The sequence below is a fragment of the Serratia sp. L9 genome (assembly GCF_050632285.1).
Taxonomy (GTDB): domain Bacteria; phylum Pseudomonadota; class Gammaproteobacteria; order Enterobacterales; family Enterobacteriaceae; genus Chania.
Genome location: NZ_CP192591.1, coordinates 5294742 through 5713174, shown reverse-complemented (window position 1 = coordinate 5713174; position 418433 = coordinate 5294742). Strand labels below are relative to the sequence as shown.

Here is a 418433-nt window from a genome sequence, read left to right as displayed (position 1 = left end):
CGTTATCAGCATGACACCTGATAATGAGCGAAATCACCAAGGTGGTTTTGCCGGCATCGGAAGATGCAACGTGAAAGAATCGGTGGAGCGGTAGTTCAGTTGGTTAGAATACCTGCCTGTCACGCAGGGGGTCGCGGGTTCGAGCCCCGTCCGTTCCGCCACTTAATTGATAAGCCCTGAGTCTCTGACTCAGGGCTTTTTCATATGCAAAATTTAGCGTTCCTGGTGTGGATTTTTCCTGGCGGGGCCTATTCTCTGGATATTATTGCTTGTTAATCAAAAGTCTTATGCACAATAGGTCATTTTTGATCAACAAAACTGCTGTCATAATTCTCCTGTACCGTTTTTATCGACGAACTGAGAGAACAAGATTATGAGCATCCCAGCATTTGGTTTAGGTACCTTCCGTCTTCAAGATCACGTTGTGATCGATTCTGTGAGCACCGCTCTGGAGTTGGGTTACCGTGCAATCGACACCGCGCAAATCTATGAGAATGAAGCGGCTGTTGGTCAGGCAATCGCCGCGAGTGGCGTTAAGCGTGAAGAATTATTTATCACTACCAAGATCTGGATTGCCAACCTGAGCAAAGACAAACTGATCCCAAGCCTGAAAGAGAGCCTTAAAAAGCTGCAAACTGAATATGTCGATCTGACTTTGATCCACTGGCCTTCGCCGAGCGACGAAGTGCCGGTCGCAGAATTTATGGCAGAATTGCTTAAAGCAAAAGAACTGGGGTTGTCGCGCCAGATTGGTATTTCAAACTTCACCATTGGCCTGATGCAACGCGCTATTGATGCTGTGGGTACCGATGCGATCGCTACCAACCAGATCGAACTGTCCCCGTATCTGCAAAACCGCCAGGTGGTTGAGTTTGCACAGCAGCATGGGATAGCCGTTACCTCTTATATGACGCTGGCCTACGGCAAAGCATTGCAAGATGAAGTGATAAAAAGCATCGCTCAACGCCGTGATGCTACCCCAGCTCAGGTGATCCTGGCCTGGGCGCTGCAGTTGGGTTACGCCGTGATCCCATCTTCCACCAAGCGTGAAAATCTGGCGAGCAATCTGCTGGCACAGCAGTTGAGATTATCTGAAAGTGAAATGGCGGAAATTGCTGCTCTGGAATGCAATGGTCGCCTGGTCAGCCCGGAAGGTCTGGCACCTGATTGGGATTAACGTCGCAGCCGTCTGTGGTTTGGTTGCCACAGACGGCTAGCTTGTGTCTTAGCGGGCGATTTTTTGGTGCAGTGCGATGATCTCACGGCCCATTTCCATCAGCATAATCGCGTTCATCAGATGATCCTGTGCATGAACCATCACCAGATGGACAGGAATTTTACCACTGCCCTCATCCATTTCGATCAGTTTGGTTTGAACGTGATGGGCACCAGAGAGCGCTTCTTGCGCTTGTTGCATATAGAGTTCGGCCTGGGTGAAGTCTTCTTCTTCGCGCGCACAACGCATGGCCTGAAATACCAGACTGCGGGCATACCCTGCGTTGGCGATCAGCTCCATTACTTCGTTTTCCAAATCCATTTAGGCTTCCTCTATCAGTGCCAATGCCTGATCCAGAACCTTGTCACCTTTCATGGTGCCGTAGGCCATCATGTCGATGCAGGCAATTTTCTTATTGTGCGCGTGGGCAATCTTTTCGCACTCGGCCAGCTTATAGCGGATCTGAGGTCCAAGAAGCGCGACATCAAATTCTGCGACTGCGGTTTTGTAGTCACGGATCGACTTGGCACAGATCTCTGCCTCAATGCCGCGTGTTTTAGCCGCTTCCTGCATCTTCTTGACCATCAGACTGGTGGACATCCCCAAATCACACACTAACAGGATCTTTTTCATGTTAATTCTCCAGGCGTTCCAGCAGATGCTGGATTAAAAGTGGGATCGGTCGGCCCGAGGCAACGCTGCGGCCATTTTCCCGCCACAGAGCGGTGCCGCTGATATCCAGGTGAGCCCACGGGATATCTGCAGGGCAGAAGCGACTTAGGAAATAGGCAGCGGAAGTACTGATCGCCGCATTATTGGTTGGCGTGTTACACAGATCGGCAATGGAGCTTTCAACCTGTTTGCTGAAGCGTGCATCTAGTGGCAACGACCAAAGTGGATCGCCGCTATGCAAACCGGCCTGGGTGAGGGCGTGGCGCAGGGGGATATTCTCGGTCATCAGGCCGCTAAGATCGTAGCCTAGCGCTTTTACCACTGCACCGGTGAGCGTAGCCAGATCGATCACGTACTCTGGTGGTTGCCCCTGCCTGGAAAGCCGGCTGGCGTAAGCTATGGCATCTGCCAGCACCAATCGTCCCTCGGCATCGGTATTATTGATTTCAACGGTTAAACCGCTGTAGCTGGTTGCAACATCGCCAGGGCGCATCGCTGCCGGGCCAATCATGTTTTCTGCCAGCGCCAGCACGCCCACCAAACGGAGTGGTAACTTGAGCTCCGCTACTGCTAGCATCAAGCCAAAGACGTTGGCTGCACCACACATGTCATATTTCATGGTGTACATACCATCGCCACTCTTTAGCCACAAGCCGCCAGTATCAAAGGTAATACCTTTACCAACATAGGCGCCGAAAGGGCCTTTATCGCAGCCTTGATAACTTATGACTGCCAGACGTGGGGGATTATTGGCACCTTTGCCCACGGCCTGCAACAAACCAAGGCCTTGTTGCGCTATTTGTTGTTCATCCAGCACTTCGCAGCTAAGGCTTGGGTATTGCTTGATCTGTTGTGCGATCTCATTGGCAAAAAAGCCGGGGTGCAACGATCGCTCGGTAAATCGGCAAGGCGACGTGCTGCGATCATCCCCATGGCAGTAGCGGCCGCTTGGGAAAGGCGCAATTGCAGGCTCGATGATTGTTCCGGCTTACAGCAGAAAACCAACTGTTGGATACGCGCCGGGGCTGTGGTTGCGGTGCTTTTCAGGCCCAGATCGCTCAACTGGTAGTCCAGGTTGAACAGGAAATGCAGCAGGTTACTCAGAACGGCTGAATTGCTCTGATCAAACAGGCTGCAATCAACGATCAGTTTCGTGCAGTTGCCACTGCGCAACAAAGGGCGCAATGCGCCAATCAACGAATTGATCTGTGTATCGTGCCAGAAAATATTTGGCAGCAACGTGATGCGGCCAACGGGGTTACAGCCGAAGGCACAATCAGCGGTTTGAGTCTCTGCAGTGGCTTGCAGTGCCTGCAATAGGGCACTGTTACACGGCAGGGAAAGCAGAGAGCTACTGGCGTAGCTAATCACGTGGCTGTTGAGATCCAGCTCCGGCATCTCGCTCAGTAACTGGTAGTTAGTCATAGTGGATCTCCTCAATCGGTGCACGAATACGCAAAGCATAGTCCTCCAACCATTGCTCGCTGGCTGGCGTGTAATGGGTATGCTCGGCACGCCGTTCAGCCAGGAAAACCGTTGGGGCCAAGGCCGCAGTGGCAACCACAAACGAGAACGTTTTGATATTGGTGGAGATACCAAACTCCCCTGTCGGTTCATACAGACTACCGAGAGATCGCCAACTCTACCAAAGCGGGCTATCAGCCGGTCTTCCAGCTCGAAGACGACTGAATCTGCCGCCTGCTGCGGTGACATGCCTTGCTGCATACGGCGGACGATTTCATAGCTGGTGCAACCTTTCATCAGGTCTTCACCTACGCCGGTAGCGGTAGCGGCGCCGATCTGGCTGTCGCAGTAGAAACCAGACCCGATCACCGGTGAGTCGCCGAGGCGGCCACGGCGTTTCATAAACAATCCGCTGGTGGAGGTGGCTACGCTCATTGAGCCTCGCTGGTCCAGGCCGATAATGCCGACGGTGTCATGACCATCATATGGGCTAAGGCCTTTATCGATAGTTTCGCGACAGCGCTTACGGTAGTGCTGGGTCGCACGCTCGGTCAGCATATTCTTGCTGGCAAAACCTTGGCTTAGTGCCCACTCACGCGCACCTGTCCCAACCAGCACACTGTTAAAACGCTCCCGGCTCAGGGCTTGGGCTACCCTTACCGGATTGGCGATATCCACCAGATTGCCCACGGCCCCGAAGGCTAGCGTATCGCCGTCCATAAAGGCGGCGTCCAGTTCCACCTCACCGTTTTCGGTAGGCAGCCCGCCGTAACCGACAGACTTATAAAACGGAAAATCTTCAACCTCAGCGACCGCACTGACTACGCTTTGTGCCGCACCAGCCCCTTGTCCGAGTGTTTCGCTGGCCTGCGTGACCCCTTCTAGCGCCATACGCCAGGTTGCAATCATTCCCCACATGTCAAACTCCTGATAGTTAACCAATGGCGGTTGCCGTCCATTGAGGGCGGGCTAAATTGAGCATTACTGCGTTTCGGCGGCGCGATATTGTTTATCCAGAATGCGCAGGAAAGGCAGATAAAGCATGGCACCAATCAGCAGGTTGACAATTTGCATCAGGCTGCCGCTTAAATGGCCGGTGACGATAAACCCGCTGATAACCGGCGGTAGCGTCCAGGGAATAAATACGCCTGTGGTGACGGCTACCGCACCGATCTTCATCGCCACGTATTGCACGGTAACTAACACGACGGGAACCAGGTTGAAGGGGATCAGCATAATGGGGTTCATGATCACCGGAAGGCCGAACAGGATTGGCTCGTTGATATTGAATATTGAGGCACCGGCTCCCAATCGGCCTACTTCGCGAATGCTTTTGCTACGGGCAAAGAACAAAATAGCGATGACCAATGACAGGGTTGCGCCAGCGCCTCCCATCCAGATCATATCGAAGAACTGTTCGGTGACGATGTGCGGTGGTGTCACACCAGCCTGAATAGCGGCGATATTATCGGTTTGGTTTTCCATCCACAGTGGGCGGATAATACCGTTGACCATCGAACCTGAGTTGATACCCACCGACCATAGAATGGTAATGCTCAACACCGTCAGCAGTGCACCAATGTAGGAAGTACCAAAATGGCGAACCGGCGTAGCGACCACGTTATAAATAAACTGATGAATGGTTTGGTAGCTGGTGTGCTCGAACAGGATACGGATTACCAGTACCAGAATAATAACGAACAGTGCCGGGAGCAGAGCGGCGAAAGATTCCTGCACGGCTGGCGGTACGCCTTCCGGCATTTTGATGATTAACCTGCGGCGTTTCAGATAACAGAACAGCTCGGTCCAGATCAATGAGCCGATCATCGCCACAAACAGCCCCTTACTGCCTATCCACTCGCTTGGGATCACGGCGATATTACCCAGGGCTTCTACCTTGATAAAGGGTGTGAGGATCAGGAAACAGACCAGCGCCAGAATACCGCAGGAAACCCGATCTTCCTCATAGTGTTCCGCCAACCGATAAGCCGTGAGGAAGCTGACGAACAGCGACATGGTGGAGAACACCGCGTTGAACGGGATCTCGATAATATTGCTCCAGCTGGTGCCAAACACGCCCGCCATAAACTGCTGATAGCTCTGATTGGGAAACGAGGATATGACCAGCAGGATTGAGCCGACAATGATGAATGGCATAAAGGAAACATAGGCACCGCGGATTGCGCACAGATGCCTTTGCTGTGCAGCTTTGGCCGCCAGAGGCATCAGTTTGGCTTCAAGAAATCCCAGAACATTGTTCATGGTGAACCCCGTAAGAGTGCATATTGATAGAAAAGGAAGTTAATGTGGCAAGTGATTGGTTTGGATTATCAGTGAATGGATTTTAAAGAAAGGTGAAACAGTTCACAGTGTGATATGAATTTAAAAAATATCTCACAAGGTTAGTTATGATTGAACGTTGTTTTTAACCTGGGGTTTATTATGGAAATCAAGCTGCATGCTAACGCGACCACCACACCGCGGGTGCGTCGCTATATACAACAATCTGATAAAAGTGACCGCTTATTGGCGCAGGAACTGGGGATCTCTGTGGCTACAGTGCGCCGTTGGCGGCAACGTCAGGATGTTACCGACCGTCATACCGTACCAAAAACGATCCGTAAGACGCTGACGGATGAGCAAAGCAAACTGATCAACTGGCTGAGACAAAAATTACAGTTGCCACTGGATGAGCTGCTGGTCATGGTCAATCAGGGGTTACAACAGCCAATTTCTCGAGCAGGGTTAGATCGTTATCTGCGCGGAGTGAGCCAGCGTGGCGGGGATGAAGGTAAAATCCTGCGCGGTAAAAAGGCCGTGAAGGCAGGTGAGCAACCAGGCCATCTCGGCCTTTTTTATCAAAGAATCAACTTACTGGCTAAGGATGGCGGGGAGCAGCATATTCTGTGGGCACAGGAGAAAGTCAGTGGCTGGCTCAGTGCGCGTGCTTTTGCCGGAGCTTCGCCCATGCTGGTGGTCAACTGGCTGACAGAGCTGCAACAGCATTGTCCGGGTGATATACAATCTATTGAGACTGAAAGTAAGAAGCTGTTTGGTAACAGCGAATCCCAGACACATCCGCTACAGCACTGGTGCGCAGATCAAGGGTTAGTACTGCAACAACCCGCACAACCGCAGACGGACGTGGTGTTGCGGCTTGAATGTGGGTTGGCAGAGTTACTGCCGGTGGCTGAGGACCGAACGCTGGATACTGTTTTGCAGGGTATCTGTGCCTGTTACAACGGGCAATGGCCGCAGAAGAAATTGGGTGGCCTGGCTCCGGCGGCGTTCTGGTTACGGCATCTGAAAAATGAGTGAATTTTTAGCTGTTCGGCCTGCGATGCCAAACTTTCGCTGATGCAGAGATGGCGCTGAGTTTCGCCGCAGTTGGTCGTCAGGCCGGGTGAGATCTCCAACTGCCTGCCGTCGGCGCAGGCTAATGGCCAGCGGTTGAAGCTGGGCAGATCGTTGGATCCGATACCGCAGGGGTGTGAACGTGCCTCCACGGTTTGCGGATTACCGTATTGTTACAGGCTGGTGGGGGAAGCCAATATTTTACGAGAGCTGGTCTTCAGCTTGCGTGCCTTCAAGAGGCGATCAGTTCGCCCGAATCTGCCTTCATTGTTGCTCCATCAGCAAAATTCATTTGAAATTTTGAGCATTTTTATCATTTAAGTACGGGGTGATAATCATCGCCATCAACCTGAATGCTTATTTTGGAGTTATCAATGCTTCTCGCTTTACTTGCCCTAACCATCAGCGCTTTTGCTATTGGCACCACGGAGTTTGTGATTGTCGGGCTTATCCCGACCATCGCAGAGCAATTGGGTGTCACTGTACCGTCCGCAGGGATGCTGGTGAGCATTTATGCTATCGGGGTAGCGATCGGTGCACCGGTGCTGACAGCCTTGACCGGGCGGGTACCACGTAAATTGCTGTTGGTTGCCCTGATGGTACTGTTCACTTCCGGCAATCTGCTGGCTTGGCAGGCACCTGGCTATGAATCATTAGTGGTAGCCCGTTTGTTGACCGGCCTGGCGCACGGTGTGTTTTTCTCGATTGGTTCCACCATTGCGACCAGCCTGGTAGCCAAAGAGAAGGCGGCTTCGGCGATCGCGATGATGTTTGGTGGGTTGACCGTTGCGCTAGTGACCGGTGTGCCATTAGGGACGTTTATCGGCCAGCACTTTGGCTGGCGTGAAACCTTCCTGGCAGTTTCATTGATCGGCATGGTGGCGATTATTACCAGCATGATCCTGATACCGAACAATATCAAGAACCCGGCAGGAGCCAGCATCCGCGATCGGTTGCAGGTACTGACTCATCCACGTCTGCTGCTGATTTATGTGATCACCGCCCTGGGCTATGGTGGCGTGTTTACCACCTTTACCTTCCTGGCACCGATGATGCAAGAACTGGCCGGGTACTCTGGCCCTGCCGTAAGCTGGATATTGCTGGCGTACGGTATAGCGGTAGCGATCGGTAACATCTGGGGCGGCAAGCTGGCCGATCGTCACGGGGCCGTTCCTGCTCTGCGCTTTATCTTTGCGGCGCTGGCCGTGTCACTGCTGGTATTCCAGTTTACCGCAGGCTACAGCACTGCTGCATTGCTGACGGTAGTGGTCATGGGCGTATTTGCCTTCGGTAACGTTCCTGGCTTGCAGGTGTATGTGGTTCAGAAGGCGGAGCAATACACGCCCAATGCGGTGGATGTTGCCTCTGGCCTGAACATTGCGGCATTTAACGTGGGGATCGCGTTAGGTGCGGTGATGGGGGGCCAAGTCGTCACCTCTTTAGGGCTGGCGCAAACGCCCTGGATTGGCGCATTGATTGTGGTTGTAGCGCTGATATTGACCGGCCTGAGCGGGCGCTTGGATAAAAAATACCACCCGCAGAGCGCTTAAGCTTATCTGCTGCTTTTCATGGCCCGCATTTTGCGGGCCTGTTCGCATTTATCACTTTCCACCGCTAACGTTTACAGACTTATACGTTTCATTGATTGAATTCAGCCAGCCTCGGCCTCATAACAAGAAACAACATAATCCAGAAAAGCCCATGCTGGCAGAACAGTGCAGGCGTATACTCAATCTAGCAATGGTGGCAATGCCACTATCAGTTTCATCTGAATGGGAAATAGGCGAATAACGTGGCGAAAAGAACTTATGCAATGAGGTATGTTGCAGGCCAGCCAGTTGAACGAATTTTCCCTGGCGCCATCAATCAGCCGTTACCGCCTGGGGCTGCGTTACCTACAACTGGCGCGCTGCGGGTAATGGTGTGGAATATTTTCAAGCAGCAGCGAGCCGATTGGCTTTCGGTGCTGAAAAGTTTCGGCAAAGATGCGCAACTGGTGTTATTGCAAGAAGCACAGACTACGCCGGAATTGGTCAGTTTTGCGACCTCTAACTATTTGGCCGCCGATCAGGTGCCGGCCTTTGTGTTGCCGCAACACCCTTCGGGGGTGATGACGCTTGCTGCGGCGCATCCGGTGTATTGTTGCCCGTTGCGCGAACGTGAGCCCTTGTTGCGTCTGGCCAAGTCGGCATTGATTACCGTCTACCCGCTGTACAACGGCCAACTGCTGATGGTGGTGAATATCCATGCTGTGAATTTCAGCCTCGGAGTGGATGTTTACAGTAAGCAGCTAGGACCGATAGGGGAGCAAATCGCCCGCCATCAAGGGCCGGTGATTATGGCGGGGGACTTCAACGCCTGGAGCCGCAAACGCATCAATGCCCTGTATCAGTTTGCTGGGGATATGGCGCTGCGTGAGGTGAACTTCACCGACGATCACCGGCGTAAAGCTTTTGGTCGCCCGCTGGATTTCATTTTCTACCGCAATCTGGGGGTAGCGGAAGCTTCAGTGCTGGTAACTCAGGCGTCAGACCACAATCCATTGCTGGTGGAGTTTCATCCGGAAACCGATAAGCCGGTCTGGTGAAAAGATTCAGGCAATAAAAAAGCATCCCGAGGGATGCTTTTTTTGTACCGGAAATTTAGGTATCCGGTGACGCCGAGTTATTCACAAACAAGGTCAATTTGAGACCTGGTTGCAGGCTGTTACCCTTGCTGAGCTTAGCGTTCCAACGCATCACGTCGTTGATATTAACACCGTGACGTTGCGCAATACTGGAAAGCGAATCACCCTTACGAACTTGATAGGTGATGCTGCTGTTATCCCTGGTATTGCTGGCAACCTGCAGAGTCTGCCCAACTTTCAGCGTGCTCTTGCCACGCATATTGTTCCAATTCTGCAAATCGCTGGTCTTCACGTTCAGACGTTTGGCGATAGCGGATAACGTATCGCCGGAGCGAACCTTATAGGCACTTGCGCCTGACAAACCGCTGTTTTTCGCCAACTGGGTAGTTGGTGGTGAAGCCACAATCTGCCCATCGGATAACGAGTCTTTCAGCTTGGCGACATTCTTTTTGGGAACCATGATGTAATGGGGCCCATTGGGTGCCGTCACGCCTTTTTTGTAGCCTGGGTTATAGGCCTTAATCTTGGTGACCGAAAGCCCAGACATCTCAGCTGCCTGAGTCAGTTGGATCTGTTGCCCGACATCAATTCGCGCCAGAGCACGTGTTTCGTCAGTTTTTGGCAACTTGACGCCGTACTTTTTGCTGTGCTTGATGATATCGCTCAGTGCCAACATTTTCGGGACATAGATTGACGTTTCACGCGGAAGCGACAATGCCCAGAACTCAGTGGACTTACCCTGGCGTTTATTCGCCTTGACCGCCTGCATCACACGGCCTTCACCACTGTTGTAAGCGGCAATGGTCAATAACCAGTCACCGTCAAACATGCGGTTCAGACGTTCCATCATGTTCAGCGCAGCCGTTGTCGACGCCACAACATCACGGCGCCCGTCATACCACTGATTGTTTTTCAAACCATAATTGCGACCCGTTTGCGGCACGATCTGCCATAGCCCTGCGGCATTGGCACTCGACGTGGCATGGGGGTCAAAAGCGCTCTCCACTATGGGTAGCAGTACCAGTTCCATCGGCATATTGCGTTTCTTAATCTGCCCGACTATCCAGTACATGTACGGCTCTGCCCGTAATGTTACATCGTGGAGATAGCTCTTACTTTTTAAATATTTGTTTTTCTGTTCACGGATCCGGGAATTTTCCGGAACCTCCATCTTCAGCTCGTCGCTAATGAAGTTCCACAGGTCCTGTTGCGCGGCGTTACTATTACTGTCTAACCACCGCGCCGAGCTCGCTCGACCATTCGCTGTGTACTCTCCTGCTTCACTTTCTTGACCTGCCGAAGACAGACTCTGTGCATGCTGTTCTGGAGCCGGTGCATCCTGCCTGGATGACTGGCAACCGACTAGCAACACGGAGGCGAGAATTATCGCTTTAGCCTTCATGTGTGTGTCAATGTAGTTGCTTAAAAGACGAGCAACAATACTTTACTTCGCAAAAAAACACAACTAAAAGCTTAGAAGGTATCCTTGCGAAGACGTAATTCGGAAAAAACTGAATGAAGATGCTCTGGTGGGGAATAAAAACCTATTTCTTTTTGTAAATCAGTGTCATGGCATCGTAAAAATAGATTAATTTTACGCTCTAATTGCAGCGTTGTGGGCAAGCTGGGTTGCCCTTTTGCCCGTAATATCTCAACTTGTTGCTGATATGTTTCAATTTGTCGATCTTGTGGCAAAATTGCCCTGGCAAACTTAAGATTCGAGAGCGTGTATTCATGTGCGCAACAAATTAAGGTTTCATCGGGAAGTTGCGCGAGTCGTTGAAATGAGTGATACATTTGCTCCGCCGTTCCTTCAAACAGTCTCCCGCAGCCTGCAGAAAAGAGTGTATCCCCACAGAAAAGATAAGGTGCACTGTAGTATGCAACATGGCCCAGGGTATGCCCTGGAACCGCAATGATGGCGTATTGGCGCCCGCCAATATTGAGGTTATCACCGTCATCAACCGGATGATTTGCCCCTTTACTGGCCGTTTCCTGGGGGCCATACACAGCTAAGCCAGGATAGTGAGCAGTAATTTCCGCCACACCGCCCACATGATCGTGGTGATGGTGGGTCAATAATATGGCGTCAGGGGTAAGCTGCCTTTGTTCCAGCGCCTTTAAAACCGGGGTCGCTTCGCCGGGATCGACGATAACGCAATGCCCTTGCTGGTTATCCAGCAACCAAATGTAGTTGTCCTGAAAAGCAGGAATGCTGATAAGATTCATAATGGACCCTCGTTGGCAACGGCTTGAAAGAAGATAATAAATCATGAAACCAGCCCATACTCTACAAAAGCTCACCAGCCCACATTCCTGGGCAGGATTGCCATGGGGGGAATACTATCGTGAGGCGCTTGAGCGTCAGTTGCAACCCTGGTGGCCAAAGCTGTTTGGTTTCCATCTGTTAAAGATAGGTAACCTCAGCGCCGGATTGGATACTGAAATATGTGCCATCTCGCATCAGGTTAACGTTGGGTTGGCCGGGGAGAATCTGCATGTACTCGCCGATCCTTACCAGTTGCCTTTTGCTGGCAAGTCGGTCGATGCCTGCTTGTTGGCCCATACGCTTTCCTACGCTGAAGATCCGCACCGCATGCTGCGTGAGGTTGACCGTGTGATGATCGACGATGGTTGGTTGGTGATCAGCAGCTTCAACCCTTTCAGTTTGCTGGGCTTGGGCAAATTGATCCCGGGGTTGCGCAAACGCCAACCTTATATCAGCCGGATGTTTACCCAGATGCGTTTACTTGACTGGCTCAGTCTGTTGAATTACGAAGTATTGGAACAACAGCGTTTTCATGTGTTGCCCTGGCAGCGTAAAGGGGGCAAGTTCTTGAGTACGCATTTGCCGGCGTTGGGGTGTATGAGCGTTATTGTGGCCCGCAAGCGGACCTTCCCACTGACGCCAACGCCAATGAAGGTAGGGGCCAGAAAGCACTCTCTCGGCCGCGCTGTGGGCGCGACCAAGAGTTATCGCAAGCAGCCTTAAGCTTCAGGCTGGTAGCCGACGTCATCCTGTGTCGGGTTACCAGCGGCATCGCGTGCCAGCACATCACAGCGTTCGTTTTCCGGGTGCCCGGCATGGCCTTTGACCCATTCCCAACGGATGGTATGTTGGGCAATTGCCCGATCCAGTCGCTGCCAAAGATCGACATTCTTGACGGGTTTTTTATCGCTGGTTTTCCAGCCGCGTTTTTTCCAGTTGTGGATCCAACTGGTGATCCCCTGGCGTACATATTGGCTATCAGTGCTTAGCACCACTTCGCAAGGAGAGGTCAAGGCTTCAAGCGCCACAATGGCCGCCATCAGTTCCATACGGTTATTGGTGGTCAGGCGATAACCCGCGCTGAACGTTTTTTCGTGCTGCTTATAACGCAAAATTGCGCCGTAACCGCCGGGGCCCGGATTACCGAGACAAGAACCGTCGGTGAAAATTTCTACCTGTTTGAGCATCTCTGGTAGACTCTTCCTATCAGTTTTATAAAAGCCAAGTCTGACATAAACGAGCGCTATGAGCACTGCAATATGATCTCTACACCAACCAGACAGATCGTTCTCGATACCGAAACCACCGGTATGAACAAGTTAGGGGTTCACTACGAAGGGCACCGCATCATTGAGATCGGTGCCGTTGAAGTGATCAACCGCCGCCTGACCGGGCGCCATTACCATGTTTACGTCAAGCCGGATAGGCTGGTGGATCCCGAAGCCTATGGCGTTCATGGGATCAGTGATGAATTCCTGGCCGATAAGCCCACCTTCGATCAGATTGCCGAAGAATTTATCGATTTTATCCGGGGTGGCGAATTAGTCATTCATAACGCGGCGTTCGATATCGGCTTTATGGATCACGAATTCCGCATGTTGCAGCGGGATCTGCCGAAGACGGATACTTTTTGTACCATCACCGACAGCCTGTTAATGGCGCGTCGCATGTTCCCCGGTAAACGTAACAACCTCGATGCCCTGTGCAACCGCTATGAAATAGACAACAGCAAGCGAACGCTGCACGGCGCATTGCTCGATGCCGAGATCCTGGCAGAAGTCTATCTGGCGATGACCGGTGGCCAGACTTCCATGGCTTTCCAGATGGAAGGGGATACACAGCAGACGGATTCAGCCCAGGATATTCAACGTATCATCCGCCCAACGACGGCAATGAAAGTGATCTACGCCAGCGACGAAGAACTGCAGGCTCACGAGACTCGCCTGGACTTGGTGGCCAAGAAAGGGGGCAGTTGTCTGTGGCGCCCACAGGCTGAGTAACGACCTCCTCAAGATAAAAATTGAGCTATAACGCCATCATAATGACCGGGTAGTTGAAAAACTGTGCAAACGACTCTTTTTATGAGAAAAGGCGTTGACGGAATGCAGGGGCAACCGTAATATTCGGCTCGTTCCCCCGTAAGAGGGAACGGCGCGGAGCGGTAGTTCAGTTGGTTAGAATACCTGCCTGTCACGCAGGGGGTCGCGGGTTCGAGCCCCGTCCGTTCCGCCAATCATTCAGACCCCAAGCTTTTAATGAGCTTGGGGTTTTTTGTTTGGGTGTTGCCAATATTTATCCGGCAGGCCATCAGTCGTAAGTGATATTAAAAAGTATCCCACTCTTCACTTTTCCGGGTGTTGCTCGCCCGGTGGCGTAGTACTCATATTCAATATCACACTGGCTCCGATTATCGACAATAACGGCACAGTCAATACGTGGGCTTGTGCGTAAATCCAGCGGTTCCCCTTTCATCAGTAGCCTGATTTCGACATGCTCGGCTTCACCATTCAGGGTATTGACCAGGTTGCCGGTATGGGCACTGACCGTCCCCCCGTTTTGCAGAGTAATGTAGGGTGTGTAGCCATTGGTGCAATGCACCCCGCCAATAGAGATACTTCCTTGTGAACGGCCATGAGTCATGCCTGGGGAACTCAGATTCCCCATATACACCCGTGGCAAAACCCAATCGTAGGACTTGGTCACTTGCCCGTTGGTACTGTCAAAATAGCAGGTGGCCAGCTTAATTGAGCCTGTCACATTCAGTACACCGGTGGAAGAGGCTTGCAGGCCTTGCCCTAAGCCACACAGTGCCAGCAGAGGGAGAATTTTCAGCATAGTTGCCATCTTCATGTCATTGCTCCCTGTCACTGATAGGTGATCATAAATTCAATTTGGGCATCTGCCTTGCCTGCCCGGAGAGGAACTGCGGTTTGAATGTAAGCTGCCTTGACCCCCAGGCTGTAATCGCTGTTCCTGTCTTCAAGAAAGGTAATGTAGTTAGCCAGATTGATATCCTGATTGAATTTGGCCGCTTGGTAGTTACCGTTTTGCTGCTTTAAGCTCAGTTGAACGCCCACCCCAGACGCCGCATCACCAGCAGTGGTATTAAGCTGTGAGATCCCCTGTTCGGCATTGATAAACCCGTTTCGCGGTGTCAGCTTGAGGCTGATGATGTTGGGTTTGAACACGCCGAAGGAGGTCGTGCCATAAAAAGCGGGGCAGCCGGTCAGCACGATCTGGGTTTCTGCGCTACCCGCCGTGCTACCGATACCGTTGAATTCATCGGGGAAGTGTTCCCCGAGAGGCAGGTAATAACTACTGCCAACGTTACAGGTTGCCGGGATCACTGTCAGGCTGCCGATCATCGCAGAAGTCTGGTAGATAAAACTTTCACCATTGCCATTGAGCGCGGTATTGAACCTGGGTAGATTACTACCGCTGATGGTGCCGCTGCCGACGTTGGCGGCGGTTTTAATAAATTCAATATTAAAGCTGACCGAGGCATCATTCTGGCCGGTAAAGTTGAAAACGGTATCGCTGCTGTTTGAAAGGTAGGCGCTGAGTCTGCCAGGGAGGGGCAGGTGCATACCGCTGTTGCCATCGGGTGTTCCTTGCCAGAGTGCAACCCCGATGCCGGGAACGTTGGTATTGAAAACAAACGGAAAGGTGGCATCACTGTAACTTGATTGGCCATGTGGTGTGCTGGTAAAGGTGCCCACTAAATCATAGACACCTGCACGGCACAGCAGGCTGGCTCCGTTGCCATTGGTCTGGATCCGCTGGGAATAAATCACGCTGCCGATGGGAAGATCCTCTCCCACTGTAACGTTGCCGCCGATGGTCAGACGAGTATCCAGCGGAGAGGTAATGGCGGAGGAGCTATCCCAATCACAGCCTGCTTTTGCCGCCAGCGTAAGCGGTGCATACATACTGCAGCAGAGCATCAGCGATATCGCTGTACCTGGCGCGAATATTCTTTTCATGTTTTCTCTCATTAGTACGGGCGCCGGGTCATTGGCAGACACCTTGGAGCAACTGTCTGCTCTCTTCAGATGCGGCTGGAGGTCGTGAATAATGGAGTGAGCAATGCTCTGCCTGGTTATCTCCCCATCTAACCTGCAACACTCCGGCCAGGCCAAGATCGCGGGCCACTATCAGGCTGGCCTGGCCAACAATGCCGATGGCGTTGTTTTGCTCATCGTAGACGTTAGCCGCGAAGGGCAGCGGGGTGCCGTCTTGTTGCCTGGCCCTGATGTAGGTCACCTTGCTGCGTTTGGTTTCATAATCAAGCAGCACCAATGCACCAGCACGGGGAACCGCGGTACTCTTGCTCGACAGCAATTCCACATCCCTCGAGCTGCCCTTAGGGTCGATATCTACCTGATTGAGGTAATAAGGGCGTAAGTAAGGGACAATCGCATAACCGAAACGGTCAACCCTAACGCCGGTGGCATTGGTGATAAGCGCGCCTTCGGCCCCTGGAGCGCGGACCAGGCCACCGGTATCACCCATTGTCTGTCCCAGAGTGATGCCACCGCGATGGGCAACAATGGCCCCGTCAATGCTTGATGAAACCTGCCTGTTGCCTTGGCCATAGCTATAAGTTGCCCCCAGATTGGCTTGAGGTGCCCGGTAGCCAACGCCGCCGTTGAAAAAGTTGCTGTTTGCCTCGGTATCTCGGCTGGCACTGATGACATAATTAAACTGATTCTGCTCCCCGGCATTGCCCGACAGGCCAACCAGGCCGGTGCTCCCTTTGCTGTCGGTGATCCCGGTGACATTGAGGGATGGCGCGTTGGGACTCGTACCCAATGGTAATGACAACGTCAGCGTGTATTGGGTTTCTCGCCGATCCAGCGACGTATCGCTAGCGTCGTCCCCTTGTAGGCCGCTCAATGTTCGGCTGATCGCCAGGGTATAGCTGAAATTGTGCCAGAAGTTGCTATAGCCTATCTGCATGCTCTGTTGGGCGCTATTCTGGTTCCAATAAGAGACATGGCTTCCAGTCGCGTACAGATTTCCCCAGTTTTCGCCCAGCGGCTGGCTGACGGAAAGCGTAAACATGCTGCGCTGACGGCCATAGGTGCTGATGCTGTCATTACGCAGGGCCAGATCACGCAGTTGCACGGCATCGTTGAGGCTGAGAAAACCGTCGGTTGAGTAGCGATAGGCCATCACCGAGAGGCTGGTCTGAGTTTCTGGGTACACTTGGCTGAAGCCGACACGGTAACTTTGCCCTGAACGATGATGCTGGCCAGGTATACGGGTTCGCGACTGGGTAATATCCAGCGAGAGTGCGCCAACCGGGGTATTCATTGCCCCGCCCAGTAACGCTGAAAGATAGCCCTCGCTGGCAATGGCTCCGGTATAGCCTGTGAGGAGATTATTCAGACCCAACTGGTACGTCAGGCTGCCAAAGGCAGGCTTGTTTGCCAGCCCATCAGTATTGACTTTACCGGTAGCAAATTCATAGCGGCTCACCCCAGGTCGTAGCATTTGTGCGACTGAAGCATAGGGAACCGTAAATGAATGAACCTGACCATTGGCTTCCTCTATACGTACGGTCAATTCACCGCCATAGCTGGTGGGATAGAGATCGTTGATCTCAAAGGGACCTGGCGATACCGTCGTGGTATAGAGATTAAAACCGTTCTGAGTGATGACAACTCTGGCGTTGGTATTGGCGACGCCGCGTATTATGGGGGCATAACCGCGCAGAGAGTCGGGTAGCATACGATCATCTGAATACAGTTTGACCCCGCGCAAACGCACGCCGTCAAACAGTTCACCACTGGTAAAGGTGTCACCGACGATCAGTTGGGACTGCAGTGCTGGAACATCACGGCCCAGATAGCTGGAGGAACTTTTATAACCCCCGCCGCCCCCTTTCGAGGACACATTGATTGTTCCGCTATTGCGCGCGCGCCAAGGGCCAAAATTCAGGCCGTTGCGCAGCCCGAGATAACCGTAGGTATTACTATTATCCCGCTGTTTTGACTGATAAACGTTGGCATTATAGTTAACCATCAAGGCGGTCAGGCCGTCCTCCCACAGTTTGGGATTGACGTAGCCACGCGGTGCTCTATCGATCAGCAGTTGCGGTATGGTTAACGTCAGTTCTTGCTCGCCAGCATCGAAGCTGACAGTGGCCCCTGGCAAGAGTTCGTTGAGTGCTCCGCAATACCCTTCTTGTTGTAACCGGGCCAGTTGCACCTCAGGGGCATGCGTCAAGAGGTTCTTTTCACTCAGATTAAGCAATGAAAAGAAACTTCCCGGGTAGCATGGATGGGTTTGCACCTGACTGCCCGGCAGGAGTTTGAAATGGATTTTCTCATTGCCGATCCGTTCACCGTTGAGTTTGATCGCCACAGCATAGACGCCAGGGACAACGATATTACCGTAGCTGAATTGGGCCGGATCGAAGGTTCCGACTTTACCGCCAGGGAAAAACTGGGATCGAACATCACTTCTTCCGGTGTTTCTTGTGCATAGGCAGAAGGCATCGCAGCCATGGCACATGAAAGCAGGCACTTCATTGCCATTTTGTATCTAGTCATAGAGTCATTGCATCCTTGACGACTCAGTTAGGTCAGTGATCCTGAAATAATGGTTAAGCTAGCGGCTCAAGGGATAAGTTTTTTCAATAAACGCCCCATAGTCATTGATTGCATTGGTTAGCACGCTATTGGGTTTTCCCTCTGTCGCTGTCTTGGCCGGTTTTAAATCAAATAGTTGCTCAGAGAAGGGGGCAATCATGCCACCATCTCTACCCGCCATCGTGGCATTCCCATGGCCAGACACCAGGATAGAGGCATAGCTGATATAGTAGGGAGTGGGGTTTTTGCCGAGCAGTTTTGCTCCTTGCAGGCGCCAACTTACTTGCCCGATAGTGTCAGATGTCGGGCTTTTCAAGGTTGCGGGCCGGTAAAACACCTTCAGGCGATTGCGATAGGCAATGGAAAGATAATTATCTTCCCCTTTGGATTTTGGGGGACTTCCAGAACGTTGATCCAATACAGTGTCTCACGATCAGAAGCGTGGTCAGCCATCGGCGTTGCGCTAATGCGTAAGGTTTGTGCCTTGGCAGGTTCAATGCGTGAAACCGGCGGCATGATGGTAAAGGGCACATCGCTGTTCTCGGGCGCGATATCCGGATCGCCTGCATCAATCCAGGATTGTACCAATAAAGGGACATTGCTCTTATTTTCCAATTTTAGTGTGATTTCACTTTCGTTGGCGGGGTAAATAACGCGGGTGCCAGAAATGACAATACCTGCCTGTAGGCATGAGGAAAAAAGACCACCATCAATAATGATGACAGCAAGCAATATCTTTTAATAAAGGGCATAACAGCCTCGAAAATATCTACCCTGGGGATTTCAAGTTGCAGCTCGGCGTCCGGTTATCTCATCCCTGGCGCTTACATGAAGTAAGTGACTGGGGAGAGCGCAGGTAACAACGCTTCAGCCTGAAAGACGTCGGGTATAGCCGTAGTAAATATGGCCCTGTAATAACAGAGCCATCAGTACTGATCTAAAAATTATTGATAAACGATGCTGTATCTGACTGTCGAAGCCACTTTACCTGGGGTGGCAGCGCCATCTACCGCAATATACTGACCAAAGTAGTTATATTCAGCAGTGTTACCGGCGATAGTTTTTGGTGCAATGTTACCCACGCCAGTCAACAGATTAATGGCATCATTGGTCTCTCCGTTCAGGATTTGCACCTGGACACGGCTAGCCGGGTTTGTGGTCTCGATATTTTTCAACCAACCGGTTGTCTTGTCGATGGCCGGGCTGTTTGGCTCAAAATAAACGGCTGCAATTTTACCGTTGGTGCAGTTTAAATCGCCCGGTCCACCCAGTGTAATTTTAAACGGCGTGGCGTTTGCCGTCGTACCTGAAGAACTCAATGAGCTGGCCTGAACTGCTTTTAAATTAACGTTGACATCAACGGCCCCGTTAGGCGTCGTGCCGTTAATCAGGCAGGTTGTATCGGTAACCTCACCCAGGAAATTGATGTTCCCATCAATAGCCGATACAGAGGTGGAAGCCAAACCGAAGATAGCCATGGAGAAAGCCATTGCTAATGTACTTTTGTTCATTCAATATTATCCTGTTAATTATCCTTAAACACCCTGAGCTCATAAAGTGTTAATGAGCTCAGGGCCATTATTCCATTATCATAGATAATGGAAATACGAGTCCCTGTTTTGATAATAGCTAAATTATTTTGCTTTCATATATAATGGTATGATAGTTGCGCCACGTAAAGTATAGCCTTTCCCTCGCGACGCCTGAATGAAATTATCGTCAATACCTATTCTTTCCAATCGTGCTTTAAGCTCTGAAATTACCTGAGTTAAACGAGTGGTAGAAGAGGATAAATTGTAGTTCTCCCAAACTTGCACCAAGAGTTCCTGATTGGAAATATAACCAGACTTCGCATGTGCCAACAGATAGGTTAATAATCTCATCATCGTCTCACGCAGTTTGAGAAAGTTGGTGAATCGGTCTTCGGAATGGCTTCCGAACTCTATGGTATTATACAGTTTTATTACCGATCCTGACTTTATATCTACTTGAAACTCGTTATTTACCACGTAGCCAAAAAGCAATAAACTTTCCGCATTGGTTCCGGTTGCTGTCGCTCCTGCATACTTACGTTGGCTAGTGCTATCCATTGCTACTCCATGCCCTGTTGAAACTTTTAAATATGTTCCTACAAATTGTAAGTTCTGTCGTTTAATATTAACCTGCCATATACTATTGGATGGAATATTAATGTCAATTTATAAATCAAAATATATATATTGAAAAATTAGATAATAAATCTAAATAAGTGCGATTTTTTGTTATTTTTATCTTTTTTTATTGTGCGGCATTGCCATTTTATGGATTTAAATTCCGTTAATGTAGACTAATTTATGTATAAGCATAAAATCCTTTTTTTGTGACTTAGTTTAGATTTATATTTTATATGCTTGGAGTTAAATATCGAATGCAGGGGGTAAAGGATGCTAAATGGGTTTTTTTGTTTCTTTGTTTTAGTTTCTTTATGAGTTTTATCCCAATCGCTTTCTCATTTTTATTTTTTCTGGTATTAAAGAAAGGATTATCTTATAAAAGATAAAATTTAATGATATCTATTTATTTTTTATAGCTTTCAAATATGTATTTGAGATGTCGGAGTGCGGGAGTTTTCTAACTCTTTATGAAGAAGAAACTAACTAACCACTTCTAATTCAATGACTAATTAACCAGGTTGTCCGGTCTGCTTATCGGCGCAGCAAGCTGCGCCTGTTAAACATTATAGGATCAGAACAACACCGAATAGTTCAAACCAAAGGTGCGGCCGCGGCCTTTATAGCTGTATAACTCCGGTGCGCCGTAGGTTGGGCTATACAGGATTGGCGCACGTTGACCCCAAACGGTGGTGTAATCTTTGTCCAGCAGGTTTTCAATGCTGAAGCTGACCTTACCCACTGGCAGGGCATAACTGCTGAGAACGTCAACGGTGTTGTAACCGTCGAGCTTTCGCCCCTGGCTATCAGAAACGTCGAAGGTCTGCTGCGACTGTACGCGCAAGGTCCAGTCACCCGGTGCCCAATTGACGTAGGCGGTGGCTTTCGACGGGCTGGCGGTATCGACGGTCAGCTTCTGCCATTTACCATCGGTTTTGGTTTCCGACTTGATCAGATTGAAGGTGGCCCCGGTACTCCATTCGCTGTCATCAAAGAAGTAATCCACCGCGCCTTCCATACCGTAGATGCGGCGCTTGTCAGAATCCACGTTGATGGTCATATCGGTCTTGTTGATCGAGATGGTTTTATCTGACAGTGAATAATAGGCCGCAACCTGAGTACGCAGATTATCGCCGTTATAGCGCCAACCCAGTTCATAAGCGTCAACTTTGATGCCTTCCAGTTTGGAGTCATTGACGTTAACGCTTTTTTGCAACTGATAATGGCCATTCACCAGTTTATAGGTGCCGGAACCGTAATACTTGGCCAGATCGGGGATCTCGAACCCTTGCGAGAAGTTGATCCAGGTTTGCTGGCGTTCTGTCAGGTGAGCCAACAAGCCTGCATTGAATAGGGCGTTGTTGTAATCGGTTTTGCCACCTGGTACGGCATCGGCAGAGCTGGCCAGACCGTTGGCGATCCCTTGCTGTTGTGCGTAACCGACAAAGTCATCGACCTTGTTTTCAGTGTACTGGTAGCGCACGCCGCCGCTCAGATTAAAGATTGGGTTGATGTCGTAGCTGGCCTGCATGAACGGTGCCAGGTTGGTGGTGCTGTACCCCGGATAACGGCCCACGTTGAAGGCATTCTCCAACTGCATCCCGCCGGATTGCTGTGCCTTGGCCAGGTTGAAGAACTGCTGGTTGGCACTAAAGGTTTCATGGTCGGCATCAACACCGTAGGTCAGCGTCAGGCTGTCGATCGGTTTGCTGTTCAGGGTCAGCTTGCTGCCGTAGAAATCGGTTTTCTGCTGTGAGGCGCCAATGCTGGTCACTTTACCACCGCTCAGCGTTGGGAACGGATAGAAGGTCAGCGACTCGTCACGATAATAAACCTGCGCTACCAGATCCTGGCCCCAGAAATCGGTATTGGAGTATTGCAGGTTGATCAGATGGCGCTCGGTGCCCGGGATACGATCCGAATCCAGATTACCGCTGTTGTAAGCCTGTCCGGTACCAGTAACCGCCGAGAAGTTTTTGCCCAGATACAGACCGTGCTTGCCATCAGACTCACTGTTGAAATACTGCGTGGTCAATTGCAACTGCTGGTGGTCGTCAATAATAATGGTGCCGGTACCCATCAGATCGATACGGTCAGAATATTGCAGGCCGGTCTGAGTGTTGTCGATCAGCACCTCATCGCCTTTGCCGTCATACCAACCACCGTAACGCTGATAGGAGAGGGACAACCGGCCTGACGCTTTCTCTGTGCCGCCGCTGACCGCTGCCGAGACGTTTTCATCATGATCGCTGCTGCTGTTGAAACCGGTTTTGCCACCAACCTGCAGCTCAACCTGTTTTTCTTCCTGCCCTTTTTTGGTAACGATGTTGACCAGGCCGCCGGTACTGCCGCCACCAAACAGCGAGGTTGCACCAGAAATCACCTCAATGTGGGCAATATTGAAAGGATCAATCGAATCGAGTTGGCGGCTGTCGCTGCGTGAAGAGTTCAGGCGCACGCCGTCGATCATGACCATCATCGAGCGGCCACGCAGGTTCATGCCGTAGTTGGTACGGCCCTGGCTGCTGACGTCCATACCGGGGATCAATTGAGACAGCACATCCTTGATCTCTTTGCCGCCCTGAACCTGCTGCTCAATTTCCTGGCCTTCAATCACCCAGGTGGTCTGCGCCATCTCCGCCACGCTGCGGTGCGCGCGACTGGCGGAAACGATCAACTGGTCGTCATTTTTTTGTTCTTCTGCCCAGGCTGCTGGTGCGAGTATTGCCAGCATGCATGGGTTTAGTACCCAGAGGTGTCTACGTTTCATTTTTTTCTGCTTTCCCTTAATTAAAACTCGGTGTAGTTGAATATGGCGCGTTCAACGCGGGCGCTTGCACCCGCCTGTTGACTGCGCCATTGGATCACAGCCGGGGTGGACGTTAAGTCGAAATGATCGCGTCCTAATGCCCGGTTGAGAATACGGGCCGAACGCCAGGCCATCAGGCTGAGCTGGGGTTCGGCAATGCCATGACTGTGCATGCCGGCATTAACGGCAAACAGACAGTTTTCGCTTGGGCCCTGCCACTCCAGAGTGAAATCCGGTGAGAGCAGGTATTGATCGTCCGCGGTGGTCAATAGGCGATGGGCTAAAGGTTCAAGAAACGCCGGGCGATCCTGTTGATAGCCGGTGGCGAAGATCACCACATCGCTGTCGAAGGTCTCTTTGCCTTGATCCAGATGGTGATGAGTGACCAACTGATAGCCATTACCGGCGGTGTGCAGGGCCGCCAATGAGCGGCTGGGCAGCAGACGCGCCCAGGGTTTCTCGCGCAGCACTTCAAAGTGGTGATACATCGCCCGGTAGATTGCCAACAGAGATTCGCTGGTGATGCCGTCCGAGGTCATCTTCTGCTCGGTCAACATGCGCTGTTTGGCGCCGTCATTCAGGGTGTAGAAGCTTTCCACGTATTCTGGCGTGAAGTATTCGTTGGCGAAGGCCGCTTCATCCAGAGCGTTATAGTTGTTCCGGCGTGAGATCCAGTTCAGTTGCGAAGGCTGGCCCCATTCGGCGCGGAAAATATTCAAGAACAGATCTGCGCCACTTTGCCCGCCCCCGACCACGGTGACGCGTTTGCCGGTAAGGTCCGGGTTGCGTAGGCTCATCTCGCTGGCATGGAAACAGCGATCGTTTTGTTCGGTGACGCAGTCTGGCAGCTTGGGACGCTTGCCGATGCCTAAACAGATATGACGTGCGCGGTAGACATCACGCTGGGTGGTGACGACAAATTGGCGTTGCTGGTCATCAAAATCCACGCTGCGGATGTCCTGGCTGAATTCCAGAGTATTTAGCCCGTTAGCTGCCCAGTCCAGGTAATCGGCGAATTCTTCGCGGGAGACCGTGCGTTGCTCGGTGGTCAGGAAACGGTAAAACTTCTTCCTTTTCACCAGATAGTTGAGAAAGCTGTACGGGTTGGTGGGGGAAACCGCACTGACCAGATCTTTGAGAAAACTGGTCTGCATATGGCAGTCCGGCACCATCATGCCGGGATGCCAGGAAAAGTGCGGTTTTCGCTCAAAAAACTTGCTGTTAAAGCCGGAAACTTCACTGCCGAGTGCGGCAATGCTCAGGTTGAATGGGCCGACGCCGATGCCGATGAAATCCAGAGACTGATTCATTGGGCAAACTCCTTGGAGACCAAATATAGGGGGTTATCCAGATCCTGCAGATAGTTCGGCAGCATGCGGCTGCCACCATCCTGCTCTGAATAGGTGAGTTTCACCGGGTTGAGAACCACGCGAATAATTTGTGGTTTGAACAGACTGAATAAGGTAAAGCGTTCGGCCAGCTGCGGATGCTGCGCCATATAGCGTTGCAGCACCTGTGCCAGCACTTGATAGAAGCGGGATTCACTCACACTGCAACGGCTCATCAGCGGTGAAATAAATCGCAACACGGTAACAAAGTGCCCGGTTTGCAGATCATGGATCAGGTAGTCGGCCGGCAGGCGTACCGTCACGTCTTTCACCACTTGAGGCAGCGTAGCGGCCTGTGGGAACTCTTGGTCCACCAGGCGCATATCGCCCTGGAAATCTTTCAGCAACACGCGCTGTGGCACATAATCTTGCATGACCAGCGTGATGTTCTGGCCGTGGGCAATCAGCGCTACGCCATAGCAGCACATCAGGTGATACATCGGGATCACCACCGCCTGGAACATCTGTGCCAGCCAGGCTTCAGCGCTCAGGCCAGAACGGGCGATGTAGGCGGCGATCAGCGGATTACCCTGGTTATCGGTCTCCATCAGCGTAGCCATCAGGATCGCCTGCTCGCCCTCGCGCAGATAACAGGAAGGATTCTCACGCCAGATCACCCCCAGCATTTCCTGGTAACGGTAAGGCGCCTTGGCAAGGGCGGCATAGGTAGGATGCGCCATATAACCGGCAGCCGGCTCCCCCAGAATCTGCGCACCGCTGGTCAGCAGGGTGGCGTCGTTGGCGAAGATGTGCTGTAACCAGCGGGAGGCGGCAGGCCCGGCGCTGATGTATTTACCGGGAATGCCGCGATAGCAGGAAGTGTTGTAGATAGTCAGCGGCAGCTTGATATCAAATGGTGAGGGGCGACTGACGTTGGTCAGTGTGCGTAGCGATTGTTGCGCCAAATAGCGATCGCCAAACTCACCCAGTTCCACCAGTGCACCGCTGGCTAATTGTGGTAAGAAATGCAGCGCGATTTTTTGCTGCCATTGCCAGGGATGCAGCGGCACTGGCAGCCAGTCGTCATTCAGTTGCAGTTCCCGCCAGCGGCGGTCAAAACGCAGGCGTTCGCTGCTGTCCATCGCGCTATCCAGCAATTTTTCCAGCGGGAACTCTTCATCTGCACACCAGACAAAGCTGCCACGTTTGGCGGCAACCCAGTGCAGACGGAACTGGCCTTGATATTCCGGCGCATATTGTTGCAGAGCGGTCAGTCCCCAGCCCCGACGACCCTTGTTGAAGACAAACTTCGGGTGGCCAGCCAACAGACATTGCAATGCATCGGCGTCCAGAGCGATCAGATCCTCCGCACTCATTCCATGACGGGCGTTAAGCAACTGCATATCACCGCGCAAAGTAGCGTACAGATCTTCCAGGTGCTCGGCTACCTGCGCATCATCCATCTGCAATACCTGCGCCAGTTGCCGCAGAGCCTGATCGGCGGCCAGTGGTTGGCAATCGCATGCCAGGCTGGTGGCATCAATATGCAACCAACCCCAAATGCCACGGTTGGCGTTAAAGGTATAAGTGGCATCACCCAGCGCCATCCGCCATTGGCCGTTATGCTCTTGAGCCTGCAGCGTGCGTTCGTATTCCAGTTCCGCCAGGATCTTGGCGATCATCTGGTTGTTTACGCGCTGCCAGTCGGCGTAATCTTTGCGGCTCATACGTGCGCTCCCCGGAAGAAAATCTCACGTTGGTTCATAATTAAGCGGGAACGTTTGTGCGGGAAATCAAACTCTTTCAGCGTCTGGTAACCTGCGGTTGGAAGATGGCGGAACAGCCGCTGATTATCGGCGCGCGGCTCGGCAACCACACGCGTTGTGCGCGGCTCATCCAGATACAGATAATGGGTCAGGCCGCGCAACCAACTGCGGATGTACTGTGCGCCACGCCAGTTTTCTTCACCAACCAGCATATGCAGACCGCGATCGAAGGGCTGCCAGCGATAGTGGCGGCCAATGCGATCTTCTGCCGCCCAGTAAACTTCGAAATAGCCAAAGGGCCGATCGTCAAAGCAGCCCAGCAGCGGGTAACAATAGCTGGAGTCGAGTTGGCGCTGTAAATAGGCGGCCTGTACCTCGAGGGGGCCACTCATCTCCCAGAAGGCGTCAACACGTGGGGCGTTCATCCAGCGAGTGAACTGCTTGGCATCGCTCTCGACCTCAGGCAAACGGAAGCTCAGGGTGTGCTTGATTTGCGGATCGTAGCGGCGATAAACCTCGCCGCTTGGCCGTGCCGGGCGTTGCGGAAACCACAATTCACGTTCTGCGTCGTATTGCATCTGGCCGCAAGCGGTATGGCGCTCTGCGACCAGCCACAACGGCAGTTGGTAGAAGGTTTCTCGGGCCAGGTAATCTCCATTGGCCTGTGCGAACAGTGCAGTGGCCTGCGGCTCTTCACACCATTCGGCGTAGGGCAGGGCAATGCCGCCCAACTGCGGAGCGGCAATCAGCAACTGATCCAACGCTTGAACCAGCCAACCCGCAGGCAGCGGGCCTGGATAATGCAATACGGCACTGCTGTCCAGACCCAGACTGAGGGACAGGGTTTTCCCCAATAGCTCGCAGCGGAACCCGTTAATGGTATGAACAATATTGGAGGAAGGCATCATTGAGCAGCCTCCACCAGCAGTGGGTTGATGAAATCAAAGTAGATCACTGCCGGATCGACAATGGTGTTCTCGTTGTGATCGTGCAGATAACAGAAGAAATTGCCCTTGCAGTTCCAGTGCGTGCTGTCGAGGACATAGTCCAGGCAGCGGCTATTCTTTGCCGTTGCACGCAGCCCAGCCAGTGCGCGTTGCACCCGCATCATCAGGTTTTCTTCGCGGTCAAAACCGGCTGCTGCCATAGCCGCAGTGACCGCCAGCGTAGAGTTGACCAGCAAGTAATAAGGGAAATAGCGCAGCAGTTGCTGTTCACTGAAGCGGTTTTCCGCCTCGGCTTCGCCAATTTCATCCAGCCAGGGTGTGGCATCACGGGTAAAGCCGCTGCCCTGGCAATCGCGATACAGCATGCCCACCGGCAAATCCTGCTGCATTTCCACCAGAATATTTTGTTGGTGAGCGAGAAGCACCAGACCGTAATCGGCTTCGACGCTGAACAGCGGTAACAGCACCTGCTGGCAGTAGGCATCAAGCCAGCAATGTGTGGCCTGTTGTAACGGTAAGTTCAGGCGCGCCGCCAGGCGGCGGACTGCCGCAGCCAATAGGCTGTCACCCCCATCCGGTGCGGTTTGCGTCAGGGTGACCAGCACATTGGTCTGATTATCGGCCTGGCCGAACAGCAGGTTATCGCGCAGAGCCATCAGGCTTTCTTCCTGGATCACGCCATCAGCGGATCGCAATCCGGCCCAGCCATCTTCCTGCATGACGCGCATGCTTGGATAACGGGCCTGCAGCTCTTGCCAGCGGGAGGTTTGCGCCAGCCGGGCCAGGCGCATACCGCGTTTCACCTCTTTCACCGACAAGGTACGTACCGAGTTGGTCAGACGCACGCTGAGAGAGAACTTGATCATGTCGCGGCAGTCGGCACTGTACAGCGAACGTGATGAACTGGTTGGTAACCAGTGCTCACCTGCTTCACCGAGATCCCAAAGCTGTTGCTGTTCGACCAGTTCGCGGCACCAGGCTTGCTCCAGCAGATAATCGGCTTGCCAAGGGTGCATCGGTAACAGCCAGACATCATCGGTAAAATGGCTCAACAGTTGTGGGGCGCTCTGGGCGGCGAAGCGTTGCAGGCGCTGTTGCAGCGTGAGCTTCAGGCTGTCACCGCACAGGAAACGTTTATCTACCGCAAACCAGCGTAGTGGGAAGCGGGTACCAAAATCAGGCAGATAGCGCTGTGCCTGTTGTTGATCGAAGGGTTCATGGGATTTGGGAGCCGGATGGAACGCATGGCCAGCCAGTAGCCCCTGTTCCGCCTGGGCAAAATTCAGCGGCCGATCGCGCAACCTTGCCCAGTCGAGCCGGATAGCAATTGCCTGGTGGGTATTGTCATGGCTTTCCAGCACGCGCTGGCGAAAGCGGGTTAGCACCGCTTCCGATAACTCGCCTTTTATCGCAGGTTTGGCCAACAACAGCATAACTAACTGCTCAAAACTCAGCGCTTCACCGCTCTCATGCAGACGGGCAGGGAACTGATATTGGTGATGTTGAGTTGGTGAGGTATGGCGTAAAGGAATGCGAATAGATTTTTTATCTGTCAGAGGAATATGTAACTGCGGTAATTGGTGGTTATCGGTGGCAGTAACGATGTGCCAGTCCTTGGTTTCACGCATTAATGCGTTGAGGAAACATTGCGCAGCCACATCGGTTGCTGCGGTTGCTAACTGGATAGTCATGACCCTTGTCACTCTAAAGCATTTGAGAATGATTCTTATATCAATAATATTTATCGTTATCAATCATCCTGTGATACAATTTTTCAATCATTCACACCTAATTCCATCATTTTCTTAACGGTTATTTTACCTTAATGAACCTGTCTCCTACGCCAAAACCCATTGCAATTAGTAATGATTCTCCTTCAAACTGGCCGCTGGCATTTTGTGCCGGATTATTGGGTATTGGGCAAAACGGCTTGCTGGTGGCATTGCCGGTGTTGGTTAGCATGACCCACCTGTCGCTGTCGGTGTGGGCGGGGTTATTAACGCTGGGTTCGATGCTGTTCCTGGTGGGTTCCTCCTGGTGGGGGCGACAAGCGGAACTGCGTGGCTGTAAATACGTGGTCATTATGGCTTTAGCGGGGTACCTGCTCAGTTTTGCCTTGCTGGCTTTGGCAGTCTGGGGGCTGGCAGCCGGTTGGTTACCAGAAATAGCCGGGCTTGGCGGATTGATCGTGGCGCGCATTATCTACGGTCTGACGGTTTCAGGCATGGTGCCAGCCAGCCAGACCTGGGCGCTGCAGCGCGCTGGTTATGAGCAACGGATGGCGGCGCTGGCCACCATCAGTTCTGGCCTGAGCTGTGGCCGCCTGCTTGGCCCGCTGTGTGCGGCATTGGCGCTGTCTCTGCACCCGATGGCACCGCTGTGGCTGATGGCTATCGCCCCGTTGATTGCGTTGTTGGTGATCTGCCGCCAGCATAATGATCCCCCTTACCGGCGGTAGCCCATCAGCAAAATCGCCTGCGGCTGTCGATGATGCCTTATCTGCTATGCGCGTTACTGCTGGCGGCCGCTGTCAGCCTGATGCAATTAGGTTTGGCTCCGCATTTGATGCAACTGTTCAGCCATTCGGCAACCACCGTCAGCCACCACGTGGCGATACTGCTCAGCGTGGCGGCGGGTTGCACGCTGCTGGCCCAATTCCTGGTGGTGCGCCCACAGCGTTTGGCTCCACCACAATTGCTGATGCTGGCAGCGCTATTGATGATGGCTGGCCTGGGGTTGATGTGTACCATGCCGCTGGCGCTGTTTTACCTTGGCTGTGCGCTGGCATCCTTTGGTGCCGCGATGGCCACGCCGGGTTATCAACTGATGCTGAACGATAAGCTGTCTACAGGTAAAGGGGCGGGGGCGATCGCCACCAGCCATACTCTGGGATACGGCGTGAGTGCACTGATGGTGCCGGTGGTAGCAAAATTTTACGGTGAGTCGCAGTTGGTTGCGGCGGCACTGGTAGCGGCCATCCTGCTGGGTGGTGTGAGCAGTTGGCTATGGCGTCAGCACAGAGTGGCAGACATTGCGCGGGAGAGTCGGTGATATGTCCGCAAGCTATCGAATTTTTGATATTTCCTTGAAGTACAAACAAAATATTTCCCCCTCGCTGGTGCGCTGTGTGTTTACCGGCCCAGAGGTGCATCGTATGAAGCTGGAGGCGCCGGATCAGCGTATCAAGCTGCTGTTCCCGGTGGGGAGAGGGCCGTGCCAGCCATTGGAAAACAGCGAAGACTGGCATCGTAATTACCTGGCGATAGCGAAAGAGCAGCGGCCGGTAATGCGCACCTATACGTTGCGTGCTCTGCGTAGCGAAGATAATGAGATGGACGTGGAGTTTGTGCTCCATGGCGTCAACGGCCCAGCCTCTGCCTGGGCAACCCACGCCGTAGCGGGGGACAAATTGCAGGCCGTGGCACCGAATGCCGATTTTGGCGCAGACAGCGGCGGTTATGAGTGGGCTCCTCCTGAGCAAACACAACAGGCGCTGCTGATTGCCGATGAAACGGCGCTGCCAGCGGCGATGGGCATTCTGGAGCAACTCGCACAGCAGGCCAACCCCCGCGCGTGCAGGCTTTTTTTGAGGTGCCGGTGGCGGGTGATTGCCTGGATATGGCGGAATTCCCGTTTGCCGAGATTTACTGGCTACCCCGCGATGTTGGGCATCAACAGTTGCATGGGACGCTGTTGGTGGAAGCGGTGCGTCAGCGGGTTAATATTCCTGCCTCGGCGAAGGCCGAAGCGCAGTCGCTGGCAGAAAAAGCCTGGGTGGGAATTTATTGTGGGAACGTGCCGAAGGTGCCAAAACCTTTTATGCCTGGGTGGCGGCGGAGTCTTCGGTGGTGAAAAACCTGCGTCGATATCTGATTGGCGAATGTGAACTGGACCGTTCTACGGTGAACTTTATGGCCTACTGGTGTTAATAACCCGCTTCAAATTGATGGCGCACCGCCACGATCACGACGGTCGTGCCATAGAAGTGATAGCGCACCAGATAGCCGCTGTGACCAAATGCGACAGGCGATTGGCGAAATTGGAGAAGTCGCTGCTCCATCGGGTGGCCAGCCTGCGGTGGCAGAGCTAAATGACGCGCATTATGCTATCGAGCTATTGCCTTCCAGATTGAACACTGGCAGCCGCTTTGGCTGCTGTGCTATGTTCCGCTGAAACAAAAGTTACAGCAGGAGTAGCGATGAAGCAGATTGATGAGCGCCTGCGCAGTGAGTACCCGCAGTTGGCCCCTCAAGAGCAACGGGTTGCCGACTTTATCTTCGATCATTTTGGCGATCTGATCAGCTATAACAGTGCTGAGCTGGCACGCCTGAGTGGGGTGTCCAAAGCCACGGTCAGTCGTTTGTTCAAGCGTTTGGGTTATGCCAGTTATCGTGCGATGCGTGATGAACTGCGCACCTTGCGCCAAAGCGGTATACCACTGACCGACAAGTGCGATGCAGTACAGGACAACACCTTGCTGGCCCGCCATTATCAGCAGGAAATGGCCAACCTGACGTACTGGGTGAACCAGATTGATGCCGCAGAGTTCGGTGCGATTATCGCTGCTCTGGGGCAATCCCGGCGGGTGATGTTATTGGGGATGCGCAACAGTTACCCGGTAGCGATGCATCTGCGTCAGCAATTAATGCAGGTTCGTGAACAGGTATGGCTGTTACCGCAACCGGGCCAGACCTTGGCCGAAGACCTGGTGGATCTGGATCGGCAGGATATGGTGATTGTGGTGGCGTTCCGCCGACGGCCACGGTTGCTGCGAGCGGTATTAACGCAGTTGCAGGCTCAGCAGGTACCCACCTTATTGATCTGCGAGCCACAAGCCCAGGCGCTGATGCCGTTGGCCCGCTGGCATCTGGAAGCACCGCTTGATAGCGTCTCGGCTTTTGACAGTTATGCCAGCGCCATGAGTTTGGCGAGCTTGCTGAGTAATGCGTTATTGCATGAAATGCTGTCGCAAGGGCGGCAGCGCATTCACCAAATCGCCGACCTGTTTAGCGAACTGGAGGAACTGGAACTGCGTTGAGGCTCGGGTTGCCCGAGCCAGTTTGGTTATCGTCCCATCTTCTTACCCGTTTCCCCCTTGATCTTGACGCTACTTCAGGACGAGAGTTGATGCCTTGGATTGATACAATGGTTGCAGATTATCAATTTAAGAATCTTTTGTTTCATCAATCGGCACTTGGCGATAATCTACCCGTACCAAAAATAATCCATGACGTTGTGTGTGCCCCGCCAGCCGCTGACGCAGCAATTTCGTAACTAAGTTATTAAGTTGACAAGGAATAAGCATGCTAGATATCAACCAATTCGATCAGATTAACCCCCGCACCGCCTGTTGATGGGGCCTGGACCGATCAATGCCGATCCACGTGTGCTGCGTGCCATGTCCAGCCAGTTGATTGGTCAGTACGATCCGGCAATGACCGGTTATATGAATCAGGTTATGGAGTTATACCGCGCACTGTTCCGCACGCAGAATCGCTGGACAATGCTGGTGGACGGCACTTCTCGCGCCGGTATTGAGGCGATGCTGGTATCCGCTATCCGGCCCGGCGATAAAGTGTTGATACCGGTGTTTGGCCGTTTTGGCCATTTGCTGTGTGAAATTGCCCGCCGTTGCCGCGCTGAAGTACATACCCTCGACGTGCCCTGGGGTCAGGTATTCAGCGCCGATCAGATTGAAGATGCGATCAAGAAAGTGCGGCCACGCCTGTTGCTGACGGTACAGGGCGATACTTCCACCACCATGCTGCAGCCGCTGGCAGAGTTGGGTGATATCTGCCGTCGCCACGGCGTGCTGTTTTATACTGATGCCACCGCCTCTTTTGCCGGTAACGAATTGAAAACCGATGCCTGGGGGTTGGACGCGGTCTCTGCGGGGCTGCAAAAATGCCTCGGTGGCCCTTCCGGCAGTGCTCCAATAACGCTCAGCCCGCAGTTTGAAGAGGTTATTCGCCGCCGTAAGTGTGTTGAGGAGGGGATCCGCACCGTCGATCATGCGGACGGTGATGATGAGATGATCTATTCCAACTATTTCGATCTGGGCATGATCATGGATTACTGGGGACCAGAGCGGCTGAATCACCATACGGAAGCCACCAGCATGCTATTTGCTGCGCGTGAATGCGCCAGGGTGATCCTGGAAGAAGGACTGGATAACACTATTGCCCGTCATAGGCTGCACGGTGCTGCGTTGTTGGCCGGGATCCAGGGGATGGGGCTGGGGGTATTCGGCGATCTTGATAACCGGATGAACAACGTGCTGGGCGTGGTGATCCCGCAGGGCGTGCATGGTGAGCAGGTGCGCCAGATGATGCTGAATGATTTCGCCATCGAGATCGGGACTTCGTTTGGCCCGCTACAGGGCAAAATCTGGCGGATTGGCACCATGGGATATAACGCCCGCAAAGATTGCGTGCTGCAAACCTTGGCTGCGCTGGAAGCCGTGCTGAACCGCCTTGGTTTTGCCAGCCAACAGGGGAAGCCTTACAGGCCGCATGGAACATTTACGACGTTGAGCAGGGTTAATCTCAACCCAGGGGGCCTTGGCCCCTGGAAGCATTAATCGTGACGCAGAAAACTGTCCGCATCACGCCAGGCAGGGAAGGCGGTGCGGTAGGTTTGCAAGGTTTCCAGTGAAAGCTCGGCATCCAGTCTGGCGGCCTGGCCGGGTTCTGCACTGGCCAGTCGTTCCCCCTGCGGGCTGACGATCAGGCTGTCACCGCGGTAACTCAGACCATTGCCGTCTTCACCTACGCGGTTGCAACCCGCCACGTAAACCTGATTCTCAATTGCCCGTGCCGCCAGCAGTGTCTGCCAATGCATGCTGCGCGGAGCAGGCCAGTTGGCGACGTACAGCGCCAGATCGTAATCCTGCTGATAGCGTGACCATACCGGAAAGCGAAGGTCATAACAGATTTGCGGCAGGATGCGCCAGCCGCGCCATTCGAAGATGGTCCGCTGTTTCCCGGCCTGGTAATGCAAGTGTTCACCGGCCATGCGGAACAGATGCCGCTTGTCGTAGAAATGGACTTTGCCGCCGGGTTCCACCAGGAGGAAACGGTTGACCGCACCCTCGGGGGTTTTCAGCGCGACGCTACCGCCAACCAGTGCGTTGGTTTTCACCGCCCAGGTATGCAGCCAGTCGATAACCTGCTGCACCGGCAGCGCGCTTTCACCGGCATCCATGGCAAAACCGGTAGTGAACATTTCTGGCAGCACGATCAGGTCGCGGCCGGTAATAGCCGGCAGCAAGGCATCGAACTGGCGCAGGTTAGCTTCACCCTGGCGCCAGACCAGCGGTTGCTGCAACAGGGTAATTTTTAGAGTCGACATAATCGCTCCGCAGCGGTATCCAGCGTGGCATCCTGTTTGGCGAAGCACAGCCGGATCAATTTATGGGGGAAAGGATCGGCACAGAAGACGGAAAGCGGGATCGCCGCCACGCCTGCGTGCTCGGTCAGCCAATGGCAGAAGGCAACGTCATCCAGATCGGAAATAGCGCTGTAATCGGCCAATAAGAAGTATGTCCCTTCACAGGGCAAAATTTCCAGCCTGCTTTTGGCCAGCGCCTGCACAAAGCGGTCGCGTTTGGCACGGTAAAACGTCGGTAGTTGCTGCCAGTGCTCTGGCTCATTACGCAACATATCGGCCAGTGCCAGCTGTGCCGGCGTATTGACCGAAAAGGTCAGATACTGGTGAACCTTACGCACTTCGGTGCTCAACGCGGCTGGGGCCACGCAGTAACCCACTTTCCAGCCGGTCATATGGAAAGTTTTACCAAATGAAGAAACTGCGATCGCCCGCTGACGTAATTGCGGGTGGGCCAGCACGCTGGCATGTCCCCCTTTGGCAAAGCAAATGTGTTCGTAAACTTCATCACTCAGGATATAGATTTCCTGCTCGGCAACGGCAGCCCACAGTTGCTGCATATCGTCGGCAGACCAGGCGGTGGCTGATGGGTTTTGCGGGGTATTGAGAATAACTAATCGGGTGCGTGGAGAGAGCTGCTCGGCAAACTGTTGCCAATCCACCCTGAAGGTCGGTGGCCGCAACGCAATACGCTTGAGAACGCCGCCGGAAAGCTGTACCGCCGGGGCATAGCTGTCATAGCTGGGATCGAAGCAGATCACTTCGTCACCTGGGCGTACCAGGGCGCTGATCGCGGCAAACAATGCTTCGGTGGCTCCGGCAGTGACGGTCACTTCGCTGTTGGCATCCGGTTGCCAGCCGTAAAGTTGGGCGGTTTTTTCTGCAATGGCTTCGCGCAACGGGGCTGCACCGGTCATGGGGGCATATTGGTTGGCGCCCTGGCTGACATGCCAGCTCAGGCGTTGTTTCAAATACTCCGGGCCATCAAAATCTGGAAACCCTTGCGACAGGTTGATCGCCTGATGACGCTGTGCCAGAGCGCTCATCTGCGTGAAGATAGTGGTGCCAAGGGTGGGTAACTTACTGGCTGGCGTTGGTGCTACGGTGCTCATATCAGGCTAATTCTCCTGGCGCTTATGTTGCCAACAATATAACACGATGTTAAGGTTTGGCAATCAAGACGTTTAGATGGCTATCCTTGTCGCCTTTCACGCTACAGCGTTGTTACCTGCACTGACTTGCCTCAGTCACCTACCTGAGTAAGCTCCAGGGGATAAGTCAGCTGGGTGCCTGGCTGTAGCTCGAAATGCACAGAGGATGTATCGGTTACATATAATCAACAGCTCACGGCCAGGAAACGAAGAGAATGACGGAATACCCGCAGCTATCTGCCTTATTGGCGGCCTGCCACTGGATTGGTGAAAAAGGCTGGTGCCCGGCGACCGGTGGCAATATGTCGCTGCGCCTTGACGAACAGCAATGCCTGGTGACCGAATCCGGCAAAGACAAAGGCAGCTTGAGCGAGCAGGATTTCCTGCTGGTGGAGATGGCGGCCAACCATGTTCCCAGCGGCCGCACTCCTTCAGCGGAAACGGGCCTGCATACGCTGATCTATCGTTTATATCCGCAGGTCGGAGCGATCCTGCATACCCATTCGGTTAATGCTACCGTGCTTTCCCGCGTAGAGAAAAGCCAGGCGCTGGTGCTGCAAGGGTTTGAAATGCAAAAGACCCTCAGTGGGCAGAGCAGTCATCTCGATAGCGTCAGTATTCCCATTTTTGACAATGATCAGGATATTCCTGCATTGGCTGCCCGCGTGGCGGCTTTTGCCGAGGTAACGCCATTACAGTATGGTTTTCTGGTGCGTGGGCACGGTCTGTATTGCTGGGGCACGCAGGTGGCCCAAGCACGCCGTCACCTTGAAGGGCTGGAGTTCCTGTTCCAGTGTGAACTGCAACGTCGCCTACTGGAGGCTAAATGATCCGCGCGATTGTGACCGATATTGAAGGCACCACCAGCGATATCCGCTTTGTCCATCAGGTGCTGTTCCCCTACGCGCGTGAGCGGCTGGCGGCATTTGTCCGCAGCCACTGTCAGGATGCCGAAGTTGCGGCCCCGCTGGCGGCATTGCGTGCAGAGATAACCGAACCGAAGGCCGATAACGAACGGCTTATTAACGTGCTTTATCGTTTTATGGATGAGGACCGCAAATCTACCGCGCTGAAAGCGTTACAGGGCATCATTTGGCGCACAGGCTACCAGAACGGCGACTTTCAGGGGCATCTTTACCCGGAAGTGGCCGGGCAGTTGGCCGCCTGGCAGCAGCAAGGGGTAAAGCTATACGTTTATTCTTCGGGTTCGGTTGAAGCGCAAAAACTGTTGTTTGGTTATAGCGAAGCGGGGGATTTGCAGCCGTTATTGAGCGGTTACTTTGATACGCATGTGGGTGCCAAGCGTGAAACCGCATCCTACCGGAATATTGCCGAAGCGATAGACCTGGCCCCGGGAGAATTGCTGTTCCTTTCCGATATTCATCAGGAATTGGACGCCGCGCAGGCTGCCGGCTGGCATACGTGCCAACTGATCCGTGATGCTGGCGATGCGCAGAGCCAGCACCGGCAGGTTAACCGTTTTGATCACATCGATTTAGGGGAGTTTGTCTGATGAGTGAGTTGACCATTTTCAGCGTTCAAAAGCCTCAGCAGCCGCTGTGGCAGAGCAGGGAAGCGCAGGCTATCCAGCAGCAACTGGCGCAGATTGGTGTGCGCTTCGAACGTTGGCAGGCGGATTGCGAATTGGGCAATAATCCACAACCAGAAGCGGTGATCGCCGCCTATCAGCATGAAATCGACCGGTTGGTGGCGGAAAAGGGCTATCAGAGTTGGGATGTGATCAGCATGCGCCCAGATAACGCCCAGCGCGAAGTGTTGAGAGAGAAATTTCTCGCCGAGCATACACACGGCGAAGATGAGGTGCGCTTTTTTGTCTCTGGGGCGGGGCTATTCTGCCTGCATCTGGAAGATAAGATTTTCCAGATCTTGTGCGAGAGAAACGACCTGATCTCGGTGCCAGCCAACACCCGCCACTGGTTTGATATGGGGTCGGCACCCAATTTTACCGCGATCCGCGTATTTGATAATCCGGAAGGCTGGGTGGCTCACTTCACCGGTGACAAGATTGCCGAGGCTTATCCGAGGCTCGATTGAGCCTGGCCCTCGGCCATCGCAACAGGTTATGCCAGGGCCCGTTGAAAAATACCGCCAGCCACCTGTTCTGGCGTGATCACACCGCTGTCCAGCACCCAACCGCTGATTAATGCTGCGGGCGTAACGTCGAATGCCGGGTTATAGGCCGGAGCTCCTGCCGGAGCCCATTGGCAGGCACCAAAGCTGCCGCTGACACCGGTGACTTCTGCGGCTGCCCGCTGTTCAATCGGAATGGCCGCCCCGTTTGGGCAATGAGGATCGTGGGTGGTGTGCGGCGCGGCAACGTAAAACGGGAGGTGGTGATAATGGGCCAGCACTGCCAGGCTGTATGTGCCAATTTTATTGGCTACGTCACCGTTGGCCGCAATGCGGTCTGCACCTACCCACACCGCATCGATCTGGCCGGCGGCCATCAGGCTGGCAGCCATCGAATCGCAAATCAGTTGATAAGGGATCCCCAACTCCCCCAGTTCCCAGGCTGTCAGGCGGCCTCCTTGCAGCAGAGGGCGAGTCTCATCGACCCAAACCTGGGCGATCTTCCCTTGCTGGTGTGCTCGCAGCAGAACACCAATAGCCGTTCCGACGCCCGCCGTTGCCAGCCCGCCGGTATTGCAGTGGGTCAGCAGGCGGCTGTTCGGCTTCACCCACTCGGCCCCGTTATCAGCGATGCGTTCGCACAGGTTGCGGTCTTCATCCACCAGGCGCAGAGCTTCTACCGCCATTGCGGTGACCCAATCCGGCTGTGCCAGCGCCTGCTTCATTCGATCCAGATTGTTCATCAGGTTGACCGCCGTAGGGCGTGCGGCACGTAAAGTTTGCAGCGCCTGTTCCAGCTCGGAACGGGGCAAACCCCGTTCGGCCAGCAAGGCCAATAACAGGCTGGCAGACAGCCCAATCAAGGGGGCACCCCGCACTCGCAGGGCGCGAATATGTTCAACCAGTTGCTCAACGCTGTCGCAAGGCAGCCAGCATTTTTCCTGCGGCAAGGCTTGCTGGTCGAGGATCCAAAACCGATTGTCTTTCAGAACCATGCTGGTGGTGTTAAGTGTTTGCATCGCTCGTTAAATCCTTGTGTCTTTCTTATTGCATCTGTGAAGTCATTCTGCCAACATGAAGTTCGGATGTATAGACGTCCAGACGCTTTTGTGTCTAAAAATAAAAATCATCGCTACGGGAAGAAACAGAGGGGTTGGGGGATGTCGCAATATCGTACGTTTACTGCTGCCGATGCCGTTGAATACGCGCGCCAATATGGGCAGGTGGCCGATCCGCAGGCACTGGTGAGTGCTGACGAGATTGGGGATGGCAATCTGAACCTGGTGTTTAAAATCCGCGATCGTGATGGCGTGAGCCAGGTGATCGTCAAACAGGCGCTGCCATACGTACGTTGTGTGGGGGAATCCTGGCCGCTGACGCTGGATCGGGCGCGTATCGAAGCAGAAACCCTGCGCATCCACGCGGCACTGTGCCCGCGCCACACGGTGCAGGTGCTACATCACGATCCAGAACTGGCGGTGATGGTGCAAGAAGATCTCTCTGACCATCACATCTGGCGCAGTGAGCTGGTGAAAGGGCGCTACTATCCGCTGGCCGCCGGGCAATTGGCGGAATACCTGGCGCAGACCCTGTTCTATACCTCTGATTTTTACCAGACCGCGCAGTTGAAAAAGGCCGAGGTCAGTCGCTTCACCAATCCAGAACTGTGCCAGATCACCGAAGATCTGTTTTTCACCGATCCTTATCAGGATCATGTGCGTAATCAGTTCGACCCGGCGTTATTGCCGCAGGTGCTTGAGCTGCGTAAAGATGCGGCGTTAAAATTGGCCGTTGCCGGGCTTAAGCATCGCTTTCTGAGCAAGGCTGAGGCGCTGTTGCACGGTGATATCCATAGTGGTTCGATTTTTGTAGCCGAAGGTAAACTGAAAGCGATTGATGCCGAGTTTGGTTTCTACGGGCCGATCGGCTTTGATATTGGGACTGCGCTGGGTAATCTGCTGCTGAATTATTGTGGTTTGCCGGGGCTGTTTGGCCCGCGAGATGCGGCCGCCGGGCGTGAGCAGCGGTTGCAGGATGTCCGTGAGCTATGGCTGATCTTTGCCGACCGCTTCCTGATGTTGTGCCACCAGTATAGCCGCGATGCGGCTCTGGCACTGCCAGGTTACGCTGAACAGTTCCTGCAGCAGGTCTGGGTGGATGCGATTGGTTATTGTGGAACAGAGCTGATTCGCCGCACTATCGGGTTGGCACATGTTGCCGATCTGGAGAGTATTACCGATCCTGAAATGCGTGCCGAATGCCAGCGTAGCGCGCTCAACCTGGGCCGTGCGTTGATCGTAAACGCCACACAAATCGCGCATATTGATGACTTGCTGGCACGTATCCGCCAACACGCTTGAAACCTGCCAGGTAAAAAGGGGCGATTTTCATCGCCCCTTTGGGATCTAAACCTGATGGTGGTTATGCGGCTTCAGTCTGCTGCTGCCGCTTTTCCTTTTTTACCGGCTTTTCCGGCTGATGTGCCGCCAATGCGTCAGGTGCAAAGTCTTCGACGTTGATGGAACGCAGACGGCTTTCTTCCGCTTTCACCAGGATCTTGGCCTCGTCGGCACTGATTTTGCCTTCGTCCAGTGCACGCTGTGCCAGGCGATCAAGACGGGTAAACGGCAGATTCTTACCGGCTTGTTTGCACAGGCGCTGGTGAATGGGTTCGGCAGCCATCACATCAGCCAATGCCGCTTCCAGCAGGCCAACCGGGTTATGTTCGCTTGGCGTCAGGTATTGGCCCCGGCCAAGACGGCTGCGGGTAGCCGAAGGCTGCTGGATAATCTTCGCCAACTGGTGGTCGAGCTGGTCGGACGGTGCGCTGTGCACGCGGCCAAATGGGAACACCACCAGGCGCATGGCCCCGGCGATAAAGCGATTCGGGAAGTTGCGCAGCAGGTCGTCTAACGCTTGTTCGGCCTGATTCAGGCTGTCCTGCACGCCCCAATGCACCAACGGCAGATCTTCTTTCTGACGCCCTTCGTCCTCAAAACGTTTCAGGGCTGCGGAGGCCAGATACATTTGGCTGAGTACGTCGCCCAGGCGTGCAGAAATGCGCTCGCGGCGTTTCAGGCTGCCACCCAAGACCCCCATGGAAACGTCAGACAGCAACGCCAGGTTGGCACTTAAACGGTTCAACTGCTGATAGTAGCGGCGAGTTGAGTCTTTGGTTGGCGTGCTGCTGGTACGGCCATTGGTCAGGCCAAGCCACAGGCTGCGCATTTTGCTGCTGCCGACATGGCCGAGGTGGCCAAACAGTGCCTTGTCGAAAGCATCCAGATCGTTGTTCTGGGCAGCGGCCATTTCAGCCAGGACATAAGGATGGCAGCGGATTGCCCCCTGGCCGAAGATCATCATGGTGCGGGTCAGAATATTGGCCCCTTCAACCGTAATGGCGATCGGTGCGCCCTGATAGGCACGCGCCAGGAAGTTGGACTCGCCCAGCATAATGCCCTTACCGCCAGTGATATCCATGGCATCGATGATGGACTGCTGGCCACGGTGGGTACAGTGGTATTTCACGATGGCCGACAGCACTGCCGGCTTCTCACCCTGCATCAGGGCGTAGGTAATCAGCGAGGCCGCCGCATCCATCACGTAGGTATTACCCACAATACGTGCCAGTGGCTCTTCGATCCCTTCCATCTTGCCGATAGAGATTTTGAACTGGCGGCGAATGTGAGCGTAAGCACCTGTGGCCAAGGCAATGGATTTCACACTGCCGGTAGAGTTGGAAGGCAGGGTGATACCACGGCCCACCGACAGGCATTCAACCAGCATACGCCAGCCCTGACCGGCCATTTTTGGCCCGCCAATGATATAATCGATCGGCACGAATACGTCGTTGCCACGGGTTGGGCCGTTCTGGAATGGCACGTTCAACGGGAAATGGCGGTTGCCGATTTCCACCCCTGGGGTATTGGTTGGGATCAGCGCACAGGTAATGCCTGGGGATTCGTTATCGCTCAGCAGGCGGCTTGGATCATGCAGTTTGAAAGCCAGGCCCAAAACGGTGGCGATAGGTGCCAGGGTGATGTAGCGCTTGTTCCAGGTCAGACGCATGCCAAGCACCTGCTTGCCTTGCCATTCACCCATACAAACGGTACCCACGTCCGGGATGGCTCCCGCGTCGGAACCGGCTTCCGGGCTGGTCAATGCAAAACAAGGAATTTCATCGCCACGCGCCAAGCCTGGCAGATAGTGATCTTTTTGCTCTTCGGTGCCGTAATGTTGCAACAGTTCACCTGGGCCGAGGGAGTTAGGCACGCCGACGGTGATTGCCAGAATGCCGGAGACACCCGCCAGTTTTTGCAGGATTTGCGCCTGAGCATAAGGGGAGAATTCCAGCCCGCCGTACTCTTTTTTGATGATCATCGCAAAGAAGCGGTGCTCTTTCAGGTAAGCCCACAGTTCTGGCGGCAGATCGGCCAGTTCATGGGTGATCTGGAAGTCATTGGCCATGCGGCAGGCTTCTTCTACCGGGCCGTCGATAAAGGCTTGCTCTTCTTGCGTCAGCTTAGGCTGCGGATAGTTGTGCAGTTTGTTCCAGTCCGGCTGGCCGCGGAACAGATCGCCTTCCCACCAGGTAGTCCCGGCATCGATGGCTTCTTTTTCCGTAGTGGACATTGGAGGCATCACTTTGCGGAACGCACGTAAAGCCGGGGCGGAAAGCAGGGAGCGGCGCAGCGAAACGATGTTCAAAGGCAGCAGAACGATCGCCAGCGGCAGCAGCATCCAGTAAGTCCACAGGCCAATAGCGCCCATGGCTGCCGTAAAGGCCAGCAGCAGGATGCTGCTGAGCGCCAGGTTCACCCGGTGATAGAACAGCACACCAATGAGTGCGAGTAAAACAACGACACTGAGAACCATCATAAGAAGCTCCGAAGTAGTAAGAGGTCTGACCTGTTATGTATTAATAATGGTTTTAGTCCATACCCAATTTTTTATCAATGAATTTACACTTTAATTACAACTCGGATCACAAACTGACAGCATCAGCCAGGAAAAGCTTCATCCGGAACGCCGCAGAAGTGCTGTTTTCATCACAGTGCTTCTAGGTTTTTCTGCAATCCGTTACACTGCGAGACGAAAGATTGACGGTGCCACAGCACAACAAGAGGCTATCTCTATGTACCACGATTTAATTCGCAGTGAACTGAATGAAGCGGCTGATACTCTGGCGAAATTCCTCAGCGATGACGCCAATATCGACCAGATCCAACGCGCGGCAATCTTGCTGGCAGATGCTTTTAAAGCGGGTGGAAAGGTGATTTCTTGCGGTAACGGAGGCTCTCACTGTGATGCGATGCACTTCGCGGAAGAGTTGACTGGCCGCTATCGTGAAAACCGCCCAGGCTACCCGGCGATTGCGATCTCTGACGTCAGCCACCTGTCTTGTGTCAGTAACGACTTTGGTTACGACTATGTGTTTTCACGCTATGTGGAAGCGGTTGGCCGTGAAGGTGACGTGCTGCTGGGGATCTCCACTTCCGGCAACTCCGGCAACATCATCAAGGCAATCGAAGCGGCCCGCGCCAAAGGGATGAAAGTGATCACCCTGACCGGCAAGGACGGCGGCAAAATGGCAGGCACCGCCGATGTGGAAATCCGAGTTCCGCATTTTGGCTACGCCGATCGTATCCAGGAAATCCACATCAAAGCGATTCATATCTTGATTCAACTTATCGAAAAAGAGATGGTTAAAGCTTAATGGTTGCAGGGGCTAATCGCCCCCAAGAACCAGGCGTGTTGGGGAGCAACGCTGACTGCGCCCCGATGAAACAAAGTCAGTGCTGTTAAAGGTAGCCATTGATGTGTGAATTGCTCGGGATGAGCGCGAACGTACCAACCGATATATGCTTCAGTTTTTCCGGGCTGGTTCAGCGCGGTGGCCGTACCGGGCCACATAAAGATGGTTGGGGCATTACCTTCTATGAAGGGAACGGTTGCCGCACGTTCAAAGATCCCCAGCCTAGCTTCAATTCCCCCATCGCCCGCCTGGTACAGGAATACCCGATCAAATCCTGTGCGGTGGTTTCCCATATCCGCCAGGCTAACCGTGGGGAGGTGGCGCTGGAAAATACCCATCCGTTTACCCGTGAGCTCTGGGGCCGTAACTGGACTTACGCTCACAACGGCCAACTGAAAGGGTATCGCCAACTGGCAACCGGCAATTTCCGCCCAGTGGGGCAGACCGACAGTGAATATGCTTTCTGCTGGCTGCTGCACCAACTAACGTTAAAATACCCACGCACTCCGAGCAATTGGTCAGCCGTATTTCGCTATATTGCGTTGCTGGCCGATCAACTGCGGCAGAAAGGGGTGTTCAATATGTTGCTGTCGGATGGGCGCTTTGTGATGGCCTATTGCTCAACCAATCTTTATTGGATCACCCGGCGCGCCCCCTTTGGCAAAGCCACGTTGCTCGATCAGGACGTAGAAATTGATTTTCAGCGGCAGACCACACCCGATGACGTGGTGACGGTGATCGCCACCCAGCCGCTGACGGGTAATGAAACCTGGCACAAGATTGCACCAGGCGAGTTTGCGTTATTTTACTATGGTGAGAGGCTTGCTCTGGGCGAACGGGTTAGTGTCAACCGTTGATGCATATTGTGTTGGCTGGCCGCTGCCGATGACTGGCTGAGCCAACACGTATTGGCCGTTGGTCACCGCAACCATCGGTGGGAGATGGTTTTTGGCAAAGTAGTCATATCCCGGCTTCAACTGGCGCCAGAAATTGATGTAGCTGGATGAACGGTGACGCTGCAGGTTCTGTTCGGTCATTCGGAACGGATAAATACTGATATCCACCCGGCTTTGCCCATAAGCAAATGCCGCTTCCACATAGCGATAGATCTCGTCCATATAGGTATTGGTCATCGCGTAGCAACCAATCGATTTGCATTCGCCGTGGATCATCAGATAGGCACCGGAATACCCCTGCGCTTTGTCGTAATCGTTCGGGAAACCGATATTAATCGCCCGGTAATATTTGCTATCAGGCTTCAAGTGGCGTGTATCGACGCTGTAAAAGCCTTCTGGACTTTTAAAGTCACCTTCACGGCGTTTCGGCCCGAGGCCACCAGAGAAATTGCAGATAGGGAAGCTATTCACCAGGCGAAATTCATTGCCCATTTTGGCATACAGCTCCAGCTTGCGTTCTTCTTTGAATATCTGAATATAGACGGGTGAACCTAATAATTGCTGTGTGACTACCGGTGCTTCAGGGGCCTGCTCGCTAGCGCTGCAGGCGGTGATCATCGGCATACAAAATAGCATCGCAAACAACAGCGCGACTTTGCTCATTCTTTATTATTCCTGCATTTATATTTTTTAGCTGGTGGAGAGAACTCTGCCAGCGTGCCACTGACGTGTTATCACATTAAACCACGCCAGATTACCAGCGTGTCTTTTTTTAGCAATACAAGAAGTGTATAAAAAAACTACAATACTCGATAAAAGTGAATTGACTAGCAGATTTTAACGATCAATACCCGGGTAGCTCGGGTATTTAATTGCATTTGCTTGACTCAGGTCACTAGATAGCACGGAAAAATGTTGCCGAAAATGTTAATATCGCGCCTGCGCTGCAAGTTATTAACAGGATAATAAGCAGATTGATATTGCATAAAATATCATCACTTCTGCCTCTATTATTTATAGCAATGTTTTAACATTCTGCCTTATTGGCGCAATCACCGGTTCGAATGTCAATATCTTGGCTTGGCTGGTGTGAAAAATTCATGTTGGGCATGATAGCATCGTGCCCATCCGGAAGTTGTTAAGCAACTTCATCATCCTGCATCGTCTGCACCTGCCTCTGGGGCTGGTAAGACATGTGAAAATTTAAAAAACCTTATAAATCCTATGATTAGAATCAGAAAAGGGTTAGACCTGCCAATAGCCGGGGCACCTTTGCAGGCGATTCAAGATGGTCCAACCATCAGCAAAGTGGCACTGCTCGGCCAGGAATATGTCGGCATGCGCCCTTCCATGTTAGTGCAGGAAGGGGAGCATGTTAAAAAGGGCCAGGCGCTGTTTGAAGATAAAAAGAACCCTGGCGTTTTTTTCACCGCACCAGCCAGTGGCAGGATCGTCGCCATCAACCGTGGTGAGCGCCGCATACTGCAGTCGGTGGTGATTGAAATTGAAAACGGCGGCGATGAGCAGGTGGAGCTGGCTTATTATCAACCAGCCGATTTGCCGATGCTGGAACGCGAACAGGTAGAAAGCGATCTGATAGCCAGTGGCCTCTGGACCGCATTGCGCACCCGCCCATTCAGCAAAACCCCTCGTCCTGGAACCTCTCCACGAGCCATTTTCGTCAGTGCTATGGATACCCAACCGTTGGCGGCCGATCCGCTGGTTATTATCAATGAGCAATTGGCGGCGTTTAACGCCGGGCTGGCGGTATTGGCCCGTCTGACCGAAGGCAAGGTGCATGTCTGCCATGCGGCTGGCACACGTCTGGAAACCGCTGCCGGGGCGCAAATCAGCTACAGCGAGTTTGCTGGGCCGCATCCTGCCGGGCTGGTCGGTACGCATATCCACTTCCTGGAGGCGGTCAGTGCGCAGAAAACCGTCTGGCATATGGGTTATCAGGATGTGATCGCCGTGGGTACCTTGTTTACCACCGGCCAACTCGATACCCGCCATGTCGTGGCGCTGGCCGGGCCTCAGGTAGAGCAGCCGGTTCTGTTGCGTACCCGTCTGGGTGCCAGCCTGGATGAACTGACGGCGGGCCGCCTCAAGGCTGGCGAGAACCGTGTGATTTCCGGCTCGGTGCTAAGTGGCACCCACGCCAGCGGCCCGAATGCCTGGCTTGGCCGATTCCATAATCAGGTTTCTGTGCTGTTAGAAGGGCGAGAGAAAGAGCTGTTTGGCTGGATAACCCCGGCCCCGGATAAATTCTCCATTACCCGTACCACGTTGGGCCATTTCCTCAAGAACAAACTGTTCGCATTTTCGACCACCACCAATGGCGGTGAGCGTGCCATGGTGCCCATCGGTAACTACGAACGGGTGATGCCGCTGGATATTCTGCCGACTCACCTGCTGCGCGATTTGCTGGCAGGGGATACTGACAGCGCGCAGGCGTTGGGCTGTCTGGAACTGGATGAAGAAGATCTGGCGTTGTGTACTTTCGTTTGCCCCGGCAAGTATGAATATGGCCCGGTGTTGCGCGAAGTGCTGACCAAGATTGAGCAGGAAGGATAACCCATGGGCCTGAAGAATTTTTTTGACAAGATTGAGCATCACTTCACGCCGGGCGGCAAGCTGGAAAAGTGGTATCCGCTGTTTGAAGCCACCGCCACGGTGTTCTATACGCCTGGCACGGTAACCCACGGGGCTTCGCATGTGCGCGATGCCATCGATCTGAAACGCATGATGATCCTGGTATGGCTGGCGGTATTCCCGGCCATGTTCTGGGGCATGTACAACGTCGGCCATCAGGCCATTCCGGCATTGCATCATCTCTACAGCGGCGAGCAACTGCTACAGGTCCTGGCTGGTGACTGGCATTACTGGTTAGCCGAGTGGTTGGGAGCTTCGCTTAATGCCGATGCGGGCTGGATCAGCAAAATGGTGCTGGGTGCTACCTATTTTGTGCCGATCTACGCCGTAGCCTTCCTGGTGGGGGGATTTTGGGAAGTGCTGTTTGCGATGGTACGCAAACATGAGATTAACGAAGGTTTCTTCGTCACCTCGATCCTGTTTGCCCTGATTGTTCCACCTACCTTGCCTTTATGGCAGGCCGCTCTGGGTATCAGTTTTGGCGTCGTCGTTGCCAAAGAGATCTTCGGCGGCACCGGGCGTAACTTCCTTAACCCCGCCCTGGCGGGGCGTGCTTTCCTGTTCTTTGCTTACCCGGCGCAGATTTCTGGCGATCTGGTGTGGACCTCGGCCGACGGCTTTTCAGGTGCCACCCCGCTGGCGCAGTGGAGCGCGAGCGGGCAGCATGGGCTGATAAACGAAGTGACTGGCCAGTCCATCAGTTGGATGGACGCCTTTATCGGTAATATTCCTGGCTCAATCGGTGAAGTCTCAACGCTGATGATCCTGATTGGCGGGGCGATTATTCTGTTTGGCCGCGTTGCCTCCTGGCGGATCGTGGCAGGCGTCATGCTGGGCATGATCGCCACCACCTATCTGCTTAACGCTATTGGCTCGGCCACCAACCCGATGTTTGCCATGCCGTGGTACTGGCATCTGGTGCTTGGGGGCTTTGCCTTCGGTATGATCTTTATGGCCACTGACCCGGTTTCTGCCTCGTTTACCAACAAGGGGAAATGGTGGTACGGCATTCTGATTGGCGTGATGTGCATATTGATCCGTGTGGTCAACCCGGCCTATCCGGAAGGCATGATGCTGGCGATCCTGTTAGCCAACCTGTTCGCGCCGCTGTTCGATTATCTGGTGGTGCAGGCCAACATCAAGCGGAGAAAAGCCCGTGGCGAATGAATCTAAAAATGACAGCTTTGGCAAAACACTGTGGGTAGTGTTGCTGCTGTGTCTGGTGTGTTCTGTGGTCGTGGCGGGGTCCGCCGTGGGGTTGAAATCCAAACAGCAGGAACAACGGCTGCTGGACAAGCAACGCAACATCCTTGATGTGGCAGGTCTGCTGGTGCGTGGCATGAGTGCAGAGCAGGTCACGGAAATCTTTAACAAGCGTATCGAGCCGCGTTTGCTGGAGCTGGACACCGGCGAGTTTGTGCCGGGTGATGCTACCCGATTTGACCTGGCAGATGCATTACGCAGCGATACCACCAGCAGGGCATTGCCACCCCAGCAGGATCTGGCTGGGATACGGCGGCGCAGCAATTATGCCGAGATTTATCTGGTGCGTGACGAAAGTGGCAGGGTAGACAAGATCGTGCTGCCGGTTTACGGCACCGGATTATGGTCGATGATGTACGCCTTTGTTGCGCTGGATGCGGATGGCAACACCGTAAGAGGGCTGAGCTTCTACCAGCATGGCGAGACCCCTGGGCTGGGCGGTGAAATACAGAACCCCAGTTGGCGCGCACAATGGATCGGCAAGCAGTTGTTTGATGACAACGGCAACCCGGCGATCCGCATTGTAAAAGGTGGGGCGCGGCCAGGAGATGTGCACGGCGTGGACGGCCTTTCCGGCGCTACGCTGACCGCTAACGGTGTGCAGAATACTTTTAATTTCTGGCTGGGTGAGCACGGCTTTGGCCCATTCCTACAGAAAGTCCGTGAAGGAGCGCTGAAAAATGGCTGATTCCAAAGAGATTAAGCGGGTTCTGCTGGGGCCGCTGTTTGACAATAACCCGATCGCCCTGCAGGTGCTGGGCGTCTGCTCGGCGCTGGCGGTAACCACCAAGCTGGAAACCGCCGTGGTGATGACCATTGCGGTAACGCTGGTCACCGCGTTTTCCAGCTTCTTTATTTCGCTGATCCGCCACCATATACCCAATAGCGTGCGCATCATTGTGCAGATGGCCATCATCGCCTCCTTGGTGATTGTGGTCGATCAGTTGCTGCGGGCCTATGCGTTCGAAATCTCCAAACAGCTTTCGGTGTTCGTCGGGTTGATTATCACCAACTGCATCGTCATGGGGCGGGCTGAAGCCTATGCGATGAAATCGCCGCCGATTGAAAGCTTTATGGACGGCATCGGCAACGGCTTAGGCTACGGCGTGGTGCTGATCCTGGTGGGGTTCCTGCGCGAGCTGGTCGGTTCAGGCAAGCTGTTTGGCGTTACGGTAATGGAAACGGTGCAAAACGGCGGCTGGTATCAACCGAATGGCCTGTTCCTGTTGGCGCCGAGTGCGTTCTTTATCATCGGCCTGCTGATTTGGGGCCTGCGTGCCCTGAAGCCAGCGCAGATAGAAAAGGAGTAATCGCAGATGGGTCACTATATCAGCCTGTTTGTGCGCGCGGTGTTCGTTGAAAACATGGCCTTGGCCTTCTTCCTCGGGATGTGTACCTTCCTGGCCGTTTCGAAGAAAGTTTCAACCGCGTTTGGCCTGGGGATTGCGGTAACCCTGGTGCTGGGTATTTCCGTGCCGATGAACAACCTGGTCTATAACCTGGTGTTGCGTGACGGTGCGTTGGTGGAAGGTGTCGATCTGAGCTTCCTGAACTTTATCACCTTCATCGGCGTGATTGCCGCACTGGTGCAGATCCTGGAGATGATCCTCGATCGCTTCTTCCCGGCGTTGTACAACGCCCTGGGGATCTTCCTGCCATTGATCACGGTGAGCTGCGCCATTTTCGGCGGGGTATCGTTTATGGTGCAGCGTGACTACAACTTTGCTGAATCCGTGGTGTACGGTTTTGGCTCCGGCACCGGTTGGATGCTGGCGATTGTGGCCATGGCGGGGCTCCGCGAGAAAATGAAGTATGCCAATGTGCCAGAAGCGCTGAACGGCCTGGGCATTACCTTTATTACCACCGGATTGATGGCACTGGGCTTTATGTCATTCTCCGGCGTTCAGTTGTAAAGGCAGGAAGCATTTATGGAAATTATTTTAGGCGTTGTCATGTTCACCTGCATCGTAATGGTGCTGACCTTGCTGATCCTGTTTGCCAAATCCAAGTTGGTGAATACTGGCGATATTGCCGTTGAAGTTAATGGCGATCTGGACAAAAGCTTTACCGCCCCGGCGGGGGATAAGCTGCTCAACATGTTGTCCAGTCAGGGGATCTTCGTCTCCTCGGCCTGCGGTGGTGGCGGTTCCTGCGGCCAATGCCGGGTGGTTATCAAGGAAGGCGGTGGCGATATCCTGCCGACCGAACTTTCTCATATCAGCAAGCGTGAAGCCAAAGAGGGTTGCCGCCTGGCGTGCCAGGTCAGCGTGAAGCAGAACCTGAAAATCGAGCTGCCAGAAGAGATTTTCGGCGTCAAGAAATGGGACTGCGAGGTGATCTCTAACGATAACAAAGCCACCTTTATCAAAGAATTGAAGCTGAAAATTCCTGATGGGGAGGATGTACCTTTCCGTGCCGGGGGCTTTATCCAGATCGAGGCCCCGGCTCATGAAGTGAATTATGCCGATTTCGATGTGCCGCAGGAGTACCGGGGCGACTGGGATAAATTCAACCTGTTCCGCTACCGTTCGGTAGTGAAAGAGCCGACGGTGCGCGCCTATTCGATGGCCAACTACCCTGATGAGAAAGGCATTATCATGCTCAACGTGCGTATTGCCACGCCGCCACCGAGCAACCCAGATGTGCCACCGGGGATTATGTCATCTTATATCTGGTCGTTGAAAGCGGGTGATAAGGTGACGATCTCGGGGCCGTTCGGTGAGTTCTTTGCCAAGGATACCGATGCCGAGATGGTGTTTATCGGGGGTGGGGCCGGGATGGCACCGATGCGATCGCACATTTTCGACCAGTTGAATCGCCTCAAATCCAAGCGCAAAATCACCTTCTGGTACGGCGCCCGTTCACTGCGTGAAATGTTCTATGAGGAGGATTTCAACCGCCTGCAGGAGGAGAATGAAAACTTCACCTGGCATGTAGCGCTTTCGGATCCGCAACCGGAAGATAACTGGACGGGCTACACCGGCTTTATTCATAATGTCCTGCTGGAAAATTATCTGCGCAATCATCCGGCACCTGAAGATTGCGAATTCTATATGTGTGGGCCGCCGATGATGAACGCGGCGGTGATCAAGATGCTGAAAGATCTCGGCGTCGAAGATGAAAACATTATGCTTGATGACTTTGGTGGTTAAATGCGCGCAGTAAGCGGCTATGCAATGAAAGCTTGGATTATGCTGGCGGCGCTTGGCGCGGCGTTGATGCTGACCGGTTGCGAACCGAAGCAGGAAGATCTCACTGGCAAGACCATGGGAACCTACTATTCGATTCGTTTTATCCCAGGGGAAGGAACGCCTTCGGTGGCAACGCTACAGGCAGAGATCGACAAACGGTTGGAGCAGGTCAACGATCAGATGTCGACCTACCGGCCAGATTCCGAACTGAGCCGCTTTAACAGCAGCCGTGAAGTGGGTAAACCCTTCCCGGTTTCTGCCGCCACCACGGAAGTGGTGCTGGAAGCATTGCGTATTAACCGCGTTACCGACGGTGCACTGGATGTGACCGTCGGGCCGCTGGTGAACCTGTGGGGTTTTGGCCCTGAAGGTCGTCCGGATAAAGTCCCCAGCGCAGCCGAGTTGGAGCAGCGCCGTAACTGGACGGGAATAGATAAACTCACAGTAGAAGGCAATGCGCTGGTCAAGCACATCCCGGAACTGTACGTCGACCTCTCCTCAATTGCCAAAGGCTACGGCGTTGATGCGATCGCGCATTACCTGCAATCGCAGCAGATTAAAAACTACATGGTCGATATCGGCGGTGAAGTCCGGACCCGTGGCCACAATGGTGAAAAAACCGTGGCGGATTGCAATCGAACGGCCAGTGGCCGGGGGCGAGCAGAAAGCGCAACTGGTGATTGAACCGGGGGAAATGGCGATGGCCACTTCCGGGGATTACCGTAATTACTTCGAACAGGGCGGAGTGCGCTATTCTCATACTATCGACCCGCTGACCGGTAAACCGATCCATCATCATCTGGTGTCGATCACGGTGATCAGCCCGTTATGCATGACGGCAGACGGCCTTTCCACCGGCCTGAACGTGATGGGGCCAGAGCGGGGAATGGCGTTGGCCAATCTGCTGGGGATCCCGGTGTTTATGATCGTGAAAACCGATAAAGGGTTTGAGGAGCGTTATTCCGATGCGTTCAAACCCTACTTGAAGAAAAGTTCGTGAGGCGACTATGCTGATGGTATTCGTTGCATCCTTTGTGCTGTTCCTGCTGGTTGTCGGCGGCATGTCGCTAGGCTACGTTTTCCGGCGCAAAACCCTGCAGGGCAGCTGCGGCGGTATTACTGCCCTGGGGATGGAAAAAGTCTGCGACTGTCCTGAGCCTTGTGATGCGCGTAAAAAACGGCTGGCAAAAGAGGCGCTGCGGCGCGAACAACTGGAAAAGCACCGCATCCTCTAAGCGGTAAATCGGGGTTCCGCTTGTCGAGCCCTTCTCAATCTGGCGTTATTGAGCTTTCATAAATTAACTGTATACTTATACAGTGCAATTGGAGGCGCGATGCGTAAAATCATTCATGTCGATATGGACTGTTTCTTCGCTGCAGTAGAAATGCGCGACGATCCCAGCCTGCGTGATATCCCATTGGCTATCGGTGCCAGCGCCGATCGGCGTGGGGTCATCAGCACCGCCAACTACCCGGCGCGCCGTTATGGCGTCCGTAGCGCCATGGCTACCGCTACCGCGCTCAAGTTATGCCCCCATCTGAAACTGTTGCCTGGGCGGATGGAGGCCTATAAAGAAGCCTCACGGCATATCCGTGAAATTTTTGCCCGCTATACCCCGCTGATTGAACCGCTTTCTTTGGACGAAGCCTATCTGGACGTCACAAACAGCACCCAATGTAATGGTTCTGCCACCCTGATCGCCCAACAGATCCGCCAGACGATTTCGGATGAGCTGAACCTCACCGCCTCGGCGGGTATTGCCCCCATCAAGTTTTTGGCCAAGATCGCTTCAGAATTAAATAAACCCAATGGCCAATACGTGATCACCCCAGGCCAGGTGCCGGAGTTTTTGCAGCAATTGCCGCTGAGCAAAATCCCCGGCGTGGGTAAGGTTACCGCCAAACGGCTGGAAGAGGTGGGGCTGGTCACCTGTGCTGATGTGCAGAAGTACGATCTGGCCGCCTTATTAAAGCGCTTTGGTAAATTTGGCCGGGTGTTGTGGGAGCGCTGCCAGGGGATCGATGAACGCGAAGTTTCCCCCGATCGCCTGCGTAAATCGGTGGGGGTAGAGCGCACGCTGGTGGAAGATATCCATGACTGGGAAGAGTGCAAAACGCTGATTGTCGACAAACTCTATCCAGAACTGGAGATGCGGTTACGTAAAGTGAAACCTGATCTGCATATCGCCCGGCAAGGCGTGAAACTGAAATTCCAGGATTTTCAGCAAACCACACAGGAACACGTTTGGCCTGTGCTCAATAAAGAGGATTTGATTAACGTTGCCCGCCAGGTGTGGCAAGAGCGGCGAGAGGGGCGCGGCGTTCGCCTGGTAGGCCTGCATGTCACGCTGCTCGATCCCCAGCTTGAAAGGCAGTTGGTACTGACCTGGTAAACGGACCTGCCAATCCCAGCACCGTAGTACCTGGCAACGCGACCGGTTCCCTCTCGCGTAGGCGAGGGTAAGGCACCCGGCCAAAACCCTCTCCCTTGAGCCTGACAACTTACTTGCGATCAGGAATAGCTTTCAGCAGTTCGGTCAGCAGCGTCCAGTATTGCCCCACGCTGGCGATATGCACCTGCTCATCCGGCGAGTGTGGGCCGGTAATGGTTGGCCCAATCGACACCATATCCATCTCTGGGTAAGGCTTTTTGAACAAGCCACATTCCAGCCCTGCGTGGATCACCATAATGTTCGGCGTCTTGTTGAACAGCTTCTGGTAGGTTTCACGTACCAACTGCATCACCGGTGAATTAGCATCTGGCTGCCAGCCTGGGTAGCCACCTTTAGGTGCAACCTGTGCATTGGCCAGTTGGCCCAGAGCCGTCAGCATACCGACCACATAGTCTTTACCGCTGTCGATCAATGATCGGATAAGGCAGATGATTTCGGCTTCATTCTCGCTGGTCGTCACCACGCCAACGTTCAGGGAAGTCTCAACGACCCCTTTCACTTCATCACTCATGCGGATCACGCCGTTAGGCGTACCGTTCAGCAGCGCGATAAAACGGCTCTGGCAATCAGCGGTCATCGCCTGTGCGCTGCTGCTCACGGGTTCGAGAAGAACGGTGATGTTTTTCTCTTTGGCAGAAAGTTCGTTTTTCAATATAGCAAGGAACTGCTGGCTCAAGGCTTTCAGCGCATCGGCTTTGGCTGCCGGAACCGCCACCACCGCAGAAGCTTCACGCGGGATGGCATTACGCAGCGTACCGCCGTTCAGATCCAGCAGGCGCAGGCTCAGTTCCTGAGTATGGGCAAACAGGAAACGTGCCAACAGTTTGTTGGCGTTACCCAGACCGTGGTGGATATCCGCACCGGAGTGGCCGCCTTTCAGCCCTTTAAGAGTCAGTTTCAGCGTCTGATAACCGGCTGGCAGCGCTTCACGTTGCAGTGGCAGTGTAGTGATGAAATCAATACCGCCGGCGCAACCCATATAGATCTCGCCTTCCTCTTCGGAGTCGGTATTGATCAGGATATCGGCTTGCAACCAGTTAGGCTGCAGGCCAAAAGCACCGTCCATCCCGGCTTCTTCCGTCATGGTCAGCAGCACTTCCAACGGACCGTGTTCAACGCTGTCATCGGCCAAAACCGCCAATGCGGAAGCCATACCGATACCATTATCTGCACCGAGCGTGGTGCCGCGTGCTTTAATCCACTCGCCGTCGATATAAGGTCGGATTGGATCTTTGGCGAAGTCATGCACGGTGTCGTTATTCTTCTGCGGCACCATATCCAGGTGGGCTTGCAGGGCTACCGGTTTGCGGTTTTCCATGCCTTTGGTCGCCGGTTTACGCAGCAGGATATTGCCGACCTGATCGCGCTCGGCATGCAGGTTCTTCTCTTTAGCCCAGTCGATGATGTGCTGCGCCAGCGCTTCTTCATGGTACGAGGGATGTGGAATCGAGCAGATTTTGGCGAAAATATCCCACAGAGGCTGTGGCGAAAGTTGAGAAAGTTCAGACACTGTAAGTCTCCTATTGCAGCATTCTCAGCAAGGTGCGAAGGCTGCGCGGTCAGGGTGAGTTGGTATCTGTGCTTCATGGCACGATTGTCAGAGAATATCATTTTATTCTGGGGCGTGCGCGTACCGTATTGCGCTGTTTCTGTGGTTTCAGGCGCCCGTTTAGTGTGCAGTTGTTGAGGTAGCCAGCATCAATCACCGCAGAGGTTGCCAAACGAAATTCTGCTGAATCCCTCAGTTAATCTGGTATTCGGCGCGCTCTGTCTCTATAATCTCGCGCAACCTTTTTTCCCCTGATTTACTGAGTAAGCCACATCTATTGCTGGCCGGGACACCATTCTATGAGCGAAAAATACGTTGTTACCTGGGATATGTTGCAGATGCAAGCACGCAAACTGGCTCACCGCCTGCTGCCTGCCGACCAATGGAAGGGCATTATTGCCGTAAGCCGTGGTGGCCTGGTACCGGCCTCTTTGCTGGCACGTGAGTTGAGTATCCGCTACGTGGATACCGTGTGCATTTCCAGCTATGACCATGACAACCAGCGCGAAATGAAGGTGCTCAAACGCGCCGAGGGCGATGGTGAAGGTTTTATCGTGGTTGACGATCTGGTGGATACCGGCGGCACCGCGAAAGCGATCCGCGATATGTACCCGAAGGCCCACTTCGTCACCATCTTTGCCAAACCGGCTGGCCGTCCATTGGTTGACGACTACGTGGTTGATATTCCGCAAGATACCTGGATTGAGCAGCCATGGGATATGGCTGTGACTTTCGTGCCACCTATCGGCGGCCGTTAAGTTCGTTAGATTGGCAATTAAAACGCCTGGCAATAGCCGGGCGTTTGCCATTTAGGGCCGATTTCGTCATCTTCTGTAAATTCCCGCCATCTGCTGGGTGAACTTTGGTGTCTGCTGCCAGAGTTAGGTACACTATCTCCAGATATCCCGGCTGTTTTAAGCCTTGATGAAAGATCCTCGGAGGCTGTTGTTACCATGGCACAAGCCAACCTTTCTGAAGTACTGTTCAAACCCACATTCAAACATGTCGAAACCTCGACGCTGGTGACGCGTGCCCATCACGCGGTTGGTGCGGACATGCACTCACCGCTGGAAGGGGATACCGATTGCAACTGGTATCGTATGCTCAACCACCTGCTGTGGACCTGGCGTGGCATTGATCCGCTGGAGATAAGTGAAGTGCTGGCGCGCATTGCGGTTTCTAACGCCGAGCACAGCGACGATCATCTGCTCGATACCGTGGTCGGCTACCGTAACGGCAACTGGATCTACGAGTGGGTGCGCCAGGGAATGCAGTGGCAACAACGGGCGCTAGAGCAACAAGATCCGCTGGTCGGCGGGCAGTATTGGCTGAATGCCGCCAATTTATACAGCATCGCCGGTTATCCGCATCTGAAAGGCGATGAGCTGGCAGAACAGGCGGAAGTGCTTTCCAACCGTGCCTATGAAGAAGCCGCTTTGCTATTGCCCTACCAGTTAAAAGAGCTGGAGTTTGCCATCGAAGGCGGCAGCGCCATCACCGGCTTCCTGCATATGCCAGATAGCGGCCAGGCACCTTATCCAACAGTGCTGATGTGCGGCAGCCTGGATACGCTGCAAACCGATTATCACCGCTTGTTCCGCGATTATCTTGCCCCCCATGGCATTGCGATGCTGACTATCGACATGCCTTCCATTGGTTCTTCCTATAAATGGAAATTGACGCAGGATTCCAGCTTCCTGCACCAGCAGGTGTTAGCGCAGCTTCCCTCTATCCCCTGGGTTGATCACCAGCGTGTCAGTGCCTTCGGTTTTCGTTTTGGTGCCAATGTGGCGGTTCGGCTGGCCTATCTGGAGTCGCACCGTCTGCGAGGTGTGGCCTGCGTCGGCCCGGTGGTTCATAGCCTGCTGTGTGATATGAAATGCCAGGATCATGTGCCTGATATGTATATGGACGTGCTGGCCAGCCGTATGGGTATGTCGAACGCTGCCGACAGCGTGCTGAAAACCGAACTGAACCGCTATTCCCTGAAAACCCAGGGGCTGCTAGGCCGCCGTTGCCCAACCCCGATGCTGGCCGCGTATTGGGAGGGCGATCCAATCAGCCCGAAAGAAGAGTCGCAACTGATCGCCTCTTCTTCATTGAACGGCAAACTGATTTCGATCCCGCGTACGCCGGTGTACCAAAGCTTCCATAAATCCTTATTGCAAATCTGTGACTGGTTACGAGATAAAATGAGGTAACGGGTTGCTAATTTTTAGCAGTTTGTTAAAAAGGGTGGACTACATTGAGGAGGTTGAAGAATGACGTTACCGAGTGGCCACCCTAAAAGCCGACTAATGAAACGCTTTGCCAGCCTGGGGCCTTATCTGCGTGAAGGGCAATGCGAGAACGACCGCTTTTTCTTCGATTGTTTAGCGGTTTGCGTCAATGTAAAACCCGCACCGGAAAAGCGTGAGTTCTGGGGCTGGTGGATCGAGCTGCAGGCTGAAAAATCCCGTTTTACCTATACCTATCACTTTGGTCTGTTCGACAAAGAAGGGAAGTGGAATGCGGAAAAGATTAAAGATGCTGAAGTAAAAGAAAAGTTGGAAACCACGCTGCGCGTCTTCCATCATCGTTTGGGTGAACTGTTAGCCACTATGGAACTGGTGCTGGCACCTGCCGATGATTTTAATGAACAACCGATAAAACTCTCCGCCTAGATCATTTTCCCGTCAGAATTGCATTGAAATCGCGTTATGCCTGTTGGCATAACGCGGCTCTCCTGTTACAACGTCTTTTGCATTCCTTTCTTATTCCAACGGCAGAGATATTATGAACAGCAGCCAGACATTGGTTGTGAAATTGGGCACCAGCGTGTTGACCGGCGGATCGCTGCGCCTGAATCGCGCCCATATTGTCGAACTGGTGCGCCAATGCGCACAGCAACACGCTGCGGGTCACCGCATTGTTATTGTTACCTCCGGGGCGATTGCCGCCGGGCGTGAGCATTTGGGTTATCCTGAACTACCTGCGACTATTGCCTCCAAGCAATTGCTGGCTGCGGTAGGGCAGAGCCGCCTGATCCAGCTTTGGGAACAGCTGTTTTCCATTTATGGCATTCATGTCGGGCAGATGCTGCTGACGCGTGCCGATCTGGAGGATCGTGAGCGCTTCCTTAACGCACGTGACACCATGAGCGCGCTGCTGGATAACCGTATTGTCCCGGTGATCAACGAAAACGACGCAGTCGCGACCGCCGAGATCAAGGTTGGTGATAACGACAACCTGTCTGCCCTGGCCGCTATCCTGGCAAGCGCGGATAAACTGCTGCTGCTGACCGATCAGCAAGGCCTATACACTGCCGATCCACGTAATAACCCAGAGGCGGAGTTGATCCGTGAAGTGCACGGTATCGATGATGCGCTGCGGGCGATCGCTGGCGACAGCGTTTCCGGTTTGGGGACCGGCGGGATGGGCACCAAACTGCAGGCGGCTGATGTAGCCTGCCGCGCGGGCATTGATGTGATTATCGCTGCTGGCAGCAAACCCGGCGTGGTTGCCGATGTGATAGAGGGCAACCCGGTGGGTACCCGTTTCCACGCGCTGGAAACCCCGCTGGAGAACCGCAAACGCTGGATCTTTGGTGCGCCGCCTGCGGGTGAGATCACCATTGATGACGGTGCGGTTGAAGCCATGATGGCCCGTGGCAGCTCATTGCTGCCGAAAGGAATACGCGATGTCAAAGGCGATTTCTCGCGTGGCGAAGTGATCCGTATCCGCAATCTGGCGGGCCGTGATCTGGCTCATGGTGTCAGCCGCTATAACAGCGATGCGATGCGTATGATTGCCGGCCATCATTCGCAGCAAATCAGCGAAATTCTGGGCTACGAATACGGCCCGGTGGCCGTGCATCGCGACGATATGATTGTAAGTTAAGGAGTGAACATGCTCGAGGAGATGGGGAAGGCCGCCAAGCAGGCTTCCTGGCAATTGTCGGTGCTGAGTACGGCTAAAAAGAACCAGGTGCTGGCGGTAATCGCCGACAGGCTGGAGACCGAAAGTGAAGCGATCCTGCAGGCTAATGAACTGGATATGGAGCAGGCGCGTGCCACCGGTATGAGTGAAGCCCTGCTGGATCGTCTGTTGTTAACGCCCGCCAGGCTGGCAGCGATCGCCAACGATGTGCGCCAGGTGTGCCGCCTGAACGATCCGGTTGGCCATGTGCTCGACGGCAACTTGCTGGACAGCGGCCTGAAGCTGGAGCGACGCCGTGTACCGCTCGGCGTGATTGGTGTCATTTATGAGGCGCGCCCTAATGTCACCATCGACGTCGCCAGCCTGTGCCTGAAAACCGGTAATGCGGTGATTTTGCGCGGCGGCAAAGAGACGCATCATACCAACCAGGCTACGGTAAAAGTGATCCAGCAGGCGCTGGATCAATGTGGCCTGCCAGCGGCGGCAGTGCAGGCGATTGAGAGCCCGGATCGCGAACTGGTGAATGAGTTGCTGCGTATGGACCGCTATGTCGACATGCTGATCCCGCGTGGCGGTGCCGGTTTGCATAAGCTTTGCCGAGAACAATCGACCATTCCGGTGATCACCGGGGGGATCGGCGTCTGCCACATCTATGTGGATGACAGCGTGGATTACGAAAAAGCGCTGCAGGTGATTGAGAACGCCAAAATCCAACGCCCAAGCGCCTGCAACTCGGTAGAAACCCTGTTGGTTAACCGCACGATTGCCAACAGCTTTCTGCCTGTGCTGAGTGCGCGGATGGCTGCGGTTGGGGTGACATTGCACGCCAGTGATAACGCCATGGCGCTGTTGCAGGAAGGGCCAGCGCAGGTGGTGGCGGTTGACGCTGGGGATTATGATGACGAATGGCTGTCTCTGGATCTGAATGTGACACTGGTGGATAGCCTCGATCACGCCATCGAGCATATCCGTGAGCATGGCACCAGCCATTCCGATGCCATCTTGACGCGTTCAATGAGCAATGCCGAATATTTTGTGCGTGCGGTGGATTCCGCAGCAGTTTACGTTAATGCCAGCACCCGCTTTACCGACGGTGGGCAGTTTGGCTTGGGCGCAGAAGTGGCCGTCAGCACCCAGAAGCTGCACGCGCGCGGTCCGATGGGGTTAGATGCCTTGACCACCTACAAATGGATTGGTTACGGCGACGATCTGGTGCGTAGCTGAGGTGGTTGCTACATGACCTGATGGGTGTCGTGCAGGGGCGCAGGGTATCTATTCTGCGCCCTTGTCTTATCCAGCACGGAACTGCTTAAAGTCTGCCCTGATGTGAAAAACATAAAATAATTAGCATGCTATTGACTTGTTGGATGTTTTTGCCTAATTTGAACGATGTACGCTGGCATATGCCCGTATGCCCATCCCAAAGCCGATATAGCTCAGTTGGTAGAGCAGCGCATTCGTAATGCGAAGGTCGTAGGTTCGACTCCTATTATCGGCACCATCTCAAGCATTCATCCAGTGTCGCTGTAGGCAGTCTCTGCCAGTTCATTGATAAATCGTGAATGATAAATCCTTAAAAATTAATTAATAATATATGCGAATATCATCGGTCTGGCTCAATCAGCTATGCAGACTTAGCTGTGGCGTAAGTATTCAATGACGTGCAAAATGAAAGCTGCTTTTGCTATGCAGCTCTTATTTCTGCTTGTATTTTCTTGCTTTTCATTTTTATTATTGAGGGAAGGATTTTCCTTTGTTAAAAATTAAGGCGGGAAATGAAAGTAATGCGGCAGTTTTCTTCTTTATTTAAGGTTTCAATGGTCATGTTTTCTGATTGTGCTACGCCTGATTTTTTAGTTGTCCTTATATATATTTAATATTTTTTAGGATTATTCTTGGTAATTCTTGTTCGGAAAATTCCTACATCTGCAGTTCTTCAAATCTTATTCTTATTCTTATTTTTTTTGTGAAACTATGCCAACCAAATGGTTTAATCTGTTATGGAGAATACTAAATTCTGACCGAATTTTAATGGGTTAGGCACTATAAATATTACTCATGGATGATAAACCAGCCCTCTTATAGGCTCTTCCTATTTTCAACCGGAATTTTTGTATCGAAATACACCATTTTTGATTTTATCCAACGATTTTATGATATTGGTAACGTCATAATAATGGTTTAAAAGGGATTTTTAATCGTTTCTTTTCACATTCTTTGGCCTGTATCCACCAGTAAAATGTATGAGTCTTAAGGTCAATTGCGATGTGAGTATGGTACTTAAGGGATTAGTTATGAATGTTCTTTATCTGGGTGAAAAAAATATTGGGAGCTTGGGTATTATCCGTATCGTTGAAACCAGCTACCCAGAATCAAATATCGTTCTAAAAAGTGTAGAGGAATGCACCAGCAAGATCTTGTCTGAATTTTACGATATCTGCATCATTGATGGTAAAAAATTGGAGGCAACGCCATTATCCAGTTTTCAGAAATTTTTGTTAATGCCCAATGTTCCTATCCTGATCCTTGCCAAAAAAGAGCAACCGCTACACAAATACCTTAACTATTTAAGTAATGTGCGCGGGATGATTGAATATGAAAGTGGGGTTGAATTTTTCCTTAATGCAATCAATGTAGTGCAAACCGGTGGTTATTGTTATTCCTGGGATATTTACGCGCTCAAAAGCAATAATTCTGCACTTTTTAATGAGGAATACTGTGAGTCTGTCGGCTTGACCCGCCGTGAGATGGAAATCCTTAAAATGTACCTTGATGGTGCAACCAACAAAGAAATCTCCGTTAAACTGTCACGTAGTCAAAAAACTATCAGTGCACACAAATCTAATATACTTCGTAAAATCGGTACTAAACGCTTACCTGCCTCTTCATTTAGAATGGAAAGTATGGGACACCAGGGTTAATTCCTCTTCTGTTTGTCTTCTATCTTGATAAATGATTAACGATGAGAGTAAGTAAATACGCATTTTGCTATTTATCTTACTTTCATCTTATGTCGTTTTATCGGGCTTTTACCCTTTTGATTTTTATTATTATGATCAGCGTAAATATTATTTACTTACCCCTGCCTAGGTGAGGATTATTTATCTAGTCCATGACTTATTTTTTCCTAAGCGTTACCTATAAATTGAAGATCATAACAGTTTTTTATCTATTTAAATTTGGTGTTTATTCATTTAAAACAATGGGTTGTGTGAATGTCTCGAGGGCTGATTCCTAAGTTTACTTAGGGTGTGTTATTGGCCTGTAAATAGGGGGCTAGGGGGAGGCTAATGCGAGGTAATAATCGGTGATAAACTGCCCGATGATTATCTCACTTCGTTACGTGAGGATCCTTTTTTAAAAGGGATTTCATTGGATTTTAATCGGAACCACGTCTGGAGTTATGACATAAATGGATAGAACAATAGTTCTGGCTGTTAACAGCGGAGAAGGAAAAACCCGTCTGTTGACCGCGAACGCAAACAAGGCAGTTAAGGTAAAATTGGTCCAGGGTAATAAATACTTGCTGAAAGACCTGGGTAACGATTTTGCACCAGAGAATATTACTCTTACCCGCGTTGGCAATGAGTTACATGTCATACAAGAAGGAGACACTCAAGCCAGCATCATCATTGAAGACTATTTCAACGGCAATGCCAACAATCCGGTCCTGCTGGGGATGGCGGAAGATGGGCAACTGTATGCCTACGTGCCTCTTTCTGGTGAAGGCTATGAAAGTGGCTACCTGACTGCCAACGGAGAAATGACCGAAGCCGCATTAGGTGGCCCTGCTTTAGGCAGTGGTAATGGCATCTTCGTCACCTCCGACGACGACAATAATGCCCTTTACGGCCTGTTGGGCTGGGTAGCCGCCGCAACGGCTATCGGTGCTGGTGCCGCGATTGTCAATCATAATAAAAATGACGATAGAAATGACGACACCACTCCACCGGCAAAACCTGCCATCGGCCAGTCGATGGATAATACCGGACCTGTAACCGGCCCCATCAAGGATGGCAGCGTCACTGATGAAACCAAACCGGTACTGAGCGGCACCGGTGAACCAGGTAACATCATCAACGTCTATGACAAGGGCCAGGAAATTGGTTCTACGGTCGTTGATGGTAACGGAAACTGGACATTCACCCCGGAGACCCCTCTGGGCGAAGGCCAACACCAGTTAGTGATCACCGAAACCGATCCGTCGGGCAACGTTAGTTCACCATCAGACCCATTGAATTTTGGCGTAGACACCGTGCCGCCAGACCTGCCAGCTATCCAGCACATCATGGATAAGGTGGGTGATCAACTGGGTGAAATCAAACCTGGCAACACCACTGATGATACCCGCCCAGAAATCAGCGGTACGGGCGAAGTGGGCAGCATCGTTACTATTTATGACCACGGTGTTGAAATCGGTAAAACAGAAGTCAACTCTGCGGGCCGTTGGTCTTTCCAGCCAGAAACCGCACTTGCCGATGGTCCACACAACATCACCATTGCTCAGAGTGATGCGGCAGGTAATCAGAGCGGTGTTTCAGAAGGATGGGGCTTTACAGTCGACACGTCGGCACCTTCTCAGAACGAGATCGGTGAGATCCTGGATAATACCGGTAGCATTACCGGACCATTGAAGCCAGGGGATAGCACGGATGAAACCCAGCCTCAATTGAGTGGTAAAGGTGAGCCAGGCAACGTCATTATCATCGAAGATAATGGCAAAGAGATCGGCACCACTACCGTTGACGAGAACGGCAATTGGGTGTTCAAGCCAGAAAATCCGCTCGAAGAAGGTAAGCATGAACTGGTGATTGTCGAGGAAGACAAGGCCGGGAACAAGAGCGAGCCTTCAGCACCTATCGAAGTCATTATCGATACTACCGCACCGGATCAGGCTGGTGTGGCAAACGCACAGGATAATACCGGGCCTATTACCGGGATTATCACTGGTGGCAGCTCTACCGATGAAACCAGACCAGAACTGAGTGGTGTCGGCGAAGCGGGCAATACCGTGACGATCTACGATAACGGTGAAAAAATCGGCTCTGTGGTGATCGGTGAAGACGGTAAGTGGAGCTTTACGCCAGACGAAGCGTTAAGCGAAATTGATCACAGTATTACCCTGACGGTAACCGATCCGGCCGGTAACGAGAGCAAGCCTTCCGAGCCGCTGGACTTTACTGTTGATACGACTCCTCCACTGACCGGGCCAGAGTACCTGGCGATCACGGCAGTGGAAGACAACGTGGGTGACCTGCAGGGTACGGTGGGCAGTGGTGACATCACTGACGACAGCAAACCGCTGATCAGCGGTATCGGCACCGCTGGCGATACCATTTTTGTCTACACCACAGATACCGCTGGCAACCACCTGATTGGCAGCGCAACGGTCGGTGAGGAAGGTTCCTGGAGCATGACGCCAGATTTGCCGCTGCTGGAGGGCAACAACCAGTTGGCGATCGTCGCACAGGACCCGGCAGGTAACAGAACCGAGCCGTCATCACCAAGCTATGACATTACTGTCTTTATTCCGATTGCGACTGGCGATCCAGCGATTATCAGCGTGGTGGACAATGTTGAACCGCACACTGGCCCACTGCAGAAAGGGGCGGTAACTAACGACAATACGCCGACCCTGAGCGGTACCGCGCAAGCGGGCAACACCGTCACCCTGTATGACAACGGTCAGGCGATCGGGTCGGTTACTGCGGATGACCAGGGGCGCTGGAGCCTGACGCCGGAAACGGCGCTGGCGGACGGCACGCACAGCCTGCACATTACCGCGACCGACGCGGCGGGCAACGTCAGTGCGCCAAGCGGCAGCTTTGCCTTCAGTGTGGACACTGCCCTGCCGGACGCGGCCACCGACGTGGTGATCATCGATGACGTGGGTGAGAAGACCGGGCCGGTGGCGCCGGGCGAGACCACCGATGACCGCTCGCCAACCCTGGGCGGCAAAGGCGAACCGGGCAGCACGGTCACCGTGCTGGACAATGGCAAGGCGATCGGCACCACCACCGTGGATGACAACGGCAACTGGACGTTCACCCCGGCCGAGCCGCTGGACAACGGCGAACATACCCTGACCACCACCGTGACCGATCCGGCCGGCAACACCAGCGAGCCGAGCCCGGGGATCACCCTGGTGGTGGACGACACCCCGGTGGTGATCAGCGTGGGTGGCATCAAGGATGACGTGGGGACGATCACCGGCAACCTGCAGCCGGGCGATGTGACCGATGACAGGCAGCCGGAGTTCACCGGCAGCGGCAAACCGGGCAGCGTGGTCACCGTGAAAGACGGCGACACGGTGCTGGGGACCACGACCGTGCAACCGGACGGCAGCTGGAGCTTTACGCCAGAAGCCGAACTGGGTGAGGGGAACACACCCTGACGGTGACGGCAGAGGATGCGGCGGGCAACACCGTGACCTCGCCGGGCTTCGGCTTTACCGTGGACAGCGAAGCGCCGGGCAAACCGAGCGTGGGCAGCGCCATCGATGACGTGGGCGACGTGCGCGGGGAACTGGTCAGCGGCAGCGTGACCGACGACGCGACCCCGACCTTCAAGGGGGTAGCCGAAGCGGGCAGCACCGTCCATGTGTATGACAATGGCGAACTGATTGGATCGGTGACCACCGATGCCAACGGCGCCTGGGCATTTACCCCGACCACGCCGTTGAGCGAGGGCGATCACGCACTGACCACCACGGCCACCGACAAGGCGGGCAACACCAGTGCGCCGTCGGATGTGTTTACCCTGAGCACCGATTACACGCCATCCCCGGTGGGCCCGGAGTTCCTGGCGATCACCGGCGTGGCGGACAACGTGGGCCTCACTCAGGGCCCAGTGGCGTCCGGCGGGATCACCGACGACAGCCTGCCGCAGATCAGCGGTATCGGCAGCGCGGGAGACACCGTCCTGGTCTACGCCAAAGACAGCGCGGGCAACCACCTGATTGGCAGTGCGACGGTGAATGCCGCCGGCACCTGGTCAATGACGCCAAGCCAGCCGCTGCTGGAAGGCAACAACCAGCTGACCATCGTGGCAGTGGACGCGGCCGGCAACAAGACCGCGCCGAGTACACCCTCCTATGACCTCAACATTGATATCTCGGTTCCAGACTTGCCGGCGATCACCAGCGTGGTGGACAACGTGGAGCCGCACACCGGTGCCTTGCAGAAAGGGGCGGTGACCAACGACAACACACCAACCCTGAGCGGCAGCGCGGAAGCGGGCAGCACCGTCACCCTGTATGACAACGGTCAGGCGATCGGGTCGGTTACTGCGGATGACCAGGGGCGCTGGAGCCTGACGCCGGAAACGGCGTTGGCGGACGGCACGCACAGCCTGCACATTACCGCGACCGACGCGGCGGGCAACGTCAGTGCGCCAAGCGGCAGCTTTGCCTTCAGTGTGGACACTGCCCTGCCGGACGCGGCCACCGACGTGGTGATCATCGATGACGTGGGTGAGAAGACCGGGCCGGTGGCGCCGGGCGAGACCACCGATGACCGCTCGCCAACCCTGGGCGGCAAAGGCGAACCGGGCAGCACGGTCACCGTGCTGGACAACGGCAAGGCGATCGGCACCACCACCGTGGATGACAACGGCAACTGGACGTTCACCCCGGCCGAGCCGCTGGACAACGGCGAACATACCCTGACCACCACCGTGACCGATCCGGCTGGCAACACCAGCGAGCCGAGCCCGGGGATCACCCTGGTGGTGGACGACACCCCGGTGGTGATCAGCGTGGGTGGCATCAAGGATGACGTGGGGACGATCACCGGCAACCTGCAACCGGGCGATGTGACCGATGACAGGCAGCCGGAGTTCACCGGCAGCGGCAAACCGGGCAGCGTGGTCACCGTGAAAGACGGCGACACGGTGCTGGGGACCACGACCGTGCAACCGGACGGCAACTGGAGCTTTACGCCAGAAGCCGAACTGGGTGAGGGGGAACACACCCTGACGGTGACGGCAGAGGATGCGGCGGGCAACACCGTGACCTCGCCGGGCTTCGGCTTTACCGTGGACAGCGAAGCGCCGGGCAAACCGAGCGTGGGCAGCGCCATCGATGACGTGGGCGACGTGCGCGGGGAACTGGTCAGCGGCAGCGTGACCGACGACGCGACCCCGACCTTCAAGGGGGTGGCCGAAGCGGGCAGTACCGTCCATGTGTATGACAATGGCGAACTGATTGGATCGGTGACCACCGATGCCAACGGCGCCTGGGCATTTACCCCGACCACGCCGTTGAGCGAGGGCGATCACGCACTGACCACCACGGCCACTGACAAGGCGGGCAACACCAGTGCGCCGTCGGATGTGTTTACCCTGAGCACCGATTACACGCCATCCCCGGTGGGCCCGGAGTTCCTGGCGATCACCGGCGTGGCGGACAACGTGGGCCTCACTCAGGGTCCAGTGGCGTCCGGCGGGATCACCGACGACAGCCTGCCGCAGATCAGCGGTATCGGCAGCGCGGGAGACACCGTCCTGGTCTACGCCAAAGACAGCGCGGGCAACCACCTGATTGGCAGTGCGACGGTGAATGCCGCCGGCACCTGGTCAATGACGCCAAGCCAGCCGCTGCTGGAAGGCAACAACCAGCTGACCATCGTGGCAGTGGACGCGGCCGGCAACAAGACCGCGCCGAGTACGCCCTCCTATGACCTCAACATTGATATCTCGGTTCCAGACTTGCCGGCGATCACCAGCGTGGTGGACAACGTGGAGCCGCACACCGGTGCCTTGCAGAAAGGGGCGGTAACTAACGACAACACACCAACCCTGAGCGGCAGCGCGGAAGCGGGCAGCACCGTCACCCTGTATGACAACGGTCAGGCGATCGGGTCGGTTACTGCGGATGACCAGGGGCGCTGGAGCCTGACGCCGGAAACGGCGCTGGCGGACGGCACGCACAGCCTGCACATTACCGCGACCGACGCGGCGGGCAACGTCAGTGCGCCAAGCGGCAGCTTTGCCTTCAGTGTGGACACAGCCCTGCCGGACGCGGCCACCGACGTGGTGATCACCGATGACGTGGGTGAGAAGACCGGGCCGGTGGCGCCGGGCGAGACCACCGATGACCGCTCGCCAACCCTGGGCGGCAAAGGCGAACCGGGCAGCACGGTCACCGTGCTGGACAACGGCAAGGCGATCGGCACCACCACCGTGGATGACAACGGCAACTGGACGTTCACCCCGGCCGAGCCGCTGGACAACGGCGAACATACCCTGACCACCACCGTGACCGATCCGGCCGGCAACACCAGCGAGCCGAGCCCGGGGATCACCCTGGTGGTGGACGACACCCCGGTGGTGATCAGCGTGGGTGGCATCAAGGATGACGTGGGGACGATCACCGGCAACCTGCAGCCGGGCGATGTGACCGATGACAGGCAGCCGGAGTTCACCGGCAGCGGCAAACCGGGCAGCGTGGTCACCGTGAAAGACGGCGACACGGTGCTGGGGACCACGACCGTGCAACCGGACGGCAGCTGGAGCTTTACGCCAGAAGCCGAACTGGGTGAGGGGAACACACCCTGACGGTGACGGCAGAGGATGCGGCGGGCAACACCGTGACCTCGCCGGGCTTCGGCTTTACCGTGGACAGCGAAGCGCCGGGCAAACCGAGCGTGGGCAGCGCCATTGATGACGTGGGCGACGTGCGCGGGGAACTGGTCAGCGGCAGCGTGACCGACGACGCGACCCCGACCTTCAAGGGGGTAGCCGAAGCGGGCAGCACCGTCCATGTGTATGACAATGGCGAACTGATTGGATCGGTGACCACCGATGCCAACGGCGCCTGGGCATTTACCCCGACCACGCCGTTGAGCGAGGGCGATCACGCACTGACCACCACGGCCACTGACAAGGCGGGCAACACCAGTGCGCCGTCGGATGTGTTTACCCTGAGCACCGATTACACGCCATCCCCGGTGGGCCCGGAGTTCCTGGCGATCACCGGCGTGGCGGACAACGTGGGCCTCACTCAGGGCCCAGTGGCGTCCGGCGGGATCACCGACGACAGCCTGCCGCAGATCAGCGGTATCGGCAGCGCGGGAGACACCGTCCTGGTCTACGCCAAAGACAGCGCGGGCAACCACCTGATTGGCAGTGCGACGGTGAATGCCGCCGGCACCTGGTCAATGACGCCAAGCCAGCCGCTGCTGGAAGGCAACAACCAGCTGACCATCGTGGCAGTGGACGCGGCCGGCAACAAGACCGCGCCGAGTACGCCCTCCTATGACCTCAACATTGATATCTCGGTTCCAGACTTGCCGGCGATCACCAGCGTGGTGGACAACGTGGAGCCGCACACCGGTGCCTTGCAGAAAGGGGCGGTGACCAACGACAACACACCAACCCTGAGCGGCAGCGCGGAAGCGGGCAGCACCGTCACCCTGTATGACAACGGTCAGGCGATCGGGTCGGTTACTGCGGATGACCAGGGGCGCTGGAGCCTGACGCCGGAAACGGCGCTGGCGGACGGCACGCACAGCCTGCACATTACCGCGACCGACGCGGCGGGCAACGTCAGTGCGCCAAGCGGCAGCTTTGCCTTCAGTGTGGACACAGCCCTGCCGGACGCGGCCACCGACGTGGTGATCACCGATGACGTGGGTGAGAAGACCGGGCCGGTGGCGCCGGGCGAGACCACCGATGACCGCTCGCCAACCCTGGGTGGCAAAGGCGAACCGGGCAGCACGGTCACCGTGCTGGACAACGGCAAGGCGATCGGCACCACCACCGTGGATGACAACGGCAACTGGACGTTCACCCCGGCCGAGCCGCTGGACAACGGCGAACATACCCTGACCACCACCGTGACCGATCCGGCCGGCAACACCAGCGAGCCGAGCCCGGGGATCACCCTGGTGGTGGACGACACCCCGGTGGTGATCAGCGTGGGTGGCATCAAGGATGACGTGGGGACGATCACCGGCAACCTGCAGCCGGGCGATGTGACCGATGACAGGCAGCCGGAGTTCACCGGCAGCGGCAAACCGGGCAGCGTGGTCACCGTGAAAGACGGCGACACGGTGCTGGGGACCACGACCGTGCAACCGGACGGCAGCTGGAGCTTTACGCCAGAAGCCGAACTGGGTGAGGGGGAACACACCCTGACGGTGACGGCAGAGGATGCGGCGGGCAACACCGTGACCTCGCCGGGCTTCGGCTTTACCGTGGACAGCGAAGCGCCGGGCAAACCGAGCGTGGGCAGCGCCATTGATGACGTGGGCGACGTGCGCGGGGAACTGGTCAGCGGCAGCGCGACCGATGACGCGACCCCGACCCTGAAAGGGGTGGCCGAAGCGGGCAGTACCGTCCATGTGTATGACAATGGCGAACTGATTGGATCGGTGACCACCGATGCCAACGGCGCCTGGGCATTTACCCCGACCACGCCGTTGACCGAGGGTGATCACGCACTGACCACCACGGCCACCGACAAGGCGGGCAACACCAGTGCGCCGTCGGATGTGTTTACCCTGAGCACTGACTATTCTGTGCCGGACGCCAGCAAGGTGGCGATCACCGGTGTTGACGACCAGGTTGGTGAACATAAAGGCAGCGTAGCAAACAATGGCATGACCGATGACAACCGGCCAACCATCAGCGGGACCGGGGCAGAAACCGGTAACATCATTACGGTGTACAACGGCACCAGCGTGGTGGGCTCGACGACGGTGCAGGCCGATGGCACCTGGTCACTGAAGCCGACCCTGCCACTGGCAGACGGCCTGGTGAAACTGACTGCCAAAGAGACCGACAGCGTGGGGAACACCACGGCGGCCTCGCCGGAATACGTCATCACCGTCCTGACCCAGCCACCGTTGGCACCGACCATCACCAGCGTGGAGGACGATGCGGCACCGCACACCGGTGCCTTGCAGAAAGGCGCGGTAACCAATGACAGCACGCCAACCCTGAAAGGGTCAGCGCTGGCAGGGGGCACCGTCACGGTGTTCGACAACGGCGTGGCCATTGGCTCCACCGTGGCGGACGGCAACGGGGCGTGGACCTTCACCCCGGGCACGGCGCTGAAAGACGGTAACCACAGCCTGACGGCCTCGGTCACCGACAGCATCGGCCAGATCAGCCCGGCCACCGGTGGCTTCCCGATCGTGGTAGATACCCTTGCCCCTAACCCGGTTACCGGCCTGACGGTGACCGACGATATGGGTGCAGAGCAAGGCCCGCTGACGGCGGGAATGACCACCGACGACAACACGCCAACCTTCAGCGGCAAGGCGGAAGCGGGCAGCACCGTGACTATCCTGGACAATGGCACCGCCATTGGCAGTGTGGTGGTCGACGGCAGTGGCAACTGGACGTTTACCCCGGGGACCGCGCTGGATAACGGCGCGCACGACTTCACCACCACCGTGACCGATGCGGCGGGCAACACCAGTGCCGCCGGCGATCACCTGCAGGTGACGGTCGACGTGGTACCGGGCCAGGTGGCGTTGAGCAATCTGGTGGACGATGTCGGCACCCTGACCGGCAATATCGCGCAGAACGGCGTGACGGACGACACCCGTCCAATGCTGAACGGCACGGCGAAGGCCGGCAGTATCGTGACGGTAAAAGACGGCAGCAACGTGCTGGGCAGCACCACGGCACAGACCGACGGCACCTGGAGCTTTACGCCAACGGCCGATCTGGGCCAGGGAACCCACAGCCTGAGCGCCACGGCGGTGGATCCGGCGGGCAACCCGAGCACCAGCAGCAGTTGGAACTTCACGGTGGACACGGTGAAACCGACGGCACCGACCATCGACTCGGCAGCTGACGATGTGGGCAGCGTACAACTGCAGAACCTGGTCAGCGGCAGCGCGACGGACGATCCGACACCAACCCTGTCGGGGCGTGCGGAAGCCAACAGTATCGTGACGGTCTCTGACCAGAACGGCGTGCTGGGTTCAGCCACCACCAATGCCAGCGGCCAGTGGTCGTTTACGCCAAGCAGTAAACTGCCAGAAGGCGAACACCGCTTTACGGTAACGGCGGCGGACAAGGCGGGTAACGTCAGCGATCCATCGAATACCTTCGTACTGGGCCTGGACTTCAGTGCGCCGGACGCCAGCAAGGTGGCGATCACCGGGGTGGATGACCAGGTTGGCGAAAACAAGGGTAACGTGGCAAACAATGGCACGACCGATGACAACCGGCCAACCATCAGCGGGACCGGGGCGGAAGCCGGTGACATCATTACGGTGTACAACGGCACCAGCGTGGTGGGCTCGACGACGGTGCAGGCCGATGGCACCTGGTCACTGAAGCCGACCCTGCCACTGGCAGACGGCCTGGTGAAACTGACCGCCAAAGAGACCGACAGCGTGGGGAACACCACGGTGGCCTCGCCGGAATACGTCATCACCGTCCTGACCCAGCCACCGTTGGCACCGACCATCACCAGCGTGGAGGACGATGCGGCACCGCACACCGGTGCCTTGCAGAAAGATGCGGTAACCAATGACAGCACGCCAACCCTGAAAGGGTCAGCGCTGGCAGGGGGCACCGTCACGGTGTTCGACAACGGCGTGGCCATTGGCTCCACCGTGGCAGACGGCAACGGGGCGTGGACCTTCACCCCGGGTACGGCGCTGAAAGACGGTAACCACAGCCTGACGGCCTCGGTCACCGACAGCATCGGCCAGACCAGCCCGGCCACCGGTGGCTTCCCGATCGTGGTAGATACCCTTGCCCCTAACCCGGTTACCGGCCTGACGGTGACCGACGATATGGGCGCAGAGCAAGGCCCGCTGACGGCGGGAATGACCACCGACGACAACACGCCAACCTTCAGCGGCAAGGCGGAAGCGGGCAGCACCGTGACTATCCTGGACAATGGCACCGCCATTGGCAGTGTGGTGGTCGACGGCAGCGGCAACTGGACGTTTACCCCGGGGACCGCGCTGGATAACGGCGCGCACGACTTCACCACCACCGTGACCGATGCGGCGGGCAACACCAGTGCCGCCGGCGAACACCTGCAGGTGACGGTCGACGTGGTACCGGGCCAGGTGGCGTTGAGCAACCTGGTGGACGATGTCGGCACCCTGACCGGCAATATCGCGCAGAACGGCGTGACGGACGACACCCGTCCAACGCTGAACGGCACGGCGAAGGCCGGCAGTATCGTGACGGTAAAAGACGGCAGCAACGTGCTGGGCAGCACCACGGCACAGACCGACGGCACCTGGAGCTTTACGCCAACGGCCGATCTGGGCCAGGGAACCCACAGCCTGAGCGCCACGGCGGTGGATCCGGCAGGCAACCCGAGCACCAGCAACAGCTGGAGCTTCACGATAGACACGGTGAAACCGACGGCACCGACCATCGACTCGGCGGCCGACGATGTGGGCAGCGTACAACTGCAGAACCTGGTCAGCGGCAGCGCGACGGACGATCCGACACCAACCCTGTCGGGGCGTGCGGAAGCCAACAGTATCGTGACGGTCTCTGACCAGAACGGCGTGCTGGGCTCGGCGAAAACCGATGCCAGCGGAAGTTGGTCGTTTACACCTACCGACAAGCTGGCAGAAGGCGAACACCGCTTTACGGTAACGGCGAAGGATGAGGCGGGCAACGTCAGCGACAAGTCCAACACCTTCGTACTGTCTCTGGACTTCAGTGCGCCGGACGCCAGCAAGGTGGCGATCACCGGGGTGGATGACCAGGTTGGCGAAAACAAGGGTAACGTGGCAAACAATGGCACGACCGATGACAACCGGCCAACCATCAGCGGGACCGGGGCGGAAGTCGGTGACATCATTACGGTGTACAACGGCACCAGCGTGGTGGGCTCGACGACGGTGCAGGCCGATGGCACCTGGTCACTGAAGCCGACCCTGCCACTGGCAGACGGCCTGGTGAAACTGACCGCCAAAGAGACCGACAGCGTGGGGAACACCACGGTGGCCTCGCCGGAATACGTCATCACCGTCCTGACCCAGCCACCGTTGGCACCGACCATCACCAGCGTGGAGGACGATGCGGCACCGCACACCGGTGCCTTGCAGAAAGATGCGGTAACCAATGACAGCACGCCAACCCTGAAAGGGTCAGCGCTGGCAGGGGGCACCGTCACGGTGTTCGACAACGGCGTGGCCATTGGCTCCACCGTGGCAGACGGCAACGGGGCGTGGACCTTCACCCCGGGTACGGCGCTGAAAGACGGTAACCACAGCCTGACGGCCTCGGTCACCGACAGCATCGGCCAGATCAGCCCGGCCACCGGTGGCTTCCCGATCGTGGTAGATACCCTTGCCCCTAACCCGGTTACCGGCCTGACGGTGACCGACGATATGGGCGCAGAGCAAGGCCCGCTGACGGCGGGAATGACCACCGACGACAACACGCCAACCTTCAGCGGCAAGGCGGAAGCGGGCAGCACCGTGACTATCCTGGACAATGGCACCGCCATTGGCAGTGTGGTGGTCGACGGCAGCGGCAACTGGACGTTTACCCCGGGGACCGCGCTGGATAACGGCGCGCACGACTTCACCACCACCGTGACCGATGCGGCGGGCAACACCAGTGCCGCCGGCGAACACCTGCAGGTGACGGTCGACGTGGTACCGGGTCAGGTGGCGTTGAGCAACCTGGTGGACGATGTCGGCACCCTGACCGGCAATATCGCGCAGAACGGCGTGACGGACGACACCCGTCCAACGCTGAACGGCACGGCGAAGGCCGGCAGTATCGTGACGGTAAAAGACGGCAGCAACGTGCTGGGCAGCACCACGGCACAGACCGACGGCACCTGGAGCTTTACGCCAACGGCCGATCTGGGCCAGGGAACCCACAGCCTGAGCGCCACGGCGGTGGATCCGGCAGGCAACCCGAGCACCAGCAACAGCTGGAGCTTCACGGTGGACACGGTGAAACCGACGGCACCGACCATCGACTCGGCGGCCGACGATGTGGGCAGCGTACAACTGCAGAACCTGGTCAGCGGCAGCGCGACGGACGATCCGACACCAACCCTGTCGGGGCGTGCGGAAGCCAACAGTATCGTGACGGTCTCTGACCAGAACGGCGTGCTGGGCTCGGCGAAAACCGATGCCAGCGGCAGTTGGTCGTTTACACCTACCGACAAGCTGGCAGAAGGCGAACACCGCTTTACGGTAACGGCGAAGGATGAGGCGGGCAACGTCAGCGACAAGTCCAACACCTTCGTACTGTCTCTGGACTTCAGTGCGCCGGACGCCAGCAAGGTGGCGATCACCGGGGTGGATGACCAGGTTGGCGAAAACAAGGGTAACGTGGCAAACAATGGCACGACCGATGACAACCGGCCAACCATCAGCGGGACCGGGGCGGAAGCCGGTGACATCATTACGGTGTACAACGGCACCAGCGTGGTGGGCTCGACGACGGTGCAGGCCGATGGCACCTGGTCACTGAAGCCGACCCTGCCACTGGCAGACGGCCTGGTGAAACTGACCGCCAAAGAGACCGACAGCGTGGGGAACACCACGGTGGCCTCGCCGGAATACGTCATCACCGTCCTGACCCAGCCACCGTTGGCACCGACCATCACCAGCGTGGAGGACGATGCGGCACCGCACACCGGTGCCTTGCAGAAAGACGCGGTAACCAATGACAGCACGCCAACCCTGAAAGGGTCAGCGCTGGCAGGGGGCACCGTCACGGTGTTCGACAACGGCGTGGCCATTGGCTCCACCGTGGCAGACGGCAACGGGGCGTGGACCTTCACCCCGGGTACGGCGCTGAAAGACGGTAACCACAGCCTGACGGCCTCGGTCACCGACAGCATCGGCCAGACCAGCCCGGCCACCGGTGGCTTCCCGATCGTGGTAGATACCCTTGCCCCTAACCCGGTTACCGGCCTGACGGTGACCGACGATATGGGCGCAGAGCAAGGCCCGCTGACGGCGGGAATGACCACCGACGACAACACGCCAACCTTCAGCGGCAAGGCGGAAGCGGGCAGCACCGTGACTATCCTGGACAATGGCACCGCCATTGGCAGTGTGGTGGTCGACGGCAGCGGCAACTGGACGTTTACCCCGGGGACCGCGCTGGATAACGGCGCGCACGACTTCACCACCACCGTGACCGATGCGGCGGGCAACACCAGTGCCGCCGGCGAACACCTGCAGGTGACGGTCGACGTGGTACCGGGTCAGGTGGCGTTGAGCAACCTGGTGGACGATGTCGGCACCCTGACCGGCAATATCGCGCAGAACGGCGTGACGGACGACACCCGTCCAACGCTGAACGGCACGGCGAAGGCCGGCAGTATCGTGACGGTAAAAGACGGTGACAATGTGCTGGGCAGCACCACGGCGAAAACCGACGGCACCTGGAGCTTTACGCCAACGGCCGATCTGGGCCAGGGAACCCACAGCCTGAGCGCCACGGCGGTGGATCCGGCGGGCAACCCGAGCACCAGCAACAGCTGGAGCTTTACAGTGGACTCGGCGAAACCGACGGCACCGACCATCGACTCGGCGGCCGACGATGTGGGCAGCGTACAGCCACAGAACCTGGTCAGCGGCAGCGCGACGGACGATCCGACACCAACCCTGTCGGGGCGTGCGGAAGCCAACAGTATCGTGACGGTCTCTGACCAGAACGGCGTGCTGGGTTCAGTCACCACCAATGCCAGCGGCCAGTGGTCGTTTACACCTACCGACAAGCTGGCAGAAGGCGAGCATCGCTTTACGGTAACGGCGGCGGACAAGGCGGGCAACGTCAGCGATCCATCGAATACCTTCGTACTGTCTCTGGACTTCAGTGCGCCGGATGTCAGCAAGATTGCCATCACCGATGTGATTGATAACTTTGGTAATGTTACCGGTTCGGTTGCGCAGAACGGTGTGTTGGATGACCGCAAGCCTGAGATCAAGGGTACCGGTGCAGAAGTGGGTGACACCATTACGGTTTCTACCACCGATGATAATGGTGTTACCAAAGTACTGGGTACCACCACGGTTAGCGCTAATGGTACTTGGTCATTGATACCAACCGGTTCCTTGTACGATGGGCTGAACAAGCTGACCGTAACCGAAACTGACAGTGTGGGTAACATTGCCAAGCCGGAAGCCAGTTACAACATCAGTATATCTACAACACCAGGGGTGCCGAGCATTACCGGTATTGTGGATGATTCCGGCACTGGCAACGTCAGTCTGGGTGAAGGTGCCCTGACCTCAGATAATACCCCAACGCTGAGTGGGACATCTTCGGGAGAGGTCGGCGACAAGGTTATTATTTATAACGGCAGTACCGTGGTTGGCAGCACCACGGCTGGCCCGAACGGTGATTGGAGTTTCACACCAACCACCACTCTGACCGATGGCAGCTATAACTTTACGGTGACATCGACTAACAGTGCGGGCCAAGAAAGTAGCGCAAGTAACAGTTGGGCCATCACTGTCGATACGAAAGCACCTAATGCCGTCACCGATCTGGTGATCCTGGATGATGTGGGTGGGATCCAGGGCGCACTCCATAATGGAGACGTCACGGACGATGCCAAACCGACCTTCAGTGGTAGCGCCGAAGCTGGCAGTAAAGTGACTATCTATGATGATGGTGTAAAAGTCGGAGAGGCAATAGCCGATGCGACTACCGGTAAATGGAGTTGGATACCGACCAGCGATATGGTGGACGGTGCTCATAACTTCACCACTACCGTAACCGATTCAGTGGGCAACGTGAGTGATCCATCGGCCAATGTCAATGTAACCATCGATACCAAGGCACCTGAAGTGACGCTGGCTATCGAAGGGTATTACGATAATGTGGGTACCAATCAGGGGTTGATCCTGGGCAGTGGCGGCGTGACCGACGATACCTCTCCAGTGCTGAAAGGTACCTGGGCTGGCGATCTGCTGGCGACCGACACTATCCGTATCTACCAGAATGGTTCATTGGTGGGATCCGCAGCGATTGATATGGCGGGCAGATCCTGGACCCTGGCACTCAATAATCTGGTGAACAGCAATACCTATACCTATACCGCAATTGCGGTGGATGTGGCGGGTAATGAAACCGTGATTTCACCTGACTTTGCGTTGACTATCGATTTGGATGCGCCAACTCAAACGGTAACGATTGAAAGCTATACCGATGATGTGGGCTTGGTAACCGGTAACTTTGGTTCTGGCACCAGTACCGACGATCGTAACCCGACGTTGAATGGTCGTATTAATGGTAATGCGCTGGATGAGGGTGATGAAGTCCGGATCTACGATGTGGTGTCTAATCAGTTCCTGGGGACAGCAACGGTAGGCAGCAATGGTTCTTCCTGGACGTTTGTATTGCCTGCATTGGATGATGACTCTACCAACACCTTCCGTGCCGTCGTGGCGGATCGGGCGGGTAACGAAGGTGTCATTTCCAATAACTTCACGATGACCATTGACCTGGCAATGATGGTCAATACTCAGAGTACGTTGGATACTACACCGATCGTTTCTGGTTATACCGGTTTCATCATTCAGGAAGGTGAGTATGTTGAAGTAACGGTCAATAACAAAACCTACTCTTCACAGAACGGGCAAGTTGTTGTCGATATGCTTAATAACACCTGGTATGTGCAGATCCCTGATGCTGATGCATTGGCGATTGGCACCTACGACGTTAAAGCTGTGCTGTTTGATGCGGCTGGCAGGCAGATCACCACCGATAACACGTCAAATGAACTGACAGTATCGCCTTCACCAACCATTTCGTTTACGGCGGCTGGGGCTACGTCGGATGACACGGGGACCGCTATTACCATTTCTGAAAATGGTTCATGGCGTATCCTGAGCAACTCGGCGGTGTTTACGCAAAATGCGACGGGCTCTACATCGCTTGGATCGTTCTCGTCGATCATTCTGTCAGGGCCGGATCGTCAGCAACAGTCGACGTTTGTTGACATCGATCGCGACGGCTTGATGGATATCATGGGTGCAGATACTTCCTATGCCAATGGACAGCAGTCATTTAAGTATAACGGGAGTAGTTACAGCGTATTCCAGGTCGGTTCTTACGGAATCAGTGGGCAAACCAACGACGCCAATGGTAACAGCTATGTATGGTACGGCGGGTCAGCCGGTATCGATATCAATGGCGATGGTTTTGTTGACATGGTCTATGGTGACGAAACGCCGAACGATGCCGAAGCGCGAGGCGGGTATGACACTACCTTTGTGATGAACACCGATGGCACGATCCTTGGCTTTAACAAGTCTGGGGCCTATGTCTACAGTGGAAGCTCGCAGGATGGAGTGTCGCCGAGCAATACGGGGAATCCGACTCCGGACCGTGAAATTGCGGGTGTCGACCTGAATAACGATGGTTATGTCGATATCGTTTATCACGGAACGGCGGGCACCAACACGACTTCCGCGGGAGGTTCGAGTGGCTCGAATTCACGATTGGTTGTCGTCAAAAATGGTGTAGATGCTGCAGGCAATACTACCCTGACAAATACACAGGTCGTGACCGGTGTATTCAATGGTGACAATGGAGCAACCAATATCTACACCAGCTTGACCTGGGCCGACCTGAACGGTGATGGTTACATGGATCTGTTTGTTGCAGGCTTAACCGGCCAGAGCACCAGATCAAACAGCGTAATCTATTACAACGATGGTTCTGGCAACCTGGTTTCTGCTGCCAACGGTGTAGGTGCTGGCGCTCACATGCAGAACCTTGGCGATACCGTAGATAGCGCAACCTCGTTGGCAGTGGACTGGAACGCCGATGGCAAGATGGATCTGATTGAAATTGCCGGGGCACCAGGATCAACGGCTGCCGCTAACGCCAACAATATCGGATTATTGTGGCTAAATGGCGGCACCAATGTCACTACCAACAATGTGACCTGGTCTTCGCAAACCATCCTGACGTCTGCGAACCTGAGCAGTACCTATATCACTACCGGTGCGCTTGCCGTCGATCTGGACTATGACGGCGATCAGGATCTGGTGGTGTTCCGGGCTGCGGGTGGGGCAACAGTCTATACAGAAAACAAAACGCAGGTTCAGGATGGAACCAGTATTATCTTGCGTATCCTCGATGCGAACGGCGTCAATATCTATTATGGCAATACGGTGCTGTTGATCGATGAGGCGACCGGTCAAGTCGTAGCTTCGCAGGTAATCAATGCGCAAAGTGGCGTCAACATGAACAACTCTACCGGGCTTGTGTACTTCTACGGTCTGGATGCCAGCAAGTCGTATAGCGCAGTGGTGTTGGCAAATGGCAAAGACGTTGGGGGTGTTTCTTCCGTGACACTCGCTTCTTCTGGTGTCACCAATGCGATTGAAAACGTCAATGCTACCTGGAGTGGGTTGAAGGCTATCGAGGCTAACCATGCCTATGTACTGACTGGCGAGGATGGCGCCAAGGCGTCAAGTGCAGCCACCGCAGCAACCGATGCAACCAACCTCACAGGTATCGTGGGAACGGGCTATAACGATACCCTGTTTGCTACCGCAGGCACTCACGTCTATAACGGCGGGGGCGGGAGTGTGGTCGTATCCGGTATTAAATCCTGGAGCGATATCGGGGGGATGGATATTGTTGACTACAAACTGGCAGGTGCCTCGGCCTTGACTATCGATCTGAGCAACACGGGCATGCAAAACACCGGTTTTGGTCATGCACAGTTTGTAAATATCGAAGGCCTGGCAGGTAGCAGTGGCAACGATACCTTCACCGGTAATGCGGCAAATAACTACTTTGATGGTCGTGGCGGGAATGACACCTTCAATCTGGTTAACGGGGGGCAAGACACCTTGATGTACCGCGTACTCAATGCGTCTATGGGTAACGGTGGAAATGGGCACGATACTGTGAACAATTTCACCATCGGTACCGTAGAAGCCACGGCAAACGCGGACATTATTGATGTTAGCGAGATGTTGATCGGTTATCGTGCGGATGCAGATGGTGCGGCACACTATATTAACGGTGTGGCAACTATTGATGCAGGGGAGACGATTACTCAGTATCTCTCCATCACCTACAGCGGTAATGACAGTATCTTGAACATTGACCGTGATGGTAGTGGCTCAACCTATAGCTCCACGGCACTGCTGACGTTGACCAATACCCATGTGGACCTGGCGACATTGCTGGCGAACCATCAGTTAGTGATCACTGACGATAATCTGACGGTCAATAGTGCTCTGGCTATGACGACTTTGTCTGACTACAGTGGCGAACTTGATGGTGTGACGGCTAACCTGTGGACTGGAGTGACAACTGCGAGTGATACCTTACTCAATGTTGACTCTCTGATAGGGACTGCTCAAGGTGATATGTTCACCGACAACTCGGCGAATAACCTGTTTAACGGTGGCGCGGGTGATGATCAGTTCTTCCTGGTCAATGGCGGTAATGACACCTTGATGTACAACCTGTTGGCAGGTCTGGAAAATGACGCGACTGGCGGTAATGGTCACGATACGGTCCATGGCTTCCATATCGGTAATGTGTCTACTGACAGTGATGCGGATCTGATTGATCTCAGTGCAGTGCTGGATTATAACGGCCCGATTACCTTCTTCCAGAACGAGTATGGTCAGTTTGAACTGGATGATGCTTCTAAGGGTATTAATGATTACCTGAAAGTGGAAACAGTAGGAAATGATACGGTAATCAGTATCGACCGCGACGGTCTGGGTGATCAGTATACGTCTAGCAGCGTGATCACCTTGGCTGATATACATACCGATCTGCAGACGTTATTGCAGAATAACCAAATCATTGTTTAATCCACTATTTTCCCCGCGGTGTAAAAACCGCGGGCCAGATAATGTCATGCAGCGTTTATAGATTGGCATGTGTGGAATTAACAGAAGAGGTTAATGGGTAATAAAACAGGGTGGGGCTAGTACAGCCTGCCTTGTTCTTACCACCCAGGGTTGTAGCGTTATTTTTTACTGTCTGGTAATTGGTCTTTTCACTTCATGACCAAGAAGTGAAAGGTTCAGAAAGTTACCGTAATTTATGGATGAATAGTTCGGGTAAGCCTGGAGTAATATAATGAAATTAGTTCTGCATGGAGTTAAAACCCTTATTGCTGGTGCTTTCGTTTTGGCATCGGGTGCATTGTCTGTCAATGCATTCGCCGAAACGTCAGACATTAATAATAATTTTGATATGTCCTCTGAGCAAAGTGGGCAGACAGCGGTTATCGGCGAAGGTGCACCAATCTACCGTCCGGTCGCCAAACCGGTGCCGGAACTGGCCCAGATCGTTTTCTATTATCCACAAGGGAATATACCGGCAACAATTAACGTGGATCGTGAATTGCAATCCGCACTTTTACCGGGCGAGTTCACCGTGTTCTGCGTTGCTCCTGGGGCACACGCAATAGAATCTTATTTTAACGATCAGCCAGGTTATCAGGGTAAACAGAATCCAGCTCATCAGATTAATGTACAGGGTTCGGAGACCTACTTCTTGCAGGTCAATCCTGGTTCTAACGGCACGACCACGGCTTTGGCTGAGCGATCAGTCGCAGAAGCCGATTTGAAATCAATGCGTAAAGAATCGCGAATTGTTAATCGTGCAGCGCAGGTAAAACCTTGTGAATACGTTAATGGAGGCGGCGTTGTGCTGATCCAGGAAAGCGTATTGTTCCGTTTTGCCAAGAGCAACTACGGCGCTATCACGCCTGATTCAGTCACCAAGCTGAATAACGTGCTCCAGTTTATCCAGCAGGGGAATAACATCAGTGAGATCCAGATTGTCGGTTTCACGGACGCCATTGGCAACCGTGATGCTAACCAGCGGTTGTCCGAGGCGCGGGCCAATACGGTGCGTGAAGCGATGATTCGTGCCGGGATTAGCCCTGATCTTATCAGTAACACCGGCGGTATGGGGGTTGCACAGGGGGCAGAAGGGTGTGGCGTGCGCGCCAGTCAGCAAGATGCAGGTTGTAATGCTAACAGCCGCCGTGTAGATATTATTGTGAGATAAACTTATTTCTACTATTAAATAATGAAATAACGGGCTGCTTAGGTTGCTCGTTATTATTTTGGATGCTAAAAGATTAATTATTACGCATCCACATTAATGGAATGCATTGCTATTTCATATTTGGGTGGTTTTGTCACATTGCGTGCTTTTTTTAATGAGTAAACGATAACGTTACGTAACTAAATACGCTCTATCCCTTTTCAACAATCTGCTTTAAATGGTCTAAGAAAAATCTAAGTGTTTACTTATTTTTGGTTGGTTATTTAAGTATATACCTACGATATTTATTGAGTAGGTTGGGTTATTCTTTGTGCTAGGATATATCTAATATAATACCTGAACGTAAAATCACAGGTTTCCAAGTTAAAACCAGGGACGGAATATGAGCGAACAATTGTCGGTGGCTCCGGTGATTCAATCACGGGAGTTTGACAATATTGAGGATAATGGAGCGGATCCTCTGCTGTGGGCTGTGGAATGGTTATGCCAGTATCATAATAAGCTCGCCAGCAAAGAAGTGTTATACGCAGGTTTGCCACGCAGCAAAAAACTGGATCCTGAACTGGCTTTACGCATGCTGGATCAGGTCGGGCTTGCTGGCGGCTGGATAAAGCGCGATCTCGCCAAGATTTCCACTTACCTTTTCCCGCTCGTTATTGCTCGTAACGATGGCACTTACTGCATCATTACCTCCCGCAAAGGAAGAAGAGGCAACTACCAATATCAGGTCGTGGTGCCAGAAAGCGGCGGCACCTTGTCTCTGACCGAGGCGCAGGTCACCGAAAATTACAATGGCTATGCCATGGTGGCCAACCCAAAACCTCAGCTTGATAAACGCTCTGATGACGAGATATTGCCGCAGGCAAACAATGAGGGGCACTGGCTGTTCAGTACCCTGTGGCGCTACCGGCATTACTTCTACAGCGCTGCCCTGGCGGCACTGCTGGCCAACGTCCTGACGCTGGCAACGACTTTCTTTACCATGAACGTGTATGACCGCGTAATCCCTACCCAGGCTTACGTCACATTATGGTCATTAGCGATAGGTGTGTTGATTGCCATAGTTTTTGAGTTTACCTCAAGACAGGTTCGCACCTACCTGATCGATGTGGCTGGCAAGAAAGTCGATCTGGTGGTTGGGGCAAAATTGTTCCGCCAGGTGATGGCGATGCGCATGGAAAGCAAGCCACAGTCAACCGGGTCGTTCGCCAACCAGTTACGTGACTTTGAAGCGGTACGTGATTTTGTCACGTCGGCTACCTTGTCGACGCTGTCAGACTTGCCGTTCTGTATTCTGTTTATGTTCATTATTTATCTGATTGGCGGACAACTGGCGATCGTTCCTTTGGCGGCGGTGCCGATAATTTTGTTAGTCAGCGTGCTGATTCAGTGGCCATTGAGTCGTTACATGAATGAGAACATTCGCGAAATCTCAATGAAACAAGGGTTATTGATCGAGTCGATTGAAGGGCTGGAAGCACTCAAAGCGGCGCGTGGTGAAGGCGTAATGCAAAAACGCTGGGATGATTTCAGTGCGTTGGCTGCGGCCTCATCAATGAAAACGCGTTATCTGTCTTCATTAACCTCGAACTTCGTCACCTTTATGCAGCAGGTCACTACGGTGGTGATTGTGTTGTATGGCGTCTATCTGATACATGCCGGTGATTTGACGATGGGGTCAATGATTGGGGTGGTGATCCTTGCGGGCCGCTCGCTGGGGCCATTGGCCGCGGTGGTTGGGCTTGCGCTGCGCTATCAACATGCCAAGACTGCGCTGAAATCACTCAATCAACTGATGGAGTTGCCGACCGAGCGCGATCCGGCGATCAACTATTTACCTACGCCCAAATTCACCGGAAATCTGCGCCTGAAAAAGGTGGGTTTTACCTACCCGGTACCCGGCGTGATGGTGCCACCGCCAATCCTGGAAAACATTAATATCACCATCCAGGCCGGGGAACGGGTAGCGATTATCGGCAGTATCGGTAGCGGGAAATCAACCCTGCTGCGGGTGATGGGGCGGATCTTCCAGCCACGTACCGGCCAGATCTCGATTGATGGCGTTGATGCGACGCAGGTTGATCCGGCGGATTGGCGGGCTGCGGTGGGATACGTCAGCCAGGATTGCCGCTTGTTCTTTGGCACGCTGCGTTACAACGTGACCATCGGTAATCCAGGGGCGAGCACTGAAGAGTTTTTGCGCGTTGCACGCCTGACCGGCCTGGATCGTATTGCCGCCAAACACCCATTGGGCTACGACATGCCGGTGGGGGAGATGGGTAACGGTTTATCCGGCGGCCAAAAGCAACTCGTGGCATTGGCACGCTGCTTGTTACTAAGACCTAAAATTCTGCTGATGGATGAGCCGACCAGCTCAATGGATGCCATGACGGAAACGTTGTTTATCCGCCAATTACAGCAGGCCATCGAAGGGCAGACGTTGGTCATCGTGACTCATCGTATGTCGGTGCTGAATATTTTTGACCGATTGATCGTGTTGGATGATGGGCATGTGATGGCCGATGGGCCTAAGGAGCAGGTGATCGCCATGCTAAATGCCAATAGTCAGAAAAACAGCCAAAAGCATGCTCAGATTAATAATCAATAAAAGTACCGGAATTCAGGCGGTGTAACTCGCTGTAGGTAAAAGGAATCAATGATGAGTAAGGATGACGTAACGGTACTCCCATCGGATGACGCGAATAAAAAGAAGAGTAACGATGGTGGCAATATTGTTTTAACGACCGGCGATAAAATTAAACCTGCTAAAAAAATATCGCATGAGGAAAAACGGGAGAAAGTTGAATCCGATGATGTGCTGTTTATTAACGATCTTCAGGCGGCCCTGATTTCGCAAAAAACGCCATTCAGCATGATCATGCTTTATATGATTGGCCTGATCCTGATTGTTTCTTTGGTGTGGGCACACTTTGCGCGCGTTGAGGAAATTACTCGCGGTGATGGGAAAATTATCCCGGCCAGCCGCGAACAGGTTATTCAAAGTCTGGAGGGGGGATCCTTGAAGAACTGAATGTCCGTGAAGGCGATGTGGTGGAAAAGGGGCAGGTCCTGCTGAAAATGGACCCAACCCGGGCCAGTTCCAGCTATGGCGAATCGTTGTCGAAAGTGCTGGGGCTGAAAGCCTCAATCGCGCGCTTGCGTGCGCAATCCTATGATACGCCGTTGGTGTTTCCTGCGGAGGTATTGGCGGTGCCGAGTATCGTCAGTGACGAAACCAAAGCTTATAACGCCCAATTGAAAACCTTGAATGAAAGTGTCGGTGCGTTGAAAACCAGCCTGTCACTGGCCGAAGATGAGGTCCGGCTTTCCGCGCCGCTGGCGAAGAAAGGATTGGTTTCTGATGTGGAAATCTTACGCTTAAGGCGCCAGGCCAACGAATTCCGCCTGCAGATTGCCGAGCGTACCAACCGCTTCCGTTCAGACGCCAACAGTGACCTGAACAAGCAGGAATCAGAGCTGGCACAGGCTGAGGAAATTATGCGTGGGCGCCAGGACGTCATGACCAGAACCACCATTCTTGCCCCGGTAAGGGGCACGGTAAACAATATTCGCACGACTACCCTCGGTGGGGTTATCCAGCAAGGTGCGGAAATAATGACGGTGATACCGCTAGAAGACAATTTATTGGTGGAAGCCAGAATAAAGCCTTCTGACGTGGCCTTCATTCATCCGGGGTTGCCTGCCACAGTGAAAATAACGGCGTATGACTACGCAATTTATGGTGGATTAAACGGAGTGGTGGAGCATTTGAGCTCTGACACTTTGATTGATGAGGAGAAGGCCAGATCTGGCCGGGGTGACTCCACCTATTACCGCGTTTATGTTCGTACCAATCAGGCTGCATTACATGTAAAGGATAAAGAGTTTCCTATTATCCCAGGCATGGTTGCCAACGTAGAAATTAGAACAGGAGAAAAAACCATCCTGTCTTATCTGTTGAAGCCGGTTTTAAAAGCACGCGAAGCATTCAGGGAGAGATAAGCCTGTGGCACAAAATAAATGTGAATTCCGTCTGCTGACAGTGGCGACGGCGGTAGCGATGTATTTGCCTTTTTCTACCTTAGCGGCGACGGATGCGGGTGTTGCAGCGTTGCGGGGGATCACCGAGGAGGATATTGCATCGTTGCCACCGATGATTACCCAACAGCAATATTCAAGCCAGCATACTTCAGAGGCGCCAGAGTTTCTTAAAAGTATTGCCGAGATGGATACCCTGGGAGGGGCTTCCGTGGTTAAGCCCTACGCTGAGGTGGCTCCGATTCAACAGGCCCAGCCTGCTCCAATGATTGCCCAGAGTATTGAAAGCCCAGCGCCGGTGAAAACCACCGAGGCGCCGGTATTTGCCAGGCGCGAAGAAGCCCCGGTGCCGGCGAAAACCACCGAGGCGCCGGTATCTGCCAGGCGCGAAGAAGCCCCGGTGCTGGTGAAAACCACCGAGGCGCCGGTATCTGCCAGGCGTGTAGAAGCCCCGGTGCCGGTGAAAACCACCGAGGTGCCGGTATTTGCCAAGAGCATAGAAACGCCTGCACCGGTTAACAGCACCACGGCGCCAGCATTAGTTGATCGTCGTCGTCTGGCGATGTCTTTGAATAATGCTGAGGCTGCAGCAGCAAAAAGTGAGCCCTCAGCCGTGAGCGCGGGTCGCAATCAGGCGGTATTGAAAAACAACTACGATTACTTCCCGCCGGTGCAGAAGTACTATCAGCCCGATCCGGCCTACGACAATGTGCGTTGGAATGGCGAGGTCGACGGTGAAAGTGGCAAGCGTACGCCTGCCAATGCGACGCCTGAGTCTTTTAAAAGCCAGCGCAATACCCCCTCAAGAGCTTTTTGCGCCAAATGGTTGCTTCAGCTCTGGCCCACAGCCCGGAAATCCGTTCTTCACAAGCGGATGTTCTGGCCGCAGGCTATCAGGTTGATCAAATCAAAGGTCAACGCTGGCCGCAGGTGCAGGTCGGGCTGACGTCGCCACTGGCTAACCAGGGGAACGGCGATACGACCCGCAACAACAGCAAATTCAGTGATACCAGTGGTTCAATCTCGGTGACTACGCCGATCTATGACTGGGGTAAGATAAGTAACCAGGTTGATAGTGCGGAAGAAAGTGTCAATGCAGCGGTAAATTCGCAAAATTACACCAAAGAGCAGTTGGCCTACAGCACGATCTCGGAGCTGATGAACTTGAGCCGCTACCAGGAAAACCGAGTGGTAGCAAAAGCCTATGTTGATCGAATGAAGCAGTTGGCCGATATGCTGGAACAGATCACCGCTGCCGATAAAGGGCGCGCCAGTGAATATACCCAAGCCAAAGCCAAGCTGCTTTCGGCGAGGGCCAGTCTGGATGATATTGAGCACCAGGTGAGTAGCAGCCGCATCAAGCTGGTTCGTTTACTGGGCGTCGAACCTGATTTGCCCCGTAATATCACCTGGCAGGACTCGATAATGCCTTCATCAATGGCCCTGGCCGCACTGAATCGAAATCCTAATCTGCTGAAGTTGCAGGCACAGGTAAAAGCTGCGGAATATGACGCTGAAAGTATTCAGGCGGCTAATTATCCGCAGCTCAATTGGGTCGTTTCTAAAAATACGGCGAAAGATACCAACGGCGATGAAAGCGGCTGGTACACCGGGCTGAATGTCCAATGGAATGCGTTCAGTGGCGGTTCACAACAAGCGGCACAGATGGCAGCAAGAGCCAAAGCGAATGGTGCTCAACAGCAGTATGAGGTAGCCTATCGCGATCTTGAATATCAAATTAATAACATGATCCAAACGCGCGACTCATCGTTTATGCGCGCTGAAGATTTTGATCGTCTATCAGTAGAAACTAATCGGGTCCGACAGATGTTTTATGACCAGTGGTACAACCTGGGCAAACGTACCTTGCTTGATGTACTGATAGCAGAGAACGATCACTATAATAATCAGCTATCTGCCATCAATAATCGTTATGATGGTTATATTTCTAATATTAATGTCATCACCAGTGCGGCTATGCTACTGAGTTGGGTCGGTAAGTAACGGAACGAAGACGTTCTGCGTATATGAGTGAGGCGCTAAACCATAATTTTCGTGCAGAGTGTAGCCAAACGAAATTACCACTCAAAAATATTTTTATAAGAGAGGGCTTTATGTATTCCGCTTTGGTTATTGATGATTACCCAACGATATTAGTTGCAATTCAATCATTGTTGATGCAATCAGATTCCTTTGAGAAGGTGTTTGTTGCCTCCAGCAGCAAAAAAGTTTAGAAATTCTCAATAAAAATCGTATTGACTTGGTGATTACTGATATTGAACTGCAAGGTGATGATGTTTTTTTATTGTTAAAGAAGATAAAAAGGGATAACCCAGAGATTAAATCCCTTTTCTTCTCTTCAAAAAACGAATCAATTTATTCTCTTCGCGCCCTGGAAGCCAAGGCCAATGGTTTTATCAGTAAAGATCGGGAGTTGGATGAGATTTTGTTCGCAGCGAAACACGTTTTAAACGGTTACCTTTTCTTCCCCTCGGATATTTTGAACAGTATTTCTGGCTTGGCGAATCTGGGAGAAAGCGCAACGCCTTCCCATACGTTGACGGCAAGAGAAATCAGCGTGCTTAGTTATTTAATAAAGGGTTTTAAAAATAAAGAGATAGCTCAGGTGCTTTTCATTAGCAGTAAGACAGTCAGTACTTACAAAACGCGGATTATGGCCAAGTTGGGTGTGAAGTCGGTAATTGAAATGGCTAACTATGTGACTAAAAATAATTTATTATGATGTTATATTACTCCTGTGCAGATGCGGGTTTTATTAGTGTTTGCTCGGTCATTATCTGATTTTATCAAAATGAGATTGCCGTGGGTGATATGACTATTTATTTCAAGTGGTTACCGGGGTGGTCGTGTTTTGTAAAAGGGGGGTTATCGGTTAATCTTAAATATTTCCTTGTATATCAGTATGTTATGATTTTGATTTTTTTATTAATGCGAAATTTCCCACGATTGTATTTCGTGTTGTCTTATTCTTTTTTTGAATTTCGCTGGATATATTAAAATCAGGAAACCATAAGCTATCAATGGATTTGATATGAAAGAAATAGAAGTTGAACCTATAAATATATTACTTATTACCTCTTGCTCCTTTACTGAATTGGCGTTAAAAACTCTGTTGGATAACCTGCAGGTGGTGATGAATAAGAAGTTTAATATCCAGGTGGGGGAGTTCTCAGGCACAGGTGACGATGTGCTGGAATTTATTATTTGTGCTGGTGATCTCCCACATAAAATGAGTTTACAGAGTATTGTCAGGATAAAGGATGCGCTCAAATATTCAGATATCTCTACACGGATGATCTTTATTACCTCTAAGCCCAGGTTTGCATTGAGTTACTTTATCTCTCGGTTGTGCAAGAAGGAGTGCTATTGTATTAATGGGTTAAGAAATATTGATGACATTATCTATGCTCTTCACACCGTGCTTGTCCGATCAAATGCGCCGATCAAGGCCCATTGTAAAATGCAATTAACCTCAAGAGAAAAAGAGATAATTGTTGGGTTGATCAAGCAAGTTAAGCCTATGTATTTATCAAGACGATTCTCCGTCGATCAGAAAACGATAAGTGCGCATAAGATCAATGCATTACGAAAATTGAACGTTGAGCGGTTATCAGAGATTATCAACTTAGACATTTTGGCCTGATGATTGTGTGCTACCCCTGCTTCAGGCGGTGGCTCGTCTTCATTTTTTATCTGCAACGCAGAGGTACCCGCAGGAGTAGCATCGGGTCAGTTCGCACCGTGCAGAGGGCTTACATATCTATAAACGGTAATCGTCTGCGTGAGCGGATCGCGGGTTGCGATATGGCTTTTGCCATGGCCGCACCAATCTCTGCACAGACTGTAAGGCCCTGTACAAATGGCTGATCGTGCATCAGGTAGGGCAAGGCGCCAAACGCAATGCGCCCGCGCGCGCAGGCGGGTTCCAGCAGGGTGTAATTGTCACCGACATCCGGAATGTCATCGTCGGTGGTTTCAAGCTGCTTGCGTAACGTCGGAAATGGCAGGTCTTTGGTCTTCATCGGTCTTTGCCCGCGCGCATCGATAAAGACATCGAATTCATACGTGTTTTCATCGGTTGAAATGACGGTCTGCTGCTGTTTTATCTCCATGTCGTAATCCGGGCCGAGAGTGAGAATGCTGATTATCCCGGCCTCGCGCAATGCCAGCAATCTGCGAATCGATTGCGAGGGAATGGCTGCATAATTATCGATAAAAACACGAGCCAGCCCAGCGTCGAACCTTTGCCTGTCCTGTTGGTCAAGATGCGGGACGATTTCCTGAACGGCTTCATGCAACCGGAGGATCGCATAACGCCAAGGCACCGTAAGCCTGTCGCGTTTGTTACGTTCGACTTCCTGAAGATTAGCGTCCGCCCAGCGGAACGGATCGTGCTTTTTCCGTGCGGCAAACCAGGCTCCGGCAAAACTGTCGGCATCCAGCGTGCCTAGGGAGATCCGTTCACTCCAGCGTGGATCGGCCAGTTCAATTTCCCCGGCAATGAGCCTGAAGACTCGGTTGAGCAGGCCGTCAGCCCCGGCGGCGATTTCATTATTGATCGCGTTCTCCGTGGCGATGCGTAAAGGCTCATAGGGGATCGGGCAATAGAAATCCGCTTCCGGCAGAATGCCAGAACGGGACATAAGCACTATCTTGAGTGCTTCGCTTCCCCGATCCAGATTGAAGAGAACGCGTTTATCTTCAGCCTCAGTGAATGTGCCGTGTTGAACCACAACGGCCATCGCTGCGTCAAGACCGCTCAACGAGGTTCCCATAATCCCGACCTTACACGCCCTGATTTTTGCTTCCATCAGCCCGGACCAGGGGCTTGGGAAGAAGGCCCGTGGCGTATCATGTTCGTCCGGCCAGACGTGCCCGGTGGCGATAACGGCAAGATCAAATCGTTCTGACGCCGGGTCCCCCTCCACCCATAGCCTTACGTTCTCAGACGTGACCTCCAGATCGGTGACCCGACAGGATTCATGCACCTGCACCTCAAAGCCCTGCTTTTTCGCCTGTGCTACCAACTTAAGAAACTGATCGCGGAAATATTCGCCGAGCAGGATCCGCGGCAGGAACTGCCGGACATGAAGCGAGGAGGCCTGGACACCATAACGCGCCAGATGACTTTCGCTCTGGCTACGCAACCAGTCGATGTAAGTTGAAAACAGGGGAGGGATTTCGATGCTGGCGATGTTGGCCAACATCATCCTGGAGTTATCTTCGTTATTATAAGGCATCCCGACACCGGCCTCACTGGCTTGCTCAAAGACAGAAACTGCCAGGGGAGTCTGCTGCTTGAGAAGCGAGAAAAAGGTATAAATGCCCGTTGGCCCGGCACCTACAATAGCGATTTTTTTCATTGATACTCACCCATAACTATTTTTATACCGCCTGTCTGTATGCCATAGATTAGGCTCGCCAAAAGGCGCCTGCCCTGTAAGGCGCCAATGGGAAAGTGGAGCCCATGTAGGGTAAGTGTGGCAGAAAATGCTGATATCCGTCGTCTTTCAAGCAACAGGTAACCATGCAGCAACGTGAAATTTATAGGGTATATTGAGCCAACGCGATATTCATCATGGTAATCCCGTGGCTTAGCCACCAGGATAGCGGTTAAAATCATGCTGCTTGCTGGTGCTGATCACGCTGGGGACACCCCGAACCGCAAGTTACCGTCATCATCTTGCGGACAATATCTTTCTACTTCAGGCCGATAATAATGAAAACTACCCACCAAAAAGTCGTTGATGGCGAAAGATATCAACTGGAATTTTATGATGGATTTGACGGTGGTGCGCTGGATGAAACCCATTGGCTCCCCTACTATCTCCCGCAGTGGAGCAGCCGGGAATTATCCGCCCCTCGCTACGCGTTTTCAGAGACTGGTTTTGCACTTTATATCGCTAAAGATCAAAAACCGTGGTGCCCGGAGTTTAATGGTGCCGTCAGGGTTTCTTCTTTACAAACCGGAAGTTACTCCGGCCCAGTGGGTTCGAAAATTGGGCAGCACCGGTTTTCGCCAGATTGCCAGGTCCGCGAAGAGCAGGTCGCCGAGCGCAAATATCTGCCAAAATATGGCTATTTTGAATTGAGAGCCAAATGTCATCTTGCAGAACACAACGTTGCTGCTCTGTGGATGATCGGTTATGAAGATCTTCCTGAGCGCTCCGCCGAGATTTGTCTCTTCGAGCTCAAGGGCAGCAATATCCACAACGGGCACGCCTTGATTGGCTACGGCGTTCATCCGTTTGGGGATGCCAGCATGGTGGACGAATTCTACGAGGAGCCTGTCGAGCTGGATGTCACCGTATTCAACACTTATGCCGTTGCATGGTCAGAAAACAAGATTGATTTCTTTATTAATGATCGAAAAGTAAGGACCATCAATCAATCACCTGACTATGAAATGCAGCTGATGCTAAATATTTATGACCTTGAAAATCGCAATGCTGAAAACATGCATTTCTTTATCGACTATGTTGCCGGGTTTCGTTGTTCAGGCTCCTGAGCCGCTGGATGATATCCTGACGTAACAGGAATTTTTGGATTTTACCCGAGGCGTTCCGTGGCAGGCTTTCTACCACGACCAGATATTCCGGGTATTTATATTTGGCGACCCGGTGGCGGCTGAAGAACGCGATGACCTCTTCCAGGGAAAGTGAGTCGTAGGGAGCCTTGAGCACCACATAGGCACAGGATCGTTCCCCCAACCGTTCATCCGGCATGGCGACGATGCCAACGTCATGTATATGCGGGTGTCGCAGCAAAATATCTTCCACTTCGCGGCTGCTGATATTCTCCCCGCCACGCACGATAATGTCCTTCTTGCGCCCGGTAATTTTGATGTAGCCGTCTTCATCCATACGGCAAAGGTCGCCGCTGTAGTACCAGCCATCCTCATCCAGCGCGCGGGCGGTGAGTTCAGGTTCATCCAGATAGCCCATAAATACGTTTGGCCCCCGCGAGGCTTCCTCACCCTCTTCACCGTAAGGGAGCTCGGCCCGTTCTTCGTTCACTACTTTTATTTCTACCCCGGGGGCAGCAAAACCGTCCGTGTTGAGCACGCGGGATAGGGGATCGTCCAGCCTCACAAGCGCGTGGGGTGAACTTTCCGTAGAGCCGTAGACACTCAGCAGCTTGATACCCATTTGCAGACAGTCGCGGGCAATTTTTTGCGGAATGGTGGTGCCGCCGCACAGGAAAAAGCGCAGCGAGGAGATGTCGTATGGCTGGTGTTCCAGGGTGCATAGCAGGTCATAAACAAAGGGGTTGCCCCGAGCACGCAGGTGCATCGTTCCTGCTGCAGTAAAGTGAGGCAATCGAGTGGATTAAAAATATCCAGCAGCACGCTGCGCGCGCCTATAAGAAAGGGGGCCGTAACCCCGTGCAAAAAACCGGTGGCATGCCCTAAGGGGGCGGGCATCAGGAAGGTATCAAGCCAGGTAAGATTAAGCCTGGCGCAGTAAGAACGCTCGCTGGCCAGGATATTGTTATGGGTGAGCATGACCCCTTTGGGATCGCCTTCCGTGCCCGAGGTGAAAAGTACGGCAGCCAGTTCATCACCCTGTACGCTGACCGGCGTGGTCAGTGGCGGAGTGTCTCGCAGTAACTGGCTGAGTGCCAGCGTATCGGTGGCGGGCGAGAGCTTGTCAACGGCAACAACCTCCAGCAGATGAGGTAATTGGCCACGCAGGGGTAAGACCAGGTCAATCGGGCGGGTATTTTTAAACGCCGTCGGCGCGAAGAAAACCTTGGCCTGGCATTTGTTCAGCACCCAGACCAGTTCTGCTTCACGCCAGGAGGGCAAAAGTGGTACTGAAACGGCACCTGCTTTCAGGCAGGCCAGGTAGATAACGGTAAACTCGCACCAGCCTGGAAGCTGAAAGGCAACGCGGTCACCTGGTTGAATGCCACAGGAAAGTAGCCAGCTAGCCAGGCTGCTCGCCGCGCGATCCAGGGCGGAATAGGTGTAGGAAGTTCCCCGATTGTCGATTACCGCAATCTTTTCCGGCACGGCCTTCATGGTCTGATGCCAGTAATCAGCAAGCGATGCGTCGCCCCAGTAACCTTGTTGTCTGTACCATGCTCGGCGTTCAGGGTTGAGTTTAATCGTGACACTCATCGAAATTATCTCTATTAAAATGGCTGGGGAGGTCAAATATCACGGTTTGCCGGGGTATGAGGCCTCAACACCGTTCCCGCTCTTCTCCCTGAGAAGGGACGACGGGCCTCACCCCTCTCGCTATGGGAGTGGGGTGAGGGGAAGGAGGAAGGGGCAAAAACCGACAAACAGGCACTGGCCACGGCTAACCGTAGCGGAACTCGACGCCAAAGGTCCCCTGGGGATACTCCCACTGCTCAAGGATGGTATCGCCGCAAAGCACGCGACAAGTCCCACACTCCAGGCAGCCAGCAGAATCGAAACGGATATTGCCAGAGTCGTCCTGCTTGTAGAGCCCGGCAGGGCAAGCCAGGATCAGTTTACGAAACTCATCCATGTTGGGTTTATCTACCAGGATGATATGAGGATGCCCTTCGTTAACGTGGAACTTGTTGATGCCCAGTTTGATGTCTACGTTGACTGAATTTTCATTACTCATAGCGCGGTTGCCCCTTTGATGCCGTCTTTCAACAAATTAATCAAACCAATCTGTTTGGTTCTTTTCATGATGGTTTTGCGCACGGGTTTGCTGGGGCTGCCATCGACGGTGAACATATCGCTCATGATGTCTGCCACCATGCGTGGATACTGGGTAAAAAGGCGTGGATTCTCCATCAGCGCCGGGATTTTACGGAAGTGATGCATCTCATGCATCACGCAGTTTTGCTCCAGGGCGCGCTTATATTCCCCCAGGCTACTGGCAGAAAAGTTCTGCCGCTGTTTGGCCGCAATGGCGGTATTTGCCGCGGCTTGTGCTGAGGCAACCGCCAGATCCATGCCGCGTATGGTAAAGCCCAGATTCAAGCAGAACCCGGCCGCATCACCCACGATCATCACACCGCCATCAGACAGCGTTGGCATCATCGCCAGTCCGCCTTCCGGCACCAGATGTGCGGCGTACTCCAGCAGCTTGCCGCCCTGAATCAACGGGCGAACCGACGGGTGCTGTTTAAAGTCTTCCAGCATCTGGGGAATGCTTTTCCCTGCATGGCTAATATCCCCCAGGCCACACACCAGCCCGAGAGAGATGGAATCCCGGTTGGTGTAGAGAAATCCGCCCCCCATCAGGCCATTGGAAGGGGATCCGGCAAACAGCCAGGCAGCCCCTTCATTGCCGGAGAGATTAAAGCGGTCTTCTATCACGGCCGGGGATAAACCGATAAGCTCTTTTACCCCCACCGCATAGTGGTGAGGCGAGGAGGGCGGCACCAGGTTAATTGAGCGACCCAGCATTGAATTGACGCCATCGGCCAGGATCACCACATCTGCCTTCAATATGTCGTCACCGGCCTGGACTCCGGTGACCTGATTACCTTCCCGTATCAGCCCATCAACGCGCACGCCAGAGATAAACTGGGCTCCGGCCTGTTCGGCTTTCTCCATCAACCAGGGATCGAGGCGGTTGCGCAGCACGGTATAAGAGGCCTGCGCGGGAACGTCCGGTTTTTCACTATGGAAATCAAGCGTAACGGCGCTTTCTTCCGTCAGGAAAGAAATCTTCTCACGGGTGACTTTTCGTTCAACCGGCGCTTCCTGTGCGAACCCGGGCATGATGCTTTCCAGACTGTGCGCATACAAACGCCCGCCGGTCATGTTTTTACTGCCGGCGCTGTTGCCCCGCTCGATGACCAGCACATCCAACCCAGCCTGCGCCATCACGTAGCTGGCGACCGCGCCCGCAATGCCTGCGCCCACAACAATGGCATCAAATTTTTCATCCGACATGCTTTATGCTCCCTATCCCGTCGCAGAGATGCGGTGGGATACGTGCGGTGGATATACCCGTCGCCTTTCAAGCTGCAGATAACAACGCTGCAGCTTGAAATTCATAGGGTATAAAAAAGGTTAACGAGCCAAATGGTCGATCAGGGCAGGAACAACTTTGTAGATATCCCCCACCAGACCATAATCGGCGTAGTTGAAAATTGGGGCATTCTTGTCTTTGTTTACCGCGATAATGATTTTTGCCCCGTTGCCCCCGACCATATGTTGGATCTGCCCGGAAATGCCCAACATCAGGTAGATATCGGATTTCAGCAGCACGCCGGAGACCCCGATATAGCGTTCGCGCTCCATCCAGTTTTCGCCTTCGGCGATCGGGCGCGAGCAACCGACCTCCGCTCCCAGAGCGGCAGCCAGATCGTGTATCATTTTCAGATCGTCCTGCGCTGCCAGGCCGCGGCCAACCCCGATCACCCGTTTGGCTTTGCTGAGATCGACACTGCTGAGGGATTTGGCGCGGCGTTCTTTACAGAGAATTTCCTGGCGGGGGGCCACATAGCTGACCGATGTTATCGGGCAGTCGTGGGTGGGATTGGCGGTGGCAGGTTCCAACACCCCGGGGGCGAGCGTGATGATGGCGGTAGTCGAATTGATCTTTTCTTTACCGAAGGCTAAACCCCCGTACATCCGATGCTCGGCGAAAAAGCCGGTCTCATCGGCCTGTACTGCCGTCACGTCGTTCACCACCGCGGCGTTCAGTAACACGCCCAGGCGTGCAGTAAGTGCTTTAGCGCGTTTGGTGGCTGCCATCAGTAATAATGTCGGTGCCTGATCGCTGTTGACCTCTTTGATGATGGTCGCCAGTGTCTCGGCATAATTCTCAATGCGTTGCAGTGCGGAGGTTTTTTCCAGTATCAAGATCCTGTCTGCCCCAAGCGGCTTGATCCTGGAAGCCTGCTCGTTATCCTGCACCACAGCGTAAACCTGCTCACCCCACAGGCGTGCACCCGCCATTAATTCACCGTAGCGCTCAACGTTGTCGCTGAACACCCATATGTTTGTCAGTTTGCTCATGATGATTTTCTCCAATCGGGGGTTAGTTCAGCGCTTTTTTCAGATGTTCTGCCAGCTCGGCGATGGATTCTGGCGAGTCGTTTTCCAGAATGATGTGTCTGCGTTCTTTTTGCGGCGGCACGGTAATCTCGACCAGCTCGGCTAAAGGTGGCGTCTGGCTCCAGGCAATATCATTGGCTTGCCATTGATTAACCGGTTTTTCCCGGCACCGAGGATCGCTTTCATTGATGGAATGCGGGGAACATTGATGTCCGACGTCACGCAGATAACGGCAGGGAGGGGATTTCGAGGATTTCCACGTCTTCTTCGAGCGTACGCTCGACCCGCACATGGTCACCGGCCAGCTCAATTCGGCTGACGGCGTTAACGGCAGGAAGTTGTAAGATCTCCCCGACCAGCAGGCCAACCTGTTGCGCATACAAATCCCCTGAACCTTCGCCAAACAGCAGCAGATCAAAACCAATCTTGTCTGCGGTGGCAGCCAGTGCATGAGCGGTATCCATAGGCAGCGCATTTTCCAGTAGCGCATCCTGCACCAGATACAGCTCATGTGGGCCGCGTGACAGCACATCCTTACGCACCTTGGTGTTTTGTAACCGCGAACCGCCAACGCTGAGCGCGGTAATCTGATCGCCTTCACCAGCAAGTTGTGTGGCCGCCTCAATCGCATTCAGATCGAACTGACTGATTTTGGCATCGGCGTTATCGAAATTGAGCGTACGCTCTGCGGTTACCACAATATCTTGCTCTTCAGGGACCAGCTTAAAGCAGGTAATTATTTTCATGGCATCTCCGATTTGTCATGTGCACTATTTTTTGAAGGCATATCCGTGGCTGAGGACTGCTTCTGGGGAGAAGAACGCTCTCTGCGCGGAAAATACAAAATTAATGGAAATATATTGCGAGGATGGGGGGATTTACGACTGGATAATCTGTTTTTGTTGCCAACAATCTTGCAAAAAAACGCCAGTCATGGATTGGCGTTTTAAGGTGTGCCGGTTTTATTTCCGTGTGGCCGGGAGAAAAAGACCAGGGGCGGATTAATTATCAAAGGGAAAACCCCCGGGATAAAGATGATTTACATCATGGTTATCGTTTTTAATAAGGGCGTCCAGCTCACAAAAATAAAATACTGCCGTCAGTCTTGGCTTTCCAGCTCAGCCGCGCATCTCTGATTGTCGCTTGTTGCCCCAGGCAGGCTATGCAAACCCGACGGAGTGACGTCTGTACAATCTTGCAAGGTGGGCAAACAATCTTGTTTTTGTCGTTGAAGGTCATATTGTATATTGTTTTTTGCCGCTCTATTTTAGCCTCTGATCATTTTGCCAAAGCCAACTGTTTTGTGTGGAGGTTGCCATGTTTCATCGTTGTTTCGACAATAAAAGAGAAGCCCCTTTTGAACCGGGGATGACGCCCAGGCTTTCCCGATTCGTCATCAGTGACGATCCAAACTGGGAGTCCGGCCACCATGTGCATAATGACGAAAGTGAGCTGATTTATGTCAAGAAAGGCGTCGCCAGGCTGGTCATTGACTCTTCTTACTATGTTGCACATGCCGGGGATATTGTGGTTATTGAACCCGGCCGCCTTCATGCGGTAGCCTCCGACAGTTCCTCTCCCGCCACCACCTATACCTGCGCCATTTATGGCTTCAAGTTTCCTGGCTGGGAAGAGAATCAGATTTTGCAGCCTCATTCATGCCCGGTGGTTTCCGCGGGTCAGGGCGTAGAGGTTATCAAAAGTCTTTTTCATGAGCTCGGTATGATGTTACCCCAGCAAAAAAGCGAATTAACCTCATCCATTTATGATGCTTTTGGTTATGCCTTAACCGTGCTGTTTTATGAGAACTTTAAAAATGCCTACCGTTCTGAACTGGGTTATATTAAAAAAGACGTGTTGGTGAAGGATGTTCTGGTCTATTTGAATAATAACTACTGTGAAAAGATTACGCTTGAGCAGTTGGCTAAAAAATTCCGGGCCAGCGTCAGCTATATCTGCCATGAGTTTACCCGCGAATATCATATCTCGCCGATTAACTATGTTATCCAGCGGCGGATAACCGAGGCAAAATTTGCTCTGACCAATACTGAACATGGTCTGAATGAAATCGCTTGGCGGGTAGGGTACGAAAACGTAGATCATTTTGCCAAGCTGTTTATGCGCCATGTGGGGTGTTCACCGAGCGATTACCGCAAGCAATTTAATAATAGTCTGGCCGAGCAGGCGTATTTATCTAGTTGATCCTTATAGATACCCTAAATAATTGCAGTTGTGGCCAACAGCGGTGCAGCTTCAAGTCACAGGATGTCGCGTCATACCGTCAAGATGCAATCTGCATCTTGACGGTTATTATTGCGCGTTTATTGGTTCTGATAATCTTTAAGGATCTGCCGGCCTGCAATATAAATCATGATTTCATCGGTCCCACCGCCAATCCTTTCGCAGCGAACGTCGCGCCAGAACCGGGAAACACGGGCATCATCCGTATAGCCTAATCCACCCATGATCTGGATAGCATCATCGATGACTTCCATCGCTGTGCGAGCGCAGTGGAGTTTACACAGGGCGGCACTGGTGCGTAGCGACTGCTTCTGATCGGCCTGCCAGGCCACTTTCATCACCATATTGCGCATGTTTTCGATTTTGATCGCCATCAGCGCCAGTTTTTCCTGGATCATCTGGTTATGGCCGATCGGTTTACCGAAAGCGATGCGCTGGTTGGCGTAACGGGCGGCATCTTCAAAGGCGCATTCGGCAAATCCGGCGCTGCGTGCGGCGTTGATCAGGCGTTCCATCTCAAAGTTGTACATCACATTGAGGAACCCCATACCTTCTTCACCCACCATATCGCTTTCGTCCACCTCAACGTTATCCAGGTAAACTTCGCAGGTACTCAGCATGTGCCAGCCAATCTTATGCAGTGGATTGACTTTGATCCCCGGCTTGTTGGATTCCATCCACCACAGCGTAAAGGCTTTTTTAGGATCCTTTGGCTCCGGATCCCGCGCCAGCACCAGCATATACGGGTATTCCTTGGCCCCGGTGATAAAGGTTTTCTGCCCGTTCAGATAGACTTTGCCATTCTTGCGCGTGTAGCTGGTGGTGGCGGCGCTATTGTCCGAGCCAGCACCAGGTTCGGTCAACGCCAGTGCATAAGCCGGATCGCCGGTGGCCAGCGTGCTTTCTGCCGTTTTGCGCAACTGTTCGGCAGTACCAAAGCGACGCATGCTGTGGATACACTGCCCGTTGGTGATCAGGAACGCCGGTGCGCCACATTTGGAGACTTCCATCAGCGCCAGCATTTGGGTGACATAATCTGCCGGAATACCGCCGTACTCTTCCGGTACGCCTAACAGCGAAATACCGCTATCGGCGAGTGCACGCATAAACTCGGTTGGATAGGTTGAGGTCTGATCGCAGGTGCGGAAATATTCCTCCGAAAAGTTGTTGGTGATCAGTTCCCGAATACTGGCAAGCAACAGTTCCTGCTCTTCAGTTAAAGAAAAGTCCATAGCTTTACTCCTTTTAATAAACCGCTTCAGGTAAAACGAAGCCCATCACGTCGTCGATAAACATTCTTTCATCCATCAGTTTCAGCTGCGGAGAAATAACCGGTGTGAAATCCATCTTTGCCAGAATGTCTTTTTCCAGGTCGACACCGGGGGCAATTTCAATCAGGTGAAGGCCGTCTTCTTTCAATGTAAATACCGCACGTTCGGTGATGTAACGAACATCTAATCCCCGCTCGAGCGCAATTTTCCCGCTAAAGGTGATTTCCGGTAATTCCTTAATAAATTTATTGACGCGTCCTTCCTGAACGATACTCAGTTTGCCGTCTGCAACTTCGGTTTTTAAACTGCCAGCGGTCAGCGTGCCGCAGAAAATAATCTTTTTCGACGTGGCGCTAATATCGATAAAGCCACCGGTCCCCATGATTTTTCCATTGAATTTGTGTACCCCGACGTTGCCATGCTGATCAACCTCGGCAAAGCTCAGGTAACAGACATCCAGCCCGCCACCGTGGTAAAAATCGAATTGGGAGGTCATATCCAGGATGGCGCGGGTATTGACGTTGGCGCCAAATGCGACGCCCTGCGACGTAATGCCGCCAATCGGGCCGGTTTCGACGGTTAGTACAAAATCATCTGCGCAGCCCTCTTCACGGGCGACCAGGCCGATACCGTCCGCAATGCCTACACCAACGTTACCCACCGCGCCTTTGCGCATCTCAAACAGTGCGCGCCTTGCTACCAGTTTGCGCTGGTTAAGGGGAAGGGCGATTTTGGTGCTGTCATCCAGAATGAAGTCGCCGGAGATAAAGCGATTAACCGGGGCTCCGCCATACAGTTGAGTCTGTTGGCCATCGACCACGACGATATCGATCAGGTAGCCAGGGATGCGTACCGATTTGGGGTGCAGCGTCGCCTTCCTGACCATCTTTTGCACTTGCATTATTACCAGGCCGCCGTTGTTGTGAACCGCCTGGGCAATCACCAGCGCATCCAGGTACATCACCTCATCTTCAAAGGAGGCATAACCTTCGCTATCGCAGGTGGTGGCACGGATAAATGCCACATTGGGGGCAATAGCTTTGTAGTAGAGATATTCTTTGTTATCGATTTCGACCAGCTTGATCAGATCTTCTTTGGTCACTTCGTTAAGTTTGCCGCCCTGCTGGCGGGGATCGACAAAGGTACCGATGCCGATCTCACTTAAAATCCCCGGCTGATGCGCTGCCGAGGCTCGGATTGCCTGGGTTAACACGCCCTGAGGATAGTTATAAGCCTCAATCTTGTTCTGTTCAGCCAGGTCGGAAATGCGTGGAGATTGCCCCCAATGCCCACATAGCGCCCATTTCACCAACCCTTCCTGAGCCAGTGGGCTGATGCCGCGATCCGCCCGGTCGCCAAGCCCGGTAGGGCTTATCAATGACAGGTTACGTGGTGTCTGTGTGGTTTTATATTTCTCAGCCAGGGCCGTAATTAAGGTGGTGGCTTCCAGAATACCGCCACCGGCACCTAATACGCATAAGGTGGCCTCATCAGGAATATAATTCACGGCTTCCTGGGCCGATAATACCGGGACTCGACCATTTATTCTCTTCGGTTTTTCCAGACTCATAATAACTCCTGTTGACGACCGATTAATGTGTTTTCTTTAACACTGAGGCGAATACGCAGGCGTGCGGATGCCGCTGATAAACAGCATATACCTGTCGTCTTTCAAGCCGAGTGCCCAGCGGCAACGTGAAATTAATCAGGTATAAAACCGGCCGCGCTGTTATTTATTTAAATTTCTAAGCGGGAATAGAGCTATTCCCGCCAGAGATTAATTCATCACGCTATCAGGATTGATGCAGTACCGTTAATACCGAGCGTAAATCCGTCACAGAGATCTGCCCAGGGGCGGAAGCTTTCTTTACCGCACCAAAGGTGGCCGCAGAACCAAAAACTTCGCCAGCTAAACGGGAAATAATGCCGGATTTAGACATGGACATGGTAATGATGGGCCGATCGGCATGCTTCTCGTGCATGTCCAGCGTAGCCGCCAGCAGGGTCAATACGTCTTCTTTACTTTGCGGCATCAGCGCGATTTTCGGAATATCAGCGCCCAGTTCCTGCATTTTGCAAAGGCGGTTGATTATTTCCTCTTTAGGGGGGTTTTAGTGAAATCATGATTGGACATGATGACTTTGACATTGTTTGCATGGGCGTGTGCCACAACATCTTTTACCAAAGCATCGCCGGTAAACAGTTCCAGATCGATCATATCGACCAGGCCACTGTCTACCATCGCCAAATTGAGGGTGATATAAGCCTCTGGCGGCAAGGCTTGCTCACCCCCTTCCTGAGCACTACGGAAGGTGAACAGCAACGGTTTGTCATCAATAATGGCTTTTATCTGACGCACGGCTTCGATAACGCTTGGGAGCGATTTGACGTCGGTGAAATGATCTGCGCGCCATTCCAGAATATCGAAATCAGCGTGACGATAGTCCTGCGCTTCAGCCACCACACCAGGGATATCTTTCCCCATCAAAGAGACAATGATTTTTGGCGCACCTTCGCCGAACACTTGGTTTTTCACGGTTACGGTTTTCATTTTTACCCTTTGTATATCCTGAATAATTCGAGTTGCATTGAGGCGGCAACCGCTCGAATCCCGCTGCGCTTACCGGGGTAAGCGATACGGGTGAGTAAGGGCAGTCAACAAAAATGCAGCTTGAAGTATGACATGTCTATGCGTGTTTACCGCAGATATACCGCCCTGTCACCCTAACGGGAATGTTGCGCCTCGAACCCCATGGCCTGCTTAATGTATTCCAGCGGGAAATCCTCTCCAGTCCAAAGTTTGAACTGTTCAGCACCTTGCCATAACAACATACCGTAACCATCGATCGTTTTGCAGCCAGCCTGTTGAGCCATTTGCAGCAACTTGGTCATATGCGGGTTATAAACACACTCGGTCACCAGCAGTTCCGGGCGCAGCATGGCAATGTCGCTGACAATGGATTCATTCTCAAGTGGCTTCATACCGACTTTGGTGCCGTTGGTCAGGATATCGGCAGTGGCGATGGCATTAGCAAAGGCTTCCTGGTCCGCCAGATCGGTCATGGTCACCTTGCAGTCGGTGTTGTCGTTGACGCGTTTGGCAAAGGCCACGCCTTCGTTGTAGAACTCGTCGCGGCGATTGAACAACTTGATCTCTTTAATGCCTTCAATCGCGGCTTGCGCACCGATCGCGGTAGAGGCCCCACCGGCACCGACCAGCACCATGGTTTTACCTTTGATATCAAACCCGCTTTCTTTTATGGCCCGAATATGCCCGGTGCCGTCGGTGTTATAGCCGCGCAGGTAGCCGTCGTCATTCACAATAGTATTGATGGCACCCACCAATTTAGCCGCTGGTGTTAACTCATCAACATATTTGCAGGCGAACTGTTTATTCGGCATGGAGACGCCCGTTCCGCGCATTTTTAACGCCTTGAGCCCCTCAATGGCATTGCCAAAGGTGCTGTTATCGACCTCAAAAGCCATATAGGTAAAAGGAAGCCCAACCTTGTCCAACGCTTTATTTTGCATTTCTGGCGATAAACTGTGCCGGATTGGATATGCCATCAGCCCGATAAGCTCATATTTTGCAGTAACTTCCATTATAAACTCCTGTTTTATGTTGTTCGTTCAGGCAGGGCATAGTGAGGTGGGAAATAATCCTCACCCTGCCCAGCGCAAAATGTGTTTCTTTGGTGCAATTGTGAGTTACTGGAAAAAACGTTCGCCAAGCCGTAAGTCGCTATGAGGAACTTTGAAGACTCTGTAATAGCGGATAAAGACAATAATGGCGGTAACGAATGCCAACAGGGCAAAAGCAATGTCCAGTAAAATAATGTATTGCAAACCGATGTTGGATAAATATCCGGTAATTAAGGGAATAAGAAAGTTGGCCAGGCCGCCCATCATCATATATACGCTAGTGACCTTGGCTTTGCTTTTAGGGAAAAACTCCGACATGACGGATACGCCAAGCTGCAATATCCCACCGGCGGCAGAAAAACCAATCGCAAATGCCCCCACGTTACAGACCAGCGGTGACGGGTAAAGATAAATGATCGATGCCGCTATGACGGCTACCCCGGCGTTAAAGACGTTGGCCCAGACCGGGCGAACGGTGCTTTTTAACAGCAGGGCGAAGATAAAGACGCACAGCAGTGAGCCCAGGCTATACCAGGAGATGGTTTTCAGCGCATCGGCCTCTGCCATACCGGCAAATGCCATGGCGTATTTGGGCATCCAGACGACAATCACATAGAAGGTAGAGAAGGCCGCCACGCCGAATATCACCGAGGATACGCCTTCCAGCCATGCCAGAGGCTTGCTGTTCATTTGTGGTAATTCTTTGGCAACGGCTGCATCCACCAGTTGGCTGGGGAACTTGCTTCTGAGCAGCAGCAAGGTGATCAGCACAAAGAGAATGCCCGGGATTATCATGGCGTAGCCGTACCAGATTTGGCTGACCAGCAGATAGCTGACCAGCATCGGATAGAACATCTGGCCGAAGGAGACCATAGCTTTAACCAGAATGACTGCTGAACCGGAGGTTTTGGGTAACACTCCATCAGCGCTGGGTAGCCGCCGGTATCCAGCGCGGCGTTGGCAACGCCCACGCAAACGGCCAAGCCGAAAGCGACGATCAGATTGGGGCTGGCGGGAATGCCGAAGAAAAACAGAATATACAGAGCGACACCGATCAGAATGGCAGTACGCCGGCCAAATTTGTCGGATATGACGCCAAAGAACAGGATACTGACTAATCGGCCTAGACCGATGCCGGATATGAGGTAGGCAATACCGGCATTATCAGTGCCGAATTTTTCCGCCAGTGGTGTCATATTTTGCGCCAGGGTAATGACGCTAGCGCCGTGTAGAAAATAACTCAAATAGATGCTGATGACCGCTAATATAAATGGCGCTTTGAAGGCCTTGCTTTGGCTCATACTGTTCTCCGCTTGTCGCTAATTTTTTACGTTATCTGGATCCTGAGGATATTTTTGTTTTGATAGCCTGATTGCGGTAAATAATTACACCTGTAATGTTAACTATCACGAGTATAGGGAGAGCCCAGGGTGAAAAGAACGTAATATGCCGTTTTAGTTTTTAATTTTGTTGCAGGAAAAACCGCCGCGACAGTTCCTTAATATGTTGTTGAGTTGTACTGGTATTTCACCCTGATTTCTTATCCCCGAGGCAGGTAGCGCGGGGTTGCCAACCTAAGGCGGTGGTAATTAACAAGTCATTTACTTAACCCAGTCTCTGAGCGCAGGCGAAATGGTGTCTTATTTTGCACGACACCATAATAATATTGCCGGAGGGGATCAACTGACGACCTGGGCCACCTTTAGGGTGTTGCCGGTTTGTTTATGGCTGCGATAACCAATAAAAAGTGCGAGTAGAAAACCGCAGGCTGCGATGCCGGTATCGAACCACATAATATTGGCAATACTGGTCTCGGAAATCCTGGCGGTAATTAAAGGAATAGTGAAGGTCGCCAGGCTCCCTGCGCTATAAAAAATGCCCGTGGCCTTTCCTTTCGCGTGGGGAAGGCGGGTCGCCATCAGTGTCAATCCCAACTGCATGACCCCCCTGCGGCAGAGAAACCGATGACAAAAGCGAAGATAATCACCACGTACATATTGGGATACAGGCAAACGGTGAGCAGGGTAATAAAGGAGATAAAGGTATACAGCATCAGGAAAGTTGTTGATTTTATGCTTTTTTTACCAGCGCAGCGGTGATGAAAACGCACATCAATGAGCCTGTGGTATAAATGCTTAACAGCTTGATCGACATTGTATATGTCATACCTGCCACAAACTGGCCGTACTGCGCCAACCACTGGCTGATCAGGTAAAAGGTGGCCATAGAAATATAGCCATATAAGGTATAGCTGGCGAGATCGACGATGGAACAACGCGGATTGTTATCCGGAGTGGGGCTTGGCCTGTCTGGGCGCTTCGTGGCCACGCGCCACTCGGGAAGTGGCGGAAATGGGCAGCGCAACAGAAACAGGCCATTGAGCAACATAATGCCTGCGGCGATCAGGAACGACCAGCCAAACCATAATTCAGCCCAGACCAGCAGGCTTATCACCATCGGCAACATAAACTGGCCGCCAGAGACAAAGGCTTTGATGAGGATATTGGCTGTGCCAGGGGATTTGGGGAACGCCTCCATAAGCGTTGGATAAGTGCCGGAATCAAGAAAGCTGTTGGCAATACCCGCTAAAAAGCCAAATACATAAGCGATAATAATGCTGTGGGTAAAGAGGATGCCGAGAAAGAATCCCAAATAGCAAGCTATCCCCAGGAAAATAAAAGGCCTGCGACCAAAGCGGTCGGATAATATACCGGTTAATAACAATACGCTGAGCCTGCCAATCCCCAATGAAGAGATAACAATCGAAACCCCGGCGGCATCCGTATGCCATTGTTCCGCGAGATAAGGCATATTAAGACTTATTAATATAACCCCCATGCCGTGTACCAGATAATTGAGATACAACCCCAGGGCTGTGGGTACATACTTGTTTTCCATGTTTTGTTGCTCAGTCATTCGCGCGGTAATCGATAATTCGCGCAGAGAAACCCTACTGAGCGCGAGATCCTGACAGGTGTTCGCCTGTTGTCGAGAGTGGTAGTTAATTAAACGTGCCAGCAGGGGGATTGAAAACGCGACCGCGTTGTCGATGTTGCAGGCAGACCGCTTGCTTTCCCTGCCGTGGTGTTACTGGTCAGCCTCATCAGTTACTTAACATAATCTTTCCAGATCATAAGCATAAAGCTCCGCAGCGACGGACTGATAAACTTTCCATTCCAGATAGTCGCCCTGGTTGTAGATTGCCAGATAGGACGCATAATCAGGAAAAAATCGCATAGTATTATTCCCGATACGATTGTTGATTTTGTCGATGATCGCGTTGATATGCGCTTTTCTTTTGCCAATCATTTGCGTGAAGGTGGCAACAATAGTGGCCGGTATTTCGCGCTCACCACTTTCCCATTGATGCCATACTGCAACATTGCCATCATGCGATATAAAATTCGCACTTTCTTCGACGGTCATAAAAAAGCTGACGCAGTGCCTGCAGTTCTAAATGATTCATAATTAGCAGCCCAACGTAGAAAACCATGAAGAATAAATACCATTATTGAGTATTTTTCGTCTTGAACATTGTCACAAGATCTTGTGCAATATTATTTGTTAGCGGCGTGTGAATATATTGCCGCGTTTTGGTGTTTTGAGGGGCGTAATTGTAAATGTATCTGGAGCTAGCCCGCCTGTTTGTTGTCAGGCGGGCTTTGGGCATGCAATTTAACTATTTGGGCAGGAACTCATTAAACAAGGATTTTTCCGCGGTAATAATGTCGGTGCGCCGCTTATCATCAATCAGCCAATTCAGGCCGGCTTCAGACAGATCGATCGCAGTACCGTCAGGAGAAATGACCTTACCGGCAAAAATCATCTGTTGGTACAAGCTGGCAATACCGCCCACCCGGGTATAATCGGCAATAAAGCTTTGATCGATCACCGCTCCTTGCTCCAATACGCAACCTGCGCCAATCATCGCTGGCCCCCGGATGGTCACGCCGGGCTGTATTTCGCTACTGCTGCCGATATAGACCGGCCCTTCAATATCCAGGTTGGCAAAATCAGCTTTGACATTCAGGCCACACCAGATTTGTGGTGCAACCTGGATCCCCGGCATTGGGTAATCAGGCAATTCCTGATTGAGGATCATACGGTTAACCTGCCAGAAATCCTGCAATGAGCCAATATCGACCCACTGGAATGGCAAGGCGATGCCGTAGAAAGGAACGCCCAGTTCGGCAAGCTTAGGGAATAACTGGCTGCCAATATCGTATTCAACGCCGTCGGGAATATAATCGAAAATCTCTGGCTCAAAGACATAGATCCCGGTATTGGCATCGTTTGACAGGGCGTCTTCTGCTTTGGGTTTTTCCTGGAACTTGCTGACCCGCCCTTGATCATCGGTGACCACAATCCCATACTTGCTGACCTGATCGTTGGGAACCGGGCGCATAATCAGGGTAGCGACGCTTTTCCTTGCGCGGTGGAAAGCCAACACCTGGTCGAAGTCCACATCAATTAATGCATCACCACACACCACGACAAAGGTGTCATCAAAGAAGCCCGAGAAATTCTGGATATGCTTCATGCCGCCGGCAGAACCGAGCACATTATCGACGAAGGTATTACCCTCCATCACCCCTTCATAGGAGTAGCCCATTTCGACTCCCCAGGCATGGCCGTCGCGGAAATAATTCTCTATATCCCCGGACAGATAGCTGGTATTAACCATTAATTGGTTGAATCCATAATTTCTTAAATGTTCGACAATCGACTCCATAATGGGTTTACGGATTAAGGGGATCATCGGTTTTGGCAGTATGGTGGTAAGGGGCCTGGCTCTGGTTCCTTTTCCTGCAGCAAGGATCATGGCTTTCATAATGGATATTCCTTGTGATCAAGGTCCTACTGAGGACATTTGTTGTAATGTGCTGCTTTGATCTGCGCCGATGGTAAATATTTTATCCATTCGGGTTAGCTTGAACATGCCGTGGATATTGCTGTTCAGTGAACAAAGCGCCAATTCACCTTTCCCATTGAGGGATTTCAACAGAGAGACCAGGGCACCTAAGCCGCTGCTATCAATAAAGTCTACCTGGCTAAAGTCCAATAAAATCTTGTGCGCACCCTGCGAAATCATGGTCTGCAAATCTTCTTTGAATTGAGAAGAGACCGAAGCATCTAGCCGTCTGTCCAGGGGAGTGATGACCAACACGTTGCCAACTGTCTGGGTTTCAAAATTCATTGTTTTTTCCTTACGCCGAAAAACATGATGCCTTTGGCAATCAATAACGGTTTTAAGCGTAGCACAGAGTTTTGGCCTTTCAATTTGGAGGGGCGGCGGGAAGGAGAGGCTGTTTTTAGAGGGTTACTGACGTTGTACCTGGCAGCCTCGATATGTCATCCAATAATCTCCGTCTTTAATTTTTTATCCTTAACAACGTACAGTGCCAAAAATTCTGCTTATTACTGAGGGAAATAACCTAAAAAATTCGATTGGTTATTATCCCAATTGGCTCTGATCTTACCTTTACACTGTCACTGATAAGAAAATGTGACAGTGGCTCTCGCTTTCACACTGCCCGCCACCAGGGTTGGCTCCGTTTGTAGGTATCGGGCCTTTAGCGGGATGGTGAAGGGTTCATTATCCATACTGCCTGCGGTTCCGATGTACCACTGATTAGTGTTGCCCGGCGCAGAGGAATCAGGGCCGAAAGAGATCGGTGTATCGTTGCGCAGTATCTGTACACCTACGCCAGAAGCCGTAGCGCCACTGCCCATCGTGAGAATGTTACCGGTATTGGCAGGATTTGTGCCATCAGTCATTGTGGCATGCAGCTTGACACCGCTATCGCAGATGGTCGTCAGTGAGAAATTGTATCCGGGGCCTGCTGAGGAACCAACGCCAGAGAACTGGTTTTTGCCGACAGGTGACAGCGGTACATTCCGAGTTGTGGCACCGCTCATCTGACAGGTTTTGGCGGTAATGGTTATCGTAGTGGCCTTGAGTATCAGCTCGCTGGCATCGGTTGGCATACTTGATCCATTTGCATAGACGCGAAGCAAAGGCTGTTCAGCGATGTGATAAACACCAGAGGTCAATCGTCCAGTAACGATAAACTTGGTCTGAATGGCTATCCCCATGCCCCGGGAAGGGACGGGGTTTGCCGGGAAGATAGCGACTGAGGTCACCGGGGTATAGTGTGTCGCCGACATCGCTTTTATGCCGATGATAATACCAATACCTGGCACGCTGGTGGAAAATACCGAATAGGTGACCCCTCCCTCAGTATAGGTCGAGACAGGAGTTGCCCCACTTATCGTCAGTAATGCAATACCATTGATAATAAGGCAGGTGCTATCCCCGGTTATAAAATTAGGACTGACCATGCTGCCCCCCAGCCACTACCGATAGGTTGGCCGACGGTAGGGCCATCAGAACCGCCATCAAAAACCATCGGAGGAATTGTGATGGAAATTGGGGGGTAGGATCACAGATATACCCATCTGCCCGCGAATCGCCCACTATTGCCAGCGCCCCGGAGCACAGCAACAGCGTGTTCAGCCAAAGGCGTGAGAGTTTCTTCTTTACCATTTTATTTTTCATCATTTCTTCCTGGTCTCATTCGAGTTTGGTTCCCCGCAGGCCTGGGCCGCAAGGCAGATTTGTCAGAGTGTCAACGGGGTGGTTTGCTCAACGGCGGCACCGTAATCATTAACCCAGGTATAATTCACGCTGGCTGGTCCTGCTGGCAGCGTGGCAGCCCCTTTCAAGTGGATATCTTGTGTGCTGAACGGTGCCAGAGTGGCGACATCGTCCGCTTTGAGGCGGGCGTTGCCACTTTTCAGTGCAACCGTGGCCAGAGAGACGTTGTAAGGGCTGTTATTTTGCACTTTCAGCGTGATACGGCCTTTGACGGGAGTTCCTCTTGACCAGGAAAGAGATTCTGCCGCTTTGATCGGGTCGCCAACCAACCCCTCGGGCCGATAGAACAACTTGATGCGCGAACGGTAGGCCACTTGCATCACGTTGGCATCGGCGTCTTTTGGCAAAGGGGGAACATCCAGCAGGTTAAACCAGAACAGCGATTCCCGGTCTTTAGGGAGCGCTTCACCCGTAAAGACCACGCGGAAGGCCTGACCCTTGCTCGGCTCAATACGCACGAGTGGGGGCGTCAACAGGAAAGGCGCGTTGGCATCATCGGCGCGGGTTTTGGCATTGCCGCGATCGACCCAGACCTGCACCAGCGAAGGTTCTTTGCCCATGTTAGTGGTTTTGACGGTGATCTCCCGCTCATTGGCGGGATAAACCAGCCGCGTTCCCGTGATCACCACGTTGGCGTTCGCCTGAAATATCCAGGTACCTAACAAGGCGACAAGAAGGGTAATGGTGCGTGATTTGTTCATGGTTGTGTGCTCTCAAATAGGCATAGAGGAGTGTCATTGCTGTCAATCCCCTCGGTTAAGTTGGGTTAAAGATAAGAAAATTGGGCATCCCCGGCGCAGGGGGCGTTGGCTCAACCCTGCCTGGAACGTATTTCATTGCTCAAGGTGCCGGGTAAAACCGGGCATTTGGGATTATGGCATCACGCATTGCGCTGCCACCTTCGGGTAACCCTGCAACTTGGCCGTGTCGACGGGAAGGTGATAAAGCAGCGTACAGCGTTGATCCTTCTCCGCTCCCCACTTCACCACCAGTCTCCCTTGGGGATCCAACCCGCGTACAAAGATCAGATTGCCCTGGCCCACCATCGCCAGATACTGCCCCTTGTCATCCAGCACCTCGGCACCTACCGGGATCGGTTTGCCATCGGATCGGGTGGCCTGCAGCATCATCGGCACGCCGGTATCGGTCTCGTATTTCAGCAGAGTGATGGCTCCATAGCTGGGAACCACCTGCTGTGAACTGCCCAGAATTTCAACGTTCTGTGAGGTGCCTTTTGGGTCGAGAGCGATTTCGTTCCGGCGGTAAGGCATTAGCCCCGAGACTACCCCGTAACCGTTCTTCTGGATTGCTGCGCCGACATTGCCGCTGATGGCGGCGCCTTCTGCACCTTTAGCCTGCAATACCGCCATGGTTTCACCCTGATATTGAGTCAGGTTGATCCCACCGGGGTGTGCGACCACACTGCCGCTCAGGCCAAGGTTCCACTGCCGGCTGCTATTGCCACTGCTGGCCCCGGCGTTCATAACGGCATAGGGGGAATTGTATTGTGCGTTGCCGCCTACCGAATTCGCACTGTGGCTGTCGGCGCGGTTGTTGCTGCCATAGGCGCTGTAACTGAGTTGATGGTAATCCCCCGCGGTGCCACTCAACGTGGTCTGGGCCGTGGTATTTTTGCTGTCACTGTAATTTAGCGACGTTGTCAGCATGGGGGCGCGTGTCTGATTGCCCAGGGGGATACTGATGCTGGCCAGGTATTGGGTATCTGACTGGCCCACCGACCCCATAGTCCGGCTGATACCGATATTGAAACTGCCCCAGCGGTAGCTGTTGCCATAACCTGCCTGGAAGGTGGTGGTCGTGCCCCCGCCGTTATGCCAATAGTTCTGTGCCGAACCGCTGAAGAACAGATTGCCATAACCTGGGGCCAGCGGTTGGTTGACGTTCAACTGATAGCGGTTGCGTGGCCGGGCAGACTCATAACGCCCAGCGGGTATACCGGGGATGGTGTCCATCCGATTAAAGCGGGGAGACTGGGTACTGTGTGCCTGGGCAAAGTCGCCGAAGCTCAGGAAACCCTCACTCGAGAACCGGTAGGCTGCCAGGGTAAAGTTGGTGCGCGTCTGGGGTAACATTTTGCTGTAGGTAGCCCGGTAACTTTGTCCCTGCATGTGGTCATCGATACCGCTGGTGTTGCTTTCCAGGCCCGCAGCCCATGACTGGGTAATGTCAAAAGCCAGGGCACCCAAATGGGTATTGAATGCCACGCCAGCCAGAAGCGACTGATACTGTTCGGCCATAATGCCGCCGGTATAACCGGTCACCAGGTTGGAGACCCCGTGCTGCCAAGTCCCCAGCAAAAATGTTGGGTTATTGTTGAGGTTGCTATCGCGGTAGCGACCGACCGTAACGTTGAAGCGCGAGACGCCCGGCCGCAACAGTTGGGGAACGGAAGCGTAGGCCTCAATAAAGGTTCTGGTCTGGCCGTCAGCTTCTGTTACGGTCACCACCAGATCGCCGGAGTAACCGGTGCTGTGAAGATCGTCGATGGCAAACGGGCCAGGAGGGACACTGGTCTGGTAGATCACATTATCGCCCTGGCGAACGGTGACCTTGGCGTTGGAGTTGGCGATCCCGCGTATCACGGGGGCAAAACTGTTCTCGGTATCTGGGTTCATGCGTGTATCACTGGCCAATTGCACGCCGGTGAAGGGCACGCTGTCAAACTGCTCCCCAGGGGTAAAATATTGCCCCAAGGTAAGCTGTGACCGTAGTGGCGCGATATTGCGCTGGATATAGGTGCTGATTGCCTCATAGTGGCCAGAGCCATTGCTGCCGTTGCCGTCAGTGCGGGTAAAGCTGCTGTTGTGGCGTAACCGCCAGCTACCCAGGTTAACCCCACTGTTAAAACCCCCAAAATATTGGGTGGAGTAGTTTGCATCCCGGGCCCGGTTACGGAAGGTATTGAGGTTGTAGCCGACAAAGCCGGCGGTGACGCCATGATCCCACAATTCTGGGGCGACTACGCCACGACGTGAACTGATAAAAGCCTGTGGCAAGGTGATATTCAGCATCAGCTCGCCGGTATTGGCGCTGGACTGGAACCCGGGGATAAACTTCTCGACCGCAAAGCACTTTTCGTTTTTCAATGCCTCCCGGGCCTGCGTTGCTTCAGGGAGCTTATTGACATTGAGCCCCCATTGCTGCACCTGCTCGGAGGTAAAGCAATAGTTAACCTGCGCTTCAGGGGCGGTATGGGTTACTGCAATTTCCTGGCGGCCAATCCATAACTCGTTGACGTAGACGTCGAAACGATAATGGCCGGGCGTCAGGGTATTCCCATTACTGAAGCGTGAGAGATCGGCGGCCTGGCCACTAAGGCCACGGAAAAAATCGGCAGCAAACTCTGCCTGTTCTGGGGCATCGTTCTCTGAGGCATAGGTTGAGGCACTGACGGCCATAGCCAACAGACTAAACATAAAGGGAGCACAACGATGATGGCGGGGAGATATGCTGAAGAGGCCAGCGAACATGGTATTTCTCCTGTAATCCATGGCGGTCAGGGGAAGAGCCCCATAAACCTAAATTCCGTTTTTTTCAGGGCACCGATAGTTGATGCCCTCAAAAAAGGGAGGGGGATACCGTTACACAGGTATCCCTGGTTCAATTAGTTGTAATTAATGGAGAATTCAACGTGTGAGGCGACTTGGCCAGCGTTCGCGTTGCCATTTTTGGAGAAGTATTGTGCGTAGAACTGCAAAGTGCCGGCTTCGGCAGTAATAGGGGTGGTTACAGTGTCTGTTGCCAGGTTAATCACCCCGCCAGTCGCATTCAGCAACTGAACTTCAACGTTGCTGGCCGGGTTGGTGATCGCCAGGTTTTTCATATTGCCGTCAGCGCTGATATTCGGGCCATTTTCAAACGTGGCGGTGGCACCGGTGGTCCCGGCATCACATTCCGACAGTTGGAAATTGACTGGAACGCGGCCAGACCAAGAGCCAGCAGCGGTCAATGAAGACTTGGAGAGGGTTGGCAGCGTTACGTTTTTGATAGCCGGGCTGGCGTCACCGTTAATCAGACACGTGCTTTCAGTCAGTTCGCCAGTGATATTGATTTGCGCATCATAAGCCAGGGCGTTGCCGGAGAGGCCAGCCAGGATCAGAGAAGCTAACGTGGTTTTGAGAGAGACTGCTTTCATGACTATATTCCTTGTTTTTTTACAGAAGATAAACTGACACAACATAACCCTTTGTTGTGTTTTCCTTTTTAAATAGATTTAACTTGAACACGTACCACTCATTTTAAAAAATCTAATGAAAACACTTCGTTGCTTTGCTTTCTAGAGGTTTTTTGTTTTTTGAATATAACAACAAAAGAGAATGTTCTTAGTGTGGTTTATAATTTAAACTAAGATTTTTCTATTGGTGTTTTTCGAGGTGAAATTATTGCTTTAAAAATTTTTTTTAAAAGTTATTTCCAGGGTTAAATCAAATTTCACAATAAAACCTCGCCGTATACCTTCTCAACGCAATATCGCGACTTTTTAACATAATGAGCATTGGCTTTTTGGTTGATTATTCTGTTTGCTAATCATTTTCCGATCATATTGATCGTTTGCATTATTATTTTGGACATATTAACTTGATTGAGATGCGGTGAGGTCGGTATACCAGATATTTAACTTTAGCCAAGTGAGTGTCGATTTCAACATCGCTTTTTGACCATCACCTCGCCTAATATTCTGAATGTATAGCAATAGCAAGGATGATAAATTATGACTATTCAACAAGATAGCCAGGATAATCTTGCAAGGGTCCTGGTTGCGTTGCAGGTGTTGAGCAACACGAATTGTTCTGGTGCAACCGTGCCACCTCAGGCAGAGTGGCCTACAACTCGTCAGATCGCTAATTTCTGCGACATTAACATTTATGATTCACGGCGCTATTTGATGAAGTTAGTGAAGGATAAAAAAGCGTGGGTTTCATCTAGGCAGATAAGTAATAGTCTTCACTGGTTTATTATTGGATCTTAGCCTGCTTGTTAATATTTTGATATTTGTTGTGAGAATAATCCTATTGCAGGTTTCTGCGATGCTTAACCTTATGGCACGCTTGAAAATATCGAGGTTAAAGTTACCAAATGAAAAAACCCATCGTTATTGTTTTATGGGACAGCAACCTGTTTTTTCTACAGGCTATGAAAATTATTATAAAACAATATTTTTATTCCAGAGGTATTCCCACTATTTTCAAGTCAATTAATGACACAAAATTTGCCGATCTGGTGGTTACAACCTCGTTACCTCAGCGGCACGGGCAGGAAAGGTGCGGGAGCATCGTTATACGGAAAAATATAGGGGAAGAAGCCTACCTGCAGCAAGAGATCAGCTTAAAAGAACAACCCAAGGCTATTGAACATCAGTTGGATAAACTGTTTATGTGCTCTAGCGAAGGTATGGGCCTTATTGCTCAACCTCACCCCCAGGCAATCACCCGGCGTGAGTTGGAGGTTCTAAAGGGGATAGCCGTTGAATTATCCCCAATGCAAATAGCCAGGCAATTGAATATAAGCCGCAAGACGGTGAGCAGCCATAAGTATACCGCCATGCGCAAGTTGGGGTTCAGCCGTACCCATGATTTATATCACTGGCTCCTACAGGGGGGTTGTCAATGGAAGGAGAGCTGTGTAAGGCTTGTTCCATCACCGAACCGGTGAGGTGAAGCATTGACAACGAAACCTCCCGTACCTTCACCGCTGAATGTATCGCCGGTCATAGCCGCCATTTTTGTGACACTTCCCCAGTCTGATTGTTGACGTTCCCGAGCCACTCAATGTCCTGGGTATTTTAAGGGAACGCCCGCTATCGGCTAGTCATCCTTCAGGATGAGGGTCGCTACAGTTACGCGTTGGCTCTGGTATTAATCGCAATAGGGCATTGTTTGGCAGCGCCAGCGCTGCAACCGTTCCCCCTGAACGGTATCAAAGCCTGGCTCCTGCGCCGTTTTATTATCGGTGGCCCCTCCCGCGCCGCTCAGGTTGCCGGCGATCCCGGTGCTCAATCACTGCACCGACCGGCCAATCACGGGAAATAGTGATATCAGCCAGCGGTCGCGTGGTGACAGTCATGTCGGTTGCACAATTCCACGTTTTGCTGCCTGTGAAAACAGGGCAAACGGCAGCAGAAACAAGCTTAAAAAATGGAACGTATAATTTTCTCCCAACTAGTTGCATACCGCAGTGATATTGGCGATCGGATCTGCCGTATCGCCAATCTGATACGCCGCCTGGCAACTGCCATTTTCCCAACGAACACTGACCACGCCCTTGGCCGGTGCTCCGCTCAGCCATACTCGCGATTGATCGTTGACGATCCCTTCCACCGAAGTCTCTTTATTCATCAGACTCGCGGTCGCGCCGAACGGGATAGCCGCGTTTTTCAATTGCAGCATCAGCTTGTAGCCGGTGACCGTTGGGTAATCTGCCAGAACAAGTGCGCCTTTGGTTGGCACCACCGTGCGGCTGTCATTTAAAATATCGGTATTCTGCCCCAGCGACGCGGTATCCAGCGTCAGGGTATTCTTGCGATATGGGGTGACGGATGGCACCACGGCATAGCCTTTATCGTTGGTATAAATACCGGTGTTGTTCAGTACTTTGACATCACTGGCGTTGTCCGCCTTCACCAGCGCCATGGTTTCTCCCAGCGGTTGCGTCAACGACACGCCATAAGGATGCACTACCACGCCACCCATCGCGCCGACGGAAACCTGCTGGTTATCGCGCGAATAGCTGTAGCCCAACTGGTATTCGCCTTTTTTACCTTTGTAATTGGCGGCAGCATTGCCCATGACATCAGAGCCCCGGCTGTTATAGCCCTGTTGAACGTTCCAGCTCAGGTTATTATCGGCCAACGCCGTACCTGACAAGCCTACCGACGAGGTGGCGTCGCCCTGCTTAGTACTGCTGGCAGAAACATTTAACCAACTATTGGGCAGGAAGCGTGCGAACGGTATCTGTACGCTCAATGAAAGCACTTGATCGCTTTCGCTATACCATGGGGATCGGGAATAGCTGTAGTTAAGCCCATAGTTGATACCGTCAATGCTGGTGTTATAGCCCAGGTTGATGCTGCGCTCGGTATCACCACCCCAGTAGTCCTGCTGGTAGGCCGAGAGGTTGAGATTGCCCCAATCTCCCAGTCTTTGGTTGACGTTCATCTGCGTTTTACTGCGCTTGTTGCGCAGATAACGCCAGTCTTCCAGGGTGCCGGGTTCCCCTTTGTCGGGGAAATAACTTTCATTGATGTCGCCGTTGGCTTCTTTAAAATCATGAAAACCTGATGTCGAATAGCGATAACTCATCAAGGTGAAAGTGGTATCCGTCAACGCGATGTCTTTGGCATATTGCATGCGCAGGGAAACCCCTTGGTCCGTTTTACCTGGCAGTTGCGTACGTGCCCAAGTGGTATCGAACGACAACGAACCGAGGCTACCCAGCCCTTTGCCGATACCTAGCGCACCGGAAACATAATTCTCTGAATAGGTTGCTCCGCCATACAGCGTGCTCGCCCATGGCAAACCATAACTGGCAGTGGCTTGCACAAAATTGGGTTCTTTGTCGTTACTGTTCGACGAACGGTACTTGCCCGCCGCCAGCGAGTATTTAAACTGCCCCTCACGTTGCATGATTGGCACCGCCGAAAACGGCTGTATAAACTGCCGCTCTGTGCCATCCGCTTCACGGATCGTGACCGTCAGATCGCCACTGGACGCGGTAGGATAAAGATCGTCGATGGCAAATGGCCCTGGCGGGACATAGGATTGCCAAATAATGTTGCCGCTCTGGCGGATCGTGACCTGCGCATTGCTTTGGGCTATGCCGCGTACCACCGGGGCAAAACCGCGCAGGCTCTCTGGTAACATACCTTCGTCGGACCAAAGCTGCATACCCCGAAAGCCAAAGCTGTCAAAAATCGCGGCTGGTGTATAACTATCGCCGATACTCAGCTGGCTTCTCAGCGTTTTGATATCGCGCTGTAGCGACGAACTGATGGTATTCCACTCATTACTCTTGTCGTTGTTGCTGTAGGTCGAGTTATTACGTAAACGCCATGGCCCAAAGTTGATGCCGCTTTGCAGGTTCAGGAAGCTGTTGGTGGTGTCACCGGTATTCCCTTTGGCGCTGGCCCCGGAAAAATTGTAATTCAGGAACATCATGTTCAGGCCATCATCCCATTCTTCGGGAGAGACCGCGCCCCGCGCAGTACGCTGGACAAACTCTTGTGGCACAGAAATTTCCAGCCGCAGGCTTTCAAATTTAAACACCGTCTGGCTGTCTGGCAATACGGCGGCCAAGTCCAATATCTTATCGCTATCCTTCATTTCCATCAGGGCAGGTTGGGCACTGGCCATTACGCCCCATTTAATAAAATCACCCTTGGTTAATTCAGGTTGTAAATGACCTCCATTATCAACAAATTGAATCTTACGCTCTTCGACGCGAGTCCCGTTCAGATACACTTCCACAGGGTAAGTTCCTGGTGCCTGGCCACCAGATTGGCTGAAGCTGGAAATATCAATCTCACGAGGCACACTGCCACGAGTCTCAATAAAATCCGGAGAGAAATAATCCTCAGCTCGCAATGAAGAGGGATTCAATAAAATAACAATCACTGTTGCCAATGAACTGAGCTTAAACGTTGTCGATAAATTTCTTACTGAGTTAACCTGATGCATCTTCTATTAAGCCTGAGTTTTTGATTTATGTTCTTTCGTAATCCCTCCGAAATCGTTAATGGCCCGCCAGATAATTTCGCTTCCTACTGAAGCTGGGTTGGCTAAAGGAACATCTTGGTAAGGGAGGACCATGGTCGGTTTTTCAATCGCTTTGCCGTTAATCTTCACATCAAAAAGAGATACGGTGAACGGAGTCGGATTTTTAACCATTAACTTGCCGTTCTTGCTGGAAAACTGTAACTGCTGATAAGCTAATGACGGATCGCCTTTTAATTCTGCAGGGCGATAAATAAGCTTCATTTTACTTTTCACGGCAATCAGTAAATCATTTTTCGCATCCGGTGATGATGTTGGAATTGATTTAATGTTCAGCCAGTAAATCGATTCCCTATCCTTGGGTAAACCTTTTTCATTCAACACCACGCGTACCGAGTTTTGGGTGCCAGGTTCTAGTCGAAACAACGGCGGTGTGGTAATAAAAGTGCTGTCGTTATCATCGTGCTGATCGCTTTTACTTACCCATGACTGAACAAGATAAGGTTTGCTGTCAGGGTTGTTGACACTAATGGATGCCTGGCTGCTTTTACTATCGTAAATTAACCGGGTACCACCGATTTCGACACCACTTATCGCACTGCCAGAAATAAATAATCCTGCAAAAATCAGTTTCTTAAAGAGAGGGTTAAACATTAAATAATCCTGATATGAAAGATACGGGGCTGCGAATAGCCCCGAACTTGATTACTGATAAACAACGGTAAAGGAAGCGGTTGCATTCGCCGTACCTGGCCCGACTGACCCGGTTGCCATATATTTGGCGAAGTAGGTCAGGGTATTGGTCGCATCAGACTCCAGATCCACCGAAGCGGAAGACGCACCCAGTGGGATCAGGGTATTGCTGTCCTGCTCATAAATGGCCACGCCCACGTTGTTGGCCGTAGCCCCGGAGTTCAGCGCCAGGATCGAAGAGTTGCTGGTATCGGTGTTACCATCAAAACGCACTGCCGCGCTTGATACGCTCTCTGGGCAAGAATTCAACAGGATATTAAAGCGTTTGGCTGCAGCAGTAGCGCCGTTGCCAGCACTGAATGCGCCTACGGAGATTGTTCCAAGGTCAACGGTCTGCGTTGCGGAAGAAACATCAACCACGCAGGCAGTATCGGTAATATTACCGGTGAAGTTAATAACGCCGTCAGCAGCCATCGCTGTTTGAGTTGCAGACAGAGCCATAATCGCAGAAATAATTGCAATCTTTTTCATAAAATTTTCCATTGGGTTGTTAGGTTTACTACGTTATTGTTGAGGTAATTACAATATCAGTGCTGCGATTAGCTCTAAATATCTACGCCTCTCCACTTGTTAATATTCTACCTGAGCCAGTACTTACAGTGTTGACTCCTGCAGAACATCATCTTCTTCTTGCCTTTTGTTTTCTCTATTAAATATCTTGCGATAAAGAGAAACTCGGTTCTCTATTCCAAGCTTTAGCATGATATTCCTACGGTGGGTGTAGAACGTTTTTGTTCGTACCCCCATTTTTTCCGTAATGATAGGGGTGGGTATCCCCTCCTGCATATAGCTAAGAATTTCTTGCTCTCTATTTGAAAGCTGAAATTTAATCTGATATTGGTATTGAGAGTTCTTCGTCATCATAAATGAGAGAATTTCGTTCAGTTTGCTTCTCTTATCTATAAAGGAAATGTTTTCTATGTTCTTCAATGCATAGTAGTCAAGATCGTTGGAAATAAAGGCGATAACGCGTTTTTTTCAACAAACTTGAAATATATATTGCTAAGTTCAACCGAGTCGATATCGATGATGTAATAATACTCATCGATTAACTCCGGCGTTAACAATGCGCAAATTCCTACCGCAAAGAAGTAGTTATCTGATAAAACAGATTTTGACGAATGCATAAAATTCCCTGTGTCGGCATTCCCTCTAGGTTAAGAAATTGTCTTTGCCGCCTGTGCTTTCCTATTTCAAATTTACATAAAATCAAAAAAGCTGGCATCAAAAAAATCACATGATTTACAGTGGCTGTTAAAATAGTTTATTTGTTCTTTTTTTATAAATTAATAAGAACAAAAAACCTATAAAATTAGCGATACAAGTATTTGTTTTGTTCTCTTTGAAAAAAGTAGCATAAATAACTTATATTCCAGATAGGCCAAACTTGGATATTATGACCCTTTTGATAGCCAAAACTTCTTACTCGGAAATTTCTTAGTTATCATTCTTACTGGAAGCTCTGTAGTTATCCCTTCGTTCAAGATGGGAGTATTCTTGCATTAACTCTGAGTTGTGAGAATTAGAGATGCCTTATTGTTATGACATCCCATTCCTACGCGTGTAGGAATAAGGGCGGTAGGGGTGTTTGATGAGGCGGGATAATAAGGATAATACCTTATTAAATAATACGGGGATAAGTTTATTACACCTCAAATTGCATAATGGCATCATCCAACTCTTCAAGCAATTGTTTCGTCCGCTTTAATTCAGCATGGGTGTTAGCGGCGTCAAATGCAGACAAAAGCTGCATTTCCAATGCTTCCACCTGTCTGTGCAGCCGATTGGCGCCCAGCAGTTGTGCCGTTCCGTTGATCCGGTGCAGATGGTGCTTCAATGCCGCGGTGTCGCCCTTGTCCAGGGCGCTGAAGGCCATACTTAAATCATGGCGGTTTTCTTTTTGCGCATCCTCAAGGGCATTTTTCATCAGCGCCCGGTTACCCATAGCCAACAGGGTAAGCTTGTTGAGGTCATAACTGCTGTTCTGCCATTTTTGGTGAAGGGTGTTTAATAACGACTCTAATTGTTGCAGGTTCAATGGTTTGAAAAGACAGGCGTTCATGCCTGCAGCAATACATTGCTGGTACTCGTGCGGCTGTGCGGAGGCGGTCAGCCCCCAAATCGTCATCTCATTATCCGTTTGCCGAATAGCTTTGGCTAAGGCTATACCGTCCATATCGGGCATATTGAGGTCGGTGATCAGCAGATCATAATGTTGATTCTGTAGGGCGTTTAACGCCTCAATGCCATTGTCGGCTTCATCGGCCTGCTCCCCAAGTGCCAACAACTGGCGTTGCAGCAATAACCGATTGGCTGGGTGATCGTCGACAATAAGGATCGCCAGCGGTTGCGATGATACACGGGGCGTGGCAACTGGCGATAATTCAGGTTCATCTTGCTCGTTAGAATCGAAATCTATTGCCACTATTAATCGCAGCGTGAATGTTGTCCCCTGTCCTGGTTGGCTCTGTAAGGCAATTTCCCCCATCAGGGAGAACAGATCCTTGCTGATCGCCAGTCCTAAACCGGAACCGCTTTGTCGATGGCCAGCGTCGGCCTGTATAAACGGCTTGAACAACAACCCTTGCTGCTGTGGCGAGATGCCAGGGCCTGTATCCTCAACGGTGATAATCAACTCTCTATGGCCCGCCGTTGCAGGCAGTGAAGCAGCAGTAACCGAGATGGTTCCCTGCTGGGTAAACTTGACTGCATTGCCGATCAGGTTGATGAGCACCTGGCCAAAGGGCTGAGGATCCAGCCAGAATCGGACGTTGCTTTCCAGCGAACTGCTCCAGCCAAGCGCCAATTCTTTCTGCGCAGCGATGCCTGTAAACAGGCTGACTTTTTCGTTAATCAAGGCGTTGACATCGACCCATTGCGCAATGATTTCATATTTCCCAGACTCGATCTTTTCCAGATCCAGAACTTCGCCAATCAGCGCCAGCGGGATCGGGAAGCGTTCCAGGCCTGTTGCACTGACGTTTTGTCCTGCTCATCAACGATCCCGGACGAGTGCTGCAAAAGCTCAAGGAAGCCGACAATACCGCTCACCGGTGTGCGAATTTCATGGCTCATGCGTGCAAGAAAGGTTCTCTTTTCTTCGTTGGCTTGCTCGGCTTTGTCTTTCTCCCCCTTAAGGGCGGCCATTAGCGCTTTTATTTCCGTCACGTCCTGCCAGCCGCAAATAATCACGGAAGGTTCATCGTCTGGCATGGCACATAAGGTCATCCAGTGGCGGATCTGCCGTTCTTCATGCCCATTGCTGAGAATAAAGTCGTGAACGATCACTTCTGCTGGTTGCAACCCCTGACTGATCTCGTTGCCGATGGTTAAAAACAGCGAGGCAAAGGGATGCCGGCTGTCATAGACGGAATCAATGATTTTTTCCTGCACCGGAGCGGTAAAGAAGGAGAGAAACGCCTGGTTGTAATGTTGCAGCTTTCCAGCCAAGGTCACTTCGTAAACCGGGATAGGGATCGCGTTGGATAGGGTATTGCGAAATTGTAATTGCGCCTTCAACCGCTGTTGTGCCCGCTTTCTTTTGCGTATCTCGGTTGACAGGTAAATCCCCCAGACTAGCGTGCTGATCACCAGCAGGGTGGCCAAGGCCGCCAACTGATAAAACTGCTTGTTGTAAAGATCCCAGGTATCAATAGTGATTTCGGGCAGCTTGACCCACTTGCCCGTGAGCTGGAGGATTTCTTTTTGCGGGATATTATCCAGCGCTTTATCCAGAATACCGCGCAACTCTGACGCCCCGTTCGGCATGGCAAATACAATTGCAGCAGGTGTTACCCCGGGTACCGGAGAGTATTTCAACTGATTAGGGTAGTAATGTTCGCTCAGGTAGCGGGTAGTTAACTGATTGGAAATACTTGCGTCTACTCGCCCATTGGCCACCAGATTTACCGCAACGCTGGAGTTTTCCACTATCGTCCAACGGATGCTGGGATATTGCGCCTGCAACTGTTTCAGCAAAGGGTGATTGAACGAGATTGCCACTTTCATATCAGAGGTCAGCGCCGCGGCCTGCTCAACGCTGTTTTTCACTACCACAACAAATGGCGAGGTTATAAAGGGATGGGTAAAGGCCAGTTTTTCGTTATGACCAAGATCATAGGTTTCCGCCTGCACCAGATGCCAGCTGCCTTTATCCAGCTCCTTGAGCATTTCCTTGTCAGATTTTACCACCACCGGTTCAAATACCAGACCGGTCTGCAGGCTGATCAAATTGAGAATGTCACCAATAACCCCGCGGACTTCAAGATTGCTATCCACCATGGTGAAGGGAACAAAGTAGGGATTAATCAGGATCTTCAGTGTCCGGTTCTGTGCTAACCAGCGTGACTCTTGAGGGGAGAGAGCGAGTTTATCGATGACAAAGGAAATATTCCCTTTGTCGATCCACCCCTGGGTAATTTGATTGTGAGTGGTTTCGTCTAATGCAGAGATAAAACTATCCAAAATGGCTTTTAATCTTTCCTGCTGCGGGGAAACCAGAAATACACTTTCTTTCTGATCCTGGTTCCAGAACTTAACCATACTCAGCGCCATATTAAAGTCTTGGGAAATAATCGCACTGCTGGTTAAGTTATCCCCCATATAGTAGTCATATTGGCCATGAGCAACGGAAGATAGCGCGTCATATGGCTTGTCGAAAGGGATAATCTGCGCATTGGGGAATGACTGCTTGATAAATGATTCAGGAGGATAGTTATTCGTAGTGGCAATGGTGACAAATTGTTCGCTACGCAGAGGCTCCATCACGTGCGTTAAAGAGGTAATCAAGGTTGGCCAGGAGTAGAAGACTGGCCGGGTAACCAGCACATCTTTGCGATTTTGTGGCTGATAGATCAGGTCCGTCAGTATCAGGTCCACGCTTCCCGCATTCAATGAGGCGATGGCAGTTGGTTCATCGGGAAAGTGAACGACCGACACCGGCACGTTCAGAGAACGTTGCATCAGCGCAAGATAATCCGCGTTCATGCCTCGATAGCGGTTGGTCACCGTATTTAACGTCAGTGGCGGGGTATCGGGTGGTATCACCGCTACCGTGATTTTCCCCTTTTGCTTCAGCCACTGCTCATCATCATGATTGAGCTGAACCGCAGTGGCCGGGATATGATTAAAGCCCGACAAATCCAGCTTTATTGCTGCCGGTGTCTGCGCCGCCATACTGGCGACGCTAAAGAGAAAAACAGCCATAAAGTGGACGAGATTTTTCATACGATCTTGTTGCGGTTGGCAAAAGAAAGTAGCTCGATCAGGGAATTACAACCCAGCTTTTCCATTAATCGAGTCTTATAGGTGCTGACAGTTTTACTGCTTATAAACATCTCGTCGCCAATGCGGCTGTTATCATATCCAGCCAGAATATAGCGTAAGACTTTGGTTTCCTGCGCGGAAAGCGCGGCCAATTTTTCATACTCGGATGAGTGGGTGCCGATAAAGTTAGTGAGAATAAAGGGGAAGTAGCTGTAGCCTTTTTGTGCTGCCTCTATGGCCGCGATAATATTCTCCATACCCTCTTTTTTGCTGATAAAGGCATTGGCTCCGGCATCAGCACTGCGCTTACCGTAAAAGCGATCATTTTTCGCCGAGACCACTACGATAATGGCAGTGAATTGGCGCTCCCTGAGTTTTTCGACCAGTTCTACGCCGTTGATGCCGGGAATGTCCACATCGACAATAACGACATCAGGCATCTTGCTCAGGATGGTTTTCAGCGCCTGGCTGCCATCTTCCGCTTCTGCAATTACCATGAGACCGCTTGCCTCCAACAGACTGCGGATTGCTGAGCGTGCCAGGGGATGATCGTCAACAATGATTGCTTTTTTTGCCGTGTTCATTATGGCCATCCTCAGTGTTTGAGCTCTGGCTGTTAAAGCGAAACAATATGTTATTGAGCATAGTGTAAATCAATCATACATGAGCAAATTGTATTGGTTCTATGCCGCAGTTTCTGCAAGGGTTATTCGCGGTAGAGCAGGTCGGCGTAAATTGCGGCCAAAATCCCCCGGCGGCAAACTGCTTTTTGATCCACTGAGTGACCTGGCCGGTTGCCGCATGCTGCGTAGCCAGCAACATACGCGAATCCTGGCGCGGGTTATGAATGCTGCGGATGATCAGCAAACCTTCTGCCACCGCCTCACGCGTCATATATTCTGGCAGGAAACCAATCCCTTCCCCCAAGATCTGGCACTGGCATTTGGTGTTGAAATCCGGCACAAGGATCGCCTCCTGGCCATGCAGCAGCCAACCGACCTTCTTGTTGATGGTGTGAGCGGTGTCTTCCACCATGATATTGGGGTACAGCCGTAGCTGGCTCTCGGAGATGGGCTGCGGCATAAACGCCAGCGGATGATCGGGCGCAATGGCAAATACCCAGCGGATAGCGCCAATTTCGGTGTAATCGATACCGCCGCCATCCAGCAGCGTATCTGGGGCGCCAATGGCGATATTGGCCTGGTTGTTGATGATCGAATCCCAGACGCCGTTATACACCTCGGTGGTCACGGTGATATGGCAGGTGGGGAACTGCTTCTTTAGGACCTGCAACAACCGGGCGGTGTGCCTTGGGGTATAGAGCAACTGATTGATGCAGATGCGCACCCGGGCTTCGATCCCCTGCGAGATGGTATCGATGCCGCGCTTGATGGCGTGAAAGTCATTCAGCAGATCGGTGGCTTTGCGATAAAAGTAAAAGCCGGATTCGGTCAGCTCAATGCTGCGGGTGCTGCGGTTAAACAGCACGACATCCAGCCCGGTTTCCATACGCTTGATGGTATAGCTGATGGCCGATGTCGTCAGGCCCAGTTCTTCTGCCGCCTTGCTGAAGCTGCCGAAACGTGCGGCGGTGGTGAATGCCAGCAGGTTCTCTTCGGTAAATATGGAATTCATGACTTCCTCACCCCAGCCCTCTCCATAGGGAGAGGGGATTGAACGTGCTACATATTAACGCTTGCCCCCAATAACCGCTTCCTCTCTTTTAGGGGAGAGAGAGGGAGAGGAAAAGAGCACCCGGGCGTATTGTTGAATGTATTTATAATCCTTCCCATGAGCAACCAGTATTGAACAAAATTTAACACTGGAGTTACAACTGATTTGAGGCCAATCACATTTTTGATTATTTGTGTGCGGCCAGCGATAACCGGAGCTGAAAGCCGGTGCGCCAACCCGGGTTTTACTCAGGCAAAAAGGTTAAAACGGAAGAAAAAGATTGCGCCGTCGCACGCTCCACTCTGATTGTTGAATGCAATTCAATAATGTTACCCTTTGCGATGAATGCTTTTTAAGCGGATGTTTTTCTTTTGTATCTGTTGCTATTCTCAGGATCAAAGAAAAGTAGCCAAAGCCCACCAGAAAAGATGGAGCCTAAATATGTCCGATAAAGAATTGATCAGCGAATTCCTTTTTGCTGCAGAACAAGGCGATACGGATGCGGTGAAAAATTGCCTGAGTAAAAATGTGGATATCAATGCCAGCAACCGCCAGGGCCGCACCGCAATAACGCTCGCCAGCCTGAATAAACACTACGACTGCGTAAAATTATTAATCTCTGCCGGTGCGGATATTGATAAACAAGATCAAACCTGTTTCAACCCGTTCCTGCTGAGCTGCCTGAATAATGATTTAACGCTGTTGCGCCTGATATTACCGGCAAATCCAGACTTGGATCGTTTAACCCGCTTTGGCGGCGTAGGTATTACCCCAGCCAGTGAAAAAGGCCACGTCGAAATTGTGCGTGAATTATTAATGCATACCGATATCAATCTGAACCATACCAATTTTGTCGGCTGGACACCGTTGCTGGAAGCCATTGTGCTCAATGATGGCGGCGCAAAACAGCAGGAAATTGTCAAACTGCTGCTCGATCATGGTGCCAACCCTCATATGACCGATAAATATGGCAAATCGCCACTGACGCTGGCGCGCGAAAAAGGCTATCACCAGATTGCCGAACTGTTGGTTGCCGCTGGCGCATAACGGAGGAGAAACATTATCGCACCGCCACTACGGCAGTGCATCACAGCGCTATCGGCGGAGGCGGCATTCCCCGCCAAAGGCTAAGCGGGCAGGTCGAACAGGTATTTTCCCGGGCGGTAAACCTGTTCGTTCCGCAGCAGCAAATGCTGTATACGTTATTAAGTGATGAATATGATAACGCGCCAAATAGTTGCCGAATAGCGCTCAGGCACTGCGACAGAATATTTAGCCCCGGTGAACGGGTAGCGTTTTCCATTAACGGTATTGAAATTGGCCAGAATAAGTGGATTGATTTCTCCCACTGCCATTTATGGCAGCAGCCTGGCCTGTATTTAACCACCGAGAACCTGACGCCGGTTATCTGGCAATTTTGGGGTCGTTGTATTAATCAGCACGCCGCCTCGGGATCTTCACTTTTTTATTATTACGGCGAAAATATATTTTATCAGGAAATGGCAGTGCAATTGCAGCGTAACCGGGATGCATTATTAATGGCAATTCGCCGTAATGAAAATCCTGATGAGATAATACGTTCCCTTATTGGTTTGGGGATTGGGTTGACGCCTTCCGGGGATGATTATCTGGTGGGGCTTTGCACCATTTTGCTACTGCCTGGACATCCGGCGGATAAATATCGCGATAATTTTGTCGCCGTGTTGGAAACAGCGAAACAGAAAACCACGCTGTTGAGTGCCATTACGTTAGAGGCGGCAATCAATCAGCGCTATCGGCAGGTGATTAGTCATCTGATAGAAAAAATAGTGCGCGACGATCGTCACCTTATTATTCACACCATTAACGAGATTAAAAAAATCGGTTCAAGTTCGGGTTGCGACATGCTGCATGGCATAGCGGATGCCTGTCTCTTGACCTCATATTTTGGAGAAAAATATGCCCATCAGGATCATTGTTAAAAAGAATACCTGGTTTGATTCCGTTTCGCTGATGTCGATCTCGACCAAGGCCAACAAATTGGCGGGAGTGGAGCAGGCGTTTGTGGCGATGGCCACCGAGATGAACAAAGGCGTGTTGCAGAATCTGGGTTTGCTCACCCCGGAGCTGGAGGCGGCTAAAAATGGCGATCTGATGATTGTGATCAAGGGGGCCAGCGACGAGGCTAACGAAGCCAACCTCCAGGCCATTGAGGCGTTATTTACCCATAAAGATAAAGGCGGCCGGCACGAGGCGCGCTACGCCACCCTGGCCAGTGCAAAAGCCAATATTCCTGACAGCAATCTGGCGGTTATTTCGGTAAACGGTCTGTATGCGGCGCGTGAAGCCCGCCAGGCGTTGGAAAACAATCTCAACGTGATGTTGTTCTCCGATAACGTTTCCATTGACGACGAACTGGCGTTGAAGCAATTGGCGCATCAAAAGGGCTTGTTAATGATGGGGCCGGACTGTGGCACCGCCATCATTAATGGCACCGCCCTGTGCTTTGGGAATGCGGTACGCCGGGGCAGCATCGGCGTTATCGGGGCTTCTGGCACCGGCAGCCAGGAGTTGAGCGTGCGTATCCATGAGTTTGGCGGCGGGATTTCGCAACTGATAGGCACCGGTGGGCGCGATCTGAGCGAAAAGGTGGGCGGTCTGATGATGCTGGACGCACTAAAAATGCTGGAAGAGGATGAAGCGACACAGGTGATTGTTCTGGTCTCCAAACCCCCGGCACCAGCGGTAGCCCGCACGGTACTTGAGCGGGCCCGTGCCTGTCGTAAACCGGTGGTGGTCTGCTTCCTTGGCCGCCAGGCACCGCCTGCGGATGAAGCCGGGTTGCAGTTTGCGCGTGCGACCAAACAGGCGGCGTTAAAGGCGGTATTGCTCACCGGCATCAAAGAAGAGTCTCTCGATCTCCATCCGCTCAATTGGCCGCTGATTGAAGAAGTCCGCGCCCGTCTGACACCTCAGCAAAAGTATATTCGCGGCCTGTTCTGCGGCGGCACCCTGTGCGACGAAGCCATGTTTGCTGCCCTGGAAAAATTCGACGACGTTTATAGCAATATCCAACCCGATCCGGCCCTGCGGCTGAAAGATCTCAACCAGAGTGTGGCACACACCTTCCTTGACTTTGGCGATGACGATTTCACCAACGGCAAACCGCACCCGATGATTGATCCCACCAATCGTATCAGTCGCCTGTTACAGGAGGCGCGCGATCCGCAAGTGGGGGTGATTGTGATGGATTTCGTGCTCGGTTTTGGTGCGCACGAAGACCCGGTGGGCGTGATGATCGACGCCATCAAAGAGGCCAAGGCGATTGCGGCCAGCGAAAAACGCCCGCTGGAGATCCTCGGCTACGTGCTGGGCACTGACCTCGACACGCCTTCGTTACAACAGCAGTGCCAGATGCTTACCGATGCCGGCGTCATCTGGGCAAGCAGCAGTACCAACACCGGGTTACTCGCGCGTGAATTTGTTTGTAAAGGGGAGAAAGTCTGATGAGCCAATCATTATTTAACCAGCCGCTGAATGTGATCAACCTTGGCATCGCGATGTTCAGTGACGATCTCAAAAAACAGCATACCCAGGTGACTCATCTTGATTGGACCCCGCCGGGGCAGGGCAACATGGCGGTAGTTGAGGCACTGGATCAGCTAGCTTCCCCAGAACTTGCCACAAAAATCGCGGCGGCTAACCAACAGGCGCTGGAGCGCATTATTCAGTCACACCCGGTGCTGGTGGGTTACGACCAGGCGATCAACGTGGTGCCTGGCATGACGCGCAACACCATTTTGCATGCTGGCCCACCGATCGCCTGGGAAAAGATGTGCGGAGGCATGAAAGGGGCAGTCACCGGCGCACTGGTGTTTGAAGGATTGGCTGCCACCCTGGAACAAGCGGCCGAGCTGGCGGCCTCTGGCGAAATCATCTTCTCGCCGTGCCACGAGCATGACTGCGTTGGCTCAATGGCAGGCGTGACTTCTGCTTCAATGTTTATGCATATCGTAGAAAACAAAACTTACGGCAACCGCGCTTATACCAACATGAGCGAGCAGATGGCGAAAATCCTGCGTATGGGGGCCAATGACCAGAGCGTGATTGACCGCCTGAACTGGATGCGCGATGTGCAGGGACCTATGCTGCGTGAAGCCATGAAACTGGCAGGGGAGATTGATCTGCGGCTGATGCTGGCACAGGCGCTGCATATGGGCGACGAATGCCACAACCGCAATAATGCGGGCACGGCACTGCTGATCCAGGCGTTGACGCCGTGGATCATTCAGACCGGTTACCCGGTAGCGCAGCAGAAGGAAGTGTTTGATTTTGTGGCCAGCAGCGATTACTTCTCCGGCCCGACCTGGATGGCGATGTGCAAAGCGGCAATGGATGCGGCGCACGGGATCGAATACAGCACGGTAGTGACCACTATGGCACGCAACGGCGTCGAGTTTGGCCTGCGCGTCAGCGGGCTGCCAGGCCAGTGGTTTACCGGCCCGGCGCAGCAGGTTATCGGCCCGATGTTTGCTGGTTATAAAGAGCAGGATTCCGGGCTGGATATCGGCGATAGCGCCATCACCGAGACCTACGGTATAGGGGGTTTTGCCATGGCAACGGCCCCGGCCATCGTGGCGCTGGTGGGGGGCACGGTGGATGAGGCGATCGATTTCTCACGCCAGATGCGGGAGATCACCCTGGGTGAAAACCCTAACGTCACCATTCCGCTGCTTTCGTTTATGGGGATACCGACGGCAATTGATATCACCAAGGTTGGCAGCAGCGGCATCCTGCCGGTGATTAACACGGCCATTGCCCATAAAGATGCGGGGATCGGCATGATTGGCGCCGGGATTGTTCATCCGCCGTTCGCCTGCTTCGAAAAAGCTTTACTGACATACCGCGACAGCTACTGCCACTAATAATAACCAGGGCTGGCCCGGTGCCAGCCACAAGGTAGCCGACACCTGCAGGACCCGATAGCGATCCGCTGGATCGTAGAGAGCGTTTTAACGACCTGTGAAGGACAGTCCATGAACAGAGTAAAATTAGAATGGAAACGCGGTGACTGGGCAGCCTACTTTGGGCTGATGACCAATAACCTGACCAACCTGCTCACCATGATGGGGTTGTTGATCTTTGTGGTGGGTATTCCCAAAGAGATTGTATTCGGGCGTATTGCCCCGGCCTTTGGCCTGGCGGTGATGATGGCCAGCATCTGTTATACCTGGTTTGGGCTGCAAATGGCGCGCCAGACCGGGCGTACCGATGTGACCGCGTTGCCATCCGGCCCCAGTGCGCCGTCTATATTCACCGTTACCTTTCTGGTGCTGATGCCGGTTTACCAGCAAACCGGTGATGCGGATTTCGCCATTCAGATCGGCCTGGTGTGGTGCTTTGTTGAAGCGCTGATCCTGGTAGGGGGGTCGTTCCTGGGTGAAACCATCCGCAAGATGATCCCACGTACCGTGCTGCTTTCCTGCCTGTCTGGCCTGGGGCTGCTGCTGCTGGCGATGAACCCGATGCTGCAGGCGTTTGAAGCGCCGACCGTCTCGTTCATTGTTCTGCTGCTGATCTTTATTAACTGGTTTGGCAAAAAACCGATCTTTGCGCGTATTCCTACCGGTTTACTGCTGCTGGTGGCCGGTACCGCACTGGCCTGGATCTCCGGCCTGCAAAGCCCGGAAGCAATTAAAGCGTCGATGTCTTCCTTTGGCTTTAACCCACCAGGGGTTCACATTGACAGCTTTATACAGGGGTTGCCGCACGCTTTGCCATACCTGGCTTCCGCTGTCCCTCTGGGGCTGGCGAACTACATCTTTGACCTGGAGAACATCGAAAGCGCCCACGCGGCGGGTGACAACTACAACACCCGTAAGGTGATGATGGCCAACGGGCTTTCTTCAATGCTTGGCTGCCTGATGGGCAATCCGTTCCCGGTGACTGTCTACGTTGGGCATGCAGGCTGGAAAGCGATGGGGGCCAGTATCGGCTATACGTTGGCTTCCGGCGTCACCATGTTTATCGTGCCGCTGTTCGGGCTGGGGGCCTTTATGCTGGCGGTGATTCCAATGACTGCCATTGTACCGATCCTGGTGTTTATCGGTGTGGTCACTGCCAACCAGGTGGTGAGGGAAACGCCGAAAGTGGAGGTGCCGGTTATCTTTATCTGCCTGTTCCCCTGGATCGCCAACTGGGCACTCACTATGGTCAACAGCGTGATGGGGGCTGCGGGGACTTCGGCGGCCAAGCTGGGGGCCGAGGTGCTGCACAGCAAAGGCGTTTACTACCAGGGGTTGGTGCATTTGGGTAACGGCGCTCCGCTGGCCAGTATGCTGTGGGGCTGTATTGCCATTTTCGCCATCATTAACAAACCGTTGCGTGGTGCGGTGGCCGCAGCAGCCGGTGCATTGCTGGCGCTGTTCGGCGTGATCCATGCGCCTGCCGTCGGTTTTGCCGAGGGCAGTTCACTGACGTTCGTTGTGGCCTATCTGATGATGTCGGGCATGTTTGTGGTCAAGCATTTCCTCGATAGCCGGGAATTGTCTATTGCAGTAGCGCAGGAAGAGACCAAAACCGTCTGAGGGTTCGCTGCCAACTTTCACCATGTCAGGGGAGGGCACCGGCATGAGGTTGCGCCCAGGCGCAGAAGCCAGGTTGTGGCACATACCGTCCCCTCTCCCGGTGGGAGAGGGTTAGGGGAATATCACCAGGCCAAAGCCGTTCACCCCGTTCTATTCAAAGGGGGAAAGGCGGCATTTTTTACCGGATAAAGCAGATGAAAGAACTCGTGGTGGTTGCCATTGGTGGCAACAGCATTATCAGAGATAACGCCAGCCAGTCTGTTGAGCATCAGGCCGAGGCGGTGAAAGCCGTGGCAGAATCGGTGTTGGAGATGCTGGCATCGGACTATGACATTGTCCTTACCCACGGCAATGGCCCCCAGGTGGGGCTGGATTTACGCCGTGCAGAGATTGCCCATGAGCTTGAAGGGTTACCGCTAACCCCGTTGGCCAATTGCGTGGCGGATACCCAGGGTGGCATCGGCTACCTTATCCAGCAAGCGCTCAACAACCGGCTGGCACAGCGTGGTGAGCAGAAAGCGGTGACGGTGGTAACACAGGTCGAAGTGGATAAAAACGACCCAGGCTTTACCCATCCCACCAAGCCGATTGGCGCGTTCTTTAGTGCAGCGCAGCGAGACGAGTTGTTACAGCGCCACCCGACCTGGCGTTTTGTGGAAGACTCCGGGCGCGGTTATCGCCGGGTCGTGGCCTCGCCGGAGCCCAAACGCATTGTAGAAGCCGAGGCAATTAAAACGCTTACCCAGCAGGGCTTTGTGGTGATCGGCGCTGGTGGCGGTGGTATTCCGGTGGTCCGTGGCCCGCAGGGGGATTACCAGAGCGTGGATGCGGTGATTGATAAAGATCTCTCGACCGCACTGCTGGCCCAGGAGATCCGTGCCGATGTGTTGGTGATCACCACCGGTGTAGAGAAGGTCTGCATCCACTTTGGCAAACCGAACCAACGGGCGCTGGATCGGGTAACGGTGGCAGAAATGACGGAATATACGGCGCAAGGGCATTTCCCACCCGGCAGTATGCTGCCAAAGATTATCGCCAGCCTGGCATTTTTGCGTGATGGCGGAAAACGCGTGGTGATCACGTCGCCGGATTGTTTACCCGCAGCCCTGCGTGGCGAAACCGGCACCCATATCGTCAATATCTGAGAAGGAAGAAGAGATGAACGAAAATAATAGCCGCCGCCAGTTCCTGAGCCAGAGCGGCAAAGTGGCAGCCGCCTGCGCGCTCTTTGGTGCCACCTCCTCTGTCGGGTATGCTGCTCACTCAGCAACGGCAAACGGTGAGACGGACCAACTTATGAAAATTACCAGCCCCCATTATTATCTGGATAACGTGCTGCTGGAGGCCGGATTTGAGTTCGAGGGCGCAACGCCGGTCAGCACCCGTACCGAACTGAAAACCCTGGAAATCAGCCAGGGCAAGATTGTTGCCCTGCGCAACAACCGCCAGCATCCGGACGGTACGGTGCCGGTTTATGACGCGGGCGGAAAGCTGATGCTGCCTGCAATGCGTGACATGCATATCCACTTGGATAAAACCTTTTACGGCGGCCCTTGGCGTTCGCTGAATCGCCCGGCAGGCACCACCATCAAGGACATGATCGCGCTGGAACAGAAAATGCTGCCGGAACTGCAACCCTACACGCAGGAGCGGGCAGAAAAGCTGATCGATCTGCTTCAATCCTACGGTTCCACCGCCGCCCGTAGCCATTGCAACGTTGAACCGACCTCGGGGCTGAAAAACCTGCAAAATCTACAAGAGGTGCTGGCGCGCCGCCAGTCTGGCTTTAGCTGCGAGATTGTTGCCTTCCCGCAGCATGGCCTGCTGTATTCGAAGTCAGAGCCGTTGATGCGTGAAGCGATGCAAGCGGGTGCACACTATGTGGGGGGCTGGATCCCACCAACGTCGATGGCCAGATGGAAAAATCGCTGGATACCATGTTCCAGATCGCGCTGGATTATAACAAAGGGGTGGATATCCACCTGCATGAGACCAGCCCGGCGGGCGTGGCTGCGGTGAATTACATGGTGGAAACCGTGGAGAAAACGCCGCAGCTAAAAGGCAAACTGACCATCAGCCACGCCTTTGCACTGGCGACGCTAACTGAGCAGCAGGTTGATGAGCTGGCAACCCGTATGGCAGAGCAGCAGGTGACGATTGCCTCAACGGTGCCGATTGGCACGCTGCATATGCCGCTTAGCCAGTTGCGCGATAAAGGCGTGTTTGTGATGACCGGCACTGACAGCGTGATTGACCACTGGTCGCCGTATGGTCTGGGTGACATGCTGGAGAAAGCCAATCTTTATGCCCAGCTTTACATCCGACCGAACGAGAAAACCTTGTCGCGTGCGCTGGCGATTGCCACGGGTGATGTGCTGCCACTGAACGATAAAGGTGAGCGCGTGTGGCCGAAATCCCAGGATGAAGCCAGCTTTGTGCTGGTAGATGCTTCTTGTTCTGCCGAGGCGGTGGCACGTATTTCGCCAAGAACTGCCACATTCCACCGGGGTGAGATGGTCTGGGGCCACGTTGGGCAAGGCGGTAAAGCCTGATTGCCTGATATCCCTTTCGCATAGGGGAGTTCCCCTCCCTGGCGCCCCATAATATGGATGCAGGTATTATGGGGCGCGATGCCCTTTCACGCTGATGAAGAGCGACCCATCGTCTTGCTGGCCGTTGCGTTGTTATCTGCAATAGCGGCCAATCAACCCCCCATTAGGGATAGCTATCACACGGCTGTGTTGCAACAGAAAGCGCAAGATAAACATCCAAAAAATGAATGAAATAGTGAAAATACATCACATTTATAAATGAGCACGGTGTGTTATCCATTTTGTGTTTTAACCACCCTGTATTGCCTTGGCACCATTATCATTTGGAAAAATAAACGTGCACGGCTATTGATAAAGTTAAATCACCGACTATTTTATTATGTAGGGTTTAATATCCTGAAAGAAATATGCACTTTCACCTCCAGGATCTTACCTTTTACTGGCTATTTTTCATTGGCTTAGGCTAATTTATGCTGCTAAGTATTTATGTTGCATTGAATAAGCGGTTTAAATTTTTTTGGTGAAATTAATAATATAAAAATTAACTTTCCAATAGGTCGCTTTTATCTTCTTAATGAGAATGACAAACATGGCAAATGCGAATGCACCGTTTCACCCTATCATCTATGTCCGGGGCTTTGCGATGACCCGGAATGAAATTGATGAAACTACTCTCGATCCCTTTAATGGTTTTAATTTAGGCTCAACAACATTACGTGCTTCGGCCAGTAATAAAGAACGGCCACGTAAATTTGTGTTTGAATCTCCGGTAATCCGTCTGGCGTCGGAGTTCGGCTATAGTGATGTTTATGAGGATGGCCTGGATATTCTGGATCCTGGCTGGGAATTTGATGCTTCAGGTAAGCCGACCGGCAATGTGCTGAACAGCAAGTCTATTGTTATCTACCGCTATTATGATTCAGCTTCCACGGTGTTCGGTTCGGGGAAAACGCTGTCCATTGAGGAGGCGGCCGTTGGCCTTGCCGCCGTGGTGAAAGAAGTACGGCGCTTGTTGTTGGCGAACCCACGCAGTGGGATCGATAAAGAAGAGGATTTTCGCTGTTATCTGGTTGCCCATTCTATGGGGGGATTGGTATGCAGAGCCTTTTTACAAAACCCTACGCTTGATCCTGGCAAGCTGGCCAAATCCGTCGATAAATTTTTCACCTATGCGACACCCCATAACGGCATTGATATGCTGGGGTTGAATGTTCCTTCCTGGTTAAGCTCGATGGATATATCTAACTTTAACCGTAGTGGACGTATGAAGGATTATCTGGCGCTAGATCAGGCTTATAAAAATCATGATAGGGTCGATCTTATCCCCGAATCCTCTCTCGCCTCGAGCCGTATTTTTACTATGGTTGGGACTAACCGTATGGATTATGAGGTAGCGGCTGGATTATCACGCGCATTTGTTGGAAACGGCAGCGACGGCTTGGTAAAGATTAAGAACGCTACGTTAAATGGGCTGAATAAAGATGGTTCTATTGGGGCGCCTTGCGCTAAAGCTTTCACCTATCGTGCGCATTCCGGGCCGTTTGGCATCGTCAATAGCGAAGAGGCATTTCAAAACTTAAGCCGCTTTTTATTTGGCGATGTACGCGTTGATATATGGCTGGATATTGAGGATGTACGTCTGCCGCCGGAAGTCTTGAAATCGGCCGATGGTGATGAGAAAAAAGTGGACGCGATCTATCAGATTGAGCTTCTGGCTTCACCTCGCGGTAAGCTGTGGTCGCTCACCCGTCGTATGGCAGAAGAGGATTCCGTGGCTTGTATGACTCAGGCTGAATGGCGGAACCAACCCTCGCATTATCTCTCGAGCGTGTTTCTGGCCAACTCGGCAAAAGTCAATCCGCGCAGGCCTTCATTATCATACAGTCTGATTCTGGGGGTGAAAATCCCGGATTATGAAGTGGATCGGCGCTTACGGTTGAATGAACATTTCGAGGGGGTTACTTGTTCCATAACGCACTGATTCTGGACATTGTGCCCCCTAAAGAAGGAAATGGTGACTGGAAAGTGAAATATGCCTGGCAGGACTCGGGGTTTGCTGCGGCCGATACCCAACTGACGCCAGAGAAAATTGCAGGGGAAGGGTGCTCGGTAACCGTGAAGGTGGCAAGCGAGACTGTTGACGCAAACGGCAATCGTCGTCCGTCAAAACCGGGTATTACAGGGAACCTGCGTTTTGTTATCAAAGGCTGGAACCAGATAGAAGGCCATTAACCGTTCAAAAAAAGCGGGGTGAAAGCTTGGGCGATCACCCCAAAAGTCAAAGAAAGGGTTTAGGGGTAAAGCTTATATTTCTCGCGTAGTTGCAAATAACTATCGATGCCCGGTTGCCACTGGGCTTCGATAAAACTCAGGGTTTCATCCACCGACAATTTTCTTTCGCTGGCCTGGTTCATTAACCGGGGCAGGCTGCTGGTGCCGGTGAGCTTTGCCAGCCAGAGCGGGCGTATCAGATAGAACTGTTCCTGATAGCTCAGATATTGCGCTTCCTGCTCTGCGGGAATAACCAGCGCATAGCCCGCATTGTGGAACTTGAACCACCAGTCCACAAAATAACGAATGGTTGGCTTGACCTGGCGGGCATCGGTATCGATAAAGCGTTCACCGCAAACTTCTTTACCGGCCTGTGGCCAGCCAGTTTTCTTCTGGCTAATGTCTACCTGATAGCAGGTATTGACATAAAACTGGCGTGAGGGAAAACCCAATTGCTCGAATGGATGATCCGAACCCCGGCCCATATTGACGCTGGTGGCTTCAAACAGGCCCAGGGAAGGGTATAGCTGGATCGCCAAGTCACTGCGTAAGTTCGGGGAAGGCCGAACCGGCAATGAGTAAGCTGTGTCGTGGGTATAGTTACCCATGCTGATAACCAGCAGATCTTCTGGCGGCAATTGATATTGCCTGATGCCGAATGCCTGCCAGTTGCCGTCATTAAAATGGGTCAACCAACCTTCGCCGATGATCATGCGGGCGAACTCACCTGACGTCAGGCCGTGAACCATCGGGATCGGGTGCATGCCGATCCCCGATATATTCTCTTCTTCCAGGATCGGGCCATAAACCTGATTACCCAGCGGGTTTGGCCGATCGAACACCATCAGCTTCTTATGGCTTTTTTGCAGGCTTTCCAGCATGTGATGCATGGAAATGGTGTAGGTAAAGTAGCGAACGCCAACGTCCTGCAAGTCATAGATAACGATATCAACGTCAGCCAACTGCGCCTCGGTTGGGTGGGCTCGCGCTCGGCCATCGGCATCCCGGCCATAGAGGGAAACGATCGGCAGACCGCTCTGTTTATCAATATGGTTATCGTCACCCAGCCCGGCCTCTGCGTTACCCCGAATACCATGCTCAACCGAGAACAAGGTGGTTACGGTAAAATTGAACTTACCTTGTTCTGAGAGCAGTTTGTCGATGGTATGACGCCCCTCTTTGTTGATGGAGCTTTGGTTTACCATCAGGCCAACCCGCTGGTTTTTCAGCAGCGGCCCGTAGATATCGGCCCGATCGACACCCAGAACAATGCCCTGTGCTGCATTGGCAGGGTGAACACAGATAACGAGCGAGGAACACAGGAAAAACAAGTTCAACAGGAAGTGTCTCATTCCTTATTTCCCTCTAGACCCTTCTGCGTGAAGTTGCAGCGTTGCTGGCTGCAACTCCAACGACGTTGGGGAGATTAATAAATTAGATTGCTCACGGCAGCCAGATCAGAAGTTATGCCGTAGTTCTAACGCCCAGAACCAGAAGTTGTTGCTGGTCTTATTACCGTCCATCCAGGTTTGTTCCGGGCGGTAGTAGGTATCTGCAAATAGCGATGTTTGTTGGGTAAAGGGATATATCGCCTGTAACCCATAGCGGCTGCGGTTTTTTCTTTATACACAGTTTCATTATTATGCGAGTCGCGGAAACTTTGTGTCCCTTTTACCAGCGCCAGTCGGGTATATGGCATCAGTAAAAAGCCATTATCAAACTTGTAGCGGTAAATCCCCCACAAGAAATGCTCTTTGTTGTAAAGCGTGTTGACCAATTGCTCATCGATATAAAGATAATTCAGCCACAGCGAGTTTTTCCGGTTAAACGTCAGGTTGGCACCGGCAAAGTGTTCATTGATTTGGCTCCAGTCACGCTTGTAGACCCCGTAGTCACCTTTCGCCCGGGCATAGTCCAGTTTACGGTCAATCAAGCGGAAAGACAGACTGGCATTGAAACTCAGGCTGTCAGAATATTTATAGTACGCCTGTGGGCGGATCCAGAACTCGTGCCGCTCCTCGCCTTTGCGGATATCCCCTTTATATTCCGGATCGGCCAGTGCCGGGTTGCTGATCGAAGGAGAATGCCAGTTGTCATTACGATACCCGAGGCGCAGTTTGGTGTTACCGCTTTTGCCCTCCAGAGTAAATGGAAAGGTTCTGGTAACGCCGGCTTGCCAACGCGTGCGATCGTATTCCGGGTTGTTATCCAGATAGGTTTTCAAAAACTGCACATCGTAGAGCCACAATGAATCATTCTGGTAGATATAGGCCCCGAGGTACGGTGATGTCGCCATGCTGCCTTTCATAAATTTCCAGTTATCATCACTGTCAATTTCTTGCTCGGTTCCAATATAGGTATCGAAATTCCAGACTTTCTGCTTGAGTTTTTGCAGACTCTCTTTCTTCTCCTGTTCCATTTGCAGAATTCTTTTATTGAGTTTGATGATTTCCTGATCATAATCGGTTTCAGATTCATCGGCTAAAACGGGACTGGCTATCACCAAGGCACTGAGAATGACTAACCCTGTCAAAATTTTCATATTTTACCTTCAGTTTTTTATAATGTGGTTAATCCATAACCGCGCGGATAGAGCACCTGGTTATTGTCTGGGGTTTTGATATCTACCGGTAATTTCCCCTTAGGTGTAGCGAGGATAGCTGTTTTACCCGCAGGCCCTTGGAACAGGGTTCTTAATCCGCTGCGGATATTGGTTTCCAGGCTATTACGCACGTTATTAGTCACGTCGAACCCGGTAATGCCATAAATGGCTATGTTGGCTTTCACATCAGATAAATAAGCGATGTCATAGGGGTTACGTGTAGAGATAACCACTAAAGGGATGTTTTTCTTATTGGCAATATCGATAATACGCTGTGCGTTTACCGGGTTGAGCTTAAGATTATAGGTTGCCAGAATAATAAACTGCTGGTCCTGGAGCTGTTTTTCAATCTCTTCAACCGTTAATGTATCCTGGTCCAGTTTAATCACTTGATTGTTGACGTTCAACTGAACGTTGAGCTCATTGGCAATATCACCCAGATGTTTCTCTATTAGCTGATTGCGTGGCGCCTCATCGGAAAACACCATGATAGTGTTTTGTTGCTTGAGGGGATAAGGCAGAATATGGTCATTTTTGATCAACGTTATAGCCTGCTCAGAAATGGCATTTTCAAGATCTTTATGCGCTTTGGATGCGACAATAGTTTGTGCCGTGGCGGCATTATGCGCTGCAGGCGAGAGTTGTTTGCTGAGTTTAGTATAAATAACCCGTTGTGCTGAATCCTCAATACGTTGCTTAAATACCGGGTCTTTTTCTGCCTCGGCTTTCAAATAGTCATACAGGCCGCCGAGTTGCTCAATACTGTTGCTGTCTTTAATCGCCAGCGGCATCAGCACAATATCGTTACCTGCCAAAATAGCCTGCTTTATCGACCAGTGACGATCAAAATTACCGGTGATTGCCCCCATGTCCATCGCGTCCGTCAGGATCAGGCCATTAAACTTAAGCTGGTGGCGTAAAATATCGGTCAGGATCGGCTTGGACAAGGTTGCCGGGGTGCCGATTTTCTCCCCTTTGATATTGGTCAAACGGGTGTTATCCAGTGCCGGAACCACGACATGAGCGGTCATGATGGCATCGGTGTCTGGCATGACTTCGGTGAACGGTTTCAGCTCCGTCTGCTGCCAGGCCGCTTTATCAATATTGACACTCGGCAGGGCAAAATGGGTATCCGAGGTGACATTGCCATGGCCTGGGAAATGCTTTAACGAAGTGAGAACCGGGTATTTATGGATCCCCTCGATATAACTACGGGCAAGTTTCCCCACCAGGATCGGATCGTCTGAGTAGGCCCGAACCCCGATCACCGGGTTATTCTGGTTGTTATTAACATCCACCACCGGGCCGAAGTTAAAGTTAAAACCCAGGCTGGTTAATTCATAGCCATGAATACTGCCTGCCTGCTGGGCCAGGTCGTTTGACCCGGTTGCGCCCAGAGCCATATTCCCCGGCATTTCAGTACCAACACGCAGGCGGGTGACATAGCCCCCTTCTTGATCGGTACTGATAAACAGCGGCAAATTATCGCGTGCGTTCTGCAGGTTATTAATTAATTCGACCGTCTGCGGAGTATCAATCAGGTTTTCACGAAACAGGATCACCGAACCCAGATGGAAATCGGTGATCATTTTACTGACGCTGTCATTTATCGTGATAAAAGCCGTCTTATTTTCACTGTTGTTTTCATCCCATGAACGAATATCTATCATCAACATCTGCCCGAGCTTTTCTTCAAAACTCATTTGGTTGATTAGTTTTTCGGCGGACGTTTCAGGGGAAAGCCACATCTCTTTCAACTGTGTTTCTGGAATGGCTGCGGCATAGCTTCCGGCACTAAATAAAAAAACGACAGGTATTATTTTTTTCATGGATGACTCCGTGATGTAATTTTCCGGCGATTGTACATTCCAAAACGGCTAATAAAGTGATAATTATCACAATTGCTCTATTCGTCCTTTTTGACTGGAAAGGAATAATGACTGTTTCTTGCACAGCCATTTTTTGTCACCACCTTACTGATCCACGGAATAGGCGAGGAATAGCTTTATCATATCGGGAATATCTTGGAGTAATTAATTTCTATATTGTAATTAATGATAAGAATACTCTCAGATATCACTAAATCATTTTTTCGCTAACTATATTTCAAGGGGCAGGGAGGAGTAACTGGTTCTACCAAGAAACGCCAAGGCTCGGATGAACGGAGCCATTACCGGTAAAAGGTTTAACGGTTAGAGAGTTGCCAGCGTTTTACCGCGAGAACCAGTCAGTGTGTGGGTCAGTCGTCCAGGTTGTTAATGGTCATGCTGGCATTGAGCACCAACGGTTTGGCAATTTCTTTTCGTTGCTGCATCAGAGCCAGAAAAATCAGGTCTGTCAGGGTATTTTGCGCCGTCCTTGATGATATTGAAGAGCTTCTCCATTCGTTTTCGTCAGAGACACTTTCCAGCACATAATCGGCAATCTTGGCCAGAGGGTTTGCTTTATTGCCGGTGATGGCGATAACCGTGGCCCCCTGAGCCTTTGCCATTGTCGCTGCGATGCGCATTTCTTTTCTTTTGCCGCTGAAAGACAGGACGATTTGCACGTCTTTTGGCGTCAGCGCCTGCGCCGTGGCCAACTGAACGTGCAGATCGGCTTCTGCCAGGCTGAGGATGCCTATTTTCTGCAATTTGTAGCTGAGATCTTTGGCCGTTAGCCCGGAACCCCAAATGCCGACAATCTGCACCCGCTGCGCGTTATCGATAATATCCACCACCTGATGAAACAGCGGGAAATTGATCCTTTTGGTGGTCTCCATGATTGCAGCGGTTTTTTCGTGGGCCAGTTTTTGCGCCACCACCATCAGTGAGTCCTCAGAGGAAATGGCGTTATGCAACGCCTTATGCGGATAAGTTTTGAACTGGTTATTTCTGCCCAACTCTTCACTGATGGCAATTTTCAGCGCCGGGAAGCCCTTCATGCCAATCTTCTGGCTAAACTTCACGATGGCGGACTGACTGACACCGGCGTCTTCGGCGAAGCTGGAAGATGACATGCTCAGCACCGACTCCGGGTTATCCAGGATGTATTTTGCAATTTTTTGCTGGTTTTCGGCCAGCCCTGGCAGCAACCAGGTGATTTGGTTTAGCACTGACATTAACAATATCCCCACTGTGTGTAATATACCCGTCGCCTTTCAAGCTGCCGCGTTGCTACCTGCACCCATCTCATCCCATTAAATCAGCTCCAGGGGATGAGATAGCAGAGTGCCTAGCTGCAACTTGAAATTCATAGGGTATAGATTATTCCTGTAGCTGGTTTTTCATTCCATCGATTTATGTATTTGAAATCATTTAAGATAACTATTTTAATGACGCTTTTTTTAACGTTTATTCCTCATGTCACGATAAGTGAGAATCGATTTACCGTGATGATTATCACATTTGATGAATAAATAATTCCTTAACATTGCCGAAAACCTAAACAAATGGAAGCCCCATGAAGATTAATTTAAGCAAGATGGTGACGGAAAGCCGTAATCCGGCCAGTTCGCAAATTGATACTCTACCAACGCTGGATATGCTTGCGGTGATCAACGCCGAGGATAAAAAGGTCCCTGTTGCAGTGGAAGCGACTCTACCAGAGATCGCCAAGGTGGTGGATCTGGTGGTTGAGGCTTTCGCCAACGGCGGTAGATTGATTTATTGCGGCGCAGGAACCTCGGGCCGCTTGGGGATCCTGGATGCCAGTGAGTGTCCGCCAACCTACGGCACACCGCGTGAATTGGTGATCGGCCTGATTGCCGGTGGCCATACGGCGATATTGCAGGCGGTAGAAAATGCAGAAGATAACCCGGAAATGGGGAAGCAGGATCTGCGTAATCTCGATTTTAATGCGCGTGACGTGCTCGTGGGGATTGCCGCGAGCGGCCGAACCCCTTATGTGTTGGGGGCGATGGCTTATGCCCGTAGCCTGGGTGCCAAAGTCGCGGCCATTTCTTGTAATCAGAACAGCGAAATGAGCAAAGCGGCAGATATTGCCATTGAGCCGCTGGTCGGTCCGGAAGTGGTCACCGGTTCATCGCGCATGAAAGCGGGCACCGCCCAGAAGTTAATTCTTAATATGATAACCACCGGCGCCATGATCCGCAGTGGTAAGGTTTACAGCAACCTGATGGTGGACGTTGAGGCCACAAACGCCAAGCTGGTACAGCGCCAGGTCAATATTGTGGTTGAGGCGACCGAGTGCAGCCCCGCAGAGGCTGAGAATGCGCTCAACCAATGCCATCGCCACTGTAAAACCGCGATCGTGATGATCCTGGGTGGCCTGACTGCCGAAGAGGCGGCGGCGGTTCTGAATCAGAATAAAGGATTTATCCGTAAAGCGCTGCAAGGGATACAGGCATAGCCATGGCGAAAATAACCGTTCCTATGATCGAGCAGATTTTACTGTTCACCGGTGGCAGTAAAAATATCATTATCTGCGGTAACTGCATGACCAGGCTGCGCCTGACGTTAAAAGATCGCCAACTGATACAGCAAGATGCATTGAAGAAAATACCCGGCGTGATGGGGGTGGTTAACGGCGACGATCAACTGCAGATCATCCTCGGCCCTGGTAAGGCTCAGACCGCCAGTGAGATGATGAATGCGATGCTGACCGCGGCGCCACCGCAAGCCAACGGGGGAGAAGAACAGGCAGATTTACAGGCGCTGGCAAGCCAGAACAAACGCCAGATGAAGTCGAAGCAAAATAGCGCGGTGCATAATTTCCTGACCAAGTTTGCCACTATTTTCACGCCGCTGATCCCTGGGTTTATTGCCGCAGGCCTGTTGCTGGGGATCGCCACGCTGCTGCAGCAAACGCTGGTGATTGAGGGAGTGGCACCGGCAGCCTGGTTAAAAGGCCTGATTGCTTACATGAAGGTGTTCAGCGTCGGTCTGTTTACCTTCCTCAGTATCCTGATTGGCTTTAATACCCAGAAGGCTTTTGGCGGCACCGGGGTCAATGGCGCGATTATCGCCTCGCTGTTTGTCTTGCGTTATATTCCGGAAGGCACCGTCGGTTATTACGCGGGCATGAGTGATTTCTTTGGGCTGGTGATCGATCCACGCGGCAATATTATCGGTGTTTTGCTGGCCTGTATGCTGGGGGCCTGGATCGAGCGGCAGGTACGCCGGATAATTCCCGATAATCTGGATATGATCCTGACTTCGACCATCACTTTGCTGATCACTGGCGCTATTACTTTTGTGGTCATCATGCCGGTGGGCGGTGAGCTGTTTAAAGGCATGTCATGGCTGTTTATGCACCTGAACGGCAACCCGTTTGGTACCGCCATCCTGGCCGGGTTGTTCCTGATTGCCGTGGTGTTCGGCATTCATCAAGGTTTTGTACCGGTCTATTTTGCCTTGATGGATGCGCAGGGCTTTAACTCGCTATTTCCTATTCTGGCGATGGCTGGGGCTGGTCAGGTTGGGGCGTCGCTGGCGCTGTTTTTCCGTTCGCCAAAAGGCTCTCTGTTACGTACCCAGATCAAAGGCGCTATCTTCCCTGGCCTGTTGGGCATTGGTGAACCGCTGATTTATGGCGTTACGTTACCACGCCTGAAGCCCTTTGTGACTGCCTGCCTGGGCGGAGCCGTTGGCGGCTTCTTTATCGGCCTGATTGCCTGGATGGGGTTACCGGTGGGGCTCAACACGGTATTTGGCCCATCGGGCCTGGTGTCTATCCCGCTGATGACGTCGGCCAAGGGCATTTTTGCCGGGATGCTGGTTTATGTCGCCGGTATTGCCATTTCCTATACCGCCGGATTTATTCTGACGTGGTTCTTTGGCAGCAAGGATGTTGATTTAAGCTGATATACCCGTCGTCTTTCAGGCTGCCGCGTTGTTATCTGCACGCGGTTGCCAGGCCTCATTCGTGAGCCTGGCCCTTGAGGGGCGCCGCGAGTAGCGTAAAACTGTTATCAGCTTTTTGTGGCCCGCCGCTTGCGGCATTCAAATCGGTTCCTGGCCGAATTGGCCCTGCTGGTCAGGGCCATGTCGATTTAATTTAATCCACTAAAACGCGCTTGTTGGTTGCGCCCCAAAGGATCGACATTTCGGTAAACAGTGCGCCGCTGATGTCCTCGACTTCGGTAGCCGTGATCTCCGCATGGCCTTGTTTGCCAAAGAACACCACTTCATCACCAGGATTGACGTTTTTCAGCCCGGTCACATCCACCATCACGGTATTCATTGAGGTTTTACCTACGATAGGCACGCGCTGCCCCTGGATTAATACATGGCCAGCATTGCTGAATACCCTGCGATAGCCATCGGCATAACCGACCGGAATATTTGCCAGTACCGAATCGCGTTTTAACGTATAGGTGCGATCGTAGCCCACGGTATTGCCTTTGGGGTATTGATTAAGGGCGGCGATGGATGACTTGAACGTCATTACGCGCAAGTATTCCGTGCTGGCGATGGTGTCGCCGTAAAATACCCCGCCGACGCGTACCATATCGAGCCAGGATTCAGGCACGGTGAGGGTGGCGAAGGTATTGGCCACGTGTAACGTGATGTCGCTGCGTTTGACCCCGGTGATATCAAGTACCTGCTGCGACTGTACCTTGAAACGGGCGAGATCTTTGCGTACCGCTGCCGCATCTTCTTCAGGATAATGCGACATAATACCCACCATCTTCAGATGCGGTAATTCTGCAATGGCCTTGGCCTCTGCCAGCCCGCCGCTATCTTTGACTTCCAGACCATTGCGTGACATTCCGCCAGAGTTAAGTGCCAAATGAAAGCGCAGCGTTTTCCCCTGTTGGGCTGCGATGGCATCCAGGCGTTTTGCCATTTCCAGATTGCCAATCAGCTCCTCTGCATCATAGTCGGTGGCTTGGCGCATCTCCGCTTCGGTGGCGTTTCTCACGCGCATCAGGCGGCCTTTAAAGCCCAGCTCGCGCACGGTTTGCAGCTCTTGGTTACTTGCCACGCCAATACACTGCACATTGTTTTTTATCATGATGGGGGCCACCAGCGAAAGGTCGTGGCCGTAGGCATCCCCTTTTAAAATGGCGCAAAGGGTTGATTTATTCCCGAGCAGTTGCTGGACTTTGTGCGTGTTATATTCCAGTGCGCTTTGCGAAATTTCTAATCGGGCATTATTCACCACGTCTGGTGAACTTTTGGTCGTAATGACCAGGGAGTGATTTGGGGTGTTGGGTTGCTGGCAAGCAACCAGCGTTAATAGCGGTATTAATACTAAATGACGTAAATGCAGCGGCATATTCCCTTCCAAGCAAAATAAAGAAATGAATTTACTGGTCTTCATCAGTTTTTTTATCTGATTTGACGGCGAGTATGTTGGCAACTATTTGCGCTAACATAATGTAATAAATGCTAAAAATGCATTGTTGTAAATCGTTTTTTCGAATTAAGGAGGCGGCGGGCGAATCGGCGTATTTATGGCCGGGGATACCCGGCCAGTGAGAGAGTTCTGGGGTTCAGTAGCAAGAAGCGGGTTATTTCATCGAGTGCAATCCAATAACGTTGCCCTCAGAATCTTTCACAATGGAGGCAAAGCCATATTCGCCGATGCTGAATTTTGCTCTCAGGATCTCACCACCATTAGGAACAATGCGGTTCTCTTCCACCGCGCAATCCTCGCATATCAGGTACACCAGAGAACCGCCCGGCCCAGGGGGAACCCCTTCCATTTTTACCAGTGCACCAGCGGCACCTTCACTCCCTTCCTGATAAGGGAACATCAGGTATTCCATCCCCTCGGCTTCCAATTTTTCTAACTGCGTATTGAAAACAGACTCATAGAATTTTTGCGCTCGTGACATATCCGCAACATAAATCTCAAACCAGCCAACAATGTTTGTTCTCATCACTTTCTCCAGTCGGTTTTAAGTTAATGGTTTCTTGATAGACATTGTGGCGACTAATGTATGTATATACAGTGATCTGGATCATGCATTGGGTACAAAATTTGTCCAATCACATCAGTGTTTTTTCATTGACCGGAATTTATTCTGTCTGGTCAACAGAAACTTAAAAGTAATCCTCATCATTACTCGTTGATGGGTTCTTTCCGTTTTTTTATTAGAAACATCTTATATTCAATTTATAATTAATTCCCTTGAGATTTATATAATGCTTTTATATTGATGGAGAATACCGGGATAAAAAGGTTGTTTAATTGAGAATTTTCCCGAAGGTGTTCCGGATAAGGCTTTAACGTTGACTATGAATTTGATTGATCATTATAATTCGTTGGCCTTAAGGATGGTTTTTCAACTATTCGTTATTAATTTTTAGTAGATGTTTCAAGAATTAAATACTTTATTGATGACGAATCATTAAGGCAAACTTTATTATTATTTTCAATAAGGATATTTTATGAAAAAGTTAAACGTAGCTGAAGTTTCAAACATTGTTGGTGGTATTTTCGTGGCTTGTAAAGATACTTTCGAAAAAGAAGGTACCGGTGCAACTGCAGTTTGCCGTAAAGTAACTACCTGTCAGGGTAAGTACGGCGAATACACTGACCGTGCTCCAGCTGACCTGGCTAGCTGCGCGTAATCGTCAGTAATATTTTAAGGTATGGCGCTCAGGTGCTGTGCCTTATTTCTCACCCGGCATTCCGGCTTTTCCCCTTTTTTATTTTAATCCCCCAATCTGGCAGTACTCCCAGGCAATCTGTGATCCCCGCACCAAATTTCCGCTATAACTTTGAATCCATGTTAATGAATTGTTATGGTGCTCAGGTTGCACTGACGAACCTGGCTTTCCAAAAGGCTCCGGGTCGGTAAGTTTGATTGGCCAGCTCTCTTTTATTGCTGATGTTTCAAGGGGTTAATTATGGCAATTTCCACACGGCCCGGTGACGCCAGTTTTGAACAGTGGTTAGGGCAAATCAATTCGACCTGTGGGCGGTTTTGCGCCAAAATCCTGGCCCCGGGCTTTGCGGGTGCGATACAGGAGTTCCAATCCCATGCTCTGAGCCTGAGCGTGGTTGATGTGGCGCGGGCCAGGCTTTATCGAACCCGCAGCGAGATTGCCCAAAGTGATAACGCCCACTTTTTTATTGCCTTCCAACTGCGTGGTAATTCGGTGATGGAACAGGGGGAGAATCAGGCCACGTTATCAGCGGGGGATATCACCTTTATCGATGCCTCAAAGCCATGCAGTTTTACTTACCAGCAGAGTTCACGCCAATTATCACTGGTATTGCCGCGCAGCTACCTTGAACAGCATCTGCGTTTTGCCGATCTTCCTTTTGCACAGCGCATTGGTGCCGACAATATGGTGGCTAAACTCAGCCAGCAACTGGTGCTGGGCAGCATGCAGAACCCGCAAATGAGTAGGGTAGAAAGCGAAGCCGTGCTTAATGCCGTCGCTACCTTACTGCGGCCGGTATTGGTGGGGCAGGACGAAGGGCATGATCCACACGAAAAGGTTTTTACCCGTTCGCTGGCGTTTATCGACAAGCATATCCAGTCTGAACAACTGAAGCCGGAATGGGTTGCCAGTGAGGTCGGGGTTTCGGTACGCAGTTTGTACCGCATGTTTGCCCGTAAAGGGCTGGTGGTAGCGCAATACATCAAAAACCGTCGTCTGGATCTGTGCGCTCAGGCGTTACGCCTAGCCAAAGAGCGGCAAAAGCTGGGCAATATCGGTTATGACTGGGGATTTGCCGACCACAGCCATTTCTCCACCGCTTTCAAGGCCCGCTTTGGCGTTTCGCCCAGTGAGTATCGCAAGCAGTATCAGTAATCCCCGCCATTCCCTTCCCGCCATGCTTTGCTGCAGATTGTCAGGAGCGACAAACAGGATGGCAAGCAGAACAAAATATCCCCTGTGAAGAGTTGCTATGTTGATCTGGGCCGATTAGTGGGTTCATGAAAATAATGACGGATGCAATGTCTCTTTTATTCGTGACGGGGGAATGATGGTGCTTACAAAACCAATAATGAAAACCAAACGCTTGCCAGCCGCAATCGCGCTGGCATTGGGCTTGCTGGCAGCGACCTGTTGGCAACCGGCGGCGCTGGCTCATGGCGCTGCAGCCCATATGGTACCTATGCAGAAAACGTTGGAGGAATTTGGTGCCAGCGTGCAGTGGGATGATTACGCGCGCATGTTCACCATCGTCAAAGATGGGGCCTATGTGAAAGTCAAACCGGATACCCGCGAGGCGATAGTTAACGGCAAGCCGCTGAAACTCCAGGTGCCGGTGGTGTTCAAGGGCAAAACGGCCTTTATGTCTGAGGAGTTTATCAATGAGGTTTTCCAGTCTGGCCTGGATCAGACCTTTGCCGTTGAACACCGTGCGCACCCGCTGAACCCATTGAGTGCGGCCGAAATTAACACGGTGGTGGCCGCTATCAAGGCAGCGCCGGAGTATAAGAACAACGTGCGTTTTACCGAAGTTTCGCTGCGGGAACCGGGGAAAGAGCAGGTTTGGCAGTTTGTCTTGAACGGTAGCGATGCGCAACCACCGCGCCAGGCTGATGTCACCCTGCTTGACGGGGTACATGTCATTGAAGCCGTCGTGGATCTGCAACAGAAAAAAGTGCTGTCCTGGCAGCCGATCAAAGATGCCCAGGGGATGGTGCTGCTGGATGATTTCACCAGCGTCCAGACGATCATCAATGGCAGTAAAGAATACGCCGAAGCCCTGAAAAAACACGGGGTGCAGGATCCGACCAAAGTGATAACTACGCCGCTGACGGTGGGGTATTTCGACGGTAAAGATGGTTTGCAGCAGGATCAGCGCCTGTTGAAAGTGGTCAGTTACCTTGACGTTGGCGATGGCAACTACTGGGCACATCCGATCGAAAACCTGGTGGCGGTGGTCGATCTTGAACAGAAGAAAATCATCAAAATTGAAGAAGGGCCGACGATCCCGGTGCCGATGAAGCCAACGCCGTATGATGGCCGCGATCGCAAAGCCCCTAAAATCAAACCGCTGGATATCATTGAGCCAGAAGGTAAAAATTACACTATTACCGGTAATACCCTCCATTGGCAGAACTGGGATTTCCACTTGCATCTGAATTCCCGCGTTGGGCCGGTAATTTCGACGGTGACTTATAACGACAATGGTCGTAAGCGCAAAGTGATGTATGAGGGATCGCTGGGCGGCATGATTGTGCCTTACGGCGATCCGGATGTGGGCTGGTATTTCAAAGCCTATCTGGACGCGGGTGACTACGGCATGGGCACGCTCACTTCCCCTATCGCGCTGGGTAAAGATGCGCCGCAAAACGCAGTGTTGCTGAATGAAACCATTGCTGATTACACCGGCAAACCTACCGATATTCCACGGGCCATTGCGGTGTTTGAGCGCTACGCCGGGCCGGAGTACAAGCATCAGGAGATGGGGCAGCCAAACATCAGCACCGAACGCCGGGAACTGGTGGTGCGCTGGATCAGTACGGTGGGCAATTACGATTATATCTTCGACTGGGTCTTCCACCAGAACGGCACTATCGGTATCGACGCTGGAGCGACGGGGATTGAAGCGGTTAAAGGCGTGAAGGCCCGAACCATGCAGGATCCCACGGCCAGGCAGGATACGCAGTACGGCACGCTGATTGATCACAACATCGTGGGGACCACCCATCAGCATATCTACAATTTCCGGCTTGATATGGATGTGGATGGGGAAAACAACAGCCTGGTGGAGCTGAACCCTGATGTGAAACCTAACGATCGTGGTGGTCCGCGATCCAGCACCATGCAGGTCGATCAGGTGAAGGTCAGTACCGAGCAACAGGCGGCGCAGAAGTTCGATCCTTCCACCATTCGTTTACTGAGTAATCCGAACCGGCTGAACAAGATGGGCAACCCGGTTTCCTATCAGATGATCCCTTATGCGGGGGGACCCACCCGATCGCCAAAGGGGCCAACTTTGGTAAAGACGAATGGATCTATCACCGTCTGAGCTTTATGGATCGGCAACTGTGGGTGACCCGCTACAACCCGAATGAGCGCTACCCGGAAGGCAAATACCCGAACCGCTCGATTCATGATACTGGTCTGGGGCAATACACCGCCGACAATCAGCCGATAGACAACACCGACAACGTGGTGTGGTTAACAACCGGCACTACCCATGTGGCGCGCGCGGAAGAGTGGCCGATTATGCCAACCGAATGGGTACACGCATTGCTCAAACCGTGGAATTTCTTTGATGAAACGCCAACGCTGAATCTGAACGGGCAACAGTAGAAGTCATTATTGCAACACTGAGAAAGCAGGGCGAACAAGTGGTTCGCCCTGCTTTATTGTGCGCCCTCAGCGTTGACTGGAAATATCAAATTACTTCAATAGCATAAATTCGATTTTATCAGTGTGGTTGCCTGTTTTCACAAGAATGATATGAAGGGCAACTTGCTGTAGCAGAAAAAGAATACCCGCTTCGGGAAGGATGAGACTGGCAACCAGGTACGCGAAATACCCGCGTGGCGTGGACAAGCCAACACCCGCTGATAGCGTTTGCAGAAGGACGGCAGGGGGCAGCAACCCCACTCATCCCGGCTTATGCAGCCGTTGATCGCCGCATCAACAAGCAGGGTTGTCTTGGCCAGTACGCGGATGTAAAAAACCGATTCTTATGGCTGTGTGATCGGATGGTGGCAGCAAGAGCCTGCGGCGGGGAGGATAATTTCTTTACGGCTGATCCCGTAAACCGGCACGCCAGACGGCGTAAAATGCTGGCTGTACAGCCCCGGGCTCAAGATTGGTGTAAGAGGAAGGTGGCGCGATCCCACCTTCCTTTCTCTTTAACGGGCTTTAGGTTAATAACGGATACAGACTGATTTCGATTCGGTGTATGCATCTAGCCAATCCGGGCCAAAATCACGGCCGCTGCCAGATTGTTTAAAGCCGCCAAACGGCATATTGGCGTCGATCAACGTATGGGTATTCACCCACACCGTGCCAGCCTGAATGCGTGGCGTATAGGCCATGGCGGCTTGCAGGCTGGTGGTCCACAGGCTGGCCGTCAACCCATAATCGGTATCGTTGGCTTTGCGCAGAGCCTCTTCTGCATCTGCCACGCGGATCAGGTTTACCACTGGGCCGAAAACCTCTTCCCTTGCCAGATTCAGGCTGTCGTCCGGGTTAATCACCAGCGTTGGCGGGATATAGAAACCCTGAGAGTCCGGCCCGGCGGAACCGGTTATCAGCTCGGCGTGCTTGTTTCTGGCATCCTCCAGATAGGCGGCCACTTTATCGCGATGAGCCTGCGAAACCAGCGGGTTGATCTGAGTGCTGCCATCCATACCTGGCCCGACAGACAGTGATTTCACCGCCTGCTCAAAGCCCGTGACCAGGCGATCGTAAATCGGCGCTTCAATGTAGATACGGGAACTGGCGGCGCAGACCTGCCCCTGGTTAAGGAAACTGCCTGCCATCAAGCCTTCAATCACCTGTTGCAGATCGGCATCTTTCAGTACGATCGCCGGGTTCTTGCCCCCTAATTCCAATGTGACGCGGGTTAGCCGATCGGCTGCTGCGCGTGCGATCCCTTTGCCTACCGGTGTCGAGCCGGTAAAGCTCACTTTGGCTACCAGCGGGTGCTCGGTTAACGCTTTACCGCAAACCGTTCCTTTGCCGGTCACCACGTTGAAAACACCCGGCGGCACGCCAGCCTCGCTGGCCAATTCAGCCATGCGCAGCAGCGTGAGCGGGGTGGTCTCCGAAGGTTTGATCACGATGGAGCAACCTGCAGCCAATGCAGGCATCACCTTCCACATGCCAATCATCAGCGGGAAGTTCCACGGCACAATCCCGGCGACTACACCGATCGGCTCTTTGCGGGTATAGACCTGATATTTGGCCCCTGGCGGCATCGGGATCGAGACGTCCAGGGTCTGGCCGGTGATTTTGGTGGTCAGCCCGGCGGCATAACGCATCCAGTTCAGTGTGCAACCCACTTCGAATGCGCGGGAGATATTAATGGATTTGCCCTGTTCCAGCGTCTCCAACTGGGCCAATTCTTCACTATGCTGTTCAACCAGGTCGGCATAGCGTAGCAAAATACGCTCGCGTTCTGCGGGTAGGCGCTGTGCCCAGACACCGTCAACAAAGGCCTGATGGGCAGAGGCCACCGCCAGTGCCACATCGTTGGCATTGGCATCGGCGGTTGAGGAAATCTGTTGACCGTCGGCGGGGTTAAAGACGCCCAGCCGCTGTTCGGCCTGCGAGGTTTGCCACTGGCCGTTAATATACAGGCCGTGTTGGCGGTCAAGGAAACGTACTACGCTGTCCAGAATGGTGACACGATTATCAGGCATACATCCTCCTAGGGTGTAGAGATGAACGTTACCCTTTCAAGTCTATAGCGTTATGCCAAGACCGGCTTTTGTCTGCCTGACATTCGGTTTGTACAGCGTGACATTAACCAGATTATTTACGTGCCAGCAAGGTCGCAAAACGCAGCTTGATACGGTTACCAGCGGCATCGACGCGGTGCAGTTCGCCAGGGTTCTCGTTGTATTTGATCACTTCCCAATCCTGATAATAGTTTCTCAACTCATCTGGCTTGAAGGTGAAAGAGAAAGGCATGGTGCACGGGTAGTCCGGCGTATCCATGGCGGCGACGATCAGGTTGTAGCCTCCCTTAACCGTGCTGTCTTGCATATTGCGCACAATCGTGGGGATCTGCTCGCGGTTCAGGAACATAAACACGACGGTAGACAGGATAAAGTCATATTGGCCGCTGAAACGATGGATATTGAGATCCTGCTCGCTGGCGGTGATCCGAGAGAGCTGTTCGGTTTCGATGATCTGATTGAGTGAGGCAATCGACTGGGGGTTTTTGTCCCAGGCGGTAACATCAAAACCCTTCAGATTGAGATAAAGCGAATTGCGGCCGCTGCCACAACCCAGATCCAACGTTTTACCGGGAGCAACCACCCTGGCTGCCTCAAGTACTTCGGAATGGGTTGGTGTCAGGGAGTATTTCTGGGTGTAGTGGTCTTCTGGCAGGACGGTCAGCTGATCCATCGTCATCTTCCTATAAATTAAGTTGCACATAAAATACATCTTTATTGGCTTTTTGCCTAGACCAGCCTCTGGCTGATAAAGTTTAAACTGGATCCTAGCGCCTGGCTGGGCTAACGTCACCTCTGCTGATGCCATGACGACCAGGAAAAAGATGCAAAAATACCGAATACTGAGCCTGATGGCGTTGCTGGTGCTGGCTGGTTGCAGCACTAAAACGCCGGAAAAACCCGCCGTGCGCCCGGCCGATGTGAAGGCGCAAATCGTCAAGCTGATGCCAGCCAAGGTTGGCGATCGCCAAGGTTGGGCGGTCGATATCACCGCCGCGTTGGCCGCACAGGGCATTGAGCCCAGCAAAGAAAATCTTTGTTCGGTGCTGGCCGTGACCGAGCAGGAGTCAGGCTTCCAGGCCGATCCACAAGTACCGGGCCTGGCCAGGATTGCCTGGAAAGAAATTGATCGCCGGGCCGACCAACTGCATATCCCCCATTTTGTAGTGCGCACCGCGCTGCTGATTAAATCCCCCAATGGCAAAAGTTATAGCGAACGGCTGGATAACGTCCGTAGCGAGAAACAGCTGAGTGCGATTTTTGATGATTTTATCAACATGGTTCCTATGGGGCAGAAGCTGTTTGGCAGCCTGAACCCGGTACGTACCGGAGGCCCGATGCAGGTCAGCATTGCTTTTGCCGAGGTTCATGCCAAAGGTTATCCGTACCCGATAACCGGATCGATTCGCCAGGAAGTGTTCAGCCGCCGTGGCGGCATGTACTTCGGTATTGTGCATCTGTTGGGGTATCCGGCTAACTACCCGCAGCCGATATACCGCTTTGCCGACTTCAATGCCGGGTGGTATGCCAGCCGTAACGCGGCATTCCAGAGTGCGGTAAGCCGGGTCTCTGGGATCCCGTTGGCGCTGGATGGCGATGTGATCAATTACGGCAACGATAAACCAGGTTCAACCGAGCTGGCGGTGCGGGCATTGGGTAAACGGCTGGATATGAGCAACGCCGCCATCCGCAGCGCTTTAGAAAAAGGTGATAGCCTGGAGTTTGAAAAGACGGGTTTATATCAGCGGGTGTTTGCGTTAGCGGAGAAAACCACCGGGAAAACGCTGCCACGGGAAGTGTTGCCGGGTATCCAGTTGGAAAGCCCGAAAATAACCCGCAAGCTGACTACGGCCTGGTTTGCCAAACGGGTCGACGAACGTTATCAGCGTTGTATGATGAAAGCGCAATAAAAGCCGGGGGCCGGTTCAGCCGCCCCCGGAAAGATTTAAGCGCTGCGCCGCGGGTTATGCAGGCCAAAGTTGAAGCTGTTGCAGCGGTCACAAAACTCTTTCATTGCCGGTGGGGTATCCATCATCGGCAATTTCACTTCAATAAACGCCAGCCTGTCTTGCCGTGAGGCTTGTTCCAGAGCCATTTCCAACTGTTGGCCGGTTTCCACCACCGCGCAAAATGCCTGGGCCAGGGGGCCTAACACTGCCGGGAGTTTGGCGTAATCCCAGGAGGCGATATCGTTATAGGAAGAGGATTCGCCGAGGATATAGCGCTCAATGGTGTAACCCTGGTTATTTATCAGGAAGATAATCGGCCGCTGCTCACAGCGCAGCAGAGTGGATAACTCCTGGGCGGTCAGTTGGAATGAACCGTCGCCAATAAACAGCAGATGACGGCGTAGCGGGGCTGCCATCAGCGTGCCGAGCAGTGCTGGCAGGGTATAACCGATCGAGCCCCAGATGGGCTGATTGACCACCGTAACGCCATCCGGCATACGCATACCGCCGATTGCTGCACCAGAGGTGCCATTTTCTACCACCAGCACGTCGTCTGCCTGGATAAAGCGATTCATACGCTGCCAAAAATAGGCCTGGTCGAGTGGATTTTCGCCGGGTACCGCTAATTTTCGCACCGGGTCAGGCAGGGGTGCCAGCGATGATCGTGTCGCAGGCATTGGCTCTTCCAGCAGGGTTTGCAGTAATTCAGCCGCAGTAACTGCCGGGTAGGAAGTGTTATCCAGCTTCAGCGCATAGGGCTCAATATCCACCACCGCCTGCGCCGGGATCTGCTGGCTGAAATAGCCAGTGGTGGAATCCACCAGGCGCACACCAAAGCTCAGTATGCAGTCCGACTGGGCCATAAGTTCAAACAGCGCCGGGCGGGACAGGTTACCGCTGTAGCCGCCTTGCCAGCCCAGGGTATTTTCCGGGATCACGCATTTTGCCGTCGGCATATTGGTGATGGGAATGGCGAATTTAGCGGCGAGTGCAATCACCAATTTCTGCAGTTGATAACGATCGACCATCTGATCGACCAGGATTAGCGGCTGTTTGGCCTGCTGGAGGCGTTTGAGCAAGGCCTCGGTTGCCAGCTTGAGATAGCTGGGATCGCTGCGCGGCAAGCTGGGCGAATCACCGGGGGCGGCCACCTCAATTTCTACATCACAAATATCGCAAGGCAACTGCAGGTAAACCGGTTTTTTCTGCTGCCAGGCGCAGGCGATCACTCTTGGGATCTCCAGCGCGGCATTTTCCGGCGTAATCAATGCCTGTGCCACGGTGAACTGTTTGAAGCAGTTCATCACGTTATCAAAGTTGCCGTCTGCCAGCGTATGGTGCACCAGTGCATGGCTTTTCATGGCGTGCAATGGTGGTGTGCCTGCAATGCAGACAACGGCAGCGGATTCCGCATAGGCTCCGGCAATGCCGGAAAGCGCCGCCAGATCCCCCACACCATAGGTAGTAATCAAGGCGCCAGCACCTTTGAGCCGGGCATAGCCATCGGCGGCATATGAAGCATTAAGCTCATTGCAGTTGCCAATGAATTCAATCTCGGGGTTATGCTCGATCAACTCCAGTAAGGCCAGGTTGTAATCACCGGGCACGCCGTAAATACGATCCACTTTCAGGGCGGCCAGTTGTTGCAGGATGAATGAACCTATGGTGATCCTCATTTATTGCTCCACATTCACGTTAATTTATTGTTATTTAAGGGAACGCAGCATATGGCTTGCTGGCGATGTCGTTCCGTTAATCGTTGAAAATGCGCGTCGCTTGTAGGGCGTCAGCCTTAACAGTTGATGAAAGTGGAAACTTGTTCAAGTTGCTTGGGGTAGGTTGAGTTTTTCGAATCGTATCGGACGGTTTACGGCCTGGAAAGGTTATGGGCAGGGGAGTGACCAAAAGAGCGGGTACTTTTCTTTTAAGGGTTACTACATGAAATGGCGGTAAGACCAGGAGTAGAAACTCAGGCAGGTACTTTTCTCTGGATGTATTTATCCTGATTCAACTATTTAAGCTTTCACTGAAAAAATGAATTATATATTTAATCTAATTAACTCTTATTGGGTAATGACCTGTGCCAGGCGCGGCGGGATTGCCCCTTTCCTCTGGCTTAAGCGCCACTTTCTCTCCGTTGGCAGGAAAGCTTTACATGCGGCTTGCCCCAAGTGGCTAGCGCAAAGACAACAGCAGGTTGTGCAGCCTTGATGGTCAGGAAACAGGAAAGGTGTTTTATCCATTTCCTGACCATGAATATCCCCGAAGCTGCGCCGCTCACGCCGCAGGCCGGTGAGATAAAGTAGAGACCGCCGTGCTGGGCGTTTACGCGTACGTTAAGGGAACAGGATTTTTCCCACAGACAAGCCACTGGTCGCGACATAGATTAGCCGCTCAACCTGTAGGGGGGCAGGCTGGCGGGTCTTCTCTGCGTAACTTTAATGGTTCTTCAACAAAGGGGATAAAAGCATTAGGTTAGCAGGATAAAGCTTGATTATAAGGGGGGCGATCGGCAAGAATCCCCGGCTTTAAATTTTACTGGAGCTTTATGATGGTTTTTAAACGGACTTTAATGGCTTGTTTACTGGCGTTGGTATTTTCCGCACTGCCTTCTTATGCCGAGGAGAGTACCGAAAATAGCAATGCTGCGCCATCGCAAGAGCAGGGATCTGGCTGGTGGGGGCGCTTTACCGGCAATGTGGCAGAAACCTGGAACAACTCGCCCAATAAAGAGTTCTATCTGCCTGCAATCACCTGGCACAATCGCTGGACTTACGATAAAGAAAAGACCGATGGCTATAACGAGCGTCCCTGGGGGCGGGGTATGGCATTTCCCGTTTCGATCAGGACGGCGATTGGCACGGCATCTACTTTATGATGTTCAAGGATTCGTATAACAAATGGGAGCCGATCGGCGGTTATGCCTATGAGAAGATCTGGCGCCCGATCGAGGGTGAGGATTTCCGCCTTGGTCTGGGCTTTACCGCCAGCGTGACTGCCCGCGACAACTGGAACTATATTCCGATCCCTGCGCCGCTACCGCTGGCGTCTATTGGTTACAAGCAGCTAACCTTTCAGGCTACCTACATTCCTGGTACCTACAATAACGGCAACGTGTTCTTCGCCTGGCTGCGCTGGCAGTTCTGATTTTTCTTCCTGAAATCCTAAAAATGCCCGTCAACCTGAATAAAAGGAACTTGTCGGGATACCTGGCGTCCGAAGCTAGGATCGTGGCACTACGCGCTTTATCGCGCTGCCATATTGGAGATAAACAGGAGCTTTACCTTTATGAACACCAAACATCGTTTATTGCTGGCGTTGACCATGGCTTCGGTGATGGTTGCAGGCACCGTTCAGGCTGCCGGGTTGATGGATACCCTCAACAGTGCTGCCAGTGAACTGGGTAAATCAGGGGGTAGCGGTAGCAGCAGCGGCGGCCTTTCGTTGTCATCGCTGACCGGGTTGTTGAACGGTGGCGACAAGGCTCTCAGTTCTGGCAGCATGACGAATGCCGCAGGTATCCTGCAATATTGCGTGAAAAATAACGTCCTTTCCGAGAAAGGCACTGAAGCGATCAAAGATAAATTACTGGATCAACTGGGTATTACCAGTACCGCCAACGCCAAGAGCGAAGATTATCAGCAAGGTCTTGGTGGCCTGCTAAATACCGGTGATGGCAAGAGTCTGGATCTGAACAGCCTGGGGACTTCGCAAATTACCGAAAAAGTGAAGCAGAAAGCCTGTGATCTGGTATTGAAGCAGGGCATGTCCTTTATTTCCTGACCGACTTCGCGATGGCGCAATCCTGCGCTATCGTCCCATTTATTACCAGGTAGATATCAATGAAAACGATCCTGATGCTTTCCTTTGTTGCTGGCGTTGCGCTGTTGCAAGGATGTGCTGCCAAAACCAATAATGATGCACCGCCGCCGCCGCAGGTGAACAAAAATATTGGCATGGCTAACCCGGCAGATGTTTACTGCACCAAGCTTGGCGGCAAGCTCAACGGCCGGCAAAACGCCCAGGGGCAGTATTCCACCTGCACTTTGCCAAACGGCCAGGAAATGGATAGCTGGGAACTGTTCCGCCGCGATCATCCAGTGAAGAAATAACGCGTTAAAACTTGCTGTTGGTTATCGGGTGATAGCGTTCTGATCCTTCCGCTGTTAAGGTCAGTGGCAGCCTGCCATCGTGGTTGTCTGCCACCGAAAAGACCGTGCGGAAACTGCAACCGCTGTTGATATCCTTCACTTTCATCACGTAGCTGGTATCGGGCTGCAGTTTGATATTGAAACTGCTGGCTGCGGGAAGAAATACCTCCGCCAGTGTTTGCCGGGCGGCACTCTCCAATTTGACCAAGACCGCAAATTTGTTGTGCTGATTATCCAGGGTAAATGCCTGCAATTTACTGCCGGTTTTCCAATCCGGCTGGTGAAGAAAACCAGCCGAAGCGGGCCATGGCTGCCCCTGATTGTCAGGCAATGGCCCAACGCAGTGTTCACGCGCCTCACGCAGCGGTGCTTCGCGTTGGATCACGTAATTTTGTGGGGCGGCAAGGGTAAAAATTTCTTCTGGTTGCCTTTGCTGCTTAATGGCAAAAATGCCCGCAGCCACTACGGCAAAGAAAATCACTAACGTCAGCCGGCTTCTGAAGATTGGGGCAAACACCTTGCCCGGTAATTGAAACAACCATCTTGCTACTCTAAATAGCATCGCTTTTCCTTAATACCCGTCGCCTTTCACGTGCAGCCAGAGTATCTAATTGAGCCGTTACGTCTACGGTAACGTTGCTTTCCCAGTATAGCCAACATCCCACCGGCAAATTTCCCCAAACGCGCTTTTTGCGCAAGATCATTGTTCATTTATGTACGATTGTGTACATTTGTGTTCAGTTTGTTTGTGTCGGACTGCCATAATGTCAAAATTGCTACCAAACGAGCGCCATCAGGCCATCCTCGCAACCTTGCAACAGCAGGGGCGGGTATTGGCGATAGAAATGGCGGCCCGTTTGAATACCACCGAAGCCACCATTCGCCGCGATCTGCGCCAATTGGCCGCGCAAAACCTGTGCAAACGGATATACGGCGGGGCGCTGGCTCCTACGCCTGCCACTGGCCATATTGCCGAGCGCATTGCCCTTAGCGGGGATGAAAAACAGCAGTTGGCCCAGGCTGCCCTGGCGCTAATTCATACCGAACAGGTGATTTTTCTGGATGCAGGCAGCACCCATCTGTATCTGGCGGACCTCTTGCCGCGCGATCGGCAACTTACGGTGGTAACCAACGCTCTGAGCGTGGCCAGCCGGTTGCTGGAGCGCCCTGGGATACGCACCATCCTGATCGGTGGTGAAATCGATGCGCAGGTCGGGGGCTGTGTGGATGCCAAAGCTGTAGCCGAGATTGGCTCGTTTCAGTTCGATATTGCCTTTACCGGTGTCTGCGCTTATGACGCCGACAGCGGGTTTACAGCCCTGCGCTATCAGGAAGCCCAGTTTAAAAAGCAGGTATTGGCTCGCGCCGGCAATGTTGCAGTGCTGTGTACCCGCGACAAATTCAATACCTATGCCCCCTATACGTTGCTGCCCGCCAGCCAGGTCGACTACCTGGTCATTGCTCGTGGCGGCCATCTTCAGCTTGAGCAGCAGGTCACACTCAGCGGCGGCAACGTGCTTTATATCCCGACAGAAAATGGAGAATGATGATGAAAATAGCCCATGTTGCCTTATGGACACAGGATATTGAGGCTCAAATCGGCTTCTGGCAGCGCTATTTCAACGGCGTGGCGGGGGAGGAATATGTGAGCAAGAATCGCCCTGGCTTTGTTTCCCGCTTTGTTCAACTGGCCAGTGGGCCTGCGCTGGAGATCATGTATGTGCCTGGCTTGCTGCCAGCAGGCAAAGGCGAGGAGCGTGTTGGCTGGGCACATATTGCGCTTTCGCTCGGCAGTGAGGCGCTGGTGGACGAGTTGGCGCAGCGAGCACAGCAGGAAGGCATTCTCCTGGGGCGTGCGCGCTGGACTGGCGATGGCTTTTATGAAGCCATCATTCGCGATCCAGACGGTAATGCCATCGAAATCACCGCCTGATCACGTCTCTTCGAGGGCGGCGAATTGCTGTGCCAGAAAGTCTATCAACAGCCGCACCGCTGGCAGTATGCCACGGCGTGAGGGGTAGACCAGATGTATCACACCGCTCTGAGGCTGCCAGCCGGGTAACAGTTGCACCAGATCGCCACGCAGAATGTCATCGCGCATCATCATGATCGGTAGCTGAACGATACCTGCCCCGGCAATTGCCGCCGTGCGCAGCATCAGCATATCGTCGGTGACCAGCCTTGGCTGGTGCTCCCACTGGAACTTCTGTTCCTGCGGGCCGTGGAGCTGCCATTGATGCTGGGCTTTCGCCGGGCCCAGATCGAGCGTCGGGTAGGCCTGCAACTCTTCGGGGGTGTTAACCGGGCCGAGGGTGCGCACCAATGCCGGGCTGGCGGCGATGCACCCGCGGCGTTGAGCCAGGATCTTCAACACAAGATCGCTGTCTTCCAGCGGAGGGGGCCTCACACGCACGGCCAGATCCAACCCTTCGCCCACCACATCGACCCGGCGGTTGGTGGCTTCCAGATGCACCGTCACCCGCGGATAATCTGCCATAAACCTTGCCACCATGCTGCCGATACGCGTATGCAACATGGCAACCGGGCAAGACATGCGAACCGTTCCGCAAGGTTCTGCGCGGGTCTGTTCGATTGCCTGCTGCGCCGCTTCGGCTTCAACCAGCATTGCCTTGCAGTGAACGTAATAATTTTGTCCCAGTTCGGTAACCGAAAAACGCCTGGTTGAACGTTGGATCAGGCGCACACCGAGCCGTTCTTCCAACTGTGCCACCCGGCGGCTGAGCTTGGATTTGGGAATGCCCAGCGCGCGCCCTGCGGGGCAAAACCTTGATGGTCCACCACGCTGGCGAAGTAGAACAGATCGTTCAGATCGGTAGGCATCACAATCTCCTATTGTTCCATTTGTAGAACACTGAGTGTATATCCTGGCGACTACTGCAGCAAACCGCGTTGGATTAAACTTCTGGCATCAACGTAAGGCCATGTGCCTGCAACAGGAGTTCAAGATGAAAAAGATCCTTGGTATTTATAACAGCCCGGAAGCCCACTGGGTCGGTAATGGTTTCCTGGTGAATTCACTGTTCTCGTATAACGAACTGGGTGCAGAAATGAGCCCGTTCCTGCTGTTGGATCATGCTGCGCCAACCAAATTCCGTTCGGCTAGTGGCCGACGTGGCGTGGGGCAACATCCACACCGTGGGTTTGAAACGGTGACCCTCGTTTATCAGGGCGAAGTGGAACATCGTGACTCTACCGGCAGCGGCGGGGTGATTGGCCCTGGTGACGTGCAATGGATGACCGCAGCCTCGGGTATTCTGCATGAAGAGTTTCATTCCAAAGCGTTTTCCCATAAGGGGGCACGATGGAAATGGTGCAATTGTGGGTTAATCTGCCTGCCAAAGACAAAATGGCGGCACCGGGTTACCAGACGTTGCTGAATAAGGATATACCGGTAGTTCCACTGGCGGATAACGCCGGCTCAGTTCGGGTGATTGCCGGGAGCTTTGGTGGCCATGCGGGGCCTGCCCGAACGTTCAGCCCGCTGAATGTGTGGGACATGAAACTTAACGCCGGACATACCACCACCCTGCAGGTGGAAGAGGGGCATACGCTGGCATTAGTGATGCTGCATGGGGCCATTCTGGTTAACGGTGAGCAGATTGTGCGGGAAACCCAAATGGTGCTGCTGGATAGAAGCGGTGAATCCATCACCATTGAGGCTAACAACGATGTCACTTTGCTGGTGCTGAGCGGTGAGCCAATCGCAGAGCCTATTGTCGGTTACGGCCCGTTTGTGATGAACAGCGAAGCTGAGATCCAGCAGGCTTTCCACGATTTCAACAGCGGGCAGTTTGGCACGATGTCAGTGGATCAGGAGAGTGCATAATTCACTATTTACATACAAAGTATAGGGATTTCAGGCGCGGCCTTTGGCTGCGCCTCATTTATTTGCTGCTCGCGATAACTAACCCGTTGAGGTTTACGCATCTTTACTAAAAAACCGATTGAAAATACAGCGGTATTTCTACATATAATGGACTGTTAAACCATCAGGGAGCGCGTATGGGAATCAGTGAGGAAGAGGCTATCCGCCGATTAACCCTCGAGAAAAGTACCGTGGGGAATTCGGCTAAATGGGTAGCCATTGTTTCAGCAGTATACTTTACCATGATGGTTTTTTACGGCCATCCTCCTGGCGCGCTGACTCTGTCCGGCGCCATTTTTGTGGTTTCGGTCACTACCTGGCTGAAAAAACGTCAAAAGGTCAAAGCCTATCGCCTGGCTCTGGCAAAAATCGATGACAGTAAAACGCCCTGACATTGTTTGATTAGGGGCGAAACTCTTCCCAGTTACCCCCGACCGCCACTGAATAACCCGGCCCGCAGGCTGAACCGCTCACCAAGAAGCACGATTGCAACAGATTTTACGGCAGCGGTATTAACATCACCATTTTAAGCCCGTTATGTTCTGCCGGGTAGAATGTGACCTGCTGGAAATGCAGTTCGCCTTGTTTCGGATGGCTGAAAATGCGTTCCCCGCCTTCACGGGCCATCACGTCTTGCTGTTTCCACCAATGGTGGAAGGCCTCGCTGTTGTGCGTCATGTTACGGACAAAGGCGCGTATCTCCTCTGTTCCCTGATGATGGCTGGTCTCAGCCCGAAACTCCGCCACTACGCGCCGGGCGCGGTCCTCCCAATTGCTGACCAGCAGTTTCGCTTGCGGGTGAAAGAACATAAAGTGCAGCAGGTTCGGGGTGTTAGCCTGTTTCAGCCAATCGCAGAATAGCTGCTCTGCCTGCGGATTCCAGGCCACCATATTCCAGGTGAGATCGAGCAGGTAACAGGGAACCGTCATCTGATGCACGCTTTGCAACACCGAGGCATTGACCGCTTCCTGAGGCGGCTCCAGCTCGGGATCGGCGATGCGTGCCAGAGTGAACAGATAATGACGCTCGGCATGGCCTAACCGAAGTGCTTTGGCAATGCGTGCCAGCGTATAAGGCGAAATGGAAATCTCGCGACCCTGTTCAATCCAGGTATACCAGGTTGCACTGATGCCGCTGATTTGCGCCAACTCCTCACGGCGCAGGCCGCTGGTACGGCGACGAGAAGCCGTGGGCAAGCCTATCATTTCTGGCGTTACCCGTTCCCGATGTGCGCGCAGGAAGGCCCCGAGGGCTTTCTGGCTGGATATGTCGTCCGATTCCATAGCGTGGTACCTGTTGATACTAGGATAAGTGGTTATATTGTACCCGTATAACAGCTTGATTATAGTCATTACCAGCCATCCGGCACAGGCGTAAGCCAGATAAAAATGGGAGCAGCTATGAGCATCAGCAACAGCCATAAAAACGCGGTCGACCGCCAATTCGGTGAACAGGCTAATGCCTATTTGACCAGCACGGTCCATGCGCTAGGGCAGGACTTGCAGCGCCTGGCCAGGTTACTGGCAGGGAATTCCTCCGCGCGTTTGCTTGATTTGGGATGTGGGGCGGGGCATGCCAGTTTTACCGCAGCAGCCAATGTGGAGCAGGTAGTGGCATACGATCTGTCGGCGCAAATGCTGGAGGTGGTGAGCAAAGCGGCAGGGGAAAAGGGGCTGGTAAATATTCAGGTGCAGCAAGGTGTGGCGGAATCGTTACCCTTTGATGATGCCAGTTTTGACGTGGTGATCAGCCGCTATTCGGCACACCACTGGCATGATGTGGGCCGTGCATTGCGTGAGGTGAATCGGGTATTGAAAGCGGGTGGGCGGGCCATCTTGATGGATGTGGTTTCCCCTGGGCATCCTTTACTGGATATTTATCTGCAAACCGTTGAGGTATTGCGGGACACTTCGCACGTGCGTAATTATGCACCTGGTGAATGGTTGAGGATGCTGACTGAATCCGGGTTGCTGGTGCGGGAGGTGACATCAGATCGTTTGGATCTGGAGTTCAGCAGTTGGGTGGCACGAATGCGCACGCCGACGCATTTCGTCACGGCGATCCGAGCCTTGCAACAAGGGGTGGCGGCAGATGTGCGCCAGCACTTTGCCATTCAGGCCGATGGCTCATTTACCAGTGATATCATGATGTTTGAAGCGGTAAAAGGGTAAATGACAGGGCAGCCATTGCGGGCTGCCCTGAAAATAATACTTACTTCTTGTCTTCCAGCAGGACGCGGTAGATCAAACCACCGACAACGCCGCCGACTAACGGGACCAGCCAGAATACCCACAGCTGTTGCAATGCCCAGGTTCCCTGGAAAATTGCCACCGCGGTACTACGAGCCGGGTTAACAGAGGTATTGGTTACTGGGATGCTGATCAAGTGGATCAGCGTCAGTGCCAGGCCAATTGCCAGAGGTGCAAACCCTGCCGGTGCGCGTTTATCTGTCGCACCATGAATAACAATCAGGAAAAATGCGGTCAGCACGAGTTCAATTACGATAGCAGCCTGCAAAGAATATCCATCCGGTGAATGCTCACCGTATCCATTCGAAGCAAAACCGCTGGCGGTAGCATCAAAACCTGCTTTACCGCTGGCAATTAAATAAAGCACTGCTGCTGCTGCAATACCACCAATCACCTGAGCAATCACATAAGGAATAACGTCTTTAGCCTGGAAACGGCCGCCGGCAAATAATCCCAGGGTTACTGCCGGGTTGAAGTGGCCACCAGAAATATGACCGACGGCGTAAGCCATGGTCACAACGGTTAGACCAAAGGCTAAAGCAACACCAGCAAAACCAATACCCAATTGCGGGTATGCAGCGGCCAATACTGCGCTACCACAACCGCCGAACACCAACCAAAATGTACCGAAGAATTCGGCAAAAAGTCGTTTTGACATAGATTCCATCCTGCTGGGGAAAACTAACGGGTGTTAGCACTAAAAACTATAGAACACCTTTATTGAGATGCAGGGTTCAATACATAGCTTTTGTTGCGCGCCCACGATTACGGCCGGTATTAAATCCCTATCTTTTTATTTTGTCTATGCGTAAGGGGTTATTTTAAGAAAATACTATTAATTTGATGGTTTTTTATCTACCAAATGAGTAATTATCTTAGTGCCGCTCAGGTAAATTCCTAAATTTATATTTTTCATACGTAAGTCATGCGTGTTTCAATTGGTTTTTATCATTCAATATTCGCGAGTTGATTGTTTATTTCTATTTGCTATAAATTCTTTATTCAGGGTGCTCATGTGGTTTAGAGCGGATGTCATAATAATGTCATGGCAAGTTATTAGGCTTACGGGTTGTTCCTTCCTCTTACAATGAGCTAATACCATGAGAATCAAACCACTTTTTGTCTTTTTTGCCTCTGTGTTGCCGCTGTTGTCCCAGGCGGCCGAGGTTAAGGTTGCACGCTACAATGTAAGCTTTCCGGATGGCGATCGCGTGAGCTATACCGGGGTTTTCGCCAGCCATTTTCCGCAAGGATTACCGGTAGGGATTGGTTCAGGGTTGGTATTCAATGGCGTGGAAGGGGGCGATTTGTTACTGACCACCGTTACCGATCGTGGCCCGAATGCTGATGCTCCTGCCGTGGGTAAACAGGAGGCCAAGATTTTTGCCAATCCTGCTTTTGTCCCTTTATTGATGGATATTCGCGTCAGCGGCGCTAAGGCTAATGCAACCCGGGCGCGCCCATTACATGATGAGAGCGGTGTGCTGAGTGGTTTGCCACTGCCGGGCAACCTGATTGGCTCAACCAATGAAGTCGCACTGAGCGATACTCTGCAGCCGCTTGCCAGTGACAAACGTGGCCTGGATACCGAAGGGATCACCCCAGATGGTAAAGGCGGTTACTGGTTATGTGACGAGTATGGCCCTTTCCTGATCCATATCGATAGCCAAGGTAAAATCCTGGCCAAATATGGCCCAACTCCGTTACCGGGGGAACAGGCTGTCGCCAGTGGTTTGCCGAATATCATCAAATGGCGCCAGCCTAACCGGGGTTTTGAGGGTATCACGCGCTTACCTGATGGGCGGATCCTGGCGGCGGTGCAGAGCACGCTGGATATCGACGGCAAGAGTAAAAACAAAGCCCAGTTTACCCGCCTGGTGAGTTTTGATCCCGCCACTGGCAAAACGGCAATGTATGGCTACCCGATCGATATCGCCAGCTATAAGAAGGCCAAAGATGCCAAGATTGGCGATATTGTTGCGGTCGACAACCAGCATATTTTACTGATTGAGCAGGGCAGCGATAAAGACAAACAAATGATGAACAAAATCTACCTGGTGGATCTCAGCCAGGCCAGCGATCTGACGCCGTTTGATGGTGAGGGCAATGCTCCGGAGTTTGATAATGCCGCACAATTGGCCAAACGGGGGTAAAATTGGCGCAAAAGCGTGAAATGGTAGACCTGCGCAAGCTGGGGTGGCAGCAAGAAAAAGTGGAGGGGCTGGCGTTGATCGATAACCGCACGCTGGCGGTGATTAACGACAATGACTTTGGCCTGCAGGCTAAACTGGTCAATGCCGAACCTGATGGGAAGAAGATCACCGATTATCAGTGGGTTCAACCGGGCAAGCTCAGCCTGGATGGTAAACCGGTAAAAACGACCATCGAACTACGGCCATTAGAGCAACCGGAGTCATTGAGCGAGCTATGGGTGCTGACACTTGCTCAACCGCTGCGTTAAAGGCATTGGGCTTGGCAAATATGCCAGGCCCATAATATTGCGCATAAGATATTTTAAAATAGAGTATGAAAATAAAGCTATAAATAAAATTTTGGGCTACCAGGAAATACCTATTCTTGTTTTCTCCTTGTTTTACTCACAATGATTGAGCTTCTTTACGTTGGATTACGTCCGTTTTCATTAGCTAACTCATAATTAACATCACTGAGCACAAGTTGTTAATCAAAATAACGGAGTCAATCATGAAACTATTATCTGGTATCGCAGTTGCATTGCTCGCCACCGCTTCATTCTCCACCTTGGCCGCCGGTGCCAAACAGGTCGATAACACCCAAGCCAGTACCCTGCAGAGCATCGGGGTCGTCTCAGTTTCTGGGGTCAGTGGTTCTCCAGATGATGCTATTCATGCGCTGAAGCAAAAAGCGACCGAAGATGGTGCAACCCATTACCGTATTATTGGTCTGGATAACCCTGGTGATTCCAGTGATTGGCGGGGGAATGCGGAAATCTATCGTTAGTGGATCCCGTTAGAGTCGTAATATAAAAGATGGCTGCGGATAATCATCTGACTGGTAATCCTGACAGGTTTATGGGTTGATTATTATCGCAGCCATTCTTCTTTTCAAAGCCGTTTCTCCATTATCACCACCTCCTCACCATATTGTTGACGGCGCTCAATGGTGTGCCAACCCCAACGGACATACAGCGCCTCTGAGCCGTCGGTGATCAGGTGCAGGATTGGATGGCCTTGCCGCTGTGCCATGCTGACAATCGCCTGCTCCAGGCGCTGGGCGATGCCTTGTCGCCGCTGGTTTGGATGGACAAATACGCCGGCCAACCAGGGGGAGAGATCCATTCGATGATGATCGTCACTTGGCCACAGGCTGGCCATACCCAGCGGGCGCTCGCCATCAATCATCAGCAGCGTCAGGTAATCTTCACTGGGTTTGCTGCATAAGGTAAAACGCTGGCGTGTGCGTTCCAGTGTGCCGCCACGTTGCGAACCCCATTGGCCAAATGCCCAGGCAGCGCAAACATCGACAAACTGTGGGCACTCGGCCAGTGTAACAATTCGTTGTGTCATATTAACCCCCTGAGATATTCCATCAATTTATAGCCGTTGCCTTGCAAGCTACCGCGTTGTTACCGCCATTCTAATCGCTTCCTGGCTGTGCGGTATCGGGAGGCGCATATGCCGTAGGCGTAAGGATGCGCTTGAATGGCCAGCTTGAAATTTATGGGGTATAGCCTGCCAGCTTTAAGGAAGGCGACGGTTTTCTTGATTATTAATGCCCTGTTTTCACGGCGTTAGCCAGGTAATTAGCCAAGGGGATAATTGCATTTTGTTGAAACTGATAATGAGAATTATTATTATATTTAGCGTTGGTAACGCAACCGTGGTTTCTGCAGATGGGAAAATCTGTTTAAATGGCCGCCCTCAAGCAATGAACCAGCCCTCAGGCAGGATAGGCAATGACAAGTTATTCTGATGTTGGCGGGCGTAACTGGAATTTGTTGTCTGAAGTCACTGTTCTATTGAATTTACACTATCGTAAAGATTGAAATACGGATTGAGGGCGGTATGATGCAGTCATAATGCCAGCGTTTAATCTGCCTGCCAGCACGTGCGCAGGCAAACCCATGCATTCAAGTCACCGCAAAAGGGACAACCCGTAATGACACAAACCATTTTTATGGTAGGCGCTCGTGGAGCAGGAAAAACCACGGTAGGGAGCGCATTGGCGCAGACACTGGGTTATCAGTTTGTCGATACTGACCTGTTTATGCAGCAGACAACGCAAATGAGCGTGGCGGAAATGGTTGCACAAGAAGGCTGGCTGGGTTTTCGTCGTCGTGAAACCATGACCCTGCAGGCGGTGACACAATCGTCAACCATAGTTGCCACCGGCGGCGGGGCGATCCTGGCGGAAGAGAACCGGCGGTTCATGCGCCAGCAGGGGACGGTGATCTACTTGCGGGCGCCAGCCAGCGTATTGGCAAAGCGCTTGGAAGAATACCCGGAAGAGGGCCAACGCCCCACGCTGACCGGGCGACCCATCGCCGAAGAAATGCTGGAAGTGCTGGCAGCGCGCGAAGCGCTGTATCAGGAAGCCGCACACCATATCATAGATGCCAGTGCCAATCTCCAGCAGGTGATAGAGGAGATCCTGGCGGTATTGCCGCGCGAAACGGTAAAGTAAACCGCCTTTGGGTGCACAATCCGGTGCTCACTATTCAGGTTATATTGCCAGGGCTTTCTCACTGCGGCGTCGCTGGCTGACGTTGAGTAAAATAGAGCCCTGGGGTCTTACCAAAACGCAGGCGGAAAGCGGCAATATAGGCGCTGACATTTTCATAGCCGAATTCACTGGCAACGTTGGCGACGGGCTTGCCTGCCGCTAGCGCCTCCAGCGAGCGGATCACCTTAGCCTGTTGTCGCCAACGGGCAAAACTGACACCGGTCTCGTGCATAAAGCGTCGGCTGAGGGTGCGAGGGCTCAAACCTGCCCAGGCTGCCCATTCACCCTGCTGGCGAAGATGAGCGGGTTCGCTCAATAACGCATACGCAATTTTCAATAGCCGCGCATCTTGCGGCAGCGGCAGTTGCAACGGCTTGGCCTCTTCGGATTGCATCTCATCTAGCAAAACCTCCAACAAGCGTTGTTGCGCATTGTCGAGTGGCGAGGAAGATTGCGCCAGGCGTTCAACCAGCGCCAGGCTCAAGGGGTTGGCCACGGTCAGGCGTGGAGCCGTTGCCAGTAGGTGGCAATACTTCTCAGGGAGATAGAGGCTCCAGCCGATCACCTTGCCGCAAGCCAGCGCCTGATGGGGGCAACGGGGCGGTAACCAGCCAATATTACCCGCGGTCATTGCCCACTGCTGTCCTGATGTTTCCAACATAATCATGCCGTGGGTCAACAGATAAATCTGCCCTTGCTGATGTTGATGCCAAGGGGTCAGATGCTTTTTGTCGTACAGTAAGCGTTCGCTGTGCAGTTGCATAAGATTGGCCGATTAGCGTTATTGAATGTCTTTATGTGGTTATTATGCCACTGTCAGTCAGCGTTATGCTCTTCGGGCGATGTGATTACCGGAGAAAAATATGACTGCTTGCCCCTCTTGCGATGTTGTCCAAACTGCTTTGCAGCAGGTTGTCGGCAATCCCAAGCACCAACCCCTGTTGATTAGCGAACTGTTCAGCCGCGATTATTGCCAGAAGGTGGATGGAAATACGCTGAATTTCGAACAGTTCCTTCAACATATGGCGTTACTTAAACAGATCACCCATAGCATGACGCTGGAGATCCTGGCGATAGTGGCTGAGGGGGACGCTGTTTTAACGCATCATCTGGTGAATGTTGAAAAGCACGATGGCAGCCAGAGCCAGATTAGGGTGTTGGCCCATTTCACTGTGCGTAATGGCAAAATCCAATCCTGTGTTGAGTTGACCCAGCTATTGGTTGGGCAACATGAGGACCGCGATCTGGGATCGCGCCAGTAACTGGCATTCTTAGGTGATTGCCTATACTTAATTGCAGGTTAACCACACAGGAGAACGTTATGCCGAGTAAACCTCCCTATCCAAGAACGGCACGTATTGAGGTTGTAGACAAAGGTGAAGTGGGCAAGCAGGTTCGCTGGTATGAACTGCGGGCTGACCATCCGAAGCCCAATTCACTGATCAGCGAGCATGAAACCGAGCGGGAGGCCCTGGACGCTAAACGGCGTTACGAGGATGAAACCCTGAGCGAATAACCTGCGGTGTAACCATAAATGGCCGGCGCAAACCGGCTTCACTTCAACAGTATTCTGCAACCTTCAACCGCTACAGCGGCCCCGGTAGTCAGTGTCGCTATCTGTAGCGACTCGGTCGTGCCGGGCTGCGGCACTGGTGATCGATTGCACTGGTTACCCGACAAGAGCGGGATTTTTGCAGGGGAAACGGGGAATTGCGCTGCGGTTTTCCAACGTGCTGCTGGCCAAGCTGGCCACCGAGCTGATTGTTTGATCCCGCTCATGCTTTACCGCACGTGGCGATCGCATTTCGCAAGAAAAATCAGTGACAGACCCATTTTCATCCCCCAATATGGGGGTTCCATAAAGATGATTACGCGGGTGCCAGTCTATGCTGAAAGTGAATGAGTATTTTGGCGGGAAAGTGAAGTCTATCGGTTACGATAGTAGCAGCATCGGTCGTACCAGCGTCGGGGTAATGGAAGAAGGTGAGTACACTTTCAGTACCGCGCAACCGGAAGAGATGACGGTGATCACCGGAGCACTGAAAGTGCTGCTGCCGGGTGCACCGGATTGGCAAGTATTTACCCCAGGTGAAAAGTTCTTCGTACCTGGGCAGAGTGAATTTAACCTGCAAGTAGCCGATGCGACGGCGTATTTGTGTCGTTACTTAAGTAAGTAAAAATACCCGTCGTTTTTCAGGCCGCAGCATTATTAGCGCGATTCGCTGTGTTGTACAGGGAGGGATAGATGCCGCGGCCAACATGAAATCCATAGGGTATTTGTACTTATCCCCGTCTGTTTTTACTTGACCCACCCTCTTCGTGAAGGAGAGGGAATTGGTCAGTTTTAGCGCTGAGCTTCGCCACCCAAGGCTTCAATGGTGTTGCTGATCAACGCGGCCAGTTCGCTGGTCATCAGGATAAAGTCGGCATCGAAACGCTGGGCGAAATCCTCACGATCAATATCATCGTTCTGATCGCGCAGGGTATCGGCAAACTTCAGGCGCTTGAGTGAGCCGTCGTCGGCCAGCATCAGTTGAATGCGCTCCTGCCAATCTACCGCCAGCTTGGTCACCAGCTTGCCTGCTTCAATATGCACTGCGATTTCATCGCTGATCAGGTTCTGTTTCTTGCAGCGGATCACGCCGCCTTCTTCCAGGATCGCCTTAAGTTCGGCCTCATCCTGAATGATAAAACCGGCGGGCAGCTCGCCAGAACGCACCCATTCAGTGAGGGTCAGTTCGATCGGGCTTTCCATAGTCAACGGCACTACCGGCAGTGAACCCAGGCTTTTACGCAGCAACGCCAGCATATCTTCGGCGCGCTTGGCACTGGCGGCATCCACCATAATCAGATCGTTAACGGTGTCGATCCACATATAAGTCTGGTTAAAGCGGCTGAAGGCGCGCGGCAACAGGCTGTGCAGCACTTCATCTTTCAGGGAGTCTTTCTCGGTTTTTTCAGCTTGCGGTGTTGTTCACCTTCCAGCTTTTCGATCTTCGCCTGTAATTCCTGTTTAAGCACCGGAGAGGGCAGGATCTTCTCTTCTTTACGCGCGCAGATCATGATCTGACCATTAACCGAATGCGTCAGTGCGTCGCTATGAGAGCCCATCGGGGAAACCCAGCCGGTTTTTGCCATATCCTGGCTACCGCAAGGAGTGAAAGCAAAGGCGCTGAGCTGTTTTTCCATTTCTTCTGCATTTAGCGCAACTTCGCGGCTCAAACGGTAAACCATCAAATTCTTAAACCACAGCATAATATTATCCCAGGCTGGGCGTGCATTTATCCCTGTCATACTTCAAGCAGCAGGTGTGTTAACTGCGCTCAATGACTCGGTCCATCCGTGAACCTAGCCCCCCTAGCCGCTGAGTTGAGTCAACTCCAGGGGATCTTTGAGCTTGTCGCCTTCCCGCAACTCGAATTATTTAGGGTTTTGCACGCTGATTCATCAAAAGCAGGGCGGCATAATAACGAATTGACGCTGAAAAATCGCCTCATTCCCTCTGATTTGCGTCAGTTGCCGCGTTTTGTTCATCAGATGTGGAAATTGCCAACACCGTCACACTCGGTGAGAATGGCGGGATCCGTGCCGTGGGTTATATTAGGCGCTGAGCGGGTTGTCGTGGTGTGTTGAGGAGAATAATCATGCGTATTGGTATCGATCTGGGTGGCACTAAAATTGAAGTGATCGCGTTAGCCAACGACGGGCAAGAGCTGTTTCGCCACCGTATTGCAACACCTCGTCATGATTATCAGCAGACGTTGCAGGCCATCACCGGTCTGGTGAGGTTGGCAGAGGAGAAAACCGGCCAGCAGGGCTCGGTGGGCGTGGGGATCCCGGGGACGCTGTCGCCCTATACCGGCCTGGTGAAAAACGCCAACTCCACCTGGCTGAATGGCCAACCGCTGGATAAAGATCTTTCCGCCATGCTGGAGCGCGAAGTGCGGCTGGCTAACGATGCCAACTGCCTGGCGGTATCGGAAGCCACCGATGGGGCTGCCGCAGGCAAGCAAACCGTGTTTGCTGTGATCATTGGTACCGGGTGCGGTGCCGGGGTGGCGATTAACGGCCAGGCCCATGCCGGAGGCAACGGCATTTCCGGCGAGTGGGGCCACAACCCGCTGCCGTGGCTGGACGATGATGAACTGCGTTTTCGTGCCGAAGTGCCTTGCTACTGCGGCAAGCAGGGTTGTATTGAAACCTTTATCTCCGGCACCGGTTTTGCAACCGACTATGCGCGGCTGAGCGGTAACGCGCTGAAAGGTGATGAGATCATGGCGTTGGTCGCACAGCAAGACCGGTTCGCGGAGCTGGCTATCCAGCGTTACGAGTTACGGTTGGCAAAATCCCTGGCGCATGTCATCAATATCTTTGACCCGGATGTGATCGTGCTTGGCGGCGGTATGAGTAACGTCGAGCGGCTGTATCAGACGGTGCCGCAGTTGGTGAAACCCTGGGTCTTTGGTGGGGAATGTGAAACCCCGGTGCGCAAGGCGGTGCATGGCGATTCCAGCGGTGTACGCGGCGCCGCCTGGCTGTGGCCACAATTGTAATCCCGGTTAGCCAAGCCAAAGGGCGGCGTTTCAGTCCTTTGGCTGGTAGTTCCCCTCGCTTTCACTACGCACCCGCTCGATATGGATGGTCAGAAACATCATCTCCTCGCAGGTCAACTGATGCTGATAATGTTTGGCGATATGTTGATTGATCTTACCGGCGCAGGCAAAGGACTCGCGGTATTTGTCCTTCACAACCTGGTACAGCGAGTCGTCATCGCTATTGACGTAGTTCTTGCCCAGCAGCCGCTGGGCAAAGAATTTCAAGTGAGTGACGAAGCGGTGGTAGCTGAGGGTTTCTTCGTTGTAGTCAAAGCGGAAATGGTATTTGACGATATTGAGGATCTCCTGCATCACGCGGGTGATATGCAGGGTATTGTGCATTTCGTCATTCAGTTGGGCGTTGACCAGATGTAACGCAATAAACCCGGCTTCGTCTTCCGGCAAGGTGGTTTTCAACCGCTGAGCAATGAGAGTCAACGCCTCCATTCCCACAGCAAACTCGTTAGGATAGAGTTTTTTGATTTCCCACAGCAGCACGTTTGTGATGTCCAGGCCCTGCGCGTGGCGTTGCAAGGCAAAGTGGATATGATCGGTCAGGGTGATGTAGACGATATTGTGCAGTTTCCCCGGCAGACGCTCACGGGCGAGGGTGATTATCTTGTCTGCGGTGGTAATGCAGGCCAGCGGGATCTCCGCCAGCAATTCTTTATAGCGCTCGCTCATTTCGCCGCTATTGAGGGTGAATACCTTTTCGATCAGGCTTTCATCCACGCTATCCCCGGCTTTCTTTTTAAAGCCAATGCCACGCCCCATGACTACCGTTTCTTCCTGATGGTCGTTGAGCGTAATCACTACGTTATTATTGAGTATCTTAGCGATTTTCATGGCTATTCCCGGCCTGCTGAAAACGAAAAAACCCGACGTTCGGGAGCGATCCCAAAGGTCAGGTTTTGCCTGTATTCACAGTGACAATCCTGTAATTGATCGCATGATAACCTTTGCTGCCGGTTGCTCAAAGCTTTTCACCGCGTACTGAAACCGCGATCACACTTCTGGTCCGGTTTGGCCAGCAAAAATCACCCTGGCACACATCGGTGCCAGAGGGGTGATTATTCGATACGAAACTGGGAGTCCAATCGGCTGACCCCCAATCCATTGACCTTTTTCACTTTAATTTGCACCGGGATACGCTCCTTCATCGCCTCAACGTGGCTGATCACGCCGATGGTTTTGCCGGTGGCGTTAAGGCTGTCCAGAGCATCCAGGGCGGTATCCAGCGTCTCTGCGTCCAGGGTGCCGAAACCTTCGTCCAGGAACAGCGAATCGATACTGGTCTTGTGGCTGACCAGGTCTGACAGCGCCAGCGCTAACGCCAGGCTGACCAGGAAACTCTCGCCGCCGGAGAGGGTGCGGGTATCACGCAGGGCATCGGCCTGCCAGGTATCCACCACCTGCAGCTCCAGCGCATCACTGGTTTTACGTTGCAGCAGATAACGGCCATGCAACCGGCCAAGTTGGTTGTTGGCCAGATACACCAGATGATCAAGCGTTAAGCCCTGGGCGAATTTACGGAACTTGTCGCCCTCTTTGGAGCCGATCAACTGATTGAGCAGGCTCCAGTCATCATACTGTTGCTGGCTTTGGGCAATCTGTTCAAACAGGGTTTGCTGATTAAGGCGGCGCTCGGCATCGCTACTCAACTGATTACGGACTTCTCCCTGGCGCAGTTGCAGCGTTTTCAACCGTTCTGCCAACGCCTGGAGGGCGGCGGTGAGTTGATCGGCATTGGCGGACGCCTCATCCAGACCGGCAGGGCGGCTAAGACGATGTTGTTCCTGCGTCTGTAATGCCTGCGCCAACAGCGCGCTGGCCTGCACCTGCCGCTGTTGCAACTGCTCTTTGTGCTGCTGCAGTTGCTGGCGCACATCGTCAGCGAGTAACGCATTGAGCAGCGTAGCTTCGTCTGCAAAGGTGCTACAGGCCAGGGCCTGCTGCCATTGTTGTTCGGCCAGTCGCAACCGTTCGCTTTGCTGTTGTTGCTGTTGTTGCAAGGCTACCCACTGGCCCGCCAGCCGATCGCGTTGTTCTTGCGCTCTTTGCAGGTGTTCTGTGGCCTGCTGCAAGGCGGTTTCCACTGCGATCTGCGCCGCGCGCAGCTGTTCGCGCACTTGTGCGACGGGTTGTTCGCCCAATAGCGCAATACGCTCGGCTTGCAGTTCGGTCAGTTTGTTTTCACTTGTCTGGCACTGCAGTTGCCATTGCGCCCATTGGTGCTGGGCTTCGGCCTGATTTTTCTGCAATAACTCAAAACGTTCATTAAGGAGTGCCATTTCTTGTTGAGAGCCAATCTGTTCATTCTGCAGCGTATGCAAAGCGTCTTTGGCCTGCTGAACGGCACGGGCAAGCCGTTCGTGTTCCTGCAGTTGCTGCTGTCCTGCCCGTTCTTCGCTATCGCAAGCCTCCAGCCAGGCCGTTAATCGGGCGTGGTCTTGCAGCGTAAAATCCAAGTTCAGCGGTGCGCTGAGCGTTTGCCAGCTTTGCCGATGCCGTTCCTGCTGTTCCTGCTCTTGGCTCAGCGCAGTTTGCAGCCGTAGTTGCTGCTCTTTAAGGCTTTCGCTACGGGCCCGAAGTTCGATACCCTGGGCATGCAACTCTTCGGTCTTGGTGCGCAATTGGGCCGCACGCTGCTCGGTTTCTGAGGGTTTCAGCGCCTGATACTGTTCAATTGCGGGATGGTCGGTTGAACCGCACAGCGGGCAGGGGGCGCCCGTTTGCAGCCGGGCCCGTTCGGCCTCCAGGCTGACGATGCGCTTTGCCAAATCGAGAGCTTTCTCGACGTCCTGCAAATGTGCCTTTTGTTGTTTGTACTGATGGCGGACTGCGTCGAGCTGGCTTTCAACTTCCGTCAACTGCTTTTGCCGCGTAGCGAACTCCACCCTTTGCTGTTCAAGGCGTTGCTGATTTTGCTGGGACAGTAACGCCAGATTGGACAGTTGCAGGCGCACCGGGCGCAGCCTGCCCAGTTCAGCCTGCCGGTCACGCAGTTTTTCAAACGGGGTTTGGGCTTCTTGCGTGGCTTGCTGCTGTAACTGGCTGGCCAGCACCGTGGCCAGCTCTGCCTGCTTGGCCTGATATTGCCCCGCCAGGGTGGCTAGCTGGGTGCGCCTTTCTGCCAGTTGCTCCAGGGTGCGTCGTTGCTCTTCGCTTTGCCGCAGGCTGGTGTCGCGCTGTTTCTGTGCCTCTGCCAACTGGTTTTTCAACTGGGCCATCTGGTTATCTAGCGGCAGGACTTTTTCATCAATCAGCGTTTGCTGCCGCTGTTGGAATTCTGCCTGAGCCAGCCTGGCCTTTTGCGCCTGTTCCAACTGCTGTTGCAACGGGGCCAGTTCCGCCCGTTGCCGTTGTTGCTGTTGCCCCAGCAGTTCGGTCTGCTGTTGCAAAGCCAGATGGTCTTGTTGGCAACGATTGCGCTCATTCAGCAGCGGACGCAGTTTTTCCGCAGGCTCACTGCGTGCCAACTGCTGCAACTGCGGCTCGGCCAACTGATAATCTTGCTGTACGCTGGCCAACTGTTGCTGATAGTCCTGGATCTGCCGCTGGTTGGTTTGCCACTGCTGCAACCAGCTCAATTGATGTTGCTGCTGTTGTGCCTGCTGGCTGAGTTGCTGCTCTTGGGCGCCGAGCTGGCTGAGTTGCAGTTCCAGCGTCTGGCGCTGTTCATCATTGAGCAGTTCGATGCCGCTGGCGCGGTGATGCAAGGCCTCCAGGTCGGTTTTCGCCTGCTTGTGCTGCTCAAAGACCTGCGCCGAAAGATGGCCGTAGATCTCGGTACCAGTCAGTTCTTCCAACAGTTCGGCACGTTCGTTGGGTTTGGCGTTGAGAAAAGCGGCGAATTGCCCCTGTGACAGCATCATCGATTTGGTGAAGCGGCTGAAATCCAGGCCGGTAATCGAAGCGATCAGATCCTTTTTGTCGGAGATCTTGTCGGCCAGAATTTTGCCATCTTCCCGCAGCGCCAGTTCGACCTTGGGAGCCTGCAGGTTACCGTCCGGATCGTTTTTTGCCCGGCGCTGGCTCCAGAAAGCACGATAACCAACGCCTTTTACCTCAAACTCCACTTCAGCCAGCGATTCGGCGGTGTGGCGTGTCATCAGTTCGTTCTGGCTGGCACTGATCTCCAGGCGCGGCGTCTGGTGATACAACGCCAGGCAGATGGCGTCCAGCAGGGTGGTTTTGCCCGCACCGGTCGGCCCGGTGATAGCAAACAGGCCGTTGCTGGCAAAGGGTTCGGCCTGGAAGTCAATTTTCCACTCGCCCTGCAGCGAGTTCAGGTTTTTCAGCCTTAGGCTCAGGATCTTCATGCCGATGGCTCCTCTGGTTGATGCAGGGTTTCCACTACCTGCTGGAACATCTGCCGCATTCGTTGCTGGCGCGGTTCGGCCATTTCCCCTTCCAGCGCCAAGCGCCGCTCAAACACTTCGCCCACGCTTAACTCATTCAAGGTTTCTTTATCCTGCTGGGCGATGGTCTGTTGGCGCTGCTCTTTACTGCGCCGTAACAGCACCACGTCAACCGGCAGATCTTCCGCCAACTGTTGGATCCGGCGTTGAATATCGCTGAGGTAATCCTGGGTGGCCACTTCGATATCCAGCCAAACCGGCAATTCTCCCTGATAATCGGCAAACTGCCGCAGTTGGGCCTCGATTTGCTGCAAGTCGCCTTTGATCAACTGCATCGGTTGGAAAGTGGGGATCTCCAGCGCAGTGATCTGCTGCAAGGCACCGGCGGAAAAGTCGACCATAAACACGCTCTTCGCCTTGCCCAGTTCATCAAAACTCAGCGGGATTGGGGAACCGCTGTAGCGGATATGTTCAGACTTGGCGACGTTCTGTGCGCGATGAATATGGCCTAATGCGATGTAGTCGGCAGGGGGAAGGCCTGTGCCGGGAAAGCATCCAGCGTGCCGATATAAATATCGCGCACCGAGTCGGAAGTGGTCACGCCCACGGTGGTCAGATGCCCGGTCGCCACAATGGGCAGTGGCAGGCCCAGCGAATCGCGGTGTTCACAGGCCGCCTGATACAGACGGTGATAATGCCCGGCGATGGCTTCTTGCAATGCCTGCTGTTTCTGACTGCCGGAATCCCCGGCGCGGCTGGTAAGTAAGTCCCGTGGACGCAGGAAGGGGATGGCGCAAAGTACGGCACCCGGCTGGCCATCACGCTGGTTCAACACCAGAATTTGCTGCTCAAGCTCGGTTTGCGCGTTGGCAATCACGGTAGTATTCAGGCATGAAAGCAGCTCACGCGATTCATTCAGCGTAGCCACGGAGTCGTGGTTGCCACCCAGCACCACCAATTGGCAGCCGGTGCGTTGCAGTTCCACGATAAAACGGTTGTACAGCTCGCGGGCATAGCTGGGTGGCGAACCGGTATCAAACAGATCGCCTGCGACAATCAGCGCGTCCACCTGATGCTGTTCCACCTGCTCAGTCAGCCAGCGTAAAAAGGCCTGATGTTCGGCGGCGCGGCTTTTAGTGAAAAAGTACTGGCCCAAATGCCAGTCAGAGGTATGGATCAGGCGCATAGGTCTTCCTGGCTAACAGGGTAATAAGGGCGTAAACAGGCCTTATCCTAACCTAAGCATGATGATTTTTCTTTGGCGACTGAAATTATCGCTATGCTTAGGGGGACTTTTTTCATAAAAGTGTCACAAAACTGACGCATAATGGCGACCGCAGATAGCTTACACATTGGCAGGATTGACGATGGCAAGACGCATACTGGTGGTGGAAGACGAAGCGCCGATCCGTGAGATGGTGTGCTTTGTGTTGGAGCAGAATGGTTACCAACCGTTGGAAGCCGAGGATTATGACAGTGCCGTAACGCGCCTGTCTGAGCCGTTCCCTGATTTGGTGTTACTGGACTGGATGTTACCTGGCGGTACCGGGATCCAGTTTATCAAGCATATGAAGCGTGAGGCGATGACCCGGGATATCCCGGTGATGATGCTGACCGCTCGCGGTGAAGAAGAAGATCGGGTACGTGGCCTGGAAGTCGGGGCGGATGATTATATCACCAAACCTTTCTCACCCAAGGAACTGGTGGCTCGTATCAAGGCCGTGATGCGCCGTATTTCGCCGATGGCGGTGGAAGAAGTGATTGAAATGCAGGGGCTAAGCCTGGATCCTTCCTCGCATCGGGTAATGGTTAATGAACAGGCGCTGGAGATGGGGCCGACCGAGTTCAAACTGTTGCACTTCTTTATGACCCATCCTGAGCGTGTTTACAGCCGTGAGCAGTTGCTTAATCATGTTTGGGGCACGAACGTTTATGTGGAAGACCGCACTGTTGATGTGCATATACGCCGGCTGCGTAAGGCGCTGGAGACCACTGGTCATGACAAAATGGTTCAAACCGTTCGCGGTACCGGCTATCGGTTCTCAACGCGCTACTGATTGCACTGCGCTGGAGAAGTTACCGTGCTAGAACGTTTATCCTTGAAGAGGCTGGCGCTGGAGCTGGCCCTTTTTTGCTTGCCCGCCTTATTGCTGGGGCTGATTTTCGGTTATCTACCCTGGTTGCTGTTGATTTCGGTGCTGGCTGCACTGGCCTGGAATTTTTATAACCAACTCAAACTTTCCCACTGGCTGTGGGTGGATCGCAGCATGACGCCGCCGCCTGGGCGTTGGAGCTGGGAGCCTCTGTTCTACGGTCTGTATCAGATGCAGCAGCGTAACCGCCGCCGCCGCCGCGAATTGGCGCTGCTGATCAAGCGCTTTCGCAGCGGTGCCGAATCCCTGCCGGATGCGGTGGTGATGACCACCATTGAGGGCAATATTTTCTGGTGTAACGGTTTGGCGCAGCATCTGCTGGGTTTCCGCTGGCCGGAAGATAACGGCCAACACATTCTCAACCTGCTGCGTTACCCGGAGTTCAGCCAATATCTGCAACAGCAAGAGTTCAGCCGGCCGTTAACGCTGCAACTGAATAATGAACACTTTGTGGAGTTCCGCATTATGCCCTACTCCGAAGGGCAACTGCTGATGGTGGCCCGTGACGTCACCCAGATGCGCCAGTTGGAAGGGGCCAGGCGCAACTTCTTTGCCAACGTCAGCCATGAGCTGCGCACACCGTTAACCGTATTGCAGGGTTATCTGGAGATGATGAGCGACCAGGAGTTGGACGGTTCGTTACGCGGTAAAGCGCTGGGCACCATGCAGGAACAGACCAAACGTATGGATGGGTTGGTAAAACAGTTACTGACGCTGTCGCGTATTGAAGCCGCGCCGAATATAGATATGAACGAGAAGGTCGATATTCCGCTGATGCTGCGGGTGTTGCAGCCGGAGGCGCAATCGCTCAGCAACGGCTGCCATGAGATCAGCTTCCGGGTAAATGAAAACCTGAAGGTGTTTGGTAACGAGGATCAACTGCGCAGTGCAGTGTCCAACCTGGTGTATAACGCGGTCAACCACACGCCAAAAGGTACCCACATTGAGGTGAGCTGGCAGCAGACGCCGCAGGGGGCGCAGTTCCAGGTGAGTGATAACGGACCGGGGATCGCCGCCGAGCATATTCCGCGCCTTACCGAACGTTTCTACCGTGTGGATAAAGCCCGTTCGCGCCAGACCGGCGGCAGCGGGCTGGGATTGGCCATCGTCAAGCATGCGCTTAGCCATCATGATTCGCGGTTGGAAATCCTGAGCGAACCTGGTATCGGTACCCGTTTTATCTTTACCTTGCCTAACCGGTTGATTGTTCCCGCTGCTTTATCAGAGAATGCGGTGAAAAATTAACAGGTAGACCTGCCATGACCCGATTCACCCAAGCATTGTTGCTCTGCCTGACGTTACTGGTCTGCCGCGCTGTCCAGGCTACCCCGGACGGAATGCTTTCTGGCAACCTTTCCAGCGTGGGTTCAGACACGTTGGCCAATCTGATGGCGCTGTGGGCACAGGATTTCAGCCAACATTATCCCAACGTTAATCTGCAGCTTCAGGCTGCCGGTTCTTCTACGGCACCCACTGCATTGGCGGCGGGCGCAGCACAGCTTGGCCCGATGAGCAGGCCGATGAAGGCGGCGGAAGTCTCGGCGTTTGAACATCGCTATGGCTACGCCCCGCTGGCCGTTCCGGTCGCGGTGGATGCGCTGGTGGTGTTGGTGCATCAGGACAATCCGCTGAGCGGGCTGAACCTGCAACAGCTTGACCAAATCTTTTCTGCTACCCGCCGTTGTGGGGAAATTACGCCTATTAGCCGTTGGGGCGAACTGGGATTGCAGGGCAGTTGGCAGCAGCGCACCCTGCAGCGCTTTGGCCGTAACTCTGCTTCCGGAACTTACGGTTATTTCAAACTGCGCGCCCTATGCGGCGGTGATTTTATGGCGCGGGTAAACGAACTGCCGGGTTCGGCTTCGGTGGTGCAGGCGGTGGCCGGTTCGTTAAACGGTATCGGCTATGCCAGCATTGGTTTTCGGGCCAGCGGAGTGCGGCTGCTGCCATTGGCAGAGTCTGGCGATCGCTACGTTGCACCTAACGAGACCAACGTGCGTAACGGCAGCTACCCCTTGGCGCGCTATCTGTATATCTATATCAACAAAGCCCCCAACCAGCCGTTGGAACCCCTGACGGAGGCATTCCTGGATCGGGTGCTCTCGGAGCAGGGGCAGAATTTGGTCAATCATGATGGCTATCTGCCGTTACCGCCAGAAACGCTGCGTAAAACCCGTGCGCTGCTGGGGTTGGATTAATCCTGGTAGCCTAAAAAATAGAGCGTAAATCACGCATCTAACAGTGCATCAATGATGATTTCGCGCGTATTGTAACTTTATGTTTCACATTTTGTGTGATGACTGCTCAAAAATAATACAAATCATGTATTGTATATTTATTGATAACTACTATGATCGACTGGATATAAAATATTATCTGGTCGATCACTCTGCATTCCGTCCTGCACCTTGCCTTTCAGCGCTATAAACGTTTATCGTAGCCCCCGTTGCTGGACTAAACCTCCATTTATCCTGCGTTTTTGGGCGACAGCATCGAAGTCTGCCACCTGAAAGCCAACGGATAAAAAACTTCTAAAACTTTGCCCATCATCATGAGCAGTCACCTTTAATCAGGAGCAAAACGCAGGGTATGTTGCGTTTTTTGTGCTTATGGTCATTACGATGAAATGGCAGACCAGCAATTGCAGTGGGGCACTCTTTTTTATTTGAACACAGGCATCACGACATCATATGAGTCATCGTTTAGCGTCAAAAGATATTCTGGCTTTAGGTTTTATGACCTTTGCCTTGTTCGTTGGAGCGGGGAACATTATTTTCCCTCCGATGGTGGGTTTGCAGGCCGGTGAGCACGTTTGGACCGCGGCGATTGGTTTTCTGATCACTGCCGTTGGCTTACCGGTGATGACCGTGATCGCACTGGCTCGCGTCGGGGGTGGCGTTGACGCGCTGAGCACCCCGATAGGCCGCAGCGCCGGTCTGTTGCTGGCAACGGTCTGTTATCTGGCGGTTGGCCCGCTGTTTGCTACCCCGCGTACTGCTACCGTTTCCTTTGAAGTGGGCATTGCCCCTTTGACGGGTGACGGCGCCATGCCGCTGTTTATCTACAGCCTGGTCTATTTTGCCCTGGTCATTGGCATCTCGCTGTATCCGGGCCGTTTGCTCGATACCGTGGGGCATATCCTGGCACCGCTGAAGATTGTTGCACTGGGCGCGTTGGGTATCGCTGCAATTATCTGGCCTGCTGGCTCACCTATCCCGGCCGTCGAGGCTTACCAGAGTGTGCCGTTCTCCTCCGGTTTTGTTAATGGCTATCTGACGATGGATACGTTGGGGGCGATGGTATTCGGTATCGTGATCGTTAACGCTGCGCGTTCCCGTGGGGTTAAAAATACCCATCTGCTGACCCGTTATACCATTCTCGCCGGTCTGATCGCCGGTGTGGGGCTGACGCTGGTCTATCTGAGCCTGTTTAAACTGGGTTCCGGTAGCGGCGTGCTGGCGCCAGATGCCACCAATGGCGCAGTGATCCTGCATGCCTACGTGCAGAATACCTTCGGTGGATTGGGGAGCTTCTTCCTGGCAGCGCTGATTTTCATTGCCTGTATGGTAACCGCCGTTGGCCTGACCTGTGCCTGTGCCGAGTTCTTTGCTCAGTATCTGCCGTTCTCCTACAAAACGCTGGTGTTCATCCTTGGCATATTCTCCATGGTGGTTTCAAACCTCGGTCTGAGCCACCTGATCCAGATTTCGATCCCGGTACTGACCGCGATTTACCCTCCATGTATTGTGCTGGTGGTGCTGAGTTTCACCCTGCGTTGGTGGAACAGTGCGTCACGTATTGTTGCTCCGGTGATGTTAGTCAGCCTGTTGTTTGGTATCCTTGATGCGGTGAAAGCGTCCAGCTTCCAGCATTTTATGCCAGCATGGACCAATCACCTGCCACTGGCAGCGCAGGGGCTGGCGTGGTTGCCACCTTCGCTGCTGATGCTGGTACTGGTCGCAATTTATGATCGGGTTTTTGCTCGCAGCCAAGTGACTGCTCACTCTTAAACCTGCGGTCTTAATTTTGGGCCACGGACTTGTCCGTGGCTTTTTTACGTTTAAAAAAGACAGGTCATCTTCATGCAACAGCAGTCATCCACCACCGCCACAGTTCCGGCCAATAAGCTGAAACGTGGCCTCAGTACGCGCCACATTCGCTTTATGGCGCTCGGTTCGGCTATCGGAACCGGGCTGTTTTACGGTTCTGCAGAGGCGATCAGAATGGCTGGTCCCAGCGTTCTGCTGGCCTACCTGATCGGCGGTATCGTGGCTTTTATCATCATGCGTGCACTGGGCGAAATGTCGGTCAATAACCCGCAGGCCAGTTCGTTCTCCCGTTATGCCCAGGATTATCTCGGCCCGATGGCGGGATATATCACCGGCTGGACCTACTGCTTCGAGATCCTGATTGTGGCGATTGCCGACGTGACGGCATTTGGCATCTATATGGGTGTCTGGTTCCCGGAGGTGCCGCACTGGATCTGGGTATTGAGCGTGGTGCTGATTGTCGGTGCCGTCAATCTGATGAGCGTGAAGGTCTTCGGCGAGCTGGAGTTCTGGTTCTCGTTCTTCAAAGTGGCGACCATTATCATCATGATCGTGGCCGGTATTGGTATCATCGTCTGGGGTATTGGTAACGGCGGGCAGCCGACCGGGATACATAACCTGTGGGTTAACGGTGGCTTCTTCAGTAACGGCTTTATGGGGATGATCCTGTCGCTGCAACTGGTGATGTTTGCCTATGGCGGGATTGAGATTATTGGTATCACCGCTGGCGAAGCCAAGGATCCGAAAGTGTCGATCCCCAAGGCCATCAACTCGGTCCCTTGGCGTATTCTGGTGTTTTACGTCGGTACGCTGTTTGTCATTATGTCCATCTACCCATGGGATCAGGTTGGCACCAACGGCAGTCCGTTTGTATTGACCTTCCAGCATATGGGGATCACTATCGCTGCCGGTATCCTCAACTTTGTGGTGATCACCGCTTCGCTGTCAGCGATCAACAGTGACGTGTTCGGCGTTGGCCGTATGATGCACGGGTTGGCAGAGCAAGGCCACGCACCGAAGATGTTCAGTAAAATCTCCAAGCGCGGCATTCCCTGGGTGACGGTTGTGGTGATGATGGCGGCCATGCTGATCGCCGTGTATCTCAACTACGTCATGCCGGAAAGCGTGTTCCTGGTGATTGCCTCACTGGCCACTTTCGCCACCGTGTGGGTGTGGATCATGATCCTGTTCTCGCAAATCGCTTTCCGCCGCAGCCTGAGCAAAGACCAGGTGAGCAAGTTGGCATTCCCGCTGCGCGGTGGCGTATTGACGTCGGGCATTGCCATCATCTTCCTGGTGTTTATTATCGGCCTGATCGGCTACTTCCCAACGACGCGTATTTCTCTGTATGCCGGCCTGGTCTGGGTCGCGTTACTGCTGCTGGGATACTACGTTAAGGTCCGCCATCAGAAGAAGCAGGCCGCTTTGGTACAACAGCAGGATTGATGTTCTCCGGCTCCCTCACCGCAACGGTGAGGGAACCCCTCAGCTTTCTTTTTCTGTGTCGTCATCCCCCGCCGCCCTGGCTTCAATCACCAGGTTGCTCTCAGACAGTCGCTCTTCCTTACCTTCTTTGGCGCAGCGTGCCAACCCTTCACGAATATCCATCATACTGCTGGTCAAGGCGCAGAGTGCCGGTTGCAGCGTGCGGCTCATTTGGCTTTCATCCAGCGTGGCGCTGTGCAGATAGCCGGCAAATATCAGGGTGGCCGACAGGGTAAACAGACGGTGTTTTGACAGCTTGAGCAAGATGCCTACTCCGGGCGGTAACATGGTGTGGCGTATTTATAACCGTTAAATGGCAGAAAGGAAGAGGGCGGAGATATTTGCTGGCAATCAGCCGAAGATAATTACCAGCAGAAATAATTTCGTCAGGTTACGTCAGGAAAGGTGGGTTGACTGCTGCAGGCCCGCCAACAGGCTGCGCATGTCATTGCCGCTTGGCATCTGGTGGACCCGCAGATCAAACTCGCCGATCACCGCGAAGAGATGATCGAAGATATCGGACTGAATTCCCTCATATTCTGCCCAAACCGTGGTGTTGGTGAAGGCGTAGATCTCCAGCGGCAAACCTTCTGGTGTTGGGGCCAGCTGGCGCACCATCAACGTCATATTCTGGTGGATCCCCGGGTGTGAACGTAAATAGGCTACCAGGTAGGCGCGCAGGGTGCCGACGTTGGTCAACCGGCGGCCATTCAGCGGGGAGCTGAGGTCCACGGCGCTTTGCTGGTTATACCGGCCCAGTTCCTGGGTTTTATCGTTCAGATAGCGTTGTAACAGCGGATTGCGGTTAAGGCGTTGCTGCTCTTCAGAGGTCAGGAAGTGGACACTGGTGGTGTCGATATTGATGCTGCGTTTGATACGCCGGCCACCGGATTCTGACATTGAACGCCAGTTTTTGAACGAGTCGGAAATTAGCGCATAAGTGGGGATGGTGGTCACGGTGTTGTCCCAGTTTCTGACCTTTACCGTGGTCAGGCCGATATCGGTCACCGCACCATCGGCACCGTACTTAGGCATCTCCAACCAGTCGCCGATTTTCAGCATATCGTTGGCGGAAAGTTGGATCCCGGCCACCAGGCCGAGGATCGGATCCTTAAACACCAACATCAATACCGCCGTCATGGCCCCCAGGCCGCTCAGTAACAGCAGCGGCGATCTGCCCATCAGCAGGGAAATGATCATGATGCCGATAAAGATGGCGGCCACCAGTTTCACCCCTGGAATATACCGCGCAGGGGTAATTGGTTGGCAAGCGGGCTCTTGCACAGCACGGCCAGCAGCGTATCCAGCAGGGAAAACAGGGTCAGCAGGGCGTAGAGCAAAATCCAGACCTGCGCCGCGGTGACGATAACCGCCTGGGTCTGGCTGCCGTTATGCAGCCACAATACCGCCTGCACGTTGATGATTACCCCTTGCAGCAACAAGGCGGCCCGCTGGAACAGCTTGTGCTGGGTGATAGCCTGCCGCCAGACATGTTGTGACTGCTGGCCATGGCGCTGGATAGCTGCCAGAACCACCCGGTGCAAAACCAGATGGATCACCACGGAGATCAGGACTATCAGGCCCAGCACCATCATCAATGACATAATATCGGTGAACTCTAGCCCAATGCTTTCCAGCCATTGTCTTATTTGTTGTTGCATGCTCGCTCCCTTCAAAAGTACGCAAAAAATATCCAAGAGATCCATACCCTGTGCAAGACGCAGGTATAAAACAGGTCAGCCTAAAGGCTTTCGGGCATGATATGTGCCTGTTTACCCTTTTTACATTGTAAATCAGCATCTCCACCCCTCAGCTCATCCCCCAGGTTTGTTGCTTAGAGATGAGGGGAAAAGCTGCGCAGCGTGGCATGGTGCGGTGCATTGAACTCTATCGTGGTACCTAAGGAGAAAAGTCATGCTTAATGCCTGGCATCAACCCGTCCCGCCATTCGTGAAGAATAAGGGACAGCGGCTGGATATCCAGTTGTGGTTACAAGGAGAGGATTTACCCGAGCAGGTGTTTTTGCGCGCCGAGCCGGATAATGAAGAGTGGTTATTGATCATGAAAGCGCGGCAGGTGGACGGATTATGCCGTTACCAGGCCAGCTTGACGCTGCATGAAGGGGAACCGGTGCGGCGCTATTGCTTCAAGCTGCTGTGGGCCGATCGCCAGCGGTGGTTTGGCCCTGAGGGCTGGTCGCTAACGCCACCGGGGCAGTTGGCTCAATTTGCGTTGGATGAACCGGATACCAGCCCATCCTGGGTGGCCGACCAGGTGTTTTATCAGATTTTCCCCGATCGCTTTGCCAGCAGCGGTGGCAGGCATGGCATCAAGAGCGGTAGCTACCACCATCACGCCTGTGGTTGCGATGTGGTGCGTAGGGACTGGCAACACCCGCTGGAAGATGAATATGCCGCCTCCACCTTCTATGGCGGCGATCTGGATGGTATCAGCGAGAAACTGCCTTATCTGCAGCGGCTGGGTGTTACCGCCTTGTATTTGAATCCGATTTTCACCTCACCAAGCGTTCATAAGTACGATACCGAAGATTACTATCAGGTCGATCCTTACTTTGGTGGGAACGAAGCCTTGCAGCGTTTGCGAGTGAGCACTCACAAGGTGGGGGTCAAACTGGTGCTGGATGGGGTATTCAATCATACCGGCGATTCACATCCCTGGTTCGATCGCTATCAGCAGGTAAAAGATGGTGCATGCCACCATCCTGATTCCCCCTATCGCGGCTGGTTCAACTTCTACCCGGACGGCATTGCGCTGAGCTGGAAAGGCAACACCAATCTACCGAAACTCAATTTCGCTGAACCTCAGGTGGTAGATGCCATTTACCGCGCCGAAAACAGCGTGGTGCGCCACTGGCTACGACCACCCTACAGCATTGATGGCTGGCGGCTGGATGTGGTGCATATGCTGGGGGAAAACGGCGGTGCGGGGGGAATCTGCATCATCTGGCCGGGATTTATCAGGCTATCAAGCAGGAAAACCCGGATGCCTATGTCTTGGGTGAACATTTTGGTGATGCACGCCGCTGGCTGCATGCTGGCGTAGAAGACGCCGCCATGAACTATATGGGCTTTGCCCTGCCGGTGCGGGCATTTCTGGCCGGTGTGGACGTGGCCTATCATCCCATTCAGCTGGATGCTGCCGCCTGTGCGCAATGGATGGATGGCTACCGTGCCGGGTTGCCACATAACCGCCAACTGATCCAGTTCAATCAGTTGGATAGCCACGACACCGCACGTTTCCTGACGTTGCTGAACAACAACCCGCGCCGGATGCAGATGGCGGCGGTGTGGCTGATGGGCTGGATCGGCGTACCCTGTCTGTATTATGGCGATGAGATCGGCCTGGATGGTGGCAACGATCCATTCTGCCGCAAGACTTTCCCTTGGGATGAGAGCCAGTGGGATCAGCCACTGCTTGCCTTGTTCAGCCGCCTGATCGCCTTGCGTAAGCAGAGTAAAGCGCTGCGGCGTGGCGGCTGCCAGGTGCTGTATGCGCAAGGGGAAACGCTGGTGTTTGTGCGCACTGACCAGAAGGAGCAGGTGTTGATAGCGCTGCAACGCAGCGGCAGCGGGGAAGTGGTACTGCCCTACAATCCATTGCTGCACCAGGGGCAATGGCAGCATTTGGTCGGCGGGGCAGCACTGGATGAGGTTGAAAGCGGTCTGCGGCTCAATCTTGATGCCGAATCGGCCAATGTGTGGCGACTGACTGTCTGAGTAACAGGCAGTTCCCTTTCTTGGCTGGAAAGGGAACTGGCCTGACTGATCAATACCCCACGGCAGAGCCTGCCGGGCGGCGCACATCGTTGGCGCCGTAGAGATACCCCTCTCGCACCCGACCAGAAACGGCGGAATCATTGCCGGAATTGCCCGGGCTGACGCCAGCCGCACCCGGCAACCCCACCAGGATCAGCTCAGCTGCTCCCCAAGGCGTTTGCTCAACCATGTTGTAACCCATCTCTTTGAGGATTTTCAGCGTATCGACAGAGACGCCGCGCTGCTCGTAATACACCTCATCCGGTAGCCACTGGTGGTGGATCCTGGGGGCATCCACTGCTTCTTGTGGCGGCATCCCGTGGTCAATAACGTTCAGGGCAGTTTGCAGTGTGATGGTGATGATACGTGAACCCCCTGGGGAGCCGAGCACCATAAAGATTTTATTGTCTTTGGTCACCAGCGTTGGGCTCATCGAAGATAGTGGGCGCTTACCGGGGGCGATGGAGTTAGCCGCTCCCTGCACCAGGCCGTAGAGATTTTTCTCACCAACCTTGACCGTGAAGTCATCCATCTCATCATTGAGGAAGAACCCGGTGCCGGGAGCGATCACCACCGCACCGAATCGGCCATTGACGGTATAGGTGGTCGACACGGCGTTACCCTCGTGATCGACAATAGAATAGTGGGTGGTTTCCGGCTTTTCGTGTGGTTCCATGCCCGGCTGCACGTTTTCAGATGGCGTGGCCTGATTGGCGACGATTTTCTGGCGGATGGCGTCGGCGTAGCTTTTACTCACCAGACGGTCGATCGGGTTTTTAATAAATTCAGGATCGCCAAGATAGGTATTGCGGTCCATATAGGCATGGCGCATGGCTTCGGTCATGGTGTGGATCGTTGCCGCCGAGTTAAAGCCCATGCTCTTGAGATCGTAACCTTCAACGATATTGAGGATTTCGCACAGCGTCACGCCACCGGAACTCGGCGGCGGCGCCGAGACAAATTTATAGCCGCGATAGCTACAGGTAATCGGTGCAGTTTCGGTGATCTGGTAATTGGCGAAGTCAGCTGCGGTGAGGATACCGCCACCTTGTTTTGCCGCAGCTTCTACCGCCTGGGGGATTTTACCCAGATAGAAGGCCGAGGTTCCCTGTTGCGAAATGGCTTCCAGCGTGTTGGCCAGATCGCTTTGCACCAGGCGATCGCCCGGTTGCAGAGGGGAGCCGTCTTTACGCAGGAAGATTTTGGCAGATTCAGGGTCCTGTTTGAAACGGGCGATGGTGGTGTCGAGAATATCTGTATCGGCGCGCGTCAGGATAAAGCCTTCTCGCGCCAGCCTGATGGCCGGTTCCATCACCTGTTCGCGGCTCAGCTTGCCGTACTTTTTACGCGCGGTTTCCATACCCAGCACCGTTCCTGGAACGCCTGCGGCCAGATAACCATACAGGCTGGCATCTTTTTTCACGTTGCCGTCTGCATCCAGATACATGTTGGCGCTCGCCGCCGCCGGAGCAGTTTCGCGGAAGTTGATAAAGGTATCAGTACCATCCGCCAGGTGCAGGGTCATAAAGCCCCCGCCGCCGATATTGCCACAGCAGGGGTTGACCACGGCCTGTGCGTAGCCGACCGCGACCGCGGCATCTACCGCATTACCCCCCATCTTCAGAATATCTACCCCGACCTGTGAGGCCAGATGCTGCGATGTCACAACCATACCATTTTGCGCTTCCACTGCCGGGTTGGAAGCCGCGTACAGTTGGCTACTGACCAGCAATGCCGCCAAGGTCAGCGGTTGACTCCATTTCTGCAAGAACATAACGACTCCTGTTTTACCCTGTTGGATTTTTTCTCTTCCAAGCCAACTGTAAATAGTAGTTACCGATAGGGGATCGGGGGAAAGCCGGGCGAGAAATGTGAAGCGAAACCGGGAAAAACACGTAATAGGGAGGCAAACAAAAATTAAAGTAAAAAAACCGGCCAGCAAGGCTGACCGGTTCGACGCTTACAGGCTGAAATTACAGCTTGGCAGCGTTCTCAGACAGGTATTTTGCTACGCCGTCTGGGGATGCACCCATACCTGCTTTGCCTTTTTCCCACTGAGCCGGGCACACTTCGCCGTGCTGTTCGTGGAATTGCAGTGCGTCAACGGTACGGATCATTTCGTCGATGTTACGGCCGATTGGCAGGTCGTTAACGATCTGGGAACGAACGATGCCATTTTTGTCGATCAGGAAAGAACCGCGCAGGGCAACACCAGCTTCTGGATGCTGAATACCGTAGGCTTGCATGATTTCGTGCTTGATGTCAGCAACCATTGGGTATTTCACTTCACCGATGCCGCCTTTGTCGACAGGGGTTTTACGCCATGCGTTGTGGACAAATTCGGAATCCATTGAAACGCCTACAACTTCAACGCCACGCTTCTGGAACTCTTCATAGCGGTGATCGAAAGCGATCAACTCAGAAGGACATACGAAGGTGAAGTCCATCGGCCAGAAGAACACGACGGCTGGACGGCCGTTCAGGTGTTTTTTCAGGTTGAAGTTTTCTACGATTTCGCCACTGCCTAATACGGCAGCTGCTGTGAAGTCAGGGGCTTGACGAGTTACCAGGACCATAATTACTCCTGTAAAAGTTGTTAAGGGGTTGATGTAAAAGCAGGGGCCAGTATAAGGGCCGCTACCCGGTGATGAAAGGGTAAAAGACCAATCAATGAGATAGTTTTCACCTATCAAACCGAGGGATAAAATTTAGCAAGCTTTAAAATAACCTTTTGCCACAAAAGGGCAAGTGCAAAAAGCCACATTTTTTCAAAACCAGATACCTTATGAATTTGATGTGGGTCGTTCTGGCATATCCACGCGCCTGTGGCACACCCCCAGGTGCCCAGCTATCTCATCCCCTGGAGCTTGGCTGGGGTGAGGCAGTGCAGGTAACAACGCTGCAGCTTTACAGGTAGATATGGGGTTGCCGGTCGTGGCTTACAAGGCTTTATTTTTGGCCTGTTGCATCATACGCGGATAAAACTGCCAGAACTGTGTTTCAAGTTGATGATAATGGCGTTCCACATCGGTAATGGAGCCCGCCAGCGCTCCCAGGCGCGGGCGACGGCTGGCCATCCCCTGTAATACGTCGGCGATAAATGACAGCTCGGCATAGCGCTCCAGCCAACGTTCGGGCCACAGATAGTGGTTCAGATTCTGGAAGCGCTGAGGCGTTTGCGGCAGATGCGGCACAATCAGGCCGCGGGCTTCCTGCGTGAAACTGTGCAAGCTACGGGTCGGCTCAAGCTGCTGCCAGTGGCGAGCCAGGAAGTGATCCCAGATCACATCCAGCGTTATGGGGGCAACGCGGCGGAATTCTGCGCTGAAATAGTCGCGGCAGGCTTTGACTTCCGGTTGAGTATCGGTCAAAACGTCGACGCGCCGATGCATCATGATGCCAGCGACCACCGACGGTTCATATTCACCTGCGGGGTTGCCACGCACAAAGTCGGCAAGCAGGTTACCCAGCAGCGAGCTTTCCGCCAGTTGGGCTAAATGGAGATGAGCAAGAAAATTCATACGGCAACTATAACGCAAGTCATGCAATTCCTCCTTATTCCTTGCTGCTTATCGCCTGCGGCTTTAGACTATACCGCCTGTTTTTCCCCTATCTGTCATATATTGAAGAAGTGAATACCCATGCGCGTCGCCGATTTTTCTTTTGAACTCCCTGATTCCCTGATTGCCCGCTATCCGCAACCTGAGCGCAGCGCTTGCCGCTTATTGCAGCTGGATGGGCCAAGTGGCGGGTTGACGCACGGCGTATTCACCGATCTGCTGGATAAACTGGACGCTGGCGATCTGCTGGTGTTCAACAATACCCGCGTGATCCCTGCGCGCATGTTTGGCCGCAAGGTCAGCGGTGGCAAGATAGAAGTGCTGGTGGAGCGGGTGTTGGACGATCATCGGGTGTTGGCGCATGTGCGTGCCTCCAAATCCCCCAAACCTGGTACAGAACTGTTGCTGGGTGACGATGAAAGCATCGCCGCAACCATGATAGCGCGCCATGAAACCTTGTTTGAACTGCGCTTTGACGACGAGCGCGATGTGTTTACCCTCCTCAATGCCGCGGGCCATATGCCGCTGCCGCCGTATATCGATCGCCCTGATGAAGATGCCGACCGCGAACTGTATCAGACGGTTTATAGTGAAAAGCCGGGAGCCGTAGCGGCGCCAACCGCGGGTCTGCATTTCGACGAACCGCTGTTGGCGGCTTTGCGCGCCAAGGGCGTTGAAATGGCCTTCGTGACGTTACACGTCGGCGCTGGCACCTTCCAACCGGTGCGGGTAGAAACCATTGAAGAGCATGTTATGCATGCGGAATACGCGGAAGTCCCGCAGGACGTGGTGGATGCGGTATTGGCCTGTAAAGCGCGGGGTAAAAGGGTGGTGGCCGTGGGCACCACTTCGGTACGCTCGTTGGAAAGTGCTGCCAATGCCAGCCAGGAAGCGCTGATCGCGCCATTCTTCGGGGATACCAGTATATTTATCTATCCTGGTTACCATTATCAGGTGATCGATGCGCTGGTGACCAACTTCCACCTGCCGGAATCGACGCTGATCATGCTGGTCTCGGCCTTTGCCGGTTATAAAAACACCATGAATGCTTACCATCAGGCAGTGGCTGAGCAGTACCGTTTCTTCAGCTACGGCGATGCCATGTTTATCAGCCGTAACCCGCTTGCGGAGAACGAATCTGTAGGCCTTTAAATCCCCGGGTTACGCGCATCGCGTGGCCCTGTTTTAACGACGTTAGACTGTTTCTCTAACGCTGGAGGTTTTGTGAAGTACGAATTACAGACAACCGATGGCCGTGCTCGTCGTGGCCGCCTGGTCTTTGAGCGTGGCGTAGTGGAAACCCCGGCCTTTATGCCGGTAGGAACCTACGGCACGGTTAAGGGCATGACGCCGGAAGAAGTGAAAGAAACCGGTGCGCAGATCCTGTTGGGTAACACTTTCCACCTGTGGTTGCGCCCAGGGCAGGAAATCATGAAGCTGCACGGCGATCTGCATGATTTTATGCAGTGGCACGGGCCGATACTGACTGACTCCGGTGGTTTCCAGGTGTTCAGCCTGGGGGCGATGCGCAAGATTAAAGAAGAAGGGGTTTATTTCCGTAACCCGATTAACGGCGATAAAGTGTTCCTCAGCCCGGAAAAATCGATGGAGATCCAGTACGACCTGGGGTCCGATATCGTGATGATTTTCGATGAGTGCACGCCTTACCCGGCGGATTGGGACTATGCCAAGCGTTCTATGGAAATGTCTCTGCGTTGGGCGCAGCGTAGCCGCCAGCGTTTTGATGAACTGAATAACCCGAATGCGTTGTTCGGGATTATTCAAGGCGGTGTTTACGAAGATTTACGAGATGTTTCGGTAAAAGGGCTGGTGGATATCGGTTTTGATGGTTACGCTGTGGGCGGCTTGGCCGTAGGTGAGCCAAAAGAGGATATGCATCGCATTCTCGAGCATGTTTGCCCACAAATTCCTGAAGATAAGCCACGCTATCTGATGGGGGTGGGTAAACCGGAAGATCTGGTCGAAGGTGTGCGTCGCGGTATCGACATGTTTGACTGTGTAATGCCAACGCGTAATGCCCGCAACGGTCATCTGTTCGTGACAGACGGTGTGGTAAAAATCCGTAATGCCAAGCACAAGGATGATACGTCTCCGTTGGACAAAGACTGTGATTGCTATACATGTCGCCATTACAGCCGAGCCTATTTGCATCATCTCGATCGTTGCAACGAAATACTGGGTGCCCGATTGAACACAATTCATAACCTGCGCTACTACCAACGCTTGATGGCGGGTTTACGCCAGGCTATTGAAGAGAGTAAATTAGAGCAGTTTGTTGTAGATTTTTATGGTCGGATCGACAAGCCGGTTCCACCTTTGAATACCCAATAGATGTTAAGGTGTGGCGCGGCGGTGACCGAGTGAATCCCAAGAGCTTGGCTCGCGAGGTGATTGGGGTGCAAGAGGGAAGCCAACACTGCCACAGCTTGAAAGATGAAGGGTAGAATGCTTGATCTAATAATTGATAACTTAATGAGGGAATTTCAATGAGCTTTTTCATTTCTGACGCCGTCGCATCCGCAGGGGCTCCGGCTCAGGGAAGCCCGTACTCTCTGATCATTATGCTGGTAGTGTTTGGTCTGATCTTCTATTTCATGATCCTGCGCCCACAGCAGAAACGTGCCAAAGAGCACAAAAAACTGATGGACTCTATCGGCAAAGGCGATGAAGTATTGACCACTGGTGGCCTGATTGGCCGCGTTACCAAAGTGGCCGACACCGGTATCATTGCTATCGCGCTGAACGACACCACGGAAGTGATGATCAAGCGTGACTTCGTAGCGGCCGTTCTGCCGAAAGGTACTATGAAGGCCCTGTAATTTTGTTTTCCCTAAGGGAATTGCCGTGCTAAACCGTTATCCTTTGTGGAAGTACCTGATGCTGATCGTTGTGATCTTCGTCGGTCTGCTTTATGCGCTTCCCAACATCTACGGTGAGGATCCGGCCGTACAAATCACTGGCGCGCGCGGTGTCGCCGCCAGTGAAACTACGCTGGTCCAAGTCCGTAATGCTTTAGAAAAAGACAATATTGCGAGCAAGTCGATTGCGCTGGAAAACGGTGCCATCCTGGCTCGCTTTAAAGATCCTGACGTTCAGCTGCGTGCCCGTGAAGCCTTGATGGCGGAATTGGGTGACAAATATGTTGTGGCGCTGAACCTCGCCCCGGCAACACCTGCCTGGCTGGCCATGCTTAATGCAGAGCCGATGAAACTGGGTCTGGACTTACGTGGTGGTGTGCACTTCCTGATGGAAGTCGACATGGACACCGCGCTGAGCAAGTTGCAAGAACAAACCATGGATACCCTGCGCAGCGAACTGCGTGAAAAGGGCATTCCATACGCCTCGATCCGCAAGTTGGAAAACAACGGTGTAGAAGTTCGTTTCCGTGACGATGCCGCTCGCGATCAGGCCATCAGCTATATGACACCGCGTCAGCGTGATTTAGTTCTTTCTGCCAATGGCAGCAATACGCTGAAAGCCACGATGACCGATGCCCGTCTGAGCGAAGCGCGTGAGTACGCGGTACAGCAGAACATCACCATCCTGCGTAACCGTGTCAACCAGCTTGGCGTTGCCGAACCTCTGGTTCAGCGCCAGGGGGCAGATCGCATCGTTGTTGAGCTGCCGGGTATCCAGGATACGGCGCGTGCCAAAGAAATTTTGGGCGCTACCGCTACGCTGGAGTTCCGTTTGGTTAATACCAATGCGGATGCCACCGCTGCAGCAAGCGGCCGTGTACCTGGTGATTCAGAGGTGAAATACACCCGTGACGGTAAGCCGATCGTGCTTTATAAGCGCGTGATCCTGACCGGTGACCACATCACGGATTCCACCTCCAGCACCGATGAGTACAACCAGCCGCAGGTTAATATCTCGCTGGACAGCGCCGGTGGTACTGCCATGTCCAACTTCACCAAGGACAGCATTGGCAAGCCAATGGCGACCCTGTTTGTGGAGTATAAAGACAGCGGCAAAAAAGACGCCAACGGGCGTTCGGTTCTGGTGAAGCAGGAAGAAGTGATCAACGTGGCGAACATTCAGTCGCGTCTGGGCAACAGCTTCCGTATTACCGGTATCGACAACCCGAACGAAGCCCGCCAACTTTCGCTGCTGCTGCGTGCCGGTGCGTTGATCGCGCCTATCCAGATTGTGGAAGAGCGGACTATCGGCCCAACGCTGGGCCAGCAGAACATTACTCAGGGCTTGGAAGCTTGCCTGTGGGGCCTGGTGGCATCCATCGTGTTTATGGTGGTCTGGTACCGTAAGTTTGGCCTGATCGCATCAACCGCTCTGATGGCCAACCTGGTGCTGATTGTTGGCGTGATGTCACTGTTGCCTGGGGCGACGCTAACCATGCCGGGGATTGCCGGTATCGTGCTGACGCTGGCGGTGGCGGTCGACGCCAACGTACTGATAAACGAACGTATCAAGGAAGAACTGAAGAATGGGCGATCCATTCAGCAGGCGATCCATGAGGGCTATAAAGGCGCGTTCTCCAGTATCGTTGATGCCAACGTCACCACTTTGATTACCGCAATCATTCTGTACGCAGTAGGTACCGGTTCGATCAAGGGCTTTGCAATTACCACCGCAATCGGTGTGGCGACGTCCATGTTCACCGCGATTGTCGGTACCCGTGCCATCGTCAACCTGCTTTACGGCGGCAAGCGCATTAACAAGCTGTCTATCTGAGGAGTGCGTTGTGGCACAGGATTATACTGTTGAACAACTCAACTACGGCCGTAAAGTCTATGACTTTATGCGCTGGGATTACGTGGCCTTCGGCATCTCATTGCTGCTGTTGATCGCGTCAATCGCCACTATGTCGGTGCGCGGTTTTAACTGGGGTCTGGATTTCACCGGTGGTACGGTGATTGAAATCAACCTGGAAAAACCCGCGAATCTGGACCTGATGCGCGATACGTTGGAAAAAGCCGGGTTCCAGGACCCGATTATCCAGAACTTTGGCAGCAGCCGTGACGTGATGGTGCGTATGCCACCGGCGATCGGCACCGCTGGCCAGGAACTGGGTAACAAAGTGATTAGCGTGATCAACGATTCGGTCGATAAGAACGCAACCGTCAAGCGTATTGAATTCGTCGGCCCGAGCGTGGGGGCAGAACTGGCGCAAACCGGTGGCATGGCGCTGCTGGTGGCGCTGATCTGTATCCTGATTTACGTGGGGTTCCGTTTCGAATGGCGTCTGGCGCTGGGGGCCGTAATCGCACTGGCGCATGACGTGGTCATCACCATGGGCGTACTGTCGCTGTTCCATATCGAGATTGACCTGACCATCGTCGCTTCACTGATGTCGGTGATCGGTTACTCGCTTAACGACAGTATCGTGGTATCTGACCGTATTCGTGAGAACTTCCGCAAGATCCGCCGCGGTACGCCTTACGAAATCATGAACGTCTCGCTGACGCAGACGCTGAGCCGTACCATCATGACCTCCGCCACTACCCTGATGGTGGTTCTGATGCTGTATATCTTCGGCGGTGCGATGCTGCAGGGCTTCTCACTTACCATGTTGATCGGTGTGTCCATCGGTACCGTATCCTCAATCTACGTAGCCTCTGCGCTGGCGTTGAAACTGGGTATGAAGCGTGAACACATGCTGCAACAGAAAGTGGAGAAAGAGGGCGCAGACCAGCCTTCTATCCTGCCGTGACTGCTGCGTGTAGCTGAGTAAGCTACAAGCTGCCTGAACCACATGCCAGTCAGTTTTCTGACTGGCATTTTTTACGTTTAATGTTCCTCAACTGCCAACAGATTAAGTGTACTCACCAGCTCTGCCAGGCTGGCGGCCTGCATCTTTTCCATCACTTTTGAGCGGTGGACCTCAACGGTACGTACGGCGACAAAGTAGCGATCGGCGATGGCCTTGTTGGTCAGCCCCGCCGCCACAGCTTGGGCGATATCGCGTTCGCGTGGCGTCAATGCGTTGAAGCGCAACTGCAGCTGATAGCGATCCCACTGGCGTTGTGAATGGGCTAAACCCCGCTCCAACGCATCAATCAGCGGGGGGTGGCAATCGGTTTTTGCAGAAAATCCAGCGCTCCCTGTTTCATCTCTGCCACCGCCATGGCTATATCGCCGTGTCCGGTGACGATCACCACCGCCAGGGTGCTTTCCCGCTGGCGCAATTGCTGGTGAACCTGCTGCCCGTCAATTCCCGGCATGCGGATATCCAGCATCACCACGCCGCATTGGTGTAGTTCGACTTGATCGATAAACTTCTGGCTGTCATGCCAGACTTTTACCTGATAATTCAGCCCTTCCAGTAAAAAGCGGCAGGCGTCGGTAACGGCAAAATCATCATCGACCAGATGGATCAGCGCCATGAGGGTTTTCCTTGTAGATATTTGGCAAGTGCAGCGTGACGCGCAGCCCTTGTCGCTGTGGCGAGGCTGAATAATTCTCCAGCGTCAGTTCCCCTTGCTGGCTGCGCAGCAGGCGCTGGCAGATCACCAGCCCTAGCCCGAGGCCTTCCGGTTTGGAACTGCGGAACGGAACAAACGGCTGTGCAAGCTGCGCGGCACTCAGGCCGCCTCCATCGTCTTCAACGATCAGCGTTTGCCGATCGCCATCGGTTTCCCGCCGCAGGGTGATCTGCTGGGCACCCGCTTGCAGGCTGTTACTCAGTAAGTTGGTGAGTACCTGCTCCAGCAGCGTGGTCTGGCTATACAGCTGGCTTTTAGGGGCGATGGCAATCGCTATACGGCATTGCGGGTAATGCTGCTCAATACGCATCAATTTGATGACGTTCTCCACCACAGGCCGCAGTAGCAGCCATTGCGTGCTTTCATGATGCGGGGTTTTGCTCGCCCACTGGCGCAAATTGACAATGGTCTGGGCACCGCGTTGTGCCTGCTGGCCAATCTGCTCGAGGATTGGCAGCAGTGAGTGTTGCGGATCACTGCGCTCAAGGCGAATACGACAGCCTTCCGCATAATGGCGGATCGCCGCCAGGGGCTGGTTTAGCTCGTGAGCAAAGCCCGAGGCCATCTCACCCAGAGTGCTGAGGCGCTGTGCCCGTGCCAGCGCGGTCTCTCTGGCCCGTAGCGTTTGATGCATCTGCTCAATCTGTTGGCCACGGCGGCGCACCAGATACCCGATCCACAGATGGTTGGCAGCGAGCAGCACCATCCCGCCAGCGATAACAGCGAGCAACAGCAAGTGCTGCAAGGCCCAACTGCGTATTTCCTGCCAGAGTGAACGCTGGGCCGGATGGCGATCCAAATCGCGCAGCAACTGATCCACCTGACGGGATGAGGCCGGAGCGCCCCAACTGGGCAACGCTGGATCGTTCATCTGCAACAATTGGCGGGTGAGCTCATCTGCCAGCCAGTCGGGTACGCTGCCCAAGGCGGCAAATGACCAGTTTGGGTATAAGTCGCTGCTGGTCAGGCAGGGCTGGTCGCTGTGTTTTGCCAGCAGAGCACGGTAGTTGCTGGCTTGCAGCAACCCCTCCGCCTGCATCTCTTCCAACAGACAGACCGGCACAATCACCGCATCCAATGCCCGATCGCGCAGCAGATAAAGCAGGGCATCCACCGGGTAACCGCTAAAATGCAGGTGCAGATCTTTTTCCGGATGCAGACCTGCGGCAAGCAACTCTTTATAGCCCAGCAGATAGCCGCCAAAGGCGTCGGGGGAAACTGCGCCAACATTTTTACCGATCAACTGGGTGGCGCTGGTCACCGGGCTGTCGTTGCGCACTAATATCACGCTGCCAACCACGCTACTCGACGCATTTTGTGGTTTCCTGGCGGAGCGCAAAGAGACTAACCAGCGCAAAGGGTAGCTATTGTCCAACTGAACGTACTGCGCAGGGTTGGTGAGCAGAAAGTCGACTTGTCCCTGGCTGACGGCTTCGCTCATGCTGGCCAGATCCAGCGGTAACAGTTGAAAGCTATCTGCGGGAAACTGCCGGTTGAGATGGTCGATCAACGGTTGCCACTGGGTTAACGCATGCGCATCACCACGCAACGCCAGCACGGCGATGGTCCATTGCCCCGCCCAGGCGGAACTCAACCAGCCGCTCAGTAACAGCATTAGCACTGCTTTTTTCACATCTTCCCCGCTTTATGATCCCGATCTCCATCCAGAATTGTCCTAGATCAAGCTGGCATTGGGAATGTGGTAAACCACAATATGGCTGGTTAATTGCCGCTTTTACACTCCTTTGTATCAGCTCCCCGGTTGATATTTTTTGGGAGAAATCAATGGATAGTGAAAAACGGCAGTTTTTACAACGCATCGGTGTACTGACCGCCGGTGCTTCTTTGGTGCCACTGGCGCACTCCGGGTGGCAATGGCAGCCAGCGCGCAGGGAAGGTGACAGCAAAAAGCGTATGGCGATGCTTATCGACCTGCGCCGTTGCATTGGATGTCAGGCCTGCACCGTCAGCTGCGCAGTAGAAAATCAGCTGCCGCAGGGGCAGTTTCGCACCACGGTCTTGCAGTATCAGGTCGCCCTGGAGAACCAGGCGTTGCCAGCCAACGTGCTGTTACCCAGGTTATGCAATCACTGTGACACTCCCCCGTGCGTACCGGTTTGCCCGGTGCAGGCTACCTTCCAGCGCGAGGACGGCATTGTGGTTATCGACAACACCCGCTGTGTAGGCTGTGCCTACTGCGTACAGGCCTGTCCTTATGAAGCGCGCTTTATCAACCATGAAACTCAAACCGCCGATAAATGCACTTTCTGCGTTCACCGGCTGGATGCCGGGTTGCTGCCTGCCTGCGTTGAATCCTGTGTTGGCGGTGCGCGGATGATTGGCGATCTTAACGATGAACACAGCACTCTGAGGCGCACGCTGGAGCAGCATCATGGGCAGCTAAAGGTACTGAAACCAGAGCAGGGGACACATCCCCAGGTGTTCTATCTGGGGCTGGATGACGCTTTTATCAGCCATGTCCGGGGACAACCGGCGATGTGGCAGGAGGGGCAAGCATGATCCGCGAAGTGATGGTTCACCCGCAGGAGATCGCCTGGCTACCCTGGGCGGTACAGTATTTTTTCTTTATTGGCCTGGCGTGCAGCAGCATCGTCATTGCGGCCTGGCTGCGATGGCGTTCAGCGCCTGATGCATCACGCCTGGAGTTGGCTGCCGTTTCGCTGGCCGTGGTAAGCGGCACCGTTGCCCCTTTGGCCTTGAGTGCAGATTTGCATCAACCTGCCCGTATCTGGCACTTCTACGCGCATTTTACCCCCTGGTCCTGGATGTCGCTTGGTTCGGTGTTTCTACCGCTGTTTACCCTGCTGATCGTTGCCTATTTCATCCTGCTATTGCGCTGTCAGCTACGGGCGCAGGCCCTGCCATTCTGGGCGCGTTGGCTGCAAATCAGGCCTGCCTGGCAAGAAGAAAAATGGCTGCGTTGGCTGGCGCTTGCCACGCTGCTTTCGGCGTTCAGTATTTTGCTCTATACCGGCCGTGAAGTTTCGGTGCTGCGAGCACAACCGCTGTGGTATAGCCTCTGGCTACCCTGGCTGCTGTTGCTTACCGCCATGCAGGCTGTCCCGCCATTGCTGGCGTATTGGTTACGCCAGGAACCGCAGTGGCAAGCACGGCTGGCCCGTTATCAGTTGGGGTCACTGCTGTTGCTGTGCCTTTCCTGTCTAGGCTGGTGGTTTGATGGGAGCTCCTCTTCCGCCGCGTTACGTGAGTTACCCGCACAGGGCAATATCTGGCTATGGGCTGGCGCCCTGTTCGCCTTGTTAATCCTGCTGCTGGTGGCTTTTTCGTGGCGGGCGTGCAACCAGAAACTGGCAACAGCCTGGCTGTGGGTGCCGTGTGCGGCAGCATTGTTGCTGTGTTGGGGTGTGCGTTGGATGTTGCTGATGCAAACCCAGACGCTGCCCAAATTTAATGTACTCACCAACCCTTATGCGTTACCGCTCGGCAGTGAAGGAGTATTGGCCATTCTGGGCACCCTGGGCTTGTGGATGGCGTTAATCATTGGGGTTCGCGAATTGCAGCATGGTTTGATGGAGAAAAAATACTATGGCTAAAGTAACGCGTCGTCAGTGGTTGAAAGGCGGGCTTGCTGTGGGCGGGTTGACGCTGTTTGGCGCCAGTTATGGCGAGATGGTGAAGAAGGTATTCACCGGTCTGCGTGATGGCAGCAGTGGCAAGCTGACGCTCGACAGGATCAGCGCCAACGCCTTAACGCCAGAGGGCAGCCAGCATGCCGAAGGCTGGCAGCCCAATCCGCAGCAGGCGGTTTCCATGACCCAGTGTTTTGGCTGCTGGACACTCTGCGGTCTGCGGGTCAGGGTTGATCGTGCCAGCAACCAGATTTTGCGCGTGGCGGGCAACCCTTATCATCCGCTTTCCCACGATCGGCATTTCCCCTATCGGCTGCCGGTCAGTGATGCACTAAATCGCCTGGGAGGCGAGGCGGGCCTGGAGCAACGTTCCACCGCCTGTGCTCGTGGCGCCACCTTGCTTGAGGGGCTAACCAGCCCTTATCGCGTGCTGGAGCCGATGAAAAGAGTGGGGCCACGCGGTGGCGGACAGTGGCAGCGCATCAGCTTTGAACAATTGATCCAGGAAGTGGTTGAGGGTGGCGATCTGTTTGGCGAGGGGCCGGTGGATGGATTGCGGGCCATTCGCGATCTGCAGACGCCACTCGATCCGGCTCAGCCGTCGCTGGGGCCAAAAGCAAACCAACTGCTGGTCACCAATGCGGGGGATGAGGGCAGGGACGCGTTTATCAAACGTTTTGCGCAGAACGCCTTTGGAACACGTAACTTTGGCCATCATGGGGCTTACTGTGGATTGGCTTACCGGGCAGGTTCTGGGGCGTTGATGGGCGATCTGGTAAAGAATGCGCACGTAAAACCGGATTGGGAGCATTTGCGCTTTGCCCTGTTTCTCGGGACTTCACCGGCTCAGTCCGGTAACCCGTTCAAACGCCAGGCACGCCAGTTGGCCAACGCTCGCTTGCGCGATGAGTTCCGCTACGTGGTGGTAGCGCCAGCGCTGCCGTTAACGACCACGCTGGCTAACGATCATAACCGCTGGGTGCCGGTGTTGCCGGGGACAGATTCGGCGTTGGTGATGGGCATGATCCGCTGGATTATCGAGAACAAGCGCTATAACGCGGATTACCTGGCCATTCCCGGCGAGGCCGCCATGTTGGCTGCCGGCGAAAAGAGCTGGTCGAATGCCACACATCTGGTGGTAACTGATGACGATCATCCCTTGTGCGGTCAGTTTCTACGCCAGGCGCATCTGAGCGGTGAAACGGCCGGTGAGGCCGAAAGCCCGGCTCTGGTGTGGGATGCACAACGGGCCGAAGTGGTATCGGTCGACGAGGCCATACGTGGGCAATTGCTGGTCGAACAGCCGTTGCGGCTAGCCGACGGCTCTCAGGTTCGGGTACGTTCAAGTTTCCTTTGTCTGCAACTGGCGGCTGAGCGTTTTACGCTGGCGCAATACAGCGCCCAGTGCGGCGTCAGTGTCGAAACCCTTGCTGCGCTGGCCAGGGAATTTACCTCCTATCAGCGGCAGGCGGCGGTGATCTCCCACGGCGGAATGATGAGCGGCAATGGCTTCTACAGCAGTTGGGCGGTGATGATGCTCAATGCGCTGATCGGTAATCTGAACCTTAAAGGGGGTGTTTCGGTTGGCGGCGGCAAGTTCAAAGAGTTTGCTGAAGGGCCGCGTTATGACCTGGTCGATTTCCCCGGTAGGGTAAAACCGCGAGGGCTGGTGCTGTCACGCAGTAATCAGGCCTATGAAAAATCGGACGAGTATCGTCACAAGGTCGAGCAGGGGGCAAACCCTTATCCGGCGCGCGGACCATGGTATCCGTTTGTGGCAGGGCAGTTTACCGAGCAGTTGGCGCCGGCGTTGATGGGCTATCCTTACCGGCTCAAGGCCTGGATCAACCATATGGGGAACCCGCTTTATGGCGTTGCAGGTCTGCGCGCGGTGGTCGAGAGCAAGCTGAAAGACCCGCAGCAGCTGCCGCTGTTTATTGCCGTTGACGCCTTTATTAACGAAACCAACGCGTTGGCAGATTACATCGTGCCGGATACGCATAACTTCGAAAGCTGGGGTTTCACTTCCCCTGGTCCGGTGTGATGGTGAAGGCGAGTACCGCTCGCTGGCCGGTAGTCCCGGCACGTACCGCAACCACCGCAGACGGGCAGCCGATAGCGCTGGAAAGCTTTGTTATTGCGCTTTCCAAAGCGATGAGGTTGCCAGGGTTTGGCGATGCCGCCCTGCAGGATGCAGAGGGGAACGCGTGTGGGTTGCACTGTGCCGAAGATTACTACCTGCGTGCAGCCGCCAATGTGGCATTTGCCGGTGAGCCATTACCAGAAGCGACGACCAGTGAACTGCGGTTAACCGGTGTCGATCGTCTGCAACCAGCATTGGATAAGGTGCTGAAGCAGGATGAACGGCTGCGGGTGGGTTATCTGCTGGCGCGTGGTGGCCGCTTTGCCCCTTATGAACAGGCATGGCAAGGTGCAGCCACCGGCCCACAGTGGAAAAAAGGGCTGAATATCTGGAATGAGGATGTGGCCCGACATCGCCACGCCCTGACCGGCGAGCGTTACAGCGGATGCCCGACCTATTACCCACCGCGCTTTGCCGATGGTTCTGACGTTGGGAAACACTATCCGCTGGAGGCCTGGCCGTTCCGCCTGATGTCGTTCAAATCGTATCTGATGAGCAGTTCAACGGCACCTATCAATCGCCTGCGTGCGGTGAAGGCGGTTAACCTGGTGGCACTCAATCCGTCAGATGCCGAGCGCTATGCTTTAAAACATGGCGACCATGTCAGGCTACAAACGCCGGGCGGCAGCGTTGAGGTACAGATAAGCCTGCTCGACGGGGTCATGCCAGGGGTTATTGCGATTGAGCATGGCTATGGCCACCGCGAGATGGGGGCGAGGGTACATACTTTGGATGGCAAGGCGTTGCCAGCAGACCCGCGTATTGCCTCTGGCATCAACCTTAACGACCTGGGATTGCCCGATCCTACCCGTGAGATTGGCAATACCTGGCTTGATTGGGTCAGCGGGGCGGCGGTACGCCAAGGGATACCGGCAAAACTGCAACGTCTAGGCTAGGCTGTTGGCCCAACCCTCTTTGACTGCCGGGATTGGGCCACGTATCACTTCAGTTTATCTGGGGGAAGCGGTCGGCTCTATGCTGTGGACGCGGATATAGCCCAGTTGTTGCGGTGTGACACCGCTCAGACGTAATTCAAAAACCTGCTCGGTTTTTGGCAGCAGCGAATTGCGGCTCTGGATATTCTGTGACTGCGCATCCGCCGTCAGCGGCATACCAGCGGCATCCAGTTGCCCCCATTCCACGATAGCGTTGAATCCAGGCAGATATTGGCCGGACAGCGTGCGGACATACATCACCGCCTGGCTACCGTTGGCCTCGTTCTTCACATAGTTTAGCGAAAGACTCAGTTCACCCACACTGCTTTGCAACCGGGCGGCGCTATTGGCAGCCGGCAGCAGGTATACGCCGCTGGTGGAGTTCTGGTTAAGCCGGTTTTGACGCTCCAGGGCAAGGGCCTGATCGGTCAGCGTTCCCAACATTTGCTTCAGCTCAACCACCTGGCTTTTTAGTTTCGGTACTTCGCGGTTTTGTGCGCATCCAGCCAGCAGGATCATGGCGGTGAGCAGAAAAACTTTACGATAACTGATTGTCATGGCAGCAATTCCCTATTCGATAGCACCTGCTATCAGCTTAGCCTTATCGGCAGGCAAAGTCATGTCTGCGACCCGGTGATGGCCGGTTTATTGCTCAAACATGGCGGCAATTGGCAACAAATGGCCGGCGGTCTTTGTTGTGGCCGAAGTTCGGGGTAAACTGTTCTTAACTATAAAAACGCTTATCAGGACGAGTTATGCATTGCCCTTTCTGCGCTGCCGTTGATACCAAAGTTATTGATTCCCGCTTGGTGGGTGATGGATCGCAGGTGCGCCGTCGTCGCCAATGTCTGGTCTGTAATGAACGTTTTACCACTTTTGAAGTGGCCGAACTGGTGATGCCACGGGTGATAAAAAGTGATGAAGTTCGTGAACCGTTCAATGAAGATAAACTGCGCCGTGGCATGCTGAAAGCGCTGGAAAAGCGCCCGGTCAGCTCCGACGACGTGGAAAATGCCATCAACCATATCAAATCCCAGTTGCGCGCCACCGGTGAGCGCGAAGTGCCAACCAAAATGGTCGGTAATCTGGTGATGGATGCACTCAAGAAGCTGGATAAGGTCGCCTATATCCGCTTTGCTTCGGTTTACCGCAGTTTCGAAGATATCCGTGAATTCGGCGAAGAGATCGCCAAACTGCAGGATTAACAGGAACCTCATGCATAACGACGAGTTTTACATGGCCCGCGCCTTTGAACTGGCGCGGCTGGGGCGTTTCACTACGGCACCCAATCCTAACGTTGGCTGCGTTATCGTGCGTGATGGCAAAATTGTTGGCGAAGGTTATCACCTGCGAGCCGGTGAGCCTCATGCCGAAGTGCATGCCCTGCGCATGGCAGGGGAACAGGCACGCGGAGCCACGGCTTATGTCACGCTGGAACCCTGTAGCCACCATGGCCGCACGCCGCCCTGTGCGGATGCATTAATCGCCGCAGGTATCAGCCGGGTGGTTGCCGCCATGCAGGATCCCAATCCTCAGGTGGCCGGGCGTGGGCTATATAAGTTGCAACAGGCGGGTATTGACGTTCGCCATGGCGTCATGCTGGCTGAGGCCGAAGCGGTTAATCTGGGGTTCCTCAAGCGTATGCGTACCGGCTTCCCTTACGTGCAGTTAAAATTGGGGGCTTCGCTGGATGGCCGCACGGCGATGGCGTCCGGAGAAAGCCAGTGGATCACCTCACCGCAGGCCAGGCAGGACGTACAGCGTCTGCGGGCCGAAAGCGCGGCGATCCTCAGCACCAGCGCGACAGTATTGGCAGACGATCCGGCACTGACGGTGCGCTGGGATGAGCTGAGCAGCGAGACGCAGCAGATCTGCTCACGTGAAAACCTGCGACAGCCGTTACGGATAATTCTAGACAGCCAGAATCGCGTCACACCACAGCACCGGGTGGTGCAACAGCCGGGCGCTACCTGGCTGGCGCGCTTGCAGCCGGACGATCAAACCTGGCCGGAAAACGTCGAGCAACTTACGTTCCCCGCCTACGGTGGCGGTATCGATCTGGTGGTAATGATGATGCAACTGGCCAAACGCCAGGTGAACAGCCTCTGGGTCGAGGCCGGTGCGCAACTGGCGGGTGCGCTGCTGCAGGCTGGGTTGGTCGATGAGCTCATATTGTATGTTGCGCCCAGATTATTGGGTGATAATGGCCGGGGGCTATGCCAGTTGCCAGGCCTGACGCAGTTGGCCGATGCGCCGGAGTTTACCTTTAGTGAAGTGCGCCAGATCGGCCCCGATCTGCGCCTGCGGTTAAGCGCCAAATAGAGAAGATAACCTTTGCAGGCCAGTGCCGTTGGTGTTTTGTAAAACCGCCGCGCAGGCGGGCAAAGAATATGATAGAATCCGCCCCCTGCGGGGTATTGAACCCATTTTTAAGGAAAGCCCATGAAAGTTATCGAAGGTGTTGTTGCTACTCCTAATGCCCGTGTGGCGATCGCAATTGCACGTTTTAACAATTTCATCAACGACAGCCTGCTGCAAGGTGCTATCGATGCACTCAAGCGTATCGGCCAGGTTGCTGATGACAACATCACCGTTGTCTGGGTCCCTGGAGCTTACGAGCTGCCATTAACCGCGCGCGTGCTGGCTAACACCGGCAAATATGATGCGGTTATTGCTCTGGGTACCGTGATCCGTGGGGGCACCGCGCACTTCGAATACGTGGCTGGTGAAGCCAGTTCTGGCCTGGGTAATGTCTCTATGAATACCGAGATCCCGGTTGCCTTTGGCGTTCTGACCACCGAAAGCATCGAACAAGCGATCGAACGTGCTGGCACCAAGGCGGGCAACAAAGGTGCAGAAGCGGCCCTGACCGCACTTGAAATGATCAATGTAATCAAAGCTATTAAAGCCTGAATTTAGTTTAAGGGGAATTCCGTGAAACCTGCTGCTCGTCGCCGCGCTCGTGAGTGCGCTGTTCAAGCGCTTTACTCTTGGCAGTTGTCTAAAAATGACATTGCTGATGTTGAACACCAGTTCCTGACGGAGCAGGATGTCAAAGATGTTGACGTCGCCTATTTTCGTACGCTGCTGTCCGGTGTGGCAGTTAACGCAGGTATGCTGGATGGCCTGATGGCCCCCTACCTGTCGCGCCAGCTCGAAGAATTGGGCCAGGTAGAAAGAGCCGTGCTGCGCATTGCGCTGTTCGAGCTGAAAATGCGTGAAGATGTCCCTTACAAAGTGGCTATCAACGAAGCGATCGAACTGGCTAAAACCTTCGGTGCGGAAGATAGCCATAAGTTTGTGAATGGTGTGCTGGATAAAGCAGCCCCTAGCATCCGTAAGAAAAATAAAATTAAGGCCGGGAAACCGGCCTTAATTACATTGGAAGAAAGACCATGGCATGCGGTGAATTTGACCTTATTGCCCGCTATTTTGACCGGTTCAAAAGTGTGCGCCGGGATGTACAGGTGGGCATTGGAGATGACTGCGCACTTCTTACAGTGGCAGAAAAACAGCTTTTAGCCATCAGTACCGATACTTTGGTCTCGGGCATCCACTTCTTGGCGGATATCGATCCCGCCGATCTCGGCTATAAAGCATTGGCAGTTAACCTGAGCGACCTGGCAGCAATGGGCGCGGACCCGGCGTGGCTTTCGTTGGCGTTGACGCTGCCGGAAGTGGACGAGGAGTGGCTCAAGGCGTTCAGCGACAGCTTGTTCGAACAACTCAATTATTACGGCATGCAACTGATTGGCGGGGATACGACCCGTGGCCCGCTGAGCATGACGTTAACCATTAATGGCCTGATCCCGGCAGGGCGTGCATTAACACGCAGCGGTGCCAGGATCGGTGATTGGATTTATGTCACCGGTACGCTGGGTGACAGCGCCGCCGGGCTGGCTATTTTGCAGGATCGATTGCAGGTAGCAGACCCCGTGGCCCGCCAATATCTGCTGACGCGCCATCTGCGCCCGCTACCGCGTGTGTTGCAGGGGCAGGCGTTGCGTGATTTGGCCAGTTCTGCCATAGATATCTCCGATGGCCTGATCTCAGATCTGAAACACGTGCTGAAAGCCAGCGAGTGCGGTGCCCGTATCGAACTCGATGAGCTGCCAATGTCACAGGCGCTGACTGGCAACAGCGATGCGGACCAGGCGTTGCGTTGGGCGCTGACCGGCGGTGAAGATTATGAGCTATGCTTCACCGTGCCAGAGATCAATCGGGGCGCGCTGGAAGTGGCACTGAGCCATTTAGGTGCGGATTATACCTGTATCGGTCAGATCGGCCCGCAGTCCGAAGGGATGAAATTCTACCGCGATAACCAAGAAGTAGAGCTGCAGTGGTACGGTTACGATCACTTCAATGCTGAGCAAGAATCATGAAGGATGAAGCGAAAAACCGGTTGCGTATGCGCAACCCCTGGCACTTGCTGGCGACCGGCTTTGGTAGCGGCCTGTCGCCGATCATGCCGGGTACCATGGGGTCCATCGCGGCAATTCCGTTCTGGTTGCTGTTGATCCAACTGCCGTGGCAGCTCTATTCATTGCTGGTTATGTTCAGTATCTGCATTGGCGTCTATCTGTGCCATCAGACCGCCAAAGATATGAAAGTGCACGATCATGGCAGTATCGTCTGGGATGAGTTTGTCGGGATGTGGATCACCCTGATGGCGCTGCCGGTCAACAGTTGGCAATGGGTCGCCGCCGGGTTTGTGGTGTTCCGTATTCTGGATATCTGGAAGCCGTGGCCTATCCGCTGGTTCGATCGCAATGTGCACGGCGGCATGGGGATCATGGTCGACGATATCATCGCCGGGGTGCTCGCTGCCGGTGTTATCTTCCTGGTTGGTCATTACTGGCCAGCAGGGTTATTTTAATCTTTCTGCAGTGGGCCATTGATGCGAGATCCAAGCCCTATGGGTTTCAAGCCGTAGCCAGGCGGCAAGCTTGTTCATCCCTGGAGCTTACTCAGGTAAGTGAGCGGGATGAACAAGTGCCGACAACAATGCTATAGCTTGAAAGACGACGGGCTATTCAAAACCTACCGGATGATGCGGCACATAAGCTGTCTCCAACTCTGCGATCTCTTCTGGCTTTAACGCCAGATCCACAGCGGCTACGGCGTCGGTCAGGTGCTCACTGCGCGAGGCGCCAATGATCGGCGCGGTCACGACCGGTTTGCTTAACAGCCAGGCCAGGGCAATCTGCGCCCGCGAGACGCCACGCTCTTCGGCGATGGTGGCCACTCGCTCGGCAATTATGGCATCAATGCCCTCGGTGGAATCGTATAAGGTTTTGCCATACTGGTCGGAGACCAGCCTTGCTGTGCTTTCCCCCAAGGACGCGTCAATCTGCCACGCGCCAATGGGCTCCAGGGGAGCACGGCAATCCCTTCTGCTGCGCATAATGGGTGCATCTCGCGTTCTTCTTCACGCTGGATCAGATTGTATTGATCCTGCATGCTGACAAAGCGTGTCCAGCCGTGCAGATCGGCGGTATACAGCGCTTTGGCAAACTGCCAGGCAAACATTGATGATGCGCCGATATACCGCGCCTTACCGGCTTTCACCACATCATGCAGGGCTTCCAGCGTTTCTTCGATCGGCGTTTCATAATCCCAACGATGGATCTGCAACAAATCGACGTAATCTGTCCCCAGACGCTGCAGGCTGTCATCGATTGACTGCATGATCTTGGGCCGCGACAGGCCGCGCTCCAGATTGCTCATGGCGTTATAGACTTTGGTGGCAATCACCACCTCTTCGCGGCGCGTATAGTCACGCAGTGCGCGGCCAACTATTTCCTCGCTGCTGCCATCGGAGTAGTTGTTGGAGGTATCAAAGAAGTTGATGCCGGCATCCAGCGCCTGCTTGATAAGCGGGCGGCTGCTCTCTTCCGGTAGCGTCCAGGCGTGGTTGCCGCGCGAAGGTTCGCCGTAGGTCATGCAACCCAGACAGATACGGGAAATGGTCAGATCGGTATTACCCAGCTTTAGATATTTCATGCTTATCTCCTTTGTACCGTTCAACAGTGACTGTAATGGATAATGATGCAGAAATGATGGGCGCAGGATTTTACGCCGCTTAAGCTGGATAAGATGGCGATGGGGTTCGGTTAAGGAACCCCAGAAGGATTACGCCAACCAGGTCTCGATTTGGCGTTGAATACCGGCAGCATCCAGGCCAAGATCGCTGCGGATCTCTTCCTGGCTGCCCTGAGGGATGAAATAATCAGGCAGGCCAATATTCAGCACCGGTACCAACCGGCGTTTGGCCATCAGCAGCTCGTTCACACCGCTGCCAGCTCCCCCATAATGGCGTTTTCTTCCAATGTCACCAGCACGCTGTGGCTGGCGGCCATTTCCAGCACCAACTCTTCATCCAGTGGTTTTACAAAACGCATATCAACCAGCGTGGCGTTCATGGCTTCGGCCGCCTGTGCGGCTTCCGGCAATAAAGTCCCGAAGTTGAGGATGGCAATTTCTTCACCTTCGCGGCGTACGATCCCTTTACCTAGCGCAAGGGGAGCCAGAGGTTCCAACGTTGCGCCGGTACCATTACCACGCGGATAACGCACCGCAGTTGGGCCGTCATTATAGTGATAACCGGTGTACAGCATCTGGCGGCATTCGTTTTCATCGCTTGGCGTCATGATCACCATATTCGGGATGCAACGCAGGAAGGAAATATCAAATGCGCCCTGGTGAGTCTGGCCGTCGGCACCGACAATGCCGCCGCGATCGATCGCAAACATTACCGGCAGTTTCTGGATCGCCACATCGTGGATCACCTGATCGTAGGCGCGCTGCAGGAAGGTGGAGTAGATTGCCACCACCGGTTTATAGCCGCCAATTGCCAGGCCTGCGGCGAAAGTCACTGCGTGCTGCTCGGCGATCGCCACATCAAAATACTGCTGTGGGTATTCGCGCGAGAACTGCACCATGCCGGAACCTTCACGCATGGCCGGAGTGACGGCCATCAATTGGCTGTCTTTAGCCGCTGTTTCACATAGCCATTCACCAAAAATCTTCGAATAGGTTGGCAGGCCACCGGCGCTCTTGGGCAATGTACCGCTGGCGGGATCAAACTTGGGTACCGCGTGGAAGCTGATCGGATCCTTTTCCGCCGGTGCGTAGCCACGGCCTTTTTTGGTCATGATATGCAGCAGTTGCGGGCCTTTCAGATCACGCATATTTTTCAGCGTGGCGGCCAAGGCTTGTACATCGTGGCCATCTACCGGGCCAATGTAATTAAAGCCCAGCTCTTCAAACAGCGTGCCGGGGACCACCATGCCTTTCAGGTGTTCTTCGGTGCGCTTTAACAGCTCTTTGATGGGTGGCAGGCCAGAAAGTACCTTCTTGCCCCCTTCGCGCAACGTGGAGTAGAGCTTGCCAGATAGCAACTGTGCCAGGTGGTTGTTCAGGGCCCCGACGTTCTCGGAAATCGACATTTCGTTGTCGTTAAGCACCACCAGCATATCCGGGGTGATATCCCCCGCATGGTTCATGGCTTCAAACGCCATGCCTGCGGTGATTGCACCGTCGCCAATCACGCAGACGGTGCGGCGATTTTTGCCTTCACGGGCTGCGGCAACCGCCATACCAAGACCGGCACTGATCGAGGTGGAAGAGTGGCCGACGGACAGCACGTCATATTCGCTTTCGTCGCGCCATGGGAACGGATGCAGGCCGTTTTTCTGCCGGATGGTGGAGATGCGATCGCGCCGACCTGTCAGAATTTTGTGTGGATAGGCCTGATGGCCGACGTCCCAGACCAGATGGTCGAAGGGGGTGTTGTAAACGTAATGCAGTGCCACCGTCAGTTCGACAGTACCCAGCCCAGACGCAAAGTGGCCGCTGGAGCGGCTGACACTGTCCAGCAGATATTGCCGCAGTTCGTCACATAGCTTCGGCAGGCTTTCTTTTGGCAATGAGCGGAGCTCTTGCGGGTTTTCCGCTAGTGCCAAGGTCGGGTATTTGGCTATATCAAGACTCATTCGTTACTCATATCAGAGGAAACTTCACACGTTAATTGTCGCGTTCAATAATGAAGCTGGCTAACGCTCGCAATGGCGCTGTGTTATAAGATTGTGCTGCCAAAGACTCCAAGGCGGCCAAGGCTTCCTGATAGAGATCCCACGCTTTAACTTTCGCGCTGTCAAGCCCTAGCAGGGCTGGATAGGTACTCTTTCCAAGCTGTTGATCGGAGCCCTGGCGTTTGCCGATTTTCTCGGTTTCGCCCACGACGTCGAGAATGTCATCCTGCACCTGAAACGCCAGGCCTATTGCCGCCGCATAACGGTCCAGTTGTGGCAGCGCTGCTCGCCCTGGTTGGCCGGCGGCCAGAGCCCCCAGGCGAACCGCAGCACGCATCAGCGCGCCGGTTTTATGGCGGTGGATCTGTTCGAGCGCCTGCAGATCAATATGTTTGCCTTCGGCCTCAAGATCCAGCGATTGCCCGCCACACATACCAGCCACGCCGCTGGCGGCGGCCAGTTCGGAGATCATCGCCAGCCGATCGCCCAGTGCGACATCGGGCATGGGGGCATCGGCCAGGATCGAGAAAGCCAGAGTTTGCAGGGCATCCCCTGCCAGGATCGCGTTAGCCTCGCCAAACTTGATATGACAAGTTGGCTGGCCCCGGCGCAGATCGTCATCGTCCATGGCCGGTAAATCATCATGGATCAGTGAATAGGCATGAATGCATTCCACCGCCGCCGCAGGGGCATCCAGATTTTCCAGACTCAGGCCGAACATCTGCCCGGTCGCATAAACCAGGAAAGGGCGTAGCCGCTTGCCGCCCAGCAGCGCGCCATGGCGCATGGCCTCTACCATTTTGCCTTGGTTAAATGGCAAAGGGGCGATGTAATCCAGCAGGGCGCGATCGCTGCGCTGTCGGAATAGCTGTAACTGATCTTGAAACTCAGACATCGTTATTACTCAGCGTCCGGGGTAAAAGGGGCGAGTGCAGCATCGTCATTCTGGTCGTTGAGCAGGATCTGCACACGCTGCTCCGCCTGTTGCAGCTTTTGTTGGCCCTGGCGTGCCAGCTGTACTCCACGCTCAAACTCATTCAGCGCATCTTCCAGCGGTAATTCACCGGACTCCAGGCGAGTCACGATGCTCTCAAGTTCACCAAGGGAGCTTTCAAAACTGATACTTTGCTCTTTACTGTCTGATTGTGCAGGTTTTTTCGCCATAATTTTCTTTTTACATCATCATGTGAACAGTCGGGCCAGAGCCTATCCTAGCGGATCTTGATTAGCAAATCATGGCGCGTCTATGCGGTTTTGTACACGGCGCACCTTCAGATAGTGATATACTTCGCGCCCAGATAAGAGTGATAAAAGTCCGGAGAACCGAAGTTTTATCAATCTTATCGCCATTGTATACCTAATAGCTTTTAAGTTGCAGCCAACAGCCGCCGCCCGAAAGAGTGAGGGTATAGATCTTTTACCCCGTAATTCTTATCAGACAATAAAAACCGCCATGAAGTTTATCATTAAATTGTTCCCGGAAATCACCATCAAGAGTCAATCTGTGCGCTTGCGCTTCATTAAGATCCTGACTACCAACATTCGTAACGTTCTCAAGCAGTATGATGAAACGTTGGCGGTGGTGCGGCACTGGGATTTTATCGAGGTGCGCGCCAAAGACGAGAATCAGCGCCCGGTAATTGCAGATGCGTTGACGCGTATACCCGGAATTCACCATATCCTGGAGGTGGAAGACCGCAGCTATACCGATGTGCATAACATCTTCGAACAGACGCTGGAAACCTACCGCGAGCAGTTGGAAGGCAAGACTTTCTGCGTGCGTGTGAAACGCCGTGGCAAGCATGAGTTCAGTTCGCAGGATGTGGAGCGCTATGTCGGTGGCGGTCTGAATCAGCATATCGAAAGTGCTCGCGTCAAACTTTCTCATCCGCAGGTAACGGTGAACCTGGAGATTGAAGATGACAAACTGATGCTGGTCAAAGCCCGTCGCGAAGGGATTGGCGGTTACCCGATTGGCACTCAGGAAGACGTATTGTCATTGATTTCTGGCGGTTTTGACTCTGGTGTCTCCAGCTACATGCTGATGCGCCGTGGGTGTCGTGTGCATTACTGCTTCTTTAATCTGGGCGGTGCGGCGCACGAAATTGGCGTGAAGCAGGTGGCTTTCTATCTGTGGAATCGTTTTGGCAGCTCACACAAGGTGCGCTTTGTGGCGATCGATTTCGAGCCGGTGGTGGGTGAGATCCTGGAAAAGGTGGACGACGGCCAGATGGGCGTGGTGCTCAAGCGTATGATGGTACGTGCTGCTTCCCAGGTTGCGGAGCGCTACGGCGTGCAGGCATTGGTCACCGGTGAAGCTCTGGGCCAGGTATCCAGCCAGACGCTGACCAACCTGCGCCTGATCGACAACGCCTCCGATACCCTGATCCTGCGCCCGCTGATTTCCCATGATAAAGAACACATTATCAAGGTTGCGCGGGAAATCGGCACCGAGGACTTCGCCAAAACCATGCCGGAATATTGTGGCGTGATTTCGAAAAGCCCAACGGTCAAGGCGCTGAAAAGCAAGATTGAAGAAGAAGAGGGGCATTTTGACTTCGACATTCTGGATCGCGTCGTGCGGGAAGCGCGCAATGTAGATATCCGTACCATCGCCGAAGAGACGCAGCAGCAGGTGACTGAAGTGGAAACCGTGGCTGAATTCACCGCTGATGAGGTGATCCTGGATATCCGCTCTGTCGATGAGCAGGAAGAAAAACCGTTGCAACTGGCACAGGTTGAGGTTAAGCCATTGCCATTCTACAAACTGAGCACTCAGTTTGGCGATCTCGATCAGAGCAAAACCTACCTGCTGTATTGTGACCGTGGCGTGATGAGCCGCCTGCAGGCGTTGTACCTGCTTGAGCAGGGTTACGCTAATGTTAAGGTGTATCGCCCCTAGTTTTTACTGAAGGATAGCAATGCCATTGCCGTGGCGTTGCTATCCTTGCCCGCCTTTTTATCTTCTTCCCGCTAAACAACCTTTGACATTGAGGCTTATTTTAACTTATTAATGTTATGTTATAACATTATAGTTAATGAAAAAGGGAGCAGGTTTATGAAGTTAAAAGCGTTAGTGGCGATGGTGCCTTTGTTGTTTATCAGTACGTCACAAGCTCATTCACTGTGGGTTAATGCGACATCCGCAGCGGATGGGCAGAGCATGATAGAACTGGGATATGGAGATGAGTTCCCCACTGCGGCGGTTATCCCTGCCGATCGTCTGCATATTTTTGAAGCGGCACAACTGATCGGGAAAGATGGGAATCTGGTGCTAAAAGCCGGTAAAGAGAATTACCAATTCGTGACGGAAAAACCGCTGACAAACGGCAGTTATGCCGCGATCGCCATTTATAAACCAACCTATTGGTCAAAAAATAAAGCGGGGTGGCAACAGCAGGACAGAACGGCAATGCCAGACGCTTTGTACTGCGAGCAGGCCTCGATGTTCGGTAAAACCATTCTGAATATAGGAGGGGCGAAAGAGACGGCAGTCATTAGCCAGCCCCAGGGGCTGAAGCTGGAAATTATCCCGTTGGCTAATCCTGCAACCATCAAACCCGGGCAACCGTTGCCGGTGCAGGTATTGTATGACGGTAAACCGCTGAAGAATGCGGAGGTGACGGCGACCTTTGCTGGTTTTGGCGATCAGCATGAACATCATGGGCACACCCACAGCCATGCTAAAGCCTTTATGAACCAGACGGACAGCAAGGGAAAAGTGAATGTATACCCGTTAAAAGCCGGGTATTGGGTTGTTGAAACGGAACATAAACTGCCTTATGCGGATACGGCGAAATGTGATGAGTCTGTGTTGGCCTCAACGCTGACCTTTAGCATCGACGAATAAGCAGCATGGTCGGCAGGCCAACAGGCCTGCCGAGACGAGTCAATCGCGGAAATCGTACATACCGGGGATCAGCACCAACTGTTCTGCCACTTCTGCCGCTTTGGCCTTGCCCAACAATAAATCGATCAGCTTGAGGGCAAACTCCATCGATGTTCCTGGTCCCTGGCTGGTGAGAAGATTAACCCGTTGATCAAAGACCACTCGCCGCTCGATCCATTTCTCCTGCGGGATCTGCTCTTTCAACCCGGGGAAGCCGGTCATGTTACCTACCGGAAACAGATCGTGATACTGCAATACCAAAGCGGGTGCCGCGCAGATGGCCGCCACAATCTTACCCTGCAGATGCATCTGGCGAACTTTTTCTACCAGCAAGGGGCTGTCGCGCATGCACTCTGCGCCTTTCATGCCCCCCGGCAGAACAATGGCATCAAAAGGATCGTCTACAATCGCCACCAGGGGCGCATCTGCCAATAGCTTCACACCGCGTGAACAGACTATGGTCTGATTGCCGTCACCGGCCACGCTGGCTGTGGTCACTTTTACCCCGGCGCGAACCAGCAGGTCGATGGCGGTGACGGCTTCGGTTTCTTCACAACCAGGTGCCAGGCAGACTAACGCCGATGCGCTCATACTCGTTTTCCTTTCGTTTAATCATTTCAAACAGCCGGGTATTTTCTGGCAGGGGAATGCCGTGGCGGCGCCCGCAACGCAGCAAATAGCCGGTGATATAGTCGATCTCGGTGTGCCGCTGAGAGCGGATATCCTGCAACATTGAGGAGGTGTTGTCGGCGGTGCTCTGGATCACCTGCATGACATAAGACATCAGGTCTTCGCACGACGTGTGGTGGCCTTCCATCACCATTACGCTGGCCACTTCGCGGCAGATGAGTTCTATCTGCTCCGGATAACGTTGCAGATCGCCATTGCGGCAGCCATGTAGCGCTGTAAGGGGGTTGATAACACAATTGACCGCCAGTTTTCGCCAACTGGCAGAGGCAATATGATTATGCCAGGCCACATCCGGCAAAGCCTGATGCAGTATCTCGGCCAGATAGCTGAGATGGGTGGCTTGCAAGGTGGTGGGTCCGATATGAGTAATTCCATGAGCCACATGGACAATAGTGTTGCCGTCATGACGTGCGGCGTGCGTGGTAACACCTTGCAACACTGGCTGGCTATGCGGTGGCAGCTCATCCTGAGTGCCCATGCCGTTATGCAACAGTAAAATGGCGCAACGCGGGTTTAACTTGGGCAGTAATGCCGTTACCGCGCTGGAAACCTGCCAGGCTTTTAGCGTGACCAGCAACAGTTCACTGTGCAACAGGTGTTCAGGATCGTTGGTGGGTAAATTATGGTTGAATGAAGTGCCGTCTGGCTCAATCACATTCACCGCACAAAATGGCTGGGGTACCCGTAACCATCCCTGCACATCATGGCCTTGTTGATAAAGCCTGGAGAGCCACAGTTGTCCGAGCGCGCCGCAACCAAGAATTGTTATTTTCATTCCATCTCCTTGGTGTCCGGGAATACCGCTGATTAATTGTTTGATTATAGGCTTTTCTGTGGCTGAACGTCTTGCCCCTCAGAGAGTATTACCCTAGGGATTTCAAAATGACCGCTGATGCAGGTAACAACGCTGCAGCTTGAAAGACGACGGGGATAGTCGAATTTTGCCTGAGACGACAAAGCGGGTATTATGCACCGCATCGAAATCATAGATCACCCATTCTGGAGGAAGAAGTATGCCATCTTTCGACATCGTTTCCGAAATTGATATGCAGGAAGTCCGTAACGCCGTTGATAACGCTACCCGCGATCTCGGTACCCGCTGGGATTTTCGCAACGTACCGGCCAGCTTTGAGCTGAATGAAAAAAACGAAAGCATCAAGGTAGCCAGTGAGTCTGATTTCCAGGTGCAACAGCTACTGGATATTTTGCGTGAAAAACTGATGAAGCGCAGCATTGATGGCGGTGCATTGGAAATCCCGGAAGAGATGACCCACAGCGGCAAAACCTATAGTGTTGAAGCCAAGCTCAAGCAGGGGATTGAATCTGCCCAAGCTAAGAAGATCGTCAAGTTGATCAAAGACAGCAAGCTGAAAGTGCAGGCGCAGATCCAGGGCGATGAAGTGCGAGTGACCGGTAAATCACGCGATGACCTGCAAGGCGTGATGGCACTGATACGGGGTGCCGATCTGGGGCAGCCGTTCCAGTTCAAAAACTTCCGCGATTAAACCTATTGGGCCGGATTTACCGGCCCTTTTACTACAGCGCTGCAACCAGCGCTTCCAACTGGCCACGGTTGGTCTGCTGGGTATCGACCTTCACGTAGGCACTGCGCTCTTCGGGGACCACAATAGCTTCTGCGACGCCCGGCTGTGCCAGCAAACGGCTTTGCAATGCCGAATCCTTCACTGCAAGTTCAGAGAGCGTAATGCGCAGGCTGCTGACGTAAGGCGGCTCTTTCATGGTGCTACTGACCACAAACCAGATGGCGGCGAGCACTGCCCCGGCAATAAACACCAAGCCTGCGCCCTGTAGGCCATATAACCAACCGCCCAGACTGCCGCCGATGGCCACGCCAATAAACTGGCTGGTGGAGTAAACGCCCATTGCCGTGCCTTTATAGCCCGCCGGGGATTCTTTGCTGATCAGTGAGGGCAGAATGGCTTCCATGACGTTGAAGGCGATAAAGAACAGCTGCACCCCGGCAATGATGCCCCACAGTTCTATGCCGGAGAACCAGAGCAGCACTTCGGCGCAAAACAGCACCGCCACGCACCCCATAAACACCTGCTTCATCCGGCGGTATTTTTCTGCATAAATAATGAATGGCACCACGGCAGCAAAGGAAACCAGCATGGTGACCAGGTAGACTTTCCAGTGGTCACTGGCGGCCAACCCGGCTTTCTCCATCGCCAGCGGTAGGGCGACGAAGCTGGACATCAGCAAAATATGCAGACACATAATGCCGAAGTTGAGCTTCAGCAGGCGCGGATTGTTCAGCACCTTGCTGAAGCTGCCCCGTACGATGCTCGACTCTCGGTTCAACACATGATCGCTGGCAGAAGGGACGACCAACAGTATGATCACAATCCCTGCCAGTGCCAGCACGGCAATCATCCAAAACAGCGCATGCAGGCCGAAAGCATGAGTCACTATCGGGCCAACCACCATGGCGATTGCAAAGGTGATGCCAAAGCTGACGCCGATAAACGCCATTGCCTTGGTGCGGTTTTGTTCACGGGTTAAATCTGACAGCAAGGCCATTACCGCTGCGGCGATGGCCCCAGAACCTTGTAATGCGCGGCCAAGAATAATGCCCCAGATGGAGTCACTGACGGCAGCGACTACGCTGCCAAGGGCAAAGATTAACAGCCCGCCGACGATCAATGGTTTGCGGCCAACACGATCGGACACCAGGCCAAATGGGATCTGAAACACCGCTTGCGAAAGGCCGTAGATACCGATAGCCAGGCCTATCAGTGCTTCGCTGGCGCCGTGCAGCGCCATGCCATAGGTCGTTAGCACCGGCAGGACCATAAACATGCCGAGCATGCGTAGGGAGAAAACGGTTCCCAGGCCCCAGGTGGCGCGGCGCTCTTGGGGGGTCATTACATTGTCGTTCATTGTAACCTCAATATACCCATAGCCTTTCAATCAACTGCCAAGCGGCAATCTGAAAGTCATAGGGTGTAGAACCTATTCCATTAAGCTAAATAGAATCAAGCCCAATGGAATAACCTCTGCAAAGATGCGCTATTTTAGTGTGTGTGGCAGGGGGGTAAATCGAATGTTATTTAACAGATATTACAGTTAGGCATTTTTTCTGTGGCACAAATAAAATGGGCCGCAAAGCGGCCCATTCACGGCGAACCTGGCTTACCAGACGTAGGTTAACAAGGTTTCTGGCGTAGCACTGGCACTGAAGTCGATAGACATCATTACGCTCAGTGAAGTAATGGCAACAATCGAGAACACAAAAAGCTTGCGCGCCCAGACGCTGTCATTCTCGGCTTTGTAACCGCGCAGCGCCATACCTAACCACCAGACGCTTACTGCCGCCGCGACGATCAGGTATTTATAACCTGCGTAACCACCCAAAGTCAGCATCAGTGTGGCGATCATAAACGCCAGGATGTAGAGCGTGATGTGGTTTTTGGCAACGGAAATACCTTTCACCACCGGCAGTACCGGGATATTGGCCGCCTGGTAATCTTTGAAGCGGAAGATGGCAATCGCATAGGAATGCGGCATCTGCCACAGGCTGAAGATTGCCAGCAGGATCAAGGCACCAGCGTCAAACTCGTTGGTCACCGCGCAATAACCAATCACTGGCGGAGCGGCCCCGGACAGGCTGCCGATCAGCGTGCCGTACACCGAATGGCGTTTCATATACAGGCTGTAAACGCCCACGTAAACCACAAAACCCATCACCGCCAGCCACATGGCCAGCGGGTTGGCTGCGATATACAGCAGTGCAAAACCAGCAATACCCAGGATAGTAGCGTAAACCAGGCTCACACTCGGCGCGATCAGGCCTTTTACCAGCACCCGGTTCTTCGTTCTCTCCATTTTCTTGTCGATGTCACGGTCAATGTAGTTGTTAAATACACAGCCCGAGGCGACCACCAACGAGACACCCAGCAGGGTAGCGAGAAACAGGGGATAGTCGATGCTCCCTTTGGAAGCGAGCAGGAACCCCCCAACGACAGAAATTAAATTGCCGAAAATAATTCCTGGTTTAGTTACTTGCAGGTATTGCTTAATCATCACGTCCAGCTCTGCTCTTAATCGACCATCATATTGATGTTGAGGTTGTACATAATCCAGAGTGAACCCACAACAACGATACCGATGATCATAGCGGTGAACAGCAATGCCACCAGGTTCCAGCGCTCTTCCGATGAGGTGTTCATGTGCAGGAAGTAAACCAGGTGAACGATCACCTGGATAACTGCCATACCGACCACTACCGCCAGGATGGTGGAGTGAGAGGCCGAGCCGCTCATCACCATCGCAAATGGAATTACCGTCAGGATGACCGACAGGATAAAGCCGATCAGATATGACTTCACGCTGCCATGGCTTGCGCCGCCGTGAGAGGTTTCATGGGATGAATGGCTCATTACATAACCCCCAGCAGGTAGACAACGGTAAATACGCAGATCCAGACCACGTCCAAGAAGTGCCAGAACAGGCTCAGACACATCAGACGGGTTTTATTGGTTGGGTTCAGGCCACGTTTGCTTACCTGAATCATCATGATGACGATCCAGATCAGGCCGGTGGTGACGTGCAGACCGTGGGTACCTACCAGCGCAAAGAAGCTGGAGAGGAACGCACTGCGATCCGGGCCATAGCCTTCGGCGATCAGGTGATGGAACTCATAGATTTCCATTGCCACGAAGCCCAGACCGAACAGGAAGGTCAAGAACAGCCAGGTGTTAACGCTGCCAATCTTGCCCTTGTTCATGCCGATCATCGCCATACCGTAGGTGATGGAGCTGAACAACAGGAGGAAAGTTTCAACCAGAACAAAATTCAGGTCGAAGATGTCTTTCCCAGTGGGACCGCCAGCGGTCCCATTCACCAGTACTGCATAAGTTGCGAACAAGCTCGCGAACAAAATACAGTCACTCATCAGGTAGATCCAGAATCCGAAGACCTTGGTTTCACCTGCGTCGTGGTGCCCATGCTCTGCATGGGCTGCGCTATGATGGTTAGTCAGAGTATCAGTTGACATGATTCACGCCTGCTTTGCTGATTTGTTCATAGTGTTGGTTTTCAATGCGTTCGATCTCATCGACCTGCACATAGTAATCAACATCTTCATCGAAGCTCTTGGCAATCCAGGTAACGATCATACCGACGAAGCCGGCAATCGCCATCCACCAGATATCCCAGATCATCGCGAAACCGAATACCAGGCTGAAGCCAGCAATAATCACACCGGCGCCGGTATTTTTCGGCATATGAATCGGCTCGTATTTTGCTGGTTTCTTATAAGCTTCGCCTTTTTCTTTCATGTCCCAGAACGCATCACGATCGTGAATCTCTGGTACTACAGCGAAGTTATAGAACGGTGGTGGAGAAGACGTTGACCACTCCAGCGTACGGGCACCCCATGGATCACCGGTCAGATCACGGTTCTGCTCGCGATCGCGGATACTGACGATGATCTGAATCACCTGGCACAGGATCCCACAGGCAATCAGCGCCGCACCGCCCGCTGCAACCAGCAGCAATGGGTGGAACTCAGGGTTTATATTCTGGCTGATACGGCGGGTCATCCCCATAAAGCCCAGAGCATAAAGCGGCATAAAGGCTACGAAGAAACCGATAATCCAGAACCAGAATGCACGGATACCCCAGGTTTCATTCAGGCGGAAGCCGAAGGATTTAGGGAACCAGTAAGTCAGACCCGCGAAGCAACCGAACACCACACCACCGATAATCACGTTATGGAAGTGGGCAATCAGGAACAGGCTGTTGTGCAGGACGAAGTTGGCACCCGGCACCGCCAGCAGCACGCCGGTCATACCACCGATGGAGAAGGTGATAATAAAGCCAACGGTCCACAGCATCGCGGAGTTCAGTTGGATACGGCCCTGATACATGGTGAACAGCCAGTTGAAGATTTTCACCCCGGTCGGGATGGAAATGATCATCGTGGCGATACCGAAGAAGGCGTTGACGTTCGCGCCAGACCCCATGGTGAAGAAGTGGTGCAGCCATACGATAAACGACAGAACGGTGATCGCAATGGTTGCCCATACCAGTGAGGTATAACCGAACAGGCGTTTCTTCGAGAAGGTCGCGGTAACTTCGGAGAATACCCCGAACACCGGCAGAACCAGGATATACACCTCTGGGTGGCCCCAGGCCCAAATCAGGTTGATGTACATCATCATGTTGCCGCCCATATCATTGGTGAAGAAATGGGTGCCCAGATAGCGATCCAGGGTCAGCAACGCGATGGTGACGGTCAGAATCGGGAAAGAAACAATGATCAGCACGTTGGTGCAGAGTGCAGCCCAGGTGAACACAGGCATCTTCATCATTGGCATGCCAGGAGCACGCATTTTCAGGATAGTGGCGAAGAAGTTCACACCGGTCAACAAGGTACCCAGACCGGAAATCTGCAGACTCCATATCCAGTAATCTACCCCGACGCCAGAACTGTATTCCTTACCCGAAAGCGGCGGATACGCCAGCCAACCGGTCTGTGCGAACTCACCAACACCCAGCGAGATGTTGATCAGCACCACGCCCACCACGAAGAACCAGAAGCTCAGGGAGTTCAGGAACGGGAAGGCGACGTCGCGTGCACCGATTTGCAAGGGAACCACTACGTTCATCAGGCCAACCACGAAAGGCATCGCCATGAAGAAGATCATGATTACGCCGTGGGCGGTAAAGATCTGGTCGTAGTGGTGCGGTGGCAGGAATCCGGCCTCACCGGCAGACGCAAGCGCCTGCTGGCTACGCATCATGATGGCATCAGCAAAACCACGCAGCAGCATAACGAATGCTACGAGGATATACATGATACCGATTTTTTTATGGTCGACAGAGGTCAGCCATTCGCTCCACAGCCACTTCCATTTGCCCAGATACGTTATCAGCGCCAGCAGTGCCAGGCCTCCAACGATAATTGCAGCAACGGTGACCATGATGATCGGTTCATGCATCGGAACCGCATCAAGTGTTAATTTTCCCAACATCAGATTATTCCTCGGCTCCGGCGTGAGCATGTTCACCCATGTCCATACCCTGGCTCATATCCATACCTTCGTGCGCGGAAGTTTCTGCGCCTTTGTGCATGTGCATGTCGCCCATGAATTTGGCAATAGTCTCTTTGAACAAATTCGGTTTGACACTGGAGAAGTACTCGACCGGGTTGTTTTCACTCGGTTCTGCCAGTTTGTTAAAGTCGCTGGTGGCATTAAGGGTATTAGACGATTCTTTCACCTTGGCTACCCACTGATCGAAGTCGCCTTCGGTTGGGGTAACAATAGCGGTGAATTTCATACCGGAGAACCCGCGGCCGCTGAAGCTACTGGAAATACCATCGTATTTGCCCGCTTCATTGCCGATCAGGTGCAGTTTGGTCTGCATCCCGGCCATCGCATAAATTTGCCCGCCTAACTGAGGAATAAAGAACGAGTTCATTACCGAGTTAGAGGTGACTTTAAATTCGACTGGAACATCTTTCGGGAAGGCCAGCTCATTAACGGTCGCAATACCTTGCTCTGGGTAGATGAACAACCATTTCCAGTCTAACGACATCACTTCGATGGTCATTGGCTTTTTGTCAGTGACAATCGGCTTGAACGGATCCAGCGCGTGGGTTGTTTTCCAGGTAATGGTGCCAAGGATGGCGATGATAATGATTGGAATGGTCCAGACGACCGCTTCAATCTTGTTGGAGTGTGACCAGTTTGGTGTGTACTTCGCTTCTTTGTTGGAAGCACGGAACTTCCAGGCAAAGATGAAAGCCATGAAGATCACTGGTATCACAACGATCAGCATCAAACCGATTGCCGTGAGGATCAGTGTACGTTGCTCAACACCTATTGCTCCTTTGGGATTCAACAAAACCATATTGCAGCCGCTGAGCATTACAGTGGCTACAATTAAGGACAACATCCCAATACTTTTATTGTATTTCTTAAGTCTCATCTAACGACCTCAATTACAAAAAGGCTCAATTGTCGTTTCATGTGTGCGGGCATTTTACGGGAAGGTTGCAGTACTGTAAACATGCTTAAGGGAGTGTCAGCGGCTTGTTGACACTTTCTGTTAAGGGGGTCACACATGTAACGTGACGTGACAATTTACTAATGGCAACAACGTGTTGGCTAGCTGAATCGTGACGGGGCCGCGTTATATCAAGGAAAACCAACGGTATGCGGGGCGGCGCGGGGAGGGGGGCGATTTTAAATACGAATAAAACGTTTATTTAATGTGAAATAATTGTGTATCAAAAGTGAATTTAATTTTATTTCCTAGTAGGGCACTCAGGTAAAAAAATAACTTTCCCGGCAATATTATTTTTTTAACGAAATAAATTCATTTCTCTGATGCATTTTTGTCGACCGACATTTTTATCGGCCGACAAAAAAATCAGACTAATTGTGTACGGCGCAGCGCAAGGTAGTCCAACAGACTGCCCATAATTATCCCCATCAGGCTCAGCATGGCACCTATTTGCAGTATCAGAACCGCAAGATCCGGTTCTTGGGACCAGCCGAGAGCATTGGTGATCAGCAGCAGTAACCATATGCCGAGCAGTGAGCAACCCAGGGTCAGTAGGCCCAGCGCCCAACGATAGCCGGTGCGGAACTCGGTACGTGGCATAAAGTTATCGGTGCGTTGGGTGTATTCCAGCGTCTGGCGACAAATCGCCAGTAATAATAAACCGGGCAGCGCCGCCACGATGGAGAACAGGTAGAACAGCGGCCAACCGTGAGCCTCGACAAACCAACCGGCGATGGGCCCCACATAAACGCGGCCAACGGCCGAGAGAGCCGAGAGCAAGGCAAACTGGGTGGCTGAAAAAGACTTGTTGCACAAGGTCATCAGCAGGGCGACAAACGCTGCGGTACCCATGCCGCCACACAGGTTTTCCAGGAAGATGGCACTGCCCATGGAGAAGATGTTTTTATCGGTGATCGCCAGTAACCAGTAACCGATATTAGAAACCGCCTGCAGAATGCCAAATAGCATCAAAGCCCGGAACAGGCTCAGCCGTTGCATCAGTACACCGCCGAACAAGGCCCCGACAATGGTAGCAAACAGGCCAAGCGTCTTGTTTACCAGCCCGACCTCGCCTGCGTCGAACCCAACGCCTCGGATCAGAAAGGTGGTGCTCAGGCTGCCGGCAAAGGCATCGCCCATTTTGTACATCACAATCAGCAGCAGGATCAGCCAGGCATTATTACGCGCGAAAAAATCACGCAACGGTGCCACGACCGCCTCTTCCATGGTGCGCGGTGCCGGGATGCTGTCATCCGGTTCCGGTGCCATTAAGGTCGCTGTCACGCCGATCAGCATCAGACCGGCCATGAGCCAGTAAGTAGCCTGCCAACCGAAATAACGATCCGCCAGCCATAAGGCCAGCCCGCCGGACACCAGCATCGCCAAGCGATAGCCCAGCACCGAAACTGCCGCACCGGCTCCTCGTTCCTCTGCTGCCAGCAGGTCGGTCTTATAGGCGTCAAAAACGATATCCTGCGAAGCGGAGCAGAAAGCTACCAACACCGCCAACGCAGCCAGCCACCACAAATGTTGCGACGGGTTCATGAATCCCATGGCTGCGATGGCGACTATCAGCAACAACTGGCTGATCAACAGCCAGCCTCGCCGCCGCCCCAGGAATGATGGAGTGTAGCGATCCATAAAGGGTGACCAGAGGAATTTGAACACATAGGCCTGACCCACCAGAGAGAAGATACCAATGGTTTTCAGATCGATGTTTTCGACGGTCATCCAGGCTTGCAGCGTGCCGGAGGTCAGTGCCAGCGGTAACCCCGAGGCAAAACCCAATACCAGAAGAATGGCGGAGTTACGCTGGGTGAAGATGTTCAGATACTGTTTTGACATGAGATCCTTGCCTGTACTACCCGGTCAGCCTGCCATCCAGGTAGCACAAGGCATTAACAGATTAGCGAGCGTTTTGCTTGATGAAATCGTTGACGCTGGTGTCCTGAGCCATATCGGCAATGACATCGCCCAATACGGTGTTGACCGCCGCGGTAATCTTGTCGTTGGACGCGGTGAAGGCACCCTGCACGTTATAGGTGGAACGGTAGTTTTTCACCTGCTTATTGCCGTTCTTCGCCTGAGCGATGATCGAAATGTCTGCTTTGGTCGTGATGTTGTAACGCAGGTTACCTTCGGAAACGTTGGCAAACAGCGTATTCACAACGATCTGCAGATCAACCGCACCCGTTGGGCCGATCATATAACCGCGCGCGCCCATTTGTTTCTCCAGCACTTCCTGCAGCAGGAAACGCAGGTCGCGGGAAGGTGTCAGGGTAACCAGTTGCCCATCACGGTTCACTTTCGCCAGCGCCTGGTCTGATCGTTGGTCAGCGCCGTTAATACTGATGGTGATCCCTTGCAGGGTTGGATCCTGCTGAGGCAGCACGATTTTCGGGGTAACGTTCAGCGTGTTGGTGCTGGTGGCACAGCCAGCGAGCAGCAAGGCGGCCAGCAGGGGAAGACAAAGTTTTTTTAACATATTACTGTCTCATTAATCGTGGTTTTAGACCCAGATGGTTTCGAGCTAGAGCACACTGGCTGTAACCGGAAATTGTTGGGTATCGCTATGGGTGCTTGATAATCAAAGCAGTAGAGTCAACAACAAAATTGCCGCCATCATAGCATTGCCGTCAACGGGGGAAGTGTTGAACGCGGCGGTTGAGTAAATTTTTACTCAACAAGGATAAAAACAGGCTTTTCAGACCGTCTCAATCAGAAAAAACCCAACCTGTGAACTTTATTGGCGTTTTTTTCGCCATGGCGCACAGGAATTTACCTCAGGAGCATTCTAGCCAGGGCAAAACCGACTACTATTGAGTTAACATGCTAGTCTGCCGGTGTTGGAAGGAGGTTCTATGATTCGCGAGCAAATAGAAGCAAAATTAAGGGCGGCATTTGAACCCGCGTATCTGGAAGTCGTTGATGAAAGCTATCGTCATAACGTTCCGGCGGGGTCAGAAAGCCATTTCAAGGTGGTTATGGTCAGCGATCGTTTTGTTGGTGAACGTTTCCTGACCCGGCATCGCTCCATTTATGCGGTGTTGGCGCAGGAGCTGGCGGACGGCGTTCACGCGCTGGCGTTACATACCTATACCCTGAAAGAGTGGGAAGGGTTACAGGATACGGTGCCTGCATCGCCTCCTTGTAGAGGCGCGGGGTCGTTGGCCTAAGGGCTTAAATTTACGTTAACAGTGGAACTTTCACCTGAATTTAAGGTATTACTACTGACGAATTTTGCCAACGGCCTGCGGGCCGTTTTGTTTTTGACGACGACAAAGCCACGGGGTAATGCAGTCCTGATGGTCTTGGTACAGCGGTATTTGGGCGGGAAACCGGTAAAAGTGTGAGTTTTAACGCGCCAGTGCCACCTTGCCATCCTCGACTAGCTACGCTTGCGCCGCTATAATGTCGCGTCTTATTTTTCCGGAATGGTTTCGGGACGCTCTCGACATCAGGGAACTCGGTTTTTAATGTAGCCGTCCTGGTTCTTGGAACGGAGTTGACCGAGCACTGTGATTTTTTTGAGGTAACAAGATGCAAGTTTCAGTAGAAACCACTCAAGGCCTTGGTCGCCGTATCTCTATTACTGTACCCGCTGATGTTATCAATCAGGCGGTGAAGAAAGAGCTGATCAACGCAGCAAAAAGCGTTCGTATCGACGGTTTCCGTAAAGGCAAAGTGCCGATGAACATCGTTGAACAGCGTTATGGCGCTTCTGTCCGTCAGGACGTGTTGGGCGATATGATGCAGCGCAACTTTGTTGATGCCATCATCAAAGAAAAAATTAACCCGGCTGGCGCACCAAACTATGTCCCGGGCGAGTATAAAGAAGGCGCAGATTTTGCTTTCGCTGTTGAATTCGAAGTTTACCCAGAAGTTGAGCTGAAAGGCCTGGAAAGCATCGAGGTTGAAAAACCGGTTGTTGAAGTTAACGACGCTGATGTTGACACCATGCTGGAAACCCTGCGCAAGCAGCAGGCAACCTGGAAAGAAACAGACGGCGCTGTCACAGCAGAAGACCGCGTTACCGTTGATTTCTCCGGTTCTATCGATGGTGAAGATTTCGAAGGCGGTAAAGCAGCAGATTTCGTTCTGGCTATGGGCCAGGGCCGCATGATCCCAGGCTTCGAAGAAGGTCTGATCGGTCACAAGGCGGGTGAAGAGTTCACCATCGATGTCAACTTCCCAGAAGACTATCACGCAGAAAACCTGAAAGGGAAAGCTGCCAAGTTCGCTATCGTGCTGAAGAAAGTTGAAGTGCGTGAACTGCCAGAACTGACTGAAGAATTCATCAAACGTTTCGGCGTAGCGGATGGTTCTATCGATGGTCTGCGTGCAGAAGTGCGTAAGAACATGGAACGCGAGCTGAAAGGCGCGGTGCGTAACCGCATCAAGTCTCAGGCAATCGACGGCCTGGTCAGCGCTAACGAAATCGACGTGCCAGCGGCACTGATCGACGGTGAAATCGACGTTCTGCGCCGTCAGGCTGCACAGCGTTTCGGTGGCAACGAGAAACAAGCGTTGGAACTGCCTCGCGAGCTGTTTGAAGAGCAAGCTAAACGCCGCGTTGTGGTTGGCCTGCTGTTGGGCGAAGTGATCAGCACCAACGATCTGAAAGCCGACGAAGACCGCGTGAAAGTTCTGATCGAAGAAATGGCATCTGCCTACGAAGATCCGAGCGAAGTTGTAGAGTTCTACAGCAAAAACAAAGAGCTGATGAACAACATGCGTAACGTTGCTCTGGAAGAACAAGCGGTCGAAGCCCTGCTGGCTAAAGCGAAAGTCACTGAAAAACCGACTACGTTCAGCGAGCTGATGAACCAGACTCAACAAGCTTAATGCTGGTTGAGGACAGGAGTCCGGCAGCAAGGCAGGCCTTTTAGGTCTTCGTCTTACCGTTAGGCGCTTCCTTAAAAAGCCCGCAACCTTGGTTGTGGGCTTTTCTTTTGCCACGTTACTGATTAATCTCAGGTTCACTGCGGCAATATGCACTATATTTAAGTTGTCACGGCTAAAAGGCTGCTGCGCAATGCTGGCTGTCGTGACCTTGCCACACAGGGATGAAGGTGAAAATGTCTCACCGGACTTGAAATTCTGTCTGTGGCCCCCCAATTTCTACAACAGTATCGGCTGTATTGCGCCGTCAAATCAGTGTGGAGCCTGTCGATGGCTTGAGCGTAGTCATGATGGCCGTTCTAAAGTAGAATCGACAGACAATGGCGCCAAGGCAATTTTTATTAGGAGACGGTAATGTCATACAGTGGCGAACGAGACCAATTAGCACCTAACATGGCACTGGTGCCGATGGTAGTAGAGCAGACTTCTCGCGGGGAGCGTTCTTACGATATTTATTCCCGCCTGCTGAAAGAACGCATTATCTTCCTGACCGGTCAGGTTGAAGATCATATGGCGAATCTGATCGTGGCGCAGATGCTGTTCCTCGAAGCAGAAAGCCCGGAAAAAGACATTTTCCTTTATATCAACTCACCGGGTGGCGTCATCACTGCTGGCATGTCCATTTATGACACCATGCAGTTTATCAAACCGGATGTCAGCACCATCTGTATGGGGCAGGCTTGTTCCATGGGCTCGTTCCTGCTGACCGCTGGCACCAAAGGTAAGCGTTTCTGCCTGCCAAACTCCAGGGTGATGATCCACCAGCCACTGGGTGGTTATCAGGGTCAGGCGACGGATATTGAAATCCACGCACGCGAAATTCTGAAAGTGAAAGCGCGTATGAACGAGTTGATGGCGCAACATACTGGTCAATCACTGGAGCAGATCGAGCGTGATACCGAACGCGATCGCTTTATGACCGCAGAAGAATCGGTAGAATACGGTCTGGTTGACAGCATTCTGACACACCGCAGCTAGAACTATTCCCAAAGAATTTCAAGTTGCGGCTAATAATATGGCAGCTTGAAAGGCTACGGGTAAACGCGGCTTGCGAGCCGATAGACTATAGTGTTCAGAGTGGGTATGGCTCGCTTTGAACAGCATTATCGGCGCTCCCGGTATAATGTTAGGGCGCAATGCCGCCGTGAATTCCTGCGGGAAAAGACAAAAGAAGAGGTTTGACTGATGACAGATAAGCGCAAAGACGGTTCAGGAAAGCTGCTGTACTGCTCTTTCTGCGGCAAAAGCCAGCATGAAGTGCGTAAGCTGATTGCCGGGCCGTCAGTGTATATCTGCGATGAATGTGTTGATCTGTGTAACGACATTATTCGCGAAGAGATTAAAGAAGTTGCCCCGCACCGCGAGCGCAGCTCATTGCCGACCCCGCACGAGATCCGCCATCACCTGGACGACTATGTTATCGGCCAGGAACCGGCGAAAAAAGTGCTGGCCGTGGCGGTGTACAACCACTACAAACGCCTGCGCAATGGCGATACCAGCAATGGTATCGAATTGGGTAAAAGTAACATTCTGCTGATCGGCCCGACCGGTAGCGGTAAAACCCTGCTGGCAGAAACGCTGGCACGTTTCCTGGATGTGCCTTTCACTATGGCCGATGCCACCACGCTGACCGAAGCCGGTTATGTGGGCGAGGACGTGGAGAATATTATCCAGAAGCTGTTGCAGAAATGTGACTACGACGTGCAGAAGGCCCAGCGCGGTATCGTCTATATCGATGAAATTGACAAGATTTCTCGTAAATCAGACAACCCGTCCATCACCCGTGACGTTTCGGGCGAAGGCGTACAGCAGGCGCTGTTAAAGCTTATTGAAGGTACCATTGCCGCAGTGCCACCGCAGGGCGGGCGTAAACATCCTCAGCAGGAATTCCTGCAGGTTGATACCTCGAAGATCCTGTTTATCTGTGGCGGTGCGTTTGCAGGCCTGGATAAAGTGATCGGCCAGCGCGTGAATACCGGCTCCGGTATCGGCTTTGGCGCTACCGTTAAAGGGGAATCTGATAAAGCCACCGAAGGCGAACTGCTTCTGCAGGCTGAGCCGGAAGACTTGATCAAATTCGGCCTGATCCCGGAATTTATCGGCCGTTTGCCGGTAGTGGCCACGCTCAGCGAACTGAGTGAAGATGCCCTGATTCAGATCCTGAAAGAGCCGAAGAATGCCCTGACCAAACAATATCAGGCATTGTTCAATCTGGAAGGTGTGGAGCTTGAGTTCCGCGAAGAAGCGCTGAACGCCATTGCCAAGAAAGCCATGACGCGTAAAACCGGTGCCCGTGGTCTGCGTTCCATCGTAGAAGGCGCGTTGCTCGATACCATGTACGATCTGCCTTCGTTGGAGAGCGTAGAGAAGGTGGTTATCGACGAATCGGTTATCTCAGGCCAGTCCAAGCCGCTGCTGATTTACGGCCAACCGGAAGCTCAAGCTTCTGGTGAATAATTAGCCAATCAAACCAGAAAGTTAATAGCAAAATGGGGGATTTTATCCCCCGTTTCTTTTTCTGCATTAATGCCGTTGAATGTAAGAGAATCATCCCCATATACTCATAATCCAGATTTTGTGAAACGTTTGATGCTTGCGTCTCATGAGATTCCCCTAAATCCTGGCGGAAATTAAACTAAGAGAGAGCTCTATGAACCTTGAGCGTTCCGAACGCATTGAAATCCCCGTTCTGCCATTGCGCGACGTGGTGGTTTATCCGCACATGGTGATCCCGTTGTTTGTTGGCCGGGAAAAATCGATTCGGTGCCTCGAAGCCGCGATGGATCACGATAAAAAGATCATGCTGGTGGCACAGAAAGAGGCTTCAACGGATGAACCTGGCATTAACGATTTATTTTCTGTTGGTACCGTAGCGTCGATTTTGCAGATGCTGAAGCTGCCAGATGGCACGGTTAAAGTGCTGGTCGAAGGCTTGCAGCGTGCGCGTATTACCACGCTTTCCGACAGCGGTGAGCATTTTGCTGCCAAGGCAGAATATCTTGAAGCTCCGGCGATTGACGAGCGTGAGCAAGAAGTTCTGGTGCGTACTGCCATCAATCAGTTTGAAGGCTACATCAAACTGAATAAAAAATTCCACCGGAGGTGCTGACGTCGTTGAACAGCATCGACGATGCCGCACGCCTGGCAGATACCATCGCTGCACACATGCCGCTGAAGCTCAGCGACAAGCAGTCAGTGCTGGAGATGTTTGATATCACTGAACGTCTTGAGTACCTGATGGCGATGATGGAGTCGGAGATCGACCTGTTGCAGGTTGAGAAACGCATCCGTAATCGCGTCAAGAAACAGATGGAAAAGAGCCAGCGCGAGTACTATCTGAATGAGCAGATGAAAGCCATCCAGAAAGAACTGGGCGAGATGGACGACACGCCGGACGAACACGAGGCGCTGAAGCGCAAGATTGAAGCGGCCAAAATGCCGAAAGAGGCTCGTGAGAAAACGGAAGCGGAACTGCAAAAGCTGAAAATGATGTCGCCAATGTCTGCGGAAGCTACCGTGGTCCGTGGTTACATCGATTGGATGCTGCAGGTGCCGTGGAATGCGCGTAGCAAGGTGAAAAAAGACCTGGTCAAGGCGCAGGAGGTGCTCGATACCGATCACTACGGCCTGGAGCGGGTTAAAGACCGTATCCTTGAGTATCTTGCGGTTCAAAGCCGTGTCAGCAAAATCAAGGGGCCGATCCTGTGCCTGGTTGGGCCTCCGGGCGTGGGTAAAACCTCGTTGGGGCAGTCCATCGCCCGTGCAACCGGTCGCCAGTATGTTCGTATGGCGTTAGGTGGCGTACGTGACGAGGCGGAAATCCGTGGTCACCGCCGGACTTATATCGGTTCCATGCCGGGTAAGCTGATCCAGAAAATGGCCAAGGTCGGGGTGAAAAACCCGCTGTTCCTGCTTGATGAGATCGACAAGATGTCATCTGACATGCGTGGTGATCCCGCTTCTGCCCTGCTGGAAGTGCTGGATCCGGAACAGAACGTGGCGTTCAACGATCACTATCTGGAAGTGGATTACGATCTGTCCGATGTGATGTTTGTGGCGACGTCGAACTCGATGAACATCCCGGCACCGCTGCTGGATCGTATGGAAGTGATCCGTCTTTCCGGTTACACCGAAGACGAAAAGCTGAACATCGCCAAACAGCACCTGATGCCGAAGCAGCTTGAACGCAATGCGTTGAAGAAAGGTGAACTGACGGTCGACGATAGCGCCATCATCGGCATTATCCGCTATTACACCCGTGAAGCCGGGGTGCGTAGTCTGGAGCGTGAAATCTCCAAACTGTGCCGTAAAGCGGTTAAAACGCTGTTGATGGATAAAAAGATCAAGCACATCGAGATCAACGGTGAAAATCTGAAAGATTTCCTGGGCGTGCAGCGTGTCGATTATGGCCGTGCAGATACTGAAAACCGTGTCGGTCAGGTGACTGGCCTGGCGTGGACGGAAGTGGGTGGCGATCTGCTGACTATCGAAACCGCCTGCGTACCGGGTAAAGGCAAGCTGACCTACACCGGTTCTCTGGGTGAAGTGATGCAGGAATCTATCCAGGCCGCGTTGACCGTGGTGCGCGCACGTGCAGAGAAGTTGGGCATCAATGCTGATTTCTATGAAAAGCGTGACATCCACGTTCACGTCCCGGAAGGGGCAACGCCGAAAGACGGCCCAAGTGCGGGTATTGCCATGTGTACCGCGCTGGTTTCTTGCCTGACGGGTAATCCGGTGCGTGCCGATGTTGCAATGACCGGTGAGATCACCCTGCGTGGTCAGGTATTGCCGATCGGTGGCCTGAAAGAGAAACTGCTGGCGGCGCATCGTGGCGGTATCAAAACCGTGCTGATCCCTTACGAGAACAAACGCGATCTGGAAGAGATCCCGGATAACGTGATTGCCGATCTGGAGATCCATCCGGTGCAGAAGATTGATGAAGTTTTGAACATTGCATTGCAGAACCCGGCCTTCGGTGCACTGCCTGTTGCTGTAAAATAGTGACGGACAGCAAAAACCATTGATAAAACTTATGCTGGCAAGCCATTTCGGACTTGCCAGTATTTTTTTGTGCCGCTAACTTAGATCCCTGTCGGACCGCGTTTAGCTGCTATTTGGTGGCTTGCCAAGGTGCGATGGGATTGATATAACTGCTGCGCTGTCGTAACCGTAGGGATTTTTTCGGTGCGACGTTTGAATTCTAGAGGGGATGATAGAGTGAACAAGTCACAACTGATCGACAAAATTGCCGAAGGTGCTGATATTTCCAAAGCGGCAGCCGGGCGTGCTTTAGATGCCATCATTGCATCCGTTACCGAATCCTTGAAAGAAGGGGATGACGTAGCTTTGGTTGGTTTCGGTTCTTTCACCGTACGTGAGCGTTCAGCTCGTACTGGCCGTAACCCGCAAACAGGTAAAGAGATCAAAATTGCGGCAGCCAAAGTTCCGGCTTTCCGTGCAGGGAAAGCACTGAAAGACGCAGTAAACTGATTACAGCGTCTAACCACCCAGCGTCACTGAAACAATCACCTGACGCAGCGGTATTGGTAAGGTAAGATATAAGGCGCATCAGAATGATGCGCTTTTTTTATTTTTGTCGCAGGGAACGCGCCTGCACAAGGGTTGTTAATCCACATCACAGCGGAGTGTTGTCACACTATGATGGACAATTTACGCGCGGCTTCTAACCACGTCGTGCTAAAAATCATCCTGGGCTTGATCATTTTGTCATTTGTTTTGACTGGGGTGGTCAGCTATCAGGGGAGTGCCAGCGATTATGCAGCGAAAGTCAATGGCCAGGTGATTGAACGCGCCCAGTTGGAACAGGCCTTCCAGAGTGAACGTAGCCGGATGCAGCAGCAATTGGGCGATCAGTTCTCTGTGTTGGCCGGCAACGAAGGTTACATGCAGCGGATGCGCCACGAAGTGCTGTCGCAGCTGATTGATAAGTCGCTGCTTGACCAGTATGCCAAAAAGTTAGGCCTGAGCGTCAGTGACGAGCAGGTGAAAGATGCCATCCGTAAGGAAGCCTACTTCCAGACCGACGGCCAGTTCGATAATGCCAAGTATCTCGATCTGATTAACCGCTCAGGCTACAGCGCCGATAATTACGCGCAGTACATGCGCCAGCAACTGATCAATCAGCAGTTAATCCAAGGGTTCAGCGGTGGCGGTTTTGTCTTGCCAAACCAAGCTCAGGCGATGGTTGGGCTGGTGCTGCAGGAACGTGACGTTCGCCTGGCGACCATCGATCTGAAAGCGATGCTGGCCAAGCAGGTTGTCACCGACGATGAACTGAAAGCCTACTACGAACAGAATAAAAACAGCTTCATCGCGCCAGAGCAGGTGAAGGTGAGCTTTATCCCATTGGATGCTGCGGCACTGCAGGATAAAGTGGCCGTGAGCGAAGCGGATATCACCGCTTATTACGATCAGCATCAGAGCAGCTATGGCCAGCCGGAACGCAAGAAATTCAGCATTATCCAGCTGAAAACCGAAGCGGAAGCCAAAGCGGTATTGGAAGAGCTGAAAAACGGTGCCGACTTTGCCACTCTGGCCAAAGAAAAATCTACCGACATCATCTCAAGCCGTAACGGTGGTGAGATGGATTGGATGGAGCCAGATACTACCGCAGATGAACTGAAGCAGGCGAACCTGACCGAGAAAGGCCAGCTTTCAGGCGTAGTGAAATCTTCCGTTGGCTACCTGATTATCCGCCTGGATGACATCAAACCAGCGCTGGTGAAGCCATTGAGCGAAGTGCATGATGCAATCGCCAAACAGGTAAAGCAGGAAAAAGCGGTTGATGCCTACTATGCGCTGCAACAGAAAGTGAGCGAAGCGGCGACCAGTGACAACGAATCTCTGGCGTCTGCCGAAGAAGCGGCCGGTGTCAAAGCGACGCAAACCGAATGGTTTACCCGTGACAATGTTCCTGCTGCCCTGAATTTCAAACCTGTTGTGCAATCTATCTTTGACGGTTCCCTGATTGGCGAGAACGGCGCGCCAGGCAGCAACTCCGACGTGATCACCGTAGACGGCGACCGTGCGTTTGTGGTTCGTGTTGTTGGCCACCAGCCGGAAGGTGTTGAGCCTTTCGACAAGGTCAAAGATCGCATTGTTGAGATGGTTAAACATAACAAGGCACTGCAGGAAGCAAAACTGCAGGGTGAAAAACTGCTGGTTGAGCTGAAGCAGGGTAAAGGCGATGAGGCGATGAAAGCCGCTGGCCTGAGCTTCGGTAGCGTGCAGAAGATGGTACGGGCTCCAGATGACACTCAACTGGTAGACGCCGTATTCTCACTGCCTCATCCTCAGGATGGTAAAGCGGTGTACGGAATGTCCCAGGATGCGCAGGATAACGTGGTGCTGATTGCCCTGGATGCGGTAAGACCCGGCACGTTGCCTGCAGACGAAATGAAAACTTTCGTTGGCAAAATGGAGCAAGGGATGACCAGCGTGACCTTCGATTCCCTGCTGGCTAACCTGCGTAAGCAAGCCACCATCAAAATGGGTGCCGCTGAGCAGCAGCAACCTTGATTTATCCGATGGCTTTTAAGCCGCAAGCTTGAAAGCCATCGGGAATAAGCACCGCATTTGCTTGCAACACAATGTAATCCCCAAGGCCGCTTTCGCGGCCTTTTCCATATCTGATTTCTGCTGTTTGCTGATTATCTGCCGCTGCTGCAAGGTAGCCTTGCTGTCAAACACAAGGAGAAAACAGCATGCAACCAAGCGTAAATCAATCCATCATCCGTTGCCCTCAATCCCTGAAACTGCTGCTGGTAGCGGCACTGTTCAGCCTGACGGGAGTACCGGCTATCGCCGCTGAAAAGCCCGCCCAAGGGCAACAACAGGTTGCTCCGGCTCCGCTCAAGGTAGCCAATGCCGAAGCGCAGGTTGAAGGTGAGTCACAGGTCAGTATTAATCAGGCAAATGCCGAAGAGTTCGCCAGCGCGCTGAACGGTGTCGGTTTGAAAAAGGCGGAAGCCATTGTGCGATACAGGGAACAAAACGGGCCCTTTACCGAGATTGAGCAACTGCAAGAGGTACCGGGAATCGGGGCGTCATTATTAGAAAGGAATCGTGGTCGGCTGAAAATGTGATCCCGCTCGCGGCTGCGTGGCAAAATGCCCTCGCAGCCGCTCTCCTCTGCTACATTTTACAGGTCATACCAGTCATGCATCGCAAACACCTATGCGCTCTCTGGCGGCGAAGCATGCAGCACAGATGCCGAGGCTGGCAGGGGCAAAGGGCATATTCGAACGGGTTAGGGCCTTAATTATTATTACAGAGGCAGGAGCGCTTATTTCACTATGCAAACATATATAAAAGTTCGTGGTTATCATCTTGATTTTTATCAGCACGTTAACAATGCGCGCTATCTGGAATTCCTTGAAGAGGCTCGCTGGGAGTGGCTCGAGAACCTGGATGCGTTTCATTGGATGACGCAAAACAACATCGCGTTTATCGTGGTGAACATCAATATCAATTACCGCAAACCGGCGGTTTTGGGTGACAAACTGCGCATCGATAGCCAGATGCAGCAACTGAATGGCAAAAGCGGCGTCCTGAGCCAACAGGTAACGCTGGAGCCAGAAGGTACGCCGGTTGCTGATGCAACACTGACCTTTGTCTGTATCGATCTGAAAACCCAGAGGGCGCTGCCTATTGAGGGAGAATTGCGTGAACACCTGATGGCGTTGCAACAAAGGGATCAGCAGGCTTGAATAAGCAAACTGCCTGTTAAAGCCCTCTCCCAAAGGGAGAGGGGATCGATCGTGCGACAACTGGGCTTCTGCGCCTGACCACAACAGCGCTCTGCTCCCTCTCCCTGGGGGAGAGGGAGAGTCAGCGGTTCCCCCCGGTTTATCAGCCGATGTCACCAGTGCCCGATACCTGCTTCAAGCCAACCCGGTTTTCTGCTTCAGGCTGGCCATAATGCCGGTTTTATCCTGAAGGTATTGCTGCAACCCGTTCGCCCGCAGATGGCAGGCTGCACATTCACCGCAACCGTCACCCTGGATGCCGTTATAACAGGTGAGCGTGTCGTGGCGGATCAGTTCCAGCCGCTGGTAATAATCTGCCAGTGCCCAGGTTTCTGCCTTGTTGAGCCACATCAAGGGCGTTTCAAAGCGGATATCCCGCGCGATGCCTAAAACGATAGCCTGATTCAGGGCCTTGACGAACTCGTCGCGGCAATCCGGATAGCCTGAGAAATCAGTCTCGCAAACGCCGGTGATCACGGCTTCGGCCTCCACCTGATAAGCATAAATTGCCGCCAGGGTCAGGAACAGAATGTTACGGCCTGGTACGAAAGTACTTGGCAAGGCATCGGTCTGCGAACTCTCAAAGTCTGGCACCGGAATGTTATCGCGTGTCAGGCTGCTGATGGCCAACTCATTAAGTAGCCCAACATCCAGCACCTTGTGTGCCTTGGCACCTAGCGCTTGGGATAAAGCTGCGGCAACCTCTATTTCGGCGCGATGACGCTGGCCATAGTCGAACGTGATGCAGTGAACTTCATCGTACTGCTGCAATGCCTGGATCAAGCAGGTCGTGGAGTCTTGTCCACCGCTAAAAACGACAACTGCGCGCTTCATAAAATCTACCTTTTGGTTAGAAGCCATTCCCGATGCACATTCGGGCGGCCAGGTTATCCCGCGGTCTTTCAAACAGAAAGCGAAAGCCATTGGATTGAATCATGGTTACCGGGTGATGGTAGCAGAGATGACCGAGCCGCCGCCAACCCTGGTTGGCGTTAGTTCTCCAGCGGCGGTGGCAACCAGGCCTGGCAAAAATCAAACCAGCCATAGGCGGTGAGCATGACCCCATGAATGCGCGGTGGCGCGCTAACCTGATATTGATAGTTGAACAGCGGCGTCAGGATCGCGGCCCCCATCAACTGCTGGTAGTAATTTTTCAGCAGGTCGTAGCGTTGCTGATGCGTTGGACACTGTTGGATATGCCGCAGAGTCTGCTGTTGATGCTGCCAATCTTCCTCTTTCAAAATTCCTTGCCACAGCAAATCGCGGCGCAGCCAGCTTTCTAACGTGGCCTCTGGCGCCTCGCCAATCAGGTTATCAGCCAACAACAGATCGGCCTGAGCGACCTGTTCGGGGCTTTGCCAGCGCTTACCGGAAAAATAATGGATTTCCAATTGGCAGCCATGCGCGGCCAATAATTGCTGTAAAGCCTGCGTCACGCTTTCCAACTCGACCGGTGGGTGGTACAGCAATGTCAACCTGGCCGGCAGCTCGATATCTTCAATCGGGTGTTCGGGGATCGCCCAGCCAGGCAACATTTCATGACTTGGCGTTATCACACCGTGCAGTATGGGCAGGGTGGTCAACAATCCTGAGCGCTGTATCAGCGCCAGCAGCTTCTGCCCTTGGGCCTCGCTTAATACACCACGGCGCTGATTGATGGCCAGATAGCACCACCCCAGGCTCATGCTGCGCTGTACTGGCCGCGCCTGTGCCAACTCTTCCTGTTGGCCGATGGTGATCCTGACCGGATGCTGGCAGCTGGTTTCCGGCTCATTGGTCAGTAAATCAGGGGTGATCCAGTATTCGATGCTGGCCAGATAAGGATGCTGCAAATGGTAGTAAGGATGCTGTTCCAGCCGTATGAGTTGAGGCTCGTTAAGCGTCAGCTTAAATGGGCCTGCGCCAATCGCCGGTACTTCCGGATGCGTTATCAGGCACGGCAGTTCCGCCAACCGGTGTGCTAACCAATAATCTGCGGTGTGCAGATTAAACTGAATACATAATGTGTGTGGCAAGCTTATGGTTGCCACACTACTTAACAACGGCTGGCTGCGGGGGTGTTGGCGCAGGGTATTCAGGGCTTGCAGTATTTGCTGGCCGGTCAGCGGTTCCCCGTTATGCCATCGCAATTGGCTACGCAGAAAGAACTGCCAGCGTAAGCCATCTTCACTAATCTGCCAATGATGCGCCAGATCCGGCTGTGGCTCGGGGCTACCTGTATTAAAGCGCGTTAACCCGGCATAGACGGTTGCGACCAGGTGTTGTTCCGCCCGACCACTTAACGTCAGTGGATCGAGTTTTTCCAGAGTTCGGTAATAAGGAATACGCAGCGTGGGGCTGCCTTCCTGCCATTGGCCGCCCAGGTGGGGGCTCAGCAGTTCCTGCAAATGTTGCGGCGCAAGCTGTGCCATCTCCAAGGCGCCCTGATGATCGCCCTGTTGCAGCAGGCGTTGCAGATGAGCGGCACGCAGTTCATCCGGGGTTTTCAGGCATTGCAATTGTGCGCGTTTACCGCGCCCGGCCTGAGAGTTCCAACTTAGCCACCCTTGTTCTTGCAGTTGCTGTATCAGCGTGCGTGCATGCCTTTCGCTGCAGTAAAACATGGCGGCCAGCTCACTGACGGTAATTACCACCGGCGCGCTGCCCAGTTGTTGATACAGGCGTTGATATTGGCTGAGTCGGTGAACCAGGCGCATAGCGGGATCCTTGGTCTTTCAAACCGTGGGGATAAATCAGGAAGTATTTATCCAAATTGTTCACTATTACTTCCGCAAATACCACCCCATACTGGCACGATTGCAATAATGTTCACATTTAAGAGGTTCCCATGTATCGCCTGGCCGCTTTCGATATGGATGGTACTTTGCTGACCCCCGAGCATCGGGTTGGGCCAGAAACGTTGACCGCACTGAATCAGCTTATCGAGCGGGAAATGGTGGTGACTTTTGCCACCGGGCGGCATTTTCTTGATGCGCAGCCGATCATGGCGCAACTGGGTTTACAAGGGTACTTAATCACCGGTAACGGCACCCGGGTCTATGACAAGCAGGGGCAACAGCTGCATGCCACGGATCTACCCGCCGAAATCGCCGAAGAGGTGCTGCATACCCATTGGCGAACGTCTGCCAGCATGCACGTATTTCGTGACGAGGGGTGGTTGACTGAACGTGCCGTGCCGGAAATGCTGAGCGCCCATCACCTTAGCGGTTTCCATTTTCAACTGATCGATGTGCGGCGTCTGCCGGCATTTGGTAACAGCAAAGTCTGTTTCTGTGCGCCTCATGAAGCCCTGGTCGAGTTGCAGATCCAGTTATGCGAGCATTTCGGCACCAGCGTTGACCTGTGTTTCTCGGCCTACGATTGTCTCGAAGTATTGCCAAAAGGCTGCAACAAAGGAGCCGCTCTGGAAAAGTTGAGCAGCCACCTGGGGTTGACGTTGGCAGATTGCATGGCCTTTGGCGACGCCATGAATGATAAGGAAATGCTCGCCGGAGTAGGGCACGGTGTAGTGATGGGGAATGCTCTGCCACAGCTGAAGTCGCTGCTGCCTCAGCTACAGGTTATCGGCCATTGCGAACAACAGGCAGTGGCTCACTATTTACAACATTGGCTGCGTTCACCACGCTCCCCTTATACCCCCGTATGATGGAGTTTTTTACAGCCGGCCGGGTATGACTACCCGGCTTTTTTTATCTAACCATTATTAGCTTGGTAGCTTGATAAGTTAGTGACTTAAAGGTTTGCCAACTGAGCCTGATAAGGTGCCAGATCCCCAATATTACGACTGACCCATTCGGCGTCGTAGTAAGTATCCAGATAGCGTTCACCGCTGTCGCATAACAGCGTCACGATCGCACCTTGTTCACCCTTTTCGCGCATTTGCTTTGCCAATTGCAGCGCCCCCCATACGTTGGTGCCGGTAGAGGCGCCTACCTTACGGCCCAGCATGTTTTCCAGCCAGTAGATGGTGGCTATGCTGGCGGCATCGGGTACGCGCAGCATGCTGTCAATTACCGAAGGGATAAACGACGGTTCGGCGCGTGGGCGGCCAATGCCTTCAATCCGGCTGCCACAACTGCCAATAATGGTACGATCGCCATGATGGAAGCAGTCGTAGAACACCGAATTTTCCGGATCAACCACGGTTAAAAGCGTATCGTGCCCTTGATAGCGAAGGTAGCGGCCCAGCGTTGCCGAGGTGCCGCCGGTGCCCGCGCTCATCACGATATGTTTGGGGACCGGGTAAGGTTCACGTGCCATCTGGCGGAAAATACTGTCGGCGATGTTGTTATTACCGCGCCAGTCGGTTGCCCGTTCGGCGAAGGTGAACTGATCCATATAGTGGCCGTTGAGCTCTCTGGCCAATTCCTCTGATGCCGCATAAATCTGCGCTGCATGGTCGACAAAATGGCAGCGGCCACCGTAAAAGGCGATTTGTTCCACCTTGCGCCGCGCGGTGCACGAAGGCATAACCGCGATAAACGGCAGGCCAAGCAGGCGGGCAAAATAGGCTTCCGAAACCGCTGTGCTGCCGGAAGAAGCCTCGATAATCGGCGTATTCTCGGTGATCCAGCCGTTGCACAAACCGTAAAGGAACAGTGACCGTGCCAGACGGTGTTTCAAACTGCCGGTGGGATGAGTACTTTCATCTTTCAGATAAAGGTAGATGCCAGGGAATTCCGGCAGGTTCAAGCGTATCAGGTGGGTATCGGCGGAACGTTGGAAATCCGCTTCTATTTCACCGATAGCATATTTTACCCAAGCGTTTGTCATAGTCTGGTCTCAAAATAGGGAGCTTATCGCCGTCGCCTTTCAAGCTGGGCTGCCGGTATCTATGTGGCGTAGCATAGCGTCTTGCGCAGAAAAAAGGATTGCCATTTTTACTGTTTAATCGCCTAATGGGAGAAATATTTTCTACGGATTGGCGATATGCTGGATAAAACAGACCGTAAACTGCTGTGCATGCTGCAACAGGACTGCACCCAATCGCTGCAGGTGCTGGCCGAAGCGGTGAATCTGACCTCTACGCCGTGCTGGAAAAGGCTGAAAAGGCTGGAGGATGAAGGCTATATCCGTGGGCGAGTCGCGCTGCTGGATAATGAAAAGCTGGGGCTTGGGTTAACCGCCTTTGTGCTGATCAAGACCCAGCAGCACAGTAGCGAGTGGTATCAGAAGTTTGTGGAACTCACCGCAAAGATGCCAGAGGTGCTGGCGTTTTACCGTATGGCGGGCGAGTACGATTACCTGATGCAGGTCGAAGTAGCGGATATGAAAAGCTATGATAACTTCTACAAACGTCTGGTGACTGGGGTACCGGGGCTGATAGATGTTACTTCCAGCTTCGCCATGGAAAAAATCAAATACACCACGGCGCTACCGGTGCCGGAGTGAACTGCTCAATTTACCTTTGATCGTTGAAGTTGCAGGGTTGCAACTTGTCCTCTGTTTGAGAGCCATCTGGAATAAAACTGCGTGAGATTATTTGCACAAATCGGCTGGTATTTCCGCCGTGAGTGGCGCCGCTACCTGGGGGCAGTGGTGCTGCTGATCGTCATTGCCATACTGCAACTGCTGCCGCCTAAATTGGTGGGTATCATCGTTGATGGTGTCACCAGGCAACAGATGTCCACGAACCTGCTGATGGCCTGGTTGGGGTTGATGCTCGGTACCGCGATTGTGGTCTATCTGCTGCGCTATGTGTGGCGGGTCCTGTTGTTTGGTGCTTCCTATCAGTTGGCTGTTGAGCTGCGTGAGAACTTCTATCGCCAACTCAGCCGCCAGAATCCGGCATTTTACCTGCGCCACCGCACGGGGGATCTGATGGCTCGCGCAACCAACGATGTGGATCGCGTGGTTTTCGCGGCGGGCGAAGGTGTGTTGACGCTGGTGGACTCCCTGGTGATGGGGCTGGCGGTACTGATCGTGATGAGCACCCAGATCAGTTGGCAATTGACCCTGCTTTCCCTGATCCCAATGCCGATTATGGCGTTCGTTATCAAATACTACGGCGATCAACTGCACCAGCGTTTCAAATCGGCGCAGGCAGCGTTCTCCAGCCTGAACGACCAGGCGCAGGAGAGTATGACCAGCATCCGCATGATTAAAGCGTTTGGCCTGGAAGATCATCAATCCAACCAGTTTGCCGAAGTGGCGGCCCAGGCCGGCGCCAGGAACATGCATGTCGCGCGTGTCGATGCGCGCTTTGATCCGACTATTTATATCGCCATTGGCGCGTCAAACCTGCTGGCGATCGGCGGGGGCAGTTGGATGGTGGTGAACGGCTCCCTCACGCTGGGCCAACTGACCAGCTTTGTGATGTACCTCGGCCTGATGATTTGGCCAATGCTGGCGCTGGCCTGGATGTTCAACATTGTTGAGCGTGGCAGTGCCGCGTACAGCCGTATCCGTAGCTTGCTGGAGGAGGCGCCTGCCGTGAAGGATGGTGAGCTTGACCTGCCCCAGGGGCGCGGCAACCTGAGCGCCGATATCACGTCGTTCCATTACCCGGAAAACACCAAGGCTGCGTTGCATGATGTCGCGCTGCGGCTACAGCCTGGGCAAATGCTGGGGTTATGTGGGCCAACCGGCTCGGGCAAATCGACGCTGCTGTCGTTGATCCAGCGCCAGTTTGATGTTGATGACGGGTATATCTGCTACCACGGCTTACCTCTGCCCCAGATAAAACTTGATGAATGGCGCTCGCGTTTGTCGGTGGTGAGCCAGACACCGTTTCTGTTTTCAGACAGTGTGGCCAACAACATTGCCTTGGGCAACCCTGCTGCCACTCAGGAGCAGATCGAGCAGGCTGCGCGCCTGGCCAGCGTGCATGAAGATATTCTGCGCCTGCCGCAAGGGTATGAAACCGAAGTGGGCGAACGCGGCGTAATGTTGTCCGGAGGCCAAAAACAGCGTATTTCCATTGCGCGTGCGTTGCTGCTGGATGCGGAAATCCTGATCCTGGATGATGCTCTCTCTGCGGTGGACGGGCGCACGGAGCATCAGATCCTGCATAATCTGCGCAGTTGGGGACAAAATCGAACGGTGATCATCAGTGCACACCGCCTTTCTGCCCTGACGGAAGCCAGCGAAATTCTGGTGATGCAACACGGCACGGTGGCACAACGCGGGCAGCATACACAATTGGCCGCGAAAGCAGGTTGGTATCGCGATATGTACCGCTATCAGCAATTGGAAGCGGCGCTGGATGGCGATCCTGAAAATGCCGAGGAGACGCTGGCCGATGAATAAGATGCAAAAGTTGTGGCCAACGCTGAAACGCCTGCTGGCTTACGGTTCGCCTTATCGTAAACCGTTGGGGATAGCGGTGGTGATGCTGTGGGTGGCGGCAGCGGCAGAAGTCGCCGGACCGATCCTGATCAGCTACTTTATCGATAACTATGTTGCCAAAGGCCAATTGCCGCTGATGATCGTCAGCGGTCTGGCGGTGGCTTATATCTTGCTGGAGCTGCTTGCCGCGGCATTGCATTATTTCCAGGCTATTCTGTTTAATCAGGCAGCGGTGGGGGTGGTGCAAAGATTACGCACCGATGTGATGGACGCGGCGCTGCGCCAACCGCTGAGTGCGTTTGATACGCAACCCGTCGGGCAGTTGATCTCCAGAGTGACCAACGATACGGAAGTCATCAAAGATCTGTATGTGATGGTGGTTGCCACGGTACTGAAAAGTGCCGCATTGATCGGCGCGATGCTGGTGGCGATGTTCAGCCTTGACTGGCGTATGGCGTTGGTTGCGATCTGCATCTTCCCGGCGGTGCTGGTGGTGATGGGGATCTATCAATATTACAGCACGCCGATAGTGCGGCGAATGCGTGGCTATCTGGCCGATATCAACGATGGCTTTAATGAAGTGATCAGCGGGATGGGGGTTATCCAGCAGTTCCGCCAGCAGATACGCTTTGGTGAGCGTATGAGCGCGGCCAGTCGCTCCCACTATACTGCCCGCATGCAAACGCTGCGGCTGGATGGGTTCCTATTACGGCCACTGCTTAGCCTGTTCTCCGCGCTGGTGCTGTGCGGCCTGCTTATGCTGTTTGGTTTCAGCGGTGAAGGGGCCATCGGCGTCGGGGTGCTGTATGCCTTTATCAACTATCTGGGCCGCCTGAACGAACCGCTAATCGAACTGACTGCCCAGCAATCGATATTGCAGCAGGCCGTGGTGGCTGGGGAGCGGATTTTCGAACTGATGGATCGCAGCCAGCAGAGCTACGGCAGCGACGATCGTCCGCTGACCAGTGGCCGTATCGACATCAAAGAACTGAGCTTTGCTTACCGTAGCGACCAGAAAGTGTTGCAGCATATATCGTTGCAAGTGCCGTCACGGGGCTTTGTCGCCCTGGTTGGGCATACCGGCAGTGGTAAAAGTACCCTGGCCAATCTGCTGATGGGGTATTACCCGCAGAGCGAAGGGGAAATTCGTCTGGATGGGCGGCTTTTATCCAGCCTTTCACACCGCACCTTGCGCCAAGGGATCGCCATGGTGCAGCAAGATCCGGTGGTGATGGCTGAATCGGTGCTGGCTAACGTGACGCTTGGCCGTAATATCAGCGAGGAAGCGGCCTGGCAGGCGCTGGAGAGGGTGCAACTGGCTGACCTGGTACGTTCATTCCCACAGGGAATTCAAACCCGCCTGGGCGAGCAGGGGAACAATCTTTCCGTTGGGCAGAAGCAGCTTTTGGCCATGGCACGCGTGCTGGTACAGGCGCCGCAGATCCTGATCCTCGATGAGGCTACCGCTAATATTGACTCGGGTACCGAGCAGGCGATCCAGAGGGCCTTACGCTTGATCCGCGAACACACCACGCTGGTAGTGATTGCGCACCGCCTTTCAACCATTGTCGATGCCGACTCTATTCTGGTGCTGCACCGTGGCCACGCGGTGGAGCAGGGCGATCATCAGCAACTGCTGGCACAACAGGGTCGTTATTATCAGATGTACCAGCTGCAACTGGTAGGGGAAGAGCTGGAAGCGGCGACCCGCGAAGAAACGCAGACGGTATAATTGCCCTGGCGATGGTTCCGGTAATGGGGCCATCGCTTCCCGCACCACAAACAGGCAGCGAAATTTTCTGACTCCCCCTTCTTGCACTTTCTCAACGCGTTTTGCACCAATGCGGTGCGCAATGACTGAGCTGTTATTCATGAGACGCCCTCCCGCACGTTCAAAACTCCCCCAATACCGATGTAACAGGCTGAATAAAAAAACAAAATAATTTTTGGCATAGCCTTTGCTTTATAAGACTCGTACCAGGGGTAAGTTTTTAGGCTAATTCGTGGAGAGGCAATATGAAGCTGGTTACCGTGGTGATCAAACCATTCAAGTTAGAAGACGTGCGTGAAGCCCTATCCTCAGTCGGTATTCAGGGGCTGACCGTAACCGAAGTCAAAGGGTTTGGGCGCCAGAAGGGTCATGCCGAGCTCTATCGCGGCGCTGAATACAGCGTCAATTTCTTGCCTAAGGTCAAAATTGATATCGCTATCGCCGATGATCAACTGGATGAAGTGGTTGATGTCATTAGCAAAGCGGCCTACACCGGCAAGATTGGTGACGGCAAAATTTTCGTTGCCGAATTGCAACGTGTCATTCGTATTCGCACCGGCGAAACAGACGAAGCAGCACTGTAATCACAGGTTCAGTCAAGTGAATGGGGATGAACTGATAATGAAAAGACTTTTATCCATGTTGGGCCTGAGTATGGTAACCCTGGTTCCTTCTCTGGCTTTCGCCGCTCCAGCGGTGGCAGACAAGGCAGATAACGCCTTTATGATGATTTGCACCGCGCTGGTGCTGTTTATGACCCTGCCGGGGATCGCATTGTTTTACGGTGGGCTGCTGCGCGCCAAAAACGTACTTTCGATGCTGACACAGGTTACCGTGACCTTTGCTTTGGTGTGTGTGTTGTGGGTGCTTTATGGTTATACGCTGGCTTTCAGCGAAGGTAATGCCTTCTTCGGTGGTTTGCAGACGGCGATGCTTAAAGGGATCGGTATAGATAGCGTAACCGGTACTTTCAGCCAGATGATCCACGTCGCGTTCCAGGCCTCCTTCGCCTGTATTACCGTGGCTCTGGTGGTTGGTGGTTTCGCGGAGCGTATCCGCTTCTCTGCGGTGATCATTTTTTCTGCCATCTGGTTCACCATCTCTTACTTGCCGATTGCGCATATGGTCTGGGGCGGTGGTCTGCTGGCATCCGATGGTGCGTTGGATTTTGCCGGTGGAACCGTGGTGCACATCAACGCCGCCAGCGCTGGCTTGGTGGGGGCCTATCTGCTGGGCAAGCGTGCTGGTTTTGGCAAAGAAGCGTTCAAGCCGCATAACCTGCCGATGGTGTTTACCGGTGCCTCTATTCTGTATATCGGTTGGTTCGGCTTCAACGCCGGTTCCGCCAGTGCGGCCAACGGCATTGCGGCGCTGGCGTTCCTGAACACGGTGGTAGCCACTGCGGGCGCAATCCTTTCCTGGACCTTTGCCGAGTGGATAGTGCGTGGCAAACCTTCCTTGTTGGGAGCTTGCTCTGGCTGTATCGCCGGGCTGGTGGCAATAACGCCAGCTGCGGGTACTGTCGGGGTCGGTGGGGCGTTGATCATCGGCCTGGTTGGCGGTGTAGCTGGCCTGTGGGGCGTGGTAACGCTGAAGAAATGGCTGAAAGTGGATGATACCTGCGATGTATTTGGCGTGCACGGCGTGTGCGGCATTGTGGGTTGTCTGTTGACCGGCGTGTTCACGGCTTCATCACTGGGGGGCACCGGGTATGCCGCTGGCGTGACGATGGGGCATCAAATGTGGGTCCAACTGCTGAGCGTAGGGGTTACGCTGGTATGGTCGAGCGTTGCCGCGTTTATCGCCTTTAAAGTTGCCGGGGCGGTTGTGGGGCTGCGCGTACCGGAAGAGCAGGAGCGTGAAGGTCTGGACGTCAACAGTCACGGCGAGAATGCTTACAACCAATAAGCCCGGAAAAGTAGTGCGCTAAATTATCTTTACCCGTCGCCTTCAGGCTGCAGCGTTGTTACCTGCACTCGCTGCAATGTGAAATCATAGGGTATATAACAAATAATGATGATGCAAAACGGGGCGATGGTGACATCGCCCCGTTTATTTATACCTCACGCCGACGAATAACACCTTCTTGTACCGTGGTGGCAACCAATACGCCTTCACGGGTGTAGAACTGCCCACGGACAAAGCCGCGAGCGCCGGAAGCAGAAGTGCTCTCTACCGCATACAACAGCCAGTCATCCAGGCGGAATGGGCGGTGGAACCACATTGAATGGTCGATGGTGGCGACCTGCATGCCCGGTTCGAGGAAACCTACGCCATGCGGCTGCAATGCAGTCAGCAGGAAGTGGAAATCCGAGGCATAGCCAAGCAGGTATTGATGGATGCGCTGATCGTCCGGCATAGCGCCGTTGGCGCGGAACCAGACGTGGCGATGAGGCTCCTCAACGGTGCCTTTCAGTGGATTATGGAATTTCACCGGGCGCATTTCTATCGGCTTTTGGCCAACAAACTTCTCGCGCACTTTTTCTGGCAGCAAATGTGCCAGCTTTTTGGCGATTTCCGACTCTGACATCAATCCTTCAGGTGGTGGCACATCCGGCATGGTGTTCTGGTGTTCAAAACCCTGCTCGGGGCTTTGGAAAGAGGCCGTCATATAGAAAATCGGTTTACCGTTTTGAATGGCGCTGACGCGGCGTGCGCTGAAACTGGTGCCGTCACGCAGGCTTTCTACGTCATAAACGATCGGTTTGCTGCTGTCGCCGGGGCGCAGGAAATAACTGTGGAATGAGTGAACGCTGCGCTCCGCTGGGACGGTATGCTTGGCGGCGTAGAGCGCCTGGCCGACAACCTGCCCCCCAAAGACCTGGCGTAACCCCAGATCTTCACTTTGGCCACGAAATAAACCTTCTTCAATTTTCTCCAGATCCAGCAGGTCGAGGAGATTTTGCAGTGCCTGGCTCATAAAGTAGCGATCCTTTTAATCATTAATTTGCGCAGTGTGCTGAATATGACCGCGGGACGTCAATATATTGCTTCACTCCGACCACAACGATGCTGACAAATAGGGTTTATCTGGGATGGTCAGTTGCGGTTAATCTTGAGCGTTATTAGGTGGCTAAGTTATTTAAGCATAGTCCGATAGGAACATCTCAGGATTTTGTGCTAGGTTTAATGGGTGCGGTGGTTTAAGCCACCAACATCTTGATAATAAGAATGGAGAGCGACCCATGAAACTCTGGCAAATCGTAGGGGGAGCAGCTGCGTTGACTATCACACTGGCAGGCTGTGCCCACAAGAGTGCGGATGTGCCTACACAGGCGGCTGGTGATCCTGCAGCGTCACAAACTCAGATCCAGGGCCCATCGGTACAAGGTTCAGTTAACATTCGCCAGCGTATTGCGCTGCCACCGGATGCGGTACTGACCGTAACCTTGTCTGATGCTTCACTGGCCGATGCACCTTCAAGAGTTATTTCACAGCGTGCAATCCGTACCGAAGGCCAACAGGCACCGTTCAACTTTGTGCTGCCATATAACCCGGCAGACATTCAGCCTAATGCGCGCATCATCCTGAGTGCGGCGATTACGCAAAATGGCCAGTTGATGTTCATTACCGATACCATCCAGGAAGTGATCAACCGTAACGGCACCCAGGCCGAACTGTTGCTGGTACCGGTACAGAACGTCCCGGTGCGGGTAGCGCCGACGCTGGCTCCATAACGGGCGTTCAACAGCCTTTGCGCCCTTGGCCAAAGGCTGTTTTGTCTGGCTGGCTACCAGCGCCAACCATAGAGTTGAAAATCAACCGTGCTCTGCGGGCCAAAAATAATCCCTTCTTCAAGTAACGCCTGTCTTTGGCGCTGAAAGTCTTCACCCTGCTGCGAGATCTGCCCATGGCGATTGATTACCCGATGCCAGGGCAATGTGCTGCCTTCAGGTAATCGACGCAGCACCCCCGACCTGACGTGCCGCACGTGGCGATCCAGCCAAGCGTGCAACTTCGCCATAGGTAGTCACCTTACCGTAAGGAATGGCGGCGACTACATGAAATACGCGTTGGCTGAAGGAGGCGTCTTCCGGCTGCATTTATGTCTTCCTGCGCAAGTTCAATCAAGGAACAGAGTGTGCCACAGGCGAGGTGGGTAAGAAAACAGCGGTTGGCCCGGGTTGGCTTGCTATTTAACGGGCCATCACCGATAATGCCCACCGCTTCGCAGTCAAAGAAGCCGTCAATGGGGGCCCTGTTGGTTCTCCCGCAACGCTAACTTGTGAACTCGGTCAGATCCGGAAGGAAGCAGCCGTAGCAGGCGACGTGTGTGCCGGGATGTAGCTGGCAGGGTCCCCACCAATTTCCAGCTCCGTAAAAAAGCACCGGCCAGGCCGATGCCTTCTTCTCAGTGTCTCACCAACGTTGCAAAGTAATATGCCAACGGAACAGCCAGCAGATAAAGCCCAACCGGCACTTCACGCCACTTTCCGGCAATCACTTTGATGATGATATAAAACAGCAAACCGCCAGCGATGCCGGTTCCGAAGCTATTGGCGATCAAAGTGATCATCACCATCATCAGCACCGGCAACCCATCAGTAAAGTTGGCCAGATCCACTTTACGCAACCCGCTGAACATATTCAGGCCGATCAGGATCAGGGCTGGCGCGGTGGCCTCTTTGGGGATCATCAGAGCGATTGGGGTAAACAGGAGCATCAGCAGGAACATGACCGCAGCCGCCAATGCGGTCAGGCCGGTTTTACCTCCGGCTTCAGCGGCGGCCGAAGACTCGATCAGCGCTGTAGCCGCAGGTATCCCCACCCAGGGGCCAACTGCCGCAGCAATCGAATCCACCATAAAGGGCCGGTTGATGTGCTCCATATTACCCTGTTCATCCAATAAACCCGCTTCGCCACCGACAGCCAGCGTCGTGCCCATGGTGGAGAAAAACTCGGAGGCAAAAAACACGAACAGGAACGGCAGGAAAGCAATATTCAGTGCGCCGATCATATCGACATGCCCTAACACCGGTGCCAATGAATGCGGCATCGCCATCAGGTTGCTGGGCAGATGGGTGACGCCAAACGGGATCCCCACCAGGGTGGCAAACAGAATGGCCCACAGGATGGCACCAGGAATACGTCGAGCCTGCAATGCAATTGCCAGGAACAGGCCACACAGAGCAATCAACGCGCCAGGGGCGGTGAAGTCACCTAACATCAGGGCATTGGATTTGGCATTGGCCAGCACTAATCCGGCATTGCGGAAACCCAGAATGGCGACAAACAGGCCGATAGAAGCTGTCAGCCCAAGCTTGATGGATTGCGGAACAGAGCGTGTGACCACCTCGCGCAAGCCGAGTGTGGTCAGCGCAAAGAACAGAATGCCGGACCAACAGGCAATACCCAGCCCAATCTGCCAGCCGATACCTTCACTGCCAGCCAACGTGACGCCGACCAGCACAGAACCGCCAATCCCAGGCCCGACGATAAAGGGCAAATTACCATAAAAGGCCATCAGCATAGTGCCGAGCACGAACACCAGGATGGTGCCTGTGGTCGCCGCGCCTTTATCCATGCCACCTACGGCCAGCAGGCCTGGGATCACGACCAGTAAATAGGCCGCGGCCAGAAAACCGGTAACGCCAGCCAGACATTCGGTTTTTACCGTGGTGTTGCGTTTGTGCAGTTGAAAACGCCGCTGCAGCCAATTACCTGGTGTTGAAGTATTTACGGAATTTTCAGCCATCAATGGCTCTCCTGTTGAGTATTCTTATTATTGCGCCGGGGTTTCCCAGCAGGCTATCAACGGATCGACGATCTGGCGCGTGGTGCCATCGGTCAGGCCAAGATCGGTCAGGTGCGGTCCGGCATTGCATGCCAGACAAGTGCCTTCAATCGCTTTGAAAACCCGGTATGGCGGCTCCCAGTCAGCGACCTTGGCGCTAAGATCGCGCAGATTCTTAAATTGCCTTGCCAGTTCTTCTGCGGGCAGTTCGGAAAGCATACCGGCGATCGGCATGGCGACCTGTGCCAAAATTTCACCGTGCTGGCTGAGAGCCATACCGCCGCCAGTGGCGATCAGCGCGTTAGCAGCCAGCGCCATGTCATGGGGATCACGGCCTAAAACCACCAAATTATGCGAGTCGTGAGAGTAGCTGGTGGCAATGGCTCCGCGCAGTTCTCCCCAGCCTTCCAGCAAGGCCAACTGCGGTTTGGCCTGATGGCGACCGTGGCGGTGTTGTACCCAGATCAGGCTGAATCCTTCCGGGATTTGCACCTTGCCGTCGCGGACTTCCACCGTGGTTTCATTCCACTGAGTGAAACGGGCCCCTTTGATATGCCGCAATGTAGCTCTGCCGTGGTTAATGGCGGGCACTGTTAAAATAAAATCATCGGCAACCAGAGGAGGCAGGCGCAGCGTATCACGAGGTATGGCCACGCCACGGGCGGCCTGCACCGGGGTCAGCATCTTCCCCTGTTGTGCCAGGCACTGACCGGCGACATAAACACGCTGTGCCTGGAGATGTTCCAAAGAGCTGAACACCACCAGATCGGCTATCCGCCCGGCGGCAATCAGGCCAAGATCGTTGCGTTGCAGACGAATAGCGGCATTGAGCGTCGCCATACGCAGCACGTCGGTGGCAGGCAGACCTTGTTCGATCAACTGGTTGAGCAGGGCGATGATCCCACCTTTTTCCAGCAGCATATCTGGCGGCACGTCGTCGGTGCAGACGGTGATCTGCGAGGAGAGGTGCGGCAACGTTTTCAGTGCGGCAACAATTTCCGGTAGCAGATAAGGGTGTGAACCCCGTATTTCCAGCGTCAGCCCGGCACGCAATTTCTCCAGAGCATCGGCTGCCGAGGTTAGCTCATGATCGGAAGTGACCCCGGCGGCCAGATAGGCTTGCAACTGGGGACCGCTCAAGCCACGCGCATGGCCTTCGATCAGCTTGCCGCTGTTAAGCCCGGCGTTGAGGATCTCGAGCATCCGCTCGCTGCCGTTTAGCACACCGTGCATATCCATAACTTCAGCGACACCGGCCACTTCTGGCCAGGCGAGCATGATGTCCATTTCGTTGCCACCGAAATCGGCACCGGACATCTCCAACCCCGGGGTAGACGGCACGCTGGACGGTGCGGCACAAATAACCCGCAAAGGCAGATTACGGCTGGCATCTACTGCGTAGCGCACACCAGCCACACCGAGCACGTTTGCCAACTCATGCGGATCCCAGAACAGGGTGGTGGTACCTTGAGCAACTACAATTTCGGCATAGCGTTCCGGCGGCAGATGGGAGCTTTCAATGTGAACATGGGTATCAATCAGCCCTGGGCTGAGATAGGCCTGCGCCAGATCCTGTGTCTGCAGGGCAGACGTCAGGGAGCCGCAAGCATGAACGCTGGCAATCAGTGGGCCGACAATGCCCACATCCACCAGGCGGATTTCCCCGGTGACCATATCAACCAGGTTGGCGTTGGTCAGCAAGAGATCGAACGCGGTGTTGCCAAGCGCCGCCTGAACGGCACGTTGGCGCACACTGCTACTGACAGAAAAGCTGGTCATGATGATCCCCTGGTATATTGATAGGAGGGTAATGTAGGCGGGAGCGTAGGGTTTGCACAGATGAATTAATTTATTGCGCGATAAGAAACGTTTATGCTGTGGCAAACGTTTACCTATTTCCTGGCAGATCCCCGATATGTCCGAGCCATGGCGGCGCTTACCTGCGCTTTCACTTAAGCAAATTCAGTATTTTGTTACCTTGGCGCAACTGCGGCATTTCACCGATACGGCCAACCGTCTGGCGATCAGCCAGCCCGCGTTAAGCAGCGCATTGCGGCAAACCGAGTCGGTGCTTGGCGGGAAACTGATTAACCGGACGGCGTCTTCGGTGACATTGACCGATCTGGGAGCGGCGATCCTGCCGCATGCGGAGCGATTGCTCAATGTGGCTCATGCCACCTTCGATGATATGCAGCGTATTATGTTGGCCGGGGGCGACGGTACGCTGCGTATTGGCTTGGTGCCTTCGGTAAGTAGCCTGTTATTCCCTGCCGTACCCAGTTTATTGGCGGATCATTTCCCCCGTTTACGTATTGAGTTCCACGATCAAACCAACGACTCGCTGTTGCTGCAATTGGAAAACGGGCAGATAGATTTTGGTATTGGTGCACTGGACAATTCGGTACCGGATACATTGGAGATTTATCCGTTGCAGGAAGATCCCTTTGTGGCAGTGATGCGCAGTGATGACCCTCTGGCAGAATCCAGGCACTTGCCTTGGCGTCAATTGGCTCGAAGAGATATTGCGGTATTTTCGAAAGGAAATATTAGCCGATTAGTGTTAGCGCTGGCAGAAAACCACCGACTGAATTTAACAGCCCGTTATCAGGTCGATTTTCTTGAAACTCTGTATGGATTGGTGCGTTCAAAATTAGCCGTTGCTATTTTACCGCAACTCTATACGACACATTTGAATGATGAAGAATTAGCCGTGGTGCATTTACAACAGCCAGCGCTTAGCCGCACTGTAGCGTTAATGCGCAGCGTAAGGCAAAGTCACCCACCATTAATTGAAAATTGTTTCCAATTACTTCAACAGGATTTTCAACGAAGAAGCAAGCTATCTTGAATTTTTAAGATAATACCTAATCAGCACATCCATTGAAGCCGATAGTATTATCGGCTCAACGCGATGTTACTTTGATTATCTTACGAATTTCCAAACGGCAACCGGAATTTTATCGTATAGCTTGTTCATGGTCAGTTCTGCAAGGCGGTGATCCGCCGCAGAGTAGAACAACTCCAACTCATCGTTAGACAGTTCGTACTTATTTTTCTCGATCACGCGCTCGAGGGTGTCAATCGTGGTGCATTTACGCAAACGCATCAGATAGTCAATTTTTGTCATGGTAACCTTTAATCTTATTAACCGTAAAATTGCTTGAGGATAATTATCCCCTAAGTTTTCATCGTGGTACAGATGCCCTCTCCTGAGAACATTCTGAATATTCGCGCTTTGGTTTTTTGCCAGCGGCGCAAATCGGAGTCATTAATGCCATAACTGCTAAACAGTGTATAGGTATCGTCGAGGTACTCTTCGACTAACTCCGACAAATCACTTTCGTCCATGTATTTAATTTTAAAACTCATTACAAACGAAGCAATATGTTCAATCAGCTCATTAAGCTGAAGATTGACGGCAGACGTCGGATCGTTCACCCAACCGTGGTGGCTGTCACCCAAGGTAGCGATACCTTCGTCATACAGATTTTCACACAAGAATTTGAGTTGAGCAATATCATGCCTTTTAGGCGAATACTCATCCATATCATCCCCCGCCAGTCTTAATTTCGGTGTTGATAACACTCTGTGAGTACACTGACTTACATCATATGCATAGGATGTTTAACACTGCTTTAATAAACCCTCTGCTTTTTAAATATAAATCATTTTTTGCCATCTAGCCTGTTACTATTACCTAAACTTACAATTCATCAACAGTTGATGGGTGCGAGTTATCGATTACATCAAACAACAAACCTTTTTCCGTCACGGTAAAAGTGACAGTGCCTTTAATGTTTTCGTCACTGCTGATATCCAGGCAGGCATTAGAAATTGACCATTTATAACGGTAACTCATTGAATGCTCGTTATTGCCGAGGTTTTTAATCTCAATAATCTCTAATGAACCTTCGGTATAATGCGCATTCTCTGAATAAAAAACCAATCCACTGGTCAGTACGGGGACTCGCTCAGTTAATTGATCTTCGATCACTTTCTCTAATTGTACGACAGAAAGTGTGCCTACTTCAGAACTACAGGGCAGTGTAACTCGCATTGGATTCAGGTTTATTGCACGCTCTGTGACTATCTTACTCCTTTTCTTCCCTGGATGGGCAACCTTTTCGCTGAATAGGATTTTTTCAGTTTTTGGCTAGGTGTCAGCCGGGCCAGGCTTGCCGTTCCTTTATCCCGAGCTATACGGCACTGACCTGGAGCCTGCCCTATAAAAAAGCCCCGTTGAACAACAACGAGGCTTTGGCGGCGGTTGGCACTTTCAGATATTAACGCTTTTTCTTACGTCCCTGTACCGCCTTGAAACGCGGGTTGGACTTGCAGATAACAAAGATACGCCCGTGGCGGCGCACAACTTTGCAATCTGGATGGCGATTCTTCGCCGAGCGTAATGAACTCAAAACCTGCATCATGAACTCCCGTTATTTTCTGCTGCCGACCAAATGGCCAAAGCGTTGTTGGAATCGTGCGGTACTGCCTTCTTTGGAGAACTCTTTCTGTTTACCTGTGTAGTAAGGGTGCGAAGCAGAGGAGACGTCAATCGTGACGTAAGGCCAGCTTTCACCATCAAGTTCCACGGTGCGATCGGTTTTGATGGTGGACCCCACTTTGAAGTAGGTATCAGCGCTTAGATCGTGAAATACCACAGTTCGATAATCTGGATGTATGCCTGTTTTCATGATGGACTCAATTGTGATGTTATAATGTAACATTAATTATGCGCCACCCTGATACCAGGATCAACCACAAAGTGGACTAAATGAGAGTTGTTTGCATTAAGTTACTGACAGACAAAGAAAAGGCCGCATAAGCGGCCTTTGAAGGTAACAGAGAAAATATCAGTGATGTTCAACCGGATGGCTGTGCTCAATGTCTTCAGACTTTTTGCTGAAGCGGCGGCGAACCACCACAAAGAACACAGGCACAAAGAAGATCGCGAGCACGGTTGCGGTTACCATCCCGCCCATTACGCCGGTACCTACCGCGTTCTGAGCACCAGAGCCTGCGCCACTGCTGATAACCAGCGGCATTACCCCGAGGATGAAGGCCAGCGAGGTCATCAGGATTGGACGCAGACGCATACGTACCGCTTCCAAGGTCGACTCAATCAGCCCTTTGCCTTCTTTATCCATCAGATCTTTGGCGAATTCGACGATTAATATCGCGTTCTTCGCCGACAGCCCAATGGTTGTCAGCAGGCCCACCTGGAAGTAAACATCGTTTTCCAACCCACGCAAGGTGGCAGCCAGTAGCGCACCAATAACCCCCAGCGGCACAACCAGCATAACGGAGAACGGAATCGACCAGCTCTCGTAAAGAGCTGCCAGACACAGGAATACCACGATCAGTGAGATGGCATACAGTGACGGCGCCTGGTTGCCGGACAAGCGTTCCTGATAGGACATGCCCGTCCAGTCATAACCCACGCCGCTCGGCAGTTTTGCCGCCAACTCTTCCATCATGTTCATCGCTTCACCGGTACTCTTGCCCGGCGCAGCCTGACCCAGGATTTCCATTGATGGCAGACCGTTATAGCGTTCCAGACGTGGTGAACCGAATTCCCATCTCGCAGAGGAGAAGGCAGAGAACGGTACCATCTGGCCGGTACTGCCACGAACATACCAGTTATTAATATCACTCGGCAGCATACGGAATGGCGCTTGTGCCTGCACGTAAACTTTCTTCACACGACCACGGTCGATAAAGTCGTTCACGTAGGAGCCGCCCAGCGCGGTGCCAATAGTGGTATTGATATCTGTCAGAGAAACGCCCAGTGCCTGTGCTTTCTCCTGATCGATTTCCAGCTTGAACTGCGGAGTATCTTCCAACCCGTTCGGGCGCATGCCGGTCAGCAAATCAGGATGCTCTGCCGCCATACCTAACAGTTGGTTACGTGCTTCCGTCAGTTTTTCGTGGCCCAGGTTGCCCTGATCGATCAGCTGGAAGTCGAAGCCGGTCGCCGTACCCAGTTCCACAATGGCTGGCAGGTTAAAGGCAAACACCAGGCCGTCTTTGATCTGCGAGAAGGCACCCATTGCGCGGCCAGCAATGGCCGGAACTTTGTTAGCTTCACCGCTACGTTCAGACCAATCTTTCAGGCTGATAAACGCCAAGCCGGTGTTCTGGCCCTGGCCGCTGAAACCGAAACCGTTAACGGTAAACACCGAATTAACGTTGTCTTTTTCTTTGGTCAGGAAGTACTCATTAACCTCTTCCAACACTTTCTGGGTACGTTCCTGAGTCGCGCCCGCTGGCATTTGCACCATGGTTAACAGGATACCCTGGTCTTCATCCGGCAGGAACGAGGAGGGCAGGCGCAGGAACAGCAGGGCCATGCCAACCACGATCAGCAGGTAAATCACCAGATAACGCCCGGTACTGCGCAGGATGTTCGCCACGCTGTCGGTATAGTGGTGTGTGCTCTTCTCAAACATGCGGTTGAACCAGCCAAAGAAGCCGGTCTTGATGCCGTGATCGCCTTTCGGGATCGGTTTGAGCATGGTGGCACACAGCGCTGGCGTCAGGATTAACGCCACCAACACCGACAGCACCATGGCGGAAACAATGGTAATCGAGAACTGGCGGTAGATTGCCCCGGTTGATCCGCCAAAGAAGGCCATCGGAATAAATACCGCTGACAGCACCATGGCGATACCGACCAAGGCGCCCTGGATCTGCTCCATCGATTTCTTGGTGGCTTCTTTTGGCGGTAGACCTTCTTCCGCCATCACACGCTCGACGTTTTCCACCACCACGATGGCGTCATCCACCAGCAGGCCTATCGCGAGCACCATGCCGAACATGGTCAGGGTGTTTATCGAGAAACCAAAGGCGGCAAGGATAGCGAACGTCCCCAGCAATACCACCGGTACCGCGATCGTTGGGATCAGCGTAGCGCGGAAGTTCTGCAAGAACAGATACATCACCAGGAATACCAGGATGATCGCTTCAATCAGGGTTTTTACCACTTCGTTAATCGAAATCTTAACGAATGGCGTGGTGTCATACGGGTAAACCACCTTCATGCTTGCAGGGAAGAACGGCTGCAGTTTGGCCAGTTCAGCCTTGACCGAAGCTGCGGTATTCAGGGCGTTGGCTCCGGTAGCCAGCTTGATACCGATACCGGCAGCAGGTTTACCGTTATACCGAGCAATAATGTTGTAGCTTTCACCGCCCAGCTCAACCTTGGCGACATCGCTCAGGCGTACCTGGGAACCGTCCGGATTGACTTTCAGCTGGATCTTGCTGAATTCCTCCGGCGAGGTCAGACGAGTCTGCGCAATGATTGATGAGTTCAACTGCTGGCCTGGTACCGGTGGCGTACCCCCGAGTTGGCCGGCTGCGATCTGGTTGTTCTGCACTTTGATCGCATTAATGACATCACCAGGCGTCAGTTGGAAGTTGTTCAGCTTATTGGGATCCAGCCAGATACGCATCGCGTATTGGGAACCAAACAGCTGGACGTCACCCACACCTGAAGTACGGCTGATAGGATCCTTGATGTTGGAGCCGACATAATCCGCGATATCTTCCTGGGTCATGCTGCCATCTTCGGAAATAAAGCCCGCGACCATCAGGAAGCTGCTGCTTGATTTCTCGACGCTGACACCTTGTTGCTGCACTTCCTGCGGCAACAGCGGCATTGCCAGTTGCAGCTTGTTCTGCACCTGAACCTGAGCGATATCCGGGTCGGTACCAGAGTTAAAAGTCAAGGTGATCTGGACGTTACCTGACGAGTCACTGCTGGAGGACATGTAAAGCAGGTTATCGATACCGTTCATATTCTGTTCGATAACCTGCGTCACGGTATCCTGCACCGTTTTAGCATCAGCGCCCGGGTAGTTTGCGGCGATCGTCACTGCCGGTGGCGCAATTGTCGGGTATTGCGCGATAGGCAGCTTCATTATCGACAGGATACCTGCCAGCATAATGATAATGGCGATTACCCAGGCAAATATAGGGCGATCTATAAAGAACTTAGCCATGTATTACCGGCTCCTTTTTATGACTTCTTCGCGGGTTCAGACGCTGCCTTTGGCTCGGCAGGCGCTTGGCTGCCAGCCTCTTGCGCTTTCACCTGCACGCCAGGTCTGATTTTCTGCAAGCCGGTGACAATAACGCGATCGCCCGGTTTCAGGCCTGCCGTCACCAGCCATTTGTCGCCAATTGCCTGAGCAGCGGTCAGCGTACGCAGTTCCACCTTGTCGTCTGCACCGACGACCATAGCGGTGGCTTCACCACGTGGGTTACGAGTGATGCCCTGTTGAGGAACCAGCAAGGCATCGCTGCGCACGCCTTCATCCAGGCGGGCACGCACGAACATGCCTGGCAGCAACCCATCGTTCGGGTTAGGGAAGATGGCACGGATGGTGATGGAACCGGTGGTTTCATCAACGGTCACGTCGGAAAACTCCAGTGAACCTTCATGCGCATATTCCTGCCCGTTCTCCAGCAGCAGTTTCACTTTGGCCTTACCGTTTTCCTGCTTCAGGGTGCCGTTGGCCAGTTCCTGTCTCAGGCGCAGGTAATCGTTGCTCGATTGGGTGACGTCGATATACATCGGGTCCAACTGTTGCACGGTTGCCAATGCGGTTGCCTGGCCACTGGTTACCAGCGCCCCTTCGGTTACGGCTGATTTACCAATGCGGCCAGAGATTGGCGAAGTCACTTTGGTGTAAGCCAGGTTAATACGTGCGGTTTCCACGGCAGCCTTGGCGGCCACGACGGCGGCATTAGCCTGCAGCAGGTTGGAGGTGGCAGTATCGTAATCCTGTTTACTGATGTAGCTGGTCCCCAGCAAAGGCTTGTAGCGGTTTACCGTCAGACGAGCGATCTCTGCGGCAGCCTGTGCTTTGGCCAAGTCGCCTTTAGCGCTGTCGTAGGCCGCCTGATAGGTCGCGGGATCGATTTGATACAGTGAAACACCGGCCTTGATATCGCTACCTTCAATAAAGTTGCGTTTCAGGATGATGCCACTCACCTGAGGACGAACTTCGGCGATGCGGTATGCTGCGGTACGGCCAGGAAGATCGGTAGTAATATTGAGAGGTTCTGCCTTCAATGTCACCACACCCACGGCAGGCGCTGCGTGTTGGGCACCTTGTTGTTGGGTTTCTTTATCGTTACATCCTGTAAGCACTAAGCTGCCTGAAAGCATCAGAACTGCCGCCAGAGGCGTTAACCCTCTGTTTTTGTTCATAGAAAAACCTCAAGTGTCCGATTTCAAAATGATCAATGGATCACAAGCTTTTAAACCCATTGCTGCGTTAATTTTATGTGCGTGCTATGGTACATACATTCGCGAATGTATGTAAATCATACCCCCTAAAAAACAACATCATGGCACGAAAAACCAAACAGCAGGCGCAGGAAACACGACAGCAGATCCTGGACGCTGCGGTGAGAGAGTTCTCAGAGCGTGGCGTTTCTGCAACGTCACTGACAGATATTGCCACTGCCGCCGGGGTTACGCGTGGTGCGATTTACTGGCACTTCAAGAATAAGGTAGACCTCTTTAATGAAGTTTGGCAGCTATCAGAATCGAAAATTGGCGATCTGGAGGTAGAGTATCAGGTAAAGTTTCCTGAGAATCCACTGCGTATTTTAAGAGAGATTCTGATTTATATTTTGGTGGCCACCGTTGATGACTCCCGCCGCCGCGCCTTGATGGAAATCGTTTTCCATAAATGCGAGTTTATCGGGGAAATGATGCCTTTATATGACGCGCGCAAGGTTCTTTATCTCGAAAGCCATGAGCGCATTGAGCGCGTGCTGCTCAACTGCGTGGAATATGGCCAACTTCCTGCCGATCTGCATACCCGCCGGGCCGCGATCCTGCTTCGGGCTTACGTCACCGGGCTGATGGAGAACTGGCTGTTTATGCCTGAAAGCTTTGATCTCAAAGCGGAGGCGAGTATCTTTGTCGATACGTTCCTCGAAATGGTGCAACTTAGCCCTTCGTTACGCGTGAACCCCTCAGCCTCAACAGATCCGCAAGTTTGATAAGGAGAATTTCTATGTCATCCCTGTTACTGATTGCCAACGGCGCAGCCTATGGTCAGGAGTCGCTGTTCAATGCGCTACGCCTGGCAATAACCCTGAAAGAGCAGCAGACCCGTCTGGATCTGAAACTGTTTCTGATGTCCGATGCGGTGGTGGCTGGTATTGCCGGGCAACAACCCCGCGAAGGCTATCATCTGCAACAGATGCTGGAAATTCTGACCGCGCAGCAGGTCCCGGTTAAGCTATGTAAAACCTGTGCTGATGCCCGGGGGATCAGCCAACTGAAACTGGCCGATGGCGTTGAGATTGGTACGCTGGTGGAGTTGGCGCAGTGGACGTTGGCTGCGGAAAAAGTGCTTACCTTCTGATTTATACCGTTCATCATCAGCAACGTTTTTGTTGTTCGTTGCCGGCCTACGGTCGTGGTAATCTTGGCGCTTCATTGTTAAAACGACGTTAAACCATGAGCCGTAGGCGCATCCTCCTATCCTGCCAAAGCGTTTCCCGGTATCCCGTTGCGGGGTTATTACGCATCATTGCCCTGTTTTTCCTGCTGTTTCTACCATTGGGTGCCTTTGCGCAAAATGACGATCTCCCCACGCGCAGTGAGATCCAGAGCCAGATCGATACGCTGAACAAGCAAAAAAACCTGACGCCGGTTGAAAAACTCTCTCAACAGGATCTGAGCCACACGCTGGAATTGCTGGATGCTATCGATCGCACCAAGCAACAGATCAATCAGCTTAAACAGCAACTTCAACAGGCACCGGCCAAGCTGCAGCAGGTGACCAGAGATTTGGACGCGCTGAAAAACCCGGACAATGAAGCGGTGACGCGGGCTGAATTATTGCCCCTGTCGTTACGCCAGCTGGAAAGCCGCCTGTATCAGACGCTGGACGATTTGCAGGGCACCCAGGAAAGCCTCTCGGCTTACAACAGCCAGCTTATTTCATTGCAGACCCAGCCCGAGCGCGTACAGAGCAGCATGTACACCGCCTCCCAGCGCTTGCAGGAGATCCGTAATCTACTCAGCAATCGTGCCCCCGGGCAGGAAACATTACGCAACAGCCAGCAGGTAATGCTCAATACCGAACAGGTACTGCTCAATGCCGAGATAGAGTTGCAGCGTCGAAGCCTGGAGGCCAATACCACGCTACAGGATCTGCTGCAAAAGCAGCGCGATTACACCACCATGAGTATTGATGCACTGGATCATCGGGTTCAGGTGTTGCAAGAGGTGGTGAACAGCAAGCGTCTGACGTTATCAGAGAAAACGGCAAAAGAAGCGCAGAACCCGGAAGACGCTTCGGATATCCAGAACGATCGGCTGGTCAGTAAAGAGCTGAGTATCAATCGCCAAATCAGCCAGCGGCTGATCACCGCCACCGAAGATAGCAACCGGCTGTTCCAGCAGAGTCTGCAGGTGAAAAACTGGCTCGATCGAGGCCTGCAATCAGAACAGAACCTGAAAGAGCAGATACAGGTGTTGAAAGGCAGCCTGGTGTTGTCACGCATCCTTTATCAGCAGCAGCAAAACCTGCCGCCAGGGACGCTGGTGTCAGATATGAGTGCCCATATCGCGGATTTACGGCTGGAGCAGTTTGAAATCAACCAGCAGCGTGATGAGTTGTTCAAGGGGGAGGAGTTTATCGACAAACTGGTGGCAGACAGCAAAGAGAAAGCCAGCAGCGATGTCATGGATGCCCTGAATGAAATTGTCGATATGCGCCGCGAATTGCTCGATCAACTGAACAAACAGCTCAATAATCAGCTGTCGCTGGCGATCAACCTGCAGATCAACCAGCAACAACTGAGCAGCGTTTATACTTCGGTGCAGGATACGCTGACCCAGCAGATTTTCTGGGTCAACAGCAATAAGCCGATCGACCTGGCCTGGTTGAAGGCGCTGCCGGGAGCAGTTAAACAGCAGATCGCCGGGCTGGATTTTAAATTTGAACCTGGCCAATTGCTGCTGGGTGGGCTGCGGGCGCTGGTTTTCCTGATCCCATTGCTGGTAGTGATTGGCCTACTGCGCTGGCGCTATCGCCTGATCGATGCCCACCTGCAAAAGCTGGCTAATGATGTCGGCCAACTGAAGCGTGATACGCAACTGCATACGCCAAAAGCCGTGCTGCTGACCTTGTTGAAGGTGCTGCCGGGCTCGTTGCTGATGCTCGGTGCCGGGTTCTGGTTCTATCGGGCCGAGTTCAGCATCAGTGACTTTATCTGGGCGTTGTCACAACAGCTGGCGCTGTTCTGGCTGGTGTTTGGTTTACCTTTCGTATTCTGGCTCCGGGCGGTATTTCAGAACGCCACTTTAATACTCCTGTCGACCGTTGCTCGCATTACCGCCGTCAAACTTTGCGTATAGGTCTGGCATTACTTCCGCTGATCTTCTGGTCGGTGCTGGGCGAAAAAGCGCCACTGAGATTGGTGGAGGATGTTATCGGCCAGGTGGTGGTGATCCTGACATTGTTGTTGTTAACGGTGCTGGTATTCCCTATTTGCCGCGACAGCTGGCGCGAAAAAGACACCCACAAGATGAGATTGCTGGTGGTGACCGCGCTGGCGGCTACGCCATTAATCCTGCTGGGGCTGATGTTTGCCGGTTATTTCTACACCACATTGCGTTTGGCAGGCCGCTGGATTGACACTTTGTATCTGTTCTTCCTGTGGAATATCGTTTATCTGGCGGCGATCCGTGGCCTGAGCGTTGCCGCCCGCCGCTTGGCCTATCGCCGCGCCGTAGCGCGCCGCCAGAGCCTGGTAAAGGAAAAAGAGGGGGCCGAGGGGAGCGAACCGGTGGAAGAACCGCCGTTGGCACTCGATCAAATCAACCAGCAGTCTCTGCGCTTGACCACTATGGTGTTGTTCCTGATTTTCGCCAGCGCCTTCTATGCGATTTGGTCAGACCTGGTGACGGTGATTTCCTATCTCGATAGCATCAGCCTATGGCATTACACCAGCAGCGTGGCGGGCAATGTTGTCCCGCAAGCGGTCACTCTGGGCAATATGATGGTGGCGATCGTGGCGGTCATTGTCGCCTACGTGATGACACGAAACCTGCCGGGCCTGCTGGAGGTGCTGGTGCTGTCGCGCATGCAATTAAGGCAGGGGGCGTCTTACGCCATTACCACCATTCTGACTTACCTGATCACGGCGGTAGGGACAATAGTCGCGCTTGGGTCGTTAGGGGTTTCATGGGATAAACTGCAGTGGCTGGTCGCCGCACTGTCGGTCGGGCTGGGTTTCGGTTTACAGGAGATTTTTGCCAACTTCGTTTCCGGTCTGATCATCCTGTTCGAACGCCCGGTGCGTATCGGCGATACCATCACCATCGGCACCTTCTCTGGCACGGTCAGTAAAATTCGCATTCGTGCCACCACTATCACCGATTTTGACCGCAAAGAAGTGATTATCCCCAATAAAGCGTTTGTCACCGAGCGGCTGATCAACTGGTCACTGTCAGACACCATTACCCGGGTGCTGATCAAAGTGGGGGTGGCGTATGGCTCCGATCTGGACAAGGTTAAGGCGGTGTTGCTGCAAGCCGCCCATGAGAACCCGCGTGTGATGACCGATCCTGAACCTCTGGTGTTCTTCCTTAACTTTGGTGCCAGTACGCTGGATCATGAACTGCGTTTGTATGTGCGTGAGTTGCGCGATCGCAGTTATACCGTGGATGAGCTTAACCGCTCAATCGATCGCCTGTGCCGCGAGAACGATATCAATATCGCTTTCAACCAGTTAGAAGTCTATCTGCATAACCAGCAGGGGAATGAAGTGCAGGAAGTCAGTCGTAAGCAAAAACCGGGCAATCAACCCGCGGTATAGCTTGGCGGGCCAGCGTTATTGGCCCGCTGGTAAATAAGGTGATGTGATCCCTGCGCGCTGTATCTTCTCCTGATAATCCTGTCTGACAATATCCAGGGCGGCCAAGGCAGTCGTTGGGTCGATCTCGTTACATTCCAGCAGGTAAATCAAGTCTACCGCCAGTTGCAGTTCTGGGGAGGCATTTTCTAGCGACATAAGTCCAACGTTTGAATGAGTGAGTAGGGTTACCCACCTCACCGGGTGAGAGGGTGTCCGTTTGGGGTGAGTATAGTGAACATGAAGCGAGGAGGGGAATAATCATTAAAATAATGTGATAAATCTTCAAAAACCGTTTTCTTTTCGCTCGATACTGCGTTCAATTCTTGCCAATGCCTGCCGGCAACGAACCAGTCTGCCTTCGAATGCCGCCAGTTCCTGCTGCATTTTCTTTTGCGCCGCAAAGGTGGTTTGCTGGCCCAGCAAGCTTTCACGATCCTGGATCATGGCTATCAGACGGCGTTCATAATCCTGATGCTCGGCAAGCTTATGGTACAGATCGACGTCTGCCACTTCTTTCGGCTGATTTTTGCGCCGCAGCGTCTGGGTTGCCAATTCACGCTGCAATGCGGTGAGCTGGGCCACCAGTTTTTCCGCCAGAAAGGCGACATGGGAAGTGCGGTTATCCTTTACCGCTGTTTGCAACTGGGTAAAGTTCTTTTGTACTTCGGCCAGATAATCTCGCAGCCTGGTGCCATGATTGGAAAAAAGCGCCGCGTCAAACCGCGCCTGCGGGATCGGGGCATCGCCGCGTGGTTGAACTTCGCTGGCTAAAGCGGCGATCTGTTGTTCAAGCGCCTGTAAAAAGCGGTGCGTACTCACGGAAGATCCTTTAATAAGGCAGTTTGTGCTTAAGCTTGCCCGTGAAAGGGTTATGAAACAAGTAGCAAATGCTGCCTGCCTGCCTGCGTTGCCGGAGCCTGTAATATTTGGTAACGGGCGGGATGGTTTTCCATTTTACTTTCGTTTATTCACTATATCAACAATACGCCAGCTAAGCGCATTAAATAAACCTAATAAAATTCATTAAGAAAATTCCCAACGAGTTTAATTAATGTACTTTATATTTGTTTGTTATTTTTTCTGTAAATAATTTTTCTATCTGCTTATAAATCAAAAAATTAATATATGTTCATGGCCGGAGGTAGAGGACAGAACTTATCCGTAAGCGGTGATGCGTTTGATTTGGTTTTAATATCAACAAAAACAATAAGTTATTTATTTACGGGCTGACGGGGAATGTTTTAATGTCACTCCTGGTGCGTAAAAGACGTAACCCTTTATGATGAATATATAAAGGGGTTTTTCCCGCTCGAACGCACCGTTATCATTAATATTGGTTTTTATTTAAGTTGTTGTTTTTAAATTTAATTATTGGATTTTTTCACGATTTTCGACGACGCCGCTCATATCTTAATGGTATAAAAAAAGCAGTTAAGCAAATAAATTTATCTATAGCAGCCCTGACATGTTTTTTTTAGTGTCTATATTTTTATAACGGCCTCATAGCATCTATACCCGTAAGCATTATTCAGAATTAAATGGGCATGGCAGGGTTTTGCTGTTTTTGAAAAGATGTCGCCGTCAGCAACAACGCTTTGACCGAATCATATTATCAGATGGGCGGAGGAAACATGCAATTAACACCAAGAGAAATCGAAAAGCTGATGGTATACACCTTGGCTGACGTTGCCATGAAACGAAAAAATAAAGGTTTAAAACTCAACCACCCAGAGGCTGTCTCCATTATTACCGTTACGGCAATGGAGGGCGCCAGGGAGGGTAAAACGCTCGAGGATGTGATGAAGGAAGCGCGCACGGTACTCACCAAAGAAGATGTCATGGAGGGCGTTGCCGATCTGATACCGCATGTTCAAGTTGAAGCCATTTTCACCGATGGCAGTCGGCTAGTGACCGTTCATGACCCAATTCAATGATTCATGAAAAATTTACCTAAACATGAGGATATCACGATGAAAAAAGCCCGCCAAGGCCTCCGGAACTGAGGTTGCTATCGGTGGTTATATCCTGGCCGCTGACCCGATTGTGTTTAACCAAGACAAGCCCGTAACCAAAATCAAAGTGAAAAATACGGGTGACCGCCCTATTCAGGTGGGTTCGCACTTCCACTTTTTGAAGTGAACAAGCTATTGGATTTCGATCGCAGTCAGGCCTTTGGCAAGCGATTGAACATCGCCGCCACTACCGCCATTCGTTTTGAGCCAGGCGATGAAATTTCCGTCGAGCTTATTCCCTATGGCGGGAAGCAAACCGTTTATGGCTTTAACAACCTGGTAGATGGCTGGGTAGGCACCGTCGGCGACAGTCGTAATAGCGCCGTCGCACCAGACAGCGTGCTGCAAAACGCCATTAAATGCGGGTTCAAATCCTCTAAATAAACCTACTTGCCTGTAGCACGATCCTGGAGAAGAGCATGCCTACGATTTCAAGAAAAGAGTATGTCAGCCTGTTCGGGCCAACCGTCGGCGATAAAATCCGCTTGGGTGAAACTGATTTATATATCGAAATAGAAAAAGATCTCAGAGGCTACGGTGACGAATCAGTCTACGGTGGCGGCAAATCGTTGCGTGATGGCATGGGGGCGAATAACAACCTTACCCGTGATAATGGCGTGCTTGATCTTGTCATTACCAACGTCACCATTCTGGATGCCAAACTGGGTGTCGTAAAGGCGGATGTGGGGATTAAAAACGGCCTGATCGTCGGCATCGGTAAAAGTGGTAACCCAGGGATCATGGATGGCGTTACCGCCAACATGATCGTTGGTCTCAGCACCGATGCTATTTCGGGTGAACATCTGATCCTGACCGCTGCCGGTATCGACAGCCATATCCATTTAATCTCTCCCCAGCAGGCTTATGCCGCACTGTCTAACGGCGTAGCGACCTTCTTTGGTGGTGGGATTGGGCCGACTGACGGCACCAACGGCACCACGGTGACCCCAGGCCCATGGAACATCCGCTCAATGCTGCGTGCCTTTGAAGGGATCCCGGTCAATATCGGGCTGCTGGGCAAAGGCAATGCCTACGGCAGAGCACCTCTTGAAGAGCAGATTATTGCCGGCGTATCCGGCCTGAAAGTCCACGAAGACTGGGGCGCAACCCCCAATGCGCTGCGTCACTCTCTCCGTATTGCCGATGAGATGGATATTCAAGTGTCCGTGCACACCGATAGCCTCAATGAGGCCGGTTATGTCGAGAACACCATTGAAGCCTTTGAGGGCCGTACTATCCACACCTTCCACACCGAAGGGGCCGGTGGCGGCCATGCGCCGGATATCATCAAGGTGGCCAGCCAGCTCAATGTCCTGCCGAGCTCGACCAACCCTACGCTGCCATTCGGTATCAACAGCCAGGCTGAGCTGTTCGACATGATTATGGTCTGCCACAACCTGAACCCTAACGTGGCGGCGGATGCTTCCTTTGCGGAGAGCCGTGTGCGCCCGGAAACCATAGCGGCAGAAAACGTGCTGCATGACATGGGGGTGATCTCCATGTTCTCCAGTGACTCCCAAGCCATGGGGCGTGTGGGTGAAAACTGGTTACGTTTAGTGCAAACCGCCCATGCCATGAAAGTTTCGCGTGGGAAGCTGCCGGAAGACAGTGAAGGCAATGACAACTTCCGCGTGCTGCGCTATGTCGCCAAACTGACCATTAATCCGGCAATTACTCAAGGAGTAAGCCATGTTATCGGTTCAGTCGAGGTCGGTAAGATGGCTGACCTGGTGCTGTGGGATCCTCGCTTCTTTGGTGCCAAACCGAAGATGGTGATCAAAGGGGGCATGATTAACTGGTCACTGATGGGCGACCCGAACGCCTCGTTGCCGACGCCTCAGCCAGTGTTTTATCGCCCCATGTTCGGCGCGATGGGGAAAACCCTGCAAGACACTTGCGTCACCTTTGTCTCACAAGCGGCCCTGGATGATGGCGTCAAGGAAAAGGCCGGTCTGGAACGCCAGGTTATGGCTATCCAGAACTGCCGCTCGATCACCAAACACGATCTGGTACGTAATTCAGAGACGCCAACCATTGAAGTCGATCCGGAAACTTTTGCGGTAAAAGTCGATGGCAAACATGCGACCTGCGAACCGATCACGACGGCGGTCATGAACCAGAAGTTCTTCTTTGGTTAATTACCCTGTTCATGACATCTAATCCAAGGCGGGCAACATGATACTTATTGAAAACATCATCGGAAATAGCAAAGCGGACCCTAGCTGGTTGAAAAAAGCGCAGGGGTATCAGCACGATGTTTTAATTCTTGAGCAATGGGAAGCGCAAAAAAGCCGCTGCCGAAAACAAAGTGAACAGGGCCAGGATATCGGTATCGCGCTGGACCGCCATGTGCGGCTGGCCGATGGCGACGTGCTGCTGCTGGATGAGGAAAAGAAATACCTGTTGACCGTGACCATTCATCTCAGGGACGTGATGGTGATCCATTTGGAAAAATATGCCTCAGCGGGTTTCGAGGAGGTGATTAAACAGGTGTTTGAGTTGGGGCATGCGCTCGGCAATCAGCATTGGAAATCCGTGATTAAGGGCAGCAATGTCTATGTGCCCCTGACCGTGGAAGTGAAAATGATGAATTCAGTGATGAAAACTCATGGTTATGCGTCCACGGAATATCAGTTCGCGAAGGGCGAGACGGTGCTACCGCTTCTTAACCCTTCGGAGTCGCGTCTGCTATTCGGCGGTGCTGAAGATTCTCATGTGCATGTCCCTGTTCAGCACGATCATGGTCACGGGCATTCGCATCATGACCATCACGACCATCATGGAAAAGACCATGAGCATAAACATTGAGGAACTGCATCGTTTATCCCGAGTGCTGCAATTTGGCGATTCAGTGTTGCCGGTGGGGGCCTTCTCGTTTTCCTGCGGAGTCGAGTCGGCCATCCAGGTCGGTTTGGTAAAAGACGTCGGGACGTTACAGGAGTATGTCAGAGTCTCACAAAACCAGGCCGCTCACTGTGACGCCATTGGGCTGGCACATGCTCACAGGGCCGTTATCAAAGAGTGTTATGACGACATACTGGCGGCCGATCGGGAAGTCATTAATCGCAAGCTCAACGAAGAGGCGCGGGTGATGACTACGCGTATGGGCAAAAAGCTGGCGGAAATGACCTCGCATATCTTCGAATCGCCGGTTCTGACCTGGTGGCTGGCAAAGATCAAGGCCGGTGAAACTGCCGGCACCTTGCCGGTCACCCAGGCTTTGGTCATGGGGCTGCAAGGGATCAGCGTAGAAGAAACCATCGTTATGCATCAGTACGGCGTAGCGATGACCATTCTGAGTGCGGCGCAACGGTTAATGAGAATAACGCACCTCGATAGCCAGCGGATCCTGTTCGAAGTGAATAAAGACATACCGCAGTTTTGTCACCTGGCGATCAACGCCAGTCTCAGTGATATGTCTTCCTATACACCACTCATTGATATTCTGGCGGCAGTGCATGTTGACGCCCATGTGCGTTTATTTATGAATTGATTAACAAGGATCCGAACATGAAAAAAATCACCCGCTTAGGCATCGGAGGCCCAGTAGGCTCAGGGAAAACCGCCATCATCGAAGTTATTACGCCAATACTGATCAAGCGTGGATTCAAACCCTTGATTATCACTAATGATGTGGTGACTACCGAAGATGCCAAACAGGTTAAACGGACGCTGAAAGGGATCCTTGATGAAGACAAGATCCTTGGGGTGGAAACCGGCGCTTGCCCACACACAGCCGTAAGAGAAGACCCCAGTATGAATATTGCCGCTGTTGAGGAAATGGAAGCCAAATACCCTGATAGCGATCTGATCATGATCGAAAGTGGCGGCGATAATTTAACCTTGACCTTCAGCCCGGCGCTGGCCGATTTCTATATCTACGTGATTGACGTCGCAGAAGGGGAGAAGATCCCGCGTAAAAATGGCCCAGGCCTGGTTCAGGCGGACATTCTGGTGATCAACAAGATAGACCTGGCTCCTTACGTCGGTGCCAGCCTGGAGGTGATGGAGCACGACACCAAGATAGTCAGAAGTGGCCGCCCGTATATTTTAACCAACTGCAAAACCGGTGAAGGGGTTGAAGCGCTGGTCGATATGATTGAGAAAGACTTCTTGTTTACGCATGCCAAATAATAAGGGTGCCTATATGCAGATAAATGAGAAGGCCCCGGCGAGTCTTGATGCCCTGTCGTTAGGGGCATTATCGCCAGAATTGGCGCCATACCAGCAAGAACCCCCGCAAATGGCCAGCGCTGCGGTTGGCAAGAATGGCTATTTGCGGCTGAAGTTTATTCATAAGGGCAACAAAAGTGTGCTGTATGAGATGGAGCGCAAGGTCCCGCTATTAGTGCAAAAAGCGCTCTACTGGGATGAAGAAATGCCGTTTTTGCCCTGTGTGCCCATCATTTCAACCTCAGGATGCATTCTGCAAGGTGACAGATTGGCGATTACCCTCGACGTTGCCGAGGGGGCCTGCGCACACGTCACCACCCAGTCAGCCACAAAAATTCACTCGATGGATAATAACTATGCCGCGCAAACCCAACTGATCCGGGTGGCAAAGGATGCTTATCTTGAATACATGCCCGACCCGATGATCCCGCATAGAAACTCCCGGTTTATTAATGAAACGGTGATCGAATGTGCTGAGGGGGCCACGGTCGTGTATTGCGAGATCCTGATGTCCGGGCGTAAGTACCACCATCAGGATGAACTGTTCGGCTTCGATGTCTATTCCTCCAGAATCACAGTGAAAAACCAGTCAGGTGGCACATTGTTTACCGAGAAACTGGTGCTGAAACCCAAAGAAAGTCCATTGGACGTGGTCGGCGTCATGGGGAAATTTGACGTTTATGGCAATGTGATTGTCATTGCCGATAAAGCCTGCCAAGACGAAATCCTGGCGCAATCGCCTTCTTATTACAGCGAAGAGCTTTGCCATGGGGTCAGTCGGCTTCCCAATGAATGCGGCCTGATATTCAAAGCACTTTCCTGCGATAGCCCAAAGGTCAAGCAGTGCATCCGCGAGTTCTGGCAGGTGGTACGTAAAGTGACGACCGGCTATTCACTCCCAACGCCATTTTTATGGAAAACCTGAAATCTGTGATTTATCTGACTCACCCTGGTGAAAATACCACCTGCTGCTGACTGCAGGTTGGCCCATTCACCAGATAGCCAACGTTATCAGGAGTGAATGTCATGACCGTTTTATCCGGTATTTCATCCAGGTGGGCACAACTGACCCACGCCAATGTTGTCGTCGAGTTTATTGATGTCACCTTACGGGGTTGTGCTCAGGTTATGTTTCAGAATAACCCGCTGACTGGCCTGATTTTCTTTATTGCCATTTTTATTGCGGCTTATGGTGAGGGGAATCCGGCGGCGGCTTATGGATGTGTTCTGGGTACGGTGGTTGCGACCTTGGCCGGGCTGAGTTTGCCCGACCGTAAAGCCTGGCTGGCGGGTTTGTATGGCTATAACGGTTGCCTGGTTGGTGTTGCACTCCCCACTTTTCTTGTCATGACACCGATGGTTTGGGGTTGCATCGTTATCGGTAGTCTTGTGGCGGTCATTGCCACCGTCTGTATCGCCGATATTTTGAAAACCTGGAAAATCGCGGCGTTAACGGCGCCCTTCGTGCTGACAACCTGGGTTATTTTACTGGCCAGCTATGCGTTTTCCGACCTGCACAGTTCAGGCTTACCGTCGCCAGCGTTGCCACATTCTGAGGTGGGAGAGGTGGCTTTGGCGTGGATGGGAACTGCGCTGTATGCCAGTATTTTTCACGGCATATCTCAGGTTTATTTATTCAGCAGCGTCATTGCCGGCATTCTATTTGTCATCGGGCTGGCCGTCAGTTCTTTATGGGCAGCCGTTTTCGCCGTAGCCGGTTCGCTGCTGGCGCTGTTAACCGCTTCATTATTAAGTGCCAATGGCCTCAGTATTGAAGCCGGTTTATATTCCTTCAGCGCAGTATTAACGGCGATCGCCTTGGGCTCGACCTTTAATCAACCTAGCTGGCGCGTCCTGGCTTACACCCTGATCGGCGTCGTTTTCACCGTGTTTGTTCAAGGTGCGATGAACACGCTGCTGGCCCCCATAGGTATACCGACATTAACCATGCCATTTGTCTTGGCCTCTTGGCTATTTTTAGTTCCTAACCAGGATGTCATGCCCCCGCATCGCCAGGCATAACGGCGTTTATTGGCTATTTAACAAGAACAAGGGTCCAAGCGATGGCAAAAATTCAACAAAGACCTGGGCTGTTTGGTGATGCACAGACCAAACGCCGTGCAATGTATCTGTTAGGCGCTTTAATTGCGGTCAATATCATTGCCTGGATATGGGCGCTGGTGGAGTTCAGTGACAACTCGGTTCTGATGGGCATGGCTTTTCTGGCCTATGGTTTTGGCCTGCGTCATGCGGTGGATGCCGATCACATTGCCGCAATCGATAATGTCACGCGCAAATTGATGCAACAGGGGAAAACGCCGATTGCCGTGGGCACCTTTTTCTCGCTGGGGCATTCGACGATTGTCATTCTGGCCTCAATGGCGATTGCCGCAACGGCGATGGCTTTTAAAAATGACATGGCGTTTTTCAAAGAGACCGGCGGGCTCATTGGCACCATGGTTTCAGCGGCCTTTCTGCTGCTGTTTGCCCTGCTTAATTTTGTCATTCTGGTTTCGGTATATAAAAAATTCCGGCAGGTTAAGGCGGGAAAAACCTATAACGATGAAGAGCTGGATTTATTGGTCGCTAATAATGGGGGAGTATTGGCACGGATATTTCGCCGGGTGTTCAACATGGTCAACAAAAGCTGGCATATGTACCCCGTCGGTTTTCTCTTTGGTTTGGGGTTTGATACGGCAACCGAAATAGGGGTGTTAGGTCTTTCAGCCGTGAGCGCCTCGAATGGGATGAATCTGTGGTCGATTATGGTTTTCCCGATCCTGTTTGCCGTGGGGATGGCGCTGATTGACTCATTAGATAACTTTGTGATGATCGGCGCTTATGGCTGGGCCTTTTCTCAGCCGGTTCGCAAGCTTTACTACAATATCACTATCACCGCCGCCTCTGTGGTGATCGCGCTGTTTATTGGCGGTATCGAAGCGCTTGGGTTGATTGCGGAAAAACTCAATCTGTCAGGCGGGATATGGACACCTATCTTGAATATCAGTGAAAATCTGGCGGAAATGGGTTATTGGATCATCGGCATGTTTATTCTTTGCTGGTTGATTTCCGCCATTAATTACTATGTACGCGGCTATGATAAGTTGAGCGTCACCCGCTGAATGTGGCTGGAAAAACCGCCGTCGCCAGGCTGCAGCGGTTTGGCTACACTCAGGCAGAGGCTTACCAGCATGCTATTTTAATTATTAATAATGGTCATAGAATCCGTGCGATGAAGATATTAAATAAGATACATCATCAGGTCTTAGCCACCTACATTCTGGCGCTGCTGGTCGCGCATAATGGCTATTTGATACTCAGCCCGACCCTGCATCGGGTGCTGCAAAATGCGCCTGGGCGAGTGGATAACTTTACTTCCTGGCACGAGGCGCTGAGTTTCCTGGAGACCATGGACATCCCCCGCTTTATGATTGGTGTGGTGCTGATCTTTATGGCATTTACGCTATTAATGAGGACGCGTATTGCCTGGTTTTCCTCACTGCTGCTGCTGTTATGTATTGTTCTAATCAACTTTTTCATTTTTAAAGAAAATGTTGTCCTGGTGGTCTATTCACTTATCACCATTGGCGGCCTGCTGTTTTACTGGCGCAACTTTGATCAACACAGCCTGGGGAGCACCAGCATTTTTGCCGTTATCGGTATTGCCTCGCTGATTGTTTATGGCATGTTAGGCACGCTTTATATCGGCAACCAGTTTTCTCCAGAAGTGACTGACCTGCCGACGGCGTTTTATTTCGCCATCGTCTGTATGTCTACGGTGGGGTTTGGCGACATCATTCCGCATACCACGCTAGCGCGCATGTTTACCCTGACGGTCATAATCTTCGGTATTACAATCTTCGCCGCGTCGGTAGCATCCATTGCCAGCTCATTAATCAGCGATAACGTTCAACGTATTATCAAAGGGAGATTCTCACACGTGGTACGCAAAAATCATTATATTATCGCCGGCAGCTCTTCGCTGGCGCAGAGCGTCTATAAAGGCCTGATTGATACCGGCGGCGAGGTCACCGTGGTTTGCACCTCAGGCAATAAACAACATTTCCCAGACACTGCTGATGTTATCGAGGGCGACCCATCCGCGATTACTACCTTGAAATTGGCGGGGGCCGACAAGGCAAAATATATTGTCGCCTTGACCGACAGCGACGCAGATAACGCATTCATCGTTCTGGCGGCAAAAGAAATTGGCGGGGATGACACCAAGACCATCTCGCTGGTCAATGAAAGCCAGAATATGAACAAGATAAAACGGGTCAGGCCCGATGCCGTGCTCTCACTGCAGCAATTAGGCAGCGAGCTGCTGGTGCGCTCGCTTAATGGCAATACCATCACTAACGATCTGAATATGGATATGTTTTTTGGCAGTGACAAAAGCGGGGCGAAATAGGGCGGCCAAGCAGGGCAAAGGAAGCTAAACCTGTTCACAAGATCCCCGAACATCGGTCTGCCCCACCGGGTGATGTCGCCTGTTGTCAGGCTAATTCGGGCTAATGCGCCTGAGTGATTTTTGAAGTTGGCTGCAAAGTGCTACAGTGCCCTTGTTAGAGTGGCGTAGAGAGATGGCATGACTCGTTGGTTTTTAATTATTCTGGGCTGGTTGGCGGTGGTGCTGGCAACGCTGGGCGTCGTGCTGCCACTGTTGCCGACTACGCCTTTTTTGTTGCTCGCCGCCTGGTGTTTTGCCCGTTCCTCACCCCGGTTTCACCATTGGTTGCTGTACCGTTCCTGGTTTGGGTCCTATCTGCGCCATTGGCAACAGCATAAGGCATTACCGCCTGGCGCCAAGTGGAAAGCGGTGCTGATGATCGTGCTGACGTTTGCCGTCTCGCTGTGGCTGGTAAAGCTTTGGTGGGTGCGCGGCGTGTTGATAGCGATCCTGGTTATTCTGCTGACATTTATGCTTCGCCTGCCAGTTATTGATCAACCACAACAAAAACAGCGCTGATCGTGCTACGTCAGTTGCATTTATCCGGCATTTTGCATAGATTTGGGCGTTTTCGTGCGCAGGTTCCCTCCCGCCGTTTTTATCCGGGGCGTGGCAGTTGACGGCCTGCGTGGAAGTTATCAGGTAGTTTTATCAGGCAATAACTATGACCGCGACTGCGCAGCAGCTTCAGTATATTAAAGACAGTATCAAAACCATTCCCGACTATCCGAAGCCGGGCATTCTGTTCCGTGATGTGACCAGCCTGCTGGAAAACCCGCTGGCTTATGCTTCCAGCATTGAACTGTTGGTTGAACGCTACCGTGATACGGGCGTCACCAAAGTGGTAGGTACTGAAGCGCGTGGTTTCCTGTTTGGTGCGCCGGTCGCACTGGCGTTAGGTGTCGGTTTTGTGCCGGTGCGCAAGCCAGGTAAATTGCCTCGCGCCACATTGAGCGAAAGCTATGAGCTGGAATACGGCACTGATAAGCTGGAAATCCACACCGATGCCATCAATGCTGGCGATAAAGTGCTGGTGGTGGACGACCTGCTGGCTACCGGCGGTACCATTGAAGCCACCGCCAAGCTGATCCGCCGTCTGGGCGGTGAAGTGAAAGACGCAGCCTTTATTATCAACCTGCCGGATCTTGGCGGTGAAACGCGTCTGAACAACCTGGGCATTGATTGCTACTGTCTGGTCAACTTCGCCGGGCATTGAGGTCATAAATTCTCAACCCCGTGGCTGGCTGCGGGGTTGTTGCCAACATCTTATCCCCGCCCCCTTCCTGTTGAGGTTAAACCATTCTGGAAAGAATGGGATTCTTATCCACCCATTGATGTTTGATCACCGCACTGATGTGCATAAGTAACATGGCAGACAGCGCGATACAGCTGTAGCGGTGTACGGTGAAGAAGAAACGGTTCACTTCCAGATTGTTTAACGGCTGCGGTATGTCAACCAGGCCAAACAGGCTGTAGCCGTGCTCCAGCATCAGGAACCCGCTGATCAGTACCACAAAGATAATCAGATAAAAAACTTCGTGCAGCAGCACCACCAATCCCTTCTTATGCCCGCGGATCTGCTCGCCATAAGGAACCGCAGGGCGGAAAAAACGCCAGATAAAGCGGATAATCATCAGGGCCGTCATCAGGGTGGCCAACGACATATTCAGTTCGGAAAAGAAATTGAACACCTGTGGGTTCGAAATAAAGTGCAAACCGTAGCCCACGATTGCGGCATAAATAATCCCTATGGCCAATACCCAGTGCAAGATGCGGGAGAACGGGTCATAGCGCGAGCTGTGTGAGTGGCTTTTGATCGTCATTATTTTGGCATCCATGTATACCCATCGTCTTTCAAGCGGCAACGTCAGGTAAGAAGGAGTTAAAAGCGGCCCGGAAGGCCGCTGAAAGAAAGGTTAATCGTCTTGAAGGCTTATTTCAGCATCCAGGCATCTTGCCAGTTACCGCCCACACCTGGCTCAAACTGAGTAGTGCTGGCCGTCCACTGCTTGCAATAACCGCTGTAAGGGAAAGGTTTGCACTCGTAGGTTTTGCCATCTTTGGGTTGCAGCACCAAAGTACCCGCAACGTAAGCATCGATATTTTCCGGGAAGGTGTATTGGTGTTCACCAGACCCCCGTTCCCGGCGTTTTCCAGTTGCAGATCGATTACCTCCTGCTTGACCAGTTTGCCTTCTTTATTGGTAGCAAAGTATTTAAGCATGTGATGACCAGGAGCCACGTCTTTCAGAACGATGCTGAACGGCTGGTTGGCATCTGCGATACTCTGTTTCACATACCCTTTTTCACTGCCGTGGTGATTGATCACCGTGGCTTCGAAGCTGATCTCACCTTTAGCCTGTACGTTGAAGTCCAGTTTGGCCTGGCCGTCCTGGATCTTGCTGGCTTGCACACCGGAGACGGAAACTTCTTCAGTCACTTCGGGTGATTGTTCTTCATAGGAAACAACCACTTTGTTCAGGCGGCTGTCTTTTTTGACAAAAGCACTGTTATTGCCGAATGCCGGGTTTACATTGCCTTCATTATCTTTTGCCCCAACGCGAATATCGTTGTGGGTGTTATTGATCTGAGTGGCCAGATCGTAGGACCAGCGGTTTTTATCGGTCTGTTCCTGGGTAGAGATGGTCATTTCCGTACGTTTGGCCAGCACTTCACCTTGATCGTCAAAGAAACGGGCGATGACTTTATCACCTTGGTGTAAATCCTTACCGGTCACTTGCCCGGACAGTTGAGTGCTCCACTCCGAGACGACGCCTTGGTCATCATCAAAGTTGACGTCAATCACCTGATAGAAGCTGTTGATGGTGTCATAAATTTCCCACACGCCATAGATCACCTGGTAGCCGGTACGTTGTGGAACGTTACAGGCATGGGTGACGCGTACCGGAGGGGCTTCAGAATGGCCGTCAACCTGGCAAAACGGCGTGCTTTCGAAAGCGGCGCGCGTCAGTGGTTGGTTATGATCCCAGTTTTGTTTAGTGATGTAATAACGCCAGTTATTGGTTTTATGGGATGCGGTATGATACCAGGTGAAATTGTTCATGCCTGGCTTGATCGAGTTCCTTGCCCAGAGATTGACGCTCTGTTTATCCATTGGAGAGAATTGTGTCAGGCTGGCACTGGCCAACTCACCGTCAAGCGGCCAAGGCCCGGTTGGGAAGCCTGAGTCTTTTTCAATGCTCTGTGGCTCATATTCTGCCTGACCACAGCCATGGTTCTCTTGTAATTTACATTTAAAGGCACGGCTTTGCGGAACTTCAATATAGCCGTGAGCCCATAAATTCGAGGAAATGATTAAGGCAGAAACAGCTAATGCAATTTTATTAAACTTCATTGTTTATCCGATAAAAATCAAAATGGCAGAATTGAAAGGATGTTCCTTTCAGTATCAGAGGGTGCTTCATGGTCTCCGTCAGGCCATATTAGCGGTTTCTGTATTACAGGCATCTTATAACCAATTAATTTAAGTGTTTTTAATGGGGTCAAGTAACCGCCAATATCGTCTGCTAATGAAATTTAAGGGTTCAAAAGGTATTAAATCCTGATAATAAATCTTAAAATGATCGCTGGTTTATCTAATAAGATGTTGGACATTAATATGAAGAAATATCGTGTTCCCCTGATGCTGATTAATGCGTTTTTATTGACCGGGTGTTCCCAATCTACCTCGGGGCAAGGGGCGTTTTTGGCACAGCCACAGCAGGTAGAACAACTTGCCACGCTGGTGGCCTCCAGTGATTTTTTAAGAGATAACTGCCAGCGCAGTGATATTCCGGCATCAAGAAAATTGATAACCGCGGCGCTTTCGCAGGCAAAAAGCAAAGGATGGGTGCTGAGCAGGCAGGCAGAACAACAGATCCCAACGCGTGCCCAGCGGATTTTAGCGGATCTGGCTCAGGACGGGACGCCGCGGACGGAAAAATGCGCCTACTTTAACCAGCATCTGGCACCCTTTATCGAGCTGGCACGCCGCCAGTAGGCCTTGATGGGGCTAGAAGTCAATCAGGTTGGAAGTCATCATCCACAAACCCGCCACCGCCAGGCCAGGGCCAAAAGGCAGTGGCCGCAACCACATCTGTTGCGTGTTTCTGCTCGGCGGGAGCAGTGCCAAAAGCGTCGCAGAGGCCGCAATCAACAGGATTTCCGGTAAACCTTGCCAGCCGAACCAAGCGCCCAGCGCTGCCAGCAGTTTAAAGTCGCCGTAACCCAACCCTTCACGCGTGGTCAGCACTTTCCCGCCCCAGTAGATCAGCCATAGCGTCAGGTAGCCAGCGATAGCACCGATAATGGCGTCGGGAAGAAAATAGCGGTCGTGCAAGCAGTGCCAAATCAAGCCGAGCCATAATAGAGAGTAAGTCAGGCTGTCGGGCAATAATTGGCAATCGAAATCAATAATAGCCAAGGTAATTAATAACGCACTAAACGTTAATAGCAATAACCAGTGGCTACCGGGCGGATAATAACCGGCCAAAGACAATGCCGTTAACATCATCCCCATTTCCACCATAGGATAGCGCCAGGGAATCAATGACTGACAATGTCGGCAACGCCTGCGCAACATTATCCAGCTAACCAGAGGGATATTATCATAAAAGGCAATGGGTATTTTACAATGGGGGCAGTGTGAACCTGGTAAGAAAAGATTAAACCGTGCCGGTTCTGCCCCATTATCAATTATTACCGCTGGTTCCAACTGACTGGCGTAGTGAATTAAATATTGCTTGTCCTGCTGTTTCAACATCAACGGTAAACGATGAATAACCACATTCAACAGGCTGCCAAGACACAAGCCAAACAGCGCGGCCAGGAAAGGCCAACTGAGGCTATCAAGTTCAAATAACATTCCGGATCCCCATCAGTATGATAACAACCGTTGCAACAGCAACCTATCAATGCGCACCATTCCTGAAGCCGGGAGGGCGGTCACTTCTATAGCTTGTACCCTGATCCCCTGCTCACGCTGCAACTCGGCCAGCCAGGCAATCAACAGATCAAACGGCATGGGGGATAAAGTTACCTCGAACCCGCCATCTGATGGCGCTATGGCTACCCGCGCCAGGCGATGACGTTGGGCAGACTGCTCGATGATCTTTTCTGGCGCGAGGGGCAGGCTGGCAGGCATTGGCTGGAACGCCTGTAAACGCGCCAGACGTTGAGCCAGGTGTTGCAGGTTGAGCAGGTCGTTTGCAGCCTGCTGCGCCTGCCCGCGTTGATAGCAATAAGAAACCAACAGGCTAAGCCCGACCAGGGCGGCGAAGGCCAAGGCGATCTTTTTGCCATATGGCTGGCGTTGCAGCGTCATGGGGTTTCCTTCACGGTGAGCATTGAGGCGTTTTCCCCGGCTATTTTATGCAGTGAAACCTGGTTGCCTTGCTCATTGGAATGGTCGAAAGGTTGCACTTGTCCGGTCTTGAGGGTGAGCGTCAGCTCAGCATTTTGAGCATCAAATATAAGCCGGTGGGCGTGCTGCTGGTATTGCTCTAGCAACGCCTGGTGTAACTGTTGTCCGAGTTCAAAAAACTGCGCTTGCTGCTGGTTTTGTTGCAGCATTCTAATACGTGCTTTTATCACTGCGAGCGGTTTTTCCGGCGTCTTTTCACCAGAGAAAAGCTGAGTATGGATCTGATCTATTTGCTGATGCAGGGCTTGAGTCTGCTGATGATAATGGAAACTGCCCATCGCTAATGCACCCAGAGCAAGGCTCAGGCCAAGGCAGTAACGCCAGCAGGCAGACGTTCGCCATTGGGGGGCAGCGGCAAATTCGCCTTGCAGCAATGAGCTGTGTTTATCCAATTCAACGCTGGCGCATTGCCATAAGTCTGCCACACAGGTAGCGGCCTGATCCTGGTCACGGGGATCAGGTTGCGCCAGTGACCACTGCTGCGGCAGACAATAGCCGGACCATTTGTCGTGACGAAAAAGCACATAGTCGCGTAAAACCTGCATGGTGGGCCTGCCGTTAAAAGGGAAAGCCAGCACGTCTGGCAGCATAATGGTGGGCCGAATACCGAGTGAAGTCAGCAGCGCCAACCAGTTTTGCATGTCCGAACGCCGATATCCGGCTAATGCATACCGTGTTCCCTCATTACCCAGGATCACCCAATGCAACTCATCCACGTCTTCAAGTAGATCCTCTTCACACTGGAATGCCAGTGCCTGAGCCGTGGCTAATCGGGGGGCGCCCTGGAATGGGACGGTACGCAGCACTATCCGCTGCCCAGGGACCAGCACCATGACAGGGGCTGCGCTGACTTCCGGCGGCAAACTTTCCCCTGCTGACAATGCGCCTTGCAGCTGGCATTGCTCTTCTGCCGGATTGCCCCAGCACCAGAGGATTGATTCCTGCTCGGTTCCCAGCGCGATTATCAGCCTATTCATCACTGCTCCCTACATATCTTATCTGGCGATCGATAACGCCTACTTTTTGCCGTTTGTAATGCAATAAACTCTGTAGCTGGTAGCCTCCTCGGTCATTTTCCGTGGTCAACCGGGCATAAAAATAGTGGCTACGGGTAGCAAGCAGCTTTTCGCCTTCCAGCGGTGGCAGATGAAGGGTGAGCAGGATTTCCTGCAATGCGGGGTCGTGGATATCTTCCCAGCCGTTCGCGGGGCGGGCTGCCAGTAACGGTTGCAGGGCATCTTGCGGGGCCTTGTTGAGAAACAACGCTTGCAGCAGCGGCAACTGTTCATAGCCCAAGGTATTGATATTAATTGCTGATTTTTGAGCGGGCAGTGCGCAAAGCAGGGGCTTTAGCCGCATAAAACGTTCGCGGTTAACGCCAGGAAAAGGCCGTAGTTCAGAGATGTCACTGAATGCTACCTTGCCCGATGTGAGCTGTGCCTCAATGCTGTCACCTAATTGCCTGATTTGGTCAGCGGTGAAGCCAAGATTGACCAATAAAGCATCAAATACCTGGCGTGCAATATCAGCCCTGAAAACCGGTGGGGTGTTTTCATCCAGGGTGGGTTGCGATATTTCAGGCAGTTTTTCAGCTTTAGCAAAGCGATAATTTAACGTATTGATATTAAAACAGGCCTGAGCATCGCGAAAAGAAATACCAATACTCGCGTCTTCGGTATGCAACGCCTGGCCTGGCTGGGCCCAGCGTTGGCCAAAATGAACCACCGTTTGATTTTGCAAACTCTCTGCCAGCCACTGGCGGGCAAAAATCTCGCCCCCTAACAGGTGCCATTTGGCCTGAATGTGCGCCTGCTGGTTCAGGGTCCGGTTAAATGCCGAATACCAGAACTGATTAATACCTATCGCCAACGTGGCCATCAAGGCCAGTAACAGCATTACCACCAGCAGCGCCATGCCTTTATTTCGCTTCATAAGGCGGCCTGCCCCAGCAGAATAATGCGGCGCAGTTTGCCGTATTCAGGCAGTTCAATGGTCACTTCGATAGCCTGGGGTAACACCGAGCTGGCATACCACCTGTCCTGCCAGGCACCCGCCTGGGAGAAGCGTAGCTGAAGATGTTCAACGCCCTGCAGGATTGGCACAATTCGGACCTGAGCGAGCGGGGCATCGGGGGTAGGGAAACTTAACCGTTGCAACTGGCCAGCCCGCAGGCGATACCTCACCCGCTCAAGGGACGAGCGGGCCAATAGGGCTCCTGGATTGGCCCAATGGCTGTGCACCAATTCAATTTCATCCGAGGTGCTCTTCACCGTTAGGAAGTCGGCCAGGTTTGGGCGGGTTTCTTCGGCGGCGGGCCGTACCCTGGCCTGGCTAATATCCCGTTCTATCAAGGCCAGGGCTGACTGGACCTGGGCCATATCGTGGGTTTTGGCCTGGATTAACTGGTTGCTTTGCACAATGCTGCGCAATATCTGCGTTGCCATCAGGGACAGCAGCGCAAAGATAGCGATTGCCAACATCATCTCAATCAGCGTAAACCCATGTTGTCGCCGGCGGGTTATCGTTATCTCATCCATGTTCGAACCTGTAGGATTGCCCTGGTGAAATTCGCATCATCGGCAACTTCAATATCAACGGCATACACCTGTGCTGCAGTGGTTTGCAGGCTGCGATAACGCCAAAACCAATCACGATCGCCCATTGTCTCGCTGCCTTGCTGCCAAAGGGGCGAAGGGCGAGCGCCGCTCAAGGTGAGTAAAGCCAACTGGTTATCCGCGACCCAACCTGCGATGGTTTTTTCTCCAGCTCACTCAGGCTGCGAATCTGCTGGCCGGTGGCCCGGATAACCGCCATGCAACCGACGGCAAACACCACCAGTGCCACCAGGACTTCCAGCAAGGTCATGCCCCGTTGCTTTTTATCCCTCATCACAGCTCACCTCTTCACGTTGAAAGGCCATAAACCCGCTGGCGCTGGTACGTTGGGCACAATTGCCTTGCTGCAAACTCAGGGTAAATACCGTGGTTTCTCCACCGGGGTAGATCCACAACTGAGGTTCAGCCTGCGCTGCCAGTCGTGCTGGCAGTGGGATAAACTGCTGCTCAATCCGCAGCGAAATATCCATTTGCTCCGATAAGGTGAATGGAGCGTGTTGAACCTGATGCCATTGCTCACGGCGATAGGCCATCAGTTGCCAGCCGTTATGCGCCAGGGCCAGACCATACAATGTCTGTTGCTGCGTGGCCTGCTCCAGAGCATTTTGCAAGGTGGCCATCAGCGCCGTCGCCGGACGGGCAAAGGGATCGCGATCTGCTGACAGGCGGCCAATCACCAACGAGCCGGTGAGACCGATCAGGACAATCACCAGCATCATTTCCAGCAGCGTAAAACCGCGCTGGCGCCGATCAGTGTATGGAGCCATTGGTGATATCGTCTGGCGTATCAAATTCACCGTCCTGGCCAGCAGACACAATATCGATCTTGCTGTTTTTACCGGGGTTACGCAGTTGGTAATCACTGCCCCAAGGGTCTTGCGGCAGGCGGCGCAGATAGCCTTCCTCAGGGTAATTACGAGGGATCGGTGGCGTGGTCGGTTTGGCGATCAGGGCATCAAGCCCTTGTTGATTATTGGGGTAGCGACCATTGTCCAGCCGGTACATATCCAGCGCATTTTCTAATGCGACAATATCACTCACGGCTTTTTGCCGATCGGCCTTGTCTTTATTGCCCATCAGGTTGGGGACGATAAAGCTGGCCAGCAAGCCGAGGATGACGATCACCACCATGATTTCCAGTAGGGTGAAGCCGCGTTGTTTAGCCTGCCATTGTGAGGGGCGGATGGAATGCATTGTTCTCTCCATGCGTTAACCAATCATGTTGTTGAGTTGAAGGATGGGTTGCAGAATTGCCAGGATGATAAAGAGCACGATGCTGGCCATGCTCACCACGAGTAAAGGCTCAAACAGGCTCAGTGCCAGGGTGATCCGCTGGTTGAGCGCCTCCTGTTGCATATCGGCGGCGCGTTTTAGCATGGTATCCAGTTCACCACTGCGTTCACCGGAGGCGATCATATGGCGCATCATCGGTGAGAACAGGGCGCTTTTTTCCAGCGTCTGATACAGTGATTCCCCTTCCCGCACCCGCGCCATGGCGTTAAGAAGTTGGCTACGCGCATAGTCATTGGCCAGCACCGAAGCGCTGATTTTCATGCCATCGATCAACGGCACCGCGCTGGCGTTCAAAATACTGAGCGTATGGGCATAGCGCGCCGTATTCAGATTGAGAAACAGCGGCCCCAGTACCGGCAGTTGAAGCAGGTGTTTGTGCCAGGCAAGCCGCAGATGCGGCTTTTTCAGCAGTTGCCTGCCTGCCAGTAAGGCGATAACGGCCATCAGCAACAGAGCTGGCCCCCATTGCCGTAAAAAGTCGCTACAGGCAATCAGGAGGCGCGTTGTCACCGGCAATGCCTGCTTCATATGAATAAACTGCTCAACGACTTTGGGCACGACGGCAGTCAGCAGCAGACTCACGACGCCAATGGCTACCAGCGTCAAGACCACCGGGTAGGTCATGGCCTGGGTCATTTTGTTTTTGATTTTTTGCCGTTGCTCGACGTGGTCTGCCAACTGCGTAAGGATCAGTGGCAACTGACCTGTGGCTTCGCCAGCAGCCACCATCGCGCAGAACAGGCGGTCAAACACCGCTGGAAACTGGCCTAACGTTTGCGCAAGAGGGAATCCTTCCAATACGCGATTGCGGATTTGCCCGAGCAAGGTAGCGACGGTTTTCTTTTCCGATTGCTGTGCCACCGCCAGTAGCGCTTCTTCCAGCGGTAGGGCGGCGGCGATCAGGGTGGCTAACTGGCGAGTCAATAAGGCCAGGTCGCTGCTGCTGAGGCGGAGCCGTTTCTTATTGGCCTGCAGGCGTGCCAGCAAACTTTGCCTGGCAGGTGCGATGTGCAGCACCGTAAGCTTTTTTCCCGTAGCTGCTGGCGGGCGCGCCGCAGGGATTCGGTTTCCAGCGTGCCTTTACCGATCTTCCCTGCGCTGTCGCAGACACGGTAGCTAAATTTAGGCATCGTTCTCTTCCCCTGTGGCGCGAAGAACCTCTTCCAGGCTGGTTTCACCCGCCAGCATTTTGCGGATGCCGTCCTGGCGCAGGGATTTGCGCTGTTTGCCCGCCAGGAGTTCAATGTTCAATTCGCTATCGCCCTGATGAATCGCTTTGCGCACGGCTTCATTGACCAGCAGTAACTCATGAATGGCAAGCCGGCCACGGTAGCCTTGCCCGTGGCAATGCTCACAGCCCTCGGGGCGCCAGGCCACCGGTTCGTCCTGCGGGGGCAGTTGCAGTAACGAGCATTGTTCGTGGCTGAGGGCATAGGGCATCCGGCAGTGGCGGCAGAGTTTGCGCAGCAGGCGCTGTGCCAGAACGCCGCTCAGGGAGCTGGCGAGCAAGAAGGGTTCGATCCCCATATCACGCAGGCGGGTGATAGCGCCGATGGCGGTATTGGTATGCAGCGTAGACAGCACCAGATGGCCGGTGAGCGACGCCTGGACGGCTATCTGGGCGGTTTCGTTGTCCCTTATCTCCCCGATCAGTACCACATCGGGATCTTGACGTAACAGCGCGCGTAACCCGCGGGCAAAGGTCATATCGACCTTGGGGTTGACCTGCGTCTGCGAGATACCGCTGAGTTCAAATTCCACGGGATCTTCAATGGTCATGATGTTGCGGTCGTCATCATTGATCTGATTGAGCAATGAATAGAGCGTGGTGCTCTTGCCGGAACCGGTCGGGCCGGTGACCAGAATAATGCCATGCGGTAGATGGATAAGGCGCAGCAGAGCAGCCTGTTCATTCTGATCCATGCCGAGTTGGGGCAAGTCGAGGCTGACGCTCCCTTTGTCCAGTAGCCGCATCACTACGCGTTCACCATGGCTGGCCGGGAGCACCGAAACCCGAACATCAATAGCTCTCCCAGCAATCTTCAACGTGATACGTCCATCCTGCGGCACACGCTTTTCGGCAATATCCAGCTTTGACATCACCTTGATGCGCGATACCAGCAGTGCGGCCAACTGGCGCTGCGGCGTGAGGATTTTTTCAACACGCCGTCCACACGAAAACGAATAACCAGCTCACTTTCATAGGTTTCGATATGGATGTCAGAGGCGCGCTCCTTAATCGCCTCACTCAGCATGGCGTTGATCAGGCGGATAATCGGCGCGTCATCTTGTTCATCCAGTAAATCCTGCTGTTCTGGTAACTCTTCTGCCAGGGCGTAGAAATCCAGCTCGCTGCCCAGGTTTTCCATCATCTTTTGTGCATCACCACTCTGCTGCTGGTACTTTTGCAACAACTTGTGTTCGAACGCTGCGGCATCCAGCGGGATCAGGCGGCTGGTGGCGGGCAGCAGGCGGGCAAGTTCTGCCAACACCAACGGGTTGACGCCATGTTGGCACCATAATGTCAGGTCCTCCTGCTCCTGAGACAGGACAATCCGATGCTGGCGTGCCCAGTTGAACGGGATATGCGGGGCACTCATGGTTGCTGCAGCCCGTAGAAGGCCGAGATTTGCTGTTTTGCCTGTTGGAAGGCCGCTCTGTTGGGGGAGCGGACGCTGTTTAGCTTATCTTTAACGTCCTCTTTCAACGGCTGGTCTTCGTCCGATGCCTCATGGAAATGCTGTGCCTTACGGGCGCTTTCCAGGCTATAGCCGTCGGCAGAACGGATAATCGTCGGGCGGATAAACAGGATCAGATTACGTTTGTTGTCTTTATGGCTGGTGGAGCGGAATAGGGCGCCCAATACCGGAATGCGGCTCAGGTAGGGGACGGCACTCTCGCCGTCAGACTGTGACTTGTCCAACAGACCGCCGACCACCACGGTTTCACCGCTTTCCACCAGCACCGCGTTATTGACGGTGCGAATATTGAAGGTGGCACCCAGGTTGTCTTTATCCACCGAGCTGTTTTCCGCCACGCTGGAGACTTCCTGTTCAATTTGCAGCAAGACAGACTGGCCTTTGTTAATCTGCGGTTTGACCTTGAGTTTGATGCCCACCGTTTTACGCGAAACGGTATTGAAAACATTATCGCTGTTGGTGGTCTGAGAGCCGGTGAGGATCGGCACATCCTGGCCGACGCTGAATTCGGCATCTTCATTATCCAGCGTGACAATGCTGGGGGTAGCCAGAATATTATTCTGGTTGGTGCTGCTGATAGCTGTCAGTAACCCCGCCCAATTGCCACTGTAAAATCCGGTTACCAGGCCGTTGGCGTTTTTAAACACTTCACTCATACCGCCGTTGAAACCGGGGGCGATTTGCGCCTGAGCGTTAGCGAACTGCGTGCCGCCCGCATATTTGTTGGCCCACTGAATGCCAAAATTCAGGCCGTCGGCATCCTGCATTTCTACGATCACCGCCTCAACCAGCACCTGCGCCCGGCGAACATCCAACTGCTCGATAACCCCTTCCAGGTCGCGCATGACGTCAGGAGCCGCGTTGATAATCAGGGCATTGGTCTGCTCGTCGGCCTTGATCACCACGTTTTTGATTACCGACACGGTGGCACTGGCGGCAGAAGATTGTTTTTCGTTTTGTAAATTAGCGCTGACGCCGGTCAGTACTTCGACCAGGCTTGAGGCTTTGGCATATTTCAGTCGGATCACTTTGGTATTGCCCTGAGTGGCTTTTTCTTGATCCAACTGCTCGATCAAGCCACGCAGATATTCCTGCATGCCGCTGTCACCCGACACCAAAACCGTGTTGGTACGCTCGTCGGCAACCAGTTGGGTGTTGGCTACCGCCCCGCTTTTCTGTTTGGTTTCATCGCGTAATAACGTGCTGACAATACGCACAATTTCCGTGGCGGAGGCATGTTCCAAGGGAATCGATTCTACGGCGGCCTGATCGTTACGATCCATTTCCCGGGCCAGCTCAATCAGACCATTAACCACGTCGGCACGGCCTGTGATCAACAACGCATTACCGCTCTCATAGTAGGCAACGTTGCCAACCCCGATGCTGTCATTAAGCTGGCGAAGCAGAGGGGCAATATCTTTGGCGGCGGTATTGCGCAAAGGAACTATGCGCATCACCAACTCATCACCTTGCGCAGGGGTACCCAGTTGAGTCAGCGCGGCTCTTTTCCCTTCTTTGGCTGGGATCACCTTCAACACATTATTCGGCATACCGATCACGGCATAGCCGTAGACATCCAGCACATTGAGGAAGAACTGGTAATATTCTTTGGCGTTTAATTGTTCATAGCTGCGAACGGTGACTTTACCTTTCACCGAATCATCAAGAATAATGGTTTTCCCCAGGTTTTTGCTGACGGTGTTGATAAACTCATGGATGTCCGTTCCCTTGAAATTGGCGGAAAAAGTTTCTGCTCTGGCAGGAAATAATGAAACTAACAAGATAAAAAATAAAGCAATAAACCAGCGCATGCCTGCATCCATTCTAAAATTGAAACAAGGTTAAATATTGGGCTGAGATAGTTATTGGGTTACTCCTGCAAAACCAGAGTGGCATAAAATCCGTTTTCATTAATCACTACGCGATCCTGGAATATTTTCAGAATAGTAAATTTCCCCGCGATACGATCGTTCAATCCGTAGCTGGCCTGCTTACCGGCGCTTTCTATAATGGCCATGTTTTTTTCTGGGTTGCTGCTCATCAAGACTCCCACCAGGTTATCTCTTACTTTGGCGCGCGGCGCGGCCAATAAAAGGCTGTCATCTGCAATAGTTCCCTGAATATAAAAGCGTGTGCTGATATCTGTTGCGGTGGGGCGAGCCACTGAACCATAGAGCCCGGACAACGTCTTTTCCAAGGCCATATCAGGAAAGGGGGCGGGAGCTCTGGCCTGCTGAACCGAAATGTTTTCTCCATTAATTGCCTGTGAGGTGAAGGCCTGCCACCCTGTCCAGAGAAAACCAACCAACCCCAGGAACAGGATAAAAATAGCGCCACAGGCTGAAATATCAGTTCTCTGTCCAGCAAGTCCGGACAACGTCCTATACATAGATAATATTGAAGAGGTCATCCATTAACCTTGATGGTTATTATAATTTTGAAGAAATCAACTCATGATTTCGAAAATAGTGAAAGTTCCAATCACCAGCAATAGCAACATCCAGTGAGTCTGCTTACTTTTTATTAATGATAATGCTTTGGATTGCTTTATTGTCTTTTCAGCTAATGCCTCAGTGGAGCGTTCATCATTATCTAAGGCCGAGTAATTAAACTTCGCACCGTGACGAGGTATGGTTTTGAGTACGTTAGGAGGAATGCCATGACGATTAAATAATGCTCTGCATTGATAAATCAATTGATGATAGTTGTTATCGGTTATTGAGATGTGGTTATCCTTCCAGACCAACTTGATGATATCTCTTTTCTTTGTCACCCCTGTCAGCAACAGGAAAATCAATCTGCTCTGAAGTTCAGTCAGAGCAATGACAATCTCAACTTTTTTGAACGTGATAGTGTTATTAGCCGCATCGAAAAGAATGCTTTCATTCTCAAGTATTGATTCATTTTCAGTCAGTAACATTATAATACTCACTGTTAATAATTAAGTTTAATTTGATGGTTGTCATCAATGGCTATAAGAAAACATATGCCATAGGTGAAGTCAAACCTTTCTGGCGTTATAGTTCAACTTTTGGGGTATAAAAAAATAACCATAAAAAACAAAGTATTACATTAATTGTTATAATCAGTTTTCATGAAAACTAAGGGTTGTTTAATAAATTTAAAAGATTTATTAGCATCTTTACAAAATAGTTTTGTTGCGATGAAAAATTATCTGTGGGTTAAGCGCAGATTTGCATAAGAGGTTTTTAGAGAAGCGCAGTTGTGGGAAGTATCAGCATGTTTATTTTTTGCAGCTTATGTTTTACTGAGTTTACCTTGGTGGTTATTAAGTGATGTTACAGACCTGCATAGGCGAGAACATATTGCCCAACATCAGGTTCTTGTCATCTAACTTGCTAATTTCGATATAGTTACCAATCTTGGAAAGCAGAATATTGATAAGCCATGCGGGAACGTCTTCTTCATTCTGGCTTTTAGAGGGTTGAAAAGAGAACTGATAGAAAATGGGTTTCCGGGTATAGTTGAAACTTAACGTTTTCTTGAAATTGTAATGCCTGGTGTTGTTGAAAATAACGCCACCGATAATCAATACGCCCTGTTTATTCCCGGTGAAAGCAAAATTCATTGCTCCATCCATGACAATCCCTTCTCGAGAACCGTCGGTGTTTATCACCGTGTGGCTCAGGCGTAATGAGGATTCACAATGGATCCCGGATAATGGATCGTCAATGTGAATCAGATAGAAGTAATACAAGGCGGAAAAAAACAAAACAGGGCTAGCAGGAGCAGCGGTTTTTTCATTTTGATTGCCATAACGTATTGTACTCGTTCTCGCAGTGATAGTAATTTCCCTGCGTATCGATAGAGCATTTGGCCATAAACTGATGGCCGATACCTTCTGACATATTCAGCCGACGGTTGGCATGGGCCAATATCACTTCATCTCTTAAACACCCCTTTTCAAGCAAAGGTGTCGTGGCTAAGAACCTGAGGTAGCTCTCCTGATCCTTTTCCCGCAATTTTTTGATGAAATAGATCGGGCAGCCTTTTATTTTTCCTGCATAAATTACACTTTGTGATCTATTCAGTTCCAGGTAGCGCTTACTGATCAAAAAGCATAACAGACCGGCGATGATCAGCAGAGTGATCGTCAGGATGTTATAGATGAGTGAGGGGGTTAATGGCTTGCTGTTGTCGGGGAGCGTTGGGGAACTGTCTGGAATAGGGGCTTCGGAAGAAAGAATGGGCACTTTTACCGTTTCGATATTGATACTGTTGTTAAGACGATAGCCGGTTTTGGCAACGGTAATAATAAGGCGTTCCTGGAGGCCAATAGAGACTAAAGTTCTGCGGGTTACACTGATGTATTGATTTAACGTTGCAGGTGCCGGGGTGAGACCATGTTGTTGCCAGGCTTGTTGCAGTAGCTCTTCTCGTCTCAGGCAATCAGGGCCAGCGTTGATCAGTTGATGAAGAATTCGGGCATTGAGGCTAGATAAAAACACTTCTCGGTTATTGACAACGTTCTTCAGACTGCCGTTTTCCGGGTTAAAGGAAACGACGCTGTTAATCAAGTAAATCATTAGGTTACCTAAGAACAATAAAGACATCTAAAACGGGTTCATGTCATTCTCAATCTGCTGTTCTTGACAACAATAATTGTTATTTCGCGACGAATAATAACATAGCTACACTTTCTGGCTCATCCGACCACAGCGCAAATGTCTTAAAGCATAAAAAGCAGGTATACATTCTACCGGGATGGTGGTTTTCCTTTAATCTTCGCTATGTGTCCCCATATCATGCCTTGGCACAGAACGTGCGCCTGTGGAGCAAGATGCAAAGTAATAGGAATGACGGCGGACGTACTGTTACACTAATGCAGGAAGATGGTTCACCCTGGAACCGATCAGGCTGCCCGCATGGCAAAGTCCCTGATGATGTGATGTACTATCCGGGTCCAAATTATTTATTATAAATCAATGATGAAGTCTTAATGAGCTATCAGGTTCTAGCCCGTAAGTGGCGCCCTCAAACGTTTGCAGATGTTGTCGGACAGGAACATGTCCTGACGGCGCTGGCTAATGGCCTAAAACTTGGGCGGATCCATCACGCCTATCTGTTCTCAGGCACCCGTGGCGTAGGTAAAACCACCATCGCACGTTTGCTGGCCAAAGGCCTGAACTGTGAAACGGGCATCACCGCAACGCCGTGCGGCCAATGCGATAACTGCCGCGAGATTGAGCAAGGGCGCTTTGTCGACCTGATCGAAATTGACGCCGCATCCAGAACCAAAGTGGAAGATACCCGCGATCTGCTGGATAACGTGCAATACGCCCCGGCGCGTGGCCGTTTCAAGGTCTACCTGATCGACGAAGTCCACATGCTCTCGCGCCACAGCTTCAATGCGTTGCTGAAAACGCTGGAAGAACCTCCATCGCACGTTAAATTCCTGCTGGCGACCACCGATCCGCAGAAATTGCCGGTGACTATTCTGTCCCGTTGCCTGCAGTTCCATCTTAAGGCGATGGACGTTGACCAGATCCGTACGCAGTTGGAAACCGTGCTCCAGGCAGAGCACATCACCAGCGACGCCCGGGCATTGCAACTGTTGGCACGTGCTGCCGATGGCAGTATGCGAGATGCCCTCAGCCTGACCGACCAGGCGATTGCCATGGGGCAAGGGCAGGTGACCACCGACACGGTGAGCCAGATGCTCGGGGCGCTGGACGATGAGCAGCCGTTGGCAATTCTGGAAGCGCTGGTGAGTGCCGACGGTGAAAAAGTGATGGCTCAGGTTGCCCAGGCCGCTTCACGCGGTGTGGATTGGGAAAGCCTGCTGGTGGAAACGCTGGCGTTGCTGCATCGCATTGCCATGGTGCAACTGCTGCCATCGGGGCTGGATAACCAGTACGCCATGATTGAACAGCGCTTGCGGGAACTGGCGCGTACCTTACCGCCAACGGACGTGCAGCTTTATTACCAAACGTTGCTGATTGGCCGCAAAGAGCTGGCCTTTGCGCCGGATCGCCGTATGGGGGTTGAAATGACCCTGCTGCGTGCGCTGGCGTTTCACCCGAAAGCGGTGATCCCAGAGCCGGTTACCATGATGCAGGTGGCCCCGGTTCAGGCTGCGCCATCGCAGGGCAATGTGGCCAGCGCGCCGCCGTCGCACTTTCCGGATGCCCCCCCCGATAGGGCAGGCGGCTCCACCACCGAATACCCAGACAACAAATTTACCGGATGCCACTGCGCAATTATTGAAAGCGCGTACCCAGTTGCTGCGGCAGCAAGGGGCATCCTCAACAAAAAAGAATGAGCCGGCGGCGCCTGGATTAGCGCGGCCGGCAAACTCGGCACTGGAGCGGTTAGCTTCCGTGACCGAGCGCAGCCAGAAGCGCCAGGCTGAAATACAGGTGGCAGAAAAACCGGCCAAGCCGGAAGCCTACCGCTGGCGTGCACTCACCGAACCTGAAGCCGAGCCGGAGCCGCTGGCAACACCGAAAGCGCTGCGCACGGCCCTTGAGCATGAAAAAACGCCTGAGCTGTCAGCTAAACTGGTGGCCGAATCCATTGAGCGCGATCCTTGGGCGGCGGAAATCGAACGGCTGAAAATACCGAAACTGGTCCAGCAACTGGCATTGAATGCCTTCAAACAACAGCTGGCCCCGGGAAGCATTTGTCTCCACCTGCGGTCTTCACAGCGTCACCTGAATTCACCTTCGGCACAGAAACAGCTTGCCGAAGCACTCAGTGAGTTAGAAGGTTGCGCGGTTGAACTTAGCGTGGTGGAAGACGATAATCCGGCGGAGCGGACTCCGCTGGAGTGGCGGCAAGCCATTTATGAAGAAAAACTGGCGCAGGCTCGCCAGTCCATCGTTGCGGATACCAATATTCAGACGTTGCGCCGATTCTTCGATGCAGATCTGGATGAAGAGAGTATTCGCCCTGTTTAATGCGGCGCACCGTGCGCGGCCAATGTTATGAGAGACGACTATGTTTGGTAAAGGCGGTATGGGTAACCTGATGAAGCAAGCCCAGCAAATGCAGGAAAAAATGCAGCAGATGCAGGAAGAAATTGCCAAATTGGAAGTCACTGGCGAATCCGGCGCTGGCCTGGTTAAAGTGACCATCAACGGCGCGCATAACTGCCGTCGTGTCGAGATCGACCCAAGCCTGTTGGAAGACGACAAAGAGATGCTGGAAGACTTGATCGCGGCTGCGTTTAATGATGCCGCACGCCGCATCGAAGAAACCCAAAAAGAGAAGATGGCGTCTGTTTCCAGCGGTATGCAGTTGCCACCAGGCTTTAAGATGCCATTCTGATGCAAACCAGCCCGCTCCTTGAATCATTGATGGAGGCACTGCGCTGCCTGCCGGGCGTTGGCCCGAAGTCGGCGCAGCGCATGGCATTCCAACTGCTGCAGCGCGATCGCAGCGGGGGCATGCGTTTGGCGCAGGCGTTGACCCGTGCCATGTCGGAAATCGGCCATTGTGCCGATTGCCGCACCTTCACCGAGCAGGATGTCTGCACCATCTGCAATAATCCGCGCCGCCATCAAAACGGCCAGATCTGCGTGGTGGAGAGCCCGGCGGATATCCACGCCATTGAGCAGACCGGCCAGTTTGCCGGGCGCTACTTTGTGCTGATGGGGCATCTTTCGCCGCTGGACGGTATCGGCCCAGGCGATATTGGCCTGGATCGGCTGGAGCAACGGCTGGAGAAGGAAACTCTCACCGAAGTGATCCTGGCCACCAACCCGACGGTGGAAGGGGATGCCACGGCTAACTATATTGCTGAAATGTGCGGCCAGTATGGCGTACTGGCCAGCCGTATTGCGCACGGGGTGCCGGTGGGCGGCGAATTGGAGATGGTTGATGGCACCACGCTGTCACACTCCCTGGCCGGGCGTCACGCGATCAAGTTCTGAACTATCTCCTCGGGGCCGCTCTCTGCCCCGCTGTCATTTTATAAAAAATTCCCCGCCAGCCGCTTGAAAAGCCTCAAGGTTAACCCCACTTATTCCTCATTGTCAGATTTGGTCATAACTGTCTTTGAGGTTATCAATGAGTATGAAAGGTCAAGAAACCCGTGGGTTCCAGTCTGAAGTAAAGCAACTGCTTCACCTGATGATTCATTCGCTGTACTCCAATAAAGAAATCTTCCTGCGTGAACTGATTTCCAACGCTTCCGATGCTGCCGACAAGCTGCGTTTCCGTGCGCTTTCCAAGCCGGAACTGTATGAAGGCGATGGCGAACTGCGCGTGCGTCTCTCTTTTGACAAAGACCAGCGTACCCTGACCATTGCCGATAACGGCATCGGTATGAATCGTGAAGAAGTGATTGAAAACCTGGGGACAATTGCCAAGTCGGGTACCAAATCCTTCCTCGAATCCATCGGTTCGGATCAGGCCAAAGACAGCCAACTGATTGGTCAGTTCGGCGTGGGCTTCTACTCGGCGTTTATCGTGGCGGATAAAGTCACCGTCCGTACCCGCGCTGCCGGTGCTGCGGCAGATGAAGGCGTGTTCTGGGAGTCTGCTGGTGAGGGTGATTACACTATCGCTGATATCAGCAAAGCCGAACGCGGTACCGAAATTACCCTGCATCTGCGCGAAGGCGAAGATGAATACCTTGATGGCTGGCGCCTGCGTTCCGTGATTGGCAAATACTCCGATCACATCGCTTTGCCGGTAGAAATCGAAACCAAGAATGAAGAAGACGGCACCGTCAGTTGGGAGAAGATCAACAAGGCGCAGGCTTTGTGGACCCGCAATAAATCAGACGTGACCGATGAAGAATACCAAGAGTTCTATAAGCATATTGCGCATGACTTCACCGCTCCACTGAGCTGGAGCCACAACCGGGTTGAAGGTAAGCAGGAATACACCAGCCTGCTGTATATCCCGGCGCAGGCTCCGTGGGATATGTGGAATCGCGATCACAAGCACGGCCTGAAGCTGTACGTTCAGCGCGTGTTTATCATGGACGACGCCGAGCAGTTCATGCCGAACTATCTGCGCTTTGTCCGTGGCCTGATAGATTCCAACGACCTGCCACTGAACGTTTCCCGTGAAATCCTGCAAGACAGCCGTGTGACTCAGAGCCTGCGCGGCGCACTGACCAAGCGCGTTCTGCAAATGTTGGACAAACTGGCGAAAGACGACGCGGAAAGCTACCAGAAGTTCTGGCAGCAGTTCGGTCTGGTGCTGAAAGAAGGGCCAGCGGAAGACGGTGGCAATAAAGAAGCCATCGCCAAACTGCTGCGCTTTGCCTCAACGCACAATGACAGCTCGGCGCAAACCGTTTCGCTGGAAGAGTACGTTGGCCGCATGACCGAAGGCCAGGAGAAGATTTATTACATCACCGCCGACAGCTATGCCGCAGCCAAGAGCAGCCCGCACCTGGAGCTGTTCCGCAAGAAAGGCATCGAAGTGCTGCTGCTTTCCGATCGCATTGACGAATGGATGATGAGCTACCTGACCGAGTTCGACGGTAAAGTGTTCCAGTCGGTCAGTAAAGCGGACGAAGCGCTGGATAAACTGGCCGATGAAACCGAAGAGCAGAAAGAAGCCGAGAAGCAGTTGGAGCCGTTTATCGAGCGGGTCAAAACGCTGTTGGGTGAGCGGGTGAAAGATGTGCGTCTGACGCATCGCCTGACCGATACGCCAGCCATCGTTACCACCGAAGCGGATGAAATGAGCACCCAGATGGCAAAATTGTTTGCCGCTGCAGGGCAACCGGCACCGGAAGTGAAGTATATTTTCGAGCTGAACCCGGAACATACGCTGGTCAAACGCGCATCGGATGTGGGCGATAACGAACAATTTGCCGAATGGGTCGATCTACTGCTGGATCAGGCTCTGCTGGCGGAACGCGGTACGCTGGAAGATCCAAACCAGTTTATCCGCCGCATGAATAAACTGTTGTCTGCTTAATCCCCCATTTCAAGCCCCTAACCCTGTGGTAAGGGGCTTATTTCTTATTTATACGCCGAAATTTCTTTTTACTTGTCTCGCTTCAGCCTGCTATATCCGCAATCGATTTCCTCCTGTGACCTTGAGCCATCCCCCCAGAAATGGTAAGGTTGAGTGTTTTCGCAATTCTATAAAAACTCAAACCCGATTGACTCCAGGCTGCGGCTTGAAGGTTGAAGGGAAATACATAGCAAGGGGATTTACGCAATGCGTATCATTCTGCTGGGCGCTCCGGGCGCAGGTAAAGGTACTCAGGCTCAATTTATCATGGAGAAATACGGTATTCCGCAAATCTCTACGGGTGATATGTTGCGCGCAGCCGTGAAGGCCGGTACTGAACTGGGCAAGCAGGCAAAAGAAATCATGGACGCCGGCAAGCTGGTTACTGATGAGCTGGTCATTGCGCTGGTTAAAGAGCGCATCACCCAGGAAGACTGCCGTAACGGTTTCCTGCTGGACGGTTTCCCGCGTACCATTCCACAGGCTGACGCGATGAAAGAAGCCGGTATCAACGTGGATTACGTGCTGGAATTCGACGTGCCGGATGAACTGATCATCGATCGCATCGTTGGCCGCCGTGTGCATGCGCCATCTGGACGCGTGTACCACATTAAATTCAATCCGCCGAAGGTGGAAGGTAAAGACGACGCCACTGGCGAAGAGCTGACCACCCGCAAAGACGATCAGGAAGAGACCGTGCGCAAGCGCCTGGTGGAATACCACCAGCTGACCGCACCGCTGGTAGCTTACTATCGCCAGGAAGCGGATGCAGGCAACACGGAATACCACAAGATCAACGGTACCCGCAAAGTCGCGGAAGTGAGCGCTGAACTGGCTGACATTCTGGGCTAATCGGTCTTATTGCTGAAAAAACGCTGAGCTTGCTGCTCGGCGTTTTTTTGCTTATACCCTATGGATTTCGAGTTGCTCACTCAGGCGCATCCTCGCGCTCACGGCATGGGGACTTCCCTGCACGGCGCAGCAATTGCAGGTAACAACGCTGCAGCTTGAAAGATGACGGGTATATTATACTCGCACTATGGATCCTTGTTGCAGATGGCCTTACTTCAGCCGATAGGAAGCAGTGCATGATCAGGCAGATAAATTTTCTGGAAGAGGCAACCGCGCGCCAGATCGTACAGCGTGCGATGAGCATTATTCACCACTCGGTCAATGTGATGGACAGCAACGGCGTCATCATTGCTTCTGGCAACGCCTCACGCCTTTATCAGCGCCATGAGGGCGCAGTATTGGCCTTGGCCGAGAACCGGGTGGTAGAAATTGATGTGGCTACTGCCCGCAATCTGAAAGGCGTTCAGCCTGGTATTAACCTGCCGTTCAGCTTTCGTCATCAACAGGTGGGTGCGATCGGTATTTCCGGCGATCCGGAGCAAGTCCGAGCTTATGCCGAACTGGTGAAAATGGCGGCGGAGCTGATGGTGGAACAGGCGGCCATGCTCGATCAGAACCAGTGGGAAAGGCGCTACCGGGAAGAGTTGGCCAACCAGTTGCTGCAAGCGCACAGCGAGCCGGGTTCGCGGGAGGAAATGGCAGCCTATCTGGGGCTGGATCTGCAACAGCCGCGTATTGTCTGGATTGTAGAGTTGCATGAACCGCAACCACAATTGCTCAGAGGATTACTGGCAGAATTAGAGAGCACCCAGCGCGAAGCGTTGATCACCATGACCAGCTTTAATGAGCTGGTGCTGCTGCGCCCAGCCTGCCTGAAACAGGGCGTATGGGATTTGCAGCAGGAGCGCAAGCAGGCGCAGCATCTGCAGCATGAACTTCAGAAGCGGTTTAACCTGCGCATGATCGTTGGGGGATTTTTTACCGGTGAAGACGGGGTATACCGTTCTATTCTGACCGCCCGAGCGGCACAAACCATGGCTCGACGCCTCAAATTGCGACACCATCAGCTATTTTATGATGATTATCCGCTGCCTTCGCTGCTTTGTGACTTGGGGGAAGACTGGCGTGCGCAGGAGCTTTCCCGCCCTTGGCGTCACCTCAGCGTCCAGGATGATAAAGGGGTGTTGCGCAATACGCTGCGCCAGTATTTTCATCATAATGGCGATCACACCCAGACGGCCGCGCATTTGCATATTCACGTCAACACGTTGCGTTACCGCCTGCAAAGCGTTGAAAAAAACACCGGTCTTAAGATCAATCAATTAGCGGACATTTTACAGTTGTATATCGGTATGCTGATGCATGACTGAATTGTGTTAATGCACAAAAATATCCTTAATTTAAGCCGAATTATTTGTGGGTAAAGCTAAAGAATACGCGGCGGTAGACAGGTAAGGTGCTCAGTAACCGATGCTTGCAGCATCCCTGAGGATTAAGGCGCTGATGATGAACACACTGAAAAAAGTGGTAATTGCCCCCGATTCATTTAAAGAGAGCCTGAGTGCTCTGGAGGTTGCGCAAGCCATCGAGCGCGGGTTCCGGCAAATCTACCCGGAGGCACACTTCGTCAAGCTGCCAATGGCAGACGGCGGCGAAGGCACCGTCGATGCCATGGTGGCCGCTACCGGTGGTAAAATCATTGATGTTCAGGTGAGCGGGCCCGCAGGTAAAACCACTGCGGCATTTTATGGCCTGCTGGGGGAAGGGGAAACCGCGGTGATCGAAATGGCCGCTGCCTCTGGGCTGCATCTGGTGGCGTGTGATGAACGCGATCCTCGGGTCACCACCAGCTTTGGCACTGGTGAACTGATCCTGGCGGCGCTGGAGAGCGGTGTGACTGCGATCATTTTAGGCATTGGCGGTAGCGCCACCAATGATGGCGGGGCTGGCATGATGCAGGCATTGGGGGCAAAACTGCTCGACAAGCATCATCAGGAGCTGAAGCCCGGTGGCGCGGCCTTGGCACAGTTGGCACATATCGATCTCAGCCAATTGGATCCCCGGTTGCAACAGGTGAAGATAACGGTAGCCTGTGACGTAGACAACCCGTTGTGCGGTGAGCAGGGCGCTTCGGCGATCTTTGGCCCGCAGAAAGGCGCCACCCAGGAAATGGTGCAGGAATTGGATCTGGCCCTGCATCATTACGGCTCCTTGTTGGAGCAGACCACCGGTCGTGCGGTGTTACACCGCCCTGGCGCGGGTGCTGCGGGTGGAATGGGGGCGGCCTTGATCGGTTTTCTGGATGCCGAATTGCGGCCAGGCATTGAGATTGTAATTGAAACGCTGCATCTGGAAGAGGCGATGCGGGATGCGGACTTGGTTATCACTGGAGAAGGGCGGCTCGATAGCCAGTCGATCCACGGCAAAACGCCAATCGGCGTGGCGTGGGTAGCCAAACGGCATCAACTGCCGGTTATCGCGATTGCCGGTAGCCTGGCCAGGGATTACCAGATAGTTCATCAGCACGGTATCGACGCGGCTTTCTCGGTCATCGATCGTATCGTTACGCTGCCGGAAGCATTGGCCGATGCGGCCCATAATCTGGAAGTGACCGCGCGTAATGTGGCTGCGGTCTGGCAGCAGGCGCAGAAATAACCCTTTACCGGAAATACCTGTCATTGATATCGGTTCCGACCAACAACTTTTCCGCTACAATAGGCGCTATTAAAAGGTAACGGCTGGCGGTTCAGGCTAACCGGTTCTCTCTCCTTCGGAGAGAGAATAAAGAGCAAATATTGCCAAAACCCCCTCACTTAGGCCCTCGCCCAAAGAGAGAAGCGCCGTTACCTGACAAGTATTAAGCCATTAAGGGCGGTTAATGCCAGAGTATTTACCGGCCAGGAAAAGGGAACTGAGATGAAGCAAGAGAAGCACGGGGTATTGCTGGTGAATCTGGGCACACCTGATGCCCCCACCCCGAAGGCGGTAAGACGCTATCTGAAAGAATTCCTCAGTGATAACCGTGTAGTGGATACTTCGCCGCTGATCTGGTGGCCAATCCTGAACGGCATCATTCTGCCGATCCGTTCACCGCGCGTCGCCAAGTTGTATCAGTCGGTCTGGATGGATGAGGGTTCGCCGCTGCTGGTTTATAGCCGTCGCCAACAGCAGGAACTGGCGGCTCGGATGCCCAATACCCCGGTTGAGCTTGGCATGAGCTATGGATCACCGAGCCTGGAGCAGGCGATTGATAACCTGCTGGCACAAGGGGTGACCAATCTGGTGGTGTTACCGCTGTATCCGCAATATTCCTGCTCTACCAGCGCCGCCGTTTGGGATGGCGTTGCCCGGATTTTGAAAGGCTACCGTCGCCTGCCGTCGATCGGCTTTATCCGTGATTATGCCGAGCACCCGGCCTATATTGGCGCCTTGCAACAAAGCGTTGAACGCGCTTTCGCGCAGCACGGCCAGCCGGATCGTCTGCTGATGTCCTTCCACGGTATTCCCAAACGCTATGCGCGTCTGGGAGATGACTACCCGCAACGTTGTGAAGATACCTATCGCGCCCTGGCAGCCACACTGCCGCTGGCTCCCGATCGGGTGATGATGACTTACCAATCGCGCTTTGGTCGGGAACCTTGGCTGACCCCCTATACCGATGAAACGCTGAAAAGCCTGCCAGCCCAGGGTGTCAAGCATATCCAACTGATTTGCCCAGGGTTCTCGGCGGATTGCCTGGAAACTCTGGAAGAGATCAAAGAGCAAAATCGGGAGATATTCCTGCATGCCGGTGGCGAGAAGTTTGAATACATCCCAGCGCTTAACGATGACACTGCCCATATCGATATGATGCAGCAACTGGTGGCGCAGCGGCTGTGAAGCCACAGATTTTTCGCTGACAGGGCGGAATCAATCGGGCAGGAATGTGCTAACATTCCCGCCTGTTCACAGCCACTGCCGCCAATGACATGAAATTTCCAGGTAAACGTAAATCCAAACACTATTTTCCGGTCAATGCCCGCGATCCTTTATTGCAGCAGGCACAGCCTGAAAGTGAAATCAGCACCTCCTACGTCGTGGGTATCGATCAGACGCTGGTGGATATCGAAGCTAAAGTGGATGATGGGTTTGTCGAACGCTACGGCCTGAGCCTGGGCCACTCGCTGGTGATTGAAGACGAGGTTGCCGAGGCGCTGTATCAGGAACTGGTTACCTCCAACCTGATCACTCATCAATTTGCTGGTGGCACCATCGGCAACACCCTGCACAACTATTCGGTGCTGGCAGACGATCGCTCGATTCTGCTGGGCGTAATGTGCAGCAACATCAAAATTGGCAGCTATGCCTACCGCTATCTGTGTAACACCTCCAGCCGTACCGATCTCAACTACCTGCAAGCGGTGGATGGGGCCATTGGCCGCTGCTTTACGCTGATTAACGAGAGTGGCGAACGTACCTTTGCCATCAGCCCAGGCCAGATGAATCAGTTACGCCCTGAAAGTATCCCAGAAGAGGTGATCGCCGGTGCTTCGGCCCTGGTGCTGACCTCTTATCTGGTGCGCTGCAAAGAGGGCGAACCGATGCCAGCGGCAACCATGCAGGCGATAGCGTTTGCCAATAAGCATGACGTACCGGTAGTGCTGACGCTGGGCACCAAATATGTGATTGCCGATAACCCACAGTGGTGGCGTGATTTTCTCAAGGCACACGTTTCAATTCTGGCTATGAATGAAGACGAGGCGTTGGAACTGACCGGCCTGAGCGATCCTTTGATGGCTTCAGATATGGCGCTGGATTGGGTGGATCTGGTGTTGTGTACCGCTGGGCAGAACGGCTTGTATATGGCTGGGTTTACCGAAGACGCCAACAAACGCGAAACTCAGCATCCGCTGCTGCCGGGCCATATCGCCGAGTTTAACCGTTATGAGTTCAGCCGTGCGATGCGCCATGAAAGCTGTGAAAACCCGCTGCGGGTCTATTCGCACATCGCCCCCTATATGGGCGGCCCGGAAAAAATCATGAATACCAACGGTGCGGGTGACGGCGCATTGTCAGCCTTACTGCATGATATCGCTGCCAACGGTTATCACCGTAACAACGTGCCGAACTCCAGCAAGCATGTACGCAGTTACCTGACCTATTCGTCTTTGGCGCAGGTATGCAAATATGCCAACCGTGTCAGCTACCAGGTGCTTAACCAGCATTCACCTCGTTTGACGCGCGGGCTGCCAGAGCGGGAAGACAGTTTAGAAGAGTCGTACTGGGAGAGATAAAAAAGGATGAGAAGTCGCAGGAGCGCTCTTGTCGCGCTCCTGCAGCTTAGTGGGTCAGATCGGGCAAGCGCCCAGTTTCTCTTCTTCCGACAGCGTATCCAACTTGAGGATACTGAGCATGCTGTTGGCTATTTCACGTTCCCCCATCACCACTTGATCGGCACCCCGATCGGAAATATACGAAACTTCGTCATCGTAATGAGCGCGGGCGATGATCTCGAGACTTGGCCGCTTGGTCCTGGCCGAGGCTACAATCTCACCGGCTTCATAACCATTGGGAATAGTCAGCAGCAGCCAGCGCGCACAGTCGATACGGGCCAGTTCCATGATTTCTGGATTGGCGGCGTTGCCGAGCACCGTTTTGATACCCTGTTCACGCAGTGCCTCTACCCGGGTACGGGAGTTTTCTACCACCACCAGCGGGATACCCGCTTCGGCCAGTTTTGCCCCCAGCAGGCTGCCTACGCGGCCGTAGCCGACCACCAGAGCATGGTTGCACATATCTACCGGGATCTGCTTTTCTTCCTCTACCGCCTCTTCCAGGATCTGGTCTTCGATGGTTTCGGTTCTTGCCAGATAGCGCTCCAACAAGGTAAACAGCAACGGGTTGAGCATAATGGACAGGATCGCCCCGGCCAGCACCAGATTGCGGCTGTTCTGATCCATCATGCCTAACGTCACCCCCAACCCGGCGAGGATAAAGGCGAACTCACCGATCTGCGCCAGACTGGCGGAGATCGTCAGCGCGGTACGCTTGGAGTGGCCGAACATTTTCACCAGCAGGAAGGCCGCAGCTGACTTACCAAACAGGATGATCGCCAGAGTTGCCAGGACGGCCAACGGTTCGTGCAGCAGGATCATCGGATCGAACAGCATCCCGACTGAAACAAAGAACAGCACCGCAAAGGCATCGCGCAGCGGTAGCGTGTCGTGAGCTGCACGATGGCTCAGTTCTGATTCGTTCAAGACCATCCCGGCAAAGAACGCCCCGAGTGCAAATGAGACGTCAAACAGGCCTACCGCGCCGTAGGCAATACCCAGCGCCAATGCCAGCACCGCCAGCGTAAACAGCTCACGTGAACCCGTGCTGGCGGTTTTTGACAGGATCCACGGCACCACCCGGCGGCCGACAACGATCATCAAGGCCATAAAGGCGATCACTTTACCAATGGTAATGGCCAGCTCGGTTAACAGATGCGTGATGCTGTTGTTATCACTGCTGAGCATATTGCTGAACGCAGGCAGCAGCACCAGCGCCAACACCATGGCCAAATCTTCAACAATCAGCCAGCCAATGGCAATTTGCCCGCGTTGGCTGTCGATCAACTGTCGTTCTTCCAGCGCGCGTAGCAGTACTACGGTACTGGCGGTGGACAGACACAGGCCAAATACCAGGCCGGTAACCAAATCCCAGCCCATCAGTTTGGACAACCCCATCCCCAGCAGGGTAGCCACGGCGATTTGGGCGACGGCACCTGGGATAGCGATTGATTTTACTGCGAGGAGATCTTTAAGAGAGAAGTGAAGGCCAACACCGAACATCAGGAGGATCACGCCAATTTCCGCCAGCTCTGGCGCCAAAGAGGTGTCGGCGACAAAGCCTGGAGTAAACGGGCCGGCGAGTACCCCTGCGGCAAGATACCCCACCAGTGGTGAGATGCGCAGGCGATTCGCCAGCATACCGAAGAGGAAGGCGAGTACTAACCCTCCGACGATAGTGGTGATCAATGGTGTTGAATTATGCATCCAGGCTCCTTCTATACCCTTCTTACCTGACGTTGCAGCGTTGTTATCTGCGGTTGCTCACCCCAGTCACTTACCTTGGTAAGTGCCAGAGGATGAACATCTTTGTTGCCTGGCTGCAACGCCAATTATCCGGGTAAAATTGTGCTCACAAATGTTACTAAAAGATACATTTAGTTTATTGCATTTGTTCGACCATTGCTTAGCTAATTTGGCCTTTTTTGTATAAAAGCAGACTATTCCACTTTATGGTGGGCAAATAGGGGAATTAGAACCTGATAAGTCAAATAGTCTCAATTTAAAGAGCAGATAACCCGGTTTGGCTGTTGTGCTAAACCGGGTTCAGATAAGGGTTACTACTGCTTATGGTCCATATTTGGCAGTAATGCCGTGATAATTCCGATGAGTGGCAGGAATGCACAGATTTGGTAAACCAGTTCGATGCTGGTCAAATCGGCTACATAACCAAGAACTGCCGCGCCTAATCCACCCATTCCGAAGGCAAAACCGAAGAATAGGCCGGAAACCATACCGACTTTTCCTGGGATCAGCTCCTGCGCATAGACCAGAATGGCCGAGAACGCAGAAGCCAGGATAACACCGATTATCACCGTTAAAACACCGGTCCAGTAGAGAGATGCGTAAGGTAAAACCAGGGTAAAGGGCGCAGCTCCCAGAATAGAGCCCCAAATAACATATTTCCGCCCGAATTTATCCCCTAAAGGCCCACCAATGATGGTCCCGGCCGCAACCGCAAACAGGAAAGCAAACAGATGAATCTGAGCATTCTGTATCGAAACACCGAACCTATGCATCAGATAAAAGGTGTAATAGCTGCTAATGCTCGCCAAATAGAAATATTTGGAGAAAATCAGGATCAGCAGGATGCTTAATGAGAACACCACGGTACGTTTTGGCAGCGGTTTGATTAATGAAGCCGCTTTTGGCTTGCCTTGGGCAGCCCGATGTTGTTGCTGATACCATTTACTGACTTGCAGCAATACCACAATTGCCAACAACGCCGCCAGCGAGAACCAGGCGACATTGCCTTTGCCATAAGGCGCGATTATCAGTGCAGCCAGTAGCGGCCCGAGGGAACTGCCGAAGTTGCCGCCAACCTGAAATAGCGATTGCGCCAGGCCGTGCCTTCCACCGGAGGCCATGCGCGCTACGCGAGATGACTCCGGGTGGAATACCGAAGAGCCGGTACCCACCAAAGCAGCGGCCAGCAGGACCAGCGGGAAGGTATTGGCGACGGAGAGCAACAGCAAACCTGACAGAGTGAAACCCATGCCAATCGGCAGCGAATAGGGCTGCGGGTGTTTATCGGTGTAATAACCAATCAGCGGCTGTAGCAGCGATGCGGTGAGCTGATAGGTCAGGGTGATCATCCCAATCTGTACAAAACTGAGGTTGAAATCGGCGCGCAGGATCGGGTAAATCGCCAGGATCAGCGATTGGATCATATCGTTGAGCAGGTGAGAAACGCTGATGGCACCGAGAATTGAAAAAGCAGTACCCTTAACTGCGCTGCTTTTTACCGGTGGCATGGCCGTTTCACTACGGTCAGTCATATTATAATTAGCCTGGTAAGTTATGGTGGACAGAGCTGACATCTTAACCTGTTCATCTTTCGCCCGACAGTGGTGTTGCATCCGCTCAGCCAATCTTTCAGCACAGTTTTTGAGTCGTCGCTTGCCTATCCGACATAATTTGATGCCTGTCGCAAAAATTTGAAATTTGTTGTTGTTAATTCGCGTTACAATTTCGTCTTCATCAAAAATACCCATTATTTACCAAGGAGATCTGCCATGCGCTTTTCGCTTCCAACCACCGCATGTGCGTTGGCTGTTTCCCTGACGTTGCTTTCTGGAACGGCCAGCGCCTGGGAAAAGGATAAAACCTACGATATCACCATCCTGCACACCAACGATCACCACGGCCATTTCTGGCAGAACGATCATGGCGAATATGGCCTGGGGGCACAGAAAACCTTGGTAGACAATATTCGCCAGGAAGTGGCCGCCAAAGGTGGCAGCCTGCTGTTATTGTCCGGTGGAGATATCAATACCGGCGTGCCGGAATCGGATCTGCAGGATGCGGAACCTGATTTCCGTGGCATGACCATGATCGGCTATGACGCCATGGCTATCGGCAACCACGAATTTGATAACCCGCTCAGCGTGTTGCGCCAGCAGGAGAAGTGGGCCTCTTTCCCGCTGTTGTCCGCCAATATTTATCAGAAAAGTACTCAGCAGCGCCTGTTCAAGCCCTACGCCCTGTTTGATAAGCAAGGGGTTAAAATTGCGGTAATCGGCCTGACTACCGATGACACTGCAAAAATCGGCAACCCGGAGTACTTTACCGATATCGAATTCCGGGTTCCTGCGCAGGAAGCCAGGCAGGTTGTTGAGCAACTGCGCAAAGATGAAAAGCCGGATGTGATTATCGCCGCGACCCATATGGGCCATTACGACGATGGTAATCATGGCTCTAACGCCCCGGGCGATGTGGAAATGGCGCGCAGCCTGCCTGCGGGCTACCTGGATATGATCGTTGGCGGGCATTCGCAGGATCCGGTCTGTATGGCGAGTGAAAACCACAAACAGGTAGATTATGTACCAGGTACGCCCTGTGCGCCGGATCGCCAGAACGGCACCTGGATCGTGCAGGCCCATGAATGGGGCAAGTACGTTGGCCGCGCCGATTTCCAGTTCCGTAACGGTGAGCTGAAACTGGTGCATTACCAACTGATCCCGGTCAACCTGAAGAAGAAGGTTGAGAAGGCCGATGGCACCAGCGAACGTGTGTATTACCAACAGGAAATTGCCGAAGATCCGGGCATGATGAAACTGCTGACGCCGTTCCAGGATAAAGGCAAGGCACAGTTGGAGGTGAAGATCGGCAGTGTTAACGGCAAGCTGGAGGGCGATCGCAGCAAAGTCCGTTTCGTACAGACCAATCTTGCGCGGGTGCTGTTGGCAGCGCAGATGGAAAGGGCCAATGCCGATTTTGCCGTGATGAGCGGTGGCGGCGTGCGTGACTCGATTGACGCTGGGGATATCACCTATAAGAGCGTGCTCAAGGTACAGCCATTCGGCAATACGCTGGTGTATGCCGACATGAAAGGCCGTGAGATTGAGCAGTATCTGGCGGTGGTAGCGAATATGAAGGTGGACTCCGGCGCCTATGCCCAATTTGCCAACGTTAGTCTGGTCGCAGACGGCAAAGGCGTCAGCAACGTAAAAATCAAGGGTGAGCCATTACAGGCAGATAAAACCTACCGCATGGCCACGCTGAACTTTAACGCGCTGGGGGGGACGGCTATCCGAAGATCGATACTCTGCCAAGCTACGTCAATACCGGCTTTATCGATGCGGAAGTGCTGAAGCAATATATCGAGAAGCACTCACCGCTGGATGCGGTGGCGTTTGAACCGAAGGGTGAAATTGTTTATAAGTAATTAAATTTAAAGGCGGTTTTATTTCCGTGGCAGGATATAAAACCGCCAGTTTTGAGCCTCACAAAATTCTTCTGCAAAACGGTACAAAAAATAGCCACAATCACACCGCGATAACTGTCCAATTTTTGCCCCTATCATCATTATATTTATCGGTCATTTGCTGGTTTTTGTGTCCAAGCAGAGACATCGTATCGATACCCTGATCGCGATACAGGTGTTCGGATAGTGAGCGTTGCTCGTGGAATGTCGGCGGGGTTCCCTTGCTCCATTTCAGTCCTGATTGATCCTTTGCCTTGCTAAATGTTGTTGTAATGCTCTGATAGCCAATCTGACCGCCTCGCTTTACGGTTGATACCGAAACCTTAAGGGCGTCAATCCGGCATTGGTCAAAGTAGTGCGTCGTGCGCTGGAGGTTACTACCATCGATTTTATGCATGATGCACTGACCTGTGGCAGACGCTTCCGGACCTGCAATGTGGTGGATGATTTTAATCGTGAAGTGCTGGCGATAGAAATTGACCTGAATATTCCGGCGCAACGCGTTGTGAGAGTGCTGGACAGGATAGTGGCAAACCGCTGCTATTCGCTGAAGATGCGGATGGATAACAGGCCAGAACTGGTCTCACTGGCACTGGCGCAATGGGCCGAAGAACATGGTGTGTTACTGGAATTTATCAAGCCGGGAAAGCCGACGCAGAATGCTTTTATCGAGCGTTTTCACCGCACCTAGCGGACGGAGATACTGGATTTTTATCTGTTCAGAACCCTGAATGAAGCTCGGGAAATTACGGAGTACTGGCTGACGGAATATAACAGCGAGTGGCCTCATGGCTCCCTGAATAACCTGACGCCGGAAGACGAAGTTATCCTGGAACCAGAGCAGCCAGAAGTAATCGCGCCAGAAGATGGCGAAGAACCACCACCAGGTGAAACGCCCGCGCCGGTCGAAATGATTATTGCCGGGAGCAATCCCGGCTAATATAGCCATCGGGCAGCCTTGGCTGATTCGACAAGCATACCAACGGTGATAGGTTCCAGAGGTTTTTCAGGGGCAGAAGATCCTAAATATTCCGGTGAAAAGTATCTGTCAATGCTGAAGTTACCGAGTTCAACTTTCCAGTTATTAAAATAGAAAGCGAAGAGGTCACAAGCATCTTCGTAAATAATCTTCAAATCTTGCCGAAGATCGGTTTCCAGCGACACAGGTTTTAACTCACCCCAGAAAAGAAATTTTCTACGACTGTGGTTTTTTTGATGAATGCCAAGATATCATTTTTGATATTCAAAAGTATGTCCATGCAATTGCGTGCTCAGGCCTAGCAATAAGATTAAATGTATCTTTAACATCCTTACTGATGGCATATACAGTATGGACTGCCATAGCATAGCCAATCCATGGTATATTTCGACCAATTATTGTCCTAATCTTGTTGGTATAACTTATGTGTAGATCTTTAAGAGAGCGCCAGACAAGCGTTGGCATTACCACGCCTGAGGGAAGACGCAAATCAGGAAGAAGCTTTCTGGATACCACGGATGCAATTGACGTCCCTCTTGTTGCACCGATAGGTTTCCTACGTGTGGGCAGTACTGGATAGCCAGACAGAATCATTGCTGCTGCTGATATTTCAATGCCAGCATGGTGACTGAACGCATCGACTCAGATGAGCCAGAATAGCTGCCGGGGAGTCAAATTACTGTACCCTTTATAGAAGTATGTCCCGCCAAATTCTTCAACCGTATCCATCACTTTTCCTTGTTGATTGGCTTGAGGTCAACATAACCAACTAAACCCGAGATTTCAATGGCTGCTGCTGAAACCAATCTTCGGCACTTTCCCACGTCTTCTGTAGTATCTCCTCGATCGCTTCCCGATCAGCCGGTGTACCGCCGCGTACGGATAGCTCATCCCCGCCAGCCATGCGCACGGTAGCTTCCACGTCAGGAAATTTACGCTGTAGTCGTTTGTTCAGTTCAACGGCTAGCGCAGTAGCGGCACCTTCGGGCAGTTTCTTCTTCTTATCGATAGTCACTTCAACATGCAGCATGGGTTTACCCTCAATCTAAGAGGCGAAGCTCGTTATGCTCAATTTTTAATATGCTGTTTTTCAGTGGTTTTTATTTGTGTCATTTCAATGGTTTCACTTGTCGGAAGTGGAGATAACTGTTTATAAACAATTAGTTATCGAATTTTTATTCACGTAATGAAGCAGTATATCGAGAAGCACTCACCGCTGGATGCGGCGGCGTTTGAACCGAAGGGTGAAATTGTTTACCAGTAACGCAGGTGCTGGCAAACCTGGCCGCTGCCGATGCAACGGCCAGGTTGTTCAATCCAGTTTGGCGATCTCGGCGAAGCTGCCAGACAGCAGGCGGCAAAGATCGCTGGCCGCCAACTCGATATCCAACCCGCGCTTGCCACCGGAAACAAAAATGGTGGCGAATTGCTGTGCTGGGGCATCGATCACTGTGGGTAAGCGTTTCTTTTGCCCAAGCGGGCTAATCCCCCCACCAGATAACCAGTCACCCGCTGAGCCAGTTGCGGATCGGCCATTTCGGCTTTCTTGGCCCCCAGCGCTTTGGCCACCTTCTTCAAATCCAACTGAGTCGCCACCGGTGTGACCGCCACGGCCAGGTTTTTGGCATCGCCATTCAGCGCCACTAACAGCGTTTTGTAGACCTGTTGCGCGTTCAACCCCAGCTTTTTCACCACTTCGTCACCAAAGTTGGTTTCATCACTGTCGTGGTGATACGCGTGAAGAGTAAAAACCACCTTTTGTTTTTCAAGCAGAACCACTGCGGGAGTCATAAGTTGTTTTCCAAAACCGTGGGAAGTTGCAATCGAATATCCTAAAATTACAAAATTGGAATCAGATGAGCAACCCGTGCCAGGAATAAGTAAAGGCAGTTGCCAATATGTTCATCAGATTGCTACCCTGTCTGTTGTAATCGTTAACACGGTTACTCTGCGTATAACTAAAATATTAGAAATTCCTCTTTGACTGGCCAATAGCGATATTGGCCACTTTTTTATCGCGCCTGCAGCATGGCGGGCAGATTGTCTTCGCCATACAGATGTAATGCGCCTACGGCCACCACATAGTTTCCTGGCGGTAACGCTTCCAGCTTTTGCTGCCAATTGCGGTTACGGCGGTGCATCAGCACGTCATAAAGCTCGGCGCTGAAAGTGGAGGGTAACGTTTCCAGCGTGGCGTTAGGCTTGGCATCCAGCCACCAACTCACCATGGTTTGCAGCAAACGTGCATTGGTGTGCCAATGTTCCAGCGTGTCGTGCAGCAGTGCCATTCCCCCTCCGGCAACTGTTCCAGCATGCCAAGTTGTTCTTCGGCACCTTCCAGCTCAATCACTGGCATCTGTTGCACTTTGGCGGCCTGTAATAGCTGGTAGTCGATGCCATATTCGGCTCGTAGCCCCAGCCGCTGTGCCTGCTGTGCCTGCATCATCAGCGCGACCTGCCAGCCGGGCAGGGCGGAGAAGGTTTCCTCGTTGGTCCCAAGCTCCTGACATAACGCCTGCAGTTGCTGGAATTCTTCGTTGGAAAGACGTTGTTCCAGTGTGGGTTGCGCGTCGCCCTGGCCAAAGGGGGAAGAGGAACCGGTGATGTCGGCTTCAACGATCAACGCATCAGCCTGGCGCAAACGCGCTGCCAGGCGGGAGGGCAAAGGCGACATATCTACTGTGCCCATATGAATACTGCCGACCAGATGGAGCTGGCGATCCCCCGGCAGCGTAATATCTATAGCCGGATAGGAGTAGGCCGCAGGGGAAATAAACCCGAAAAAGGCGGCGATGCGGCGTAACAGTTGGCCCATACAGCGTGGCTCCAGAAAGCTGGCGTTTGCCCCATGCTAAACGCTAACCGCCGGACAGAAAAGCCTTAATACTAAAGGAATTATCCCAAAGCGGACCGGAGCGCGATGGGCTGCGCTCCGGTTGGGGGTCACTGTTTGGGTTTAAAGCGCAGCAACCGGTTGGCGTTACTGACCACGGTAATCGAAGACAGCGCCATTGCCGCACCGGCCACCACCGGGCTGAGTAACGTGCCAGTCAGCGGGTACAACACGCCAGCGGCAATGGGGATACCCAGCGAGTTGTAGATAAAGGCCCCAAGCAGGTTCTGTTTCATATTACGCAGCGTGGCTTTCGATAGGGCCAGCGCGTCTGCTACGCCGTGCAGGCTGTGGCGCATCAGGGTAATTGCGGCCGTTTCGATGGCGATATCACTCCCGCTCCCCATGGCGATCCCCACGTCGGCTTGCGCCAGCGCCGGGGCGTCGTTGATGCCATCACCTACCATGGCGACCCGGTGGCCCTGAGCTTGCAGTTGCTTGATGGCATCCGCTTTACCTTCCGGCATAACGCCAGCAATCACCCGGTCAATACCGGCCTCTTTGGCAATCGCATTGGCAGTCACCGGGTTATCACCCGTCAACATCACCAACTGATAACCTTGCTGGTGCAGGCGCTGTAATGCACTGACACTGTCGCTGCGCAAAGGGTCGCGGATGGCTATCAAGGCAGCCGGTTTACCATTGGCGGCCAGCAGAACCGGGGTGATGCCGCGTTCAGCCTGCTGCTGTATGTGCTGCTCAAGTTCGCCTGTGGTTATCTGGTTTTCCTGCAATAGCTTGGCGTTACCCAACAGCAATTGCACACCTTCGACCTCACCGCTGACGCCCGCACCGCGTAACGTGCGGAACTGCTCAACCGCAGGTAATACCTGCCCCTTGGCATGATCAACGATAGCTCGGGCCAGCGGGTGGTTGGCTCCTTGCTCCAGCGCCGCAGCCCAGCGTAATGCCTGTTGTTCATCCACCTGATTAAAGGTGATAATTTCAACGACGCGTGGCTGGCCTTCCGTCAGCGTACCGGTTTTGTCGAATACCAATGTGTCGAGATTGCTGGCCTGTTGCAGCGCATCGGCGTCACGCACCAGCACCCCGAACTCAGCGGCCCGGCCAACGCCAGAGATGATCGACATCGGTGTTGCCAACCCCAAGGCGCAGGGGCAGGCAATGATCAACACCGTTGTGGCAATCACCAGCGTGTAAACCAACTGTGGTTGTGAGCCAAAGAAGTACCAGATAGCTGCACTGAACAGGGCTATCACCACCACGGTAGGCACAAACACCGCCGAGATCCGGTCTGCCAATTGGCCTATTTCCGGCTTGCTGCTTTGCGCCTGGCGAACCAGCTTAATGATACGGGCCAGCGTGGTTTTGCTGCCGATAGCCGCCGCACGGAACAACACGCTGCCATCATCAACCACCGTACCGGCATGGACCGTATCACCGATCCCTTTTTGCTGCGGCACCGCTTCACCGGTCAACATGGCTTCGTCGATCCAGACTTCGCCTTGAACGATCTCGCCGTCTACAGGGATGCGATCGCCTGTAGTTAAGCGCAGCGTCATACCCAACTGCACTTCTGCCAGCGGGATATTTTTCTCGCCCTGCTCGGTGAACAGCCTGGCCGTTGGTGGCGTCAGATCCAGCAAACGCTCCAGCGCCTGGGAAGAACGCTGCCGTGCACGTTGCTCCATAGCATGGCCAAGGTTGATCAGGCCGATGATCATCGCGCTGGCTTCGTAATAGAGATGTCGTGCCTCCATCGGGAAGAAATCTGGCCAAATGTTGACGCTGATGGAATACAACCAGGCGGCACCCGTGCCCAAGGCTACCAGCGTATCCATGGTGGCGGTGCCGTTCATCAGTGCTCGCCAGGCGTTACGGTAGAAGTGGCCACCGGCAAATACCATCACCACCAGGGTAATCAGGCCAACAATCATCCAGGGTTGCTGGGTTTCCGGCGTCAGCGACATGCTGCCACCAAATACGCCCCAGGCCATCAGTGGCACGCCCACCGCCAACCCCAGCGCAGCCTGCCAACGGAAGCGTTTCATATTGGCCTGCGCTGTCTGTTGCTGGCGTTCGCGGCGTTCAGCTTCGTCCTGAATCATCTCCGCGCCATAGCCAGCTTTTTCTACCGCCGCGATCAGCGCCTCGGCGGCCATACTGCCGCTAACCAGCGCGCTGCGCTCCGCCAGGTTCACCCGCGCCATTTCCACTCCAGGCACGTTCTGCAATGCCGTCTGGACTTTGCTGACACAGCTGGCGCAGGTCATGCCACTGAGCAACAACTGGATGCTGTCGTCATCAATTGCCGTTACCGGAATAGAGGAGGGGGCCGCTGCCTGGGTTTCCGGCAGAATTGGGGCAGTTTCAGTCAGCGGCTCAGTTTTTGGGTGTTGGGTTTCTCCTGCCAGGCTGGCGTGATAACCCGCCTCTTCGACTGCCGCGATAAGTTGCTCGGCAGTGGCGTCACCGTAGACTTTTGCCGCATCAAGACTGACGTCTGTTGCGATCACGCCCGGTACGGCTTCCAGAGCCTTGCGGGTACTGCCCACGCAGTGCATGCAGGAAAGGCCGGAAAGTTGTAGCTCGGTATCCGCCTGGGTGGCAACTTCGGCTTGATAACCGGCAGCAATGACGCTGTCGATCAGGCTCGTGGCCGGGGCTTCACCGGTAATTTTGGCATAGTGAACATTCACCTCTGCCTGTTGGACATCGTCGCGGCTTTCCAGCGCTTTTTTCACTTTCTGCGCGCAGTTCATGCAGGAGAGGCCCTGCAATGCTAGAACGGTAGTCTGTGACATGATTTATTTCCTCGCAAAAAAGGGCAGTTGCTTAAGACTTGACCGCCTCGGTTCTTATCATTGAGAATAAGGTTAAACCTTCCAGCAAGGGTAAGGTCAAGGGGGAAAAATTGAATATCAGCGATGTTGCAAAAATAACCGGTCTCACCAGTAAAGCCATTCGTTTTTATGAAGAGAAAGGCTTGGTGACGGCGCCTCTTCGCACCGATAACGGCTATCGCAGTTACAATGACAGGCACATAGAAGAACTGACACTTTTGCGCCAGGCTCGTCAGGTGGGTTTTAACCTTGATGAGTGCCGTGAACTGGTTGCCCTGTTCAACGATCCGGCTCGCCACAGCGCCGATGTTAAAGCACGAACGTTGCAGAAAGTGGCCGATATTGAAAAACACATCAGTGAACTGGGTGAAATGCGCCAGCGGTTGCTGGCACTGGCGGAACAATGCCCGGGGGATGAGGGTGCAGACTGCCCGATCATTAATAATCTGGCAGGCTGCTGCCACAAGCATTAACGGATAATAGCGCGGATCACCAAGGTCACGCCTTCAACCGCCACCACTTCCACTTCGGTGCCGATAGGCAGATCCTCATTGGCTTGCGCCCGCCAACTGCTGTCACCAATATTAATGCGGCCTACACCGTTATGCATTGGCTCGGTCAGCGTGGCGCGGGTGCCGATCAGCTGGCGGTTACGCTGGTTAAGTACCTGCGAACCGCTGCCAGCCGACGTTGGCCGCTTGCGCAGCCAATACCACCACAGATAGGCCACGGCGATGGTCATTACGGCAAAAATAGCGCCTTGCCATTCCCAGGCCAACTGCGGTAGCAACCAGACTACCATCCCGACTACTACCGCTGAAACGCCACTCCACAGCAGATAACCGCTGGCACCGAGCATTTCTGCTGCCAGCAGCAACCCGCCGAGTGTGATCCAGAACCATTGTGGGTTGGCTGCGATCTGTTCAACCATGATTACTTGCCCTTGCTGTCTTTCAGCAACTCGGTAATGCCACCAATTGAGCCCAGCAGGCTGCTGGCATCCAGCGGCATCATCACCACTTTGCTGTTATTGGCACTGCCAATTTTTTGCAGTGCATCGGTGTATTTCTGCGCGACGAAGTAGTTAACCGCCTGAATATTACCGTTGGTAATGGCATCGGAAACCAGTTGCGTTGCGCGCGCTTCCGCTTCAGCGGCACGTTCACGCGCTTCAGCCTGCAGGAACGCAGATTGACGCTCGCCTTCGGCCTTCAGGATTTGCGATTGCTTATCCCCTTCGGCACGCAAAATGGCGGCCTGGCGCACCCCTTCCGCTTCCAGGATATCGGCACGTTTGGTACGTTCGGCCTTCATCTGGGCGTTCATAGCCACAATCAGTTCGGCTGGCGGGCGAACGTCACGGATTTCGATACGGGTGATTTTGACGCCCCAAGGGTTGGTGGCCTCATCAACGATATGCAGCAGACGGCTGTTGATGCTGTCGCGCTGTGACAGCATTTCGTCGAGCTCCATGGAGCCCAGCACGGTACGGAAGTTGGTCATGGTCAGATTGACGATCGCCTGCTCAAGGTTGCTGACCTCATAGGCTGCACGCGCCGGATCCACCACCTGAATAAAGCAAACTGCATCGATCGCCACGTTGGCGTTATCGCGCGAGATAATCTCCTGTGAAGGGATATCCAGCACTTGCTCCATCATATTGATTTTGCGGCCGATGCGGTCCATAAATGGCACCACCAGGTTTAAGCCTGGCATTAGCGTCTTGGTATAACGACCAAAGCGCTCCACCGTCCATTGGTAGCCCTGTGGCACAATTTTTACGCTGGCGAAGACGATAATCAACGCAACAACAATTACAATCGGAATAATGGTAAACATGGCACAACCTCCTGTCAGACATATAAAGAGATATTACTCTAAGCAGGGGGATAAACCTAACGCCCGGCGATTATTCCAACGGGGAAATAAATCCCTGGATCAGCGGATCGCCTGTCTGGAATAACGCAATGATGCTTTTGACCACTTCGCCACTGCGATGGCTGGACCAGGCCAATGACAATGCGGATTGATGGCGGGGGCGATGCGGTATTTTTTGTACCAGCTCACCGTTATTGAGGTAGGGCTGGCACAGCGCGCGTGGCAAAAAACCAATGCCGACACCGCGCAAATGGCATTCCAGTTTGGTATGCAGGTCCGGCACCTTGATCTCATGCTGCCCGGAGAGCAGCCAGGCGATGCGTTTGGCCAGATGGCGGGCGGTATCTTCGACGTTGATAGCCGGATAAAGCCGTAACTGATCTTCAACCAGCGGTTCCTCGGTGTTAGCCAACGGATGATGCGGCGCGATGGCAAACACCCATTCGATCTTGCCCAGCGGCAGAACATTGATGCCATTTTCCAGCGACTCATTGCCAGCCGCCCCAATGGCCAGGTGGCAATCTTCGTTCAACAGGGCATCCCATACCCCCATATAAACCTGGCGCGAAATATGAAACTGCGTAAATGGATAACGCTGTTGCAGGTAGGCCAACAGGCGGGCAACCGTGACGGGGCTATACAACAGATTATTGATCACAATATTGACCTGGTGCTCAACGCCATCGTTGATCTGGCGAAGTTCGTCAGGCATGGAGTCAAGCCAGTTGTGCCACTGCCGGCAGCGTTCCAGCAGATATTCTCCGGCCGGTGTCAGGTTCACGCTGCGGGTGGTGCGGATAAAAAGCTGAGTGCCGATGCTTTCTTCCAGCGTTTTGATGCGATAGCTGATGGTGGCGGTGGTTTTATGCAGTAATTCGGCGGCACGGGAAAAGCTCTGACATTCCGCGACCTTGATAAACGATCGAATTGTTTCTTGATCCAGCATGTCGATTCCTTAACGGGTGCTGTCATGGTTCCCATAATCTTGCAAAAGAATTTACTTACCTTATTCCTCTTGGGTTAGCCATAAAGCCTCACCCCATGATCTCGATCACACTTTATCCGCCTGAACCCGCTCAGCAAGCCGAAAGTAACAGCTCTGTTAATGAGTTGTTTTTCATTGGCGTATTTTTTAATTTATTGATTATAAACATATTATTTTTGTTTTGGTGTAAAAAGTGTGCTGTCGATCTTATTGTGGAAAATTTTTCCAATAATAACTATTAAATTAAAAGCTACCTGATTAGAGTTAGCCAATCGGTAACGTTCCTTTTTGAAACGATCTTGGAGAAACAGATGGACTTGATTGCCGTTGAGTTAACGCCAGAAGCCTTCGCGCCTTATGGTAATGTGCTGCAAATTGAAGGGTCGCCGTTCTTCCATATTAATGATGGAAAAACAGAGAGATACCATGATCTTGCCAAGGTGGAGGTTTCTGACAACCACCGCGTGCTGGTCAGTATCAACCGATCGGAACCCTGCGCCCTGCCAATGGAGTTCTCCGTTCTGGAGAAGCACCCGTTGTCATCACAAGCTTTTATGCCGATGAAGGGGGAACGCTTTGTGGTGATTGTGGCTGAAGCTGGGGAGGGGGATGACATTCCGCTTAGTACCTTGCGTGCCTTTATCACTAACGGCAAGCAAGGGGTGAATTATCACCGCAACGTTTGGCATCACCCTTTATTTGCTTTTGGCGAGGTCACCGACTTTTTCACGGTGGATCGTGGGGGCGCTGATAACTGCATCGTCAGGCAATTACCGGAGTCTTGCCGGGTTGTGCTTGGATAGCGCTGTCCCCCGTCGCACAGGCTGTTTATTATAGCGGGAAGAAACTTTGAGCTAAATAAAGGAAAGCCTGAATGAACGAATTACGCAGAAAAGGAAGACCAACGACGGAGGCAGGGGTGACAAAAGGCGCACAGGCATTGGATCGTGGTCTGGAGATCTTGCAGTTTCTGGCGAATGCCGGGGGAAGCTCATCCGTTTCCGTGTTATCCGAGAAGTTGGAGCTCCCTTTATCAACCACTTTCAGATTATTGAAAGTATTGGAAAAATCAGAGTTCGTTTTTCAGGATCCGCAGCTTGGCTGGTGGCATATAGGTATTCAATCCTTCACCGTGGGGGCCGCATATATGAACGACAGGGACGTGGTTTCCGTCGCCGGTCCTTATATGCGGCGCCTGATGCTGTTATCAGGTGAAACCGCCAACCTGGCTATCCGCAATAATTTCGATGCGGTATTGATTCGCCAATGTGAATGCCAGGCCATGGTGCGGATGTGCGCGCCCCTTGGCAGCCGCTTGCCCCTGCATGCATCCGGGGCGGGAAAGGCATTGCTCTATCCGTTGGCGGAAGAAGAAATGCTGGATCTGATTGTGCGCTCGGGGCTGCATTCGTTCACCCCGAAGACCCTGACCAGCGTGAATTTATTGCGCAAGGATTTAGCTCAATCGTTAGCACAGGGCTACACCATTGATGAAGAAGAACACGCAATGGGCCTCAATTGTCTGGCGTCGGCGGTGTTTGATCGCAACAACAACGTGGTGGCAGCCATCTCAATTTCCGGCCCTAGCGCACGTGTGAGCAGTGAGCGCTTTAAGGAGCTGGGGGAACTGGTGCGCGATGTCGCTACCGACATCAGCACCGCATTAGGTGATTCACGCAGTAAAGGCGACAACGTTTAACACCAGGCCTGTAGCCGTTGTAGCGGTTACAGGATGAGGAACCTCCCCCGTTGACAGAGCAGACGGGTTTTTTTGAATACATTTAAAGTTTGGAAAATTTTTCCAAAAATTTAGGAGAATGTTTAGATGGCAATAATGCGAGCAGTAGATGCGGCGATGTACGTACTCGAAAAAGAGGGCATTACCACCGCATTTGGCGTGCCTGGCGCGGCAATCAACCCATTCTACAATGCCATGAGCAAGCATGGCGGCATCAAGCATTATCTGGCGCGCCATGTTGAAGGCGCATCCCATATGGCAGAAGGTTACACCCGTGCCAAAGCGGGTAACATCGGCGTATGTCTCGGGACTTCCGGGCCAGCAGGAACGGATATGATCACCGCGCTCTATTCCGCTTCTGCCGATTCCATTCCTATTTTATGTATTACCGGCCAAGCCCCACGGGCACGGCTGCATAAAGAAGATTTCCAGGCTGTAGATATCGAATCCATCGCCAAGCCAGTGACTAAAATGGCGGTAACCGTCATGGAGCCTGCACTGGTGCCGCGAGTGCTGCAACAGGCATTCCATCTGATGCGTTCAGGGCGTCCCGGGCCGGTGTTAATCGATTTGCCCTATGACGTGCAAATGGCGGAGATCGAATTTGACCCCGAAACTTACTCCTCACTGGGGGGCTATAAACCGGCGGCAACTCAGGCACAGATCGACAAAACCCTGGATATGCTGTGTGCGGCCCGTAAGCCACTGATTATTGCCGGTGGCGGGATCCACAATGCGGATGCGGCCGAGCTGCTGCAGGAACTGGCGGAAATTTGCAATATCCCGGTGATCCCAACGCTGATGGGGTGGGGATGTATTGCCGACGATCACCCGTTGATGGCGGGTATGGCCGGGTTACAAACATCGCATCGTTATGGTAACGCCAACCTGCTGGATTCGGATCTGGTATTGGGGATCGGCAACCGCTGGGCCAATCGCCACACCGGCTCGGTTGAGAAGTACACCGCTGGGCGCAAGGTGATCCATATCGACATCGAGCCAACCCAGCTTGGCCGGGTTATTTGCCCGGATCTGGGTATTGTTTCCGACGCCAGAACTGCCCTGCAAATGCTGGTCAAAACAGCCCGTGAACGCGCCGACCAGGGAAGCCTGCCCGATTGGTCGACATGGGCAGAGACCTGCCTCCAGCGCAAACAAACCCTGCTGCGCAAGACACATTTCGATAACGTGCCGATCAAGCCACAGCGCGTTTATGAAGAGATGAACCGGGCGTTTGGCCGTGATGCCTGTTATGTCACCACCATCGGGCTTTCGCAGATTGCTGCGGCACAGATGCTGCACGTATTCAAACCGCGCCATTGGATTAATGCCGGGCAGGCAGGCCCATTAGGCTGGACGATTCCTTCGGCTTTAGGCGTGTGCGTGGCCGATCCGCAACGTAACGTGATCGCGTTATCCGGTGATTATGATTTCCAATTTATGATTGAAGAGTTGGCCGTGGGCGCTCAATTCAAACTGCCCTATATCCATGTATTGGTAAACAACGCCTATCTGGGGCTGATCCGTCAGTCACAGCGGGGCTTCGATATGGATTATTGCGTCCAACTGTCTTTTGAAAACATTAATAATCCTGAAATCGGTGAGTACGGTGTCGATCACGTCAAAGTGGTCGAGGGGTTGGGATGTAAAGCGATTCGCGTGGTTAAACCTGAAGACATTGGCCCGGCCTTCCAACAGGCGCAGGAGTTAATGCGCCAGTATCAGGTTCCGGTGGTGGTGGAAATTATTCTCGAGCGCGTCACCAATATTTCCATGGGGACGGAACTGGATAACGTTAATGAATTTGAGCCGGTTGCCGAATCGCCAGAAGATGCGCCGACGGCGGTCAGTTACTTCACTTATCATTAAGGAGAAGACGAATGCCAAAGTTTTCAGCCAATTTATCGATGCTATTTAATGAAGTGGATTTTATGCAGCGCTTTCGCTGCGCCAAACAGCAGGGATTTACCGCCATCGAACATATGTTTCCCTACGATTATTCGTTACCGGCGTTGAGGGACGCGCTGGAGGAACATCAATTAACTCAGGTTTTGCAGAACCTGCCTGCGGGGGAGTGGGAGGCGGGGGAGCGGGGGATCGCTTGCCTGGCCGGGCGAGAGTCCGAGTTCCGTGACGGCGTAGGGCTGGCTATAGAATACGCCCGTGCATTAGGCTGCGGGCAGATAAACTGCCTGATTGGCAACCCGGATAACTCCATCGCGCAGCATAAGACCGATGAAATAGTTGTCGCTAATCTGCGCTACGCGGCAAAGGAACTGGCGAAAGAAAATATCCGGTTATTGGTCGAACCGATCAATAAATACGATATGCCCGCTTTCTATCTGCAAACGACAGCCCAGGCTTTAGAACTGATAAGTTGGGTAGATAGCCCCAACCTGTTTATTCAATATGATATTTACCATATGCAGCGCATGGAAGGGGAACTGACCCAAACCATGGAGCAACTGCTGAAGAAAATTTCACATATACAGGTTGCCGACAACCCTGGGCGTCATGAACCGGGAACCGGGGAAATCAATTACGACTATATCTTTAGCGCCCTGGACAGAATGGGTTATAGCGGCTGGGTGGGTTGTGAATATAAACCTGCCTCAACCACGGTTGCCGGTATGTCATGGATTAAGAAATATCAAAATTGAGGGAAATATCATGAAAGTAGGCTTTATAGGTTTAGGCATTATGGGAACGCCGATGGCTGAAAAGCTGATAGAGGGCGGCCATCAACTGTATGCCCATACCTTGAATCAGGTGCCGCCAGCGCTGGAGGCAAAAGGAGCCATTGCCTGCGCAACGCCCAGGCAGGTGGCCGATCAGGCAGAGATTATCTTTATTATGGTGCCGGATACCCCGCAGGTTGAAGAGGTGCTGTTCGCTGCCAACGGTTGTGCCGAAGCGCAGCTCAAAAACAAGATCCTGGTGGATATGAGTTCTATTTCGCCGCTGGATACCAAAGCCTTCGCCAAGCGAATCAACCAAATGGGTGCCGACTATCTGGATGCCCCGGTTTCCGGTGGTGAGGTAGGCGCCAAGCAGGGGTCGTTGACGATTATGGTCGGCGGTGATGAAGGCGTATTTGGCCGGGTGAAACCTTTATTGGCCCTGATGGGGAAAAATATCACGCTGGTGGGTGGCAATGGTGATGGCCAAACTTGCAAAGTCGCTAACCAGATTATTGTGGCGCTGACGATTGAGGCGGTTTCTGAAGCGCTGATTTTTGCTTCCAAAGCAGGGGCCGATCCGGCGCGGGTTCGTGAAGCGCTGATGGGGGGTTTGCTTCATCGCGTATTCTGGAGGTGCACGGCGAGCGGATGATCAAACGGACTTTCGAGCCAGGGTTCCGTATTTCATTGCATCAGAAGGATCTTAATTTGGCCCTGCAAGGTGCGAAATCCCTGGCGCTCAGCTTGCCAAACACCGCTACTTGCCAGGAGCTGTTTAATCTTTGTGCTGCCAATGGGGCAAAAGATCTGGACCATTCAGCTCTGGTTCAGGCGTTGGAAATCATGGGCAACCATAAAGTGGCTGGTTAAAGAGTCATTACCTTCAAGTTGCAGTGCGTTGGCTGCAACTTGAAAATATATCTCTCTGTGATTTTTTAAAATTATCTTTTTATTTAATGGCTATATTCTTGGCTGTCTTGAACGCGTTGGTATTTTATTTCCCTGATTTAAAGTTCATGAAATTATTTTTAATTACGAAAGGTTATGCTCACTTAATCTATTTTCTTATTTAAAATAAGAAGGACTGCTCATGGAATCTATCAGTAGCAAGCAACGAGAGAGTTACCAGCAACGGGGTTATCATGAAGATCTGTTGCCGAAGGAAGTGGATAAGAAAAACTGGAAGGCAATTAATTATTTCACTCTGTGGATGGGATCGGTACATAACGTTCCCAATTATGTAGCCGTAGGTGGATTTTTTATTCTGGGTCTTTCTACTCTCAGTATTATGGCTGCGATTATCCTCAGCGCATTTATTATTGCTTTTGTCATGGTAATGAACGGCGCTGCCGGTTCGAAATACGGTATTCCTTTCGCCATGATCCTCCGGGCGTCTTACGGCATTCGTGGTGCATTGTTGCCCGGTTTCCTCAGGGGGTGTGTAGCGGCCATTATGTGGTTTGGCTTGCAGTGTTACGCAGGCTCGCTGGCTTTTCTGATCCTGATTGGTAAATTGTGGCCGCAATTTCTCACCCTGGGGGGCGATTTCAATCTGTTAGGGATCTCGCTACCCGGCCTGATTGCTTTTCTGATCTTCTGGGCCGTGAACGTGGCAATTGGTTTGGGCGGTGGCAGCATCCTCAATAAATTCACGGCGATCCTCAATCCCTGTATTTACGTAGTGTTTGGCGGCATGGCTATTTGGGCCATCTCCCTCGCTGGCCTTGACAGTATCATCGCCTACGTGCCGGCCAATGCCTCCCCAACCAGCAATGGCGGCTTTATGTTCCTGGTGGTGATCAATGCGGTAGTGGCAGTATGGGCCGCTCCAGCCGTCAGCGCCTCGGATTTCACCCAGAATGCCAGCAGTTTCCGGCAGCAGGCATTGGGGCAAACGCTGGGGCTGGTCGTGGGCTATCTGCTTTTTGCCGTCGCCAGCGTCTGTATTCTGGCCGGGGCAAGCATTCACTACGGCGTTGATACTTGGAACGTGCTGGATATAGTGCAGAAATGGGACAGCATTTTTGCCTCGGTGTTTGCGGTATTGGTTATTCTGATGACCACCATTTCAACCAACGCCACCGGTAATATCATCCCGGCGGGTTATCAGATTGCCGCCATGGCCCCGAAAAAACTCACCTACAAAAGCGGGGTCATTATCGCCAGCATTATCAGCCTGATGATATGCCCCTGGAAGCTGATGGAGAATCAGGAAAGTATTTATCTGTTCTTGGATGTGATTGGCGGGATCCTCGGACCGGTTATCGGGGTTATGATGGCCCACTACTTTATTGTGATGCGTAGTGAGATTGATCTCGATACCTTATATACCGAAACAGGCAATTATAATTATTATGACAATGGCTTTAATAGCGTAGCTTTTATTGTAACGCTGGTCGCCGTAGTTTTATCCCTGGGCGGGAAGTTTATTGAAGTGCTGGAGCCATTATCTCGCGTTTCATGGTTTGTTGGCGTTATCAGTGCATTCTGTTTGTATGCAGCCATTAAGAGTAGAGCGGTTGTTAATCGGAAAGAATACACCTGAAGTGAATATTATATACCCATCGTCTTTCAACCTGCGCGTTATTCTCTGCATGAGCGGCTAACGCGAAATTCATAGGGTATAACGCAGTGAAAACGGCCAGATATCAAAATTTGATAACCTTACTTCACGAAGGAGAATTACCATGTCATTCGATATGATTATTAAAAACGGAACGGTTGTTTTTGAGCAGCAAGCCACCATTACCGATATCGCCATCAAAGAGGGCAAAATAGCCGCCATCGGCAGCGGCCTGTCCGGCGCAAAAATGGAGATTGATGCCACTGGGCTGGTAGTGGCTCCGGGGATGATCGACGCTCATGCCCATATGTCCGAGCCGGGGCGCACCCATTGGGAAGGGTATGAAACCGGTACGCGTGCTGCGGCTAAAGGCGGCATTACCACCATGATCGAAATGCCGCTGAACCAGCTCCCTGCCACCGTCGACAGAGCGTCGATAGAAATGAAGTTTTCGGCAGCCGAAGGTAAGCTCACCATCGATGCTGCCCAGTTTGGCGGCCTGGTTTCCTACAACCTGGATCGGCTGCATGAGCTTGATGAAGTCGGGGTGGTGGCCTACAAGTGCTTTGTAGCCACCTGTGGCGATCGCAGCGTCAGTAATGACTTCCGTGACGTCAATGATTTTGAGTACTTCAAGGGGTTGCAGACCCTGGCCAAAATGGATCAGCTGGTTGCCGTTCACGCGGAAAACGCCCTGATTTGCGATGCGTTAGGGGAAGAGGCCAAGGCTGCCGGGCGAGTCACTGCGCATGATTATGTCGCTTCACGGCCGGTATTTACCGAAGTTGAAGCGATCCGCCGCGTGCTGTATCTGGCGAAGGTGGCCGGGTGCCGGTTGCACATTTGCCACGTCAGCAGCCCGGAAGGGGTGGCGGAAGTGACCAGGGCGCGTCAGGAAGGGCAGCAGGTTACCTGTGAATCCTGCCCACACTATTTCGTCCTGGACACCGATCAGTTTGAGGAGATCGGCACCTTAGCCAAATGTTCACCACCGATCCGCGATGCACAAAATCAGCTTGGGTTGTGGGATAAACTGTTTAACGGTGAGATTGACTGCCTGGTTTCCGATCACTCACCCTGCCCACCGGATATGAAAGCCGGCAATATCATGCAGGCCTGGGGCGGGATTGCCGGGTTGCAGAACTGCGTCGATATCATGTTCGATGAAGCCGTACAGAAAAGAGGCATGTCGTTGCCCCAGTTCTCAAAACTGATGGCAACCAACGCCGCCGATATTTTTGGTCTGAAGCACAAAGGGCGTATTGCGATTGGTAAAGACGCCGATCTGGTGTTTATTCAGCCCAACAGCAGCTATGTGCTCAATGCAGAGGATCTCGAATATCGCCATAAAGTCAGTCCGTATGTAGGGCGGAAAATCAATGCGCGGGTGACGAAAACCATCCTGCGTGGCGAAGTGATTTACGATATCAAAGCCGGTTTTGGCGTTCGTCCTATGGGCAAGTTTGTCCTTAAACATCAACAATGATATTGATAAATGAGCGCTCGCCGGTAGGCGAGCGCATCAATGGTGAGAATATGCCGATGAAGGAACCTTGCCCATGAACGGGTTGTATTCCAGTCGTAATAGTTGGTTATCAGGCTTGCAGTGGTTCTTTTTTATTTTCTGCAATACGGTGGTGATCCCGCCGACGTTACAATCCGCATTTAACCTTTCCCCCGGCGTTACCTTCTGCATTACCCAATACACCTTTATCTCAACGGCGATCGCCTGCCTGGCGCAGGTGTTTTCTGGTCATCGCCGGGCGATTATGGAAGGGCCGACCGGGTTGTGGTGGGTAACCATATTAACCCTGACATTAGCCGAATCTGCCAACGGCACGCCGTTGCCGGAAATTGGTGGCAGCCTGGCCGTGGGGATCCTGATTTCTGGCGTGTTAACCATGGCTATCGGCATTAGCGGGCTGGGGTTTCGCCTGGCGTTCCTGTTCCGCCCGGCGGTGATGGCCACCTTTATGTTTTTGCTGGGCGCGCAGCTCATCACCATTTTTATGAAAGGCATGCTGGGGCTGCCGTTCGGTATTTATAACGGTTTGGTGACGATTAATTACCCGGCCTTTTTTTGGGCATTGGCGGTATTGATACTGATTATCTCCATTATTGCTTTTCTGCCGCCCGCCATTGGTAAGTATGCGTTATTGATCGGTACTCTGGTGGGATGGGGCGTTTACAACTGGTGGTTCGCCGCCAGCGGGGAGCCTATCAAGGGAGCCGATTGGGTGCTTTTCCCATTAGGCTGGCCGCATGAGGTGCATTGGGGCATTGTTATCAGCGCCATCCTTACCGGGTTGGTCAACGTTTCTAACAATTTTGCCGCTATTCGCGGTACTGACATCTTCTATGCAGGTGGCCCTGCCGGGCGGCATATATTCCGCCGTAGCTTTATGGTGTCTGGTGGGCTGACTTGCCTGGCAGCCCCGCTGGGCGTGGTGCCTTTTTCACCTTTTGTTTCCTCTATCGGTTTACTCACCCAAACCCAGGACAGTAGCCAGCGCTCATTTATTATTGGTAGCGTGATTTTTTTGGTGGTGGGCATGGTGACGCCACTGGCGCAGTTCTTTTGCAGTATTCCGCTCACGGTTAGCAGTGCCGTGATGCTGGCCTCCTATCTGCCGCTGCTCTTCTCATCGGTTTTATTTATTAACAAGATTGAGCTTAACAGCCGGAATATCTATCGGCTCGCTGTACCGCTGTTCCTGGGGGTTTTCCTGATGAGTATGCCTTCTTCTTTCTGGCAGGGCGTGCCGGTCACCATCAGGCCCTTATTCAGTAACGGTTTGTTGATTGGCGTATTAATGGCGGTGATCGTTGAGAATATTATTCCGTGGGACAAAGTGAAGTGAGGGCTAACTGAGTGTTAAAAAAGCCCCTTTCCGTGAGGATTGGGGCTATTTAAAAGGTGATTAAAATCGTTTAGAAGTCGACATCGCGGTTACAGTCTTTCGAGTAGATATAGCTGAACTCTTCCTGGCCGACCGCGTAGCCAGCCTGTGGAACATAAGCCGCCATAAAGATGTAATCCCCTTTCTTCACCGGGATCCATTCGTTATCCAGGTTATAAACCCCCGCGCCGCTGAGAATATAAGCGCCATGCTCCTGAACGTGGGTTTCAATGTAACCATGGCTGGCCCCGGGTTTGAAGGAAAGAATATGAATATTCATATCGAACCCCAGATGCTTGGGCAACAGATCCTGCAAGATCACATCGCTCATGCCTTCATAGTGAATTCTTTCCAGCTTATTGACGTTATTGCTCACCACATGGGCTTCGTAACCTTTGATGCGATTATAAACACGCTTGTACAGGAACAGTTGGCTTGGTTTACCGCCGTTGGTGTTCTCCAGGCGCAGCATCACTCCTGCCGGGCAATACAGATAACCACCGGTGGTGAGCGGGTAATCGGTACTGTCGGCGGAAGCGGTGATGCTCCCTTCGATAACGTAGACCAGGGTTTCGATATTTTCGCCGCCAAACCCTTGCTGGTTGCGGCCGCCGTCTTGCAGTGTAACCAGATAGTCAACAAAAGTTGCCCCCAGCTTGGGTGTGGCCAAAATAGTGACATCGCAATTTTCAAAGCCGGGAATGATGTTACGCACCAAGCCATCTGGTGGGATCACCGCATAGTTATCGCGTTTGATAATGGAGCGCGAAGCCAGAATATCTTTTGGATAGCCAATCTGATTATTGAAATAACCCACGTTAATTCTCCTGATTATTAAGCGCCGAAGCTCTTATAAAAATTATGCCTGTGCCGCCGTTTGGCGATTGTTCTTTTGCTTCATCAAGACGTTGACGGTAAAGAAGATAATGGTACCGATCACCAGGATGGCCGCAGAGATGTAGAAACCCATCACCTTGGAGCCGGTGCTATCGGAGATAACCCCGGTAAGGAAAGGAGCAATTACCGAAGAGGACATGCCGAAAAAGTTAAAGACGCCAAAGCTGGTGCCGTAACCCTTTTTCGGGGCGTTATCCGCCACAAAAGAGATCATGATCGGGTCAACCGCCAGCTTGCCGAGCAGGCCGTAAAGGACCAGGCTGATCAGCAGGGTGGTGGAATCTGGCGAAATCACCGTGCAGACCAGCATGACCGCCGCACAGATTTGCAGGAAGATGATCAGTTGCACTTTCCTGGCGCGGAAACGGTCAGACATGCGGCTGAAGAACAGCGCGCCCGGTACGGAAGCAAAGGCCACCAACGCGGCGGAAAAGCCGATAGCCACGCCTTCGAATCCCCGCTCCTGCTGCAGGAACGAGGGCAGCCAGGTCACTATCATGTAATAGCCGTAGCAGGTGGCGAAATACATCACGTAGGCCGAAATCATCCGCAGGCTGAACAGCCCGCTGGCTTCCTCGGTTTCTTCTGCCACCGCAGCCGTTTTGGCTGCCGGGCTGGCCGCCAGTGAGGCGGTGTATGAGCCGCCCTTGATCACCAGGAAGAATACCAGCGTCATCAGCACCAGCAGGCCGGTGATGATAAACAGCATGATCTGCCAGTCCATCCCCATGCTTTTTACCAACAGGCTGGAGGCGATCAGGCCGATGGCCATCCCCAGCGCCGAACCACTGTTGATAATGGCGGTAGCCAAACCCCGGCGTTCCAAAGGAATATTTTCTGACGATAACGAATAGGCCGAACCGTAGTAAGAACCGCAGCCCATCCCGGCCAGCAGGCTACCGGCGTAGATCATGGTCAGGCTGGTGGCATTACCGATCAGCAGCGTGGCGATAATAAACAGGCAAAAGCCCGGGATCAGCACCACTTTCTTGCCGAATTTGTCCACAAGGATCCCGGCGGGGATCTGCATGCCGGTATAGGCAAAGAAATAGAAGCTGGCGATCAGGCCCATTTCGGCATTCGAGTGCGCGCCGATGGTGGCCTGGATCTCAGGGAAGATCGGCGTCAGGACCGTGCGGTAAATCCAGATCACCGCCCAGCCAAGACACAGGACCACCACGATTTTTTTCCAGTACAGCGGATCAAACCCGGCGTTGGAGGCAGTTTTGCTGTTGCTCATAGGCGGGCTCCTTGCTCGGTATAAGCCAGTTGGTAAAGGGTATGCGCCAGAATTTTCACGCCTTCCGCCAGATCCGCCAGATCGGTTTTTTCTGCCGGGTTATGGCTGATACCCGCAATGCTTGGCACAAACATCATGACCGTAGGCACGTGCGGAGCAAAAATTTGTGAGTCGTGGCCAGCACCGCTATGGATCATGCGGTAGTTCATCTTATGGCTTTCACACAGGTGGCTGACGCAGGCGAGCAGTTGGTTATCCATCGGGATTGGCGTTTCATCCATCCACAGGTCAATCTCGACCTCAATGCCCATCTCGCTGCAGATGCGTTGAATATCGGCTTCGATCTCCTGGGTAAAGCGCAGCAGGGTTGCTTTGTCGGTATGGCGGCAATCCATCGTAAAATGGGTAAAGCCCGGCACCACGTTGACGGTATTCGGCTTGGGCTCTACTTTGCCAAAGGTCAGCACCAGCGGGTCGCCTTGCGCTTTGGCTTTAGCGATAGACTCGTAGCAAATGCGGCTGAAGGCATAAACAGTGTCTTTGCGGTAGCCCATTGGCGTGGTGCCCGCGTGGTTGGCTTCGCCCTTCAGCTTGATGTCATAACGCCGCTGGCCGACGATGCTGGTGACTACGCCAATGGTTTTCCCTTCGGTTTCCAGCACCTTGCCTTGCTCGATATGCAGCTCAACGAAGGCGGCAATATCCTGGCGCAGCGGCTGGTTTTCCGGGCGGAAATCAAAGCCCACACCACGCATGGCATCCACAAAATTCACGCCTTTGGCATCACTGATATTTTGAACATCCTGTGGGCGGGCGGAGCCGACGATATTTTTGCTGCCCCAGAACACGTAAGGGAAACGGCTACCTTCTTCCTCGGCCAGCGAGATGACTTCCAGGGTCCGCAATGGAGTCCCGTAGGTATCTTTGAGATGTTTAATCGCCAGATAAGCGGCTTCGATACCAAATTGCCCATCGAGATTGCCACCGTTCACTACGGTATCGATATGGGAGCCGGAAAGGATCACCTGCTCCGGATATTTGCTGCCCGGCAGGCGGCCGGATAAATTACCTATTGCGTCGAAGCGGGTGGTCAACCCGGCGGTTTCAAAGGCCTGCTTCAGCGCCTGTTGGGCATCCACCCACTCTTGGGTGTACAGCAATCGCGTCATGCCGCCGCTGGGATCTGCGCCTATTTTTGACAACCAGCCAGAAGTTTCGCTAATTTCTTGTTGGAAATTTTTCATATTTATCTGCCTGCTTTAAACTTCCCTGAGATATTTGGTGGCTGAATGTGATCAAATAATCTGTTAGCCAGGCTTGCCGGGAAGCTTGATAAGTGAAACATAGCGGCAATCATGTCATATATTCGTCGCCTTTCAAGCTACAGCGTTGTCGCCTGCACTGTCTAACCCCTAACTTAGCTCCAGGAGATAAGATAGCTTGGCCACCGGGCTGCAACTTGAAATTTATCGGATAGAAGAAAAAATCGCCGCATCCTTTATTTGGTCTATTAACTGGCAAAGGGATCTTTATGGTCGTAGGAACGTTGGTAGATATCGTCAGAGATCAGATATTGATAAATCTCGTCGACAATATCGATACCATTTTTTTCACTTTCTATTTCACGCATATGGCTGCCCTGGCCTGGATAGAGCACTTTTTCCACACCTGGGGCGGGTTTAATTTCGTTCAGCTCTTTCATTACCTGGCCGATATGCTTGCGGAAGGTCGCTTCATGGGTGAAATAGCCTGGGTTGAGCACAATATGTAACTGGCCCAATTCCCGCCCGGCGCTTAAATCGTGGTACATCGAGCTGACGTGTTTACCGAAGGGCAGCCCAAGCAATACACCAGACAGAATATCTACCATCATCATCAGGCCATAGCCTTTAGGCCCGGCAATAGGCAGCAACCCGCTGACGGCGAAAGGATCGGTGGTGTGATTGCCTTCGCTGTCGACCGCCCAGGTATCCGGGATGGGGACGTTGCGGGAGCGAGCATCCAGCACTTTGCCCCAGGCCTGAACCGTGGTGGCCATATCAAAGGTGATGATGTCATCTTTTTCAGCCGGGGCTGAGAAGGCAATCGGGTTGGTGCCGTAATAGACTTCGGCACCGCCATAAGGCACCACCATCGGATCTGACTGGCACAGCGAAACCCCCACCATGCCTGCGCGGGCGGCCTGTTGCACAAAGTAGGACAGCGCGCCGCTGTGGCCAATACGGCGAACGCCCACCACCGCGACACCGTTCTCTTTCGCCATTTCGATGGCGCGGTCCATGCTCAGTTTGGCGGCGACATGCCCGGCACCGTTATCCCCGTCAAAAATGGCACTGCAAGGGCCGGTTTTTTCAAAGGTGAAGTGCGGATTGTTATTGGTTCCGCCTTTGCTGATGCGTTCAGAGTAATACTCGACTCTCACCGCGCCATGGGAATGGATGCCTCTGGCATCCGCATGGACTAAAACGTCTGCGACAATCCCGGCGTGTTCCTGGCTTAGCCCTGCAGAATGGATTTTATTTTTAATTAGCTGGTGCAATTGTTGCTTAGAGACTTTCATAGACAGTCCTTTAGTTACTACGGTTTATTTAAGCCATCTCTGGGATGTAATGTATAAAGCTGAGGAGTAAATAATGTGATCCAGCCTGCTAATATTTTATTGGCTCAAATTTTCGTTGAATGGCTCTTTTATTATTAAAATATTTCTAATAAAGCGAGGTGAGTTCTTTTATCGCTTTGAGTAATACTGCCTGGATTTAATGATTTTTTCTAACAATGGGTGAAGTGTGATGATACTCACCTTTGTGGCCGGGTTTTATTTGTAGCTTGGAAAATAACATTGTGAGGCCAGAACTAAATCAGGTTATTAGAAATCGCCATAATTAATGACTGCCAAGTTTACATGCTGTTTTAAGGATATCACTATGATCCATGCTTTTATTAAAAAAGGGAGCTTTCAGGATTCGGTTAGCCTGATGCTAATTTCCCGCAAGCTCAGTGAATCACCCAATGTTGAAGAAATATCGGTGATGATGGGGACGCCAGCCAATAAATCCTTGCTGGAAGTGACCGGCTTCTGGCACCCGCAGTTCAGTGAAGCGACCCCCAATGATATTTGCGTGGCGATCAAAACCGATTCCACCGATAGCAGTATTACCGAACAGATAGCCGAAGCCCTGGATGCCGCCTTAAAGGCGATTGCACAAGGGCAGCAGGGCGGTAAACGCCTGCTCAAGGCACGCAGTTGGCGGATGGCGCGCCAGAAGCTGCCGGATGCCAATATGCTGCTGATCTCCATTGCCGGGGAATATGCCGCAGAGCTGGCGGATCAGGGGTTGGATGACGGTTGTAACGTGATGATGTTTTCCGACAACGTCAGCGTGGAACAAGAGGTTGCGTTAAAAACCAAGGCGCGCAGTAAAGGCCTGATCGTGATGGGGCCAGACTGCGGCACCGCCAATATTGCCGGCGCCCCGCTGGCCTTTGCCAACGTTGCACCCAAGGGAATGATCGGCATTATCGGCGCTTCAGGAACCGGTATTCAGGAACTGACCTCGCAAATTACCCTGGCCGGGCAGGGCATATCCCACGCTATCGGCCTCGGTGGGCGTGATCTGACCGCCGAGGTTGGGGGATCAGCGCCATCAGCGCGTTGCGGATGCTGGCGGCAGATCCGCAAAGCCAGGTGCTGGCGTTTGTCTCCAAGCCACCGGCAGAAGCGGTGCGCAAACGGGTTATCGAAGAGATGAAAACCCTCGGCAAACCCGTGGTTGCGCTGTTCCTGGGGGCCAGATCGCCGCTCAGGCAGGAGGGCAACATTACCTTTGCCACCACCCTGGATGAAGCCGCACGCCTTGCTGCGATGCTGGCACATGTGCAGCAAATGGCCGCACAGCAGCCTGCCGTATGTGGCGGCAAAATTTCCGGCTTATACGCTGGTGGCACGCTGGCGGCGGAATGCGCCATGCTGCTGGCCGAACGCCTGGGCGTTGAGGCTGACAGCAAGCATCATCATGGCTCGATGCTCAATGCCGGAGGGCACCGCATTATCGATATGGGGGATGACTTTTATACCCAGGGTAAACCGCACCCGATGATCGACCCTTCAACCCGCAACCAGGAAATCGCCCGCCTTGCTCAACAGCCACAGGTTGGCGTGCTGCTGTTGGACGTGGTGATTGGCTACGGCGCGCAGGAAGACCCGGCAGGATCATTGGCTACCGAGGTCAAACGCGTGCGCGAAAACCGGGGAGCGGCACATCCGCTGGCGGTGATCGCCACGGTGACCGGCACCGAGCAAGATCCTCAGCAACGCTCCAGGCAGATTGCCACGCTAAGTGAGGCAGGTATTGCCGTGATGAATTCCCTGCCGGAGGCGGTAGCGCTGGCCTGCCAGTTAATCGCTCCTCCATCGGTAGTGGTCACCGAGCCGGTGCCAGCCATGTTGGCCGGTGTTTCGGTGATCAATGCGGGCTTACGCAGCTTTGCCGACGATCTGCAAACCAACGAAATTTCAGTGGTCCACTACCAGTGGGCTCCGGTTGCCGGTGGCAATCAACGATTGGCTAACATACTGAAAAATTTAAAGTAAGGGATTGATATGTACGCATCTATTGAACAAGCAAATGCTGCCGTTATCGCCAGGATCCGTGAAGCCCGCCCTCATTGGCAGGACGTTGATTTAGCTAAAAACCTGATCCCGCAATTGGCTCAGGGCAGAAAGCTGCTGCATGCCGGGCCGCCGGTCATCTGGCAGGACATGAGCGGCCCGGTGCGGGGCGCTTGCATCGGAGCTTGCCTGTTTGAGCAATGGGCGGATAGCGAGCAACAGGCGCTGGCCCTGCTGGAGCAAGGGGAGGTCGAATTCATTCCTTGCCATAACGTCAGTGCGGTTGGGCCAATGGGCGGGATCACCTCGGCGCATATGCCACTGGTGAGGGTGAAAAATACCGTTCATGGCAACCAGGCCTACTGCAACCTGAACGAAGGGATCGGCAAAGTGATGCGCTTTGGTGCCTATGGGCCAGATGTACAGGAGCGCCTGCGCTGGATGCGTGACTCACTGGCCCCGGTGTTGAAAGAGGTACTGGCCACCTTCGAGGATGGCATCGATCTCACCGCCCTGATGGCGCAGGCCATCACCATGGGGGACGAATTCCATCAGCGTAACATTGCCGCATCGGCACTGCTGATGCGCCAACTGGCACCTAAAATCAGCCAGCTCGATCGCGATAAAACCGAAATAACCCAGGTAATGCAGTTTCTCAGTATCACCGATCAGTTCTTCCTGAACCTGGCGATGGCCTATTGCAAGGCGGCGATGGATGCCGGGGCAGAGATCAAACAGGGCACCATCGTGACGGTGATGACCCGCAATGGCAAAAACTTCGGGGTAAAAATCAGCGGAATGGGCGACCAGTGGTTTACCGCACCGGTTAATACCCCGGAAGGCCTGTTCTTCTCCGGCTTTAGCCAGGCCGATGCCAACCCGGATATTGGCGACAGCGCCATTACCGAAACCTTTGGCATTGGCGGCGCAGCAATGGTAGCGGCGCCGGGCGTCACCCGCTTTGTGGGGGCTGCCGGTGGCATGAGTGCCGCCACCGATATTTCCGAAGAAATGGCCGAGATCTATCTTGAGCGCAACATGATGCTGCAAATCCCGACCTGGGATTTCCAGGGGGCGTGTCTGGGGCTGGATGCCCGGCGGGTGGTGGAAACCGGCATCACGCCGCTGATCAACACCGGGATAGCTCACCGGGAGGCCGGTGTTGGCCAAATTGGTGCCGGAACGGTTCGCGCGCCACTGGGCTGCTTTGAGAAGGCCATCGAAGCGCTGGCAGAAAAGCTGGGTATCAGCGCGTAAAAACGTTGTGCCCGGGCAATGCCGGGCACAGGAGGTTAAATGGACATTACCGCGTTAGCCGTCAGCCACCATGCCACGCAAGATTATGGCCAGTTACGCTGCGTGGGGCGTTTCAACAATGCCATCAATTTTCTCTCGCCTAACGACCGATTATTGACGCTGCACCGTGAAGGTCAGGGCCTCAGTCCTATGGGCTGGGAAATTGGCGATGACGATTTCGACGAGGTATTTGACCGCCTGCCGAGGGTTCAGCGTTGCCTGCTTTCCCCGGCCGGGATCGAACTTGAGGATATTTCGATTCACCGCCAGGGAAAGCGCCTGGATCTTTCTCTGAACCTGAGTGATGAAATCGCTCAGCCCCCGTTGGCTATCGTGCTGGCTGATGAGCTTGCCCAAACCGGTCTGTTTGGCCGCCTGGATACCCTCGTCAGGCAACCGAACTGCACGGAGATCCGCGAGTTACAGCAGAGTTTTACCGCCTGGTTACAAGGGCAGGTGGTTGACTGGAGCGCGGTGCTCGGCAAAGGGCCAGGCCTGACGCCAAGCAACGATGACACCCTGGTGGGGATGTTGCTGAGCGCTTATCTCGACAGCCGCGTTGACGTTGCACGGTTACCGGCGATGTTCGCTGGCAGCCAGCCACTGCATGAATTGACGACTCTGGTCAGCGTGCATTATCTGCAATTTGCCGAGCAGGGGATTTTCTCTACCCCGTTGCAGATGCTGGCGCGCGCCTTGATCAGGCCCAGGGAATTGCCAGCCGCTATCTGTGATCTGCTGGAAACCGGGCATTTTTCGGGGGCGGATACGTTGCTGGGGGTCTGGCTGGGGGTATCAGCAATCAATTGCCTTCACTGAGCCTATTTATCCTTATATCGCAAAAACAAACCGAATTAATCCAGTACATACCCTATGGATTTCGAGTTGTCGTTAGGCGACCAGTTTGTTCATCCCCTGTTGCTTACACCAGTAAGTGACCGGGGGCCAAATCTGCCGGGACAAATCGCTCAGGAACCGATTTGGGTGCCGCAAGCGGCAGCCCGTAGGGGAAATCACAACGAGGTGATTTCTCACAGATTTGAACGCAGTGAACAGCGGCCTGATGCGGGGCGAAACCCACGGAAAGGTTTCGTAATCGCAGGTAACAACGCGACAGCTTGAAAGACGCCGGGAATAAATATAGGTATCGCAGCCATGGAAATATTAGTCATCGCTTTGGGGGTAATGCGCTATTGCAGCGCGGTGCCGTGTTATCTGCCGAAAATCAGTACCAGAGCATTTCGTTAATTGCCGATGCCATTGGCAAGTTGGCCAAAAAATACCGCATTGCCATTGTGCACGGCAATGGCCCGCAGGTGGGATTGCTGGCGCTACAGAATCTGGCCTACCGCGATGTTCCCCCGTATCCGCTGGATATTCTGGTGGCCGAAAGCCAGGGCATGATCGGCTATATGCTGGCACAGCAACTGGGCGCGTTTCATCCGGCCCAACCTGTGTCTACCTTACTGACCCGCGTTCTGGTGGATAGCGAGGATCCGGCCTATCGGCAGCCCAGCAAATTTATCGGGCCGGTTTATCAGCCGCATCAGCAGCAAGAGTTGGAACAGAAATACGGCTGGAGCATGAAGCTGGATGGCAAATATCTGCGCCGGGTTGTCCCTTCCCTGAACCCAAAAAGATCCTCGATATTGAGGCGATCCATCTGCTGTTAGCCAAAAACCATATTGTGATTTGCAACGGTGGGGGCGGGGTTCCTATGGTGCCAGGCCCCAATGGGCTGGTCGGCAGTGAAGCGGTTATCGACAAGGATCTGTCCTCTGCGCTGTTGGCGGAAGCTTTGGCTGCCGATCACTTGGTGATCCTGACCGATGCGGATGCGATTTATCAACATTGGGGAACACCGCAGCAAAAAGCCATTCGTTCGGCCAGCACCAAAGAGTTGGCACCGATGGCGGTGGCGGATGGGGCGATGGGGCCAAAAATCATGGCGGTCAGCCGTTTTGTGCAACGTAGCGGAAAAGTGGCGCATATCGGTGCGTTAAAAGACATCGAGGCGGTATTGGCAGGCACCGCAGGCACGCTAATTACACCTTAAGACTGCTTTTTCAGTAAATGCGATGGGCGCGTTGCGGCCCATCAGACAAGGGAATATCAATATGCAAACCACTAAAACAGAGAGATTGCCCTATTGGATTAAAACCGTCGTTATCTTCTTTCTCGGCTGGGTAGTTATTTATGCGGGGCGTTCGGTACTGAGCCCCATTATGCCGCAAATTCAAAATGAGTTTGGCCTGTCGAAAAGCCATTTAGGTTTAATCAGCAGCCTGTTTTTTCTGACCTACACCCTTTTGCAGGTGCCAGCAGGCCTGCTGGGGGATCGCCTGGGTAGAAAACGTATTCTGGTGAGCGGGTTTATGCTGTTTGCGTTGTTTATCGCTACCATCAGCATCTCTTCCAACTTCCTGATCTTCATCATTCTGTGGATGCTGACCGGCGCCTCGCAAGGGGTCTATTACGGCCCGCAATATGCCTTGTCCTCCGAGGCGATCCCCAAGAAGTGGATCACCCTGGGCAGCGCGGTGATCGGCAGCGGTATGTCGTTTGGTATCGCCATGGGCTATTACCTCTCCAGTTTTATGATTGAACGGTTCCAGACCTCTTGGAAGATGCCGTTTCTGGCGATGGCGATCCCGGTATTTATTGTGGCGATGCTGATGCTGTTTTTTATTCGGGAAAAGGCCCCTCAAGGCGCAGTGGATGCCCCGGTGGTGGCGCAGCAAAAGAGTGAGTTCAGCTTCTTTGACCTGTTTAAAAACCGCAATTTGCTGATGGCCTACATCACCATTTTCTGTTCGATTTACGGCTTCTTTGTGATCATCACCTGGCTGCCATATTACCTGCAAAAAGAGCGCGGGATGGATATTGTGCATGCCGCCAGTATTGCTTCTATTGTGCCGTGGATATCGGTGATCGGAACCTTGATCTGCAGTTATATCTCCGATAGGTTGGGCCGCAGAAAGCCCGTCGTCCTGTGCATGCTGCCGTTCTCACTGCTGGCCATTTTCGGCATCGTCTACTCCAGCAGTGAAGCGATGTTGATCGGTGTGCTGGTGTTATATGGTTTTATCGGCAAAATCAGCCTCAACCCGGTATTAATCGCGTTGGTGGCGGATAATGCCCCACGAGCGTCATTAAGCACCGCTTTCGGGCTGTATAACTTCTTTGGAATGGCAGCTTCGATCTTCGCGCCCTTTATTACCGGCTTTATTGCCGATAGCACGGGGTCGTTGAATGCGGGGTTTTATTTCGCGGCGTTGATCACCGTGGTGGGCTTTATCGCCATGCTGTTTGTCAAAGAGGGGAAAAAGGCGCCAGCGGCTTGATGTCGGGCGCAACCACATGATTTCTCACACAGTTGAACGCGGTGAACCGCCGCCCGGTGAGGGACGAAACCCACGGATGGGTTTCGTATTAGCAGGTAACAACGCTGCGATTTGAAAGGCGACGGATAACTAGTAAAGCAATGAATATAGCTGGCGGCGGTACTTGGCGGCTAACGCATCGCCAGTACCTAACGCGGCCAGAATATCCATCAGGGTCTTGCGGGCGCTGCCGTTTGCCGCCGCCAGATCTTTCTTCAGATGGCTCATCAGCAGCTCCAGCGCTTCTTCGTTACGCCCAACCTGATGTAACTGCAAGGCTAATTGAACGGCCAGCTCGACGTTTTCCGGTTGTTGCTCAACCTGCTGTTGCAGCTGTTGGATCTCCGGCGTATCGGCGGCCTGCTTCATCAGCTCAATCTGCGCCACCAGCCCTTGATAGCGGGTATCGCGATCCTGTAGTGGGATGGTAGCCAGCACCGCTTCGGCGTCTTCGGTCTTGTTCAGAGCAATTTGCGTTTCAGCCAGCGTCAGGCCGATATCGCTGCGTTGGTTGCTGGCCTGCCAGGCATCTTTCAGCAGCGGCAGGGCATCAATCGCACGGTCCTCTTCCAACAGTGCGGTGGCCTCAGCCAGCTTGAGATCTTCCACTTTTGGCAGGAAACGCTGCAGGAATTCGCGGATCATTTCTTCCGGCTGCGGCCCCTGGAAACCATCCACCGGCTGCCCATCTTTGAACATATAGACCGTAGGCAGCGAGCGCAGCCCAAACTGGGAGGCGATCATCTGTTCGGCATCACAGTCTACTTTCGCCAGTACAAACTGACCGGCGTATTCCGCCGCCAGCTTGTCCAGCACTGGGGTAAGTTGCAGACAGTGCTGGCTGCGATCCGACCAGAAGTAGAACAGCACCGGGATGGACATGGACTGTTCCAGCGTCTGGTGCAGGTTAGTTTCGTTAATATCAACAACAGCTTGAGCTAGCATGGGTTCTCTCTATCTGATCTTCGGTGCCAATTTATTCTAAATGGGGGCAAACGGGCTCGCTTCAACCCTTGCCCGCTTTACTTAACCGTTACTGCGTAATAACCAGTCTAGCGCACGGCCTGGCAGCAGGCGACGCAGGATACCCATAGCATGGGCCAGCAAGGTTACCGGGTAGCGCAGCTTGGCCCTTGGGCTTTCCAACGCATGGCGCAGCTTTGGCAGCACCGCTTCGGCGGGCAGCGTCAAACGCTTGGCGATACCGGGATTATGGACCGGTTTATCGCTCTGCGACTGATTGACGTTTTGGGTGAAGTACGTGGTGAGTGGGCCGGGTTCGATCAGGCTGACTTGGATGCCGCTGCCATGCAACTCCATACGCAGCGCGTCTGACCAGGCTTCCAGCGCGAACTTGCTGGCGGCATAGGCACCGCGCCCGGCGCTGGAGATCAGGCCCATCACCGAACTGGTCTGAATAATCCGCCCTTCGCCGTGCGGCAGCATTGCCGGTAATAGCAACTGGGTCAACTGATGGGTACCAAACAGGTTGGCGGAAAATTGCCGCTCCAGCTGTTGGCGGGAGACTGAGCTTAACGGGCCGTACACGCCGAAACCGGCATTGTTGAACAGGCCATAAAGCCGCCCGTTGGTGAGTTCAATCACCTGTGCCGCCGCGCGTGCTACGCTGGCGCTATCGTCCAGATCCAGCTCGATACCTTCCAGCCCGAGTTGACGCATATTTTCCACGTCCTGGGGTTTGCGGCAGGCGGCCAACACGCGATAGCCACGGTTACGCAGATCCTGCGCTGCAATCAATCCAATCCCGCTGGAACAGCCGGTTATCAATACCGCTTTTTGCATAACTTTACCTAGTAGGCAACCCTATTTAGTTAGACTCATGTTTTACTAGTGGTTCCAGCTGTTTCGCCATCCAGGTGGCGATAAACGGCTGGGCATCCTGGTTAGGATGTAATCCGTCATCCTGCATCCATTCCGGTTTAATCACCACCTGTTCCATATAGAACGGTAGCAGCGGAATGCCGAACTGCGTGGCCAGTGCCGGATAAATTGCACTGAAGGCTTCGGTGTAGCGCCGGCCATAGTTTGGCGGAATATGAATTTGCATCAACAGCGGTTTGGCTCCGGCCTGTATCACCTGCGTGATAATCTGGTTCAGATCGTGTTCAATGTCCTTGGCCGGGAACCCGCGCAGGCCATCGTTGGCACCCAGTTCAATCATCACCCAGCGTGGCTGGTGCTGTTTCAACAGTTCCGGTAGGCGTGCCAACCCCTGCGAGGCGGTGTCGCCGCTGATACTGGCGTTAACCACTTTCGGGTAGCCGGGGTGCTTTTGCCACTCGGCGGCCAGCCGGGTTGGCCAGGCCTGTGCGACCGGCAAGCGGTAGCCAGCACTTAAACTGTCGCCCAAAATCAATAAGGTATCGGCTGCGACAGCGCGTAAACTGAATAATCCCAACAGCAAAAGGAAGGGAAGATGCCAGCGGAAAACGTTCTTGAAGTTCATCATCTTAGTAAACACGTTGGTCAGGGTGAGCATCAGCTCACCATCCTTACCGGAGTCGAGCTGGTTGTCAAACCCGCACAGACAATTGCGTTGATTGGTGAGTCTGGTTCGGGCAAATCGACGTTGCTGGGCATTCTCGCCGGGCTTGATGACGGCAGTGAAGGGGACGTGCGGCTATTGGGCGAATCGCTGACCGCACTGGATGAAGAAGGGCGTGCGGCATTGCGGGCGAAAAACGTCGGTTTTGTTTTTCAATCTTTCATGCTGGTGCCAACCCTGAATGCGTTGGAGAACGTGCAATTACCAGCGCTGCTGCGCGGCGAGAGCGATCGCCAAAGCCGCGAACAGGCAGTGCAACTGCTGGAACAGCTTGGTTTGGGTCAGCGCCTTACCCACCTGCCAGCCCAGCTTTCCGGCGGCGAGCAGCAGCGTGTGGCATTGGCCAGAGCCTTCAGCGGACGCCCACGGGTGCTGTTTGCCGATGAACCCACCGGCAATCTGGATCGCCAGACCGGCGAACGGATCGCCGATTTGCTGTTCTCCCTCAACCGTGACTTTTCCACCACGCTGATCCTGGTCACCCATGATGAAACCCTGGCGGCACGCTGCCAGCGGCGGCTACGCTTGCGTGAAGGCAAGCTGTGGGAGGAGGCATGATCTGGCGCTGGTTCTGGCGTGAATGGCGCTCGCCTTCACTGCTGATTGTCTGGCTGGCACTGACGCTGTCGGTGGCCTGCGTGCTGGCGCTCGGCAGTATCAGCGATCGTATGGATAAAGGCTTGAGCCAGCAAAGCCGCGACTTTATCGCCGGTGACCGCGTATTGCGTACCGCGCGCCCGGTGCCGGAAGGCTGGCTCCTCGATGCCCGGCAGCAAGGGTTAAAGGTCAGTCGCCAGCTGTCTTTCACCACCATGACCTATGCCGGTGATACCCCGCAGTTGGCCAATGTGAAGGCGACCGATGTGGCCTACCCGCTGTATGGCGAGCTGGAAACCCGCCCGCCCAACCTCCGGCCGGAGCCGGGCACGGTGCTGGTGGCCCCGCGCCTGCTGGCATTGCTGGATATCAAGGTTGGCGACAATCTTGAGGTGGGGGATACCACCTTACGAATTGCTGGCGAAGTCATTCAGGAGCCGGATTCCGGTTTCAACCCGTTCCAGACCGCCCCCTCGATTATCATCAATTTGGACGATGTCGCTAAAACCGGGGCGGTGCAGCCGGGTAGCCGCCTGACTTACCGCTATATGTTTGCCGGGGCGCCTGAAGATATTCAGCGTTATGAAGCGCGCCTCAAGCCGCTGCTAAAACCCGATCAGCGTTGGTATGGGCTGGAGGAGTCCGGCAGTGCGTTAGGCAAATCGCTGCAGCGTTCCCAACAGTTCCTGCTGCTATCGGCACTGCTGACGTTGTTGCTGTCGATTGCCGCCGTAGCGGTAGCCATGAGCCATTATTGCCGCAGCCGATATGATTTGATTGCGGTGCTGAAAACGCTGGGGGCAGGGCGTAAGGCGCTGAGCAAGTTGATTATTGGCCAATGGGTGGCGGTGCTGTTGCTGGCGGGAGTCTGTGGCAGCCTGATCGGCCTGGGGTTTGAAGCCTTGCTGATTCGCCTGCTGGCACCGGTGTTGCCGGGGGAGTTACCTGCCGCCGGGGCATGGCCGTGGTTGTGGGCGATGGGGGCGCTGGTGATGATCTCTCTGCTGGTTGGCCTGCGCCCCTATCGGCAATTGCTGGCTACCCAACCATTGCGCGTGCTGCGCCGTGACGTGGTTGCCAATGTCTGGCCGCTACGTTATTTCCTGCCGGTTACGCTGGGAGTTGTGGTGTTGCTGCTGACCGTGCTGATGGGGGCAAGCACGTTGCTGTGGGCTATTCTGGCAGGCATGCTGGTGCTGGCCCTGCTGTTGGCGGGTATCGGCTGGGGCAGTTTGCTGCTGCTGCGGCGCATTACGCTGAAGAATCTGGCGCTACGGCTGGCGGTGAATCGCCTGTTGCATCAGCCCTGGGTGACGGTCAGTCAACTGGCGGCATTCTCACTTTCGTTTATGTTGTTGGCCCTGCTGCTGGTATTGCGCGGTGACCTGCTTGATCGCTGGCAGCAACAGTTACCGCCAGACAGCCCGAACTATTTCCTGCTGAATATGACCACGGCACAGGTGCCGCAGGTGAAAGCCTTCCTGCAACAGCATCAATTGCAGGAAGAAACCTTCTACCCAATTGTCCGTGTGCGCCTGACGGAGATTAACCATCAGGTGGCGACGGAAAGGGTGCACGAGGACGATCCGGGCGGTGAGGCGGTAAACCGCGAACTGAACCTGACCTGGCAAACTGAACTGCCGGATCATAACCCGTTGACCGCAGGCACCTGGCCGCCGCAAAGCGGTGAGGTTTCGATGGATGAAGGGATCGCCGGGCGATTAAAGATCAAACTGGGCGATACCCTGACATTCAGCGGCGATACCCAGTCGTTCAGCGCCAAAGTCACCAGCCTGCGCCAGGTGGATTGGGAAAGCCTGAAGCCGAACTTCTACTTTATCTTCCCGCCGGGTGCGCTGGACGGCCAGCCACAAACCTGGCTGACCAGCTTCCGTTATGACGGCAACGGCATGGTGCTGACACAGCTTAACCGCCAGTTCCCAACCTTGAGCCTGCTGGATATCGGCTCGATCCTGAAACAGGTTGGCGGCGTGTTGCAGCAGGTGAGCAAGGCGCTGGAGGTGATGGTGGTGCTGGTGGTGATCTGCGGCGGCCTGTTGCTTATGGCGCAGGTGCAGGTTGGTATGCGTCAGCGCAGGCAAGAGCTGGTGGTTTACCGCACGCTGGGCGCAGGTAAGCGTCTGCTGCGTGGCACGCTCTGGTGCGAGTTTGCCTTGTTGGGGCTGGTGGCCGGTATTGCTGCGGCAGTCGGGGCTGAAGCTGCCCTGTGGTTATTGCAGACCAAGGTGTTCGATTTCCCTTGGGCACCCACGCCGATGCTGTGGTGGGCGTTACCGCTGTTGAGTGCCTTGCTGCTCTCGCTGTGTGGCGGCTGGCTGGGCGTACGCTTGCTGCGCGGGCGAGCGCTGTTCCGCAGTTACGAAGATTAACCCGCAACGATTAATCAGCCGACCCCGGTTATCCTGGGGCGGCTGAGTTTCCCACCTGTACCAGCTTGCTCTCTATTCGAATTCCTGTGTTCAATCTTTGTGCCGGTTTTCTGCCATATATCTCGATAGTCACTGTTTGGAATCGATTACAATTTGGCTTGCTTAAACTTTGCTTTCTGGTGAGTGAACAGTAAAAAGACGTTATCGGCATCATCATTATAAACCGGTTATTTTGGGTGTTTTCTTTTTAAATCAACTGATTTTATGGCAGTGGATCTGATTCCATGCAGGAAATTAATATGTGTAAGCGTTTCCACTAATGTGATCGCACTCACTTATCTCTGACGAATTGCCTCCTATCATATTGGCAACTTAAGCAGGTTATCGATTGGAGGCTGTATGAATACTACCGTCAACGTGTTGGCGGCTGAGAAAAGCCAGAGCAATGCAGCGATGACTTTTTTCGTCTGTTTTTTGGCCGCTCTGGCTGGGCTGCTGTTTGGTCTGGATATCGGTGTGATTGCGGGTGCTCTGCCGTTTATCACCGATTCGTTTAACATTACCCGTTCCCAGCAGGAGTGGGTGGTCAGTTCCATGATGTTTGGGGCTGCGATCGGCGCCGTGGGCAGTGGCTGGATGAACTTCCGTATCGGGCGTAAATACAGCCTGATGATAGGCGCTGTTCTGTTCGTCGTGGGTTCGTTGTGTTCCGCTGCGGCGCCCAATGTGGAGGTTTTGCTGATTTCTCGCGTCCTACTTGGGCTGGCAGTAGGGGTTGCCTCTTATACTGCGCCTATTTACCTGTCTGAAATCGCCCCGGAAAAAATTCGCGGCAGCATGATTTCTATGTACCAGTTGATGATCACCATCGGCATTCTGGCGGCCTACCTTTCTGATACCGCATTCAGCTATACCGGTGCCTGGCGTTGGATGCTGGGCGTGATCACCATTCCTGCCTTATTGCTGTTGGTCGGTGTGTTCTTCCTGCCGGATAGCCCACGCTGGCTGGCTTCGCGCAATCGTCATGAGCAAGCGCGCCAGGTACTGGAAAAACTGCGGGACAGCAGTGCCCAGGCGCAACACGAATTGAACGAAATTCGCGAAAGCCTCAAGCTGAAACAAAGTGGCTGGGCGCTGTTTAAAGATAATAAAAACTTCCGGCGTGCCGTTTTCCTCGGCGTCCTGCTGCAGGTGATGCAACAGTTCACCGGGATGAACGTCATTATGTATTATGCCCCGAAAATTTTTGGCCTGGCGGGCTTTGCCAGTACCGCACAGCAGATGTGGGGGACGGTCATCGTCGGTCTGGTTAACGTACTGGCCACCTTTATCGCCATTGGGCTGGTTGACCGCTGGGGACGCAAACCAACGCTGACGCTAGGTTTTATCGTTATGGCGGCTGGCATGGGCGCCCTAGGGACGATGATGAATGTGGGAATGACCTCACCGGCGGAACAATACTTCGCCATCATCATGTTACTGATGTTTATTGTCGGCTTCGCCATGAGCGCGGGCCCACTGATTTGGGTGCTGTGTTCAGAGATCCAACCGCTGAAAGGCCGCGATTTTGGCATTACCTGTTCCACCGCCACCAACTGGATCGCGAACATGATCGTTGGTGCGACGTTCCTGACTATGCTGAATTCGTTGGGTAGTGCGCACACATTCTGGGTCTACGCGGCGCTTAACCTGGTGTTTATCTTCGTCACGCTGGCGTTGATTCCGGAAACGAAAAATATCTCTCTGGAGCATATCGAACGCAATCTGATGGCCGGTAAACCGTTACGCCACATTGGCTCGCGCTAGTCGGCAGATTGTGCATAAAACAGGCTTAATATTCCAAGGGGAAAGGTTATGGCAATTCTGGTGACCGGCGGTGCCGGATACATTGGTTCACATACGGTATTGGCACTGCTGGAACGGGGCGAAGATGTGGTGGTGCTGGATAATCTGGTTAATGCATCCGAAGAGTCCTTGCACCGAGTGGCGCAACTGACCGGTAAAACAGCGGCATTCTACCCGGGGGATATCCGGGATTCCGAATGTCTGGCGAGGGTTTTCGGGGAACACCAGATTACCTCGGTGATCCACTTTGCCGGCCTGAAAGCGGTAGGCGAATCGGTCCAGAAACCTTTGGAGTATTATCAAAACAACGTGGCGGGCACGCTGGTACTGCTGGAGGCTATGCGCCAGGCGGGAGTTCATCAGTTTATTTTTAGCTCTTCAGCCACGGTGTACGGTGAACATTCGCCAGTGCCTTATCAGGAAAGTATGCCGATCGGTGGCACCACCAGCCCCTACGGCACTTCCAAGTGGATGGTGGAGCAGGTGCTGCAAGATTTTGCCAAGGCTGATCCGTTATTCTCCATCATTGCGCTGCGCTACTTCAATCCGGTAGGCGCCCATGAGTCGGGCTTGATGGGTGAAGATCCTGGCGGCGTTCCCAATAATCTGTTGCCGTATATTGCGCAGGTGGCCATTGGCCAGCGGGAACAGTTGAGCGTGTTCGGCGGCGATTACCCCACCAAGGATGGCACCGGGGTACGCGATTACATTCACGTGATGGATGTGGCGCAGGGTCATTTGGCAGCGATGGATCACTTAAAGCAGATTGCCGGTTTCAAAGCCTATAACCTGGGATCCGGGATTGGCTACTCGGTGCTGGAAATGGTACAGGCGTTTGAAAAAGCCTCGGGAGTCACCATTGCTTATCAGATTTTACCGCGCCGTGCCGGCGACTTACCTGCCTTCTGGGCCGATGCCGAACTGGCTAAACAGGAACTGGGTTGGCAAGTGCAGCGCGGGCTTGACGTAATGATGCGCGATACCTGGAACTGGCAAAGAAAAAATCCACGCGGTTATCGAAGCTAGCATTGGTTCAACAAAAAGGGGCAGCTCAATGAGTTGCCCCTCTAACCTTGCTGCGGGGTGATGTTTAAGCCAGCTTTTGCTGCGCCCAAGCCAAGCTGGTCTGGTACTCGGCTGGCAGCAGAGGAGCCAGCGCCTGCAGGGCGTGTTGCAGTGTAGCCGCATCCGGATCGTTAAGATTAAGATGCCCAACCTTGCGGCCTTCCCGCACTTCTTTTTCATACCAATGCAGATGTACCAGCGGCAGGGCAAGCCATTGCAGATTGAGCGCGGTGCCAATCACATTCACCATCACTGAAGGCGTACTGACTACCGGGCTTGGCAGCGGCAACCCAAGAATAGCGCGCAAATGCAGCTCAAACTGGCTGATGGAAGCACCATTTTGCGTCCAGTGACCGCTGTTGTGAACACGCGGAGCCAGCTCATTGATCAACAGGCTATCGCCAACGATAAAACACTCCATCGCCATCACACCGACGTAGTTTAATTCGTTGAGGATCGCCGCCAACATCTGCTCAGCCTGTTGTTGCAACGCAGGGTTCGGCTCAGGCAGCGCTACGCTGGTACGCAGAATACCCTCTTCGTGCAGGTTGTGAGTCAGTGGGTAGAACACCGACTGGCCATCATGGCCCCGGGCACCCACCAGAGAAACTTCACCAGAGAAATTTATCCCCTGCTCGACAATGCATTCACCATAAGCATCTGCCGGTAACTCGGCTTGCTGGCCAGGGCGCAAACGCCACTGCCCACGCCCGTCATAACCGCCAACGCGGCGTTTGACGATCGTCAGTTCACCCAGGGTAGCAAACACCTGCGGCCACTCGCCTTCGTTTGCCAGCAACTGCCAAGGAGCGGTGGCCAGATGAAGCCGATCGAGCAGTTGCTTTTGCGTGAGACGATCCGCCAGGCGAGGGAAGATATCGCGATTGACGAAATTATTATGGGTCGCCAGTTCACGCGTTAATGCCGTCTCCGGCCAACGTTCGATCTCTGCGGTGATCACCGCGTTTTGATAGGGCACCGCTTCTGGTTCGGCATCAAGACCCACCGGATAAACTGCAATACCCAAAGGTTCGCCAGCCTGACGCAGCATGCGCCCTAACTGGCCATTGCCCAATACGCAAACCGGCTTCATGCTTCCTCCCGCGGGTCCGGGTTGTTAAGCACGTCGTCGGTTTGAGCCTGGCGCCACTGTGCCAACCGTTGCGCTAATGCCGCATCGTGCAGCGCCAGAATTTGAGCGGCCAGCAACCCGGCATTCGCCGCACCGGCTTTACCGATAGCGAGAGTACCGACTGGAATACCACGCGGCATCTGGACGATGGAATACAGGCTGTCGATACCGTTTAATGCGGCGCTTTGCACCGGCACACCCAGCACCGGCACCAGCGTTTTTGCCGCCAACATGCCCGGCAAATGGGCTGCACCGCCCGCACCGGCAATGATCACCTCAAAGCCCTCAGCACTTGCCTGCTCGGCAAAGCTGAACAGCCGGTCTGGCGTGCGGTGGGCGGAGACGACTTCGACATGGAACGGGACATCCACCATAGTCAGGACTTCGGCTGCGAACTGCATGGTGGCCCAGTCACTTTTTGATCCCATTACAATTGCGATTTTAACCTCAGCATTGGCGGCTGAAGTAGCGTTGGCTCCCATGAGGGTATGGCTCCTGTGATTGGACAAATGTCGGTCAGTTACCTGCGGCGGCAGGCCATATGAGGGCGTAGAGCATATCATGGGTACAGGGCGAGGAAAACGGTTGCGTCACCGGTTTTTACCGTCAAACGCGCGAATGTTGTTATCCCGCGTCAGAAAGGGAAAGGGATCAGTTCGACAGCCTGTGGCGTGACTTTAATCATGGAACCTTCCACATGCCAGGCTCCAAGTACCGCCCGGTGAGCTTCGCCGTTGGTCAGGGCCAACTGATGTATTGCCGGGCGATGGGTGTGGCCGTGGATCATCCAGTGTACGTTATGGCGCAGCATCGTCTGCTCAACGGCTTGCGGATTGACGTCCATAATCGCTTCGGATTTGTATTGGTTGGTCTGCTGGCTGCGTGCGCGCATCTTGGCGGCAATTTTTAAACGCCAGCCTAGCGGCAGTGCCAGAAACAGCTTTTGTATCCAGGTGTTATGCACCTTGCGGCGGAATTCCTGGTAGGCCTGATCGTCGGTGCAGAGGGTATCGCCATGCATGATCAGTATGTTGCGGCCATACAGGCTGACTACCTGCTCTTCTGGCAGTAGCGTCATGCCACTGGCCTGGGCGAAACGCTTGCCCAACAGGAAATCGCGATTGCCGTGAATAAAATAGCAAGGCACACCGGCCTGATGCAGTGCCTGCAGCGCGGCGGCAATTTCGTCGTGTAAAGGCTCGGGATCGTCATCGCCAATCCAGGCTTCGAACAGGTCACCCAGAATGTATAGCGCATCGGCGTGAATGGCTTCACGCTGCAAAAAACGCAGAAAACCGGCAGTGATTGCCGGTTCCTGTGCGCATAAATGCAAGTCTGCGATAAACAGCGTGCTCATGCAGATGCGATTACTCGCTGACGGTTACGCTGTTGATCACCACGTCTTCAACCGGAACATCCTGGTGCATGCCGCTGCGGCCTGTTTTAACCGCTTTGATTTTTTCAACCACGTCCATACCCTCAGCCACTTCTGCGAATACGCAGTAGCCCCAGCCCTGAGCGTTTTCACCACGGAAGTTCAGGAAGTCGTTATCAACCACGTTAATGAAGAACTGGGCAGTGGCAGAGTGTGGGTCGTTGGTACGAGCCATTGCCAGCGTGCCACGGGTGTTTTTCAGGCCGTTGTTGGCTTCGTTTTTGATGGTTGCTTTGGTGTCTTTCTGACGCATACCAGGTTCAAAACCACCGCCCTGCACCATAAAACCATTGATAACACGGTGGAAGATGGTGTTGTCGTAGAAGCCTTCGCGGCAGTAGTTCAGGAAGTTTTCAACGGTAATCGGCGCTTTATCAGCAAAAGTATTGATAACGATGTCGCCGTGATTAGTGTGGAAAGTAACCATAGTTTTAGTCCTAGCAAGATGAAGTGAGATGTCACATAAGGGCAGTGTGAGCAATCAGACCGCCTTTATAACATATCTCAATTATTCAGTCAGCAGCGCTGCCATAACCGGTTGCCGTACCCGTCCGCTGACGGGATGAACTCTGATTTCAGGCAGTTTTTTGCCAGTGAAACGGGTAATCCTTGGCCTTGACCTTGCAATAGAACAGCCTTCGGGTTTCAATACGCTAAATTAACCGCAAAATTTTTGTTATCACGCACACCACGGAATGTCCCGATGCTAAAGATCTTTAATACCCTGAGTCGTCAAAAAGAGGAATTCAAACCTATTCATGCCGGTAAAGTTGGCATGTACGTGTGCGGGGTAACCATTTACGATCTGTGTCATATCGGCCACGGGCGTACCTTTGTTGCTTTCGACGTGGTGGCGCGCTACCTGCGTTATCTCGGTTATTCGCTGAACTATGTGCGCAACGTGACCGACGTGGATGACAAAATTATCCGCCGCGCAGCAGAGAACGGCGAAACCTGCGATCAACTGACCACGCGTATGCTGGCAGAGATGCATGCGGATTTTGACGCGCTGTTGATTGAACGCCCGGATCTGGAACCGCGTGCCACGCACCATATCACTGAGATCATTGAGATCACCCAACGCCTGCTTGAGCGTGAACATGCTTATGTTGCCAGCAATGGCGACGTGATGTTCTCTATCGACAGCGACCCAGAGTATGGCCTGCTTTCACGCCAGGATCTGGATCAGCTGCAAGCCGGTGCGCGCGTGGAAGTCGACGACGTGAAACGAAACCCGATGGACTTTGTGCTGTGGAAGATGTCCAAACCGGATGAGCCAAGCTGGGGATCTCCATGGGGCCCTGGCCGCCCTGGCTGGCATATTGAATGTTCAGCGATGAACTGCAAACAGCTTGGCACCCATTTCGATATTCACGGCGGCGGCTCGGATCTGATGTTCCCGCACCACGAAAACGAAATTGCCCAGTCCAGCTGTGCGCACGATGGCCCGTACGTCAACTACTGGATGCACTCCGGTATGGTGATGATCGACAAAGAGAAGATGTCCAAATCGTTGAACAACTTCTTTACCATCCGCGATGTGCTCGGTTATTACGACGCAGAAACCGTGCGTTATTTCCTGATGTCTGGCCACTACCGCAGCCAACTGAACTACAGCGAAGAGAACCTGAAGCAGGCGCGGGCCTCGCTGGAGCGTTTATATACCGCGCTGCGTGGCACCGATGCCCAAGCACAGCCCGCCGGTGGGGACGCGTTTGTTGCCCGTTTCCGCGAAGCGATGGACGATGACTTCAACACCCCAGAGGCCTATTCGGCGTTGTTCGATCTGGCGCGTGAAGTGAACCGCCTGAAGAGCGAAGATAGGGCGGCAGCCAACGGGTTGGCGGCAGAACTGCGCAAGCTGGCCAAGGTGCTGGGTCTGCTGCAGCAAGAGCCTGAACAGTTCCTGCAAAGCGGGGCGCAAACGGATGATGCCGAAGCGGCAGAGATTGAAGCGTTGATCAAGCAGCGCAACGATGCCCGTATTGCCAAAAACTGGGCGTTGGCAGATGCGGCCCGTGACCGTTTGAACGAGATGAATATCGTGCTGGAAGATGGCCCGCAAGGGACCAGCTGGCGCCGTAAATAATTTAATAGCTTATTAAGTTAAGGAAACCGGGTTGCTCTTTGTCACCCGGTTTTTTTGTGCCTTAAGAACCGGCCTCGGTCAGCAAGCGCTGGTTGATATAATCAATAGCCTGCTCTGGTGTCATCATCTTGTTCACCACGTTAGTCACGCCCTGGCCGATAATGATTTCCGCATGACGAAGATTGAACAATTCCCCCTGTAACCCCCGCGATTCACGGATGCCGGTGCTGGGGTTATCCCGCAGTAAATTGAACCAGGGGTAAAGATGCAGAATGCGCTGGTTTTGATAGATGCAGCGATGAGCACTGTTGCCGCCAAGCAATACCAGATGCTCGGTAATTTCTGCTGAATATAACCAACGGAAAAATTGTGTAACCTGGGCTTTCTTATTGCTGAAACGCGACATCCCAAGCGATCCGCCCCCCATTTGCGGCATGTTGCCCGGCACGGGCGCGTAGCCGATAGCCGGTGATAAGGGGCTGTGCGCGACGTCATTGAACAGGTTCATATACATAATCAGCATCGCCAGTTGCCCTTGTTCAAATTGGGCGACCGAAGCATTCCACCATTCACTGTTCAGGTTAGTCGTAACGGAAAGCTGCTGCAGGTATTGCTGCAGGGCGGTAATGGCCAGGCTGGTTACCAGTTGCACCGGTTGATCACTATGTACCAACCGCCCCCCGAGCGCGTAATAGCGCAGCAGATATTCGGTAGCAATTAACCCCGAGCTGCCGAGGGTCGTGGAGGAACCCACAGGTCGTTGTGGATTGCCAGGCTGATGAATGGCTGTGAAAAAGGCGGTAATGGCATCAAACTCTGCGAAACTGGTCGGGATCTTTAGCTCTTTGCCGGTCTTTTCATAAAACATGCGTCTGATGGTTGGGTCTTCAAACAGATCGCGGCGGTAGAACAGCAGTTGTGTGCTGGCATCAAACGGCAATGCATAGGCTTGCTCGTCGAGCTGGCTGAAGTGATGGCCAATCTCGGCGGAGAAGTTAGCCAACAAATCAGGTAACTCGGGGGCTATTTCTGCCAGCGGTGTCAGGGTCTTTTCTGCAAACCAGGGGAAGCAGGCCATATCGATACGCAGCAAATCGTAATACGGGTGCAGATGCAGATTCGAGAGGATCTCAAACACTTCGTCATAGGGATAAACGGCAAGGTTAACCTTGATACCGGTCTGGCGGTAAAAATGCGGTAACAGTTTCTTCAGCGCATCGGTTGAAGGGCTTGGCAGGATTAACATGTTCAGTGTCTCCCCCGATCGGGCGCCCGCGGCACAGGCTTAACATCCAGAGCGAACCCCCGGTTGGCGAGAACCTGCTCTCCTGGCTGTGGTTCTGAACTCTCTAGATAGCGGGCTATCTGCAGCCCCAATCGGGCGTAATCCATCTGATAGCTATGTTGATTGGGCACAACGGCAGGTTCGTTGTCACTCAATTGCCAGATGGGTGGGCAGGGTTCTGCGCTACCCAGATAGGCTGCCTGGGTCAGGCAACGGCATTTTTCGCTGTCCTGGGCCACCAGTATTTGCGGCGGTTGCCCATCAAAAAAAGCAAAAGCGGCGGTGTGGCATTCACTGGCCGGTGACGGAATAATCGTTAACTGTGTCGATGGGCTTAACTGCGCCAGAGTGCTTTTCAACGCGTCGACAAAGCTGTGGCTGTGGGAATAAGCGAGAGGTTCGCAAAGCACGCCGACATGCTGCGGTTTATCACGGGCTAGCTCTGCGGCAATTGCCTGAGCCGCCAGGGAAAAATCCAAGCTGAACCTGGTCTGTGCCTGTTCAGGGTGGCGATAGACAAACAGGATTTGTTCTGGGGGTAATCGCAGGGTCTGGTAATAGCTTTCGCTGTCGGCAAGGCAAGAAACGGTCACCACGCTTTGGTAGGATTTTGCCGCCAGTGTTTGCAGGATATCCATTTCAGCAGAGGGGAGATCGTGGGTAATGTACAGATCCAGATCGCCAGCCTGTAACGACTGCTGGAGCCCACGATAGAGTTGATGATATTGCTCGGCATTGACGTTGGGCAGGATCAGCGCAACGCCGCTGCTTTTGCTGGTGCGCAGAGATTGCGCCTGAGCGTTGATCTGATAACCCATTTGCTGGGCTGCCTGTTTGACCGCTTCAATTTTTTCCACGCTGACATTGCCGCGCCCATTCAACACGTTGGAAACTGTGCCGTGTGATACGCCCGCCAGCTTTGCTATATCCTTGATAGTCGCCATTTTTCTCGTCACGTTGACCAGCCTGTTTTGATGCTAACACCGGCATGGGGACATCGCTATCTCGATTTTTTGAGAATGCTAAATATTGGATCGTTCCATTTATAGTTGCTGGTTATTTATACTTTTTATCATGTCATGCCGCTTCCTATGGCTAATCCTCTATTTTAGGATTAATTTTCTTAACTAATATTTAATTTATTGATATTTATGTATTTAATTGAAATAGTTTGAAGGCTGTCACCAATGTGAATTGTGAGTGTTGTCCAATTTTTATTCTCACTTATATTATTGACACGTTCCAAAATGATTGGTGTGAATCGGATCATCTGAGAGTTTTGCAGCGAAAAATCAGTAATTGATTGAATAAAAAGGATAAAAAATGAAACTACATTTTCTGGGATCGGCAGCCTCTGAAGGGATCCCCAATCCGTTTTGCCGGTGTGAGCACTGCCAACAGGCCCGTTTCCTTAAAGGGAAAGACCTACGTACCCACTCATCCGCGATTATTGATGATGTGATGCTGATTGATGTGGCTCCGGAGTTTAGCCAGCAGCTGCTGCGTGATGGGCTGGATGCGACCGGGTTTACCGATCTGCTATTTACCCATACTCATCCCGACCATTTCAACGTTGGCGAGCTGTTTAGCCGGATGGAAGGTTACGGATTCAATATCGACCATCCGCTGGAAATATTTGGCAATGACCGTGCCATTAACGGCTGTGCTGCGGTATTGCCGGGCTACAGCAAACAGCGTTTTGCTTTCCACTGTCTGGTGCCTTTTGTCACCGTTGAAAGCCACGGCTACAAGATCACACCGCTGCTGGCCAACCATGCCAAATGGGAGTTGTGCTACGTGTATGTGATCGAAAAAGACGGGAAAACGATTTTCTATGGCCACGATTCTGGTTGGTTCCCAGAGCTCACCTGGCAGTGGTTACAGGGGAAGGTATTGGATCTGGTGGTGTTGGAATGCACCTACGGTTTTAATGGTGATGACCGTACCGACAACCATATGAGCCTGGAAACCGTGTTCGCGGCGCAGGAGAAATTGCGCGCGATGGAATGTCTGCATTCTGGCAGCCAAACGGTGGTTTCCCACGTTTCTCACAGCGGTAAATTGCTGCACCAGGAGCTGGTGGCTGCCTGTAGCGATAAAAACATCACCGTCGCGTATGACGGCCTGACCATTAACCTCATGTAGGGGAGGAACTCATGGATTTCAACAAAACACCTCGCCTGCTGATTATGATGTTTGTGCAGTATTTTATGCAGGGCGCCTGGAATATGACCATGGGCCTGGTGCTGAGCACTTACGGCATGGCGACCATTATCGGTTCTTCTTATGCGTTGCTGGGGTTGGCGACGATACTTTCACCGCTGTTTATCGGCATGGTGGCAGACCGCTTCTTTGCTTCGCAGAAAGTGATGGGGATCCTGCACCTGATTAATGCCGGGGTGATCCTGTGCGTACCACAGTTTATCGAAGCCCATGACACCACCATGACGCTGGCGATGATCTTCCTGGTCGGGTTGTTGTTCTACCCGACAACCGCGCTGGCAAACAGCATCAGTTTCAGCCATATCAACGGGGTGAAGTATTTCCCGGTGATCCGCGTATTCGGCACCTTCGGTTTTATGGCGATAGGTTTTATCATCGGGCAGATGGGGTTCTCCGGCGATACCATGACCTGGTATATTGCTTCCGCTGCCGGTGTGGTCTTAGGCCTGTATTGCTTTACTCTGCCAAATACGCCGCCAAAGGCCAAAGGCAACGCATTTGCCCTGCGTGATTTGCTGTGCCTTGATGCGTTGGCCTTGTTCAAAGATCGCAACTTCTCGATTCTGATGTTGAGCATCTTTGTATTGATGATCCCCAAAACGGCCTATTCCGCCTATATTCCGGTATTTCTGAAGGCGCTCGGTTTTGATAACGCCGCCTCGATGATGCAGGTAGGGATCGCTTGTGAAGTGATCTTTATGTTCCTGTTGTCATTTTTCCTGCTGAAAGCAGGCTTCAAAGTCACCCTGATGATGGGCGCGGTGTGCTGGATCATCCGTTCGATGCTCTTCTCCCAGGCGGCTATCGACGCCAACATGATGTTTGTTTTAATCGGCCTGATGCTGCAAGGATTCTGCTGGGACTTCTTCTTTACGGTTGGCGATATCTATGTTGACCGCAAGGCGCGGCCAGAAATCAAGGCCCAGGCACAAAGCCTGCGTTTCATCGTCTCCAATGGTTTTGGCCTGCTTTTCGCTTCAACTATTTGCGGGCAAATCTTTAATAACACGGTGACGGAGCAGGGGCCGCAGGCCTTGCCACAATGGGAAAACTTCTGGTTGTTCTCGGCAATCATCGCGGCCGTTGTCTCATTGTTCTTCTTTATTTTCTTCAAAGACGATCTGTCCAAACAGCAAACGCCGGCAGAACTGAAACCTGCCAAGCAATAATCTGGGATGAAGAGTTGCCGTTGGAGAGGGATAAAACATGGATAGCATGTTATCGGTGCTGGGCGGGCTGGGGCCGCTCCATCTGGCGACGGTAGCCAAGATAATCGCAGCGTTTGTTCTGGGAGGTGTAATTGGCCTGGAACGGGAATCCAAAGGAAAGCCGGTTGGCTTCAAAACCTGCGTCATCATTGCCGTTGCCAGCTGTGTATTAACGGTGGTGTCTATTCAGTCTGCAGAATATTACGCCGAGATATCTGCCAATATTCGCAGCGACCCTATGCGCCTGGCTGCACAGATTATCAGTGGGGTCGGATTTTTAGGGGCTGGCGTGATTTTACACCGTCATGACGATGCGATTTCAGGCCTGACGACCGCAGCCATCGTTTGGGCATCGGCGGGGGTTGGCATAGCCTGTGGAGCCAGTTTCTATCTGCACGCGTTACTGGCGACGGCGTTGTTTTTACTGGCGATAAAACTCAGCCCTTATATTGTCCTGCTGCAATCAAGGCACCAACACCTGGGAAAAGTCAAAGTACGGCTGATCATTGATGAGAAGGAAGGGCTGCCGTCGCTGATGGCCAGGCTCAACCAGCAGAGAAACCTCATTGATGCGATGACGATACGCGACATCAAGAAAAATAAAATAGAAGTGAATCTAAAGCTAACCGTAAGGAAACGGACGACCTTGCATGAACTGTACGGTGTATTACGCGGTATAGATCATGTTTGTTATGTCGCTTTAGAGCATTAAACATTCTGAAGATCAAAAATGCCGGGCAGCATACATAACCAGCCCGGCATTTTTTTATGGCGTTTGAACGGTCAGGCCTTAACCGTGACGTTCATGCCTTTGTAGGTGACTTTTTGGCCATCGACGATCTTGCAGCGCTTGCGCGTTTCTACCTGACCGTTAACTTTCACCAGCCCTTGGGCGATCACTTCTTTGGCGCCGCCACCGCTCTCACACCAGCCCTGAAACTTCAGCAGATCGCATAGCTCGACGTGAGGGTGATTTTCCAGATTAAAAATTTCCATACTGCCTTAACTTATTTAGGTTGAACGTCGTGATATTCCTCGCAGGCCTGCAAGGTATTTTGGATCAGTGTAGCAACGGTCATTGGACCAACGCCACCCGGAACAGGAGTAATGTAGGCCGCACGTTGGCTGGCGGCTTCGAAATCTACGTCGCCGACCACTTTACCACTTTCCAGGCGGTTGATACCGACATCGATCACGATCGCACCGGGTTTGATCCAATCGCCAGGAATAAAGCCCGGTTTGCCCACGGCGACGATCAGCAAATCGGCATTTTCGACATGGTGACGCAGGTTCCTGGTGAAGCGGTGCGTCACGGTAGTGGTGCATCCGGCGAGCAGAAGCTCCATGCTCATCGGGCGGCCAACGATGTTGGAAGCGCCAACCACCACGGCGTTTAAGCCATAGGTTTCAATGTTATAGCGTTCCAGCATGGTGACGATGCCGCGCGGGGTACAAGGGCGCAGTTTAGGCGCACGCTGACACAGGCGGCCAACGTTGTAAGGGTGGAAGCCATCTACGTCTTTATCCGGATGGATGCGTTCCAGCACTTTTACATTATCAATGCCTGCAGGCAACGGTAGCTGCACCAGAATGCCGTCAATCTCTGAATCGGTGTTCAGCTTATCGATCAGGGCGAGCAGTTCCGGCTCGGTGGTGGAGGCTGGCAGATCGTAAGAGCGCGAGATAAAGCCCACTTCTTCACAAGCTTTGCGTTTGCTGCCGACATAAATCTGTGAAGCCGGATTCTCACCAACCAGCACCACGGCCAGGCCCGGTGCACGTTTGCCCGCTGCCAGGCGTTGTTTTACTTGCTCAGCCACTTCGTTTCTAACCTGCTGCGCAATCGTTTTACCATCAATAATCTTTGCTGACATCAGTGAGGAAATCCATCATTTAAGAAAAGCGGGGAATGGCGCTATTTTGTCAGAAGAGAGGCGCGCTGTCAGGTTTTGAATGGAGGTTATACAGAGAATAGGCACACGATTGCGCGGCGGTTCAGGCATTTTTACATCAACCGGGTGATCCGCAGCGTTTTTTTGTCTGTGGTGGTTCAATCTTAAAGCCATCGGTCAGTGACGGGCCAATACCATTTATTCTTGCGATAAGAGCAGAAAAATCCGGTGGTTATCGCGTAGAAGCTGAAAATTAAAGCTGGCAGATCATGGCGTTATTCTCAATAATCAGGTTTTATTGTGCGAAAAACCGCCATAAAGCACCGTGGCTACCGCCACATAAAGAAAAGGCATTGACTCGATAACCTCTGACCGTATAATCCAACCCCGCAACCTCGGTTGCCGCAATCCGCATTTCAATGCGCCCTTAGCTCAGTTGGATAGAGCAACGGCCTTCTAAGCCGTAGGTCACAGGTTCGAACCCTGTAGGGCGTACCATTAAAATCAATGCGTTACACAAACCCCCTCAATGAAAATTCCACGCCTTAAGAATTTATGTAACGGCTGGTGTAAGTAAATTTTCTCAACGCCAATCAACATTAGTGTGGCTTAGCCAGCATTCCCGGATAGTACTTAGCGATGATGTCATTCATCTTTTCGATCAGATCCGGACGTTTGAAAGTGATATGTCCTGTCCCCTTCTGGAAGTACCGTATCTCAACGTACTCATCTTCGAACACCGAGGAAGGCTGTTTGCTGATGTGATCATCGAATCTGACAGAAAGATCGTTGCGATTCTCCGGGACGGGTTTACCATCCAGAAGATTCAGCATACGTTCTAAATCCGCTAACTGCTCACGTCTGCGCCCATGACGGAAATGAAATCCCCAACGGTCATATTGTACCAGGCCATCAACAATGATCTTCTTTCCGAACTTACAGGGCAAGTTGGACTTATAATCCCAACTCAGCCCCTTAAACACGTTGATAACGCCACGCTCAAACACCTCTGCTTTGCTCTGGTGTAGCTGCTCAAAAGTACTGAGGATATTCGCCTCGCTGATGGCTGGAAGATCGCCCTCCTCCAGGTTCTTATGCCACTGGTCACGGGCCTGAGCATCCATCAAGGCCATCATGCCAGACTTCAACATCAAGTCTCGCCAGATACTACGGTCAATATTGCGGGTGACGGCAGGCAGCGCTTTATCTAACTTTTCGGTCATCCAGCTATCGTAACGGTGCCCGGCCTTCATCGCCCAGTCTTGCGCTGTGCCACCGCCAATTTCTGAGGTTAGCCGTGAAATCGAATCAAGCTGCTGAATGAGTTGTTCTATCTGTTTCAGTGCGGTATCTCGGCCAGTGACCACACGTTCGATATTGGTCGAAAGGATAAGTTCGTTGTGATCTGTTAACACGTCGGGTTCTGTTTGCATCGTTAATCGTCCGTAAAAGCAAACACACCTGCCGGAATTGGCAGGCGCATTATGCGATGAATAAAAAGAGAGGAAAGTGCAGAGGTAAAAATCAGGAATGAGGCTCGAAGAATTTACGTATTCATCAACCCGGTAGCTCGTCTGGCTCTGAGAATATCGGTCACGGTAAGAAAAGGTGTTTGCTCATGCCAGGTGAACCCCTTACGGTCAGTGCGTACCAGTTCATAGCGTTCCACCAGGAAATTCACCGCATCAGCCAGTGTTATTCCCGCTTCGATATGTTCCTGAATGGCCGCGTCCTCATGGAATGGCGTGTCGTTGAGTGTCAGGCCGTAATGCTGCTCCAGTAGATACGTTAAAAGTTGCTGCCAGACCTGCACAGGTGACAGGCGTGACGAAACCGGCAACGTGGCCGGTACAGTTGAGATTTGCATGTGTTGAGTCTCTCAATAAAGGAAGAAAATGTTTGAAGGATTACGATGCAGGGATGATGTTAAAAATCAGGCTTTAACCAGATTTGAGGGATAAATTGCGATATATACATACCCATAACTGCCCAGCGTATCGGCTTCACAGGTCAGCCCGTTACGGTACAGCGTGACGCAGTGCGCGCACCGGGGATTCAACTCACCGGAGAGCAGCATCAATTCCATATGTGCGACAAAATGCGGAAAAGCTTCATCCAGATCTCGGGCCTGCATCTCACTGAACGAACCGTTGAATCCTGCCCGGTCCGACAGAAAATGCAGACGATGACCTTCCTGCACCAGCCGTGCTCCAAAACACTGTGTGATATCTCGTTTAAGACCCCAGGTTTGGGTAGCGCCTTTATTCATTATTTTATTCCTGTTAAAGAAGACCATGCTCGGCAAATGAGAATATCTGCCTGCCACCGATAATCAGGTGGTCGGGCACGCGAATTTCCACCAGCATCAACGCCTGTACCAGTCGCTGGGTAATGGCCTTGTCTGCCTGGCTTGGATTCACCTCCCCGGATGGGTGGTTATGGGCGAATATCACCGCCGCTGCGTTAAAGTACAGAGCGCGTTTTACCACCTCGCGAGGATGAACTTCAGTGTGACTGATGGTGCCGGTGAACAGCGCTTCGTGAGCAAGCAGCTGGTTCTGATTATTGAGGTACAGCACGACAAATTCTTCACGCTCAAGGGTTCCCATTTTCAGCCTGAGCCAGTCGCGAGCGGCTTGTGTGGAGGTGAATGCCACACCCGGTTCGCGTAGGTGTTGGTCAAGAAGACTCAGAGCTCGTTTAATAGTGCGTAGTGCCGGTAACGGCAGTTCCGGCGTAAACAGAGTCAGTTGTTTCTCCATAGCAAATCTCTTTAATTAAAGGTGGTAAGGATGGCACTGGATTCGGAACGACAGGCGTGATGACTTTATTCGAGCAGACAGAACTGCATGAGGAAACGAAGCCAGTAATGACCCAGTGACTTATACCCAATCACAGTGTTAAAAATAAAAAATCCCGCAATCCAATGAGGATGCGGGAGGAGGCTTGTGAATAATATCTATCTGAAATAATTTAGAAAAATGGATTTTTCCAGAGTTCTATTATGAGATGTGTTCGTTAGAGGATTCTTGGATATGATCGTCTGCTGAGTGCCAAAAGCGGAAGTTGAGAGGTTCTGGCAAGCTCTCGTATCGTGGCAAAATTTTAGCGAGAGCTTTACCCCCGGTAGCAACTGACTTAGTTGACTACGATGTGTGTGTTCATCTGATGTTGGTCAAATTTTTATCGAAGAAAATAAGCACGGACCAGATCCAATGACCAAACACCCATGTCCTTAAACCTCCTCACAAAATCTAGCACCTCCGCCATATCATAGGAACCAGAACCTCAATATCATTTTAATCCTTAAAAACAGATGGCTAGGAAAAAAACATCATGCTCTACTCTTATCGTTCCGTTCAAATTTAGTAACCACAGGAAAAAACGTCTAAAATTTAACCATCTTAAAACTAAATGGCAAACTCAAAACAGGAGATATACACACTTAACTTGAAGATGCAGGTTTAAGAACCTGGAAGTTGTCATTAATACGGCGTGACAGAGTCCCGGCAATTTCCGGTAATATTTCACTAAAAAATCGTCGTATTTCCTGCCTAAACTCCGACGCAGAACTGAAGTAACGGTTATTTCTCACCGCTTCATTCATCACCTTCCATAATCGCTCCATCGGGTTCAGATTGGGGCTATAGGACGGCAAGTAATGCAACTCGATATTCATCACATACGCCCACTCTTGCACCAACTCCGACCGGTGATACCCCGCACCGTCGAGAATGATGTGAACCTTCTGAGTGATTGGATAGGTCTCGCGGATGGCGATGAAGAACTTGCCGATATTCAGGCTGTTGAGGGTGTCATACTCCCTGATCACTGTACCGCCGATATCATTCAGATTCAGGGCCCCCATGATGTTCAGCCGGGTCCGGCTACCCGTTGTGTCCACGATGGTTTTCCGACCTTTGGGCATCCAGCCATAGGCCAGCTTTGTTCCCTGTGTCGGATGAACACCATCAATGAACAGGATGGGCTCATCGCCTGCCTCATGCTTCAGTTTTTCATAGGTTTCCACGAACGCCCGCTGTGCTTCAGCACAGTATTTGTGGGGAACCCCGATGGGTTTTTTGTAGCTGAAGTCGTTGCGGTGCAACCACTTATTCAGGCCTGGAACCGTGTAACGGATATCCCACCATTCATCAATCAGTTCAATGATGCTCTGTGTGGTAGGGAGAAGATTATCAGTCAGGTAGGTGATGAGTTCTGCTTTCTGCGCTTCGCTGAGATGACTGTCAGAACCGCCATTTTCAGGCGTCAGCTTTTGCTCCTTCAACCAGCCATGAAGATGCCGACGCACTGTAGTTTCATCAATCAACTGAGATTTGGCGATCATGGAAGCAGACCAGCCTTCAGCAGAAAGGAGAACGCAACGTATCCTATCGCAGACTCTACGGTCACGACATTTGCGATGTTGTGCCTCAAGAGCACGTTTCTGTTCAGGGTTAAGCTCAACATTCATGTTGTCAGCATGATCTCATCTTTCACAAAATCAAGCAGTTTCAATGATCACAGGTATAGGCGTGCTTGAGATACTCGAATCAGTAGCCGTTATGCTCGAAAGTGAATGTGTAAAAAAATGAATGGCACTCCTCAAAACGCCTTCTTCTATCCTTACCACATTATAAAAAATTTAGCAGGAAGCATTACCCCCTCATTGAGTAATGATATCATAATCTGTTGTATGCTGGCCTCTTTACAGTCCAACGCCCCTCCTCAAGTTTTATTTGAATTACTAAAAGAATCTGAATCACTGAGTGATAATTGTCGATATAAAAATCTTGTATCACGTGTTAAAGAACAACTAACTGAACAAGATGAAAATATAAAAAAACTTTTACTCAAGTTAATTCATTGTTTCCTTTTGATGAACCAATGGGAAGATTTTTTAAACTCACTTTGAGTAAAATAAAAAATAATTTGAACTTTAGAAAAAGCACCCCCTTTTATGAGTTGAATATAATAGAAAACGTTTCAGAACAAGTCGAGTCGATGAACGATTTTATTAAACAGTTTGGTGGTTGCACTATCATTCAGAAAAGGTACGATGATGAAGAAAAACCGCTATGTGATGTAATGTATGATTTTGAATTACCAGGAAATGGTGAATCAACTTTATTCGGTTCAAAAATGTTACGTGCGTGTTTTCATTTCATATTGCTTCATTACAAACCCTCTGGCGAAATAATAAACACATTAAATTTGGGAGTTTCATCAAAGAATAAATGTCCGTTTTATACTGTATGTGGTTCATATATACGAACCTGTAAAAGCAATGTTTGTGCTGAGTCGCCTTGGAAATCAATGCTTATCAATGACAATAAGGATTGCTACTATGCATCAGCAATCAAAGCAACTAATCCACCAGTGAATCTTGTTAAGGATAATACTTATTCAGACAAAGGAAGCAATAGTTAGAGTGTGGCAAGGTTAGCTTTTTGCTCATATCGGCCTAGTGAACCTGTGTCCTGTCCGCCCGTGCCAAAAGCGGAAGTTCCTGATTACTCTAAATGTTAAGTTATGGAAATACGCCAATAGTTCTGTCGATCTATATGACCTGAAAGCTGTAAACACACATACTTTTTTGGGGTTTTAAGATTAAGGACATTTTACCTTAACCGGGGCCTGGTCATCTCAATATTGGCGTTAATATGCCAACTAACCTCTAGATACAGCGACTGTCTGGCGTTTCAAACGCTTCAGCGGCTCAACCTAAATAAAATATGACCAAAATCACAAATTTATTATTTGGTTCCAATTTTCAAGATGAGGTCATTTTTTTACTATATCAGCCATTAAATTTTCGAGAAAGAATAGCAGAAAGCAATCCTGTCCGCTCAACACCTTAAGGAGCAAACATGGGAAAGGAAATCACCTATCATTGCACATTGAGTGATGGGATCCATGCAAGGCCCGCCGGACATATCGCACGGATTTGTAATACCTACAAGGCCGATATCGTCTGGCAAAACATGCGCACGGGGATTGAAGGCAACGCCAAAAATGCGCTTTCCTTGGTTGCCACCGACACGTTATTCGGCGATAACAGTCGTATCACCTTAGACGGGCCAGATAGCTCTAGCGCGGCGGCGGCGCTAACGGAGTTGTTGCCAAGGCTCCCAGATTTAAGTGTCATCCCATCTTCTATTCCCGGTCATCTTCCACGCAGCCTTGAAGAGCTACACCCTCATTATCTGACCGGAGTCAGCCTCAATGCAGGGATTGCCATAGCCCCCCCAATATTTATTCCAAGCATCAGCTTCGATAAGCTGCTGGCACAAGCTCCTACCGAGAAAAATCCTCCGGAACAAGAGCTACAACGCCTGCTTGCCGCGCTGAAAACGCTGCGGGAACAGAAAAAAGCCTCATTACAACAGTTCCAAGGCATTGAGCACGACCTTCTGGAAGCTCATATGGAATTGATTAATGACGATGAGTTTCAGAGAAGCATTAGCAACTATCTCTATCAGGGCATCAATGCCTGGTCTGCCATAGTGCGTGCGTCGATAGACTTCAGCGCCGTGCTGGCTCGTTCCTCCAGTCGTTATATCCAGGAGCGTACACTGGATATTCTCGATATAGCTACGCAGATCCTGAGCACTCTCTACACTGAACACCCGCTGCTACTGCCAATGCCTCCGCTCACATACCCAAGACTGGTATTGGCCCACGTGCTTACTCCCAGTCAGTTGATGACACTGGATAAACATAATTTGTCTGGTCTGGTGCTCTCGGCGTCTGGTCAAAATTCGCATACAGCCATCCTCGCTCAGGCGCGAAATATTCCAACCCTGGTGGATATCGATTTCTATCCTGACACCTTTGCCCATCAATGCACCTTAGTGCTAGATGCCGATCACGGTATGCTTATTACCGAGGTTGATGAAAAGATCCTGCGCTACTACCACCATGAGATGGCTGTACAGCAACAAAAGCGCGAACAACCCGTCGTCGCTCCGAACAGCTGGCCACTATTAATACCTGAGCTGGTTCAGTGGGATCTGGACGTGGAAGATAAAAACGAAGCGATCAAAAAAATGGTCGACAATTTATGGCTACTCCAGCGCACAGACTCTCGCGACAAACTTTGTCAGGACATATGGGCACGAGAAAGCCCGTTCCCGACTGTGGTGGGAGCAGGCTTTGCCATTCCGCACGCGCGCACCGCGGCAGTAGAACATTCTACCATTGGCATCGCAAGATTACGCCAGCCAGTTGCCTGGGGTGGTGTGCAGGTGGATACCGTTTTTATGCTGATCATTAGCGCGATTGTTGTAGAAAATGAACATATGCGCTATCTCTCCAGCCTTGCCCGGCTGCTGATGAACGACGAGTTCGTCAACAAAGTTAAAGCGACTACTACCCCTATTGCGCTCTATGACCTTATTTTTAGCGCATTAGTGCGCTAATTCGCCCAACCTAGCAACGAGGCCGGTATGCTAAAGCTCTTAAAAAATACCAAGCGACATTTTATGACTGGCGTGTCCTATATGGTTCCTTTTGTCGTAGCGGGAGGCGTACTGCTGGCGCTGTCGGTCATGCTCAACGGCCATACGGCGATACCGGAGAGCGGTTTTCTTAAGGCAATGTCGCAAATTGGCATGGCGGGATTAACACTGTTTATTCCGATTCTGGCCGGATTTATCGCCTGGTCAATGGTCGATAAACCGGGTATTGCTCCTGGCGCCATTGGTGGCCTTATGGCCTATCAGATGGGCGCCGGATTTCTCGGCGGTATGCTGGCGGGCATTATTGCCGGACTCGTGGTCTGGGTGCTGCTGACGGCGATTGCGCGCCTGAACATTCCTTGTTTTCTGCGCATGGTGCTGCCGATTTTTATTATCCCACTGCTGGGTACCTTCATCACCGGGATGGCAGTGTACTACATCATCGGCGACCCGATCGCTGGGTTGATGAAGTGGCTGAGTGAATGGCTCGCCAATATGCAGGGGGATCATTTATCATCCTCGGCGGCATTCTGGGTGGCATGATTGCCATCGACATGGGCGGACCGATGAATAAAACCGCCTTCTTCTTTGCCGTGGCGCTTATCTCAACCAACCCGCAATTGATGGCCGCCGTAGCGGCAGCCGTGTGTACACCACCATTGGGAATGGCATTGGCGACTTTCTTATTCAAAGGGATTTTTAACGATGTAGAACGTGAAGCTGGAAAACCAGCCGTGATTATGGGGCTAATGGGGATTACTGAGGGTGCAATTCCTTTCGCAGCTGCGGATCCAATGCGTGTTATTCCTGCGATTATGCTGGGTAGTTCAGTAGCCGCTATCCTTTCATTATGGTTTGGTGTCACAAATGCAGCCCCTTGGGGAGGGCTTATTGTGCTTCCAGTCATGAGCCACCACCTTGGCTATATCGCCTCGGTCACTGCCGGAACGCTGACAACCGCAATATCGATTAAGATACTGAAAACTAAAATTAAAAGCCATGAGTAACGATAGGGACATTAATCATGCCAACATTCATCCAGTCAATTTTAAGCGAGTTCAGCACCCAATGCTCAACAACGCAAAGCGTTCTGGTCGCTAATGGTAATGCGCAGCCTCCCGCTATGGCTTATCACCTGCATGTACCGCGCATTGAGCTAACAGTAAAGGGTGTGCTTGGCATGTTACTTCCAAAGGGCATTGACAGAGTCGTTAAATGTGAGCGTACTGTCGGAACAATCACCTACATTCCTGCTAACGGCTGGAACTCGCCACAGTGGGAAAGCCCGGTAATTTGTATGTCGATTGTTTTCTGGAAGCAGGACGTTGGCTTTAGTATTAGTAACTGGGATGGTACGCATTTTAAAGAAGTTGAAAAATTTAACCTGCAAAACTCCAGCAGTACGGTGCGCGATCGGCTGCTGGAGCTAGCAGAATCGATGGCGTGGGCACAGGATAAAACCAGCGAGACTTTCGCTCACGTCGTCTACGCGCTGCTTAACGACCTGCTTTATCAGGTGGCCGAAGGGATGAACAACCCAAGAGGCCCCTTCTCACTGCTGGACGACATCAAAAGCCATATTGATAGCCATTATCATCAGGAGATCAGCCGCGAAAGCGTCGCGGAAGCTTTTAATATTTCCCCCGGTTATCTTTCACGTCTGTTCTCCCGCGAATCAGACGTGAAGTTTAATGAGTACCTGAAGCTTGCCCGGATTTCACGGTCGAAAACGCTGCTGACCAACACCACTATGAAGATTAACGAGGTCGCCGAGAAGTGCGGTTTCACCGATACTAATTATTTTTGCAAGGTATTCCGGGATATCAATGACTGTACGCCGCTTGAGTACCGGCGTAAGAACAAGGGAGCAAGTTTATAATGGCACGTACAGCGAAAGAGGAAGTACAACCCTTTTCCAGCGACCGTAATCTGCATATCGTCGCGGTCACAGCCTGTGCGACCGGCGTAGCGCATACTTATATGGCCGCCGAGCAACTAGAAAAACTGGCAAAAATCTACCGCTTTTCGATCAAAATCGAGACCCAGGGCGTGCTGGGATTGAAAAATGAGATCACCGCAAAAGATTTAATGGAGGCTGAACTCGCCATCATTGCCTCCGATATCACCATCGATAACCCAACGCGCTTTGACGGTTGCCGCATTCTCAACGTCTGCATCAATTCGCTGCTGCTCAACCCCGCCGAAGTCATTGCCGCTATCCGCAAATCACTGAATCTTCCAAGAGGCAACGTTATCGATCTCTAGCGAACAGCGCATTCAGCTCTGCAATAGGCTCGCCGCCGCGACGTTCAAGAAATGCCAGAACCCGCTGCGGCGAGCGGTTTAAAATTCGCGCTTCAGAAAATCCACTCTCCACCAGCAGATTCTGACAGGCGCTGAAGTCACCCAATGCAAAGGCGCTATGCGAATCCGTTCCCAGCGACAGCAGACCGCCCCCATCGCGCACCGCCGCCACAATTTTGCGACAGTTGCCTTCACTGCCCCGCCGAGAAAGCAGAAACGACGCGTTGTTCACCTCCAGCGCCACATCGTATTCGCGCGCGGCAGCAACTACCGCCGGAATATCAATCGGGTATTCCGGGTTGCCCGGATGGCTGATGATATGCACCTTGCCGCTGGCGATCACCGCAATCATCGCCTCGGTGTTAGTCACCACGTCAGCAGGGGCAAAAACCTGCTTATGAAAACCGGCGATAATAAGATCCAATGCGCTGCGCATTTTGTCGCTACAGTCGGTTTCGCCGTTGGTTTTAATATTGGCTTCAATCCCGCGCAGCAGGCCCACGCCCTCCACCACTCGAGGTAGAACGCGCATATTGTTAAAGTGAAACGCGTGAGGCGCATCGACCATTTCCGGGCCGTGATCGGTAATGGCTATCAGCCGTATACCTTTACGCACCGCGGCAGCAAGGTAGTCGTGAACGGTGCTGTAGGCGTGGGTGCTGGCCACGGTATGCAGATGCAAATCGACGTTGAACATGGCTCCTCCTGGGTGAAAAGTGGCCCCCGCGTGCGGGGGCCTGCGTGATTACGCCAACAACGCTTTGGCCTGACGTACCACGGCTTTAGCGGTGATACCAAAGGCTTCATACAGCTGTTCTGCAGGGGCCGACTCGCCAAAGTCGTGCATACCAATAATCGCACCACCCAGCCCGGTATATTTGAACCAGTAATCGGTAATACCGGCTTCGACCGCCACACGCGCGGTCACCGCAGCCGGTAGCACCAATTCACGATAGGCTGCATCCTGCTTATCAAAGCGGTCAGTACAAGGCATCGATACCACACGAGCGCGGATGCCTTCGCTGGTCAGCTGCTGCCAGGCGGCTACGGCCAGTTCTACCTCTGAGCCGGTAGCAATCAGAATCACCTGCGGTTCACCCTCGCAGCCCTTCAGCACGTAGCCACCTCGTGCAATATCCTGAATTTGCTGCCAGGTACGCTCCGGTTGGCTCAGGTTCTGCCGTGAGAGGATTAGCGCCGTTGGCCCGTCTGAGCGCTCCACACCTTGTTTCCAGGCCACGGCGGTTTCAACCTGGCAGCATGGCCGCCACACGCTGAGGTTCGGCGTCAGACGCAGCGAGGCAATCTGTTCCACCGGCTGATGCGTCGGGCCATCCTCTCCCAGACCAATCGAATCGTGGGTATAAACCATCACGTGGCGCTGCTTCATCAGCGCCGCCATGCGCACCGCGTTGCGGGCATACTCAACGAACATCAGGAAAGTGGAGGTGTAAGGCAGAAAACCACCGTGCAGCGCAATGCCGTTGGCAATAGCCGTCATGCCGAACTCGCGTACGCCATAGTGGATGTAGTTACCGGCGCTATCTTCATTGATGACCTTTGAGCCGGACCACAGCGTCAGGTTGCTGGGGGCTAAATCTGCCGAGCCGCCGAGAAACTCCGGTAGCAGCGGGCCAAAGGCCTCAATGGCATTTTGCGACGCTTTACGACTGGCAATCTTCGCCGGTTTAGCCTGTAGTCGCTCAATAAAGGCCTGAGATTTTGCGTCGAATTCCGCCGGTAGTTCGCCATTCAGACGACGAGTCAGCTCAGCCGCCGCCTCCGGGAAAGCCTGTGCATAGGCGGCAAACTTTTGCTGCCACTGTCCCTCTTTGGCTTCACCGGTTTCCTTGGCATCCCAGTGCGCATAAATCTCAGAGGGAATGTCAAACGGTGCGTAAGGCCAGTTCAACGCTTCACGGGTGGCGGCAATTTCTGCTTCGCCAAGCGGTGCGCCGTGGACATCATGGGTGCCCGCTTTGTTCGGTGAGCCAAAGCCAATCACCGTTTTACACATCAACAAAGAAGGCTTATCAGTCACCGCGCGGGCGGTCTCGACGGCACGTTGTATCGCCTGGGCATCGTGCCCATCGATATCACGCACCACATGCCAGCCGTAGGCTTCAAAACGCAGAGCGGTGTCGTCGGTGAACCAACCCTCTACGTGACCGTCAATTGAGATACCGTTATCGTCATAAAACGCCACCAGCTTACCCAGCTTTAGCGTACCCGCCAGCGAACAGACTTCATGCGAAACCCCTCCATCATGCAGCCATCACCCATAAAAACATAGGTAAAGTGGTCAATCACTTCATGATTGGGGCGGTTAAACTGCGCCGCCAGCGTTTTCTCAGCAACCGCCATTCCCACGGCGTTGGCAATCCCTTGTCCCAGCGGGCCAGTGGTGGTTTCTACACCTGCGGTGTAGCCCACTTCCGGGTGCCCTGGCGTTTTTGAGTGCAACTGGCGGAAGCTTTTCAGCTCGCTCAGCGGCAAATCGTAGCCCGTCAAGTGCAGCAGGCTGTAAATCAGCATTGAGCCGTGGCCATTCGATAGCACAAAGCGATCGCGGTTAGCCCACCCCGGGTTTACCGGGTTATGGTTGAGGAAGTCCCGCCACAGCACTTCGGCAATATCCGCCATCCCCATCGGCGCACCAGGATGCCCAGATTTTGCCTGCTGTACTGCATCAATGCTGAGAAAGCGAATCGCATTCGCCAGCGTCTTTCTTGAGATCATCTCATGCTCCATTTTCAATCTTGAGGAAAAACTCGGCCTCGCCTTTTTGGCTTACTGAAAGGTTCTGATAGTGCGCAATAACGGCGAACGGCTCGATATCGTGAACTGCGGACTGGGGTGTTAGTACTTCTATGACGACACTTTGCGCAGCTTGTGCCGACAGAAGCCCAGCATGTGAGTCTTCAAATGCCACGCAGTGGGAAGCAGGAATATTCAGACGCTGCGCGCCCAACAGGAAAGGTTCTGGATCAGGCTTGCCACGCGTAATATCTTCACTGGTCACCAGCACGTCAGGAAACGGTAACCCCGCGTTGTGAATACGTGCTGAGGCCACCTTCAACGAACCTGATGTCACAATGCCCCAGGGAACGTTGAGTGCATTAAGCTGCCGGAGAAATACCGCTGCACCGAGTACAGCAGTGATACCTTCAGCATGGCTGGCTTCATATGCTTCAAGCGCCAAGAACTCCTGCTGGATAACCTCATGACTGGCTTTCGGCATAAAATGACGAAGTGTACTGAGCGCTGGCTTGCCATGCAGATAATGACGCACCGCCTGGGCACTAAATCCCTTACGCACAGCCCAGACGCTCCAAGAGGCCTCGACAAAATCGAGAGAGTTCACCAGTGTGCCGTCTAAATCAAAAAGCAGACCACGAAAATGCATATTCACCACCATCTTCAGTCAACATCACCCTTTATTTTTACCTCACCAGATATCGCTCAATAAATATAAATAAAGTGGTTTCCATAGTAATTTCATCATCATTGCTGCATTCCCCTTCAATTAAATTTATTTTCATGACCGAGGTCACAAAACAAATACCAAGCTATTATTTTCAAGAAAACGTCACTTTTTTACTATTTAAACCAACTGGCGAAAGGTCAAGGATATAAACATGAAATGCAGGCAATATTCTGCAAAACAAAATTAACCCGCATTGGCGAAAAGTTTTGGGAGTGGTTATGTCGGAATTGATTACCTATCAGTGTGAGCTCAAGGAAGGTATCCATGCCAGACCGGCAGGACATATTGAGCGCCTTTGTAATGCCTTTCAGTCTGAGGTGAGCTGGAAGAATATCCGCACCGGATTAAAGGGCAGCGCCAAAAGCGCGCTCTCTCTCGTCGCCACAGATACGTTGCTGAATGACGATTGTGAAATTACCCTTAGCGGCGCAGATGCCCACACCGCAGCGGTTGAACTCTCCGCGTTGCTGAAAAAACTCCCACAATTTGAGGTTGTTTCAGAAGAAGAAACGCAGGCACCTGCTGGCTATCTTCCCCGTTCACTGTGCGAAACCCAGCTCAGTTTCATTCAGGGCTCACGTATCAGCGGCGGCGTAGCGATTGCCCGCCCGGTGGTGGTACAGAGTCTGAGCTTTGACGACATCATCGCACGCGCCCCAATGAAAACCCGCGCTGCCAGCGAGGAAAAACAGGCGCTGAAAGCCGGTATTGAAGCATTAAAACAGGCCAAACTGGACGCTCAGGAAAGCAAAGTTGGCGTCGAGCATGATATTATCCAGGCACATTTATCCATTATTACCGATAGCGCATTTCAGGAAGCCATCGTTCACTTTATTGACAATGGTGAAAATAGCTGGCGCGCTATTGTATTAGCCGCAATGGATTTCTGTGAAATACTTAACCGCTCGTCTAGTAAATATATTAAAGAACGCGTACTTGACGTATTGGATATTACCAACCAGTTACTGGCTACCGTTTACGGTGAACATGCTCTGCCGCAAAATGCCCTTGAACTTAGCGCACCGTCGATTATTTTTGCTGATAGCCTGACGCCGAGTAAATTCCTCGGTATTAATAAGCAGATGCTTGCGGGCATGGTACTTACCGCCACCGGCAAAACATCACATACCGCGATCCTTGCCCGCTCGCTGGGTATCCCGACGCTGACCGATATTGATTTTTCCACGCTCAATTTGCAATCACAGCAGGACATTATCATTGACGGCGACCCGGCTATCTTAGTCACCGCGCCTGATGAGCAGGTCCTGAGTTATTACCGCAACGAAATGGCGGTACAGCACACCATGCAACAGCAGATGCTGAGCAACGTCTATCAGCCTGCGGTCACCGCCGACGGCAATCGCCTTGAAATCGCCGCCAACATCGCCAGTTTCGAGGAAGCCGAGGCCGCGTTTAATAACGGAGCTGAGGGGATTGGGCTGTTTCGTACCGAAATGTCGTTTATGGACCGTGAAACGCCACCGGACTACGCCGAACTGGCAGAACTCTATACCCGCGTAATGACCAGCGCCGACGGTAAGCCGGTCATCTTCCGTACCTTCGATATCGGCGGCGATAAACCCGTCGACTACCTGAATCTCGGTGATGAAGAGAATCCGTTCCTCGGCTATCGCGCGGTGCGTACCTATCCGCGCTATCGCGAGTTATTTGCTATGCAACTCAAGGCCATTCTCACCGCCTCAGCCTCTGGCAACGCGAAGGTGATGATCCCGATGATTGCCAGCGTGGAAGAGATTATCTGGTGTCGTGAAGTGCTGGAGTCCGTCAAGCAGGCGATGCGAGAGGAAGGATTACCGTTCAACGACGCCATCTCGCTCGGCGTCATGCTGGAAGTGCCATCCGTTATCTTCGCCATTCCAGAAATGGCCGAATACGCCGACTTCTTTAGCGTCGGCAGCAACGACCTGACGCAGTACTTTTTCGCCGCCGACCGCGGTAATTCGCAGGTAGCGAGCGTCTATGACAACTACGCATCGTCCTTCCTGCGTGCGTTGCAGTTTGCCATTGATGAAGTGCACCGCGCCGGGAAATGGATTGGCCTCTGCGGCGAGCTGGGTGCCAGCAAAGATTTTCTGCCGCTGCTCACCGGCATGGGGTTCGACGAACTCAGCATGAGTGGAACCGCGATCCCCGGCGTGAAGCACACGCTGCGTGAACTTAACTTTGCACAATGCCAGTTGCTGGCGCAGGAAGCCCTCGCGTTGACGCGTTCCGCGGCGGTGAAAGCCGCGCTTCAGGCTCCCTCGGTTAAGGCTGAAAGCCAGAAACCGATTCTCGCGCCGGAATTTATTCTCTTCAATCTTGATGTCAGGGATAAAAACGAAGCCATCAAGAAAATGACCGACAATCTGTGGTTACACCATCGTACCGACAGCCGGGAGCGTCTGTGTGATGACATATGGACGCGCGAGGACTCCTTCTCTACCGCCGTCGGATACGGTTTTGCCATTCCACATACCAAATCTGACCACATTACCGATTCGACCATCAGTATGGCGACGCTGGAAACGCCCATTACCTGGGGCGACCAGCAGGTGGAAACCGTCTTTATGCTCACGGTCAGCAAATCTGCCGATCCTCATGCGCATATGAAATATTTCTCCACCCTCGCACGTAAATTAATGAAAGAGGAATTCCGCAATGAAATAAAAAATGCCGATAGCGTCGACGTACTCTACAACCTGATGACCAGAACCTTAGACGTATAGCTTTATGGTCATAAATTAAAAACTTAAATAAACAGCCAAAATAAAAAATCAGGAGTCACTCATGAAAATTGTCGGAGTTGCTGCATGTATTACCGGTGTTGCCCATACCTATATGGCGCAGGAAGCCATTGAGCAAGAGTGTAAAAAACGCGGTTACGACGTGAAGGTCGAAACCCAGGGCGGCATGGGCATTGAGAACGAATTAAGCGAAGACGAGATTGCCGAAGCCGATGTGGTGATTCTGGCCATTGCCATCGGTATCGAAGGCGTTGAGCGTTTTGAAGAAAAAGAAGATGCCGGGCTGGTGATTTCACTCAACCCTGCCGAAGTCGTACGCGACCCCGCGGCAATTATTGATAAAGCGGAAAAGCTAGCGAGTTAATTTAAGCGACCTTTCCCGGATTTATTTCGGCATCCGGGAAGGGAAAAAAACGTAATTTAATTTCTGCGAGCCCGTTATTTCTATAACCAGACATTAATGTCTGGGGGATTTCGACACCCTGAATCTGGCGTGCACCTAATAAAAAATAGCGGGAACCAGGAGGACTGAAAATGTCGGGAAATATGAAAGCCGTAAAGGATGAGCTGGTTAAAGCGTTCAGCACCGGTGTGTCATACATGATGCCGGTGGTGGTGGTTGGCGGGATCTGCCTGGCGCTGTCGCTGGTCGGCGGCGAGCCGGTCGCGGGTAAAGGGATGGTGGTCACTAACCCATTCTTACTGAATCTGGGCGCTATCGGGAGCGCGGGTCTCGGGATGATGATCCCGGTGCTCGCCGCCTATATCGCCTACTCGATTGCCGGTAAACCGGGGCTGACGCCGGGGGTGATCACCGGCTTTATGGCCAGCACACCGCTCGGTGCCGACCACGTGGTCACCGGGTTTCTCGGGGCGATGCTGCTCGGTATCCTCAGCGGCTACGTCGCGAAATGGATTAAAACCTGGAAGGTTGGCAAGGCGCTGATGCCGGTCATGCCAATCATGATTATCCCTATCGTCTCAACCTGCATCGTCGGCATGCTCTACCTGTACGTTCTTATTGGGCCAATCGGTGCTGCCATGAAATGGCTGGTCTCCATGCTCTCCAATATGCAGGGTAGCAGCGGCATAGTACTGGGGCTGATTCTCGGCGCCATGGCGGCCTTTGATATGGGTGGCCCGGTCAACAAAACCGCTACCGCCTTCACCCTGGCGCTGATGGCTGAAGGTATTTACGGCCCGAACGGCGCTTACCGTATTGCCTGCGCCATTCCACCGCTGGGTATCGCCCTCTCTACTTTCATTTCACAGCGCAAATGGGCTGAGGATGAACGCCGCATGGGCACCTCCGCCGCCTTTATGGGCCTTATCGGGATTACCGAAGGCGCGATTCCCTTCGCGGTGAAAAACCTTAAAACCGTTCTGCCTTCAATCATTATCGGCAGCGCCGTAGGTGCTGGCCTGGCGATGGTTCACGGCGTGGAATCGATGGTGCCGCACGGCGGGTTAATCGCCATCGCGGGCGTCAATAAAGCCCCGCTGTGGTACGTCCTTGATATGGCCATCGGCGTCATTGTAACCGCCATCTGTCTGCATATTTTGCGTCCAAATATTAGCGAGCCGGTGAAGAAATCCGACGCTAAAAAAACTGTCACTTCAGATATGAATAAAGCCTAAGGAGTTGTCATGAAAAACACCATGAAGCAGTACGTTGATTATATCGTTAAGGGTGGTAAGTCCACGATGCTGGGTATTGGCCCAATGTCTCCGGCGCTTATTCAGGCATGTTTTGAATTAGGCAAAGAAAAAGATCTGCCGCTGATGTTTATTGCCAGCCGTAACCAGGTTGATGCCGATGAATTTGGCGCAGGCTACGTTAATAACTGGGACCAGTTCCGCTTCGCTGCCGACCTGAAAGCAATGGCTGATAAAGTCGGCTTCGACGGCGATTACTTCCTCTGCCGCGACCACGGCGGCCCGTGGCAGCGTGATAAAGAGCGTAAAGACCATATTCCGGAAGCACAAGCGATGGAGCTGGCGCGCCGCTCCTACCAGATTGATATGGACGCCGGGTTCGATCTGTTGCACATCGACCCAACTAAAGACCCGTACGTCATGGGCAAATTGATTGATATCGAGCTGGTATTAAGCCGCACCGTAGAGCTGATTCGCTTCTGCGAAGAGTATCGTAAGAAGAACAACCTGAAAGAGTTCTTCTACGAAGTGGGCACCGAAGAGACCAACGGCGGCCTGACCGATATCAGCGCCTACGAAGGCTTTATCATTGAGCTGAACAAGCGCCTGAACGACGAAGGACTGCCGCAGCCGCTGTTTATCGTCGGCCAGACCGGTACCCTGACCCGCCTGACCAAAAACGTTGGCCACTTCAACGATACCCAGTCGGCGGAGCTGTCTGCTATCAGCTCTCGCTACGGTGTGGGGCTGAAAGAGCACAACGGCGACTATCTGCCGGATGAAATTCTGCTTAAACACCCGGGCCTTGGGATCACTGCCATGAACGTCGCCCCAGCGTACGGCACCATTGAAACTCGCGCCTATCTGAAGCTCGCGGAAGTGGAAAAAGATCTGGCGGCAAAAGGTTTTATTAAATCGGCATCAGATTTAAAAACCGTGCTGACCCGCGAGTGCGTGCTGAGCCACAAGTGGGAAAAATGGATGACCGACGAGCATAAAAATAAATCTGAAGAGCAGATCTTCAGCGAGCCCGCGCTGCTGAAAGAAATTCTTGAGCTTAGCGGCCACTATAACTACGAAAAACCGGCGGTAGTTAAAGAGATGCAGACGATGTTTGCTAACCTGAAATCGTTTGGCGTTGAGCCAGAACGCTACGTGGTAAACAAAATTAAAGACACAATCCAGAATGAAGCTGAGTGTTTTAATATGCCGGGTTTGACTACTCGCGTCGCGCAAGCCCGTTAATGTCATAAAAAAATAACGCTACAGGCCGGATAAGCAAAACGCCATCCGGCCGCACCTTACTCGCGCCCCAATAAAAACAGGTACAGGTTATGAATCAGCTTGAACAATTAAAGCAGCGCACCATTATTGTCGCTGACAGCGGGGACATTGATAGCATCATTGCCTATCAACCCGAAGATGCCACCACTAACCCGTCGCTTATTTATAAAGCAGCGCAGCTGCCGCAGTATCAGAATGTCATTAAAGAGACCGTCGCCACGCTCAAATCACGCTATGCCGGAAAGGAACTGCTGCCCTCCACCGTGGCCGATCATCTGGCAGTCAGTATTGGGACGTTAATTCTGCAAAGCGTACCGGGACGTATCTCCACTGAGGTTGATGCTCGCCTGTCGTTTGATACCGAGGCCAGCATTTGCAAAGCGCGCGAACTGATTGCGTTATATACTGAACAAGGCGTAGGTAAAGAACGTGTCCTGATTAAGCTTGCCGCCACCTGGCAAGGTATTCGCGCCGCTGAAGTGCTAGAAAAAGAGGGGATTCGCTGCAACCTGACCTTGCTCTTCTCTTTCGCACAAGCGCGCGCCTGCGCCGATGCGGGCGTATTTCTCATCTCCCCGTTCGTCGGACGCATATACGATTGGTACAAGAAAAATAACCCGGATACCGTCGATAACGACCCGGGCGTGGAATCGGTGCGCAATATCTACCGTTTCTACAAAATGTACGGCTACCAGACGGTAGTGATGGGCGCGAGCTTCCGCACGCCGGAACAGGTTCTGGCCCTGAACGGCTGCGATCGTCTCACGGTTTCACCATCGCTACTCGCACAGCTTCAGCAGCGCGAAGCTGATATCCCGGCACCACTGCACTATGCCGGAGAAATACAGCCGAAGCCTGATGCTGTCAGCGAAGCCGAATTCTATTGGGCGCACAACTTGGACGCCATGGCAGTTGAAAAGCTGGCCGAGGGTATTCGTCTGTTCGCCATTGATCAGAACAAACTGGAAACATTGCTGGCACAGTACCTTTAACTTTCTTGAGTGTTGATATCCTACTGTGGTCAGGTTGCATAATCAGGCGCCCCAGTATAATTACTGGGGTTTTCTTCGTAAGCATGCCCGTTTCAGTTTCATACACTTTTTTATCCCCTGTCAGATAATGTTGATCTCGTGCTCGATCCTTAGCTTGTCAATCAAACTTCTGCTCTTCGCTCTTAGCAGACTTTATAACCAGAAGCGGATACATTTACCTGAAGAAAGAAACTGACCACTGCGCTCGTCGTTCGGAAATGCCAAGGATATCGGTGGATATTAAGCGACAAAAAAGAAAACCCCGACTGCCGGAGGCAATCAGGGTTATTAATGCCGTCACTGCGGAACCCGCCAACAGTAAAATGTGAATGTATTGATTGAATTTCATATTCTTCCTGAATGAAAGTTAGCGTGTTTTCTTTTGCTCATTCAGTCGTCGTTGGCGACGAAACTGGCTCAGATATCACGCGATTCTTAAATGCAAAAGCCCCTGTTGCGTAAGCAACAGGGGCTGGGTTTATTTTGTGTCGATGACGGTATCAGTATCCGGTTTTAACTTTATACATCAACAACGTTTTGCTTCCCCTGACAATCTTCACATACAAGCCGTTATCCTTCACACCACGTACGAAAGCGGCCTTCACATCACCCTGACAGTCACCGCCATCGTAGGGCACATTAACACCGGTCTGACGCACCAGATCAATAACCCCGAAGCTTAAGTCCTCACAGGCCGGGCCCGGCAGGTCCTGAATCAGGGCAAATTTATGGTCGTCGCTGACACCGGTCAGTGAGCACATGGAGGTGTTGATGTCGTTTCCCTGGCACCAGTACCCCTGGCCAGGATTGTCTTTATCCATCAGGCTTGCCGGAAGCTGGGCGGCACCGGCACTGAATGCGGCAAGTGACAGAATGAGGGCGGGTACAGCAGAGGTCATTATTTTCAGCATGGTTTTCTTCCTGAATTAATCCAGCCCGCAGTTGGGCAAAATAAGAGTGGTTGATATCGGGTGTTGTCAGAAGCGCCGGTAGCGAAACAGTTCTTTACCCTGATAAAGTGCCACCAGGTCGTCATATTCCGGCTTCTTCTGGTTGGGCTTAAAGGTCACTACCGTGCCAGGACGGCACAGGTCTTTTACGGTGAGACCGAATTTCTTGTCCGGAGTAATGGTGAATCCCTTCGACACATCGTTGCGCATGATAGTTATCCAGCCCCACAGGCCGCCTTCGCAGTCTTTAAAGGGGGCTGAACGCACCGTGACCATCCCGCCGAGGCGGTCAACAGACATGGCTTCACATTTTCCGGTAACCTGACGATGCGCATCACACCAGAAAATATTCCCGTTGTTGTCATTGACGACTGCAGGCAGCGTCCGGTTATAAGGCTGGGCCTGAGCTCCTGTACAGAGCAGAAAGCTGACGGTAATGCCCAGTATTTTAATCAGTGTTTTCATTACGTTGGTCCTTAACAGAGAAAGTATCAGGGAGCGGTGATTCAGGCCCAGACGGTCAGGCCCAGCATCACCAGCCATACCCAGAAGTAAGCCGGTTTCTGAGCGAGGGTTTTCGCCCGCCGCCACAAATAGAACGGCACCAGCCAGGCCAGTTTGCCGAACGTGGTGGTATCCACTCCGGCCTTACGCAGGCGTCGTTCATCGAGATACCCCAGTGCGATATTGAGCAGCAGCGTGATAAACCAGTACTGCCCACCCGAGACGGCCTCATATGCCTTGTCAAAAGACATTCCGTTCAGCCCTGCCGTCCACAGCTCGAGCGCATAACCAATGAAAGGAGCAAATGCCAGCGTCCATACCACTTCGCCCGGAATGCGACTCCCCGGCAGCGCTGGTGGTGTGGTGCTGTGGAGCAGCGCCGAAGCCAGAGGGGTGGCGGAGACCGGTTGCCAATCCGGCATGCCCTGTCGCCAAACCAGCGTGGTAGCAGTGAGTTCACCGCGCTTAATCAGGCCAGTGATGTCGTCTTCGGTCACATTGTCGTGACGTATGCCATTTTTCTCGTAATGCCAGGTCATTGCTTTTCCTTCTTAACAGAGGTTATTAAATCAGTGTGTTGTCCGGCTTCTCCTCAGAGGGACCAGGAAACAGGACTTCGCGGATACAGCTGAAGTGCGGAAGGGCCCGGATAAAGCCCGCCTGTGTGGTTAAATGGCTGAGACGTTTTCGCGGGGTAAAAGTGGTGTTCAGAACTGTCACCGCATGGATAGTCGCCAGAGGATGCACGGTGATATGCCCGTTAAGTTCACCGGTGAGATACCAGCAGCCGTCGAGTGATATCAGACGGTACGGGGCCAGCCCGTCACAGCGCTCTCCCTCGGCCAGCAGCAGCACCCGCTGACAGGCGGTTATGGCACTGACGAGACGGTAGAACACCAGTGAGATGGCCGGGGACACAGACTGTGGCGGCTGCCATACCAGACACGGCATCCCTCCTGCAGTGAGCAGCATGCCCGCCAGACGCCGGTCCAGCCCCGGAAAAATATCGGCCAGTCCTGCCCGGTGAGCAAAAGTCAGCGCATCCAGCTCGCCCTGTACGCCTCCACTGGCACTGCGCAGGCGGCATTGCCCCCGTCGATACTCAAGGTCGAGGTACATCAGCCGTTCGCGAAAATCCCGTCGCAGGGTACGGACTGACACACCAAACTCTGCAGCCAGCCGCGCCATGTTCAGCGTTTCACCTGCAACCAGGCGGCTGATTATCAGTGACAGCCTGACAGCCAGCCGGTCATGACGGCGCTCTGCCTGTGTCATCTTAAATCTCCGTAATAGTTAACTGACTGAATATGAAATGATTCTAAAGAGGGGGCGGACAGGGTATGGACATGGAATGAACTATTTTTTATCTGCCTCCGGAAGCAGGCCCGACGCGGCACACCGTGAAATGCGGTGAAAAAACACTCAATCCAATGGAGGCAAAACGGACAGGGAGTGTCCTTTCCTAACATGCTGATAACAAGCTCAGGACTGAAACCCACCCAGCATCGCTTCAGCCATCACCCAGAGAGCCCGGTTGAGCTTCACATCTCCGTCGATACCACGCACGGCGCGGGTATGCGTTCGCCCGCCTTTTGCACTCCGACCACTGAGCCCGCCCTTAATCAGGTTCTCCTGAATACGCTGGTATGTGGTCCACAGATCATTGCTCTCATCCTGCCAGCGGCGTGGGGAGAGTATCTGAGGTGCTGTCACCGGCTGGTGGTCCTCACCGAAACGGTACGTCAGTGCAGCCTGTGCCAGAGCCTGTTGTGCAGATGGCGGCAACATCAGCGACTGCATGGCATCCCGCTTCTCTTCCACACGGTCAAAAATACCAAGCACTTCATACGCCCCCTCAATCACCTGACTCACGACATCTCCTTTGTGCGGAACGCGCACCTCGCCAAAAGTCTCGCCGCAAATCAAACCATTCTGGCAGACCTGGCGAAACAACCCTGGCAGCATCTGGTAGGAACTGGAGCCATCGTGGGAATTCAGAAGAATGATTTCCGGCACCTGTTTACCGGTGATCTGGCCCTCACGGCGCAGGCGCAGCATGTGCTTTGTGTACTCACGACGCTCCGGGTCACGAACCCGGGTCTGACAGGCAAAGAACGGCTGAAAGCCTTCACGCTGCAGGCTGTCGAGCAAAGTGATGGTCGGAATGTAGGTGTATCGCTCACTGCGTGAAGCGTGTTTATCTTCGCTGAAAACACTCGGTACCGCGCGAAACAACTCTTCACGGGTTAAAGGGCGATCACGACGGATGACATTAGCTGCGCCAAAGCGCGAAGCCAGACGGGTCATAAGCAGACTCCTCATGGTGGAAAATAAATACGAAAAAGCCCTGCCGCGATTGCGCGACAGGGCTCAGAGAACAACGATGTAAGGGGCTAAATATTCAGAAGAAGATATTCCATACGGTACGGGCGACCGATACCACAGTATTGCGTACAGCCTGAATGATTGTCCGAACCGGGGCCGGTATCAGGGGCAGGGAACTTACTGTATCGAGTACCGAGCCGACTGTTTCACCAAAATCATCACGGGCTTTTTTATTAACGGCATCGGTACGAAGCGGCGCACTGAGCTGTGCCACCACCGGGCTGCTGACCTCATGTGGCAGACAACGAATCATCCGTTCTGCCATCACCCGAAGCCCCCACTTCAGACGGGCTGACACCGCGCAGACCGGGTTTACCGGCTGAAAAAGCTCATGTAACAGACAGATTTTTCGGCTGATATTTTGTTTCTGCTCTGTGGATAGCTTTTCACCACCGTTGCCAGGTTCGACTTTATCCGACTGACTTATAACAAACAGCACCTTATGCCGGTATGCTTCACCAATCACCTGTTGGTAAAAATGTTCATCCACCGCCAACGCTCGGTCATCGGCCTTAATCAGCCACAGCACCAGATCAAGCCGGGGAAGCTGTTGCCGGTACAGCGTGGCATATTCCGCATCACGACTTTCGCTTTCACCGACACCTGGTAAGTCCACAATTGTCATAAAGCGCTCGCCAACCTGCAAACGAAAGCGCAGGGGTTCACGGGTACAGGCCACCACATCGCTGACCGGCGATACTTCTCCGGCAAACAGGGCATTGCACAAACTGCTCTTGCCCGCCCCAGTTTTACCCATAATGCCGATCACCGGTTCGTAGCGAGTAAGCTGGTTTATCTGCTGCAGAATACGCTCCGACGCCCACTGCGGCAGGCCAGAAAGCGATTGCTGCAACGACTGAAAACCTTCAGATTTTTTCATCACTGCTCCTCTGAAATGAAAACAAAAACGGCAGAACCACGAGGTTCTGCCGTTAATGAGGTATGTTCAGTTGAATGATATATATCTGAAGATTTTTAAAATACTGATGCCCGCTTCAACTCGCTGAGTCCACGGCACGAAGTTGACAGTTGAGGTATAATCGAACTAGCTCTGAGCGAACAACGGAGCTTTTCAGTCTCGGGTGTATCGAATGGCGGGGAGCAGGTCAGTGAAACCGGAATGGTTCCTGTAACTGGAACGCCTAAGTCTCGGTGCGATCCCAAAAATTCGCCCCGAAATTATGCAGGCTTTTAACCGTGAAAGTTTTTGGGATCAGTGAGCCATCTCGCCCTTCTTTTAGATATCTGTGGACAGATTCCTTGCATATTGCTTTTAGGTGCTCCCAGTCCCGGTACAAATTTTCTTGTTTTGTCTGCTTTTGCCTAGCTGAGCTAATTTTGCGTGCTGGCACGGCGGAGAAATAGCTTGGCTGTTCTTTCGCAAGGTAAGAGAATGTAATGCTTCCGAACTGCCAGTCTGCACTCTTTTCAGTTCGCCAGTGGTAGCTTATCCGAACAGAAAGGCGTTCACTAAACGTCGTTGGCGGAAAATTTTGTTCATCTACACTAAATGCAACTTCTTCTGCTTCAACCTCAGAAACCCCTGCTCTCATATGCGAAATTGCAGCTGCCAAATCACGGCCAGCTTTCAGGGCAGTGTATCTTGCTGCTTCGCGTTTTTTGGATGACTTGGATATCCGAAGTGTAGTAACAGCTTTTTCAAAGCAAAAGAATTGCTGCATGACATAAGGTCCACAATCATAGAGTCTGAAGTCCTGAAGATAATAAGATTGCTCTTCATACAGGCATTTATCGATACATTTTTCCAGCTCGCTTTCATCAATGGCTTTAAGCGCTTTGCGAGCTGCATGCGAGATATCAAAATAACTCATTAGAAAACCTTCCTTAGGTCAGAAACCACCTGCAATAGCGATCTTCCGGCTTGTTCGGATAGTTAGCATATTTTGCCCAAGACCAACAGGCAAGCAGTCCCCGAATAAACCGAAAATCCCCCCAGGCTGACGCTGGTCAGAAAATGAATGAATCTACGTTTACTGTTGTAGTTGTTCTGCAAAATACGCCCAGTTGTTCTGGTCTTCGACCGCTTAACTCTACAAATGCCTAGCTTGATCTGCATGATGTACCGCCCATTTATCGGACATCAAGTAGTGCTGTTAGAGAAATTTGGAGTCATAGTAAGGATGCCGGTAGAGGGGTACATAGCGTTCGTTGCAACGATGTGCTTAATCTTCGCGGCTGGGTATAAATGTCCGCTCTGTGCCAGGAGCGGAAGTTGCCAGCGGAGTGCGGGCGGAGAAACAAACTAACAGTTTGTTTTAGCTAATTAAGAAACGTACTGGCAATGTGAATCTGTGAACCCGAAGCTATATCTATGTAACAATCAAACATGAGATCTATCAGATATTTTTTGTCAGGTGCTGAGTTACTATATATGTAACTTATGTAATCGGTAACATGACTTAATGGCTTCGATCAGAGATGTAGCAACAAAAGCGGGCGTTTCAACCGCCACGGTATCAAGGGTGATTAACAACCATCCGAGTGTCACAGCACAAACCCGTAGGGCGGTGCACGAAGCGATGGATTTTCTCTGCTATGTTCCCAACAGAAATGCCGTTCAACTGAGCGGAAAATGCTCTGGTCTGATAGGGGTCGTGGTACCGAATTTAATCAACCCGCATTTCTGCGAACTTCTGGCCTCGCTTGAGGATGAGGCGCGATACGTCGGGAAATCGGTCATTATTAAAACCCATCAAAACCAGCCATTTCAGGACAAGCAAATAGTCAGAACATTGGCCGGGATGGGCATTGAGGCATTGATTTGGGTGCCGACTGAAGCCGAATCCACCTTGTCGGAGTGGCTGATAAACACCGGTATTCATACCGCCGTGGTGACACAAAATTCGCGTTTCTTTAATTCGATTTGCAACAATCAGGAACGAGGAGCAGAAACGATAGCCGAACATTTTATCGATATCGGCCGTCTCCGCCCAGGCTTTATTGGTCAGGATGGCGTAGACCACCGTAAAATGTCAGCCTTCTGCAAGAGAGTACTCAGCCACGGTCACCTGGTGGAAAAACACCATGGTTACTGGATACCGAAAGGCGACGGCGAAATTAACCGGGGGCATATCCACTCGCTGGACAATATTGTGGACAACATAATTTCTCAGGGTGAAAAAATAAACTGCCTGTTTATTTATAACGATGTCGCAGCAAGCTATGTGATTGAACGCCTGAGACGTAAAGGGATCAATATTCCTGAAGATATTGCGGTGGCAAGTTTCGATAATACTATCATTGCGCAAATGATGAATATCACCAGCATCGCCCAACCTATTAATGAAATGGGCAAGTTAGCCTTCGAATTGATCAACAGCAGTGAGATAAAAGACAGCATTGATTCAGTGGAGTTAACGACCCGACTAATTGTCCGTGAAAGCAGCCTGGGTATGACGACAATCAAAAATTAACCTGCGTTTCTTACACATCAAATAACAATCGACTTTATAAATTCTACCGTAGGTGGAGGGTTTTTACCTGGAAAAAATTCATATCTATTAACCAAAGAGTAATCACCATGAAAAAATTAGTATTGCCCGCAGCATCAGGCACGCGATTTGATCTGTGGCTGAAGAAAAATCACGACTTGCCTTCGCCGTTGTTACAGTTTTCAGTGAGCGGAAAAATGGTATATGCCATAAAAACAGCGGCTGAATATTATCAATATTTCACCTGGACTCACTATTCTGACGAACCGATATTGATTGAATGGGATGATGACGCGGCGGATATTTCGTTATTTTACTTTTGGCAGCCCGAAACGGTGCAACGGGTTGGGGTAACATACCTGGTCGGCGAAGCCGATACGTTACGGGCTGTGGGGCAAGATGAGATGGAGACCTGGTACAGGCAAGAGCCGTTGCGCCCGGCGCTGCACTTTTCGCCTTTTAGCCGCTGGATGAATGACCCTAACGGGTTGTGCAAAATTGGCGATACCTATCATCTTTTCTACCAATTTCATCCGCATAGCACCGAATGGGGGCCAATGCACTGGGGACATGCCACCAGTGACGATCTCTACCATTGGCGTCACTATCCGGTGTTTTTACTACCAGAGCAGAATCTTGAGGCTCTTGGCGCGACCGGTGGGGCATTTTCCGGTACCGCTTTCCAGGATAACGACGGCAATGTCCGGTTCTACTTCACCGAACGTTTACCTGCTTACGATCTGTATGCCGGTTATCGAGAAGTTCAGAAGTGCGCCCGACCTGGCCGCTGGCTGGATAAAGTGGAATCCGTTAAGCAAGTGTTGAGCGAGCTACCCGAGGGGGTGAGCTGCGATTTCCGCGATCCTAAAGTCTGGTTTGATAAACAACAGCAGCGTTATTTCATGTTACTGGGTGCTGCGGTGGACAACGATCCTGCGGTGTTGCTTTTCACCTCGCCAAACGGCGATGACTGGGTATTTGACCACGTGCTCTATCGGGCAGATAAAACGTTCAGCCAGCACGGAGGGCGTTGTGTGGAATGCCCTGACTTTTTCCCGATTGGGGATAAATGGGTGTTAATCATGGGGATCGTGGGCTATACGGAAGCGAAAACCGGGCGACATAACCTGCTTTATGCTCTGACTGGCGAGTTTAGTCAGGGTCGCTTTATCCCGGATGATAAAGCATTGCAGGCGCTTGATTTCGGAACGGATTTTTATGCGTTGCAAACATTCCGTGATGAGGAAAAGACCCTTGGTTTTGCGTGGCTGTATAACTGGGCCAGCAAGAAGACTGCCGATTCAGTCTACAACGGTGAAATGTCGCTGCCACGCCAGTTTGCACTTAATGACGCCGGTCAGGTGTGTATGCTTCCCGTGCCGCCGCCACCCTCTTGTGTCATCCAACAACACGAACATCTCCACACATGCTCCGAAGGGCGTTTACAGCTGTGCCTTGATGCGTGGCAATCATTCTCGCTACAGCTTAAAGGAAATGAGATCAACCAGTTACACCTGACGTTGCAGGGCGAAAATGACCAGCATATAACGCTGCGGTATAACGACAATATGCTGACGCTACAGGCCGACGGCCTGGACGATATGCGCTACAGCGTTTGCGTGGATGAGCTAAGCGAACTGGAGCTGTTCTTTGATGCGGGCATTGTTGAGGTGTTTGCCAACCAGGGTAGCCAGTGCGGCACGCGTCGCTACTTCCATATTAGTGCATGCCAGCGTATCGCCCTGGAATACAACTCGTCCGCGACGCTCACCACGGCGTTACTTTCACAATATCGTACGACATGGAGTCATCAATAATGAGTTTAGAAGCAACCATGAATGACCAGAGTATTGTCTGCCTGGGCGAACTGTTGATTGATTTTGTTTGTACCGACATCGATCAGGGGCTGGTCAAAGGGGTGAACTTCCTCAAAAAAGCGGGCGGCGCACCGGCAAACGTTGCAGTTGCGATTACCCGTTTGGGGGGAATGTTCGGCTGGCAGCGCAGGTAGGCAACGATCCCTTCGGTGAGTTTTTGATTGAGACACTGCGTCAGGAATCATTGGATACCACTCTGATTATTCGTGATAAATCTGTTCCCACAACGCTGGCTTTTGTGGGGATCCAACACGACGGCGAGCGCGATTTTGTATTCTGCCGTGGGGCTGATGGCAATTTATCACTGCAAAGTTTCCCTGCTGATTTTCTCAGTGGTAGCGGGATCGTTCACCTCGGAGCGGCCACAGGTTTAATGGACGGTGAGTTTTATCAGACCTACGCTACGATTGCACGCCGGGCGAAAGAACAGGGAAAAATGCTCTCTTTCGACCCTAATTTTCGCAGCGGTTTGTGGGGAGGTAACGAAGCTGAATTTATTCGCCGCTGCGAGCCCTTCCTGAATATGGCCGATGTGGTCAAAATGAGTGAAGAAGAACTGGAACTTATTACCGGCCAGACTGATAGGGTTCAGGGATGTCGATATTTACACGACCGGGGAGCCACCTTTGTCACTATCACTCTCGGCAGTCAGGGAACCTGGGCCAGTCATCGGGACGGGGAGCAAATGCTGGTTCCTTCTGTTGCGGTCAAATCTGTCGATTCAACGGGAGCCGGAGACGCTTTTGTTGGCGCGCTGCTGCTGCGCTTTACGCAGCGGGACAGCCGAGCGATAACCTTTGATGATTTCACGGCGGATGTCACATGGGCCAACAAAGTTGGTGCCTTAACCTGTACGCGCTTCGGCGCAATCGATGCTATTCCAACTTTGGCTGAACTGGTGTAAACGCCGAGAACAGGCCGGAATTTCTTTTCTGACATAAAAAAAGGAGAGCTTCAAAAGTTCTCCTCTTTTTTATCGATAAACTCAGATAAAAATCTATACGCCGCCAGGCACAGGGGTTGAGCGGAACGCATTTACAGTTTTGTCGAGAACGACCTGAGCATCACTCCCCGAGTCCAGAACAATATTTTGCTCCGACTCCGTCTCAACCTGAACCATGGTTACCTCAAGCTGTGTCAGATCCCTGACCGACAGCATAGAACTCACCTGCGCCTCGAAACAGGAATCTGTTTTCGCCGTCTGGTTACGTGCCACTGTGGTCGTCGCCACAATACGGTTGTCAGAAATATAATTTCCGCTGCCTGAAATCACACGGATGATGACCGGTTTGGTCCCGAGAGGCTTAATATACTGCGTATCGATAGATTCAGAAATATGGTTAGCAATCAGAGAATTATTGCTGCCATTAATATACAGAAGGCCATATGAATCATCTAAACCGTTATCATAGGCTTGCATCGGTTCCCAGGGCTCATGCTCGCGGAAGAAATGGTTAGAAGACACCAGAACTTCAGCGCATTGATTATCAAGCACCAGCATGCCGGGATAAAACGAGTGCAGCCTGTTGCTGCTTATTGTCGAGCGCACCACGTTGGAGAAATGGATACTGCTTGAACCACGAGGGAAGACATTATTGGCGGTGACTAACAGGCCAGCAAAGTTCTCAGCATAAATAGAATAACCTTTGTACCCGGCACCGATCAGGTTATCAGTGATTTTTGACGCCTGCCCTGACCCACGCAGTTCAATACAGTTTCCGCATTCGGCAATAAAGTTATCATGTATTGACAGGGCATCAGCATCATAGCTTGTGAAGCCGTGTTCTAAATACACAAAGCCCATACCATTAATGCGGAATGAGTCCTGGGCACTGGCGATATAAATACCTGTTTTACCGTTTACATAAGTATTTTCAGGATCGTCGTTGCCTGATCCATCATCGACAAAGTGCAAACCATCAATACAGAAATTGGTGAATTCAACGGAGCTGATACGTGGATCGCCATCGCGTTTCACGTAAAACGCAGCCCCCTGATATTCTTCATCACCCGCCTGCGGCGACAAATCAACCATGACACGACTGCCTCCTGGCCACACTTCATGCCAGTTTGAGGTGTTCGGGGTATTGAACCGAATACTTGAGGAGGTAAAACCATGGCCGGAGCCCATGATTTTAAGAAAACTGATGTCAATTAAGACCTGCGTTTTCAGATGGTAATCTCCCGGTGGAATATAGATAACCGCCCCCGGTTTCCCGCTTTCATCAACATCAACCGCCGTTTGTCTCGTTTTAATATCGGCGATGATACTGTTGATAACTTCGCCGATATCGCTATACGGATTGCCAACATCCCATTCTGTTACATCATAATAATTTTCACTGGACATCAATTGAATACTCCTGAATCAATAAAACATAATTAAACCGCGCGGCACTCTGCATAGAGGATGCCGCTTGTTATTCAAAATTAATGTGAGGGCTGAAACGCCGGGGTGTCAGTCGATTCCGCAGGTTGCGCACGGCCATTTTCCAGTTCGCGCTTTGCCAGATCGACTTTTATTCTTTCGAGGAAGACATCGTTTAACTTAAAATAACGTGCCATATATGCGCTGACAAAATAGCTTAGCATTGGCATGAGCGAGAACATGATGATAATCCACTGGATCGTCTCGTGATTTTGCTGCGGCTTATTGGCAACGTAACCGGTTGATGCCAAAACCCAGGCAACGATAGCCCCAGCCACGGCCAGGCCCATTTTCAACATAAACAGATTGCCCGCAAAGGAGATGCCGGTCAGGCGCTTGCCAAATTTCCAGTCACCGTAATCATCCACATCAGACATCATGGCCCACAGAATCGGTCCTGACTGAATTAAATGCAGAATATTAATGATGATAAACAGCGTTAACAACGGTGTCAGCGACGCAGGGTTAACAAACCACAATGCGAACGACAGGATCCCCAGAATAACGTTGAGTACGCGAAAGAGCTTAATTTTATCGAAGCGGTCGGTAAGCGGTTTGGCAATAACGCTTCCCAACATATTACACGCGACACCCAGTGCCATAAATAAGGTAATAAACCCAACAGAGGCATGCATGACATAGGTTGCATAATAAATGGTAACCGCCCCGCGAATAAAGGCCGGGAAGACGTTAAGGAAGGTGATGGAGATCATCAACAGCCATTGATCATTTTTAATGATGTCTTTCAGGTCACGCTTTAACGAATCATTGGCATTAATTGAAACAACGCGTTCCTTAATGCTGGAGAAACAGAAAAGGAACATTAAGGTTGCCGCCCCCCCATAATCATCATGGTCATCTGAAAACCGGAAGACCGACTACCGCCTCCCAACCAGTCGGTCAGGGGTAAAATAGTCGAGGAGACGATAAGCGTCGCCAAACCATTAAGGAAGAAACGCCATGACAAACAGCTCATCCGCTCTTTCTGATTAAGCGTAATCACACCCGCGACCGAGCAATACGGAATATTGATGGCGGTATAGATTAAGGACATGACCAAATAGGTCACCCAGGCATAAATGATTTTCCCGTTCATGCTCAGATCGGGTGTGGAGAACATCAATACTGCACCCAGGCCAAAGGGAATAGCCATCCACAATATCCAGGGCCTGAATTTACCCCAACGGCTTTGGGTACGATCGCAAATTGCACCCATGACGGGATCGCTAAACGCATCGAAAACACGAATGACCAAAAATAACGTCCCGACAATCGCGGGATCCAGCCCGTAAACATCGGTATAGAACCAGGTCAGATAAAGTGCCAGAACGCTCCAGATCATACAGGAACCTGCATCACCCATGCCGTAGCCGACCTTTTCTCTCAGGCTCAGCTTTCCATAAGCACTCTGCTTTTCAATAACTGAAGCAGACATACACACCTCATTGCATAGACATGAATATAAGGTACTGACCGTGACGGCAGTACCAACGAAATAAGGGAGAGTTTGACCATTGCGGGTATGCAAAACCGCATGATGCACTAACAATAGCGTCCACTATAGAGAGGGATGAAAGCGAAAAATGTAAGCGAGAGCACATGTCTTTTCGTTACATAAAAAACGGATGTTGCTCTCACTATAAGTAGGCCATTCGGTAATCCCCCCGAAAAACCGGTGTGTTTATAAGTAGAATTTTCTCGTAATCTGAACCGGGGAGATCTCTATGAAAAAATCGCGTTTTACCGACAGTCAGATCATGGCCATCCTCAAGCTTGCCGAGGCCGGAACGCCGGTAACTGAATTGTGCCGCGAGCATGGCATGAGCAATGCCAGTTTCTATAAGTGGCGTTCACGCTTTGGTGGGATGGATGCCTCCATGATCGCCCGTCTGAAAGAGCTGGAAGACGAAAACCGCCGCCTCAAAAAGATGTATGCCGAAGAGCGGCTCAAAGCCGAGATTATCCAGGAAGCCATGGCAAAAAAGTGGTGAAGCCATCGAGTCGAAAGCAGATGGCGCAGGACGCGGTCAGAAGTCGAAACGTCAGCATACGTTTTGCCTGTCAGTTGTTTGTTGTCAGTGAAAGTTGCTATCGCTATCAGCCTGAGTTGAACGAGGAAAATGAAGCTATTGCCGACTAGCTGCTTCGCATCACTGACAGTCAGCGCAACTGGGGATTTAGCCTGTGCTTTTTGTACCTGCGTAACGCAAAAGGCTTCCGGTTCAACCACAAAAGGGTGTACCGAATTTACTGCGAGTTGTCGCTGAACATGCGAATAAAGCCGAAAAAACGACTGAAACGGGATAAGCCCGAACCGCTGGCGGTGCCTGAAAGCAGCAACGAATGCTGGTCAATGGACTTCATGTATGATCAGTTATCGGATGGTCGTTCCGTCCGTTTACTGAATGTGATCGATGACTTTAATCGTGAGGCACTGGTTATTGAGGTGGGTTTTTCCCTGCCTGCCATCCGGGTAGTGAGGACACTAGAACAACTCATTGAGTGGAAAGGAAAACCGGCGGTAATACGATGCGATAACGGGCCAGAATATACCGGCAAGATACTGATATCATAGGCAGCGCAGCAGAATATAACCCTGCGTTTTATTCAACCCGGCAAACCTCAACAGAATGCCTATATTGAGCGATATAACCGGACAGTGCGTTATGACTGGCTGGGGCACTACCTGTTTTCCTCACTGGACGAATTGCAGGGCTATGCCACGCGGTGGCAATGGTTTTATAATCACGAACGTCCGAATATGGCACTGAATGGCTTCACGCCGATGCAGTATATTCAACGTATGACCTGATTCTACTTATCACCTCCGTTAAAAATGGGGGATTACCAAATCACTTCCGGGCATAGGGCCGTGTATGGGCCCACGAATGCTTGCTGCACTTGGTGATAACCGTGACCGGTTTAACAGCGCCGAAGAAATTCAAAACTACGCAGGTATTGCACCGGTGACTGAACGAAGTGGCCAGAAATCCTGGGTTCACTGACGATGGCAGTGTGCCAAGTTCGTCAGGCAAACCTTTGTTGAATGGGCTGCCAAGACGGTTAACTCATCATACTGGGCCAGGCTGTATTATCAGGGGCTGCGAGAAAAAGGAAAATATCATCAATCAGCGATCCGGGCTCTGGCATTCAAATGGATAAGGATTATTTACCGCTGCTGGAAGACCAGAACCCGTTATGACGAAGCTAAATATTTGCTGGCACTGGAAGCGCGAAAATCGCCCTTGTTAATGCCGTAAAAAGCTTGTCGAATGTCTCAGGGCGTGAAGCGGACATTGACAAATAGAGCATCTATTTTTTTAAGTTCGTTATTTTCAATCAAATGAAAGCAACTCCCTTAATTCACCTGACCATAATACCAGCGCTCTCCCGTGAACCATTCATCCTGATCCTCGCTTCCATAATATTCGAGCGTGATACCGATTTCCTGCACGTTAGCTGGCAGAACGAGCCCCCATTCAGCAGCGAGGCTGCGGTCTTTGATCAAAGTAGACACACCATTTTCAGAACGATCTTCAGTTATGAATCCCTGATAATATTCTTCGGAGCGATAGAGACAGAGCTCACTTGTAAACATATCTGGAAGACATACAACAACAGTAATCCGCGGGCTGTAATTCATACCTGAAGTGGCCGTTATGAGGTTTGAACATGCATTAATTAAAGCTTGTGCACAAGCTGCCTTGGTTTTAATCGTGCTGTATTTTCCCGCCACGAGATTGATCTCTACTGGAATTTTGAAATTCCAGTAATGTTCATCTTCTGAAAAAACGCCACGTTCAGGACTGTGGAAAGTATCAGCCCAACGGTTCAGCGCTTTTATGCGTCGGGGAATATTTCTGACTTTGGTCCGGTGATCTCTGTTAAGTCGTCTACTCATAAATAATTTACTTTTTTAGCAGCTCAAACGGTTCACGTTGTGTCTTTACTCAAGAGCATTCTATCCGAAGTTGTTCAGTTTATCGTTACGTCTGCAATTTAAAGCGCAGCAATCACCGGTTCATCACGCCGGATATCGGGCTGGTAAAAATACACCGTCCTGCTCAGCGATAACGTCCTGCAGGCCTGGCGTAAACTCATGGCAAATTGCGCCGTCAGATAGCTGACGAGTTCACGTTTTATCGCTGGTTTTAATGCTTTTTTCGATGACGTCTTTCAGGGGCCGGCATTCAAGGTTGAGATCGGCTGTAGTGGATCACAAAATTAGGACACCGGGATAACCTGTCTCCACTGTTCTTCATACGCACAAGGGGGTATACCCCCGTTATGCGTATGAGGACGAAAAACGTTGTAATAACCGTTTATCCAATTGCTGATATCACGTATCGCATTGCCAAAATCAACATAGCCTCCCTTTGGCAACCACTCACTTTTTAGACTACGAAATACCCTTTCCATTGGTGAATTATCCAGGCAATTCCCTCTGCGACTCATGCTTTGCATTACCCCATATAGCCAGAGTAACCTTCTATATTTATTGCTTTTATATTGACTGCCTTGATCTGAATGAAAAAGCAGACGACCATTGCGAGGGCGAGTTTCCAATGCATTACGTAAAGCCCTACACACCAGGTCAGCGTCAGCTGTTAATGACAGAGCTGACCCCACAATCCGGCGTGCATATAAATCCACAACCAAAGCGAGATAACACCATTTATCCTGTAAACGAACAAAACTGATATCGCCACACCACACGCGATTAGGGGCTGAAGGGGTAAATCTGCGACCCAATATGTTGGGTAATGCAGGACTGTTATTATCGTTTATTCGGTAATGGTGTTTACGCGGTTGACAGCTTGTCAGGCCGCACTCTGTCATCAAGCGTCGCGCCAACCATCGACCTACATCACATCCACTCTGGCGCAACATTTGGCTAAGTGTACGGCTGCCTGCCGCACCACGACTGAGTGCATGAAATGCTCTCAGTCGGCTACGTAACTCCACTCTACGAGCATCAAGGGGACGTCTTACATAAGCATAATAAACGCTGCGATGAACCCCCAGCAAACGGCAGAGTGTCACTATCGGCCATTTCACCTTTAGCCGTGTGATTAGCGGACAGATTTTCCGGGGATTTCGCTCATCAACACGGCAGCCTGCTTTAGTATTTCTTTTTCCATCTCAAGGCGCTTTATCTGCACTTTAAGCTGCTGAATTTCCCGCTGTTCGGGGGTAATAGCGTTCCCCATCGGCTCAATGCCGCGGAGTTCTTGTTGATAAAGCCGTATCCATTTACGCAGATGGTCAGGATTGAGTTCAAGTGATTGAGCAACCTCTCGAACATCGCGCTGATATTTAACGACTTGCTCGATAGCTTCAAGTTTAAACTCTGGGGAGAATGTGCGTTTGGTTCGCCGAGTTTTGAGCATGTATCACCTCATATTCACTGTTTTAACATTAACAGGTTTTAGAGATGTCCTGAATGACCGAACCACTACAGGCAAACATCTGTTTGAGGCGACGGTTTTCATCCTCCAGATCTTTCATCTTTTTGATATCAGAGGCTTCCATACCGCCAAACTTCGCTTTCCAGTTGTAATAGCTGGCTTCAGAGATACCGGCTTCACGGCAGACATCCTTAACGGTACGTCCGGCTTCGACGGACTTCAGAACGGCAATGATCTGGTGTTCGGTGAATCGGGCTTTATGCATGGTGATCTCCTAAGGGGACATAATCAGTATGTCGGAAGATCTCTAAAAGTGAATGGTGCGGATTGCAGGGATACTTACATAACGAGTCCCGCAAGCTGGAGTGGCAGCCTTGCAAACATATGGCAGTCACGGGCTGACGCTTTCAATAAACTCATTGAACAAGAGCGGGACGGCATTTCAAACATTGCAAAAAAATCCACGAGAGATTAATGCTTATGATTGAACGTCAAAGGAATCGGGAACAACAGGAGGATCGTAAAGGTGAACAGAGGTTTGAGTAATGATGACTACCCATAAGGATCTTAATGGCACTTTAACACAAGTGTTTTCAGGTATCTCAATTGCAGTGTGAAAATCTTTCGATTCAAAATAACAGGCAGGTGATTCGCAGGGATTGTAGAGAGAACTCGCTTTTCACAACGCAGACAATTGACGAGGCGATAGCTATTATGACTGCAAGTGGAAAAATCACGCCAAATTAAATTATCCAATCTCCAAATGCGCTTTGTTAAAATTGCTGAAATGCCAGCAATTAAGGACATTCAAATGGATCAATTTTGTGGCTTCGTACTCAACCAAAATGAATGTTTCGATCTTTGAAGTCTGCTACAACCTGCTACATGTAGCAGGTTGTAGCAGGGTCCTGAGACACAATACTGAATTTTTTACCGGGAAATGTATCAATGATGTTAATTGACAGGGTGAGGATAATTATCCTCACCCTAAGTGCTATTAACAGGCTAATTGAATCCGCCTAAGCGTGAGCACTGGCTTATGCCAAAGTTACGGTAACCACTGTGGGCATCCTTAGTTCTGGTTTTGGCTAAGTACGCCAGTCGAATCAGAAAACTCCAGTAGACTGGGTTACGATCCAAAGCATCGAACTTGCTAAACCTGTAAACAGGATTATCGGGGAACTCAGCTAATGTTGCGTAATCAGGGTAATCAAGAGCTATAGCGCTGCACCAGGCCTTCTGTATACGTGTTGCCATGTTATCAGCATCGCGATCATTGTAATTGCCAAGAAATCTGTAGACGTCTTCGTTGAATAACAACATAAGGTGATAATGGAGGTGTACGCTTGTATCGCGTTCTCTACACCACCCATAAGATGGGAGCGCCGGATTACCCGCTCTCCGGGAGCGTTTGTGATCCGCACGTAGCTGACTTTTCAGTGAATCGAAGAAGCGAGTAATTGCCTGAGGATCATCTCGCTGGAAGCATATTGGTAGATCAGGCTCTCCCGGTACATGGGACTGGGCGAATCTCGGGTCAGTACGAATAGCCAGTATTCGGTTATGCTGCTCCAGCGTGCCGTAGACCATGTTAAGCAGTGGGAAGAGAATATCGCGGTCAATAGGTGATTTATACTTTTTGGAGGCTATTTCTACCAAGTCATCGATTTCTTCGTTGGTAAGTGAATATTGTGATTCCATAATAATCCTTAAGTATGTAAATAATAATCTTTGGGTAATGGGTAGCCCTCACGCTACCCATGTGATGTTGGATATAACCCCTATAGGGGAGTTACTATTGACGTGTTACTGTATTAATCAGATCATTGAGGTAGGTATATTACATATACCAGTTTAAATACATCAATTGCCCTCCTCAGCAATGCAAATAAAAGCCGCAGCATTACTGGCCTTAAGGTCAAAAAAATATAAATAAGGAAAACTCAAGTTACTCTGAAGTTATTCAGGTATAGGCAGTTTACTTATCGCAAGTGATCCCGATTGTAAAATAGGCGTGTTAGTTTTCTCCGCCAGTTCTCTAACCTCCATTTTCGATTTGGTGAATTTTACATAATTAGTCCCACCTCTTTTGAATAATTGTACAACCCCTTCAGCTTCAAGTTTATTCAAAGCAGACATTAGCCGTTCTGATCGCCTTAATGAATATGGGCCTTTTTTGATAATATCATTCTGCCTAAATTCGTAAGAGCCATTATTGACAAGATTATCCTCAAGATACGTCAATAATTTTTCGTCACCTCTAGGCTCTCGAGTAGATTCAACCTTCGAGATAGCATGATTCGTAAAACATTGTGTTATTTTCAAAGCTGACATAAAAGTATCCTTAGTAATTATTCGTGAATCAGGTGTGATAAACATTTGCATTACTGCTGCAATTCTCGAGGAGTGCTCCATAAATCGAGCACCAAAATCATCATGATGTTGTAGTTCCCCTCCTTTTTTATTTTTTTCTGAATGTGTTCACTCTGTGAATTCCACAGAACTTGAGCCTCCGGTGAAAAAGTAATACATATCCGTTCTTCATGTTTTTCTCTACGCACAATCCCATCTTGCAAGTGTCTGGTGAGAATAGAGAAAAATTCTTCAATTCCTGGCTCATCAGGCCATGTACCAGCATCAGGGATACAGCACAGTTCAGGTAACTGTTCCATGTCAATAAGTAATAAACGAGCTAACAATCCTGAGTCTTTTGCCTTTTTTCCCTGTTTTTCAAGAAAGCCATCGAACAAACCAGGTTGCATCGTCAGCAGCATAGTTAGCCGTGCATCATAAACATCGTAGCTGTCACGGGAAGCCCTGCTGTCTGCAATTTTCCCTTCTCCCCAAAGAGAGTTGAGTACTGGTGTATTGCGGAAAAGATTACCGTCGAATAGCCCTCCGGCCTCATCAGATCCGAGCATCAACGACGGAGATCCCTGCGCTAAAACCTTTCTAAGTCCCTCACTTGTTGAATCGTTTTTAGTAAGATACTTTCTTGCTGGAACTACTGGTTTTCTTTTTGGCACTCCTCCAGCGCTTCAAGCGCTTCAGTTACATCGATCTTCTGACGAATAGCTTTACTGTATTGTTTTTTATACTCTTTTAACTCTACTTCCCAGGACGCGTATTTCTGCTCATAAACTTTCTCCTTTAGCAGAAAATCATCTTTCAACTCTTTTTCCAGCCGATAGATTTCCTCCATCAACAACCTGAATACGGTTGATTTCCTACTACCTGATCTTGCTAAAAACAGGAGGTAAAGCGATGTAAATGTTTTCCCATTTCTAAGCTGAACATCAAATTTATCTTGACAGGCATACGCCATGACTCCAAGCAATACTATTAAAATAAGCTCAGCCGGAGCACCTGTTTTATAATGTATATAACTTATCAATTGTTGTGCAAAAGTAGGTAGCGTCTGAAACTCCAAACAGAGATCTTCATTTTGCTTACTCTTAGTTCTTTTAGACATGCATGTTAGGCCCCTCAACATTGTTTAAAAATAAAATAGCTCTGGAAGAGATTCACTTATCTATAGAAGTGGATCTCCATCCTGCGGATGAAAGCCCAAATTTGATGGGCCCAGGAACATCCTCATCGTAAAATTTCAATAAGAGTTAAATAGCTCACGAATGCTAAAAATCAATCACCTGTAATGATTTTAAATAATTTCTGACATCATCTAAAAACCAATAGTTTCTATTGTTAAGGTTTATTGGTCTGACCAGTCCATTGGGGAGTCGATCATTACATAACCACATTCTTATCGTCTGAGGTTTACGCTTTAGCAAGTTAGCTAATTCAATCGTGGAAACCAGAGAGAAATTATCTAGATCTGATGAACGCAATATTTTTGATTGATTCATGCTGCCACCTCTGTAAAAGAGTTGTTGGCAAATGAATTAAAGGGAAGATTTAGGTGGCAAAAACAAGAAGGGAAGAGGGAACCAAAAACACTGACAGGTTCGGGGTCACTTCCATCGCTAGAACCAGAAGACGAAGAATTTTTAGCCGATTTGCTGGTGCTCCGACGTGACCTTGCTACCGAGCCAGTATGTGACATACACCGGGAAATCACATTCTGAAGTGAAATGCTGAGTGACTTAATTCTTACGTGTTTCTGATGAATAGCCTGATTCATTGCACGAAGAGCAACTTTCTTGTAATGGTTTTCAAACCATTGTGCAAGTGGTCGTGCATTAGCTGATGGTGTATCGTGCTGGATATCAAAATCGGCATTATGTAATCCCGACATGTTTACCAAAATTTCTTGGTCATCGCCTATGGTGCTGGTGCCAGTCTTTAGATCAAACATTCTGGTACATCTCCTTTATGGTTGAGGTTATGAGTTGATTGTCATCGAAGTTTATATACCTGTCAATCTATTCGAAATAATGTAAGCTGTTGATAATCATCAATATCAACGCACATCAACGTTCTTATTCTTACTGATTTTGGTTTGTTCTAAGATCCAGGTCTCAATTTTTTCATGCCATTTACGCAACAAATCTAATGGACGGCGACGGTAGTGTTTCTCAGCTAGAGCACTAGGTTTATGACCCATAATCTGCGCAACGACACCTGTTGGCACTTCTACCCATTCCGATAGCGTACCGAAGCTCCGACGTAAGCCATGCAAGCTGATATGAGGTAAGTTTGCCTGCTGTAAGGCTTGATTATGGGCTTTTCTGGGTTCAACAATTTTTCCGCTTTTGCTATTGCTACTAAAAACCCACTTGCTATCACCTGGCTTAACTTTTTGCGAATCGACAAGTTTCGACAGAATAGTTGAGACGTATGGTGTCAGCGGAATGGTCCGTTCGCCTTCGACCTTATCCCTGATGCGCATACTGGACCATTTGAAATCAATATCATCCCAGCATAGAGAAGCAATTTCTTCTCGCCGAGCCCCAGTCAACAAAAGTACCTGAAGATAGGTTGATATCACCGGGTTACTTAATCGCCGTACTTCTTCAAACCAGTCTCTTAGCTGTTCCTTTTGCAGGCAATCATCAACCTTACTGGCAGAGATCGGTACCATTTTTCTGACATTACGATCTTGTGTTATGTCGGAAGGAACGATGCTTTGATATAGCTTATGGTCATTTACCCACTTCAAGAATGTACGCAACACACGATAAGCATTGGCCGTAACGGTTGGCCGGGTTTGTCTTTCTCTTGCCAGCCACTCAGTAATGAGAGTAGGTGAAATTTCAGATAGTGGTAAATCGAGGAAAAATGCTAACGGCGCAGCAATAGTTAAACCTCTCCCCACCTTTCTGGCATTCCCACCACGATCAGACAGTCTGATATGGTCCGCAAGATAGCGTGGGGAATAAGGACGTTTAGTTTTGGCGCTAATGCCAGTTTTCAGTTCCTTGAGGTATTCTTCCCAAGCAGCAGAGAATATAATTTTTCCTCTGCGTAACTCAGTCTGCCGTGATTCTACAGCAGCAATTTTCTCTGCCTTAGCAATTCGGGGATCGATCCCTGTATCAATAAGTGTCTGAAGCCGCCGTGCTTCGGTACGAGCATCGTCAATTCTCCAATCATCAATACCGCCAATCGTCATGCGTAAGGTTTTGCCCAGAAATACACTCTGGAAGATGAACGCTTTTGTCCCTTTCGTCGCACGGCAAGCCAGCATGGTTACATCTGAGTCCCAAAGAAACTCTTGTGACTTACCTTCGGTCAGTTTGAATTTACGTAAACGTTCAAAGGTGAGTTTTTGCCTTGTGATGGCCATGTTTTAACTCCTGATAAATTCGTTACACCGAATCCTAATGTAACAGCTGGTGTAAGTAAATTAGAGCTATAATGATCAACGATGGTCAATTTGCATCAACACCAACATTCATTTATATTCTTGTTTTTAAAGAAAAATATATAATTTCATTTAACCATTCAAAGGTTTAAAAACATAAAACCTTCGCACTTCTAAGCCGTAGGTCACAGGTTCGAGCCCTGTAGGGCGTACCATTTTCAAGTCAACACACCTCTATTGAATTCGCTTTTTATCCCTTATACTCCCTGAAATTACTGAATTTTTCTGTCACGAGCTCTATCGAGGTCAACTCAGTTATACCCAAATCAAGTGGTATCTGGGGGGCCTTTGTGGGGGCCCATCGTGTTCAATGCAAAATGGGGGCCCCCATATGCCACTTAATGCTCGACAGATTGATACTGCAAAACCCAAAGAGAAAGAGTAGAAGCTCACCGATGGCGGAGGGCTATATCTGTTGGTGAAGCCTAATGGGGTTGTAGTTTCTTGCTACCGTTTATAGTTGTTAAAATTAGCGGCTATGAGTTTTGACAAAAAATTTCATCTACTTCTACTAAATGTCTTTTCTAACCCACTAATTCATCAGATCATTCACTCTTTGTAAGAATTTACCATGTAAATTTTACTGCATAATAAGAGTACACCTTTACTGTTATTATGTTTTATGGCTAACCTTTATCATACCCAACAATTAACCAAAAATGCCACAATGGATAAAAAATCGCGAGCCCAACTTTCACAGTTACGTAGAAAAAGTAAAGAGGAACATGAAGAGCTTTTGGCTGATCCTGGCGAATGTGAACAGGAGGCTACTTTTGGGGAACACCTTGCTGACGTCATCACCAGCAAGATAGCTACATGGACTTTCATCTTGATCCAAAGTGCAATAATCATTGTATGGACCAGCTATAATCTTATTTTCAAGAAGAGTGGCTTTGACCCTTATCCATTTGTTTTATTGAATCTTTTCCTTTCTTTTCAAGCTGCATATACCGCACCGGCAATAATGATGAGCCAGAAACGGCAGAGCATTAATGATAGTCGCCGCAATGAAATAGATTCAAACATTAACGTAAAAACGGACTTAGAACTCTATTCTTTACATGAAAAAATCGACAACATTAATAATAAAGGTAACGAAGAAATCAAACTGGCTTTAAAAGAAATAATCGATGAAATACGAAAAATGCAAGCTAATACATAACCGAACGGTGAACTCGCGTTTTATGAACAAAATAATGTAATAAGCTAAATTGCTGTTCCTGATTGATCTGCCCCAGGATTAGATACAACCTTCAGTTAGTAATGTCGGTTGGTTTTTCTTTATATCTCCCATTTCGCCAGTCCGCTGCAAATTCAACTGGAGTCTGGTAATCCAGCGATGAATGTGGGCTGCATTCGTTATAGTCCTGTCGCCAGTCATTAATGATCGACCTGGCGTGAATGATGTCGCTAAACCAGTGCTCATTTAGACATTCATCACGAAAGCGTCCGTTAACGCTCTCAATAAATCCGTTCTGTGTCGGCTTGCCCGGCTGAATAAGCCGCAGTTCCACGCCATGTTCAAAGGAGCGCCTGGCAGGTAAATTCAGGACCCTGATCGGGGTAACCACGAAAGAGTGCAATACTGTCCAGAATGCGTGTCACCTGAAGGCCTGAAGCTCCGAAAGCGACGCTGATCGTCAGGCACTCTTTCGTGAAATCATCCACACCGGTCAGGCACTTAATCCGGCGACCGCTGGACAGCGCATCCATAACAAAGTCCATTGACCAGATCAGGCTCGGCGCATCCGGGCGCAAAAGCGGAAACCGTTCGGTCGCCAGCCCTTTACGGCGTCGTCTGCGTTTTACGCTCAGTCCATTAAGGTGGTAAATGCGGTATACCCGCTTGTGATTGACGTGAAGGCCCTCCCGACACAGTAACTGCCAGATGCGCTGATAACCAAAACGTCTGCGTTCCAGCTCGGTGATACGCCCTGATAAATGTGCATCAGCAGATGGGCGCTGGGCATCATAGCGGCAGGTTGACAGGGACAAACCTGTAAGCCTGCAGACACGACGTTGCGACAGACCGGTCGCATCACACATCAACACCACGGCTTCCCGCTTCTGGTCTGTCGTCAGTACTTTCGTCCAAGAGCGACCTGAAGTGCCTCCTTATCCAGCATGGCTTCGGCAAGCAGCTTCTTGAGTCGGGCATTCTCCTCTTCAAGCGACTTAAGCCGCTTCACTTCAGGAACTTCCATGCCGCCAAACTTCTTGCTCCAGGTGTAGGAAGTGGCGTCTGAAATAGCATGCTTGCGGCAGAGTTCACGGGCAGAAGCTCCGGCTTCGGCCTCTCGGAGAATACTGATGATCTGTTCGTCGGAAAAACGCTTCTTCATAGGGATGCCCTCACGTTGCTGATGAAGACATTACTAACATCGGAGTGTACTAATCGCCGGGGAGCAGGCCATAGCCTAATGCTCCCATTACGCCAGCATAAACGGTGGCTGCGCCAGTTTCCCATTGTCCAGTACCGCCACCCCCACCAACTATTGACATTAGTTCAATCTCGCTAGTTATTTCATTTAAAAGCAAATTATGTTCTTTTCTCATTGCATATCTCCTTTACTTTGTTAATAACGGGTCTGACATTATTAGTTACATAATCCATCATGCTTAAGTGAATTATGTTATCTTTATCGAAGCCATTGCTATAAAACTGGAAGCGTAATCCAGGTGCACAAACTAATAACCTAATGTTTTGCTCTATTATTTTTTCTATATCTGCCTCGGTGTTGTCACTTTCAACAATCCAGTTTATTCCTGCCAATTTTAACTTGCGTTGTAAAGAGGCAATGTAATCTTTTCCCTTGTATAACCCGAAAAGCCCGCCGCCCGCCCCAAAAATAGGAGCGCGACCAAGGGTTGGTGATGGTCTGGAAATAAAGTATATTTTCTCAGGATTCATTATTTCTCTCCTTGCTAATTAGGTCAGTGTTCTTTAAATATAACGTTGTCATCTCCGATGGAAATCCATTACGCTCTACATTAAGCAATAGTTTTCTAGCTTGCGATATTAATCCTGCTTCATATAGATAAAATGAAAGAGCAGCATCAATATGCAATCCTTCAGAGTGTATCATCTCACTGTGGTCTTGATCTCTTTTACTCTTTAGCTTTATTGTTTTATCGATGTTTTTCTTGGCGGTTATTTTACACTTAAATATATCATACATTAGTTCGTAATAAGTTGCATTGCTACTTTTGGGGATAATCTCCCGCATAAGATTAATTGCCAAATAAAAGTCAGTCTCACTATCCATTGATTTAAGTTTTGCTCTGGCCATAAGGTCTAATATCGGAAATGTATAACGATCTGATTTTAAATTATTTATATCAGAATCTTGGCGTACTTTTAGTGAGCGTAAAAGGGATTGGTAGATGTTATTTGGATTTAAAGTTTCAAAGGAGTCACGAAAATAAAAGAACACCCACCGTAAATAGTTGGGTTCATTTTTTATATTTTTAATGTTTAACGCTCTATTTTTATTTATTTTATCATTAACAATAACAGCTGCAGTCAACGTAACATCCATGTTCAATCCCCCTAAACATCCATTTAGACGTCATTATAGCTATCTATCTTAGCAAATGATCTATTTTTTAAAAATCTACTTTTCCGATAGCAATGGCTTAATTGAAGGATGTGTTATTTTTTAATAACATGGTTTCGGTAATGTCTGGAGAAGTGTGATCGAAAACGACAACAAGTTGAATCGCGGGTTTAATAACTTGATTTTTAATATCATGAATCTTCCTTCCCTGAAGAAAAGGATGCAAAAATATGTCTCCAAATGCACAATTTTGCAAGCCTTGTGGTGCTTTACAGGACATAAGACGATCAAATCCATTGTCATCATCGAATGGGCTAACACGAAAATAAGACGTTTTCATGGCTATTCGTTTAGTTGTATCTAATGTCGCTTTATCCATCATGACTCCCTCCGTGAAGATTGCTCCTGAATCGAAAGATATTACTAATAAGCTTTAGTAAAAACATTAATGTGACTTTGATGAACCATGTTTGATATTAACCATAGAAAAACCTGAGGCAATATTTATTTTTTAAACTATTAGCTTGTAAATAATAACCACAGTTACTGTTTTAATGCTTTATCAACGTATTTTAAACGAAGAAAACCGCAGGATTCTAATGTAGTGATAGTTTCGGTCTCAAGAAATGGCAGTTTTCTAGATGAGGAGCATGGTTCAGACGAGTAATGTTTTGAAATGCGAGTTTCCTAGCACTAATTTAAATCATATCAATAAGTTATATTGAGCATGATTTATTGACGCTTATTAGTAACAAGCATAAGCCCTAACGCATCAGCCCAGTGAAAAATTAAACTCCTGCTTCATGTTGGAAGTAAGCAAATTCGATATTATCCGAAAAGCATCTCCCATTCTGTCAAAAGAAATGATACTTTCGAGAGAAATAGCGCCTTAGTATGGGATGTTAACCCAACCATTAATGTATGGCATGTGATGTCATGTAATTCTAATATGGTTACTCCATAGTGTAAATTAATTTACCTGACGGACAACAGGATTATGAAAAAATGGACTTTTATTCTCCAGGAAGCTTCCCGCTGACTGATGCACAGCAGGGGATATAGTATGCTTCTCAAGCCAACTTATCCTCAAAATTATATGTTACGGGGCAGGCACTACTGTAATGGTCTAATGATCCCGGAAACTTTGTATGACAGGGCGCTTTAAGCTGGTTTTCCCTGGCCGGAATGACAGCACCAAGCCGATGAGCGAGGCGAGTATTAACCCGTTCCGTCCTCACCAGTATAATGGCTGCCTCAGAAAAGGGCGTCCATCACATCACTACACTCTCCACACCCAGACCATTACGAAAGCGAAAGCAGTACCGGCAATGACTATGGAAATTAAGTTCTCTATCATCATCCTATAAACCCCCAAGTCAGCACAGCCAAGCAAATGAAAATCAACGCAAACCCTGCGCATCTATCCATCGGAAATTCACTTTTCTTCATGACATCCTCCTGTTTTTCATGCTCCTTACATACTTATCGTTATCTTCGCGATTTTCTTTACAGCAAAAGTTAGTTCCAGGCACAAAAGATTCACCGCAACCGCCATTAATGCAAATGGGTGAGGGTGGCATGTTTGCGGCTGGCAATTGTTTCATCAACCATCAGTTGGGCTAAATCTGCTGCCTGGTCTAACTGATCTGCGAGCATGGCTTTTCTCCTAAGCCTAAGATTTTCTCGACATCAGCAGACTCACAGCCGGGCGCCAAAGTCATACGCCCTTCATGCGAAGTAACTTTGACCAATGCAGGCATAGCCCCGCACTGACTCCATAGCCCTTGATAATTACCTGCTCAAGCGAATCCGTCCTAACTCTCCCGCCAGTGAAATAGGCACGGGGCATCCTACTCCAACAATGTGAGCGAACACCGTTTACCGGGGAAAATTGAATTGCACTCTAAAAGTTTGTCACGCATCTGATCAGCGGCTTACAGGCTGCCGGTTAAAACGCTCAATAAAGGCATTCTGTGTCGGTTTACCGGGCTTAATAAACTCCAGTATGACACCATGCTCTTCAGCCCATTGTGCCAGCGCCAGTGAGATAGTTCTGGACCGTTGCCCATTCGCATCCTCAGCGGATACCTACGCACCATTTTCGATACTTTCCCCCATTTCTTGAAGTGCAGATAACGGTACTCCAGCCTGGACTAACCAATTGGCCCATGTATGCCGCAGATCATGAAATCTAAAGTCTGCTATCTCTGCACGGCGCTTACCAGTATTCCACGCAGAGTTATCATCAACACGTAGCTTTCTGATCGCTGTCGTTGTTCCACCCCAGACATGTAGTGTGAACAAATACAAAATGAGAATGCCTGCCAGTACTTTGCAGGCGGCATCGTTAAACATCACTCCAATTGCTTGCCCTGCCTTTGCATCATCTGGATGAATCCATGCCACCTTTCTTTGCATATCGACTTGTGACCATTCCAGATTGATGATGTTGGAGCGTCGTAAGCCAGTAGCCAAATCAAAAACCACAATATGCCGGAATCTATCAGGCATACACCAGATCAGCGCGGCAGCTTCTTCTTTTGTCAGCCACCTGACACGCTTACTTACTGGTTTCCTAACTTTCACCACAGGAGCTTTACGTAACCATTTCCATTCATCAGCGGCCATCTTTAGCAATCTCCGCATAAAGGAAATGTGTTGGCTGCGTGGCTATGCGAGTTTGGCGACCTGATGGTGTGAAAGTGCGCCGGGAGAAATCCCGGCTATTGCTAATAGCAGTAATAGAGTGGCAAGGAAAAGTCATATTCAAGCATAGATCAATGTGTTGTTTTGTAGCGCATGAGACATCAGAGCGCGTTTGGGGCATTTCACTGTAAGTAATACAATTATGTCTCCCACCAAAGGAGAACGTAAATGATTGATGTTAAATCAAATGTTGTCATTTCAATGCCATCCCGGCTTTTTACGTTAGCTAATTCTTTTGAAGCTGCAGCTAACGGTAAAATCTACATCGGTAAAATCGATACTGACCCCACTATTCCCACAAATCAGATCCAGGTGTGCATACAGAATGATGATGGAAACACCGTGCCAGTGGTGCAGCCGATTTTAGTCAATGCTGATGGGTATCCGATCTATAACGGTCAGATTACAAGGTTTGTAACCTCAGAAAACTACTCTATGGCTGTTTGCGATGCTTGCAATACTCAGCAATTCTATTTTCCAAACATGTTGAAATATGACCCCGGACAGTTTGGCTTTCAACTCAGTGCGCCTAATGGACAAGGATGTATTTGGTTTTGTCCTGATGTCATTACATTAAAAACTATTGAGCCAGTATATGATGGACAGCGAATTTCTCTAAGGCAATATACTTTTGGCACTGGTTTAGGTGGCGGTCAGTTAAGTGCAGTTATTGATGGTTCAGCATTAACAGACAACGGGGTTACAATATTTAAAACCGTT

Annotated in this window: 316 protein-coding genes, 4 tRNA genes, 1 other RNA gene, 63 pseudogenes and 1 other annotated feature (1 of these 385 only partly in view); of the genes and pseudogenes, 193 read left to right on the top strand and 191 right to left on the bottom strand. The window is 52.4% G+C overall.

Features of this window, described 5'->3' with window-relative positions:
- Positions 1 to 84: 84 nt before the first annotated feature.
- Together ACQ86O_RS27125 and dkgB are read left to right on the top strand one after the other, a co-directional pair.
- Positions 85 to 161, top strand: a tRNA-Asp gene (locus ACQ86O_RS27125).
- A gap of 212 nt (positions 162 to 373) precedes the next feature.
- Entirely contained in the window at positions 374 to 1177 is an 804-nt protein-coding gene (dkgB, locus tag ACQ86O_RS27120; RefSeq protein WP_431223635.1) for a 2,5-didehydrogluconate reductase DkgB, read from the top strand.
- A gap of 48 nt (positions 1178 to 1225) precedes the next feature.
- Here the strand turns inward: dkgB and ACQ86O_RS27115 are convergent, their stop codons facing one another.
- The 5 genes and pseudogenes from ACQ86O_RS27115 to ACQ86O_RS27095 all read right to left on the bottom strand — a co-directional run bounded on the left by ACQ86O_RS27115 (position 1226) and on the right by ACQ86O_RS27095 (position 5614).
- Positions 1226 to 1537 (bottom strand): PTS lactose/cellobiose transporter subunit IIA, encoded by a 312-nt coding sequence (locus ACQ86O_RS27115; protein ID WP_431223634.1) that lies wholly within the window; start codon positions 1535 to 1537, stop codon positions 1226 to 1228.
- Positions 1538 to 1849, bottom strand: coding sequence for a PTS sugar transporter subunit IIB (locus ACQ86O_RS27110; protein ID WP_431223633.1), 312 nt, complete (start codon positions 1847 to 1849; stop codon positions 1538 to 1540).
- A 1-nt stretch (position 1850) separates the two neighbouring features.
- Positions 1851 to 3313 (bottom strand): annotated as a pseudogene (locus ACQ86O_RS27105) (leucyl aminopeptidase family protein).
- Positions 3306 to 4270, bottom strand: a pseudogene (locus ACQ86O_RS27100) (N(4)-(beta-N-acetylglucosaminyl)-L-asparaginase). The pseudogenes ACQ86O_RS27105 and ACQ86O_RS27100 overlap by 8 nt, the downstream one beginning before the upstream one ends.
- A gap of 63 nt (positions 4271 to 4333) precedes the next feature.
- The gene (locus tag ACQ86O_RS27095) at positions 4334 to 5614 is read right to left on the bottom strand and encodes a PTS sugar transporter subunit IIC (RefSeq protein ID WP_431223632.1); all 1281 of its coding nucleotides are present in this window, start codon (positions 5612 to 5614) and stop codon (positions 4334 to 4336) included.
- Between the two features lie 180 nt (positions 5615 to 5794).
- Here ACQ86O_RS27095 and ACQ86O_RS27090 point away from each other — a divergent pair, with 180 nt between their 5' ends.
- Positions 5795 to 6670, top strand: a complete 876-nt coding sequence (locus ACQ86O_RS27090) for a hypothetical protein (RefSeq protein WP_431223631.1) — start codon at positions 5795 to 5797, stop codon at positions 6668 to 6670.
- 38 nt (positions 6671 to 6708) lie between these two features.
- Here the strand turns inward: ACQ86O_RS27090 and ACQ86O_RS27085 are convergent.
- Positions 6709 to 6954, bottom strand: a pseudogene (locus tag ACQ86O_RS27085) (LysR family transcriptional regulator); the annotation flags it as partial.
- 126 nt (positions 6955 to 7080) lie between these two features.
- Here ACQ86O_RS27085 and ACQ86O_RS27080 point away from each other — a divergent pair.
- A complete protein-coding gene (locus tag ACQ86O_RS27080; RefSeq protein WP_431223630.1) occupies positions 7081 to 8256 on the top strand; it encodes an MFS transporter in 1176 nt (391 codons plus the stop codon).
- A gap of 242 nt (positions 8257 to 8498) precedes the next feature.
- Positions 8499 to 9293: an endonuclease/exonuclease/phosphatase family protein gene (locus tag ACQ86O_RS27075; RefSeq protein WP_431223629.1), complete on the top strand. Its 795-nt coding sequence runs from the start codon at positions 8499 to 8501 to the stop codon at positions 9291 to 9293.
- 55 nt (positions 9294 to 9348) lie between these two features.
- Here ACQ86O_RS27075 and mltD read toward each other — a convergent pair whose 3' ends face one another.
- On the bottom strand, positions 9349 to 10734 hold the full coding sequence (gene mltD / locus ACQ86O_RS27070; RefSeq protein ID WP_431223628.1) for a murein transglycosylase D: 1386 nt from the start codon (positions 10732 to 10734) through the stop codon (positions 9349 to 9351).
- Between the two features lie 71 nt (positions 10735 to 10805).
- Complete coding sequence (gene gloB, locus ACQ86O_RS27065) at positions 10806 to 11561, bottom strand: hydroxyacylglutathione hydrolase (RefSeq protein WP_431223627.1); 756 nt, start codon at positions 11559 to 11561, stop codon at positions 10806 to 10808.
- A gap of 43 nt (positions 11562 to 11604) precedes the next feature.
- On the opposite strand from gloB, the gene ACQ86O_RS27060 reads away from it, so the two are divergent.
- Complete coding sequence (locus ACQ86O_RS27060) at positions 11605 to 12324, top strand: class I SAM-dependent methyltransferase (RefSeq protein WP_431223626.1); 720 nt, start codon at positions 11605 to 11607, stop codon at positions 12322 to 12324.
- Here the strand turns inward: ACQ86O_RS27060 and rnhA are convergent.
- The gene (gene rnhA / locus ACQ86O_RS27055; protein WP_431223625.1) at positions 12321 to 12788 is read right to left on the bottom strand and encodes a ribonuclease HI; all 468 of its coding nucleotides are present in this window, start codon (positions 12786 to 12788) and stop codon (positions 12321 to 12323) included. The two genes, ACQ86O_RS27060 and rnhA, sit on opposite strands and share 4 nt — an antisense overlap.
- A 72-nt stretch (positions 12789 to 12860) precedes the next feature.
- Here rnhA and dnaQ point away from each other — a divergent pair, with 72 nt between their 5' ends.
- Positions 12861 to 13601, top strand: coding sequence for a DNA polymerase III subunit epsilon (dnaQ, locus tag ACQ86O_RS27050; RefSeq protein WP_431223624.1), 741 nt, complete (start codon positions 12861 to 12863; stop codon positions 13599 to 13601).
- 155 nt (positions 13602 to 13756) lie between these two features.
- A tRNA-Asp gene (locus tag ACQ86O_RS27045) sits at positions 13757 to 13833 on the top strand.
- Positions 13834 to 13908: 75 nt separating this feature from the next.
- Here the strand turns inward: ACQ86O_RS27045 and ACQ86O_RS27040 are convergent.
- Genes ACQ86O_RS27040 through ACQ86O_RS27030 form a run of 3 tightly spaced genes read right to left on the bottom strand, consistent with a single transcriptional unit; the run spans position 13909 to position 17994 of the window.
- Entirely contained in the window at positions 13909 to 14451 is a 543-nt protein-coding gene (locus ACQ86O_RS27040; RefSeq protein WP_431223623.1) for a fimbrial protein, read from the bottom strand.
- A 14-nt stretch (positions 14452 to 14465) separates the two neighbouring features.
- The gene (locus ACQ86O_RS27035) at positions 14466 to 15584 is read right to left on the bottom strand and encodes a fimbrial protein (RefSeq protein ID WP_431223622.1); all 1119 of its coding nucleotides are present in this window, start codon (positions 15582 to 15584) and stop codon (positions 14466 to 14468) included.
- 28 nt (positions 15585 to 15612) lie between these two features.
- Entirely contained in the window at positions 15613 to 17994 is a 2382-nt protein-coding gene (locus ACQ86O_RS27030; RefSeq protein ID WP_431225842.1) for a fimbria/pilus outer membrane usher protein, read from the bottom strand.
- Between ACQ86O_RS27030 and ACQ86O_RS27025 the strand changes: the two genes are divergently transcribed.
- Positions 17923 to 18093: a hypothetical protein gene (locus ACQ86O_RS27025; protein WP_431225845.1), complete on the top strand. Its 171-nt coding sequence runs from the start codon at positions 17923 to 17925 to the stop codon at positions 18091 to 18093. The genes ACQ86O_RS27030 and ACQ86O_RS27025 overlap by 72 nt on opposite strands.
- A gap of 123 nt (positions 18094 to 18216) precedes the next feature.
- On the opposite strand, the gene ACQ86O_RS27020 is transcribed toward ACQ86O_RS27025, so the two are convergent.
- The 9 genes from ACQ86O_RS27020 to ACQ86O_RS26980 all read right to left on the bottom strand — a co-directional run bounded on the left by ACQ86O_RS27020 (position 18217) and on the right by ACQ86O_RS26980 (position 28888).
- Positions 18217 to 18513, bottom strand: coding sequence for a fimbrial biogenesis chaperone (locus tag ACQ86O_RS27020; protein WP_431223621.1), 297 nt, complete (start codon positions 18511 to 18513; stop codon positions 18217 to 18219).
- A gap of 23 nt (positions 18514 to 18536) precedes the next feature.
- Positions 18537 to 18929: a fimbria/pilus periplasmic chaperone gene (locus ACQ86O_RS27015; protein WP_431223620.1), complete on the bottom strand. Its 393-nt coding sequence runs from the start codon at positions 18927 to 18929 to the stop codon at positions 18537 to 18539.
- Between the two features lie 212 nt (positions 18930 to 19141).
- Complete coding sequence (locus ACQ86O_RS27010; RefSeq protein WP_431223619.1) at positions 19142 to 19708, bottom strand: fimbrial protein; 567 nt, start codon at positions 19706 to 19708, stop codon at positions 19142 to 19144.
- Between the two features lie 123 nt (positions 19709 to 19831).
- Positions 19832 to 20287, bottom strand: coding sequence for a winged helix-turn-helix domain-containing protein (locus ACQ86O_RS27005; protein ID WP_431223618.1), 456 nt, complete (start codon positions 20285 to 20287; stop codon positions 19832 to 19834).
- A gap of 634 nt (positions 20288 to 20921) precedes the next feature.
- Entirely contained in the window at positions 20922 to 23117 is a 2196-nt protein-coding gene (locus ACQ86O_RS27000) for a TonB-dependent siderophore receptor (RefSeq protein ID WP_431223617.1), read from the bottom strand.
- Between the two features lie 20 nt (positions 23118 to 23137).
- Positions 23138 to 24466, bottom strand: a complete 1329-nt coding sequence (locus tag ACQ86O_RS26995; RefSeq protein ID WP_431223616.1) for a lysine N(6)-hydroxylase/L-ornithine N(5)-oxygenase family protein — start codon at positions 24464 to 24466, stop codon at positions 23138 to 23140.
- Positions 24463 to 26211, bottom strand: a complete 1749-nt coding sequence (gene iucC, locus ACQ86O_RS26990; RefSeq protein ID WP_431223615.1) for an aerobactin synthase IucC — start codon at positions 26209 to 26211, stop codon at positions 24463 to 24465. Before iucC ends, ACQ86O_RS26995 begins: the two co-directional genes overlap by 4 nt.
- Positions 26208 to 27155, bottom strand: a complete 948-nt coding sequence (locus ACQ86O_RS26985; RefSeq protein WP_431225841.1) for a GNAT family N-acetyltransferase — start codon at positions 27153 to 27155, stop codon at positions 26208 to 26210. The genes iucC and ACQ86O_RS26985 overlap by 4 nt, the downstream gene beginning before the upstream one ends.
- Positions 27155 to 28888 (bottom strand): IucA/IucC family protein, encoded by a 1734-nt coding sequence (locus ACQ86O_RS26980; protein WP_431223614.1) that lies wholly within the window; start codon positions 28886 to 28888, stop codon positions 27155 to 27157. Before ACQ86O_RS26980 ends, ACQ86O_RS26985 begins: the two co-directional genes overlap by 1 nt.
- Positions 28889 to 29022: 134 nt before the next feature.
- On the opposite strand from ACQ86O_RS26980, the pseudogene ACQ86O_RS26975 reads away from it, so the two are divergent.
- Positions 29023 to 30248: pseudogene (locus ACQ86O_RS26975) on the top strand (MFS transporter).
- A gap of 1 nt (position 30249) precedes the next feature.
- A pseudogene (locus tag ACQ86O_RS26970) lies at positions 30250 to 31126 on the top strand (siderophore-interacting protein).
- On the opposite strand, the gene ACQ86O_RS26965 reads toward ACQ86O_RS26970, so the two are convergent.
- Positions 31123 to 31281: an addiction module toxin RelE gene (locus ACQ86O_RS26965; protein WP_431225840.1), complete on the bottom strand. Its 159-nt coding sequence runs from the start codon at positions 31279 to 31281 to the stop codon at positions 31123 to 31125. The pseudogene ACQ86O_RS26970 and the gene ACQ86O_RS26965 sit on opposite strands and share 4 nt — an antisense overlap.
- Before the next feature lie 114 nt (positions 31282 to 31395).
- Here ACQ86O_RS26965 and ACQ86O_RS26960 point away from each other — a divergent pair, with 114 nt between their 5' ends.
- Together ACQ86O_RS26960 and ACQ86O_RS26955 are read left to right on the top strand one after the other, a co-directional pair.
- Entirely contained in the window at positions 31396 to 32235 is an 840-nt protein-coding gene (locus ACQ86O_RS26960) for a MurR/RpiR family transcriptional regulator (protein ID WP_431223613.1), read from the top strand.
- 265 nt (positions 32236 to 32500) lie between these two features.
- Positions 32501 to 33740: pseudogene (locus tag ACQ86O_RS26955) on the top strand (pyridoxal-phosphate-dependent aminotransferase family protein).
- Between the two features lie 33 nt (positions 33741 to 33773).
- Here the strand turns inward: ACQ86O_RS26955 and ACQ86O_RS26950 are convergent.
- Both ACQ86O_RS26950 and ACQ86O_RS26945 read right to left on the bottom strand, forming a co-directional pair.
- Positions 33774 to 34547, bottom strand: coding sequence for an amidohydrolase (locus ACQ86O_RS26950; RefSeq protein ID WP_431223612.1), 774 nt, complete (start codon positions 34545 to 34547; stop codon positions 33774 to 33776).
- Positions 34535 to 35695 carry a pyridoxal phosphate-dependent aminotransferase gene (locus ACQ86O_RS26945; protein ID WP_431223611.1) on the bottom strand — a complete coding sequence of 387 codons (1161 nt, stop codon included), beginning with the start codon at positions 35693 to 35695 and terminating at the stop codon, positions 34535 to 34537. Before ACQ86O_RS26945 ends, ACQ86O_RS26950 begins: the two co-directional genes overlap by 13 nt.
- Positions 35696 to 35949: 254 nt before the next feature.
- Here ACQ86O_RS26945 and ACQ86O_RS26940 point away from each other — a divergent pair, with 254 nt between their 5' ends.
- From ACQ86O_RS26940 to ACQ86O_RS26930, 3 genes are read left to right on the top strand one after another with little or no spacing between them, the layout of a single operon-like run.
- On the top strand, positions 35950 to 36564 hold the full coding sequence (locus ACQ86O_RS26940) for a methylthioribulose 1-phosphate dehydratase (protein WP_431223610.1): 615 nt from the start codon (positions 35950 to 35952) through the stop codon (positions 36562 to 36564).
- Entirely contained in the window at positions 36561 to 37247 is a 687-nt protein-coding gene (gene mtnC / locus ACQ86O_RS26935; RefSeq protein WP_431223609.1) for an acireductone synthase, read from the top strand. The genes ACQ86O_RS26940 and mtnC overlap by 4 nt, the downstream gene beginning before the upstream one ends.
- Positions 37247 to 37789 (top strand): 1,2-dihydroxy-3-keto-5-methylthiopentene dioxygenase, encoded by a 543-nt coding sequence (locus tag ACQ86O_RS26930; protein ID WP_431223608.1) that lies wholly within the window; start codon positions 37247 to 37249, stop codon positions 37787 to 37789. The genes mtnC and ACQ86O_RS26930 overlap by 1 nt, the downstream gene beginning before the upstream one ends.
- A gap of 26 nt (positions 37790 to 37815) precedes the next feature.
- On the opposite strand, the gene mtnA is transcribed toward ACQ86O_RS26930, so the two are convergent.
- Complete coding sequence (gene mtnA, locus ACQ86O_RS26925; protein WP_431223607.1) at positions 37816 to 38844, bottom strand: S-methyl-5-thioribose-1-phosphate isomerase; 1029 nt, start codon at positions 38842 to 38844, stop codon at positions 37816 to 37818.
- A gap of 141 nt (positions 38845 to 38985) precedes the next feature.
- Here mtnA and mtnK point away from each other — a divergent pair, with 141 nt between their 5' ends.
- A complete protein-coding gene (gene mtnK / locus ACQ86O_RS26920; RefSeq protein WP_431223606.1) occupies positions 38986 to 40185 on the top strand; it encodes an S-methyl-5-thioribose kinase in 1200 nt (399 codons plus the stop codon).
- A gap of 61 nt (positions 40186 to 40246) precedes the next feature.
- On the opposite strand, the gene fadE is transcribed toward mtnK, so the two are convergent.
- Positions 40247 to 42703: an acyl-CoA dehydrogenase FadE gene (gene fadE / locus ACQ86O_RS26915; RefSeq protein ID WP_431223605.1), complete on the bottom strand. Its 2457-nt coding sequence runs from the start codon at positions 42701 to 42703 to the stop codon at positions 40247 to 40249.
- Positions 42704 to 42959: 256 nt separating this feature from the next.
- Between fadE and lpcA the strand changes: the two genes are divergently transcribed.
- Positions 42960 to 43541, top strand: a complete 582-nt coding sequence (lpcA, locus tag ACQ86O_RS26910) for a D-sedoheptulose 7-phosphate isomerase (protein ID WP_431223604.1) — start codon at positions 42960 to 42962, stop codon at positions 43539 to 43541.
- A gap of 101 nt (positions 43542 to 43642) precedes the next feature.
- Positions 43643 to 44437: a class II glutamine amidotransferase gene (locus ACQ86O_RS26905; protein WP_431223603.1), complete on the top strand. Its 795-nt coding sequence runs from the start codon at positions 43643 to 43645 to the stop codon at positions 44435 to 44437.
- Here the strand turns inward: ACQ86O_RS26905 and dpaA are convergent.
- Positions 44381 to 45139 carry a peptidoglycan meso-diaminopimelic acid protein amidase gene (gene dpaA, locus ACQ86O_RS26900; protein WP_431223602.1) on the bottom strand — a complete coding sequence of 253 codons (759 nt, stop codon included), beginning with the start codon at positions 45137 to 45139 and terminating at the stop codon, positions 44381 to 44383. The genes ACQ86O_RS26905 and dpaA overlap by 57 nt on opposite strands.
- A 561-nt stretch (positions 45140 to 45700) precedes the next feature.
- Here dpaA and ACQ86O_RS26895 point away from each other — a divergent pair.
- From ACQ86O_RS26895 to dinB, 9 genes and pseudogenes are all read left to right on the top strand, one after another.
- On the top strand, positions 45701 to 47050 hold the full coding sequence (locus ACQ86O_RS26895) for a Na(+)-translocating NADH-quinone reductase subunit A (RefSeq protein ID WP_431223601.1): 1350 nt from the start codon (positions 45701 to 45703) through the stop codon (positions 47048 to 47050).
- 3 nt (positions 47051 to 47053) lie between these two features.
- Positions 47054 to 48295 (top strand): NADH:ubiquinone reductase (Na(+)-transporting) subunit B, encoded by a 1242-nt coding sequence (locus ACQ86O_RS26890; RefSeq protein ID WP_431223600.1) that lies wholly within the window; start codon positions 47054 to 47056, stop codon positions 48293 to 48295.
- Positions 48285 to 49079 (top strand): Na(+)-translocating NADH-quinone reductase subunit C, encoded by a 795-nt coding sequence (locus ACQ86O_RS26885; protein ID WP_431223599.1) that lies wholly within the window; start codon positions 48285 to 48287, stop codon positions 49077 to 49079. Before ACQ86O_RS26890 ends, ACQ86O_RS26885 begins: the two co-directional genes overlap by 11 nt.
- A complete protein-coding gene (locus ACQ86O_RS26880) occupies positions 49072 to 49701 on the top strand; it encodes an NADH:ubiquinone reductase (Na(+)-transporting) subunit D (protein WP_431223598.1) in 630 nt (209 codons plus the stop codon). Before ACQ86O_RS26885 ends, ACQ86O_RS26880 begins: the two co-directional genes overlap by 8 nt.
- A gap of 6 nt (positions 49702 to 49707) precedes the next feature.
- Positions 49708 to 50304 (top strand): NADH:ubiquinone reductase (Na(+)-transporting) subunit E, encoded by a 597-nt coding sequence (gene nqrE, locus ACQ86O_RS26875; protein WP_431223597.1) that lies wholly within the window; start codon positions 49708 to 49710, stop codon positions 50302 to 50304.
- A 15-nt stretch (positions 50305 to 50319) separates the two neighbouring features.
- Positions 50320 to 51543, top strand: a complete 1224-nt coding sequence (nqrF, locus tag ACQ86O_RS26870) for an NADH:ubiquinone reductase (Na(+)-transporting) subunit F (protein WP_431223596.1) — start codon at positions 50320 to 50322, stop codon at positions 51541 to 51543.
- Positions 51544 to 51567: 24 nt separating this feature from the next.
- A pseudogene (locus ACQ86O_RS26865) lies at positions 51568 to 52582 on the top strand (FAD:protein FMN transferase).
- A 7-nt stretch (positions 52583 to 52589) separates the two neighbouring features.
- Positions 52590 to 52817, top strand: a complete 228-nt coding sequence (gene nqrM / locus ACQ86O_RS26860; RefSeq protein WP_431223595.1) for a (Na+)-NQR maturation NqrM — start codon at positions 52590 to 52592, stop codon at positions 52815 to 52817.
- Between the two features lie 99 nt (positions 52818 to 52916).
- Complete coding sequence (gene dinB, locus ACQ86O_RS26855; protein ID WP_431223594.1) at positions 52917 to 53975, top strand: DNA polymerase IV; 1059 nt, start codon at positions 52917 to 52919, stop codon at positions 53973 to 53975.
- Between the two features lie 109 nt (positions 53976 to 54084).
- Here the strand turns inward: dinB and pepD are convergent, their stop codons facing one another.
- Entirely contained in the window at positions 54085 to 55545 is a 1461-nt protein-coding gene (gene pepD, locus ACQ86O_RS26850) for a beta-Ala-His dipeptidase (RefSeq protein ID WP_431223593.1), read from the bottom strand.
- Positions 55546 to 55883: 338 nt separating this feature from the next.
- Between pepD and gpt the strand changes: the two genes are divergently transcribed.
- The 18 genes and pseudogenes from gpt (at position 55884) to ACQ86O_RS26760 (ending at position 91174) form a co-directional block, all read left to right on the top strand.
- Positions 55884 to 56342, top strand: coding sequence for a xanthine phosphoribosyltransferase (gene gpt, locus ACQ86O_RS26845; RefSeq protein WP_021805588.1), 459 nt, complete (start codon positions 55884 to 55886; stop codon positions 56340 to 56342).
- Between the two features lie 195 nt (positions 56343 to 56537).
- Positions 56538 to 57785, top strand: a complete 1248-nt coding sequence (gene frsA / locus ACQ86O_RS26840; protein ID WP_431223592.1) for an esterase FrsA — start codon at positions 56538 to 56540, stop codon at positions 57783 to 57785.
- A gap of 60 nt (positions 57786 to 57845) precedes the next feature.
- Positions 57846 to 58247: a sigma factor-binding protein Crl gene (crl, locus tag ACQ86O_RS26835; RefSeq protein ID WP_431223591.1), complete on the top strand. Its 402-nt coding sequence runs from the start codon at positions 57846 to 57848 to the stop codon at positions 58245 to 58247.
- A gap of 112 nt (positions 58248 to 58359) precedes the next feature.
- Complete coding sequence (gene proB, locus ACQ86O_RS26830) at positions 58360 to 59463, top strand: glutamate 5-kinase (protein ID WP_431223590.1); 1104 nt, start codon at positions 58360 to 58362, stop codon at positions 59461 to 59463.
- A gap of 9 nt (positions 59464 to 59472) precedes the next feature.
- On the top strand, positions 59473 to 60726 hold the full coding sequence (gene proA, locus ACQ86O_RS26825; RefSeq protein WP_431223589.1) for a glutamate-5-semialdehyde dehydrogenase: 1254 nt from the start codon (positions 59473 to 59475) through the stop codon (positions 60724 to 60726).
- Positions 60727 to 60927: 201 nt separating this feature from the next.
- Positions 60928 to 61003, top strand: a tRNA-Thr gene (locus tag ACQ86O_RS26820).
- Positions 61004 to 61796: 793 nt separating this feature from the next.
- A complete protein-coding gene (locus tag ACQ86O_RS26815) occupies positions 61797 to 62423 on the top strand; it encodes a LuxR C-terminal-related transcriptional regulator (protein ID WP_431223588.1) in 627 nt (208 codons plus the stop codon).
- A gap of 491 nt (positions 62424 to 62914) precedes the next feature.
- Positions 62915 to 65896 carry an Ig-like domain-containing protein gene (locus tag ACQ86O_RS26810; RefSeq protein ID WP_431223587.1) on the top strand — a complete coding sequence of 994 codons (2982 nt, stop codon included), beginning with the start codon at positions 62915 to 62917 and terminating at the stop codon, positions 65894 to 65896.
- Between the two features lie 2 nt (positions 65897 to 65898).
- Entirely contained in the window at positions 65899 to 69057 is a 3159-nt protein-coding gene (locus ACQ86O_RS26805; RefSeq protein ID WP_431223586.1) for an Ig-like domain-containing protein, read from the top strand.
- 2 nt (positions 69058 to 69059) lie between these two features.
- Complete coding sequence (locus tag ACQ86O_RS26800; protein ID WP_431223585.1) at positions 69060 to 82262, top strand: Ig-like domain-containing protein; 13203 nt, start codon at positions 69060 to 69062, stop codon at positions 82260 to 82262.
- Positions 82263 to 82533: 271 nt separating this feature from the next.
- On the top strand, positions 82534 to 83472 hold the full coding sequence (locus ACQ86O_RS26795) for an OmpA family protein (RefSeq protein WP_431223584.1): 939 nt from the start codon (positions 82534 to 82536) through the stop codon (positions 83470 to 83472).
- 382 nt (positions 83473 to 83854) lie between these two features.
- Positions 83855 to 86080 carry a type I secretion system permease/ATPase gene (locus tag ACQ86O_RS26790; protein ID WP_431223583.1) on the top strand — a complete coding sequence of 742 codons (2226 nt, stop codon included), beginning with the start codon at positions 83855 to 83857 and terminating at the stop codon, positions 86078 to 86080.
- Between the two features lie 147 nt (positions 86081 to 86227).
- Positions 86228 to 87474 (top strand): annotated as a pseudogene (locus tag ACQ86O_RS26785) (HlyD family type I secretion periplasmic adaptor subunit).
- A gap of 4 nt (positions 87475 to 87478) precedes the next feature.
- Positions 87479 to 88456, top strand: coding sequence for a hypothetical protein (locus ACQ86O_RS26780; RefSeq protein WP_431223582.1), 978 nt, complete (start codon positions 87479 to 87481; stop codon positions 88454 to 88456).
- Positions 88348 to 89514, top strand: a complete 1167-nt coding sequence (locus ACQ86O_RS26775; protein WP_431225839.1) for a TolC family protein — start codon at positions 88348 to 88350, stop codon at positions 89512 to 89514. The genes ACQ86O_RS26780 and ACQ86O_RS26775 overlap by 109 nt, the downstream gene beginning before the upstream one ends.
- 229 nt (positions 89515 to 89743) lie before the next feature.
- Positions 89744 to 89947: pseudogene (locus ACQ86O_RS26770) on the top strand (response regulator); the annotation flags it as partial.
- Positions 89945 to 90253, top strand: coding sequence for a response regulator transcription factor (locus ACQ86O_RS26765; protein WP_431225838.1), 309 nt, complete (start codon positions 89945 to 89947; stop codon positions 90251 to 90253). The pseudogene ACQ86O_RS26770 and the gene ACQ86O_RS26765, both read left to right, overlap by 3 nt.
- A 309-nt stretch (positions 90254 to 90562) precedes the next feature.
- The gene (locus ACQ86O_RS26760) at positions 90563 to 91174 is read left to right on the top strand and encodes a LuxR C-terminal-related transcriptional regulator (protein ID WP_431223581.1); all 612 of its coding nucleotides are present in this window, start codon (positions 90563 to 90565) and stop codon (positions 91172 to 91174) included.
- A 109-nt stretch (positions 91175 to 91283) separates the two neighbouring features.
- Here the strand turns inward: ACQ86O_RS26760 and ACQ86O_RS26755 are convergent, their stop codons facing one another.
- A complete protein-coding gene (locus ACQ86O_RS26755; RefSeq protein ID WP_431223580.1) occupies positions 91284 to 92894 on the bottom strand; it encodes an FAD-NAD(P)-binding protein in 1611 nt (536 codons plus the stop codon).
- A 356-nt stretch (positions 92895 to 93250) separates the two neighbouring features.
- Here ACQ86O_RS26755 and ACQ86O_RS26750 point away from each other — a divergent pair, with 356 nt between their 5' ends.
- Complete coding sequence (locus ACQ86O_RS26750) at positions 93251 to 94039, top strand: glycoside hydrolase family 16 protein (RefSeq protein ID WP_431223579.1); 789 nt, start codon at positions 93251 to 93253, stop codon at positions 94037 to 94039.
- Here the strand turns inward: ACQ86O_RS26750 and fadK are convergent.
- The 5 genes and pseudogenes from fadK to ACQ86O_RS26725 all read right to left on the bottom strand — a co-directional run bounded on the left by fadK (position 93999) and on the right by ACQ86O_RS26725 (position 99273).
- Positions 93999 to 95653, bottom strand: a pseudogene (gene fadK / locus ACQ86O_RS26745) (medium-chain fatty-acid--CoA ligase). The gene ACQ86O_RS26750 and the pseudogene fadK sit on opposite strands and share 41 nt — an antisense overlap.
- 184 nt (positions 95654 to 95837) lie before the next feature.
- Positions 95838 to 96131, bottom strand: coding sequence for a ferredoxin family protein (locus ACQ86O_RS26740; RefSeq protein ID WP_431223578.1), 294 nt, complete (start codon positions 96129 to 96131; stop codon positions 95838 to 95840).
- Complete coding sequence (locus tag ACQ86O_RS26735) at positions 96128 to 97417, bottom strand: FAD-dependent oxidoreductase (protein ID WP_431223577.1); 1290 nt, start codon at positions 97415 to 97417, stop codon at positions 96128 to 96130. Before ACQ86O_RS26735 ends, ACQ86O_RS26740 begins: the two co-directional genes overlap by 4 nt.
- Positions 97418 to 97537: 120 nt before the next feature.
- Positions 97538 to 98488 (bottom strand): electron transfer flavoprotein subunit alpha, encoded by a 951-nt coding sequence (locus ACQ86O_RS26730; protein ID WP_431223576.1) that lies wholly within the window; start codon positions 98486 to 98488, stop codon positions 97538 to 97540.
- 22 nt (positions 98489 to 98510) lie between these two features.
- A pseudogene (locus ACQ86O_RS26725) lies at positions 98511 to 99273 on the bottom strand (electron transfer flavoprotein).
- A 571-nt stretch (positions 99274 to 99844) separates the two neighbouring features.
- Between ACQ86O_RS26725 and ACQ86O_RS26720 the strand changes: the two are divergent.
- The gene (locus ACQ86O_RS26720) at positions 99845 to 100729 is read left to right on the top strand and encodes an AraC family transcriptional regulator (protein ID WP_431223575.1); all 885 of its coding nucleotides are present in this window, start codon (positions 99845 to 99847) and stop codon (positions 100727 to 100729) included.
- 119 nt (positions 100730 to 100848) lie between these two features.
- Here ACQ86O_RS26720 and ACQ86O_RS26715 read toward each other — a convergent pair whose 3' ends face one another.
- From ACQ86O_RS26715 to ACQ86O_RS26655, 13 genes and pseudogenes are all read right to left on the bottom strand, one after another.
- Positions 100849 to 102000, bottom strand: coding sequence for an acyl-CoA dehydrogenase (locus tag ACQ86O_RS26715; protein ID WP_431223574.1), 1152 nt, complete (start codon positions 101998 to 102000; stop codon positions 100849 to 100851).
- Between the two features lie 13 nt (positions 102001 to 102013).
- Entirely contained in the window at positions 102014 to 103609 is a 1596-nt protein-coding gene (locus ACQ86O_RS26710; protein ID WP_431223573.1) for an acyl CoA:acetate/3-ketoacid CoA transferase, read from the bottom strand.
- Positions 103610 to 103832: 223 nt separating this feature from the next.
- A pseudogene (gene aroD / locus ACQ86O_RS26705) lies at positions 103833 to 104590 on the bottom strand (type I 3-dehydroquinate dehydratase).
- A gap of 173 nt (positions 104591 to 104763) precedes the next feature.
- On the bottom strand, positions 104764 to 105642 hold the full coding sequence (gene ydiB, locus ACQ86O_RS26700; protein ID WP_431223572.1) for a quinate/shikimate dehydrogenase: 879 nt from the start codon (positions 105640 to 105642) through the stop codon (positions 104764 to 104766).
- 105 nt (positions 105643 to 105747) lie between these two features.
- Positions 105748 to 106982 (bottom strand): annotated as a pseudogene (locus ACQ86O_RS26695) (MFS transporter).
- A gap of 378 nt (positions 106983 to 107360) precedes the next feature.
- Positions 107361 to 108579, bottom strand: a pseudogene (locus tag ACQ86O_RS26690) (MFS transporter).
- Between the two features lie 213 nt (positions 108580 to 108792).
- Positions 108793 to 109147: pseudogene (locus ACQ86O_RS26685) on the bottom strand (YdiL family protein).
- A gap of 213 nt (positions 109148 to 109360) precedes the next feature.
- Positions 109361 to 110512: a sugar phosphate nucleotidyltransferase gene (locus tag ACQ86O_RS26680; RefSeq protein WP_431223571.1), complete on the bottom strand. Its 1152-nt coding sequence runs from the start codon at positions 110510 to 110512 to the stop codon at positions 109361 to 109363.
- Positions 110513 to 110530: 18 nt separating this feature from the next.
- Positions 110531 to 110878: an STAS domain-containing protein gene (locus ACQ86O_RS26675; RefSeq protein WP_431223570.1), complete on the bottom strand. Its 348-nt coding sequence runs from the start codon at positions 110876 to 110878 to the stop codon at positions 110531 to 110533.
- 293 nt (positions 110879 to 111171) lie between these two features.
- On the bottom strand, positions 111172 to 112023 hold the full coding sequence (locus ACQ86O_RS26670; RefSeq protein ID WP_431223569.1) for a fimbrial protein: 852 nt from the start codon (positions 112021 to 112023) through the stop codon (positions 111172 to 111174).
- 279 nt (positions 112024 to 112302) lie between these two features.
- Positions 112303 to 113040 carry a fimbrial biogenesis chaperone gene (locus ACQ86O_RS26665; protein ID WP_431223568.1) on the bottom strand — a complete coding sequence of 246 codons (738 nt, stop codon included), beginning with the start codon at positions 113038 to 113040 and terminating at the stop codon, positions 112303 to 112305.
- 171 nt (positions 113041 to 113211) lie between these two features.
- Positions 113212 to 115830, bottom strand: a complete 2619-nt coding sequence (locus ACQ86O_RS26660) for a fimbria/pilus outer membrane usher protein (protein WP_431223567.1) — start codon at positions 115828 to 115830, stop codon at positions 113212 to 113214.
- Positions 115831 to 115964: 134 nt separating this feature from the next.
- Positions 115965 to 116495: a fimbrial protein gene (locus tag ACQ86O_RS26655; protein ID WP_431223566.1), complete on the bottom strand. Its 531-nt coding sequence runs from the start codon at positions 116493 to 116495 to the stop codon at positions 115965 to 115967.
- Positions 116496 to 117071: 576 nt separating this feature from the next.
- Here ACQ86O_RS26655 and ACQ86O_RS26650 point away from each other — a divergent pair.
- Together ACQ86O_RS26650 and ACQ86O_RS26645 are read left to right on the top strand one after the other, a co-directional pair.
- On the top strand, positions 117072 to 117329 hold the full coding sequence (locus ACQ86O_RS26650; protein WP_431223565.1) for a hypothetical protein: 258 nt from the start codon (positions 117072 to 117074) through the stop codon (positions 117327 to 117329).
- A 107-nt stretch (positions 117330 to 117436) separates the two neighbouring features.
- Positions 117437 to 118012, top strand: coding sequence for a response regulator transcription factor (locus ACQ86O_RS26645; RefSeq protein ID WP_431223564.1), 576 nt, complete (start codon positions 117437 to 117439; stop codon positions 118010 to 118012).
- A gap of 203 nt (positions 118013 to 118215) precedes the next feature.
- On the opposite strand, the gene ACQ86O_RS26640 is transcribed toward ACQ86O_RS26645, so the two are convergent.
- The 9 genes and pseudogenes from ACQ86O_RS26640 to ACQ86O_RS26600 form a co-directional block, all read right to left on the bottom strand.
- Positions 118216 to 118356: a hypothetical protein gene (locus ACQ86O_RS26640; RefSeq protein WP_431223563.1), complete on the bottom strand. Its 141-nt coding sequence runs from the start codon at positions 118354 to 118356 to the stop codon at positions 118216 to 118218.
- Between the two features lie 162 nt (positions 118357 to 118518).
- A complete protein-coding gene (locus ACQ86O_RS26635; protein WP_431223562.1) occupies positions 118519 to 121032 on the bottom strand; it encodes a fimbria/pilus outer membrane usher protein in 2514 nt (837 codons plus the stop codon).
- Between the two features lie 6 nt (positions 121033 to 121038).
- Positions 121039 to 121722, bottom strand: coding sequence for a fimbrial biogenesis chaperone (locus ACQ86O_RS26630; protein WP_431223561.1), 684 nt, complete (start codon positions 121720 to 121722; stop codon positions 121039 to 121041).
- 51 nt (positions 121723 to 121773) lie between these two features.
- On the bottom strand, positions 121774 to 122292 hold the full coding sequence (locus tag ACQ86O_RS26625) for a fimbrial protein (protein WP_431223560.1): 519 nt from the start codon (positions 122290 to 122292) through the stop codon (positions 121774 to 121776).
- A gap of 123 nt (positions 122293 to 122415) precedes the next feature.
- Positions 122416 to 122607 (bottom strand): LuxR C-terminal-related transcriptional regulator, encoded by a 192-nt coding sequence (locus ACQ86O_RS26620; protein WP_431225837.1) that lies wholly within the window; start codon positions 122605 to 122607, stop codon positions 122416 to 122418.
- A gap of 859 nt (positions 122608 to 123466) precedes the next feature.
- Positions 123467 to 124678, bottom strand: coding sequence for a response regulator (locus tag ACQ86O_RS26615; RefSeq protein WP_431223559.1), 1212 nt, complete (start codon positions 124676 to 124678; stop codon positions 123467 to 123469).
- A 77-nt stretch (positions 124679 to 124755) separates the two neighbouring features.
- The gene (locus ACQ86O_RS26610) at positions 124756 to 127047 is read right to left on the bottom strand and encodes a transporter substrate-binding domain-containing protein (RefSeq protein WP_431223558.1); all 2292 of its coding nucleotides are present in this window, start codon (positions 127045 to 127047) and stop codon (positions 124756 to 124758) included.
- Entirely contained in the window at positions 127044 to 127670 is a 627-nt protein-coding gene (gene evgA / locus ACQ86O_RS26605) for an acid-sensing system DNA-binding response regulator EvgA (protein WP_431223557.1), read from the bottom strand. The genes ACQ86O_RS26610 and evgA overlap by 4 nt, the downstream gene beginning before the upstream one ends.
- 122 nt (positions 127671 to 127792) lie before the next feature.
- Positions 127793 to 128721 (bottom strand): annotated as a pseudogene (locus tag ACQ86O_RS26600) (LysR substrate-binding domain-containing protein).
- A gap of 480 nt (positions 128722 to 129201) precedes the next feature.
- Between ACQ86O_RS26600 and ACQ86O_RS26595 the strand changes: the two are divergent.
- From ACQ86O_RS26595 to ACQ86O_RS26555, 9 genes and pseudogenes are all read left to right on the top strand, one after another.
- On the top strand, positions 129202 to 129807 hold the full coding sequence (locus ACQ86O_RS26595; RefSeq protein ID WP_431223556.1) for an ankyrin repeat domain-containing protein: 606 nt from the start codon (positions 129202 to 129204) through the stop codon (positions 129805 to 129807).
- Between the two features lie 143 nt (positions 129808 to 129950).
- Positions 129951 to 130721, top strand: a complete 771-nt coding sequence (locus ACQ86O_RS26590; protein WP_431223555.1) for a DUF2877 domain-containing protein — start codon at positions 129951 to 129953, stop codon at positions 130719 to 130721.
- Positions 130699 to 132246, top strand: a complete 1548-nt coding sequence (gene fdrA / locus ACQ86O_RS26585; RefSeq protein WP_431223554.1) for an acyl-CoA synthetase FdrA — start codon at positions 130699 to 130701, stop codon at positions 132244 to 132246. The genes ACQ86O_RS26590 and fdrA overlap by 23 nt, the downstream gene beginning before the upstream one ends.
- Complete coding sequence (locus ACQ86O_RS26580; RefSeq protein ID WP_431223553.1) at positions 132246 to 133664, top strand: DUF1116 domain-containing protein; 1419 nt, start codon at positions 132246 to 132248, stop codon at positions 133662 to 133664. Before fdrA ends, ACQ86O_RS26580 begins: the two co-directional genes overlap by 1 nt.
- 111 nt (positions 133665 to 133775) lie before the next feature.
- Positions 133776 to 135326, top strand: a complete 1551-nt coding sequence (locus ACQ86O_RS26575; protein WP_431223552.1) for a xanthine permease — start codon at positions 133776 to 133778, stop codon at positions 135324 to 135326.
- A gap of 194 nt (positions 135327 to 135520) precedes the next feature.
- Positions 135521 to 136471, top strand: coding sequence for a carbamate kinase family protein (locus ACQ86O_RS26570; protein ID WP_431223551.1), 951 nt, complete (start codon positions 135521 to 135523; stop codon positions 136469 to 136471).
- Positions 136472 to 136484: 13 nt separating this feature from the next.
- A pseudogene (locus tag ACQ86O_RS26565) lies at positions 136485 to 137878 on the top strand (amidohydrolase family protein).
- A gap of 589 nt (positions 137879 to 138467) precedes the next feature.
- Complete coding sequence (locus tag ACQ86O_RS26560) at positions 138468 to 139859, top strand: esterase/lipase family protein (RefSeq protein ID WP_431223550.1); 1392 nt, start codon at positions 138468 to 138470, stop codon at positions 139857 to 139859.
- A complete protein-coding gene (locus tag ACQ86O_RS26555) occupies positions 139841 to 140110 on the top strand; it encodes a hypothetical protein (RefSeq protein WP_431223549.1) in 270 nt (89 codons plus the stop codon). Before ACQ86O_RS26560 ends, ACQ86O_RS26555 begins: the two co-directional genes overlap by 19 nt.
- Before the next feature lie 59 nt (positions 140111 to 140169).
- On the opposite strand, the gene ACQ86O_RS26550 is transcribed toward ACQ86O_RS26555, so the two are convergent.
- The 4 genes and pseudogenes from ACQ86O_RS26550 to ACQ86O_RS26535 form a co-directional block, all read right to left on the bottom strand.
- A complete protein-coding gene (locus ACQ86O_RS26550; RefSeq protein WP_431223548.1) occupies positions 140170 to 141501 on the bottom strand; it encodes an exo-beta-N-acetylmuramidase NamZ family protein in 1332 nt (443 codons plus the stop codon).
- A 105-nt stretch (positions 141502 to 141606) separates the two neighbouring features.
- Positions 141607 to 142691, bottom strand: a pseudogene (locus tag ACQ86O_RS26545) (hypothetical protein).
- Between the two features lie 17 nt (positions 142692 to 142708).
- Complete coding sequence (locus tag ACQ86O_RS26540; protein ID WP_431223547.1) at positions 142709 to 144580, bottom strand: glycoside hydrolase family 3 protein; 1872 nt, start codon at positions 144578 to 144580, stop codon at positions 142709 to 142711.
- 410 nt (positions 144581 to 144990) lie between these two features.
- Positions 144991 to 145851, bottom strand: a complete 861-nt coding sequence (locus ACQ86O_RS26535; RefSeq protein WP_431223546.1) for an SIS domain-containing protein — start codon at positions 145849 to 145851, stop codon at positions 144991 to 144993.
- 341 nt (positions 145852 to 146192) lie between these two features.
- On the opposite strand from ACQ86O_RS26535, the gene murQ reads away from it, so the two are divergent.
- On the top strand, positions 146193 to 147101 hold the full coding sequence (gene murQ / locus ACQ86O_RS26530) for an N-acetylmuramic acid 6-phosphate etherase (RefSeq protein WP_431223545.1): 909 nt from the start codon (positions 146193 to 146195) through the stop codon (positions 147099 to 147101).
- A gap of 2 nt (positions 147102 to 147103) precedes the next feature.
- Positions 147104 to 148555, top strand: coding sequence for a PTS N-acetylmuramic acid transporter subunit IIBC (gene murP / locus ACQ86O_RS26525; RefSeq protein WP_431223544.1), 1452 nt, complete (start codon positions 147104 to 147106; stop codon positions 148553 to 148555).
- 193 nt (positions 148556 to 148748) lie between these two features.
- Here murP and alr read toward each other — a convergent pair whose 3' ends face one another.
- Together alr and ACQ86O_RS26515 are read right to left on the bottom strand one after the other, a co-directional pair.
- The gene (gene alr / locus ACQ86O_RS26520; RefSeq protein WP_431223543.1) at positions 148749 to 149972 is read right to left on the bottom strand and encodes an alanine racemase; all 1224 of its coding nucleotides are present in this window, start codon (positions 149970 to 149972) and stop codon (positions 148749 to 148751) included.
- Positions 149973 to 150207: 235 nt separating this feature from the next.
- On the bottom strand, positions 150208 to 150579 hold the full coding sequence (locus ACQ86O_RS26515; RefSeq protein WP_431223542.1) for a VOC family protein: 372 nt from the start codon (positions 150577 to 150579) through the stop codon (positions 150208 to 150210).
- 511 nt (positions 150580 to 151090) lie between these two features.
- Here ACQ86O_RS26515 and ACQ86O_RS26510 point away from each other — a divergent pair.
- The 3 genes and pseudogenes from ACQ86O_RS26510 (at position 151091) to tynA (ending at position 154927) form a co-directional block, all read left to right on the top strand.
- On the top strand, positions 151091 to 151273 hold the full coding sequence (locus ACQ86O_RS26510) for a DUF4762 family protein (RefSeq protein ID WP_431223541.1): 183 nt from the start codon (positions 151091 to 151093) through the stop codon (positions 151271 to 151273).
- Between the two features lie 279 nt (positions 151274 to 151552).
- On the top strand, positions 151553 to 152467 hold the full coding sequence (gene feaR / locus ACQ86O_RS26505) for a transcriptional regulator FeaR (RefSeq protein ID WP_431223540.1): 915 nt from the start codon (positions 151553 to 151555) through the stop codon (positions 152465 to 152467).
- 196 nt (positions 152468 to 152663) lie between these two features.
- Positions 152664 to 154927: pseudogene (gene tynA, locus ACQ86O_RS26500) on the top strand (primary-amine oxidase).
- Positions 154928 to 155496: 569 nt separating this feature from the next.
- Here tynA and ACQ86O_RS26495 read toward each other — a convergent pair.
- Positions 155497 to 156996, bottom strand: a complete 1500-nt coding sequence (locus ACQ86O_RS26495; protein WP_431223539.1) for an aldehyde dehydrogenase family protein — start codon at positions 156994 to 156996, stop codon at positions 155497 to 155499.
- Between the two features lie 112 nt (positions 156997 to 157108).
- Positions 157109 to 157708, bottom strand: coding sequence for an SAM-dependent methyltransferase TehB (gene tehB, locus ACQ86O_RS26490; protein ID WP_431223538.1), 600 nt, complete (start codon positions 157706 to 157708; stop codon positions 157109 to 157111).
- A 151-nt stretch (positions 157709 to 157859) separates the two neighbouring features.
- On the opposite strand from tehB, the gene ACQ86O_RS26485 reads away from it, so the two are divergent.
- Positions 157860 to 158945, top strand: a complete 1086-nt coding sequence (locus tag ACQ86O_RS26485; protein WP_431223537.1) for a DUF1615 domain-containing protein — start codon at positions 157860 to 157862, stop codon at positions 158943 to 158945.
- A 35-nt stretch (positions 158946 to 158980) separates the two neighbouring features.
- Here the strand turns inward: ACQ86O_RS26485 and ACQ86O_RS26480 are convergent, their stop codons facing one another.
- Together ACQ86O_RS26480 and ACQ86O_RS26475 are read right to left on the bottom strand one after the other, a co-directional pair.
- Positions 158981 to 160660, bottom strand: coding sequence for an alpha-keto acid decarboxylase family protein (locus ACQ86O_RS26480; protein WP_431223536.1), 1680 nt, complete (start codon positions 160658 to 160660; stop codon positions 158981 to 158983).
- Positions 160661 to 161100: 440 nt separating this feature from the next.
- The gene (locus ACQ86O_RS26475) at positions 161101 to 161367 is read right to left on the bottom strand and encodes a hypothetical protein (protein WP_431223535.1); all 267 of its coding nucleotides are present in this window, start codon (positions 161365 to 161367) and stop codon (positions 161101 to 161103) included.
- Between the two features lie 165 nt (positions 161368 to 161532).
- Between ACQ86O_RS26475 and pagP the strand changes: the two are divergent.
- The 3 genes and pseudogenes from pagP (at position 161533) to ACQ86O_RS26460 (ending at position 163096) form a co-directional block, all read left to right on the top strand.
- A pseudogene (gene pagP, locus ACQ86O_RS26470) lies at positions 161533 to 162131 on the top strand (lipid IV(A) palmitoyltransferase PagP).
- 141 nt (positions 162132 to 162272) lie between these two features.
- Entirely contained in the window at positions 162273 to 162767 is a 495-nt protein-coding gene (locus tag ACQ86O_RS26465) for a DUF2501 domain-containing protein (protein WP_431223534.1), read from the top strand.
- 59 nt (positions 162768 to 162826) lie between these two features.
- Positions 162827 to 163096: a putative hemolysin gene (locus ACQ86O_RS26460; RefSeq protein ID WP_431223533.1), complete on the top strand. Its 270-nt coding sequence runs from the start codon at positions 162827 to 162829 to the stop codon at positions 163094 to 163096.
- Between the two features lie 4 nt (positions 163097 to 163100).
- Here ACQ86O_RS26460 and ACQ86O_RS26455 read toward each other — a convergent pair whose 3' ends face one another.
- Complete coding sequence (locus tag ACQ86O_RS26455) at positions 163101 to 163697, bottom strand: hypothetical protein (protein WP_431223532.1); 597 nt, start codon at positions 163695 to 163697, stop codon at positions 163101 to 163103.
- Between the two features lie 202 nt (positions 163698 to 163899).
- Between ACQ86O_RS26455 and ACQ86O_RS26450 the strand changes: the two genes are divergently transcribed.
- Positions 163900 to 164682, top strand: a complete 783-nt coding sequence (locus tag ACQ86O_RS26450; protein ID WP_431223531.1) for a DeoR/GlpR family DNA-binding transcription regulator — start codon at positions 163900 to 163902, stop codon at positions 164680 to 164682.
- Positions 164683 to 164684: 2 nt separating this feature from the next.
- Positions 164685 to 165068, top strand: coding sequence for a VOC family protein (locus ACQ86O_RS26445; protein ID WP_431225836.1), 384 nt, complete (start codon positions 164685 to 164687; stop codon positions 165066 to 165068).
- Here ACQ86O_RS26445 and ACQ86O_RS26440 read toward each other — a convergent pair.
- Positions 165069 to 165976 (bottom strand): annotated as a pseudogene (locus tag ACQ86O_RS26440) (LysR family transcriptional regulator).
- Between the two features lie 125 nt (positions 165977 to 166101).
- Between ACQ86O_RS26440 and ACQ86O_RS26435 the strand changes: the two are divergent.
- Positions 166102 to 166982: pseudogene (locus ACQ86O_RS26435) on the top strand (pirin family protein).
- A gap of 176 nt (positions 166983 to 167158) precedes the next feature.
- Positions 167159 to 167413, top strand: coding sequence for an ABC transporter ATP-binding protein (locus tag ACQ86O_RS26430; RefSeq protein ID WP_431223530.1), 255 nt, complete (start codon positions 167159 to 167161; stop codon positions 167411 to 167413).
- Between the two features lie 106 nt (positions 167414 to 167519).
- Here ACQ86O_RS26430 and ACQ86O_RS26425 read toward each other — a convergent pair whose 3' ends face one another.
- Positions 167520 to 168305 carry a helix-turn-helix transcriptional regulator gene (locus ACQ86O_RS26425; protein WP_431223529.1) on the bottom strand — a complete coding sequence of 262 codons (786 nt, stop codon included), beginning with the start codon at positions 168303 to 168305 and terminating at the stop codon, positions 167520 to 167522.
- Between the two features lie 117 nt (positions 168306 to 168422).
- Here ACQ86O_RS26425 and ACQ86O_RS26420 point away from each other — a divergent pair, with 117 nt between their 5' ends.
- Positions 168423 to 169193, top strand: a complete 771-nt coding sequence (locus ACQ86O_RS26420) for a class I SAM-dependent methyltransferase (RefSeq protein WP_431223528.1) — start codon at positions 168423 to 168425, stop codon at positions 169191 to 169193.
- A gap of 40 nt (positions 169194 to 169233) precedes the next feature.
- Here ACQ86O_RS26420 and aqpZ read toward each other — a convergent pair whose 3' ends face one another.
- Positions 169234 to 169929, bottom strand: a complete 696-nt coding sequence (gene aqpZ / locus ACQ86O_RS26415) for an aquaporin Z (protein WP_431223527.1) — start codon at positions 169927 to 169929, stop codon at positions 169234 to 169236.
- Positions 169930 to 170371: 442 nt separating this feature from the next.
- Here aqpZ and ACQ86O_RS26410 point away from each other — a divergent pair.
- Positions 170372 to 171732: pseudogene (locus tag ACQ86O_RS26410) on the top strand (esterase-like activity of phytase family protein).
- Positions 171733 to 171974: 242 nt separating this feature from the next.
- The gene (locus tag ACQ86O_RS26405; RefSeq protein WP_431223526.1) at positions 171975 to 172250 is read left to right on the top strand and encodes a DUF1471 domain-containing protein; all 276 of its coding nucleotides are present in this window, start codon (positions 171975 to 171977) and stop codon (positions 172248 to 172250) included.
- Between the two features lie 104 nt (positions 172251 to 172354).
- Here ACQ86O_RS26405 and ACQ86O_RS26400 read toward each other — a convergent pair whose 3' ends face one another.
- On the bottom strand, positions 172355 to 172816 hold the full coding sequence (locus ACQ86O_RS26400) for a GNAT family N-acetyltransferase (RefSeq protein ID WP_431223525.1): 462 nt from the start codon (positions 172814 to 172816) through the stop codon (positions 172355 to 172357).
- A 592-nt stretch (positions 172817 to 173408) separates the two neighbouring features.
- On the opposite strand from ACQ86O_RS26400, the gene aroL reads away from it, so the two are divergent.
- Positions 173409 to 173933, top strand: a complete 525-nt coding sequence (aroL, locus tag ACQ86O_RS26395) for a shikimate kinase AroL (protein WP_431223524.1) — start codon at positions 173409 to 173411, stop codon at positions 173931 to 173933.
- Positions 173934 to 173991: 58 nt separating this feature from the next.
- Here aroL and ACQ86O_RS26390 read toward each other — a convergent pair whose 3' ends face one another.
- The gene (locus ACQ86O_RS26390) at positions 173992 to 174735 is read right to left on the bottom strand and encodes a helix-turn-helix domain-containing protein (RefSeq protein WP_431223523.1); all 744 of its coding nucleotides are present in this window, start codon (positions 174733 to 174735) and stop codon (positions 173992 to 173994) included.
- A gap of 100 nt (positions 174736 to 174835) precedes the next feature.
- On the opposite strand from ACQ86O_RS26390, the gene ACQ86O_RS26385 reads away from it, so the two are divergent.
- The 4 genes and pseudogenes from ACQ86O_RS26385 to ppnP all read left to right on the top strand — a co-directional run bounded on the left by ACQ86O_RS26385 (position 174836) and on the right by ppnP (position 176149).
- Positions 174836 to 175234 (top strand): nuclear transport factor 2 family protein, encoded by a 399-nt coding sequence (locus ACQ86O_RS26385; RefSeq protein WP_431223522.1) that lies wholly within the window; start codon positions 174836 to 174838, stop codon positions 175232 to 175234.
- 59 nt (positions 175235 to 175293) lie between these two features.
- Entirely contained in the window at positions 175294 to 175488 is a 195-nt protein-coding gene (locus tag ACQ86O_RS26380; protein WP_431223521.1) for a YaiA family protein, read from the top strand.
- A gap of 39 nt (positions 175489 to 175527) precedes the next feature.
- Positions 175528 to 175626, top strand: a pseudogene (locus tag ACQ86O_RS26375) (DUF1177 family protein); the annotation flags it as partial.
- Between the two features lie 232 nt (positions 175627 to 175858).
- Positions 175859 to 176149: a pyrimidine/purine nucleoside phosphorylase gene (gene ppnP, locus ACQ86O_RS26370; protein ID WP_431223520.1), complete on the top strand. Its 291-nt coding sequence runs from the start codon at positions 175859 to 175861 to the stop codon at positions 176147 to 176149.
- Positions 176150 to 176316: 167 nt separating this feature from the next.
- Here the strand turns inward: ppnP and rdgC are convergent.
- Positions 176317 to 177227 (bottom strand): annotated as a pseudogene (rdgC, locus tag ACQ86O_RS26365) (recombination-associated protein RdgC).
- Between the two features lie 389 nt (positions 177228 to 177616).
- Here rdgC and mak point away from each other — a divergent pair.
- Entirely contained in the window at positions 177617 to 178525 is a 909-nt protein-coding gene (gene mak / locus ACQ86O_RS26360; RefSeq protein WP_431223519.1) for a fructokinase, read from the top strand.
- Positions 178526 to 178555: 30 nt separating this feature from the next.
- Here mak and licT read toward each other — a convergent pair whose 3' ends face one another.
- The 3 genes and pseudogenes from licT to sbcD all read right to left on the bottom strand — a co-directional run bounded on the left by licT (position 178556) and on the right by sbcD (position 184114).
- The gene (licT, locus tag ACQ86O_RS26355; RefSeq protein WP_431223518.1) at positions 178556 to 179413 is read right to left on the bottom strand and encodes a BglG family transcription antiterminator LicT; all 858 of its coding nucleotides are present in this window, start codon (positions 179411 to 179413) and stop codon (positions 178556 to 178558) included.
- A gap of 224 nt (positions 179414 to 179637) precedes the next feature.
- The gene (gene sbcC, locus ACQ86O_RS26350; RefSeq protein ID WP_431223517.1) at positions 179638 to 182889 is read right to left on the bottom strand and encodes an exonuclease subunit SbcC; all 3252 of its coding nucleotides are present in this window, start codon (positions 182887 to 182889) and stop codon (positions 179638 to 179640) included.
- Positions 182886 to 184114, bottom strand: a pseudogene (gene sbcD / locus ACQ86O_RS26345) (exonuclease subunit SbcD). Before sbcD ends, sbcC begins: the two are co-directional and overlap by 4 nt.
- Before the next feature lie 181 nt (positions 184115 to 184295).
- On the opposite strand from sbcD, the gene phoB reads away from it, so the two are divergent.
- The 5 genes from phoB (at position 184296) to proY (ending at position 190576) form a co-directional block, all read left to right on the top strand.
- Complete coding sequence (gene phoB, locus ACQ86O_RS26340; protein ID WP_431223516.1) at positions 184296 to 184985, top strand: phosphate response regulator transcription factor PhoB; 690 nt, start codon at positions 184296 to 184298, stop codon at positions 184983 to 184985.
- A 24-nt stretch (positions 184986 to 185009) separates the two neighbouring features.
- Complete coding sequence (gene phoR, locus ACQ86O_RS26335) at positions 185010 to 186326, top strand: phosphate regulon sensor histidine kinase PhoR (protein WP_431223515.1); 1317 nt, start codon at positions 185010 to 185012, stop codon at positions 186324 to 186326.
- Positions 186327 to 186340: 14 nt separating this feature from the next.
- A complete protein-coding gene (locus ACQ86O_RS26330) occupies positions 186341 to 187279 on the top strand; it encodes a PstS family phosphate ABC transporter substrate-binding protein (protein WP_431223514.1) in 939 nt (312 codons plus the stop codon).
- 492 nt (positions 187280 to 187771) lie between these two features.
- A complete protein-coding gene (brnQ, locus tag ACQ86O_RS26325) occupies positions 187772 to 189091 on the top strand; it encodes a branched-chain amino acid transport system II carrier protein (RefSeq protein WP_431223513.1) in 1320 nt (439 codons plus the stop codon).
- Positions 189092 to 189163: 72 nt separating this feature from the next.
- Complete coding sequence (proY, locus tag ACQ86O_RS26320) at positions 189164 to 190576, top strand: proline-specific permease ProY (protein WP_431223512.1); 1413 nt, start codon at positions 189164 to 189166, stop codon at positions 190574 to 190576.
- 39 nt (positions 190577 to 190615) lie between these two features.
- Here proY and ACQ86O_RS26315 read toward each other — a convergent pair whose 3' ends face one another.
- Positions 190616 to 190879, bottom strand: coding sequence for a hypothetical protein (locus ACQ86O_RS26315; protein WP_431223511.1), 264 nt, complete (start codon positions 190877 to 190879; stop codon positions 190616 to 190618).
- A 132-nt stretch (positions 190880 to 191011) separates the two neighbouring features.
- Positions 191012 to 192276 (bottom strand): annotated as a pseudogene (locus tag ACQ86O_RS26310) (mechanosensitive ion channel family protein).
- A 253-nt stretch (positions 192277 to 192529) separates the two neighbouring features.
- Between ACQ86O_RS26310 and malZ the strand changes: the two are divergent.
- Positions 192530 to 194352: pseudogene (gene malZ / locus ACQ86O_RS26305) on the top strand (maltodextrin glucosidase).
- A gap of 49 nt (positions 194353 to 194401) precedes the next feature.
- On the opposite strand, the gene ggt reads toward malZ, so the two are convergent.
- The 3 genes from ggt to ACQ86O_RS26290 all read right to left on the bottom strand — a co-directional run bounded on the left by ggt (position 194402) and on the right by ACQ86O_RS26290 (position 197912).
- Positions 194402 to 196165 (bottom strand): gamma-glutamyltransferase, encoded by a 1764-nt coding sequence (gene ggt, locus ACQ86O_RS26300; RefSeq protein ID WP_431223510.1) that lies wholly within the window; start codon positions 196163 to 196165, stop codon positions 194402 to 194404.
- Positions 196166 to 196364: 199 nt separating this feature from the next.
- Positions 196365 to 196967, bottom strand: a complete 603-nt coding sequence (locus ACQ86O_RS26295; protein WP_431223509.1) for a peroxiredoxin C — start codon at positions 196965 to 196967, stop codon at positions 196365 to 196367.
- Between the two features lie 363 nt (positions 196968 to 197330).
- A complete protein-coding gene (locus tag ACQ86O_RS26290) occupies positions 197331 to 197912 on the bottom strand; it encodes an ACP phosphodiesterase (protein WP_431225835.1) in 582 nt (193 codons plus the stop codon).
- 120 nt (positions 197913 to 198032) lie between these two features.
- Here ACQ86O_RS26290 and queA point away from each other — a divergent pair, with 120 nt between their 5' ends.
- The 5 genes from queA to secF all read left to right on the top strand — a co-directional run bounded on the left by queA (position 198033) and on the right by secF (position 203643).
- Positions 198033 to 199103 (top strand): tRNA preQ1(34) S-adenosylmethionine ribosyltransferase-isomerase QueA, encoded by a 1071-nt coding sequence (gene queA / locus ACQ86O_RS26285; RefSeq protein WP_431223508.1) that lies wholly within the window; start codon positions 198033 to 198035, stop codon positions 199101 to 199103.
- Between the two features lie 72 nt (positions 199104 to 199175).
- The gene (gene tgt / locus ACQ86O_RS26280) at positions 199176 to 200303 is read left to right on the top strand and encodes a tRNA guanosine(34) transglycosylase Tgt (protein WP_431223507.1); all 1128 of its coding nucleotides are present in this window, start codon (positions 199176 to 199178) and stop codon (positions 200301 to 200303) included.
- Between the two features lie 155 nt (positions 200304 to 200458).
- A complete protein-coding gene (yajC, locus tag ACQ86O_RS26275) occupies positions 200459 to 200791 on the top strand; it encodes a preprotein translocase subunit YajC (protein WP_004949246.1) in 333 nt (110 codons plus the stop codon).
- Positions 200792 to 200816: 25 nt separating this feature from the next.
- Entirely contained in the window at positions 200817 to 202664 is a 1848-nt protein-coding gene (secD, locus tag ACQ86O_RS26270; protein WP_431223506.1) for a protein translocase subunit SecD, read from the top strand.
- A gap of 10 nt (positions 202665 to 202674) precedes the next feature.
- Complete coding sequence (gene secF, locus ACQ86O_RS26265) at positions 202675 to 203643, top strand: protein translocase subunit SecF (protein ID WP_431223505.1); 969 nt, start codon at positions 202675 to 202677, stop codon at positions 203641 to 203643.
- Positions 203644 to 203720: 77 nt separating this feature from the next.
- Here secF and ttrR read toward each other — a convergent pair.
- Both ttrR and ttrS read right to left on the bottom strand, forming a co-directional pair.
- Positions 203721 to 204316 (bottom strand): annotated as a pseudogene (ttrR, locus tag ACQ86O_RS26260) (tetrathionate respiration response regulator TtrR).
- The gene (ttrS, locus tag ACQ86O_RS26255) at positions 204291 to 206030 is read right to left on the bottom strand and encodes a tetrathionate respiration histidine kinase TtrS (protein WP_431225834.1); all 1740 of its coding nucleotides are present in this window, start codon (positions 206028 to 206030) and stop codon (positions 204291 to 204293) included. Before ttrS ends, ttrR begins: the two are co-directional and overlap by 26 nt.
- A gap of 170 nt (positions 206031 to 206200) precedes the next feature.
- Between ttrS and ttrB the strand changes: the two genes are divergently transcribed.
- From ttrB to ttrA, 3 genes and pseudogenes are all read left to right on the top strand, one after another.
- Entirely contained in the window at positions 206201 to 206935 is a 735-nt protein-coding gene (ttrB, locus tag ACQ86O_RS26250; protein ID WP_431223504.1) for a tetrathionate reductase subunit TtrB, read from the top strand.
- Positions 206932 to 207990: a tetrathionate reductase subunit TtrC gene (gene ttrC / locus ACQ86O_RS26245; protein ID WP_431223503.1), complete on the top strand. Its 1059-nt coding sequence runs from the start codon at positions 206932 to 206934 to the stop codon at positions 207988 to 207990. Before ttrB ends, ttrC begins: the two co-directional genes overlap by 4 nt.
- Positions 207983 to 211065 (top strand): annotated as a pseudogene (gene ttrA / locus ACQ86O_RS26240) (tetrathionate reductase subunit TtrA). The gene ttrC and the pseudogene ttrA overlap by 8 nt, the downstream one beginning before the upstream one ends.
- 54 nt (positions 211066 to 211119) lie before the next feature.
- Here the strand turns inward: ttrA and ACQ86O_RS26235 are convergent.
- The gene (locus ACQ86O_RS26235; protein ID WP_431223502.1) at positions 211120 to 211662 is read right to left on the bottom strand and encodes a DUF3251 domain-containing protein; all 543 of its coding nucleotides are present in this window, start codon (positions 211660 to 211662) and stop codon (positions 211120 to 211122) included.
- Positions 211663 to 211859: 197 nt separating this feature from the next.
- On the opposite strand from ACQ86O_RS26235, the gene nrdR reads away from it, so the two are divergent.
- From nrdR to pgpA, 6 genes and pseudogenes are all read left to right on the top strand, one after another.
- Entirely contained in the window at positions 211860 to 212309 is a 450-nt protein-coding gene (gene nrdR / locus ACQ86O_RS26230; protein WP_021180191.1) for a transcriptional regulator NrdR, read from the top strand.
- 10 nt (positions 212310 to 212319) lie between these two features.
- Positions 212320 to 213426: a bifunctional diaminohydroxyphosphoribosylaminopyrimidine deaminase/5-amino-6-(5-phosphoribosylamino)uracil reductase RibD gene (ribD, locus tag ACQ86O_RS26225; RefSeq protein ID WP_431223501.1), complete on the top strand. Its 1107-nt coding sequence runs from the start codon at positions 212320 to 212322 to the stop codon at positions 213424 to 213426.
- Between the two features lie 120 nt (positions 213427 to 213546).
- Positions 213547 to 214017, top strand: a complete 471-nt coding sequence (gene ribH / locus ACQ86O_RS26220; RefSeq protein ID WP_025120322.1) for a 6,7-dimethyl-8-ribityllumazine synthase — start codon at positions 213547 to 213549, stop codon at positions 214015 to 214017.
- 21 nt (positions 214018 to 214038) lie between these two features.
- Positions 214039 to 214455 (top strand): annotated as a pseudogene (gene nusB, locus ACQ86O_RS26215) (transcription antitermination factor NusB); the annotation flags it as partial.
- A gap of 44 nt (positions 214456 to 214499) precedes the next feature.
- Positions 214500 to 215486 carry a thiamine-phosphate kinase gene (gene thiL / locus ACQ86O_RS26210; protein WP_431223500.1) on the top strand — a complete coding sequence of 329 codons (987 nt, stop codon included), beginning with the start codon at positions 214500 to 214502 and terminating at the stop codon, positions 215484 to 215486.
- A complete protein-coding gene (gene pgpA, locus ACQ86O_RS26205) occupies positions 215483 to 215980 on the top strand; it encodes a phosphatidylglycerophosphatase A (protein ID WP_431223499.1) in 498 nt (165 codons plus the stop codon). The genes thiL and pgpA overlap by 4 nt, the downstream gene beginning before the upstream one ends.
- Before the next feature lie 153 nt (positions 215981 to 216133).
- Here pgpA and ACQ86O_RS26200 read toward each other — a convergent pair.
- The 4 genes and pseudogenes from ACQ86O_RS26200 to xseB form a co-directional block, all read right to left on the bottom strand.
- Positions 216134 to 217107: pseudogene (locus ACQ86O_RS26200) on the bottom strand (aldo/keto reductase).
- Between the two features lie 129 nt (positions 217108 to 217236).
- Positions 217237 to 219098, bottom strand: a pseudogene (dxs, locus tag ACQ86O_RS26195) (1-deoxy-D-xylulose-5-phosphate synthase).
- Between the two features lie 31 nt (positions 219099 to 219129).
- On the bottom strand, positions 219130 to 220032 hold the full coding sequence (gene ispA, locus ACQ86O_RS26190; RefSeq protein WP_431223498.1) for a (2E,6E)-farnesyl diphosphate synthase: 903 nt from the start codon (positions 220030 to 220032) through the stop codon (positions 219130 to 219132).
- Between the two features lie 5 nt (positions 220033 to 220037).
- A complete protein-coding gene (gene xseB / locus ACQ86O_RS26185; protein WP_431223497.1) occupies positions 220038 to 220301 on the bottom strand; it encodes an exodeoxyribonuclease VII small subunit in 264 nt (87 codons plus the stop codon).
- Between the two features lie 289 nt (positions 220302 to 220590).
- On the opposite strand from xseB, the gene thiI reads away from it, so the two are divergent.
- Together thiI and ACQ86O_RS26175 are read left to right on the top strand one after the other, a co-directional pair.
- On the top strand, positions 220591 to 222039 hold the full coding sequence (gene thiI / locus ACQ86O_RS26180; protein ID WP_431223496.1) for a tRNA uracil 4-sulfurtransferase ThiI: 1449 nt from the start codon (positions 220591 to 220593) through the stop codon (positions 222037 to 222039).
- A 156-nt stretch (positions 222040 to 222195) separates the two neighbouring features.
- Positions 222196 to 222987 (top strand): DUF4198 domain-containing protein, encoded by a 792-nt coding sequence (locus ACQ86O_RS26175; protein ID WP_431223495.1) that lies wholly within the window; start codon positions 222196 to 222198, stop codon positions 222985 to 222987.
- A gap of 39 nt (positions 222988 to 223026) precedes the next feature.
- Here ACQ86O_RS26175 and yajL read toward each other — a convergent pair whose 3' ends face one another.
- Positions 223027 to 223617: a protein deglycase YajL gene (gene yajL / locus ACQ86O_RS26170; RefSeq protein ID WP_431223494.1), complete on the bottom strand. Its 591-nt coding sequence runs from the start codon at positions 223615 to 223617 to the stop codon at positions 223027 to 223029.
- Positions 223577 to 224491: a 2-dehydropantoate 2-reductase gene (gene panE / locus ACQ86O_RS26165; RefSeq protein ID WP_431223493.1), complete on the bottom strand. Its 915-nt coding sequence runs from the start codon at positions 224489 to 224491 to the stop codon at positions 223577 to 223579. The genes yajL and panE overlap by 41 nt, the downstream gene beginning before the upstream one ends.
- A gap of 238 nt (positions 224492 to 224729) precedes the next feature.
- Between panE and ACQ86O_RS26160 the strand changes: the two genes are divergently transcribed.
- Positions 224730 to 225221 carry a YajQ family cyclic di-GMP-binding protein gene (locus ACQ86O_RS26160; RefSeq protein ID WP_431223492.1) on the top strand — a complete coding sequence of 164 codons (492 nt, stop codon included), beginning with the start codon at positions 224730 to 224732 and terminating at the stop codon, positions 225219 to 225221.
- A gap of 31 nt (positions 225222 to 225252) precedes the next feature.
- Here ACQ86O_RS26160 and ACQ86O_RS26155 read toward each other — a convergent pair whose 3' ends face one another.
- The 8 genes from ACQ86O_RS26155 to ACQ86O_RS26120 form a co-directional block, all read right to left on the bottom strand.
- The gene (locus ACQ86O_RS26155) at positions 225253 to 226617 is read right to left on the bottom strand and encodes an MFS transporter (RefSeq protein ID WP_431223491.1); all 1365 of its coding nucleotides are present in this window, start codon (positions 226615 to 226617) and stop codon (positions 225253 to 225255) included.
- A 252-nt stretch (positions 226618 to 226869) separates the two neighbouring features.
- On the bottom strand, positions 226870 to 227760 hold the full coding sequence (gene cyoE, locus ACQ86O_RS26150; protein WP_431225833.1) for a heme o synthase: 891 nt from the start codon (positions 227758 to 227760) through the stop codon (positions 226870 to 226872).
- Between the two features lie 17 nt (positions 227761 to 227777).
- Complete coding sequence (locus tag ACQ86O_RS26145) at positions 227778 to 228116, bottom strand: cytochrome o ubiquinol oxidase subunit IV (RefSeq protein WP_431223490.1); 339 nt, start codon at positions 228114 to 228116, stop codon at positions 227778 to 227780.
- A complete protein-coding gene (locus ACQ86O_RS26140) occupies positions 228116 to 228733 on the bottom strand; it encodes a cytochrome o ubiquinol oxidase subunit III (RefSeq protein WP_431223489.1) in 618 nt (205 codons plus the stop codon). The genes ACQ86O_RS26145 and ACQ86O_RS26140 overlap by 1 nt, the downstream gene beginning before the upstream one ends.
- Positions 228723 to 230714: a cytochrome o ubiquinol oxidase subunit I gene (cyoB, locus tag ACQ86O_RS26135; protein ID WP_431223488.1), complete on the bottom strand. Its 1992-nt coding sequence runs from the start codon at positions 230712 to 230714 to the stop codon at positions 228723 to 228725. Before cyoB ends, ACQ86O_RS26140 begins: the two co-directional genes overlap by 11 nt.
- A 4-nt stretch (positions 230715 to 230718) precedes the next feature.
- Entirely contained in the window at positions 230719 to 231672 is a 954-nt protein-coding gene (gene cyoA, locus ACQ86O_RS26130; RefSeq protein ID WP_431223487.1) for a cytochrome o ubiquinol oxidase subunit II, read from the bottom strand.
- 444 nt (positions 231673 to 232116) lie between these two features.
- On the bottom strand, positions 232117 to 233595 hold the full coding sequence (ampG, locus tag ACQ86O_RS26125; RefSeq protein WP_431223486.1) for a muropeptide MFS transporter AmpG: 1479 nt from the start codon (positions 233593 to 233595) through the stop codon (positions 232117 to 232119).
- A 61-nt stretch (positions 233596 to 233656) separates the two neighbouring features.
- The gene (locus ACQ86O_RS26120; protein ID WP_431223485.1) at positions 233657 to 234235 is read right to left on the bottom strand and encodes a lipoprotein; all 579 of its coding nucleotides are present in this window, start codon (positions 234233 to 234235) and stop codon (positions 233657 to 233659) included.
- A 376-nt stretch (positions 234236 to 234611) separates the two neighbouring features.
- Here ACQ86O_RS26120 and bolA point away from each other — a divergent pair, with 376 nt between their 5' ends.
- From bolA to ACQ86O_RS26075, 9 genes and pseudogenes are all read left to right on the top strand, one after another.
- Entirely contained in the window at positions 234612 to 234926 is a 315-nt protein-coding gene (gene bolA / locus ACQ86O_RS26115; protein ID WP_431223484.1) for a transcriptional regulator BolA, read from the top strand.
- 364 nt (positions 234927 to 235290) lie between these two features.
- Positions 235291 to 236595, top strand: coding sequence for a trigger factor (tig, locus tag ACQ86O_RS26110; RefSeq protein WP_431223483.1), 1305 nt, complete (start codon positions 235291 to 235293; stop codon positions 236593 to 236595).
- A 411-nt stretch (positions 236596 to 237006) separates the two neighbouring features.
- Positions 237007 to 237630 (top strand): ATP-dependent Clp endopeptidase proteolytic subunit ClpP, encoded by a 624-nt coding sequence (gene clpP, locus ACQ86O_RS26105; RefSeq protein ID WP_431223482.1) that lies wholly within the window; start codon positions 237007 to 237009, stop codon positions 237628 to 237630.
- 207 nt (positions 237631 to 237837) lie between these two features.
- Complete coding sequence (gene clpX, locus ACQ86O_RS26100; protein ID WP_431223481.1) at positions 237838 to 239109, top strand: ATP-dependent protease ATP-binding subunit ClpX; 1272 nt, start codon at positions 237838 to 237840, stop codon at positions 239107 to 239109.
- A 193-nt stretch (positions 239110 to 239302) separates the two neighbouring features.
- Positions 239303 to 241656 (top strand): annotated as a pseudogene (gene lon, locus ACQ86O_RS26095) (endopeptidase La).
- Between the two features lie 216 nt (positions 241657 to 241872).
- Complete coding sequence (gene hupB / locus ACQ86O_RS26090) at positions 241873 to 242145, top strand: nucleoid-associated protein HU-beta (RefSeq protein WP_431223480.1); 273 nt, start codon at positions 241873 to 241875, stop codon at positions 242143 to 242145.
- Between the two features lie 168 nt (positions 242146 to 242313).
- Positions 242314 to 244194 carry a peptidylprolyl isomerase gene (gene ppiD / locus ACQ86O_RS26085; RefSeq protein ID WP_431223479.1) on the top strand — a complete coding sequence of 627 codons (1881 nt, stop codon included), beginning with the start codon at positions 242314 to 242316 and terminating at the stop codon, positions 244192 to 244194.
- Positions 244195 to 244379: 185 nt separating this feature from the next.
- Positions 244380 to 244760 (top strand): ComEA family DNA-binding protein, encoded by a 381-nt coding sequence (locus tag ACQ86O_RS26080; protein WP_431223478.1) that lies wholly within the window; start codon positions 244380 to 244382, stop codon positions 244758 to 244760.
- A 210-nt stretch (positions 244761 to 244970) separates the two neighbouring features.
- On the top strand, positions 244971 to 245384 hold the full coding sequence (locus ACQ86O_RS26075) for an acyl-CoA thioesterase (RefSeq protein WP_431223477.1): 414 nt from the start codon (positions 244971 to 244973) through the stop codon (positions 245382 to 245384).
- A gap of 174 nt (positions 245385 to 245558) precedes the next feature.
- On the opposite strand, the gene queC is transcribed toward ACQ86O_RS26075, so the two are convergent.
- Together queC and ACQ86O_RS26065 are read right to left on the bottom strand one after the other, a co-directional pair.
- On the bottom strand, positions 245559 to 246257 hold the full coding sequence (gene queC, locus ACQ86O_RS26070) for a 7-cyano-7-deazaguanine synthase QueC (RefSeq protein ID WP_431223476.1): 699 nt from the start codon (positions 246255 to 246257) through the stop codon (positions 245559 to 245561).
- Positions 246258 to 246415: 158 nt separating this feature from the next.
- Positions 246416 to 248119, bottom strand: coding sequence for an SgrR family transcriptional regulator (locus ACQ86O_RS26065; protein ID WP_431223475.1), 1704 nt, complete (start codon positions 248117 to 248119; stop codon positions 246416 to 246418).
- A 131-nt stretch (positions 248120 to 248250) separates the two neighbouring features.
- Here ACQ86O_RS26065 and cof point away from each other — a divergent pair, with 131 nt between their 5' ends.
- Complete coding sequence (gene cof / locus ACQ86O_RS26060) at positions 248251 to 249069, top strand: HMP-PP phosphatase (RefSeq protein WP_431223474.1); 819 nt, start codon at positions 248251 to 248253, stop codon at positions 249067 to 249069.
- 86 nt (positions 249070 to 249155) lie between these two features.
- On the opposite strand, the gene ACQ86O_RS26055 is transcribed toward cof, so the two are convergent.
- The gene (locus ACQ86O_RS26055) at positions 249156 to 250196 is read right to left on the bottom strand and encodes a PLP-dependent cysteine synthase family protein (RefSeq protein WP_431223473.1); all 1041 of its coding nucleotides are present in this window, start codon (positions 250194 to 250196) and stop codon (positions 249156 to 249158) included.
- Positions 250197 to 250352: 156 nt separating this feature from the next.
- Between ACQ86O_RS26055 and ACQ86O_RS26050 the strand changes: the two genes are divergently transcribed.
- From ACQ86O_RS26050 to amtB, 5 genes are all read left to right on the top strand, one after another.
- Entirely contained in the window at positions 250353 to 250814 is a 462-nt protein-coding gene (locus ACQ86O_RS26050) for an Lrp/AsnC family transcriptional regulator (RefSeq protein WP_431223472.1), read from the top strand.
- 81 nt (positions 250815 to 250895) lie between these two features.
- Positions 250896 to 252671, top strand: coding sequence for a SmdA family multidrug ABC transporter permease/ATP-binding protein (locus ACQ86O_RS26045; RefSeq protein WP_431223471.1), 1776 nt, complete (start codon positions 250896 to 250898; stop codon positions 252669 to 252671).
- On the top strand, positions 252664 to 254442 hold the full coding sequence (locus ACQ86O_RS26040) for a SmdB family multidrug efflux ABC transporter permease/ATP-binding protein (protein ID WP_431223470.1): 1779 nt from the start codon (positions 252664 to 252666) through the stop codon (positions 254440 to 254442). The genes ACQ86O_RS26045 and ACQ86O_RS26040 overlap by 8 nt, the downstream gene beginning before the upstream one ends.
- Positions 254443 to 254726: 284 nt before the next feature.
- Positions 254727 to 255065 carry a P-II family nitrogen regulator gene (gene glnK / locus ACQ86O_RS26035; RefSeq protein WP_004949337.1) on the top strand — a complete coding sequence of 113 codons (339 nt, stop codon included), beginning with the start codon at positions 254727 to 254729 and terminating at the stop codon, positions 255063 to 255065.
- Positions 255066 to 255102: 37 nt separating this feature from the next.
- Complete coding sequence (gene amtB / locus ACQ86O_RS26030; protein ID WP_431223469.1) at positions 255103 to 256389, top strand: ammonium transporter AmtB; 1287 nt, start codon at positions 255103 to 255105, stop codon at positions 256387 to 256389.
- A gap of 148 nt (positions 256390 to 256537) precedes the next feature.
- On the opposite strand, the gene tesB is transcribed toward amtB, so the two are convergent.
- Entirely contained in the window at positions 256538 to 257401 is an 864-nt protein-coding gene (tesB, locus tag ACQ86O_RS26025) for an acyl-CoA thioesterase II (RefSeq protein WP_431223468.1), read from the bottom strand.
- A gap of 265 nt (positions 257402 to 257666) precedes the next feature.
- Here tesB and ACQ86O_RS26020 point away from each other — a divergent pair, with 265 nt between their 5' ends.
- Positions 257667 to 258158 carry a YbaY family lipoprotein gene (locus ACQ86O_RS26020; protein WP_431223467.1) on the top strand — a complete coding sequence of 164 codons (492 nt, stop codon included), beginning with the start codon at positions 257667 to 257669 and terminating at the stop codon, positions 258156 to 258158.
- 53 nt (positions 258159 to 258211) lie between these two features.
- On the opposite strand, the pseudogene ACQ86O_RS26015 reads toward ACQ86O_RS26020, so the two are convergent.
- Positions 258212 to 258524: pseudogene (locus tag ACQ86O_RS26015) on the bottom strand (MGMT family protein).
- 156 nt (positions 258525 to 258680) lie between these two features.
- Here ACQ86O_RS26015 and ffs point away from each other — a divergent pair.
- Positions 258681 to 258777, top strand: an RNA gene (gene ffs, locus ACQ86O_RS26010) — signal recognition particle sRNA small type.
- A gap of 55 nt (positions 258778 to 258832) precedes the next feature.
- Here the strand turns inward: ffs and ACQ86O_RS26005 are convergent.
- Together ACQ86O_RS26005 and ACQ86O_RS26000 are read right to left on the bottom strand one after the other, a co-directional pair.
- Positions 258833 to 260176: an NCS2 family permease gene (locus ACQ86O_RS26005; protein ID WP_431223466.1), complete on the bottom strand. Its 1344-nt coding sequence runs from the start codon at positions 260174 to 260176 to the stop codon at positions 258833 to 258835.
- A gap of 27 nt (positions 260177 to 260203) precedes the next feature.
- Positions 260204 to 261994: an adenine deaminase gene (locus tag ACQ86O_RS26000; RefSeq protein ID WP_431223465.1), complete on the bottom strand. Its 1791-nt coding sequence runs from the start codon at positions 261992 to 261994 to the stop codon at positions 260204 to 260206.
- A gap of 136 nt (positions 261995 to 262130) precedes the next feature.
- Between ACQ86O_RS26000 and ACQ86O_RS25995 the strand changes: the two genes are divergently transcribed.
- Positions 262131 to 263063 carry a LysR family transcriptional regulator gene (locus ACQ86O_RS25995; RefSeq protein ID WP_431225832.1) on the top strand — a complete coding sequence of 311 codons (933 nt, stop codon included), beginning with the start codon at positions 262131 to 262133 and terminating at the stop codon, positions 263061 to 263063.
- A 75-nt stretch (positions 263064 to 263138) separates the two neighbouring features.
- Here ACQ86O_RS25995 and ACQ86O_RS25990 read toward each other — a convergent pair whose 3' ends face one another.
- The 7 genes from ACQ86O_RS25990 to sdeX all read right to left on the bottom strand — a co-directional run bounded on the left by ACQ86O_RS25990 (position 263139) and on the right by sdeX (position 269429).
- Positions 263139 to 263342, bottom strand: a complete 204-nt coding sequence (locus tag ACQ86O_RS25990) for an HHA domain-containing protein (protein ID WP_431223464.1) — start codon at positions 263340 to 263342, stop codon at positions 263139 to 263141.
- A 50-nt stretch (positions 263343 to 263392) separates the two neighbouring features.
- Positions 263393 to 263761: an Hha toxicity modulator TomB gene (gene tomB, locus ACQ86O_RS25985; protein ID WP_431223463.1), complete on the bottom strand. Its 369-nt coding sequence runs from the start codon at positions 263759 to 263761 to the stop codon at positions 263393 to 263395.
- 157 nt (positions 263762 to 263918) lie between these two features.
- Positions 263919 to 264272 (bottom strand): hypothetical protein, encoded by a 354-nt coding sequence (locus ACQ86O_RS25980; RefSeq protein ID WP_431223462.1) that lies wholly within the window; start codon positions 264270 to 264272, stop codon positions 263919 to 263921.
- Positions 264273 to 264498: 226 nt separating this feature from the next.
- Positions 264499 to 264639 (bottom strand): type B 50S ribosomal protein L36, encoded by a 141-nt coding sequence (gene ykgO, locus ACQ86O_RS25975; RefSeq protein WP_431225831.1) that lies wholly within the window; start codon positions 264637 to 264639, stop codon positions 264499 to 264501.
- Positions 264640 to 264651: 12 nt separating this feature from the next.
- Positions 264652 to 264909, bottom strand: a complete 258-nt coding sequence (locus ACQ86O_RS25970; protein WP_431223461.1) for a type B 50S ribosomal protein L31 — start codon at positions 264907 to 264909, stop codon at positions 264652 to 264654.
- A 159-nt stretch (positions 264910 to 265068) separates the two neighbouring features.
- On the bottom strand, positions 265069 to 268215 hold the full coding sequence (acrB, locus tag ACQ86O_RS25965) for a multidrug efflux RND transporter permease subunit AcrB (protein WP_431223460.1): 3147 nt from the start codon (positions 268213 to 268215) through the stop codon (positions 265069 to 265071).
- A gap of 17 nt (positions 268216 to 268232) precedes the next feature.
- Entirely contained in the window at positions 268233 to 269429 is a 1197-nt protein-coding gene (gene sdeX, locus ACQ86O_RS25960) for a multidrug efflux RND transporter periplasmic adaptor subunit SdeX (protein WP_431223459.1), read from the bottom strand.
- 140 nt (positions 269430 to 269569) lie between these two features.
- Here sdeX and acrR point away from each other — a divergent pair, with 140 nt between their 5' ends.
- The 3 genes and pseudogenes from acrR (at position 269570) to mscK (ending at position 274066) form a co-directional block, all read left to right on the top strand.
- Positions 269570 to 270232, top strand: a complete 663-nt coding sequence (gene acrR / locus ACQ86O_RS25955; RefSeq protein WP_431223458.1) for a multidrug efflux transporter transcriptional repressor AcrR — start codon at positions 269570 to 269572, stop codon at positions 270230 to 270232.
- 14 nt (positions 270233 to 270246) lie between these two features.
- Complete coding sequence (locus ACQ86O_RS25950; RefSeq protein WP_431223457.1) at positions 270247 to 270600, top strand: DsrE/DsrF/TusD sulfur relay family protein; 354 nt, start codon at positions 270247 to 270249, stop codon at positions 270598 to 270600.
- A gap of 95 nt (positions 270601 to 270695) precedes the next feature.
- Positions 270696 to 274066: pseudogene (gene mscK, locus ACQ86O_RS25945) on the top strand (mechanosensitive channel MscK).
- A 15-nt stretch (positions 274067 to 274081) separates the two neighbouring features.
- Here mscK and rsmS read toward each other — a convergent pair.
- The gene (gene rsmS / locus ACQ86O_RS25940) at positions 274082 to 274261 is read right to left on the bottom strand and encodes a pleiotropic regulatory protein RsmS (RefSeq protein ID WP_431223456.1); all 180 of its coding nucleotides are present in this window, start codon (positions 274259 to 274261) and stop codon (positions 274082 to 274084) included.
- 126 nt (positions 274262 to 274387) lie between these two features.
- Positions 274388 to 274924, bottom strand: coding sequence for a primosomal replication protein PriC (gene priC / locus ACQ86O_RS25935; protein WP_431223455.1), 537 nt, complete (start codon positions 274922 to 274924; stop codon positions 274388 to 274390).
- A gap of 812 nt (positions 274925 to 275736) precedes the next feature.
- Here priC and ACQ86O_RS25930 point away from each other — a divergent pair.
- From ACQ86O_RS25930 to apt, 12 genes and pseudogenes are all read left to right on the top strand, one after another.
- Positions 275737 to 276039, top strand: a complete 303-nt coding sequence (locus ACQ86O_RS25930) for an urease subunit gamma (RefSeq protein WP_431223454.1) — start codon at positions 275737 to 275739, stop codon at positions 276037 to 276039.
- Positions 276040 to 276115: 76 nt separating this feature from the next.
- Positions 276116 to 276501, top strand: a pseudogene (gene ureB, locus ACQ86O_RS25925) (urease subunit beta).
- A 35-nt stretch (positions 276502 to 276536) separates the two neighbouring features.
- Positions 276537 to 278255 carry an urease subunit alpha gene (locus ACQ86O_RS25920; RefSeq protein ID WP_431223453.1) on the top strand — a complete coding sequence of 573 codons (1719 nt, stop codon included), beginning with the start codon at positions 276537 to 276539 and terminating at the stop codon, positions 278253 to 278255.
- Positions 278256 to 278292: 37 nt separating this feature from the next.
- Positions 278293 to 278925, top strand: coding sequence for an urease accessory protein UreE (gene ureE / locus ACQ86O_RS25915; RefSeq protein WP_431223452.1), 633 nt, complete (start codon positions 278293 to 278295; stop codon positions 278923 to 278925).
- Complete coding sequence (locus tag ACQ86O_RS25910; RefSeq protein ID WP_431223451.1) at positions 278909 to 279610, top strand: urease accessory protein UreF; 702 nt, start codon at positions 278909 to 278911, stop codon at positions 279608 to 279610. Before ureE ends, ACQ86O_RS25910 begins: the two co-directional genes overlap by 17 nt.
- A gap of 17 nt (positions 279611 to 279627) precedes the next feature.
- The gene (gene ureG, locus ACQ86O_RS25905) at positions 279628 to 280251 is read left to right on the top strand and encodes an urease accessory protein UreG (RefSeq protein WP_431223450.1); all 624 of its coding nucleotides are present in this window, start codon (positions 279628 to 279630) and stop codon (positions 280249 to 280251) included.
- Between the two features lie 13 nt (positions 280252 to 280264).
- Positions 280265 to 281215, top strand: coding sequence for an urease accessory protein UreD (locus ACQ86O_RS25900; RefSeq protein ID WP_431223449.1), 951 nt, complete (start codon positions 280265 to 280267; stop codon positions 281213 to 281215).
- 101 nt (positions 281216 to 281316) lie between these two features.
- Complete coding sequence (yut, locus tag ACQ86O_RS25895) at positions 281317 to 282312, top strand: urea transporter (protein ID WP_431223448.1); 996 nt, start codon at positions 281317 to 281319, stop codon at positions 282310 to 282312.
- A gap of 41 nt (positions 282313 to 282353) precedes the next feature.
- Complete coding sequence (locus tag ACQ86O_RS25890) at positions 282354 to 283412, top strand: HoxN/HupN/NixA family nickel/cobalt transporter (protein ID WP_431223447.1); 1059 nt, start codon at positions 282354 to 282356, stop codon at positions 283410 to 283412.
- A gap of 110 nt (positions 283413 to 283522) precedes the next feature.
- Positions 283523 to 284701, top strand: coding sequence for a voltage-gated potassium channel protein (gene kch / locus ACQ86O_RS25885; protein WP_431223446.1), 1179 nt, complete (start codon positions 283523 to 283525; stop codon positions 284699 to 284701).
- A gap of 177 nt (positions 284702 to 284878) precedes the next feature.
- On the top strand, positions 284879 to 285259 hold the full coding sequence (locus ACQ86O_RS25880; RefSeq protein ID WP_431223445.1) for a DUF454 family protein: 381 nt from the start codon (positions 284879 to 284881) through the stop codon (positions 285257 to 285259).
- Positions 285260 to 285404: 145 nt separating this feature from the next.
- Positions 285405 to 285956 carry an adenine phosphoribosyltransferase gene (apt, locus tag ACQ86O_RS25875; protein WP_431223444.1) on the top strand — a complete coding sequence of 184 codons (552 nt, stop codon included), beginning with the start codon at positions 285405 to 285407 and terminating at the stop codon, positions 285954 to 285956.
- A gap of 76 nt (positions 285957 to 286032) precedes the next feature.
- Here apt and ACQ86O_RS25870 read toward each other — a convergent pair whose 3' ends face one another.
- Positions 286033 to 286563 carry a cytochrome b gene (locus ACQ86O_RS25870; RefSeq protein WP_431223443.1) on the bottom strand — a complete coding sequence of 177 codons (531 nt, stop codon included), beginning with the start codon at positions 286561 to 286563 and terminating at the stop codon, positions 286033 to 286035.
- A gap of 110 nt (positions 286564 to 286673) precedes the next feature.
- A pseudogene (gbpA, locus tag ACQ86O_RS25865) lies at positions 286674 to 288094 on the bottom strand (N-acetylglucosamine-binding protein GbpA).
- Positions 288095 to 288358: 264 nt separating this feature from the next.
- Here gbpA and gspS point away from each other — a divergent pair.
- Complete coding sequence (gene gspS / locus ACQ86O_RS25860) at positions 288359 to 288739, top strand: type II secretion system pilot lipoprotein GspS (protein ID WP_431223442.1); 381 nt, start codon at positions 288359 to 288361, stop codon at positions 288737 to 288739.
- Positions 288740 to 288751: 12 nt separating this feature from the next.
- On the opposite strand, the gene ACQ86O_RS25855 is transcribed toward gspS, so the two are convergent.
- From ACQ86O_RS25855 to ACQ86O_RS25780, 16 genes and pseudogenes are all read right to left on the bottom strand, one after another.
- Entirely contained in the window at positions 288752 to 289603 is an 852-nt protein-coding gene (locus ACQ86O_RS25855) for a prepilin peptidase (protein ID WP_431223441.1), read from the bottom strand.
- Positions 289604 to 289615: 12 nt separating this feature from the next.
- Positions 289616 to 290062 (bottom strand): type II secretion system protein GspM, encoded by a 447-nt coding sequence (gspM, locus tag ACQ86O_RS25850; protein WP_431223440.1) that lies wholly within the window; start codon positions 290060 to 290062, stop codon positions 289616 to 289618.
- On the bottom strand, positions 290059 to 291138 hold the full coding sequence (gene gspL / locus ACQ86O_RS25845; RefSeq protein WP_431223439.1) for a type II secretion system protein GspL: 1080 nt from the start codon (positions 291136 to 291138) through the stop codon (positions 290059 to 290061). The genes gspM and gspL overlap by 4 nt, the downstream gene beginning before the upstream one ends.
- Entirely contained in the window at positions 291131 to 292093 is a 963-nt protein-coding gene (gene gspK / locus ACQ86O_RS25840) for a type II secretion system minor pseudopilin GspK (RefSeq protein WP_431223438.1), read from the bottom strand. The genes gspL and gspK overlap by 8 nt, the downstream gene beginning before the upstream one ends.
- Complete coding sequence (gene gspJ, locus ACQ86O_RS25835) at positions 292090 to 292698, bottom strand: type II secretion system minor pseudopilin GspJ (protein ID WP_431223437.1); 609 nt, start codon at positions 292696 to 292698, stop codon at positions 292090 to 292092. The genes gspK and gspJ overlap by 4 nt, the downstream gene beginning before the upstream one ends.
- Entirely contained in the window at positions 292686 to 292886 is a 201-nt protein-coding gene (locus ACQ86O_RS25830; RefSeq protein WP_431223436.1) for a type II secretion system protein GspI, read from the bottom strand. Before ACQ86O_RS25830 ends, gspJ begins: the two co-directional genes overlap by 13 nt.
- Complete coding sequence (locus ACQ86O_RS25825; RefSeq protein WP_431223435.1) at positions 292868 to 293050, bottom strand: prepilin-type N-terminal cleavage/methylation domain-containing protein; 183 nt, start codon at positions 293048 to 293050, stop codon at positions 292868 to 292870. The genes ACQ86O_RS25830 and ACQ86O_RS25825 overlap by 19 nt, the downstream gene beginning before the upstream one ends.
- On the bottom strand, positions 293040 to 293543 hold the full coding sequence (gene gspH / locus ACQ86O_RS25820; RefSeq protein WP_431223434.1) for a type II secretion system minor pseudopilin GspH: 504 nt from the start codon (positions 293541 to 293543) through the stop codon (positions 293040 to 293042). Before gspH ends, ACQ86O_RS25825 begins: the two co-directional genes overlap by 11 nt.
- Entirely contained in the window at positions 293527 to 293970 is a 444-nt protein-coding gene (gene gspG, locus ACQ86O_RS25815) for a type II secretion system major pseudopilin GspG (RefSeq protein WP_431223433.1), read from the bottom strand. Before gspG ends, gspH begins: the two co-directional genes overlap by 17 nt.
- A gap of 15 nt (positions 293971 to 293985) precedes the next feature.
- Positions 293986 to 295199 (bottom strand): annotated as a pseudogene (gene gspF, locus ACQ86O_RS25810) (type II secretion system inner membrane protein GspF).
- Positions 295192 to 296669, bottom strand: a pseudogene (gspE, locus tag ACQ86O_RS25805) (type II secretion system ATPase GspE). Before gspE ends, gspF begins: the two co-directional pseudogenes overlap by 8 nt.
- The gene (gene gspD / locus ACQ86O_RS25800) at positions 296666 to 298579 is read right to left on the bottom strand and encodes a type II secretion system secretin GspD (protein WP_431223432.1); all 1914 of its coding nucleotides are present in this window, start codon (positions 298577 to 298579) and stop codon (positions 296666 to 296668) included. Before gspD ends, gspE begins: the two are co-directional and overlap by 4 nt.
- A 59-nt stretch (positions 298580 to 298638) precedes the next feature.
- Positions 298639 to 299178 (bottom strand): type II secretion system protein N, encoded by a 540-nt coding sequence (locus tag ACQ86O_RS25795; RefSeq protein ID WP_431223431.1) that lies wholly within the window; start codon positions 299176 to 299178, stop codon positions 298639 to 298641.
- A 36-nt stretch (positions 299179 to 299214) separates the two neighbouring features.
- Positions 299215 to 299688: a winged helix-turn-helix domain-containing protein gene (locus ACQ86O_RS25790; protein WP_431223430.1), complete on the bottom strand. Its 474-nt coding sequence runs from the start codon at positions 299686 to 299688 to the stop codon at positions 299215 to 299217.
- A 369-nt stretch (positions 299689 to 300057) separates the two neighbouring features.
- Positions 300058 to 300357, bottom strand: coding sequence for a hypothetical protein (locus ACQ86O_RS25785; RefSeq protein WP_431223429.1), 300 nt, complete (start codon positions 300355 to 300357; stop codon positions 300058 to 300060).
- Between the two features lie 172 nt (positions 300358 to 300529).
- Complete coding sequence (locus ACQ86O_RS25780) at positions 300530 to 301342, bottom strand: winged helix-turn-helix domain-containing protein (protein ID WP_431223428.1); 813 nt, start codon at positions 301340 to 301342, stop codon at positions 300530 to 300532.
- Positions 301343 to 301728: 386 nt separating this feature from the next.
- Between ACQ86O_RS25780 and dnaX the strand changes: the two are divergent.
- The 9 genes and pseudogenes from dnaX to ACQ86O_RS25735 all read left to right on the top strand — a co-directional run bounded on the left by dnaX (position 301729) and on the right by ACQ86O_RS25735 (position 312835).
- Positions 301729 to 303688, top strand: a pseudogene (gene dnaX / locus ACQ86O_RS25775) (DNA polymerase III subunit gamma/tau).
- Positions 303021 to 303085: a sequence feature (DnaX frameshifting element), on the top strand. Its footprint overlaps the pseudogene before it by 65 nt.
- Positions 303689 to 303728: 40 nt before the next feature.
- The gene (locus ACQ86O_RS25770) at positions 303729 to 304058 is read left to right on the top strand and encodes a YbaB/EbfC family nucleoid-associated protein (RefSeq protein WP_431223427.1); all 330 of its coding nucleotides are present in this window, start codon (positions 303729 to 303731) and stop codon (positions 304056 to 304058) included.
- Positions 304058 to 304663 carry a recombination mediator RecR gene (recR, locus tag ACQ86O_RS25765; RefSeq protein ID WP_431223426.1) on the top strand — a complete coding sequence of 202 codons (606 nt, stop codon included), beginning with the start codon at positions 304058 to 304060 and terminating at the stop codon, positions 304661 to 304663. The genes ACQ86O_RS25770 and recR overlap by 1 nt, the downstream gene beginning before the upstream one ends.
- Positions 304664 to 304805: 142 nt before the next feature.
- On the top strand, positions 304806 to 306671 hold the full coding sequence (gene htpG, locus ACQ86O_RS25760; protein ID WP_431223425.1) for a molecular chaperone HtpG: 1866 nt from the start codon (positions 304806 to 304808) through the stop codon (positions 306669 to 306671).
- A 246-nt stretch (positions 306672 to 306917) separates the two neighbouring features.
- A complete protein-coding gene (gene adk / locus ACQ86O_RS25755; protein ID WP_431223424.1) occupies positions 306918 to 307562 on the top strand; it encodes an adenylate kinase in 645 nt (214 codons plus the stop codon).
- A 236-nt stretch (positions 307563 to 307798) separates the two neighbouring features.
- Complete coding sequence (locus tag ACQ86O_RS25750) at positions 307799 to 308932, top strand: sugar diacid recognition domain-containing protein (protein WP_431223423.1); 1134 nt, start codon at positions 307799 to 307801, stop codon at positions 308930 to 308932.
- 136 nt (positions 308933 to 309068) lie between these two features.
- Complete coding sequence (locus ACQ86O_RS25745) at positions 309069 to 310217, top strand: glycerate kinase (RefSeq protein ID WP_431225830.1); 1149 nt, start codon at positions 309069 to 309071, stop codon at positions 310215 to 310217.
- Positions 310218 to 310478: 261 nt separating this feature from the next.
- Positions 310479 to 311441, top strand: coding sequence for a ferrochelatase (gene hemH, locus ACQ86O_RS25740; RefSeq protein WP_431223422.1), 963 nt, complete (start codon positions 310479 to 310481; stop codon positions 311439 to 311441).
- Between the two features lie 89 nt (positions 311442 to 311530).
- Positions 311531 to 312835 carry an inosine/guanosine kinase gene (locus ACQ86O_RS25735; protein ID WP_431223421.1) on the top strand — a complete coding sequence of 435 codons (1305 nt, stop codon included), beginning with the start codon at positions 311531 to 311533 and terminating at the stop codon, positions 312833 to 312835.
- 54 nt (positions 312836 to 312889) lie between these two features.
- Here ACQ86O_RS25735 and ybaL read toward each other — a convergent pair whose 3' ends face one another.
- Positions 312890 to 314581: a YbaL family putative K(+) efflux transporter gene (gene ybaL / locus ACQ86O_RS25730; RefSeq protein ID WP_431223420.1), complete on the bottom strand. Its 1692-nt coding sequence runs from the start codon at positions 314579 to 314581 to the stop codon at positions 312890 to 312892.
- Between the two features lie 353 nt (positions 314582 to 314934).
- On the bottom strand, positions 314935 to 316152 hold the full coding sequence (locus tag ACQ86O_RS25725; RefSeq protein ID WP_431223419.1) for an MFS transporter: 1218 nt from the start codon (positions 316150 to 316152) through the stop codon (positions 314935 to 314937).
- A gap of 237 nt (positions 316153 to 316389) precedes the next feature.
- Here ACQ86O_RS25725 and ushA point away from each other — a divergent pair.
- Positions 316390 to 318041, top strand: a pseudogene (ushA, locus tag ACQ86O_RS25720) (bifunctional UDP-sugar hydrolase/5'-nucleotidase UshA).
- Between the two features lie 100 nt (positions 318042 to 318141).
- Here the strand turns inward: ushA and ACQ86O_RS25715 are convergent.
- Positions 318142 to 318399: pseudogene (locus ACQ86O_RS25715) on the bottom strand (tyrosine-type recombinase/integrase); the annotation flags it as partial.
- Between ACQ86O_RS25715 and ACQ86O_RS25710 the strand changes: the two are divergent.
- A pseudogene (locus ACQ86O_RS25710) lies at positions 318397 to 318894 on the top strand (integrase core domain-containing protein); the annotation flags it as partial. The pseudogenes ACQ86O_RS25715 and ACQ86O_RS25710 overlap by 3 nt on opposite strands.
- 122 nt (positions 318895 to 319016) lie before the next feature.
- On the opposite strand, the gene ACQ86O_RS25705 reads toward ACQ86O_RS25710, so the two are convergent.
- The 3 genes and pseudogenes from ACQ86O_RS25705 to ACQ86O_RS25695 all read right to left on the bottom strand — a co-directional run bounded on the left by ACQ86O_RS25705 (position 319017) and on the right by ACQ86O_RS25695 (position 320089).
- The gene (locus ACQ86O_RS25705; protein WP_431223418.1) at positions 319017 to 319244 is read right to left on the bottom strand and encodes a DUF1493 family protein; all 228 of its coding nucleotides are present in this window, start codon (positions 319242 to 319244) and stop codon (positions 319017 to 319019) included.
- Between the two features lie 79 nt (positions 319245 to 319323).
- Positions 319324 to 319788: pseudogene (locus ACQ86O_RS25700) on the bottom strand (STM2901 family protein).
- A gap of 40 nt (positions 319789 to 319828) precedes the next feature.
- Positions 319829 to 320089 (bottom strand): DinI-like family protein, encoded by a 261-nt coding sequence (locus ACQ86O_RS25695; RefSeq protein ID WP_431223417.1) that lies wholly within the window; start codon positions 320087 to 320089, stop codon positions 319829 to 319831.
- A 153-nt stretch (positions 320090 to 320242) separates the two neighbouring features.
- On the opposite strand from ACQ86O_RS25695, the pseudogene ACQ86O_RS25690 reads away from it, so the two are divergent.
- Positions 320243 to 320323: pseudogene (locus ACQ86O_RS25690) on the top strand (5'-nucleotidase C-terminal domain-containing protein); the annotation flags it as partial.
- 48 nt (positions 320324 to 320371) lie between these two features.
- Here ACQ86O_RS25690 and ybaK read toward each other — a convergent pair.
- From ybaK to copA, 3 genes and pseudogenes are all read right to left on the bottom strand, one after another.
- Positions 320372 to 320850: pseudogene (gene ybaK, locus ACQ86O_RS25685) on the bottom strand (Cys-tRNA(Pro)/Cys-tRNA(Cys) deacylase YbaK).
- Positions 320851 to 321071: 221 nt separating this feature from the next.
- Positions 321072 to 321874: pseudogene (locus ACQ86O_RS25680) on the bottom strand (TraB/GumN family protein).
- 128 nt (positions 321875 to 322002) lie between these two features.
- Positions 322003 to 324717 (bottom strand): copper-exporting P-type ATPase CopA, encoded by a 2715-nt coding sequence (copA, locus tag ACQ86O_RS25675; RefSeq protein ID WP_431223416.1) that lies wholly within the window; start codon positions 324715 to 324717, stop codon positions 322003 to 322005.
- 110 nt (positions 324718 to 324827) lie between these two features.
- Between copA and cueR the strand changes: the two genes are divergently transcribed.
- Positions 324828 to 325229, top strand: coding sequence for a Cu(I)-responsive transcriptional regulator (gene cueR, locus ACQ86O_RS25670; RefSeq protein WP_431223415.1), 402 nt, complete (start codon positions 324828 to 324830; stop codon positions 325227 to 325229).
- Here cueR and ACQ86O_RS25665 read toward each other — a convergent pair.
- From ACQ86O_RS25665 to allS, 3 genes are all read right to left on the bottom strand, one after another.
- A complete protein-coding gene (locus tag ACQ86O_RS25665) occupies positions 325226 to 325687 on the bottom strand; it encodes an NfeD family protein (RefSeq protein ID WP_431223414.1) in 462 nt (153 codons plus the stop codon). The two genes, cueR and ACQ86O_RS25665, sit on opposite strands and share 4 nt — an antisense overlap.
- Before the next feature lie 2 nt (positions 325688 to 325689).
- Positions 325690 to 326595 carry an SPFH domain-containing protein gene (locus ACQ86O_RS25660; RefSeq protein WP_431223413.1) on the bottom strand — a complete coding sequence of 302 codons (906 nt, stop codon included), beginning with the start codon at positions 326593 to 326595 and terminating at the stop codon, positions 325690 to 325692.
- 70 nt (positions 326596 to 326665) lie between these two features.
- On the bottom strand, positions 326666 to 327580 hold the full coding sequence (gene allS, locus ACQ86O_RS25655; protein WP_431223412.1) for an HTH-type transcriptional activator AllS: 915 nt from the start codon (positions 327578 to 327580) through the stop codon (positions 326666 to 326668).
- 350 nt (positions 327581 to 327930) lie between these two features.
- Here allS and ACQ86O_RS25650 point away from each other — a divergent pair, with 350 nt between their 5' ends.
- From ACQ86O_RS25650 to ACQ86O_RS25615, 8 genes and pseudogenes are all read left to right on the top strand, one after another.
- Complete coding sequence (locus ACQ86O_RS25650; RefSeq protein ID WP_431223411.1) at positions 327931 to 328422, top strand: ureidoglycolate lyase; 492 nt, start codon at positions 327931 to 327933, stop codon at positions 328420 to 328422.
- A 71-nt stretch (positions 328423 to 328493) separates the two neighbouring features.
- Positions 328494 to 329318 carry an HTH-type transcriptional repressor AllR gene (gene allR, locus ACQ86O_RS25645; protein ID WP_431223410.1) on the top strand — a complete coding sequence of 275 codons (825 nt, stop codon included), beginning with the start codon at positions 328494 to 328496 and terminating at the stop codon, positions 329316 to 329318.
- A 126-nt stretch (positions 329319 to 329444) separates the two neighbouring features.
- Positions 329445 to 331226 (top strand): glyoxylate carboligase, encoded by a 1782-nt coding sequence (gcl, locus tag ACQ86O_RS25640; protein ID WP_431223409.1) that lies wholly within the window; start codon positions 329445 to 329447, stop codon positions 331224 to 331226.
- A gap of 11 nt (positions 331227 to 331237) precedes the next feature.
- Positions 331238 to 332017: a hydroxypyruvate isomerase gene (gene hyi, locus ACQ86O_RS25635; RefSeq protein WP_431223408.1), complete on the top strand. Its 780-nt coding sequence runs from the start codon at positions 331238 to 331240 to the stop codon at positions 332015 to 332017.
- Between the two features lie 10 nt (positions 332018 to 332027).
- Positions 332028 to 332908, top strand: a pseudogene (gene glxR, locus ACQ86O_RS25630) (2-hydroxy-3-oxopropionate reductase).
- A 220-nt stretch (positions 332909 to 333128) separates the two neighbouring features.
- Positions 333129 to 334583 (top strand): allantoin transporter, encoded by a 1455-nt coding sequence (locus tag ACQ86O_RS25625; protein WP_431223407.1) that lies wholly within the window; start codon positions 333129 to 333131, stop codon positions 334581 to 334583.
- 142 nt (positions 334584 to 334725) lie between these two features.
- The gene (gene allB / locus ACQ86O_RS25620) at positions 334726 to 336087 is read left to right on the top strand and encodes an allantoinase AllB (protein ID WP_431223406.1); all 1362 of its coding nucleotides are present in this window, start codon (positions 334726 to 334728) and stop codon (positions 336085 to 336087) included.
- Positions 336088 to 336160: 73 nt separating this feature from the next.
- On the top strand, positions 336161 to 337462 hold the full coding sequence (locus ACQ86O_RS25615) for a uracil/xanthine transporter (RefSeq protein WP_431223405.1): 1302 nt from the start codon (positions 336161 to 336163) through the stop codon (positions 337460 to 337462).
- 70 nt (positions 337463 to 337532) lie between these two features.
- Here ACQ86O_RS25615 and allE read toward each other — a convergent pair whose 3' ends face one another.
- The 4 genes from allE to allD form a co-directional block, all read right to left on the bottom strand.
- Positions 337533 to 338318 (bottom strand): (S)-ureidoglycine aminohydrolase, encoded by a 786-nt coding sequence (gene allE / locus ACQ86O_RS25610; RefSeq protein ID WP_431223404.1) that lies wholly within the window; start codon positions 338316 to 338318, stop codon positions 337533 to 337535.
- 42 nt (positions 338319 to 338360) lie between these two features.
- On the bottom strand, positions 338361 to 339638 hold the full coding sequence (locus ACQ86O_RS25605; RefSeq protein WP_431223403.1) for an MFS transporter: 1278 nt from the start codon (positions 339636 to 339638) through the stop codon (positions 338361 to 338363).
- On the bottom strand, positions 339635 to 340882 hold the full coding sequence (gene allC / locus ACQ86O_RS25600; RefSeq protein ID WP_431223402.1) for an allantoate deiminase: 1248 nt from the start codon (positions 340880 to 340882) through the stop codon (positions 339635 to 339637). Before allC ends, ACQ86O_RS25605 begins: the two co-directional genes overlap by 4 nt.
- Positions 340883 to 341148: 266 nt before the next feature.
- On the bottom strand, positions 341149 to 342198 hold the full coding sequence (allD, locus tag ACQ86O_RS25595; RefSeq protein ID WP_431223401.1) for an ureidoglycolate dehydrogenase: 1050 nt from the start codon (positions 342196 to 342198) through the stop codon (positions 341149 to 341151).
- 364 nt (positions 342199 to 342562) lie between these two features.
- Between allD and ACQ86O_RS25590 the strand changes: the two are divergent.
- The 5 genes and pseudogenes from ACQ86O_RS25590 to ACQ86O_RS25570 all read left to right on the top strand — a co-directional run bounded on the left by ACQ86O_RS25590 (position 342563) and on the right by ACQ86O_RS25570 (position 348887).
- Positions 342563 to 344229: pseudogene (locus tag ACQ86O_RS25590) on the top strand (acyl-CoA synthetase FdrA).
- A gap of 9 nt (positions 344230 to 344238) precedes the next feature.
- Positions 344239 to 345504, top strand: a complete 1266-nt coding sequence (locus ACQ86O_RS25585; protein ID WP_431223400.1) for a DUF1116 domain-containing protein — start codon at positions 344239 to 344241, stop codon at positions 345502 to 345504.
- 39 nt (positions 345505 to 345543) lie between these two features.
- On the top strand, positions 345544 to 346362 hold the full coding sequence (locus ACQ86O_RS25580; protein ID WP_431223399.1) for a DUF2877 domain-containing protein: 819 nt from the start codon (positions 345544 to 345546) through the stop codon (positions 346360 to 346362).
- Positions 346363 to 346698: 336 nt separating this feature from the next.
- Positions 346699 to 347599: pseudogene (locus ACQ86O_RS25575) on the top strand (carbamate kinase).
- Positions 347600 to 347660: 61 nt separating this feature from the next.
- Positions 347661 to 348887: an MFS transporter gene (locus tag ACQ86O_RS25570; protein ID WP_431223398.1), complete on the top strand. Its 1227-nt coding sequence runs from the start codon at positions 347661 to 347663 to the stop codon at positions 348885 to 348887.
- 129 nt (positions 348888 to 349016) lie between these two features.
- On the opposite strand, the gene ACQ86O_RS25565 is transcribed toward ACQ86O_RS25570, so the two are convergent.
- The 3 genes from ACQ86O_RS25565 to tesA form a co-directional block, all read right to left on the bottom strand.
- Positions 349017 to 349871: a co-chaperone YbbN gene (locus ACQ86O_RS25565; protein WP_431223397.1), complete on the bottom strand. Its 855-nt coding sequence runs from the start codon at positions 349869 to 349871 to the stop codon at positions 349017 to 349019.
- A gap of 81 nt (positions 349872 to 349952) precedes the next feature.
- Positions 349953 to 350729: an SDR family oxidoreductase gene (locus tag ACQ86O_RS25560; RefSeq protein ID WP_431223396.1), complete on the bottom strand. Its 777-nt coding sequence runs from the start codon at positions 350727 to 350729 to the stop codon at positions 349953 to 349955.
- Between the two features lie 25 nt (positions 350730 to 350754).
- Positions 350755 to 351393, bottom strand: a complete 639-nt coding sequence (gene tesA, locus ACQ86O_RS25555) for a multifunctional acyl-CoA thioesterase I/protease I/lysophospholipase L1 (RefSeq protein WP_431225829.1) — start codon at positions 351391 to 351393, stop codon at positions 350755 to 350757.
- On the opposite strand from tesA, the gene ybbA reads away from it, so the two are divergent.
- The 4 genes from ybbA to galE all read left to right on the top strand — a co-directional run bounded on the left by ybbA (position 351364) and on the right by galE (position 357350).
- Positions 351364 to 352050 (top strand): putative ABC transporter ATP-binding protein YbbA, encoded by a 687-nt coding sequence (gene ybbA, locus ACQ86O_RS25550; RefSeq protein WP_431223395.1) that lies wholly within the window; start codon positions 351364 to 351366, stop codon positions 352048 to 352050. The two genes, tesA and ybbA, sit on opposite strands and share 30 nt — an antisense overlap.
- A complete protein-coding gene (gene ybbP, locus ACQ86O_RS25545; protein WP_431223394.1) occupies positions 352047 to 354479 on the top strand; it encodes a putative ABC transporter permease subunit YbbP in 2433 nt (810 codons plus the stop codon). The genes ybbA and ybbP overlap by 4 nt, the downstream gene beginning before the upstream one ends.
- Positions 354480 to 354878: 399 nt before the next feature.
- Positions 354879 to 356285: a sugar porter family MFS transporter gene (locus ACQ86O_RS25540; protein ID WP_431223393.1), complete on the top strand. Its 1407-nt coding sequence runs from the start codon at positions 354879 to 354881 to the stop codon at positions 356283 to 356285.
- Positions 356286 to 356333: 48 nt separating this feature from the next.
- On the top strand, positions 356334 to 357350 hold the full coding sequence (gene galE / locus ACQ86O_RS25535) for a UDP-glucose 4-epimerase GalE (protein ID WP_431223392.1): 1017 nt from the start codon (positions 356334 to 356336) through the stop codon (positions 357348 to 357350).
- Between the two features lie 64 nt (positions 357351 to 357414).
- Here galE and purK read toward each other — a convergent pair whose 3' ends face one another.
- The 4 genes from purK to ppiB form a co-directional block, all read right to left on the bottom strand.
- Entirely contained in the window at positions 357415 to 358482 is a 1068-nt protein-coding gene (gene purK, locus ACQ86O_RS25530; RefSeq protein WP_431223391.1) for a 5-(carboxyamino)imidazole ribonucleotide synthase, read from the bottom strand.
- Entirely contained in the window at positions 358479 to 359003 is a 525-nt protein-coding gene (gene purE / locus ACQ86O_RS25525) for a 5-(carboxyamino)imidazole ribonucleotide mutase (protein WP_431223390.1), read from the bottom strand. The genes purK and purE overlap by 4 nt, the downstream gene beginning before the upstream one ends.
- 152 nt (positions 359004 to 359155) lie before the next feature.
- Positions 359156 to 359878 (bottom strand): UDP-2,3-diacylglucosamine diphosphatase, encoded by a 723-nt coding sequence (locus ACQ86O_RS25520; RefSeq protein WP_431223389.1) that lies wholly within the window; start codon positions 359876 to 359878, stop codon positions 359156 to 359158.
- Positions 359879 to 359888: 10 nt separating this feature from the next.
- Positions 359889 to 360383, bottom strand: a complete 495-nt coding sequence (gene ppiB / locus ACQ86O_RS25515) for a peptidylprolyl isomerase B (RefSeq protein WP_431223388.1) — start codon at positions 360381 to 360383, stop codon at positions 359889 to 359891.
- 276 nt (positions 360384 to 360659) lie between these two features.
- Here ppiB and cysS point away from each other — a divergent pair, with 276 nt between their 5' ends.
- The gene (gene cysS, locus ACQ86O_RS25510) at positions 360660 to 362045 is read left to right on the top strand and encodes a cysteine--tRNA ligase (protein WP_431223387.1); all 1386 of its coding nucleotides are present in this window, start codon (positions 360660 to 360662) and stop codon (positions 362043 to 362045) included.
- A 61-nt stretch (positions 362046 to 362106) separates the two neighbouring features.
- On the opposite strand, the pseudogene ACQ86O_RS25505 reads toward cysS, so the two are convergent.
- Positions 362107 to 364274: pseudogene (locus ACQ86O_RS25505) on the bottom strand (extracellular solute-binding protein).
- A gap of 379 nt (positions 364275 to 364653) precedes the next feature.
- Between ACQ86O_RS25505 and ACQ86O_RS25500 the strand changes: the two are divergent.
- From ACQ86O_RS25500 to ACQ86O_RS25490, 3 genes are read left to right on the top strand one after another with little or no spacing between them, the layout of a single operon-like run.
- Entirely contained in the window at positions 364654 to 365475 is an 822-nt protein-coding gene (locus ACQ86O_RS25500) for an MBL fold metallo-hydrolase (protein WP_431223386.1), read from the top strand.
- 11 nt (positions 365476 to 365486) lie between these two features.
- Entirely contained in the window at positions 365487 to 366722 is a 1236-nt protein-coding gene (locus tag ACQ86O_RS25495; RefSeq protein ID WP_431223385.1) for an MFS transporter, read from the top strand.
- Between the two features lie 37 nt (positions 366723 to 366759).
- Complete coding sequence (locus ACQ86O_RS25490) at positions 366760 to 367473, top strand: MgtC/SapB family protein (protein ID WP_431223384.1); 714 nt, start codon at positions 366760 to 366762, stop codon at positions 367471 to 367473.
- 71 nt (positions 367474 to 367544) lie between these two features.
- On the opposite strand, the gene ybcJ is transcribed toward ACQ86O_RS25490, so the two are convergent.
- Both ybcJ and folD read right to left on the bottom strand, forming a co-directional pair.
- The gene (gene ybcJ, locus ACQ86O_RS25485; protein WP_431223383.1) at positions 367545 to 367757 is read right to left on the bottom strand and encodes a ribosome-associated protein YbcJ; all 213 of its coding nucleotides are present in this window, start codon (positions 367755 to 367757) and stop codon (positions 367545 to 367547) included.
- An 11-nt stretch (positions 367758 to 367768) separates the two neighbouring features.
- Positions 367769 to 368635, bottom strand: a complete 867-nt coding sequence (gene folD, locus ACQ86O_RS25480; RefSeq protein ID WP_431223382.1) for a bifunctional methylenetetrahydrofolate dehydrogenase/methenyltetrahydrofolate cyclohydrolase FolD — start codon at positions 368633 to 368635, stop codon at positions 367769 to 367771.
- A gap of 439 nt (positions 368636 to 369074) precedes the next feature.
- Between folD and ACQ86O_RS25475 the strand changes: the two genes are divergently transcribed.
- Positions 369075 to 369151 (top strand) — tRNA-Arg (locus ACQ86O_RS25475).
- Between the two features lie 101 nt (positions 369152 to 369252).
- On the opposite strand, the gene ACQ86O_RS25470 is transcribed toward ACQ86O_RS25475, so the two are convergent.
- From ACQ86O_RS25470 to ACQ86O_RS25450, 5 genes are all read right to left on the bottom strand, one after another.
- On the bottom strand, positions 369253 to 370086 hold the full coding sequence (locus ACQ86O_RS25470; RefSeq protein WP_431223381.1) for a DUF4942 domain-containing protein: 834 nt from the start codon (positions 370084 to 370086) through the stop codon (positions 369253 to 369255).
- Positions 370087 to 370199: 113 nt separating this feature from the next.
- Positions 370200 to 370520 carry a TA system toxin CbtA family protein gene (locus tag ACQ86O_RS25465; protein ID WP_431223380.1) on the bottom strand — a complete coding sequence of 107 codons (321 nt, stop codon included), beginning with the start codon at positions 370518 to 370520 and terminating at the stop codon, positions 370200 to 370202.
- Positions 370521 to 370586: 66 nt separating this feature from the next.
- On the bottom strand, positions 370587 to 370922 hold the full coding sequence (locus tag ACQ86O_RS25460) for a type IV toxin-antitoxin system YeeU family antitoxin (protein ID WP_431223379.1): 336 nt from the start codon (positions 370920 to 370922) through the stop codon (positions 370587 to 370589).
- 13 nt (positions 370923 to 370935) lie between these two features.
- Positions 370936 to 371415 carry a RadC family protein gene (gene radC, locus ACQ86O_RS25455; protein ID WP_431223378.1) on the bottom strand — a complete coding sequence of 160 codons (480 nt, stop codon included), beginning with the start codon at positions 371413 to 371415 and terminating at the stop codon, positions 370936 to 370938.
- Positions 371416 to 372098: 683 nt separating this feature from the next.
- Positions 372099 to 373127, bottom strand: coding sequence for an IS630 family transposase (locus tag ACQ86O_RS25450; protein WP_431223377.1), 1029 nt, complete (start codon positions 373125 to 373127; stop codon positions 372099 to 372101).
- A 117-nt stretch (positions 373128 to 373244) separates the two neighbouring features.
- Here ACQ86O_RS25450 and ACQ86O_RS25445 point away from each other — a divergent pair, with 117 nt between their 5' ends.
- The 7 genes from ACQ86O_RS25445 to ACQ86O_RS25415 all read left to right on the top strand — a co-directional run bounded on the left by ACQ86O_RS25445 (position 373245) and on the right by ACQ86O_RS25415 (position 378378).
- Complete coding sequence (locus ACQ86O_RS25445) at positions 373245 to 373568, top strand: hypothetical protein (RefSeq protein WP_431223376.1); 324 nt, start codon at positions 373245 to 373247, stop codon at positions 373566 to 373568.
- A complete protein-coding gene (locus ACQ86O_RS25440) occupies positions 373520 to 374083 on the top strand; it encodes a hypothetical protein (protein ID WP_431223375.1) in 564 nt (187 codons plus the stop codon). The genes ACQ86O_RS25445 and ACQ86O_RS25440 overlap by 49 nt, the downstream gene beginning before the upstream one ends.
- 440 nt (positions 374084 to 374523) lie before the next feature.
- Entirely contained in the window at positions 374524 to 376074 is a 1551-nt protein-coding gene (locus ACQ86O_RS25435; RefSeq protein WP_431223374.1) for a PTS sugar transporter subunit IIA, read from the top strand.
- Positions 376075 to 376155: 81 nt separating this feature from the next.
- Positions 376156 to 376656, top strand: a complete 501-nt coding sequence (locus ACQ86O_RS25430) for a hypothetical protein (RefSeq protein ID WP_431223373.1) — start codon at positions 376156 to 376158, stop codon at positions 376654 to 376656.
- On the top strand, positions 376653 to 377120 hold the full coding sequence (locus ACQ86O_RS25425; RefSeq protein WP_431223372.1) for a hypothetical protein: 468 nt from the start codon (positions 376653 to 376655) through the stop codon (positions 377118 to 377120). Before ACQ86O_RS25430 ends, ACQ86O_RS25425 begins: the two co-directional genes overlap by 4 nt.
- 17 nt (positions 377121 to 377137) lie before the next feature.
- Positions 377138 to 377992: a helix-turn-helix transcriptional regulator gene (locus tag ACQ86O_RS25420; RefSeq protein WP_431223371.1), complete on the top strand. Its 855-nt coding sequence runs from the start codon at positions 377138 to 377140 to the stop codon at positions 377990 to 377992.
- Positions 377992 to 378378: a PTS fructose transporter subunit IIB gene (locus tag ACQ86O_RS25415; protein WP_431223370.1), complete on the top strand. Its 387-nt coding sequence runs from the start codon at positions 377992 to 377994 to the stop codon at positions 378376 to 378378. The genes ACQ86O_RS25420 and ACQ86O_RS25415 overlap by 1 nt, the downstream gene beginning before the upstream one ends.
- Here the strand turns inward: ACQ86O_RS25415 and ACQ86O_RS25410 are convergent.
- From ACQ86O_RS25410 to ACQ86O_RS25400, 3 genes and pseudogenes are all read right to left on the bottom strand, one after another.
- Positions 378365 to 379114, bottom strand: a complete 750-nt coding sequence (locus ACQ86O_RS25410; protein WP_431223369.1) for a phosphatase — start codon at positions 379112 to 379114, stop codon at positions 378365 to 378367. The two genes, ACQ86O_RS25415 and ACQ86O_RS25410, sit on opposite strands and share 14 nt — an antisense overlap.
- Before the next feature lie 48 nt (positions 379115 to 379162).
- Positions 379163 to 381156 (bottom strand): annotated as a pseudogene (gene tkt / locus ACQ86O_RS25405) (transketolase).
- 1 nt (position 381157) lies between these two features.
- Positions 381158 to 381823 carry an HAD-IA family hydrolase gene (locus ACQ86O_RS25400; RefSeq protein WP_431223368.1) on the bottom strand — a complete coding sequence of 222 codons (666 nt, stop codon included), beginning with the start codon at positions 381821 to 381823 and terminating at the stop codon, positions 381158 to 381160.
- 299 nt (positions 381824 to 382122) lie between these two features.
- Here ACQ86O_RS25400 and ptsP point away from each other — a divergent pair, with 299 nt between their 5' ends.
- From ptsP to tal, 5 genes are all read left to right on the top strand, one after another.
- Positions 382123 to 384633, top strand: coding sequence for a phosphoenolpyruvate--protein phosphotransferase (gene ptsP, locus ACQ86O_RS25395; protein ID WP_431223367.1), 2511 nt, complete (start codon positions 382123 to 382125; stop codon positions 384631 to 384633).
- A gap of 61 nt (positions 384634 to 384694) precedes the next feature.
- Complete coding sequence (locus tag ACQ86O_RS25390; protein ID WP_233679202.1) at positions 384695 to 385015, top strand: PTS fructose transporter subunit IIB; 321 nt, start codon at positions 384695 to 384697, stop codon at positions 385013 to 385015.
- Positions 385016 to 385185: 170 nt separating this feature from the next.
- Complete coding sequence (locus ACQ86O_RS25385; protein WP_431223366.1) at positions 385186 to 386289, top strand: PTS fructose transporter subunit IIC; 1104 nt, start codon at positions 385186 to 385188, stop codon at positions 386287 to 386289.
- Positions 386290 to 386298: 9 nt separating this feature from the next.
- On the top strand, positions 386299 to 387552 hold the full coding sequence (locus tag ACQ86O_RS25380) for a class II D-tagatose-bisphosphate aldolase non-catalytic subunit (protein WP_431223365.1): 1254 nt from the start codon (positions 386299 to 386301) through the stop codon (positions 387550 to 387552).
- Positions 387553 to 387641: 89 nt separating this feature from the next.
- Positions 387642 to 388583, top strand: a complete 942-nt coding sequence (gene tal / locus ACQ86O_RS25375) for a transaldolase (RefSeq protein ID WP_431223364.1) — start codon at positions 387642 to 387644, stop codon at positions 388581 to 388583.
- 539 nt (positions 388584 to 389122) lie between these two features.
- Here tal and ACQ86O_RS25370 read toward each other — a convergent pair.
- From ACQ86O_RS25370 to ACQ86O_RS25340, 7 genes are all read right to left on the bottom strand, one after another.
- Positions 389123 to 389533, bottom strand: coding sequence for a hypothetical protein (locus ACQ86O_RS25370; RefSeq protein WP_431223363.1), 411 nt, complete (start codon positions 389531 to 389533; stop codon positions 389123 to 389125).
- A gap of 66 nt (positions 389534 to 389599) precedes the next feature.
- Entirely contained in the window at positions 389600 to 390037 is a 438-nt protein-coding gene (locus ACQ86O_RS25365) for a hypothetical protein (RefSeq protein WP_431223362.1), read from the bottom strand.
- A 41-nt stretch (positions 390038 to 390078) separates the two neighbouring features.
- A complete protein-coding gene (locus tag ACQ86O_RS25360; protein ID WP_431223361.1) occupies positions 390079 to 390615 on the bottom strand; it encodes a DUF4339 domain-containing protein in 537 nt (178 codons plus the stop codon).
- Positions 390616 to 390640: 25 nt separating this feature from the next.
- Positions 390641 to 391351 carry a transcriptional regulator gene (locus tag ACQ86O_RS25355; RefSeq protein WP_431223360.1) on the bottom strand — a complete coding sequence of 237 codons (711 nt, stop codon included), beginning with the start codon at positions 391349 to 391351 and terminating at the stop codon, positions 390641 to 390643.
- A gap of 207 nt (positions 391352 to 391558) precedes the next feature.
- Positions 391559 to 392383 (bottom strand): DUF932 domain-containing protein, encoded by an 825-nt coding sequence (locus ACQ86O_RS25350; protein WP_431223359.1) that lies wholly within the window; start codon positions 392381 to 392383, stop codon positions 391559 to 391561.
- A gap of 94 nt (positions 392384 to 392477) precedes the next feature.
- Complete coding sequence (locus ACQ86O_RS25345; RefSeq protein WP_431223358.1) at positions 392478 to 393341, bottom strand: GTPase family protein; 864 nt, start codon at positions 393339 to 393341, stop codon at positions 392478 to 392480.
- A gap of 262 nt (positions 393342 to 393603) precedes the next feature.
- Complete coding sequence (locus ACQ86O_RS25340) at positions 393604 to 394293, bottom strand: hypothetical protein (protein WP_431223357.1); 690 nt, start codon at positions 394291 to 394293, stop codon at positions 393604 to 393606.
- A 591-nt stretch (positions 394294 to 394884) separates the two neighbouring features.
- Between ACQ86O_RS25340 and ACQ86O_RS25335 the strand changes: the two genes are divergently transcribed.
- The 3 genes and pseudogenes from ACQ86O_RS25335 to ACQ86O_RS25325 all read left to right on the top strand — a co-directional run bounded on the left by ACQ86O_RS25335 (position 394885) and on the right by ACQ86O_RS25325 (position 398694).
- A complete protein-coding gene (locus ACQ86O_RS25335; protein ID WP_431223356.1) occupies positions 394885 to 395895 on the top strand; it encodes a LacI family DNA-binding transcriptional regulator in 1011 nt (336 codons plus the stop codon).
- A 107-nt stretch (positions 395896 to 396002) separates the two neighbouring features.
- Positions 396003 to 397730, top strand: coding sequence for a GH32 C-terminal domain-containing protein (locus tag ACQ86O_RS25330; protein WP_431223355.1), 1728 nt, complete (start codon positions 396003 to 396005; stop codon positions 397728 to 397730).
- Positions 397640 to 398694: pseudogene (locus tag ACQ86O_RS25325) on the top strand (carbohydrate kinase family protein). Before ACQ86O_RS25330 ends, ACQ86O_RS25325 begins: the two are co-directional and overlap by 91 nt.
- A gap of 93 nt (positions 398695 to 398787) precedes the next feature.
- Here the strand turns inward: ACQ86O_RS25325 and ACQ86O_RS25320 are convergent.
- Both ACQ86O_RS25320 and ACQ86O_RS25315 read right to left on the bottom strand, forming a co-directional pair.
- On the bottom strand, positions 398788 to 400140 hold the full coding sequence (locus ACQ86O_RS25320) for a right-handed parallel beta-helix repeat-containing protein (RefSeq protein ID WP_431223354.1): 1353 nt from the start codon (positions 400138 to 400140) through the stop codon (positions 398788 to 398790).
- An 80-nt stretch (positions 400141 to 400220) separates the two neighbouring features.
- Positions 400221 to 401653: pseudogene (locus tag ACQ86O_RS25315) on the bottom strand (glycoside-pentoside-hexuronide (GPH):cation symporter).
- A 289-nt stretch (positions 401654 to 401942) separates the two neighbouring features.
- Here ACQ86O_RS25315 and ACQ86O_RS25310 point away from each other — a divergent pair.
- Both ACQ86O_RS25310 and ACQ86O_RS25305 read left to right on the top strand, forming a co-directional pair.
- Positions 401943 to 403030: pseudogene (locus ACQ86O_RS25310) on the top strand (IS3 family transposase).
- A gap of 37 nt (positions 403031 to 403067) precedes the next feature.
- A pseudogene (locus ACQ86O_RS25305) lies at positions 403068 to 403478 on the top strand (transposase); the annotation flags it as partial.
- A 98-nt stretch (positions 403479 to 403576) separates the two neighbouring features.
- Here ACQ86O_RS25305 and ACQ86O_RS25300 read toward each other — a convergent pair.
- From ACQ86O_RS25300 to ACQ86O_RS25255, 10 genes and pseudogenes are all read right to left on the bottom strand, one after another.
- Positions 403577 to 404119, bottom strand: coding sequence for a DUF3916 domain-containing protein (locus tag ACQ86O_RS25300; RefSeq protein ID WP_431223353.1), 543 nt, complete (start codon positions 404117 to 404119; stop codon positions 403577 to 403579).
- Between the two features lie 101 nt (positions 404120 to 404220).
- Positions 404221 to 404425 (bottom strand): annotated as a pseudogene (locus tag ACQ86O_RS25295) (IS3 family transposase); the annotation flags it as partial.
- A 17-nt stretch (positions 404426 to 404442) separates the two neighbouring features.
- A protein-coding gene (locus ACQ86O_RS25290) for an IS3 family transposase (RefSeq protein WP_431223352.1) occupies positions 404443 to 405608 on the bottom strand; the annotation gives its coding sequence in 2 pieces (ribosomal slippage) (positions 404443 to 405344 and positions 405344 to 405608; 1167 coding nt in all).
- Between the two features lie 70 nt (positions 405609 to 405678).
- Positions 405679 to 405891 (bottom strand): annotated as a pseudogene (locus ACQ86O_RS25285) (transposase); the annotation flags it as partial.
- A gap of 740 nt (positions 405892 to 406631) precedes the next feature.
- Positions 406632 to 407327, bottom strand: a complete 696-nt coding sequence (locus ACQ86O_RS25280) for an inovirus Gp2 family protein (protein ID WP_431223351.1) — start codon at positions 407325 to 407327, stop codon at positions 406632 to 406634.
- Positions 407328 to 407585: 258 nt separating this feature from the next.
- The gene (locus ACQ86O_RS25275; RefSeq protein WP_431225844.1) at positions 407586 to 407960 is read right to left on the bottom strand and encodes a hypothetical protein; all 375 of its coding nucleotides are present in this window, start codon (positions 407958 to 407960) and stop codon (positions 407586 to 407588) included.
- A gap of 15 nt (positions 407961 to 407975) precedes the next feature.
- Positions 407976 to 408652: pseudogene (locus tag ACQ86O_RS25270) on the bottom strand (DUF3987 domain-containing protein); the annotation flags it as partial.
- Positions 408631 to 409098, bottom strand: a complete 468-nt coding sequence (locus tag ACQ86O_RS25265; protein ID WP_431223350.1) for a DUF3987 domain-containing protein — start codon at positions 409096 to 409098, stop codon at positions 408631 to 408633. The gene ACQ86O_RS25265 and the pseudogene ACQ86O_RS25270, both read right to left, overlap by 22 nt.
- Positions 409099 to 409488: 390 nt before the next feature.
- Positions 409489 to 409941: a hypothetical protein gene (locus ACQ86O_RS25260; RefSeq protein WP_431223349.1), complete on the bottom strand. Its 453-nt coding sequence runs from the start codon at positions 409939 to 409941 to the stop codon at positions 409489 to 409491.
- Between the two features lie 105 nt (positions 409942 to 410046).
- On the bottom strand, positions 410047 to 411372 hold the full coding sequence (locus tag ACQ86O_RS25255) for a tyrosine-type recombinase/integrase (RefSeq protein ID WP_431223348.1): 1326 nt from the start codon (positions 411370 to 411372) through the stop codon (positions 410047 to 410049).
- A gap of 409 nt (positions 411373 to 411781) precedes the next feature.
- Between ACQ86O_RS25255 and ACQ86O_RS25250 the strand changes: the two are divergent.
- A pseudogene (locus ACQ86O_RS25250) lies at positions 411782 to 411883 on the top strand (Arm DNA-binding domain-containing protein); the annotation flags it as partial.
- A gap of 189 nt (positions 411884 to 412072) precedes the next feature.
- Positions 412073 to 412612 (top strand): DUF1003 domain-containing protein, encoded by a 540-nt coding sequence (locus tag ACQ86O_RS25245; protein WP_431223347.1) that lies wholly within the window; start codon positions 412073 to 412075, stop codon positions 412610 to 412612.
- A gap of 91 nt (positions 412613 to 412703) precedes the next feature.
- Here the strand turns inward: ACQ86O_RS25245 and ACQ86O_RS25240 are convergent.
- From ACQ86O_RS25240 to ACQ86O_RS25215, 6 genes and pseudogenes are all read right to left on the bottom strand, one after another.
- Positions 412704 to 413792: pseudogene (locus ACQ86O_RS25240) on the bottom strand (IS3 family transposase).
- A gap of 49 nt (positions 413793 to 413841) precedes the next feature.
- Complete coding sequence (locus ACQ86O_RS25235) at positions 413842 to 414006, bottom strand: hypothetical protein (protein ID WP_431223346.1); 165 nt, start codon at positions 414004 to 414006, stop codon at positions 413842 to 413844.
- Positions 413990 to 414361: a nitrogen fixation protein NifS gene (locus ACQ86O_RS25230; protein ID WP_431223345.1), complete on the bottom strand. Its 372-nt coding sequence runs from the start codon at positions 414359 to 414361 to the stop codon at positions 413990 to 413992. The genes ACQ86O_RS25235 and ACQ86O_RS25230 overlap by 17 nt, the downstream gene beginning before the upstream one ends.
- Positions 414351 to 414989: a hypothetical protein gene (locus tag ACQ86O_RS25225; protein WP_431223344.1), complete on the bottom strand. Its 639-nt coding sequence runs from the start codon at positions 414987 to 414989 to the stop codon at positions 414351 to 414353. The genes ACQ86O_RS25230 and ACQ86O_RS25225 overlap by 11 nt, the downstream gene beginning before the upstream one ends.
- A gap of 97 nt (positions 414990 to 415086) precedes the next feature.
- Positions 415087 to 415389: a hypothetical protein gene (locus ACQ86O_RS25220; RefSeq protein WP_431223343.1), complete on the bottom strand. Its 303-nt coding sequence runs from the start codon at positions 415387 to 415389 to the stop codon at positions 415087 to 415089.
- A 1544-nt stretch (positions 415390 to 416933) separates the two neighbouring features.
- Positions 416934 to 417626: pseudogene (locus ACQ86O_RS25215) on the bottom strand (hypothetical protein); the annotation flags it as partial.
- Positions 417627 to 417881: 255 nt separating this feature from the next.
- On the opposite strand from ACQ86O_RS25215, the gene ACQ86O_RS25210 reads away from it, so the two are divergent.
- A protein-coding gene (locus ACQ86O_RS25210) for a phage tailspike protein (RefSeq protein ID WP_431223342.1) crosses the window boundary here: on the top strand, positions 417882 to 418433 show its 5' end (the start). 1506 nt of this gene lie beyond the right edge of the window; the window shows 552 of its 2058 coding nt (coding positions 1-552); it begins with the start codon at positions 417882 to 417884; its stop codon lies beyond the right edge, outside the window.

Bases quoted from the DNA above. Each gene is read 5' to 3' on its own strand.
- dkgB (WP_431223635.1), top strand. From the start codon at position 374: ATGAGCATCCCAGCATTTGGTTTAGGTACCTTCCGTCTTCAAGATCAC.
- ACQ86O_RS27115 (WP_431223634.1), bottom strand. From the start codon at position 1,537: ATGGATTTGGAAAACGAAGTAATGGAGCTGATCGCCAACGCAGGGTAT.
- ACQ86O_RS27110 (WP_431223633.1), bottom strand. From the start codon at position 1,849: ATGAAAAAGATCCTGTTAGTGTGTGATTTGGGGATGTCCACCAGTCTG.
- ACQ86O_RS27095 (WP_431223632.1), bottom strand. From the start codon at position 5,614: ATGAACAATGTTCTGGGATTTCTTGAAGCCAAACTGATGCCTCTGGCG.
- ACQ86O_RS27090 (WP_431223631.1), top strand. From the start codon at position 5,795: ATGGAAATCAAGCTGCATGCTAACGCGACCACCACACCGCGGGTGCGT.
- ACQ86O_RS27080 (WP_431223630.1), top strand. From the start codon at position 7,081: ATGCTTCTCGCTTTACTTGCCCTAACCATCAGCGCTTTTGCTATTGGC.
- mltD (WP_431223628.1), bottom strand. From the start codon at position 10,734: ATGAAGGCTAAAGCGATAATTCTCGCCTCCGTGTTGCTAGTCGGTTGC.
- gloB (WP_431223627.1), bottom strand. From the start codon at position 11,561: ATGAATCTTATCAGCATTCCTGCTTTTCAGGACAACTACATTTGGTTG.
- ACQ86O_RS27060 (WP_431223626.1), top strand. From the start codon at position 11,605: ATGAAACCAGCCCATACTCTACAAAAGCTCACCAGCCCACATTCCTGG.
- rnhA (WP_431223625.1), bottom strand. From the start codon at position 12,788: ATGCTCAAACAGGTAGAAATTTTCACCGACGGTTCTTGTCTCGGTAAT.
- dnaQ (WP_431223624.1), top strand. From the start codon at position 12,861: ATGATCTCTACACCAACCAGACAGATCGTTCTCGATACCGAAACCACC.
- ACQ86O_RS27040 (WP_431223623.1), bottom strand. From the start codon at position 14,451: ATGAAGATGGCAACTATGCTGAAAATTCTCCCTCTGCTGGCACTGTGT.
- ACQ86O_RS27035 (WP_431223622.1), bottom strand. From the start codon at position 15,584: ATGAAAAGAATATTCGCGCCAGGTACAGCGATATCGCTGATGCTCTGC.
- ACQ86O_RS27025 (WP_431225845.1), top strand. From the start codon at position 17,923: ATGGATTTTCTCATTGCCGATCCGTTCACCGTTGAGTTTGATCGCCAC.
- ACQ86O_RS27010 (WP_431223619.1), bottom strand. From the start codon at position 19,708: ATGAACAAAAGTACATTAGCAATGGCTTTCTCCATGGCTATCTTCGGT.
- ACQ86O_RS27005 (WP_431223618.1), bottom strand. From the start codon at position 20,287: ATGGATAGCACTAGCCAACGTAAGTATGCAGGAGCGACAGCAACCGGA.
- ACQ86O_RS27000 (WP_431223617.1), bottom strand. From the start codon at position 23,117: ATGAAACGTAGACACCTCTGGGTACTAAACCCATGCATGCTGGCAATA.
- ACQ86O_RS26995 (WP_431223616.1), bottom strand. From the start codon at position 24,466: ATGAATCAGTCTCTGGATTTCATCGGCATCGGCGTCGGCCCATTCAAC.
- iucC (WP_431223615.1), bottom strand. From the start codon at position 26,211: ATGAGCCGCAAAGATTACGCCGACTGGCAGCGCGTAAACAACCAGATG.
- ACQ86O_RS26985 (WP_431225841.1), bottom strand. From the start codon at position 27,155: ATGCCTTCCTCCAATATTGTTCATACCATTAACGGGTTCCGCTGCGAG.
- ACQ86O_RS26980 (WP_431223614.1), bottom strand. From the start codon at position 28,888: ATGACTATCCAGTTAGCAACCGCAGCAACCGATGTGGCTGCGCAATGT.
- ACQ86O_RS26960 (WP_431223613.1), top strand. From the start codon at position 31,396: ATGAAGCAGATTGATGAGCGCCTGCGCAGTGAGTACCCGCAGTTGGCC.
- ACQ86O_RS26950 (WP_431223612.1), bottom strand. From the start codon at position 34,547: ATGTCGACTCTAAAAATTACCCTGTTGCAGCAACCGCTGGTCTGGCGC.
- ACQ86O_RS26945 (WP_431223611.1), bottom strand. From the start codon at position 35,695: ATGAGCACCGTAGCACCAACGCCAGCCAGTAAGTTACCCACCCTTGGC.
- ACQ86O_RS26940 (WP_431223610.1), top strand. From the start codon at position 35,950: ATGACGGAATACCCGCAGCTATCTGCCTTATTGGCGGCCTGCCACTGG.
- mtnC (WP_431223609.1), top strand. From the start codon at position 36,561: ATGATCCGCGCGATTGTGACCGATATTGAAGGCACCACCAGCGATATC.
- ACQ86O_RS26930 (WP_431223608.1), top strand. From the start codon at position 37,247: ATGAGTGAGTTGACCATTTTCAGCGTTCAAAAGCCTCAGCAGCCGCTG.
- mtnA (WP_431223607.1), bottom strand. From the start codon at position 38,844: ATGCAAACACTTAACACCACCAGCATGGTTCTGAAAGACAATCGGTTT.
- mtnK (WP_431223606.1), top strand. From the start codon at position 38,986: ATGTCGCAATATCGTACGTTTACTGCTGCCGATGCCGTTGAATACGCG.
- fadE (WP_431223605.1), bottom strand. From the start codon at position 42,703: ATGATGGTTCTCAGTGTCGTTGTTTTACTCGCACTCATTGGTGTGCTG.
- lpcA (WP_431223604.1), top strand. From the start codon at position 42,960: ATGTACCACGATTTAATTCGCAGTGAACTGAATGAAGCGGCTGATACT.
- ACQ86O_RS26905 (WP_431223603.1), top strand. From the start codon at position 43,643: ATGTGTGAATTGCTCGGGATGAGCGCGAACGTACCAACCGATATATGC.
- dpaA (WP_431223602.1), bottom strand. From the start codon at position 45,139: ATGAGCAAAGTCGCGCTGTTGTTTGCGATGCTATTTTGTATGCCGATG.
- ACQ86O_RS26895 (WP_431223601.1), top strand. From the start codon at position 45,701: ATGATTAGAATCAGAAAAGGGTTAGACCTGCCAATAGCCGGGGCACCT.
- ACQ86O_RS26890 (WP_431223600.1), top strand. From the start codon at position 47,054: ATGGGCCTGAAGAATTTTTTTGACAAGATTGAGCATCACTTCACGCCG.
- ACQ86O_RS26880 (WP_431223598.1), top strand. From the start codon at position 49,072: ATGGCTGATTCCAAAGAGATTAAGCGGGTTCTGCTGGGGCCGCTGTTT.
- nqrE (WP_431223597.1), top strand. From the start codon at position 49,708: ATGGGTCACTATATCAGCCTGTTTGTGCGCGCGGTGTTCGTTGAAAAC.
- nqrF (WP_431223596.1), top strand. From the start codon at position 50,320: ATGGAAATTATTTTAGGCGTTGTCATGTTCACCTGCATCGTAATGGTG.
- nqrM (WP_431223595.1), top strand. From the start codon at position 52,590: ATGCTGATGGTATTCGTTGCATCCTTTGTGCTGTTCCTGCTGGTTGTC.
- dinB (WP_431223594.1), top strand. From the start codon at position 52,917: ATGCGTAAAATCATTCATGTCGATATGGACTGTTTCTTCGCTGCAGTA.
- gpt (WP_021805588.1), top strand. From the start codon at position 55,884: ATGAGCGAAAAATACGTTGTTACCTGGGATATGTTGCAGATGCAAGCA.
- frsA (WP_431223592.1), top strand. From the start codon at position 56,538: ATGGCACAAGCCAACCTTTCTGAAGTACTGTTCAAACCCACATTCAAA.
- crl (WP_431223591.1), top strand. From the start codon at position 57,846: ATGACGTTACCGAGTGGCCACCCTAAAAGCCGACTAATGAAACGCTTT.
- proB (WP_431223590.1), top strand. From the start codon at position 58,360: ATGAACAGCAGCCAGACATTGGTTGTGAAATTGGGCACCAGCGTGTTG.
- proA (WP_431223589.1), top strand. From the start codon at position 59,473: ATGCTCGAGGAGATGGGGAAGGCCGCCAAGCAGGCTTCCTGGCAATTG.
- ACQ86O_RS26815 (WP_431223588.1), top strand. From the start codon at position 61,797: ATGAATGTTCTTTATCTGGGTGAAAAAAATATTGGGAGCTTGGGTATT.
- ACQ86O_RS26810 (WP_431223587.1), top strand. From the start codon at position 62,915: ATGGATAGAACAATAGTTCTGGCTGTTAACAGCGGAGAAGGAAAAACC.
- ACQ86O_RS26795 (WP_431223584.1), top strand. From the start codon at position 82,534: ATGAAATTAGTTCTGCATGGAGTTAAAACCCTTATTGCTGGTGCTTTC.
- ACQ86O_RS26790 (WP_431223583.1), top strand. From the start codon at position 83,855: ATGAGCGAACAATTGTCGGTGGCTCCGGTGATTCAATCACGGGAGTTT.
- ACQ86O_RS26760 (WP_431223581.1), top strand. From the start codon at position 90,563: ATGAAAGAAATAGAAGTTGAACCTATAAATATATTACTTATTACCTCT.
- ACQ86O_RS26755 (WP_431223580.1), bottom strand. From the start codon at position 92,894: ATGAAAAAAATCGCTATTGTAGGTGCCGGGCCAACGGGCATTTATACC.
- ACQ86O_RS26750 (WP_431223579.1), top strand. From the start codon at position 93,251: ATGAAAACTACCCACCAAAAAGTCGTTGATGGCGAAAGATATCAACTG.
- ACQ86O_RS26740 (WP_431223578.1), bottom strand. From the start codon at position 96,131: ATGAGTAATGAAAATTCAGTCAACGTAGACATCAAACTGGGCATCAAC.
- ACQ86O_RS26735 (WP_431223577.1), bottom strand. From the start codon at position 97,417: ATGTCGGATGAAAAATTTGATGCCATTGTTGTGGGCGCAGGCATTGCG.
- ACQ86O_RS26730 (WP_431223576.1), bottom strand. From the start codon at position 98,488: ATGAGCAAACTGACAAACATATGGGTGTTCAGCGACAACGTTGAGCGC.
- ACQ86O_RS26720 (WP_431223575.1), top strand. From the start codon at position 99,845: ATGTTTCATCGTTGTTTCGACAATAAAAGAGAAGCCCCTTTTGAACCG.
- ACQ86O_RS26715 (WP_431223574.1), bottom strand. From the start codon at position 102,000: ATGGACTTTTCTTTAACTGAAGAGCAGGAACTGTTGCTTGCCAGTATT.
- ACQ86O_RS26710 (WP_431223573.1), bottom strand. From the start codon at position 103,609: ATGAGTCTGGAAAAACCGAAGAGAATAAATGGTCGAGTCCCGGTATTA.
- ydiB (WP_431223572.1), bottom strand. From the start codon at position 105,642: ATGGAAGTTACTGCAAAATATGAGCTTATCGGGCTGATGGCATATCCA.
- ACQ86O_RS26680 (WP_431223571.1), bottom strand. From the start codon at position 110,512: ATGAAAGCCATGATCCTTGCTGCAGGAAAAGGAACCAGAGCCAGGCCC.
- ACQ86O_RS26675 (WP_431223570.1), bottom strand. From the start codon at position 110,878: ATGAATTTTGAAACCCAGACAGTTGGCAACGTGTTGGTCATCACTCCC.
- ACQ86O_RS26670 (WP_431223569.1), bottom strand. From the start codon at position 112,023: ATGGTCAGTCCTAATTTTATAACCGGGGATAGCACCTGCCTTATTATC.
- ACQ86O_RS26665 (WP_431223568.1), bottom strand. From the start codon at position 113,040: ATGAACAAATCACGCACCATTACCCTTCTTGTCGCCTTGTTAGGTACC.
- ACQ86O_RS26660 (WP_431223567.1), bottom strand. From the start codon at position 115,830: ATGTTCGCTGGCCTCTTCAGCATATCTCCCCGCCATCATCGTTGTGCT.
- ACQ86O_RS26655 (WP_431223566.1), bottom strand. From the start codon at position 116,495: ATGAAAGCAGTCTCTCTCAAAACCACGTTAGCTTCTCTGATCCTGGCT.
- ACQ86O_RS26650 (WP_431223565.1), top strand. From the start codon at position 117,072: ATGACTATTCAACAAGATAGCCAGGATAATCTTGCAAGGGTCCTGGTT.
- ACQ86O_RS26645 (WP_431223564.1), top strand. From the start codon at position 117,437: ATGAAAAAACCCATCGTTATTGTTTTATGGGACAGCAACCTGTTTTTT.
- ACQ86O_RS26635 (WP_431223562.1), bottom strand. From the start codon at position 121,032: ATGCATCAGGTTAACTCAGTAAGAAATTTATCGACAACGTTTAAGCTC.
- ACQ86O_RS26630 (WP_431223561.1), bottom strand. From the start codon at position 121,722: ATGTTTAACCCTCTCTTTAAGAAACTGATTTTTGCAGGATTATTTATT.
- ACQ86O_RS26625 (WP_431223560.1), bottom strand. From the start codon at position 122,292: ATGAAAAAGATTGCAATTATTTCTGCGATTATGGCTCTGTCTGCAACT.
- ACQ86O_RS26620 (WP_431225837.1), bottom strand. From the start codon at position 122,607: ATGCAGGAGGGGATACCCACCCCTATCATTACGGAAAAAATGGGGGTA.
- ACQ86O_RS26610 (WP_431223558.1), bottom strand. From the start codon at position 127,047: ATGAAAAATCTCGTCCACTTTATGGCTGTTTTTCTCTTTAGCGTCGCC.
- evgA (WP_431223557.1), bottom strand. From the start codon at position 127,670: ATGAACACGGCAAAAAAAGCAATCATTGTTGACGATCATCCCCTGGCA.
- ACQ86O_RS26595 (WP_431223556.1), top strand. From the start codon at position 129,202: ATGTCCGATAAAGAATTGATCAGCGAATTCCTTTTTGCTGCAGAACAA.
- ACQ86O_RS26590 (WP_431223555.1), top strand. From the start codon at position 129,951: ATGCTGTATACGTTATTAAGTGATGAATATGATAACGCGCCAAATAGT.
- fdrA (WP_431223554.1), top strand. From the start codon at position 130,699: ATGCCCATCAGGATCATTGTTAAAAAGAATACCTGGTTTGATTCCGTT.
- ACQ86O_RS26580 (WP_431223553.1), top strand. From the start codon at position 132,246: ATGAGCCAATCATTATTTAACCAGCCGCTGAATGTGATCAACCTTGGC.
- ACQ86O_RS26575 (WP_431223552.1), top strand. From the start codon at position 133,776: ATGAACAGAGTAAAATTAGAATGGAAACGCGGTGACTGGGCAGCCTAC.
- ACQ86O_RS26570 (WP_431223551.1), top strand. From the start codon at position 135,521: ATGAAAGAACTCGTGGTGGTTGCCATTGGTGGCAACAGCATTATCAGA.
- ACQ86O_RS26560 (WP_431223550.1), top strand. From the start codon at position 138,468: ATGGCAAATGCGAATGCACCGTTTCACCCTATCATCTATGTCCGGGGC.
- ACQ86O_RS26550 (WP_431223548.1), bottom strand. From the start codon at position 141,501: ATGAGACACTTCCTGTTGAACTTGTTTTTCCTGTGTTCCTCGCTCGTT.
- ACQ86O_RS26540 (WP_431223547.1), bottom strand. From the start codon at position 144,580: ATGAAAAAAATAATACCTGTCGTTTTTTTATTTAGTGCCGGAAGCTAT.
- ACQ86O_RS26535 (WP_431223546.1), bottom strand. From the start codon at position 145,851: ATGTCAGTGCTAAACCAAATCACCTGGTTGCTGCCAGGGCTGGCCGAA.
- murQ (WP_431223545.1), top strand. From the start codon at position 146,193: ATGAAGATTAATTTAAGCAAGATGGTGACGGAAAGCCGTAATCCGGCC.
- murP (WP_431223544.1), top strand. From the start codon at position 147,104: ATGGCGAAAATAACCGTTCCTATGATCGAGCAGATTTTACTGTTCACC.
- alr (WP_431223543.1), bottom strand. From the start codon at position 149,972: ATGCCGCTGCATTTACGTCATTTAGTATTAATACCGCTATTAACGCTG.
- ACQ86O_RS26515 (WP_431223542.1), bottom strand. From the start codon at position 150,579: ATGAGAACAAACATTGTTGGCTGGTTTGAGATTTATGTTGCGGATATG.
- ACQ86O_RS26510 (WP_431223541.1), top strand. From the start codon at position 151,091: ATGAAAAAGTTAAACGTAGCTGAAGTTTCAAACATTGTTGGTGGTATT.
- feaR (WP_431223540.1), top strand. From the start codon at position 151,553: ATGGCAATTTCCACACGGCCCGGTGACGCCAGTTTTGAACAGTGGTTA.
- ACQ86O_RS26495 (WP_431223539.1), bottom strand. From the start codon at position 156,996: ATGCCTGATAATCGTGTCACCATTCTGGACAGCGTAGTACGTTTCCTT.
- tehB (WP_431223538.1), bottom strand. From the start codon at position 157,708: ATGGATCAGCTGACCGTCCTGCCAGAAGACCACTACACCCAGAAATAC.
- ACQ86O_RS26485 (WP_431223537.1), top strand. From the start codon at position 157,860: ATGCAAAAATACCGAATACTGAGCCTGATGGCGTTGCTGGTGCTGGCT.
- ACQ86O_RS26480 (WP_431223536.1), bottom strand. From the start codon at position 160,660: ATGAGGATCACCATAGGTTCATTCATCCTGCAACAACTGGCCGCCCTG.
- ACQ86O_RS26475 (WP_431223535.1), bottom strand. From the start codon at position 161,367: ATGTCGCGACCAGTGGCTTGTCTGTGGGAAAAATCCTGTTCCCTTAAC.
- ACQ86O_RS26465 (WP_431223534.1), top strand. From the start codon at position 162,273: ATGAACACCAAACATCGTTTATTGCTGGCGTTGACCATGGCTTCGGTG.
- ACQ86O_RS26460 (WP_431223533.1), top strand. From the start codon at position 162,827: ATGAAAACGATCCTGATGCTTTCCTTTGTTGCTGGCGTTGCGCTGTTG.
- ACQ86O_RS26455 (WP_431223532.1), bottom strand. From the start codon at position 163,697: ATGCTATTTAGAGTAGCAAGATGGTTGTTTCAATTACCGGGCAAGGTG.
- ACQ86O_RS26450 (WP_431223531.1), top strand. From the start codon at position 163,900: ATGTCAAAATTGCTACCAAACGAGCGCCATCAGGCCATCCTCGCAACC.
- ACQ86O_RS26445 (WP_431225836.1), top strand. From the start codon at position 164,685: ATGAAAATAGCCCATGTTGCCTTATGGACACAGGATATTGAGGCTCAA.
- ACQ86O_RS26430 (WP_431223530.1), top strand. From the start codon at position 167,159: ATGGGAATCAGTGAGGAAGAGGCTATCCGCCGATTAACCCTCGAGAAA.
- ACQ86O_RS26425 (WP_431223529.1), bottom strand. From the start codon at position 168,305: ATGGAATCGGACGACATATCCAGCCAGAAAGCCCTCGGGGCCTTCCTG.
- ACQ86O_RS26420 (WP_431223528.1), top strand. From the start codon at position 168,423: ATGAGCATCAGCAACAGCCATAAAAACGCGGTCGACCGCCAATTCGGT.
- aqpZ (WP_431223527.1), bottom strand. From the start codon at position 169,929: ATGTCAAAACGACTTTTTGCCGAATTCTTCGGTACATTTTGGTTGGTG.
- ACQ86O_RS26405 (WP_431223526.1), top strand. From the start codon at position 171,975: ATGAAACTATTATCTGGTATCGCAGTTGCATTGCTCGCCACCGCTTCA.
- ACQ86O_RS26400 (WP_431223525.1), bottom strand. From the start codon at position 172,816: ATGACACAACGAATTGTTACACTGGCCGAGTGCCCACAGTTTGTCGAT.
- aroL (WP_431223524.1), top strand. From the start codon at position 173,409: ATGACACAAACCATTTTTATGGTAGGCGCTCGTGGAGCAGGAAAAACC.
- ACQ86O_RS26390 (WP_431223523.1), bottom strand. From the start codon at position 174,735: ATGCAACTGCACAGCGAACGCTTACTGTACGACAAAAAGCATCTGACC.
- ACQ86O_RS26385 (WP_431223522.1), top strand. From the start codon at position 174,836: ATGACTGCTTGCCCCTCTTGCGATGTTGTCCAAACTGCTTTGCAGCAG.
- ACQ86O_RS26380 (WP_431223521.1), top strand. From the start codon at position 175,294: ATGCCGAGTAAACCTCCCTATCCAAGAACGGCACGTATTGAGGTTGTA.
- ppnP (WP_431223520.1), top strand. From the start codon at position 175,859: ATGCTGAAAGTGAATGAGTATTTTGGCGGGAAAGTGAAGTCTATCGGT.
- mak (WP_431223519.1), top strand. From the start codon at position 177,617: ATGCGTATTGGTATCGATCTGGGTGGCACTAAAATTGAAGTGATCGCG.
- licT (WP_431223518.1), bottom strand. From the start codon at position 179,413: ATGAAAATCGCTAAGATACTCAATAATAACGTAGTGATTACGCTCAAC.
- sbcC (WP_431223517.1), bottom strand. From the start codon at position 182,889: ATGAAGATCCTGAGCCTAAGGCTGAAAAACCTGAACTCGCTGCAGGGC.
- phoB (WP_431223516.1), top strand. From the start codon at position 184,296: ATGGCAAGACGCATACTGGTGGTGGAAGACGAAGCGCCGATCCGTGAG.
- ACQ86O_RS26330 (WP_431223514.1), top strand. From the start codon at position 186,341: ATGACCCGATTCACCCAAGCATTGTTGCTCTGCCTGACGTTACTGGTC.
- brnQ (WP_431223513.1), top strand. From the start codon at position 187,772: ATGAGTCATCGTTTAGCGTCAAAAGATATTCTGGCTTTAGGTTTTATG.
- proY (WP_431223512.1), top strand. From the start codon at position 189,164: ATGCAACAGCAGTCATCCACCACCGCCACAGTTCCGGCCAATAAGCTG.
- ggt (WP_431223510.1), bottom strand. From the start codon at position 196,165: ATGTTCTTGCAGAAATGGAGTCAACCGCTGACCTTGGCGGCATTGCTG.
- ACQ86O_RS26295 (WP_431223509.1), bottom strand. From the start codon at position 196,967: ATGGTCCTGGTAACTCGTCAAGCCCCTGACTTCACAGCAGCTGCCGTA.
- ACQ86O_RS26290 (WP_431225835.1), bottom strand. From the start codon at position 197,912: ATGAATTTTCTTGCTCATCTCCATTTAGCCCAACTGGCGGAAAGCTCG.
- queA (WP_431223508.1), top strand. From the start codon at position 198,033: ATGCGCGTCGCCGATTTTTCTTTTGAACTCCCTGATTCCCTGATTGCC.
- yajC (WP_004949246.1), top strand. From the start codon at position 200,459: ATGAGCTTTTTCATTTCTGACGCCGTCGCATCCGCAGGGGCTCCGGCT.
- ttrS (WP_431225834.1), bottom strand. From the start codon at position 206,030: ATGCTGTTACTGAGCGGCTGGTTGAGTTCCGCCTGGGCGGGGCAATGG.
- ttrB (WP_431223504.1), top strand. From the start codon at position 206,201: ATGGATAGTGAAAAACGGCAGTTTTTACAACGCATCGGTGTACTGACC.
- ttrC (WP_431223503.1), top strand. From the start codon at position 206,932: ATGATCCGCGAAGTGATGGTTCACCCGCAGGAGATCGCCTGGCTACCC.
- ACQ86O_RS26235 (WP_431223502.1), bottom strand. From the start codon at position 211,662: ATGACAATCAGTTATCGTAAAGTTTTTCTGCTCACCGCCATGATCCTG.
- nrdR (WP_021180191.1), top strand. From the start codon at position 211,860: ATGCATTGCCCTTTCTGCGCTGCCGTTGATACCAAAGTTATTGATTCC.
- ribD (WP_431223501.1), top strand. From the start codon at position 212,320: ATGCATAACGACGAGTTTTACATGGCCCGCGCCTTTGAACTGGCGCGG.
- ribH (WP_025120322.1), top strand. From the start codon at position 213,547: ATGAAAGTTATCGAAGGTGTTGTTGCTACTCCTAATGCCCGTGTGGCG.
- thiL (WP_431223500.1), top strand. From the start codon at position 214,500: ATGGCATGCGGTGAATTTGACCTTATTGCCCGCTATTTTGACCGGTTC.
- pgpA (WP_431223499.1), top strand. From the start codon at position 215,483: ATGAAGGATGAAGCGAAAAACCGGTTGCGTATGCGCAACCCCTGGCAC.
- ispA (WP_431223498.1), bottom strand. From the start codon at position 220,032: ATGTCTGAGTTTCAAGATCAGTTACAGCTATTCCGACAGCGCAGCGAT.
- xseB (WP_431223497.1), bottom strand. From the start codon at position 220,301: ATGGCGAAAAAACCTGCACAATCAGACAGTAAAGAGCAAAGTATCAGT.
- thiI (WP_431223496.1), top strand. From the start codon at position 220,591: ATGAAGTTTATCATTAAATTGTTCCCGGAAATCACCATCAAGAGTCAA.
- ACQ86O_RS26175 (WP_431223495.1), top strand. From the start codon at position 222,196: ATGAAGTTAAAAGCGTTAGTGGCGATGGTGCCTTTGTTGTTTATCAGT.
- yajL (WP_431223494.1), bottom strand. From the start codon at position 223,617: ATGAGCGCATCGGCGTTAGTCTGCCTGGCACCTGGTTGTGAAGAAACC.
- panE (WP_431223493.1), bottom strand. From the start codon at position 224,491: ATGAAAATAACAATTCTTGGTTGCGGCGCGCTCGGACAACTGTGGCTC.
- ACQ86O_RS26160 (WP_431223492.1), top strand. From the start codon at position 224,730: ATGCCATCTTTCGACATCGTTTCCGAAATTGATATGCAGGAAGTCCGT.
- ACQ86O_RS26155 (WP_431223491.1), bottom strand. From the start codon at position 226,617: ATGAACGACAATGTAATGACCCCCCAAGAGCGCCGCGCCACCTGGGGC.
- cyoE (WP_431225833.1), bottom strand. From the start codon at position 227,760: ATGATTAAGCAATACCTGCAAGTAACTAAACCAGGAATTATTTTCGGC.
- ACQ86O_RS26145 (WP_431223490.1), bottom strand. From the start codon at position 228,116: ATGAGCCATTCATCCCATGAAACCTCTCACGGCGGCGCAAGCCATGGC.
- ACQ86O_RS26140 (WP_431223489.1), bottom strand. From the start codon at position 228,733: ATGTCAACTGATACTCTGACTAACCATCATAGCGCAGCCCATGCAGAG.
- cyoB (WP_431223488.1), bottom strand. From the start codon at position 230,714: ATGTTGGGAAAATTAACACTTGATGCGGTTCCGATGCATGAACCGATC.
- cyoA (WP_431223487.1), bottom strand. From the start codon at position 231,672: ATGAGACTTAAGAAATACAATAAAAGTATTGGGATGTTGTCCTTAATT.
- ampG (WP_431223486.1), bottom strand. From the start codon at position 233,595: ATGTCAAAACAGTATCTGAACATCTTCACCCAGCGTAACTCCGCCATT.
- ACQ86O_RS26120 (WP_431223485.1), bottom strand. From the start codon at position 234,235: ATGTTAAAAAAACTTTGTCTTCCCCTGCTGGCCGCCTTGCTGCTCGCT.
- bolA (WP_431223484.1), top strand. From the start codon at position 234,612: ATGATTCGCGAGCAAATAGAAGCAAAATTAAGGGCGGCATTTGAACCC.
- tig (WP_431223483.1), top strand. From the start codon at position 235,291: ATGCAAGTTTCAGTAGAAACCACTCAAGGCCTTGGTCGCCGTATCTCT.
- clpP (WP_431223482.1), top strand. From the start codon at position 237,007: ATGTCATACAGTGGCGAACGAGACCAATTAGCACCTAACATGGCACTG.
- clpX (WP_431223481.1), top strand. From the start codon at position 237,838: ATGACAGATAAGCGCAAAGACGGTTCAGGAAAGCTGCTGTACTGCTCT.
- ppiD (WP_431223479.1), top strand. From the start codon at position 242,314: ATGATGGACAATTTACGCGCGGCTTCTAACCACGTCGTGCTAAAAATC.
- ACQ86O_RS26080 (WP_431223478.1), top strand. From the start codon at position 244,380: ATGCAACCAAGCGTAAATCAATCCATCATCCGTTGCCCTCAATCCCTG.
- ACQ86O_RS26075 (WP_431223477.1), top strand. From the start codon at position 244,971: ATGCAAACATATATAAAAGTTCGTGGTTATCATCTTGATTTTTATCAG.
- queC (WP_431223476.1), bottom strand. From the start codon at position 246,257: ATGAAGCGCGCAGTTGTCGTTTTTAGCGGTGGACAAGACTCCACGACC.
- ACQ86O_RS26065 (WP_431223475.1), bottom strand. From the start codon at position 248,119: ATGCGCCTGGTTCACCGACTCAGCCAATATCAACGCCTGTATCAACAA.
- cof (WP_431223474.1), top strand. From the start codon at position 248,251: ATGTATCGCCTGGCCGCTTTCGATATGGATGGTACTTTGCTGACCCCC.
- ACQ86O_RS26055 (WP_431223473.1), bottom strand. From the start codon at position 250,196: ATGACAAACGCTTGGGTAAAATATGCTATCGGTGAAATAGAAGCGGAT.
- ACQ86O_RS26050 (WP_431223472.1), top strand. From the start codon at position 250,353: ATGCTGGATAAAACAGACCGTAAACTGCTGTGCATGCTGCAACAGGAC.
- ACQ86O_RS26040 (WP_431223470.1), top strand. From the start codon at position 252,664: ATGAATAAGATGCAAAAGTTGTGGCCAACGCTGAAACGCCTGCTGGCT.
- glnK (WP_004949337.1), top strand. From the start codon at position 254,727: ATGAAGCTGGTTACCGTGGTGATCAAACCATTCAAGTTAGAAGACGTG.
- amtB (WP_431223469.1), top strand. From the start codon at position 255,103: ATGAAAAGACTTTTATCCATGTTGGGCCTGAGTATGGTAACCCTGGTT.
- tesB (WP_431223468.1), bottom strand. From the start codon at position 257,401: ATGAGCCAGGCACTGCAAAATCTCCTCGACCTGCTGGATCTGGAGAAA.
- ACQ86O_RS26020 (WP_431223467.1), top strand. From the start codon at position 257,667: ATGAAACTCTGGCAAATCGTAGGGGGAGCAGCTGCGTTGACTATCACA.
- ACQ86O_RS26005 (WP_431223466.1), bottom strand. From the start codon at position 260,176: ATGGCTGAAAATTCCGTAAATACTTCAACACCAGGTAATTGGCTGCAG.
- ACQ86O_RS26000 (WP_431223465.1), bottom strand. From the start codon at position 261,994: ATGACCAGCTTTTCTGTCAGTAGCAGTGTGCGCCAACGTGCCGTTCAG.
- ACQ86O_RS25995 (WP_431225832.1), top strand. From the start codon at position 262,131: ATGTCCGAGCCATGGCGGCGCTTACCTGCGCTTTCACTTAAGCAAATT.
- ACQ86O_RS25990 (WP_431223464.1), bottom strand. From the start codon at position 263,342: ATGACAAAAATTGACTATCTGATGCGTTTGCGTAAATGCACCACGATT.
- tomB (WP_431223463.1), bottom strand. From the start codon at position 263,761: ATGGATGAGTATTCGCCTAAAAGGCATGATATTGCTCAACTCAAATTC.
- ACQ86O_RS25980 (WP_431223462.1), bottom strand. From the start codon at position 264,272: ATGCGAGTTACACTGCCCTGTAGTTCTGAAGTAGGCACACTTTCTGTC.
- ykgO (WP_431225831.1), bottom strand. From the start codon at position 264,639: ATGCAGGTTTTGAGTTCATTACGCTCGGCGAAGAATCGCCATCCAGAT.
- ACQ86O_RS25970 (WP_431223461.1), bottom strand. From the start codon at position 264,909: ATGAAAACAGGCATACATCCAGATTATCGAACTGTGGTATTTCACGAT.
- acrB (WP_431223460.1), bottom strand. From the start codon at position 268,215: ATGGCTAAGTTCTTTATAGATCGCCCTATATTTGCCTGGGTAATCGCC.
- sdeX (WP_431223459.1), bottom strand. From the start codon at position 269,429: ATGAACAAAAACAGAGGGTTAACGCCTCTGGCGGCAGTTCTGATGCTT.
- acrR (WP_431223458.1), top strand. From the start codon at position 269,570: ATGGCACGAAAAACCAAACAGCAGGCGCAGGAAACACGACAGCAGATC.
- ACQ86O_RS25950 (WP_431223457.1), top strand. From the start codon at position 270,247: ATGTCATCCCTGTTACTGATTGCCAACGGCGCAGCCTATGGTCAGGAG.
- rsmS (WP_431223456.1), bottom strand. From the start codon at position 274,261: ATGTCGCTAGAAAATGCCTCCCCAGAACTGCAACTGGCGGTAGACTTG.
- ACQ86O_RS25930 (WP_431223454.1), top strand. From the start codon at position 275,737: ATGCAATTAACACCAAGAGAAATCGAAAAGCTGATGGTATACACCTTG.
- ACQ86O_RS25920 (WP_431223453.1), top strand. From the start codon at position 276,537: ATGCCTACGATTTCAAGAAAAGAGTATGTCAGCCTGTTCGGGCCAACC.
- ureE (WP_431223452.1), top strand. From the start codon at position 278,293: ATGATACTTATTGAAAACATCATCGGAAATAGCAAAGCGGACCCTAGC.
- ACQ86O_RS25910 (WP_431223451.1), top strand. From the start codon at position 278,909: ATGAGCATAAACATTGAGGAACTGCATCGTTTATCCCGAGTGCTGCAA.
- ureG (WP_431223450.1), top strand. From the start codon at position 279,628: ATGAAAAAAATCACCCGCTTAGGCATCGGAGGCCCAGTAGGCTCAGGG.
- ACQ86O_RS25900 (WP_431223449.1), top strand. From the start codon at position 280,265: ATGCAGATAAATGAGAAGGCCCCGGCGAGTCTTGATGCCCTGTCGTTA.
- yut (WP_431223448.1), top strand. From the start codon at position 281,317: ATGACCGTTTTATCCGGTATTTCATCCAGGTGGGCACAACTGACCCAC.
- ACQ86O_RS25890 (WP_431223447.1), top strand. From the start codon at position 282,354: ATGGCAAAAATTCAACAAAGACCTGGGCTGTTTGGTGATGCACAGACC.
- kch (WP_431223446.1), top strand. From the start codon at position 283,523: ATGAAGATATTAAATAAGATACATCATCAGGTCTTAGCCACCTACATT.
- ACQ86O_RS25880 (WP_431223445.1), top strand. From the start codon at position 284,879: ATGACTCGTTGGTTTTTAATTATTCTGGGCTGGTTGGCGGTGGTGCTG.
- apt (WP_431223444.1), top strand. From the start codon at position 285,405: ATGACCGCGACTGCGCAGCAGCTTCAGTATATTAAAGACAGTATCAAA.
- ACQ86O_RS25870 (WP_431223443.1), bottom strand. From the start codon at position 286,563: ATGACGATCAAAAGCCACTCACACAGCTCGCGCTATGACCCGTTCTCC.
- gspS (WP_431223442.1), top strand. From the start codon at position 288,359: ATGAAGAAATATCGTGTTCCCCTGATGCTGATTAATGCGTTTTTATTG.
- ACQ86O_RS25855 (WP_431223441.1), bottom strand. From the start codon at position 289,603: ATGTTATTTGAACTTGATAGCCTCAGTTGGCCTTTCCTGGCCGCGCTG.
- gspM (WP_431223440.1), bottom strand. From the start codon at position 290,062: ATGACGCTGCAACGCCAGCCATATGGCAAAAAGATCGCCTTGGCCTTC.
- gspL (WP_431223439.1), bottom strand. From the start codon at position 291,138: ATGAATAGGCTGATAATCGCGCTGGGAACCGAGCAGGAATCAATCCTC.
- gspK (WP_431223438.1), bottom strand. From the start codon at position 292,093: ATGAAGCGAAATAAAGGCATGGCGCTGCTGGTGGTAATGCTGTTACTG.
- gspJ (WP_431223437.1), bottom strand. From the start codon at position 292,698: ATGGATGAGATAACGATAACCCGCCGGCGACAACATGGGTTTACGCTG.
- ACQ86O_RS25825 (WP_431223435.1), bottom strand. From the start codon at position 293,050: ATGAGGGATAAAAAGCAACGGGGCATGACCTTGCTGGAAGTCCTGGTG.
- gspH (WP_431223434.1), bottom strand. From the start codon at position 293,543: ATGGCTCCATACACTGATCGGCGCCAGCGCGGTTTTACGCTGCTGGAA.
- gspG (WP_431223433.1), bottom strand. From the start codon at position 293,970: ATGCATTCCATCCGCCCCTCACAATGGCAGGCTAAACAACGCGGCTTC.
- gspD (WP_431223432.1), bottom strand. From the start codon at position 298,579: ATGCGCTGGTTTATTGCTTTATTTTTTATCTTGTTAGTTTCATTATTT.
- ACQ86O_RS25795 (WP_431223431.1), bottom strand. From the start codon at position 299,178: ATGACCTCTTCAATATTATCTATGTATAGGACGTTGTCCGGACTTGCT.
- ACQ86O_RS25790 (WP_431223430.1), bottom strand. From the start codon at position 299,688: ATGTTACTGACTGAAAATGAATCAATACTTGAGAATGAAAGCATTCTT.
- ACQ86O_RS25785 (WP_431223429.1), bottom strand. From the start codon at position 300,357: ATGAATTTTGCTTTCACCGGGAATAAACAGGGCGTATTGATTATCGGT.
- ACQ86O_RS25780 (WP_431223428.1), bottom strand. From the start codon at position 301,342: ATGTCTTTATTGTTCTTAGGTAACCTAATGATTTACTTGATTAACAGC.
- ACQ86O_RS25770 (WP_431223427.1), top strand. From the start codon at position 303,729: ATGTTTGGTAAAGGCGGTATGGGTAACCTGATGAAGCAAGCCCAGCAA.
- recR (WP_431223426.1), top strand. From the start codon at position 304,058: ATGCAAACCAGCCCGCTCCTTGAATCATTGATGGAGGCACTGCGCTGC.
- htpG (WP_431223425.1), top strand. From the start codon at position 304,806: ATGAAAGGTCAAGAAACCCGTGGGTTCCAGTCTGAAGTAAAGCAACTG.
- adk (WP_431223424.1), top strand. From the start codon at position 306,918: ATGCGTATCATTCTGCTGGGCGCTCCGGGCGCAGGTAAAGGTACTCAG.
- ACQ86O_RS25750 (WP_431223423.1), top strand. From the start codon at position 307,799: ATGATCAGGCAGATAAATTTTCTGGAAGAGGCAACCGCGCGCCAGATC.
- ACQ86O_RS25745 (WP_431225830.1), top strand. From the start codon at position 309,069: ATGAACACACTGAAAAAAGTGGTAATTGCCCCCGATTCATTTAAAGAG.
- hemH (WP_431223422.1), top strand. From the start codon at position 310,479: ATGAAGCAAGAGAAGCACGGGGTATTGCTGGTGAATCTGGGCACACCT.
- ACQ86O_RS25735 (WP_431223421.1), top strand. From the start codon at position 311,531: ATGAAATTTCCAGGTAAACGTAAATCCAAACACTATTTTCCGGTCAAT.
- ybaL (WP_431223420.1), bottom strand. From the start codon at position 314,581: ATGCATAATTCAACACCATTGATCACCACTATCGTCGGAGGGTTAGTA.
- ACQ86O_RS25725 (WP_431223419.1), bottom strand. From the start codon at position 316,152: ATGACTGACCGTAGTGAAACGGCCATGCCACCGGTAAAAAGCAGCGCA.
- ACQ86O_RS25695 (WP_431223417.1), bottom strand. From the start codon at position 320,089: ATGCTGCATGTTGAAGTGACTATCGATAAGAAGAAGAAACTGCCCGAA.
- copA (WP_431223416.1), bottom strand. From the start codon at position 324,717: ATGTCACAGACTACCGTTCTAGCATTGCAGGGCCTCTCCTGCATGAAC.
- ACQ86O_RS25665 (WP_431223414.1), bottom strand. From the start codon at position 325,687: ATGGTTGAACAGATCGCAGCCAACCCACAATGGTTCTGGATCACACTC.
- ACQ86O_RS25660 (WP_431223413.1), bottom strand. From the start codon at position 326,595: ATGTTTACCATTATTCCGATTGTAATTGTTGTTGCGTTGATTATCGTC.
- allS (WP_431223412.1), bottom strand. From the start codon at position 327,580: ATGCTGGATCAAGAAACAATTCGATCGTTTATCAAGGTCGCGGAATGT.
- ACQ86O_RS25650 (WP_431223411.1), top strand. From the start codon at position 327,931: ATGGACTTGATTGCCGTTGAGTTAACGCCAGAAGCCTTCGCGCCTTAT.
- allR (WP_431223410.1), top strand. From the start codon at position 328,494: ATGAACGAATTACGCAGAAAAGGAAGACCAACGACGGAGGCAGGGGTG.
- gcl (WP_431223409.1), top strand. From the start codon at position 329,445: ATGGCAATAATGCGAGCAGTAGATGCGGCGATGTACGTACTCGAAAAA.
- hyi (WP_431223408.1), top strand. From the start codon at position 331,238: ATGCCAAAGTTTTCAGCCAATTTATCGATGCTATTTAATGAAGTGGAT.
- ACQ86O_RS25625 (WP_431223407.1), top strand. From the start codon at position 333,129: ATGGAATCTATCAGTAGCAAGCAACGAGAGAGTTACCAGCAACGGGGT.
- allB (WP_431223406.1), top strand. From the start codon at position 334,726: ATGTCATTCGATATGATTATTAAAAACGGAACGGTTGTTTTTGAGCAG.
- ACQ86O_RS25615 (WP_431223405.1), top strand. From the start codon at position 336,161: ATGAACGGGTTGTATTCCAGTCGTAATAGTTGGTTATCAGGCTTGCAG.
- ACQ86O_RS25605 (WP_431223403.1), bottom strand. From the start codon at position 339,638: ATGAGCAACAGCAAAACTGCCTCCAACGCCGGGTTTGATCCGCTGTAC.
- allC (WP_431223402.1), bottom strand. From the start codon at position 340,882: ATGAAAAATTTCCAACAAGAAATTAGCGAAACTTCTGGCTGGTTGTCA.
- allD (WP_431223401.1), bottom strand. From the start codon at position 342,198: ATGAAAGTCTCTAAGCAACAATTGCACCAGCTAATTAAAAATAAAATC.
- ACQ86O_RS25585 (WP_431223400.1), top strand. From the start codon at position 344,239: ATGTACGCATCTATTGAACAAGCAAATGCTGCCGTTATCGCCAGGATC.
- ACQ86O_RS25580 (WP_431223399.1), top strand. From the start codon at position 345,544: ATGGACATTACCGCGTTAGCCGTCAGCCACCATGCCACGCAAGATTAT.
- ACQ86O_RS25570 (WP_431223398.1), top strand. From the start codon at position 347,661: ATGCAAACCACTAAAACAGAGAGATTGCCCTATTGGATTAAAACCGTC.
- ACQ86O_RS25565 (WP_431223397.1), bottom strand. From the start codon at position 349,871: ATGCTAGCTCAAGCTGTTGTTGATATTAACGAAACTAACCTGCACCAG.
- ACQ86O_RS25560 (WP_431223396.1), bottom strand. From the start codon at position 350,729: ATGCAAAAAGCGGTATTGATAACCGGCTGTTCCAGCGGGATTGGATTG.
- ybbA (WP_431223395.1), top strand. From the start codon at position 351,364: ATGCCAGCGGAAAACGTTCTTGAAGTTCATCATCTTAGTAAACACGTT.
- tesA (WP_431225829.1), bottom strand. From the start codon at position 351,393: ATGAACTTCAAGAACGTTTTCCGCTGGCATCTTCCCTTCCTTTTGCTG.
- ybbP (WP_431223394.1), top strand. From the start codon at position 352,047: ATGATCTGGCGCTGGTTCTGGCGTGAATGGCGCTCGCCTTCACTGCTG.
- ACQ86O_RS25540 (WP_431223393.1), top strand. From the start codon at position 354,879: ATGAATACTACCGTCAACGTGTTGGCGGCTGAGAAAAGCCAGAGCAAT.
- galE (WP_431223392.1), top strand. From the start codon at position 356,334: ATGGCAATTCTGGTGACCGGCGGTGCCGGATACATTGGTTCACATACG.
- purK (WP_431223391.1), bottom strand. From the start codon at position 358,482: ATGAAGCCGGTTTGCGTATTGGGCAATGGCCAGTTAGGGCGCATGCTG.
- purE (WP_431223390.1), bottom strand. From the start codon at position 359,003: ATGGGAGCCAACGCTACTTCAGCCGCCAATGCTGAGGTTAAAATCGCA.
- ACQ86O_RS25520 (WP_431223389.1), bottom strand. From the start codon at position 359,878: ATGAGCACGCTGTTTATCGCAGACTTGCATTTATGCGCACAGGAACCG.
- ppiB (WP_431223388.1), bottom strand. From the start codon at position 360,383: ATGGTTACTTTCCACACTAATCACGGCGACATCGTTATCAATACTTTT.
- cysS (WP_431223387.1), top strand. From the start codon at position 360,660: ATGCTAAAGATCTTTAATACCCTGAGTCGTCAAAAAGAGGAATTCAAA.
- ACQ86O_RS25500 (WP_431223386.1), top strand. From the start codon at position 364,654: ATGAAACTACATTTTCTGGGATCGGCAGCCTCTGAAGGGATCCCCAAT.
- ACQ86O_RS25495 (WP_431223385.1), top strand. From the start codon at position 365,487: ATGGATTTCAACAAAACACCTCGCCTGCTGATTATGATGTTTGTGCAG.
- ACQ86O_RS25490 (WP_431223384.1), top strand. From the start codon at position 366,760: ATGGATAGCATGTTATCGGTGCTGGGCGGGCTGGGGCCGCTCCATCTG.
- ybcJ (WP_431223383.1), bottom strand. From the start codon at position 367,757: ATGGAAATTTTTAATCTGGAAAATCACCCTCACGTCGAGCTATGCGAT.
- folD (WP_431223382.1), bottom strand. From the start codon at position 368,635: ATGTCAGCAAAGATTATTGATGGTAAAACGATTGCGCAGCAGGTTAGA.
- ACQ86O_RS25470 (WP_431223381.1), bottom strand. From the start codon at position 370,086: ATGCAAACAGAACCCGACGTGTTAACAGATCACAACGAACTTATCCTT.
- ACQ86O_RS25465 (WP_431223380.1), bottom strand. From the start codon at position 370,520: ATGCAAATCTCAACTGTACCGGCCACGTTGCCGGTTTCGTCACGCCTG.
- ACQ86O_RS25460 (WP_431223379.1), bottom strand. From the start codon at position 370,922: ATGAATAAAGGCGCTACCCAAACCTGGGGTCTTAAACGAGATATCACA.
- radC (WP_431223378.1), bottom strand. From the start codon at position 371,415: ATGGAGAAACAACTGACTCTGTTTACGCCGGAACTGCCGTTACCGGCA.
- ACQ86O_RS25450 (WP_431223377.1), bottom strand. From the start codon at position 373,127: ATGAATGTTGAGCTTAACCCTGAACAGAAACGTGCTCTTGAGGCACAA.
- ACQ86O_RS25445 (WP_431223376.1), top strand. From the start codon at position 373,245: ATGAATGGCACTCCTCAAAACGCCTTCTTCTATCCTTACCACATTATA.
- ACQ86O_RS25435 (WP_431223374.1), top strand. From the start codon at position 374,524: ATGGGAAAGGAAATCACCTATCATTGCACATTGAGTGATGGGATCCAT.
- ACQ86O_RS25430 (WP_431223373.1), top strand. From the start codon at position 376,156: ATGGTTCCTTTTGTCGTAGCGGGAGGCGTACTGCTGGCGCTGTCGGTC.
- ACQ86O_RS25425 (WP_431223372.1), top strand. From the start codon at position 376,653: ATGATTGCCATCGACATGGGCGGACCGATGAATAAAACCGCCTTCTTC.
- ACQ86O_RS25420 (WP_431223371.1), top strand. From the start codon at position 377,138: ATGCCAACATTCATCCAGTCAATTTTAAGCGAGTTCAGCACCCAATGC.
- ACQ86O_RS25415 (WP_431223370.1), top strand. From the start codon at position 377,992: ATGGCACGTACAGCGAAAGAGGAAGTACAACCCTTTTCCAGCGACCGT.
- ACQ86O_RS25410 (WP_431223369.1), bottom strand. From the start codon at position 379,114: ATGTTCAACGTCGATTTGCATCTGCATACCGTGGCCAGCACCCACGCC.
- ACQ86O_RS25400 (WP_431223368.1), bottom strand. From the start codon at position 381,823: ATGCATTTTCGTGGTCTGCTTTTTGATTTAGACGGCACACTGGTGAAC.
- ptsP (WP_431223367.1), top strand. From the start codon at position 382,123: ATGTCGGAATTGATTACCTATCAGTGTGAGCTCAAGGAAGGTATCCAT.
- ACQ86O_RS25390 (WP_233679202.1), top strand. From the start codon at position 384,695: ATGAAAATTGTCGGAGTTGCTGCATGTATTACCGGTGTTGCCCATACC.
- ACQ86O_RS25385 (WP_431223366.1), top strand. From the start codon at position 385,186: ATGTCGGGAAATATGAAAGCCGTAAAGGATGAGCTGGTTAAAGCGTTC.
- ACQ86O_RS25380 (WP_431223365.1), top strand. From the start codon at position 386,299: ATGAAAAACACCATGAAGCAGTACGTTGATTATATCGTTAAGGGTGGT.
- tal (WP_431223364.1), top strand. From the start codon at position 387,642: ATGAATCAGCTTGAACAATTAAAGCAGCGCACCATTATTGTCGCTGAC.
- ACQ86O_RS25370 (WP_431223363.1), bottom strand. From the start codon at position 389,533: ATGCTGAAAATAATGACCTCTGCTGTACCCGCCCTCATTCTGTCACTT.
- ACQ86O_RS25365 (WP_431223362.1), bottom strand. From the start codon at position 390,037: ATGAAAACACTGATTAAAATACTGGGCATTACCGTCAGCTTTCTGCTC.
- ACQ86O_RS25360 (WP_431223361.1), bottom strand. From the start codon at position 390,615: ATGACCTGGCATTACGAGAAAAATGGCATACGTCACGACAATGTGACC.
- ACQ86O_RS25355 (WP_431223360.1), bottom strand. From the start codon at position 391,351: ATGACACAGGCAGAGCGCCGTCATGACCGGCTGGCTGTCAGGCTGTCA.
- ACQ86O_RS25350 (WP_431223359.1), bottom strand. From the start codon at position 392,383: ATGACCCGTCTGGCTTCGCGCTTTGGCGCAGCTAATGTCATCCGTCGT.
- ACQ86O_RS25345 (WP_431223358.1), bottom strand. From the start codon at position 393,341: ATGAAAAAATCTGAAGGTTTTCAGTCGTTGCAGCAATCGCTTTCTGGC.
- ACQ86O_RS25340 (WP_431223357.1), bottom strand. From the start codon at position 394,293: ATGAGTTATTTTGATATCTCGCATGCAGCTCGCAAAGCGCTTAAAGCC.
- ACQ86O_RS25335 (WP_431223356.1), top strand. From the start codon at position 394,885: ATGGCTTCGATCAGAGATGTAGCAACAAAAGCGGGCGTTTCAACCGCC.
- ACQ86O_RS25330 (WP_431223355.1), top strand. From the start codon at position 396,003: ATGAAAAAATTAGTATTGCCCGCAGCATCAGGCACGCGATTTGATCTG.
- ACQ86O_RS25320 (WP_431223354.1), bottom strand. From the start codon at position 400,140: ATGTCCAGTGAAAATTATTATGATGTAACAGAATGGGATGTTGGCAAT.
- ACQ86O_RS25300 (WP_431223353.1), bottom strand. From the start codon at position 404,119: ATGAGTAGACGACTTAACAGAGATCACCGGACCAAAGTCAGAAATATT.
- ACQ86O_RS25280 (WP_431223351.1), bottom strand. From the start codon at position 407,327: ATGGAATCACAATATTCACTTACCAACGAAGAAATCGATGACTTGGTA.
- ACQ86O_RS25275 (WP_431225844.1), bottom strand. From the start codon at position 407,960: ATGTCAGCTTTGAAAATAACACAATGTTTTACGAATCATGCTATCTCG.
- ACQ86O_RS25265 (WP_431223350.1), bottom strand. From the start codon at position 409,098: ATGTCTAAAAGAACTAAGAGTAAGCAAAATGAAGATCTCTGTTTGGAG.
- ACQ86O_RS25260 (WP_431223349.1), bottom strand. From the start codon at position 409,941: ATGTTTGATCTAAAGACTGGCACCAGCACCATAGGCGATGACCAAGAA.
- ACQ86O_RS25255 (WP_431223348.1), bottom strand. From the start codon at position 411,372: ATGGCCATCACAAGGCAAAAACTCACCTTTGAACGTTTACGTAAATTC.
- ACQ86O_RS25245 (WP_431223347.1), top strand. From the start codon at position 412,073: ATGGCTAACCTTTATCATACCCAACAATTAACCAAAAATGCCACAATG.
- ACQ86O_RS25235 (WP_431223346.1), bottom strand. From the start codon at position 414,006: ATGAGAAAAGAACATAATTTGCTTTTAAATGAAATAACTAGCGAGATT.
- ACQ86O_RS25230 (WP_431223345.1), bottom strand. From the start codon at position 414,361: ATGAATCCTGAGAAAATATACTTTATTTCCAGACCATCACCAACCCTT.
- ACQ86O_RS25225 (WP_431223344.1), bottom strand. From the start codon at position 414,989: ATGGATGTTACGTTGACTGCAGCTGTTATTGTTAATGATAAAATAAAT.
- ACQ86O_RS25220 (WP_431223343.1), bottom strand. From the start codon at position 415,389: ATGATGGATAAAGCGACATTAGATACAACTAAACGAATAGCCATGAAA.